Genomic DNA, 455,013 nt, shown 5'->3' with positions numbered 1-455,013 from the left:
CCAATCAGTTCCTGAACAGCCCACTCCAGAACAAGAGGTCCGCATGAGATCGATCAAAACCCTGCTCGGCAGTTCGCTGCTGGTCCTGAGCCTGTTGTCCCACCCGGCATCGGCCACGGAAAAAACGGCACCTATTCACTTTGGCGACATCACTTGGGAAAGCGGCAGCCTCATCACCGAAATCCTGCGCCTGATCGTTGAAAAAGGTTACGGCTACCCGACCGACACGCTGCCGGGCAGCACCGTCAGCCTTGAAGCGGCGCTGGCGAAAAACGATATCCAGGTCATCGGTGAAGAGTGGGCAGGGCGCAGTCCCGCCTGGGTCAAGGCGGCGGCGGAGGGCAAGGTGTTCGGCCTCGGCGATACGGTCAAGGGCGCCACTGAAGGCTGGTGGGTGCCGGAGTACGTGATCAAGGGCGATCCCGAGCGCGGCATCAAGCCGTTGGCTCCGGAGTTGAAATCCGTTGCTGACCTGGCGAAGTACAAGGACGTGTTCCGCGACCCTGAAGACCCGAGCCGCGGACGTTTCCTCAACAGCCCGACCGGCTGGACCTCGGAAATCGTCAACAGCCAGAAACTCAAGGCCTATGACCTGACCGCCAGCTACGTCAATTTCCGCACCGGTTCCGGCGCAGCTCTGGACGCAGAAGTCGCGTCGTCGATCCGCCGTGGTAAACCGGTGCTGTTCTACTACTGGTCGCCGACACCGCTGTTGGGGCGTTTCAAACTGGTGAAACTCGACGAACCGCCGTTCGACGCCGAGGCCTGGAAAACCCTGGCCGACGCCAACAACCCGAACCCCAAAGGCACGCGCTCGATGCCGGCGAGCCTGGCCATCGGCGTATCGGCACCGTTCAAGGCGCAATACCCGGACCTGGTGACGTTCTTTGAAAAGGTCGATTTGCCGATCGATCTGCTGAACCAGACCTTGGGCCAGATGAGTGAAAAGCGGCAGAAACCCCGCGAAGTCGCCGAAGCGTTTTTGCGTGAGCAGCCGCAGGTGTGGAAGGGGTGGGTGCCGGGGGAGGTGGCTACCAAGGTGAGTGCCAACTTGTAGTATTGTAGTGTCTGGAAGGTAGCCATCGCGAGCAAGCTCGCTCCCACATTGGATCTGTTGCGCCCACTCATCCCGTGGTCAACAAAGATCCCCTGTGGGAGCGAGCCTGCTCGCGATTGATCTAACGTCCTACGCCAACTCGGCGGCCAACGCCGCTTTCACCGCCGGCCGCTGATCCACCCTGGCTTGAAACCTTGCCAACGCCGGCCACTCATTCAATTGAATGTCGAACAACCGAGCCCAACGCAGCACCGTAAACAAATACGCATCAGCAATGCTGAACCCGCCCGCCATCAAGTAATCCTGCCGCTCCAACGTCTGGTTCAACACGGCAAAACGCTTGAACAGTTTCTCCTTGATCAGCGCTTTCACCTCTTCGGAAAATCGAGCGTTGAACAGCCAACCGAACCCGCCGTGAATCTCCGTCGAGATGAAGTTCAGGTATTCCTGCAATCGCACCCGCTCAAATGTCCCCTGGGCTGCGGCCAGTTTCGCGTCTGGATGTAGATCAGCCAGGTATTGCAGGATCGCCGGGCCTTCGGTCAGCACTTCGCCGTTATCCAGTTGCAAGGCGGCCACGTAGCCTTTGGGGTTGATGGCCAGGAAATCATCGCCAGCAGCGGTTTTCTTGGTGGCGTTATCGACGCGGATCAATTCGAAGGGCAGTCCCAGTTCGCGCAATACGATATGTGGCGCCAGCGAGCAGGCTTCGGGGGCGTAATACAGCTTCATGGGGCGGGCTCTGGTTGTGGATTTACGCCAGTGTCATAGTGCGCGGCGCCAACGGTAAAATTAATCTTTCAGAAAACTGCCATAAGGAAAGCTACTGCCATGATGAACCTGATGCACTGGCGAATGGTGGTGGCCGTGGCGGATACCGGCAACATCACCCGGGCCGCCGAACGGGTCGGCATGACCCAGTCAGGGGCCAGCCAGGCCCTGGCCTTGATCGAGGAAACCCTGGGCGTTCAATTGTTCACCCGGGAAAACCGCCAGACATTGCCGACAGCCATCGGCCTGCCGGTCATCGAGCAGGCACGGACCATGCTCGGCGCGCTGGAAGCCATTCGCAGCACTGTCGAGGCCGCAAAAGGTGTTGAACGCGGGACGATTCGCCTGGCCAGTTTTCCCATGGTCCTGGCGACCGTTCTGCCGCCTTTGCTGCGCCAGTTCAACCGGCTTTACCCCGGCATTGAGGTGGTCGCCCTGGAGGTCAGCGATGACGAAGTGGAAACTTTGCTCGGCGCGGGACTGGTGGATGTCGGCGTGGTGCTCAATCCGTCTGCCGAACGCAAGGCCAGTCCTTTGGGGCGCGATGCCTGGATGGCGGTATTGCCCGGAGGCCATCCACTGGCGCGGCGTTCCCATGAAGAAGGCGTCTGCCTCGAAGAGTTGGTGACGCAACCTTTTGTACTGGCCACGGGCGGTTGTTCGACCAATGCGCGAAGCCTGGCTGCCGATGCGGGGCTGCAACTGCAGGATGTGCGTGTCGAGGTCCGTGAGTGGAGCAGTGCGTTCACCCTGGTGCGGGAAAACATCGGCGTGAGCCTGGTGCCGGAGATGACGCTGCCGGGCAATCGGCAAGGTTTGCGCGTGGTACCGGTGTTGCCGCGGATCGAGCGCGAGTTTGCCTTGGTGGTCGCGGCGAACAAACCACCGTCGGCGGCGGTGCAGGCGCTGCTGGACATGCTCGACGGACGGTAACCCCCGACAAGCCGCTGAACCGATTTTGTCCTCAACGCTGGCAGACTAGTGGCCTTGCAAGCCCGAGGTTGCCTTGCTGTGTGGCGATCCAGGCGGCAACCTGCGGCCATTCAAGGCAAGCCATTGCAGCAATGCTTCAGGAAACCGGGGTGTTGCGCCAGGCGTTTGAAATATTCATCGACGGCGGGGTAGTCAGGACGGTCGATCGGCGTCATCAGCCAGCGATTGACCGACAAACCGATGACAACGTCGGCCAAAGTAAACTGTGGTCCGGCGACATACGCCTTGGTGGTTGCGAGTTGATGTTCGAGGATGCCCATCTTCTGGTTCCAGCCGCGGATGCCGACTTCGAGGCGATGCGCGTCCTGGAACTCCGGGTCCTTGCGCACCAGCGCCATGAACGCATAACTCCACGACGGATTGAGCTCGGTGGCTTGCCAGTCCATCCACTGTTCCACCCGGGCGCGTGCCGCCGGTTCGCCAGGCAGCAGCTCGTGGTGGTGTTGGTGTTTGCCGGCCAGATAGCGGCAGATGGTATTGGATTCCCACAACACACCGGCTTCATCGATGATCACCGGCACCTGTGCGTTGGGATTGAAGCGCAGGAACTCCGGGCTGTGGGTGGATGCGAAGCCACTGCCCCAGTCCTCGCGTTCGTAGGCAATACCCAGTTCTTCGCAGGTCCACAGGACTTTTCGGACGTTGATGGACGAGGCTTTGCCGAGAATCTTAAGTGTGTGTTCCATTTGAGCTGCTCCATCGCGAAAGGCGTAGGTGTAATTGTAGGAGTGGTCTGTAGGAAAGGCGTTTCGGCAGGTTTCCGCTGCCTACGATTTATTGCGTCATTGCCTACAACTACGCCAGAATCCGCCGGCTTGTGCGCCTGGTATCCGGACTCTATCGTTCCGCGTCGCTGCAAAATCAGCGATCGGGTCTAGCAGCCTGGATACTTTAGGCGCATAGCGTCCACCACTCGTGAACAGGTGTTTTTTATGCCTGTCAGTTCATGTTATGGCGGCTGTGCGCGGGAAGACCTTCGGGTCTACCGGGTTCTAGAGTCCTGGTCTGCTAGCCCGCGCACGGCTGCCACCTTATTTTCGTCTAGCAGCGAATCGTGGCAGCTCCATCACTCTAGGAGCATCACCATGTTCAAACCCACGCCGAACCCCCCACGCAATCCCAGCCCAATGTTCTCCATCTCACCCGGCATCAATAACGAAACTCTGTTGGCGCACGCCTGCGAATCGCTGGCCTCGGCGAGCGTCATGACCAATGACTTTGCTGCTTTTCTGGAAGGTAGCCAGCGCAATACGGTATTGGCGATTGCACAGATCATCATGCTGGCCGAGTTGGCGGTGAACCGGGTGCTGGATAACCTCGATCCGCAGGACTAAACACAGAGCAGGGGCGAGAGGCTTTCCCTGTGGCGAGGGGGCAAGCCCCCTCGCCACAGTATGGTCTGTATCGGAGGATCAACTACGGAGTTTCGATTCTCGTCGAACTGATCAGGTCTTTGACTACGGTTGACTGATTCGCCTTTCGCGTGGCCAATCCAAGTATCGCCTTCGGCCAATCAAGCCGAAGTGCTCGGTAGTGCAGGTCAGCGCGTTGAATTCGCTGCATCGATGCGGGTACCACCGCAATACCCATCCCGGCAGATACCAGGTTTACAGCGGAAGATAGTTGGGGGGCCTGCTGACGGATGGTCGGATTGAACCCGGATTGCCGGCAAGCGGCCACGATATCCGCACTCAGCCCATAACCGGATTTGCGTGAATACAGGATGAAGTTCTCCTGCCGTAAATCAGCAAGCGACAGACGCTTGCGTGACGTTAATGGGTGGCCGTCAGGCAGGACAACAATAAGTGGTTCTTCGGATAAGGTGATGAAGTCAATGTCGCCGCCCATAGCAAACGGAGGCCTGACAAACGCGGCGTCTATTTCTCCACGGCCGAGCCTGGAAATAAGCGATTCGCTATCGTTCTCCTCAAGGTTTACCTCCACCTTGGGGTGTTGTCGCTGGTAACGGCTGATCAAACCGGTGACGGTATCGTTGAACGAAGCGGATTCGGTGAACCCCAGGTTCAACGAGCCGATCTCTCCTCGTGCGGCGCGCCGCGCATTTTTTTGGGCTTCCTCGGCACGTGCAAGAATATCTTGTGCCGATATCAGGAATACCCTGCCAGCATCACTGAGTATGACGCCGCGTCCTACCCGGTGAAAAAGCGGCGTACCAATTTCATCCTCCAAATCACGTATTTGCTGTCCAAGCGGGGGTTGGGCGATCCCAAGTTGTTCGGCGGCTCGTGTGAAGTTCTCCGCTTGGGCCGTGACGACGAAATAACGTAGATGCCTGAGTTCCAATTAGGACTCCAAAGATACTAATTCTGTATTTTCTAAATATTAGACATTTTATTTGTCTGCCGCCATGCTTCTTCTGCGCCAAAAATACCGCCAGTGGTTCGGTCAGAACGTTTACGGTCCGAGAATTAGGAGAACTTCATATGAAACCAACTCGACAATTGCGTGAAAAACTATCCTCAGGTTCTCCTGTGATAGCACCAGGTGCTTATGACGGTATATCCGCTCGACTAGTCGCCATGGCGGGTTTCGACGCGGTCTACGCCAGCGGCGGTGCGATTGCGCGTGCTTCTGGATATCCGGACATCGGTCTATTGAGTTTCAGCGAAGTACTGGAACGGATCGAGAAAATTGTCGAAGCAAGTGACCTGCCAGTGATCGCAGACGCCGACACGGGATTTGGGGGATCAGCCAATGTTCAGCGAACGGTTCAAGCTCTTGAACGTGCCGGTGTCGCCGCTTTCCACCTTGAGGATCAATCGTTTCCCAAGCGCTGCGGCCATCTGGACAACAAAAAATTAATAGATGTAAGCGAGATGTGCCTAAAAATTCGGATTGCACGCCATACGCTGATCGATCAGGACTGCATGATTATTGCCCGTACCGATGCAATTGCGACAGAAGGTTTTGAGTCTGCGTTAAGCCGAGCCGAGCAGTATGTGAAGGCCGGTGCAGACATGATTTTCGTAGAAGCCCCAGAGACACTGGATCAAATTCGCACGATTGCCCGACGCATCCCAGGGCCAAAACTGATGAATATGTTCTACGGTGGCAAGACTCCCTTAATGCCCATTGAAGAGCTGTCCTCTCTTGGCTACCAGCTCGTCATCATTCCTTCGGATATGCAGCGTGCTGCAATACACGCGATGCAAATCGTTTTGGCTGAAATCAAACGCTCAGGGGATAGCAGCGCCATGGCAGCTCAATTGACGAGTTTCGAGGAGCGCGAAAAAATCGTTCAGACCAGCCGGTATCTTGCCTTGGACTTGTTATAAACCCAGCTATGAAGTCGGACCTCAGGAACTGAGAAAATTCAAGATGTAAACCGAGTCCGCGGAACATAGGGAAGTGATATGGATGTTCAACTCATAACAGTGGCCGGTTTGGTAACTGTGACAATCGCGCTATGGGCAACACGTAGACTTCCTGAGTACTTGACTGCACTTATGTTCTTCGCGTTCGCGATGATTCTCCATGTCGCTCCCGCTTCCTTGATCTTTTCTGGGTTTACCTCCGCCGCATTCTGGCTCGTTATCAGTGGCTATGTCATTGGAATCGCTATCCGCAAGACAGGATTGGCCGCTCGAAGTGCGAGGGTGCTCGCTACCCATATTTCCAGATCATATTCACAAATGGTCTTTGGTATTGTCGGCCTCACTTACGCGCTCGCTTTTGTTATGCCTTCCAATATGGGGCGTATTGCGCTACTGATGCCGATTGTCCTGGCGCTTGCTGATCGAGTGGGTTTCAGGGAGAAAAGTCCAGGACGTATTGGTCTTTCACTTGCTGTCGGCTTTGGAACCTTCCAGCTTTCAGCATCCATTCTGCCGGCGAATGTTCCAAATCTTGTCATGGCGGGGGCCATCGATACCACGTACGGGTTGCAGTTATCCTATCTGCCTTATCTGATATTGCATGCGCCCGTACTTGGCATTCTGAAGGGACTTGCACTATGTGCATGTATCGTCTGGTTGTTTCCAGATAAAGCGGGAAAAAGCATAGAGGTGGAACCTGCTCGCCCTTTGAGTCCTAAGGAAAAGAGGTTGGGTATCCTTCTTTTGATGACTCTGGGACTCTGGCTTACCGACTCCTTACACGGCATTTCCCCTGCATGGGTCGGTCTCGTGGCAGCTTGCGTATGCCTCCTTCCACGAGTTGGCTTTGTATCCAGTGAAGAGTTTGGTCAAGAGGTAAACCATCGGACGGCAGTCTATGTCGCAGCAATCCTCGGACTCGCCGCACTTGTAGGACAAAGCGGACTCGGAACATTAATTGGTAATGAAGTACTTACCCTTGCACCGTTGGATCCGGCTTCACCGTTCGGCAGCTACACCTCAATCGTAGGTCTTTCCACGCTGCTAAATTTTGTGGTTACAGCGAACGGAGTACCAGCGTTATTTACTCCCTTGGCACAGTCGTTAGCCACCGCATCCGGACTGCCGTTACTGAGTGTTCTGATGATTCAGGTCATCGGGTTTTCAACACCGCTTCTGCCTTACCAGGCCTCTCCGATTGTTCTCGCTATTGAAATGGGAAGAATCCCTTTCATGGCGGCGTTACGATTGAGTCTTGCGCTTGCATTCATTACGTATGTTGTATTGGTTCCCATCAATTACGGATGGTTCGTCTTTCTGGGTTGGTTACCATGATCCTGTCGTTTGCGTGAAGTGCGTCACAGGTTAACCGAATAACCAAAGTCGATCTCGCTAGCGGGGATGCCGCCCTGCATTCCCCAATTTTCCGCATCGTGCTCATCCAGCAGGATGAGTACCGAAGAAGGTGCAATAGCCAGCATTTCCGCGAGCGCGTTGCTCAGTTCCTTATAGAGTTTGCGTTTGGTCTCCAGCGTACGGCCTTTGAACACAGTGATGTTCACCTGTACATACTCCGGCTTATCACCGGGAGCGCGAAAGTCTTCCTTGCGATAGTGTTCGTAACGGGCTTGTAGTTCTTCATCGCTGACCCCAAAGACCCGTTTCAGGCATCGATAAGTCGTCTCGATGACCTCGCGTCGGGTAGCTGCGGGTCGGTTGATCGGGTCTTCAATTCGTACGATTGGCATTGGGATCTCACAAAAGGTGAAGAGATGAGGAGAACTCGAGGAGTTGTTTGTGGGCGGCGCGGTGCTGTTCTATCAGCCAGTCCAGGGCAGATGCCTGGTCTTGCGGTGGTTTGTCTTGAGACAGCTTGAAGCGGCCTTCGATGCTTTCCGGCCGTATTGCAAGGCCGAGGATGTGCGGCAGGTTCCGTATGACTCTCGGGTCTTGGGGGTCGACGCGATACTCGCAGCCCTCGGGGGCAAACCGTTGTGCGCTTTGCATCAGAATGTCGAGGTTTTCGGTTTCGCTATCGATCACCTCGATGTCGGCCTGCATATGAACCGCCAGGTAGTTCCAGGTAGGCAATTGCGCATTACGGTAGGCTTCTGGGGGGATATAACTCGACGGCCCGATAAAGGCGATGTGGCACTTGAACGATGCAGCCTCCCTGAACTGGGGATTGCGTCGATCCACATGGCCAGACAGTGTGCCATCCGGATTGCGCAATAAAGGAATATGGCTGCTGTGAAAGTTACCACCCGCCTGGGACGTAATAAGCGCCAATGGAAACGTGTCGATAAAACGATTGATCAGGTGCGGATCCGTACAACGATGCTCACGGTAATGGAAAGGACACTGACTCAAGAGGGTTCTCCCGGCAGACTTGGAGGGTTGACAAGAGCGAGTGCACGACGACGTTGTTTGCAGCGGTCCACGGCGATAAACGTTTGCGCCAACCACCCGAGGACACCGCCCTTGTGCCAGTAACGAGAGGTGGGGAAGGGCAGCCTCAGGCTGTCATTACCCAGCAGTCGGTCCGTCAGCGTACGGCCCATCAAGGTCGATAGCGCCAGGCCGCGGCCATTGCATCCACTCCAGCTGATGATGCGCTCATCTGGGCTATCGACCATCGGCATCGCGTCGTGGGTCAGCCCCACCCAGCCAGCCCATAAGTGTTCCAATTCGCCTGGAGGTTTTGCATAAATCGTATGGAGGCGCTCCTTGAGCAAGGTGCTGCAATAATTGACCGACTGCACCAACGGCAATGCGAAACACCCAGTCAGTACCCGGGAACTCTCGAGCCTGCGGAAAAACCACATGTCCTTACGGTTGTCCGAAAAGGGCATTACACCGACCTCCGGTTCATCCTCGGTCATGGCAAACGTGGCGAGGATCAGGGCCATTGGGCTCACCGCCTTCCGAGTCATACGGCTTGCCTCGACACCATAGGCGTTTCCGGCGACCAGGACGCGATTTCCCTTGAGTTCTCCCAATGGTGTGATGATGCCCACATGAGTGGCATGCGGATTGATCTGCAAGGCTGGGCAGCCTTCGACAATTAGTCCTCCACGGCTGGCAACGGCATTCGCCATGGCCTGCACCAGCGCGAAAGGGTCTACCGCTCCACCCTCCGGGTAACACAAGCCGGCGCAATAGTGCGCAGTCCCCAGATCGCTCTCCATGCGTTCACGGTCGGCCACTTCCACGCTAATGCCCAGGCTTCGCCAGCCTTGGGCTATGGTCTGCAATTGCGGTGTGCAGTGGTTTGCCCACGGCTGCATCCAGCCGCTCTGGTGCGGCGTCGCAGCCGACCAAGAAAGGACATCGCTGCCGGTTTGCTGAAGCGCGCGAGCGAAATGGCCAGCGCTATCCCCAAGACACTGGCGCAATGACTGTGGCGTGTGCCGGGAAGGTACCGGTACGACGAAGCCAGAATTGCGCCCGCTGGCCCCTGCGCCTACCTGGCGAGCCTCGAGTACAGTCACCGAACACCCGGCATCCAGAGCCTGCAAGGCGGCAGCCAGTCCGCCGACTCCAGCACCGATCACCACCACATCGCTGTCGAACGGAAGCTGGGCCGAGCGCACGGTTTTACACGGCCACCCGGCTTGCCAGACCGATGGGGCGGCCAATAACCGGGAAAGGTTCTTCTCAGGCATAACACTGATACTCGACCCGGGTTGGCAGATGGGTCTTGAGTGACTCGACAATGGTTTTCGAGCGTAGGGCGAGCAAGCTGAAGGAGCCTGCATCGCCCATCCCGTGGGAGGATTCGCAAAGTCCATTGAGATAGGTCGGCAGAGACCCGTCCAGATCGATCCGGTAATCACGGGCGATCTGCAAAGCGCCGCGACTGGTGGTCAGAGGGGCGAGCAGCGACGGGTAGGGCTCTTTGCGCTCTCCCTTGCCAAAATCGAGAAACCCTGTAGCCAGAATCACCAGGTCGAAGGTTTTTCGAAAGTTTTTACCCTCCAGGAAATGTCGGCTCTGCAACTCCATGCCCTCTGTCCCGGGTACACAGGCGGTTATTTCATGGCATGTCTTGATCTCCAACCGGTGTTCGCCGCGCAAGCCCTGCTCGTACCGCTTGATATAGAGCTGATTGAGTACATCGATGTCAGAAGCTGAATAGTTGGTATGGAGCAGCTCACGACGTAGCCGGGTTTTATGTTCGAGGCTTGCGCGATGAAAGGTATCGACGAATTCAGGGAAATAGACTTCATCCGAAAAAGGACTTGTGTCTTTCTGCCGGTAACCGAAGTTTCGGGTGTAACCCACAACTTCCTTCACGGCCGCCTGCTCATTGGCATGCAGCAGAATCTCGACAGCGCTTTGGCTGCCACCGATCACGGCCACACGGCATCGCCCGGCAGTGCGTTCGATAGTCTCTTGCAGAGCAGGCAAATAATGATTCAGATGTCGTATTCGAGTATCGACGAGCTCGGCGAAGGGCGCCGGGATGTGCGGTGTTCTTCCTGGCGCCAGTACCAGGCTGCGAGCGAGATAGATCTGGTCATTGGCTGAGCGGACCCGGTAATGATCGATGCCACCTTCAGGGCCCGCTTCCACCGCTTCGACCGATACGGCTTCACAGCTGTAATCGACTTGCTCCTTGAAGAACTCCGCCACCCAGGTCACGTATTGCGCGTACTCAAGCCTCAAGGGGTAATGCAGAGGCAAGTTCAGGTGCTCGTAGAGACGCTGGTTCTCGAACAGAAAGTTGGTGAAGGTATAACGGCTGCGGGGGTTGCGCGGCGTTACCAGATCACGCAGGGGATGATTCTGAATGTCCGAGCCTGGCAACAGCATGTTGGGCTGCCACAGCGGGCCGGGTCGTCTCTCCACAAAACGCACCGTCAACGCGGGCGCCAACTCCTCAAAAGCGATGGCTAGGGCAATGTTGGCGGGGCCGAAGCCGATGCCCAGCACGTCCAGTATTTGCGCGGAGGTGCTCATGCCTGTACCTCCACGGCAACCTTGTGCGTACGATCCATGGTTTTGGCGGGCGCATGTCGAGCCAGTGCCCGACTTAGGCGCTCGATAATCTCACGCACTTCGTCAGGGGTAATCACCAGCGGCGCCAGGAAGCGCAGCACGGCACCCTGCCGACCGCCACTTTCGATGATCAGGCCTTCATCCAAACAGGTTTTTTTAACCTCGCTGGCCAAGGCGCCCGCTGCCGGTGGATGGCCCAGTGCATCCGGGGTTACGTTTGGCTCGATCAACTCCATGCCCAGCATCAGCCCCCGCCCACGAACGTCGCCGATGCAGGGGAAGCGGTCTTTCAATTCCAGTAGCCCCTGGTGCAGCAACTCGCCTACTTCACGGACATACTCCAGCAAGTGCTCGCGCCGAATAAACTCCAGGGTGGCCGCGCCACTGACCAGTGCGATCTGATTGCCCCGGAACGTGCCGGCATGGGCGCCGGGCTTCCATTGGTCATACTTCTCCAGATAGACCAGCAGTGAAAGCGGATACCCGCCACCGACGGCTTTAGACAGAATGATGGCATCGGGGGTAATACCTGCATGCTCGAAGGCGAACATATCGCCACTGCGGCCAATACCGGTCTGGATCTCGTCAATCACCAACGGCACTTGATGACGCTGGGTGATTTCTCTGACCTGCCGCAACCAGTTGGCGCTGGCAGGGATACAACCTCCTTCGCCCTGGATGGCTTCGAGCAAGACCATCGCCGGCTTGCACACGCCACTCTCGGGATCGCTGAGCACGCTTTCGAGAAACGCCAGGCTCAGGCGTTCGGTTTCAAGAGCATCGACCTGGGCACCGAAGGGGCTGCGATAGGTGTAGGGATAGGGCAGGAATTGAATTTCCGCCGGCATGCCACTGATTGCTTGCTTGGGGGCCAGATTGCCCATCATCCCCAAGGTGCCATGGCTCATCCCATGGTAAGCGCCCTGAAACACCAGCACGGGGCGGCGCCCCGTTGCCGTTTTGAATAATTTGAGGGCGGCTTCAACCGCATCCGCTCCCGTGGGTCCGCAGAACTGGAGCTTGGCCTGTTTGGCAAAGCCTGCTGGCAGGGCCGCAAACAACTCGTTCATAAAGTGAAATTTGGCCGGCGTCGCCAGGTCCAACGCTTGTTGCAACTGTCCCGACTGCAGGAACCCGATTACGCGCTCCTGTACGAAAGGGTGGTTATGACCCAAGGGCAGGGCACCAGCACACGCCAGGCAGTCGATATAGTACCGACCATCACTGTCCTGCACCTGGGCCAGTGCTCCGTGGGTGAAAATCCGTTGAATATTCCGCGCATAAGTACGGGCGTTGGACTCACGGCTGCTGAAGTACTCGATAGTGTCAATGCTCATGTTTTGGCTTCCTTGTCACAGCGAGACAGTACGGATCGGTTGCGTGAAACTGCGATTTCTGGAAGCCTCCCCCAGGGTTTTCAGCCAGCGCCGGTATTCGAGCCCCATGCGGTCGCTGTTCACGTGCATCTCGGCTTTGGGGTCCAGAGGCAAACGGGCAGGTCGCTGTGCTTCGACAATGTGCCGGTCCTGTTCAAACACGATGTTCTGGCGCGAGAGGATCTGCTCCAGGGTCAGGTCAGGACCGAAATTGATGGCCACGATCAGCCAGATAATGCATTCGGCTTCATCGACGGGAGTGGCATTGAAGAAGGTGCAGAACCGCTCGGTTTCACCAGTCTTCTTCTTGAAGTAGGCCGTCGTCGGATTCAAGACCGAATACTTATAGCGCGCGGTCACAGGGATTGCGCGATGGTCGCCATAGGGCTGGAAAACACTGATTTCACTGGAGTGCAAGCCTCGGTCATCCAGACTGACCGTGTATTTTTTTAGCGGCTCCGGGGCGTCGGGCAACCCATTTAGGTTGGCGTGGACAAATGGGAAGTGCGACGCATCAATGAAGTTTTCTAGCGCTCGCAAGGCATTTGCTTTGTAGTGGTAAGGGCCAGCAAAAACTATCCGGTAGCTGCTGTCTTCCCACTGAGCAAAATCGGGCAGGGGGCGATCAGGCTGCTCCAGGCTCGCCCAGATAAAACCGAATTGTTCTTGCGCGAAGTGACGAAAGATTAACCGCTCGGATGAAGGTCCGGCCCGGTCAGGGTGCGCCGGCACGAGTTTACAGTTGCCATGACGGTCATAGCGCCAACCGTGGTAGGGACATTCGATTTGCCCTTGCTTGACGCAGCCCAGAGATAATTTTGCCCCACGGTGGCCGCAGTAATCTTTCCAGGCGTGCACACCTCCCAACTCATCGCGCCACAGCACCAAGTCTTCACCCAACAACCGGACCGCCTTGGGCTTGCTCGCATCCAAGTCTTCGCTGAGCGCGACAACATGCCATTGGTTGACCAAGGCTTGGTAATCAACTTCTTCACGATTCCACTCACCTTTGTATAACATCGGCGTTCCCCTTTTTTCAGGCAAAATGAGGCCATTACAACGTCCGCAGGCGATGTATTGGGTTCGTAAGGTATGCGCGGGTTTTTGGTTGTCAGGGCGTGGGCTGCCATCCGTGCTGCGCCAAGACCTATGTTTTAGTCGGCGAGACAGCGGTCTACCAAGTCAGTGCTTTGTGCTCAAATAGCGGTGACTTTGGGGCAGTTTATGTTGTTTTGGTCCCTAACTAGCCACAGCTTAATAGCATTCGAGTTCATTACCAGACGCAATCAGAAAAAAGGAAATGGCTGTAGGAAGCAGGAAGTTGTTGCCAGATTTTTAAACGCGAAGAGTGAATGCTAACCGCAACTTACGCGACTTATTTGTGGCTCAGATCCCATCATGCAGCAAGGGCCGTTACCTCTGTATATATGTGGCAGTCCTTCTTTCTGCCAAAACTGTGACCCGTTTTTATGGGAACTGATCCTGACACGGCAGACACGGCAAACTCCTGAGCCGTGTCGCCGAACGTGTCTTTAAGTACTCTCCCGCACCTTCAACTCAAACCCCATGTCCTGCACCGGCTTGGCTACGGTATTGCCGGCCATCAGCGTCAGCATCTGCTCCGCTGCGCGTCGGCCGATGGCTTCGCGCGGGGTGTTGATGCTGCTCAGGCGCGGGACCATGTGTTCGGACATGGGCAAGTCGTTGAAGCCGAGGATCGCCACCTGTTCGGGGATTTTGATCCCATTGCGCATGGCTTCGAGCAAGGCGCCCTGGGCCAGGTCGTCGTTGCCGAAGAAGATCGCGTCGACATCCGGATGACTGGCCAGCAGTTGCAGGAACAGTTCACCGCCGAGGCCGACGGAGGATGAGCGCGGGGTCAGCACTTCCAGGTCCGGGTCATACAGACCGGCCTTTTGCAGGGCTTTGCGGAAACCTTCGCCGCGCAACAAGGTGCGTTGATCCAGTTGTGCGCCGATATAGGCCAGACGCTTGCGACCACGGGACAGCAAGTGTTCGGCAGCCGTTTCGCCGGCGGCCAGTTGCGAAAAGCCAACACAATTGAGCCCGGCCGCGCTGTCCAGTTCCATCATGTAAACACAGGGAATGTTGCTGGCTTCGATCATCCTCCGCGAACTTTCGGTGCGGTCGAAACCCGTCAGCAACAAGCCGCGTGGTTGATAGGCCATGTAGTTGCGCAGCAGGTTTTCTTCTTCATCGCGCGAATAGTGGAAGTTGCCGATCAGCACTTCGAAGCCCTTGGGGCGCAAAACCTGATGAATGGCTTCCAGGGTGTCGATGAACAAAAGGTTGGACAACGACGGCACCAACACCACCACCGATTGGCTCTGGGCCGAGGCCAGGGCGCGGGCGGCGGGGTTGACCACATAGTTGAGTTCCAGCGCCGCTTTCTGCACCTTTTCCACCAGCTCGGTGGCCACGGTGCTGACCCCGCGCAAGGCGCGGGAGGCGGTGATCGGGCTGACGCCGGCCAGTCGGGCCACTTCGTTCAGGGTAGGGCGGCCAGTGGTGCGGGTATTTTTATCGTTTTTAGTTGGATTCATCGACGGCTTGCCAAACAAAATTCAAGGCACTAAGGTAGCGCTGTCTCGATGCAGCTGCAAATGCGTGAGCGAGGGTTCGCCTGATCCTCTCTTTTTGGCGTTGAGACCTAACCTGCTGCAACCCACAAAATGACAAGAAAGGCGTCGGCAACATCTGCTTTTGATCTAGTGTCATAACTGGCAAAGGTAGCGCTGTCTGCGCGCTGAGGTGTTACATGAATCATCCCATCACCGCCCTGGTCATCATGGGCGTTGCCGGTTGCGGCAAGACGTGCGTCAGCGAGGCCCTGTGCCATTTGAGCGGCGCCACGGCCATTGAAGGCGACTCTTTTCACCCTGCCGCCAATATCGAAAAGATGAGCGCGGGTATTCCCCTGAACGATGAAGACCGTGCCGGCTGGCTCGACAGCCTGTGCGATGAACTGCGCCGTATCGACGCCATGGGCCAGCGCCCGGTGCTGACCTGTTCGGCGCTCAAGCACATCTATCGCGAGCGTCTGCGCAGTGCCTTGCCGGGCCTGGGCTTCGTGTTCCTTGAGTTGACCCCCGAAGTCGCCGCCGACCGTGTGTCCCATCGGCCAGGCCACTTCATGCCGTCGACCTTGATCGACAGCCAGTTCGCCACCCTCGAATCGCCCGTCGGCGAGCCGTTGACCCTGGCGCTGGATGCTTCGACCCATAGCGTCGAGCAACTGGCGGCGCAGGCTCATGTCTGGTGGCAGGCGAACGGCCTGAAGCAGGCGGTATGACTGTGTTTGCAAAGACAGCGCTGTCCTCACGGCTTCTGACTAACCCGCTTTAAATAACAACAACAACCAGGAGACACCCCTAATGTTTGGCATGTCCCACGAGACGTTCCTGCTGCTCGATGCAGTGGTCACGGTGATCGGGCTTATCGTCCTGATCACCAAGTTCAAATTTCACCCCTTCATCGCCCTGATCATCGCCGCAGCCTTCCTCGGGCTCACCTCCGGCATGCCGATCGGCACCATCATCAAGGCGTTCCAGGACGGCTTCGGTGGCGTGCTTGGTTTTGTCGGTATCATCCTGGCGCTGGGCACGATGCTCGGCAAAATGATGGCCGAATCAGGCGGTGCGGATCAGATTGCGCAGACGTTGATCCGCGCCTTCGGCAAGGACAAGGTGCAGTGGGCGATGATGTTCGCCGCGTTCCTGGTCGGCATTCCGCTGTTCTTCGAAATCGGTTTCGTGCTGCTGATCCCGCTGGTGTTCATCGTGGCCCGCCGCACCGGCGTGTCGATCATCAAGATCGGTATCCCGCTGCTGGCCGGTCTGTCCGCCGTGCACGGCCTGGTGCCGCCGCACCCGGGCCCGTTGCTGGCGATCGGCGTGTTCGGTGCCGACATCGGTAAAACCATTCTGTACGGCCTGATCGTTGCGCTGCCAACGGCCATTATTGCCGGCCCGATCTTCGGTACGTTCATTGCCAAGCACATTCCTGGTCATCCGAATCAGGAACTGGTGGATCAACTGGTGCGCGATGAGGATGCAGGCGATCTGCCTAGCTTCGGCATTACCCTGATCACTGTGCTGTCGCCCGTGTTCCTGATGTTGCTCAAGACCTTTGCCGATGTGGCGCTGCCGGACGGCAACTTCTTCCGCACCTTCATGGACTTGATCGGTCACCCGATCTCGGCGCTGCTGCTGGCGTTGCTGCTGTCGCTGTACACCTTCGGCTACAAGCAGGGCATCGGGTCGCAACAGATGCTCAAGTGGCTGGACGCGAGCCTTGCGCCGACCGCTGCGATCATCCTGATCATCGGTGCCGGTGGCGGCTTCAAGCAGATGCTGGTGACCAGCGGTGTGGGTAACGTGATCGGCAACATGGCGGTGGCTGCACAGATCTCGCCGATCCTGCTGGCCTGGCTGGTGGCGGCGGTGATCCGTATCGCGACCGGTTCGGCGACCGTGGCGACCATCACTGGCGCCGGCATCGTGGTGCCGGTGGTGGGGATGATTCCGGGGGTTAACCGTGAGTTGCTGGTGCTGGCCACCGGTGCAGGTTCCCTGATTCTGTCCCACGTCAACGACGCCGGTTTCTGGCTGGTCAAGCAGTACTTCAACATGACCGTGGCCGAAACCTTCAAGACCTGGACCGCGATGGAAACCATCCTCTCCGTGGTTGGCCTGGGCTTTATCCTGTTGTTGTCGCTGTTCGTCTAAGCGATTCGGCAGGCACAAAAAAACCGCAGCGATGCGGTTTTTTTGTGGGTGATCGAATTCAGGGCTGAACATAGAACAAATGTGGGAGCGGGCTTGCTCGCGAAGAGGTCGGTACATTCAACATCTCTATTGACTGATACACCGCATTCGCGAGCAAGCCCGCTCCCACAGGGGATATGGGGCAGGCGTTGGATTTGTTGACTAACCCATCCGCGCGGAACATCCCGCGAATCCCGCGTACGGCCTGACGAATCCGGTCCTGGTTTTCGATCAGGGCAAAGCGCACGTGATCATCGCCGTATTCGCCAAACCCGACGCCCGGCGAGACACACACCTTGGCCTCGGCCAGCAGTTTCTTGGCGAACTCCAGCGAGCCCAGGTGCGCGTAGACCTCGGGAATCTTCGCCCAGACGTACATCGAGGCTTTCGGGTTTTCCACCATCCACCACCAGCACGTCGTACTGCTTGGCGAGGGCAATGACACGCTCGAAGAAATCCAGCCCCACACACTGGGCGGTGGGGTTGGATGGGAAACCGAGGATCATCATCTTCGGCTTCGGCTTCGGGATCGAGGTTCGTTGATCCTGTCTCACGTCAACGACGCCGGTTTCTGGCTGGTCAAGCAATACTACAACATGACCGTGGCCGAAACCTTCAAGACCTGGACCGCGATGGAAACCATCCTCTCCGTGGTTGGCCTGGGCTTTATCCTGTTGTTGTCGCTGTTCGTCTAAGCGATTCGTCAGGCACAAAAAAACCGCAGCGATGCGGTTTTTTTGTGGGTGATCGAATTCAGGGCTGAACATAGAACAAATGTGGGAGCGGGCTTGCTCGCGAAGAGGTCGGTACATTCAACATCTCTATTGACTGATACACCGCATTCGCGAGCAAGCCCGCTCCCACGGGGGATATGGGTCAGGCGTTGGATTTGTTGACTAACCCATCCGCGCGGAACATCCCGCGAATCCCGCGCACGGCCTGACGAATCCGGTCCTGGTTTTCGATCAGGGCGAAGCGCACGTGATCATCGCCATACTCGCCAAACCCGACGCCCGGCGAGACACACACCTTGGCTTCGGCCAGCAGCTTCTTGGCGAACTCCAGCGAGCCCAGGTGCGCATAAGCCTCGGGAATCTTGGCCCAGACGTACATCGAGGCTTTCGGGTTTTCCACCATCCAGCCCAGTTCATGCAGGCCCTTGACCAGCACGTTGCGTCGCTGCCGATACTGCTCGGCGATGTCGCGCACGCATTGCTGGTCGCCTTCAAGCGCAGCGATGGCCGCCACTTGCAGCGGGGTGAAGGTGCCGTAGTCGTGGTAGCTCTTGATCCGTGCCAGGGCGTTGACCAGTTCCGGGTTGCCGACCATGAAGCCAATGCGCCAGCCGGCCATGTTGTAGCTCTTGGACAGGGTGAAAAACTCCACCGCAATGTCCTTGGCCCCCGGTACCTGCATGATCGACGGGGCTTTCCAGCCGTCGTAGACGATGTCGGCGTAGGCCAGGTCGTGCACCACCAGCACGTCGTACTGCTTGGCGAGGGCAATGACGCGCTCGAAGAAATCCAGCTCCACACACTGGGCGGTGGGGTTGGACGGGAAACCGAGGATCATCATCTTCGGCTTGGGGATCGAGCCGCGAATCGCCCGCTCCAGTTCAGCGAAGAAATCCACGCCCGGCACCAGCGGCACCGAGCGCACCTGGGCGCCGGCAATCACCGCGCCGTAGATGTGAATCGGGTAGCTCGGGTTCGGCACCAGTACGGTGTCGCCCTGATCCAGGGTCGCCAGCATCAAGTGCGCCAGGCCTTCCTTGGAGCCGATGGTGACAATGGCTTCGCTTTCCGGGTCGATGTCGACCGCGTAGCGGTCCTTGTACCAGTTGGAAATCGCCCGGCGCAGGCGTGGAATGCCCTTGGAGGTGGAGTAGCCGTGGGTGTCTTCACGCTGAGCGACCTGCACAAGTTTTTCGACGATGTGCGGCGGCGTGGCGCCGTCGGGGTTGCCCATGCTCAAGTCGATGATGTCTTCGCCACGACGACGGGCGGCCATCTTCAGCTCGGCGGTGATGTTGAAAACGTAAGGGGGGAGTCGATCTATGCGCGCAAAGCGGCGCGGCGAACCTTGTTCGGCCATTGTTGCCTCGGATAACGTAAGCGCCCGGAACCGTCCGAGCGACGCAGGTCAGCGGTGACCTGTGGCGGAATGTAAGGGCTGCTGTGGCAGACTGTCCAGCCTCAATGTAAACAAATTTGTCCGAAGGATAGGGTTCGATGGAATTTACCAGCGGCTTCTTGCTGAGCCTCTCGCTGTGCCTGGATATCGGCGTGGCCAATATCGCGATGATCACCCTGGCCATGCAACGCGGCTATTTCCAGGGCTTTGCCCTGGGCCTCGGGACCTGTGTCGGCGACCTGATCTACGCGGTACTGGCGCTGGCCGGCATGACCGTGTTGCTGCAGTACGAAAGCGTGCGCTGGGTGTTGTGGATCGGTGGCTCGGCGCTGCTGGTGTACTTCGCGGCGAAGATGATCTATTCGGCGATTCACCACGAGGCGCTGCTGGCCGAAACGGCGGAGGTCGGGAACAACTCCCACCGCAAGGAGTTCTTGCGCGGGATCTTTCTCGCCATGTCTTCGCCCAGTGCGATTCTCTGGTTCGCGGCAGTGGGCGGCACCCTGATCGCCCGCTCCGGTGGCGGTGGCCCGCTCAGTTCGGCACTGTTTCTCGGCGGCTTCCTCTGTGCCGGGTTGCTCTGGTCGGCAGGCTTGTGCTTCGCCGCGAGCCATGGCGGCAAGTTGCTAGGTGACAAATTGCTGCGTTATTCCTATATGGCATCGGCAGCGATCTTCTGCTATTTCGCGGTCTACGTGATCCTATCGGGTTACAACGAATTCGTTGGCGTCGCTGCCGTCGAGCAATTGCACGCACTGTAATTGGGCGAATCGGGTTTGGCTTCTATACTCCCAGCCGAACCCATTTTTATGCGTCAGGAGTCGAGTCATGGATGAGTTAGCACGCGTCGAACTGACGCAACCACGCTTCGAACACGGGCACTTCCTGCTGATTGCAGGACTGGGCGGAACATTTACCCAGCAAACCGTTCAAGGTATTCCCGAACTCTGGGAGAAGTTCAACCCGCATCTGGGCCAAATTCCGGGTCAAAAAGGCGAAGTCACTTACGGCGTCTGCTGCAATTTCGACGGCAAGGGCGGCTTCGATTACATCGCAGGGGTCGAGATCAGCAAACTCGACGACTTGCCGGAAACCTACCGCTGGGTTGAAGTGCAGCCGCAGTATTACGCGGTGTTCGAGCACAAGGGGGCGCTGGATACCTTGTCGCAGACCTTTCGCTACATCTTCGACACCTGGCTGCCACAGTCCGGACACCAGGCGCTGGACGCCCCGGAGTTCGAACGCTACAGCGAAGACTTCAACCCCAAGCTCAACACCGGCAAACTGGAAATCTGGCTGCCGATCAAGGCGTGACACGTGTATCGAGAGACGGATCAGCCGATTCGTCTCTCGATGTCCCACGGCGGCTGATTTATCATCCCCAGCCTTTCCCACGCTGATTCCGAGCTGCCATGAACACCGCCATCCGCAACGTCACCCCCGCCGATCTGGACCGCTGCTTTGCCATCGAAACCCTTGCCTATGAAGGTGACGAAGCCGCGACCCGCGAGAAGATCGCCACCCGCATCGCCACCTGGCCCGAGGGTTTTATCGTTGCGGAAGTGGATGGAGTTGTTGCCGGTTTCATCAATTCCGGTGCGGCGTTTCAGGTGGAAATGTCGGACGAGGCGTTCAAGGAACTGATCGGACACGACCCGGCCGGGCCGCACGTGGTGATCATGTCGGTGGTGGTGCACCCGGATTATCAGGGGCAAGGCCTGGCCAAGCGCCTGATGGGCGAGTTCATCGAGCGCATGCGCGTAATGAACAAAGCCAGCATCAACCTGATGTGCAAGGAGCGGCATATTCCGTTGTATGCCGGTTTCGGCTTTGCCTATATCAAGCCTTCGGCGTCCGACCATGGCGGCATGGCGTGGCATGAGATGATTTTGAAGCTGTAAGACTGTTGGAGATCCCCTGTGGGAGCGAGCCTGCTCGCGATTGCGGTACAACATTCAACAGAGATTTCGGCTGATAGTCCGCTTTCGCGAGCAGGCTCGCTCCTACAGTGGTTTTGTGTCGATTGTTGGTCCGTGTTTAGAACACCAACCCCATCCGCCGCTCATAACCGATCCGGCCCTTGTACGCCTCGCCGCTGTCGACAAAGCCAAACCTGGCATACAGGGCGATGGCGGCTTCGTTGTCGGCATCCACCGACAACTCCAGCCCCCTGATTTCCGGCCAGGCCAGGCGCGCCGCTTCGGGCAGCGCTTGCAGGCAGGCCTTGCCGTAGCCCTTGCCCTGGGCGTGCTGATCGACCTGTAGCGCATGCAGGGTGGCGCTGTGTTCATCGGCCCAGGCCGGCAACACCGGCGGGCGCTTGAGCAGCAGGAACGCGACAGGCACATCCTCGGCCAGCAGGGCAAATCCCTTGACGCCGGGTCCGGGCTTGGACAACAACGTGTGCAAGGCGCCGTGGATGTCACCCGAGAATCTGATCTGTTGCGAATGTACTTCAATGGCCTCGACCTGTTGGCGCTGCAGCGCATTCAGGCTTTCATAAGGCACGAGTCGGGCTGTCACTGGAGTGTCCTTTTTCCAACGGAAATGAACCTCGGATTCTAGCGAGTTTGGCTTTATGGTTTATTTTTATTTCGTCTGTCGATTTGCCGGATCGCCGGACGACTAAGGGTGTCTTCACTATAAAAACCACGGAGAACCACCATGAACTCGCAAACCCAAATCCAGAACCTCATCGAGAACTATCGTCAGGCGGTCATGGCCAAGGACATTGAAAAAGTCATGGCTCTTTATGCCGATGACATCGTCTCCTTCGACGCGGTCAAGGCCCTGCAATTCAAAGGTAAGCCGGCGTATCGCGCGCATTGGCAGGCCTGCATGGAAATGTGCCCCGGCCCTCACATCTTCGAATTCCACGAAATCACCATCGAGCCGTCCCAGGAAATTGCGTTCGCTCACTGGCTGGCCCATTGCGGTGGCACCAACGACAAGGGCGAAACCCAGTCCTGCTGGATGCGCGTCACCGCCTGCTATCGGCAAGAAGCCGGGCTGTGGCAGATCGTCCACGAACATTGGTCGGCACCGTTCGACATGACCAGCGGCGCGACGCTGTTCGATCTCAAACCCTGATCGTCGGGAAGCCGAGCCAGAATGCCAATCAGCGGCCATAGTTGATCGTTCGATAAGGAGAGCGTGATGAAGTATTTATGCCTGGTCTACAGCGATGAGCGCCTGCTGCATTCGCTGCCGGAAAGCCCGAAGGACGAAGAGTGCATGGCCTATGCCGAGTCGATCCAGGGCAGCGGCCGGATGGTCGCCGCCGAAGCATTGGAGTCGGTGCAGACTGCCACCACTGTGCGCATGCGCAACGGCAAGATATCTATCACCGACGGCCCGTTCGCTGAAACCAAGGAGCAGTTGGCCGGCTTCTACCTGATCGATGCCAAGGACCTCAACGAAGCCATCCAGGTCGCCGGGGACATTCCGGCGGCCCGGGTCGGCAGTGTCGAAGTGCGCCCCGTTCGGCAGTTGAATCCTTAAGATGCCAGGGCTGCCGGTTCAGGCGCAGGTCGAGCGGGTCTATCGCGAAGAGTCGCGGCGCATTCTTGCGACCCTGATTCGCTTGCTGGGGGATTTCGACCTCGCCGAAGAGGCCTTGCACGAGGCGTTTTTCATCGCGGTCGAACGCTGGCAGCGTGATGGCGTGCCGGACAATCCGCGGGCCTGGCTGGTGTCCACCGGGCGCTTCAAGGCCATCGATGCCTTGCGCCGTCGCGCACGTTTTGCCGCGTCGCGGCCTTTGCTGATCGCGCAACTGGAGGCGCTGGAACAGGCCGACTGGAGTGATGAAGACGTGGAAGACGATCGCTTGCGGCTGATCTTCACTTGCTGCCACCCGGCCCTGGCGGCGGACGCACAAGTGCCGCTGACGCTGCGGGAGGTCTGCGACCTGACCACGGAAGAAATCGCCCGGGCCTTTCTCTCGGCCCCGGCCACCATCGCGCAGCGCATCGTGCGCGCCAAGGCGAAGATCCGCGATGCGAAAATCCCTTATCAAGTGCCGACGCTCGCTGAGTTGCCCGAGCGCCTGGACAGCGTATTGCGGGTGATTTACCTGGTGTTCAACGAGGGCTACTCGGCGTCCATCGGGGCCGAACTGATACGTGAGGATTTGACCCGCGAAGCGATCCGCCTCGGCCGGTTGCTGGTGGAACTGCTGCCGGAGCCAGAGGTAATGGGCTTGCTGGCATTGATGCTGCTGCACGAGTCGCGCCGCCCGGCCAGGACCTCGGCGAGTGGCGAGTTGATCGTGCTGGATGAGCAGGACCGTTCGCTGTGGGACGCCGGGTTGATCAGCGAAGGTTGCACGCTGGTCGAGCGGGCGCTGACTATGGGACGTTTCGGACCCTATTGCCTGCAAGCGGCGATCGCGGCGGTGCACGCCGAAGCCCCGACGGCGGGGGAAACCGATTGGCCGCAGATTGTCGGGCTGTATGACGTCCTGCTGCGGGCTGTGCCGTCACCGGTGATCGAGTTGAATCGTGCAGCGGCTATTTCGCAACGGGATGGACCGCTGGCGGGGCTGACGTTGGTCGACGCCATTCTGGAGCGGGGAGAACTGCTCGACTACCACCTGGCACATTCGGCGCGGGCGGAGTTCTGTCGGCAACTGGGTCGCAAGCAAGAGGCGCGGGCGGCGTGGGAACGGGCGCTGGCGTTGACCCGGCAAGAGCCGGAGCGGCGGTTTATCGAAGAGCGGCTCAAGGCGTTGGATTGAAGTGTCCTTGCTGGCCTCTTCGCGAGCAGGCTCGCTCCCACATTCAGACCTCATTCGCCTGAACACTTCGGTCACCTGTGGGAGCGAGCCTGCTCGCGAATGGCCGCGCCGCTATTCCAGCATCTTGCCCAACAACCAGCTCCCCGCCGGCCCCGGCGGATTCAACCGCGACCACACCGCATCCACCGACACCGTTTTCGGCCAGCCGCGCACCACCAGTTCCTGCAACGTGCCGGGCCCGAACCGCTCGACCAGCCAGCGGGGCAACGGCGCCCAGCCGAATCCGCCCTGGGCCATTTCCAGCAGCATCAGATAACTCGGCGCCGACCAGACGCGGCCCTTCGCCCGACTTTCATAGGGATTGATGATGGTGGCCAAGCGCAGTTCGCGGTGTTGCTGCAGTACGTCCCGATCGACGCAGTCCAGCGTCGCCAACGGGTGTGCCCGGGACACGAACAAGGCGATTTCCGTGCGCTCGTCCACTGTCGAGCTGACCAGGTCCGGTGGGTAGCTGTCCTGCATTTCGGCGAAGGCAATCTGCGCCCGGCCGCTTTGCACCAGCGACATCAGGTCATCGCATTCGGCGATCAGGCATTCGAGCTCCAGGTCCGGGTAACGCTGCTCGAAGGCACTCAGGGCGGCTTCGAAGCGGTCCGACTGATAGGTATCGGACAGCGCCACCGTCAGCTTCGCTTCCACCCCTTGGGACAGTTGACTGGCGGCTATTTCCAGGCGACTGGTGGCAGCCAGGATGTCTTCGGCCCGTTGCAGCATGACGTGCCCGGCCGGGGTCAGCCCGGGCTTGCGGCTGCTGCGGTCGAACAGCGTCAGGTTCAGGTCGATTTCCAGGCTGGCCACCGCCGCGCTGATGGTCGACTGACTGCGGCCCAACTTGCGTGCCGCGGCGGAAAACGAGCCTTGGGTCGCGGCTTCGACAAACGCCAGCAACACTTCGTGAGAGGCCATGAACTATCGCCTTGATCGATGGTTATTGGTTATGAAGTATCGACGTGGTGACGGATCATGGCAACCACAGTCACTCAAGGGAGTTCGGCCATGAGCGCCAACAAATCCATTACTGAACGTATTTTCCAAGCCATCGGCTTCGAACTGCTGGCCATCCTGATCTGTACCCCGTTGCTGGCCTGGATCATGAAGAAACCGATGCTGGAAATGGGCATGGTCACCGTCCTCATCGCCGGCCTGGCCCTGGCCTGGAACGTGGTCTTTAACGGTATGTTCGATCGGCTGCTCAAGCGCTTCGCCATCGCCCACAACGCCTGGGTCCGCGTGGTGCATGCGCTGTTGTTCGAAGGCGGACTGGTCGCCCTCGGCGTACCGCTGATCGCCTGGTGGCTGAATGTCAGCCTGTGGCAGGCGTTCCTGCTGGATATCGGCGTGTTGCTGTTCTTCCTGCCGTACACCTACGTCTACCACTGGATGTATGACGTGGTTCGGGAGCGGATGGTGATGACTCGTGAGGTTTGCTGAGTCGTGTTTTTGTGGCGAGGGGGCGGGTCAGAGGTCTGAGACCGGCCCTTGTAGGAGTGAGCCTGCTCGCGATGGCGGCGTGTCAGTCAACATCAATGCTGAATGTCAGACCGCTATCGCGAGCAGGCTCGCTCCTACAGGTTTTGCGCCAGTTTCCAAGGCTTTGGATCAGACGTGGAAGTAACCCACGCACGAATCGAACGGCAGGCGCTTGAGTTCGATCTTGTTCAGGTCGAGCACTTCACGCAGGGCTTTGGTTTCGCCCGGGAAGTTGCGGTAGGCGACTTCGTCGAGCACCACGATTGCGCCTTTGGGCATGTACGGCAGGAAGGTTTCCAGCGCGACTTTGGTCGACTCGTACAGGTCGGTGTCGAGGATCAGCATGGCCACGACCAGGTCTGGACGGGTCTTGACCCACTCCGGTACGGTCTTGACGATGTCGCCCTTGACCAGCTCGCAGCGCGGAATGCGGTTGACCGGGCGCAACAGGTCGTTGGCGTCGATCATGTCCTGGATCAGCGACTGGTCGGTGTCGGCGAACATGGTCTCGTTGACGTCGGCCGGGTCTTCTTTCTTGTCGATGCTCTGGAAGCCTTCGAAGGTGTCGAAACCCACGATCGAGCGGTTGATCGCATACGGCTCGAGAATCATCGACAAGTGCATGTAAAGCATCAACGAGTTGCCCTTGTACACGCCGCACTCAATGATCGCGCCCGGCACTTCGGCGACCTTCTTGAACAGCTCCATGCGCGACAACGCGGCGGTCACGCCAATGCGGTTGGCGAAGACGAACGGCGCGTCAGCCACGTATTCGGCATCGACCCGTTTCAGGACATTGGTACGGGTTTCGTTGTACTGGGCCTCGGCGGGCGTGATGCGACGCTTGGTCATTGCGGGATTCCTCGGAAATTCGAAAAGTCGTGGACGTGGAAGTAGTCTTTGAAACCGGCGCCGACATCCGGGCAGGCGCTGTCGACGTTGATCGCGCCGCGCTGCTGCTTGAGGTCGTCGAGGTGCATCAGGCGAAAGTCCACACTGAAGCGGGTGTGTTGCGTGTAATTGGGCACGGTGCCGTGCAGGTGCGAACCCGAGAACACCAGCATCTCGGCGGTGTTGCCGGCAATGCGCAGTTCAGAGGCGTTGTTGATCGCTTCGGTGGGTACCGGGTGCTGGCGCGCCTCTTCCTTGACGTTGTCCTTGGCGCGCTGGCGTTGCACGCCGATCCAGTCGGACAGGCTCCACTGCGCCGAGGTGTTTTTCACCGGGACGTCGAAGTAGGCCGGGTTGATCATCATGGTCTGCTCAGGCTGGATCGTGTAGACCGGCATCCAGGTATTGATCTGGCAGTCGACACCGCCATACCAGGTATCGCGATGGGGCTTGTAGGCATAACTGACGCCGGCGTGCAGGTAGTCGTAGTTGGGCACGACACGGATGCGCGGTACGTCGAAAATGAACGCCTCGGGAGCGGCACCGATTTCGTCGGTGAAGCTGCGGATCAGCTCCTTGGCACGCAGGCTGTTGGTGAACTGGCCCTTGAGGCGGGTCACCAGCACCACGAACTCTTCCACCGGCATCAGCGTGTGCAGCGCCTGGTGGTTGGTCTCGCCATCGAAGGCGGCGGTGATGCTTTCCTGAGCAAAGGCACAGAGTTCCTTTGCCGCTTTCAGTTCGGTGTTGAGGAAGATGTCGCCAGCGTAGATCGCACTTCTGAAATCAGCGTGCTTGTGCAACTGATTGATGAATAAGTTCACGGTTCTCACCCAGGAATACTTTGGCTCTCATAAGAGTCGGCAACAGGCTGACAAACTGAAGGGCTGGCGGACGTGTGGTGCGTCAATAAAGCGCAAGCCTTTGAGCATGCGAGCAAATGCCGTGCCGCTGGACGAAAAAAATCCCGACGGGAAAACCCGCCGGGATGATGTGCTTCGAACCCAGGCTGCGACCCTGGGATTTGCACTCCTGTGGGAGCGGGCAAGCCCGCTCCCACAAGATTCCAGCTGCGGTCAATAATCCTGCTGCTTACGAAACGCCCAGCGCCCGGCAATCACGGTAAAGGTCGCGACCAGCGCCACCAGCACCCAGAAACCCTCCGGATCCTCGGCCAGCGGAATGCCGCCGACGTTCATGCCGAAGAAACCGGCGATGATGTTGATCGGCAGCGCCAGCACCGTCACCACTGTCAGGGTGAACAGCGTGCGGTTGGTCTGCTCGTTGATGTTGGCGGCGATCTCTTCCTGCAACAGCTTGATCCGCTCACCCAGCGCCGTGAGGTCGTTAATGATCAGCGCAAACTCCTCGGTGGATTTGCGCAACTCCTTCACGTCTTCCTTTTGCAGCCATTGCGGCGGCCGGTTGAGCAGGCGCAGCAACGAGCCCGGTTCCAGCGCCAGCAGCCGTTGCAAGCGCACCAGCACCCGGCGATTGGCGCCCAGTTCAGCGCGGTTGGTCGACAGCCGCGAGGACAGCAATTCGTCTTCGATCTGATCCACGCTCTGGCTGGTCTTGCGCACGATCTGGGTCAGCACTTCACCCTGGTCGCGCAGCAGATGCACCAGCAACTCCAGCGGGGAGCGAAAGCACTCCCGGGCCTTCACCGACGAGCGTAATTTGTCCACCGAGTGCAGCGGTTGCAGGCGTGCGCTGATGATCAATTGGCTGCGGGCGCACACCCACAGGGTCGAGACATCCGACGAGACCATGTTGCTGAGGTTGAACACTACATCGTTGACCACCGCCAGCAACGCGGAGTCGACATGTTCGATGCGCGTCGAGCGCGAGCCTTCGTGCAGCGCCTCGAAAAATTCCTCGGGCAACTCCAGATGACTTTTCATCCAGCGTTCGCACGCGGCGTGGGCGAGGTTCAGGTGCAGCCAGAGAAATTGCTCGTCGCTTTCCGGTTGTTGCAGGTACTGCAAGGCCTCGGCGGAATTGATTTCCCGACCGGCCTCACCGGGGCGAAAACTGAAACCGTAAAGCAGGCCGAACAGATCCGTGTCGCGATGACTGTGATCGATGCTGTGGTTCATGAGGACTCGCAAGGGGAGGCGCCTGTCACGTGTTTTACAGGTTCACTTGAGCGGCATCATCGCAAGCGGGGATGACGTTTTGGTGACGGGAAAATAACGCAAACGATTGCTCTACCGGCGGTCGGGATATTCTCAAGAATCGCTCTGGCTAGCCGATCACGCTTGGGTTGAGTTGCGCGCCGCAGGCCTAGGCCGGGACCGCAGACAGGGATGTCCGGACACTTTTCACGCCTTACCGGGGCGTGCCTCATTCCTGTCATGAGTACCATCCGATGCTTTTGCAAAAGTCCCTGAGAGCACAAATTCTCGCCCTGCTGAGCGGCAGCCTGCTGGCGATGCTGTTGATCGCCCTGGCGTGCTTTCACTTCCTGTCCAGCGGCGTGCAGAACTACGCCAATCTGATCGAAGGCCCGCTGCACACCTCGCAATTGATCGATGAAGCCAACCTGCAATTCAAGGTGCAGGTGCAGGAGTGGAAAAACGTCCTGTTGCGCGGCAAGCAACCGGCGGACCTGAGCAAGTACTGGGGGCAATTCGAAGACCGTCAGCGCGATGTGCAAAACATCCTTGGCGAGCTGGCCGCGCAGAAGGGCATCGAGCCGCAACTCAAGAGCCGCATCGAGCGCTTGCGTGACGAGCATCGCCAGTTGGGCGCGGCCTATCAGAAGGGCCGGGACGCGTTCGTGGCTGCCGGTGGTGATCCTGCGGCGGGCGACGCGGCGGTCAAGGGCGTGGACCGCACCGCCAGCGATCAGATGAGTGAGCTGGTCAGCGAGTTGCGCAAGCAGGGCGCCGAGCAATCGACACTGATCAGCGCCGCTGCCGATCGCACGGTGATGCTGGGGATCATTGTGATGTTGGTTTCGGGGTTGCTGATCGGCCTGCTGAGCCTGTGGCTGGTCAACCGCAACCTGGTCGAGCCGATCCGCAAACTGATCGAATACGTGGCGCAACTCAGCCAGGGGCGTATTGCCGAGCGCGTGGCCAGCACCCGTCAGGACGAGTTGGGCAAACTGGCGATGGCCGCCAACACCCTGCGTGATTTTCTCGCCGAAACCTTCAGCCGTTTGCAGCGCAGCGCGTCGGACCTGGACAGCGCCAGCGGTGAGTTGAATTCGATTGCCACCGTGATGGCCGGCGGTACCAACGAGCAGTTCAACCGCACCGATCAGGTGGCCACGGCGATGAACGAAATGTCCGCTACGGCTCAGGAAGTCGCCCGTCATGCCGCCGAAGCGGCGCGGGCCGCCGACGATGCCGACCAGTCCGCCCAGCAGGGCGAAAAAGTCATGCAGGGCACCATCCATACGATCACCCAGATGCGCGGTGAAATTGCCAACACCGCCACGGTCATCCGCCAACTGGAAACCGACAGCGGGCGCATTGGCAAGGTCCTGGAAGTGATTCGCGGCATCGCCGAACAGACCAACCTGCTGGCGCTCAACGCGGCCATCGAGGCGGCCCGTGCCGGTGAAGCCGGGCGCGGATTTGCGGTGGTGGCCGATGAAGTGCGCAGCCTGGCCCAGCGCACGGCGGCGTCGATCATCGAGATCAACCAGATCATCCAGACCGTGCAGACCGGTGCAATCGAAGCGGCCCAGGCGATTGAAAGCGGTCAGTCACGCAGCGAACAAAGCGTGCAGCAAGTGACGGAGGCCGGCGCCATGCTCGAACGCATCACCCTGGCCGTGGAAGCCATCCGCGACATGAACCGTCAGATCGCCACTGCCGCCGAAGAACAGACCTCGGTGGCCGAAGACATCTCGCGCAACCTCACCGAGATCACCAGCATCGCCAGCACCAACCTGGACAACGTGCAGCGCACTGAAGCGGCCAGCACCAACCTGCACGGTTTGTCGGGGCGGTTGAACGAGGTGACGGCGCGCCTGAGCGCTTGAATCCCGAAAACGCAAAAGCCGCACGATGTTCCCATCGTGCGGCTTTTGTCTGTTTCGCGATTACGTGTCCTGTTTGTTTTCCAGGACCTTGCCGTTGGAGGCATCGATGTCCACATCCCACTCGACGTTCTTGGCGTCACGCAGTTCGACTTCGTACTCGTAACCGTTGAAGTGGTTGTCCAGCTCGGTCTTGGTAATCGTTGCACCCGGGTGCAGATCCAGGGCGATCTTGTTCAGGTCTTCCAGTGGCTTGATCTTGCCGTCCTTGACCAGTTGCGGGATCTGATCGACCCGCACATCGGCCTGGGCCAGGCCGGCGCTGAGGGTCAGGGTTGCAGCGGTCAACAAAGCAGTCAGGGTCTTCATGGGCTTCTTTCCTTGGGTGATCCGTTCAAGTGAGATCAGGTTAGCCTGTGTAACTTAATCCACCCTTAAATCCCTCGACATGTCCTGCATCAATCCCAGTAGGAGCGAGCCTGCTCGCGATGCAGGCACCTCGGTGTCATGCCAGGCACGGCTCAATAGCCGTTGTTCTTCAACACTTGATCGACACTCGCCGCCGGTCGTTTATAGAACTTCAACAACTCACTGGCGCGATTGGTGAAGATACCGTCGACTCCGGCGTCCATGACTTTCTGGTAGTCCACTGCATCGTCGATGGTGTAGACGTGCACCAGCAGGCCCTGGTCGTGGGTGTACTGGTTCATCCAGGGTTGCACCAGATCCGAGTAACTCTGGTCGCCACCCTGGGTCAGCGCGGCGGACGGGCCGGTGCCGATTGCGCCCTGGGCCTTGGCGTAGTCGACCCATTGCTGGAACTCGGCCTTGTCCTTCGGTTGCTGTTTGGCGTAGTAAGCGGCTTTGTCCTTTTCGCCGGACTCGGCAAATGTCACCTTGGACTTGGGCTCGATACTGCCTTCACCGACCCACAACAGCAGGATCTTCGGCACCGTCGGCATCTCTTTTTGCAGCAGTTCGAGGCTGCTCTTCTCGAAGGTCTGCAAGACCACCTTGCCTTTGCCCTGGCCGACCGCCAGCTCGCTTTTTGCCAGTTTCGAACCGGTCGGGCTCAGCCAGCCGCGGCCCTGAAGTTGTTCCTTGAGGTCGTGTTCGATGCCGGGAAACTGCTTGGGCTCCTTGGTCTCGATGTACAGGCCGGGCTTGTGCAGGCTGTTGCCCTCGGCGATGTCGATGATTTCATCAAGGGTCAGGATCTTCAGGCCCGCGAAGGCCGGACGTGCGCGATCCGGGTACGCGGCATTGAACCAGCTGCCCGCGTCCAGGGTTTTCAGTTCGGCCATGGTGAACGCATTGGCTGGGCTGTCCTTGCGCTCGGGGAATTTGCTGGCGACGTCGGTGGTGCGTTGCAGATTGTTGTCGTGCAGGGCAAACAGCACGCCATCCTTGCTGCGCTGCAGATCCAGCTCAAGGTAGTCGGCGCCCAGGTCGCGGGCAGTCTTGTAGGCGGCGGCGGTGGATTCCGGCGCATCGAACGACGCGCCGCGGTGGGCGATCACTGCTGGATGCGGAATGCCCAAACGGGTCGCCAGTGCCGAGGGGCCAGGTTCGCTGGCGGCCTGTGCGTGGCCGAGGCCGAGCAACAGGCTCAGTAACAGGGCGCTTTTAGTAAAGGTTGCGGGCATGGTCGAGATCCTTTCGCAATAAGTGAGCGGTCCCTTTTAACAACTCATCGTTGCAGGCGCTATCGCCAGACCGACATAAAACTGTCTAAAGCTGATTTTCGTCAGGGCTTTTGTGCGCCCGTTTGCAGTACGCTGGCGCCCTGCAATTTCCCCGGCAGAGGGAAACGCAGGCCCTGCGTGCATACCAACGATCACCATTGCGGGGTTTACCATGCGCATCACTTCCCAGCTCATCTGCCAGGCTGCCGACCAACTCAAAGGCTTTGTCGGCCTGAACCGCAAGACCGGCCACTACATCGTGCGCTTCAGCGAAGACTCGTTTGGCATGGACGTGGCGGACGACGGCATTATCCCTACCAGCGAATTCGTCTGGGCCGCGGGACCCGAGCAGACCATGATGCTCAAGCGTGAGTTGATTCAGTTGTTGCTGGACCAGAACATCGATGACCGGATCAACATCACCGAGCCGTTGCGGGTGTACATGAACCGGCGGGAAGTGCCGGAGATTTCGGCGGTTCGCAGTCTGGTTCGGGGTTGAGTATTTGCGGTGAATTGACTGGCCCCATCGCGAGCAGGCTCGCTCCCACAGTAGATCTTTGTCGCGCACAAATGTTGTGACCGAACGGGATCAAAATGTGGGAGCGAGCTTGCTCGCGATGGCGGCCTGAAGAACTCTAAATCAGTTACTGATTGAATCCGTAAGCCCGCTCAACCCGGCACACCCGCGTATGACACCGCGCATACCAGGTCGAGCGCCCACGCTCGCGAATGGCCGTATGCTCAGGATGATGCTTCCACGCCAGAATCGCCGCTTCACTGGCCCAGTACGACACCGTAATCCCAAGCCCATCCTCGCCCCGCGCCGATTCCACACCGAGAAACCCCGGCTGTTCACGGACCAGTTCCAGCATCCGTGCGGCCGCTTCGGCGTAACCCTGGTCACCCTCGGTGCGCAGTGAGGTGAAGATCACCGCGTAATAAGGCGCAACTGGCGTATCGGCGATCATGACGAGCGCCCCGCACAGGCTTCGACAAAGGCGCCAATCAACGGCGGCAAGACGCCCTTGAGCGCCGCCCGCTCGGGTTGGAACAAGGTCGCGACAAAGAACGGATGACCGCTGAGTTCGACTGCCCGCAGTTCGTGTTCCGAATCGTGGCCGACGGCCTGAAGTTCGCGCTTGAGCAACTCCCCCTGGAACTGCGGATTCACCCCATAACGACAGCGATAGCCTTCACGAATCTCGGCGCTTTCGTAGGCCTCGGCGATCAACGAGCCTTCACGTAAATGAATGGTATCGACCGCTTCCACCAGCGCGCACGACAGCGGCGTCAACAGCGCCCGTGCGGCATCGGGATTTGTCTCGCCGTGTTCGGCATCCGACCAGCCCAGCACATTGCGCGCATATTCCAGCACCGCGTGTTGAAAACCACCGCAGGTGCCGAGGAAAGGTCGCCGTTGTTCGCGGGCAAAACGAATCGCTTTTAATGCACCGTCCGTGCTCCGGTAAGGGCTGGCCGGTACGCACCAGAAGCCATCGAATGTATGCAGCGGTGCATCGGTGTGTATTTCATTGGTGGCCAACCATTGCCATTGCAGGTTCAGGCCAGAGTGTTCAGCGGCCTTTTCGAGGGCGACGGGAATGGCCTGGTGGGCGGTGACTTGCGGGTCGTGGTCGCCGATCAGGGCGATGCGAATCGGGCGGGTTTCCATGTGGGGCCTCTGCACTTGTTGATTGCTGGTGCCCACTATAGATTGGCGTTCACGCACTCAATATTGGCGTTTTCTCAAGTGATCAATGCAGCGACGCACTATCGACTGGACTACCCGGACCTGGCCCTGATCCTCGCGCTGGTGCGCGGCGGCTCTCTGGCTCGGGCCGCGCAACTGCTCAAGGTGGATGTCTCGACGGTGTTTCGAGCGGTGCGCCGGTTGGAGGCTGCGCTGGGCCAGCAACTGTTCGAAAAAAGCCGCGCCGGTTACCTGCCCACCACCCTGGCGCAGTCCCTGGCGGAACAGGCCGAGCGCGCTGAGCAGGCGCTGGAGGCGGCGCGCATCGGTGTGGAGCAGGGCGGTGAAGTGATCAGCGGCATCGTGCGCCTGACCTGTACCGATTCGGTCCTGCAAGGTTTGCTGTTGCCGGCGCTGGCGCAGTTCATGCCGAACTATCCGGCGCTGACCCTCGAACTCAGTACGTCCAATGATTTTGCCAACCTCAGCCGTCGGGATGCCGATATCGCCCTGCGCCTGACCCGCACACCACCGGAGCATCTGGTGGGACGGCGGCTGGCGGACATTGCCTACCGCGTGTGCGCTAGCGAGCGATACCTGCAAGCGGTCAATAGCACCGACCTGGCCGCATTGACCTGGATCGCCCCGGATGACTTCCTGCCGGATCACCCGACCGTTACCTGGCGTCGCCAAGCCTTGCCGGGCGTAACGCCAGGATATCGCTGCAACAGCATGCTGTCGGTGACCGAGTTGGTCAGGGCGGGGCTGGGTGTAGCGGCGTTACCGGACTTCTTGATCGGCGACGGATTACAGCCGCTGAGCGAACCACTGCACGGATACGACACCGCGCTGTGGCTGCTGACCCGTCCCGACTGCCGTGCCTTGCGCTCGGTGGTCACCTTGTTCGATGAGTTGGGGCGGGCGCTGAAACTGCCGTGAAACCGTTCAGGTTCTTGGTTGAGGCTCACTATAGCCTCAGCGCCGGTTTCATTCTGAAACACATCGCGCCATTCAAATCAGAGCCATCAATCCTTCGACGCCGCCGTCGACCTTGTCATTTATTGCAACTGATAGCAGGCCAGAAACATGTCCAGCGCGGACTCGGCGACCTGGTGTTGTTCTTCGGGTGACAAGCCTGGCTTGCCCATGGAAATCTGCGGCCAGAAGGCAAACGACTTGAGCAGCCCCTGCACCTGTTGTGCGGCAAAATCAGGGGCAGTGGCTTTCAATCGGCCATCCGCTTGAGCGGCACGAATCCACACCGTCAGCCCTTCTTCGCGTTCGCCCATTCGCGCCACCATATCCTGCGCCCGCTCCGGGGAATGAATCGTCGCCGCTATCGCCACCCGCGCCAGGTCGAGAAAATTGTCATCGCCCAACATTTGCAGCTTGGCCTTCAGCAATACGCGCAATTGATCGCGCAACGGCAGGTCGGGGCGGTAAGCCGTTTCCTGTTCTTCCGTTACCCGGATCCATAATTGATTGAGGATTTCGGCGAACAGCTCTTCCTTGCTGGGGAAGTGGTTGTACACCGTGCGCTTCGACACACCGGCAGTGGCAGCAATCTTGTCCATGCTGGTGATCTCGAAACCGTTGTCACGGAATTCGTTGATCGCGGCTTGAATGATCGCTTGGCGTTTTCGGTCGGTGAGGCGCTGTGGAGCTGTCATAAGTACGCTTCGGCAGGGAGAAGGGAGGAATTACACTCAGCAGTTTACTTGTCATCGACTTTGATGCAACCTAGAAACTACACTGTGCAGTGTAATGTTTTGTTAATCCTGCCCAGTAAAAATAGAAAGTCCGGCTGATGCGTGCGTGCCTTGGCCATTTATCGTCCCAAAGCGAAAAATCGCGTCATGCGCGGTTTTTCTGGAGTCATTCAGTCATGGCCAATTCAAACTCCCCGGCGGACAACGCCTCCACTCCTGAAGCGTCCCGACAGGCTCAAGGGCAGTATCAAAACTTCACGCCGGTTCAACGTTTAAGCTTTGGCAAAACCATGGGCATCCTGTGGAACGTGCTGTTCCACAAGCCGCAAAACACCCGCCCGAGTGCGCCCGTCCCGGTGCAAGCCCTGACTCAAGCCGCGCTGATCGCCGCGCCCAACCACAGCGTCTATCGCCTGGGCCACTCCACGGTGCTGCTCAAGCTGCGCGACAAGTTCTGGATCACCGACCCGGTCTTCGCCGAGCGTGCCTCGCCCGTGCAATGGGCCGGCCCCAAGCGTTTTCACCAGCCACCGATCAGCCTGGAAGAACTGCCACCGATCGAAGCAGTGATCCTGTCCCACGACCACTATGACCACCTGGATCATCAGGCCGTGCTGAAGCTCGCGGACAAGACCAAACACTTCCTGACCCCGCTGGGCGTAGGCGACACCCTGATCAAGTGGGGCATCGACGCCAGCAAAGTCCGCCAACTGGATTGGTGGCAAGGCACGGAAGTCGATGGCATCCAGTTCATCGCCACCCCGTCGCAGCACTTTTCCGGCCGTGGCCTGTTCGACAGCAACAGCACCCTCTGGGCTTCGTGGGTGATGATCGACGGCGACACACGCCTCTTCTTCAGCGGTGACAGTGGCTACTTCGACGGTTTCAAACGCATCGGCGAACAGTACGGCCCATTCGACCTGACCCTGATGGAAACCGGTGCCTACAACGTCGACTGGCCGCATGTGCACATGCAACCCGAACAAACCCTGCAAGCCCACCTCGACCTCAAGGGCCGCTGGCTACTGCCGATCCACAACGGCACCTTCGACCTGTCGATGCACGCCTGGTACGAACCCTTCGACCGCATCCTGGCCCTGGCCTGGGATCGCAACGTATCGATCACCACACCGCAGATGGGAGAGGCGTTCAACTTGATGCATCCGCAGCGTGGTGGGGCGTGGTGGCTGGCGGTGGAAGGGGAGAGTGAGCGGGTGATGACGCAGAACGCGTAAGCTGCTGAGGCAGGGCCACTTGCCATGAAGTGGCCCTCATATATCCCTCACTCCACCATCGCAAAGTCCGCCCGCCCAACCGGATTCGGCGTCGAACCCTTCACATTCATCCCTCGACCCGGCGCAAACCCCGGGAAGAACACCAACCCTTCCGATTCGAAGCGATAGGCCAGCGCCAGGCGCGTGACATCCAGCACCTCCTCGCGCGCCTCGAAGCGTTGAATGGCATCCACCGAGACTCGGGACTCTCGCGACAGCTCTTGCACACTCCAGCCCAGCATCGCTCGGGCCTGGGCACAGTGGGCCGGGGTGAATTGGAAGAGGGCGATACGTTCCAGGGTGATTTTCATCGCTTGAGAGGCCATGGTGTTCTCCGGGCTCGAGAGTGTTGGTCAAAATATACTGTGTTTTTGTACAGTTGTTTTGAGCCGAGATCAAATGCAATTTTTGAAGTTTCTTTTTGGCCGGACGAACGGTGACTGTCCCGATGCGTGGGGAAACTGTCGAAGTCGCCAGGGAATCACAACTTGATTTGAGGGTTGGTAAAGGCGGTTTTTTTCGTAAGAATAGGGGGCGCACAGTTCAGTTTTTCATACAGGAGAATTTCATGCCGATCCTCGAAAGCGACTGGAAGAAGTTCAAGGAACTGCGCAAGATTGCGCTCGACCGTTTCTGCCAAGGTGTTCTCGCCGATGCCAAGACTATTGCGCAACATGGTGCGTTGTCGGCTCATGCTCGCTACGGCATGCTTTACGGCATGATCCATGATCGAAACAAGGACATGGCCCAGGCGTTTGACCACAACAGCCAATCCCGTTCAAGTGCGCTCCGGGGCTTGTGGCTGATGGTCATGCATGACTTGCTGACCGAGGCAGAGTTATCAGTTCTCAGCGAAGATGCGCTGAGATACATTGCCGAGGTTGTTCGCCAGCCCTACGAACTTGAATGGGTCGACGAGATCGTCCCGCAGGACTGACCAACCTTTATCAGAGAACCACGGATGTTGATCTTCAACTGCACCGAAGCGGCCAGCAAATTCTTCAGTCGCGTGCACAAGGGCAAGAAAATCACCAGGGTGGAAAGTCCACCATCGCCCGTCATTGAAGACGATGAGCCTGATGAGTCCGCCGAACAGTGGCTGGTCCACGCCGTCACTGTTCAACGCAAACATGTGCTGTTCGCCATCCACATCCAGACTCGTTACTGCATGATCTTTGCCGATGCCAAAAAGGCCGACGCCGAGGGGTTTGTTCAGCGTTTTGCTGATCGCTGGATTAACGGCCTGATACGCCATGCAGGGCAGTTCGATATCCTTCAGTGGGTCGATGATGAGCCGATGATGGAGCGCTTTCAGGAAAGCAGCAGCCAGTTCCGCCTGTACCGACGCAGCCATCGCAGCGCGCAAAAACACATCGATGAAATCGCCTGGATTTTTCAGGATGTTGCCGCTGAACGGGGCTCTTTACCCCCGGACGAGTTCTCGGCATGCCGCTTCGACGGCGATATGAATGACTGCCCAAGAAACAGCAAAGGCCATAAAGACTATTTCTTCCCGGACTCGGAAATGATGGCCCACTGGTTACGTCGATACTGCGGCCTCGACGAGTCAGGCATCCAGACTGCATTGGATCGACGTATGGAGGTGAAGCGGGAAATCTGGGCATTGCAAAGGCAACTTGACGCGCAATGAACCAGCGCTGCGTTTCGTATTACTTGCCCGCCAACCCCGGCGCTTCCCGCACAATAAAGTGGTCCAGGTTTTCAATGTTGGCGCTGAACACCCCGAACGTCTGCTCGGGGTTTTTCTTGCTCGGCACCTGCTTCAGCTCGGGCGTTACGCCATAAAAGAAGCAGTACAACTCCCGCCCGCTCTCGATGGCGTGCTTGATCTCCTCCAGGAACGCCTTGCGCTTGCGGTAGCTGTCGATCAGTTTTTTGCTCAGGTAGACATTGACCGAGTAAGGCTTCTTCTCGAACCAGACCTTCTTCTCGAAGTCGATGCGAAAGCTCTGGGTGTAGTCCTTGATCTCCTTGACCTTGCCCCAGTAAATCAGCCCCTTGTTGTCCTGCAGGTATTCGATCTTCTTGAAAAACGACCCGTAAGGCGCGGTGTACTCGCCAATCTTCAGCGGCACTCGCTTGAGCAAATCCTTATCGTCGAAGTTTGAAACGAAGCATTCCACCGGATGGGCGAAGACACTGGTCTTGTCCGGGGCCGATTCCCTGCTCGGTTGTTCGACATTACTAACCGCCTTAGGCGCCAATGGCTCATCCCGAACCACATCGGCAATCACCACCGGGCTGGACGGCTTGCGCACATACTCACGCCGAGTCAGTAACAATTCCGACGGGAAATTTTCCTCGCGGCTGTCATCCGTTTCCGCCTCATCCACACCTGACGCCGGCGTCTTCAAGCTGACATAAGGGCAGCCCTCGACATGCCGCGTACTCGGCAAGTTCTTGAAGTGCGGCGTGCGCACGTAGTTCACATTTTTCGCGTTGAACGTGCCCAGTTCATTGGCCGTATCGAACGCCAGGCGACAGGCATCGTTGGGGCATTGGAAATGCTCCTTGGCGGAGTCGAAATCCATCGTCTCGTCGAAATTCAGATCCCGCACGTCGTAGATCGACAACTTGTCGTTGAGGCTTAGGCAGTAGGCGAGGTCGAATTTCATGTCGGGTTCCAAGTCCTTTAGATGAACAGCTTCCAGTGATGGCGCATTCGAAGCAATAGCTACACTCAGATCACTTCGATATCGCCGAGCCTGCACAGTCCATCAACGAGGGCGGTTCATGAGCCATTCAGATGCTTCGCCCCCTCTCCCGGAGCCGGGCCGGATAGCCCGCCGCGATGAACAGACCGGTTGGCGTCGCTGGCTACCGGGGCTGGGCATGCTGCGCGAATACCAACCGGCATGGTTGCGTTACGACATCGTGGCCGGCCTGGTGTTGACCACGATGCTGGTGCCCGTCGGTATCGCCTATGCGGTGGCTTCGGGCGTGCCGGGCATCTATGGCCTCTACGCGACCATCGTTCCGCTGCTGTTCTATGCCCTGTTCGGCCCCAGCCGAATTCTGGTGATGGGGCCGGATTCCTCCCTGGTGGCCGTCATCCTTGCCGTCATCATTCCACTCTCCGGTGGCGACCCGCAGCGTGCCGTCGCCTTGGCGGGGATGATGGCAATCGTCTCGGGAGCGGTGTGTATCCTGGCCGGTATGGCGCGCCTGGGTTTCATCACCGAACTGCTGTCCAAACCGATCCGCTACGGCTACATGAACGGCATCGCACTGACCGTATTGATCAGCCAGTTGCCCAAACTGTTCGGTTTTTCGATTGAGTCCGAGGGCCCATTGAGAAACATAGGGGCCATCGTCTCGGCGGTGATGGAGGGAAAGGTCAACTGGACCACCTTCACGGTGGGCGGGCTCACCCTGGCGGCGATCCTGCTGCTCAAAAGATGGCCGCGACTGCCGGGCATCCTGATCGCCGTGGTAGGCGCGACAGTCGCCGTGGGTGTACTCGACCTTGCGACACGCGCCGGTGTGTCGGTCCTCGGTTCGCTCCCCCAAGGCTTGCCCGGTTTCGCCATCCCCTGGATCACCCGCGCCGACATCGTCCCTGTGTTGATCGGCGGGTGCGCCGTCGCACTGGTCTCGTTCGCCGACACCAGCGTGCTCTCCCGCGTTTATGCGGCGCGGACCCGAACCTACGTCAACCCGAACCAGGAAATGGTGGGCCTGGGCATCGCCAACCTGGCAGCCGGTTTTTTCCAAGGCTTCCCGATCAGCAGCAGCTCGTCACGTACGCCCGTGGCCGAGGCCGCCGGAGCCAAAACCCAACTGACCGGCGTCGTCGGCGCACTGGCGGTTGCCCTGCTGCTGGTGGTGGCACCGGACCTGCTGCAACATTTACCGTCCAGCGCCCTGGCGGCAGTCGTGATCGCCTCGGCCATTGGCCTGATCGAAATCACCGACCTGCGCCGGATCTATCGCATCCAGCGCTGGGAATGCTGGCTGTCGATTGTCTGTACCGTCGGCGTGGCCGTGTTCGGCGCCATCGAGGGCATCGGCCTGGCCATCGTAATTGCCGTCATTGAATTCCTCTGGGATGGCTGGCGCCCGTACTCCGCGGTATTGGGCCGCGCCGACGGGGTCAAGGGCTACCACGACATCAAACGCTACCCCGACGCGCGCCTGATCCCCGGCCTGGTCCTGTTTCGCTGGGATGCACCTCTGTTTTTCGCCAACGCCGAACTGTTCAGCGACCGCGTGCTGGACGCCGTGGCGGCATCACCCACGCCCGTGCGCTGGCTGGTGGTCGCCGCAGAACCGGTCACCAGCGTCGATGTGACCTCTGCCGACATGCTGGCTGAACTGGGCGACACCCTGCACGCGGCGGGTATCGAGTTGTGTATTGCCGAGATGAAAGACCCGGTCAAGGACAAACTCAAGCGGTTCGGGTTGTTTGCGCGGTTGGGGGAGACGGCGTTTTTTCCTACGATTGGGACGGCTGTGGACAGTTATGTAGCGAACTATCAGGTGGATTACAGGGAGCGGGAAGATGAAGGGAGCCGGTTGCCGTGAAACCCGCGAGATCGAAATAGAGACTTAATATCAAGGAGCGAACCATGCCGAACAACTGGCCCGCCGGGATTGAGCACGTTGTTGTGCTGATGATGGAAAACCGTTCGTTCGACCATTTGCTGGGGGATTACACAAGCATCAATCCCGCGTGTGACGGTATCAACCGCAAGGCGCCCAGCACCAATCCGCTGAAGCTGGCCAATGGCAATTCGACGGTGATCACCCAGGCCTCGGAGTTCCCGGAGAACTACAGCCTGTGGGCGCCGCCGCCCCCTCTGCCTCCGGCGCTGCCACCGAGCAACAGTGAGGGTTTCGACCTTGGCCACGAGTTCGTCAACGTAGAGAAACAACTGGGCGTCTCCTTCAAGACCAGCCCGGCCAACCCCACGCTCAATGGTTTTGCCCAGGACGCCTACGACAAGGCCCGCACCGACCTGAAGGTGTACAAAACCTGGTCGCAATCCATGGCCCAACGGGCGATGAACTACATCCCGTTCGGCGCTACGCCCGCGAAGGATACGCTGCCGGCCATCCACGGGCTGGCACGCAATTTCACCGTGTGCGACCGCTGGTTTTCCTCGGTCCCAGGCCCAACCTGGCCGAACCGTTTTTTTGCCATGCTCGGCAGTTGCAATGGTCACCTGCTGATGCCGTCCACCGGCACGGTACTGGCCGGCATCAAAAGCCTGATCGCACAGTTCGGCGGCGAGAGCATTTTCTCGCTGCTGCGCAATAACGGCCATGACGCACGCATCTATTCCGACGGCGCCGTTCCGCTGGCGGCGCTGGTCAAGGGTGGTTTGCAGCACCTGAGCATCGACGACTTCAAGTCGGACGTCGCCGGCAACAAACTCCCCGAACTGTCCTGGATCGAGCCGAGCTATGGCCTGCTCAACGGTAAGCTCGGGCCAAACGTGTCCCATCATCCACCTGAAGACCTGCGCTTTGGCGATCAGTTTGTCGGCGAGGTGTTCAATGCCTTGTCGGCCAATACCGCCGTCTGGAGCAAAACCCTGTTCGTGCTGCTGTACGACGAACATGGCGGCTTCCATGACCACATGGTGCCGCCAACTTGCGTGGCGACCGGTTCAACAGTCGATGTGCCCTGGAAAAATCCCTTCACCCGCCTCGGCGTTCGTGTACCGGCGATCCTGGCTTCGCCGTGGCTCAAGCCGGGCTTGATCCCCTGGACGGGCGATGTCCAGGCGCAGCACTACGATCACACCAGTTTGCTGGCCTTTCTTTGTGATCATTTTAAATTGCCGCGCAGTGCCCTCGGCCCACGGGTGATCGCGGCGCAGCACTTCGGCAATGCAGCCATCTGGCGTGCCGCACCGAGCGTAACGACTGCGCCGACATTGGCGGCCACCGTAGTGCCAAGTCGCGCCGGTTTGCCATTGATCGAGTCCGAACTGGCGACCCAAAGTCGACAGGTTGTGGACAGTGCCACCGGTTACCTCGATGGCCTCGACCCAGAGCAGATCTGGAAGAGCAGCGCGCAATGGGTCAGCGGTTTTCTCGGCAACCGCAGCCGTGCCCTGGCTGATCCGGGGCAGGCCGCACTCACGCCTGCCGCGCCTAGTGCAGATAGCCTGGAGGCAAAACTGCGGCGCTTGCAGGATTTGATGGTGACCGCCCAAGGGCAAACGGCTCCTCCGGTGGCGGCGCCGGCCAGTAAAGCCCTGGTCGAGCCGGGATCGGAGGTGGCGCCAACGCGGCTGCGCGTCCTGTGCCTACCCGGCGTTGGGTTCAGCCGAGCAACGGGCGGGCAGGGCGGCATCGATGCGAACTGGCAGGAACAATGGCGCACATTGATTCGCACTCAACTGGCACAGAACGGTCGCCTCATCGATGACCAGGACATCGACTTTCTGACTTTCGATGACCAGCTCAAGGAGGGGCCTGACTTCGCCCAGATCACCCGAGGCCTGGCGATGCTGAGGGCCGACGCCAGGGGCAAGGCCGATGAGAATTTCGGCAGCTGGGGCCTGCCGGTCAACCAGATGTTGCGCACCACGGTGGGCGCCCTCGTGCAATGGATCGAAGACGCCGATTTGCGCACGCAGTTGACTCAACATCTGCTGGCGAAGATCGACGCATTCAATCCGCAGATCATCTTCGCCCAAGGCCTGGGCAGCCTGATCGGCTACGACGCCCTGCGCCGGTCGGTGGCGAAAAAAGGTTCGGCGCTCAAGCGCATCGATGGTCGAGTGTTCGTCAGCTTCGGCTCACCGATCGCACTGCCATTGGTGATGCGTGAAGTGTGGGGCGGGCGAGTCCTGCGCTTGAGCGAAAACGGCCGAGGCATCCGCCGCTGGTTCCACCTCTACAACCCCAACGATGGATTGCTGACCCGGCCGATCACCTCGCCGGATTCCGCGCGGGTCGACCTGCAAACCGAATTCACTTTGCCATTGCGCGATGACCTGCTCGACCTCAATCACGCCGCCCAGGCCTACTTGTCGTCACCCAACAGCCAGACCGGCCTGTGGCCACAATTGGCCCGCGATGTGGTGGCGGCGCGGGCGCTGGAAGTGCCGGCGTTCCTGTCCCGCAGCGGCCAACGCAAACGCCGCGCTCTGGTGGTCGGCATCAACGATTACCTCGACCCGAGCGCACGCCTCGACGGCTGCATCAACGACACCTACCTGATCAGCCGCATGCTCCAGGAAAGCGGCTACGACGCCGGCGACATCCGATTGCTGCACGACGCCCGAGCGACCCGGGCCAACTTCGTCGAACGCCTCGAATGGCTGGTGGAAGGCGCCCGCGCCGGGGACGAGCGCGTGTTGTTCTACTCCGGCCACGGCACCCAACTGCCGGTCTACAGCAGCAGCGGCGAAGCCGATTGCATGGACGAAACCCTGGTGCTCCACGACTTCGACTGGGACGACGAAAGCACCCACTTCACCGACAAACTGTTCCGCCAGTTCTACAGCCACCTGCCCTTCGACCCGGACGGCCACGGCGCCAAACTCACCGTCATGTTCGACTGCTGCTACGCCGGCGGCATGACCCGCGGCAACGGCCGCGTGCGCGGCATCACCCCACCCAGCGACATCCGCCACCGCATGCTGCGCTGGGACCCCTACGCCGGCGACTGGGACCGCCGCGTCTACGCCGTCGACACCGACCGCCGCGACTTCAGCGAACAAGACAACAAAACCCGCGGCCTTACCCGCACCCGCACCACCCAAGGCGCCGCCACGGGCCTTCGCCCAGAGAAAAAAGCCCAACTGCTGCGCCAAGGCAAACTCTACGGCCACCACGGCCCCTACATGCCTTTGATGCTCTACGCCGCGCGGGAGAACGAAAAAGCCAATGAGTATGAGGTGGGGTCGAACAGCTATGGGGCCTTCACCTACGCACTGGTCGAACAACTGCGCAAATTGCATCAGGAGGATGCGACGTTGGGGTTTGATCAGTTGATTGAGCGGGTGGGGAGTGTGCTGAGCGCGAGGTCGTTGGGGCAGACACCGGAGATTGTTGGGCCGAGTGGGGTTAGGGCGGCGGTGTGTCCTTGGCGGATTAGTGGGTTGGGGAGGTGAGGGGGCTGGCCTATCGAAAATCTACGGCTTCAGCTAGTTTGGCTAACTCCATGGAGGTGCAAATGACTGAGCGAGTAAAAGTAAACATGCGCGAAGCCAAATCACAGCTTCCTCAACTTGCCGAGCGTGCATGGAATGGCGACAACGTAGTGATTACCAAAAACGGTAAGCCTTACCTGGTTCTGCTGCCCCATGTTGATACACCTCGGGCTCGAGTGCCTGGGCGGTTGAAGGGAGCAATTCGGATGTCTGTGGATTTTGACAAGACTCTCGATGATTTAGTCGACGGGTTTGAGGGCCGTCTATAAGGCGCTTGCTGAATTGATGTTTCCCAAACCGACGCAGATCCCCTGTGGGAGCGAGCCTGCTCGCGATTCGCAAGATCAACACAGCAACTAAGCCAGCCACCAACCTTGTGGCGAGGGGGCTTGCCCCCGTTGGGCTGCGAAGCGGCCCCAAATGCTGCAACTCGGAAGCATCAGGTAATCCGAATTGTGCGGATTGACGATCCCCTGTGGGACCGAGCCTGCTCGCGATTCTAAAAGTCACCACAGCTCTCATGCCGAACACGAACCGGTGGTGATGGCGCTTGCTCCTATTGGGCTGTAAAACACACCGAATCTATTACTCAACGAGCAATCGACCGACTTTGGTATACAGCGACAAAGTGAAAGCCTCTTTATCATTCGCAAGGTGGCAACGCCGATGACAGTTCGGGCACAGAGCCACCGCATTGGTAATGCTGTCCGACCCTTTTTGCGCCAGATGCTTTACATGATGAACTTCAAGAAACGGCAGACCATCGACTTCGAAGGGTGCATTCTGGCCACAGCCTTCGCAAACACCTTTCGCCAAGTCAGCCACCCATGCCCGGATCTTGGGGTCACGGACGTAAGACGTCGTGGTAACGCTAACTTGCTGTGGGTTCGCATTACCTTTCGGTGCGACTTTTAGCCCTTTCTTTTGCAGCTTGGAAGCTCGGCGGATAAGTGTGACGTGATCAGAGGTCGGGTCCGACTCGTCAGCGCCAGGCACGACTTTTTTGTCCAAAATGTTACGGATCCGCTGACCAATCCTCGCGCCGAAATTCTTGGCGGGCATGTAGCCTTCAATGCGTGGTAAGTCCATTTGCTCCAGCACCGCGGAAATGTTCTGCATACGGTACTCAATAGACGAAGAACTGCGTTTGCTCAGTGGTCCGTCACGTAATAGCTGGTTTTCAATAGACTTTACGAACGTTTGGCCACTCAGTTCGCGGCCCATCATTTTCAGATAAGCATCGATTGAAGCTTCTAGCTCATCGTCACTCCAACCAGTTCTTTCTTTTGAGGTGTCCATAAAATCGCCGAGGGTTGAAAACCCTCGGACGATACTGAGTGGCCATCACGGCTGTCTACGAAAATTCCTACAGATCATGGCGACAGATCTCGCGAGCGTTCCTACAGGGCGGTCTTTTAACCCATCGAATGCCTCGACGACTGAAACACTTGGGCTACCTTCTGCCACCAAGGTTTAACCACCGGCACTCGCCTCCGCGTGCGACTGAGCAGCAACAAGGGCATGTCCCGCAGTCGAATCCACCCCTCATCCTGCCAATGCAACAGGCTCAACGACATCTCTGGCCAATCCAACAAACTCAACATTGGTCGGTCCGCATTGTCCGAGGGCACCGCATCGCGCAAGGTTGGCACTACCTGATGGGTCAGCCACTCACGCAACAACCGATTCTCCGGCGCGTAGTGATACACCAACAACGCATACACACCAGATTCGCTAAGCATCAACCGCTGCTCGGGTTGGCCGTAATACCGAATTAACAAGGTATTACGCTGATCCTCGTCAAGTTTTCTGACCACACGATCATTCAGATGGACGCCCATTAAGGGACCGAGATCGCGAGCGCAAAACCAAGGTTGGTTTTCCAGGAGAAGGGCATGGAGTGGGAGGTTATAGCGGGTGAAGATTGTCGAACTGAAAGGATCCGACATGACCGATTGGTGTGGAGTGTCTGCGAGCATATCCATTACCTCTACGTGTGAAGTTGAAGAGGGCCAGAGCCCGACGTAGAGGATCTAAAAAATCCCAACAAGCATTTCCTCTTCACACGAAATTAGGCTTGTATGCTGTTACCAGCATGCGCTCTGTGTGATGAAGTTAGCTACTACGTTGGGCGTTTCTTAGGCACCTGTCGCTAGAGTAAAGATATCGAAGAAGGTTCGTCAATATTGTTTTGGTTTATCTTGAAGTAGGACTCTGCTAGAAAATATGTACGTAAATGCATCGAGTTTCTTGGTTTTTTAAACAGATTTTAATTTTGGCGCTTGTTGGATTTTAATTGGGTTGTGAAACGTTTAATAAATCTAATGGGCAGGGTTCGGGTGGGGGTAAGATATGAGTGGGTGCTGAGTCTTTGAAGTCTCAGCACCTGTTGTATCTAAAAATGCGGTCTTTTATTTAGTAGATATATGACTCGCTGAGTGCTCGTCTAATTGTAGGAAGAGAGTTGTGATAAAGGTGAGGCTGGATTTCTCTTGCGATTTGTTCAGATAGTGCGATCAGTTCGTCATTCAAGAGAATCAGTGAATTCCATTTTTCTTCGGAATCGATGATTTTTCTTGAGTTGTCGGGGGTGGCAAGTGTTCTGGTGTGTGACTCAAATAAAATCATCGATTCTATTTTTTGTTGAGTTTCGCTAATGAGTGAAAGCTCCATATAGGAAGGCTTTGTCAGAATGCTGTTGTCGAAATGCCACACGAGAGAAGCTATATCGTAGCTGGATAGTTTTATATCTAGGTTGGAGTCGTTTTTTATATTTTTTATCAGGCGGATAACTTTTTTCACTCCTCCATTTGTTTGTAGGTCTTTGTCGTTTATTTTACGCATATGAAGGAAGGGGCTATTTGAAAGCAGTTCGTTTTTTGATTTGTGAAGGATTTTTACTTCTTTGTCATGTTTTTGTTGTGATTGTTGGTAAGTCGCAGAGTGATGCCAGTGAGAAGGTACGATGTCGATTTTTCTTTTTAGTGAACCGCCAGAAAGAGAAATTGATTTGTCGCCACTGATATCCACCGTTGCTGCGGGGTACCGGTTGATAAGCAAGTTCTCACATTGTGATCGTAAGTATTGGATCTGCTCCAAAACGGTTGGAGGGTTCGGAAGCCTTGTGTAGGTGCCCGCTGCGGGGCCATTCCAGTCTAAGGTTACAAACTCCTCATGAAGGACGAGAATATCTACGTCGCTTACCCCGCGAATATGTACATTCAAAGGTACTGAACCTTGAAACTCAAAGCTTGCCCTCAAAGGGAGAGCACTCAAACCATTTGAGATTTGACTAATTACGCGCTTTCCCTCCTCGTAACTGATCTCAGTGTAGCGCGTACCAACTTCCTGCATTGAACCTAGTGCGTATTTTGTAGCTTCGCCCGAAGCCCTTGTTTCATAGTTTTCTTTTTCTGAACGGGAATTATAAATTAGATGCTCAAGTCCCGTTGAAGCTGATGCTGAGTCGAAGGTATAAGAGGATGTTTCGCCAAGTCTTCTGTTGCGAAGATTGTTGAGTTTTTCTTTGTAGTTACTCATTCGAAGCTCCTTGGCGTGTTAGGTTCATGCGTCCGCAGGTTAATCGGCCTTTATTGTTGAAATAATCTCCGTAAGCTTCTGTTAAGTCCTCACTTAGCTCAAGCTCTGCATAACCTATATGCGATTTTAACTCTACTTCCCCAGCTCGAGGTTCATTTCGGTAGCTGTACATTAAAATGTAACCTCTTCCGGGTTCGTGAACCAAAGAGGCTGCGATGCTTGCGGACTTTGATTGTCCGGTGTTCAGGTAGACTCGAAGTTTTTCCCATGTTTGGGTGATGCGGATTGTAGCGGTCCACTCAAAAGTAACTTCCCCTTGGGCGTTTATAGTTTGGCCTTTGCAGTCCCACTTGCCGTTCAGGTTTGGTATTTTGAGGAATTTTAAAATTGGTGGCCAGCGCCACATCCACGAGTCAAATAATGCGTGCCCAAACGTATAAATTACGGCGGCGGATATAGGGAGTACAATTATTCCGGGATTGCTCGCTGTAAGTTCAAATTTTTGCGCAATGTCAAAGCTGAAGGCCACTAGTGCGGCAATGGCTGATGAGGCTAATCCGGCAAATATTGCCAGATATCTTCCGATCGTGGCACGACTGTGCCCAATGATGGAGTATTCATGAGGTTGCATACATAATCCTTTATTTATGAAGGGATGGAGCTATAAGCAGATTCAGCTCACCTTCCCGACTTCCATGTCAGGTAAGATACAAAGTTAACTCTTTAAAGTACGATCAATCCCAGCTCAAAGCCCCACCAGTCTGATACTCAATAACCCGCGTCTCAAAGAAGTTCTTCTCTTTCTTCAAGTCCATGATCTCGCTCATCCAAGGGAACGGGTTAGTCGTCCCTGGATACTCTTCTTTAAGACCGATCTGCGACAGGCGACGGTTAGCGATGAACTTGAGGTAGTCCTCCATCATCGCCGCGTTCATGCCCAACACGCCGCGAGGCATGGTGTCACGCGCGTATTCGATCTCCAGCTGAGTGCCTTGCAGAATCATCTGCGAAGCTTCTTCCTTCATCTCGGCATCCCACAAATGCGGGTTTTCGATTTTGATCTGGTTGATCACGTCGATGCCGAAGTTCAGGTGCATGGATTCGTCGCGCAGGATGTACTGGAACTGCTCGGCGACGCCGGTCATTTTGTTGCGGCGGCCCATGGAGAGGATCTGGGTGAAGCCGCAGTAGAAGAAGATGCCTTCCAGGACGCAGTAGTAGGCGATCAGGTTGCGCAGTAGTTCTTTGTCGGTTTCGACGGTGCCGGTTTCGAACTTCGGATCGGAGATCGAGCGGGTGTATTTCAGGCCCCAGGTGGCTTTTTTCGCGACCGACGGGATCTCGTGGTACATGTTGAAGATTTCGCCTTCATCCATGGCCAGCGATTCGATGCAGTACTGGTAGGCGTGGGTGTGGATCGCCTCTTCGAAGGCTTGGCGCAGGATGTACTGGCGGCATTCCGGGTTGGTGATCAGGCGGTACACGGCCAGGACCAGGTTGTTGGCAACCAGGGAGTCGGCGGTGGAGAAGAAGCCGAGGTTGCGCATCACGATGCGGCGCTCGTCGTCGGTCAGGCCTTCCGGGTCTTTCCAGAGGGCGATGTCGGCGGTCATGTTGACTTCTTGCGGCATCCAGTGGTTTGCGCAGCCGTCCAGGTACTTCTGCCAGGCCCAGTCGTACTTGAAGGGTACGAGTTGGTTGAGGTCGGCGCGGCAGTTGATCATGCGCTTTTCGTCAACGGCGACACGGGCGGAGGCGCCTTCGAGTTCGGCGAGGCCTTCGGCGACGTCGAGGGAATCCAGGGCGGCTTTGGCGCGGGCAACGGCGGCGGAGTCAGAAGCGGTCACGGCACGGGCTTCCAGGGCGGCGGCACCGCCGGCGCTGTCGAGACGGTCCATGTTGGCTTCGGTGGCGTGGCCAGCGTTGGCGCTCTTGACTGCTACTTCCGTGTCTTCTTTGTCGAATTCGTCCCAGCTCAGCATGACGTGTCGTCTCCTGCGTGAGGGCCAGTGTGCCCGTGTGAAAATGGATAGTTGGTTTTTCACACGGCCTTACTGGCCGCGTTGGATCTAAAGGAATCGTTTTTTGCAGCAGCTATACGCAGGCATCAAACAGAATTTTGTACGGGGTTCCGAGAGCCACTGATGGGCGCAGCAAGCGTTGATCGCCTGTGCGGGGCTTCAGACTGGCTTTTCATCCCTGTAAGGGAATATTGCAGGCCCGTTTAAGGCCGCATTATAGGGAAGTTTTGCGTGCTGTGGTGCGGCGAAATGGCTCACGGATCGGTCGACGGGGGCCGTTTTTCGGTCGGAGTGAGGGTTTACAGGGCTTTGAAGGATGTTGGCGGGGGAAGATTTTTTTTCTTAATTTTTTGCCCCGGAATATTTTTGTTCAAGAAATGACCAAAAAAGGCTTTTTTCACTACATCTTGTGTTTCGGTGGGGTTTTCTCAGGCTCCAGACACAACTAAGCCCGACCGAAGTCGGGCTGTGAAGTCACGCTGGCGGATCAGCTCAGGCGAGCGGCACCGACGTGATCAGCGCCATCGGCGGCGAGGCGGGCGGCACCGGTGTGGTCAGAACCGTCGGAGGCGAGTTTGCCTGCGCCAACGTGATCGGCACCATCGGCAGCGAAGGATGCCGAACCGGTGTGGTCGTATCCGTCGGAAGCGACAGCCGCTTCAGTGGTGTAAGCAGCCGAGCCGGTGCGGTCGTAACCATCGGCGGCGAAGGTGTTGGCAGCCAGGACGGAGAGGGTCAGGGCGAGGATCAGTTGGGTTTTCATGGTCGTTGCTCCAGTTTCACAAGCGTTGTTTGTCTTGGGTTGCAGTTGATACTACGCCGACTATTTCGATTAAAAAGCGCAAATAAATGCTTAAAGCAATCGACTTAATCGATCATTAAGGTTCGGCGCTTCATCTGCCTGATCGCGGCGGGTGGGTCGAACCTTATGGGGGGAGGGTGAAGCGGGAGATCAGCCGTTGGAGCAGCCATTGCCCATCATGCTGTAGCGCAGGATATGTCGTTGGCCGTGGGAATCTTCGTATTCCATTTTCATCGGCACAACTTCACACACGTTCGGGGCTTCGCTCATGGAGATCACTTTGGCGATGTCCAGGTGGGTGGAGTAGGTGTATTCCTCGATGGGCGGTTTTTGCTGGGCAACATCAGTCGGGACCTCGTTTGCCATGGCGGTTGCGCACAGACTGCTGAGGGCCAGAACTAATAAAGCTTTCATTTCGGATTTACCTTTTGGAGGTCGAAAGGGGGCACGCAATCTTTTTGAGATTGCGTGTGGAACTTCAGTACCAGGGGGGTTGATTAACTGCCTTCGTGGGGGCTGCAACTGGGTTAATCAGGTTGCCTTGTTGGCGTGGCTGATTTTAGGTGGGCGCGCCTCGTCCATATAGCCGTGGTTTTGATAAACACTTTTGACAGATCCTGTAACAATCCCCGAATAACGTTGTAGGAGCGAGCTTGCTCGCGATGAGCCGGAGAGCACTGCGGGGTGTCAGGTTGGGCGCGTTATCGTTGGCGACCATCGCGAGCCGGCTCGCTCCTACAGGTGTCGTGCGATGTTTAGTAGGGGGTTTTCATGACAATTTGTAGGGGCTTGTTACTACCATCGTCGAATGGTTCTATAGGCCCGGCCCCGCTAAAACGTGGTCATACAAAAACAACTATTCCACCGAGGTAAGAAAGATGAGTGCGGCTTCCCTGTATCCCGTTCGTCCCGAGGTTCTGGCTAACACGCTGACCGACGAGGCGACCTACAAGGCGATGTACCAGCAGTCGGTCGTCAACCCCGACGGCTTCTGGCGCGAGCAAGCCAAGCGCCTCGACTGGATCAAGCCTTTCACCACGGTGAAGCAGACTTCCTTCGACGATCACCATGTCGACATCAAATGGTTCGCCGACGGCACCCTGAACGTTTCCTACAATTGCCTCGACCGTCATCTGGCCGAGCGCGGCGATCAGGTCGCGATCATCTGGGAGGGCGATGACCCTGCCGAAAGCCGCAACATCACTTACCGCGAGCTGCACGAGCAAGTGTGCAAGTTCGCCAACGCCCTGCGTGGTCAGGACGTGCACCGCGGCGACGTGGTGACTATCTATATGCCGATGATCCCCGAAGCCGTGGTCGCCATGCTGGCCTGTACCCGGATCGGCGCGATTCACTCGGTGGTGTTCGGCGGCTTCTCGCCGGAAGCCCTGGCCGGTCGCATCATCGACTGCAAATCCAAAGTGGTGATCACCGCTGACGAAGGCATTCGTGCCGGCAAGAAGATCCCGCTCAAGGCCAACGTCGACGACGCGCTGACCAACCCGGAAACCAGCAGCATCCAGAAAGTCATCGTGTGCAAGCGCACTGGTGGCGACATCAAGTGGAACCAGCATCGCGACATCTGGTTCGAGGACCTGATGAAAGTGGCCGGCACCGTTTGCGCGCCGAAAGAGATGGGCGCCGAAGAAGCGCTGTTCATCCTTTATACCTCCGGCTCCACCGGCAAGCCGAAGGGCGTGCAGCACACCACCGGCGGTTACCTGCTGTATGCAGCCATGACCCACGAGCGCGTGTTCGACTACCGCCCGGGTGAAATCTACTGGTGCACCGCCGACGTCGGCTGGGTCACCGGCCACAGTTATATCGTCTACGGCCCGCTGGCTAACGGCGCGACCACGCTGCTGTTCGAAGGCGTGCCGAACTACCCGGACATCACCCGGGTGGCGAAGATCGTCGACAAGCACAAGGTCAACATCCTCTACACCGCGCCGACCGCAATCCGCGCCATGATGGCTTCGGGCACCGCCGCCGTTGAAGGTGCTGACGGCAGCAGCCTGCGCCTGTTGGGTTCGGTGGGCGAGCCGATCAACCCGGAAGCCTGGGACTGGTACTACAAGAATGTCGGCAAGTCCCGTTGCCCGATCGTCGACACCTGGTGGCAGACCGAAACCGGCGGCAACATGATGAGCCCGCTGCCGGGTGCTCATGCGCTCAAGCCAGGCTCTGCGGCGCGTCCGTTCTTCGGCGTGGTGCCGGCACTGGTGGACAACCTGGGCAACATCGTCGAAGGCGAGGCCGAGGGCAACCTGGTGATTCTCGATTCGTGGCCAGGCCAGGCGCGTACGCTGTTTGGCGACCATGACCGCTTCGTCGACACCTACTTCAAGACTTTCCGTGGCATGTACTTCACCGGTGACGGTGCCCGTCGCGATGCCGATGGCTACTACTGGATCACTGGTCGCGTGGACGACGTACTCAACGTGTCCGGTCACCGCATGGGCACCGCCGAGATCGAAAGCGCGATGGTCGCGCACCCGAAAGTCGCCGAAGCGGCGGTGGTTGGTGTGCCGCACGACATCAAGGGGCAGGGCATCTATGTCTATGTCACCCTTAAAAACGGTGAAGAGCCGAACGAGCAACTGCGCCTGGAGCTGAAAAACTGGGTGCGCAAGGAGATCGGTCCGATTGCCTCGCCGGATGTCATCCAGTGGGCGCCGGGGCTGCCGAAGACTCGCTCGGGCAAGATCATGCGCCGGATTCTGCGCAAGATTGCTACGGCTGAGTACGATGGGTTGGGCGATATTTCCACCCTGGCTGATCCGAGTGTGGTGCAGCATTTGATTGATACGCACAAGACGATGAATGTTGCGTAAGCGGCGGTTGTGAGTCACTGAAAGCCCTGTCAGGTGTTGAGCCTGGCAGGGCTTTTTTGTGTCTGAGGTTTTTGTGTTGGCTGGGCTGGCCCCTTCGCGAGCAGGCTCGCTCCCACAGGTTTTTGTGGTGTGGATCAGATCACAAAAACACCATCAATCCCTGTGGGAGCGGGCTTGCTCGCGAAGGCGATCTGCCATGCGTCGAAGCAACATCTACCAATAAATATCGGTTTCCTCTGTCGGCATTTTCCTACTGTTACCTGCGTTCTTTCAGGTTACTGAATGTGTAACCGCATTGCTTCAACACGGGGTATTGGGAAACGCCAAGCCCCACATCGGCGTTTAAAAAGCACCGCTGAAAAATAAGACCCCACGCTGCGCTTGCCGGATTAGAAGGGTTTGCCAATAATAGGCCCGCAATTTGCAACACAGATCGGTTCAATGTCTTTTGCTCTTGCATGATTTTGCAGGGCTGTCAACGCGCTAAAACGGCTTTCTCAGTGCTTCTGTAATTAGTTGTCGCATTGAAGAAATATCGGCCTCGGGCCTGTCGTTAGAATGCCGATCACTCGCTCGTCGTTGCTCGTGTTGAAATTTCGCACGCGCAATGTAGGACGCAGCACTGCTTTCCGGTTCCACTCACTCGCATATTGGGCTGTTGCTCACTCTGCCGTTTTTGCCCTTTACCGATGGAGTCCCAAGATGAAGAAACTCGTGCTGCTTGGCGCCCTGGCACTGTCCGTGCTGTCCATGCCAACCTTCGCCGATGAAAAACCTCTGAAAATCGGTATCGAGGCGGCTTACCCTCCGTTCGCTTCCAAAGCGCCGGACGGCAGCATCGTTGGTTTCGACTACGACATCGGCAACGCGCTGTGTGAAGAAATGAAGGTCAAGTGCGTTTGGGTCGAGCAAGAGTTCGACGGCCTGATCCCTGCGCTTAAGGTGCGCAAGATCGACGCGATCCTGTCGTCCATGTCGATCACTGAAGATCGCAAGAAGTCCGTGGACTTCACCAACAAGTACTACAACACCCCGGCTCGCCTGGTCATGAAGGCCGGCACTCAGGTCAGCGAAGGCCTGACCGAGCTCAAGGGCAAGAACATCGGCGTGCAGCGTGGTTCGATCCACGAGCGTTTCGCTCGCGAAGTTCTGGCCCCGCTGGGTGCCGAGATCAAGCCTTACGGTTCGCAGAACGAAATTTACCTCGACGTGGCCGCCGGCCGCCTCGACGGCACCGTGGCAGACGCTACGCTTCTGGATGACGGTTTCCTGAAAACCGACGCCGGTAAAGGTTTCGCCTTTGTCGGTCCTGCGTTCACCGACGTCAAATACTTCGGCGACGGCGTAGGCATCGCGGTGCGTAAGGGTGACGCGCTGAAAGACAAGATCAACACCGCGATCACTGCCATTCGCGAGAACGGCAAGTACAAGCAAATCCAGGACAAGTACTTCGCCTTCGATATCTACGGCAAGTAATACGTCCCAGCGACAAGTCCGAAATGGCGCAAGCAACAGGATCTCTGAGGTTTGCGCCATTTTTTCATCCTACTTTCGAGGACCTGAATCATGTTGAAAGGCTACGGGGCTGTCATCCTCGATGGCGCTTGGCTGACGCTTCAGCTCGCCTTGTCGTCCATGGCCATGGCCATCGTTCTGGGCCTGATCGGCGTGGCACTGCGTCTGTCGCCGGTGCGCTGGCTGGCTTGGCTGGGCGACCTGTATTCCACGGTGATCCGTGGTATTCCCGACCTGGTGCTGATCCTGCTGATTTTCTACGGCGGCCAGGACCTGCTCAACCGCGTCGCACCGCTGCTCGGCTTTGACGATTACATCGACTTGAACCCGTTGGCGGCCGGTATTGGCACCCTGGGTTTCATCTTTGGTGCGTATCTGTCGGAAACTTTCCGTGGCGCCTTCATGGCGATCCCTAAAGGCCAGGCTGAAGCCGGCATGGCTTACGGCATGAGCAGTTTCCAGGTGTTCTTCCGGGTGTTGGTGCCGCAGATGATTCGCCTGGCGATTCCGGGTTTCACCAACAACTGGCTGGTATTGACCAAGGCTACCGCGCTGATTTCGGTGGTAGGTCTGCAAGACATGATGTTCAAGGCCAAGCAGGCGGCCGATGCCACCCGCGAACCTTTCACCTTCTTCCTCGCAGTAGCCGCGATGTACCTGGTGATCACCAGTGTGTCGTTGCTGGCATTGCGTCACCTTGAGAAGCGCTACTCGGTAGGCGTAAGGGCGGCTGATCTATGATCTTCGACTACAACGTCATTTGGGAGGCCATGCCGCTGTACCTCGGCGGCCTGGTGACCACCCTCAAACTGCTCGCGCTGTCGCTGTTCTTCGGCTTGCTGTGCGCCTTGCCGCTGGGCCTGATGCGCGTCTCGAAGAACGCGGTCGTCAACATGTCGGCCTGGCTCTTCACCTACGTGATCCGCGGCACGCCGATGCTGGTGCAGCTGTTCTTGATCTACTACGGTCTGGCGCAGTTCGAAGCGGTGCGTGAAAGCTTCCTCTGGCCGTGGCTGTCCAGCGCAACGTTCTGTGCGTGCCTGGCGTTCGCGATCAACACCAGCGCCTACACCGCCGAAATCATCGCCGGCAGCCTGCGCGCCACGCCGAACGGCGAGATCGAAGCGGCCAAGGCCATGGGCATGTCGCGGGTCAAGATGTACAAGCGCATCCTGCTGCCGTCGGCCCTGCGCCGCGCGCTGCCGCAGTACAGCAACGAAGTGATCATGATGCTGCAGACCACCAGTCTGGCGTCCATCGTGACCCTGATCGACATCACCGGTGCCGCGCGCACGGTCAACGCCCAGTTCTACCTGCCGTTCGAGGCGTACATCACCGCCGGCGTGTTCTACCTGTGCCTGACCTTCATCCTGGTGAAACTGTTCAAGATGGCCGAGCGCCGCTGGCTGGGCTACCTGGCCCCGCGCAAGCACTGAATACCACTGACTGACTGTTTTTGTGAGAACCGACAGCATGTACAAACTTGAAGTCCAAGACCTGCATAAACGCTATGGCAGTCACGAAGTGCTCAAGGGCGTGTCCCTGAAAGCGGCAGCCGGCGATGTGATCAGCATCATCGGTTCCAGTGGCTCCGGCAAAAGTACTTTCCTGCGCTGCATCAACCTGCTGGAGCAGCCGCACGCGGGCAAGATCCTGCTCAACAACGAAGAGTTGAAGCTGGTGGCGAACAAGGACGGCGCGCTGAAGGCTGCCGACCCGAAACAGCTGCAACGCATGCGTTCGCGCCTGTCGATGGTGTTCCAGCATTTCAACCTGTGGTCGCACATGACCGCGCTGGAAAACATCATGGAAGCGCCGGTGCATGTACTGGGCATGTCCAAGGCCGAGGCTCGCGACAAGGCCGAGCACTACCTGAACAAGGTAGGCGTTGCTCATCGCAAGGATGCTTACCCTGGCCACATGTCCGGCGGCGAGCAGCAGCGTGTGGCGATTGCCCGTGCGCTGGCGATGGAACCTGAGGTGATGCTGTTCGATGAACCGACTTCCGCACTCGACCCGGAGCTGGTCGGCGACGTGTTGAAAGTCATGCAGGCCCTGGCCCAGGAAGGCCGGACCATGGTCGTGGTGACCCACGAAATGGGCTTCGCCCGTGAAGTGTCGAACCAGTTGGTGTTCCTGCACAAAGGTGTAGTCGAAGAAAGCGGCAACCCGCGCGAAGTGCTGGTGAACCCGCAATCCGAGCGTTTGCAGCAATTCCTGTCCGGCAGCTTGAAGTAATCAGGACTGCCGTTGTGCACAGGGATAGTGCATGCTTCGCGATTTAGAGGCTGATCCCAATCCCTTGTGGGAGCGGGCTTGCTCGCGAAAGCGGTGGTTCAGACAGCAACGATGTTGACTGATACGCCGCTTTCGCGAGCAAGCCCGCTCCCACATTTAGATCTGTACTGGCTTTGAGATTTGCGTTCATTTACGGGCTAGCATTGGCCCATGCCTTCATCACTGTTCTCCGCTTCGGATTGCCCACCATGACTGCCCATCGAATTGGTTTCCTGATTTGGCCCAGCACTAAAGCACTGACGCTTGCGCTGGCTGAGGAGGCCTTGCGTGTTGCCCAGCGTGTGCATCCGGACGTGGTTTACGAGCTGTCGTTCCTGCAGGCCGAACCGCCGGCCGAAAGCGCCTGGCAATTGCCGGGTGAGGCGTGGACCGGCAAGCTCGAAAACTTCCAGAAACTGTTCCTGCTCGCTGACGAACCACCGACCGCACTGGCGCCGGCGCTCAGCAGTGCGCTCAAGCAACTGGTGCGTTCCGGTTGCGTGATCGGCGGTCTGTCGGCCGGGGTTTACCCGCTGGCACAACTGGGCTTGCTCGACGGTTATCGCGCGGCCGTGCATTGGCGCTGGCAGGACGATTTCGCCGAGCGCTTTCCGAAGGTCATCGCCACCAGCCACCTGTTCGACTGGGATCGCGATCGCCTGACCGCGTGCGGCGGCATGTCGGTGCTCGACTTGTTGCTGGCCGTGCTGGCCCGTGATCACGGCGCGGAACTGGCCGGTGCGGTGTCCGAAGAACTGGTGGTCGAGCGCATCCGCGAGGGCGGCGAACGCCAGCGCATTCCGTTGCAGAACCGCCTCGGTTCCAGCCATCCGAAGCTCACCCAAGCCGTGTTGCTGATGGAAGCCAACATCGAAGAGCCGCTGACCACCGACGAAATCGCCCAGCACGTGTGCGTGTCCCGTCGGCAACTGGAGCGCATCTTCAAGCAATACCTCAACCGTGTGCCGAGCCAGTACTACCTGGAACTGCGCTTGAACAAGGCCCGGCAGATGTTGATGCAAACCAGCAAGTCGATCATCCAGATCGGCCTGTCCTGTGGCTTCTCCTCGGGGCCGCATTTCTCCAGCGCCTATCGCAATTTCTTCGGTGCCACGCCGCGGGAAGATCGCAACCAGCGGCGCAGCAGCAGTCCGTTCGAATTGTCATCGGTGCCGCCGGAGCGCGGTTGATCCGCGCCTGATCCCGATCAATCTTCCGGTTCGGACGCCTCGGAAGTCGACAGCTCCAATTCTGCCCGTTCGATCACTTCCTGAACCCCGAAGTCGACACCGGTCAGCCTGAAATACTCAAGCAGGATTTGCAGGCTTTCTTCAGAGAACGGATTACCCCGCAAGCTGATGCTTTCGGCGACCTCCAGCGGCAGTTCGAGGAGGTCGGCGGGTATTTGGCTGATCGCGTTGCCGCTCAGGTCTACGATTTCCAGGCTCTTGAGCTGCAACAGCCCAGCGGGTAATTCGGTGAGCCCGCAGTTGTCCAGTTGCAGGGTCGCCAGGTCCGCCATCTGGCTGATATCCGGAGCCAACCCCAGCGGATTGTTTCTCAAGTCGATGAATTCCAGGTGGGCCATCTCGGCCAGGTTCAGGGCCGACTGCGGGGTCAGGGTGATGTGGCAGTCGAGGAGATTGAGCGACTTCAAATCGCTCATCCGGAAGATCGCCTCCGGGATGTCGCCCAGCCTGAAGTCGTTGATGACGAGGGTCTGGAGATTGGGGAAGCACTCCAGGAACCTCGTGACACCTGTGGTCAGGCCGCTCTCGCTACTGAGGTAAACCTGAGAAACATGGCTGAAATCTGCGCTCAGTGTCGGCAGGTTACCGATAATCCGCGTGTCCAGGCTCAGGTCATAAATTATCGCTTGCTGCGAATCGTTTAAATCATCCAGATCGGTTTCCCGGCGCCAGCAGCGCAATACGGACTCTCTGAATGCGTCCCGCGTCGAATGTTCGATCAGCAGTTGCTGGGCAGTGAACGGTTGATTGCTGTGAGGGTGGACGGCCGGAATATTGCCGGTCCAGGCCGACAGGTCGTTTTCAAGGGTGGTGAGTTCGGCTTCCAGGCGGGTCAATACGATTCGTCCCTCGTCCAGTGTGCCGGGTAACAGGAACACGAATTTGCTGGCGTCCTCCTGGTCCATCATGGGGTACAGCGCTTGCACACGGTGGATATCTGCTTCTTCGGCAAAGATACCGAAGTCCTGGCGGGTCTGCTGGAAGTACTGTTTGAGGCGTTCACGGGTTGCGCTTGAAAGTGGATTGTTGCCCAGGTCAATATCTTCCTGGGTGCTGCGCTGCAATGTGAACAGGGTGCCGGGTACCTCCTTGATCTGGTTGTCATTGAGCAGGGCGGTGCGCAGGCGCGGACGAGTCAACAAGTCGCGCGGAAGTTCAGTGATGCCTGTCTGCGATAAATCGATGTAATTCAAATAGGGCATGCTGCCGACATCGGGTGTCAGGCCCAAGGGGTTTTTGAACAAGTTCAGAAAAGTCAACTGATGCAGGCCGGCAAGCCCGGTCTGGCTTTCTGGGCTGAGGGTAATCGCGCAATTGCTCAGAACGAGTTCTTCGAGTTGCAGTGAGGAAACGGTGTCCGGCAAGCGGCCAAGGTTGAAGTCGCGCAGTTTCAGGATGCGTAAACCTGTAAAACTGCGCAGAAACTCATGCACGCCTCGCGTGGCACTACTGCCTTCCAGGGTCAGCATTGTGACGCCGCTGAATTCGGCGCCCAGTGTCGGCAATTGGCCGATGATCGGTTGGAAAAAGTTGAAGTCGGCCGTTTCAAAAGCGGTCTCGGGAAGGGTCCATTGCTGGCGCCAACAGTCGGCCAGATCGATAGTGAATTGACGGCGAACCTGCTGTTGCGCAGCGAACTGCTCGGGCGTGATCCCGATTTGCGTGTCTGGAATGAACAGCGGAATTTCATTGCGCCAGGACGACAGCGTCTCCAGCAGTTGCGCGTGTTGAGCCATGAGCCGACTCAGCTCTGCCCGCGGCCCGTTGGGGTGTTGCTGCAAGCGTTCGACGAAGGCGTCGAGTTCTTCGGCGGATAGATGGGGAAACAGAGTCTGCGCCCGGGTTTGCAAGGTGGGTGTGTTGCCTGGGATTCGACGATACCCGTCACTGCCACCGAGCAAGCGCATCACCTTTGGGTCGTAGGTGGGTTTGGGGTTGGGGTGTTGAATCAGCAGCGCGCGCAATGCATCACGGTTCAAGGCGTGTTGGCGAATCAACTGCTTGAGCCGTTCACCTTCACCGATATTTAGATTCAAGGCGGTGCGTTCACTGTCCGGCATGGCCTGTAGCAGGCAGGTGTAAAGCGAACCCATGCCGCTGAGTTCTTCGCCGTCATGATCGAACGCCTGATACGAGCCTTCTTCTTTGAGTACCAGCACTTTGCGGATAGGTGCGTCGACACTTCCAAGGCTGTCGATCAGGAGGCCCTCATGGGCATACTGGCGGATTTCCAGCCGTAGCTCTGCCGTCCAGCCCGGTAGTTTTTCCAGGGTGTGCAAGGCCAGCCGGTCGGTGTCGAGGTTGTTCTCGGTCGATGGCAAATCAAGCCCCTCGTAGGCGCGTGTCACGCGCACTTGCAATCCGGCCTCCCGGCTCAGCTCGGCCAGGCGAGGGGCAATGGTTGCGTTTTTTAGCTGCTGCAGTTCCAGGTCGCTTGCTGTGTCCACAATCGCTTGTGCAACGCTGCGTGGCAGTCCGGGCTCGGCATCCATGACCACTTGTACGGCTGCGCGAGCGCCACGTTCGAGTCTGCGATAACGCTGGTCGAACAGGCTTTGCCGTTTCTGTTCGGCAAGTCGCGAGAGTATCTGGCGCAACCGCTGCGTCCGGTTTTCCAGGCCCGGGGAGGGGTGGCCGAATTCTTCACCCATCAGCGTTCTGGCTTCGCTGTTCGACAGGTTCAGGAGAAAGGTTTTCAGCAGGTCGCCGTCGGTGAGGCGGGCGGCATCGATTTGCACCACGGGTACGTCGGGCGCCGGGCTTTGCCAAAGGGTTTGCGCATTTTTGTCGATCAGTCGCAGGCCTTTGTCTGCTGGCCAATAGCCGTTTTCATTGAGCAGTTCCAGCTGCGTCACGGGATCCGCCTTGAGGAAGTGTTCCGGCTGGTCACTGCCGATCTGATCGATAAAGGTTTGTATGTCCTGATCGATCCTGAAGCGTTTGAGTGTGTCGGCCAATAGCGGTGGCACCTGCCCGGCATTCACGTGCATCTTGCGCAGGACATCTTCGTGGCTGCCGCTGATGTCGAGGATGCGCTCGCGGGTGCTGGCTGGAAACCGCTGCATGTCCGGACCGACACGGTGCAATACGGTGGCCTGGTCCCAGCTCAACGGCTGGTCGAGTTCGGTTTGCCAGGCACCGCTGCCGTTGTGTCGCAGTTGTGGTTTGTAGGCGTCAGGGCGGGAGGGGTGGTCGATGCGGTACTCGCCGGTTAGCGGGTCCTTGCTCACGGCGTAGTGCCTGTTTTCCAGGCGCAGCAGGTTTTTGCCCTGATGCGGGTGCAGCCCAAGCTCATCCGGTTTTGCATCCTTGGGTAATACCGCAGGGTGTTCATAGGCGGTCAGGTCGGGCTGCCAGTAGCGGGTGTCGCCGTCAGGCCGTTTTACCGTATTGAAGCGGTCGATGAATTCAACGATCTCCCGAGGCAATACCGAGCGAAATTCGCCGGCGGCGATCGCACCACCTGCGGCAAAGGTTCCCAGTTGCACCACGGACTCCACCACACCCATCAGGTGCCCGAAGGCCTCGCGACTCTGCCCTTCGGCCCAGTCGACCACGCTTTCGAAGGTTTCGTCGAGCAACTGGTAGGCCATGTAGCCCAGCATCAGTTCGCCGAGAAACGGCACGAATGGCAGTGCCACGAAAGCGGCGATGTTCAGCAGTGTCGAGGCAATTTCCGTGAAGGAATCCCACAGTGCCCAACGGGCTTTCTGGTCGACCGTTGCAGTGGACACCGCGATCACCCGCGCATCGTTGAGGATCTTGTTGAGCTTGCTCTGGTAGAGGTGAGTCCACAGTTCTGCTGTGACAGGCGTTGCTACGATCTTCAGATCTGCGCGCGGGTTGGGCTGTTCCCGCCAGGTCGGACGAGAATCGCCTGGCTGGACCGGTTGCCAGGTGATCGGGGCAAGCAGCTGGTTCAGCTGTGCGAAAAAGTGACCGCGATCCTCATGGTTAATGAAGCGGCTGAAAAACTGTTGATAGGCGGGGTCGCGAAGGCGCTGGCCCAGTTCCTCGGCGAAGGCTGCGGACGAGGGGTATTCCTTGATCGGCTGTTCGGGGTCGCCCGGTATATAAGCCACCACGCGAACCACTTCCCGGGCGCGCTCCAGGTCCGGGGCAAACAGCAGGATGCCGGTGAGGCTCGCGTTGAGGAACGTCAGGTCATGACAGCGCCATGGCTGCTTGTGCAGGCGCAGATGCGGCAGGTTGTCGAGCAGGCCGAGAATCAGGCTGTGGGTGTCGCTGCCCAGGAGTTTTTGCATCTGCGCCAGGTGCAAGGCAGCGGTGAGTGCGGTTTTCTGGCTGTCGCGGATTTTCGGTTGCAGGAGCGCCGCAGCCACCGGGTTGCTGATGCCCAGATTGTCTTCCAGATAGGTTTTATAGCGCTGGCCAATGTCCAGCTCCCGGCACATGCCGGTAAATACCGTGACAGGCATTTTTTCCAGGATCAGCGGCAAGGTCAGGAATTGCCCGTTGGAAGACGGCGCGGTGATGTACGTCGAGGCAGGCTCGAAGGCATCGAAGCGGGTCTCGGCACTTTCGAAGTTGTGCAGCGCGGCATCCAGCAGCGATACCGTCCAGGTGCGCGCAGCGCCTGACTTCAGCCGTAACCACGGCAGGTGATCAGGCAGGTAGAGGCGCAAAAACGTTTCGCGCACATTCAAATCCAGACCGAAGCGGCGCTTGAGTTCGGCCTTGAGCAGCGGTTCGGCGAAATCCGCGGGGTTCTGCAGGTTGGCCAGCGCCTTGTCGACCTGGTTCTGGCTGGAGACCTGTCGGGCGATCAGCCGGGCGAGTTCGGTGTGGTGATGTTTCGACGCGGCCCTTAGCCCAGCGGGCAGGGCGGGGGTGATGTTGCGCAGCGCCCCACGTCTGTGCGGCGCCGCCTGACGGAGCCAGGAGGGGATGACATTCTGCAGATGCTGGAAATGAGCGTCCGGCCTGAAAGCGTCGGAGGCAATAGTGGTAGTAGATTCGGTAATCATCGGGTCAGTGGCCGTTGGCTTTGAAAGGCCACTAGGAAAACCCGCGAAGCTGGACGCTGTGCGGTACATATTTACCGCACTCGGACCATTGGCAAGCGTTACAACGCAGCAAGCCTGCCGCAAACGCCCGCCGCCAGTTAAACTGCGCCTTTGCGACCCTATATGTCGCATTGCCGTAAACCCGGGAAAATCCGGGGTTTGCGCTATAAGAAGTTGTCGCTTGGCGGCAAGGCCGGGCTGAAAACTGTCCTTACAATCCTCACCAAGCTCGCCAGTTTCAGGCGAGTGTTTTCTCTTCAGGAGACTCCGATGTCCGTTGAGCACGCTGCGGTACAACGCGCCGATTTCGATCAGGTAATGGTTCCCAACTATGCGCCTGCCGCATTCATTCCTGTGCGTGGCGCCGGTTCCCGCGTTTGGGACCAGTCCGGTCGCGAGCTGATCGACTTCGCCGGCGGGATTGCCGTCAACGTATTGGGTCACGCGCATCCGGCGCTGGTCGGTGCCTTGACCGAGCAGGCGAACAAGCTGTGGCACGTGTCCAACGTGTTCACCAATGAGCCGGCCCTGCGCCTGGCCCACAAGTTGGTCGACGCCACCTTTGCCGACCGCGCCTTCTTCTGCAACTCCGGCGCCGAAGCCAACGAGGCCGCCTTCAAGCTGGCCCGTCGTGTCGGTTTCGACCGTTTCGGCAGCGAGAAGTACGAGATCATCGCCGCGCTCAACAGCTTCCACGGCCGTACCCTGTTCACCGTGAACGTCGGTGGCCAGTCGAAGTACTCCGACGGTTTCGGCCCGAAAATCACCGGCATCACCCACGTGCCGTACAACGATCTGGCCGCGCTGAAAGCTGCCATTTCCGACAAGACTTGCGCCGTGGTGCTGGAACCGATCCAGGGCGAAAGCGGTGTGATCCCGGCTGAACTGGAATACCTGCAAGGTGCCCGCGAGCTCTGCACCGCGCACAACGCGCTGCTGATTTTCGACGAAGTGCAAACCGGCATGGGCCGTACCGGTCATCTGTTCGCCTACCAGCATTACGGCGTGATCCCGGACATCCTGACCAGCGCCAAGAGCCTGGGCGGTGGTTTCCCGATCGCAGCCATGTTGACCACCGAAGACCTGGCCAAGCACCTGGTCGTCGGCACCCACGGCACCACTTACGGCGGCAACCCGCTGGCGTGCGCTGTCGCGGAAGCCGTGATCGACGTGATCAACACCCCTGAGGTGCTGGCCGGCGTCAACGCCAAGCACGACAAGTTCAAGGCCCGCCTTGAGCAGATCGGCGAAAAGTACGGCCTGTTCACCAAGGTTCGTGGCATGGGCCTGTTGATCGGTTGCGTCTTGAGCGATGCCTGGAAAGGCAAGGCCAAGGACATCTTCAACGCCGCTGAGCAAGAAGGCCTGATGGTTCTGCAAGCCGGCCCGGACGTGGTGCGTTTCGCCCCGAGCCTGGTGGTGGAAGACGCCGATATCGATGCCGGCCTGGACCGCTTCGAACGCGCTGCTGCAAAACTGACGCAAGCCTGATAGACCCTTCGACGCCTGAGTTTCAGGCGTCGAACCCAATTTTGATGCCGGGCTTGTTCCATTGTGGGAGCGAGCCTGCTCGCGAAGAGGGCGTGTCAGTCAACATCTCTGCTGACTGATACACCGCTTTCGCGAGCAGGCTCGCTCCCACAGTGTCCGGCGTTTTTTCTGTGAATTTTTAAGAGAAAGGAGTGACACCATGCTGGTGATGCGCCCCGCGCAAATGGCTGATCTGGGCGAGGTACAGCGTCTGGCTGCGGACAGTCCGATTGGTGTCACTTCCTTGCCGGATGACGTTGAACGCCTGAGCGACAAGATCGCGGCAAGCGAAGCCTCGTTCGCCGCTGAAGTGAGCTTCAACGGTGAGGAAAGCTATTTCTTCGTCCTCGAAGACTCCGCTACCGGCAAGCTGGTCGGTTGCTCGGCCATCGTGGCATCGGCCGGTTACTCCGAGCCGTTCTACAGCTTCCGCAACGAAACCTTCGTGCACGCTTCGCGCGAGTTGAAGATTCACAACAAGATCCACGTGCTCTCGCAGTGCCATGACCTGACCGGCAACAGCTTGCTGACCAGCTTCTATGTGCAGCGCGAGCTGGTGGGTTCGCCGTGGTCGGAGCTCAACTCCCGTGGCCGTTTGCTGTTCGTGGCCAGCCATCCGGAGCGTTTTGCCGATTCCGTAGTGACCGAGATCGTTGGTTACAGCGATGAAAACGGCGACTCGCCATTCTGGGATGCCATCGGTCGCAACTTCTTCGACCTCAACTACGCCGAAGCCGAACGTCTGTGCGGGCTGAAAAGCCGTACGTTCCTCGCCGAACTGATGCCGCATTACCCGATTTACGTGCCATTGCTGCCGGACTCCGCGCAAGAAGCCATGGGCCAGGTACACCCGCGGGCGCAGATCACCTTCGACATCCTGATGCGCGAAGGCTTCGAGACCGATCACTACATCGACATCTTCGACGGCGGCCCGACCTTGCATGCCCGTGTCTCGGGGATCCGTTCGATCGCCCAGAGCCGCGTGGTGCCGGTGAAGATCGGCGAGCCGGTCAAAGGCGTGGGTCGCCAGTATCTGGTGGCCAATGCCCAGTTGCAGGATTACCGCGCAGTGATGCTCGAGCTCGATTACGCGCCGGGCAAACCGGTAACCCTGGACCTGGAAGCGGCCGAAGCCCTGGGCGTCGGCGAGGGTGCCAGCGTGCGCCTGGTGGCGGTTTAACGTCGCAATTGATGCCTAGAAAGCAGCGAAGTTTCACGGGTGGCGCAAGCGGCCCGTTTGAGGAGATAGCATGATCGTTCGTCCCGTACGCAGCAGCGATTTACCCGCTCTGATCGACCTGGCCCGCAGCACCGGCACCGGCCTGACCACCTTACCGGCCAACGAAGAGCGACTGGCCCATCGGGTCGGCTGGGCCGAGAAGACCTTTCGCGGCGAAGCCGGGCGGGGCGATGCGGACTACCTGTTCGTGCTCGAAGATGACGACGGTCGCGTGGTGGGTATTTCCGCCATTGCCGGCGCCGTCGGCCTGCGTGAGCCCTGGTACAACTTCCGGGTCGGTTTGACGGTCAGCGCTTCGCAAGAGCTGAACATCTATCGCGAAATTCCGACGCTGTTCCTGGCCAACGACCTGACCGGCAACTCCGAGCTGTGCTCGCTGTTCCTGCACGCCGATTACCGTACCGGCCTCAATGGCCGCATGCTGTCCAAGGCGCGGATGCTGTTCATCGCCGAATTCCCGCAACTGTTCGGCAACAAGATCATTGCCGAAATGCGCGGTGTTTCCGACGAGGCCGGGCGCTCGCCGTTCTGGGAAAGCCTGGGCCGGCACTTCTTCAAGATGGAATTCAGCCAGGCGGATTACCTGACCGGCGTTGGCAACAAGGCGTTCATCGCCGAACTGATGCCGAAATTCCCGCTGTACACCTGCTTCCTGTCGCCGGATGCGCGCAACGTAATCGGTCAGGTTCACCCGGACACCGAGCCGGCGCTGGCCATGCTCAAGAGCGAAGGTTTCAGCTACCAGGGCTACGTCGACATTTTCGACGCAGGTCCTGCGATCGAGTGCGAAACCGGCAAGATCCGCGCCGTGCGCGACAGCCAGGCGCTGGTGCTGGCCGTCGGCACACCGGGTGACGACGCCACGCCATTCATCATTCACAACCGCAAGCGCGAGGACTGCCGGATCACTGCTGCGCCGGCACGTCTGGCCGCCGGCACCCTGGTGGTCGATCCGCAGACCGCCAAACGTCTTCAACTCAACGCGGGCGATCAAGTACGCGCCGTGGCGTTGTCCGCAGCTCGGGAGTCGAAATAATGAAGTCGCTTTACATCGCAGGTGAATGGCTGGCAGGTGGGGGCGAAGCCTTCGAGTCGCTGAACCCGGTGACCCAGCAAGTGCTGTGGTCCGGCGCCGGTGCCACCGCCGCTCAGGTCGAGTCGGCTGTGCAAGCGGCGCGTCAGGCGTTTCCGGACTGGGCGCGGCGCACCCTGGAAGAGCGTATTTCGGTGCTGGAAGCCTTTGCCGCTGCGCTGAAGAGTCACGCTGACGAACTGGCTCATACCATCGGCGAAGAAACCGGCAAACCCCTGTGGGAAGCGGCGACCGAAGTCACCAGCATGGTCAACAAGGTTGCCATCTCGGTGCAGAGCTACCGCGAGCGTACCGGCGAGAAGAGCGGCCCGCTGGGCGACGCCACCGCCGTACTGCGCCACAAACCCCACGGTGTAGTCGCGGTGTTTGGTCCCTACAACTTCCCGGGTCACCTGCCGAACGGCCACATCGTGCCGGCACTGCTGGCTGGTAACAGCGTACTGTTCAAGCCAAGCGAACTGACACCGAAAGTCGCCGAGTTGACGGTCAAGTGCTGGATCGAGGCTGGCCTGCCGGCCGGCGTATTGAACCTGCTGCAAGGCGCTCGCGAAACCGGCATCGCCCTGGCGGCGTACCCGGGCATCGACGGGCTGTTCTTCACCGGTTCCAGCCGTACCGGCAATCACCTGCACCAGCAATTCGCCGGTCGTCCGGACAAGATCCTCGCGCTGGAGATGGGCGGTAACAACCCGCTGGTGGTCGATCAGGTCGCCGACCTCGATGCCGCGGTTTACACGATCATTCAGTCGGCGTTCATTTCCGCCGGCCAGCGTTGCACCTGTGCCCGTCGCTTGCTGGTGCCGCAAGGCGCCTGGGGTGACACGTTGCTGGCGCGCCTGGTGGCGGTCAGCGCGACCATCGAAGTCGGTGCTTTCGATCAGCAACCGGCGCCATTCATGGGCTCGGTGGTTTCCCTCGGCGCTGCGAAAGCGTTGATGGATGCGCAAGAACATCTGCTGGCCAACGGCGCCGTGGCGCTGCTGGAAATGACTCAGCCTCAGGCTCAATCGGCCTTGCTGACCCCGGGCATCCTGGACGTGTCCGCTGTCGCCGATCGTCCTGACGAAGAACTGTTCGGCCCGTTGCTGCAAGTGATCCGCTACGCTGATTTTGCAGCGGCGATCGCTGAAGCCAACGACACCGCCTACGGTCTGGCCGCCGGCCTGCTGTCGGACTCCGAAGCGCGTTATCAGCAATTCTGGCTGGAAAGCCGTGCCGGTATCGTCAACTGGAACAAGCAACTGACCGGTGCCGCAAGCAGCGCGCCATTCGGCGGCGTCGGCGCCTCGGGCAACCACCGCGCCAGCGCCTACTACGCGGCGGATTACTGCGCGTACCCGGTGGCCTCGCTGGAAACGCCGAGCCTGGTGATGCCAGCGAACCTCACGCCTGGCGTGAAAATGGCGTAAGGCCTATCGCCAGCAGGCTGGCTCCCACAGGTTCGGCGGTGTTCACACATTATGTGTACGACGCAATCACTGTGGGAGCCAGCCTGCTGGCGATGGCCGCGCCTCGGTCTCAAATCTAGTTACTGAAGCCTATAACAACAGATTCTCGTGGAGCCTCGCTGATGAAATCCTATGAAGTCAATTTTGACGGTCTAGTGGGGCCGACCCATAACTACGGCGGCCTGTCCTACGGCAACGTCGCGTCCCAGAGCAACAGCCAGCAGTCTTCCAACCCCAAGGAAGCGGCGCTGCAAGGCCTGGCAAAGATGAAAGCGCTGATGGAGATGGGTTTCCAGCAAGGCGTACTGGCACCGCAAGAGCGCCCGGATGTGGCCGCACTGCGTCGCCTGGGCTTTGGCGGCACCGACGCTGAAGTGATCGAGCGCGCTGCCAAAGAAGCGATGCCGCTGCTGGTGGCCAGTTGCTCGGCCTCGAGCATGTGGGTGGCCAACGCCGCTACCGTCAGCCCGAGCGCCGACACGGCCGATGGCCGCGTGCATTTCACCGCCGCCAACCTCAACTGCAAATACCACCGCAGCATCGAACACCCGACCACCAGCCGCGTGCTGGGGGCGATGTTCGCTGACCAGAAACACTTCGCCCACCACGCTGCCTTGCCGGCTGTGGCGCAGTTCGGTGACGAAGGCGCGGCCAACCACACGCGTTTCTGCCGTGAATACGGCGGAGCCGGTGTCGAGTTCTTCGTGTTCGGTCGCAGCGCGTTCGACACCCGCTACCCGGCACCGCAGAAGTACCCGGCGCGCCAGACCCTCGAAGCGTCCCAGGCCGTAGCCCGTCTGCACGGCTTGAGCGATGACGGCGTGGTCTACGCCCAGCAGAACCCGTCGGTGATCGATCAGGGCGTGTTCCACAACGACGTGATTGCGGTCGGCAACGGCGAAGTGCTGTTCTATCACGAGGACGCGTTCCTCGAGACCGAGAAGATGCTCGCTGAATTGCAGAGCAAACTCGCCAAAGTCGGTGGGAAATTTCAGTCAGTCTGCGTACCGCGTTCCGCAGTAAGCGTGGAAGACGCCGTTCGTTCCTACCTGTTCAATAGCCAGCTGCTGTCGCGTCCTGACGGCTCCATGCTGTTGATCGTGCCGGAAGAATGCCGTGGCAACGAGCGTGTCTGGCAATACTTGCAGGGTTTGACCAGCTCCGGCGGCCTGATCCGCGAAGTGAAAGTCTTCGATCTCAAGCAAAGCATGCAGAACGGTGGTGGCCCGGCTTGCCTGCGGTTGCGCGTTGCACTCAACGAAACCGAACTGGCGGCCGTCAACCCAGGGGTTATCATGACGGCACCGTTGTACGGCACACTGACCGAATGGGTCGAGAAGCACTACCGCGACCGCATGACCGAAAACGATCTGGCGGACCCGCAATTGCTGCTTGAGTGCCGGACGGCACTGGATGAACTGACGCAAATCCTTAAACTGGGCGCGGTTTATCCATTCCAGATCAATTGATCGACGGCGCGCCGCCTTCTACGGCAGCGCGCTGCTTCAACTCAAACGAGAGCGTAAACACATGAGCGATACCCTGCAGCTGATCCTTGAAGACACCGACGGCACGCAACTGGAGACCTCCTGCACCCGCGTCGCGGTCCTGTGGCAAGGCAAAGAGCTGTGGATCCAGCAGGACGGCCGTGGCCAGTTGCTGATCGGCGTGGACGTCGAAGAAGGCGACGCCGAATACGCAAACCTGCTGTTGCGCCCATTGGCGACTAATCTGGTAAGTCTGCAGCTGGAGATGGAACCGGCTGAACTCGGCGACGACGAGGATCACGTTCACGGCCCGGATTGCAATCACGACCACTAAGGAAACCGCTCTATGCTCGCCCTCGGCAAACTGCTTGAACTGACCCTCGCCGGCCGCGAACCGGCGGAGAAGACTCAACTGACTGTCGAAGGCGTGCGCATGCGCTGGTTGAGCGAAGGTGCGCTGGAAGTCCGGCCACCTGAAGCGCGTGACAATGGCCTGGACCTGCTGCTGTCGGCGGGGATCCATGGCAACGAAACAGCGCCGATCGAGTTGCTCGATCGCCTGTTGCACGACATTGCCCGCGGCGATCTGAAGCCGCGCGCACGTATTCTGTTCCTGTTCGGTAACCCGGAAGCGATTCGCAAGGGCGAGCGTTTTGTCGAGCAGGACGTCAATCGACTGTTCAACGGCCGTCACGAACAAAGCAGCGGTTGCGAAGCCCTGCGCGCCTGTGAATTGGAGCGTTTGGCAGCGAGTTTCTTCAGCCTGCCGGACCGTCAGCGCCTGCATTACGACCTGCATACGGCGATTCGTGGCTCGAAAATCGAGCAGTTCGCCCTGTATCCGTGGAAAGAAGACCGCCAGCATTCGCGTCAGGAACTGGCTCGCTTGCGCGCCGCCGGCATGGAAGCGGTGCTGCTGCAGAACAAGCCGTCTATCGTGTTCAGCGCCTACACCTACGACAAACTGGGGGCCGAGGCCTTCACTCTGGAGTTGGGCAAGGCACGGCCGTTCGGTCAGAACGACGGGGTCAATGTCTCGCTGCTGGAGAAGCGTCTCAAGCAAATCATCGAGGGCACCGAGCCGGAGCTGACTGAAGAGGCTCTGGACGGTTTGCAGCTGTACAGCGTGGCGCGGGAAATCATCAAGCACAGCGACAGCTTCCGCTTGAACCTGCCGGCGGACATCGAGAACTTTTCGGAGCTGGAAGTGGGTTACCTGCTGGCGGAAGACATCGCCAACACCCGCTGGATCATCGAGGAGGAGGGCGCCCGGATCATCTTCCCGAACCCCAAGGTGAAGAATGGTTTGCGTGCCGGCATCCTGGTCGTGCCGACCACCGACGAGAACCTGGCCTGAACCCAACACAAAACCCTTGTGGGAAAACCCTGTGGGAGCGAGCTTGCTCGCGATAGCGGACTTTCAGTCGATGAATTTGTTGACTGAAACACCGCCATCGCGAGCAAGCTCGCTCCCACAGTTGATTTGGGTGAAACCAAAGATTTCACCCAAATCACGAGTTCGGTGATTACACGGCTACCGCACGCGGCTCACTGCGACGCAGCGAGCGGATCTTCATCAGCGTATCCGCACAGGTCTTCGCCGCTTCCTGGCCTTTATGCAGGAAATGCTCGAAGAAGAACTTCTGGTGCTCTTCACCGGCATGGAAGTGGTGCGGGGTCAGGGACACCGAGAACACCGGCACTTCGGTTTCCAGTTGCACCTGCATCAGGCCGCTGACCACCGACTGGGCGACGAACTCGTGACGGTAGATGCCGCCGTCCACCACCAGGGCTGCCGCGACGATGCCGGAATAACGACCGGTCTTGGCCAGCAACTTGGCGTGCAGGGGCATTTCAAAGGCACCGCCGACTTCGAAGAAGTCGATGTCGGACTCCTGATAACCCTGGGCGATCATTTCGGCGACGAAGCCTTTGCGGCTCTGGTCGACAATATCTTTGTGCCAGCAGGCCTGGATGAACGCAACGCGCTCGCCGTGATGGTGTTTGCTTTTGCTGTCGATTGCGGTGGGTTGCATGTTCTGACTCCTGTTTGTGTGAAAAACAGGGCGTTATGAATCGAAGGGGATCTGAGGGTACGCACGCTCGCACGAATGCCGGCGGACGGCCCTTTGTTGTCAATCCCGTTCTCTCTTCATCCGGACTATGACCGTCGGCCCCGGAATCACACCGGGTCTGCTGACCTTGCTGCCAGGCACCGCCGAAGCCGTGCTGTCACCAAGCGCTCGCGGGCTATGCGCATTGTGCGCAATTACCGCCGGTGGGGAGTTGCACCCCGCCCTGAGAACGTTTTTGCCGCCCAAATATTTGGCGGCGCAGCGTTTTTATCACATATTTGCGGTATGCGCATGACCCCTTTTGGATGATTGTCATCGACTTTTCCGTTGGTTTAATCGGCCTTTTCCTACGCAAGGGTTGATTAATCGTCGCCATGCCCGCAGTAATTCTTTCCTGAAAGGGATTTCCCCTGCTTACCGAGGCCAGATTCATGAGTGTTATCGATCTTCGCAGCGACACCGTCACCCAACCTTGCGCCGGCATGCTCGACGCAATGACCAAGGCCGCCACCGGCGATGACGTGTATGGCGAAGATCCGACGGTCAATCACCTGGAAGCCGAACTGGCCAGGCGCCTGGGTTTTGCCGCGGCACTGTTCGTACCGACCGGCACCATGAGCAACCTGCTGGGGTTGATGGCCCATTGCGAGCGCGGTGACGAGTACATCGTCGGCCAGCAGGCCCACACTTATAAGTACGAAGGTGGTGGCGCGGCCGTGCTTGGCTCGATCCAGCCGCAACCGCTGGAGGTGCAGGCCGATGGTTCGCTGGACCTGGCGCAGGTTGCCGCCGCGATCAAGCCGGACGACTTCCATTTCGCCCGCACGCGCTTGCTGGCGCTGGAAAACACCATGCAAGGCAAAGTCCTGCCGTTGGAGTACCTGGCGCGGGCGCGCAACTTTACCCGCGAGCATGGCTTGCAACTGCACCTGGACGGCGCACGCCTCTACAACGCGGCAGTGAAGCTGGGTGTCGATGCCCGGGAAATCACCCAACATTTCGATTCCGTCTCGGTGTGCCTGTCCAAAGGCCTGGGCGCACCGGTCGGTTCGGTGCTGTGCGGCTCGGTCGAACTGATCGGCAAGGCAAGGCGCCTGCGCAAGATGGTCGGTGGCGGCATGCGTCAGGCCGGGATTCTGGCGGCGGCAGGCCTGTATGCGCTCGATCACAACGTAGAGCGCCTGGCCGACGACCACGCCAACGCGCAATACCTGGCCGAAGGCCTGCGTGCGGCAGGCTTCGAGGTCGAGCCGGTGCAGACCAACATGGTTTACGTGCAGATGGGCGACCAGGCCGAGGCCATCAAGGCCTTTGCCGCCGAGCGCGGGATCAAGCTCAGTGCAGCCGCGCGTCTGCGCATGGTCACGCACATGGACGTCAGCCGTGCGCAAATCGAGCAAGTCGTCGCGACATTCGTCGGCTTTTCGCGCAAGTGATAGCGTTAGCGCTCCAATTGAGCGTTTCTATCGTATAAACACGCTGTACCCCGCGCGCAGGGCCGATATAATGCGGCCCTTTGCCGTCGCTTCGTCTGTTGACGTTTCGAACAGGCCTTTGGCCGCAGCCTCCGTGGAAGAACCTAATGAAAAGCGCAGAAATCCGTGAAGCCTTCCTTCGCTTCTTCGAAGAGCAAGGCCACACCCGTGTAGCCTCCAGCTCTTTGATTCCGGGCAACGACCCAACCCTGCTGTTCACTAACGCGGGGATGAACCAGTTCAAGGACTGCTTCCTGGGCCAGGAAAAGCGCGCGTACACCCGCGCCGTCAGCAGCCAGAAATGCGTGCGCGCCGGCGGCAAGCACAACGACCTGGAAAACGTCGGTTATACCGCTCGTCACCACACCTTCTTCGAAATGCTGGGTAACTTCAGCTTCGGCGACTACTTCAAGCGTGACGCCATCACCTATGCCTGGAACTTCCTGACGTCCGACAAGTGGCTGAACCTGCCCAAGGAAAAGCTCTGGGTCACCGTCTACGCCAGCGATGACGAGGCGTACGACATCTGGACCAAGGAAATCGGGGTTCCGGCCGAACGCATGGTGCGCATCGGCGACAACAAGGGCGCGCCGTACGCCTCTGACAACTTCTGGACCATGGGCGATACCGGCCCGTGCGGTCCTTGCACCGAGATTTTCTACGATCACGGCGCCGACATCTGGGGTGGCCCACCGGGCTCGCCGGAAGAAGACGGCGACCGTTACATCGAAATCTGGAACAACGTGTTCATGCAGTTCAACCGCACCGCCGATGGCGTGTTGCACCCGCTGCCAGCGCCGTCGGTCGACACCGGCATGGGCCTGGAGCGGATCAGTGCCGTGCTGCAGCACGTTCACTCGAACTATGAAGTCGACCTGTTCCAGAGCCTGCTGAGCGCTTCGGCCAAGGCCATCGGCTGCACCAACGACGCCCAGGCTTCGCTGAAAGTCGTGGCTGACCACATCCGTTCCTGCGGCTTCCTGATCGCCGACGGCGTGCTGCCGTCCAACGAAGGCCGCGGCTACGTGCTGCGCCGGATCATCCGTCGCGCCTGCCGCCACGGTAACAAGCTGGGTGCCAAGGGCAGCTTCTTCTACCAGATCGTCGCGGCCCTGGTTGCCGAGATGGGCGAAGCGTTCCCGGAACTGAAATCCCAGCAGGCGCACATCGAACGCGTGCTGAAGGCCGAAGAAGAGCAATTCGCCAAGACCCTGGAACAGGGCCTGAAGATCCTCGAGCAGGATCTGGCGGAACTGAAAGGCGACGTGGTGCCGGGCGACGTGGTGTTCAAACTCTACGACACCTACGGTTTCCCGATGGACCTGACCGGCGACATCGCTCGCGAGCGCAGCCTGACCATCGACGAAGAAGGTTTCGAGCGTGAAATGGAGGCCCAGCGCGTTCGTGCCCGTTCCGCCAGCTCCTTCGGCATGGACTACAACAGCCTGGTCAAGGTTGACGTGGCCACCGAGTTCACCGGTTACATCGCTCACAGCGGTTCCGCCAAAATCGTTGCGCTGTATAAAGATGGCCAGTCAGTCGACGTATTGAGCGAAGGCGATGAGGGCGTGATCGTTCTCGACAAGACGCCGTTCTACGCCGAGTCCGGTGGCCAGGTCGGTGATTGCGGTTACTTGCAGGCGGGCAGCGCGCGTTTCGACGTGCGTGACACCACCAAGACCGGCGGTGCATTCCTGCACCACGGTATCCTGGATTCGGGTAGCCTGATCGTCGGTACGCCGGTCGAGACCCACGTTGATGCCGAAGTGCGTCACGCCACGTCGTTGAACCACTCCGCGACTCACTTGCTGCACGCAGCATTGCGTCAGGTGCTGGGCGATCACGTTCAGCAGAAAGGCTCGTTGGTCGACAGTCAGCGCCTGCGCTTCGACTTCAGCCACTTCGAAGCCATCAAGCCTGAACAACTGAAAGCGCTGGAAGACATCGTCAACGCCGAGATTCGCAAGAACTCCGAAGTTGAAACCGAAGAAACCGATATCGAAACCGCCAAGCAGAAAGGCGCCATGGCGCTGTTCGGCGAAAAATACGGCGACAACGTGCGCGTGCTGAGCATGGGCGATTTCTCCGTCGAGCTGTGCGGCGGTATCCACGCCAACCGTACCGGCGACATCGGCCTGCTGAAAATCATCAGCGAAGGCGGTGTGGCATCGGGTGTACGTCGTATCGAAGCCGTCACCGGTGCGCAAGCGCTGGCCTACTTGAACGCGGCGGAAGAGCAACTCAAGGAAGCGGCCAGCCTGGTCAAGGGCAGCCGCGACAACCTGATCGACAAGCTGTCGGCTGTGCTGGAGCGCAACCGTCTGCTGGAGAAGCAACTCGAGCAGTTGCAAGCCAAGGCTGCCAGTGCCGCGGGCGACGATCTGTCGGCCCAGGCGCTGGACGTCAAGGACGTGAAAGTGCTGGCCGTGCGTCTGGACGGTCAGGATGGCAAGGCGCTGCTGGCGCTGGTCGATCAACTGAAAAACAAACTCGGCCGCGCAGTGATCCTGCTCGGCAGTGTCCATGAGGAAAAGGTCGTTCTGGTTGCAGGCGTAACCAAAGACCTGACTGGCCAACTCAAAGCCGGTGATTTGATGAAGCAAGCCGCTGCGGCAGTGGGCGGGAAGGGTGGTGGTCGTCCAGACATGGCGCAAGGCGGCGGTACCGACGCTGGCGCACTGGATGCGGCACTGGCCCTGACCGTTCCGTTTGTAGAGCAGGGTCTATAAGGCAGTACTTGCGGCCCGCAGTCTAGTGGTGGGCCGCAACGCTGTTTGAGTGATTATTTGGGCGCCCTTCATGGGCAGAGGCGGCTTTGAAATGGCTTTGATCGTACAGAAATTTGGAGGCACCTCGGTCGGCACTGTCGAGAGAATCGAGCAGGTCGCCGACAAGGTTAAGAAATTCCGCGATGCCGGCGATGACCTGGTGGTTGTGCTGTCTGCAATGAGCGGCGAAACCAACCGTCTGATCGATCTGGCCAAGCAAATCAGTGGCGACGGCCAACCGGTTCCGCGCGAGCTGGACGTGATCGTCTCCACCGGTGAGCAGGTGACGATTGCCCTGTTGGCCATGGCGCTGATCAAGCGTGGCGTGCCGGCGGTGTCGTACACCGGCAACCAGGTGCGGATTCTGACGGATAGCGCGCACAATAAAGCGCGTATCTTGCAGATTGATGACCAGAAGATTCGCGGTGACCTCAAGGCAGGTCGTGTGGTGGTCGTCGCCGGTTTCCAGGGCGTCGACGAGCACGGCAACATCACCACCCTCGGTCGTGGCGGTTCGGACACCACCGGCGTGGCGCTGGCGGCAGCCCTGAAGGCTGACGAATGCCAGATCTACACCGACGTCGACGGTGTCTACACCACCGACCCGCGTGTGGTGTCCGTGGCTCAGCGCCTGGACAAGATTACCTTCGAAGAGATGCTGGAAATGGCCAGCCTCGGTTCCAAGGTGCTGCAGATCCGCGCGGTCGAGTTCGCCGGCAAGTACAACGTTCCGCTGCGCGTACTGCACAGCTTCAAGGAGGGTCCGGGCACCCTCATTACTATTGATGAAGAGGAAACCATGGAACAGCCGATCATTTCCGGTATCGCTTTCAACCGCGATGAAGCCAAGCTGACCATCCGTGGCGTGCCAGACATCCCGGGCGTTGCCTTCAAGATTCTCGGCCCGATCAGTGCCGCGAACATCGAAGTCGACATGATCGTGCAGAACGTCGCGCACGATAACACCACCGACTTCACCTTCACCGTGCACCGCAACGACTACCAGGCGGCGCAAGCCGTGCTGGAAAAGACCGCTGGCGAGCTGGGTGCCCGTGAAGTCGTGGGCGACACCAAGATCGCCAAGGTGTCGATCGTGGGCGTTGGCATGCGTTCTCACGCAGGCGTGGCCAGCCGCATGTTCGAATCCCTGGCCAAGGAAAGCATCAACATCCAGATGATATCGACGTCGGAAATCAAAGTCTCCGTAGTGATCGAAGAGAAGTACCTGGAACTGGCTGTGCGCGCTCTGCACACGGCTTTCGAACTGGACGCACCGGCCCGCCAGGGCGAGTGATGCGTTTGTCAAAAGGCGCGGTCTGACCGCGCCTTTTGTTTTTTTGTATGGCGTGACCCCCGAGGCTGTTCTTTTGCTCACGCTAGTCAATACTCAGGCATGTAGGGCTGCGACCGCTCCGGTTGTGGGTCGAGTGCCTTTTTTTTGCAGACTGTTGTCCCTGAAATGTAATGCGTGAGGAGAAAGGTATGCTGATTCTGACTCGTCGGTGCGCAGAAAGCCTGATTATCGGTGATGGCGAAATCACCGTGACCGTGCTCGGCGTCAAAGGAAATCAAGTGCGCATCGGTGTTAATGCCCCCAAAGAGGTAGCTGTTCACCGGGAAGAAATTTACCTGCGTATCAAGAAAGAGAAGGACGAAGAACCAAGCCATTAATTTTTATCGTTTTTTATGTTTGCAAACGGGGAAGAAGCTGGTTAATATACGCCCCGTGTTGCGGAGAGCTGGCCGAGTGGCCGAAGGCGCTCCCCTGCTAAGGGAGTACACCTCAAAAGGGTGTCGGGGGTTCGAATCCCCCGTTCTCCGCCATTATTTGCGTAGTACGTTGTAATCTGGCTTCTTCGGTAAGTTGTTGAAATTACTAGAAAAAGTGCTTGACATAGAGATTAGACGGCCTATAATGCGCGGCAACAAATGCACTCGTAGCTCAGCTGGATAGAGTACTCGGCTACGAACCGAGCGGTCACAGGTTCGAATCCTGTCGAGTGCACCATTTAAGAGTTAGTTGCAGTAATGCAAGTAACTTGGCTTCAACCAGTTGTGGTCTGGTCTAAAAACACAAAATGCACTCGTAGCTCAGCTGGATAGAGTACTCGGCTACGAACCGAGCGGTCACAGGTTCGAATCCTGTCGAGTGCACCATACAACAGAAAGCCCGCATTTAATGCGGGCTTTTTGCCGTCCGGGATTTGGCTTTTCCCTTCGTGCATCCCCTCTCGTCGAACTCCACGTTTGCGCTACGACCTCGCCGGGTGTCGTAGCGGTAGCTCGTGGCTGAATTGCGAATACTGATCTTGTCCGGCTTGCCGAGCGCGCTTTCGACGTCTTGCTGGCTCATGCCGGCGACCACTCGCTGATTGATGATCGCCTCCCGGCGCTGCCTGGCACTGATCAGGTTTCCACACTTGTCCTGCGCCTGACCGACCACGGTCGGCTCTTTCCTTTGGATTTTCATTCCTGATGTTTCACGGGGTTCGGCTGGCGGCATAAGCGCCATCGTGCTGCCAGGTGTAAAGGCACGGACGTCCTGAAGTGAAACACTCTCTCCCGCGGCACAACCCAGTGTGGTGAAGGCAATGCGCCCATTGGCCGCCTCGCAGCGCTGAACGGTGGTGGCGAGCGCCAGGGGCAGGGGGCTGAGCAGGCTGAGCAGTAAAAAGAATTGTGCAACTGATGGCATCAGGCGTCCTCCGTGACGTTCCTTTTCAAGGGTAGTGGCTACAATTTTCGAAGGGGGTGTGTTTTCTTTTCAGAATACGTCGTCGCACTTTCATGGATCAGGACGACGCTCAGGTTTGTTGTGCAAGCGCTTGTTTCAGCCGAGATTTTTTAACGTTTAAAACCGTCAGGCGGTGTATCATTGCGCCCGTCAGCCCCGCCGGGGCTTGTGGAATACCTCCATGGACTTACCCAGTAGTTACTCAGTACCCCGTTTCACCAATCATGAATTGACTGATTGATCCTTCCGGCGTGCCCCGCTGCTGGGAGTGGAGTTCGCCTATGTCTGAAATCGAAGTAAAGAAAACGCAGGAAAGCTTGCAGGATCGCCTGGCTCAGGTGGTTGAGTTGCTGCAGCGTCAGCGAGTTGTAGAAGACCTGACTCACCGCCAGGAAGGCCCGCATCATGACCGGGTCGAGAACCTGGTTCACCGGCAGAACCTCGTCGAGTTGCAACGCAAACTCGATGACCTGCACTCCGCCGACGTCGCCTACATCCTTGAAGCCTTGCCGCTGGACGATCGTCTGACGCTCTGGCAACTGGTCAAGGCCGATCGCGACGGCGACATCCTTCTTGAAGTATCCGATTCGGTCCGTGAATCGCTGATCGCCGACATGGACGATCACGAGCTCCTGGCAGCCGCCAAGGACATGGATGCCGACGAACTCGCTGACCTGGCCTCCGAGCTGCCGCGAGACGTCGTCCATGAGCTCATGGAGACCCTCGACCAGCAACAACGCGAGCGCGTGCGTTCGGCGCTGTCCTACGACGAGGAGCAGGTCGGTGCGCTGATGGACTTCGAGATGGTGACCATCCGCGAGGACGTCAGCCTTGAAGTGGTCTTGCGTTATCTGCGTCGTCTCAAGGAGTTGCCGGGCCACACCGACAAACTGTTCGTGGTCGATTACGACGGCGTCCTCAAGGGCGTGTTGCCGATCAAGCGTTTGCTGGTCAACGATCCGGACAAACAGGTTTCCGAGGTGATGGCCAGCGATCCGGTGAGTTTCCACCCGGATGAAGACGCCTACGATGCGGCTCAGGCGTTCGAACGTTACGACTTGATCTCCGCGCCTGTGGTCGACAAGAACGGCAAGCTGATCGGCCGTCTGACCATCGATGAAATGGTCGACCTGATCCGTGAAGAGAGCGAAAGCGAAGTTCTCAACATGGCGGGTCTGCGTGAAGAAGAAGACATTTTTGCGTCGGTCTGGAAATCCCTGCGTAACCGTTGGGCCTGGCTGGCGATCAACCTGATTACCGCGTTCGTGGCTTCTCGGGTGATCGGTTTGTTTGAAGGTTCGATCGAGAAGCTCGTGGCGCTTGCGGCGTTGATGCCGATCGTGGCGGGGATCGGCGGTAACTCGGGTAACCAGACCATCACCATGATTGTTCGGGCCATGGCGCTGGACCAGGTGAGCACCGGCAATACCTCGCGCCTGATGCGCAAGGAATTGGCCGTTGCGTTGATCAACGGCGTGATCTGGGGCGGGGTGATCGGTGTGGTTGCCTACCTGCTCTATGGCAGTTGGTCATTGGGCGTGGTGATGACCGCCGCGATGACGCTCAACCTGTTGCTGGCGGCATTGATGGGGGTTTTGATCCCGATGACCCTGGCGAAGATGGGACGCGACCCGGCAATGGGGGCCAGTGTGATGATTACTGCCATGACCGACAGCGGCGGCTTCTTCATCTTCCTGGGGCTGGCGACAATCTTCCTGCTCTGAAGTCCGTTTCACTAAAACCCGCCGTCAGGCGGGTTTTTTGTGCCCGGATTTCAGGCAAAAAAAAAGCCAGCGATCAGGCTGGCTTGGGCTTACTGGGTGAATCAGGACGCGTCGGCGGCCATTTCAGCGTCATGGGCGATCAGCGAAACCAGGGCGTTCTGCTGACGATGGGAGAGCTGGCGGAAGCGCTGCAGCAGCTCCCGTTCGTGCAAGGAAAGCTCCGGGCTGTCCAGGCGCATGCTCAACTCTTCGCCCAGTGCGCCTTCCTGAATAAGACTCTGCTCAAGGCGCGCAATGATTTCGGAGTTCATGCTGCGATGATGATTGCGAGCCACCTCGGCAATGCGTTCACGCATTCCGTCTGGCAGACGTACGACGAACTTGTCAGCCGTACGGCTGGAATAAATTGCCTGTTTCAATGGGCGCATATATTTAACCGGTTAGTTCAGGGGAGCGGTTTTCGGGATTGGCCGCAGGATGTCTGGTAGGACAAGCGCTCTGACCAAATGTTCAACCTGAATTGATAGGCGCGCATCATGCCTCAAACAAGCCAGATCCTTGGCGTCAATTCTGTGACAAATATTGAACTGTATAAAGGCTTTCTGCCAGCACCAATTATCAGAAATGCAGACTGGTTTGAAAAGTTCGACCGGGCCGTATCGCTTAGCGCTTTCTCCAACCCACGAAAGGCTTCTGACGGGCAGCAAAAGCGGACTCGATCCCTGTTCCTTGCCTTTTACAGAATAGTGGCAAATGGCCGATTTACTAGGGGAGGTCGTATAGAGGGGTGGGAATTCAGGATGGATGGCAGGCCCTTGCACTGGATCTGCCATGTCGGATCAACGCAGTACCGGATCAAACTTGATCTTGCGTCCGACAATCAATGCGAGCACGAACAGGGCGCTGAATACGCCACTGGCGATCAGGGGGAGGGTGACGACCATGTCCTGGGTCAATGACAGATGAAAAATGCCACTCAACATGGCGAGGATGAAGAAACTCGCGGCTGATCTGGACATGCTGTGCTCCTGGTGGGGGTCATTTCAAAATACCAAGCGTTCGGCAGATGGAGCCGGTATCAGGATGTTTTCCTGGCTGACAAAGCCGTGCTGGTCGCTTGTCGCTGCCAGCAGCTCGCATGCCAGAGTCTATCGGCAATTAAATTCTTTAAAAACAATGAATTAAGTTCTTTTTGGTAAAGCGCAATATTGCATTTTTCAATGATGGCTTTTTGCGGTGATGCAATTTGCACGGTAAACAAGTCCGCGCCCGGCCGAGGCGACTGCCTACACTTAAAAAGCCCTACGGATGACATGACAAAAGCCAGCCCGGCCGTTAACATGCACGCCGTCCATCGCATCGCGTTTCGTCGCGGTCAACGTGTGTCTCAGTAGCTCAATTGGATAGAGCATCCCCCTCCTAAGGGGAAGGTTGGCAGTTCGAACCTGCCCTGGGACACCATATTTTGCAGCTCCCCTGCCTGTTTCAACGCTTCGTTTTCACGACTTGTAGATAAAGTTCGACAAATTCAGGTGCCAGGGATTTTCGAAGCCATCAACTCTACCTTCGTGACGTTCCATCTCCTCTCCGTAGTCTGAATCTCCCATCCCGCCTGTACACGCCGATCGTCACCACTTCGTGGTACGTGAATCCCGACGACTCGGCAGGCGCGACCCAGCAGGAGACGCTGACGACAACGACACCCAGAGTTTCGCCGCCAACTTAAAACAACGACCATCACCTTGGTCGGGGTCGATCTTCAGAGTAACGACATCTTTTTTGGCAGTGCCTGAGGCATCGCGCGCGTGAACGGATCCGCATGATCGCATCCGCCGTGAACTATCGAGCAGCACAAGGCTTAATGAGCGCGGCGGGTAGATACGGGTTAACGCGGCAGGGGACACCAGGAACGACATCAGCATTGCGGGTACCCTGTTCTGGGTCTTCGACAAGGACGGCGACACAGTGACGACCTACCCCCTGAAAGTGAAGGGCAGACCGTCTTGTATTGACTTGAATTTCAATCCAGTTCCACCCAGACGGACTCGGTCGGTGCTTCATTGGTGAGCCCGTGTTTCAGCGCATACATCAACAAGTCGATGCGGTTGATGAGATTAAGCTTTTGATAGATGTTGCTGAGGTGGTTGTGCACGGTGTGCTCGCTGATCCCCAGGCGCCCGGCGATGCTCACATATTTGGCGGACGGTTCGCCCACGATGGCGCGAATCAGTTCTCTCTCGCGCAGCGTCAACCGCGCCTGTTTCGCCCGCTCCAGATTGCATTTCAAGGGTATGTGCCCGGTCGCGGAATAGCCGGAAAGGCCGCCAGCCCAGGCTCTATCCATTGCGAAGTCGCTATGGTGGACCTTGAGGATGGCCTGGATAATCGATTCCGTCGGGTCTTCTGCCAGCACGATGCCGCGAGCGCCAGCCTCTATCGCCTGGGCAGCGGGGACGACTTCGTATAGGCCCTTGAGCAGCAGCACTTTCATTTCGGCGCTACGGGTGAGTCCCGCGACGACCTCCAGAGGATTTAGCGCATCCGGAAAGAAACTGAAAAAAATGACGTTGGGCCGCAACTGATCGGCAAGATCCAGCGCACTGGTATAAGTGGTGGCCTGTGCTATCACTTCCATCTGGGGCTTTCTGGCATTGATCAAGTCGTGAAGGCCCTTGAGCACGAGGGGGCGACAATCGATCAACATCACGCGAATGGGTTCTTTTTGGTCAGTCATGATCTTCCTGACCCCCTTGAAAAACCAGCGATGGCCTCCAGAGGTCCTTGGGCCATTTCCATCAACAGCACCGGCAGGGAGGGCGAACGTTTCCAAAAGGCAGGCAAGGCCCGAGAGAGAAGATTTATACGAATAATTATCAGTGATTTACGCATGATGATGTGCTCCCTCCCGCCTCTCAACTGATTCTAGGCCAGCCCGGAGCGCTACCTGTCAGCCCATCCGTCGGTCCTCGGTGTAAGCCCAGTGCGAGTAGGCCTGACTGCTGTTCTCAAGAGGGGGGGGTAACCCTCGAAAATCAAGGTATTAGGCTCGCCACGGGTGGCCAGTGGCCAAGGTCTGATCCTGATTGCACTCGTCAATTAATCGACGAGTGGTGTTCACTTAGGAGTACCAATATCGATTTAGTCAATTTATCGGCGAATTCTGCCTGACCAGCCACCGGCATTTGCTGATGTTCATGTATTGCTGGTGTTCATGTATCAGCATTTTTTTGTGCGCGAGGTGTCGTTTTCAGTAAGGGCTTCACATATTCAGAATGAGCGTCGGGGAAGGTTCTCAAGGGAACGCTGTTGCTGGCCGATAACCCGGGCAGTCAGGGACTTGTTCGTCTCTTCCGGTCGGCATGGGGGGCTCATTGTCTATGCGAAGGTGTTTGATAGCCTAGTGCCACCCTTTATCATCTGCGCGCCAAATCAAGGGCTGCGAAGCTGAGTCCGTCCGTGTATTTGTCTTTGGGTTCTTCTTCTTAAATTGCCTGGAAATCTTCGATGCTGTCGTATCACCAAAAGCGTTTTCTGATCGTCGATGATTTCTCGGACTTTCGCAGTTCGGTCAGGTCGATGCTGCGCGAACTGGGCGTCAAGGAAGTGGACACTGCCGATACCGGCGAGCAGGCGCTGAAAATGTGCTCGCAGAAAGCCTACGATTTCATCCTGCAGGACTTTCACCTGGGTGACGGCAAGAAGAATGGCCAGCAGGTGCTCGAAGACCTGATGGAAGAAAAGCTGATCAGCCATGAAGCGGTGTTCGTCATGGTCACCGCCGAAACCAGCCAGGCCATGGTGCTCAGTGCGTTGGAGCATGAGCCCGATGCCTACCTGACCAAGCCGTTCAACCGTTCCAGCCTGGCCCAGCGCCTGGAGCGCCTGGAGCAGCGCAAGACCCTGCTCAAGCCGATCCTGCAGGCCCTCGACCGGGGCAAGCCGATGGAGGTGCTCAACGCCTGCATAGCCCTGTGCAAACAAGATATTCGTTACTCGCCGTTGTGCCTGCGCTATCGCGCCGATGCCCTGCGCGACCTGAATCAGAACGAAGCGCTGGAGCGCCTCTATGACAGCATCATCGCCGACCGCCCGTTGCCATGGGCGTTTGCCGGGTTGGGCAAGTTGCTGTTCAAGCGCGGCCAGGTCGGGCAGGCCAAGGGCATTTATGAAAAAGCCCTGAAAGTCTTCCCGATGATGCCGTCGTTGTATGACGGCATGGCGGATGTACTGGTTGCCGAAGGGGACACCAAGGGGGCGCAGCGCGTCCTGGAAGAGGCGATTCGCCTGTCGCCGCTGGCGGTGCGTCGCCAGGCATTGCTCGGCAAGCTGGCGATGACCAACGAGGACTTCGATACGGCGGCCAAGGCCTACCGCCAGGCCGTGAGCCAGGGCGCGCAGTCGCGGTTCAAGGATGCCGAAAGCAACCTCGGCCTGGCCCATGCGTTGATCAGCAAGGGCAGCGAACGGGGCCTGGACACGCGGACCCGCTTGGAAATCAACACAACATTGAGCGCCGTGGCCAAGGAAAACCCTTCCGATCCGGGCCTGCAAATCCGGGCGCGCCTGATGAAGGCCACCAGCCTGTTGCTCAACGATGCCGAGACGGCGGACAAGCTTACCGAGCAAGCCTTGTTGCGTCTGGATGGCATGGAGCAATTCATGAGCGCCGAAGCCGCTTTGCTGGTGGCCAAGCAGCTGAAACTGCTCGGGCAGACCGAGGCCGGCACCGCGATGCTGAAAAACTGCGTGGAAATCTACGGCGACGATCCGGCGATCATGAAGGACATCGCCAAGCAGACCGACGACCCGAGCATCCTCAATTGCGGCAACGCCGCCGCGGAACTCAACCGTCAGGGCGTGCGCGTGTACAAGACCGGTAACCTGGTGGAGGCCCGGCAGGTATTCCGCAAAGCCCTGGCGATGCAACCGAAGAATATCAGTATCGCCCTGAACATGGCGCAGTCGTTGTTGCATGGCACCGATACCAGCGCTCCTTCGGCGGAGCTGGAGGAGTGCCGGGCCTGCCTGAAAATGGTCGGCCTGATGCCCGACTCCGACGCGCGCTATCCGCGTTACCAGAAGCTGAAAAGCAAGGCGCTTGGCCAATGAATGACAATGAGCAGGCACTGGATTTCTCCACGGTGATCGCCTCTACCGTGCACGACATGAAGAACTCGCTGGCCATGCTGATGCAGGCCCACAGCCAGTGGCTGGGGCGATTGCCGGAGTCGGCGCAGAAGACGCCGGAGCAGGGCGTGATTGACTTCGAGTTCGCCCACCTCAACGGCATGCTGGTGCAGTTGCTGGGGCTGTACAAGCTCGGCGTCAACCAGATGCCCTTGCAACCGGCCTACCATGAACTGGACGACTTCATCGAAGCGCAACTGGCTTGCCATCAGGAGGTGTTCGCCAGCCGCGGCATCATGGCCACCTTTGAAGTGGACCCGCTGAGCCCGTTGGGTTTCTTCGACCGTGAGTTGATCGCGTCGGTATTGGCCAACTGCATCAACAACGCCATTCGCTTTGCACGGCATGCCGTTTTGATCAGCGTCAGCGACGTAGCCGGGCAACTGGTGTTGACCATCAATGACGATGGCGAGGGATACCCGGCGCAGATGCTCGAGCGTCAGGCGGATTACGTGCAGGGCATCAATCAAAGTACCGGCAGCACCGGGCTGGGCCTGTACTTTGCCGGGCGAATTGCCGCGCTGCATCAACGCAACGGTGTGGGTGGGCGTACCGAAATCAGCAATGGTGGTCCGTTGGGCGGAGGAGTGTTCCGCCTTTACCTGCCTTGACAGGCAGCAAATTCTTCGACGCTGCTTGAAATTCCGAACACGCGGAGCCTATTTTGTACGGTCGCCGTTCGCGGCCCGCACAATAACAAGGATAGCGTCATGACAACCGTTGGCCTGAGTTCACTCGCGCAGCGATTGACGGGCATTGATGAAGTTGAGTGTGTCACGCCGGATTTGAATGGCGTTCCACGGGGCAAAGTGATGACCTGCGAGGGTTTTCTCGACGGTCGACGTTTGCAGATGGCACGGGGCGTGCTGCTGCAATGCATCATGGGCGGATATCCGCCGGCGCGTTTTTACGGCAGCGATGATGGCGACCTGGCGCTGATCCCGGACCCGGCACAAATCCACCGCTTGCCCTGGAGCCATCCACCGCGGGGCTTGGCCATTTGCGACGCGAATGAACTGGGCACCACCACCAGCTCCAGCCTGTCGACCCGTGGTCAGCTCAAGGCGGTGATTGCCCGTTACGCGGCCCGCGGCTTGGCGCCCGTGGTGGCGACCGAGCTTGAGTTCTTCGTTTTTGCGCCTAACACCGACCCGACTCAGTCGTTCCAGCCGCCGTTGGGGCTGGACGGTCGCCGCGAAGACGGTCAGTCGGCGTTCAGCGTCAGTTCCAATAACGGCTTGCGGCCGTTCTTCAATGAAGTCTACGAATGCATGGCTGCGTTGGGGCTGCCTCGCGATACCTTCATGCACGAAATGGGCGTCAGCCAGTTCGAGATTAATCTGCTGCACGGTGATCCGCTGTTGCTGGCCGACCAGACGTTCCTGTTCAAGCACTTGCTCAAGGAAGTTGCCCTCAAGCACGGCCTGAGCGTGGTGTGCATGGCCAAGCCGTTGCCGCATACGCCGGGCAGTTCGATGCATATTCACCAAAGTGTGGTGGAGATCGATTCGGGGCGTAACGTGTTCAGTGATGAAGCGGGGCAGGAGACTCCGACGTTCCGCCACTTCATTGCCGGTCAGCAAGTTTGCATGGCCGACTTCACCGCGTTGTTTGCGCCGAACGTGAATTCCTATCAGCGCTTGTGCCACCCTTACGCCTCACCGAATAATGCCTGCTGGTCCCATGACAACCGGGCGGCCGGCCTGCGCATTCCGGCCAGTTTGCCGGTGGCCCGTCGGGTCGAGAACCGCTTGCCAGGGGCCGATGCCAACCCGTATCTGGCGATTGCCGCAAGCCTGGCGGCGGGGTTGCATGGCATCGAGAACACGCTGGAACCGAGTGCGCCGATCCAGGGTGAGTTCGAAGTGCCGGACAATCTTTCGTTGCCGTGTACCTTGCATGCGGCACTTGAGCGTCTGAAACGTAGCCAGTTGGCCAAGGAACTGTTCGGCGCGGAATTCATCGAAGGCTACATCGCTTCGAAGACCCTGGAGCTGAGCAGTTTCCATGATGAAATTACTCCCTGGGAGCGTCGTGTTTTAGCGACCCAGGCCTGACGATCCGTCGACATCCGGCTATCGTTTAGCGGTAGCCGATTCTCACTGCAAGGAGCCGCTCGTTGCGCCAAATCTGGAAATCCTTTCGAGCGCTGTATTTCGCCTCGCTGATGATGTTGATCGGCTCGGGCCTGTTGAGTACTTACCTGGGCCTGCGCCTGGCGGCCGACCATGTCGACAGCCTGTGGGTCGGTGCTTTGATGGCCGCCAACTACTTCGGCCTGGTGCTGGGGGGCAAGATCGGTCACCGGTTGATTGCCCGGGTCGGGCATATCCGGGCCTACTCGGCCTGTGCCGGGATTGTCGGCGCGGCGGTGTTGGGTCATGGCCTGACCGATTGGTTGCCGGCCTGGCTGTTCCTGCGGGTGATCGTCGGCCTCGGCATGATGTGCCAGTACATGGTGATCGAGAGCTGGCTCAATGAACAGGCCGATGCCAATCAGCGCGGGTTGGTATTCAGCGGTTACATGATCGCCTCTTACCTGGGCCTGGTGATGGGGCAACTGATTCTGGTCATGCATCCGGCGCTGGGGCTGGAACTGCTGATGCTGGTCGCCCTGTGTTTCGCCCTGTGCCTGGTGCCGGTGGCGCTGACCCGACGGATTCACCCGGCACCCTTGCATCCGGCACCGATGGAGCCACGGTTCTTTATCAAACGCGTGCCACAGTCATTGAGCACGGTGCTCGGGGCAGGCCTGATCGTCGGTTCGTTCTACGGTCTGGCACCGCTGTATGCCTCGCAGCAAGGGTTGTCCACGGAGCAGGTCGGTCTGTTCATGGGTAGCTGCATTTTTGCCGGGCTGCTGGTGCAGTGGCCATTGGGCTGGTTGTCCGATCGCTACGACCGGGCCGTGTTGATCCGCAGTTTCGCCTTCAGCCTGGCACTGGCTGCACTGCCGCTGGCGATCATGCCGCAGGTGCCGTTGGAGATTCTGTTTATCGCCGGTTTTGTCTGTTCGCTGGTGCAGTTCTGCCTGTATCCATTGGCAGTGGCGTTCTCCAACGACCATGTCGAAGGCGATCGCCGGGTGTCCCTGACGGCGATGTTGCTGGTGACCTATGGTGTTGGCGCGAGTATCGGGCCGCTGGTGGCAGGCGTGCTGATGAAGTTGTTCGGCAGCCAGATGCTCTATGCCTTCTTCAGTTTCTTCGCGTTGGTGCTGGTGTGGCGGATTCGCCCGAAAGCGGTGACCAACCTGCATCAGGTCGACGACGCACCGCTGCATCACGTGGCCATGCCGGACAATATGACGAGTTCGCCACTGGTGGCCTGCCTCGACCCGCGTGTTGATGAGCAGGTGGTGCAGGATCAGATGTGCAACCCGGTGAATCCGGAACCGCCAGCCGAACCTGAATCCGAATCCGAATCAGAAACCGATCAACCGCCAGAAGACCCTGATTCGGGGCGCGAGCAAAGCTTTACCGAGGCCAGGCCTTAAAACCGGGGCACAAAAAAACGGGCAGTCACCGCAAGGGACTGCCCGTTTTTTTGTTGAAGCGCTCTATCAGAGATCGTCTTTGTCGAAACGACGTGCTTCACGTTGCAACTGATAGACGAAGCGTTCGACCTGACGCTGCACCAGCCCGCTCATGTTATGGAAGCGAACGCCGGCGAAGGTGGTGGAAATCCTTTCTTCGAAGTGCAGATAACGCAACTCGACCGGCGCGGTCATCTTGCCAAAGGGCAGTTCGGCGTTGAAGCGGTCGTACACCTGACCCAGTTGCAGGCTGCCAGTGATGTCGCCGTCAAAGCGCAGTTTGCAGCCGGTAGCGGAAATATCCAGCAGCTTGCCGCTGATGGGGGCCTTGAGCTTTTCGCCGTCGAGGTTGACGTTGACCAGTTGTGCCAGTTTCAGCGCGGCGCGGAACGCATTACGGCGCTGGTGGTACACCACTTCGTCGGGCAGGGCGCCACGATAGCAGCGGCTGCCAGCGGATTCGTCGATGTTCAACCGGCCGTTGCTTTCCCAGGCAATGCGTACGCCTTCGTGGAAGCCTTCGACCCTGAACGGCTCGCCCGCCAGCAGGTAGCGCTCGCCATCACGGGGAATCATTTCGTCCAGGGCAATCATGTTGCTGTCACGGTCCAGGTCCACCAGATAGCTCTGGAAGCGCTGGCTGCGCTCGTGGAACGTGATGATCAGCGGGTCATGGCTTTCGAGCAGCTGGCGCAGGTTGCTGGAGATTTCCAAGGGCGTGGAGAGCACCTTGGGTGGCTGCGGAGCATCATCCACGGATAAGGCATTGGACACGGTTAATCAATCTCCAGACAAAATTTGACTACGGCAGTATGGCAGTATGGCAGTATGGCAGTATGGCAGTATGGCAGTTTGCCAGTATGTTGCGCGTCTTGATAGAGCGGGGGCATTGACCGGCTCATGCCTGACTGAGCGGGCGCGGCTTGGCAAGCTTGGAGAATGTTCCGCTGGCATCGTAAAGCGCCGGGGTTTCACCGCCGGTGAGGATTTTCAGCTGAGTGGCCGTAGCGGCCTGCTGAGTGAGGATCGACTGGCCGTTGTTGGCGTTGATGGCCTGGCACTGGGCCAGGAGATCGGTCAGCACGTCACTTTGCGCCAGCAACTGCTCGCCAATGCTCGACTGGCCGGCCAGTTGCTCCAGACCGCCGCGGTTGGTCGGCAGGTTGAGGCTGGCGAGAATTTCGCTGCGCTTGCGGCCATGCTGTTCGAGCAAAACGACCAATGCCTGTTTCTGCGCCAGGATGTTCTCGAGCAATGGCATGTCGCGGCCATGCAATGCGAGGGATTCGGTCTGCAGTAATTCCAGCAGGTGTTGCGCCGGGGCAAAGTCGTCGGTGATCAGTTGCAGTAGATGAGTGTCGTGCATGGCTGGCCTTGGGTTTTAAGCGTCCAAAAGCCTGGCGCCGGCGGTGGCCTAGCGCTGGGCTTCGAAGTTGAGCAGTTTGCTGGCTACACGGTTGCTGTCGACTTTATAGCTGCCATCGGCAATCGCTGCTTTCAACTCGGCCACGCGGGCGTTGTCGACGGCAGGCTGATCGCGCAGCTTGTCAGTGACCTTCTGCAACTGTTGAGCCTCATTGCTGAGATGTACCGATTCCCCGCTTTTGACGGTACCGGCCTGTTCGGCCGCGGACTCCAGCGGCGCGGATTTGCCGGCCTCGGCGCTTTCCTTGCTGACGCTGGTACGTGTACTGCCCGTAAGGGACGAGGAGCTGTTCAATCGGCTGAAATCGATGACCATGATAAAAACCTCTGGGAATTTGGACGCTTGCCATGGTTTCGGCCATTCCCTGGAAAACTTTAGGCCCATTTATCAATGAACCTTGCGCGCGCCAGCGCTTGCCGTGCCTGGAACACAGTCTAGGGAACAGCCGCGGCAAGCGCCACATTCTGATGAACAGAGCGCTTTACATGGACACTTCCACCTGCCCCGGCGCCATGACCTGCGCCTTGATGACTCGCTGGGAGTTGAGGTTTTTCACCCGGATCTGTTCGCTCAGGCTGCCGTTTGACAGCGCTTCGCCCGGCATGCGCACGCTGAGCGTACCGCTGCGGGCGGTAATCACCACCTGATCACCCTTGCGGATGACCTCGGCCTGTTCGATTTGCACCAGGGTAATCACCTGGTCGGCGACCATTGGTCGGGTCAGTCGCTGCCCGATCGCCTGATCGAGGGAAGTCAGGTAGCCCTGGCTGGTGAGGCTGATATCGCGCTCGCGCAGGACCACATCCCCAGGCTCGACAATGGCGGCGCGGCGCAGTGGCCGGGCGCTGGTCACGACATCGCGAAACAGGCGGATTTGAGCGGGCACGAAGACTGTCCAGGGGGAAACGCCCTCGCAGCGAACCTTGACCGTAACCCGTCCCAACGGCTTGGGACTCTCAAGCGTTGCTGTCAATTCCCTGTCGCACATGGGCATGTGCATGCGCGGATCGAGCGGGTTGACCTGGATCTCGTAGCGACCTTCCGTTTGGCTGGTAGCCAGATAGTCTTCTACGGTGAATTCAAGAAAGCCCTGAGTGACGCCGATAAGCATGTCAGGCAAGGTAACCGCGTCAGCAAGGGCAGGGTTGCCAGCGTTGAACAGGCAAACGGCCGCCAGCACGCCGAGCAATTTTCGGCAGGGTGTGGTCAGGCGTCGGAAAAATGTCGGTTCTGTGTTCATAACGATTAAAAAAGCAAGCGCCGTGCCGTTTAGTGATGAAGGCGCGTCGCAACAACACTTGGCGTTGGTGTAGGAGTCTGGGCATGGCTGGTGTAATGGATTCGGTAAACCAGCGCACGCAACTGGTGGGGCAGAATCGCCTTGAGCTGTTGTTGTTCCGTCTCGACGGCCAGCAGCTGTACGGGATCAACGTGTTCAAGGTTCGGGAGGTGCTGCAATGCCCCAAACTGACGCTGATGCCCAAGTCCAGTCCTGTCGTGTGCGGCGTGGCGAACATCCGGGGGGCGACCATCCCGATCCTTGATCTGGCGATGGCGACTGGCTCCGGTGCGTTGAAGGACAAGCACAATCCGTTCGTGATCATCACGGAGTACAACACCAAGACCCAGGGTTTCCTGGTCCGCTCGGTGGAGCGCATCGTCAACATGAACTGGGAGGAGATCCATCCGCCGCCCAAGGGCACCGGGCGCGATCACTACCTGACGGCGGTGACGCGGGTCGATAACCAGCTGGTCGAAATCATCGACGTCGAGAAGGTGCTGGCGGAAGTTGCGCCGACACCGGAAGCGATTTCCGTGGGCGTGGTGGATGTCGAAACCCAGCACAAGGCGCTTTCGTTACGCGTGCTGACGGTCGACGACTCATCGGTGGCGCGCAAGCAGGTCACGCGTTGCCTGCAAACGGTCGGCGTCGAAGTGGTGGCGCTGAACGACGGTCGGCAAGCGCTGGACTACCTGCGCAAACTGGTCGACGAGGGCAAGAAGCCGGAAGAAGAGTTCCTGATGATGATCTCCGACATCGAGATGCCGGAGATGGACGGGTACACCCTGACGGCGGAAATCCGCAACGACCCGCGCATGCAAAAGCTTCATATCATCCTGCACACTTCGTTGTCGGGGGTATTCAATCAGGCGATGGTCAAGAAGGTCGGTGCCGATGACTTCCTGGCCAAGTTCCGTCCTGATGACCTGGCATCCCGGGTAGTCGACCGGATCAAAGCAGCAGATATCAGCTAGGGGCTCGCACCCCTGGCAGTCAACACGATTTAAGAGGCGGCATCATTGTCTACGGGTAATTTGGATTTCGAACAGTTCCGGGTATTCCTGGAAAAAGCCTGTGGCATTTTGCTCGGTGAAAACAAGCAGTACCTGGTCTCCAGCCGTCTCAACAAACTGATGGAACAGCAAGGCATCAAGTCGTTGGGTGAGCTGGTTCAGCGCATGCAGACCCAGCCGCGCAGCGGTTTGCGCGAGCAGGTGGTGGATGCCATGACCACCAACGAAACCCTGTGGTTTCGTGACACCTACCCGTTTGAAGTCTTGAAGAACAAGGTACTGCCCGAGGCGATCAAGGCCAGTCCCGGCCAGCGCCTGCGCATCTGGTCGGCGGCGTGCTCGTCGGGCCAGGAGCCGTATTCGCTGTCGATGTCCATCGACGAGTTCGAGCGGGTCAACCTGGGTCAGCTGAGGATGGGTGTGCAGATTGTTGCCACCGACCTGTCCGGCACCATGCTGAACAACTGCAAGACCGGCGAGTACGACAGCCTGGCCATCGGTCGCGGTCTGTCGCCCGAGCGCCTGCAGCGTTATTTCGACCCGAAAGGGCCGGGGCGCTGGGCGATCAAGGCACCGATCAAGAGCCGTGTGGAATTCCGTTCCTTCAACCTGCTGGACAGCTACGCGAGCCTCGGCAAGTTCGACATCGTGTTCTGCCGCAACGTGTTGATCTACTTCTCCGCCGAGGTGAAGAAGGACATCCTGTTGCGTATCCACAGCACGTTGAAGCCGGGCGGGTACCTGTTCCTCGGTGCTTCCGAAGCGTTGAACGGTTTGCCGGATCATTACCAGATGGTCCAGTGCAGCCCGGGGATCATTTACCAGGCGAAGTGATTGGACTGATTTCATCAAAAACGGGAGTCCTTCAGGGCTCCCGTTTTTTTGTGCCTGATGATTTCTCACAGGTACCACCTACCCCTGTGGGAGCGAGCCTGCTCGCGATGGCGTCCTGACAGTCGAGTTCAGCTTTGCCAGACACACCGCTATCGCGAGCAAGCTCGCTCCCACAGGGGGCGGCGGTGTTCTGAAAGGGTGAGGAGGCGGCAGAAAAGCGGCATGCGGCGGAAAACCGTTGCCGCTTTTCTGGCATTGCCGCGTTGCCATGGCCGGCAAAGCCCCGGTTTCCGGGCTTTTTTGAATTGGCATGGGGCTTGCTAAGTTGATCCTACGAAAAATCAGGTCACCCGAAGGTTTCCCGACATGAGCATCAGCTTCGATAAAGCGCTCGGTATCCACGAACAAGCCCTGGGCTTCCGCGCCCAGCGTGCCGAAGTCCTGGCCAACAACATCGCCAACGCCGATACCCCGAACTACAAGGCTCGGGACCTGGACTTCTCGAAAGTGCTCGCCGAGCAGAACGAGAAAACCAAAAGCGGCACCTTCGCCTTGAACATGACCAACAGCCGTCACATCGAAGCTGAAGGCCTGGGCAATGGCGACGAGTCGTTGCTGTATCGCACGCCGATGCAACCGTCGATCGACCAGAACACCGTGGACGCTCAGCTGGAACAGTCGAACTACGCGGAAAACGCGATCGGCTTCCAGGCCAGCTTCACCCTGCTCAACAGCAAATTCAAAGGGCTGGTATCAGCCCTGCGCGGAGAGTAAGCCATGTCTCTATCCAGTGTTTTCAACATTGCCGGTAGCGGCATGAGTGCGCAGACCACGCGCTTGAACACCGTCGCTTCGAACATCGCCAACGCCGAGACGGTCTCGTCGAGCATCGACCAGACCTACCGCGCGCGCCACCCGGTATTCGCCACCATGTTCCAGGGCGGGCAGAGCGGCGGCAGCGACTCGCTGTTCCAGAGCCAGGATGCCGCCGGCCAAGGCGTGCAGGTGCTGGGTGTGGTCGAAGACCAGAGCAATCTCGAGGCGCGCTACGAGCCGAACCATCCGGCGGCCGATGCCAAGGGTTACGTCTACTACCCGAACGTCAACGTGGTGGAGGAAATGGCCGACATGATTTCCGCGAGCCGTTCGTTCCAGACCAACGCCGAAATGATGAACACCGCCAAAACCATGATGCAGAAGGTCCTGACCCTCGGTCAGTGATAAGGGGCGACTCAGATGAGTGTTACCGATTCCACCAGTGGTTTGAGCCTCAACGACATCCTGGCCAACTCCTCGATCAAGACCAACACCACGACTGACGGCCTCGCGTCGGCAACCGGCAGCGCCACGGGCAACCAGGCCCTGGGCAAGGATGCATTCCTGCAGTTGCTGGTGACCCAGCTGAAAAACCAGAACCCGCTGGAGCCCCAGGACAACGGCGCGTTCGTGGCCCAGTTGGCGCAGTTCAGCAGCCTTGAAGGCATCACCACGCTGAACAGCACCGTGAGCGGCCTGGCCAGCAACTACAACTCGTCCCAGGCCTTGCAGGCGTCGTCGCTGGTGGGGCGTTCGGTCATCGCGCCGGGCGACAAGGCCGTGGTCGATACCACCAAGAGCCTCAGCGGCACGGTGGTGGTTCCGTCTTCGGTGGCGTCCGCCACCCTGAAGATCACCGACGCCGACGGCAAGACCGTGCGCACCATCGACCTGGGTTCGCAGAAGGCCGGCAACGCCAGCTTCATCTGGGACGGCAAGAACGATGCGGGTGAGACGGTACCTGCGGGCACCTACACCTTCGGCGCCACGAGCACGATCGATGGCCAGTCCGTTGCGTTGATCACCAACCTGCCCGCCACCGTCAACAGCGTGACCATCAGCCAGACCGGCGGTGAGTTGATGCTCAATCTGGCCGGGCTGGGCAGCGTTGCCCTGTCCAAAGTACAAACCATTGGTATGTAGAGCCGACTAACACGGCACAAAGGAGTGGATGATGTCTTTCAATATCGGCCTTAGCGGTCTCTATGCAGCCAATAAACAACTGGACGTGACCGGCAACAACATCGCCAACGTCGCGACCACCGGTTTCAAATCGTCCCGCGCAGAATTCGAAGACGTGTACTCGGCGACCCGCCTGGGCACCGGCAGCAAGACCGTCGGTAACGGCGTGCGCCTGGCCAACGTTTCCCAGCAGTTCGGCCAGGGTGACGTGAGCAACACCGGCAACGTGCTCGACATGGGTATCCAGGGCAACGGTTTCTTCGTCCTGAGCAACAACGGTTCGCTGACCTACACCCGTGCCGGTACGTTCAAGACCGACAAGGAAGGCTACGTCACCAACAGCGACGGCACTGCCCGCCTGCAAGGTTACGGTGTGGATGCCAACGGCAAGATCGTCAATGGCGTGCTGACCGACCTACGGATCGACACCTCCAACCTGGCGCCGAAATCCACCAGCACCGTGTCGTCGACGATCAACCTGAACTCCACCTCGGCGGTGATCGACCAGACAGTGGCGGCGAACAAGTTCGACCCGTCCAAGACCGAGACCTTTACCAAGTCGTTCAGTACCCCGATCTTCGATACTCAGGGTAACCAGCACACCATGGATCAATACATGGTCAAGACTGGAGCGAACACGTGGGACACCTACACGCTGATCGATGGCCGCAATCCGGATGGCAGTGATCCTACCGTTACCGCGCCGGTTGCTTCGACCATGTCGTTCGACTCCACCGGCAAACTGACTTCGGTCAGTACGCCCGTTACGCCGCCAACCACGCCACCGACTTCGGTGATCAGCAGTGACCTGAAAATCACCAACTGGACCCCGGGCAGTGTCACCAATGGCGTCTGGACAGCCAACGGCGCGGCAGCCGATCCGGCTGGATTGACCATCGCCATGGCCAACACCACCCAGTTCAACGCCGACACCGCGCGTTCGATTCCGGCGCAGAACGGTTACGCCACGGGCCAGATCACCAACCTGACCATCGACGGCAGCGGTGTGCTGCTGGCCAACTTCAGCAACAACCAGACCAAGCCGATCGGCCAGATTTCCCTGGCCAGCTTCACCAATGAGCAAGGCCTGCAACCGGTAGGCGGCACCAGCTGGAAAGAAACCTACGCGTCGGGCATCCCGGGCTACGATGCACCGGAGACCGGCACCCTGGGTTCGATCGTTTCCAACTCCCTGGAAGAGTCCAACGTCAACCTGACCAATGAACTGGTCGACCTGATCAAGGCGCAGAGCAACTACCAGGCGAACGCCAAGACCATCTCCACCCAAAGCACCATCATGCAGACCATCATTCAGATGACTTGATGCTGGAAAGTGCTGTGCAAGGAGCCCCTCATCAGAGGGGCTTTTTTGTGGCCTGAGATTTTGCGTTGGAGGTGATGGCCTCATCGCGAGCAGGCTCGCTCCTACAGGGGACCGGGTCTTTCCAGATAAACACGATCAACTGTAGGAGCGAGCCTGCTCGCGATGGCGTCAGTCCGGCCATCATCATCCTTCAGGCAAAAGAAAACCCCCGACCCGCCAGAGGCTGATCGGGGGTTTCGAGTAAGCGCCTTGCGACGCTTACCGGCTCAGCTTATTGGCAAGCTTCGCAATCCGGCTCGTCGATGGCGCAAGCCTTCGGCACTGGAGCAGGACCTGCAGGCGCTGCCAGGACCGAGTCGTCACCGTGGTTGCCGCCGCTGGAAACAGCGTTCAGCTTACCGGTGTTGATGGTCGACTTCTCGGTGCTGGTCGCGGCCAGGGCACGGAGGTAGTAAGTGGTTTTCAGGCCACGGTACCAGGCCATGCGGTAGGTCACGTCCAGCTTCTTGCCCGAAGCGCCAGCGATGTACAGGTTCAGCGACTGAGCCTGGTCGATCCACTTCTGACGACGGCTTGCCGCGTCGACGATCCACTTGGTGTCCACTTCGAAAGCAGTCGCGTAGAGCTCTTTGAGTTCTTGCGGGATGCGCTCGATCTGCTGCACCGAACCGTCGTAGTACTTCAGGTCGTTGATCATGACCGAGTCCCACAGACCGCGAGCCTTCAGGTCGCGAACCAGGTACGGGTTGATCACGGTGAATTCGCCCGACAGGTTCGATTTCACATACAGGTTCTGGTAGGTCGGTTCGATCGACTGCGATACGCCAGTGATGTTGGCGATGGTCGCGGTCGGTGCGATGGCCATGATGTTCGAGTTACGGATGCCTTTCTGTACACGGGCGCGAACCGGTGCCCAGTCCAGGGATTCGTTCAGGTCGACATCGATGTACTTCTGGCCACGGGACTCGATCAGGATCTGTTGCGAATCCAGCGGCAGGATGCCTTTGGACCACAGCGAACCCTGGAAGGTCTCGTAGGCGCCGCGCTCGTCGGCCAGGTCGCAGGAAGCCTGGATCGCGTAGTAGCTGACCGCTTCCATCGACTTGTCGGCGAACTCGACGGCTGCAATGGAACCGTAAGGGATGTGCTGCAGGTACAGCGCGTCCTGGAAGCCCATGATGCCCAGGCCGACCGGACGGTGCTTGAAGTTGGAGTTCTTCGCTTGCGGCACCGAGTAGTAGTTGATGTCGATCACGTTATCGAGCATGCGCACGGCGGTGTTCACGGTGCGTTGCAGCTTGGCGGTGTCCAGCTTGCCGTCGACGATGTGGTTCGGCAGGTTGATCGAGCCCAGGTTGCAAACGGCGATCTCGTCCTTGTTGGTGTTCAAGGTGATCTCGGTGCACAGGTTCGAGCTGTGGACCACGCCCACGTGTTGCTGCGGGCTGCGCAGGTTGCACGGGTCCTTGAAGGTCAGCCATGGGTGGCCGGTTTCGAACAGCATGGACAGCATCTTGCGCCACAGGTCTTTGGCCTGGATGGTCTTGAACAGCTTGACCTTGCCCGGGTACTCGGTCAGGGCTTCGTAGTACTCGTAGCGCTCTTCGAAGGCCTTGCCGGTCAGGTCGTGCAGGTCCGGTACTTCGGACGGCGAGAACAGGGTCCACTTGCCGTCATCGAAGACGCGCTTCATGAACAGGTCAGGGATCCAGTTGGCAGTGTTCATGTCGTGGGTACGACGACGGTCATCACCGGTGTTCTTACGGAGTTCGATGAACTCTTCGATGTCCATGTGCCAGGTTTCCAGGTAGGCACACACAGCGCCTTTGCGCTTGCCGCCCTGGTTAACCGCTACGGCGGTGTCGTTCACTACTTTCAGGAACGGCACGACGCCCTGGGACTTGCCGTTGGTGCCCTTGATGTACGAACCCAGCGCACGAACCGGGGTCCAGTCGTTGCCCAGGCCGCCAGCGAATTTCGACAGCATGGCGTTGTCGTGGATCGCGTGGTAGATGCCCGACAGGTCATCCGGCACGGTGGTCAGGTAGCAGCTCGACAGCTGTGGACGCAGGGTACCGGCGTTGAACAGGGTCGGGGTCGATGCCATGTAGTCGAAGGACGACAACAGGTTGTAGAACTCGATGGCACGGTCTTCACGGGCTTTCTCTTCGATCGCCAGGCCCATGGCTACACGCATGAAGAAGATCTGCGGCAGTTCGAAACGCACGCCATCCTTGTGGATGAAGTAACGGTCGTACAGGGTTTGCAGGCCCAGGTAGGTGAATTGCTGGTCGCGCTCGTGGTTGATCGCCTTGCCCAGTTTTTCCAGGTCGAATTCGGCCAGCACAGGGTTCAGCAGTTCGAACTCGATACCTTTGGCGACGTAGGCCGGCAGCGCCTTGGCGTACAGGTCGGCCATTTCGTGGTGAGTGGCGCTCTCGGCCACACCGAGGAAGCCCAGGCCTTCGCCGCGCAGGGTGTCCATCAGCAGGCGCGCGGTCACGAACGAGTAGTTCGGCTCGCGTTCAACCAGGGTACGGGCAGTCATCACCAGGGCGGTGTTGACGTCGTTCAGGGCCACGCCGTCGTACAGATTCTTCAGGGTTTCGCGCTGGATCAGGTCGCCGTCGACTTCTTCCAGGCCTTCGCACGCTTCGGTGACGATGGTGTTCAGGCGGCCCATGTCCAGAGGAGCAAAGGTGCCGTCGGCGCGGGTGATGCGGATCGACGGGTGAGCATTGACCGCTTCTTCGGCCGGTGCGTGGGCGGCGCGTTCTTTCGAACGACCGTCACGGTAGATCACGTAGTCGCGAGCGACTTTCTGCTCGCCGGCACGCATCAGGGCCAGTTCGACCTGGTCCTGGATTTCTTCGATGTGGATGGTGCCGCCCGATGGCATGCGACGCTTGAAGGTCGCGGTGACCTGTTCGGTCAGGCGGGCAACGGTGTCGTGGATTCGCGACGAGGCAGCAGCGGTGCCGCCTTCAACTGCGAGGAACGCTTTGGTGATGGCGACGGTGATTTTGTCATCGGTGTAGGGAACGACAGTGCCGTTACGCTTGATCACGCGCAGTTGGCCAGGCGCGGTGGCGGACAGATCCGAATTCGAATCAGCGGCCTGCGGCAAGGTGCCCTGCGGGTTCTCGCGAGTTGTGTCGGTTTGCATGGGGGAGTGTCTCCACATTCTCTATGTTTGTTTGGGCACCATCACGGTGCCCACCGTTCCGTCCTGAAGCACTACAACCGGCGAGCGCCGGGCATAACAACTTCGGGACAGTAGGAAGGGGGCTTTATCGAGCGCCGCTTCCATGCCGAAGTCTTTGGTCTCACGCCTTGGGCCTGAAACCTTGGTCCTTTGCAGGTGACAGTTGGGACTGCAACACCCGTACCGTTTTCACCACTCGGGGCCGAAATACAGTAGCCATCCGCATGCGCGGTTTGGTCTTTCGAAAATACGTATGGTTCAACCGGACAGAGGCAATAAAAGCGCTTGAAATTGGTGTCTGGTTTGTGTTTGGTTTTTTGCGCAAAACCCTACATCTAGGGTTTTTTTAGCGCCGGGCTACAAGATAATGCGTTTTGGGGGGCGATTGCAACGTACTGCCTGTGGATAAACCTGTGCGTAAATTGTGTGTGAAAGAGGGAACCGGCGTGTAGGCCGCGACCTTGCTGGACCGGACCTTTTTTCAGCGATTTTCAACGATCGAAAACGGCCGGGCGGATTTTTAAGGGCGCGAACCCTATCACAAAAAACCCTGTTGTCCGAACGCATTTACCCGCTTGTGTTCTCGACGGGCGACGTTTATACAATCGGCCCAGCGTGTATACATTTTTATCCCCCCGAATCATTACAAAAAGACGGGCGGATCCTTCCTTATGAGTGTTTTTGGCAAGCAGAGGTCACCCGTGGAGCAAGAAGCCTGGCAGGTATTGATTGTGGAGGACGACCAGCGACTGGCCGAACTGACCCGCGATTACCTGGAAGCCAATGGCCTGCGTGTATCGATCGAAGGCAATGGTGCGCTCGCGGCGAATCGCATCATCAAGGAACAACCGGACCTGGTGATCCTCGACCTGATGCTCCCCGGTGAAGATGGCCTGAGCATTTGCCGCAAGGTCCGCGCCCGCTATGACGGCCCGATCCTGATGCTCACGGCCCGCACCGATGACACTGACCAGATTCTCGGCCTGGACCTGGGGGCTGACGACTATGTCTGCAAACCGGTACGCCCGCGCCTGTTGCTGGCGCGCATCCAGGCGTTGCTGCGTCGCAGTGAAACGCCTGAAGTCGCTCCGGAAAAACAGCGGCGCCTGCAGTTCGGCCCGCTGATCGTCGACAACGCCTTGCGCGAAGCCTGGTTGCAGGGCAACGGCATCGAGCTGACCAGCGCCGAATTCGACCTGCTCTGGCTATTGGTGGCCAATGCCGGGCGCATCCTCTCCCGGGAGGAGATCTTCACCGCGCTGCGGGGCATCGGCTATGACGGTCAGGACCGCTCCATCGATGTGCGCATCTCGCGCATCCGCCCGAAGATCGGCGATGATCCGGAGCATCCACGGCTGATCAAGACCGTGCGCAGCAAGGGCTATCTGTTCGTTCCCGAGGCTTGCGTAGACCAGACCCTGTGAACTCGATCTTCCTGCGTATCTATGGCGGCATGTGCGCCGCGCTGATTCTGGTGGCGGTGCTCGGTGTGCTGGCGTTGCACCTGCTCAATGAGGTGCGCAGCGAGCAATACCGCGAGCGCCTGGCCCACGGCACGTTTTCGTTGATGGCCGATAACCTGCAACCGATGAACCAGACCGAGCGCCACCGGGCCTTGCTGGTGTGGGAGCGGCTGCTGGGGATTCCGCTGACGCTGAAAACCTTTGCCGAGACTGACCTCGACCTTACCCAACGCACTCGCGTGTTGCGCTGCCAGGCATTGGTGGAACAGACCGGGCCGCACGCGGCGAAGGTCTACAAGCTGGTCAGCGACAAGGAGCAGTTGATGCTCACCGGGGAAGTGCAGCAGATCAGCGAGCAACTGGCCCGGGCGACCATCTACCTGTTGACCGATGAACTGGTGCGCACCCCGGTAGCCGACCAGCCATTGCGCCTGGCGCAATTGAAGGAAAGCAAGGGCTTCGGCTTCGACCTGCGCCTGGTCACTGTCGACCAGGCGGACATGGACGAAGACCAGCGCCGCCGGGTGTCCGAGGGTGACACCGTGATGGCGCTGGGCAAGGGGGGCGACTCGATCCGGGTATTTGCCGGCATGGTCGGCACGCCGTGGGTCCTGGAAATCGGCCCGTTGTATCAGATGAATCCTTATCCGCCGGAATGGCTGGTGCTTATCGCCGCGCTGGGCCTGACGCTGATCGGTTTGATCGTCTATCTGCTGGTGCGTCAGCTCGAGCGACGCTTGCGTGGCCTGGAGGCCGCCGCCACGCGCATTGCCAAGGGCAGCCTGGAAACCCGCGTGCCGGCGCGCGGCGCGGACTCGGTGGGGCGACTGGCTTCGGCGTTTAACGGCATGGCCGAACACTTGCAGCAGTTGCTGGCGATCCAGCGCGAACTGGTGCGCGCGGTGTCTCACGAATTGCGTACGCCGGTGGCACGCCTGCGCTTTGGCCTGGAAATGATCGGCTCGGCCACCACGCCGCAAGCCCTGGAAAAATACTGCCAGGGCATGGACCACGACATCGAGGACCTCGACCGGCTGGTTGACGAGATGCTGACCTACGCGCGGCTCGAACAGGGGTCGCCGGCGCTGAACTTTCAGCGGATCGATCTGGATGCCTTGGTCGATCAGGTGATCGAAGAACTGGCGCCGTTGCGTGCCGACGTCACGGTGCAACGCGGGTTGTGCCTGTCGGCCGCCGATAACGACGACGCCTGGGTCGAGGCTGAACCGCGCTATCTGCATCGGGCGATCCAGAACCTGGTGACTAATGCCATGCGCCATGCGCAATCACGGGTGACCATCAGCTATCAGGTGGGGCAGCAGCGATGCCGGGTGGATATCGAGGATGACGGGCCGGGCGTGCCGGAGTCAGCGTGGGAGAAGATCTTTACGCCGTTCCTGCGTCTTGACGACAGCCGTACCCGCGCGTCTGGAGGCCATGGGTTAGGCCTGTCCATTGTGCGCCGCATCATCCATTGGCATGGCGGGCGCGCGTTGATCGGCAAGAGCAAGAGCCTGGGCGGGGCGTGCTTCAGTCTGAGCTGGCCGCGCAATCAGGAGAAGCGTTGAGCCCTCGTGTAGTCTGATATGGCCCCATCGCGAGCAGGCTCGCTCCCACAGGGATTTGTGGTGTGGCATAGATCCAGTGTGGGAGCGAGCTTGCTCCGGGCGGCGTTCCGACGATGGCGGCCTGACAGGCGCCAAAGACTTCAGGCCTTGATGCTGACCAGACTCAACAACTGCCCATCCTTGACCCCGAACTGCGCATCCAGCTCGGTGCCATTGCGCCATTCGCTGGACAAATCAGTAAGCAATCGCAACCGCACCTCACCTGACTCACTCCATTCCAGCACTTCGGCGTGTTCGAAATAAAAACGGCGCCGAACGATCGGATAGAGGGCCTTGAACAGGCTTTCCTTGACCGAGAACGTCAGGGTGACCAGCAACGCCCGTTGATCGTGATCACCGGCCGCCATGCGCTGGAGTTCCGGCGGATTGAGGATTTCCCCGGCCAGGCGTTCGGCCCGTTCGGCATTGAGCAGGTTTTCCAGGTCCATGCCCAGGCTGCGCCAATGGCTTTTGTTCGCTACGATCGCCGCGGCCCGGCCAGTGCTGTGGGTGATCGAGCCAGCGATATGAGCAGGCCAGACCGGTGCCCGGTCTTCACCAATGGCCGGAATGACGCTCAATCCTTCGAGCCGCTGTAACGCGGCCCGGGCACACACTCGCCCGGCGAGAAACTCCGCCTGCCGTTTGGCGACAGAGCGCTGAATGCTCGCCGGCGCTTCGACAGCGCTGCGCTGAAAGTCATCGCTGGCCAGTCGGTCGCTATCGAAATGAGTGCTCAGCAGGACCGTATCGGGCAGCACAAACGGCAGCGGCCAATGGTCATCGAGGGGCGTGCAGCAGACGGGTAGGGCGGGGGTTGGATTCATATCTGGCATTTTGCCGGGTTGGCTTGAGGCTGGGTAGTGAAAAGCTTCTGACGAATGGGTAGTCGGCGCCGGCCTTGTCCATTGCATGGTCGGATTTCCTGTTGAAACGTGTCGAAATATTCAGGGCGGGTCGGTTCAGCCCAGGTTCAGAGTGTGTTCAGGGGGAGTTCAGGGCGCGGTGCGTAACCTTGCCCCGTACCCAAAAAACAAACGGCAAATGAGGAAACTCCCCAATGACTGGATTCAAAAAACTGCTTCTGGCATTCACGATTCTGGGCGCAAGCACTGCGGCTTTCGCGTCCGACGACAACTTCGCCAGCCTTACTCTTGGACAGACCAGCGACAAGGTCAAAAAATCCCACGCCTTGAACGACAACCTCAATCACCCGAACGCCGATAGCGTGATCGGCAAGGACACTACCTGGGGTGTTCGCCTGGGCCAGCAAAACACCAAGGGCCGCTACTACGCCACTTACGACAATGTGTCGGGCTCGCACAACGGCATTAAACTGCGTCAGGAAAACCTCCTGGGCAGCTACGATCTGTTCTTCCCGGTAGGCGGCAGCACCAGGCTGTTCGGTGGCGCCACGGCCGGCCTGACCAAAATGACTCAGGAGTCGCCAGGCTTCAGCCGCGACAGCGATATCGGCTACGCCATCGGTGGCCAGGTGGGTGTGCTGCAACAGGTTTCGCAGAACACCTCGGTTGAACTGGGTTACCGTTACCTGCGCAGCAACGCCAGCACCGAGATGAGTGAGCGCGGAGGCAGCAAGCAGGGTTCGCTGGACCTGAGCAGCAGCGCCCAGACTTACCTGTCTGCCAACTACGCTTTCTGACAAGCGTTTCGTGAGCGGCCTGAGCCGGATCAGCCCGAGTGACTGATCCGGCGTTGCCATGTTAGCTATTGAGGTGCGACGTTGTGCCTCTGGAGATGTTGATTTGCCCGGGAGAGCGTTATGAAACTGCTGGTCGTCGAAGATGAAGCGCTGCTGCGTCATCACCTGCAAACCCGCCTGACGGAGAGCGGCCACGTGGTCGAGTCCGTGGCCAACGCCGAGGAGGCGCTGTACCAGACCGCACAGTTCAACTTTGACCTGGCGGTGATCGACCTCGGTCTGCCGGGCATGAGCGGGCTCGACCTGATTCGCCAGTTGCGTTCGAGTGGCAAGAGCTTCCCGATCCTGATCCTCACCGCGCGCGGCAACTGGCAGGACAAGGTCGAAGGCCTGGCCGCCGGTGCCGACGATTACGTGGTCAAGCCATTCCAGTTCGAAGAGCTGGAGGCCCGCCTGAATGCCTTGCTGCGCCGCTCCAGTGGTTTCACCCAGTCGACCATCGTTGCCGGTCCCTTGCTGCTGGACCTGAATCGCAAGCAGGCGTCCCTCGACGAACAACCGCTGGCACTGACCGCGTATGAGTACCGCATTCTCGAATACCTGATGCGTCACCATCAGCAAGTGGTACCCAAGGACCGCTTGATGGAACAGCTCTACCCGGATGACGACGAGCGTGATCCGAATGTGATCGAGGTGCTGGTCGGACGTCTGCGTCGCAAACTGGAGGGGCCGGGCGGGTTCAAGCCGATCGACACCGTGCGCGGCCTGGGCTACCTGTTCAATGAGCGTTGCACTTGATCCGTTCGCTGCGCATTCGCTTGATGCTCGCCGCCACGCTGTTGGCGGTGTTGTTCATGCTGGCGTTGCTGCCGGCGATGCAGGGTGCCTTCAGCCTGGCGCTGCAGGACTCCATCGAGCAGCGTCTGGCATCCGACGTGACCACGCTGATCTCTGCCGCCCGGGTGGAGAACAACAGCCTGCAGATGCCGGCGCAATTGCCCGACGAGCGCTTCAACCTCACCGATAGCCGATTGCTCGGCTACATCTATGACCGTGAAGGGCATCTGGTCTGGCGTTCGAAGGCGACCCAGGAAGAACGCATCAATTACAAGCCGCGCTACGACGGGCGTGGCAACGAGTTTGCGCGGATCCGCGAAGCCAATGGCCAGGAGTTCTTCGTCTACGACGTCGAGGTCAAGTTGCTCGGCGGCAAAAGTGCAGCCTTCAGCATCGTGGCGTTGCAGCCGGTTCGCGAGTACGAGGTGACCCTCGAAGGCCTGCGGGAAAATCTCTATCTGGGTTTTGGCGCAGCACTGCTGGTGCTGCTGGCGTTGCTGTGGATCGGCTTGACCTGGGGCTTGCAGGCATTGCGGCGCTTGAGCCAGGAACTGGACCAGATCGAAGGTGGCACCCGCGAAAGCCTCAGTGAGGAACATCCCCGGGAATTGCTGCGCCTGACCGGCTCTCTCAACCGTTTGCTGCACAGTGAGCGTGAGCAGCGCAGTCGCTACCGCGATTCCCTTGATGACCTGGCCCATAGTCTGAAAACACCCCTGGCGGTGTTGCAAGGCGTCAGTGAAGACCTGGCCCAGCGTCCCGAGGATCGCGATCAGGCCTGGGTGCTGCAAACCCAGATCGAACGCATGAGCCAGCAGATCAGCTACCAGTTGCAGCGCGCCAGTCTGCGAAAAAGCGGCCTGGTACGTCATCAGGTGCACTTGCGGCCGGTGCTGAAAAGCCTGTGCGACACGCTGGACAAGGTCTATCGCGACAAGCGCGTGCACGTCGCGTTCGACCTGCCCGACCCGTGCTACGTACCGATCGAACAGGGCGCTCTGTTGGAGATGATGGGCAACCTGCTGGAAAACGCCTATCGCCTGTGCCTGGGCGAAATACGCATCAGTGTGCGTGAAACCCTCAGCGGCACCGAGTTGTGTGTCGAGGACGACGGCCCCGGCGTACCACAGGATCAGCGCTCACGGATTCTCGAGCGCGGAGAGCGCCTGGACCGCCAGCACCCGGGGCAGGGCATCGGCCTGGCGGTGGTCAAGGACATCATCGAGAGCTACAGCGCCAAGCTGACCCTGGGCGATTCACCGATGGGCGGGGCGGCGTTCCGGATTCATTTTCCGGCGCTTTGAACGGGTATTTGATAGCGGTTTTTTCGGGCCGCTACAGGCATCAAGCGTTAAACGACCGGCAACAATGTTTTGTTGGCGTTCAGCCGTTTGCTGGCAGGTAATAAGCCTCGCCATATTGACGACATGCACACGCAGAGCCTGTGTTGGTTGCATGAGTGGATAGGGGCTGAAGCGTTACAAGCCACCAAAGGAGATAAAAATGGAAAGGAAGAAAGTTTGGCTGACGTTTGACGACGGTCCTCGGCAAACCCAGACCGAAACCGTGCTCGAAACACTGGCGCAGTTTGATATCAAGGCAACGTTTTTTATTGTTGGCAATCTGGTTGCCAGACATGGCGAGCGTATCAAGCGCATCCTGTGCGAAGGGCACCGGATCGGCAATCACACTTACGATCATCTAAGACTGGTCGGCCAGGACAAAGACACGATCATCGATCAGATCAAAATGACGGAGCAGGCACTGGCTCCCTACCAGCAGCCGGACCTGATCATGAGGCCGCCTTATGGTGCTCACGATGCGCTGGTCGATCGCACTGTCGCCGAATTGGGGTACCGGCAGGTTCTCTGGAGCGTGGATACCCTGGACTGGAACAGCAACTACCAACCGGGAGGCTGGGTATCCCATGGTGTTGAGCAAATAAGGAAAAGAAAGAACTCCATTGTGCTGATGCATGACATACACGCGACCACGGCCAATAATCTTGGCCGGTTCATCGAACAGATAAACCTGCTGGGTGATGTGGATTTCGAATCACCGGCCACACTGGCGATTCCGCCGGTCAGTCAGTTGAACATGTATGTGGTCGTAAGGGGCGATACATTGTCCAAAATTGCCAGAGAGTTTTATGGTGATGCTGCCAAGTACCCACTGATCTTTAATGCAAACAGGTCGGTGCTGGATCATCCGGATAAAATTTACCCTGGCTTGTCACTGATCATCCCGCCTTTAGAGTAAGCGTTCGCAAAACCTGGACGGGGTATTTTCGAGTGTGTTCGCAAGGGCGCCAGTGATCACTGCGCAACGCGGGTGCTGAAACTCAGCTCTCCTGCGCCCGATAAGCCCCCGGCGTCAGCCCCGTCCACTTCTTGAACGCCCGGTGAAACGCCGACGGCTCGGAAAACCCCAGCTGCTCGGCGATCTGTTGCAACGACAGGTCAGCGCGACTCAGGTGATAAATCGCGATGTCCCGGCGCAACTGGTCCTTCAATTCCTGAAAGCTCGAACCCTCTTCCCGCAAATGCCGGCGCAAGGTCTGCGGGCTGATGTGCAGGTGGGCGGCCACGGCTTCCAGGTCGGGCCAGCGAGAGCTGTCGCGACTGAGCAAGCGCCGCAGGCGGCTGCTCAAACTGTCGCCATCGTCCGGGCGCGAGAGCAGGTCCGCGGGGGAGCGCTCGAGGAAATGCTTGAGGGTGCGTTCATCCTGCAACAGCGGCATGGTCAGGTAGCGGCTGTGAAACAACAAGCTGCTCTGGGGCCTGGAAAACTCAAGCGGACAGGAAAACAGCAGGTCGTACTCGGCGCCGTGTTCGGGCCGGGGGTAGCTGAACGTGGCCTGTTCCAGGCGAATGCGCTGGCCGATCAACCAACTGCCGAAACGGTGCCAGATCACCAGCAGGCTTTCGCTGAGGAAATGATCCGGGTCCCAGAGTTGCGAGTCGTCCAGGCTCAGGCGCACCCATTCATCTTCGCGGCTCAGGGTCAAACGCGGAGCCCCGGGGAATAGGCTGTAAAACAATAAGCCGCGATTGAGTGCCTTATCCAGGCTGCGACAGTGAATTACGGCATGGCACATCATCGCGAAGCTGCCCGGCCTGCTCGGGGCTTGCCCGAACCCCAGGTACTCGTCGTCCAGTGCCAGCCATAACGCCTGGATCAGTTGGGTGAATTGCTCCGGAGCGATGCGTGCCCGGGGCTCGTCCAGCAACTCGGGGCTGATTCCCAGTTGCTGTAGCAGGCCCGAATAGTCGTAGCCGTGCCGACGCGCACCACCCAGGGCGGCGCGGGCGAAATGACTGGCGATGGTGCGTTCGCGCATGGCAGCAGATCCGACCGTTGATCGACGGATGTTAGCTGCGCACCGCGGGTATGAACAGGGCGGATATCCGCCAAATAGCAGGACGACTTTTAATGGAAGGGCGGAAATCCGCCACATGCTTGTAGTCGTTCGGTGACAGGGAATTGGCTGCAACCCCAGATATAAAAAGGCATGCAGGGATTTTACGGAAGGTGGCACGGGCCTTGCGATACAACGAGCAGATGCCTGCCGTTGCGCAGCTCGAAAAAACAAATCCCTCCAGTGCAGGAGGGTTCGCAAATGAGGTGTCAGGGACAACAGATGGATGTTGTTACTGAGGCACTCTTGAGGAACTTTGCAATGACGACTCGTCAGCCACTGTATAAATCCCTGTACTTCCAGGTGATCGTTGCCATCGCTATCGGCATTTTGCTCGGTCACTTCTACCCGCAGACCGGTGTAGCCCTCAAACCGCTGGGTGACGGGTTCATCAAACTGATCAAAATGGTCATCGCGCCGATCATCTTCTGTACCGTCGTCAGTGGTATCGCCGGCATGCAGAACATGAAATCGGTCGGCAAGACCGGCGGCTATGCGCTGCTGTACTTCGAAATCGTGTCCAGCCTTGCCTTGCTGATCGGCCTGGTCGTGGTCAACGTCGTGCAACCGGGTGTCGGCATGCACATCGACGTATCGACCCTGGATACCAGCAAAATCGCTGGCTTCATCTCGGCTGGTAAAGACCAAAGCATCATTGCCTTTGTCCTCAACGTGATCCCGAACACCATCGTCGGCGCGTTCGCCAACGGCGACATCCTGCAAGTGCTGATGTTCTCGGTGATCTTCGGTTTCGCCCTGCATCGCCTGGGTGCCTACGGCAAGCCGGTGCTGGACTTCATCGATCGCTTTGCTCACGTGATGTTCAACATCATCAACATGATCATGAAGCTCGCTCCAGTCGGTGCGTTCGGTGCGATGGCTTTCACCATCGGTGCCTATGGCGTCGGTTCGCTGGTGCAACTGGGCCAGTTGATGATCTGCTTCTACATCACCTGCATCCTGTTCGTGCTCCTGGTACTGGGTGCCATCTGCCGCGCGCACGGTTTCAGCGTCATCAAATTGATTCGCTACATCCGTGAAGAACTGCTGATCGTGCTGGGCACTTCCTCTTCGGAATCCGCTCTGCCACGCATGCTGATCAAAATGGAACGCCTGGGTGCACAGAAATCCGTTGTGGGTCTGGTGATCCCGACTGGTTACTCGTTCAACCTCGACGGTACGTCGATCTACCTGACCATGGCCGCTGTGTTCATCGCTCAGGCGACAGACACCCCAATGGACCTCACTGCCCAGATCACCTTGCTGCTGGTGCTGCTGTTGTCCTCCAAGGGCGCCGCCGGTGTGACCGGTAGTGGCTTCATCGTGTTGGCTGCCACCCTGTCCGCCGTTGGCTCCCTGCCGGTGGCCGGCCTGGCGCTGATCCTCGGTATAGACCGCTTCATGTCCGAAGCCCGTGCCCTGACCAACCTGGTGGGTAACGCTGTTGCGACCCTGGTCGTGGCCAAGTGGGTGAAAGAGCTGGACGAAGACACGCTGCAAGTCGAACTGGCTTCCGGCGGTCGCGGTATCTCCGACGAGCGTGAAGTAGACGACCTGGGCGTGGCCGAAGGCCCAGCCCCGGCCAGCGTCAAGTAAACGCTCCACAGAAACTCGGCCTGCAATGAAAAACCCGCTTCGGCGGGTTTTTCATGCCTGCGATTTGAGCGCAACGGTCACCGCCAGTGACGCATCAGGTGATTGCTACGATGTTCTCGGCTGCCTAGGCTTGGAGGATCGCACTGGAGAACACTTATGCTCGGTCCACTGGCATCACTCAAGGTTCTGGATTTCTCGACACTGCTGCCGGGGCCGTTCGCCTCGTTGCTGCTGGCGGACATGGGCGCCGAGGTGCTGCGCATCGAATCACCGACCCGCATGGATCTGCTGCGGGTGTTGCCGCCCCACGATCAAGGCGTGTCAGCCAGTCATGCCTACCTCAACCGCAACAAGCGCAGCCTCGCCCTGGATCTCAAGCAGCCTGAGGCGCTGGAGGTGATCAGGTCGTTGCTGCAGGACTACGACATCTTGCTCGAGCAGTTCCGTCCGGGTGTCATGGAACGTCTGGGCCTGGGTTACGAAGCCCTGAAGGCGATCAATCCCCAATTGATTTATGTGTCGATCACCGGCTACGGTCAGACCGGTCCCTACAAGGACCGCGCCGGCCATGACATCAACTACTTGGCTCTGTCCGGGCTGGCGAGTTACACCGGCCGAACCGACAGTGGGCCGCTGCCGTTGGGCATGCAGGTGGCAGATGTCGCCGGTGGTTCGCTGCACGGAGTGATTGGCTTACTGGCGGCAGTCATTGCCCGGCAGCAAACCGGGCAGGGCCAGCACCTGGATGTCAGCATGACCGACTGTGCGTTCAGCCTGAATGCGATGGCGGGTGCCGGGTATCTGGCCTGTGGCGTCGAGCCGGGTCCGGAAAACCAGGTGCTCAACGGCGGTAGCTTCTACGATTACTACCGCTCCCGGGATGGGCGCTGGCTGTCGGTGGGCAGCCTGGAACCGGCCTTCATGAAACAGTTGTGTACGGCGTTGGGGCTGGAGGAATTGGCCAGCCTCGGCCTGTCACCGCATCCGGCGCATCAGAAACAGCTTAAAGACGCGCTGAGGGTCGAATTCGAAAAGCATGACTTCGCCGATTTGCGCGCGCTGTTCGCCGAACTGGATGCGTGTGTCGAGCCGGTGTTGAGCCTGGGAGAAGCGCTGTGTCATCCGCAGTTGCAGGCGCGGGAGTTGGTGACCGACGTGCCCCGTGGCGATGGTTCAAGTCAGGCGCAGATGGCGTGCCCGCTGAAGTTTTCGCAAGGTTTGCCTGAGCCTCGGCATATTGGCGTGGCGCTGGGGCAGCATACGGATCAGGTGTTGGGGGAGTTGGGGTTCAGTACGCAGAGGATTGAAGAGTTGCGGCGATCCAAGGTGATTCTCTAGTGCCTGTCAGGCCGCTATCGCGAGCAGGCTCGCTCCCACACTGGGTTTGTGTCACGCCACAGATCCCCTGTGGGAGCGAGCTTGCTCGCGATGGCGGCAGCACATACACCGGAAATCCAACTACTCGACCCGCATCTCCCCACTGAACACCAGGGTATTGCGACACCGCCGGCACAAATACCGCCGTCCCTGCCGAACCAGGCCGTGGCGCTGCGCCGAGAACGGGAAGTCGCTGTCGGCGCACGGGCACTTGTAGATGTAGCGGGTCACGCTGCGGCGTTTGATGTCATAGGTGTGGCAGCGGTTGGGCGGCAGTTCGTACACGCCGCGCATGATCAATTGCCACTCTTCACCATGGGGCTGGATGCGGTCGCCGAACAGCTGGTGGGCGATCAGGTGCGCGACTTCATGGGCCACGGTCTGCTTGAGGAAATCTTCGGTGTTTTCCCGGTACAGCTGCGGGTTGAAGCGCAGCAGGTTCTCGTGCAAATGCGCGACACCGGCTTTTTGCCCGCGCAGCTTGAGGCTCACCACGGGGCGCTTGAAAGGTCGTTTGAAAAAGGATTCGGCTAGTTGGAAGCAGTCTTCGACGCGGGTATTGAGTTGCTCAGGCATGCTTGATGGATCTCCAGAGCGCTCGAGTATGCCGCAACCCTCGGACCTTGCGAATCGCCAGGTTGCCGAATGGTCGTGTGCGTTTTCGTTGCTGAAGAATGAAAAGGCCGCCTTGCGGCGGCCTTTGTCGGCAGTTCTGATTATCAGTGATGAGCGGCTAACTGGTGTAGACCGGGCCCACGCCGAGTCCCCAGACAATTACAGTGAATGCCATGATGGCGACCAGCACCACCAGGCCTACGGCGAGCACCGAACTTGAAAACAGGAAGCCCTCGTCAGATGGAATGTTCATGAACGTCGGTAAGCCCACGTACAGCAAATACACCGTGTAGCAGATGGCGGCGGTGCCGACGATCATCCCCAGCCACAAGTGCGGGTACAAGGCGGCGAGGCCGCCGATGAACAGCGGTGTAGCGGTGTAGGTTGCAAACGCAATGCAGCGGGCGAGGCTTGGGTTGGCGTCATAGGTGCGGGCCATCCAGTGGATGAATGCGCCCATTACCGCGACACCACCGAGCATCGCCAGGTAGGACATGACCGTCATCCATATCGCGCTTTCTACGGTCAGCATCACGGGAGCCCGATTGCCGATGACCCAGCCGACCTGTGTGGTGCCAATAAAGGCAGACACGGCGGGGATCGCCGCCAGGATCAGTGTATGGGTGAGGTACATGTGGCTGATGCTTTCCTCCTGGTCGCCACGGATTTCTTTCCATTCTTGGTCAGGGTGGGTGAAGAGCCCCACTACGTGATGGATCATGCCAGTCACTCCTCTTGTTTTACCGTCGCCCCCCAGTGGAGCGCCTACGGGCCAATGCGGCCAAGTAAGTCATAGGTCTGAATTTGTATGTGACCTTATGTCGCAGTATAGGGAGGAGTTTCCCCAGAGGAAGTAGGGGCTTTAGAGCAAATCGCGCTGTAAACCTGGTTGTTAATCGCTGCAGGGTCTGTAGGTGAACTGGAGATGTTGCCCCCTCGCCACAAGTGCAAAGAATTTGCGTAAAATGCCGGCCTTTCGTCACACCTCACGGATTTCGCGTCATGGGCACTCTCACGGTCAACCAGAACAAACTGCAAAAGCGCCTTCGCCGACTGGCCGGTGAGGCGGTTGCCGATTTCAACATGATTGAAGACGGCGACAAGGTCATGGTCTGCCTGTCCGGTGGCAAGGACAGCTACACCATGCTCGATGTGCTGATGCACTTGCAGAAGGTCGCGCCGATCAAGTTCGAGATCGTGGCCGTGAACATGGACCAGAAGCAACCGGGTTTCCCGGAGCACGTGCTGCCGGCCTACCTCAAGGAACTGGGGATCGAGTACCACATCGTCGAGAAAGACACTTACTCGGTGGTCAAGGAACTGATTCCGGAAGGCAAGACCACCTGCTCGCTGTGCTCGCGCCTGCGTCGCGGCACGCTCTACACCTTCGCCGACGAAATCGGCGCGACCAAGATGGCCCTCGGTCACCATCGCGACGACATCGTCGAAACGTTCTTCCTGAACATGTTCTTCAATGGTTCGCTCAAGGCCATGCCCCCGAAGCTGCGCGCCGACGATGGTCGCAACGTGGTGATCCGCCCGCTGGCCTACTGCAATGAAAAAGACATTCAGGCCTATTCGGACTTCAAGCAATTCCCGATCATTCCGTGCAACCTCTGTGGTTCCCAGGAGAACCTGCAGCGTCAGGTGGTCAAGGAAATGCTGCTGGACTGGGAGCGCAAGACCCCGGGCCGTACCGAGAGCATTTTCCGCAGCCTGCAGAACGTGATCCCGTCGCAACTGGCGGATCGCAATCTGTTTGACTTCACCAGCCTGAAGATCGACGAATCAGCGGCCTCGCGGTTCGTCAACGTCGTCAACCTCTAACCCCAATTACTGTGGGAGCCAGCCTGCTGGCGATTGCAGTGTGTCAGACCCATCATGGTTGACTGATACACCGCCATCGCCAGCAGGCTGGCTCCCACAGGTTTTGTCACAAGTTGGCAGTTCATTTTTCAATTCTCAGGAGAGGGCATGCGCGATTACAAGTGGCTCAATGAATACTGTCTGAACCGCTTCGGATCGGCGGCTGAACTGGAAGCCCATCTGCCCGTTCCCAAAACCCCGGCGCAACTGCGCAAGATCAGCGACGATCGCTACCTCTCGATGATGGCGCTACGGGTATTCCGCGCCGGGCTCAAGCACAGCCTGGTGGATGCCAAGTGGCCTGCCTTCGAAGAAGTGTTCTTCCAGTTCGACCCGGAAAAAGTCGTGCTGATGAGTGCCGAGCACCTGGAGCGCCTGATGCAGGACACGCGGATCATCCGTCACCTGGGCAAGCTCAAGAGTGTGCCGCGCAATGCGCAGTTCATACTGGACGTGGCTCATGAAAAGGGCAGCTTCGGTGCGCTGATCGCCGATTGGCCGGTGACCGATATCGTCGGGCTTTGGACTTTCCTGAAAAAACGCGGACATCAGTTGGGCGGGCTGTCAGCCCCGCGCTTCCTGCGCATGATCGGCAAGGACACCTTTGTACCGAGCTATGACGTGGTGGCGGCGCTGAATGCGCAGGACGTCATCGACAAGGTGCCGAGCAGTCTGCGCGACCTGGCGTTGGTGCAGGACGTGTTCAACCAGTGGCATGAGGAAAGTGGCGGGCGGCCGATGAGCCAGATTTCGATGATGCTGGCTTACACAGTGAATCATTGAGACCTAGTCGCTCCAATCGCGAGCAGGCTCGCTCCCACATTGGATGTGTGTCGTTCACAAAATCCTCTGTGGGAGCGAGCCTGCTCGCGATGGCGTCAGATCAGGCGACAGAGATTTCGCCTTCACCCGCCAGCTTGCGATTCAGCTGATACCGCCAGCGCACATACAGCAACGCTGAACAGAACACCGCCAAACTCGCGCCCATCTCCAGCAAACCAAAGATTTGTCGGTTCGGGTCATAGGCCGCCAATGCGCCCTTGATGAAGTACAGGTTCACCACAAAGCACATCCACGAATGCCCGCGAGGGCTGCCGATGATCATCCCCGGTGCCAGAATCAGCAGTGGCACCAGTTCGATCAACAGGATCACCCAGGGGCGTGCCCCATGCAGGTCGGCAATCGCCAGGTAGTAAACACACAGCAAACCCACCAGGCCGAAAAAGCACAGCAGGCTGATGGCGCGCATCGCCTTGACGCGTGGTTCGAGCCATTCGAGGGCGGGCAGAATCTTCGGTTTCTTGGCCACCTCAGCTCTCCAGTTTCTGTGCAGTCTTGGCCAGGCGCATACCCAGCGCGCGGCACAGCGCCACTTCATGGGCATCCAGACCGCTTTTTCCGTCGGCACCGGCATGGTGGCTGGCGCCGTATGGCGTTCCGCCGCCCTGGGTTTCCAGCAGTGCCGACTCGCTGTAGGGCAGGCCGGTGATCAGCATGCCGTGGTGCAGCAACGGCAGCATCATCGACAGCAGCGTGGTTTCCTGGCCGCCGTGCAGGCTCGCGGTGGAGGTGAACACGCCCGCCGGTTTGCCCACCAGGGCGCCGGTCAGCCACAGGTTGCTGGTACCGTCGAGGAAATATTTCAGTGGTGCCGCCATGTTGCCGAAGCGGGTCGGGCTGCCGAGCGCCAGGCCGGCGCAGTTCTTCAGGTCGTCGAGGCTGGCATACAGCGCACCTTCGTCGGGAATCTCCGGCGAAACGGCTTCGCACTCGCTGGAAATCGCCGGCACCGTGCGCAGGCGGGCCTCAAGCCCGGCCTGTTCGACGCCACGGGCAATCTGCCGGGCCATTTCGTTGGTCGAGCCGCTGCGGCTGTAGTACAGAACCAGAATGTACGGTGCACTCATGGCAACAGTTCCAGGATCTGCTCCGGTGGACGGCCGATGATGGCCTTGTCGCTGACTTCGAGAATCGGTCGTTCCATCAGTTTCGGGTGGGTGGCGATGGCGGCGATCAATTGCGCTTCGCTCAGGCTGCTGTCAGCCAGGTCGAGGGTCTTGTACTCGTCCTCGCCGGTGCGCAGCAATTGCCGGGCGTTGATCCCGAGTTTGCCCAGCAGGCTCTGGATCTGCGCGGCGTCCAGCGGGGTTTCCAGGTAACGGACCACGGTCGGCGTCAGGCCGCGGGCTTCAAGCAGTTCGAGCGCACCGCGGGATTTCGAGCAGCGCGGGTTGTGATAAAGCGTCAGATCGGTCATGAGCGGGTCGCATCTTGCGTAAGGTGGCGGCTATTCTAACTGTGCAGCGCGCAATCCAGAACCGTGAGAGGCGATGGGTCGCAGGCGCATTCAATTTTTGACAAGGAACACGACATGACAAGGCGACTGGCAGCAGCATTGACGCTCATCGGAGCGTTGATGCTGGGGGGCTGCGGTAATGACTATGGCATCGACCAGGACGGTCATAAAATCGCCTCTGACCGCCTGGACGGCAAATGGCTGGTGCTCAACTACTGGGCAGAATGGTGCGGGCCTTGCCGTACCGAGATCCCGGAATTGAACACCCTGGCCGAGCAGCTCAAGGACAAGAAAATCGGTGTGTTCGGAGTCAACTTCGATAATGTCCAGGGGCAAGAGCTGAAGGGCGCGAGCGAGAAACTGGGGATCAGGTTCACCGTGCTGGCACAGGACCCTTCCGAGCTGTTCGAGCTGCCGCGCAGTGAGGCGTTGCCGGTGACGTACATCATCGATAACAAGGGCAAGGTGCGTGAGCAGTTGATGGGGGAACAGACGGCGGCGGGGGTGATGGCGAAGCTTGAGGCGTTGCAAGCTAAAAATTAAAACAAAAAGATCGCAGCCTGCGGCAGCTCCTACAGGGTGTACGACAATCCATGTAGGAGCTGCCGCCGGCTGCGATCTTTTAGGGGATCAACCCTCCTCAAGCCACCAACGCAGCGGCTTGCCTTCGGCTGGCCAGAAGCGCATCTGCTCGATCGGGGAGACGTCCCAGCGCTGGACATTTTCCAGCGCCTGGAGGAAGCGTTTTTCCTGTTCCATCAGCGCCGGCGCACACAGTTTGCGGGTGCTGCCGATTTTGCCGAAGGTCAGCTTGTGGCCTTCGAGGGCGTACGGCGCGAACCAGTGGTTGCAGCCGCCATTGCCGTAGGCCCGGCCGTCTTCGCCGAGGGTGATGGTCAGGTGGCTGTAGTCCATCAACGGCCGCTCGCCGATCCACTCCAGAATGTAGCTGCGGTTCTGTTGCAGTTGCACCGGCTCGGCGGCGCAGCCCAGCAGGCTGGCGCCGACCATGGCGCTCAGAGCGAGGCGTTTCATCACGCAGGCTCCTGGCATTTCGGGCACAGGTGTTTCTCGCCAACGGTGGTCCAGCCCAATTCGGCAATCCGCGCGGTGGCGGCAGGCTTTTCGGCCTTGTTGCCCAGCTTGGCATCGACGGCGAACTCGAAGCTCAGCTCTTTGGCGCAGCTGTCACAGTTCACTTGCCAGGTGTGGATGGCCAGTTCACCGAACACCGGGCCACTGGCCACCGCGACCCATTGGCCGGGGGGATTGATCAGGTGGCGAACCGTTTCGACGGTCAGGCGCATGGACAAGTCCTTGGCACCCTTGAGGGTCACGACCAGCACGTCATTGTTGCGAATCGAACCACCGTTGCCGGTGACTTGATAGCGCCCCGGCACCAGGGCGCGGCATTCGGTGAGGGTGTGTTGCGGGTTCATCAGGCTGTAGCGGAAATCGTGTTCGACCATGGGTCCTCCAAATATGCGCGATATGCTATCACGGGCTTGAACGCCGCATCGCGCAGGCAGATGACCTTCGATCCGTTTCAGTCTCCCGTCACCTGGTTTTCCGGTGTGCCCGCCGTCCAGGCTGCAATGTTGCGCAATGTGGTGGCGGCAATCGCGTCCAGCGCTTCGCGGGTCAGGAAGGCCTGGTGCGCGGTGACGATCACATTGGGGAAGGTCAGCAGCCGTGCCAGCACATCGTCTTGCAGCGGCAGGTCGGAGCGGTCTTCGAAGAACAACTGTGCCTCTTCCTCATACACATCCAGCCCCAGGTAACCCAGGCGACCGTCTTTCAAGGCATCGATCAGCGCCGGGGTGTCCACAAGGCCGCCACGCCCGGTATTGATCAGCATCGCGCCCGGTTGCATGTGCGCCAGGGATTGGCGGTTGATCAAGTGCTTGCTCTGCTCGTTGAGCGGGCAGTGCAGGCTGATGATCTGCGATTCGGCCAGCAGCTGTGGCAGGCTCAGGTAGCGCGCGCCGAGGGCTTCGACCTGCGGGTTGGGGCAGGGGTCGTAGGCCAGTAGCCTGCAGCCGAAACCGTTCATGATTTTGGCGAAGGTGGCGCCAATCTGACCGGTGCCGACCACACCGACGGTCTTGCCCACCAGATCGAAACCGGTCAGCCCCTGCAGCCTGAAATCCCCATCGCGGGTGCGGTTACAGGCTCGGGGCAAGCGGCGGTTGAGTGCGAGGATCAGCGCCACTGCATGTTCGGCCACCGCGTGGGGCGAATAGGCCGGGACGCGCACGATGGCCAGTCCCAGGCGTTTTGCAGTCGGCAAGTCGACATGGTTGTAACCGGCCGAGCGCAGGGCGATCAGGCGTGTTCCGCCAGCGGCCAGGCGTTCGAGTACCGCCGCGCCGAGGTCATCATTGATGAACGCGCAGACCGCTTCATACCCCTGGGCGAGCTCCACTGTGTCGAGGCTCAGGCGCGCAGGCTGAAATTGCAGCTCGATGCCGGCCGGTTGTTCGGCAGCGAGAAAACTGTCGCGGTCGTAGTTCTGGCTGCTGAAAAGAATCGTACGCATGCGGTGCTCCTTGAAGGTGGCCTGCGCCGTTGAGCAAGCCGGCATTCGACAGTCGTCAGGTTAGCTCGCCGGCAACCCTTCGCGATTGCGCTGCATCAAGCATTCATGCGCGCCTGGGCTGCCAGGCGATTGATTGCCCGGTCGAGCTCATCCAGTGCCACGCTGGCTTTCGGGTCCTGTTGCTTGAGCAGGGTTTCGCTGCGCTGGCAGGCCGCACGCAATTGCGGTACGCCGCAGTAACGCGTCGCGCCATGCAGGCGATGGACCCGTTCGATCAGGGCATTGTGGTCGTTGCCTTGCTGAGCGAGGCGGATGGCTTCGCGGTCAGCCTCCAGGGACGCCAGCAACATCGCCAGCATGTCCGCCGCCAAGTCAGCCTTGCCGGCGGCCAGGCGCAATCCTTCGTCGTGGTCGAGTACCAACAGGTCATGGGCGCCAGCATGCCCATCACCGGAGCGCTCCGGGCTGTGATTGCGCAGCGCCAGGCCGCTCCATTTCAGCACGACCTGCGCCAATTGCCGTTCGCTGATCGGTTTGGTCAGATAGTCGTCCATGCCGCTTTGCAGCAGCGCGCGTTTTTCGTTGGCCATGGCGTGAGCAGTGAGGGCCACGATCGGCAGCGGCGTGCAATGACGTTCGCTTTCCCACTGGCGGATCGCCTCGGTGCTCTGGCGACCGTCCATGCCGGGCATCTGCACGTCCATCAATACTAGATCGAATGTCTCGTTCTGCACCGCCTTGATGGCGGCATAACCGCTTTCCACCGCGAGCACCTTGGCGCCCATGTCTTCGAGCAGGGTCTGCACCAGCATCAGGTTGGCCGGATTGTCGTCGACGCACAGCACCTTCGGGGCACGGCTGGACACCGGTTCGCCCGGCTCGCTGCGCATCGGGCGCGGGTTGACCAGGTCAGACAGGGAGCGTCGCAGCTTGCGGGTGCAGGCCGGTTTCGCCTGGAGCTGGCTGTGGGGGTTGGGCACGGAAAGATGGAACAGCGTCTGTTCCGTGGTCGGGCACAGCACCAGCACTTTGCAGCCAAGATGCTCGAGGTCCCAGATGTGCTGGTTGAGGCGTTCCGGCGGCATGTCGTTGCTGGTGATGCCGAGCACAGCAAGGTCGATGGCCTGATCGGTCTGGTGGGCGGCGGTGACGCCATTGGTCAGACTTTCCAGGGTGTTGAACGGTGTGGTGCTGAGGCCGCAGTCTTCCAGTTGGTGCTGCAACGCCTGCCGGGCCAGTTCGTGGTTTTCCAGCACCGCCACCCGGCGCCCGAGCAGCGGCGCAGCGGGCAGGTCTTCGGCATCGTCGCGGGCTTTCGGCAGGCTCAGGCTGATCCAGAATTCCGATCCTTCCCCCGGCGTGCTGTCGACGCCGATCTCGCCGCCCATCTGTTCGATCAAGCGTTTGGAAATCACCAGACCCAGGCCAGTGCCGCCGGGTTGCCGCGACAGCGAGTTGTCGGCCTGGCTGAAGGCCTGGAACAGGGCGCGTACGTCCTGGTTCGACAGGCCGATGCCGGTGTCCTGAATGCTGATGCGCAGTTGCACGGTGTCTTCGTGTTCTTCTTCGAGCATGGCGCGGGCGACGACAGTGCCTTCGCGGGTGAACTTGATCGCATTGCTCACCAGGTTCGTCAGGATCTGCTTGAGCCGCAGCGGGTCGCCCACCAGTGACAGCGGCGTGTCCCGATACACCAGGCTCACCAGTTCCAGCTGTTTGGCGTGGGCGGCCGGGGCGAGGATGGTCAGGGTGTCCTGGAGCAGGTCGCGCAGGTTGAACGGAATATGGTCGAGCACCAGCTTGCCGGCTTCGATTTTCGAGAAGTCAAGAATCTCGTTGATGATCCCCAGCAGGCTGTCGGCAGATTTTTCGATAGTGCCCAGGTAGTCGAGCTGGCGTGGGGTGAGCTCGCTTTTTTGCAACAGGTGGGTGAAGCCGAGAATGCCATTGAGCGGCGTGCGGATTTCATGGCTCATGTTGGCCAGGAATTCGGACTTGATCCGGCTCGCTTCCAGGGCCTCCTTGCGCGCAAGGTCCAGCTCGATGTTCTGGATCTCGATGGTTTCCAGATTCTGGCGCACGTCTTCGGTGGCCTGGTCGATGCTGTGCTGCAATTCTTCCTGGGCATTTTGCAGGGTGCCGGCCATGCGGTTGATGCCGGAAGCCAGTTCATCCAGTTCCTGGCTGCCGAGGGGCGGCAGGCGGGTCTCCAGGTGGCCGTCCTTGAGTTGGGCCACGGCCTGCTTGATCTGGCTCAACGGCCGATTGATCGTGCGGCCCATGCGTACGGCCAGCAGTGCCGCACCCGTCAGTCCCGCAGCGATCAGCATCAGGCTGGCGAACAGGCTGCGGTAACCGCGCAACAGCATGCCGTTATGGGACAGTTCAAGCTCGACCCAGCCCAGCAGGCGGTCGGCTTCTTCGGGGATCACGTCCCCGGCCAGGTTGCGGTGTTTGCCGAACACCGGCAGCAGATAGCGGGTCGCATCGCTACCACTGCGGCGCAGCATTTGCGTGCCACCGCCGGAGGGCGTCTGATTGAGCATGGTCGGGCCGGCGTGGGCCAGCGACGTGCGGTCGGGAGCCAGGAAGGTCACGGCCCGTACGTCGGTTTGTTCCAGGGCCTGGGTGGCGATGCGTTCGAGCAGTTCGTTGTCCTGATGGCCCATGGCTGGCGCCACCAGTGGAGCCAGCTGCTCGGCGATCATTTCGCCGCGCTGCATGAGTTGGGTTTGCAGGTCAGCCTGTTGCATCCAGGTAAAATAACCCCCCAGCACCAATGCCATCAGGCTGGTGGGCAACAGGGTCAGCAACAACACGCGGCCTTTGATTCCCAGTTTCTTGAGCACGCATCTCTCCTGCATCCCGCTATTTATAGGCCTGCACATGCATCCGCCATGCACCACTTGCGCAGTGTAGCGATTTGCTCGCGGGCAATCCTCGTAAAAATGGTGCCGTCATTCGTCGGCCCGGACGACTCAATGGCAATACGGACAAACGGTGGGTTGCCCCTGGCGAGGCAATCTTGAATAATCGCTCAACTGAGAATTATTTGCAGATAGTCATGACTCCCATCACTGCTGGCCTCCCGCGAATCCTGTCCATCGAAGACGACCTTGTGCTCGGAGCCTACGTTCATGAGCATCTGGACCGCAGCGGCTTTCAGGTGACCTGGTGCCAGAACGGCCAGGAAGGCCTGGACATTGCCCGCCGTCAGCCTTTCGACGTGGTATTGATGGATATCCTGCTGCCGGGCATGGACGGCCTGGCGGTACTGACTCAATTGCGCCAGAGCCATTCCACCCCGGTGTTGCTGATGTCGGCCCTTGGTGCCGAGGCCGATCGCATCAGCGGCTTTCGCCTGGGGGCCGATGATTACCTGCCAAAGCCCTTCAGCATGGTGGAGTTGCGGGTGCGCATCGAAGCCATTTTGCGGCGGGTGGCACTCGACCGCCGGCCCGCACCCGCAGTGCCAGCCCCGTCGATGGACTGCCTGCGTTTCGACGATGAAAGCTTCGAGGTCTTTTACGGGGAGCAGGCCGGTGGCCTGACCCGCAGCGAGTATCGGTTGCTGGAGACGCTGCACCGCAGCGCCGACGAAGTACTGAGCAAAGCCTTTCTTTATCAACAGGTGCTGCAACGCGGTTACGCGGCCCATGACCGCAGCCTGGACATGCACATCAGCCAGATCCGCCGCAAGCTCAAGGCCATTGGCTACACCGATCGCGAAGTGCGTACGGTATGGGGCAAGGGTTACATCCTGAGCGCCGCCGATGAAATGTAACTTGCCAGGCAGGCATTCGCTGTTCTGGAAACTGGCCTGTCTATTGGTCGCGTTCTGTCTGCTGATGATCTGGTTGAGTTGGTCCTGGGGCCGTTACATGGAGCAGCGCAACCAGTTCCTCTCCGATGAGGCCCGCGGCACCCTGACGCGCTACGCCGCCGAAGCCGAACACGCCTGGCAGCAGCGCCAGAGCGCCGGCATCGATGACTGGCTGCAGAGCATGCATCAGCGGGAAAAAGGCTGGGTCGGTGCCATTGGCGGTGATTTGCAGTCCCTGAGCAACCAGTCACTGACGGACAAGGAAGTCGAGCGCCTGACTTTTTTGCGCGGCCTCGATTGGCCCATCCACAAGAAAGGCCGGCCGTGGATGCGCATACCTTTTCCCGGTGACCCGTCCGCCGGCAGCCTGGTGATCGAGTTGCCCGAACGCTTTCTGCCTGGGCAATACCGGGTGTTCTGGCGGGTGATCACCAACGGCGTGATTCCGGGGCTGTTCACTTTGCTGCTGTGCGTCGGGCTCTACCGTTTGCTGGTGGTGCCACTCAACCACTTGCGTGAGCAGGCCAACGCCTGGCGTGCCGACCAACTGAATGTGCGCCTATCGAGCCGCACCACCAATCGTTCGGATGAACTGGGCGAGTTGGGCAGGGCGTTCGATCACATGTCCGAGCGCCTGCAAAGCACTGTGGCCTTGCAGCAGCAACTGCTGCGCGACTTGTCTCACGAATTGCGTACACCTTTGAGCCGCCTGCGGGTGGCCAGTGAAAGCGAGCAGGGGCTGGGGCAATTACGCGAACGCATCGGCCGTGAGGTCGATGGCATGCAGCGCCTGGTGGAAGACACGCTGCAACTGGCGTGGCTCGATACCGAGCGCACCCGATTGCCCGACGAAGCGATCCAGATCCAGGCCCTGTGGGAAATGCTCACGGAGAACGCCTGCTATGAAAGTGGCTGGCCCGATACGCAGTTGCAATGCACGGTGGATGCATCCTGCTGGGTTCGCGGTCATCTCAACACCCTGGCCCAGGCGTTGGAAAACATCCTGCGCAATGCCATTCGTCATTCGCCGGCGGGAGGCATTGTCCAGCTGGGCGGCCAGCGTGATGGCGATTTCTGGCACCTGTGGCTGGAAGATCACGGCGGCGGTGTTGCAGAAGCTGATCTGGAGCGGATCTTCCTGCCGTTCACCCGCCTCGACGGTTCGCGGCCGGGGGATGGTGGATTCGGACTAGGCTTGAGCATCGCCCTGAATGCGGTGCAGCGTCAGGGCGGACAGCTTTGGGCGCAGAACACCGGGACCGGGTTGCGCCTGAATATGCGCTTGTTGGCGGATGTTAATAGCGCCAGTGCCGACGCCTTCGCGAGCAAGCCCGCTCCCACATTGACCGTGTTTCAACCGCAAATTGTGTGATCACCTCAGCCCTCTGTGGGAGCGAGCCTGCTCGCGATGAGGCCCTTCCACACACCGATAAATCCGGGCTTATTCCCATAAACCATAAGCACCACACTTTGCGTGATATGGCCTGCGAACGTTTGCCGGTATGATAGGTGCCCCCGCAGTCTGGATTGCGAATACGTCATGACCTTGCAGTACCCAACCATCGCCGATTGCGTCGGCAACACTCCGCTGGTCCGTTTGCAGCGCCTGCCCGGCGCCACCAGCAATACCCTATTGCTCAAGCTCGAAGGGAACAACCCGGCGGGTTCGGTCAAGGACCGTCCGGCGCTGTCGATGATCACCCGCGCCGAACTGCGCGGGCAGATCCACGCTGGCGATACGCTGATCGAGGCGACCTCGGGCAACACCGGGATCGCCCTGGCCATGGCCGCCGCGATCAAGGGTTACAAGATGATCCTGATCATGCCGGACAACTCCAGCGCCGAGCGCAAGGCAGCCATGACGGCCTATGGTGCCGAGCTGATTCTGGTCAGCCAGGAACAGGGCATGGAAGGCGCCCGTGACCTCGCGCAGAAGATGGAAGCCGAAGGTCGCGGCAAGGTACTGGATCAGTTCGCCAACGGTGACAACCCCGAGGCGCACTACACCACCACCGGCCCGGAAATCTGGCGCCAGACCCAGGGCACCATCACCCATTTCGTCAGCTCCATGGGCACCACCGGGACCATCATGGGCGTGTCGCGCTACCTCAAGGAGCAGAACGACAACGTGCAGATCATCGGCCTGCAGCCGATGGAAGGCTCGGCAATCCCGGGTATCCGCCGCTGGCCTCAGGAATACCTGCCGAAGATCTACCAGGCCGACCGCGTGGACCGCATCGTCGACATGGCCCAAAGCGAAGCCGAAGACGTGACCCGTCGTCTGGCCCGCGAAGAAGGCATTTTCTGCGGCGTGTCCTCGGGCGGTGCCGTGGCGGCAATGCTGCGTCTGTCCAAAGAAGTTGAAAGCGCGGTGATCGTCGCGATCATCTGCGACCGTGGCGACCGTTACCTGTCGACCGGCATTTTCGACGCGCCCAACTGATGGCCAAACATGAAAGAGGCCTGCGCTTCCAGCCCACCGGCGGCAGCAAGGCCCCGCAAGTCCCGACCGGCAAAAAACAGCGCCTGACCATCGAGCGCCTGGCCAATGACGGTCGCGGTATCGCGTTTTTTGAAGGCCGCACCTGGTTCGTCATCGGCGCATTGGCCGGTGAAGAGATCGAGGCGCGCGTCCTCGGTGCCCACGGTAAAGTGGTCGAGGCGCGCACCGAACGGGTATTCAAGGCCAGCGAATTGCGCCGCCCGGCACCGTGCGCCCATGCCGGCCGCTGCGGCGGTTGCAGCGTGCAGCATCTGCCCCACAACGAACAGCTTGCCCTGAAACAGCGCATGCTCGCCGAGCAATTGTCGAGGGTCGCGGGCGTCGAACCCGAAGAGTGGGCGGCGCCGTTGAGCGGTGCGGAATTCGCTTACCGGCGTCGCGCCCGCGTGGCGGTGCGCTGGGACATGAAGGCGAAAAAACTCGAAGTCGGTTTCCGTGCCGCCGGCAGCCAGGACATCGTTGGCATCGATGATTGCCCGGTGCTGGTACAACCCTTGCAACCGATCATGAGTCGCTTGCCGGAGATGCTGCGGCGCTTGAGCAAACCCCAGGCACTCGGGCATGTGGAGTTGTTCAGCGGTTCGACGCTGGCCGTGTTGCTGCGGCATATGGCGCCGTTGTCCGACGCCGACCTGACGATCCTCAAGGATTTCTGCGCGTTCCATGAAGCCCAGTTGTGGCTGCATGGCGACGGCGAACCGCAACCGGTCGAGGCCGATCAGTCGTTGGGCTATCGCCTGGAACAGTGGGACCTGGAACTGGCTTACCGGCCAGGGGACTTCATCCAGGTCAACGCCGCCGTCAACGAAGCGATGGTCGCCCAGGCGCTGGACTGGTTGAAGCCGACAGCGGATGAACGTGTACTCGATCTGTTCTGCGGCCTGGGCAACTTTGCCTTGCCGCTGGCCAAGGCCGCTCGTGAAGTGGTGGCGGTCGAAGGCGTGCAGGTGATGGTCGATCGGGCCGCGGCGAATGCGGCTAGCAATAATCTGCATAACGCGAAGTTTTTTCAGGCCGATTTATCCCAGCCTTTGACGGACGCCGAATGGGCCGCCGAAGGCTTTTGTGCGGTACTCTTGGACCCACCGCGTGACGGTGCTTTCGAGGTCGTGCGCAAGCTCAAGAGCCTTGGCGCCGAACGATTGGTGTATGTGTCGTGCAACCCGGCAACGCTGGCGCGCGACACGGTCGAATTGATCAAGCAGGGCTACCGGTTAAAACGTGCCGGGATTCTCGATATGTTTCCTCAAACGGCACATGTCGAGGCCATGGCGTTATTTGAAGCGAGCTAGGATGCTCGTCTGGTCCGACTGGCCCGCCCGTGCAGCCGCGCACCCAGCCCGACGTGGGCGCACGGGTAACGAAGGTCAGCGATTTGACGCATTGAATCTGCGTCGTAGGGAAGGTAAGCAAGATGGTACAGGTGAGAGCACACCAGCCGATCAACACCGACGGCAGTATCAATCTCGAGGCTTGGCTCGATCATGCGGTCAGTGTCGATCTGGCACTGGATCGCGAAGCCTTGAAAGAGGCCTGCGAGTACGCTCGCGAGGCCGAACAACAAGCCAATGCGGCACAGAATCTGTGGTCGGAAGGTAACTCGACTTTCCGTACCGGGCTTGAGATCGCCGAGATCCTCGCCGACCTCAAACTCGACCAGGACTCTTTGGTCGCCGCGATCCTGTATCGAGGCGTGCGCGAAAATCAGATCAAGTTGCCGGCCGTCAGCCAGCGCTTCGGTCCGGTGGTGTCCAAGCTCATCGACGGCGTGCAGCGCATGGCCGCGATCAGCGACAGCCTGAGCCCGCGCAAATCCCTGGTGCTGGGCACCCAGGGCCAGGTGGAAAACCTGCGCAAGATGCTGGTGGCCATGGTCGACGACGTTCGCGTCGCCCTGATCAAACTGGCCGAACGTACGTGCGCGATCCGTGCGGTGAAAACCGCCGACGACGAAAAGCGCAACCGCGTGGCCCGGGAAGTCTTCGACATCTACGCCCCGCTGGCCCATCGCCTGGGTATCGGTCACATCAAGTGGGAACTGGAAGACTTGTCCTTCCGTTACCTGGAGCCGGACCAGTACAAGCAGATCGCCAAGTTGCTCCATGAGCGGCGACTGGATCGCGAGCGTTTCATCAGCGACGTGATGAGCCAGCTGAAAAACGAATTGCAGGCCACCGGCGTCGATGCCGACATCAGCGGCCGGGCCAAACACATCTATTCGATCTGGCGCAAAATGCAGCGCAAGGGTCTGGAGTTCAGCCAGATCTACGACGTGCGTGCCGTGCGCGTGCTGGTGCCGGAAATGCGCGATTGCTACACCGCACTCGGCATCGTCCACACCCTGTGGCGGCACATCCCGAAAGAGTTCGACGACTACATCGCTAACCCGAAAGAAAACGGCTACCGCTCGCTGCACACCGCGGTGATCGGGCCTGAGGGCAAGGTGCTTGAAGTGCAGATCCGCACCCACGCCATGCACGAAGAGGCTGAGTTGGGGGTTTGCGCGCACTGGAAGTACAAAGGCACCGACGTTAAATCCGGCTCCAATCACTACGAAGAGAAAATCTCCTGGCTGCGTCAGGTGCTCGAGTGGCATGAAGAGCTGGGTGATATCGGTGGCCTAGCGGAACAGCTGCGGGTTGATATCGAACCGGACCGGGTGTACATCTTCACCCCGGACGGTCACGCAATCGACTTGCCGAAGGGCGCGACGCCGCTGGACTTCGCCTACCGCGTCCACACCGAAATCGGCCACAATTGCCGCGGCGCCAAGATCAACGGGCGCATCGTGCCGCTCAACTACAGCCTGCAAACCGGTGAACAGGTCGAGATCATCACCAGCAAGCACGGCACCCCGAGCCGCGACTGGCTGAATCCGAACCTGGGTTACGTCACCACGTCGCGGGCACGGGCGAAGATCGTTCACTGGTTCAAGTTGCAGGCTCGCGACCAGAACGTCGCGGCCGGTAAAACCCTGCTTGAGCGCGAGCTCAATCGCCTCGGTCTGCCGGCGGTGGATTTCGACAAGCTGGCCGATAAGGCCAACATGAAAACCGCCGAAGACCTGTTCGCCGCCCTCGGTGCCGGGGATCTGCGCCTGGCGCAACTGGTCAACCTGGCGCAGCAACTGGTCGAACCGGAGCGTGGCAACGAACAGCTTGAACTGATTCCACGCAAGGCCACCGGCTACAAGCCGGGCAAGCGCGGCGATATTCAGATCCAGGGCGTCGGCAACCTGATGACCCAAATGGCCGGCTGCTGCCAGCCGTTGCCGGGCGATGCAATCGTCGGTTACATCACCGTGGGGCGCGGCGTGAGCATTCACCGCCAGGACTGCGCCTCGGTGTTGCAACTGGCCGGGCGCGAGCCAGAGCGAATCATCCAGGTCAGCTGGGGCCCAGTGCCGGTGCTCACCTATCCGGTGGACATCGTCATCCGCGCCTACGACCGTTCCGGGTTGCTGCGTGACGTCTCGCAGGTGCTGCTCAACGAGCGGATCAACGTGCTGGCGGTCAACACCCGCTCGAACAAAGAGGACAACACCGCGTTGATGTCCCTGACCATCGAGATTCCGGGGCTGGATGCATTGGGGCGGTTGCTGGGGCGGATTTCCCAGTTGCCGAACATCATCGAAACCCGGCGTAACCGTACGCCTTGATGGTGTTCATGTCTGGCACCGATCTACTGTGGGAGCGAGCTTGCTCGCGATGGCGGCCTGAAGGACACATTGATGCTGAATGTGACGACGCTATCGCGAGCAAGCTCGCTCCCACAGGTTCTCGCAGAGTTTGATAAATGTATTCACTTGAAGATTTATTGCACCTGATGAACCGCCTGCGCGACCCGCAGTACGGCTGCCCGTGGGACATCAAGCAAACCTACGCCACTATCGTCCCGCACACCCTTGAAGAAGCCTACGAAGTCGCCGATGCCATCGAGCGAGGGGACTTCGATCATCTGCAGGGTGAACTCGGCGATTTGTTGTTCCAGGTGGTTTATTACAGCCAGTTGGCCCGGGAAGAAGGGCGCTTCGAGTTTGATGGCGTGGTCGACAGCATCACCCGCAAGCTGATCCGTCGTCATCCCCACGTGTTCCCTACGGGCGATCTCTATGCACCGCTGGATGTCCCACGCCTGAGTGAAGAGCAGGTCAAGCAGCGTTGGGAAGAGATCAAGGCCGAGGAGCGCGCGGAGAAATCTTCAGCCCCCGAACAGCTGTCGTTGCTTGATGACGTCCCTGCTGCATTACCGGCGTTGTCACGCTCGGCAAAATTGCAAAAGCGCGCAGGACAGGTCGGTTTCGACTGGCCGGACGCCTTGCCGGTGCTCGACAAAGTGCGTGAAGAGCTCGATGAAGTCCTCGAAGCCATGTCGGAAAATGATCCCGAGGCCGTGGCCGACGAGATCGGTGACCTGCTGTTTTCCGTGGTCAATCTGGCGCGGCATCTCAAGGTTGATCCGGAAACCGCACTGCGTGGCGCCAACGGCAAGTTTGAAAGACGCTTTCGTTTTATCGAACAGGCATTGCGCGACACCCGCCGTCCCATGGAAGATTGCACCCTCGAAGAGTTGGACGCCTTGTGGGGCGAAGCCAAACGTCAGGAAAAGAATTTGCCCAGCTGCGGTTGAGCAGTGGCCTAAGTGAGTAATAAGCACCATGAGCATTTCCCTTCGCGACCAGTTGCTCAAAGCAGGGCTGGTCAACCAGAAGCAGGCCAAGCAGGTCAGCAAAGACAAGCAGAAACAGCAGCGCCTGGCCCACAAAGGCCAGATCGAGCTGGATGACTCCCAGCAGCGCGCGGCGCAGGAAGCCATGGCCGAGAAGGTCAAGCGTGACCAGGAACTCAACCGCCAGCAGCAGGAAAAGGCTGAGGCCAAGGCCCGTGCCGCGCAGGTCAAGCAATTGATCGAAGTCTCGCGCCTGCCGAAACTGACGACCGAGGATTACTACAACTTCGTCGACGACAAGAAGGTCAAGCGCATCTCAGTCAACACCCTGATGCGCAACAAGCTCAGCAGCGGTTCGCTGGCCATCGTGCATCACGCTGGTGGCTACGAAGTGATTCCGCGCGAGGCGGCGCTGAAGATTCAGGAGCGCGACCCGCAGCGCATCGTGCAATTGAATGTGCAGACCGAAGAGGTCGCTGCCGAGGACGATCCGTACGCGGCGTATCAGATCCCTGATGATCTGATGTGGTAAGCCGTTAAAGACTGCAAACACGACAAACCCCGCTCATGGCGGGGTTTGTCGTTCTCAATGCTGTGATTACGCTGAGCGTGGCTCGCGCCGTTGCTCAAGAGTTTCCAGTTCGGCCTTGTAGTTCTGCGCATCGCTTTCGGAGTGGAACATCCCCACCAACAGGTCTTGTTGATGGACATCCCAGATCCGGATGCCAGCGGCTACACCTTCGTGGGATTTATGTGAATCGTCGCGTTCAGTTACTTTTACAGTCATCTGCTAGCTCCAATCTCTGTTATCTGCAGCAAGGCATGTGCAGGACTCTTTTATAGAGTTTGGTAGTTTGCTAAGTAAACGACTGAGTTTGGTAAGGATTTTTTACAAAAACGGCAACAGTGCTGCAGCCCACGGAATCCGCGACATTCGGTCGCAGGACATTAAGTTTCATGACAAAAGCTTCATCTTCAGAACGCACCGCAGACCCTTGTAGGAGTGAGCCTGCTCGCGATAGCGGTGGGTCAGGTACCAGTGATGTCGACTGGAATACCTCTATCGCGAGCAGGCTCACTCCTACAGAGGATTTGTGTATGTCTTGAGTTTTTCTCAAGGCAAAAAAACGCCCCGAACCAGTCGGGGCGTTTTCTTGTGCGGCGTTATGGCGGGGTATTACTTACCCTGCCAGCGCTTCAGTACCAGGGTGGCGTTGGTGCCACCGAAACCGAAGCTGTTGCTCATCACGGTGTTGATGGTGGCGTTTTCGCGGGTCTTGGTCAGCACCGGCAGGTCGGCCACTTCAGGGTCCAGCTCGTCGATGTTGGCGGAGCCGGCAATGAAGTTGCCTTCCATCATCAGCATGCAGTAGATCGCTTCGTGAACGCCGGCGGCGCCCAGGGAGTGACCCGACAGGCTCTTGGTGGAGCTGATGGCCGGAGCCTTGTCGCCGAACACTTCACGCACACCTTTCATTTCCGCGACGTCGCCGACCGGAGTCGAGGTGCCGTGGGTGTTCAGGTAGTCGATCGGGGTGTCGACGGTGGACAACGCTTGCTGCATGCAGCGGATCGCGCCTTCGCCGCTCGGGGCAACCATGTCGTAGCCGTCGGAGGTCGCGCCGTAGCCGACGATTTCCGCGTAGATCTTCGCGCCGCGGGCCAGAGCGTGTTCCAGCTCTTCAACCACGACCATGCCGCCACCGCCAGCGATGACGAAACCGTCACGGTCGGCGTCGTAGGCACGGGAGGCCTTTTCCGGGGTGTCGTTGCGCTTGCTGGACAGGGCGCCCATGGCGTCGAACAGGAACGACTGGCTCCAGTGCTCTTCTTCACCGCCGCCGGCGAAGACGATGTCCTGCTTGCCCATCTGGATCTGTTCCATGGCGGTACCGATGCAGTGAGCACTGGTGGCGCAGGCAGAAGCGATGGAGTAGTTCAGGCCCTTGATCTTGAACGGAGTGGCCAGGCAAGCGGAAACGGTGCTGCTCATGGTCCGCGTTACGCGGTATGGGCCGACGCGCTTGACGCCTTTCTCGCGCAGGATGTCCAGCGCTTCCATCTGGTTCAGGGTCGATGCGCCACCGGAACCGGCGATCAGGCCGGTACGCGGGTTGGACACCTGCTCTTCGGTCAGGCCGGAGTCGGTGATGGCGTCTTTCATGGCCAGGTAGGCATAAGCTGCCGCGTGGCCGACGAAGCGATAGATCTTGCGATCGATCAGTTCTTCAAGGTTGAGGTCAATGGAGCCGGAAACCTGGCTACGCAGACCCATTTCGGCATATTCCGGGTTGAACCGGATGCCAGGGCGGCTTGCACGCAGGTTAGCGGAGACGGTCTCTTTGTCATTGCCCAGGCAAGAAACGATGCCCAGACCAGTGATAACGACGCGGCGCATGCGGATAACCCTTAGAAGTTGTCAGTGGAGGTGAACACGCCGACCCGGAGGCCTTCGGCGGTGTAGATTTCGCGACCGTCGACAGTCACCGAACCGTCGGCAATGGCCAGGTTCAGCTTGCCCTTGAGGACGCGCTTGATATGAATGTTATAGGTGACTTTCTTGGCGGTCGGCAGGACCTGGCCGAAGAATTTCACTTCGCCCGAACCCAGCGCACGGCCACGGCCCGGCAGGCCTTGCCAGCCCAGGAAGAAGCCGACCAGTTGCCACATGGCGTCGAGGCCCAGGCAGCCCGGCATCACCGGATCGCCTTCGAAGTGGCAGGCGAAGAACCACAGGTCCGGATTGATATCCAGCTCGGCGACCAATTCACCTTTGCCGTACTTGCCACCTTCTTCGCTGATCAGGGTGATGCGATCAACCATCAGCATGTTCGGGGCGGGCAGTTGCGCGTTACCAGGGCCGAACAGCTCACCGCGACTGCAGCGCAGCAGGTCTTCCCGGGTAAAGGCGTTTTGTTTGGTCATGCGAGCTCCTCAATAGTCCCATGCGGCAGGTGGGGCAAATCTTCCCGGCCGATCGAAGCGTTCATGCCTCGAACCGGCAGCCTACTCATAGACTATTGCGTTGTGGTGAAAGTCACAGCACCAAGGACATGAATGTACACTTGTGCACTGAAATTATTATTCAAGCCCCTTTTCGGGCCTGTTCGGGGGCTTAAGACTGCCGCACTTTCGCCTTTCACGCCAGTCGCAGATGCTCGAAAGGCCTGTACTACTGCACCCATCGCTGCAGAATTTGCTGCAGATCAGTCCGTTTGAACGGCTTGGCCAGGTAATCGTTCATCCCCGCCGACAAGCAGGCTTCGCGGTCACCCTGCAAGGCATTGGCGGTCAGGGCGATAATCGGCAGGTCGGTGCAACCGGGTAGCTTGCGGATCTGCCGGGTGGCTTCATAACCATCGATGATCGGCAAGCGGCAATCCATCAGGATCGCTTCGAAAATCAGGCTCTCGGCACTGCGTACCGCCTGAGCGCCGTCGGCGGCGACACTGACCTTGAAGCCCAGGCTGCGCAACATGGCTTCGATGACCGTTTGGTTGACCAGGTTGTCTTCGACCAATAGCACATTGCACCCTTCGCCGCCGCTGTTGCCGGTTTGCGTGCGCGGGGGCAGCAGTGGCTGCGTCTGCTGGTGCAGTGCCAGGGGGATTTCCAGGGTGAATACCGAACCGCGGCCTTCTTCACTCTGCGCGCGCAAGGTGCCCCCCATGCGTTCGGCGAGGGTACGGGCAATCGGCAGGCCCAGCCCCGTGCCGCCGTAGCGCCTTGAAATGGAGCTGTCGGCCTGCTGGAAAGCGTTGAACATCAATTCCAGGCTTTGCGCCGGGATACCGATGCCGCTGTCGCGCACGGTGCAGGTGAACCACAGCAACTCGTGGTCCAGCGACTGCCACTGCGCCTCGATGGTGACGCGGCCCTGCTCGGTGAATTTCAGCGCATTGCCGATCAGGTTGACCAGTATCTGCCGGATCCGCGTCGGGTCGCCCTTGACCTGCAAGCCGCGCATGTCATCGGGGATCATCAGTTGCAGGTCGAGACCGCGTTGCGCGGCGCTGTGCTGGAACGACTGGGCGCAACTGCCGATCAGTTCGACGAGGTTGAACGCAATGTGCTCCAGTTCCAGCTCCGAACGTTCGATCCGCGAGAAATCCAGGATGTCGTTGATGACCTTGAGCAAGTGCTCGGTGGATTCCGAGGCCAGCGCCGCGTATTCCACCTGTTCCTCGGTCATGTCGGTGGTTTCCAGCAACTGCAGCATGCCCAGTACGCCATTCATTGGCGTGCGCAGTTCATGGCTCATCATGGCGAGGAAGTCGGATTTGGCGTTGTTGGCCTTTTCCGCTTCTTCGCGGGTCTGGATCAACTGCGCCATGGCCTGATGTTGTTCGCGGCTGGCCTGCTCGAGACCGCTGGCGAGGTTGTTGATGTGTTGCGACAGCGCCCCCAGCTCGGTGTCGTCGACAATCGGCAGCGGTGTTTTGTAGTCGCCGTCCTGGATCGCCTTGACCGCATTGCCGATATCACGGATCGGTTGCGACAGGCTGCCCGCCAGACGCCGCGCCAGGAAGAAGGTAAACAGCAGGGCAAACAGGGCCAGAATGGCGGCCTTGAGTACGATTTCCTGCTGGCGCCGGCTGAAGGCATCGTTGGACAGCCCGACGATCACCCGGCCGAGATAGTCTTCGGTGGGGGCCGCGCTGGCGGTTTTGCTGCTCTGGAAAAAATCGTTGTGCAACGCGATGCGCTGGAGCCGTATCGGTGCCTGGAACACTTCGAGCTGTTGCGCGCGATTGTAGTGTTCGCTCGGTTGTTCGACGTACACCAGAACCCGGCTGGCGCTGTCCTGGATTTCCAGAAAGCTCACGTTAGGCGTGGCCAGTGTGGCCTTGAGCAAAGTTTCGAGCACTTCGATGTTGCCCGAAATCACGCCGTACTCGGTGGCCGGGGCCAGTTGATTGGCGATCAACTGGCCGGTGTGGGTGATTTCCTGACGCAGATCCTGGATGCGCACGAACGTGAAGAAGCTGATCAGCAACAACGTCAGCAACAGAGCTGGGCCGAGGCTGATGAGTTGGGTGCGAGTATTGATGTCCCAGCGACGGCGAAAGTTCATGGGCGGCGTTCTCCTTCAGCCAGCAGTGTGGCGACCGACGCGTCGTTTATCTCTTCGATACCCAATGAACGCGCCACCTGCGGATTGCTCGCGACTTTGAATCGATGGGGATAGTGCGTGCGCGGCCAGGTGGCGGGTGGCCGGTCGAGCAATTCGTCGAGGATCGCCAGCCAGTCGCTCTGATCGCTGTAGGTGCTCGCCAGGCTTCCGGCCTTGACGAAGCCTGCGTTGGGTCCGATCAGCGCGATTTGCCGTGAATAGCTGCTCAGCAGCAGGTTCTTTGCGGTTTGCGGGTTGTACAGGTCGGCATCGTCCAGGCCCAGCAACACGTCGCTGTTATTCAGCAGGGCCTGTAACGGACGACTGTCGTGAATGTTGTCCCAGCGCTGGGTAACCACTTCCAGACCCAAGGGGAGGGCGGCCTGACGCAGCTCATTCAACAGGAATTCACTGTGGTTGTCGTAGAGCACGCCGATGCGTCTGGCTTGGGGCAACAGGGTGCGGGTCAAGCGCAACTGGCGGTCCAATGGTGGATCGCTCCATAGCAGGGAAAGACGTGCAGGCGGGGTGTTGTTCAAGCGTTGCCGGGCTTGCAGGCGGCTGATGCGCAACACCAGTGTCGCCGGGCCCTGGGTGTCCTGCAGGCGCCAGTCGAGGCTGGGCAGGTCGAGCAGTATCAAGCGGATGTTTTCCGGCAGTTTGTCCGGTATCGGCAAACTGGCCAGTGTCTGGAATCGTACGTTATCGCGCGGCCGCAACTCGCTCAGGGCGTGGGTAAACGCCCGCACACCGGGGCTGTCTTCGGCCCCCGTGAGCAAAATGTCGGCCGCGTTACCCGGCAGGCTACCGAGCATGCTGCTGAACAATAGACAAAGCACGACCAGCAGCCGGCGCAGGGGCGGCGCTTTCCAGGCCGGACGATACGGCATCTTAAAGCTCCAGCTCCGCGCTGAAATACATCACGTGGCGCTGGTCATAATTGTTGTCGATGAAGGTGGTTGGCTGATTGTCCAGCCGTTGCTGGAGCACTCCGGCCAGTTCCAGGCTGGCCTTGCCCAAGGCGATGCGTTTGGCGAGGCGCGCATCGACCCGTTCGAAGCGGTAGCCGTTGAGGGCGTCATCGCCATAATAGAAAAACGCACTGTTCCAGCCCTGGCCCCAATCGCGCAGCCATCCGGCCGAACCACTGTTACTTGCAGTCTGCCTGGCATCCAGCGGGTTGCTTGCGTCGGCATCGACGTAGGCATAGGTCAGTCGCAGGCGATCGAGGCTGCCGACACGCCAGTCGAGCTGGGTTTCGCCCCCCGAAAAACGCGCTTTGTTGGCGTTGCTGGCGATGTACTGATTGTTGCGCAGCGGTTCACTGATCATGCCGGTGATTTCGTCGTGGAACAGCTTCACGTCGAGCGCCAGCCCCGGTCCGGGGAAATAGCCGTTGTAGCCCAGCTCCCGGGAGCGCATGCGCTCTTGATCGAGGTCGCCGGGGCCGCGGGTCTTGACGAAATAGCGGGCGCTGGACTGGCCAAAGGCACCGGGCTTGAGGTTGGTGACCTGATAACTCCAGTTGACGTTGTTCTCGAACATGTCCGGCGAACGGATGGCCTCGGAGTACACCGCACGCAAGCCGTGGCGCGGGTTGATCAGGTAGTTGAGCGCCATGCGAGGTGTCAGCGAGCTGTCGGTCAACCGGCTGTCCTCGAACATGGCACCGCCTTGCAGCAGCCAGTGTTCGGTGGCACGCCACTCGAACTGGCCGAACGCCCGCCAGATCGTGTCATCGAGAGTGCCATTGAAGTAGGTCTCGGAATCCGCCCGGTCGTAACGATAGTTCATCCCGCTGACCAGCCGCAGGTTATCGGCAAGGCTCAGGGTGTCCTGCAGTTCGAGGTCGTAGCGCGATTCCCGGGTGCTCTGGTCGATGTCGCCGCAAACGGTCTGGCTCGCGCCGTTGCGCCATTGATCGAGTACCTGGTTGGCCAGCGCCTGCTCGGCGGGCGTGCCGGCCGGCGCACCAGGACCGATGAAACGCGTGATATTGCGGGCCAGGCGTTCGGTGTAGTTCGGGTTCAATTGCCAGAGTTCGGTCAGTTGCGGGCTGAACGAAATTTCTGCGTCGCAGGCGCGCCAGGTTTGCTGGCGATCCCAGTGTTGCGCCGAACCCTGGATATAAAGGCTGTGGTCGGGATTGATGTCCAGATTCCAGCGCAATGACCCGGCGTAGTCCTTGGCGGTGACGTCGGAGTCGTTACCCGCGCGGGTAATCCCCGGGAACACCGGGCGGTAGGTATAGGGCCGCTGGTTGGTGCCGTCCTTGGCATTCAATTGCCAATCGAGGCTTTGCCGTTCGTCGAGGCTCTGGCTGACGGCGAGGTTGAAGCGATCGAGGCGACGACTGTCATGGTAGTCCGCGCCGGTCCGGTCGGTGTCGAAACCGTCGTCTTGCTGGCCAGACAGGGACAGGCGCATGTCACCGTCTTCCCAGCCCAGGCCCTGGCTGGCGTAAAAGTCGTTGATGCCGCGCTGGCCCCGGGTGACCTTCATGCGCGTACCGTGACTGTCGGCCGGCCGCCGGGTAATGATGTTGACCACCGCCATCAGGGCATTGGCGCCGTAGCTGACGGTATTCGGCCCACGGAAGACTTCGATGCGCTCGATGTCTTCCATGGCCACCGGAATGTCGCTCCAGTCGACGGTGGCCAGGCCGGCGCGATACACCGAGCGCCCGTCGATCAGCACTTGCATGCGTCGCGCTTCAGTCGCATTGGTGCCGTGGTAGTTCACCGCGGCCTGGTTGCCGCTGATGTTGCCGACCATCATCCCCGGTACCAGGCGCAGCAGTTCGCTGATGTCGCGGGCACCGCTGGCGTGGATCAGGGCGCTGTCGATCACCGTCATGCTTCCTGGAACGGCCGCCGGCGACTGCTTCAGACGTGTGGCGGTGAGCACTTGCGGCAGCGGTTCGCTGTCCAGGAACAAGTCGTCGGCCAGCACTGGCGAGCTGAATATCAGCGCCAGTACCAGAGGCGAATGCGGTGAAGGAGAGCCCGGAGACACAACACATTCCTGTCAGTGATTGATGGCGCGCATGTTAACCGAGCCGAATGACTTTTCCATTCACGATGTCTGCATTTTCCTCGGTTTTATTGGTCTTCTTCCTGCGGGTGCAGGTATTTGATGTCGGGGCTGGCCGCCGGTGGGCTGCCCCGTATAATGCCGACATCGCCACTGGTATGGATTAACGGATTGCATATGACTGAACAGCACCCGATTGCGGTCCTGGGAGGCGGAAGTTTTGGAACCGCCGTGGCTAATCTGCTGGCCGAGAACGGGCATCAGGTCCTTCAGTGGATGCGTGACCCCGAACAGGCCGAGGCCATCCGGGTCAATCGCGAGAACCCGCGTTACCTCAAAGGCATCAAGATTCTGCCCGGCGTCACGCCGGTCACCGACCTGCAAGCCACCCTGGACGCCTGTGACCTGTGTTTTGTCGCATTGCCCTCCAGCGCACTGCGCTCGGTGTTGGTGCCGCACGCCGAACGCTTGACCGGAAAATTGCTGGTGAGCCTGACCAAAGGTATCGAAGCCCACACGTTCAAGTTGATGAGCGAGATCCTCGAAGAGATCGCCCCGCAGGCGCGCATCGGTGTCCTGTCCGGGCCCAACCTGGCCCGTGAAATCGCCGAACATGCACTGACCGCCACGGTGGTCGCCAGTGAAGACGAAGAACTCTGCCAGCAGGTTCAGGCCGCACTGCATGGCCGTACCTTTCGTGTGTACGCCAGCGCCGACCGTTTCGGCGTGGAATTGGGCGGGGCATTGAAAAATGTCTACGCGATCATCGCCGGCATGGCGGTGGCGCTGGGCATGGGGGAAAATACCAAGAGCATGCTGATCACCCGGGCATTGGCGGAAATGACCCGCTTTGCGGTGAATCAGGGCGCCAACCCGATGACCTTCCTGGGGCTGGCGGGCGTGGGCGATCTGATCGTGACCTGTTCGTCGCCCAAGAGCCGAAACTATCAGGTCGGCTTCGCCCTCGGCCAGGGCCTGAGCCTGGACGAGGCGGTCACGCGCCTGGGCGAAGTCGCCGAAGGGGTCAATACCCTTAAAGTGCTCAAGGCCAAGGCCCAGGAGGTTGGCGTGTACATGCCGCTGGTCGCCGGGCTGCACGCGATCCTGTTCGAGGGGCGCACGCTGGAGCAGGTCATCGGCCTGTTAATGCGTGGCGAGCCGAAAACCGACGTCGACTTTATTTCCACCAGTGGTTTCAACTAATCACGCTTGCCAGAAAGCAGGGAGTTGCGCATGAACGATCCAAAAGTAGAAGCCAAATACGAGTCCATCCTGCTGCGGGTGCTGTGGATGATCGTCTTCGTGCTGGTGTGGCAAGTGGCGCAGTTCATCCTCGGTGCTGTCGTGCTGGTGCAGTTGATCTATCGTTTGTTCTATGGCGCCCCAAGCGCCAGCTTGATGAATTTCGGCGACAGCCTGAGCCAGTTTCTGGCGCAGATCGGTCGTTTCGGCAGCTTTCACAGCGACCAGAAGCCCTGGCCGTTCGCCGACTGGCCGACGCCGCGTACACCGGAGGGTGAGGCGCCGCATGTCGTGGCACCGGCACCGCATCCGGCCCGAGATGAGGAACCCAAGCTATGAAACTCTGGGTATTGCGTCATGGTGAAGCTGTACCGCACGGGTCCCGCCCCCACGATTCGGAGCGGGAGCTGACGGATAACGGTCGCAAGGAAGTATTGAAAATCGCCGCAGAGCTGGTGGGTCAGCCGCTGACCGGCATTTACGCCAGCCCGTACCTGCGAGCGCAGCAAACAGCGCAACTGGTACGAGAGGCATTGGGATTCGAACCGGAAATCCGCACCGTCGAGTGGCTGACACCGGACACGGAGCCGGACAAGGTGGCCGAACAGATGGTCGCGGTAAGCAACGTGTTGCTGGTCAGTCACAACCCGCTGGTGGGGAATCTGCTGAGCTACCTGCAACATGGTGCCGGACATCTGCCGGAAAAGGTCAGCACTGCTGGTCTGGCGGAGCTCAAGGGTGATGAGCTGCTGGTCGGGTCGATGAAACTCGACAGCATCAAGCACCCTTGACCACGCGTTTCAAAGGGCACAGCTTGACTTGAAGTGGGTGCCGAACACTGTGGGAGCGAGCTTGCTCGCGATAGCGTCAAGTCAGTCGACATCCATGTTGAATATTCGTCCGCCATCGCGAGCAAGCTCGCTCCCACAGATGTAGAAAATTTTGTATGAAATAGTCAACCAAGCACTTGCTTGGTTGACTACGCTTGCTCCAGACAAAAATCACAGGAGCGAGTCGCATGTCTGCTGCTTTTCGTTTGCCACTGGACGTCTTCTACGAGCGTGAGGCCCGTCATCCCCGCCAGCGCTTTCTGGTCCAGCCTGTCGGAGGCGGCCAGGTCGAGACCTTGACCTGGGCGGATGTCGGTCATCAGGCCCGTTGCGCGGCCCATTGGTTGCGGGCACGGGAACTGCCGCAGGGCAGCCATATCGCCCTGATCTCGAAGAACTGTGCGCACTGGATCATTGCCGACCTGGCGATCTGGATGGCCGGGCATGTGTCGGTGCCGTTGTACCCCAACCTCACCGCCGAGACCGTTGCCCAGGTACTCGAACATTCGGAGGCGGCGCTGGCATTCATCGGCAAGCTCGACGACTGGCCTGGCATGTCCCGTGGCGTCAGCCCCGACCTGCCGACCATCAGCCTGCCGCTGCATCCGTCGGGTACGTTCGATTTCAGCTGGGACGACCTGCAACGCAACTCGCCAATCCAGGACAATCCCAAACCTGCCGCCGATCAACTGGCGACCATCATTTACACGTCCGGCACCACGGGCATGCCCAAGGGCGTGATGCACAGCTTCGGCAATCTGGGGTTCGCCACCACACGCGGCACTGCGTTGTTCGGCCTCAACGAGTCGGACCGGTTGTTGTCCTACCTGCCGCTGTGCCACGTCGCCGAGCGGATGTTCGTCGAGCTGGCGTCGATCTATACCGGCCAAACGGTGTTTTTCGCCGAGAGCCTCGATACCTTCCTCACCGATCTGCAACGTGCGCGCCCGACCGCGCTGTTTGGCGTGCCGCGCATCTGGACCAAATTCCAGATGGGTGTGTACAGCAAGATCCCGGCAAAACGTCTCGACTTCCTGCTCGGCCTGCCGATCATCGGCAAACGGGTCGGGCATAAAGTCCTCGCCGGGTTGGGGCTGGATGCGTTGCGCATCGCGTTGTCCGGCGCAGCTCCGGTGCCGCAGACCTTGTTGCAGTGGTACCGCAAATTGGGACTGGATGTGCTGGAGGTCTACGGCATGACCGAGAGTTGCGGCTACTCCCACATCGGCATACCGGGCCAGAACAAACCAGGCTGGATCGGCAAGCCGTGCCCGGAAGTCGAAGTGCGGATTGCCGAGACGGGGGAGGTCATGGTGCGCAGTGGTGCGACCATGCTCGGGTATTACAAGGAACCGGAAAAAACCGCCGACACCATTACCGAGGACGGCTTCCTGCGTACCGGCGACAAGGGCGAGCAAGACGCCGAAGGCAATCTGCGCCTGACCGGACGCCTGAAGGAGATCTTCAAGACCAGCAAAGGCAAATACGTGGCTCCGGCACCGATTGAAAATCGCCTGGCCGTGCATTCGCGCATCGAGCAGGTCTGCGTGGTGGGCGATGGCTTGAGTGCGCCGCTGGGCTTGTGCGTGTTGTCGGCGGTCGGCCAGCAGGATGCCGGCGGGGCCGCGCGCGCCGGCCTGCATTCGAGCCTGGAAAAACTGCTGGAAGAGGTCAACGGCGCCCTCGACAAGCATGAACAGCTGCGGCGCCTGGTGGTGGTCAAGGACAGTTGGGCCGTGGAAAACGGCTTTCTCACCCCGACCCTGAAGATCAAGCGCAACGTGATCGAAGCGGCTTACGGAGAGCGCTTTGAGGAATGGAGCGAGCGCAGCGAAGCGGTGCTGTGGCAGGATTGATCCACGAACAAAACCAACAAGGAAACCCTGCGATGAGCCTGTGGCGCACCACCCCGAACATCGAGCAGTTGAACGCAATCCAGAAAAACACCATTGGCGAAGTGCTGGACATCCGTTTCGAAGCTTTTGACGATGAGTCCCTGACCGCCAGCATGGTCGTCGATCACCGCACCCATCAGCCTTATGGTTTGCTGCATGGCGGTGCCTCGGTGGTGCTGGCCGAATCGGTCGGCTCGATGGCCAGCTACCTGTGCATCGATGCCAGCAAGTTCTATTGCGTGGGCCTGGAAGTCAACGCCAACCATTTGCGCGGCCTGCGCAGCGGACGGGTGTCGGCGGTGGCCAGGCCGATCCATATCGGCCGCACGACCCATGTCTGGGACATTCGGTTGACCAGCGATGAGGGCAAGGCCAGCTGTGTGTCGCGGCTGACCATGGCGGTGGTGCCGTTAGGGGAGGAAGCACCGATGCGTTAGTTGAAACCCTTACACGTTTGAAAAATGGCGTATTGATGTCATGGGTATGTCGTAGCCACTTCGCATTTCCGGGTGGTAGCTATCAGGGGCCGAATCAGTCCATTCACTGTTTACTTCGGAGAATTGGTCCAGGCGGAAGTTCGCATCGTCGTATCTGAACAGCGCGGCAGTGCCGCGCTGCACATGCTGCCCCAGATACGTTCTGGCTTCGGTAGGCGTTGCCATTACTGCAACGAGGCCCATCCGCACATTGGCGTTTTCAATCGCACTGTTCAGGGGGTTGAACATGAACCTCAGTGAGGAGGTCAAGCCTGAGCCAGCTGTACGCGTAGACCAGCCATACATCAGCTCCCAGAAATGTGGCATGGATAGTTGGTTGGTACCTGATGCGTAGGTACCTCCACGCAATGCGTTGATGCCGACGATAGACGCTCCATCGAGACCTTCGACGATCGCACTGACGGCTACCGCGGCCACGGCCGGGAACTCTGCTTGAATGGCGCCGCCGCTAAACAGCAACACCCCGTAGGCGCCTGCGCGCAGGGTAGTAGCCACGCCGGACGGGGCGAGAGTGAGCCTGGGGCCAAGCTCTGCGGAGACTCGTTGCCCGGTTTCCCTTGTCAGCCCCGCTGGCACACTGCTAATGACGCTGATGGCTACCGCATTCAATGCCCCAGGATTGCTCAAGTATGAATAGAGTGGAGCCGCTGCTCCCGCTGCAGCACCCAACAATCCGCCAATACCCGCCCCGATCCTTTGCGCGGTACGGTTGTTGCTGTAACGGGAGACGATATTGCTGCCTGCACCCATCCCCATCGATCCGCCGGCCAAAGTACCCACCACTGAGCCTGCTACGGTCAAAGCGAGGTTGACGCCGGGGTCTACGGCTTGACTGTCTGCGTCGTCAGACGGTGTTGCCCATTGCGTCAGTGCCTGTGCCACAAAATACTTGACCGTTCCACCCGCCAAGGCACTCAGCCCATCACGCGCAAGCGTTGCGCCGGCAGCGTTAAACACTTCATCTACAGTGATCAGCCCCTGAAAGTCCACGTGTCCCATCGGATTGCCATGCACCATGGCAAACAGATTCAACCCATCGGCAACTCCCGCCGGGTCCGCGTTCAGCCAGCGTTGGCACCAGGGTACGTAGTAGCGCAACCCGTAGTAGTACAACCCGGTGGCATCCCGTTCCTGGCCGCAATAGCGCAGCGTCTTGTAGCTGGCTTCGAGTTTGTTGCGCCCGGCCCACCAGCAGGTTCCGCCGTAGGGGTAGTAACTTTCCCGGGAGATGAGCAAGGCCGCTTCGTCCAGCTCCAGGGCGCTGGAGCCCAAATGATCGGAAAAACCGTAGCGATGCTGGTATTGGGAAATGCCGACTGGCGGTTCAGTCTGCCAGTGCAGGATTTGCACCGTGCTGCGTCCGGCCTCGATCGTCACGACGTGCAAGGTCTCGTCGGCAGAGGTGCGCACTTCCACGCCCGGCAAGTAACGGGTTTCGTGGGTGCGGGTCATTGTGCCGGTGTAGGCCTGACGGATTTTTCGCTGACGCAGGCCACTGCCGTCGTACACATAAAACTCGCAATCGTCCGGTTCATCTTCACGAACCACCTGATCGACCTGCCGCAGTTGGTTGCGCAGATCCCATTGTAGGGTTTGTCCCGGTTGTAGCGCGGTACGGTTGCCGTTCAGGTCGTGACCGACGGCAATTTCCTCTTCGTCGGGCAGCTCGCCATCGGGCTTTTCGGGCAGGCTGCGATTACTCAGCCGGGCGACAGCCGTGCGTTCGGTACGGCTGGTGCTGTTTGCCTGATGCTGCATGATCTTCAGGTTGCCGGCTTCATCGTAGGTGTAGAAACGCGTGTAATTTTCCAGTTGTCCGGGATCAGGGGTGGGCTGGAAATCCGGTAACTGTGGCCCACCCGGCGCGTTGCGCAATTGCCGGCCACTGGCCTCGATCAGGCGGGAGAGGCTGTCGTAGCGGTAGCGATTAACCGGCTCGATGCGCTGGTTGCGGTGAAAGTGAGTCGCTTCAGCGGCGTCGGTGATGCAGGTGACATTGCCCACAGCGTCATATTCGTAGGCCAGGTCTTGCAACGCCGGTTGCCCTGGGACATAGGCTTTCAGGTGTTTCAGTCGGCCATCGTCGGGCCGATAAGTCGCGCATGAAACAACGCCGTTTCCCGCACGTTGTTTTTCGATCTGGCCGAAGGCGTTGTACTGGATGTCCCGGACCAATGCCGTTTCATCGGCCTGTCCGGCAAGGGTCACGCGGATTTCGCGCAGTTCGCCTGCACAGGTATGAATGAACGTCTGTCGGTTGCCCAATGCATCGGTCTGGCTGACGGGCTCGCTGGCGGCGTTGCAATGAAGGCGAGTGATGGCTGGTCCGTTCTCCAACAAGGCGTCGCGTTCAGGCTCTGACTCGGGCCAGTCCACCAGCCATTGTGGGTCGGCGATGAAGGTGCGGCCGTGCTGCAACGGCGTAGCGTTCAGACTGAACCCGGTGAAGAGCAGGGTGCCGGCGGTGTCGTCGTGCCGAATCAGCTGACCGCGCAGGTTATGGCCGACATCGCCGTCGGTATCGGCATAAGTGAATCGTGCGACGCAGCGTTCCGGCCCTTGCCACGTGCGCTCGAACGCAGCCACCGGGCGGCACTGAGGGTCATAGTCCACGTGGCTCTGGCTGAGCTTCTGATCCCAGCCTTCAACACGTTGCCCGTGCGCCCCGAGCAATCCCAGGCGCCAGCCGGCATCGCTGTTTTGCGAAAGCATTACAGCGCCCGACAAACTGAAAACGTTTTGCTGATTGGCTGCCGTCTGGCCGTCTTGCTGCAAACGGAACAGGCGTGGATCACGACTCAGAACAGCGCGACCGGCGCCGTCATATTCTTGTTGGGTGATGCAAGGCTCCGGTACCGACGCGCGCTCACGCCGGTGATACGCCACACCGCGCACGCTCCGCCCGCGAGGGTCAAATACCTGGATGGCCGGAGTGTTGGCGTGGATCATCGCGAGTTTGCCCATGACTCGGCGGGACAGCCCTTCTTATCCACTTGATGCTGGTTGGCAGTCAACTGTCAGAAATAACAGGTGGCGCCCGCAATGGCGTCATAGCCAAGGCAGGTCTGTCATCATTCCTGGCAGTTACGGTCATTGCTGCAAGATGTTTCTTTGCGGACAATCAGCCTTTGTTTCGCTCATGGATTTGCAGGTATGTCGCAACAGATCTTTTTCGCCCACGCCAATGGTTTTCCTTCGGGGACCTACGGCAAATTGTTTGCGGCGCTGGCACCCGAGTTTCAGGTGACGCATCTGGAGCAGCACGCCCACGACCCGCGTTTCCCGGCGGACGACAACTGGTACAACCTGGTGGATGAACTGATCCATCACCTGCAACAACAGGCCGAGCCCGTGTGGGGCGTCGGTCACTCCTTCGGTGGCGTGCTGCACCTGCATGCGGCCTTGCGCTGCCCCGAGTTGTATCGCGGGGTGGTGATGCTCGACTCGCCAGTGCTGACCCGAACCGATCAATGGGTCATACGGGCGGCCAAACGCTTCGGTTTTATCGACCGCTTGACCCCGGCCGGCCGTACCCTGGGTCGCCGCGAAGAATTCGCCGACCTGGAAAGCGCCCGGAAGTATTTCGCCGGTAAAACCCTGTTCCGCGGCTTCGACCCGGAATGCTTCGATGCCTACCTGCAACATGGCTTGCATCAGGTCGGCGACAAGCTGCGCCTGCGGTTCGACCCGGCCACGGAAATCAGCATCTATCGCGGCGTGCCGCACACCAGCCCGGGCAGCACCCGGCAGTTGCAAGTGCCGCTGGCGGTGGTACGCGGGCACAACAGCCGCGTGGTGATGCGCCATCACGCCAGTTCGGTCGACCGCCTGCCGCTGGGCGAGTCGTTGACCATGCCTGGCGGCCACATGTTTCCGCTCGAACGTCCCCTTGATACCGCTGACATGCTCAAAGGCCTGTTCTATCGCTGGGGCGGCCGTCGACAGCAGGATTGCGCATGAACCACGTCGTCGAAGAGGTTCGCCTGAGCCTGCCGCACATCGAACTGGCGGCACACCTGTTCGGTCCTGAAGACGGATTGCCGGTGATTGCCCTGCATGGCTGGCTGGACAACGCCAACAGCTTTGCCCGTCTGGCGCCCAAACTCAAAGGCTTGCGCATCATCGCGCTGGACATGGCCGGTCACGGTCATTCCGGGCATCGCCCGCCGGGAGCCGGCTACGCCATGTGGGACTATGCCCACGATGTGCTGCAAGTCGCCGAACAGCTTGGACTGCGCAAATTTGCGTTGATGGGGCATTCGATGGGCGCCATTGCTTCGCTGATCATCGCCGGGTCGATGCCCGAGCGGGTCACCCACCTGGCGTTGATCGACGGCATCATTCCTCCTACAGACAAAGGTGAAAATGCTGCCGAACGGATGGGCATGGCCCTGCAAGCGCAACTGGATCTGCGGGAAAAGCGCAAACCGGTCTACGACACCCTCGACCGTGCCATCGAAGCGCGCATGAAGGGCCTGGTGGCGGTCAGCCGCGAGGCCGCTGAACTGCTGGCTCAGCGTGGTCTGATGCCGGTACCGGGCGGTTACACCTGGCGCACCGACAATCGCCTCACGCTGCCATCGCCGCTGCGTCTTACCACCGAACAGGCAATGGCCTTCGTCCAGCGGATCAAGTGTCCTGCAACACTGGTGGTTGCCGCCGACGGCATGCTCGCCAAACACCCGGAATTGCTGGAGCGTCTACCCTTTAGCCGGGAACAGCTGCCAGGCGGCCACCATTTGCACCTCAATGACGAGTCCGGTGCCGATCTTGTCGCAGACTGTTTCAATCGGTTTTTCGCCATTCCTTGACTTGCGCCGGGCAACTGTCGAGGCTTGGCGGGTTGAAAAGGGAGACAACCATGATAGATCTCTACACCGCTGCGACCCCGAATGGCCACAAGGTCTCTATCGTGCTCGAGGAGCTCGGCCTGCCCTACACGGTGCATGCCTTGAGTTTCGACAAGAAGGAACAGAAGTCCGCGGACTTCCTCAAGATCAACCCCAATGGCCGGATTCCGGCAATTGTCGATCGCGCCAACGGCGATTTCGCCGTGTTCGAGTCCGGCGCCATCCTGATTTACCTCGCTGAACAGACCGGCAAACTGATGCCATCGGACCCGAAGGGCCGTTCGCTGGTATTGCAGTGGCTGATGTTCCAGATGGGCGGGATCGGCCCGATGCAGGGTCAGGCCAACGTGTTCTTTCGCTACTTTCCGGAAAAACTCCAGGGCGCCATCGACCGCTATCAGCATGAAACCCGCCGCCTCTACGAAGTGCTCGACACGCGGTTGCAAAGCGTGGAGTTCCTCGCCGATCAGTACAGCATTGCCGACATCGCCACCTTTCCCTGGGTGCGCGGTTACGAGTGGTCGGGCGTCTCGGTGGAGGGCTTGACGGCGTTGCAACGCTGGATGGCGACCATGGAGGCCCGGCCGGCGGTGCAGCGTGGTCTGCAAGTACCGCAACGCGCCGATGAAGCCAGTGTCATCAAGGGCGCCCAGGCCATGCTGATCCGATGAGTCTATCCATGCGTTCATTCAGTTTGCTGGTGCTGGGCAGTTTCAGTCCCTTGTTGTTCGCCGCCGATGTTCCGGGTAGTCAGGACCTGCCTATAGTGCCGCGCATGGTCGACGCCCAGATTGTCGACTATCGCCCCGTCGCCGAACTGGAGCGGATCTACCCGTTGGGTTCGATCCGTAAAATCAGTGGCCAGTTACGTTTCGACGGTCAGGTCAGTGCCCGCGGCAACGTCACTTCGGTGACCTACGAGTTGCCACCGGAGCATTCATCCATCCAGGCGTTCACTGCTGCCCGCGAGGCTTTGCAACAGCAGGGCGCCGGGTTGCTCTTTTGGTGCCAGGCGCGCGATTGCGGCGAAAGCAGCCTCTGGGCCAATGAAGTCTTCGGCAACGCCAAGCTGTACGGCGCCGACGATCAACAAGCCTATTTGCTGCTGCGACTTGCCGCTCCACGGGACAACACGCTCGTCGCGCTGTACAGCATCACCCGGGGTAATCGCAAAGCCTACTTGCATGTCGAGCAGTTCGACGCTTCGTCACCGCTGGGCGAGTTGTTGCCGACCTCCGCGACCTTGCTGCGTGAACTCAAGAGCACCGGCGAGCTCGATTTTCCCACGTTGAACAGCGCACCTGACGAGACCTGGCTACGCCTGATTTCTCGCGGACTGAATCTGGACACCACCTTGCGGGTCAGCATTTCCGGAGCGAACGCCGAAGCCTGGCGTCAGGCACTGATTGCCCAGGGCGTGCGTGCCGCGCGGATGGAATCCGGCAGTGCCGAAGGCTCTGGCCTGCACATCGAGCTATTGCGCTAGGCTGTACCGGGCGAGCGTGCAAGCTGCGTTCGCCTACTCTTTTGCTGACTGACTTTTTCGAGACTTTTGATGATCAATAACGATCGCCTGTTGGTGCAGATCCTGCTCGTGGTGTTGTTCGGCGCGAGCTTCTGGGTGATGGCGCCGTTCTGGTCGGCGATGTTCTGGGGTGCGGTCCTGGCGTTTGCCAGTTGGCCGCTGATGCGCTTGCTGACCCGTTGGCTCAATGGCCGCGAGTCGCTGGCGGCTGCATTGCTGACGCTGGGCTGGATGGTGCTGGTAGCGGCACCGCTGGTGTGGCTGGGTTTCAACCTCGCCGATCATGTGCGCGATGCCACCGCATTCATCAAGGATGCGCAGGTCGAGGGGCTGCCCGAAGCACCGGTCTGGCTGGGTTCGATTCCCTTTGTGGGCGAGCGGCTGGTAGGCATCTGGAACAGCATCGATGAGCAGGGCGCGGCAATGATGGTGTCGCTCAAGCCCTATCTGGGGCAGGTGGGTAACTGGTTGCTGGCGCGCAGCGCGCAGATCGGCGGCGGTATTCTCGAACTGACCCTGAGCATCGTCTTCGTGTTCTTTTTCTATCGTGACGGGCCGCGTCTGGCGGCGTTTGTACACACATTGCTGGAGCGGCTGATCGGTCAGCGGGCCGGCTACTACATTGAACTGGTGGCGGGCACGGTGCAGCGGGTGGTGAACGGTGTGATCGGCACCGCGGCGGCCCAGGCGATCCTGGCGCTGATCGGGTTCCTGATCGCCGGCGTACCGGGAGCGTTGGTGCTCGGCATCGTGACGTTCATGCTCAGCCTGATCCCGATGGGCCCGCCACTGGTGTGGATTCCGGCAACCGCGTGGCTGGCCTGGAAAGGCGAGTACGGGATGGCCATATTCCTCGGGATCTGGGGCACATTCGTCATCAGCGGTGTCGACAACGTGCTCAAGCCGTACCTGATCAGCCGTGGCGGTAATCTGCCGTTGGTCATTGTGCTGCTTGGGGTGTTTGGCGGGTTGATTGCCTTTGGTTTCATCGGCCTGTTCATTGGCCCGACATTGCTGGCGGTGGCTTACAGCCTGTTGATCGACTGGAGCAAGACTCAGGCGCGGGTCGAAGATCGTCGGCCCTGAAGTTCCAGGGTCCGTAGCCCACTGAACCCCTGAGGGTCAGTGGGCTTTTTGTTGCGGCACAGGGCCTCATCGCGAGCAGGCTCACTCCCACAAAGGGCTGGTGTGGCTTTCAGGTTCGCGGCAGGCGAATCACCGCCGTCAGGCCACCACCCGGGGTTTCTTCCAGTGTCAGCTGCCCGCCCATTCGTTGTGCGGCCTCGCGGGCAATGGTCATGCCCAGGCCAACGCCGCCGGAGTTGCGATTGCGCGAGCCTTCAAGGCGGAAGAAGGGTTCGAACACCGCTTCGCGTTGTTCTGCGGCGATGCCCGGGCCATGGTCGATGACCCGAATCACCAACTGTTGACGATGGTCTTGCAGGGTAATCAGCGCCTGTCCGGCATAGCGCAGGGCATTGTCCATCAGGTTGTTGATGCAAGAACGCAAGGCCATCGGCTGCACCTGCAAGGGGGCGCAGTGGCCGCTGGCCTGGACGTTCGCGCCCTGGTCCTGGGCATTTTCGCTCAGGGACTCCACCAACGCCTGCACGTCCATCCACTGCGGGGCTTCGCTGGTGCGCTGTTCATGCAGATAGGTGAGGGTGGCGTCGAGCATGCTGATCATGTCGTCGAGGTCCTGGCGCATCTGGCCTTGCAGCTTGTCGTCGTCGATTTTCTCCAGCCGCAGCTTGAGCCGCGACAGCGGCGTGCGCAGGTCGTGGGACACGGCGCCGAGCATGCGCGAGCGCTGCTTGACCTGTTCCAGGATGCGCCGCTGCATTTTGTTGAACGTGTGCGCCGCTTGCCGCGCTTCCCGTGGTCCCAATTCATCCAGTGGCGGGCTGTCGAGGTCTTCGCTCAAGCGCTCGGCCGCGTCGCTCAGGCGCTGGATCGGCCGGCTCAGCAGTTTGGCGCCGTACCAGGCGGCGATTATCAACGAGACAAATTGAAAGGTCAGGGGCACCAACGGGCCGCCAAACCACGGTCGAGGCGGCCGTTTCTCGAGGTTTGGGTCCAGTGGCGGGCGTGGCCCGTCCAGGCCTTCGGAAAACTCCGGTGGAGGCGGCGGTGGTGTCGGGTCGTAATGGTGAAACCAGGCAAAGGCCAGCAGGTGCGCGAGGATAATCGCCAGCAACAGCACGCCAAACAGGCGGCCGAACAGCGTATCGAAGCGCCCGCGCATCAGCCGATGTCTCGGGCATCGAACAGGTAACCCTCGCCGCGAACGGTCTTGATCAACTGCGGAGCCTTGGGGTCGTCGCCGATTTTCTGGCGCAGGCGCGACACCAGCAGGTCGATGCTGCGGTCAAAGGCTTCGATCGAACGACCACGGGCGGCGTCCAGCAGTTGTTCACGACTGAGCACGCGGCGCGGACGTTCGATAAACACCCAGAGCAGGCGGAATTCGGCGTTGGACAGCGGCACCACCAGGCCATCGTCGGCAATCAGTTGCCGCAGCACGCTGTTCAGGCGCCAATTGTCGAAACGAATGTTCGTCCGCTGTTCGCAGCGGTCATCGCGCACCCGACGCAGGATGGTCTGGATCCGCGCCACCAGCTCGCGGGGCTCGAACGGCTTGGCCATGTAGTCGTCGGCGCCGAGTTCGAGGCCGATGATCCGGTCGGTGGGCTCGCAACGGGCGGTGAGCATCAGGATCGGGATGTCCGACTCGGCGCGCAACCAGCGGCACAGCGACAGACCGTCTTCACCGGGCAGCATCAGGTCGAGCACCACCACATCGAAATGCTCCGCCTGCATCGCCAGGCGCATCGCGGCGCCATCGGTGACGCCGCTGGCGTGGATGTTGAACCGGGCCAGGTAGTCGATCATCAGTTCGCGGATCGGGACGTCATCGTCGACGATCAGGGCGCGAATGCTCCAGCGTTTGTCGTCACCGGGCGTCTTTTGGTCGTCGTTCACGGGTGCTTGGGTGTTGTGCATGCGTGCGTTCATCTGCCAGGTAGGCTGCCAACCACAAAGATAGGCTGCGAGGTTGTGGTTCCAGCATAGGCGTCCGGCCCGGAGGCGGGAAGTGCTGTTGCAAGGACCTGTTGCGGTTGCCGAGGGTAGCGGGCCGGGGTATTGCGGGCGTGTCGTGTGTGTATCGAACTCGACACAATCGCCTCAAGGGCTAGTCTTGCCTGAGCCGTTGCGACGATTTACCGATCATCGGGTCCCGCAGCGGCGCTGGTTCCGCTACAATGCGCGCCGATTTCGACTTGCCTGAGAGCCCACTCATGTCCGCCTGCCAGACTCCCATCATCGTCGCCCTGGATTTCCCTACCCGTGACGCCGCACTGAAGCTGGCCGATCAGTTGGACCCGAAGCTGTGCCGGGTCAAAGTCGGCAAGGAGCTGTTCACCAGCTGCGCTTCGGAAATCGTTGGTACCCTGCGCGACAAGGGTTTCGAAGTGTTCCTGGACCTCAAGTTCCACGACATCCCGAACACCACTGCGATGGCCGTCAAGGCGGCTGCGGAAATGGGCGTGTGGATGGTCAACGTGCATTGCTCCGGCGGCCTGCGCATGATGGCCGCGTGCCGTGAAGTGCTGGATCAGCGCACCGGTCCCAAGCCGTTGCTGATCGGCGTGACCGTGCTGACCAGCATGGAACGTGAAGACCTGGCGGGCATCGGCCTGGACATCGAGCCCCAGGAGCAGGTGCTGCGCCTGGCCGCCCTGGCGGAAAAAGCCGGGATGGACGGCCTGGTGTGCTCGGCCCTGGAAGCCCAGGCGCTGAAAGCGGCGCATCCGTCGCTGCAACTGGTGACCCCGGGGATTCGTCCTGCGGGCAGCGCCCAGGACGATCAGCGCCGCATTCTGACGCCACGTCAGGCACTGGATGCCGGTTCCGACTATCTGGTGATCGGCCGTCCGATCAGCCAGGCGGCGGATCCAGCCAAGGCATTGGCGTCGGTCGTGGCTGAACTGGCTTAAACACCGCTGTACCTGTGGGAGCGAGCTTGCTCGCGATGAGGGAGGGTCAGTGACGTCAATGGCGCCTGACACTCCGCTATCGCGAGCAAGCTCGCTCCCACATTGGTTTTGTGATCACTTCAACTGTTGAGTCAAACCTTCAACACCAACTTCCCGAAATTCTCGCCGCTGAACAATTTCATCAACGTCTCCGGGAAAGTCTCCAGTCCTTCGACGATGTCTTCCTTGCTTTTGAGCTGCCCCTTGGCCATCCAGACGGCCATTTCCTGGGCGGCGCTGGCGTATTGGGCGGCGTAATCCATCACCACAAATCCTTCCATGCGTGCACGGTTGACCAGCAGTGACAGGTAGTTGGCGGGGCCCTTGACCGCCTCCTTGTTGTTGTACTGGCTGATGGCACCGCAAATCACCACCCGCGCCTTCATGTTCAGGCGGCTCAACACCGCGTCGAGAATATCGCCACCCACATTATCGAAATACACGTCGACGCCTTTCGGGCACTCGCGCTTGAGGCCAGCGAGGACGTCTTCGCTCTTGTAGTCGATAGCGCCATCGAAGCCCAGTTCATCGATCAGGAACTTGCACTTGTCGGCGCCGCCTGCGATGCCGACCACCCGGCAGCCTTTGATCTTGGCGATCTGCCCGGCAATGCTGCCCACGGCGCCGGCTGCGCCCGACAGCACCACGGTGTCACCGGCCTTCGGAGCGCCGACGTCGAGCAGGGCGAAGTACGCCGTCATCCCGGTCATGCCCAGTGCGGACAAGTAACGTGGCAGCGGTGCCAGTTTCGGATCGACCTTGTAGAAGCCTCGCGGCTCGCCGAGGAAGAAATCCTGCACACCCAGGGCGCCGTTGACGTAATCCCCGACCGCGAACCCCGGGTTGTTCGACGCAATGACTTTGCCCACACCCAAGGCGCGCATGACTTCGCCAAGCCCGACCGGCGGGATGTAGGACTTGCCCTCGTTCATCCAGCCACGCATGGCCGGGTCCAGGGACAGGTATTCGTTTTTGACCAGGATCTGACCCGCCGCCGGCTCGCCGACCGGCACTTGCTGATAAGTGAATGTCTCGCGGGTCGCCGCGCCAACCGGACGTTTGGCGAGCAGGAATTGGCGATTGGTCTGGGAGGTCATGGCAGGCACTCAAGATGAATGAAGCCTTGTTGATAGCCGGTCAGCGACGATGTCGCAAGTTCGGCTGATACGGCGAATGCAGGTTGATCCAGTGCAGTGATAGTTGGTACGACAGTTCCATCACTGCAACTCATGGGCGCCCAACCGGAGCCTTGATAGTGCTGCCGTGTTCAAGACCTCCATGGCTAGACTGGTCCCACGCGATTCCCCGCATTCTTCTTTTCGAGGACATAACAATGAGCATGACGTTTTCCGGCCAGGTGGTCGTGGTGACAGGCGGGGCGGCCGGTATTGGCCGCGCGACCGCCGAGGCATTTGCCGCCGAGGGCCTGAAGGTCGTGGTGGCCGATATGGACGTGGCGGGCGGCGAGGGCACGGTGGCGCTGATTCGTACCGCCGGTGGCGAAGCGACCTTCGTGCGCTGCAACGTTACCCTGGAAAGCGATGTAAAAAATCTGATGGAGGAGGTGATCAATACTTACGGTCGCCTCGACTATGCCTTCAACAATGCCGGCATTGAAATCGAGAAAGGCAAATTGGCCGAAGGTACGCTCGACGAGTTCGACGCGATCATGGGCGTCAACGTCAAAGGTGTCTGGCTGTGCATGAAGTACCAGTTGCCGCTGTTGCTGGCGCAAGGGGGCGGCGCGATCGTCAATACGGCATCGGTGGCCGGCCTCGGGGCAGCGCCGAAAATGAGCATCTACGCAGCCTCCAAGCATGCGGTGATCGGCCTGACCAAGTCGGCGGCCATTGAATACGCCAAGAAGAAGATCCGGGTCAACGCAGTGTGCCCGGCGGTGATCGACACGGATATGTTCCGCCGCGCTTATGAAGCCGACCCGAAAAAAGGCGAGTTCGCCAACGCCATGCATCCGGTCGGCCGCATCGGCAAGGTCGAAGAGATCGCCAGCGCGGTGCTGTACTTGTGTAGCGATGGGGCGGCGTTCACCACGGGGCACTCATTGGCCGTGGACGGTGGTGTAACAGCGTTCTGAAGCAATGCATCGCTACTGAAGGAATAGTTGCAACTTGTGGGAGCGAGCCTGCTCGCGATGAGGGCGTATCAGTCGACATTAATATCGGCTGACACACCGCTTTCGCGAGCAGGCTCGCTCCCACAGGTTTTTTGGTTCGTCAAAGGGACCAGGCAATGTGTTTCAAATGATTAGAACAAAGGATTTTGGCGGCGTTGTCGCACATGTTTTCGAACACTCCTGTGATTAACTGCTTCTCGCAAAATCAACAGGAGTTTGCTTGCTCATGGAATTGAGAATCGACCGACAGGCGCTGGTGCCCGTCGTACAGCAAATTGTTGACGCGCTGACCTGTTGGCTTCATTCCAGCGGGGTATTGCCCGGTACGCGCCTGCCTTCGGTGCGACAGATCGCGCGGATCAATTTGCTCAGTCAGTTAAGTGTCGCTCAGGCCTGCGAACGCCTGGTGACGCAGGGGATGCTGGTGTCCGGCCATGGGGCCGGCTATACGGTTGCCGACCCGGCATTGGCCGCGGGCGCAAAGCATGAGCCTGCGTGGTTCGAGGGGGCTGAGCCTGAGTGCGGGCCTTTTTCGAGTGAATTGAGGCTGGGCTGTGGCGGGCTGCCTGAAAGCTGGCGCGAGACCGACGATCTGATTTACGCGATTCGGCAAGTCAGTCGTACCGATACGGCCAGCCTGTTCAACTACAGCACGCCGCTGGGATTGCCAGCCTTGCGACAACAGATACTCAAGCGCCTCAGGCAACTGGATATCCCGGTGCAGGACAGTCGGATCATGACCACGGCGGGGGCCAGTCAGGGACTCGACCTGGTTGTGCGGACACTGTTCAAGGCCGGTGACTGTGTAGTCGTGGAGAGTCCCGGTTATCCGGTGCTGTTCGATCTGCTCAGGCTGCACGGCATCCACATGGTCGAGGTGCCGCGAACACCACGCGGGCCGAACTTTGAAGTGCTCGAATCGGTGCTGGTCAAACACCGGCCTCAAGGGCTGCTCATCAATAGCTTCTATCACAACCCGACCGGCAGCAGCCTTGCACCGGTGGTGGCGCGCCGCGTGCTGCAACTGGCCAGGACCTTTGGTGTGCAGGTGATCGAAGACGACGTTTATGCGGACTTGCACAGCGGTTCCGGTACGCGACTGGCTGCGCTGGACGACAACGTGATCTACGTGGGCAGCTATTCCAAGACCCTCAGCAGTTCCTTGCGGGTCGGTTTCGTGGTGGCCGGTTCCGAAGTCATTACGCGTCTGGCCGAGGTCAAAATGATCAGTGGCATGGGCGCCTCACGATTTTGCGAGTCGGTGCTGGCGTGCCTGTTGGCTAACGGTGCCTACGGCAAACTGGTGCAGCGTCAGCGCCAACGTTTGAGCAGCGGCCGGCTGGCGGTGTTGCAATTGCTCGAAGATGCCGAATGGGAGGTTTTCGGCAAGCCGACGGGAGGCCTGTTCATCTGGGCGCGATCACCAATGTCTGACTTCGATAAGGTGCGGACCCAGGCACGGCGTCTGGGTGTACTGCTGTCATCGAAGACCGCCTTCAACCCCTCGGGTGAGGCCAGTGACTGGCAGCGTATCAACGTGGCCTATGCCTGCGACCCGCGTGCCCGTGCGCTCTTTCAGGCCACTGCCCGGGATCGACCTCAAGCGTTCTGAAAACGACGTTGATGTAGCTTTTTGCCATTATTCAGGCGCCGGAGCCTTGTGTTGCTACTGGCCCGTTGCGAATCTGCGACTACAGACTTTGGCAGGGGACTAAGTGCAATGAATTCGGCCGTGCAAGGACGTTTTGCCAACCTCGGTATGGCGAAAAAACTGGGTGTCGGGTTTGTCCTGGTGCTGTTGTTGACTGCACTGGTGGCGGGCATTGGTGTCTGGTCCCTGCAAACCATCAGCCAGCGCTTCGACGGGCTCAAGCAAATGTCATCGCTCAACAGCGGTTTGCTCAAGGTGCGGCTACTGGAACAGGAGTACGCCTTGCACGGCAATCCGAAAACCGTCGATGCCCTGCACGAGGGCGTCGATGGCCTGATCGCTCTGGCCGACCAGCTCAAGGCCGCGTCTGCGGCCAACGTGCCGGTGATGAATGATGTCGAACAGTCCCTGGGTGCCTATCGCAAGGCCTTCGACGAGTTTGTCTCGCTCACCCAGGCCAAGGACCTGGCGCTGGAAATGGCCAGTTGGTCGGTGTCCAGCGTGGCCAATAATCTTGATGTATTGCAATCCGGACTCGCCGATGACGGCGCCTATACGCTGAAGGATTCCGAAGGCAAGGACGGTGCGCAATTCATCGAGCAGGCCAGCCAGGTCAGCCAGGTTTCACGCTTGATGCTGCAAGCCATGAATGAAGCACGCGTGCGTCTGGATCAAAGCCGCAAAGGCGACGACAGCGCCGGGCAGGGCAAGATCGAACAGGCGAGCCAGGCGTTGCTCCAGGCCGAGCAGCTCAAGACCACGGTCAAGGATGAGGGTTACCAGACCGTCCTCAATGAGGTGACGGGCCATATCGCCAGTTTCAGTGACAAGCTCGCCGAGTACACCGGCCTGCTGGAACAGGAAAAAACCGTCTATCAACAATTGCACCAGCGCGCATCCCAAGTGGTCGAGCGGGTGGATCAGGCTTATGTCGCGCAAGACCAGGCGATGCAGGCTGAACTGAAAAAGAACTCGCTGCTGATCATTGGCTCTTCCGCGTTGGCCTTGCTGGTCGGGCTGGTTGCCGCGTGGTTCATCACCCGGTTGATCGTGGCACCGCTGCGCCGTGTGATTCAGGTGGCGCAGCAGATTGCCTCGGGGGATTTGAGTGCGACCATTGACGTGACCCGCCGTGACGAAATCGGTCAGTTGATGCAGGCAATGCAGCAAATGGGCGCGGGGCTCAGTCATATTGTCAGCGGCTTGCAGTCGGGTATCGAGCAGTTGGCGACTTCCGCCCAATCGCTGTCGACGGTGACTGAACAGACCAACCTCGAAGTCAGCACGCAGAAAGAGGAAACCGAACAGGTCGCCACCGCAATGAATCAGATGACGGCCACGGTGCATGATGTCGCGCGCAATGCCGAGGAAGCGGCCCTGGCCGCGCAAACGGCTGACGGCAAGGTTGAAAGCGGTCAGCAAGTGGTGCGCCAGAGCATGGCGCGGATCGAGCAGTTGGCGGATTCGGCCACCTCGGCCAGTTCGAGCATCGAAAGCCTGAGTGCGGAAATCCAGAACATCGGCACGGTGTTGAGTGTGATCAAAAGCGTGGCGGAGCAGACCAACCTGCTGGCATTGAACGCGGCGATCGAGGCGGCCCGGGCCGGCGAGCAGGGCAGGGGCTTTGCAGTGGTGGCCGATGAAGTGCGTGCGTTGGCCAAGCGAACCCAGCAATCGACCGAGGAAATCGAACGCCTGGTCAGCGCTTTGCGCTCGGCGGCGCAGTCGTCGGTGCAGCAGATCCAGAGCAGTGGCGAGTTGGTGAAGCTGGCGGTCAGCGATGCCTTGCAGACCGAGAGTGCGCTGGGAAGCATTGCGGCGGCGGTATCCTTGATCCAGCAGATGAACCAGCAGATCGCCGCGGCGGCCGAGGAACAGAGCTCGGTGGCCGAGGAGATCAACCGCAGTGTCACCAGTATTCGCGCCAGTGCCGATCAGTCATCGCTAGCGATGCAGGGCAATGCAGCATCCAGTATTCAGTTGGCGCAACTGGGGGTTGAGCTGAAGGGGATGGTGGGGCATTTCAGGCTCTAAGAGCTTCCTGTAGGAGCGAGCTTGCTCGCGATGGTCGTTAAAGATAACGCGCGTTTACTGGTTGAACGCGGCGATCTGGAGTCCATCGCGAGCAGGCTCGCTCCTACATAGGATCAATCAGTCGTAGATCACTTTCTTTTTCCAGTCCGCATCGGCCTCGACGTCTTTGAGGCCTTCGGTCAACGGGTTGACCTCGCCTTCGACCGGCGCGATGCGATCCATGACCTGGTCGTTGGCCCGGGCCAGGAGTTTTTCCAGGTACTCCAGTTGCTCGGCGTAGACCTGTGGTTCCTGCTGTTTGCGCAGGTATTGCACGCCGCGTTCGAATGCCAGGCGGGCCTGTCCGGGCTGGTTCTGTTGCAGGGAATGCTGGCCAAGGTTGTTGAAGAACTCGATGTGCAACAGCACGAGGATGTGGCGCACTTCACGGATCCAGCGCTTGGCTTCGTTGGGCGGCAAGAAGCCGTCCTGTGCCGCGCGGGTAATCTGGCCGTGCAGGGCTTCGAGCAGGAAGCGGACATCCTTGGCCTTGGCTTCGGTCTGGATCGGTGCTGGCGGGTTGTTGACCGGGATGGATTCACCCTGGCCGACCAGGGCCTCCAGTTCGGCGATCCGTGCCTTGAGGTTGGCGCTGGATTTTTCCAGGTTAAGCAGGCGCTGGCAGACGTTCAGTTCCAGGCGGGCCAACAGTAGCTTGATTGCCGGGGTCATCAGCTGGCCGGGGAACGTCTCGGTGATTTCGCCGCAGCGTCGCAGGCGATCGTTGAGCTCGATCTTGGTACGGGCCTTTTCCAGCTTGTTGTTTTCCACCACATGGTTCATGTAGCCAATGGCGATCAACAGTGCGATCCCGGCTACGACTAGCAGGGTGATCATGAGTGGCGTCACCGGTAAGACCTCTTTATAGGTTACGCATGCGAGTCTGGTGGCTTGGCATTTGAGCAACCAGGCCCGCACGACGGGTTGGATCGGACATGCTTGTACTTATATCGGCCGCAGCCCCGTTTCTATGAATGATGGCACTCGACACACAAATTGCCATCATTGGGTGGACTATAACGTCTTGGCGAGTGCCAGAATATAAGCGTCAAACGCCGGGCGGCGGAAAACCGCAACGGCTCCCAAAAGCAGGGTGAAGTCATTGATTTAAATAAATTTATATCAGGGGGTTGACGACATCTCAATCCATCCATAGAATGCGCGCCACTTGCAGCGTAAAGCACACAGCGAAACGAAGCAGGGAGTGAATGTAGTATGTGTGTCCCCTTCGTCTAGTGGCCTAGGACACCGCCCTTTCACGGCGGTAACAGGGGTTCGAGTCCCCTAGGGGACGCCAATGCGGGAATAGCTCAGTTGGTAGAGCACGACCTTGCCAAGGTCGGGGTCGCGAGTTCGAGTCTCGTTTCCCGCTCCAATTTTAAACAGCGTTGCTTTCGGGCAGGGCTGAGTGAAACCAGAACCAAGTCTTCGGATGCGGCTCTGGACACCGAAACACACACCATGTGTTCCGGGTAGCGTGTCCCCTTCGTCTAGTGGCCTAGGACACCGCCCTTTCACGGCGGTAACAGGGGTTCGAGTCCCCTAGGGGACGCCATTTGCGGGAATAGCTCAGTTGGTAGAGCACGACCTTGCCAAGGTCGGGGTCGCGAGTTCGAGTCTCGTTTCCCGCTCCATATTTAACGAAAACGCCGCTCATTGAGCGGCGTTTTTGTGTGCGCGTAAAAAACCGGATCAACTGCTGAGGCTTTGGACCAGGCTTTCGAGCGCTTCAGTGGTTTTCTCATCCTGCACCGGTTGCGTAGCGGCAGCCGCTTTGATTTGGCGTGCCAGGCGGTATTCGCTGGGCGTGCAGTTTGCGAACTGCTTGAAGGCACGGGCGAAGTAGGAAGGATCCTTGAAGCCGGCCTCATAGCCGATGCTGGTAATCGGCATCTGGCTATTGTCGAGCAGATCTTTGGCGAAGTTCATGCGCTTGTCCAGGATGTAATCCGTGAAGCCAAGCCCATTGGCTTCCTTGAACAGGCGGCTGAAGCGAAATGTCGTCATTCCGCAGCGCTGCGCCAATTCCCTCTGATCGATGCTGTCTCGAAAGTGCTGTTCGATGTACAGCATGACATTGCTCAGCGCCTGGTGTTTTTGGTGTCCTGAGGTCCGACGGATGCTGTCCGGCAGGGTCGGGGAGTGGTCGATCTGCGATGACTTGCCCCGGCCGTTGGCATTTCGGCGCAGCTCGCAGAGCTGCACCACCGCCGTCAGGTAACGATTCTTCTCGGTGGTCGAGAGCGGGAGCACCATGTATTCCCATACGCTGGAGCGCATGGCCCATACGGCCAGTTCCTCCGAGTGCTGCACGGTGAACATGGTGATCGGGATGCTGGGGGTGGTGCGTTTGATCTCCAGCAATAGCCTCAAACCTGGGGTGTCGGGGCGATCAAAATGGACGCAGATCATGTCTGCCGGTTCCGCGATGGGCAACACGGAGTTTTTCGCCAGTTTGCAGTCGCAGGTACCCTCGAACTGCGCGACGAGTTCTTTCGTGGACCGATCATGAGTCAGATCGAACCACAGGAGCGATGGCCTTTTGGTCAAGTTGGACGTCATGTCTCTACTCTGGGGTTCTTGGTGACTCACTTCGCTAGTATTGCCAATGTGCTATCACCTTGCAGATTTAATCCCGATAGGAAAGACGGTTTTTAGTTCTATTCGCTCTATGGGTTGCCTGGAAGGCAGCCCGGGCGAGTGTTTGTTGGTGTGCTTTCGACAAACCGCGTTTAACCGCTTGTCGCTTGTGAATCAATGACAATTGCCTTTGCGTTTCAATGCCTTGTTTACCCCCTCCGTTACTTCTGCAAAGACCAATACGCCGTATTTGGCCGCCCCGCAAAAAAGTCCTAACGATGTGCAAAATCTTCCTAACGCCCATGCCTGTTCCCTGACTAGGGTTGCATCAGGCAGATGCAGAACGTACTGCCTCCGGAAAAACAACATTCGAGTGAGGTGGGCAAAATGAACATGCAAACAATCAAGGCTTCGGTAGTGAAGTTCGTCAAAGACGAAGATGGTCTGACCATTGTGGAATATGCGGTTGCGGGAGGGCTAATAACCCTGGCGGTTGCCGCTAGTTTTACCACCTTGGGCGCCGCCATTACCAAACAGATCGGTTTTCTAGCTACTTGTATGGCCGGTGGGGCGTGCAAGTAAGTCTATTCCCTGTGAGAGGGATGCAGCAGAAAAACAACATTCGAGTGAGGTGGGCAAAATGATCATGCAAGCGATCAAGGTTTCGCTAGTGAAGTTTGTCAAAGACGAAGATGGTCTGACCATTGTGGAATACGCGGTGGCCGGCGGGCTAATAACCCTGGCGGTTGCCGCTAGTTTTACCACCTTGGGCGCGGCCATTACCAAACAGATCGGTTTTCTAGCTACTTGTATGGCCGGTGGGGCGTGCAAGTAAGTCTATTCCCTGTGAGAGAGATGCAGCAGAAAAAACAACATTCGAGTGAGGTGGGCAAAATGATCATGCAAACGATCAAGGCTTCGCTAGTGAAGTTCGTCAAAGACGAAGATGGTCTGACCATTGTGGAATACGCGGTGGCCGGCGGGCTAATAACCCTGGCGGTTGCCACTAGTTTTACCACCTTGGGCGGCGCCATTGCCACGCAGGTCGGTAGGCTAGCTACTTGTATGGTCCCCGGTGGGGCGTGCTAGTAAGTCTATTCCCAGTGAGAGATGCAGCGATGCCTATTGAGCAGATGTTTATATCAATTGTTCTGTTAGGGCTGCTAGGTATTGCGGTGGTGAGCGACCTTCGTCGCCACCGCATCCCCAACCTGCTGGTTCTTTTAGGACTTGTTTTGGGTTTGACCAGTCAGGCTTACGCCAGTGGAGTTGAGGGGCTTGGTAATGCTGCGTTGGCCATGCTGATCGGCTTTACAGTGTTTCTACCCATGTACGCCCTGGGCGGTATGGCCGCCGGGGACGTCAAGTTGATGGCCATGGTCGGATGTTTTTTTACACCGCATGTCGCGTTGTGGACGGCGCTTTTCAGTCTGATGGCCGGTGGTTTGTGCGGTTTTTTGATCATCCTTTTTCGTGGCCAGCTGCTGCAAACCTTAACGCGCTACGGGTTGATGTTAAGGGCGCGAACCTACTTGGCTCCGGCGGTAGATGAAGTGGCCGGAAAGCCTTTCCCATACTCCGTTGCAATTTTGCTCGGAACCCTGGCCAGTGGCTATTGGCTGCAGATCGGCCCGTAGCCCAGGAGGCTAGCCATGCACGTCATCGTCGAAAGTGATGCCTACCCCAGCGATCGGAGCGCGGTGCAACGCCTGGCTCCTCAGCCCTGCACTATCCGTGAAACCGGCCTGACCGACAGTTTTCTCGGTGAGTTGGTGTGCAAGCATTTGTTTGATGCCGGCGTGCTGGACATGTCGCGGCTGGTGGAGCGCCTGGCGCTGACCGGCGCGGTACTTGAAGAGGTCCTGGCATTTCTGCGCAAGGATGGCCGAGTCGAAGTGCTTGGCCAGGTGAGTCAAACGGGTGGGCAGTCGCTGCGTTATGGCCTGACCGAACGCGGACGCAGTGCCGCCCGCGATGCCCTGTCGCGTAGCGGTTATATAGGCGCAGCACCGTTTCCGGTGAGTACCTACCGGTCCCTGATCAAACTACAGACCATTCACCATGGTCGCATCAACGCCAACGATATGCGCAATGCCTTTGCTGGCGTAGTGCTCACGGAGGAGATGCTCGATCAGTTGGGTGTTGCGATGAACTCCGGGCGCGCAATCATGATTTATGGCCCCGCGGGGACCGGCAAGACCTATGTCAGCAGTCGGCTGATCCGTCTGTTCGCCGAGGCCATCTGGGTCCCCCATGCCATCGTCATCAACGAGTCGGTGATCGAGATCTATGACCCGCAGGTGCATCAGCGGCTCGATGATAACGTTCAACAGAACAGTCTGATGCTCAACGAAGGGATCGACCGTCGACTGTTGTGCTGCAAACGCCCGATAGTCATCACGGGCGGTGAGTTGAGCATGGAACAGCTGGACGTTCGCTATGACCCCTTCACCCGTCAATACCAGGCCGCCTTGCAGCTCAAGGCCTGCAATGGCCTGTTCATCATCGACGACATGGGGCGCCAGCGCATGGCACCCGCCGAGCTGCTGAATCGCTGGATCGTCCCGATGGAGGAGAAACGCGATTTCCTCAACCTGGGCGGCGGTCGGCATTGCGAGCTGCCGTTCGATCTGATTCTGGTGTTTTCCACCAACCTCAATCCCCTGGAGCTGGCCGATGAGGCCTTCCTTCGCCGGATTGGCTACAAGCTGCAATTCGGTTACCTGAAGCCCGAGGAGTACGAAAAGATCTGGCGTATGGAAAGCGAGCGTCTGGGTATTTCTTATGACCCGCTGTTGGTGCGTTATGTGCTGCAAAGGCTTTATGCAAGTGAAGGCATGCCCCTGGTGCCCTGCCATCCCCGAGATCTCCTGAACATGGCGCTCGATCGCCAGCGTTATATCGGCGGTTCCGGACCACTGTCACCGAAAGAGTTGGAATGGGCCTGGCACAACTACTTCGTCCAGCTCAACTTTCTTTGATACGGAGATACTGACATGAGCTCTCGTACGCTTACCCTGATAGGCGCTTCCCTGGTCATGGGCCTTGGGGCTGCATGGATGGCCGACTCCTGGCTGAGCGCGCGGCTCAATGCCAGCCCGGATGACCACTTTCGAAACGTGGTGGTTGCCACGGTAGAGATTCCATTCGGGCAGATGGTCGAAGCCCAGCAGGTCACGACCGTACGCATGCCCATGGATACGATCCCGGACGATGCCTTCGATGCCAGCGAAAAAGCCGTGGGCAAGATTGCAACGTTCGACATTCTGCGGGGCGACATCGTGCGTGGTGCACGTCTGAGCGAGCACCTGGGGGGCAGCACCCTAGCCTCTTTGATTGCTCCTGACAAACGCGCCATATCGGTGCGTGTGGACGATGTGGTCGGTGTCGGCGGATTCCTGTTACCGGGTAACCGGGTCGATGTACTGGCGACCAAAACCACCAATTCGGGCAGTAACAGCGCCACGTCCAGGACCATCCTCGAGAACTTGCGGGTGTTGGCGGTGGATCAGACCGCGGGTACCGATAAGACGCAACCGGTAGTGGTGCGCGCCGTGACGCTGGAGATGTCGGCCGCTGAAGCGGAGGCCCTGGTTACGGCGCAGACAGAAGGCAAGTTGCAACTGGCGCTGCGTAACCCACTGAACCTCGAGAAGAAAAGCCCGGCCGTTGCGCCTGCTACGCCAGTTGCCCCAGCCATGGCTGTGGCCACCGCCGAGGCGCCAAAACGCGTGGTACAGCGCAGCAGTGGCGAGGGCGGGGGTATCACCGTTATCCGCGGGATCGAAGCCAAAGTAGTAAACATTCGCTGACGGGACGCAACAGGTCTCTGGGCACCACGGTATTGGCGGAGCCGATCCGGATCAGTATCGGCAATCGAGGGCTTGATGATGAATCTTCGTATTCAGCGGCCGTTCACTTCGACGCCAAGGCGCCAGGAAGGATCGGTGAGTGTCTTGATGGTGATCGCGTTGGCGGCGATGGCCATGATGGCGGCGTTGGCTTTGGACGGCGGGCATATGATGCTGAACAAAACGCGCCTGCAGAGTGCGGTGGACGCCGCCGCCCTGAGTGGCGCCAAAACCCTGAGTCAGGTGGAGGGGGGCGTCAACAGTGTCAGCGCGGCCAGCGCGACGCGTACCGCCGCGCTCAATACGTTGACACAAAATGCCAATGCTGCAGGCAACAACGAATTGGCCACGGCTGTCGGCGGCAATGCAGGCACATTTGCAGTGGTGGAGATGGCAAGCAGCGTCTATGGCCCGTTCTCCTATCCCGGGCCAACGGATGCCAAGTACGTTCGGGTATCGGTAGCGAGCTATAGCCTGACGGGATTTTTCTGGAACTTCGCCCAGTCATTAGGCGCCCTGGGGAACAAGGCGGTGGCGGCGATCGCCACCGCGGGACCCAGCCCTACCAGCCCCTGCGATCTCGCGCCTTTGATGGTCTGTGGCGACCCGGCTCAATACAACCCGGGCGCCGGTATGTTCTGGGGCTTCCAGTTTGGTGAATTGAAGGTATTGAAGACGGCTGCCGGCAATAACTCGCCCATTGGTCCAGGCAACTTTCAGTTGCTCGATTTTGGCACTGGCGGCAATGCGATCAGGGAGGAGATGGCCGGAGGCGGCAAGGTCTGCCGCAATGTGGGAGACAACGTGGCGACCGAACCTGGCAACAAGGTCGGCCCTGCGTCTCAAGGCCTGAATACACGCTTCGGCATCTACAACGGCCCGGTCAGCGCCTCGGCCTATCCGCCGGACCTGGTGACCTCGTCCAGTAACCCCGCAATTACTGACGACGGCACAGGCCCGAAGTACCAGGGGCAAACCGTCACCTCGAGCAATGGCACCCTCACGGCGGGCGGCAACGCGATACTGGACTATAACGACTGGCGTACGAGCGTTGCCGCGTGTGTGGCAGGGGCCAGTGGCTGTGAGAGCAATGGGGTGTTCGAGCGCCGGATGCTGAAAATCGTGGTGGGCGACTGCGCCGGGAAAAATAATGGTTCAACCTCGATCCCGGTCCTCGGTTTTGGCTGTTATTTCGTGGTGCAGCCCATGGACGGCGGCGGCGCGGAAGCGGAGATCTTCGGCCAGTTCGTGAAAGAGTGCGAAGGCGACAACGTGGCCGGCCCCTCGCCGTCCACCGATTCCGGCCCGCAGATCATTCAGCTCTACAAAACCTATCTCAACGGCAGCGGCACTCCGAGCACTGACTCGTAGGAGGCGTCATGAGACTTCACGGATTTAAACATCCGCAGCGCCAGCAAGGCCTGGCCATAGTGGAATTCACCCTGATCCTGCCGGTGTTGCTCCTGATGTTGCTGGCCTTCGGTGAGTTCGGCCGCATGCTCTATCAGTACAACCTGCTGCTGCAGGCCAGCCGCGATGCCGACCGTTTTGTCGCCAGCCAGGCCTGGGACTCAACGCTTGGCAAGGTTGCTCTGAGCGATACGCTGGAGACCCAGACGAAAAACGTTGCGGTGTTTGGCGTGCCTGTCGACACCGGGGCTGCGGTGTTGTCAGATTTGACGACTGGCAACGTTATCGTCGCCCCAGAGGGCACTGACCATGTGCGGGTCACCATCACTTACACATTCTGCCCGGTGATTGGCGGTGGCAAATGCGCCGGAGCGCTTCCCGGTTTTTTTGGTAATCAGATTGCACTGGGCATTCCGCTGGTCGCCACTACCGTGATGAGGGCCCTGTGATGAATAGAAAATACATGCGCGGCACCTATACGGTGGAGTTCGCCGTCATTGGTCTGCTGGTGTTCACGCTGTTGTTCGGCGTAGTGGAAATGGGCCGCCTGTACTTCACGGTCAATGCGCTGGATGAGGCCGTGCGCCGTGGCACGCGCCTGGCGGCGGTATGCAATATCAGCGATCCGGTGGTGTTGCGGCGGGCGATCTTCAATGCCGCGGGCGATGCAGGTAATAGCAAGCTGATCGGCGATCTGGCCACCACCCACCTGACGTTGACCTACCTGGACGTAAACGGTGCACTGGTGGCCAACCCCGCTGACCTGGTCAGCGTCAATGGTTTTCGTGCCATCCGCTATGTCCGGTTGAGTCTGCAAAACTTCGTTTTCAATCTGTTTATTCCCGGGTTCGGCGTGCCCATTACCTTGCCCCCATTCAGGGCAACGTTGCCACGCGAAAGCCTCGGGCGTCATTCCGATTCCGGGGAGATCACGCCATGCTGAATACCAAGGAAACTCCCGTCTCTACCTCGACCAGCAAAGCCGGGCTACGGTTGCTGATCAGCAGCCGTGATGCCACGTCGTTGCGCGACCTGCAAGGCGTCTGCCAACGCATGCCCAGCCTGGAGGTGAGTACTCGGCTGGTGAGCAACGGGCATGTCGACCCACTCTACGGTCTGGACCGGATGCCCGATCTGTTGCTGTTGCGCGTCAGCCACCTGTGGCGTGAAGAGCTGGCGGCACTGTTGCAGCGCCCGGCCCATGAGCGTCCGCCGATGCTGGTGTGCGGTCTGCTGAGCGAACAGGAAGGCATGCGCCTGGCGATGCAGGCCGGCGCCCGCGACGTGCTGCCGGAGCCCGTCGCCGAGACAGAACTGGTCGCCGCCTTGAATCGGCTGGTCATGGAGGTTCGGACCGGCAGCGGGACAGAAGGGAAATTGCTCGCCGTGATCAGCGCCAAGGGCGGATCCGGCGGCACCATGCTGGCTTGCAACCTGGCTCAGCAGCTCAGCATGAAGGGTGGCAGTACTCTGTTGCTGGACATGGACCTGCAATTTGGCAGCGTGACGCATTACCTGGATGTGGCGCAAACGCACAGCCATCTTGAGGTGTTGCATCAGATCGACGGCATGGACAGTGTTGCGCTACGCGGTTTTTGCAGCCACTTCAGCCCGACCTTGCATGTGCTGGGTGGCCGGGCCGGTGAGCTGTGTCTGCCGCAGGATGCCCAACCCGAGCAACTTGATACCCTGATGCAGTTGGCCCGCGCCAGCTATGACTGGGTAGTGATCGATCTGCCGCGACAAATCGACCACCTCACCGGTTCCGTGCTGGAACAGGTGGATCGGGTGTACGTGGTGGTGCAGCAGAGCGTCAGCCATCTGCGCGATGCCAGCTCCCTGGTGCGGATTCTTCGCGAAGACCTGGGCGTGCGTGGGGATCAATTGCAGATAGTGGTCAACCGCTATGACAAGGCGGCAGCGGTCAGCCTCAAGGATATCGGCGAGGCGCTGCGCTGCACGAACCTGTCGAAATTACCCAACGACTTCAACCTGGTCAGCCAGAGCCAGAACACTGGCGTGCCGTTGAGTGTGCATGCGCCGAAGGCGGCGATAACCGCTGCCCTGCGCAACGTGGCCGATGACCTGGTCGGCAATCAGATGGTTGGAAAAAAAGGCGTGTTCAAACGCGCCTTCAACCGTTTTTTCGGGGGGTGACCCATGATCAGCGACTTTCGTAACCGCTTGCGCAAACAGTCCGGTAAACCCGCCTCATCGTCGGCTAACCAGCCGGGTGACGACCAGCCGGATCCGGCCGAGGAAGTAATGGCGTGGGAACGTGCAACGCCGGACGTTCTTTACGAAACCAAAAGTCAGGTCACCCCGGTGGAGGCCGAGTGGCGAGAAAAGATCTACCAGCAGTTGCTCAAGGTCATGGACCTGTCCTTGCTGGACTCCCTTGAACAGGCAGAGGCCGCGCGGCAGATTCGCGATATTTGCCAGCGTCTGCTCGATGAACACTCGGCACCGGTGAGTACTTCCAGCCGCCAGTTGATCATCAAGCAGATCACCGACGAGGTGCTCGGTCTGGGGCCTCTGGAACCGCTGCTGGCCGATCACAGTGTGTCCGACATTTTGGTCAACCGGCATGACTCAGTGTATGTCGAGCGCTTCGGCAAGCTGCAACGCACCGATGTGCGTTTTCGCGATGATCGGCATTTGCTGAACATCATTGACCGCATCGTTTCCAGCCTGGGTCGGCGTATCGACGAGTCTTCGCCGTTGGTGGATGCGCGGCTCAAGGACGGTTCGCGGGTCAACGCGATTATTCCGCCGCTGGCCATCGACGGCCCTAGCATGTCGATCCGGCGCTTTGCCGTGGACCTGCTCAATACCGACAGCCTGATCCAGGTGGGGGCGTTGACCCCGGCCATTGCCCTGCTGCTCAAGGCGATTGTCCGTGGGCGCTTGAACGTGCTGATTTCCGGCGGTACCGGCAGCGGCAAGACCACCATGCTCAATGTGCTGTCCAGTTTCATTCCACACAACGAGCGGATCGTCACCATCGAAGACTCGGCTGAACTGCAACTGCAGCAGCCGCATGTGGTGCGTCTGGAAACCCGGCCTTCGAATATCGAGGGGCGCGGCGAGGTAAGCCAGCGGGAGTTGGTGCGCAACAGCCTGCGGATGCGGCCGGACCGTATTGTGATCGGCGAAGTGCGCGGCGCCGAGGCGCTGGACATGTTGACAGCGATGAACACCGGTCACGACGGTTCGCTGACCACGATCCACGCCAACACCGCACGCGATGCATTGGGGCGAATCGAGAACATGGTGTCGATGACCGGGGCGACCTTTCCGATCAAGGCCATGCGCCAACAGATCGCTTCGGCCATCGGAGTGGTCATCCAACTGGAACGCCAGGAGGACGGCAAGCGCCGCCTGGTCAGCGTGCAGGAGATCAACGGCATGGAGGGCGAGATCATCACCATGACCGAAATCTTCTCCTTCGTGCGCCACGGCGTGAGCGAAAACGGCGAAGTACTCGGTGATTTTCGGCCCAGCGGCATGATCCCCGCCTTCCGCGATGTGCTGGCCAAGCGCGGTATCGAGTTGCCGCTTGCGATGTTCAGGCCTGAGTGGATGGAGGCACGGCAATCATGAACCAGGTTCCCGGTGAATTCATTCTGATGTTCCTCGGCATGGTGTTTATTGCCGTCTTCCTCTTGTCCCAGGGCGTGGCGGTGCCGGTATTCGGCGAGGCCGGCAAGATGCGCAAGCGCATTCGTGGCCGCCTGCACGTACTGGAGAAAGCCAACAATCAGTCCAGCATGCAGACCGTGTTGCGACAGAAATACCTGACGCGTTTGTCGCCATGGGAGGCCAGGCTTGAGCAGCTGCCTTTTATGGAAGCATTGACGCAAATGATTGAGCAGTCCGGGCACGAATACCGGGCCTATCGGGTGTTGCTGCTCGGGCTGGTGCTGGGTGTCTGGGCGGGTATCTTGATCTGGATGGTTTGGTCAGTCTGGTGGATGGCGCTGCTGGCGGGTTTCGCGGTCTTCTGGTTACCCATACTGAAAATCTCTCGCGACCGTGGCAAGCGTTTCGCTGCGTTCGAGGAAGGCCTGCCGGATGCGCTGGACGCCATGTGCCGCGCTTTGCGCGCCGGGCACCCCTTCAACGAAACCCTGCGCCTGGTGGCCGAAGAACACAAGGGGCCGGTCGCTCATGAGTTCGGCCTGACCTTCGCCGATATCAACTATGGCAACGATGTGCGCCGGGCCATGCTCGGCCTGCTGGAACGCATGCCGAGCATGACGGTGATGATGCTGGTGACCTCGATCCTCATCCATCGCGAGACCGGCGGTAATCTGACCGAGGTGCTGGAGCGTCTGAGTCGCCTGATTCGGGGGCGCTTCCGCTTTCAGCGCAAGGTCAGAACCTTGTCGGCCGAAGGGCGAATGTCGGCCTGGGTGCTCGTGGCTATTCCCTTCGTGTTGGCGGCGGCGATCCTGGTCACAACCCCCACCTACATGCCTTTGCTGCTCAATGATCCGGTTGGCCATAAGCTGATCATTGGGGCTTTCATTGCCATGTTGGTCGGGATTTTCTGGATACGCAAAATCATCCGGATTCAGGTTTAAGCGGTATTCGCTACCGGGAGGTACAGGTCATGGATTTTTTGCTCGGGTTGTTCAGTCGGGTCACGGGGAACGAGGAGATGGCGCGCCTGTTGTTCCTTGGCGCGATCGGTTTGAGTACGGTGCTTGCGGTCGTCGCCGTGATCTTGCTGATGATGGGGCTTCAGGATCCGGTGCAGCGTCGTCTGGCGCTGATCAAGCGTGGTCATTTAGGCAATACCGCCGGGCAGGAGGCTCCGGGTAATCTGCAACTGTTGCTGGAGCGGGTCGGCCAGCGCTTTGCCTCGGCCGAATCGGCTCAGACGTCCGTCACCCAGACTTTATTGACGCATGCGGGGTACCGTTCCTCTTCGGCGGTGCAGATGTACTGGGCGGTTCGCTTGATGTTACCGCTGTTGTTGGTCGGCGTTGCGTTGCTGCTGTTGCCGATGATTCCCAAGGTGTCCCTGATCATGGGGCTGCTGTTGGTGTTCATGGTGGCCGGTATCGGATGGTTGGTGCCAGCACTGTATGTCGCCAAGCGCAAGCAGTTGCGACAAGGTCGGCTGCGTGCTGCGTTTCCGGATGCGCTGGATCTGATGGTGGTGTGCGTGGAGTCGGGCCTGGCCCTGCCCACGACCATCGAACGGGTGGCTGAGGAGATGTCGGTCAGTCAGGTCGAACTGGCTGAAGAACTGGCCCTGGTCAATGCGCAAATCCGCGCGGGCATTTCCAGTACCGAGGCGCTCAAGCAACTGGCCGTACGCACGGGCCTGGATGACGTACAAGGGCTGGTCAGTCTGTTGGCGCAGAGTATCCGCTTCGGCACCAGCGTGGCCGATACCCTGCGCATCTATGCCGATGAATTCCGTGACCGGCGTACGCAGGCCGCCGAAGAGATGGGGGCGAAAATCGGCACCAAGCTGATATTCCCACTGATTTTATGTCTGTGGCCGAGCTTCTTTTTGATCACCATTGGCCCCCCCCTGATCGGGGTACTCAAAGTATTCGGTAAGTGAACAGGAGTGGCTTGCTGTCGAACAGGATGGCTGTATTGCATAAGAACGAGGTGGAGCAGGCGAACGGAGTGCATTCACTTCAATCGCCTGCTCCACCTTTTAATACCTGGACTGTATTTTCCTGCACACGACATCAAACCCGGCTTTGCAGCCAGGCCACTCAGGACTACGCCAGAGGCTGATCACCCATCGACAGGCCTCAGTTGCCGATGGTCATTTCTCCCGCTGTATCCTGGTCAAAATATTGCGGAATCGGATAGTTGAAGCTATTCAGCCAGCGCTGCATGGCCAGGTCACGTTCGGTGGCCGAAGCGGTTTGCAGTTTTGGGGAGGCAACCACACCGCGAATCTGCAGCTGCAACCACTGTTCGGTGCCTTGTTGATACGGCGAAGCGGGGCCCGGCTCAATGGCCCAGGCAGTGGTGGACAGGCAAGCCATGCACACGATCAACAGCCTTTTGGTATTCATCTCGACTCCTCGTACGTTCTACTTGTTCGCACTGGTAGAGGCATCGGCTACCTCAGTCTTGCGATTGCCATCGGTAGCCACCACTTTTTTGGCGGAGGCCTTGAGTTTTTCCGCGCGGGTTTGAGCCTCTACGACTTGCTGGGGGCTCAAGTCGGCGCGGGTCACGAGGTCGGCAGCCGCCTTCCAGTTATCCTGGTAGATCAGCAACGTCACCATATTGAGTGCCGCCAGTGTGTTTGCCTGCTTGAGCTCCATGGCGGTCATGAACTCAAAGCGTGCTTCAGAGATCCGTCGCTGATTGAGGTAGACGACCCCCAGGTCATTGCGCATTCTGTCGTCGGTGGGGGCCATCTTCACCGCACGCTCAAGGTGAGTGGCAGCGCTGGCGTTATCATTTTTGGCTGCGGCCAGCTGGCCCAGGCCATGTTCCCCTTCAGCCGCCAGACAGGTGCCGAGCAGGCTTTCGTACAATGGCTGCGCGTCGCCGCTACGCCCCATCAAGCGCAGCACCCGAGCCTTGCGCAGGCGAACCTGGACCAGGTTATCGGGCAAACCTTCAAGATTCGCCAGGCTGGCATACAAACGGCCTTCTTCGGCCATGTTGTCGGCCAGGTTCAGGGCCAGTTCTTGCTCCGAACCGGGCTTGGCACAGCTGGCCGGTTGCGAAGACAGGCCATTGCTGGCACAACCCGCGAGCATTAATGTCGCCGCTATTGCTATGACTGCTTTCATCGAAGGTCCCCTGGCCGCAACACGTTGAACGCCTGGCCAATGGCAATACAGCTGGCCCGGCAAGCGTGCAAAGTCACCGTTACGCGTGAGGGCGAGGCAAGTCTGGTTCAGGCTCCGGTTCATTGCGAGAGCCCGCTGCGACTGTCGAAGTCGCCATTTTCCAGGAAGAACATGCGGTAGAAGTTCGGGTCATAATTGCGCAGCTGCTCGCCAGGCAATGACGGTAGTTGTGCATTGGCCGCCAATGGCTGGACCAGATGCGGGGTGACGATCATCAGCAGTTCGCGCTCTTCACGGTTGATGGTGTTGTCGCGGAAAAACGCGCCCAGAACCGGGATATCGCCCAGCCCCGGAAATTTGTTCACCTGGGAATCGTTGTGGGAGCTGATCAGGCCGCTGATGACGAAGCTTTCGCCGTCGGCCAGGGAGATGCTGGTATCGGTACGGCGCACGGTCAGGGCCGGGACTATCGTGCCGGCGATGCTCACGGCGTTGGTGAAGTCCAGTTCACTGACTTCCGGCGCCACCTTCAGCGCGATACGGTTTTTCCCGACGATGGTCGGCGTCAGGGTCAGGCGGATACCGAATTCCTTGTATTCGATGAAAATGTTATCGCTGCCTGAACTGGGCACCGGAATCGGTATTTCACCGCCGGCCAGGAAGCTCGCACTCTGCCCGCTGAGCGCTACCAGGCTTGGCCGCGCCAGGGTATAGGCGAAACCGCTGCCCTCTAGCGCGTTGAGTGCCACCAGGGTACTGCCGGTAGCAAACGTGAGGTTGAACTGGTCGTTTCTCACCGGTATCGACGGCGTGACAATGCCGCCAATGGTGGGCAAGGTTCTCGGCGAGCCGAACAGCCAGTTACCGCGGACGCCGAAAATCGAGGCGGAGGCTTCCTTGAGCTTGGTCCGGCTGACTTCAACGAAGCGGATATCGGTCTGCACCTGGCTCGGCAGCAGCGGGTCGTCGGAAGGCACCGACGGCACGCTGGTCAGCGCCGACGTGGCCTTGCCCTTGACGAACACCATGCTTTGGCGCGGCGTTTTCGAACAGGCGGTCCAGACCATCAGGCTGGTGGTCCCCGGCGCAATGCCCGTGAGTATGAAAGCGTTGCTGCCGCTGGGTTGCACGTCGGCAATTTTCGGGTCGCCCACCGCCAGTTGAGTTACCGGAACGGGGCTGCGCAGTTCATTCTGCAGCCCCTGACCGACCTCGTACGTTGTCGGCCAACTGTCCAGTTGCTGGCAATTGGCCGGCGCGGCCTGAGCCGCATCCACGCTGAGGCCCATCCAGAACAGGCCATGGAAAATTCGCTTGAAAGCGGGCACGGTACGAAGGCTCATTAAGTACATCCTCACTGGATAGACCGTCTTTAGGCGGACTGAGTTGTCTCGGATCACTTCACGGGGATCGGGCTATCCCCCCCAATGCGCCCGACCACTCATCCATGGCCTTGGCGTTATTCCTTGCGTGCTACACACGAGCGGGCGCAATTCGCTGATCTGGCGGGACAGCGAGCGACCTTTGCTGAATCGGTTTTTAGTGATCCGGTTACCTGGACTGCCCGTCTGAGCGATACTCGTGCCTATGGGTCGACCTGGTTCCCCCGGAAAGTCATCGGCAATGAAGGTACAGAGCCGAAAAGCGCCTGCCAGGATCATGGTGAGGTAACTCCTTTTGCCAATCCGCTGTCTGATCACTGAAGCTGACGTGGAAAATCGAGCCGTCATGACTTCTTATTGTTTGAAGGTAGTTCAATCAAACCAAAGTGCCATGAATTTAAACAAAACCATTGGTGCAAAGGCTGGAGATAGGCGGGTGGGCAAGGTCGCAGCACAGTGCGGTTGACGAAATTGACGGGTTGCGCTGAAGGCAATAAAAAAAGGCCCGCATGCTCAAGCATGCGGGCCTTTTGGCATCACTGATTGAAGATCAGTGCTTGCTGTCCTGGTTCGATAGCGCCAGCAGCTGCTTTTCCTGGTTCCAGTCGAAAGGCTCGTCGTTCTGTTCGGCTTCGAAACGGCGCTCTTCCAGTGCCTGATACAGGTCGATTTCATCATCGGGCATGTAATGCAGGCAGTCACCGGCGAAATACCACAGCAGGTCGCGCGGGACCAGGTGAGCGATTTGCGGATAGCGCGTAATGACCTGGCACAGGATGTCCTGGCCCAGGTACTGGCTTTCGATCGGGTCAATCGGCAGCGATGCAAGCAGTTCGTCGAAGCGCTCAAGGAACAAGGCATGACTTTCGTCGGGAACCTGCTCGGCCTCACCTACGGCGACCAGGATGCTGCGCAGGTGGTCGAGTAAAACGAGATGATCGGCAACGATGTTGGACACGAGATAAGTCCTCAAGAGCAAAACGGGCGCGGGAGTATAAAGCGCCTGCGCCCGTTTTTACATGCTTGAAGGGATCAGCGGACTTTTCCCTTGGCCAGTGCCAAAGCCTTTTGGTCAAAGTCATCGACATCGATCACCTTGCGCCGGGCTGCTTCGGCTTCACGCAGGGTTTGGGCTTCCACCGGCTGTAACACGCCAGCCTCGAGGGCGGCATCGATCACCGACTCGCCGGCCAGCGGTTTGACCTGGCCACTCTTGACCGCCACGTGCAGTTTTTTCTGCAACGGCTGTGCGGCGCTCAACAGATTGCAGGCGTGTTGCAATGCACCGACCGGATCGTCGCTCGCTTGCGGGCGATAGCAACCCAGGAGTAATTCCTCCAGGGCAGGGTCGTCCTTGGCGCGGCCAATCAACCCAGCGACTTCGGCTCCGAGTTTGTCCGATGGCCCTTTGTGCCGGCGACCGAACGGGAACACGATCACCCGCAACAGGCAGCCGACGACTTTGTTCGGGAAGTTATTCAACAGCTCATCCATGGCCCGTTCCGCCTCGCCCAGGCTTTCTTCCATGGCCCAGGCCAGCAGCGGTGCCATGTACTGCGGTGAGTCGAGATCGCTGTAGCGCTTGAGTGCGGCCGAGGCCAGGTAAAGGTTGCTCAGCACGTCACCCAGCCGTGCGGACAGACGTTCGCGGCGTTTCAGTGCGCCGCCCAGCAGCATCATGCTGAGGTCGGCGAGCAGGGCGAAAGCCGCGGCCTGACGATTGAGAGCGCGGAAGTAACCCTGGCTGAGCTTGTCGCCCGGGGTGTGTTCGAGGTGTCCGAAACCGAGATTGAGCACCAGTGTGCTGGCGGCGTTGCCCACGGCAAAACCGATGTGCTTGAGCAGCAGGCCATCGAATTCTCTGAGCGCCTGATCCTTGTCTTCACGGCTGGCGAGGGCCATCTCCTTGAGCACGAAGGGATGGCAGCGAATCGCACCCTGGCCGAAGATCATCAGGTTGCGTGAGAGAATGTTCGCGCCTTCGACGGTGATGAAAATCGGCGCGCAGTTCCATTTGCGGCCGAGGTAATTGTTCGGCCCCATGATGATCGCCTTGCCGCCGTGCACATCCATGGCATCGCTGATGCAATCGCGGCCGCGCTCTGTGAGGTGGTACTTGAGAATCGCCGACAGCACCGACGGTTTCTCGCCCAGATCGACCGCGTTGGCGGTCAGCATGCGGGCGGCGTCCATCATCCAGGTGTTGCCGCCAATGCGCGCCATGGCTTCCTGAATGCCTTCGAAAGTGGCAATCGGCACATTGAACTGCTCGCGAACCTGAGCGTATTGGCCCGTCACCAGGCTGGTGAACTTGGCCATGCCGGTGCCCACCGCCGGCAGGGAAATCGAACGCCCGACCGACAGGCAATTCATCAGCATCATCCAGCCTTTGCCGAGCATCTCCTGGCCGCCGATGAGGAACTCCAGGGGGACGAACACGTCCTTGCCTGAGTTCGGGCCATTCATGAACGCGGCGCCCAAGGGTAGGTGCCTGCGCCCGATTTCGACACCGGCGATGTCGGTTGGAATCAGCGCCAGGCTGATACCCAGGTCTTCGTTGTCGCCCAGCAGGTGATCCGGGTCGTAGGCCTTGAAGGCCAGGCCGAGGAGGGTGGCCACCGGGCCGAGGGTGATGTAGCGCTTTTCCCAGTTCAGGCGCAGGCCGAGGACTTCCTGGCCCTGCCATTCACCTTTGCAGATCACCCCGGAGTCCGGCATGCCGCCGGCGTCGGAGCCGGCCAAGGGACCGGTAAGGGCAAAGCACGGGATGTCGTCGCCGCGCGCCAGGCGTGGCAGGTAATGATTGCGTTGTTCGTCGGTGCCGTAATGCAGCAACAGTTCGGCCGGGCCGAGGGAGTTGGGGACCATCACGGTGGAGGCGAGGTCGCCGCTGTGGCTCGCCAGTTTCATCGCCACTTGCGAGTGGGCATAGGCGGAGAAGCCCTTGCCGCCAAACTCCTTGGGGATGATCAGGGCGAAAAAGCCGTTGTCCTTGATGAATGTCCAGGCTTGCGGCGGCAGGTCCATGGTTTGACTGAGCTGCCATTCACTGACCATGGCGCAGAGCGTTTCGGTCGGCCCATCGATGAAAGCCTGCTCCTCTTCATTCAATTGCGCTTTGGGATAGGACAGCAGTTTGTTCCAGTCCGGACGGCCACTGAACAGTTCGCCGTCCCACCAGACCGTACCGGCGTCGATGGCATCGCGTTCGGTTTGCGACATGGGCGGCAGGGTTTTCTGGAACCAGTTGAACATCGGCGCGCTGAACAATTTGCGGCGCAGGTCGGGCAGCAGCAAGGGCGCGGCGACGGCGGCGATCAATACCCAGTAAACCAGCAACAGCCAGCCCGGCGCGCGGCTGAAAGCGCCCATGGCCACGACATAGACGGCCACGATGCTCAGGGCGGGCAGTGGGGCGATGCGGCGGTGGGCCAAATAAGCAATCCCGACCAGCAGAACCAGTATCCACAACAGCAGCATATTCATTCCTCCGTGAAACCAGGGCGAACCAGCCCACAGAGCTTAGACGGCATCCGCGAAACAGGCTGGTTGGAGCGATGTGTTTGGAATCGTGGAAAAAGCGTTCATCGAGCAAGCGGCAAAGCGCCCATATTTGGCCGAAATGTCGTTATCTCTGTGCTGAAGCTCTCGCTAGACTCGGGGCTTCCCCAGGAGATTATTCTCATGCACGAGTATCTGAGTCCCGGCCGCTTCATCGATAGTGACCATCCGTCCGTCGTGGAGTTCGCCGAAAAGCACCGTGGCGCCAGTCGCGATCCGCTGGAGCAGGCGATCAGTCTCTATTACGCCGTGCGCGAAGCGGTGCGCTACAACCCGTATACATTCAGTCGCGATCCGCAAACCTTGTGCGGCAGTTATGCGTTGGCGGCCGGGGAGAGTTACTGCGTGCCCAAGGCTACGCTGCTAGCAGGTGCAGCGCGGCATTGCGGGATTCCCGCCCGGATCGGCCTGGCGGATGTGCGCAATCATTTGTCGACGCCACGGCTGCTTGAGTTGCTCAAGAGCGACATGTTCGCCATGCACGGCTACACCGAGTTCTATTTGCAGGATCGCTGGGTCAAGGCGACGCCAGCGTTCAACCGCAAACTCTGCGATCTGTTCAATGTGGCGCCGCTGGAGTTCGACGGGATCAACGACAGTGTTTTTCATCCCTTCAACCGCGATGGCGCGAAGCTGATGGAGTACCTCGTCGATCACGGCCAGTTCGCCGACGTACCTGAAGCGTTCTTTTTCGAACACCTGGAAAAATGCTATCCGCACCTGTTCGGCGAGCAACAGCAAGCGCTGTTGGGTGACATGCAGAGCGATTTGAGTCGCGCCTGATCCGGCGTATGCTGCCTGCCCACTTATCGAAAAAGAGGCGGTCATGCTGAAGATCTGGGGTCGGAAAAACTCGTCGAATGTCAGAAAACCATTGTGGGCCGCCGAAGAGCTGGGGCTGGCCTATGAGGCGATCGATGCCGGTGGCGCCTTTGGTGTCGTCGATACGCCCGACTACCGCGCCATGAATCCCAATGGTCGCGTGCCTGTCATTGAAGACGACGGTTTTGTGTTGTGGGAATCCAACGCCATCGTGCGTTACCTGATGGCCTTGCATGCCGACGGCACGGCCTGGTACCCGAACAATCTTAAGGCCCGCGCCACTGCCGACAAGTGGATGGACTGGACCACTTCGAGCTTTGCCGGCCCGTTCCGCACCGTGTTCTGGGGCGTGCTGCGTACCCCGGCAGACCAGCAGGACTGGCCCGCCATCAAGGCGGCGATCAAGGAATGCGAGACGTTGCTGGCGATGGCCGATCAGGCGTTGGCGAACAAGCCCTACCTATCCGGAGACGAGATCGGCATGGGCGATATTCCCTTGGGCAGTTTCATTTATGCCTGGTTCGAGATGCCGATCGAGCGTGCGCCACAACCGAATCTGCAGGCCTGGTACGCACGGTTGAAACAGCGTCCGGCGTATCGGAAGGCCGTCATGACCGCGTTGACTTAATACTCACTATCGACACGCTTGACTGTACTTGTGTGGCGGCGACAAGCACCATTGTGCCAGTTCGCTGCGGTTGTATTGTTCGCCGCCGCCCATACTTATCCCTTTCTTCCCTTCTTGGTGCGTAAATCAGATATGAGTTCCGCTCTGTCCATCCGGCAGCTAACCAAAACCTACGGCAACGGTTTCCAGGCCCTGAGTGGTATCGATCTGGATGTCGCCGAAGGTGACTTCTTCGCCTTGCTCGGCCCGAACGGCGCCGGCAAATCCACGACCATCGGCATTCTCTCGACCCTGGTGAACAAGACCAGCGGCACAGTGAATATCTTCGGCCACGACCTGGACAGGAATCCTGCGCAGCTCAAGCGCTCCATCGGCGTGGTGCCTCAGGAGTTCAACTTCAACCAGTTCGAAAAGACCTTCGACATCGTCGTGACCCAGGCCGGCTACTACGGCATCCCGGCGAAAATCGCCAAGGAACGCGCCGAACAGTACCTGACCCAGCTCGGCCTGTGGGACAAGAAGGACGTGCCGTCGCGTTCACTGTCCGGCGGCATGAAGCGTCGCCTGATGATCGCCCGCGCGCTGGTTCATGAACCGCGCCTGCTGATCCTCGACGAACCGACTGCCGGGGTGGACATCGAGCTGCGTCGCTCAATGTGGAGCTTCCTCACCGAGCTGAACCAGAAAGGCATCACCATCATCCTCACGACCCACTACCTGGAAGAGGCTGAGCAGTTGTGCCGCAACATCGGCATCATCGACCACGGCACCATCGTCGAGAACACCAGCATGAAGCAGTTGCTCAGCCAATTGCATGTGGAAACGTTCCTGCTGGATATGAAGAACACGTTGCAAGTGGCGCCTCAGTTGCTCGGCTACCCGTCCCGGCTGATCGACAGCCACACCCTGGAAGTCCAGGTGGACAAATCCATGGGCATCACCGCGCTGTTCACCCAGTTGGCGCAGCAGAACATCGAAGTACTGAGCCTGCGCAACAAAACCAATCGGCTTGAGGAGTTGTTCGTGTCCCTGGTGGAGAAAAATCTGTCGAAGGTGGCGGTATGAGTTCCGAGCTGCGCCCCAACCTCGTTGCCCTCAACACCATCGTTTACCGTGAAGTCCGGCGTTTCACCCGGATCTGGCCGCAGACCTTGCTGCCACCGGCCATCACCATGGTCCTGTACTTCGTGATCTTCGGTAATCTGATCGGTCGGCAAATCGGCGACATGGGTGGCTTCACTTACATGGAGTACATCGTGCCGGGGCTGATCATGATGTCGGTGATCACCAACTCCTACGGCAACGTGGTGTCGAGTTTCTTCGGCAGCAAGTTCCAGCGTTCCATTGAAGAACTGATGGTCTCGCCGCTGTCGCCGCACACTATTCTGATCGGCTACACCCTGGGCGGTGTGCTACGCGGGTTGATGGTGGGGATCATCGTGACTCTGCTGTCGCTGTTCTTCACCCATTTGCAGGTGCATCATCTGGGCGTGACTATTCTGGTGGTGGTGCTGACCGCGACGATCTTCTCGCTGCTGGGCTTCATCAACGCCGTGTTTGCGCGCAACTTCGATGACATTTCGATCATTCCGACTTTCGTGCTGACGCCACTGACTTACCTGGGCGGGGTCTTCTACTCGATCACCTTGCTGCCGCCGTTCTGGCAGACCGTGTCCCTTGCCAACCCGGTGCTGCACATGGTCAACGCGTTCCGTTACGGCATCCTTGGCGTTTCGGATATCCGCATCAGCGTGGCCATCGCCTTCATGCTGGTCGCGACCGCGGTGCTGTATCTCGGTAGTGCACGGTTGCTGGTCAGCGGGCGCGGGATGCGTACTTAAGGGATACCGTGTCGCCTGCATCGCGAGCAAGCTCGCTCCCACAGGGGATCTACTTTGCGACATGGATCGAGTGTGGGAGCGAGCTTGCTCCGGGCGGCGTTCCGACGATGGCGTCAGCCCAGACACCGCATAAAAAAAACGGCCTCCCAAGTGGAGGCCGTTTTGCATTCTCACATTCGACTTTGCCTGCGCCGCTTCCATTGCCGCGCCACCCACCAGCGCCAATACATCATCACCAGGAAGTAGGCCAGTGCACCGAGTGCCAGCCCGGTTACAACCGAGCCCAACAGAAACGGTTGCCACAGTGTCGAGATTTCGCCCCTGATCCATTCCCAGGTCAGTGAGTCCGGCAACTGCCGGGTGGGAACGTCCATCAGCCAGGCGCCAGCCTGGTAGGTGCAGAAGAACACCGCAGGCATGGTGATCGGGTTGGTCAGCCAGACCAGGCTCACGGCAATCGGCATGTTGCCGCGCACGATGATGGCGAGGATGGCTGCCAGCAGCATCTGCAACGGGATCGGCAGAAACGCGGCGAACAGCCCCACCGCCATGGCGCGGGCAACGGAGTGGCGGTTGAGGTGCCACAGGTTCGGGTCATGCAACAGCGTGCCGAGAAAGCGTAAGGATTTGTGTTCCCTGATGCTCATCGGGTCTGGCATGTAACGTTTGAATAAGCGCCGGGGCATAAGGCTTCTCGGTCGGTCAGGGCGGCAAGTATGTCTGGATTCTATGAACTGCCCATTCAGACTTTGTGACAATTATTGACGACGCCCATGTGACGGGCGGGCTAAGCATTGAAGGGTACTCTCAAGGACGGGCTTATGCGCACAGGGATGATGGCGCTGGCGTTGGGTCTGTTGACCTTGCGTTTTTTACCGGCATTACCGCCGGTCTGGTTGTGGCTGGCGATGCCGGTGGCGGGTTTGATGTTGCTGCCGTTCAGGACCTATCCGGTGGCGTTTTACCTGTTCGGTTTGAGTTGGGCCTGCGCGAATGCGCAGTGGGCGCTGGATGACCGATTGCCGCCGACGCTGGACGGAGAAACCCGTTGGGTCGAAGGGCGGGTCACAGGCTTGCCTCGGCATGACGACGGTGTCGTGCGTTTCGAATTGACCGACATCCAGTCCCGACGTACCCGGCTGCCGCGGCAAATGCGTCTGGCCTGGTATGGCGGGCCGCCGGTGAACAGTGGCGAACGCTGGCGCCTGGCAGTCAAGTTGAAGCGCCCGGTCGGGCTCCTCAATCCGCAGGCCTTCGACTACCAGGCCTGGTTGCTGGCACAACACATCGGGGCGACCGGGACGGTCAAGCAGGGCGAACGCCTTGCGCCAGCCCAATGGGCCTGGCGTGATGCAATCCGTCAGCGTTTGCTGGCGGTGGATGCCCAAGGGCGAAGCGGCGCGTTGACGGCGTTGGTGCTCGGGGACGGCGCCGGGCTGAGTCGCGAAGACTGGCAGGTATTGCAGGACACCGGCACGGTGCATCTGTTGGTGATTTCCGGGCAGCACATCGGATTGCTGGCGGGCGTCGTGTATCTGCTGATCGCTGGCCTGGCCCGCTTGGGGCTATGGCCGAGTCGTCTGCCATGGTTGCCCTGGGCGTGTGGCCTGGCATTCGCCGCTGCGCTCGGTTACGGGATGCTGGCCGGTTTCGAGGTGCCGGTACGACGGGCCTGCCTGATGATTGCAATGGTGTTGTTGTGGCGTCTACGGTTCCGTCATCTCGGTGCATGGTGGCCACTGTTGTTGGCACTCAGCGGCATTTTGCTGCTGGAGCCGCTGGCGAGTCTTCAACCTGGGTTCTGGCTGTCTTTCGCGGCCGTGGCAGTCTTGATATTGACCTTCGGCGGACGTTTGGGGCCTTGGCGTTGGTGGCAGACCTGGACCCGTGCCCAGTGGCTGATTGCAATCGGGCTGTGCCCATTGTTACTGGTTCTGGGGTTACCGATCAGTCTCAGCGGGCCGCTGGCCAATTTGTTCGCGGTGCCCTGGATCAGTCTGGTGGTACTGCCACCGGCCTTGCTCGGGACGCTGTTGCTGCCGGTGCCTTACGTGGGTGAGAAATTGCTGTGGCTGGCGGGCGGCCTGATCGACGGGTGGTTCAGGGGATTGGGGCTCGTCTCCGGTCAGGTTCCCGCGTGGGTGCCCGCGGCAGTCCCGCTATGGGCCTGGGTAATCGGTGCCATTGGCGCCTTCTTGCTATTGCTGCCGCGAGGCTTACCAATGCGCCCGTTAGGGTGGCCCATGCTGTTGATGCTGGTTTTTGCGCCCAGGCCGATGTTGCAGGAGGGCATGGCCGAAGTCTGGCAACTGGATGTCGGACAGGGCCTGGCGATCCTGGTGCGCACTCGGCATCACACGTTGCTTTATGACGCCGGACCGCGTTTCGGTGAACTCGACCAAGGGGAACGGGTGGTGCTGCCAGCATTGCGCAAACTTGGGGTGAAGGGGCTCGACCTGATGCTGATCAGCCACGTCCATGCCGATCATGCCGGCGGTGCCCCGGCGATTGCCAGGGGCTTGCCGGTGAAACAGGTAGTCAGTGGTGAACCGTCAGACTTGCCTGCGCAATTGCAGGCCGAGAGCTGTGAGAGCGGCCGGCAATGGACCTGGGATGAAGTTGATTTCCAGCTTTGGCACTGGCCGTTGGCCGGCGACAGCAACCAGAACTCCTGTGTCTTGCTGATCGAGGCCAATGGCGAACGGATGCTGTTGAGTGGCGACATCGATGCCGCCGCCGAGAGAGCCCTGCTGGACAGTCCGTTGGCCCTGCCCACCGATTGGCTGCAGGCGCCACACCACGGCAGTCGCAGTTCGTCATCCAATGCCCTATTGGATGTCCTGCAACCTAAAGGTGCGCTGATCTCCCGCGGGCAGGGCAATTCGTTTGGCCATCCGCATGCGACGGTCATCGCGCGGTATCAAAAACGTGGGATGGCGATCTACGACAGCGTCGAACAGGGTGCCATTCGTCTGCAACTGGGACGCTTCGAGCCGCCGTGGTCAATGCGCCAGGAACGGCGTTTCTGGCGCGATCCGCCGCCCTTCAACCCATAACCGAGCGTTATCAAAGCCCGACCGGATGCGACATCACGGTCTTCGGTGCTTGCACCCCCTATGTTAGAGTGGCGCACTTTTTCGAGGGGACTGTCACTGTGTGGGAATTGGTCAAATCCGGCGGCTGGATGATGTTGCCGATCATTCTGAGTTCCATCGCGGCCATGGCGATCGTCGCCGAACGCCTCTGGACCCTGCGAGCCAGCCGCGTGACCCCGGAGCACTTGCTCGGGCAGGTCTGGGTCTGGATCAAGGACAAACAGCTCAATAAGGAAAAACTCAAGGAACTGCGCGCCAATTCGCCTTTGGGCGAGATCCTGGCGGCCGGCCTGGCCAACTCCAGGCATGGTCGCGAGATCATGAAGGAGTGCATCGAAGAGGCTGCACAACGAGTCATCCATGAGCTCGAACGCTACGTCGCCGCCCTGGGCACCATCGCCGCCATGGCGCCGTTGCTGGGCCTGTTGGGTACGGTGCTGGGCATGATCGATATTTTCAGCGCGTTCACAGGCAATGGCATGACCACCAACGCCTCGGTACTGGCCGGTGGTATTTCCAAGGCCCTGATCACCACGGCAGCGGGCCTGATGGTGGGTATCCCCGCGGTGTTCTTCCACCGTTTCCTGCAACGCCGGATCGATGAGCTGGTGGTGGGCATGGAGCAGGAAGCGATCAAGCTGGTCGAAGTGGTGCAGGGCGATCGCGATGTGGACCTGACCGGGAGCAAAGCGTGAAATTCCGCCGCAAACCACGGGAAACGGTGGACATCAACCTCGCGTCGCTGATCGACGTAGTGTTCATCCTGCTGCTGTTTTTTGTCGTGACCACCACCTTCACCCGTGAAACCCAGTTGCGCGTCGATCTGCCGGAAGCCGTCAGCGGCACGCCGGCCGACGATCAGAGCAAGCCTTTGGACATCGCCATCAGTGCCGACGGCGTGTTCTCGGTGAACAACCAGATCCTGCCGAAAAGTGACCTGGCTTCGCTGATGGACGCGCTGCAAAAAGCAGCCAACGGCGACACCAACCGACCGCTGTCCATCAGCGCCGACGGCAAGACTCAACATCAGTCCGTGGTGACCGCGATGGATGCGGCCGGCAAGCTTGGTTTCAGCCATTTGCGCATGACCACTATCGAGGCGGCGCCCCCCGCGCCCTGATGAGCATGTCCAATCGATTGCTCGCCGCGTGGTATGACGGTCATCCGGCCCTGAAGCTGTTGCAGCCACTGGAGTGGTTGTACCGGCGCGTGGTCATGAACAAGCGCAAGCGCTTTCTGGCGGGTGAGGGCGAGATCTATCAGCCGCCGGTGCCGCTGATCGTGGTTGGCAATATCACCGTGGGTGGCACCGGCAAGACGCCGCTGATTCTATGGATGATCGAGCACTGCCAGCGCAGCGGCCTGCGGGTCGGCGTGGTCAGCCGCGGCTACGGCGCCAAACCGCCGCAGTTGCCGTGGCGGGTCGAGGCCGAGCAAAGCGCTGACGTCGCCGGTGACGAGCCGTTGCTGATCGTCCAGCGCACGGGCGTGCCGCTGATGATCGACCCTAATCGCGGTAACGCCGTCAAAGCCTTGCTGGCCAGCGAGCCGCTGGACTTGATCCTGTCCGACGACGGCATGCAGCACTACCGCCTGGCGCGTGACCTCGAGCTGGTGCTGATCGACGCCGCCCGCGGCCTGGGCAACCGTCGATGCCTGCCTGCCGGGCCATTGCGCGAACCGGTCGAGCGCCTGCAAAGCGTCGACGCGGTGCTCTACAACGGTGCCGTGGCTGACCGCGATGATGGATTCGCCTTTCAATTGCAACCCACCGCGCTGGTCAACCTGCGCAGCGGCGAACGGCGCCCCCTCGACCACTTCCCCAGCGGCCAGGCCCTGCACGCGGTGGCCGGCATCGGTAATCCGCAACGTTTCTTCAAGACCCTCGAAACGCTACACTGGCAGCCGGTTTCACATGCGTTTGCCGACCACGCCGAATACAGCGTGGAGGCTTTGAATTTCTCACCGTCATTGCCATTGGTGATGACGGAAAAGGACGCGGTGAAATGCCGTGCCTTTGCCACCGCCGATTGGTGGTACCTGGCGGTCGATGCTGTGCCGTCACTGGCCTTCGTGGCCTGGTTCGACACACAGTTGATGCGCCTGCTGCCGGCTCGTTTGTTGCCTTAACTCCATTTTTCCAGGGAATGCTCATGGACACCAAATTGCTCGATATCCTCGCTTGCCCAGTCTGCAAAGGCCCGCTCAAGCTCAGCGCCGACAAGACCGAGCTGATCAGCAAGGGCGCAGGCCTGGCCTACCCGATTCGCGACGGTATCCCGGTGATGCTCGAATCCGAAGCGCGCACCCTGACCACCGACGAGCGCCTGGACAAATGAATACAGCCTTTACCGTCGTCATTCCGTCGCGTTTCGCCTCTACCCGCCTGCCAGGCAAGCCACTGCTGCTGATCGCCGGCAAGCCGATGATCCAGCACGTCTGGGAACAGGCGAGCAAAAGCGGTGCCGAGCGTGTGGTAGTCGCCACCGACGATGCGCGCATTATCGAGGCCTGCAAGGGCTTCGGCGCCGAAGTGGTACTGACCCGTGAAGACCACAACTCCGGCACTGATCGCCTGGCCGAAGTTGCGATGAAACTGGGCCTGGCACCCGACGCCATCGTGGTCAACGTCCAGGGCGACGAACCGCTGATCCCGCCGAGCGTGATCGACCAGGTGGCCGCCAACCTGGCTGCTCATACCGAAGCGCGCATGGCCACCCTGGCCGAGCCGATCGAAGACGTGGACAGCCTGTTCAACCCCAACGTGGTCAAGGTCGTCAGCGACCTCAATGGCCTGGCGCTGACGTTCAGTCGTTCCACCTTGCCCTGGGCGCGGGATGCGTTCGCCGTGAACCCTGAGCAGTTGCCGGAAGGTGTGCCGTATCGCCGCCATATCGGCATCTATGCCTACCGCGCCGGTTTCCTGCAGGATTTCGTCAGCTGGGGTCCATGCTGGCTGGAAAACACCGAGTGCCTGGAACAGCTGCGTGCCCTGTGGCACGGCGTGCGGATCCATGTGGCCGACGCACTGATCGCGCCGCCAGCCGGTGTCGATACCGTTGAAGACCTAGAGCGCGTTCGTCGCCTGCTGGAGGCGTGATGCGGGTTCTGTTTGTCTGCCTGGGCAACATCTGCCGTTCACCCACGGCCGAAGGCGTGCTGCGGCATAAGTTGCGTGAAGCGGGGCTGGCCGACCAGGTCGAAGTCGCCTCAGCCGGTACTGGCGACTGGCATGTCGGCAAGGCGCCGGACCAGCGCAGTCAGGCCGCGGCAAAGCTGCGCGGTTATGACTTGTCCGCCCAGCGCGCCCGGCAAGTCAGCCGCGCCGATTTCACCACCTACGATCTGATCCTGGCGATGGACAACAGCAATCTGCGCAATCTCAAGGCCTTGCAACCGGTCAAGTGCAAGGCCGAGTTGGATCTGTTCCTGCGTCGCTATCAGTCGGACGTCGATGAGGTCCCGGACCCGTATTACGACGGCGACCAAGGCTTCGAACAGGTGTTGGACCTGATCGAGCGCGCCAGTGATTTGCTGGTGATCGAATTGAAGGGACGGTTATGAGTTTGCAGATTCAATCGCAGGTTTCGCTCAAGCCGTTCAACAGCTTTGGTGTGGATGTCCAGGCCCGGTTGTTTGCCGAGGCCCATAGCGACGCCGATGTGCGAGAAGCACTGGCCTATGGGCTGGAACACGAGGTGCCGGTGCTGGTGATTGGCGGCGGCAGCAACCTGCTGCTGACGGCGGACATCGATTCGCTGGTGCTGCGCATGGCCACCCGCGGGACTCGCGTGCTGAGCGATGACGGCAGCAAAGTGGTGATCGAGGCCGAGGCCGGTGAGCCCTGGCATCCCTTTGTGCAACACACACTGTCCCAGGGACTGTCCGGCCTGGAAAACCTCAGCCTGATTCCCGGCACCGTCGGTGCGGCACCAATGCAGAACATCGGCGCCTATGGGGTCGAGATCAAGGACGTGTTCGCCGGCCTGACCGCCCTCGATCGCCAGACCGGCGAACTGCGCGACTTCACATTGCAAGAGTGCAACTTCGCTTACCGCGACAGCCTGTTCAAGCAGGAGCCGGGGCGTTGGTTGATCCTGCGTGTGCGTTTCGCCCTCGACCGCGCCGCGCATCTGCACCTGGAATACGGCCCGGTGCGTCAGCGCCTGACCGAACAAGGCATCGAGCATCCGACCGCCAGCGATGTCAGCCAGGCCATTTGCAGCATCCGCAATGAAAAACTCCCGGACCCGGCCGTACTCGGCAATGCCGGCAGCTTCTTCAAGAACCCTTTGGTGTCGACGGCGCTGGCTGCACGGCTCAAGAGCGAATACCCGGACCTGGTGGCCTATGCGCAACCCAATGGGCAGATGAAGCTGGCCGCCGGTTGGTTGATCGAGCGGGCAGGGTGGAAGGGTTTCCGTGAGGCTGACGCTGGCGTGCATAAATTGCAGGCACTGGTGCTGGTCAACTATGGCGGCGCGACGGGCCTGCAACTGCTGAACCTGGCGCAGCGCATCCAGAAAGACATTTTCGAGCGTTTCCATGTCGATCTGGAAATGGAGCCGAACCGGTATTGAGCTAAGCTTTCAAGGCGGATCAAAAAGCCCTGCACGATGTTTAATGTGCAGGGCTTTTTTGTTAATGCTCGGTTAACTTAGTCAGCTAACGATGCACACTCTTGCTCCACCAAAGGCCCGGTGCAGACCCTTTGCGTCCGCACAAGAGAGCCCATTAGCCTGAGTCGATCTGCGTGCGACCCACCGAGATCCAGCGGCAGATTGCTCGACCCCATAACTCAAGACCTATGCGGGCGTGCCCATGATTACCCTGAAACTCAATGGTCAAGACCATCAACTCGACGTCACCGAGGACATGCCGCTGCTCTGGGCGATCCGCGACGTGGCCGGTTACAGCGGCACCAAATTCGGCTGCGGCATGGGCCTGTGCGGGGCCTGCACCATTCATATCGAAGGGGCTCCGGCACGCAGTTGCATCACGCCCATCGGTTCAGTCGTCGGGCAGAATGTCAGCACCATCGACAACTTGCACGCCGACCCGATCGGCAAAGTCGTGCAGCAAGCCTGGCTCGACACGGCAGTGGCCCAGTGTGGCTTCTGCCAGGGCGGGCAAATCATGTCCGCGACGGCGCTGCTCAAGACCAATCCGAACCCGAGCGACGAGCAGATCGAAGAAGCCATGGTTGGCAACATCTGCCGCTGCGGCACCTACAACCGCATCAAGACCGCGATCCGCCAGGCCTCCACTCACCTGAAGGAGGCCAAGGCATGAGCCAGTTACCGAATGATTTCGCCCTGAGCAATCTGAGCCAGCTCAGTCGCCGTGGCTTCCTGAAAGGGGTGGGTGCCACCAGTGCGCTGGTATTGGCGGCGAGTTGGGGCTGGCAAGACGCTTTTGCCGGAGAAAAAGACAAGAAGTTCGGCGCCGACGGCATGCCCCACGGCTGGGTCGACGATCCGAAAGTCTATGTGAGCATCGCCGCCGATGGCACGGTGACCGTGATCTGCAACCGCTCGGAGATGGGCCAGGGCGTGCGCACCAGCTTGACCATGGTGGTGGCCGATGAACTGGAAGCCGACTGGGCGATGGTCAAGGTGCAGCAGGCCCCCGGCGATGAGGTGCGCTTCGGCAACCAGGACACCGACGGCTCGCGCAGCATGCGTCACTGGTATGAGCCGATGCGCCGTTGCGGTGCCGCCGCGCGGACCATGCTCGAACAGGCTGCGGCCGCACAATGGAAAGTGCCGGTCGGTGAGTGTCACGCGCAACTGCACAAGGTCATCCATGAGCCTTCTGGCCGCGAACTCGGATATGGCGCCCTGGCCTCCGCCGCAAGTGCGTTGCCGGTTCCGGCCCGCGACAGCCTGAAGCTCAAGCAACCCTCTGAGTTCCGTTACATCGGCAAGGAAGGCACCAAGGCCATCGACGGTGAAGACATCGTCAACGGTCGTGCGGTGTACGGCGCCGACGTGCATTTCGACGGCATGCTGTACGCGACCATTGCGCGGCCCACGGTGTATGGCGGCAAAGTCAAAAGCTTCGATGGCAGCGCGGCGATGAAAGTCCCCGGCGTGGTCAAAGTGGTACAGATCGAAAGCCGTCCGTTGCCCTCTGAGTTCCAACCTCTGGGCGGCATCGCCGTGGTGGCGAGCAATACCTGGGCGGCGATCAAAGGGCGCGAGGCACTGAAAATCGAGTGGGACGACGGCCCCAACGCCAGCTACGATTCGATCGCCTATCGCAAGGAACTCGAAGCCGCCTCGCTCAAGCCCGGCAAGGTGGTGCGCAATACCGGCAACCTCGAAAAGGCCATGGACAGCGCCGATAGCACCCTGGAAGCCTCCTACTATTTGCCGCATCTGTCACAGTCGCCGATGGAGCCGATGGTCGCCATTGCGCGGTTCAAGGACGGTGCGTGTGAAGCCTGGGGGCCAAGCCAGGCACCGCAGGTCTCTCGGGAACGGATCGGTGAGCGCCTGGGCCTGCCGTTCGACAAGGTCACGTTCAACGTGACCTTGCTGGGGGGCGGATTCGGGCGCAAGTCCAAGCCTGACTTCATCATCGAAGCCGCCATCCTCGCCAAAGAATTCCCAGGCAAAGCGGTGCAGGTGCAATGGACCCGCGAAGACGACATCCACTGTTCCTACTTCCACACCGTGTCGGCCGAATACCTCAAGGCCAGCCTGAACAAGGATGGCCTGCCGTCCGGCTGGTTGCACCGTACGGTGGCGCCGAGCATCACCGCGTTGTTTGCGCCGGGCATGAACCATGAGGCGGCGTTCGAACTGGGCATGGGGTTCACCAACATGGCCTATGCGATCCCCAACATTCGCCTGGAGAACCCCGAGGCCACGGTGCATACCCGGGTGGGTTGGTATCGCTCGGTGTCGAATATTCCCCATGGCTTCGCGATCCAGAGTTTTATCGATGAACTGGCGCACAAGGCCGGGCAGGACCCACTCAAGTACCAGATCAGATTGCTCGGCCCGGATCGTCAGATCGATCCGCGCACCTTGAGTGAAGAGTGGAACTACGGCGAATCCCCCGAGCGTTATCCGATCGACACCGCGCGCCTGCGCACGGTACTGGAGACCGCCGCCAAAGCCGCCGGTTGGGGGCGTGAGTTGCCCAAGGGGCGCGGCCTGGGACTGGCGGTGCATTACAGCTTCGTGACGTATGTGGCGGCGGTGATCGAGGTGGAGGTGAAAGATGATGGCACACTGGTGGTGCACAAGGCCGACATCGCCGTCGACTGCGGACCACAGATCAACCCCGAGCGCATTCGCGCGCAATTCGAGGGTGCCTGCGTCATGGGCCTGGGTAATGCGGTGCTGGGGGAAATCAGCTTCAAGGACGGCAAGGTCCAGCAGGATAACTTCCACATGTACGAGGTGGCGCGCATGTCCCTGGCACCGAAAGAAGTGGCGGTGCATCTGGTGACGCCGCCGGGCAACGTCCCGTTGGGCGGTGTGGGTGAACCAGGCGTGCCACCGATTGCGCCAGCACTGTGCAATGCGATCTTTGCGGCCACCGGCAAACGCATCCGCAACCTGCCGGTTCGTTATCAGCTGTCGGGCTGGCAAAAGGCCGGCGCCTGATGGACAGCGCCGATCTGAACGTCCTGCGCAGTGTGTTGCAATGGCATCGCGCCGGTCAGCGGGTGGTGTTGTACAGCGTGGTCGAAACCTGGGGCACTGCGCCCCGGGCACCCGGCGCCATGCTCGCCTTGCGCGAAGACGGCATGGTGATTGGTTCGGTTTCCGGCGGGTGTGTCGAAGATGACTTGATCGCCCGGCTGCACGACGGACGCCTAGCGCTTGACGGGCCGCCGGTGCAATTGATCACCTACGGCGTGACCCGCGAGGAAGCCGCACGTTTCGGCTTGCCCTGCGGCGGTACCTTGCGCTTGACCGAGGAGCGTATCGACGATGGGGATTGGGTCGAGCCATTGCTCGCGCGTTGCGAGGCCCATGAAATCGTTGCGCGCGAACTGAATCTGGCCACTGGCAAAGTACTTTTGCTGCCGGCCAGTAAAGCTGACGTGTTGGCATTCGACGGACAGACCTTGCGGGCGATCTATGGCCCGCGCTGGCGCTTGCTGCTGATCGGCGCGGGGCAGCTGTCACGTTATGTGGCGGAAATGGCCCGGTTGCTGGATTTCGAGGTGTTGATTTGCGATCCGCGTACCGAGTTTGTCTATGGCTGGGAGGAGCAGCACGGACGATTCGTTTCGGGCATGCCGGATGAGGCGGTATTGAACATCCAGACCGATGAACGCACGGCCATCGTGGCCTTGACCCATGATCCGCGTCTGGACGACATGGCGCTGCTCACGGCCCTGGATTCCAGGGCTTTTTACGTCGGGGCGCTGGGCTCGCGGGTCAACAGCCAGAAGCGCCGGGAAAACCTGGCTCAACTGGGGTTGTCGCAATCGGCGATTGACCGCTTGCATGGTCCGATCGGTTTGCACATTGGCAGTCATAGTCCTGCGGAAATTGCCTTGTCGCTCATGGCGGAAATCGTGGCGGTCAAAAATGGCGTCGAACTGAAGCAGAAGAAAGCCGTGCGGGAGAGCGTATGAGCGAGTCCATTGGCGTCGTCGTACTGGCGGCGGGGCAGGGCAGCCGCTTTCGCCAGGAGGCGGGTGCCGAAAAGGATAAATTGGTGGCCGATTGCACCGGGCGTGACGGCGTGGTGCGGTCCGTCATCGAGCACACGTTGGTCAATCTGCCGGTGGCGCTGGACAAACGCGTACTGGTGACCACTGCTGACCGCCCGCAAGTGATTCGCATGGCTCAGGCCTATGGCTGCGAGATTGTACTGATCGAATCGACGGGAATGGGCGACAGCATTGCCGCGGGAGTCGTTGCCTGCAAGCAACTCGATGGTTGGTTGATGGTGCTGGGGGATATGCCGTTCATCCTGCCATCCAGTATCGAGCAAGTGGTGGCGGGTATTGGCGATGACATTATCAGCGTGCCCGTGCAGGACGGCGAGTATGGGCATCCGGTCGGGTTCGGGCGGGACTTCGCTGCGGGGTTGATGGCGTTGTCGGGGGATCGCGGTGCCAAACCGCTGTTTGCCCAAGGGCGGGTGGTTGAGGTGGCAGTGGCGGATCCCGGTGTGTTGTGGGATGTGGATGTGCCGCAGGCATTGATCTTTAGCCCCGCATAGATTTTCAGATCAACCTGAACCCCCTGTGGGAGCGAGCCTGCTCGCGATAGCGATCTGCCATCCAGCAGAGATGCAATCTGATCCACCGCTATCGCGAGCAGGCTCGCTCCTACAAGGGATTGCTGTGAATTCCGGATATAAAAAAAGCCCCGCCTGGGATCACCAGGCGGGGCTTTTTAGTGGCCGATGGAATCAGACGAGAGGTTTAGGCTCGTGTTCTTTTTCCTGGGCTTGCTCGTGTTGCTCTACCGCTTCCTGAACGGAGCGCGGTGCTTCGTGGATCACCGACTCAACCGGCTCGGCAGCCACTTCAGCGGCCGGGGCAGGAGCTGCCTCAACCACTTCAGCAACAACCGGTGCAGGTTCGGCAGCGACAGCCGCTTCAGCTGGAGCCGCAGCGGCAGCCAGTTCAGCTTCCTTCTGCAAACGCTCGGCTTCACGCTTGCGACGACGCACTTCACGCGGGTCGTTAGGCGCACGGCCACTTGGCGTCAGGGCGCTGACAGGAGCAGTTTCGACTACCGGAGCAGGTGCTTCGGCAACGACCGGTGCTTCAACGACTGGCGCTTCAACCACCGGCGCTGGAGCCGGTTCCGCGGCGGCAACCACCGGCTCGGAAACCATGGCTTCAGCCACTGGGGTTTCAGCGGCAGGTGCAGCGGCTTCAGCGACGGCTGGCTCGGCAACCCAGTTGAATGCGGTTTGCTCTTCGCGAACTTCACGCACGGTTTCAGTCACGGTTTCAACAACCGCTTCTGCAGCCATAGCTGGTGCTTCTACCACCGGCGCTGGCTCGGCAGCCGCTTCAACAGCAGGCTGAGCTTCCGGCGCTGGCGCCACTTCGATTTCCGGCGAGGCGGTGATTTCGACCGGTGTGGTTGCTTCAACGACTGGCGCTTCAACCGGAGCTGCTTCCAGAGTCGCGGCTGTGGCGCGTTCAGCTTGCACGTTGGCTTCAGCTTCGGCTGGAGCGCTGATCACGCTGCTGGCAACGGCTGCGGTAACAGCCAGGCCGGCGGCCAGATCGGCAACGCTTGGCGCTTCGGCGTTTTCGCCGGACTCGGACTCTTCCGAACCTTCGATCACGTTGCCATTGGCGTCACGCTGACGCTCACGACGGTTGCTGCGACGACGCTGACCACGGGAGCGGCGGCGTGGACGATCGCCTTCGGCGCCTTCCTGACCGTCTTCCTGCAGTTGCTCTTCGTTGGTGACCAGCTCTTCTTCAGTGGCGGCTGCGGCAGCTTGTTCGGCACGTGGCTGACGTTCTTCACGCGGTGGGCGTGGAGCGCGTTCTTCACGTGGCTGGCGAGCTGGACGCTCTTCAGCGGTAGCAGCCGTAGCGGTAGCAGCGGCGGCTGGAGCAGCCGGAGCGGCATCAAGAGGTTCGCGCAGTTCACGAACGCGCTCTTCACGCTCGCCACGTGGCTTGCGATCTTCACGCGGAGCGCGCGGTGCACGTTCTTCACGAGGCGCGCGTGGTGCGCGTTCTTCGCGGGCTACTGCCGGAGTTTCTTCGCGGGTCTCGCGCGGTTCGCGCACTTCCCGTGGCTGACGCTCTTCACGTGGCTCACGTGGTGCGCGTTCTTCACGCGGTGCACGCTCTTCGCGAGGCTTGCGCTCTTCATCGCGGCGACCGTTACGGTTGCGGCTCTGCTGGCGACCGCTGCGACGCTCTTCGTTGCGCGCCGGACGCTCGGCGGCAGGTTTTTCAACCACAACCGGAGCGGCAGGCTCTTCCTTGGTGGCGAACAGGCTCACCAGCGACTTCACCAGGCCTTTGAACAGGCTTGGCTCCGGTACGGCGACCGGGGCTGGGGCTGGAGCGGCTACTTCGGTCGGCACCGGAGCGTTGGCGCGGGCCGGGGCCGTCTTGACCGCCGCTTCCTGGCGAACCAGGGTGCGGGTCGCAGCGGCTGGCTGGACTTCTTCGACTTCGGCAGCGGCAGCGGCGATTTCGTAGCTGGACTGGTTGGTCGCGGCTTCCGGGCTGTCATCACGCAGGCGCTGCACTTCGAAGTGCGGTGTTTCGAGGTGATCGTTCGGCAGGATGACGATACGGGCACGGGTGCGCAGTTCGATCTTGGTGATCGAGTTGCGTTTTTCGTTGAGCAGGAACGCAGCCACCGGGATCGGCACTTGTGCACGAACTTCGGCGGTACGGTCTTTCAGGGCTTCTTCTTCGATCAGGCGCAGGATCGCCAGGGACAGCGATTCAACGTCGCGGATGATGCCGGTGCCGTTGCAACGCGGGCAGACGATGCCGCTGCTTTCGCCCAGGGAAGGACGCAGGCGCTGACGGGACATTTCCAGCAGGCCGAAGCGCGAGATGCGACCGACTTGCACGCGAGCGCGGTCGGCTTCCAGGCATTCGCGGACTTTCTCTTCCACGGCGCGCTGGTTCTTGGCAGGGGTCATGTCGATGAAGTCGATGACGATCAGGCCGCCGATGTCGCGCAGACGCAACTGACGGGCGATTTCCTCGGCCGCTTCAAGGTTGGTTTGCAGTGCGGTTTCTTCGATGTCGCTGCCTTTGGTGGCGCGCGCCGAGTTGATGTCGATGGACACCAGGGCTTCGGTCGGATCGATAACGATGGAGCCGCCGGAAGGCAGTTCGACAACGCGCTGGAAAGCGGTTTCGATCTGGCTTTCGATCTGGAAACGGTTGAACAGCGGAACGCTGTCTTCGTACAGCTTGATCTTGCTGGCGTACTGCGGCATTACCTGGCGGATGAAGGTCAGGGCTTCGTCCTGGGCTTCAACGCTGTCGATCAGCACTTCGCCGATGTCCTGGCGCAGGTAGTCGCGGATCGCGCGGATGATCACGTTGCTTTCCTGGTAGATCAGGAACGGCGCGGAACGATCCAGCGAGGCTTCCTTGATCGCGGTCCAGAGTTGCAGCAGGTAGTCGAGGTCCCACTGCATTTCTTCGCTGCTGCGGCCCAGGCCGGCAGTGCGCACGATCAGGCCCATGTCAGCCGGGGCAACCAGGCCGTTCAGGGCTTCACGCAGTTCATTGCGCTCTTCGCCTTCGATGCGACGGGAGATACCGCCGGCACGCGGGTTGTTCGGCATCAGCACCAGGTAACGACCGGCCAGGCTGATGAAGGTGGTCAGGGCGGCGCCCTTGTTGCCACGTTCTTCTTTTTCGACCTGAACGATGACTTCCTGGCCTTCGCTCAGGACGTCCTTGATGTTGACGCGACCTTCCGGGGCTTTCTTGAAGTATTCGCGGGAGATTTCTTTGAGGGGCAGGAAGCCGTGGCGCTCAGAGCCGAAATCGACAAAGGCAGCCTCAAGGCTTGGTTCGATGCGAGTAATCCGGCCTTTATAGATGTTGGCCTTCTTCTGCTCGCGTGCACCGGATTCGATGTCCAGGTCGTAGAGGCGCTGGCCATCTACCAGTGCAACACGCAACTCTTCGGGTTGGGTTGCGTTAATCAGCATTCTTTTCATGTAGTACCGTCGGTTTCCGGGCTGCCGGAAACGGCGTTCGGCACACACGACTTCTCACGGTCGGTGTCAGGTGCGTCGGGAGTGGTTGGCCATTTCCCGTGTCCAGCGAAGTCCGGCCAATGTGGGCCTTCATCGCGACGTACGCGTCCTGCTTGCTGTGGCTACTTAAGCACTCAGTCAGGAGGAGGAATCAACCAGCGGCTGTGGACGAGATGAAGCGTCTTGAGAAAGCCTGTTGCTACACAGTCCGGCGGTTGTGCATCTCCACCCTACACGTATCCCTGATAATTCGGGTGCTGCCGCGCGCAGAATCCGCAGCGGGTTGGCATTTACCGTGAGCTCCGAAAGGGGAGGTCACGCATCATGGCTAATTTAGGCGTTGTTTCCGATGCCTTCGCTCGGGGTCATTCGCAACTGACTGCACTTTGTGAACTGGCCGTGAATATGGCTCGCAAAACGAGTGAAAAACTCTGCTTTGTGGCGTGATTCAGGCCTCATGTCACCTGCGCTCGTTACACCTGCAAACTCCACCGTTACGTAGCGAAAGCCCCGTAGGACGGCCTCGCGTCCTGGTGAATTGCGTTGGTCAGGGCCGGTTTTTGACCGTTGGTCCGCTGTCCAGGCCGCTTTTGGCGACGTTCGCGACTATAGCAGCAATGATTAAGTGCTTCAATTCCATAAAAAATTGTTATCATCCGCGCCATGACGACGACTACCCCCCCGACTCCAGGCGTACAACTGCTTGAGGTCTCGCCGGAATATGCCGGCCAGCGCATTGATAATTTCCTTCTCGCCCGACTCAAAGGCGTGCCCAAGACCTTGATTTACCGCATTTTGCGCAAGGGCGAAGTGCGCGTGAACAAAGGTCGGATCAAGCCCGAGTACAAGCTGCAGGCGGGCGATATCGTGCGCGTGCCGCCGGTTCGCGTGCCTGAGCGCGACGAGCCGGTACCACTGGCACAAGGCCTGCTGCAGCGGCTCGAGGCCTCGATTGTCTTCGAAGACAAGGCGCTGATCGTGATCAACAAGCCTTGCGGCATCGCCGTTCACGGCGGCAGCGGCTTGAACTACGGAGTCATCGAAGCCTTTCGTCAGTTGCGTCCCGATTGCAAGGAACTCGAACTGGTTCATCGTCTCGATCGTGACACCTCCGGCCTGCTGATGATCGCCAAGAAGCGCAGCATGCTGCGTCACTTGCACACAGCCTTGCGCGGTGATGGCGTTGATAAGCGCTATATGGCGCTGGTTCGCGGTAACTGGGCATCCTCGATCAAGCAAGTTCGAGCGTCGCTCGGCAAGAGCAATCTGCGCTCCGGTGAGCGTATGGTCGAGGTCGACGAGGAGGAGGGCAAGGAGTCTGTGACCGTGTTCAAGGTCCTGCGTCGCTTTGGCGACTTTGCCACCCTGATTGAAGCCAAGCCGATCACCGGCCGCACTCACCAGATCCGCGTCCACACGTTGCACGCCGGGCACTGCATTGCCGGCGACACCAAGTACGGCGATGACGATTTCAGTAAGGAAATTCGCGATCTGGGCGGCAAGCGCCTGTTCCTGCACGCCTACATGCTGACCGTGCCGCTTCCCGATGGCGGTGAGCTGAAGCTGCAAGCGCCGGTCGACGAGATGTGGGCCAAAACCGTGGAGCGATTGAGTGCGCCCATCTGATTACAAGCTGCTGATCTTTGATTGGGATGGCACCCTGGCCGATTCCATTGGCCGGATTGTCGAGGCGATGCACGTTGCCTCGCAGCGTTCCGGCTTTGAGCTGCGCGATGATCTGGCCGTCAAGGGCATCATCGGCCTGGGCTTGCCGGAAGCGATCCGCACTCTGTACCCCGAAATCGATGATGCCGAGCTGATCGCGTTCCGTGAGCACTATGCTGAGCATTACATTGCGTCGGAGGCTGTGCCTTCGCCGCTGTTCGAGGGTGTGGTCGAGTCGCTCGAGGCATTTCGTGCCGAGGGTTATCATCTGGCTGTGGCGACCGGCAAGGCCCGTCGCGGGCTGGATCGGGTGCTGAAGTCCCATGGCTGGGAGAATTACTTCGATATCACCCGCGCTGCCGACGAGACCGCCAGCAAGCCCCATCCGCTGATGCTTGAGCAAATCCTGGCCCATTGCGAGGTTCGCCCGGAACAGGCGTTGATGGTCGGTGATTCGTCCTTTGATTTGCAGATGGCGCGCAACGCCGGCATGGGCTCGGTGGCCGTCAGTTATGGCGCTCAATCGATCGATGCGTTGAAGTTGTATGAGCCGCGACTGGCCATCGACCGCTTTTCAGAATTGCATGCCTGGCTCAGTCAGCGGGCTTAACCGGTTGTATTTGGGGTGGATGGCATGACCGACGAATGGAAGGCGCCCGCCAAGGCGAGCGCAGAGAGCGGTGACGACAAGAGCTGGAAGCTGCTGGAAAAGACGCTGCTGGCCGGCGTGCAGGAGCAGCGCCGGTCCCGTCGCTGGGGGATATTCTTCAAATTACTGACTTTTGTGTATCTGTTCGGCGCAATTGCCCTGTTTTCGCCGCTGATGGACATGGAGAAGGCCGCTACCCTCGGTGCCAATTACACGGCGTTGATCGATGTGACAGGCATGATTGCCGACAAGGAGCCGGCCAGCGCAGACAATATCGTTGGCAGCCTGCGCGCGGCGTTCGAGGACAAGAAGGTCAAGGGCGTCATCCTGCGCATCAACAGCCCGGGCGGCAGTCCGGTGCAGTCGGGTTATGTCTATGACGAGATCCGTCGTCTGCGCGGCCTGCACCCGGATATCAAGCTCTATGCGGTCATTTCCGATCTGGGGGCTTCCGGTGCTTACTACATCGCCAGCGCGGCAGATCAGATCTACGCCGACAAGGCGAGCCTGGTCGGCTCCATCGGTGTGACGGCAGCCGGTTATGGCTTTGTCGGCACCATGGAGAAACTGGGCGTCGAGCGTCGCACTTACACCTCTGGCGAGCACAAGTCGTTCCTCGATCCGTTCCAGCCACAGAAACCGGAAGAAACCGCCTTCTGGCAGGGCGTGCTCGATACGACCCACAAGCAGTTCATCAGCAGCGTCAAGCAGGGCCGTGGCGATCGCCTGAGGGACAAGGAGCATCCGGAACTGTTCTCCGGCCTGGTCTGGTCCGGCGAGCAGGCGCTGCCGCTGGGGTTGATCGATGGGTTGGGTAACGCCAGTTCGGTTGCGCGGGATGTGATCGGCGAGAAAGAACTGGTGGACTTTACCGTTCAGGAGTCGCCATTCGATCGCTTCTCGAAAAAACTCGGTGCCAGCGTGGCTGAGCATTTGGCGATGTGGATGGGTTTTAACGGTCCGTCGTTGCGTTGATATTGTGGTGACATGAAAAACCAGCCTGCGTGGCCGGTTTTTTAGTAATGGGATTCAGGGTATTTGCACGCCTTCGGCCAGCAACATGTCGATCAGTCGAATCAGCGGCAGGCCGACCAGGCTGGTGGCGTCAGGTCCCTCGGTACTGCGAAACAGGCAGACCCCCAGGCCTTCGGCCTTGAAGCTGCCAGCGCAGTCGTAGGGTTGCTCGGCGTGCAGGTAGCGTTCGATGCGGATTGCATCGAGTGTGCGCATGTGTACGGTGAACGGCACGCAGTCGACCTGACAGTGCCCGGTCTGGCTGTTGAGCAGGGCCAGGCCGGTCAGGAACGTCACGCTGGCACCGCTGGCGGCCAGCAGTTGTTCGCGGGCTTTTTCGAACGTGTGGGGCTTGCCGATAATCCGGTTTTCCAGCACGGCAACCTGGTCGGAGCCGATTATCAGATGAGCGGTATGGCTGTCGGCCAGGGCGCGCGCTTTCTCTTCGGCGAGACGCTTGACCAGTTCGGTGGCGGATTCGCCTGGGCGATGGCTTTCGTCGATATCCGGCGAGCTGCAAGTGAATGGCAGTTGCAGGCGGGTCAGTAATTCCCGGCGATAGACCGAGCCAGAAGCGAGTAATAAAGGCAGCATGCGCAACTCCATAAGGCGTGTGCGAATTCTAGCGAGGCTTCCAAGTGACGGACAGGGCTGAATTTCCTTTGACATGGGCGGGGGCATCCCTATAATGCTGCGCCTATGTTGAATGACCCGATTCCACCTCACGTTGACCCGCGCAAATTGGCTGATCGTGGCACCACCCTTCAAGGTGAAATGCTGCTGGCCGATTTGGAGAGACTCTGCGACCCGCTTTCCGACAATGTCGGTACGGTGCAGGCTAAATTCGTTTTTGAACGAGATGAACGTAAATCTGTGGTCATCCACAGCTTTATCGACACTGAAGTCAAAATGGTTTGCCAGCGTTGTCTTGAGCTGGTCACCCTGCCGATCCACAGCGAATGCAGTTACGCCGTGGTGAAGGAGGGTGCGAATACCCAGTCGTTGCCGAAAGGTTATGACGTGCTGGAACTGGGCGAAGATCCTTTGGATCTGCAGTCACTGATCGAGGAGGAGCTTCTGCTTGCCTTGCCCATTGTGCCTGCTCATCATCCGGAAGAATGCCAGCAGCCGGCGGGTCTCGATGAGCCCGAACCGAGCGAGGACGAGGTAACGCGGTCCAACCCGTTCAGTGTATTGGCGCAGTTAAAGCGTGACCCAAACGTTTAGGAGTTAATCAATTATGGCTGTTCAGCAGAACAAAAAATCCCGCTCTGCCCGTGACATGCGCCGTTCGCACGACGCTCTCGAGGCTAGCACCCTGTCTGTAGAAAAAACCACCGGTGAAGTTCACCTGCGTCACCACGTATCGCCAGAAGGCGTATACCGTGGCCGTAAAGTGATCGACAAGGGCGCTGACGAGTAATCACTTGTCCGCTCAAGTCATCGCGATTGACGCAATGGGCGGGGACTTCGGTCCCCGCAGCATTGTTCAGGCCAGCCTTGCTTGCCTGTCTGCTACACCCTCGCTGCACCTGACCCTCGTCGGTCAACCCTCCCTTCTTGAAGAATTGATCGCTGGCCATTCGGCTGTGGATCGCGCGCGCCTGTCGATTACCCCGGCGAGCGAAGTCATCACCATGGACGAAAAACCCGCCCAGGCCCTGCGTGGCAAGCCCGACTCATCGATGCGCGTTGCGCTTGAGTTGTTGCGTGACGGCAAGGTCCAGGCCTGTGTCAGTGCCGGCAACACCGGGGCGCTGATGGCGTTGTCGCGGTTCGTGCTCAAGACTTTGCCGGGCATTGACCGTCCGGCCATGGTCGCGGCGATTCCGACACAAAAGGGTTACTGCCAATTGCTCGACCTGGGCGCCAACGTCGATTGCAGTGCCGAGCATCTGTTGCAGTTTGCGGTCATGGGCTCGGTTGCGGCGGAAACCCTGGGCATAGTGCGTCCACGGGTGGCGTTGCTGAACATCGGCACCGAAGACATCAAGGGCAATCAGCAGGTCAAGCTGGCAGCGACGTTGTTGCAAGGCGCCCGGGGCATCAATTACATCGGCTTTATCGAGGGCGACGGTTTGTACCGTGGCGAAGCGGATGTGGTGGTGTGCGACGGTTTTGTCGGTAACATCCTGCTCAAATCCAGCGAAGGTCTGGCGACCATGATTGCCGGGCGCATCGAGGCGTTGTTCAGGAAGAACGTGGCCTCTCGCGTGGTCGGTGCGCTGGCACTGCCGTTGATGAAGCGTCTGCAGGCTGAGCTGGCGCCTGCCCGGCACAACGGCGCGAGCTTTCTCGGCTTGCAGGGGATTGTGGTGAAAAGCCACGGTTCTGCTGGGGTCCAGGGGTTTCAGAGTGCCATTGCGCGCGCCTTGATCGAGATTCAGGAGAATCTTCCCGAGCGCCTGCACGGTCGTCTGGAGGATTTGTTGCTTTAGGCGTTTTCGTCGGACAATGCTTAAATGTGACCGCTTGGTTCGATGGACCATCCAACTGTCAGTTTCTTGCGTCCCCAAAGCGGGGCGCCAACTCTCCGACGACAAGATCATTAGGGGCTTGTTACATGTCTGCTTCCCTCGCATTCGTCTTTCCCGGACAGGGTTCGCAGTCCCTCGGCATGCTCGCCGAGTTGGGCGCACAACATCCGGTTGTCCTTGAAACATTCAAAGAAGCTTCCGATGCACTGGGTTACGACCTGTGGGCACTGACCCAGCAAGGGCCGGAAGAGCAACTCAATCAAACCGATAAAACCCAACCGGCCATTCTGACCGCCTCTATCGCCTTGTGGCGTCTGTGGCTGGCCGAAGGTGGCGCACGTCCGGCTTACGTTGCCGGGCACAGCCTGGGTGAATACAGCGCGCTGGTCGCGGCAGGCAGTCTGAGCCTGGGCGATGCGGTGAAGCTCGTCGAACGTCGTGGTCAGCTGATGCAGGAGGCCGTTCCGGCGGGGCAGGGCGGCATGGCCGCCATCCTCGGTCTGGACGATGCCGATGTACTGGCAGCCTGTGCCGAAGCGGCGCAAGGCGAAGTGGTCAGTGCGGTCAATTTCAACTCGCCGGGCCAGGTGGTCATCGCCGGTGCCAAGGCTGCCGTCGAGCGCGCCATCGAAGGCTGCAAGGCGCGTGGTGCCAAGCGCGCCATGCCGTTGCCGGTCAGCGTGCCGTCCCACTGCGAGCTGATGCGTCCGGCGGCCGAGCGTTTCGCCGAATCGATCGCCGCGATCGACTGGCAGGTCCCGCAAATTCCTGTGGTGCAGAACGTCAGTGCTGATGTGCCTGCCGATCTGGAAACCCTCAAGCGCGATCTGCTTGAGCAGCTTTACAAGCCAGTGCGCTGGGTTGAATCGGTCCAGGTGCTGGCCACCAGGGGCGCGACCCAACTGGTCGAATGCGGTCCGGGCAAAGTGCTGGCCGGTCTGAACAAGCGCTGCGCCGAAGGCGTGTCGACATCCAACCTCAATACCCCAGACGCTTTCGCTGCCGCCCGTGCAGCGTTGGCCTGAATCAGGAGAAGCTTGCATGAGTCTGCAAGGTAAAGTTGCACTGGTCACTGGTGCAAGTCGTGGCATCGGTCAGGCTATCGCCCTGGAACTGGGTCGTCAGGGCGCCATCGTCGTGGGTACCGCGACCTCCGCGTCGGGCGCTGAGCGCATTGCCGCCACCCTGAAAGAAAACGGCATTCAGGGCACCGGTCTTGAGCTCAACGTCACCAGCGACGAGTCCGTGGCTGCAGTCCTGGCGAGCATTCAGGAGCAGTTCGGTGCGCCGGCGATCCTGGTCAACAATGCCGGTATCACCCGCGATAACCTGATGATGCGCATGAAAGACGACGAGTGGCATGACGTTGTCGATACCAATCTGAACAGTCTGTTCCGCCTGTCCAAGGGCGTTTTGCGTGGCATGACCAAGGCGCGTTGGGGCCGAATTATCAGTATTGGTTCGGTTGTGGGTGCCATGGGCAACGCAGGCCAAGTAAACTACGCTGCCGCCAAGGCCGGTCTGGAAGGTTTCAGCCGTGCACTGGCGCGTGAAGTCGGTTCGCGTTCGATTACGGTAAACTCGGTGGCCCCAGGGTTCATCGATACCGATATGACCCGTGAACTGCCCGAGGCACAGCGTGAAGCCTTGCAGACGCAGATTCCGCTGGGTCGTCTGGGACAGGCTCAAGAGATCGCGTCCGTGGTCGCTTTTCTTGCGTCGGACGGTGCGGCTTACGTTACCGGAGCTACAATCCCGGTGAACGGCGGGATGTACATGTAATTCAAATGTGACGGATTGCTTCAAAAAAATGTCATACGAGCTGTCTAAAATCCGTTATAAAGCTGCAATCTATTTTATAGGCATAGGGTCACCGGGTTTGAGGAGTGAAGCTTTCAGTTGAAAAACTGAAAAGCCTTTCTATACACTTACCCACTGGCCAGCTGCCTGAATTTGTCCATTAGGAGTGAAAACAAGGTATGAGCACCATCGAAGAGCGCGTCAAGAAAATCGTTGCTGAGCAACTGGGCGTTAAAGAAGAAGAAGTGGTCAACACTGCTTCCTTCGTTGAAGACCTGGGTGCCGACTCCCTTGACACCGTTGAGCTGGTGATGGCTCTGGAAGAGGAATTCGAGACCGAAATCCCTGACGAAGAAGCCGAGAAGATCACTACTGTACAAGCTGCAATCGACTACGTTACTAGCCACCAGGCGTAATAGTTTGTAATCGTTGCTCGCTGTCATGGAAAAACCGCACTGCCATCACGGCGTGCGGTTTTTTCTTTAGGCCTGATGCAAAGTCGTCATTTGAAAAAGGAGAGTGCTGTGTCGCGTAGACGCGTCGTAGTCACCGGTATGGGTATGTTGTCGCCACTGGGCACGGATGTGCCGAGCAGCTGGCAGGGCATTCTGGCTGGCCGCAGTGGCATTGGTCTGATCGAACACACCGACCTTTCTGCCTATTCCACCCGTTTTGGCGGCTCGGTAAAGGACTTCAATGTCGAGGAATACCTGTCGGTCAAGGAAGCCCGCAAGCTCGACCTGTTCATTCAATACGGTCTGGCCGCAGGTTTTCAGGCGGTACGCAATTCCGGTCTGGAAGTCACTGACGCCAACCGTGAGCGTATCGGCGTGGCCATGGGCTCGGGTATTGGCGGTCTGACCAATATCGAAGAAACCGCCCGCACGCTGCACGAGACTGGCCCACGTCGGATCTCTCCGTTCTTCGTGCCAGGCTCGATCATCAATATGATTTCCGGTTTCCTGTCCATCCACCTCGGTGCACAGGGACCTAACTACGCCATCGCCACGGCCTGTACCACCGGTACCCACTGCATTGGCATGGCGGCCCGCAACATCATGTACGACGAAGCCGACGTGATGATTGCCGGCGGCGCCGAGATGGCGGCCTGCGGTCTGGGCATGGGCGGCTTCGGTGCCTCCCGCGCGCTGTCGACCCGCAACGACGAGCCGACCCGCGCCAGCCGCCCATGGGACAAGGGCCGTGATGGCTTTGTATTGTCCAACGGTGCCGGTGCGCTGGTGCTGGAAGAGCTCGAGCACGCCAAGGCCCGTGGTGCGACCATCTATGCCGAGCTGATCGGCTTCGGCACCAGTGGCGATGCCTACCACATGACCTCGCCGCCAGCCGATGGCGCGGGTGCTGCGCGCTGCATCACCAATGCGCTGCGCGATGCCAAAATCAATGGCGATCAAGTGCAGTACATCAACGCCCACGGCACGTCGACTCCCGCAGGCGACCTGGCCGAAGTCAATGCGATCAAGTCGGTGTTCGGCGATCACGCCTACAAGCTGGCCGTCAGTTCCACCAAGTCCATGACCGGTCACCTGCTGGGTGCGGCGGGCGCGGTCGAGGCGATCTTCAGCGTGCTGGCAATCAACGGCCAGGTAGCGCCGCCGACCATCAACCTCGATGAGCCGGACGAAGGCTGCGATCTCGATTTCGTGCCGCACACGGCGCGCAACATGGATATCGATGTGGTCGTTTCCAACTCCTTCGGATTTGGCGGCACCAACGGCTCGCTGGTGTTCCGCCGGTTCGCAGGCTGATGGACAGCTGGGTCGACGGTCAGCCGGCTGACGCTTTGTCGCTGAAGGATCGCGGCCTGGCTTATGGCGATGGTCTGTTCGAGACCATCGCCGTGCGCAATGGGCAGCCCGTGTTGCTGGACCGGCATCTGTCGCGTCTGGCGGATGGCTGCTCACGCCTGGCGATAACCGCCGAGCATGGGCTGATCCGCAGCGAACTGCTGGCCTACGCCGCGGCACTGGGTGACGGGGTGCTCAAGCTCATCCTCACCCGTGGCGACGGTCTGCGCGGTTACGCCCCCGATCCTTCGGCCCAGGCCCGACGCATTCTGCAAGGCAATCCACCGGCGGCTTACCCAGCCGCGCATGGCGAGCAGGGTGTACGTCTGTTTCCCTGCGTCACGCGATTGTCCAGGCAGCCATTACTGGCCGGCCTCAAGCACCTGAATCGTCTTGAGCAAGTCCTCGCCCGTGCCGAATGGCAGGACAGCGAGCATGCCGAAGGCTTGATGCTCGATCAGGCCGGGCGCGTGATTGAAGGCGTGTTCAGCAACTTGTTCCTGGTGCGTGATGGCGTGCTCATCACCGCTGACCTCAAGCGCTGCGGCGTGGCAGGCGTGATGCGCGCCGAAATATTGTTTCAAGCCAAGTCGCTGGGAATCCCCACGCAAATCACCGATATCCCCCTCGAACAGCTGCAATGGGCTGACGAAGTCTTTGTCTGCAACAGCGTGTATGGTATCTGGCCGGTGCGCGCCTATGCTGCTCTTCACTGGCCGGTTGGGCCGCTCACCCGTAAACTCCAAACCATTGCCCGTGTGCTACTGGATGCTTGATACGTGAGACGTAAACTCTTGCTGCTGCTGGAAACCGGAGTGGTTCTGGCAGGGCTGCTGATGGGTGCTTCAGCCTGGAAAATTCATTCTGCGCTGGTACAGCCGCTGAACATTGCCCAGGAACAATTGCTGGATGTGCCCAAGGGCACCACGCCGACCCGCACCTTATACCGACTCGAAGCCAGTGGCGTCATCAAGGACGCATTCTGGCTGCGGGTGTATTGGCGCTTCAACCTCGCCAAACAACCTCTGCACAGTGGTGAATACCGCATTCAACCTGGCATGACTGTCGAAGGCCTGATCGACCTGTGGAAACGCGGGGAAATGGTTCAGTACAGCCTGACCCTGGTCGAAGGCTGGAATTTTCGTCAGGTCCGCGCAGCGCTGGCCAAGGAAGAGAAGCTCGATCATAGCCTCAACGGTTTGAGCGATAGCCAGGTCATGGACAAGCTCGGCCACACCGGGATTTTTCCGGAAGGGCGCTTCTTCCCTGACACCTATCGTTATGTGCGGGGCATGTCCGATGTCGAGGTGCTGAAAACCGCTTACGACCGCCTCGATGAAGTGCTCGCCAAGGAGTGGGAAAAGCGCGCTGCAGATACGCCGTACACCGAACCCTACCAGGCGCTGATCATGGCTTCGCTGGTGGAAAAGGAAACCGGTGTGCCACAGGAGCGCGGGCAGATTGCCGGTGTGTTTGTGCGGCGCATGGCGATGGGCATGCTGCTGCAGACCGACCCGACGGTGATCTACGGCCTCGGCGACCGCTATAGCGGCAAGCTGACCCGGGCTCACCTCAAGGAATCGACGCCCTATAACACCTACATGAATGCGGGCCTGCCGCCGACGCCGATTTCCATGGTCGGTCGCGAAGCCATCCATGCGGCGCTCAATCCGGTGGAGGGCAACAGCCTTTACTTCGTGGCGCGTGGCGATGGTACTCACGTGTTCTCCGACGACCTGGATGCCCACAACAATGCCGTGAAGGAGTTCCAGCTCAAGCGTCGCGCCGATTACCGCTCCAGCCCGGCATCCACTGCCACGCCAGAGACATCGCCGACCCAGACTGAACAAAACGGTACGCAGGAGGCCAAGGCTTCGCAGGAGCTGGCACCGATCCCGGCCGCTTCACCGAACACGGCTCCCGAGGCGCTGCCGCAGGTGCCGGCGCAAGATCCTGCGCCAGCCCCTGAAACGCCGGAACCCGATGCAAGCGCACCGAAAAGCCCGCAATGACTCTGACTAAGGACTGCCTGTGACTGGCTTGTTTATTACTCTGGAAGGCCCCGAAGGCGCCGGCAAGAGCACCAATCGCGAATACCTGGCCGAGCGCTTGCGCGCCGCCGGCATCGAGGTGGTGCTGACCCGCGAGCCGGGTGGCACGCCGTTAGCCGAGCGCATCCGTGAAGTGCTGCTGGCTCCGGTCGATGAAGTCATGAACCCGGATACCGAGTTGCTGCTGGTGTTCGCGGCGCGTGCCCAGCACCTGGCCGAAGTGATTCGCCCGGCGCTGGCTCGTGGTGCCGTGGTCCTGTGTGATCGTTTTACTGATTCGACATATGCTTACCAGGGGGGCGGTCGCGGCTTGTCGCTGGAGCGCATCGCGACCCTGGAAACCTTCGTCCAGGGCGATCTGCGCCCGGACCTGACGCTGATTTTCGATCTGCCTGTCGAGGTCGGCCTGGCCCGCGCCAGCGCTCGTGGTCGTCTGGATCGCTTCGAGCTCGAAGGCCGGACCTTTTTCGATGCCGTGCGCAGTGCCTTCCTCAAGCGCGCCAAGGCGGATCCGGCGCGTTATGTGCTGGTCGATGCTGCCCAACCGTTGGCAAAGGTCCAGCAATCGCTGGATGCCTTGCTGCCGCGCCTGCTGGAGTTGAGCCGTGGCTGAGGCTTACCCGTGGCAGGAAAACCTCTGGCAGCAACTGGCCGGTCGCGCCCAGCATGCGCACGCCTACCTGCTGCATGGCCCGGCGGGAATCGGCAAGCGGGCACTGGCCGAGCGCTTGATGGCCAGCTTGCTGTGCCAGCGCCCGAACGCGCTGGAAGCCTGCGGAGAATGCAAATCCTGCCTGCTGCTCAAGGCTGGCAGCCACCCGGATAACTACATCCTGGAGCCGGAAGAAGCCGACAAGGCGATCAAGGTCGATCAGGTTCGCGACCTGGTCGGTTTCGTGGTGCAGACCGCGCAGTTGGGCGGGCGCAAAGTGGTGCTGATCGAGCCGGCCGAGTCGATGAACATCAACGCCGCCAACGCCTTGCTCAAAAGCCTTGAAGAACCGTCCGGCGATACCGTTCTGTTGCTGGTCAGCCATCAGCCGAGCCGTTTGTTGCCAACCATCAAGAGTCGCTGCGTGCAGCAGGCCTGTCCGCTGCCGGGCGAGGCCATGAGCTTGAAGTGGTTGGCCCAGGCGTTGCCGGAGTGTTCCGAAGACGAGCGCGTCGAACTGCTGACGCTGGCCGCCGGTTCACCGCTGGCGGCGGTCAATCTCCAGGCCCAGGGCGTGCGTGAACAGCGCGCACAAGTGGTGGAGGGGGTGAAGAAACTCCTCAAGCAACAGCAGTCGCCGACGCAACTGGCCGAAGAATGGAAAAACATTCCGATGTTGCGCCTGTTCGACTGGTTCTGCGATTGGTCGAGCCTGATCCTGCGCTATCAGTTGACCCAGGACGAAGCCGGCCTTGGCCTGACCGACATGCGCAAGGTCGTGCAATACCTGGCGCAGAAAAGCGCCCAGGGCAAAGTCCTCGATATTCAGGACTGGATCCTCGCCCAGCGGCAGAAAGTCCTGAGCAAGGCCAACCTCAACCCGGCCTTGCTGCTGGAGGCATTACTGGTGCAATGGGTGTCGTTGCCTGCCCAACGATGATTGTCTGCGCCTAGACTCTGAGTATCAGAACATCCGACCGTCCCACCCATTCGATACAAGTTGCAGCCCTTTATGCTCGTAGATTCCCATTGTCACCTTGATCGCCTCGACCTGACCGCCCACGACGGCTCCCTGGATGCTGCCATGGAGGCTGCCCGGCAGCGTGGGGTAGGGCACTTTCTGTGTATCGGTGTCAGCGTGGACAACGCGGCCGACGTCAAAGCCCTGGCCGAACGTTATGACGACGTCGACTGCTCGGTGGGCGTGCACCCTCTGGATGTGCAGCCGGGTGCCGCGCCAGCGCTGGACTGGCTGTTGCAGGAGCTCAATCACCCGCGTGTGGTGGCGATTGGCGAAACAGGCCTGGACTATCACTACGAGCCGGAAGCGGCAGAGTTGCAGCAGGAATCGTTCCGCCTGCACCTGCAAGCAGCGCAACAGACCGGCAAACCGGTGATCATCCATACCCGTGGCGCCCGCGCCGATACCCTGGACTTGCTGCGTGACGCGGCGCTGCCCCAGGCGGGCGTGCTGCATTGCTTTACCGAAGACTGGGAGATGGCGAAGGCCGCGCTGGACATGGGCTATTACATTTCCCTGTCCGGGATTGTCACTTTCCGCAATGCCGACGCGTTGCGCGATGTGGCCAGCAAGGTGCCGGCCGACCGCTTGCTGGTGGAAACCGACTCGCCGTACCTGGCGCCGATTCCCTATCGCGGCAAGCCAAACCTGCCGCAGTACGTGCGCGAAGTTGCGGAATTTCTGGCAATGTTGCGTGGTGAGCCCTACGAGCGGTTTGCCGAGCAGACCACGGCGAATTTCAAGCGACTGTTCCCGCTGGCGCATGTGAAATCAGTTTAGGGTTCGAAGCCGTATTCGCGAGCAGGCTCGCTCCCACAAGGTTAAATCGCAGGCAAAAAAAACCCGGGTTCTGGGGGGTGAATCCGGGTTAAGACCATTAGGAGTAAAACAATGGCACGCGGTCCGTTGGTACCAATATCGGCGTGACACTTGGGGGAGATGCCCCGCCGACAGTTCAAGTATTGATCAGGATTGCGCCTCGTCCAGTTTGGCGGCCAGGGTTTTTAAACAAATTTGGAATACGTGCGCTTCGGAAGAGTTCTCATCACCCTGTAAACGTGCGCGAAATGACCAGAAAGCGCAGATATGGTCGGATGATCCGTGCATTTTTGCGCAAGTTAGGCATAATACGCGGCTTCGAATTTTGACCCCGACAGACCTTTTCTTATGCATAAAGAACCTCGTAAGGTCCGTGAATTCCGTCGCCGCGAGCAGGAAATTCTCGATACCGCGCTCAAGCTGTTCCTCGAACAAGGTGAAGACAGTGTCACCGTCGAGATGATTGCTGATGCCGTCGGTATCGGTAAAGGCACGATCTACAAGCACTTCAAATCCAAGGCGGAAATCTATCTGCGCCTGATGCTCGACTACGAGCGCGATTTGAACGAGCTGTTGCATTCGGCCGATGTCGACAAGGACAAGGAAGCCCTGTCCCGGGCCTACTTCGAATTCCGCATGCGCGATCCACAACGTTATCGCCTGTTCGACCGCCTTGAAGAAAAAGTGGTCAAGGGCAACCAGGTGCCGGAGATGATCGAGGAGCTGCACAAGATCCGTGCCTCGAACTTCGAACGCCTGACCCTGCTGATCAAGGGTCGAATCAGCGAAGGCAAGCTGGAAGACGTGCCACCTTACTTCCATTACTGCGCGTCCTGGGCGCTGGTACACGGTGCCGTCGCGCTGTATCACTCGCCGTTCTGGAGCAATGTGCTGGAAGATCAGGAAGGTTTCTTCCAGTTCCTGATGGACATCGGCGTGCGCATGGGCAACAAGCGCAAGCGCGACACCGACACTCCCAGCAGCTGAGCCATTCAGTTGCCTTATAGCGCCATGATTTCGCTACTTGGCGCAGTGCCGCAGGAATATACTCAGGTAGAGGACTTGCTAAAACTTGATTTCTGAGTCAAGTTTTAGCGGCCCGATATTCTTCCGCCGGAGTGACCATGATCGTTGACCGTCAAGGCAGGCGTTTTCGCAACTTGCGAATCAGTCTGACCTCAGCCTGCAATTACGCCTGTACCTACTGCGTGCCCAACGGCAAGCGTCTGGTGGCTGCGCAGGATGAATTGTCGGCCGAAGCCATGGCGCGCGGTGTGGCTTATCTGATTGAAGCGGCGGGCATCGAGCGTCTGCGTATTACCGGCGGCGAGCCGCTGGTCAGCCCGAAACTCGAAGCGTTCATGACGGCGGTCGGGCAGATGGGCCTGGAAGACATCAGCCTGACCACCAATGGCCAGTTGCTGGCGAAGAAACTGCCGCTGCTGGTGAACGCCGGCATTCGGCGCCTCAACGTCTCCCTCGATACCCTTGACGCCAGCGCGTTCCGCGGCATTGCCCGGGGCGGCGACCTGGCCACGGTGCTCAACGGCATGAACGAGGCCAGTGCGGCCGGCATGAAGATCAAGGTCAACATGGTGCCGCTGCGCGGACAGAACCTCGATCAAGTGATGCCACTGCTCGACTACTGCCTGGAGCGCGGTTATGAACTGCGCTTCATCGAGCTGATGCGCATGGGCCACCTGGCCAACGATTCCAATGCCTTTCTGCAACAGTTCGTCAGCCTCCAGCAATTGCTGAGCCTGATCGGCGAGCGCTACGAATATCTGCAAGCCGACGCGCCTGTCGATGCGACGGCCGTTCGCTATGAAATTCCCGGCCAGGGTTATTTCGGCGTGATCGCCAATGAGAGCGTGCCCTTCTGCCGGACCTGTTCACGCTTGCGTTTATCTTCCACCGGGTGGCTGCATGGTTGCCTGTCATCGAGCAATCGCCATTACATCGGCGACCTGCTGGACAAGCCGCGCCACCAGGCGCTGCCGGCCTTGCAGCGGCTGCTGGTGAAAGCCTTGGGTGACAAGCAGGAAGTGGCGTTCTCCGGTGGCGCGACCGTGATGAAAATCATCGGTGGCTGATCATTCCTCATCGCGAGCAGGCTCGCTCCCACATTGAAATGCAACCCTCTGTGGGAGCGAGCCTGCTCGCGATGCGATCTGAGTGTTGGTGAGCGGGAGCTGGCGCGGAAGCTGCATCCTACGGCCATTCGCCGGTTTTCCGACACCGGCCTCTGGAGGATAGGATGCGTAGCCTGGTTTCGCTGCTGGCCGTTTTGGCACTTGGTGGCTGCATGAACGTCAGCGATATGGCCGAAGGGACTCGTTACCATATGAGCGATGCGGGATTGCTCGATCACAGCGACAGCCATCGCGTAAACAACCTGCGCATTCAGCCGGACTCGTTCGTCTACATCGCCCAGGGTGCTTTCATGCCGCCAGGCAGCGCCGTCTACCCTCGGCCCAACGTGATTGCCGAAGTCGCGTTCGAGGGCTTCGTCGAATACTTCCCGATGGTCCGCCGTGCCCGTACGCCGGAAGGCCTCGACCAGGCTATGGGCGAAGCCCGTGCCGCTGGTGCGCACTATCTGCTCTACACCCGGTTTGCCCAGTCTGACGACCGTATCGGTAACTCGGACGAGTGGCTGGATCAGGAAGCCCTGGATCGTCTCGGCATCGACAGCGGTATGATTCAGATCATGTTGATCGAGACCAGCACCCAGTATTTGATTGATACTGCAACCATCAAGAGTCGTGGCGGTTTACTGACGTTCCACGATAAAAAACCCGAAGACCTGATGGGCCCGCCGCTGGAACAATATGCGCGCAGCCTGCTGGGGCTCAGCGACCAGTAATTTCAAGGAGAACGCCATGAGTGGCCCGCAAAAAGCCAACGACCTGCTGGGGCAAATCCCCAAGACCAAAGGCTTGCCGCCGGTGCACCTGTGGAATCCCGATTTCTGCGGCGACATCGACATGCGCATCGCCCGCGACGGTACCTGGTATTACCTGGGCACGCCGATCGGGCGCAAGCCGATGGTCAAACTGTTCTCCACCATCATTCGCCGCGACGGCGATGATTATTTCCTGATCACTCCGGTAGAAAAGGTCGGCATCAAGGTCGACGATGCGCCGTTCGTGGCGATTGCGGTGGACGTGGAAGGCGAGGGCCAGGCGCAGGTGTTGCGCTTTACCACCAACGTCGATGAAACCACCGAGGCCGGCGCCGGGCATCCGATGCGCGTGGTCATCGACCCGGTAACGCAGGAGCCAGCGCCTTACGTGCACGTGCGCAGCAATCTTGAAGCGTTGATCCATCGCAACGTGTTCTATCAGTTGGTGGAGCTGGCGGTGAGTCGCGAGATCGACGGCCAGCGCTGGCTCGGTGTATGGAGTGGCGGCGAGTTCTTCCCCATCGGCCTTGAGCCCTGACGCATCACCCTGTGGGAGCGGGCTTGCTCCGGGCGGCGATCCGACGATGAGGCCATCAGCTTCAGCACAAAAAAGTTGGCTTTAACCCGCCTTGCGCAACGCCTCGATCAACTCCTGCTTGCGCATCCCCGATCTTCCCGGAATGCCCTTGGCCCGGGCTTCCTTCCTCAAGCTATCGACCGTCTGGGTTTCTCTGGAGGCCGTGCTGCCACGTGAGTGCCCCTCACGAGTGGCCACCGCCCGACGTGCCGATTCCTTGCGATCTGCCGATTTTGCACTGGCCGGTTTCTTGCGTCCCGAACCGCCAGCCCGCTCGCCGCCGCCGGACTGTTTGTTGACTGTCGCCCAGGCGCGTGCCTCGGCTTCGTCCTTTGAGACGCCTTTGCTTTCGTAACTGTCTTCGATGTGTTGCGCCTTGCGCTTTTGCTCGGCGGTGTACTTGGTTTTGCTTCCACGAGGCATGGGATTTCTCCTGGCTTCATTATTGGCTCAAATTGCTTTCCTCGTCCTCGGTGGTGCTTGAGCCGAGGCCACCACTGCCGGGTGTTTTTTTGTCCGGCAGGTTCGTCCCGCCCTGACGTCCCGCGTCATTGCCTTTAATCCGAGGGTCGGTGCCGGTGGCGGGCGGCAGGTTATGGTCGATTGTCGTTCCATCGGTGTTCATGCCGGGAGCACTCTGGATGGCGGGGGCCCTGGGTTTTTCCACCGGATTGGTCGGGCCGGTGCTCGAGCCGATGGTCCCGGCGAAGGAGGCTGCGGACAAAAGCCCAGTGAGAACGAGGGTGGTCAACCTGGACAGGGTCATGGCGGTGTCTCCAACGGGTAGAGTCCTTACCTGATTAGTCCGCCCTCGATCCGGATGGGTGCAGTGTTGGCGACGAATGGCTCAGGCCTGCTCCAGTGCCCTGATCGCTGTGGCTCTACGCCAGATCAACCGGCCCACGGTGATCAGCCAGTTGAGCGAGGCAACTGCCAGCACCGTGAGCAACAGCGTGGGCATACCTTGCTCGACGATGATTTTCCCGGCCAGCAATGGAAAGCCGAATACGCCGATGAAGTACGACAGACTGAACAGCAGCAAGGATTGCGCGGTGCTGCCGTTCGGCGCTTCGTTGGCGGCCAGGCCGTTGATCACCGAGTAGGTCAGGCCGTAACCGATCCCGAGCATCACCGCCGCGAGCACGTAGCTGAAGCTGCTGTCGACGACAAAACCGAACATCACGATCGAGGCCAGCATCAACCCCGAAAGCACGCACGATGCACGGAACGGATCGCGCTTGACCACGAAACCGGCAACCAGCATGCGGCCGCTGATCGCCGCGCTCATGAAGCCGAGGAAGAACAGCGAATAGTCGAGTGAGTGCGCCGCCGCGTAACTGGTTTGAAAGCTCGACAGACCACCGAACACACAACCGCCAAGGCCGACCATAATGATCGGGAATACGGCCCTGGAGGACAGCACCTGAGCCGCTGCGCGCCAGGAAATCCGCGACACGCTGCCAGATTGCGCGGGCGCCTGTTTCAATTGTCGATCCAGGCGCCAGAACAGCAATACGCCGATCAGGCTGGCCAGTGCCGCCAGGTAAAACGCCGCGGTCACCGGGTAGCCGAGCGCACTCGCCGCGCGGCCGAGCAACGGGCCGCTGCCGATCCCGGTCATCATGCTGCCTGACAGCAGGGCGAAGTATTTGGCGCGCTGTGCGGGTGTCACCAGGCTTGCCACGATGATTGGCCCCAGGGTGTAGAACACGCCCCAGCCCAAGCCCAGCAGCAGCCCGAAAAACAGCAGCAGGTGACCGAAGCCCGGGGTCAGGGCGAAGCCCAGGCTGGCCGCGACCAGCAATACACCGAACAGCGCCACTGAGCGGGCGGCGCCGAGCAAGTCGGACAAATGCCCGGAAACAATCACCGCCGCAAAGGTGCTGAGCATCGCCGCCGAAATCACACTCCCGGCGTCGTGTTCGTTACCGCCGCGAGAACCAATCAGCAATGAGAGCAAAAACGTCGAACCGTAGGACAACGACAACAGGTAACTGGCGAGGCAGAACAGGCCGAACAGCTTGCTTGAAACTGGAGGTGTTGCGGTAGACATGACGCGGTTCCTTGACCGGCTAAATGAGCTGCGCGGCTATCTAACCACGCAGTGACCGAATGTTAGGTCCGAGGTTATCGATTCCAGGGTTAGTGTTGGCCGGAGTGACGCTTCCAGACACTTTGCGGCGGATCAGCTTTTGTGGCGAGGGAGCCCCTCGCCACAAGTACCGCGCCGACTTAGTATGGCGTTTTCCACTTTTGACAAGGCACGTCCATGACGATCGAAATCCGCCCGGCGACCCCCAGTGACGCACCGCAAATCCTCGCGTTCATCACTGAACTGGCCGACTACGAACGTGCCCGCCATGAAGTCATCGCCAGCGTTGCCGATATCGAGCGCAGCCTGTTCAGTGAAGGCGCCACCGCCCATGGCCTGATCTGCCTGCGCGACGGGGCACCCATCGGTTTCGCGGTGTTCTTCTTCAGCTATTCCACCTGGCTTGGCAGCAATTGCCTGTACCTCGAAGACCTCTACATCACCCCGGAACAGCGCGGCGGTGGTGCGGGCAAGACCCTGTTGCGGCATCTGGCGAAAATCGCTTGCGCCAATGATTGCGGGCGGTTTGAGTGGAGCGTGCTGGAGTGGAATACGCCGGCCATCGACTTCTACAAATCCCTGGGGGCGCAGCCGCAGGAGGAGTGGGTGCGCTATCGGATGGATGGGGCGGTGTTGCGGGATTTTGCTTCGGGTAACTAATCGCTTTTAAAAGATCGCAGCCTTCGGCAGCTCCTACGCAGGAATTCGCGTTTCCTGTAGGAGCTGCCGAAGGCTGCGATCTTTTTTTGTTTTGTCTCATAATGTGGGATTGATATTTATATATTGAGATTTCAAGGCGTCAGGGTTTATAGTCGCGCTCACTCACTGCCAAAAACCAAAACAGGTGAAGCGATGCAGGCGCAATTGATCGCGCTCGACTGGGGGACAACCTCATTACGTGCTTACAAGCTGGCTGAAGGCGGCCAAGTGCTCGAACAGCGTTCGCTGTCGTCGGGGATCATGCAGCTGCCGAAAGCGCCGCGAATCATTGGCGGCCGGGAATGCGCCAATGGTTTCGAACTGGCATTCGATGAGGCTTGCGGCGACTGGCTCGATGCCCAGCCGGATTTGCCGGTGATTGCCTGCGGCATGGTCGGCAGCGCCCAGGGCTGGTGCGAAGCGGCCTACCGCGATACGCCGGCGAACGTCGCCACGCTCGGTACTTCCTTGCAAACCGTGCGCAGCCTGCGCGGCGTCGATGTGCACATCGTGCCCGGCGTCATCGAGCGTTCGCCTTTGCCGAATGTGATGCGCGGTGAAGAAACCCAGGTGCTCGGTGTGCTGCAAAACCTGGCGAGCGAGGCGGGCGCTGATCTGCTGATCGGCCTGCCGGGCAGCCATTCGAAATGGGTGGAAGTGGCCGATGGCTGCATCATGCATTTCGATACTTTCATGACCGGCGAAGTCTTCGCTGTGCTCAGTCAACACAGCATTCTCGGACGCACCCAACAATGTGGCGGGTCTTTCGATGGCGATGCGTTTGATCGCGGCGTGAAGGTCGCGTTGTCGGCGGACGGTGAAATCGGTCCGCTGTCGACGATGTTCAGCGCCCGCAGTCTCGGGCTGACCGGTGAACTGAGCACTGCGGCGCAAGCGGATTATCTGTCAGGCCTGCTGATTGGCCATGAACTGTCGGCCCTGGCCAGCGTTCAGCGGCGCCGGCGCAACAGCGTGCATCTGCCTTCGATCATCCTCATCGGCAACACCCAACTCTGTGCCCGCTACAGCCGCGCGCTCGACGCCTGCGGTTTTGCCCGGGTGACCCTGGCCGAACAGGCCACCGAACGCGGATTGTGGCAACTGGCACTAGCTGCCGGCCTGGTCACGTGCACCGCATCCCGTTAAACCTGACTGGAGTCCTGACATGCTCAAACAAGCCCTGGCGCAAAACGGCCTGATCGCGATCCTGCGTGGCCTGCGCCCGCAGGAAGCGGCGGCCATCGGCGAAGTCCTGTACGCCGCCGGATTTCGCGTCATCGAAGTGCCGCTCAATTCCCCTGAGCCGTACGAAAGTATCCGCATCCTGCGCAGTACCTTGCCCGCCGATTGCCTGATCGGTGCCGGCACGGTGTTGACGCCGGAGCAGGTCGAGCAAGTGAAAGCCGCGGGTGGCCAGGTGATCGTCATGCCCCATAGCGATCCGAAGGTCTTGCGCGCGGCGAAAGCGGCGGGGCTGTACCTGTCGCCGGGTGTCGCCACGCCGACCGAAGCCTTCGCGGCACTGGCTGAAGGCGCGGATGTGCTGAAGCTGTTCCCGGCCGAGCAGATGAGCCCGGCAGTCGTCAAAGCCTGGCTCGCCGTATTGCCGGCCGGAACCCTTCTGGCGCCGGTCGGCGGGATCACGCCGGACAACATGCAGTCGTTCATCGACGCCGGCGTCAAAGGTTTCGGCCTCGGTTCCGGCCTGTTCAAACCGGGCATGACGCCTGCGCAAGTGGCGGCCAATGCCAAGGCCTACGTCGCTGCCTGGAAAGCCCTTCGCTAAGACTTCTTTGAGCGCCGAGCGCGCTGCATCTAATAAGAGAGCCAAAAGATGAAAATCACCAAACTGACCACCTTCATCGTTCCGCCGCGCTGGTGCTTCCTCAAGGTCGAAACCGACGAGGGCGTGACCGGTTGGGGTGAGCCCGTGGTCGAAGGCCGCGCCCACACCGTTGCCGCTGCCGTTGAAGAGTTGTCCGACTACCTGATCGGCAAGGACCCACGCAACATCGAAGACATCTGGACCGTGCTCTATCGCGGCGGCTTCTACCGTGGCGGCGCGATCCACATGAGCGCCCTGGCCGGTATCGACCAGGCCCTGTGGGACATCAAGGGCAAGGCGCTGGGCGTATCGGTCAGCGATCTGCTGGGTGGGCAGGTGCGGGACAAGATCCGCGTGTATTCGTGGATCGGCGGCGACCGTCCGGCGGACACCGCGCGGGCGGCGAAAGAAGCAGTCGAGCGTGGCTTCACCGCGGTGAAAATGAATGGCACCGAAGAGCTGCAATTCCTCGACACTTTCGACAAGGTCGACCAGGCCCTGGCCAACGTCGCTGCCGTGCGCGATGCCGTCGGCCCGAACGTCGGCATAGGCGTGGACTTCCATGGTCGGGTGCACAAGCCCATGGCCAAGGTGCTGATGAAGGAGCTTGATCCGTACAAGCTGATGTTCATCGAAGAACCGGTGCTCAGTGAAAACTACGAAGCGCTCAAAGAGCTGGCGCCGCTGACCAGTACGCCGATCGCCCTGGGCGAGCGGTTGTTCTCGCGCTGGGATTTCAAGCGCGTGCTCAGCGAAGGTTATGTCGACATCATCCAGCCGGATGCGTCCCACGCCGGCGGCATCACCGAAACCCGCAAGATCGCCAACATGGCCGAAGCCTACGACGTCGCGCTGGCGCTGCATTGCCCGCTGGGCCCGATTGCCCTGGCGGCCTGCCTGCAACTGGACGCCGCCTGCTACAACGCATTCATCCAGGAACAGAGCCTGGGCATCCATTACAACGAGAGCAACGACCTGCTCGACTACGTCAAAGACCCACGGGTATTCGACTACGACAAAGGCTTCGTGAAGATCCCGAACGGCCCGGGCCTGGGCATCGAGATCAACGAGGAATACGTGATCGAACGCGCCGCCATCGGCCACCGCTGGCGCAACCCGATCTGGCGCCATGCCGATGGCAGTTTTGCCGAGTGGTGAGTGCTTCCTGACTCACCACAAGCCCCTGTGGGAGCCAGCCTGCTGGCGATTTGGTCGGCACATCCAGCATTTATGGTGGCTGACACTCCGCTATCGCCAGCAGGCTGGCTCCCACAGTTTGATCTCCATGACTCCGGAGATCTGCATTTCACATCGACCTCAATAACCATAAGAAGAGGCACCCCCATGCAACCGCAAACCCTCACCGGGCAGGCGTCGTTGGTGACGCCCAGCCGCAAGCGTTTTTTCATCATGGTGCTGTTGTTCATCACCGTGGTGATCAACTACCTGGACCGCAGCAACCTGTCGATTGCCGCCCCGGCATTGACCAGTGACCTGGGCATCGACCCGATCCATGTCGGCCTGATCTTCTCCGCATTCGGCTGGACCTACGCCGCCATGCAGATCCCCGGCGGCTGGCTGGTGGACCGCGTGCCGCCACGGATTCTGTACAGCGTCGCCTTGCTGCTGTGGTCGGTGGCCACGGTGATGCTCGGCTTCGCCGGCAGCTTCATCGCGCTGTTCGTGTTGCGCATGGCAGTCGGTGCCTTGGAAGCACCGGCGTACCCGATCAACAGCCGCGTGGTCACCACCTGGTTTCCCGAGCGCGAGCGCGCCACGGCCATCGGTTTCTACACCTCCGGGCAGTTCGTCGGCCTGGCCTTCCTGACGCCGGTGCTGGCCTGGCTGCAGCACGAATTCGGCTGGCACATGGTGTTCGTCTCCACCGGCGCGGTGGGCATTGTGTGGGCGGTGATCTGGTACGCGGTGTATCGCGAGCCGCGGGATTTCAAAGGCGCCAATGACGCAGAGATTGATCTGATCCGCGAGGGCGGCGGGCTGGTGGATATCCAGGCCGAACAGGCCAAGGTCAAAGCCAAATTCAGCTGGACCGACCTGGGGATAGTCCTGACCAAGCGCAAACTCTGGGGCATCTACCTCGGGCAGTTCTGCCTCAACTCGACCCTGTGGTTCTTCCTCACCTGGTTTCCGACCTACTTGGTGAAATACCGCGGCATGGACTTCATCAAGTCCGGCCTGCTGGCGTCGCTGCCGTTTCTCGCGGCCTTTGTCGGCGTACTGTGTTCCGGTTTCTTCTCGGACTTTTTGATCCGTCGCGGCTATACGGTAGGTTTCGCCCGCAAGTTGCCGATCATCAGCGGACTGCTGATTTCCACCTCGATCATCGGCGCCAACTTCGTCGAGTCGACGCCGTTGGTGATTGCCTTTCTCGCGCTGGCATTCTTCGGCAATGGCCTGGCTTCGATTACCTGGTCGCTGGTGTCGACCTTGGCTCCGGCGCGCTTGCTCGGGCTGACCGGCGGGGTGTTCAACTTCATCGGCAACCTGTCGGCGATTGCCACGCCTATTGTGATCGGCTTTCTCGCAACGGGTGATTCCTTTGCCCCGGCGATCACCTACATCTCGGTGCTGGCGTTGATCGGTGCACTGTCCTACATCTTGCTGGTGGGCAAGGTCGAGCGTATCAAGTTGTAGTCGTGGCACGCGGGCGACCATAATGCCGCCCGTTCACTCGCTCAACGGTAAAGGCTGGATATGCAGGAAGACGCCCCAAAAATCGCCAAGGACGCCGCGCCGACCGGCACCCAGACCCTGCTTCGCGGTCTGGGTGTGGTTCATGCCGTGGCCAGCGGCGCCCGCGATCTCAAGGAAATCGCCCGGCTGATTGGCACCACGCGCAGCACCACCCATCGCCTGGCCAGTTGCCTGGTGGACGAGCGTTATCTGCGGGTGGTGCCGCAAGTGGGTTATCTGTTGGGGCCGAAGCTGATCGAACTGGGCTTTCAGGCCCGAGAAGAGTTGCCATTGGTGACCCTGGCCGGGCCGTATCTGGATGAGTTGTCGGCGTTGACCGGCGACACCATTCACCTGGCGATCCGTGAAGGCGACGAAGTGCTGTACCTGCACAAGAATCCGGGGCGCAATGGCCCGGAAATGCGTTCGCGGGTCGGCCATCGCATGCCGTTGGCGCGCACCGGGATCGGCAAGGCGCTGATGCTCGATGATTCGCCGCAGGAGTGGCAGCGCCTGTACGAAGTCAGCCTGCCGGTGGGTGGGAAAAACCAGTTCTGGCCGCAGCACCCGGAGCAATCCTGGGAGCAGTTCGAGCAGCGCATGGTCGAGTACGTGGCCGGCGGTTATGCCTTCGACCTGGAAGACAACGAACCGTCGATCCGCTGCGTGGCGGCGCCGATCCGCGATGCCAGCAAACGCATCGTCGCCGGTATCAGCATCGCCAGTACCGTGCCTTACATGCCGCTGGAAAAAATGGCCGAGCTGATTCCCCTGATCAAAGGGGTCACGGCCCGGCTGTCGGCGGAGCTGGGCCTTAAGGTTTAAACCTTGAGGGTCGCCATGTCGATGACGAAGCGGTACTTCACGTCACCGGCGATCATGCGGGCGTAAGCCTCGTTGATCTGGCGGATGTCGAGCATCTCGATGTCGCAGGTGATGTTGTGTTCGGCGCAGAAATCCAGCACTTCCTGGGTTTCGGCGATGCCGCCGATCAGCGAGCCGGCGAGCACGCGACGCCCCAACACCAGTTTGGCGGCATGCACCGGTGGCTCCACCGGTTCGATCAAGCCCACCAGGATATGCACGCCGTCGAAACGCAGCGTATCGAGGTAAGGGTTGAGGTCGTGCTGCACCGGAATGGTGTCGAGCAGGAAGTCGAAGCGACCGGCGGCGGCCTGCATCTGCGCGTCATCGGTGGACACGATCACATGGTCCGCACCCTGGCTGCGAGCCTCTTCCGCCTTGCTTGCAGAACGGGTGAACAGCGTTACTTCCGCGCCCATGGCCTTGGCGAACTTGATGCCCATGTGGCCCAGGCCGCCCATGCCGAGAATCCCGACCTTGTCACCGGCCTTCACGCCGTAGTGCTTGAGCGGTGAGTAGGTGGTGATGCCGGCGCACAGGATCGGCGCGGCGCTGGCCGGGTCGAGTGACTTGGGAATGCGCACCACGAAGTGCTCACTGACCACGATGCTGTCGGAGTAACCGCCCATGGTGTTGCTGCCATCGACCCGGTCCGGGGTGGCGTAAGTCAGGGTCGGGCCTTCGAGGCAGTATTGCTCCAGGTTGGCCTGGCAAGCTTCGCAGCTGCGGCACGAGTCAACCATGCAGCCGACACCGACCAGATCGCCGACTTTGTGTTGGGTGACATTTGCACCGACGACGGTCACCTTGCCTACGATTTCGTGGCCAGGCATCAGCGGGTAAACGGCAATGCCCCACTCGTTGCGGGCCTGATGGATGTCGGAATGGCAGACGCCGCAGTAGAGAATCTCGATGGCAACGTCGTCGGGCCCTGGGCTGCGGCGTTCGAATTTCACGGGGGCGAGGGGAGTGGTGGCCGACTGGGCGGCGTATCCGATGGCGGTGTACATGGTGAACCTCGCAAAAGCGCTGACGGGTGAGGTGGCGCATTCTGGGCGCCGAACCCTGTACCGGCCATGGCGATTCCTCCGGGTGTCATGCCTATTCCTCCGGCATGCGGGTGTGAGCCGTCGCATTGGCCAGCGGATCTGCGATGATGCTTTCGTCCCTTTTTCCGTGATTTTTTATGTGAAGTGCCCCGATGCTGTTGACCCGTCACCTTGATGCCAATGCCACCCTGGTTTCGCTGATCGAGCCGCTGTCCACTCGCGACGGGTTCGTCCCGACCGCGTTGCCGGGTGTGCAGGTTTTGCGGGCCAGTTGCGACGTGGCCCGAGGGCCGCAGATCTATGAGCCGAGCCTGGTGATCATCGCCCAGGGCAGCAAACTGGCGTACCTGGGGCCGCGCACCCTGGAATATGGCGCAGGGCACTACCTGATTCAGGCGCTGCCGGTGCCGTTCGAGTGTGAAACCTTTGCCGCGCCGGACGGGCCGATGCTTGGGGTGTCGGTTGCGATCGACCGGGTGATGCTGGGCGAGTTGGTGTTGGCGATGGGCCTGGCACCGGGGCGGCATATTCCGGCGCAAACGCCTGAGTCCATGACCTCGGCAGTGCTCGATGATGCGATGCGCGGTTGTGTCGAGCGACTGTTGCGTTGCCTGCACGATCCGCTGGAATGCCAGATCATGGGGCAAGCGCGTTTGCGCGAATTGCTGTTCGTCGCATTGCGCGGTCCACAAGCCGATGTGTTGCGGGCGCTGGTGGAGCAGCAGGGGCAGTTCGCCCGGATCGCGGCATCCCTCAGCCATCTGCATGCGCATTTTGCCGAACCGCTGAACGTCGAGACCCTGGCCAGTTGCGCGAACATGAGTGCGTCGACCTTTCACGAGCATTTCAAGCGCAGCACCTTGTTGTCGCCGGTGCAGTATCTGAAGCGATTGCGTCTGCTCAGGGCGCAGCAGTTGTTGGTGGGGGAGGGGCTGGGGGTGGCGCAGGTGGCGCATCGGGTGGGGTATCAGAGCACGTCGCAGTTCAGTCGCGAGTACAAGCGGTACTTTGAGCGTAATCCTGGCGACGAGCGCGCAGCCTGATCCCGTAAGGAAACCCTGTGGGAGCGAGCCTGCTCGCGAATGCGGTATGTTAGTCAACATCGATGTTGGATTTCAGGCCGTCTTCGCGAGCAGGCTCGCTCCCACAGTGGTCTTGTGGCGTGGGCTTGAATCGCACGCAACAAAAAGGCCCCCGTTTCGGGAGCCTTGATGTTCGCGGTTCGGCTTACATGTTCGGGTAAGTCGGGCCGCCAGCGCCTTCCGGTGCCACCCAGGTGATGTTCTGAGCAGGATCCTTGATGTCGCAGGTCTTGCAGTGAACACAGTTCTGGGCGTTGATCTGGAAGCGCTTCTCGCCGTCTTCCTTGGTGATCACTTCATACACGCCGGCCGGGCAGTAACGCTGTGCCGGCTCATCGTACAGCGGCAGGTTCTTGCTGATCGGGATGCTTGCATCGGCCAGCTTCAGGTGACACGGCTGTTCTTCTTCGTGGTTGGTACCAGAGATGAACACCGAGCTCAATTTGTCGAAGCTGATCTTGCCGTCCGGTTTCGGGTAGTCGATCTTCTTGCAGTCGGCCGCGAGCTTGAGGCAAGCGTAATCCGGTTTGGTGTCGTGCAGGGTGAACGGCAGTTTGCCGCCGAAGATGTTCTGGTCCAGCCAGTTGAAACCACCACCGACGATGGCGCCGAACTTGTGGATCGCCGGGCCGAAGTTGCGGCTGGCGAACAGTTCTTCGTAGAGCCAGCTGTTCTTGAACGCGTCGACGTAAGTGGTCAGCTCTTCGGTGCCATCCTTCTCGGCGAACAGCGCCTCGGCCACGGATTCAGCGGCGAGCATGCCGGACTTCATCGCAGTGTGGCTGCCTTTGATCTTGGCGAAGTTCAGGGTGCCGAGGTCGCAACCGATCAGCGCGCCGCCCTTGAACACCATTTTCGGCAGCGAGTTCAGGCCGCCCTTGCAGATGGCACGTGCGCCGTAGCTGATGCGCTTGCCGCCTTCCAGGTACTGAGCAAGCACCGGGTGATGCTTGAGGCGCTGGAACTCGTCGAACGGCGACAGGTAGGTGTTGCTGTAGGACAGGTCGACGATCAGGCCAACCACGACCTGGTTGTTTTCCAGGTGATAGAGGAACGAGCCACCGGTGTTCTCGGTGCCCATGATGTCCATCGGCCAACCGGCGGTGTGCACCACCAGGCCAGGCTGGTGCTTGGCCGGATCGACTTCCCAGATTTCTTTCAGGCCGATGCCGTAGTGCTGGGCATCAGCGTCAGTGTCCAGGTTGAAGCGCTTGATCAGCTGCTTGCCAATGTGGCCACGGCAACCTTCGGCGAACAGCGTGTACTTGCCACGCAGTTCCATGCCAGGGGTGTACAGGCCTTCCTTCGGGTTACCTTCGCGGTCGACGCCGAGGTCGCCGGTGATGATCCCGCGAACCACGCCGTTTTCGTCGATCAGCGCTTCCTGAGCGGCGAAGCCCGGGTAGATTTCCACGCCCAGGTTCTCGGCCTGCTGGGCCAGCCAGCGGCACAGGTTGCCCAGGGAAATGATGTAGTTGCCTTCGTTGTGCATGGTCTTGGGCACAAAGAAGTCTGGAATTTTCTGCGCGCTTTCAGCGTTCTTGAGCACGAAGATGTCGTCGCGGGTCACAGGCGTGTTCAGCGGCGCGCCGAGTTCTTTCCAGTTCGGGAACAGTTCGTTCAGGGCGCGTGGTTCGAACACGGCACCGGACAGGATGTGAGCACCGACTTCGGAGCCTTTTTCGACCACGCAGACGCTGATTTCCTTACCAGCTTCGGCGGCCTTCTGCTTCAAGCGGCAGGCGGCGGAAAGACCAGCGGGGCCGGCACCGACGATGACCACGTCGAATTCCATGTATTCGCGTTCCACAGGCTATCTCCTACTCAAGGCTCAACAGTTTTTTTTCTAATTTGGAAGTCGGGTGTCGCATCCATGAATCCCAGCACAGCGCCGGGAGCGGGCAATCGATTGACCACCTTTCTCTTTGGGTGGCGCATTATATCTACACCACTCTCAGCGTCCAATACAAACGTTTGTTTGAATTGGCTCAAAGCCAGAGAAATCAAAGTCACGCGCCTTATGAACGGCCATTTTGGCGTATTGACCGGAATAGGCGTTCCGGTCAAGATACGGGCGGTTTTGCGCTCGCCGTAGGCTGACTGTTGGTTTCAAGAGCACCTCTAAAGACAGGGCGATGGCAGTAGAGAGTGATGCGCTGCGCGGGTTTGATACGCAGTTTACACGCCGCGATGTTGAATGACTCGTCAGTCACCACTGACGAACGGTCATCCAGATCATGAGCGATGGTCACTTGACACTTTTGCCGGCGTTTTTGGAGGTGCCCTTGCGCCCGATGAGCATCAACCGCCAGGTTCGCCTAGGCGACTTTCTTTTCACCGGACTGTAACGAGGAATCCATGAAGGTTCTTGTAGCTGTCAAACGCGTTGTGGATTACAACGTCAAGGTTCGCGTCAAGGCGGACAATTCCGGCGTCGATCTTGCCAACGTCAAGATGTCGATGAACCCGTTCTGCGAAATCGCCGTGGAAGAAGCCGTACGCCTGAAAGAGAAGGGTGTTGCGACTGAAATCGTCGTCGTCTCCGTAGGCCCGTCCACCGCTCAAGAGCAACTGCGCACCGCGCTGGCTCTGGGTGCCGACCGCGCCATCCTCGTCGAGTCCGCCGAAGACCTGACTTCCCTGGCTGTTGCCAAACTGTTGAAAGCTGTTGTCGACAAGGAACAGCCTCAGCTGGTGATCCTTGGCAAACAGGCCATCGACAGCGACAACAACCAGACTGGCCAGATGCTCGCTGCATTGAGCGGTTACGGTCAGGGCACGTTCGCGTCCAAAGTCGAAATCAACGGCGACAGCGTTGCTGTCACCCGTGAAGTCGACGGCGGCGCGCAGACGGTTTCCCTGAAACTGCCGGCTATCGTCACCACCGACCTGCGTTTGAACGAGCCGCGCTACGCGTCTCTGCCAAACATCATGAAAGCCAAGAAGAAGCCTCTCGAAGTGCTGACTCCGGACGCTTTGGGCGTTTCCACCGCCTCCACCAACAAGACCCTGAAAGTCGAAGCGCCGGCTGCACGCAGCGCGGGTATCAAGGTCAAGTCGGTGGCTGAACTGGTCGAGAAACTGAAAAACGAAGCGAAGGTAATCTAATCATGACTATCTTGGTAATCGCTGAACACGACGGCAAAGCAGTGGCCCCGGCCACGCTGAACACCGTGGCCGCTGCTGTCAAAATCGGCGGCGACATCCATGTTCTGGTCGCTGGCCAGGGCGTTGGTGCCGTGGCTGAAGCCGCTGCGAAAATCGCTGGCGTGAGCAAAGTATTGGTAGCTGACAACGCTGCCTATGCGCACCAACTGCCAGAAAACGTCGCTCCTCTGGTTGCAGAGTTGGGCAAGGGCTACAGCCACATCCTGGCTGCCGCCACTTCCAACGGCAAAAACATCCTGCCGCGCGTTGCCGCTGCACTGGACGTTGACCAGATCTCCGAGATCATCTCGGTAGAAAGCGCTGACACCTTCAAGCGTCCGATCTATGCCGGTAACGCCATCGCTACCGTTCAGTCGAACGCTGCAGTGAAAGTGATCACCGTGCGTGCCACCGGTTTCGACCCGGTTGCAGCTGAAGGTGGTTCCGCTGTCGTTGAAGCCGTTGCTGCTGCCCACGACGCTGGCATCTCCAGCTTCGTTGGCGAAGAGCTGGCCAAATCCGATCGTCCGGAACTGACCGCTGCCAAGATCGTCGTTTCCGGCGGCCGCGGCATGCAGAACGGCGACAACTTCAAACACCTGTACGCCCTGGCCGACAAGCTGGGCGCTGCCGTCGGAGCATCGCGCGCCGCGGTCGACGCAGGTTTTGTTCCGAACGACATGCAGGTCGGTCAGACCGGCAAGATCGTTGCTCCACAGCTATACATCGCCGTCGGTATCTCCGGCGCGATCCAGCACCTGGCCGGCATGAAAGACTCCAAAGTGATCGTTGCGATCAACAAGGACGAAGAAGCGCCGATCTTCCAGGTGGCCGATTACGGCCTGGTGGCGGACTTGTTCGAAGCCATCCCTGAGTTCGAGAAGCTGGTCTAATCCGGCTGCTTCACTTATAAAGAGCCCGGCCTTTTGGTCGGGCTTTTTTTTGTCCTTTTTCTCCTGTAGGAGCGAGCCTGCTCGCGATGGACGTTAACGATGACGCGGGAATCCTGGATAGACGCGGTGCATTTGAGACCATCGCGAGCAGGCTCGCTCCTACAGAGATATAAACGGACTCAACGGGAGTGTATTGCCATGGATCTGCGCTGTGCGTGGAGCTTACTGGGATTGGCGTTATTGCCGACGCTGTCTGTCGCCGCAGGCAAATGCGAGCGCCTGGTGGTCACCGGCAGCCCGGACGCGCCACCGTACCTGTGGCAAGACCCGCAGAACCCCAAGCACCTGATCGGTGCCAGCGCCGATTTGCTGCAGCAAGTGGCGGGGGAGTTGGGGCTCAAGGTCGAACTGCTTTATGCCGGCAAACGCGCCCAGGCCCTGGACGAAGTGCGCAGCGGGCGCATGGACATGCTGGCGGACGCGACGTTGACCGTCAGCGAACTGGAAACCCTGGACTACATCCATCCACCCTTGCTGGAAAACGACTATCTGGTCTGGACTCGCAAGGACTCGACGCTGGTCTACAACGAAGCGCAGGACCTGCACGGCCATCCCGGTGCCGTGTCGGAAAAGGCCCGATTGACCGCGCAATTCAGCACGTTTGCCGGACAGCAGCTAACCCTCACGCGCACGTCCAACCTGACCCAGGCCTTTCAGAAACTGCTGTTGGGCGAGGTCGAGTTTGTACTGGCAGGACGTTACTCGGGCATGGCGACTGCTCAGACACTGGGCATGGCCGCTGATCTGATCGCGCGCTCGCAACCGATCGACAAGCCTGGCCTGTACCTGGCGATTTCCCATGACTCGGCCTGCAACGATCCGTGGTTGCGCGGACAGTTGGCCAAAAAGATGACAGAATTGCCCGCGTCCGGACTGACGGAAGCCGTGCTGATGCGCAATATCGAGCGCTGGAAGGCACAACGCTCACAACCGCTGCAACCCTCGCAACAACCCGTCAGTACCCCAAAACAGTAGGGATATTTAGTGAGTATTCGACCTCTTTTCGCTGCCGTGGCCTTTGCCGCCCTGGCGGGTTGTGCAACCGATCCTGCGCCGAATGAACAGATTCGCCTGACCGAACAGGCACTCGAACAGGCCAAGGCCGTGGGCGCCACCGCCGACGATGTGCCGGAAATGAAACTGGCCGAAGACAAGTTCAACCGCGCCAAGGGCAACATGACCGATCAATCCTTCAAAAACGCCCGCATGCGGGCCGAACAGGCCGAACTTGATGCGCGTCTGGCTGAAGCCAAGGTGTTGACGGCCAAGAGCGAGGAGCAGTTGAACGTGCTCAACACCCGCATCGCCCGCCTGCGCAAGCAACTGGGAGATGCCGAATGAGCCTCAAGAGCAAAGCCCTCGGCGGTTTGATCCTGGCCGGCTGCGCGAGCCTCTTTGGCTGCGTCAGCCAGCACAGCGAGACTGCATTGCAGCAAGCCGGTGCCGACTTTCAGAAGGTCAAGGAAGACTCCAATGTGCTGCGAATCGCCCCCAAGGACGTGATTCGCGCCGGTGAATCCCTGGCCCGTGCCGATCGCCTGTCCAGCTATTGGGGCAGCGGTTCGGACGTGGTGCATTACGCCTACCTGAGCCAGCGCTATAGCGCCATTGCCCGGGAACACACCAATCAGGTGCTCAACGAAGAGCAGGCGGCGAAGCTCGAACTGGAACGGCAGCGTCTGCAACTGGCACTGCGTGAATCCAAACTGTTCAGCGTGCAGCAGCAAGGCAAATGGCTCGAGGAGCAGATCCTGGCATTGACCACCAGCCAGACCGACCGTGGTCTGGTGATGACCTTGGGCGACATGTTGTTCGACACGGGCGAAGCGGAATTGAAGCCGTCGGCCAACCGTGTGGTGTTGAAGATCGTGCAGTTCCTGCAACTCAACCCCAAGCGTGTGGTACGGATCGAGGGTTATACGGACAGTACCGGGGGCAAGCAGGAAAACCTCAAGCTGTCCCGCGACCGCGCACAATCGGTGGCTGACGTGCTGATGGACCTGGGGATCGACGACAAGCGCATCCAGGTCGAGGGTTATGGCGACGAGTACCCGGTGGACGCGAATGCGTCGGAACGGGGCCGGGCGCAGAATCGTCGGGTGGAAATTGTGTTTTCCGACGAAAAGGGCCAGCTCGGCGCTGCCCGCTAAGGGTTGCGTCGCTGGAAAGCCCGGCCTGCCATGCAGCGCCGGGTTTTTTTACGCCTGCCGATTACCGCACAAAACAGTACAGATTTTGCTGACACTGCACTGTACGGTCGACTATTGTGGCAACTGTCCCCGTACACTTCTAAACTGTTCCGGTATTGTTTCACACAAGAATAAAATGCCCGTGAAATCGAGTGCTGCGTCATGACCAACCTTTTGCTCTATCAACGTATTGCTCAACAACTGGCCGAAGACATCCGCCGTGGGGTCTATCAGCCGGGAGAGCGCGTGCCTTCGGTACGCAAGATGAGCTCGCAGCTCAATGTCAGCCATGCGACGGTGTTGCAGGCGTATGCCAATCTCGAGGATCAGGGGCTGATCCGCGCCCGGCCGCAGTCGGGTTACTACGTGCACCAGACGCCGGCACTCACCGCGCCGACGCCGGACATCGCCCGGGTCGAACGCCCCGGTCTGGTCACCCGCAGCAGCATCATTCAGCAAGTCCTGGTCGAATCCCGTCGTGAAGGTGTGTTCCCGCTGGGCGCTGCGGTGCCGAGTGTCGACTATTTGCCGGTGCGGGCACTGCATCAGCAATTGGCCAAGGTCACCCGTTTCCATAGCCCGCGGGCCTTCAGCTACATGTTCAGCCCCGGTTTCGAGCCGTTGCGCCGACAGGTGGCGATCCGCATGCGCGATGCCGGCGTGGTGGTCGATCCGTCGGAAGTGGTGATCACCCACGGTTGCGTCGATGCGCTGCAGATGTCCTTGCGTGTGCTGACCCGTCCGGGCGATCTGATCGCGGCCGAATCGCCGACCTATTACGGTTTGCTGCAACTGGCCGATCTGTTGGGCCTCAAGGTCATCGAGATCCCCAGCGATCCCGCCACGGGCATGAGCCTGGAAGCCCTGCAGCTGGCGGCCAACCAATGGTCGATCAAGGCGTTGGTGCTGACCACCCGTCTGAGCAATCCATTGGGCGGTACCATGCCGGAGGAGCGGCAGAAACAATTGCTGCGCCTGGCGTCGGACTTCGATATCCAGGTTGTCGAAGACGATATCTACGGTGAGCTGATGTTCGAGCAGGGGCGCACCAAGTCCCTAAAGGCCTACGATCGGCTGGATCGGGTGATCTATTGCTCGAGCTTCTCTAAAACCCTGTCGCCTGGCGTGCGGATCGGCTGGATGATTGCCGGCAAGTATCAGCAGGAAATCCAGCGCTTGCAGACCTTCAGTACGCATTCCGCGTGCAGCGTGACCCAAATGGGCATTGCCGCTTACCTGGAAAATGGCGGGTACGACCGGCATTTGCGCTTCATCCGTCAGGAATACCGGAAAAACCTCAGTGCCTTCCAGCTGGCCGTGCAGCAGTATTTCCCGGAAGGCACGCAGATGACCCGGCCTACCGGCGGCTTCATTCTGTGGGTCAGTCTGCCGGGGCGGGTCAACACGCAAGAGTTGCATGTGCGGGCATTGCAGCAGGGCATCAGTATTGCGCCGGGACTGATCTTCAGTAACACCGAGCAATTCAATCACTGCATCCGGCTCAACTGCGGCATCCCGTGGAACCGTGAAGCCGAGCGCGCTTTGATGACCCTGGGCATGCTGGCCACCCAACTCTGCCAGGAGATGGCTAGCGGTTTGTAACTGGCTGCTGCTGCGCTTGTCATGTGGGCCGCAACAGGCGAGCATATGCATCTCTGCCGTTTGCACCCACCGTGGGATACATGAAACCGACTTTTCCTGCCGCCTGGCTTTTGCTCTGCCTGTTTGCGAGTATTCAGCCGGCATCCGTCATGGCGGCTACCGAGCAGGATCAGACTACCGGCAGTTTCCAAGTCGCACCGATAGAAACCGCACCTGCGAAAAAAGCCTCGGCGGCCAGTAAGCAGGCTGCGCCCGTGAAAAAGCGTGCGCCCATTGCCGCCAAATCGAAACCGGCCAGCGAAGTGGCAAAGACTGAGCTTCCATCTGCCAATCTGGACTTGAGTTTGCCCCGGGACATGGTTCAGGAGCTGAAGCCTGTCGGAACGGTGCCGTTGACCAGGCGCGAACCGTTGTTACCCCAGATGTTCGGTGACAAAAGCGGCAGCAGTCCGTTCCAGCTCAACGGCCGCCTGCTCAGCAATGAAATGCAGCTGCAACTGCGAAATGAAGAGCGCCACGAGGTCGAAGGCGCGGCACTGGATTTCGAGTTCAAGCAGTAATCTCATCCCGATCCGCGAGCCGCAGACCAGACGCTTTGTCGGAGACTGGTCGGTCATGCTCGGTTGAGCTGAAAAACCCGCTCGCAGGTAATTTAAAACAACTGTTTTAGCGGGTACTCTGTGCCCCCGTCCTTTAACACACTGCTCGTCGCGAGGAGCTTGTCGTCATGAAATGCCGTGAGGGCTGTGGCGCTTGTTGCATTGCCCCTTCCATCAGTTCACCGATTCCCGGTATGCCCAACGGCAAGGCCGCGGGGCAGCGTTGCCTGCAACTTTCCTCCGATAACCTGTGCAGTATTTTCGGCCAGCCAGAACGGCCGGCGGTGTGTTCTGCCTTCGAGGCCGACCCCGAGGTGTGCGGAAGCAGTAGCGAAGAAGCCATCCGGTTGATTGGCTGGTGGGAGCAAATGACGGCGGCGTGATGTGTGGGCTTGCACCTCCGATCACCTCCGAAAAACCTGAAGGTGATCGGAGGTGCAAGCCCAACGAATGGAACTTCAACAATAAGGAATAAGACAATGGGTTCGCTGCATCGTATGGCTGTGCTGTGTGGTTTGACGGTTGCGCTGGTTACCTCGACGGCCCAGGCCGAAGACTGGAAAGTCAAAAAAAACGAAGACGGCATCAAGATCTCCCTGAGTGAAGTGGCCGGCTCCGACTACAAGGCCTACCAGGGCGTCACGCTGATGAAAACCACCATGGCCAAGCTGCGTGCGTTGCAGGAAGACGTGCCCGGAGCCTGCGCCTGGATTCACGAATGCAAAACCCAGAAGCTGCTCAAGCACGAAGGTGACCAGAGCTGGACCTACACTCAGTTCAACACCCCGTGGCCGGTTACTCCCCGGGATTCGGTGTTGCACATCACCACCATCGAAGGGGCTGATGGCAGCCTGACCCGCAAGCTCGAAGGCGTACCGAAATACGTTCCTGAAGAAAAAGGCTTCGTCCGGGTCGCCAAGGTCGACGGTTTCTGGAAGTTCGTACCCAAGGGCGACCAGATCGAAGTGACCTATCAGGTGCACACCGAACCGGGCGGCAGCGTGCCGTCGCTGGTGGCCAACAAGTTCGTGGTGGATGCCCCGTTCAATACCTTGAAAGCCCTCAAGGAACGCGCCGAGAAGTAACTGTGTCGTTCTTTTGAGGTGACTTCGTAACGCCCCGATTCGATCGGGGCGTTTGCGTTTTTGACCGGTGCGCAGGCTTTAATTTGTTTCCGGATATGCGTTGCACAAAATTTTCACCCACTCTCCAAGACAATTCGCCGGCTCTCCCGTAACGCGCTGCGTATTGCTGAATGCAGGATGAAACAGTCGGGATGAGGGTAGTTATCAATGGCAATGCTGCCGTTGATCGTGCAACATTTGCGCACCGCGCAAACCCCCGGGCCTTGTATGGGCCGAAAAGAGGGCAAGGCGCAGCTGTATTTTTGAAACTTCAACTTCCAATGGGTCCTAAAACGACATGGCAATCCCGGACGCCCTGAATCAGCAGCGAGCTTCTAGTCGCCTGCTGCAACCGACCGTCAAATCGCATCTGGCCTACACGCTGTTGTGTGCCCTGGTCATGATGGTCATGTTCAGCCTGCTGCGCGTCGCGCTGCTGGCTTACAACAGCTCGATGATCCTCGACACACCGGCTTCGACCTTCCTTGAGGCATTCGCCAACGGTCTGCGTTTCGACCTGCGCCTGGTGGTCTATCTCAGTATTCCGTTGCTGCTGGCCTTGTTCAGCGCCCGGGCCATGGCCGCACGCGGGCTGTTCCGTCTCTGGCTGACGATCGTCTCCAGCATTGCGCTGTTCCTGGGCCTGATGGAGATGGACTTCTATCGTGAGTTCCACCAGCGCCTCAACGGCCTGGTCTTCCAGTACGTCAAGGAAGACCCGAAAACCGTGGCCAGCATGCTCTGGTATGGTTTTCCGGTGGTCCGCTATCTGCTGGCGTGGGCCGTGGGTACCGTGATCCTGAGCATGGCATTCAAGGGCGCCGACCGTGCGACCCGCCCTCGTGGCCCGTTCAGTGGCGGCAGCATCGGCACACGCAAGGTAGCGCCGTGGTATGCACGCATTGGCGTGTTCGTGGTTTGCCTGCTGATCTGCGTTGTCGCGGCCCGTGGCACCTTGCGTCAAGGCCCGCCGATGCGCTGGGGTGATGTCTACACCACAGACTCCAACTTCGCCAACCAGCTGGGTCTCAACGGTACGCTTTCTCTGGTCGCCGCCGCCAAGAGCCGGATGTCCGAAGATCGCGACAATATCTGGAAAGCCACGCTGCCACAGCCACAAGCCCAACAAGTCGTGCGCGACATGCTGGTGATGGCGGATGACAAACTGGTGGATGGCGAGACCGCAGCGGTACGTCGCGATTACACCCCGCCAGCCGACAAGACCCTGCCGATCAAGAACGTCGTCGTGATCCTGATGGAAAGCATGGCCGGTCACTCGGTGGGTGCGCTGGGTGGGCCGGGCAACATCACGCCGTACCTCGACAAACTGTCGAAGGAAGGCTTGCTGTTCGACCGCTTCTTCTCCAACGGCACCCATACCCACCAGGGCATGTTCGCCACCATGGCCTGCTTCCCGAACCTGCCGGGCTTCGAATACCTGATGCAGACCCCGGAAGGCAGCCACAAGCTGTCCGGTCTGCCGCAGTTGCTCAGCGCCCGTGACTTCGACGATGTGTATGTCTACAACGGCGATTTCGCCTGGGACAACCAGTCGGGTTTCTTCAGCAACCAGGGCATGACCAACTTCATCGGCCGTAACGATTTCGTGAATCCGGTGTTCTCTGATCCGACCTGGGGCGTGTCCGACCAGGACATGTTCGACCGTGGCCTGGTCGAGCTCAAGGCACGAGAAAACGGCAAGCCGTTCTATGCCTTGCTGCAAACCCTGTCCAACCACACGCCATACGCCTTGCCGACACCATTGCCGGTCGAGCGCGTGACCGATCGTGGCAACCTGAACGAACACCTGACCGCCATGCGTTACTCGGACTGGGCACTGGGCCAGTTCTTTGAAAAGGCCCGCAAGGAGCCGTACTTCAAGGAAACCCTGTTTGTCATCGTTGGTGACCACGGTTTTGGTAACGAACAGCAAATCACCGAAATGGACCTGGGCCGCTTCAACGTGCCGATGCTGATGATCGCGCCGGGCATCCAGGAAAAATTCGGCCAGCGTGACCACACCGTGGGCACTCAGATCGACATCGTACCGACCATCATGGGCCGCATCGGTGGCGAAGTGCGTCATCAGTGCTGGGGGCGCGACCTGCTCAACCTGCCGGAAGGCGACATGGGTATTGGGGTGATCAAGCCATCGGGCAGCGAGCAGACCACGGCCATCCTCACCGCAGACCAGATTCTGGTCCTGCCGAAGGACAAGGACATGGCGCCGAAGCTGTATCAGTATGAATTGGGTGCCAAGCCTCGCGCCGAAGTCATTGCTGATGCGCCGCGTATCGCCGAGTTGAAACTCAAGCTCGAAGCGTTCCTGCAAACAGCGACCAAGAGCCTGCTGGACAACACCGCTGGTGTTGTTGACGGCACGCCGGACTAAGTTGTGACGCAATAGAAAAGAGGCCCTTCAAGGGCCTCTTTTTTTGCCTGGCGGTTTTTATATTCGGCCGAGCAAGAGCAGGATCAACAGCACCACCAATACGACGCCGATGATTCCGGAAGGGCCGTAACCCCAACTTCTGGAGTGCGGGAAGACCGGTAAACCACCGATCAGTAACAGGATCAGAATGATGATCAGTATTGTACCCATGTCTATTTCCTTGTCGAAAATGCAGTGGATTGACCATGCCAATCAAGGTCAGCGGGAATGAAGTAAATTCGAGCTGCTTAAAAAATCCGACTCTTGCGCTTGCAGGAAAATTCCAGGTTTTTTTGAAGTATTTCGGACGGGTTCTTATTTCTTTTGTAGTTGCCTTAATTGCGTCAGACGCTCCCGCAGTTTGCTCGGGCCATTCAGCAATCTGATGGAGCGTGGGTCGGGCAATTTCCTTCGCTACACTCGGTGCATCTTCCGAGAACAACAAGGCTGTTTGCTATGCAAAATCGCATGATGATCACTGGTGCAGGCTCGGGCCTGGGTCGCGAAATCGCGCTGCGCTGGGCGCGTGAAGGCTGGCAACTGGCCTTGTCGGACGTCAGCGAACCCGGGTTGCAGGAAACCCTCAAGCTGGTCCGCGAAGCGGGCGGCGACGGTTTTATCCAGCGCTGTGACGTACGCGATTACAGCCAGTTGACGGCGTTCGCCCAGGCCTGCGAAGTCAAGCTCGGCGGCATCGATGTCATCGTCAATAACGCGGGCGTGGCATCTGGCGGGTTCTTCAGTGAGTTGTCCCTGGAGGACTGGGACTGGCAGATCGCGATCAACCTGATGGGCGTGGTCAAGGGCTGCAAGGCTTTCCTGCCACTGCTGGAAAAAAGCCAAGGCAAGATCATCAACATCGCGTCCATGGCCGCGCTGATGCAAGGCCCGGCGATGAGCAATTACAACGTGGCCAAGGCGGGCGTGGTGGCGTTGTCCGAAAGCCTGCTGATCGAGCTGGCGCATCAGGAAGTCGGTGTGCATGTGGTGTGTCCGTCGTTCTTCCAGACCAACCTGCTGGACTCCTTCCGCGGCCCGACTCCGGCCATGAAAGCCCAGGTCGGAAAGTTGCTGGAAAGCTCGCCGATCAGTGCCGCCGACATCGCCGACTACATCTATCAGCAGGTCGCCGCTGGCGAGTTCATGATCCTGCCCCACGAACAGGGCCGCATGGCCTGGGCGATCAAGCAGAAGAACCCGCAATTGCTCTACAACGAAATGACCGCCATGGCCGACAAAATGCGCGCCAAGGCCAGGCAATCGGCAAGCTGATCTTGCCCGCAGGCAACGCTGTGGTTAGGGTGGCCGCCATCGGCCATCCTCGCGAGACGCTTGCATGCTCAATTACCTGTGGTTTTTCCTCGCTGCGCTGTTCGAAATTGCCGGTTGCTTTGCCTTCTGGATGTGGTTGCGCCAGGGCAAAAGCATGTGGTGGGTGGTGCCGGCGCTCCTCAGCCTGACCCTGTTCGCCCTGCTGCTGACCCGTATCGAGGCAAGCTACGCTGGCCGCGCCTACGCCGCTTACGGTGGCATCTACATCATTGCCTCAATCGGCTGGTTGGCCGTGGTCGAGCGGATTCGTCCGCTGGGTTCGGACTGGCTTGGTGTGGCGCTGTGTGTGATCGGCGCGAGTATCATCCTGTTCGGGCCGCGATTCTCCGCATCCTGACAGATCGGCCCTACAATCAACCGACCTGTCAGACCTTTCCGTAAGTGGCGTGCGTCAGGGGCTGTCAGTCCGGTCTGGTTTGCTGTCGGAGCATTGTAGGCGTACCGCGGGCCGGGCATCTTCAAGGGCCAGTAACCCCTGAAGGACACTCCTCATGCTCGTACTCACTCGCATTGTGGGCGAAACCATTTCCATCGGTGACAACATTTCCGTGCGTGTTCTCGCGATCAACGGAAGCAACGTGCGCTTTGGCGTTGAAGCGCCTCAGGACGTCAATGTGCATCGCTGCGAAATCTACGAACGCATCCAGAACAAACTGGCGAAAACCAAGGAGCGCTGAAGGGCTCAGTCAAACAGGTGCTTGGGCACGTCGTGCTTGAGCATTAACTGGCATTGCTCGCTTTGCGGGTCGAAGACAATCAGTGCCTGGCCCTTGGTCAAGGCCTGGCGCACGCGCAGTACGCGGGTTTCCAGTGGAGTGTCGTCTCCATTGTCCGTGCCGTCGCGGGTCACGAAATCCTCGATCAGGCGGGTGAGGGTGTCGACTTGAAGTTGGTCGTGGGGGATCAGCATAGGCACCTCGGTTGGATCAATGGCGCGATGCTACGGCGATTGGGCGAGGACGGCCAGCCCGGGATCTTGTGTTGTCTGGTCTGACGCCTTCACGAGCAAGCCCGCTCCCACAGTAGACCGCATTCCCCTGTGGGAGCGAGCCTGCTCGCGATAGCGGTTTACCAGGCAATGAAGATCCTGGATCAGTTCTCCGACCGCTGCCCCACCAGGCTATCCACCGACGGCACCCGCGTATCGCTTTCCATCTGGGTGTCATGTTCAAGCTGATGGCTGAAACGGTCCAGTGAGCCCTTGGCCGGCTGTGCATCGCTGGCAAACACGGGCGGGCTGAGGATGTAGGCACCGAGCAGGCGGCTCAGGGCGGCGAGGCTGTCGATATGGGTGCGTTCGTAACCGTGGGTGGCGTCGCAGCCGAAGGCGAGCAGGGCGGTGCGAATGTCGTGGCCGGCGGTCACCGCTGAATGGGCGTCGCTGAAGTAGTAGCGGAACAGGTCCCGGCGTGCGGGCAACTCGTTGTCGCTGGCCAGGCGCAGGAGGTGGCGCGACAGGTGATAGTCATACGGCCCACCGGAATCCTGCATGGCGATGCTTACCGCGTGCTCGCTGGAGTGTTGGCCAGGTGCGACCGGTGCGATGTCGATGCCGACGAATTCACTGACGTCCCAGGGCAACGCCGCTGCGGCACCGCTGCCGGTTTCTTCGGTGATGGTGAACAGCGGATGGCAATCGATCATCAGCTCTTCGCCACTGTCGACGATGGCCTTGAGCGCCGCCAGCAGCGCGGCCACCCCGGCCTTGTCGTCAAGGTGGCGGGCGCTGATGTGGCCGCTTTCGGTGAACTCAGGCAGCGGGTCGAAGGCGACGAAATCGCCGACGCTGATGCCCAGCGACTCGCAGTCGGCACGGGTGGCGCAGTAGGCGTCCAGGCGCAACTCGATGTGATCCCAACTGATCGGCATTTCATCCACGGCGGTGTTGAATGCGTGCCCGGAAGCCATCAGCGGCAAGACGCTGCCACGGATCACGCCGTTGTCGGTAAACAGGCTGACCCGGCTGCCTTCGGCGAAGCGGCTGGACCAGCAGCCGACGGGCGCGAGGGTCAGGCGGCCGTTGTCCTTCACTGCACGCACCGCCGCGCCGATGGTGTCCAGGTGGGCGGAAACGGCGCGGTCGGGGCTGTTCTTCTTGCCCTTGAGCGTGGCGCGGATGGTGCCGCGACGGGTCAGCTCGAAGGGAATGCCGAGTTCTTCAAGGCGTTCGGCGAGGTAGCGCACGATGGTATCGGTGAACCCGGTAGGGCTGGGTATGGCGAGCATTTCCAGCAGCACTTTTTGCAGGTAACCGAGGTCCGGTTCGGGGATTTTGCTGGTCATGGAGACTCCTGATTGGTTATCGCCTGTACGGCCGCCTTCGCGAGCAGGCTCGCTCCTACAGGGGGAACGCGATCAAATGTGGGAGCGAGCCTGCTCGCGAAAGGGCCAGTCCAGACAACACATGGCTAAGAGACCACCGGCTGACTGTACGGAAACAACAAATCCACAAACCGCTCCGCCGTGGGCTGCGGTTCATGGTTGGCCAGCCCGGCCCGTTCGTTGGCTTCGATAAACACATAGTCCGGCTGGTCAGCGGCGGACACCATCAGGTCGAGGCCGACCATGGGAATGTCCAGGGCCCGGGCCGCGCGGATGGCGGCGTCCACCAGCGTCGGGTGCAGGATCGCCGTGACGTCTTCAAGCACGCCGCCGGTATGAAGGTTCGCCGTGCGTCGCACGAACAGGTGCTCACCGGCCGGCAGAATGCTGCTGTAGTCGTATCCGGCGGCACGCAGGGTGCGCAGGGTTTCCTGGTCCTGCGGGATCTTGCTTTCGCCGCCCGTGGCCGCCTGTCGCCGTCGGCTCTGGGCTTCGATCAATGCACCGATGGAGTGTTGGCCGTCGCCCACCACTTCGGCCGGCCGGCGAATGGCGGCGGCGACCACTTCAAAACCGATCACCACAATGCGCAGGTCGAGGCCCTCGTGGAATCTTTCCAGCAGCACGCGGCTGTCGAAGTGGCGAGCGGCTTCTATGGCTTGCTGTACTTCCTCGATGGTACGCAGATCCACGGCCACCCCTTGGCCCTGTTCACCATCCAGTGGCTTGACCACCACGCGCTGGTGTTCATCGAGGAAGGCCAGATTATCATCGGCGTTACCCGCCATTTGCTGCGCCGGCAGGTTCAACCCGGCAGCCTTGAGCACTTTGTGGGTCAGGCTTTTGTCCTGGCACAGGGTCATGCTGACGGCGCTGGTCAGGTCGCTCAGGGATTCGCGGCAGCGTACCCGGCGCCCGCCATGGCTGAGGGTGAACATCCCGGCGTCGGCGTCATCGACGTGCACATCGATGCCACGACGGTGTGCTTCCTCGACAATGATCCGAGCGTAGGGATTGAACGCGGCTTCCGGGCCGGGCCCGAGGAACAGCGGCTGATTGATGCCGTTCTTGCGCTTGATGGCGAAGGTCGTGAGGTTGCGAAAACCGAGCTTGGCGTAAAGGCTTTTCGCCTGGCGGTTGTCGTGCAGCACCGACAGGTCGAGGCAGGCGAGCCCGCGACTCATGAAGTGTTCGATCAAGTGCCGCACCAGCACTTCACCGACACCCGGCCGCGCACAATGCGGGTCGACCGCCAGGCACCACAGGCTGCTGCCGTTTTCCGGATCGTTGAAGGCCTTGTGGTGGTTGAGGCCCATGACGCTGCCGATGACCGCGCCGCTGTCCTCGTCTTCAGCCAGCCAATACACCGGGCCGCCCAGATGACGCGGCGTCAGCAGGGTGGCATCGATCGGCAGCATGCCGCGGGCCTGGTACAGCTGATTGATCGCCTGCCAGTCGGCATCGCTTTGCGCGCGTCGAATACGAAAACCACGAAACACCCGTGTCGCCTGACGGTAGTCGCTGAACCACAGGCGCAAGGTGTCGGACGGGTCGAGGAACAGCTGCGTCGGCTCCAGCCCCAGCACTTGCTGGGGCGCGGCGACGTACAGGGCAATGTCCCGCTCGCCGGGCTGCTCGTTGAGCAACTCCCCGGCCAGGCTCGCGGCATCGGCAAAGGTGTGGCCGATCAGCAAGCGGCCCCAGCCGCAATGCACGGCAATCGGCGCCCCGCCGAGTTCACAGCGATCCTCGGCCAGACGTGCCTGCAAGCGTTCGTAGGAGGGTGACTGGCCGCGCAACAGGCGTTGGCTGATAGCCGTGGCGTGAGGTTTCATCGGTCAGATTCCTTGTTCGCTGAGCCACAGGTTGAGGGCCGCCAGTTGCCACAGCTTCGAGCCGCGCAACGGTGTCAATTGCCCCTGTGGATCAGTCAGCAGACGGTCGAGCATCGCGGGGTTGAACAGGCCGCGATCCTGGCTGGGATCGAGCAGCAGCTCGCGCACCCATTCCAGCGTATCGCCCTGCAAATGCTTGAGGCCCGGCACCGGGAAGTAACCTTTCTTGCGGTCGATCACTTCACTGGGAATCACTTGGCGCGCGGCTTCTTTCAAGACTTGCTTGCCGCCGTCCGGCAGTTTGAAACGCCCCGGAATCCGTGCCGACAGCTCCACCAGGCGGTAGTCGAGAAACGGAGTGCGCGCTTCCAGGCCCCAGGCCATGGTCATGTTGTCGACGCGTTTGACCGGGTCGTCCACCAGCATCACCGTGCTGTCCAGACGCAAGGCCTTGTCCACCGCCGCATCGGCACCGGGCTGGGCGAAATGCGCTTTGACGAAGTCACCGGCGGCGTCATTCGCAGTCAGCCATTTCGGTTGGACGGTAGCGGCGTAGTCGTCGTAGCTGCGGTCGAAAAACGCTTCGCGGTATGCGGCATACGGATCACTCGCGCCGTCCACTTGCGGATACCAGTGGTAACCGGCGAACAGTTCATCGGCGCCCTGGCCGCTCTGGACGACTTTGCAGTGTTTGGCCACTTCCCGGGACAACAGATAGAAGGCGATGCAGTCGTGGCTGACCATCGGTTCGCTCATGGCGCGGAACGCGGCGGGCAGCTGTTCGATGATTTCCTTTTCGTCGATGCGCAGTTGGTGATGCTGCGTGCCGTAGTGTTGGGCGATCAGGTCCGAATACTGGAACTCGTCCCCACGCTCGCCGCCGGTATCCTGGAAGCCGATGGAGAAGGTCGACAGATTGTCCACGCCGACTTCCCGCAACAGGCCCACCAGCAGGCTTGAATCGACGCCACCGGACAACAGCACGCCGACATCCACTGCCGCGCGTTGGCGGATGGCGACCGCCTCGCGGGTGCTGTCGAGCACACGGTCGCGCCAGTCTTCGAGGGTCAGATCGGTCTCATCGGCGTGAGGGCCGTAGGGCAGGGTCCACCAGGTTTTCTGTTCGGTGCGGCCATCGGCTTCGACGCGCATCCAGGTGGCCGGCGGCAGTTTTTCAATGCCCGCCAGCAAGGTGCGCGGTGCCGGGACCACGGCGTGGAAATTCAGATAGTGATTGAGTGCCACAGGATCGAGGATCGGATTGATGTCGCCACCCTTGAGCAATGCCGGCAGGGCCGAGGCGAAGCGCAGGCGCTGGCCGGTGCGCGACAGGTACAGCGGCTTCACGCCGAGACGGTCGCGGGCGATGAACAGGCGTTGGGCATCGCGCTCCCAAACGGCAAAGGCAAACATGCCGTTGAGTTTTGGTAGCAAGGCTTCGCCCCAGGCGTGATAGCCCTTGAGCAGCACTTCGGTGTCGCCACCGGAATAGAAGGCGTAACCCAGGCTTTCAAGTTCCGCGCGCAGTTCCGGAAAGTTGTAGATCGCTCCGTTGAAGGCCAGGGACAAGCCCAGTTGCGGGTCGATCATCGGCTGCGCCGAGCCGTCCGACAGGTCCATGATCTTCAGGCGCCGGTGGCCCAGTGCAATCGGTCCCTGGCTATGAAAGCCCCAGGCGTCGGGGCCGCGAGGGGCCAGGTGATGGGTGATTCGTTCAATGGCTGCAAGGTCTGCAGGTTGATGATCAAAACGTAACTCGCCAGCTAATCCGCACATAAATTCCTTACCGGTTTTTCCGTTGGGGAGGGTCGATCGATACCGCGCCAAAACGGCGGGTACTCAGAAAGTGACCCTCCTCGGTAAGGGGAGTTTTAGATCGATGAGTTATATGTGCGACTGGCCACGGCCGAATCGCCCGGTGAGGGCGACTTCGGCTGCTGGATCGACTACTTGCCGCGAATCAGGCGCCGCAGGGCAAACCGGTTGGGGTGACAGGCCTCGGCCACGCTTCTGGGCAGCGGCAGGGGTTCGTTGTCCAGCCAGGCTGCCAGCAGCTCTCCGGACAGCGGCGCAGTGATCAGGCCGCGCGAGCCGTGACCGCTGTTGACGTACAAACCGTCAAGCCATGGGCATTCGACGTCCGGCACCTGCCGGGCGTCTTTGCCCAGCGCTGCATAAGCCTCAGCGAACGCCTGGGTGTCGGCCAATGGGCCGACGATTGGCAAGTAGTCGGGGCTGGTGCAGCGAAATGCAGCGCGACCCTGGAGATGCTCGGGGTCGAGGTGTTCGATCTCCAGCCGCTCGACCAGATCGTGGGAAATCTCTTCGAGCATGGCCAGGTTGCCCAGGTGTTCTGCCGTGGTCGGCGTCAGGTCATCGCTCTTGAAATCGAAACTGGCCCCCAGGGTGTGTTCGCCCAAACGGGCGGGGGCGACATAGCCTTCGGCACACACCACGGTACTCAGGGCCTGGCTTTGCGGGGTTTGCGCCAGGCGCGTGATTTGCCCGCGAATGCGTTTGAGCGGCAACTCGGCGCTCTCGGGGAAACGCTGGATTTCGGCTGCGCCGGCGAGCACCACCACGGGGGCGTCGGCAAGCAAGCGTTCGCCGTCCCAGGCTTGCCACCGGCCCTCAACCTTGCGCAGTTCCAGCGCATCGTGGTGAGTGAACAGTTGAATCTGTGGATGCGCAGCCTGCCACTGACACAGCGCCGGTGGGTGAACCCAGCCGCCTTCGGGATAGAACAGGCCCCCCTGTGCCAGCCCGATACCGGCCACGGCCTGTGCCTCGGGTTGATCAAGCAGGTGCAACAAGTCCGCCGGAAATGCCGCGGCTAATTGCACCTGGCGTTCAGCTTCCTTGGCGTTGAAAGCCAGTTGCAACACGCCGCAATCGTCCCAGTCGCGACCCCGTTGCAAGTGTTCGAGCAGGCGTCGGGTGTAGCCGAATCCACTGACGATCATTTGCGACAGCGCCGTGCCGTGGGCGGATAACTTCAGGTAGAGCACGCCCTGCGGGTTGCCCGAGGCTTCCCGGGCGATGTCGTCGTGGCGCTCCAGCACTGTCACTTCCCAGCCACGCGCGGCGAGGCTGGCGGCGCTGGCACAACCGGCCAGGCCGGCACCGATCACCAGTGCCTGGCGCTCGCCGGTCAGTGGGGCCGGGCGTGCGAACCAGGGTTTATCCAGGGCCGGGGCCGGCGTTTCCTGGGGCCAGCCGAGGAACTCGCCGCGCAGGATTTCCCATTTATGGCCGATGCCGGGGGTGCGTTTCATCTTGAAACCGGCGGCGTTGAGCAGGCGCCGCACCCAACCGGTGCTGGTGAAGGTGCTGATGGATGCACCGGGAGCGGCCAGGCGCGCCAGCTCGGCAAACAGTTCGGCGGTCCACATGTCGGGGTTTTTCGCCGGGGCGAAACCGTCGAGAAACCAGGCGTCGATTCGGGCATCGAGTTGCGGCAGTTGCTCCAGTGCATCGCCGATCAGCAGCGTCAGGGTCACGCGGCCGTGGTCCAGCGTCAGGCGCTGAAAGCCCTGATGGATGGCCACGTATTGCTCAAGCAGTTGATCGGCAAACACCTTGAGTTCCGGCCACAGCGCCAGGGCCCGTTGCAAGTCGTCGGGGCTCAGCGGGTACTTCTCGACGCTGACAAAATGCAGCCGCGCACTGGCCGCGGCGTGTTGCTCGAACAGCTGCCAGGCGCACAAAAAATTCAGCCCGGTGCCGAACCCCGTTTCCCCGATGACCAGCCGCCCGCCCTCGGGCAAGGCCGCAAAGCGCTCCGCCAAACGGTTCTGTTCGATAAAGACATAGCGGGTTTCGTCCAGCCCCGACTGGTCGGAGAAATACACATCGTCGAACACTCGTGAATACGGGCGACCTTGGTCGTCCCAGTCGAGCTGGGCGTGGGGCAATACAGGTTTCATGGCAGGCTCGGCAACGGCAAGGCCGCCATTCTAGCCGATCGACGGCGTGGCCAAGCTCTTTGTGGCGAGGGGGCCATCGGGAAAATCTCTGCTGGCCTTCAGTTCAATCCGCTAGTCTTGCTCACATCTGGAAGGGAGCCGCTCATGTTTGAATCCGCCGAAATCGATCACGCCATCGACAAAGAAATCTACGACGCCGAAGTCCCGGCCCTGCGCGAAGCGTTGCTCGAAGCGCAATTCGAATTGCAGCAGCAACGCCGCTTCCCGGTGATCATTTTGATCAATGGCATCGAAGGTGCCGGCAAGGGTGAGACGATCAAGGTGCTCAACGAGTGGATGGACCCGCGCTTGATCGAGGTCCGCACGTTCGATCAGCAAACCGACGAAGAACTGGCGCGGCCACCGGCCTGGCGTTACTGGCGGATGCTCCCGGCCAAGGGGCGCATGGGGATTTTCTTCGGCAACTGGTACAGCCAGATGCTGCAGGGGCGGGTCCATGGCGAGTTCAAGGATCCGCGACTGGACCAGGCGATCAATGCCGCCGAGCGCCTGGAAAAGATGCTCTGCGATGAAGGTGCGCTGCTCTTCAAGTTCTGGTTTCACCTCTCCAAGAAACAAATGAAGGCACGCCTCAAGGCATTGGCCGACGACCCGCTGCACAGCTGGCGCATCAGCCCGCTGGACTGGCAGCAGTCGCAAACCTACGACAGGTTCGTGAAGTTTGGTGAACGGGCGCTGCGCCGCACCAGCCGCGACTATGCACCCTGGCATGTGATCGCCGGGGCGGATGCGCATTATCGGAGCCTGGCCGTGGGGCGGATTCTGCTGGCGGGCCTGCAGGGCGCATTGAAGCGGCCGACGATCCATCCGGAAAAGGTCAGCGCCGCGCCAGTGTTTCCCAGTGTCGATCAAGTGAACCTGATCGACAGCCTGGACCTGACCCTGCACCTGGACAAGGATGATTACGAAGAACAGCTGATCACCGAGCAGGCGCGGTTTTCCGGGTTGATGCGTGACAAGCGCATGCGCCGCCACGCGCTGGTGGCGGTGTTCGAGGGCAACGACGCGGCTGGCAAGGGCGGGGCGATCCGCCGGGTAGCGGCAGCGCTTGATCCACGCCAGTACAGCATCGTGCCGATTGCCGCGCCCACCGAGGAAGAAAGGGCGCAACCGTATCTGTGGCGCTTCTGGCGGCACCTGCCGGCCCGGGGCAAGTTCACCGTGTTCGACCGCTCCTGGTATGGCCGGGTGTTGGTGGAGCGCATTGAAGGTTTTTGCAGCCCGGCAGACTGGCTGCGTGCCTACGGTGAAATCAACGATTTCGAAGAACAGCTCACCGACGCCGGTGTGATCGTGGTCAAGTTCTGGCTGTCCATCGACAAACAGACGCAACTGGAGCGCTTCGAGGAGCGCGAAAAGATTCCCTTCAAGCGCTTCAAGATCACTGAAGATGACTGGCGCAACCGTGAAAAATGGGATGACTATCGCGCGGCGGTCGGCGACATGGTCGACCGTACCAGCACCGAGATTGCGCTATGGACCCTGGTGGAAGCCAACGACAAGCGCTGGGCACGGGTCAAAGTCTTGCGCACCATCAACCGGGCACTGGAAGAGGCTTTCGAAACATCCGACCGGCAAGAGCACAAGAAGCGTAAGGACAAGGATTGAGGCGATGGTTACGCATACGCGAGGTGAATGATTGTCGCGGTCGGCGAAGCGCTGGACTTATGCTCGGTCCACTCTCAACCGATAACAACAATGAGGTATGCCATGCGTGAAGTGGTGATCGTCGACAGCGTGCGGACCGGCCTGGCCAAATCCTTTCGCGGTAAATTCAACATGACCCGCCCGGACGACATGGCGGCACACTGTGTCGATGCGCTGTTGGCGCGCACCGGTATCGATCCGGCGAGCGTCGAGGACTGCATCGTTGGCGCCGGCTCCAACGAAGGCGCCCAGGGTTTCAATATCGGTCGCAACGTCGCGGTGCTCTCGCGCCTGGGTATCGGCACGGCCGGCATGACCCTCAACCGGTTCTGTTCCTCGGGCCTGCAGGCGATTGCCATTGCCGCCAACCAGATCGCTTCGGGTTGCAGCGACATCATCGTCGCCGGTGGCGTCGAGTCCATCAGCCTGACCATGAAGAGCGTCAATACCGACAACCTGATCAACCCGTTGCTCAAGGAGCAGGTGCCGGGCGTCTACTTCCCGATGGGCCAGACTGCTGAAATCGTCGCGCGTCGGTACAGTGTCAGCCGTGAAGAGCAGGACCTGTACGCGCTGCAAAGCCAGCAGCGTACCGCACAGGCTCAGGCCGCCGGGCTGTTCACCGATGAAATCGTGCCGATGGCGGTGAAGTATCGCGTCGAAGACAAGGCCACAGGTCAGGCACAGATCCTCGACGGCATCGTCGACCGTGATGACTGCAACCGCCCGGACACCACCCTGGAAAGCCTGGCCGGGTTGAAGCCGGTGTTCGCCGAGGATGGCTCGGTCACGGCGGGCAACTCTTCGCAGCTGTCTGACGGCGCGTCCATGACCCTGGTGATGAGCCTGGAGAAAGCACTGGAGCTGGGGCTCAAGCCGAAAGCGTTCTTCCGCGGTTTTACCGTGGCCGGTTGCGCGCCGGACGAGATGGGCATCGGCCCGGTGTTTTCGGTACCGAAGCTGCTCAAGGCCAAAGGCTTGCAGATTGACGACATCGACCTGTGGGAGCTCAACGAAGCGTTCGCCTCGCAGTGCCTGTACAGCCGCAACCGGCTGGAAATCGACAATGCCCGGTACAACGTCAACGGCGGTTCGATTTCCATCGGTCACCCGTTCGGCATGACCGGCTCGCGCCAGGTCGGGCATCTGGTTCGTGAGTTGCAGCGACGCAATCTGCGGTACGGCATCGTCACTATGTGCGTGGGTGGCGGGATGGGGGCTACGGGGTTGTTTGAGGCGGTGCGTTAAGCCTCGGGTTTTTTCGTTGTCTGCCAGATAGCTTTCGCGAGCAGGCTCGCTCCCACAGGTTTGGTGGCGTACACAACATTTGTGATCGCCGCTAATCACTGTGGGAGCGAGCCTGCTCGCGATGGGCTCACCTCGGTCGTAAAAAATCCCCCTCAAAGATTGCGACCCGCACAGTTTCATTCGCGGCCAGACCGAAACTGTGCCTGTGTACGTCACGGCTGCGGGCCTAGAATGACGACTCCTGTCAGTTGGCGTTGGGGTTCACATGCACATTTCATCGGGTCGCTGGGGTTACGGTCTGTTCCTGGCCTTGTTGACCGCGTTGTTGTGGGGAATCCTGCCGATCAAGCTCAAACAAGTGTTGCTGGTAATGGACCCGGTGACGGTGACCTGGTTTCGCCTGCTGGTATCCGGCGGCTGCCTGTTCATTTACCTGGCGGCCACCAGGCGCCTGCCCAGCCGTAAGGTGCTCGGTCCTCGTGGTGGCTGGCTGGTGCTGATGGCGGTGCTCGGCCTGGTCGGTAACTATGTGTTGTATCTGATGGGCCTGAACCTGCTCAGCCCCGGCACGGCGCAACTGGTGGTGCAGATGGGCCCGATCATGCTGCTGATCGCCAGTCTTTTTGTATTCAAGGAGCGTTTCAGCCTGGGGCAGGGGATTGGCCTGCTGGTGCTGCTGATCGGCTTTGCGCTGTTTTTCAACCAGCGCTTGAGTGAGTTGCTCACGTCGCTGACCGACTACACCGCCGGCGTGCTGCTGGTGCTGCTGGCGTCCACGGTCTGGACCTTCTATGCCCTGGGGCAGAAGCAATTGCTGACGGTGTGGAATTCGCTGCAGGTGATGATGGTGATCTACCTGTTTTGCGCGGCGCTGTTGACGCCGTGGGTGCATCCGCTCGAAGCGTTGCAATTGAACCCGTTGCAGGGATGGTTGCTGCTGGCGTGCTGCCTCAACACCCTGATTGCCTATGGCGCGTTTGCCGAGGCCCTGGCCCATTGGGAAGCCTCCCGGGTCAGCGCGACGCTGGCCATCACGCCGTTGGTGACCTTTGCCGCGGTTGCCATGGCTGCGTGGCTGTGGCCCGACTATGTGCATGCCGAGACGATCAATGGTCTGGGATATGGCGGTGCGGTGCTGGTGGTGCTGGGGTCGGCGCTGGTGGCGTTGGGGCCTTCGTTGATTGCCGGGTTGAAGGCGCGGAAGGTGCGGATGGCCGCCAGTTAGACCGCGTTATCGTTCTTCGCGAGAAAGCCCGCTCCCACAGGTTTGTCGTCGACCATCATATTTGTGATCGACTCAGTCCTTGTGGGAGCGAGCCTGCTCGCGAAGACAGACTTTCAATCACCGCAAAATTCAGCCCTTTGCCCCAGCCTCCAGCATATTCTCCGGCCTCACCCACGCATCGAACTCTTCGTCAGTCAGATACCCGAGCTGCAACGCCGCCTCGCGCAAGGTCAGGCCTTCGCTGTAGGCCTTCTTGGCGATTTCCGCCGATTTGTCATAGCCGATGTGCGGGTTGAGCGCCGTCACCAGCATCAGGCCACGCTCCAGGTGTTCAGCCATTTTTTCCGCATCCGGTTCCAGACCGGCCACGCAGTGCTGCTGGAAGTTGCTGCAGCCATCCCCCAGCAAGCGGATAGATTGCAGCAGGTTATGGATGATCACCGGTTTGAACACATTCAGCTGCAAGTGGCCCTGACTGGCAGCAAAGCCGATGGCGACGTCGTTGCCCAGCACCTGGCAGGCCAGCATCGACAGTGCTTCGCACTGGGTCGGGTTGACCTTGCCCGGCATGATCGAACTTCCCGGCTCATTGGCCGGCAGCCTGACTTCGGCGAAGCCGGCGCGCGGGCCGGAGCCCAGCAGGCGCAGATCGTTGGCGATTTTCATCAGCGTCACGGCAAGGGTTTTCAGCCCGCCGGACAGCGTGGTCAGCGGCTCATGACCGGCCAGTGCGGCGAACTTGTTCGGCGCGGTGATAAACGGCAAACCGGAGAGGGCGGCCAATTCTGCGGCGATGGCCTCACCAAAGCCGTGGGGTGAATTCAGTCCGGTGCCGACGGCCGTTCCGCCCTGGGCCAGCTCGCAGACCGCGGGCAGTGCGCTGCGGATCGCCCGCTCGGCGTAATCGAGTTGCGCGATGAAAGCCGAGATTTCCTGGCCGAAGCTGATCGGTGTCGCATCCATCATGTGCGTACGACCGGTCTTGACCAGTTTAATGTGGCGGGCGGCCAGCTCGGCCAGTCCGCCGGACAGTTCGCTGATCGCCGGCAGCAAGTGCTGTTGTACCGCCTGGACGGCCGCGATGTGCATGGCGGTGGGGAAGCAATCGTTGGAACTCTGGGAGCGATTGACGTGATCGTTGGGGTGCACCGGGGACTTGCCGCCACGGGGGTTGCCGGCCAACTCGTTGGCGCGACCGGCGATCACTTCGTTGACGTTCATGTTGCTCTGGGTGCCGCTGCCGGTTTGCCAGACCACCAGTGGAAACTGGTCGTCATGGTCGCCGGCGAGCACTTCGTCGGCCGCCTGCTCGATCAGACGGGCGATATCGGCGGGCACGTCGCCGTTGCGATCATTGACCCGCGCCGCGGCTTTCTTGATCAGCGCCAGGGCATGCAACACAGCCAGCGGCATGCGTTCGTTGCCGATGGCGAAGTTGATCAGCGAGCGTTGCGTCTGAGCGCCCCAATAGGCTTCATCCGGGACTTCAACCTGGCCGAGGCTGTCGGTTTCGATACGGCTCATCTTGCTCACTCCTGTAGGTCCGATTGCGCAGTTTAGGCCGTGATCGACGGCCGTGGTTCCATCAGTCTGAATTTGACCATTCAACCCCTCTAAATCAGGTGCGACAAGGCTTGGGGTTGAGCGACACACTTTTTTAGGCGCAGAATGGACGCCCTTGGGGTCTTACCTCGCCAGCTAGAAAAGGAAACTCGATGACTCGTCTTCGTGCCATCTGTACCGCCGTTGCTTTGGTCTGCGCCAGCGGCCAGGTTCTTGCCGACACCGCCAGCCATAACGCCAGTGCCGAGGCTTTCCTGACCATGGCGCACGCTGACAAACTGGGCACCCCGGTGTACATGCAAGTACAGCAGATGTTTGCCCAGCGTTTCGAACAAACCAAAGCTCCTGAGTCGAAAAAAGCCGTGCTGGAAACCTACCAGGCCAAGGCCAATGCCGCTCTGGACCAGGCCATTGGCTGGAACAAGCTGAAACCGGACATGGTCAAGCTCTACACCACCAACTTCACCGAATCCGAGCTCAAGGACCTGGTTGCGTTCTACCAGTCGCCACTGGGCAAGAAAGTCCTGGAAAAAATGCCTCAGCTGACCCAGCAATCGGCCCAGATGACCCAGGCCAAGCTGGAAAGCGCGGTGCCGGTGGTCAACAAACTGCTGGCTGACATGACCGCCGAGCTGACGCCGAAAGATGCGGCCGCTCCAGCCAAGAAAAAGCCTTAAGCGGAGTTCGGTATGACCATGCAACAACGCATCGAATCGACGCTGGGCCTGCTTCAGCCCGAGCATCTGCAAGTGCTGGATGAGAGCCATATGCACAGCCGTGGGCTGCAAACCCATTTCAAGGCTGTGGTGGTCAGCGCGCAGTTCGAAGGCCTGAACCGGGTCAAGCGCCACCAGAAGGTCTACGGCACGCTTGGCGAGCTGATGGGTGAGTTCCATGCGTTGGCGCTGCATACGTACACGCCAGAGGAGTGGGCACAGATCGACGCGGCCCCGGCCTCGCCGACCTGTGCTGGCGGCAGCAAGCACTAAACCCCGGTTTTTTGTTAGAATGCCCAACGCGCCGCTAACCCGGCGCGTTTTTTTTCGCATCCGGTTCACCCCTTACGAGGGTAGCCACCTGGAGATTTACCCATGACACAACAGATTGTCGTGGCGGCACTGTATAAGTTCGTCACCCTGGAAGATTACGTCGCCCTGCGCGAGCCTCTGCTGCAAGCGATGGTCGACAACGGCATCAAAGGCACCCTGCTGATTGCCGAAGAAGGCATCAACGGCACCGTGTCCGGCAGCCGCGAAGGCATCGACGGGCTGATGGCCTGGCTCAAGAACGACCCGCGCATGGACGACATCGACCATAAAGAGTCGTACTGCGACGATCAGCCGTTCTATCGCACCAAAGTCAAACTCAAGAAAGAAATCGTCACCCTTGGCGTGGAAGGCGTGGACCCGAACAAAAAGGTCGGCACCTACGTCGATCCGCAAGACTGGAACGCCCTGATCAGCGATCCGGAAGTGCTGTTGATCGACACCCGTAACGATTACGAAGTCTCGATCGGTACCTTCGAAGGCGCCATCGACCCGAAAACCACCAGTTTTCGCGAATTTCCCGATTACATCAAAGCCAACTTCGACCCGGCCGTGCACAAGAAGGTCGCGATGTTCTGCACCGGCGGCATCCGCTGCGAGAAGGCCTCGAGCTACATGCTCAGCGAGGGCTACGGTGAGGTTTTTCACCTCAAGGGTGGCATCCTGAAGTACCTCGAAGAGGTGCCGCAGGAAGAAACCAAGTGGCAGGGCGACTGCTTCGTGTTCGACAACCGCGTGACCGTTCGTCACGACCTGAGCGAAGGCGACTACGATCAATGTCATGCCTGCCGCACGCCGGTGAGCGTGGAAGACCGCGCGTCCGAGCATTACGTGGCCGGCATCAGTTGCCCGCATTGCTGGGATAAGCTGAGCGAGAAGACCCGTCGCAGTGCGATCGACCGGCAGAAGCAGATCGAACTGGCCAAGGCTCGTAACCAGCCTCACCCGATCGGCTTCAACTACAAGCAAGCATCCTCCGAGGTCTGAACCATGTCTGCGCGCCTGCTCTATGTGATGGACCCGATGTGTTCCTGGTGCTGGGGCTTTGCTCCGGTTGCAAACGCATTGGTAGAGCAGGCGGCGGCCGCCGGTGTGGACGTGCATCTGGTGGTGGGTGGTTTGCGCACCGGCAGTGGCGCCGCGCTGGAACCGACCACCCGGCGCTACATTCTTGAACACTGGCAGGCGGTCACCGAGGCTACCGGTCAGCCGTTCAAGCGCGAATGCGCGTTGCCTGACGGTTTTGTCTACGACACCGAACCTGCCTGCCGGGCGCTGGTGACTGCACGCAACCTGGCGCCGGATTGTGCGTGGAAACTGCTCGGGCTGATTCAGCACGCCTTTTACGCTGAAGGTCGCGATGTCACGCGCGCCAGTGTCCTGGTGGAGTTGGCAGAGCAGGCCGGTCTACCACGAATTGAATTCGCCGCCGCGTTTGACCGTGCCGATACGCACGCCGCGACATCTGCCGATTTCACTTGGGTTCAGGACCTGGGTATCGCCGGTTTTCCTACGTTGCTGGCTGAGCGAAATGGGCAGTTGGCGTTATTGACCAATGGCTATCAGCCGTTGAGCGAGTTGTCCCCGCTGCTCGGCCGCTGGCTGGAGCGTGCTGCCTGTGCATGACCTGCCCGATGATGTTGCTACCGTTAAACGTGTCGACCGTCTGAGCTGGGCGGAAATCCGCCGCCTGGCCCTGCATCACAAGAAATCCCTGTGGATCGCCAATGGCGTGGCCGTGCTGGCGACCTTGTGCAGCGTGCCGATTCCCTTGCTCCTGCCGTTGCTGGTGGACGAGGTGTTGCTGGGGCACGGTGATGCCGCGCTGAAGATCATGAACCACGCGCTGCCCGAAGGCTGGCAGAAAGCCGCGGGCTACATCGGCCTGATGCTGCTGGTAACCTTGACCCTGCGATGCATGGCGTTGCTGTTCAACGTGGTGCAGGCGAAATTGTTCGCCGGGTTGGCCAAGGACATCGTCTACCGCATTCGCATTCGCCTGATCGAGCGTCTCAAGCGTATTTCCCTGGGCGAATACGAAAGCCTGGGCAGCGGCACGGTGACCACGCACCTTGTGACGGACCTGGACACGCTGGACAAATTCGTCGGCGAAACCCTCAGCCGTTTCCTCGTGGCCATGCTGACCCTGGTCGGCACGGCGGGCATTCTGATGTGGATGCACTGGAAACTGGCACTGCTGATTCTGCTGTTCAACCCGCTGGTGATCTACGCCACGGTGCAACTGGGCAAACGGGTCAAGCACCTGAAGAAACTCGAGAACGACAGTACCTCGCGCTTTACCCAGGCGCTGACCGAAACGCTGGATGCGATCCAGGAAGTTCGCGCCGGCAACCGCCAGGGTTTTTTCCTCGGTCGCCTGGGGCATCGCGCCCGGGACGTGCGTGACTATGCGGTGAATTCGCAATGGAAAACCGATGCGTCGAATCGGGCCAGCGGTTTGCTGTTCCAGTTCGGCATCGATATTTTCCGGGCCGCGGCGATGCTCACCGTGCTGTTTTCCGACCTTTCAATCGGCCAGATGCTCGCGGTGTTCAGCTACCTGTGGTTCATGATCGGTCCGGTGGAACAACTGCTGAACCTGCAATATGCCTACTACGCTGCCGGTGGTGCGCTGTCGCGGATCAACGAACTGCTGTCCCGAGCCGATGAGCCCGAATACCCGGGCGGAGTCGACCCATTTGTCGGTCGGGAAACGGTCGGGCTGGAAGTACAAGGGCTGAGCTTCGGTTACGGCGATGAACTGGTCCTGAACCAGATGAACCTGTCCATCGCCCCCGGCGAAAAGGTCGCGATCGTCGGTGCGAGTGGCGGCGGCAAGAGCACGCTGGTGCAACTGCTGCTGGGCTTGTATACGCCGTTGGCCGGCACCATTCGCTTCGGCGGTTCGACCCAGCAGGAGATCGGCCTGGAAACCGTGCGGGAAAATGTTGCGGTGGTCCTGCAGCATCCGGCGCTGTTCAATGACACCATTCGCGCCAACCTGACCATGGGCCGCGAACGCAGTGACGAGGCCTGCTGGCAGGCACTGGAAATCGCCCAATTGCACGGCACGGTCCGGGATTTGCCCAATGGCCTGGACAGCATCGTCGGGCGCTCCGGGGTGCGCTTGTCGGGTGGGCAGCGTCAACGCCTGGCCATCGCCCGGATGGTGCTGGCCGAGCCCAAGGTGGTGATCCTCGACGAAGCCACCTCCGCGCTGGACGCCGCCACCGAATACAACCTGCACCAGGCACTGGCGCGGTTTCTGAGCAACCGCACTACGTTGATTATTGCCCACCGCCTTTCGGCAGTAAAACAGGCTGACCGTGTGCTGGTGTTCGACGGCGGGCAAGTTGCCGAGGATGGCGATCATCAGCAGCTGATTGCCGAGGGTGGTCTGTACGCCAAGCTCTACGGTCATTTGCAGCGGTTGTAGCGAGATGATATCAAGGTTACAGGACGCTACTTCATTACTATAAAAAAACATCGCCGCGACCGGATTCAGCGGCCGCGATACTCCCACCGGGCATAGCGTGTCGCTTGCCGGGATTGGAATCGCAACCTAGTCTAGCTACAGCGATTTCGTCCGGAAGACGAGCAAGCAGTGCTAATGCAAGGGACCTCATGAATCAAACGCGGACTCTCGGAACGCCACGGTTGTTGGGCATTGTCTGGCCATTTATCGCCGTTGTGGTGTTTCAAGCCTTGTTGGGCGGCGTTAGCCTTTACGTGCTGTCGGCGGTTCGTGGCTATGTTGCTGGCGAAAGCCTGTGGTCCAAGGGCCAGAAAGACGCCATCTATTACCTCAACCTCTACGCCGACAGCGGCGACGAAGCGATTTTTCATAAATACCAGAACGCCATTTCCGTGCCTCAGGGCGGGCATGAATTACGTGTGGCGCTCGATCAGCGGCCGCCGAACATCGAGGCGGCACGTGTGGCGATCCTCAAGGGCGGCAACCATCCGGATGACATCACCAGTGTGATCTGGCTGTACCTGAATTTCCGGCACTTCAGTTACCACCAGAAAGCCATCGACCTTTGGAGGGTGGGCGACGCGTATCTGGTGCAACTCGATACCATTGCGCGGGAGATGCATCAGCGCATCACCGCCAGGCAGGCCACCGATGCCGATATCAAGCGCTGGAAGGATCAGATATTCGTCATCAACGAAAGTGTGACACCGGCGGCGAAGGCCTTCAGCGATGCCTTGGGCGAAGGCTCGCGGATGATCCTGCGACTGTTGCTGGTGACCAACCTCGCCACCGCCCTGGGCTTGATTGCATTGGCCTTGATGCGCACCCATAAACTGCTCAAGCAGCGCCATGCCTTCGCCGATGCGCTGCAGCTGGAGAAAGACCGGGCGCAGATCACCCTGCAATCGATTGGCGACGGCGTGATCACCACGGATGTTTCCGGTGCGATTGCCTACATGAATCCGGCGGCCGAAGCGTTGACCCACTGGAAGGCCGAGCAGGCGACGGGGTTGCCGCTGGCGGCGCTGTTCAACCTGCTGGACGAAAATGCCCAGACCGACGGTTTCACCCTGATCGAGCATATTCTCAGCGGCCAGCTCAGTGGCGGCAGTGAACACTCCAAGCTGATTCAACGCCTGGACGGCAGCACGGTGTCGGTCACGCTGGTGGGCGCGCCGATCCGCAATGCCGGCAAAGTCAGCGGGACGGTGCTGGTGCTGCATGACATGACCCAGGAGCGGCAATACATCGCCAATCTGTCGTGGCAGGCGACCCACGACGCCTTGACCGGGCTTGCCAACCGCCGAGAGTTCGAATATCGCCTGGAACAGGCGCTGCATAACCTGACCCGCTACGCGGGTCGCCATGCCCTGATGTTCCTCGATCTGGATCAGTTCAAACTGGTTAACGATACCAGCGGCCACGCGGCGGGCGACGAACTGTTGCGGCATATCTGTGCCTTGTTGCAATCCGGGTTGCGCGAAGGCGATACCCTGGCGCGCCTTGGCGGCGACGAGTTCGGCATCCTGCTGGAAAACTGCGCACCGGAAGCGGCGGAGAAAATTGCCGAAAGCCTGCGACAGACTGTGCAGAATCTGCATTTTGTCTGGAAGGGCCGGCCTTTCGTGACCACTGTCAGTATCGGGCTGGTCCATGTCGCACAGAATCCGACGACGCTCGAAACCTCGCTACGTGCTGCCGACATGGCGTGCTACATGGCCAAGGAAAAGGGCCGGAACCGGGTCCAGGTCTATCATCCGGATGACTCGGAATTGTCCCTGCGCTTCGGCGAAATGGCCTGGGTGCAGCGTTTGCACATGGCGCTGGAGGAGGACCGCTTCTGCCTGTACGCCCAGGAAATTGCCCCCTTGGGGCATGTCGATCAGGGCGGCGGGCACATTGAAATTCTGCTGCGATTGCATGATGAAGCCGGGCGGATGATCTTGCCTGACAGCTTCATTCCAGCTGCCGAGCGTTATGGCCTGATGAGCTCGCTGGATCGTTGGGTGGTGCAGAACGTGTTCAAGATCATTGCCCAATGCCGGGCCGAGCAAGGCCCCGGGCCGCTGGCCATGTGTGCGATCAATCTGTCAGGCACGACGATCGGGGATGAGGCGTTCCTGGGTTTCTTGCGCGAACAGTTTGTGACGTATTCGATTCCGCCTGAAATGATTTGTTTTGAAATCACTGAAACCAGCGCTATTTCAAATCTTGGCAGCGCCATTCGATTCATTAATGAACTCAAAGGCTTAGGGTGCCATTTTTCACTGGATGATTTTTGTGCCGGAATGTCCTCATTCGCATACCTGAAACATTTGCCTGTAGACTTCCTGAAGATCGACGGGAGTTTCGTAAAGGATATGCTGGACGACCCGATTAACCGCGCCATGGTCGAAGTGATCAATCACATTGGCCATGTGATGGGTAAGCGCACGATTGCCGAGTTTGTCGAAACGCCCCAGATCGAGCAGGCATTGCTGGAGATCGGGGTGGATTACGCTCAAGGGTATGTGATTGAACGCCCGCAGTTGTTTACCGGCGATAGCTTGTTAAGTCGTCCTGCCAGACCTCAGCCGCTGTTATTCAAGGCGCCTGGCACGTTCCGTTGAAATTCCTGCCGGTCTCACAATCACAATCAAAAGGAGCTCGACAGTGATCGACACATTCATCCGAACCGGACCGCTCATGGAAGCTGCAAGTTACCCTGCATGGGCCCAGCGCCTGATCCAGGATTGCAGCGAGAGCAAGCGCCGGGTTGTCGAACACGAACTGTACCAACGCATGCGAGACAACAAGCTCAGTGCGAAGACCATGCGCCAGTACCTGATCGGTGGCTGGCCGGTGGTCGAACAGTTCGCGTTGTATATGGCACAAAACCTGACCAAGACCCGCTTTGCCCGTCATCCCGGCGAAGACATGGCCCGTCGCTGGCTGATGCGCAACATCCGCGTCGAATTGAACCACGCCGATTACTGGGTGCACTGGAGTCGCGCGCACGGTGTCAGCCTCGAAGAGCTGCAGGCCCAGCAGGTCCCCCCCGAGCTTCACGCCCTGAGCCATTGGTGCTGGCACACCAGTTCCGCCGATTCGCTGATCGTTGCGATTGCCGCCACCAACTACGCCATTGAAGGGGCGACCGGGGAATGGTCGGCGGTGGTTTGTTCCAACGGTATCTACGCCGCCTCGTTCCCCGAGGAAGATCGCAAGCGGGCGATGAAGTGGCTGAAGATGCATGCCCAGTACGACGATGCCCATCCATGGGAAGCCCTGGAGATCATCTGCACATTGGCGGGCACCAACCCGAGCAAATCTCTGCAGGTGGAGCTGCGTCAGGCCGTTTGCAAGAGTTACGACTACATGCACCTGTTTCTCGAACGTTGCATGCAATTGGAGCACGCAGAGCGGGCACCGGTCGTGCGTGAGCGGATGGCATTGGCTGAAGGCTGATTCAATCGCTGCTTGAAAAAAACTGTGGGAGCGAGCCTGCTTGCGAATGCGGACTGTCAGTCAACATCATTGTTGACGGTCAGATCCCATGCGCGAGCAGGCTCGCTCCCACATTGGTTTGTGTGGTGACTGAAAAATCAGCCCGCCATCTCCAGCCGGTTACGACCTTCGCGCTTGGCCACATACAACGCGCTGTCTGCCCGTCGCAACAGGCTTTCGGTAGACTCGCCGGGCAACAGGGTCGAACAGCCGAGGCTGACCGTCAGCACGATCGTATGACCATCGGCCAGGTACTCTTCAGACTGCGCTGCAAACCGCAGCCGCTCACCGACCATGGCCGCGGCCTCGCGGCTGGTATTGGACAGCAGGATCAGGAACTCTTCACCGCCATAGCGAAACACCATGTCCACGTTGCGCAGCTGGTTTTTGATCGTGGCGGCGACCGCCTTGAGTACGTCATCGCCAGTGCTGTGACCATGGGTGTCATTGACTTGCTTGAAATGATCGATGTCCAGCATCAGCACCGACAACGGTTGCAGATGGCGCCGGGACAGCTCGATTTCCCTTTGCAGCGTCTGGTCCATGGCGATGCGGTTGCCGGTGCCCGTCAGCGGGTCGCGCAGTGCGCTTTGGGTGGCGGTACGGTAAAGCAGCGCGTTGCGCATCGGGAAAAGCAGCGCGGCCAGCAGTGATTCGAGATTGCCCTGTTCCTGTTCGCTGAAACGCTGATTGCGACGGAAAGTCAGCTCACCCAGGTGTTCGCCTTCGTGGCTGAGGCTGTAACTGATGGAATGGTGGCCGCGTTGACCGAACTCCAGGCGCAGGTCACTGCTCTTGTGCAGGTAGCACAAGGCGTCCAATGGCACCAATCGCTGAATTTCGCGATAGAAAGTCCCAAGAATGCGTTGCGGCTCCAGACTGGTTTGCAACTGCAGGCTCAGTTGCTGGCGCAATTGCGCAAGACTGACAGGCCTTTCCAGAAGAGGCGGCTGCTGACCAAAGCCCAGGCGCTGCAATTTGGCGCTATCGAAGTCAATTGCGTTGGTCTGGGAAGGTGGTTTCATAAGGCGTGCGCCCCTAAGCAGTAAGGCTGTCTTACAAGCAGGGTGAGAGCGGCTTAGGGCTGCGCGTCGTACTGGTCCGTCAGTCCCGTAGGACATTTCGTACAAGTTTAATCCGCTTTGTAGAAGATGAGTAATCTCAGCACTCAAGCTTCACCCCCCGTCTGCTTTCACGTTGCGTGTCTGAGCAAACTTAGAGCGAAAGTCGTGCCATTCGGTTCATCCGAATAAAATCTGTTTTAAATCAAGCGGTTGATGTTCGTTCGCTACCTGTGTAGTGCAGAGTGTGACGTTTGTTTGACAGATGCCTGGCTCGAGTCCGGGAGCCTTCGAGTGCCGCGACAGGAAGCTGGCGCGGCACCAAAAAGCGACGTGCGGTCGTTACTGGGCGTTGAACGCCTGGCCATTGATACCAGTGCTGTCCGGGCCCATCAGATAGAGGTAGACCGGCATGATCTCCTCGGGCGTCGGGTTGTTCAGCGGATTTTCGCCCGGGTAAGCCTGGGCGCGCATGCTGGTGCGGGTAGCGCCCGGGTTGATGCTGTTGGAGCGTACCGGGGCCACGGTATCGACTTCGTCAGCCAGGGTTTGCATCAGGCCTTCAGTGGCGAATTTGGAGACACCGTAAGCGCCCCAGTACGCACGTCCCTTGCGGCCGACGCTGCTGGAGGTGAACACCACCGAGGCATCCTGCGACAGCTTGAGCAGCGGCAGCAGTGTGCTGGTGAGCATGAACATGGCGTTGACGTTGACTTGCATGACCCGCATGAAGTTTTCGCCGGAAAGCTGCTCGATCGGCGTGCGCGGGCCGATGATCGAAGCATTGTGCAGCAGGCCGTCGAGATGCCCGAATTCGCTTTCGATCATCGCCGCCAGCTCATCGTATTGATGGGGCAGGGCGGTTTCGAGGTTGAACGGGATCACCGCCGGTTGTGGATGGCCGGCGGCTTCGATTTCGTCGTAGACCTGGGTCAGGTTGGCTTCGGTCTTGCCCAGCAACAGCACGGTTGCGCCGTGGGCCGCGTAGGTTTTTGCCGCTGCGGCGCCGATGCCGCGTCCTGCGCCGGTGACCAGAATGACCCGATCCTTGAGCAGTTCGGGGCGGGCGGAATAATCAAACATAAAAAACCTCAACAAATCAGAAGACAGCGGCCCTTGTAGGAGCGAGCTTGCTCGCGATGGTCGTCAACGATTACGCGTAAAGCCTGACACCCAGCGGCGTTCTCAGGTTATTCGCGAGCAAGCTCGCTCCTACAAAAAAGCGATTCGACTCAGCAGCTGCAAAGCGCGCTATCAAGCACCTTGCGCAACTCCAGCGGATGATCGACCACCACATCCGCACCCCAATGCCGCGGATTATCATCCGGGTGGATATAGCCGAAGGTCACCGCAGCAGTCTTGGTGCCGGCATCGCGGCCTGACTCGATGTCGCGCAGGTCATCGCCGACGAACAGCACGCTGGCCGGATCCAGGTCGAGCATCTTGCAGGCGAGGATCAGCGGTTCCGGGTCCGGTTTGCTGTTTTTTACATGATCCGGGCAGATCAGCAGCGCCGAGCGTTCAGCCAGCCCCAGCTGTTGCATGATCGGCTCGGCGAAGCGCAGCGGCTTGTTGGTGACCACGCCCCAGACCAGGTTGGCCTTCTCGATGTCCGCCAGCAGTTCGCCCATGCCGTCGAACAGTTTGCTGTGGACTGCACAACCCACGAGGTAGCGCTCCAGGAATTCCAGGCGCAGTTCCTCGAACCCCGGCGATTCCGGGTCCATGGCGAAGGTCACCGCGACCATCGCCTTGGCGCCGCCGGAAATCTCGTCGCGGATGTGCTTGTCGTTCATCGGTGGCAAGCCACGGTCGGCACGCATCGCCTGACAGATCGCAATGAAGTCCGGCGCGGTGTCGAGCAGGGTGCCGTCCATGTCGAAAAGAACTGCTCTGATTGGCATCGGCTTACTCCTCGCGCAGGGTCTGGATCATGTAGTTGACGTCCACGTCGGAGGCCAGTTTGTAGTGCTTGGTCAGCGGGTTGTAGGTCAGGCCGATGATGTCCTTGACGGTCAGGCCGGCCATGCGGCTCCAGGCGCCGAGTTCGGAAGGGCGGATGAATTTCTTGAAGTCGTGGGTGCCGCGCGGCAGCAGCTTCATGATGTATTCGGCGCCGACGATGGCGAACAGGTACGCCTTCGGATTGCGGTTGATGGTCGAGAAGAACACCTGGCCGCCGGGCTTGACCATACGGAAGCAGGCACGGATGACCGACGACGGGTCCGGCACGTGCTCAAGCATTTCCAGGCAGGTGACCACGTCGAACTGCTCGGGCATTTCCTCGGCCAGGGCTTCGGCGGTGATCTGCCGGTACTCGACGCTCACGCCCGACTCCAGCTGATGCAGTTGGGCAACCGCCAACGGCGCTTCGCCCATGTCGATACCCATCACGGTCGCGCCGCGCTGAGCCATGGCTTCGCTGAGGATGCCGCCGCCGCAACCGATGTCGAGGACCTTCTTGCCGGCCAGATTGACGCGCTCGTCAATCCAGTTGACTCGCAGCGGGTTGATGTCGTGCAGCGGTTTGAATTCGCTTTCGCGGTCCCACCAGCGATGGGCCAGGGCCTCGAATTTGGCGATTTCGGCGTAGTCGACGTTGCTCATGGTTTAAGTCCTCTAAAACTTGAAAAATCCTGTTGCCCCGGATTGTGCTCCAGGGTGCTTACGATTCGGTGCGGCCACTGATGCGCTGGCCCCAGGCCTTTGCGACAGTGCCAAGCTGTTGTTCATCCAGGCGTGTCAGGCGACGGTCGTCGAGCAACTGCTTGCCGGCAACCCAAAGGTGTTTCACGCAGTCCCGGCCGGTAGCGTATATAAGCTGCGAAACCGGGTCGTAGACCGGCTGCTGAGCCAGGCCCGAGAGATCGAAAGCCACCATGTCCGCCGCTTTGCCGATTTCCAGCGAGCCGACTTCGGCCTCGATACCCAGTGCCCGGGCGCCATTGAGGGTGGCCATGCGCAAGGCACGATGGGCATCCAGTGCGGTGGCCGAGCCGGCGACAGCCTTGGCCAGCAGAGCCGCGGTGCGGGTTTCGCCGAGCAGGTCCAGGTCATTGTTGCTGGCCGCGCCGTCGGTGCCGACCGCAACATTGACCCCGGCCTGCCACAAACGCTCGACCGGGCAGAACCCGCTGGCCAGCTTGAGGTTCGACTCGGGGCAATGAATCACATTGCTGTTGCTTTCTACCAGTAGCGCCAGGTCTTCTTCGCTGACCTGGGTCATGTGAACCGCCTGGAAGCGTGGCCCGAGCAAGCCTAGGCGCGCCAGTCGGGCCAGCGGGCGTTCACCGCGCTGCTCGACCGATTGCTGCACTTCAAACGCCGTTTCATGTACGTGCATGTGGATCGAGGCGTCCAGTTCTTCGGCAATTACCCGGATTTTTTCCAGGTTATCATCGCCCACGGTGTAGGGTGCATGGGGGCCGAAGGTGATTTTGATGCGCTCGTGGTGCTTGAGATCGCCAAACAGTTCAACGCCCTGACGAATGGCTTCGTCCGCTGTAGCGGCACCCGGAATAGGGAAATCGAGGATCGGAATCGCGATCTGCGCACGAATGCCGCTGTTGTGCACGCGCTCACTGGCAACCTTCGGGAAGAAGTACATGTCAGAGAAACAGGTGATGCCGCCTTTGATTTGCTCGGCGATGGCCAGATCCGTGCCGTCGCGCACGAAGTCCTCGTCGACCCACTTGGCTTCGGCGGGCCAGATGTGGTTTTCCAGCCAGGTCATCAATGGCAGGTCATCGGCCAGGCCACGGAACAGCGTCATCGCCGCGTGCCCGTGGGCATTGATCAGGCCGGGGCTGAGCAGCATGTCGGGCAATTCGCGGGTTTCGGTTGCGTTAAGCTTCAGCGCGGCGGAACGTGGGCCGATAAACACGATGCGTCCATCACGGATGCCCACGCCATGTTCCTTGAGGACAACACCAGCAGGTTCGACGGGTACCAGCCAGGTCGGCAGCAATAACAGGTCGAGCGCAGCGGCAGTGTTCGGCATCGAGGGTCGGTTCCAGTGCTTTTGTATAGGATGGCGAAGTATACCCGAGCGTCTTCGCGGGGGGATCGCTATAATCGGCGGCTTTTGTTCATGAGTGCGGGGTGAGGGATGCGCGATCGACTGTTGGCTGCGGAAAAGGTAAAGGCCATCGATTGGCGTGATGGCGCTCTCCATCTGCTGGATCAGCGTATTTTGCCGTTCGAGGAAACCTGGATTGCCTACACCAGCGCCGCTGGCGTGGCCGAGGCCATTCGCTCGATGGTGGTGCGTGGCGCGCCGGCCATCGGCATTAGTGCAGCCTATGGCATCGTACTGGCGGCCCGCGCCCGGATTGCCGAAGGTGGTGACTGGTACGCTGCACTGGAAGAGGATTTCATGCTGTTGGCCGATTCCCGTCCTACTGCGGTCAACCTGTTCTGGGCGCTGGGCCGCATGCACGACCGGCTTGATCGCCTGAAGGACAATGCCGATCCGCTGGAGGTGCTGGAGGCCGAGGCCATCGCCATTCACGAAAGTGATCGCGAAGCCAATCTGACCATGGCGCAACTGGGTGTCGATCTGATCCGCAAGCATCAGGGCAACGCTCAGGCGATCCTCACCCACTGCAATACCGGCGCGCTGGCCACGGGCGGCTTTGGTACCGCGCTGGGGGTGATTCGTGGGGCTTTCATCGAGGGTATGGTCGAGCAGGTCTATGTCGACGAAACCCGCCCATGGCTGCAGGGGTCGCGGCTGACCGCGTGGGAACTGGCCAATGAAGGCATTCCCGTGACCCTCAATGTCGATTCCGCCGCAGCCCATATCATGAAGACCAAAGGCCCTACCTGGGTCATCGTCGGCGCTGACCGGATCACCGCCAATGGCGACGTGGCCAACAAGATCGGCACCTATCAACTGGCCGTCAACGCCATGCACCACGGCGTGCGCTTCATGGTGGTGGCACCGAGTTCGACCATCGACATGAATCTGGCCAGTGGCGATGACATTCCAATTGAAGAACGTGATGGTCGCGAGTTGCTGGAGGTCGGTGGCAAGCGAGTCGGCGCTGATGTCCATGCCTTTAACCCGGTATTCGACGTGACGCCGGCGGACCTGATCGATGCGATCGTCACCGAAAAAGGCATCGTCGAACGCCCGGATACGGCGAAAATGGCGCAGTTGATGTGCCGTAAGCGTCTGCATTGATCATCGCTGGCGTCTGAGGAATCGCCATCGCGAGCAGGCTCGCTCCCACAGTTGATCGAGGTGTGACCGCAATTGTCGGCACAATAAAGAACCACTGTGGGAGCGAGCCAGCTCGCGAAGAGGCCCTCAAAGCCCACGAATCAGCCAGATCCTGCCCTGAATTCCCCTTTCAAAACGGCTCTAAGCCTCTCTCGTCCCCTTCAAGCCTGTCACCGGTCAACTAACTACTCTCCATGCGCATCTGGGGGATAGGTGCGTGGCGGCTCTTGTGATAACATCCGGCGGTTTCCAGGGTTGCCCGAAGTGGCGACCCGTACTGCGCAGATCCATGGCATAACTCGTTGATTTGTTGTAAGCCAATGCATGGCACTGAGCCTGCAGCGGCGAGCTTCGTTGGTCCTGACGAAGTTTCACCAGAAAAAGGAATCAGGCTTCTCATGGGCGAACTGGCCAAAGAAATCCTCCCGGTCAATATCGAAGACGAGCTGAAGCAGTCCTACCTCGACTACGCGATGAGCGTAATTGTCGGGCGGGCACTGCCGGATGCGCGCGATGGCTTGAAGCCCGTGCACCGGCGCGTGCTGTTCGCGATGAGCGAGCTGGGCAACGACTTCAACAAGCCGTACAAGAAATCTGCCCGTGTTGTCGGTGACGTGATCGGTAAGTATCACCCGCACGGTGATACCGCGGTGTACGACACCATCGTTCGGATGGCACAGCCATTCTCCCTGCGCTACCTGCTGGTAGACGGCCAGGGCAACTTCGGTTCGGTGGACGGCGACAACGCCGCGGCCATGCGATACACCGAAGTGCGCATGACCAAGCTGGCGCATGAGTTGCTGGCTGACCTGCATAAAGAAACCGTGGACTGGGTGCCGAACTACGACGGCACCGAAATGATCCCGGCGGTCATGCCGACCCGTATTCCCAACCTGCTGGTCAACGGCTCCAGCGGTATCGCCGTGGGCATGGCGACCAACATTCCGCCGCACAACCTCGGTGAAGTCATCGACGGTTGCCTGGCGCTCATCGACAACCCCGAGCTGACCGTCGATGAACTGATGCAATACATCCCCGGTCCGGACTTCCCGACCGCCGCGATCATCAACGGTCGCGCCGGCATCATCGAAGCTTATCGCACCGGTCGCGGGCGCATTTACATGCGCGCCCGCTCGATGATCGAAGACATCGACAAGGTCGGTGGCCGTCAGCAGATCGTCATCACCGAGCTCCCTTACCAGTTGAACAAGGCGCGTCTGATCGAGAAGATCGCCGAGCTGGTCAAAGAGAAGAAGCTTGAAGGCATCACCGAACTGCGCGACGAGTCCGACAAGGACGGTATGCGCGTCGTGATCGAGTTGCGTCGCGGCGAAGTGCCTGAGGTCATCCTCAACAACCTCTACGCCCAGACCCAGCTACAAGCAGTGTTCGGTATCAACATCGTCGCGCTGATCGACGGCCGTCCGCGGATCCTGAACCTCAAGGACCTGCTGGAAGCCTTCGTTCGTCACCGCCGTGAAGTGGTGACCCGTCGTACCGTGTTCGAACTGCGCAAGGCGCGCGAGCGTGGTCACATCCTTGAAGGTCAAGCGGTTGCCCTGTCGAACATCGACCCGGTCATCGCCCTGATCAAGGCGTCGCCAACGCCGTCGGAAGCCAAGGAAGCGCTGATCAGCACCCCTTGGGAATCCTCGGCCGTGGTGGCAATGGTCGAGCGTGCCGGCGCCGATTCGTGCCGTCCGGAAAACCTCGATCCGCAATACGGTCTGCGCGACGGCAAGTACTTCCTGTCGCCAGAGCAGGCGCAAGCCATTCTGGAGCTGCGTCTGCACCGCCTGACCGGTCTGGAACACGAAAAACTGCTGGCCGAGTATCAAGAGATCCTCAACCAGATCGGCGAGCTGATCCGCATCCTCAACAGCGCCACGCGCCTGATGGAAGTGATCCGCGAAGAGCTGGAAGTGATTCGCGCCGAGTACGGCGACGTGCGTCGTACCGAAATCCTTGATGCCCGTCTCGACCTGACCCTGGGTGACATGATCCCGGAAGAAGAGCGCGTCGTGACCATTTCCCACGGTGGCTACGCCAAGACCCAGCCGCTGGCTGCGTACCAGGCCCAGCGTCGTGGCGGTAAAGGCAAGTCGGCGACCGGCGTCAAGGATGAGGACTACATCGCTCACCTGCTGGTTGCCAACAGTCACACCACGCTGCTGCTGTTCTCCAGCAAGGGCAAGGTGTACTGGCTGAAAACCTACGAAATCCCAGAAGCGTCCCGCGCTGCCCGTGGTCGTCCGCTGGTCAACCTGTTGCCGCTGGATGATGGTGAATACATCACCACCATGCTGCCGGTCGAGGAATACACCGAAGGTCACTACATCTTCATGGCCACCGCCAACGGCACCGTGAAGAAGACCCCGCTGGAATCCTTCAGCCGTCAACGCAGCGTCGGCCTGATCGCGCTGGAGCTGGATGAAGGCGACGTATTGATCAGCGCGGCCATCACCGATGGCGAGCGCGAAGTGATGCTGTTCTCCGACGGCGGCAAGGTTACCCGCTTCAAGGAATCCGACGTTCGCGCCATGGGCCGTACCGCCCGCGGTGTGCGCGGCATGCGTCTGCCGGAAGGGCAGAAGCTGATTTCCATGCTGATCCCGGAAGAAGGCAGCCAGATCCTCACCGCTTCGGCGCGTGGCTACGGCAAGCGCACGGCGATCACCGAGTTCCCTGAGTACAAGCGTGGCGGTCAGGGCGTTATCGCCATGGTCAGCAACGAACGTAACGGCCGTCTGGTCGGTGCGGTCCAGGTACTCGATGGCGAGGAGATCATGCTGATTTCCGACCAGGGCACCCTGGTGCGCACCCGTGTCGACGAAGTGTCCAGCCTGGGTCGTAACACCCAGGGCGTGACCCTGATCAAACTGGCCAACGACGAAACACTGGTCGGGCTGGAGCGGGTTCAGGAGCCGTCGGAAGTCGAGGGTGAAGAGCTGGAAGGTGAAGAGGGTGAAGGGTTTGTCGGTGAAGTCGTGATCGACGACGTTGCCGAAGACCAGCAACTCGACGCCGCCGCTGACGAAGAACCACAGGAATAAGCGGGTAAGCAGGGGGCGGATGAAAATTCGCCCCCTTGTTGTTTGTCCGTAACGAAATATCGACACCACTGGAGATCCCTTGTGGGAGCGAGCCTGCTCGCGATGCAGGCGCCGCGGTACGTCTGAAGTATCGCGGTGATGCAATCGCGAGCAGGCTCGCTCCCACAGACCCCTGTTTCAACAGGGACCCGGTGTCGGCTGATAATGTGATTTATTGCGTGATACCACCAAATCAGAGCGAGATTGGATGTGAGCAAGAGAGCCTATAACTTCTGTGCCGGTCCTGCGGCGCTTCCCGAAGCTGTCCTGCAGCGCGCCCAGGGTGAACTCCTCGACTGGCACGGCAAGGGTCTGTCGGTCATGGAAATGAGCCATCGCAGCGATGAGTTCGTGTCCATCGCCACCAAGGCCGAGCAGGATCTGCGTGATCTGCTGAATATCCCCTCGAACTATAAAGTGCTGTTTCTGCAAGGTGGCGCCAGCCAGCAATTTGCTCAGATTCCTCTGAACCTGTTGCCGGAAACCGGCTCTGCCGACTATATCGACACCGGTATCTGGTCGCAGAAAGCCATCGAAGAAGCTTCGCGCTACGGCCACGTCAATGTTGCCGGCACCGCCAAACCTTACGACTACTTCGCCATTCCCGGCCAGAACGAATGGAAGCTGTCGAAAGACGCGGCCTACGTTCACTACGCACCGAACGAAACCATCGGCGGCCTGGAATTCCAATGGATTCCGGAAACCGGCGATGTTCCACTGGTGGCCGACATGTCTTCGGACATCCTGTCGCGCCCGGTAGATGTTTCGCGTTTCGGCATGATCTACGCCGGTGCCCAGAAAAACATCGGTCCGAGCGGCATCGTCGTCAACATCGTTCGCGAAGACCTGCTGGGTCATGCGCGCTCCATTTGCCCGACCATGCTCAACTACAAGGTCGCGGCCGATAACGGTTCGATGTACAACACCCCGCCGACCCTGGCCTGGTATTTGTCCGGCCTAGTGTTCGAGTGGCTCAAGGAGCAGGGCGGCGTAGAAGCCATCGGCAAGCTCAACGAAGTCAAGCAGCGCACGCTGTATGGCTTCATCGATGCCAGCGGCCTGTACAGCAACCCGATCAACAAGTCGGATCGCTCGTGGATGAACGTGCCGTTCCGCCTGGCTGATGATCGTCTGGACAAGCCGTTCCTGGTCGGTGCCGACGAGCGTGGCCTGTTGAACCTCAAGGGGCACCGTTCCGTGGGCGGCATGCGCGCCTCCATCTATAACGCCGTCGACATCAACGCGGTCAATGCGCTGGTTTCGTACATGGCAGAGTTCGAGAAGGAACACGGCTAATGTCTGAGCAAGAACTCAAGGCACTGCGCCTGCGCATTGATGCCCTGGACGAAAAGGTCCTGGAGCTGATCAGTGAGCGTGCGCGCTGCGCCCAGGAAGTCGCGCGAGTAAAGATGGCCTCGCTGGCCGAAGGCGAAGTGCCGGTGTTCTATCGTCCTGAGCGTGAAGCTCAGGTGCTCAAGCGTGTCATGCAGCGTAACCAGGGGCCGCTGGGCAACGAAGAAATGGCGCGGTTGTTCCGCGAAATCATGTCTTCGTGCCTGGCGCTCGAGCAGCCGCTGAAAGTGGCTTACCTCGGCCCTGAAGGTACGTTCACTCAAGCCGCCGCAATGAAACACTTCGGCCACGCCGTGATCAGCAAGCCGATGGCGGCGATCGACGAAGTGTTCCGTGAAGTGGCAGCCGGTGCGGTGAATTTTGGCGTGGTGCCGGTGGAAAACTCCACTGAAGGCGCGGTCAACCACACCCTCGACAGCTTCCTCGAACATGACATGGTGATCTGCGGTGAAGTCGAGCTGCGTATCCACCATCACCTGTTGGTCGGTGAAAACACCAAGACGGACAGCATCAGCCGCATCTACTCCCACGCCCAGTCACTGGCCCAGTGCCGTAAGTGGCTGGACGCCCATTACCCGAATGTCGAGCGCGTGGCGGTGTCCAGCAACGCCGAAGCGGCCAAACGGGTCAAGGGTGAGTGGAACTCGGCGGCGATTGCCGGCGATATGGCGGCCGGCCTGTATGGCTTGACCCGTCTGGCCGAGAAAATCGAGGACCGTCCGGATAACTCCACGCGCTTCCTCATGATCGGCAACCAGGAAGTGCCGCCGACTGGCGACGACAAGACCTCGATCATCGTTTCGATGAGCAACAAGCCGGGTGCGCTTCACGAGTTGTTGGTGCCGTTCCACGACAATGGCATCGACCTGACGCGAATCGAGACTCGTCCGTCGCGCAGCGGTAAATGGACCTACGTGTTCTTCATCGACTTCGTCGGCCATCATCGTGACCCGCTGGTCAAAGGTGTGCTGGAAAAGATCAGTCAGGAAGCAGTGGCACTCAAGGTGCTGGGTTCCTACCCGAAAGCAGTTCTCTAAGGGGCGGTAGCAAATGAGTGGCAATTTCCTCGCTCTGGCACAGCCGGGCGTGCAACAACTTTCGCCTTACGTTCCGGGCAAGCCCGTGGACGAACTGGCGCGTGAGCTGGACCTCGATCCAGCCAGCATCGTCAAACTGGCGAGCAACGAAAACCCGCTGGGCGCTGGCCCCAAGGCGCTGGCGGCGATTCGCGATGCGCTGCCCGAGCTGACCCGTTATCCGGACGGCAACGGTTTTGCGCTCAAGAGCCTGTTGGCCGAGCAGTGCCGCGTCGAACTCGACCAGGTCACGCTGGGCAACGGTTCCAACGACATCCTGGAGCTGGTTGCGCGTGCCTATCTGGCGCCGGGCCTGAATGCCGTGTTCAGCGAGCATGCGTTCGCGGTCTACCCGATTGCCACTCAGGCGGTCGGCGCACAGGCCAAGGTGGTTCCAGCCAAGGATTGGGGGCATGACCTGCCTGCCATGCTGGCGGCGATCGATGCCAATACCCGTGTGGTGTTCATCGCCAACCCGAACAACCCGACCGGGACCTGGTTCGACGCCGAGGCGCTGGACGAATTCCTGCAGGATGTGCCGGAGCATGTGCTGGTCGTGCTGGACGAGGCTTACATCGAATACGCCGAAGGCAGCGATCTGCCGGACGGCCTGGACTTCCTGGCGGCTTATCCGAACCTGCTGGTTTCCCGTACCTTCTCCAAGGCCTATGGCCTGGCAGCGCTGCGCGTGGGTTATGGCTTGTCCACGGCGGTGGTCGCAGACGTGCTGAACCGTGTACGCCAGCCGTTCAACGTCAACAGCCTGGCCTTGGCCGCGGCCTGTGCGGCGTTGAAGGACGAAGAGTATCTGGCGCAAAGCCGTCAGTTGAACGAGTCCGGCATGCAGCAACTGGAAGCCGGTTTCCGTGAGCTGGGGCTGAGCTGGATTCCGTCCAGGGGCAATTTCATTTGTGTCGATCTCGGTCAGGTCGCGGCCCCGGTGTTCCAGGGCCTGCTGCGTGAAGGTGTGATCGTGCGTCCGGTGGCCAACTACGGCATGCCGAACCACCTGCGCATCACCATTGGCCTGCCAGCAGAGAACAGCCGCTTCCTCGAAGCGCTGACCAGGGTTCTGGCTCGTGGTTGATGTCACTGCGCTGCAATCTGCTGAACCTATGATCGGTCGCCTGGTGGTGGTCGGTCTCGGGTTGATTGGCGGTTCGTTTGCCAAGGGTTTGCGTGAAAGCGGTCTGTGCCGCGAAGTGGTCGGGGTCGATCTCGATCCACAATCACGCAAGCTCGCGGTCGAGTTGGGTGTGGTGGATCGCTGCGAGGAAGACCTGGGCGTTGCTTGTCAGGGCGCCGACGTCATCCAATTGGCGGTGCCGATCCTGGCCATGGAAAAAGTGCTCGCGCGTCTGGCGGGCATGGATCTGGGGCAGGCGATCCTGACCGATGTCGGCAGTGCCAAGGGTAATGTGGTGCGTGCGGCCACCGAAGCATTTGGCAAGATGCCATCATGCTTCGTGCCGGGGCACCCGATTGCCGGTTCCGAGCAGAGTGGGGTGGAGGCTTCCAACGCCGAACTGTTCCGCCGCCACAAAGTGATCCTGACGCCGCTGGGTCAGACCGATCCGGCAGCCTTGGCGGTAGTCGACCGTTTGTGGCGCGAACTGGGTGCCGATGTCGAGCACATGCAGGTCGAGCGTCACGACGAAGTGCTGGCCGCGACCAGCCATCTGCCGCACTTGCTGGCGTTCGGTTTGGTCGACTCACTGGCCAAGCGCAATGAAAATCTTGAGATCTTCCGTTACGCTGCGGGCGGTTTCCGCGATTTCACAAGAATCGCCGGAAGCGACCCGGTGATGTGGCACGACATCTTCCTCGCCAACCGCGAAGCTGTCCTGCGCACACTCGATACATTTCGCAGCGATCTCGACGCCTTGCGCGACGCGGTCGATGCAGGGGATGGGCACCAATTGTTGGGCGTTTTCACTCGCGCCCGGGTTGCCCGCGAGCATTTCAGTAAAATCCTGGCCCGCAGGGCCTATGTGGACGCTATGAATTCCAACGATCTGATTTTCCTGGCTCAACCTGGTGGCCGCCTGTCCGGTCGGATTCGCGTACCGGGTGACAAATCGATTTCCCACCGTTCGATCATGCTTGGCTCCCTGGCCGAAGGCGTCACCGAAGTCGAAGGTTTCCTGGAGGGCGAAGATGCCCTGGCGACCTTGCAGGCATTCCGTGACATGGGCGTGGTCATCGAAGGTCCGCACCACGGTCGCGTGACCATTCACGGCGTTGGCCTGCATGGCCTGAAGCCGGCACCGGGCCCGATCTACCTGGGTAACTCCGGTACTTCGATGCGTCTGCTGTCCGGCCTGCTGGCTGCTCAGAACTTCGACAGCACCCTGACCGGCGACGCTTCGCTGTCCAAGCGCCCGATGAATCGCGTGGCCAATCCGCTGCGTGAAATGGGCGCGGTGATCGAAACCGCCGCCGAAGGTCGTCCGCCGATGGTTATCCGTGGTGGCAACAAGCTCAAAGGTTTGACCTACACCATGCCGATGGCCAGTGCCCAGGTTAAGTCCTGCCTGCTGTTGGCCGGCCTGTACGCCGAAGGCAAGACCACGGTTACCGAGCCTGCTCCGACCCGCGACCATACCGAGCGCATGCTGCGCGGTTTCGGCTACCCGGTTTCGGTCAACGGTGCGACCGCATCGGTCGAATCCGGCAGCAAGCTGACCGCGACCCACATTGAAGTGCCGGGCGATATCTCGTCTTCCGCGTTCTTCCTGGTGGCTGCTTCGATCGCCGAAGGTTCGGAGCTGGTGCTTGAGCACGTCGGCATCAACCCGACTCGTACCGGTGTGATCGACATCCTGCGCCTGATGGGCGCCGACATCACCCTGGAAAACCAGCGTGAAGTGGGTGGCGAACCAGTAGCGGACCTGCGCGTACGTGCAGCTAAACTCAAAGGTATCGAGATTCCCGAAGCGTTGGTTCCGCTGGCTATCGATGAATTCCCGGTGCTGTTCGTCGCCGCGGCCTGCGCCGAAGGGCGCACCGTGCTGACCGGCGCTGAAGAGCTGCGGGTCAAGGAATCGGATCGTATCCAGGTCATGGCTGATGGCTTGCTGGCGCTGGGCGTCAAGTGCGAGCCAACCCCGGATGGCATCATCATCGACGGCGGCCAGATCGGCGGCGGTGAAGTACACGGCCATGGTGATCACCGTATCGCCATGGCGTTCAGCGTTGCTTCGCTGCGCGCCAGTGCGCCGATCCGCATTCATGATTGCGCCAACGTCGCGACGTCGTTCCCGAATTTCCTGGCGCTGTGCGCACAGGTCGGTATTCGCGTGGCACAAGAGGCACAGTCGTGAACAACATTGCACCGGTCATCACCATCGATGGGCCAAGCGGTTCGGGCAAGGGCACAGTAGCCGGGATTCTGGCCAAGCGCCTGGGCTGGAACCTGCTGGATTCCGGTGCGTTGTACCGATTGCTGGCCTTCGCTGCGCATAACCATGGTGTCGACCTGACCAACGAAGAGCTGCTGAAGAAACTCGCCGCTCATCTGGATGTTCAGTTCATCGCTGCGACGGACGGTCAGTTGCAACGCATCATTCTGGAAGGCGATGAAGTCAGCGATGTCATTCGCACCGAAAGCGTCGGTTCCGGCGCTTCCCAGGTGGCTGCGCTGCCGGCTGTACGCGAGGCGCTACTGCAGCGCCAGCGAGCATTTCAGGAAGCGCCGGGCCTTGTGGCGGATGGTCGCGACATGGGCACAGTGGTTTTTCCTGACGCGCCGCTGAAGATTTTTCTGACCGCCAGCGCCGAGGAGAGGGCGCGCCGTCGATATTTGCAGTTGAAGGGCAAGGTCGAGGGTGTTAGTCTGTCGAGTCTGCTAGATGAGATACGTGCGCGCGATGAGCGTGACACCCAGCGAGCGGTAGCCCCGCTCAAACCGGCGGCTGACGCCATACAGCTGGATTCCACGGAATTATCCATCGACCAGGTGCTGGAACGCATCATGAGCGAGATCGCCATTCGCGATATCGCCGGGTGACCAAGAAGGCCGCAGGGGACCAGTCATAGTCCTGCGGTGGCTTCTTTTAAATGAAACTAACCCACACCGTCTGGGGTGTGGAGATGGGCGTATTCTTCGCCCTCATCAACAGGAATTAAAATGAGCGAAAGCTTTGCGGAACTCTTTGAAGAAAGCCTAAAAACCCTGAACCTTCAGGCAGGCTCCATCATCACCGGTGTTATCGTTGATATCGATTACCAGGCTCGCTGGGTAACCGTTCACGCTGGCCTGAAGTCTGAAGCACTCATCCCGCTTGAGCAGTTCTACAACGACGCTGGCGAACTGAACATCAACGTCGGTGACGAAGTTCACGTTGCTCTGGACTCGGTTGAAGACGGCTTTGGTGAAACCAAGCTGTCCCGTGAAAAAGCCAAGCGCGCTGAATGCTGGATTGTTCTGGAAGCAGCCTTCGCAGCCGAAGAAGTGGTCAAGGGCGTTATCAACGGTAAGGTTAAAGGCGGCTTCACTGTCGACGTTAACGGCATCCGTGCGTTCCTGCCAGGTTCTCTGGTTGACGTCCGTCCAGTGCGCGACACCACGCACCTGGAAGGCAAAGAGCTGGAATTCAAGGTCATCAAGCTGGACCAGAAGCGCAACAACGTTGTCGTTTCCCGTCGCAGCGTCCTGGAAGCCGAGAACTCCGCCGAGCGCGAAGCTCTGCTGGAATCCTTGCAGGAAGGCCAACAAGTCAAAGGTATCGTCAAGAACCTCACCGATTACGGCGCATTCGTCGATCTGGGTGGCGTCGATGGCCTGCTGCACATTACCGACATGGCTTGGAAGCGTATCAAGCATCCTTCCGAAATCGTCAACGTTGGCGACGAGATCGATGTCAAGGTTCTGAAGTACGATCGCGAGCGCAATCGTGTTTCCCTGGGCCTGAAGCAACTGGGCGAAGATCCATGGGTTGCTATCAAAGCCCGTTACCCAGAAAGCACTCGCGTTACCGCGCGTGTAACCAACCTGACCGACTACGGCTGCTTCGCTGAGCTGGAAGAAGGCGTTGAAGGTCTGGTACACGTTTCCGAAATGGACTGGACCAACAAGAACATCCACCCTTCGAAAGTCGTACAAGTCGGCGACGAAGTGGAAGTTATGGTTCTGGACATCGACGAAGAGCGTCGTCGTATCTCCCTGGGTATCAAGCAGTGCAAATCTAACCCATGGGAAGATTTCTCTGGCCAGTTCAACAAGGGCGATAAAATCTCCGGCACCATCAAGTCGATCACCGATTTCGGTATCTTCATTGGTCTGGACGGCGGCATCGACGGTCTGGTTCACCTGTCCGACATCTCCTGGAACGAAGTGGGCGAAGAAGCCGTTCGCCGCTTCAAGAAGGGCGACGAGCTGGACACCGTTATCCTGTCGGTTGACCCAGAGCGCGAGCGCATTTCCCTGGGTATCAAGCAACTGGAAAGCGATCCGTTCTCCGAGTACGTTCAAGAGAACGACAAAGGCGCCATCGTTAAAGGCATCGTGAAGGAAGTTGACGCTAAAGGCGCCATCATCACTCTGGCCGACGATATCGAAGCGACTCTGAAAGCCTCCGAAATCAGCCGTGACCGCGTTGAAGACGCGCGCAACGTTCTGAAAGAAGGCGAAGAAGTAGAAGCCAAGATCATCAGCGTTGACCGCAAGAGCCGTGTAATTCAGCTCTCGATCAAGTCGAAAGACGTTGAAGACGAGAAAGAAGCAATCCAGAGCCTGCGCGACAAGCCAGTAGCTACTGATGCTCCTGTGGCCACCACTCTGGGTGACCTGCTGCGTGCACAAATGGAAAAACAGAACTAAGTTCTGACTTTCTGTAAAAAAGGGCGACTTCGGTCGCCCTTTTTTGTGCCTGGCGTTTGGTGAATTACGTGCGGATGTAGTTGCTTGGGGTGTGAACCAAAAACGCCGAAAGAAGGTCTGAATGTTTAGTCGGATCAAACGCTTATTTGCAGCTAGTCTTTAGCCTGAGGCTAATGATCGCCCGATAGGCTTTCTGGCAAAAGGACGTGAATGAACAAGCTCATTGTCGCAGTAGCGGTGCTGGTGCTGGCGGGTTGTACCACCAATGCCAAAACTCACGCAGTGCGTGGGGTTAGTGGTATTGAGGTGGATTGTTCGGGGCTCGGTTCGAAATGGGAGAAGTGTTACAAGCGTGCGGCCAAGGAATGCAAGGGGGCGGGCTACCAGGTTGTGGCAAGGTCTGATGATCTGAAGGAGGAGGATGAGGAAGGGGGGCTTTTCGGGTTCAACCCGGCAGGTTTCCTGACGCGCACTATGTTGGTGATTTGCCGATGATGTGCTGATGGCTCAGAGTCTTCCCGTCCCGGGAATCAAGCATTTTGGAGGGCTGGGGCAGATGGCAAAACTCAGGCTGTTCAAAAACGTTCGGGCGTGCTAAAACCTTTGAAGCGCTGACCTAGCTGCTTGAAAAAGAAGGGAAAAATATGACGAAGTCGGAGTTGATCGAACGAATTGTCACCCATCAAGGGCTGCTCTCATCCAAGGATGTGGAGTTGGCCATCAAGACCATGCTTGAGCAAATGTCCCAATGTCTGGCTACCGGGGATCGCATCGAGATCCGGGGGTTTGGCAGTTTCTCTCTGCACTACCGTGCACCACGGGTCGGCCGTAATCCGAAAACCGGCCAGTCTGTCAGTCTCGACGGCAAGTTCGTTCCTCACTTCAAGCCAGGTAAAGAGCTGCGTGACCGGGTGAATGAAGAAGAAGAGGATGGGCATTACGGTCTTTGATTTCAAGGAGTTGGCAATGCGTAACCTAAAGCGCGTCATGCTCGTGGTATTCGTACTGTTACTGGTATTGGCGATTCTCGCGTTCGTGCTCGAGAACCAGCAGTCTGTTTCATTGTTATTTCTTGGCTGGTCGGGGCCGCAGCTACCCGTTTCAATGGCGGTACTGTCGGCGCTTATGGTGGGTATGGTGATCGGACCTATGTTGCATTGGTTCCTGGGTCGCATATCTTCAAGGTCCAAATACCCAGGCTGATTGCGGCGCATGCTGGGTAACGTGTTTCCTGTTAGCCACTGCTTGTCTGCATCCATTAGTAAAAACGTCATTAAGCTGTAAAATGCTTTGCTTGTCCGAAAACGGCTGGTTCCGAGGTCGGTCGGACTGACTCTGCAGGCAGCCGCGGGTGCCGGCTTTTGCATTCATGGATTAGACAGTGCTCGGTTTGGCGGCCCTGTCAGTAACTCAAGGGTATGGTTTCGCGTGAAAATTCTAGTTACCGGCGGCGCCGGATTTATCGGTTCGGCGGTCATCCGCCATATCATCTCCAGCACTTCCGATTCTGTCGTTAATGTCGATAAGCTCACTTATGCGGGTAACCTTGAGTCCTTGGCAGGAGTCAGCCAGGACTCGCGATACCTGTTCGAACACATTGATATTTGTGACCGTGACCAAGTCGACCGAGTTTTGCGCGAGCATCAGCCGGACGCCATCATGCACTTGGCCGCAGAATCTCATGTCGATCGTTCTATCTCCGGTCCATCGGAGTTTATCCAGACCAATATCATTGGCACGTACACCCTACTGGAAGCAGCACGTCACTATTGGGCAGCACTCGACGGTGCGCGCAAAGCCGGATTTCGTTTCCATCATATTTCGACAGATGAAGTCTACGGAGACCTCGAAGGGCCCGAAGACCTCTTTACCGAAACCACGCCCTATCAGCCAAGTTCACCGTACTCCGCCAGCAAGGCCAGTTCTGATCACCTGGTTCGTGCCTGGGCGCGCACCTATGGCTTGCCAACCCTGGTAACCAATTGCTCGAACAACTATGGCCCATGCCACTTTCCCGAGAAGTTGATTCCGCTGATCATCCTCAATGCACTGGAAGGCAAGCCGCTTCCAGTTTACGGTAAAGGCAACCAGGTCCGTGACTGGCTTTACGTCGAAGATCACGCCCGAGCGCTATATAAAGTTGTCACTGAGGGCGTTGTTGGCGAGACATACAACATCGGTGGTCATAACGAAAAGCAGAACATTGAAGTGGTTTATACCCTGTGTGCCTTGCTTGACGAACTTCGTCCAGATTCCGCGCACCGGCCGCATGCCAGTCTGATCACCTACGTTCAGGATCGTCCCGGGCACGACCAGCGATACGCCATCGATGCCAGCAAAATCCAGCGCGAGCTGGGCTGGACTCCGGAAGAAACCTTCGAAACCGGCATCCGCAAGACGGTTGAATGGTATCTGGACAACACCGAGTGGGTAGAGCACGTCAAGAGCGGCAGCTATCAGCAGTGGCTCGACTTGAACTACACGGATCGCTCGAGCAAAGCATGAAAATCCTTCTGTTGGGAAAAAATGGTCAAGTGGGCTGGGAGCTGCAACGCTCCCTTGCACCTTTGGGTGAGCTGATCGCATTGGACCGCCGTGCGAATGATGGTTTGACGGGAGATATTTCCAATCTCGATGCCTTGCGCGCCACAATCCGCAAGGTCAAACCTGATGTCATCGTCAATGCGGCGGCCTACACTGCCGTGGACAAGGCCGAGTCCGAAACTGAATTGGCAGACAGAGTGAACAGTCTGGCAACCCAAGTCATGGCTGAAGAGGCCGCATCCTCGAATGTATGGCTGATTCACTATTCCACCGATTATGTTTTCAACGGCCAGGGCTCCACCCCTTGGCAGGAGACAGATGCTGTCGCCCCCGTAAATCATTACGGTGCCTCCAAGCTCGCGGGAGAGCAGGCTATAACTGCATCCGGATGTAAGCACCTGATTTTCCGTACCAGCTGGGTCTACGGAGCTCGCGGTAACAACTTCGCCAAGACTATGCTGCGTCTGGCCAAGGATCGAGAAACACTGAGCGTCATTGCGGACCAGATCGGAGCCCCCACTGGTGCCGACCTGATTGCAGATGTGACGGCGTTGGCCATCCAGCAAGCCGTCCAGCGTCCGGAGCTGTCAGGTCTATATCACTTGGCAGCAAGCGGTGAGGTTTCCTGGCACGGTTATGCCCGCTATGTGATCGAATTTGCCAAGGCCAATGCCGAGCAACTCGCCGTCACAGCTGTAGATCCCATAGAAACCACCGCGTATCCAACGCCTGCACGCCGTCCTTTGAATTCGAGGCTGAATACTCGGAAACTGCGTGATAATTTTTCTCTGCACTTGCCGGATTGGCAAAGTGGCGTAACCCGAATGCTTATGGAAGTTCTGAACAAATGACAACAACAAATCGTAAAGGCATCATTCTAGCCGGTGGTTCGGGAACTCGGCTCCACCCGTTGACGCTCGGTGTTTCCAAGCAGATGCTGCCGATATACGACAAGCCAATGATTTTTTACCCGCTGTCGGTGCTCATGCTTGCCGGGATGCGTGAAATTTTGATCATTTCCACCCCGGAAGATCTACCGTGCTTCCGCAAGTTGCTGGGTGATGGCAGCCTTTATGGCATCAAGCTTGCCTACGCGGAACAACCAAGCCCGGATGGTCTTGCGCAAGCATTCATCATAGGTGAGGAATTCATCGGCAAAGATCCATGCTGCCTCATCTTGGGGGATAACATTTTTTACGGTCAGCACTTCTCGGACAAACTCCGTTCCGCCAGTGCTCAAACTCATGGTGCGACAGTTTTCGGGTATCACGTTTCCGATCCCGAGCGATTCGGCGTGGTGGAATTTGATTCCTCAGGCCGTGCCTTGAGTATTGAAGAGAAACCGCTCACGCCTAAATCCAGCTACGCGGTGACTGGTTTGTATTTCTTCGACAATCAGGTTGTCGAGATAGCAAAAAATATCAAGCCGTCCGAACGTGGCGAATTAGAGATTACCGATGTCAATCGTGTCTATCTCGAGAAAAAGACTCTCAACGTTGAAATGCTCGGTCGCGGGTTTGCATGGTTGGATACCGGTACTCATGATTCACTGCTTGAGGCCAGCCATTTTGTGCACACCATCGAGCAGCGTCAGGGGTTGAAGGTGGCTTGTCTGGAAGAAATTGCTTACAACAGTGGCTGGATAACTGCTGAGCAGTTGGGATCTCAAGCTGATGCACTGAAGAAGACTGGCTATGGTCAGTACCTGCAAAGGCTGTTGGTCTTGCCTTCCCTGTGAGATGGTCGCGAATCGTTCGCTTCGGCCCGCGCTCGTCAGAGAGTTTCAGTCGCTGCTAATAGCTGGTAGTACTGCGGATCGCCTGGTTATTGTGATGATTCGTATCGATAGAATGCGAAAGAAATAAAGCGCGCGTCCTATCTACAATGAAAATGAATAGGGTAAATTTTATATGGCGAACACCCCGGCATCCACGCAGCGCACCGATGAGTTTGGCCTGTTTGAACTGTTTGTGGCGTTATGGGATCAGAAGCTTTTGATATTCAGCGTCGCTTTAGTCGGAACATTGGCAGCAGCGACTTATGCATTTTTGAGTAAGCCGGTGTATGAGGCGCGTGTTTACCTGCAGCCACCAACCATGAACGGTATCGCCGATTTCAACTATGGCCGAACTGTCGGTACAGAACTGACACCATTTACGATCAAAGATGTATACGACGTATTCACCCGTAATTTGCAGAGTGAATCATTACGGCGTGCTTTCTACAATCAAGTATATCTACCTTCACTGTCGCCGTCCGAGCGCAGTGGATCGCAAGATCTGCTGTACTCTGAATTTTTAAAGTTATTGACTATAGGCCTACCAAGCAAGGAACAGCCAGATCGTTATTCCGTTGTAGTTCACGGTGAGGATCCTGCAAATACCGTCGTGTGGGTGAAGGATTTTGCAGCGCGGGCGGGTGCCGCAGCGGAAAAAGAAATGATCAGTAATATCACCCGTGAAGCTGAAGTGCGGGCACGCAATCTTGGTCAGCAGATTACTACGCTGCAAGAGGCCGAAAGCCGAGTTCGCCAGGATTCCATCACACGATTGCGCGAGGCGCTAGCGGTTGCCGTGGCCATTGGTCTAGATAATCCACCTATCATCTCGGATAATCTTTCCGTTGAGGTCTCCGCTGGTATGGATGGACCGCTGACATATATGCGCGGTAGTAAAGCTCTAAAGGCGGAAATTCAGAACCTTGAAACGCGAAAATCTGATGATCCTTTCATCGGGCAACTAAGAGCGCTTCAAATCAAGCAAAGCTTTTACAAGGATCTACAGGTTAGCCCGAGCACTGTCTCTGTCTATCGTCAGGATGGTCCAATCGAGCAGCCCGACCGCCCTATCAAACCCAAAAAGGTTCTCATCATATTGCTGGGGCTATTCCTGGGCTGTGTACTTGGTTTCATGATCGCGCTGGTCCGCCATTTTGTCATTACCCGGAAAAGTCGTGCTTGAGCCTTCACCTATTTAGTTGATTGTCGCCACATAAAGAAGCTGTAGAGATGGCGGGTAGTCAAATATCACGCAAGCCTGCGCAGTATCGTCGGTCCAGGTTTGCGGCGGGTGGCATTTATTGCTATGAGCGCCTCTGTAAGTGTCCCTTTATATTGGTGATGGGTGGGAGCTGAATATCTGATCAGCTATCAGCAAAGCACTGGAAAACCGGAGGAGGGGCGTTATCGTGAGCCGCTATTTAAAACATTTTCAGCAAAGGTCAGCATTCGACGTCAAATCAGAACGCATGGTGCCGCTAACAACGAATCGTCGATGTGATAGGGTTGTTGATGCCCCTTCTCAATCCTCGGCAGGTGGGCTTGGGGACAAGGAGCATCGGCGGTAGGTGTCTTGGCCTTGATATCAGGGCTGATCAGGCTGGTGGTTATGGTGTTCTCAGGAAGCCAGCGTTAAATTCTGAGGAGGTACCGTGTTGTAATTTATTGCTAACCTTTTCTGACCGCGGGTCGGGAACTGAAAGCCCGGTGTCACGTATGTTATTCCTTTGTTTTTGTTGTCGATTTTTTAGTGGCTTGGGATATTTTGCGTGCTTGAGTCATGAAGCGGAGTGCTTGAAAAGCAATGAGTTACTACCTGGAAATAGCTTGTGAATCAATTTTTAAGGGTGAATTGATTTTGGATGCCCAACAGCTTAAGACATCGCGCGACATGAGTGACAAAAAATTTCCTGTAGTAAGTCTTGGTGCGGCCGTATCAAATGATTAATTTTGTTTTTGTATTTTTGGCTAACGTTTTTTTTAGTGCGCCCTCTATATTTTTAGTGGTGGCCAGTTCCCACTTAGGAAGCTTCAATGATGCGGCAATGCTAGGAGCCGCGTTCTCCATTTGTGCCCCGGTGCAGCTATTTTTTTCCATGCAGCACAATATTTCCATTTTGAGCGGAAAATTAAGCTACAGAGATTCATTGCGTACGAGGATTTGGCTGGTCATACCGTTTTTACTTTTTGGCTTTCTTGGTGCACTTTTGTTTTCCTCGCAAATTGTATTTTGGTTTTTTCTATATAGATGTGCGGAGTTTTTATACGAGCCCATCCTTTGCGAGGGAATCAGAACGGGCGATTATCGCAATATTTTTGCGTCGACATTGTTCAGATTTGTTCTGTTTTCTCTAATTGTCTTTATTTTGTTATACGTTGGGGCTGGTCTGAGTATCGCGCTGATGGTGGTAGGTCTAGTGTTCCTGCTACTCACTCTAAAGTTTATCTCTGTTGCCTTTGACACAGGGGTGGTGTCATGGGGCGGGTTTGTTTTAGGTGCGGCCGCTTTTTTTTCGAGTCTCATCGTAAACATCCCCAGATACTTTGTTGTTGGTGAAGATGCTTCATTTGCAGCTTTCTATTCAGGTATGTTGACCTTGGTCCTGGGGGGAGGGCTGCTATACGGGGCTTTTAATAACTATTTTTTTCCTAAGTTCATTGCTTCGGGTAGAACTGGAGCCATGAAATTTCTTAATGTATCGATGGGCGTATTTCTCGGTGGCTCCTTATTGTCATATTTGTTGTTTTCGGGCGCTGTCATACCCAAGCTGTTTCTGGGGGTGTTTCTAGGCGCTAAGTATTTGGTTTATTTTGAACTTGTTATCGGTTTTGCATTTTTTTATTTCGTACTTTACTTTCATGCTGTGTTGAATTTTATATTCGTGTTCCTTGGCTTGGCAAGGGCATATATGGCTTCTCTGATCGTTTATGGTGTATGCATGGCCTGCTTCATCTTTGTCGTGAGGAGTTCTTCTGCAGGTGATTTTAGTCGTTTGATTTGGATCGTTGTTTGTTTTGGGGTGGTCTATGCGGTAGTTTGTTATCTTTTTCTTATGTTCAAGTTGTTGAGAGGGCATGAGGGATGATGTTTCTAAGTGTGTTTTTGATTTTCGTTCTTTCGATACTTGACAGCCGAACCTTCTTCCTTGGTGCTGTGCGTTTTTAGTGGTGGGAGTATGCTCTTGTTTTTGTCATGCGCTTCAGTGGTTTTCTGGTTTTCTTCGGTTTAGAATTTTTCTTTGTGGGCGGTAAGGGGCAGGTGCTTGGGTCCTGAGGTTAATGGCGTTTCTGATCCCGGGAGCAGGAAACCCCTTGCTATTGGCTCCTGTGTTTGTGTTCATGCATTTTATAGCTATAATGTTGGTAAATAGTGAGCTTTCCCCCGGTAGCGAATTTGATCAGAGCAGTGAGGCCCAGTTTAAAAAAGGTAACTCTTCCGACCCGGCTTTTTAAAGGTAATGGGTGGATTTTCTGGTTTCTTTATTGGGTGTTAACTAGGAATAAATATGTTTTCGGTTAGCGTTTGTGTAGCTACTTACAATGGGGCTGAATTCATCAGGGATCAGCTGAGTTCAATACTCGAGCAAATTCCGGAAGATTCTGAAGTTTTGATCGGTGATGATGGTTCGAGCGATGAGACAATTCGTATTGTTGAAGAGTTTCACGATGTCAGAATCAGGATTATCAGAAATACCACGAATCTTGGGTATATAGGTAATTTTGAGAATTTAATTAGTGAAGCATCGGGTACTTATATTTTTTTAAGTGATCAAGATGATCTCTGGCCAGCGGGCAGAGTCGACAAGATGATTTCTGCAATGGAACTTTCGAATAGCTTGCTGGTAGTGGGCTCTATGGAGTCATTTGTCGATGATGTTGACTCTCGTAAATTTTTTTGTGGTTTTGATCATGCAAGGAATGGTACTCCTTACAAGAATATATTTGACATTTTTATCGGGCGTAGCGTTCCTTACTATGGCTGTGCCATGCTGTTGTCGAAGAAGATAAAACCCTGTCTGATCCCTTTTTACTCGAAGGTGATTAGTCATGATATATGGATCGCTTTCGTCGCAAATAGACGTAATTCGGTCGTTCATTTGAGCGACACGGTTGTGTTAAGACGTATTCATGGTAGTAATCTGACCAATAGTAACCGTGGTTTTTTCGATAAAATCAAAACCCGGCTTATCTGGTCGTTGGCTATTTTTAATATTATTTAATAAAGAGGGTAGGCCGTGTTTGATAATAAGACTCTACTGATAACTGGGGGGACAGGTTCTTTTGGCAACGCTGTGCTCAAGCGATTTTTAGATACCGACATCACTGAAATTCGTATTTTCAGCCGCGACGAGAAAAAGCAGGATGACATGCGCAAGCGCTATGCCAGTCCGAAGCTGAAATTTTACATAGGAGATGTGCGGGATTATCAGAGCATATTGAATGCTAGTCGTGGCGTGGACTTCATTTTTCATGCCGCAGCGCTCAAGCAAGTCCCATCCTGCGAGTTTCACCCGATGGAGGCTGTCAAAACCAATGTTCTTGGTACCGAGAATGTTCTTGAGGCGGCGATACAGAATCAAGTCAAACGGGTAGTTTGTCTGAGTACCGACAAGGCTGTGTACCCGATCAATGCCATGGGTATTTCCAAAGCCATGATGGAAAAGGTCATGGTTGCCAAATCCCGTAATGTGGATGAAACCAAGACGGTGATTTGTGGTACGCGCTACGGTAATGTCATGGCTTCGCGTGGATCCGTCATTCCTTTGTTCATTGGTCAGATTCGAGCTGGCCAACCGCTGTCGATTACAGATCCAAACATGACACGCTTCATGATGACTCTCGCGGATGCTGTTGATTTGGTTCTGTATGCTTTTGAGCATGGCAACAACGGTGATCTATTCGTCCAGAAGGCCCCTGCCGCGACTGTGGAGACTCTTGCTCTCGCCCTGACATCGATGCTAGGGCAGCCTGAGCATCCTATTCAGGTTATCGGCACACGCCACGGCGAGAAACTCTACGAGGCGCTTTTGAGCCGAGAAGAAATGGCCTGCGCAGAGGACATGGGCGATTATTTCCGAGTGCCGCCGGATCTTCGAGATTTGAATTACAGTAAATTTGTCGAGCAAGGCGAAGAAAAAATTTCCACCATGGTGGACTACAACTCGCACAACACCGAGCGCCTGGATGTTCAGGGGATGCAGAATTTGCTACTGAAACTTGATTTTATGCGTGCAATTCAGCGCGGCGAATATGCGACACCCGAGGAATAAAGCATGAAAGTATTGATCACCGGTGCTAACGGATTCGTTGGTAAAAACCTTATAGCTCATCTGCGTGAGCGAAAAGACGTCGAGGTGCTGCGATTCTGTCGCGAAGATAATATCGCCAGTCTGCATTCGCTCGTATCTGAGGTGGATTTCGTTTTCCACTTAGCCGGTGTCAATCGTCCTAAGGATGTCGAAGAGTTTAAGGTTGGTAACGCCGATTTGACTCAAGCGTTATGCGCAGCGGTCGCGGTGAGTGGACGTAAAATTCCAATACTTTATACCTCCTCAATTCAGGCTGAGTTGGCTAATGCTTACGGCGACAGTAAGCGCGAAGCTGAAGATGCTCTGCTGAACCTTTCTACGACATTTGGCAATAGTGTGCATTTATTCAGGCTGCCAAACGTATTTGGGAAGTGGGCTCGACCTAACTACAATTCGGTTGTAGCGACTTTTTGTCATAATATAGCAAATAATTTGCCTGTCAGTATCAATGACGCCAACGCTAAAATTTCACTTGTTTACATCGACGACGTCATAAGCAGTTTTATTTCTGTAATGGACGGTAAGCAGGCAGGTAATCCGTTTGTAAAAATAGAACAAAATTACTCGATAACTGTAGGTGATCTATCGGCACAACTGTATGCCTTTAAAGAGAGTCGGCAGTCTATGATTGCCGAGCGGGTAGGCACTGGCCTCGTGCGGGCTTTGTATTCGACCTATCTCAGCTACTTGCCACCCGAAGAGTTCACTTACGAAGTTCCTAAGTACGGAGATGCTCGCGGCGTTTTCGTGGAGATGCTCAAGACCAAGGATTCAGGTCAGTTTTCATACTTCACTGCGCACCCGGGTATTACTCGTGGCGGTCATTATCATCATACGAAAACAGAAAAATTTCTGGTTATTTCCGGAAAGGCATGCTTCCGATTTCGCCATATAATATCGGGTGAATTCTATGAATTATTCACAGATGGAGAAGCCCCGAAAATTGTAGAGACCGTGCCCGGCTGGAGTCATGACATTACCAACGTTGGTGAAAGTGAAATGATCGTCATGCTGTGGGCGAACGAGATTTTTGATCGTGAGCTTCCGGACACCTACACTATGCCAGTGGGCACCGAAGCCTGATCGTATTGGGAATGAGAATCACAATGAAAAAGTTGAAAATCGTCACTGTAGTAGGCACCCGTCCTGAAATCATTCGCTTGTCGCGTGTCATCACTGCGCTGGATAAGTATTGCGATCACGTATTGGTCCACACAGGTCAAAATTACGATTACGAGTTGAATGAAATATTTTTCCAGGATCTCGGGATCCGCAAACCGGATCATTTTCTCAACGCCGCGGGCAGCAGTGGTGCTGAGACCATAGGAAATGTGATCATTTCTGTGGACCGAGTACTCGCGTCTGTTCAACCAGAGGCTTTGCTTGTCTTGGGTGATACCAATAGTTGCATGGCTGTTATTCCTGCCAAACGGCGCAAGATTCCAACTTTCCACATGGAAGCTGGCAATCGTTGTTTTGATATGCGAGTACCTGAGGAAATCAATCGGCGGATTGTCGATCATACTGCTGACATTAATCTTACTTACAGTACAATTGCGCGCGATTACTTGCTCAAAGAAGGTCTGTCACCTGATATGGTGATCAAGACAGGTAGCCCGATGTTCGAAGTCCTGAATTATTATCGCCATGGGATCGAATCTTCGGACGTGTTGGTACGTTTGGGACTTGAGGCGGGTAAATTTTTTGTAGTAAGCGCACACCGCGAAGAGAATATCGATTCTGACAAAAATCTCTTGAAGTTGGTTGATGTCCTCAATACCGTCGCGGCAAACTTCGGTTATCCGGTGATAGTTTCCACTCATCCACGCACTCAAAAGCGTGTAGATGCGATGGGAATTGTATTTCACGAAAACGTGAAGCTTCTAAAACCTTTGGGTTTCAAAGATTACAACAAGCTGCAGTTGGAATCCAAAGCGGTGCTTTCTGACAGCGGTACCATCAGCGAAGAGTCTTCGATACTCAATTTTCCTGCATTGAATATCCGTGAGGCTCACGAGCGTCCAGAGGGAATGGAGGAGGCTGCGGTGATGATGGTGGGGCTCGAGGTCGAGCGAGTACTGCAAGGACTGATGGTTCTGGATACGCAAGCTTCCGGTACGGAGCGTACCCTGCGCCTGGTCGAAGATTACAGCATGCCCAATGTGTCAGAAAAAGTAGCCCGGATTGTTCACAGTTATACCGATTATGTAAATCGAATCGTCTGGAAACGCTACTAATTTGAGTTGTTATCATGCCTGAGAAGAAACTGAGAATCCTGCTGGTTACGCAATATTTTTGGCCAGAAAATATGCGTATAAACGATTTGGTTCGTGATTTTACCGAGAAGGGACATTCGGTCACTGTACTGACTGGTCTGCCAAATTATCCGGAAGGCAGAGTATTCGATGAATTCCAGGCGGTGCCTGAGCGTTTCAATGAATACTTTGATGCCAGAATTGTCCGGGTGCCGATGTTTCCGCGAGGTAAACGCAGCATTAATTTGGCATTGAATTATCTCAGTTTCTTTACTAGCGCCTCAGTTTTTGGCGCCTACAAACTGCGTGGCGAGCAGTTCGACGCAATCTTCGTATATGCTGTATCACCGATCATGGCCGCTATTCCGGCATTGGTGATTGGTCGATTGAAAAAAGCACCCGTTTTTGTGTGGGTTCTTGATCTATGGCCTGAAACGCTCAGAGCTGTCGGCGTTTTGAAGAAACCTGTGCTGCTGTCGATGGTCGGTAAGATGGTTTCATGGATTTATAATCGTACTGACTATTTGCTTTTGCAATCGCATGGTTTTTTTGAAAACGTTCAAAAGTATTGCACGAAAGACATATCTCCCCAACGACTGGTTTATTTTCCAAGTTGGGCTGAAGATGATTTTTCTACAGACGAAAATCGCGTCTCAACGTTGTTGGCACGTGACGATACTGTCTTTACTGTATTGTTCGCGGGTAATCTCGGAGAAGCTCAAGATCTTCCCGCTGTGTTAGATGCGGCCGAAGCATTGGTTGGCAAGGTATCTGTGCGCTGGGTGATTGTTGGTGACGGGCGTATGAGCGATTGGCTAAGTCAAGAAGTCCAGTCCAGAGGACTTGATAACGTGCTGCTACTAGGTCGACATCCTTTGGATGAGATGCCAGCTCTGTTCGCTTGTGCAGACGCTTTGCTTGTGTCACTGAAGACCAACGACGTTTTTGAGAAGACAATACCTGGAAAAGTACAGGCTTATCTTGCCTCCGGCAGGCCGCTGCTAGGGATGATCAACGGAGAGGCCGCAAGAGTGATCAGAGACTCGGGGGCCGGTCTCACATGCTCTTCTGGTGATTCGAAAGGTTTGGCAGAGATCACGTTGGCGCTGGCGCAATCTGACGCAAGTCAATTGAGGGCGATGGGTGAATTCGGTCGGCAGTATTACTTGAGTAATTATTCAAAATCTCGCCTTCTATCCCTACTGGAAGATCTTTTCAGAAACGCCACTTTAAGAAAGGCCAGCTATTGATGCAGAATTCTATTTTGTTGACCGGGGCGACGGGCTTCGTCGGTGGCGCTATTCTCAAGCGTTTACACACCGAAAAAAAACATACTGTTGTTGCTGTTGTCCGAGGCGAATCCCAGCTTGAGGTTCAGGACGTTCGGACGGTACGCATCGGCAGCTTTGATGGCGAAACCCAGTGGAAAGAAAATCTCAGAAACTTTAATGTGATTATTCACTCTGCGGCACGAGTTCATGTCATGAATGATGCCGAGTCCGATCCGTTGGCGGCGTTTCGCAAAGTGAATGTTGAAGGCACTTTGAACTTGGCTCGTCAGGCGGCCGCCTCTGGTGTGCGAAGATTCATTTTTATAAGTTCGATCAAGGTCAACGGAGAGGGGACGGCCGCAGGTGCTCCCTATACAAGCGATGATACTCCCGCTCCGGTAGATCCCTACGGTATTTCGAAAATGGAGGCTGAGCAGGGACTTCGCCAGCTTTCGGCGGAAACCGCGATGGAGGTGGTTATTATCCGCCCGGTCCTGGTGTATGGGCCGGGAGTCAAAGCGAACTTTCTGAATATGATGCGCTGGTTGGACAAGGGCGTTCCGTTGCCTTTCGGCGCGATTTACAACAATCGGAGTCTTGTTGCGCTGGATAACCTGGTAGATCTGATAGTGACCTGTATAGATCACCCGGCAGCCGGCAATCAAACCTTTCTCGTGAGCGATGGCGAGGATTTATCCACTACCGCACTGCTTAACAAGATGGCGAAAGCGCTTCACAAGCCGGCTCGACTCATTCCTGTACCCAGTTGGGTGCTCCAGGGCGGTGCCGCTTTATTGGGTAAAAAAGCACTCTCCCAGCGTCTATGTGGATCGCTGCAAGTCGATATTACCAAGACTCGCACTCTTTTATGCTGGACGCCGCCAGTCAGTACTGATGATGCTTTGGCAGCAACTGCATTACATTTTCGGGAACATCAATAACAATGATTTACTTGTGGCTCATACCAGCTGTTGCCGTTCTTTCCTTGGGGCTGACTGCGGCGTTACGTCGTTATGCTCTGAGTCGAAACATTATCGATATCCCCAATGCGCGAAGCTCTCACTCCATCCCAACCCCACGCGGTGGTGGAGTGGCCATCGTAATCGCTTTTCTCGTATCGCTGCCTGTTCTTGGTTACGCGGGGTTGGTTACGTGGTCGCAGCTCATTGCTGTAGGCGGAGCGGGGATGTTGGTCGCCCTAATTGGCTTTATGGATGACCATGGCCATATTGCAGCGCGTTGGCGATTACTCGGTCATTTCGGTGCGGGTATATGGGCACTGTTATGGACTGGAGGCTTTCCTCCTATAGTCGTTTTTGGAATGAGCATGGACCTTCACTGGTTTGGCTATATTCTGGCGGCAATTTATCTGGTCTGGGTCCTCAATCTTTATAACTTCATGGACGGGATTGACGGAATTGCCAGCGTAGAATCTTTGTGTGTGTGCCTTGGCGCGTGTTTCCTCTATTGGATCAATGGGACTCCAGAGCTGATATGGGGACCGATGGTCTTGGCTATGGCGGTCCTTGGTTTCCTATATTGGAACTTTCCCCCGGCACGCATTTTCATGGGGGATGCGGGCAGTGGGTTCCTGGGCATTGCACTGGGAGTGCTGTCACTTCAGGCAGCATGGACGTCTTCAGGGCTATTCTGGGCATGGTTGATTCTATTAGGGGTCTTCATCGTCGATGCAACGTTCACTCTATTACGTCGAATGGTCCGAGGCGACAAGGTTTATGAAGCCCATCGCAGTCACGCTTACCAGTTTGCTTCACGGCAATACGGCAAGCATCTACCGGTAACTCTGGCAGTAGGCGCAATCAATATGTTCTGGTTGTTCCCCATTGCTTTCTGCGTGATTTACTGGAGACTCGATGGTGCAATTGGCCTGGCAATGGCGTACATCCCTCTGATCATTCTCGCTGTGAAATTCCATGCAGGAGAACTCGAAAGCTCAGTCTCCACATCAACCGGTTGAGCTTTGGATACTGATTTAGCGGGTGTCGTGGGTGCCCGAATAGGTACAATGATCGAGTCATATCCAGTTTAGGAGCGGGACAAGGTGTTTGAAGCGTTTATGGAGAGGTTACGAGCTCATTTAGTCGGGCTACCACGCCGCCAGAAGCGACTGATTCAGGTTTCGGCCGACGTCGTTCTGGTTTGGGTCACCCTGTGGCTGGCGTTCGTTGTTCGTCTTGGCATTGATGAGATGGCAAATCCGTTTATTGCTCACCCCTGGCTATTCCTGATTGCTCCAGTGGTTGCCATACCTTTGTTCATCCGCTTTGGCATGTATCGTGCTGTGATGCGCTATTTCGGCAATGACGCACTGATCGCCATTATCAAGGCTGTGAGCTTGTCATCCCTGATTCTTGGGGTGATCGTCTACTGGTACAGCAACCACCAAAATATCATCCCACGCTCGATCATCTTCAATTACTGGTGGTTGAGTCTGATCATGATTGGCGGTTTGCGTTTGGCAATGCGTCAGTACTTCTTGGGAGACTGGTTTACAGCTGTTCAGCATGTGCCCTTTACGAGCCGAGATGATGGTCTCCCGAGAGTGGCAGTTTATGGCGCCGGTGCCGCAGGGAATCAGCTTGTTGCGGCATTACGCATTGGGCGGGCCATGCGCCCGGTAGCATTCATTGATGATGATAAAGGCATCGCCGAGCGGATAATCTCAGGCCTGCATGTCTACAATCCCGAGCAAATCCAGCGAATGATCGACGTTACCGGTGCTCAAGAGGTCCTTCTTGCGATTCCGTCGTCCAACAGAGGCCGTCGCCGTGAGATCCTCTCGTTCCTTGAAGGTTTTCCGCTGCATGTTCGAAGTGTGCCGGGTTTCATGGATCTGGCGAGTGGTAGAGTCAAGGTCGATGATATTCAGGAAGTAGACATTGCTGACTTGCTCGGCCGTGACTCCGTAGCTGCTCAGGGAGAGTTGCTCGAGCACTGCATCAAGGGGCAGTCGGTTCTTGTTACTGGAGCAGGTGGTTCAATCGGTTCAGAACTTTGCCGTCAAATCCTGGCTTTGCGGCCAACAACGTTGTTACTGCTAGATCATAGTGAATTTAATCTCTACAGCATTTTGTCTGAACTAGAGCAGCGCATCGCACGGGAATCACTACCGGTTCATCTGTTGCCTATTCTCGGTTCCGTACGCAATCCAGACAAGTTGCTGGACGTGATGAAAACCTGGCACGTAGACACTGTCTACCATGCCGCTGCTTACAAACACGTACCCATGGTAGAGCACAACATTGCCGAAGGCGTCCTGAACAATGTGATCGGCACGCTCAATACCGCCCAGGCCGCTCTCCAAGCCGGTGTGGCCAACTTTGTATTGATCTCCACGGACAAAGCGGTGCGTCCGACCAATGTGATGGGTAGCACCAAGCGGCTTGCGGAATTGACACTGCAGGCACTGAGCCGCGAGATGGCCCCGGTGCTCTTTGGTGATACGGGCAATGTGTCGCGGGTCAATAAAACCCGATTTACCATGGTCCGATTTGGTAACGTGCTGGGGTCATCGGGTTCGGTGATTCCGTTATTTCATAAGCAGATCAAGTCGGGTGGGCCGCTCACCGTTACTCACCCTAAAATTACCCGTTATTTCATGACCATTCCCGAAGCGGCACAGCTGGTGATTCAAGCTGGGTCCATGGGGCAGGGTGGGGACGTGTTTGTTCTGGACATGGGCGAGCCGGTGAAAATTGTGGAGTTAGCGGAAAAGATGATTCATCTTTCCGGCTTGAGTGTTCGCTCTGAAAAAAATGTACACGGTGACATTTCCATTGAGTTTACTGGTCTGCGTCCGGGCGAGAAACTTTATGAAGAGTTGTTGATCGGTGACAACGTAGTCTCCACCCAACATCCCATGATCATGAGTGCCAATGAAGATCATCTGACTTGGGACGTGCTCAAGGCCAAGCTGACGGAACTGCTCGCAGCAGTTGAGCAGGATGACTATGCACGAGTACGTCAATTGCTGCGCGACACGGTCAGCGGATATGCTCCAGATGGTGAAATTGTCGACTGGATCTATCAACAACGACGCCTCGAGCCCTGATCGGACTTATGTCACATAGCCCTGCCACTTGGACTATGAGTGGCATTTCCAGAGATTGGAAGGCAGCTTCAGAGAAGCTGCTTCTCCTTAACGTTTCATTCAGCCTTACTACCTGGTTACGACCGTAACTACTCATGGGAACAGTTCCGCCTCTTGCAGCGTTTTGCCCGCTTGGTCTTTCGCCGAGAGTTGTGGCTTTTCACCCAGCTGCCAGTCGATGGCCAGCGTCGGGTCGTTCCAGCGAATGCAACGTTCGGCAGATGGGGTGTAGTAGTCGGTAGTTTTGTAGAGAGCTCCGCAAAGTCGCTCAGAACCACGAATCTGTGTGTGAAGCCTTCGGAGGACCCTGAGCTGACGATGGTTTTCAGTCGACAATCGAACCGCCTCCCAACGGCTTAAATGTGGCGAACTGCACCGAATATCCACTGTCACGTCGAGAACCTCACCGACAGTGACTCGCACGAGTTTCCCCTGAGTAATCTCAAGTTGAAAGTGCAAGCCGAGTTCAAGGACGTCAGCGATGAGCCGCGCTTTATCGATGTGACTAGTCCTGAAATAGGTTTACACCTGTTTCACCCTACATCCCGATGCACCGCATCGGGATGTAGGGTGTATCCATGGCCCTGGGCTGATTCGGCCGGTCGGTACTTGCCTGGCAGCGGCTTACTCATGCGGCAAGCCTAATCAAGCTTGCTGGACAAAGGAGTTCTGAAACAGCGCCTATTGAAGCTCTGGCGATTCAATGAATGGTAAAACGGTAGTTTCCAGAACCGGCCTCATAGACCGAATATCCTGGCTCGGTACGGACGAAATTTGCGCCGTCGCTTTGAACGCTACCTCCCCTATTTGGTACCCAGATTTCCGCGCTCGTGTTCACCGGGATACTGACAAAAAGCTCCCCTTGATCACTTCCTTCATTCCAGCGCACGGCAATCGTCCCGTAACCCGATCTATAACGGGCATTGGCCGAGTGCACCTCGCCCCCTGGGATAGGTTTGACGACAAATCGTCGAAATCCGGGCTCCACGGGACGGATACCGGCGATGTTTTGGTACATCCATTCTCCAATCGACCCGTAGGCGTAGTGGTTGAATGAATTCATCACCTTGTCTTGAAAGCTCCCATCTGGCCGAATTCCGTCCCAACGCTCCCACATCGTCGTTGCACCTTTGCTGATCTGGTAGCCCCAGGATGGATAGCTATTTTGAAGCAGCAGCCGGTACGCCACGTCGGCATGACCCGTTTCCGATAGTGCGGGTAGCAGACGAGGTGTGCCGAGGAATCCTGTGGACAGGTGCCAGTTCTTGTCCTTGATCAATTGAGCCAATCGATCTGCAGCGGGCTTCCGTGATGCCGCCGGCAAGAGATCCATCGTCAGCGCAAGTGCATAGGCAGTTTGCGTGTCAGACTTCAATCTGCCATCTGGAAGGACATACGCACGATTAAATGCATTTTGAATATTCGCAAAAAGATCTGCATATCGACCGGAATCCTTATTGAGCGCGCGAGCAACTTTTTCGAGGGTATGCGCGCTATCCGCGAAGAATGCTGTCGCAATGAGATCTTTTGACGTCTCATCATCCACGTTCATCCAGTCACCGTAACCGCTACTGGGACGAAGATAGTCTGTACTGGTCTTTTCTAGATACGAAAGCCAACTGTCCATTGCACTGAAGTTTTGCTCGAGTATGCGCAGGTCTCCATAGCGCTCATACAAGGTCCAAGGCACAGATACACCGGCGTCACCCCAGCCAGCGTCAGCGTTTTTGATTCCCTGGAGAGTAGGTGCAACATCGGCAAAGGCCCCGGTTGGCGATTGAGTATCACGAAGATCAGTCAGCCATTTTTCCAGGAAAGATAACGTCTGCATATTGTAGGTGGCTGTACCCGCAAATGCTGCGAGGTCCCCCGTCCACCCCAAGCGCTCATCTCGCGCAGGTGTGTCCATTGGAACCGAGAGAAAGTTGCCGCGCTGACTCCATAAGATATTCTGTTGTAGCTGATTCAGCATCGGCACATTGGTATCAAAGGATATAGTCAATGGTGAGGCTGTCCGCAATACACGACCGACAATTTCAGGCTGAGACGTTGCGCCGCTAACTTCGACATATCGGAAGCCATGAAACGTGAATGTGGGCTCGAATTTCTCCATTCCCTGCCCGCTCATGATGTACTGATCCGTCGCTTTTGCAGTACGAAGGTTTTCCGTATACAACGTGCCATCCGTGTTTAAGACTTCACCGTGCCGAAGCGTAAGAACTTGCCCAGCCTTCCCTCGGGTGCGCAATCTTACGACGCCCACCATGTTTTGACCCATATCGTAAATGTAGGTGCCGGGTTTGATTTGCGTAACCTTTATGGGCTTGATCTCATGGTCAACGCGAATTGGAGGGTCGACTTGCGCAACCAAGGCGGCTTCCACATTCGGACCTACCAGTACCTGCTTCCAGTTTTTATCATCGTAGTTGGGTAAGTTCCAGCGGGGCGTTGTCAATCGGGCATCGTATTGTTCACCCATTATCAGATCGGAATTAACTATTGGCCCAAGTGCACTCTTCCAACTGTCATCCGTAGCGATCAGTTCACTGCTGCCATCCGTATAGTGCAATTCGAGTTGCGCGAGCAGGTAAGGCAACTGGCCATACTGGTTCGGACCTAGTGATCCAACATTCCCGACGTACCAGCCGGGGCCCAAATCGACTGCAATTGCATTCCGGCCCGCGTGGATCAGTTTTGTCACGTCGTAGGTCTGGTATTGAATCCGCTTCCGATAGTCGGTCCAGCCCGGTGCGAAATAGTCAGTACTTACAGTTTTGCCATTAATTTGAGCTCGATACAGCCCGAGTGCAGTGATATAAAGCCTGGCTTGTTTAATTTTCTTGCTGGCATCAAAGTCTCGGCGTAATTGGGATGTCAGTCCATCGGGTTCTCGCGAACCACTGATCTCCCATTTTGTCTTGCGGTCTCCCGAAATTTCCATCGCATTGGCGTAGGCTTCTCCAAACGTATAAGTGCTGTCAGGGTATGTGTACCATCCCGCGTCGCCGACGACCTCAGATTGTTCGAGATAATATTTTCCAGGTGGGAGGGGGCTGTCGAGCTTCAGGGTTGCCCATTCATTATCCGTGTGGTTCTCGATGCGCCGTTTTGCCACTAGTTCACCGTCGGGCCCGTTTTTTCTTAACGAGAGGGTAAAGCTGGTATTTCTAGTCTTGAAGGTCGGAACCTCTGCGCTGACTGACGCGATAGAGTGATCGGTAGTGAAACTCTGACCTTGACTTTCACCTGGCTTAAGTTGGGCCGGAGTGGCGGGAAGTTGCGATTTGATAAGATCCGGAGGCATGGGCACCACGCCACCACGGCCGATCCATTGCGCTTTCCAGTCGGTAGCGGTCAACAATCCCATTTCCCACGAGGAAGGTTTGCTCCAGGCAGATGGTTGGCCCTGAGCATCCCAGACGCGGACCGTCCAAAAATACCTTGTACGTGAACGTAGAGGCGCACCGGCATACGGAATAAATTGCGACTGCTCGTCGGCGATCTTGCCACTATCCCAAACATCCGCGTCACGGAGTTTCTCTGGACTTGATGCAACTCGGATTTGATAGAAGGTCTGTTTCTGGTTACGTTCGTTCGATGTAATCACCCAACTGAATCTTGGGGTCGGAGTGTCAATGCCAAGTGAAGTTTTGGCATTTTCGATAGAAACGCTTTCAACTTTCACGGTCTCCGTGGCACTTAATGTAACAGTACAAAACCACAGAATGGCCGCGAGAAGAAAGACGGAAATAAGTCCTCGATTTTTCATTTGTTAGATTTTTATCTCGACCGCCGACCTAGTAGATACGCCTGGACTCCAGACGCGCGATGGAATGCGGGCCGTGGCCTTCGAGTACATTGAGGTTTTCTACAACCGCAAGCGCCTGCATTCGACCTTGGACTACCGCTCTCCCTGTCAGTTGCTCAGTGACTGGCGCCTTGAGCAACAAGCGGAGAAAAGATTAGCACAACCACCGCCCTTTGGAAGGCGAAAACCCGAGGGAACCTCAAATGGGCCAAACGAGACGGCCCTGGGGGGAGGGGAAGTAAGAATGCTTTGATCCCGGTAGGGAATGGGCTTGTATAACTATGGTGAATTTTCAAAGTAGAGGTATCCATTTATACGTGGGCAACTCGCTCCGAAAATACAACATGCCTATCAATCAAGATGTAGTGGTCAACTAATCCCGGACACTGCGTGAGTTTTTCCTCGGCAACAGCGGGCGGCAGCCCGCCGTTGAATTGATGTGGCCGTTTCCGGTTGCAGCGCTGCATCAAAAACCGACCAATATCCTGCTGTGCCAGCGAAGCATTCATTTGGCCCACGGCCGGTACCCATTCCGTTTTCAGGCGGCGAAACAACCGCTCCATCGGCGTATTGTCGTGGCAGTTCCCGCGTCGACTCATGTTCTGCTTGAAGCGATAGCGCCAGAGTCGCTGGCGGAAGCTTCGGCTGGCGTATTGGCTGCCTTGGTCTGAGTGAAAGAGCACGTTCCGAGGCCAGCCACGCTGCTCATAGGCCATGTACAAGGCCTTGATTAACAGGTCGGCATCGGGCTTCGATGAAAACGTCATGGCGCCAAGGATTGGCTCCTGCCACCAACTCCTATTGATGCCCAGCCTGTTGATCGACTACGGCCGTTCCAGGGCGTGGAAACCTCTGCTAAAAGCAGGTCCGGCGTCGATCGCCATCAAGAAGCACATTTGAAGAGGGTTCGCCATCTGACGGAAACCGTTCGTCCGGCCATCGTCATCGCAGGGAACGGAATGTGCAGCAGCGGTCGAATCGTCAATTATCTGATAGTCATGCTGCACGACCTGCGACACAATGTTCTCTTCGTCGGTTACCGAGCCTAAGGCACATTGGGTCAAGCCATTCAAGCCTACGGCCAGCGCGGTGGTTACGTGGAGCTGCACAAGCAACGCTATGACATCCGGGCACAAATCCATACCATAGGCGGCTATTCGGCCCATGTGAACCATAAAGGCGTTGTGAATTTTGTTATGCGAATGCGTGCATGATCGTCAGAAGGGCGAACTGCAGGCCAATCAACGATTAGCCGAAATGCTATCCAGCAAGTAAAAGAGTAGAGGAAGGTTCGTAGCTGCTGTTTACCCGAGCCAGGTAAGGGGAGCAGTGGATATTTCAAATAAACAGGCAACGATAAAGAAAAATGTAGATGAGAATTTTAGTTTCAGGTGGAGCTACTTTTAATGGATCTGTCGTCATTCGCCACATCATCTGCAACACCAGTGATGACGTGGTCAAACTCAACGAGCTGACCTATACCGGCATCCTCGAATCACTGGCTGCGTTCATCGAGAACAATATTATCGTGCGCTTATGAATAAAATATTACTATCTCTGCTATCTAATGTTTTATATTGTCAAGTGTAAGGCGGGGCGAGTGAAGTGATTGCATATTTTTCAGTAAGTTTGATGTTGTGGATTTTGTTTCTTATGTCTATAAGCTTGGGCCCGGATAGCCGGGATAGTCGGGCTCTGGATTTTTGTGCGTTGATGTTGTTTGTTTTGTTTTCGGGCCTCCGGTTTGAGACTGGTAATGATTGGCTTATATACAAGCAGGATTACGAAAGTATTGAGGTTTCTGATTTTTTTGCATTTGTTCAGGCGTCGTCATTTGAGCCACTATATTTGGCCGTTACATTTATATTCAGTCAGGTTGTAAGCTTTCAAACGTTCTTGTTTTTGGTATCTGTTTTTAATGGCTTTATTCTTTACAGGTTTTGTAGGTTTTTTGGCGCAGGGTTTTCTGGTGTTGGAGCTGTTTGTTTTTGTTGGACGTACTTGGCAACAAATATGGCGACGATAAGGTTTTCGCTTTCGATTTCATTGGTGTTGCTTGCGGTATTGTGTTGGCTTGAAAAGGATAAGTTTAAATCTATATTTTACACTTGCTTGTCTGTTGGCTTTCATTCCTTTTCGCTTGCTTTTATGCCTTTGTTGCTATTATCGAGGGTTGAGTTAAAGGCGAGCATGGTTTTTCTGATTTTGTCGGGCGGCGTTGTTTTTGGTTTGAGCTTTAGTTATTTGTTAGATTCGGGGCTGTTTTCTTACATTCCTTTCTCTGAGAAGCTGTTGTTTTATTCTGAAAAGTCTGCTCGGTCTGGTATATCTATCGGTTCTTTGTTTTATGTGGCGTTAAATGGTTTTTTCATGATTTGCTTGTTTAGGGATCGATTTGAATCGGTGCTGCTGAATCTTGCCAGGTGGAGCACGCTTATACTGCTTGCCCTTCAGGTTGGTATGTGGTTTTTACCTGTTTTTTGGAATAGATACCAAGTTCTCACGGTTTTAATTCAGGCTGTTTATATTTCATTTAATTTTGTAAGGCGTGGGTTTATGTTGGAAACCTTGGCCCTCATGCTTATTTCGTTATTGGTGTTGGCGAAATTTTTGTTGGATCCTGCTTTTGTCTCATATGTGCCCTATCAAAATGTGATTTCCGAAGTTTTTGGTACTGATCGTGGAGATGGAGAACGAAGATTTTATGAGGCTCTCGATGCTCATATAGATCGGAATGTCAAATGATGGTGGCAGAGAAGCAATGCAATTTTGCATTTTTGTTCGAGATGGGGTCTTCATGATTAGTGTTTGTATCTGGCCGGCAACTGGAGCTGGCTGGAACGCTACGTGGAGGCCGGTTTTTTACCGATCGACAACAATTCCACCGAACGAGCGATAAAGCCGTTCGTGATCGGACGCAAGGCATGGCTGTTCAGCGATACGCCTGAAGGCGCTACGGCCAGTGCCGAGATCTACAGCTTGGTCGAGACCGCCAAGGTCAACGGCCAGGAACCCAGTACGTCGCTGCGCCACGTACTGGAGCGGCTGCCACATGCGCAGTCGGTGGCTGAACTGCTCACCCGAAATATCATGGGAGACGAGGAGCGCACCTGGCGGTACGTGTACTTTATGGATTGCATATGATTGTTTCGCATCCTGCAACAGACACATTTTTGACAAGATCTACCCATCGCCTAAGTTTGGAAGGCAGCTTCGGAAAAGCTGCTTTCTAAAACGATGTCATGGAGCTTCAATTATGCGTACTGGCTATTTCTACTCTCTGGTTTTTGCCCTGCTCACCAGCACTTCTGTTACCACAATTGCCGCACCTGCGACTAAGCCAGAATCAGGCAACGCGCCTCTGGTGCTGGAGGTTTCCCCTAAGACACAGTCCGGCAAAGTCGATCTCAATGCAGCCGATGCCCCGACACTGCAGCGCGAGTTGACCGGTATCGGAGAGGCCAAAGCCAAGGCGATTGTTGCTTATCGTGAAAGTAATGGGCCATTTTCCTCCATAGACGAACTGCTGGAAGTGAAGGGGATAGGTAAAGCGATTCTGGACAAGAACCGCGAGAAGCTCCACGTGAACTAAGCTTGTATCTCAACGCCAGGGGCCGGTCATTGACCGGCCTTTTTGCTTTCTGGCGAAAGGGGCAGTGCAGCGCCTTTTATCGGCCAATAAAAAATTATGGCTATCATATACTGATTAAATTATGCCTATAATTCATTTGTAATTCGCTAAAGCGTACAGGCATTCAGGCGCTCGTTTCCCCTAAACATCCCCCAGGAGCACAGTCATGACTTCCACCCAGTCCCAAGGTACAGCCCTCGTTACCGGTGCATCTTCCGGTATCGGTGCGATTTACGCTGAGCGGTTGGCAGCGCGTGGTTTTGATTTGTTGTTGGTTGCTCGTGACGAGCGGCGGCTTGAGGCGGCCGCGACCAAATTGCGCGCCGAGCACGGTGTTCAGGTGGAAGTGCTCAAGGCAGACCTGACACAAAAGAATGATGTACTGAAGATCGAACAGCGTCTTCGCAGCGATTCGAGTATCAGCCTGTTGCTAAACAACGCCGGCGTCGCGGCAGATGGCTTGCTGGCGAATGCCGACATGGAGCAACTGGAAAACCTGATTCAACTGAACGTCACCACGGTCACACGCCTGGCATCGGCGGCAGCCGCCAGTTTTGCCAAGGCAGGCCGGGGTTCTATCATCAATATAGCGTCGGTGGTGGCGTTGTTTCCCGAGCGCTTCAATGCGACCTACAGCGCCAGTAAAGCGTATGTGTTAAGCCTGACGCAGTCCTTGAATGCCGAACTGGATGGCACCGGGGTCAAGGTTCAAGCTGTGTTGCCTGGCGTGACGCGCACCGAGATCTGGGAACGCTCCGGTATCGACGCTAGCCAGATTCCGGCGGACATGGTCATGGAAGCGGATGAAATGGTCGACGCGGCGCTCTCGGGTCTGGACCAGGGAGAGCTCATCACCATTCCTTCGTTGCCGGATGCCGGCGAATGGGATGCTTTTGTTGCAGCGCGTCATGTCATGGCGCCGAATCTTTCCAAAAGTACGGCCGCCGCACGTTACAAATGAGGCACCTTCCATCGGCTTGAGGTATTTGCGACATGAGTGATCGTCGAGTAGTTGTCACCGGCATGGGCCTGGTGTCTCCGCTGGGTAGCGGTGTTGAAGCTGTCTGGGAGCGTTTGCTGGCCAGGCGTTCCGGGCTGCGTAATTTACCTGAAGATGTGGTCGCCGATCTGCCGGCCAAGGTTGGCGGCGCGGTACTCACCGTGGCGGAAGATCCCGAGGCGGGTTTTGACCCGGATCGAGCAACGCCACCCAAAGAGCAGAAGAAGATGGACCGCTTCATTCTGTTTGCCATGGAGGCCGCGCGGCAGGCGTTGGAGCAGGCCGGTTGGCAAGCGCTGGACCCGCAAGCCCAGGAGCGCACTGCAACCATTATCGGTTCTGGGGTCGGTGGGTTCGGCGCGATTGCCGAAGCGGTGCGCACCACTGATAGCCGTGGACCTCGGCGACTGTCGCCCTTCACTATTCCGTCGTTCCTGGTCAATCTCGCGGCGGGTCATGTGTCGATCAAGTACGGATTCAAAGGCCCGTTGGGTGCTCCGGTAACTGCGTGTGCGGCCGGGGTGCAAGCGATTGGAGATGCGGCGCGGCTGATTCGTTGCGGCGAAGCGGATATTGCCGTGTGTGGCGGCTCGGAGGCAGCGATCGATCGGGTCAGTCTTGCCGGGTTCGCGGCGGCGCGTGCCTTGTCCAGTGGTTACAACGAAACGCCTGAGCGGGCTTCTCGGCCGTTCGACAGTGATCGCGACGGCTTCGTGATGGGGGAGGGGGCGGGACTTCTGGTGATTGAATCCCTGGAACATGCCTTGGCGCGAGGGGCTCAACCCTTAGCCGAGTTGGTCGGCTATGGCACCAGTGCTGACGCCTTTCACCTGACCGCAGGCCCCGAAGATGGCAGCGGTGCGCGCCGCGCGATGTCGCTGGCATTGGCGCAGGCTGGTATTTCAGCGGCTCAGGTGCAACATCTCAATGCGCACGCTACGTCGACTCCGGTTGGCGACCTCGGCGAGTTGGCCGCTATCAAGTCGTTGTTCGGTACAGATAACAAGGTGGCGGTGACGTCGACCAAATCGGCGACAGGGCATCTGCTCGGAGCGGCCGGCGGGATTGAGGCGATCTTCACGCTGTTGGCGATTCGTGATCAGATCGTGCCGGCCACACTGAATTTCGATAGTCCGGACCCGGCGGCGCAAGGCGTGGACATCGTCCACGGTCAGGCGCGGTCCATGGCTATCGAGTATGCGCTGTCCAACGGCTTCGGGTTCGGCGGAGTCAATGCCAGCGTATTGTTCAAGCGCTGGCAGGATTAGCCCTGGGGTTGTTTAAGAAACGTGCGTGTTACGTCGAGAATCCGCTGGGCCAGTTCCGGGTTCTCGACGCTACGCGAGAGCAGCAATGCGCCGACCAGTGCGGACATGATGACGATGCTCTGATCCGCGGCATCTTCGCCTTCAAGGGTGTCTTCTATTTGTTGGAGTCGTGCGTTCAACACTACGTCCGAGGTCGGACTTGGCTGCCCACGCAAACCAAGTTCTGATGACATGGTTGGCAACGGGCAGCCTTCATGAGGTGAGGTCTGGTGCCATTCGGACAAATAAGCGTCGATGAAAGCATCCAGTGGGCGATCCTGGGCGAACAGCTCGGCACACACCGCTTCGACCTGATCGCCAGCCGCTTGCAACGCCTTTTCAACCAGTTCGTCTTTGGACTTGAAGTGCGAGTAAAAGCCTCCGTGGGTCAACCCCAGCGCTTTCATCAGCGGTTGCAAGCCAGTCGCCCCAATACCGTCCCGACGGAATCGCGCTGAAGCTTCCTTGATGATGCGCTTGTGGGTCTGGGCTTTATGGTCCTGCGAGTAACGCATCTGAAATCTCCGCAACAATGCGCCATCTTAACCAATGAAAATGGGATGGTGACTGTACTTCTACTTCTAGAAAGCATGCAGATGCGTCTAATGGTGCTCTAAAAGCGTCATAGACTTATCAAAAAAAATGACTACTCCTTTACCAAAGTTTATTGGGCAATCATAAGGCGAAGTACATCAGCAAGGGAAAGACCTTGGCTGACATGACGCTGGTGGAGAAAAATCAGGTGTTTGCCTACAACGCCAGATAAACAAAACCCTGTCATTCACTGAGAATGACAGGGTTGTCGGGTTAGCGGTCCTTCGCTTCCTTGGCATCCATTTCCGCATTGCGTTCAGCGACGCGTTTACGTTGCTCATCGGTCAGTTCGACCTTGTTGGCGGTGTCGCGCAACATCATCAAACCGCCAACAATCGAGCCGATTGCAACGACCAGAATCAACCAGGCATACCAGGGCATAGGGCTCTCCTTGAGGGCAGGCCGATTGACGGAGTTCGCCAATCGATCGTGCATACCACTTTGAGCGATGGATTTTCGCAGTGGTTCCATTCTATGCCTGATAGGCCAAACGCACCTGAGCTGTTTATAGCCCGGTCAACATTGCGTCCGCCGGCGCATCCGCGCGCAACTGCGCGGTCAGCAGGAAGTACACGAAACCCACTGCCATGAAGCCGAGGAAGATCAGCCCGATCAAGGTGTTGAACCAGGCCATCGCCACCAGGCAGACCACTGCCAGCAGCAACGCGATCATCGGCACAAGCGGGTAGCATGGCGCACGGAACGTACGCTCCAGGTTCGGTTCGGTTTTACGCAGTTTGAACAGGCTGAGCATGCTCATGATGTACATCACGATGGCGCCGAACACTGCCATAGTGATCATTGCCGCTGTCAACGTCATACCGCCGAGGTTGATCAAGCCGTCACTGTAAATCGCCGCGATACCGATCACACCGCCAACGATGATTGCCCGGTGCGGCGTCTGGAAGCGCGACAGTTTGGCCAGGGAGGTCGGCAGATATCCGGCCCGGGCCAGCGCGAAGAACTGCCGCGAGTAGCCGAGAATAATCCCGTGGAAACTCGCCACCAGGCCGAACAGGCCGATCCACACCAGCATGTGCAGCCACCCGGAGCTTTCACCGACTACGGTTTTCATCGCTTGAGGCAGTGGGTCGTTGATGTTCGACAGGGTGCGCCAGTCGCCCACGCCGCCGGCAAAGAACATCACGCCCATGGCCAGCAATACCAGGGTTAGAATCCCGCTGATGTATGCTTTGGGAATCGTCCGTTTCGGGTCCTTGGCTTCTTCGGCGGCCATGGCGGCCCCTTCGATGGCGAGGAAGAACCAGATGGCGAACGGAATGGCCGCGAACATCCCGGCGATCGCCGGGGCACCGAATACATCGGAGCCGGCCCAGCCATTCAATGCGAAGTTGCTGAAGCTGAACGCTGGTGCAACCACGCCCATGAACACCAACAGTTCGGCCACGGCCAGTACGCAAACCACCAATTCGAACGTCGCTGCGAGTTTCACCCCGAGAATGTTCAGACCCATGAACACGATGTAGGCACCAACTGCCGCGTGTTTTGGATCGAGAGCGGGAAACTGCACGTTCAGGTAAGCACCAATCGCCAGAGCAATCGCTGGCGGCGCGAAGACGAATTCGATCAGCGTCGCCAACCCGGCGATCAGCCCGCCTTTTTCGCCAAACGCGCGGCGACTGTAGGCAAAGGGACCACCGGCATGGGGAATCGCCGTGGTCAGTTCGGTGAAGCTGAAGATGAAGCAGGTGTACATGGTGGCGACCATAAACGAGGTCACCAGAAAACCCAATGTGCCCGCGACGCCCCAGCCGTAACTCCAGCCGAAATACTCACCGGAAATCACTAGCCCGACGGCAATGCCCCACAGGTGCAACGTGCCGAGTGTGGGTTTGAGTTGTGTGTTCATGCAGTTGCTCCCTGAACGGTTTGGAATGCTCGAGAGGAGGGCGTCTGCAGTGGGCGTGCCAGTGTTGTGATAGCAGTCGTAAAGCGTAAAAACACGTCGTATCGGGGATGTTCGGTGCTGGATGCACGCATTTTGGTGCTTCAGCAGGGGGCATAGGTGCCAGTAATGCCGCCTTCGCGGGCAAGCCCGCACACATTTGGAATGTGTTTTCCCATGCAACGCGATCCCCTGTGGGAGCGGGCTTGCCCGCCCAGACACCGCTGTAACCCCAGCATAAACCCACTCTTTACGCTTTCTTTATGCCTGGCGCGCACCCTCGGTCTCGTTCCTTTACAGCCTCCTTTCCGACAATGACTCCACACGCGGCAATACGCCGTAACACGGAGAACTTCCATGAGCGTTCTGGACGGGGTGTCGCTGCTGCTCGCAGTGGGGCTGTTCATTTATCTGTTGGTTGCGCTGCTGCGCGCGGACCGGAACTAGGAGCGGCTATGCACAGTTATGACTATTGGCTGATCCTCGGTTTTTTCGCCCTGGTATTGGTCCCGGCGCCGTTTCTCGGGCGCTTCTTCTACAAGGTAATGGAAGGTCAGCGCACGTGGCTGTCGCCGGTCCTCGGGCCGGTCGAACGTGGCTGTTACCGGCTGGCCGGGGTTGACCCGCAAACTGAGCAGAGCTGGCAGAAATACGCTCTGGCCTTGCTCGCTTTCAACCTCGCAGGTTTCCTGTTGCTTTTCACGATCCTGTTGTTCCAGGACCACTTGCCGCTGAACCCGCAGAACCTGCCGGGTCAGGAGTGGACGCTGGCGTTCAACACTGCCGTCAGCTTCATGACCAACACCAACTGGCAGGCCTACAGCGGCGAAGCTTCCCTGAGCTACTTGAGCCAGATGGTTGGCCTCACCGTGCAGAACTTCGTCAGCGCCGCTACCGGTCTGGCGGTACTGGTCGCGCTGTGCCGCGGTATCGGTCGCAAATCCACCCGGACCCTGGGCAACTTCTGGGTCGACATGACCCGCGCCACCCTCTATGGCTTGTTGCCGCTGTGCCTGCTGCTGGCGCTGTATCTGGTCTGGCAGGGCGTGCCGCAAACCTTCGCGCAGTATGTGAACGCGGTGACGGTGCAGGGCGTCGACCAAGTCATTCCCCTGGGGCCTGCTGCCAGCCAGATTGCGATCAAGCAATTGGGCACCAACGGTGGCGGTTTCTTCGGCGTGAACTCGACGCATCCGTTCGAGAACCCGACGGCGTGGAGCAACCTGTTCGAAATGGCCTCGATCATTCTGATCCCCGTCGCGCTGGTGTTCACCTTCGGCCATTACGTGAAGGACCTGCGTCAGAGCCGCGCGATCATCGCCTGCATGCTGGCGCTGTTCCTGATCGGCGGCGCCACCTCGCTGTGGGCTGAATACCAGCCGAACCCGGCCCTGAACAACGTCGCCATCGAACAGACCGCACCGCTGGAAGGCAAGGAAGCGCGTTTGGGCACCACTGCCACGGTGTTGTGGTCGGTGACCACCACGGCCGCGTCCAACGGTTCGGTGAACGGCATGCACGACAGCCTCAACCCGCTGAGCGGCATGGTGGCCCTGGTCAACATGATGGTGGGCGAAGTGATCTTCGGCGGCGTTGGTGCCGGGCTCTACGGCATGTTGCTCAACGTGCTGATCGCGGTGTTCCTTGCCGGCCTGATGATCGGCCGTACTCCGGAATACCTCGGCAAGAAACTGCAGGCCAGGGAGGTGCAATTGCTGGTGGTGACCCTGATGGTCATGCCGATTGGCGTACTGGTGCTCAGCGCGATCGCCGCCAGCCTGCCAGGCCCGGTCGCTGCTGTGAGTAACCCCGGTCCACACGGTTTCAGCCAGTTGCTCTACGCCTACACCTCGGCCAGTGCCAACAACGGTTCGGCGTTTGGTGGTTTCGGCGCCAACACCCCCTTCCACAACCTGATGCTGGGCCTGGGCATGTTGATCGGTCGCTTCGGCTACATCCTCCCGGTACTGGCCCTGGCCGGCAGCCTGGCGATGAAGAAAACCGCGCCGATTGGACAAAACAGCTTCCCGACCCACGGCCCGCTATTCGTGACCCTGCTGACCGTGACCATTTTGCTGGTGGGTGGTTTGACCTTCCTGCCGACTTTGGCACTGGGCCCGATCGCAGAACATTTGAGCATGGGCTTCTGAGCCGGTTCTCTTCTGAGGAGCAAATGATGAATATGCCCGTAACAAAACCGGTCCTCGCCAAGGCGCTGGAACAACCGAAAACCGCGATCTCGGCCCTGTGGCGTCCGGCGCTGGTGCAAGCCTTCGTCAAGCTCGACCCACGGCAATTGCAGCGTGCTCCGGTGATGCTGGTGGTCGAACTGACGGCGATCCTGACCACCGTGTTGTGCTTCATTCCCGACACGGCGGTGCCGACTTTCGTCGCCGCGCAAATCGCGGTGTGGCTGTGGTTCACCGTGCTGTTTGCCAACTTCGCCGAAGCCTTGGCCGAAGGTCGTGGCAAGGCCCGCGCCGACAGCCTCAAGGCCGGCAGCGAAGGCCTCAGCGCCCGGCGCAAAACCGGCAACGGCAGCTTTCAGGTGGTGCCCGCCGCCAACCTGCGCAAAGGCGATGTGGTGCGCGTCGAAGCGGGGGAGATGATCCCCGGTGACGGTGAGGTGATCGAAGGCATCGCGGCGGTCAACGAAGCGGCGATTACCGGTGAATCGGCGCCGGTGATTCGCGAGTCCGGTGGCGACCGTTCGGCCGTTACCGGCAACACACGGCTGGTGTCTGACTGGCTGCTGGTGAAGATCACCGCCAATCCCGGCGAGTCGACGCTGGACCGCATGATTGCTCTGGTCGAAGGCGCCAAACGGCAGAAAACTCCGAACGAAGTGGCGCTCGATATCCTGCTGATCGGCCTGACCCTGATCTTCCTGCTGGTCGTGGTGACCCTGCAACCATTCGCCCACTTCGCCAATGGCAGCCTGCCGCTGGTGTTCCTTGTGGCGCTGTTGGTCACGTTGATTCCGACCACCATCGGCGGTTTGCTGTCGGCCATCGGTATCGCCGGGATGGATCGCCTGGTGCGCCTGAACGTGATCGCCAAATCCGGTCGTGCGGTGGAAGCGGCGGGGGACGTGCATGTTCTGCTGCTGGACAAGACCGGCACCATCACCTTCGGTAACCGTCGTTGCTCGGCGGTGTATGCCGCGCCTGGCGTGACAGCCGGAGAACTGGCCGAGGGCGCATTGCTGGCTTCGCTGGCCGACGACACTGCGGAAGGCAAGTCGATCGTCGAGTACCTGCGTGGCACTCATCCGCAACCGGAACCGGCCGCTGAGGTGCTGACAGCTGTGCCATTCAGTGCCGAAACCCGCTTGTCCGGTGTCGACTATCAAGGGCGCGTGTACCGCAAAGGCGCGGTGGATTCGTTGCTGGCGTTCGTGGGCCTCAAGCGCGCTGATCTGGCTGCACCGTTGTCCCGTGAAATCGACAAGATCGCCCAAAGCGGTGGCACCCCGTTGCTGGTGTGTGCCGACGGCAAGTTGCTCGGTGCGATCCACCTCAAGGACGTGGTCAAGCCCGGTATCCGCGAGCGTTTCGCCGAGCTGCGCAAGCTGGGGATCCGCACCGTCATGGTCACCGGCGACAACCCGTTGACCGCCGCTGCCATCGCCGCTGAAGCGGGGGTGGACGATGTGCTGGCCGAAGCCACGCCGGAGAAAAAACTGGCGCGCATTCGTCACGAGCAAAACGACGGTCGTCTGGTCGCCATGTGCGGCGACGGCGCCAACGACGCACCGGCCCTGGCCCAGGCGGACGTCGGCATGGCGATGAACGACGGCACGCAAGCGGCCCGTGAAGCGGCCAACATGGTTGACCTCGACAGTGACCCGACCAAGCTGCTGGACGTGGTGCAGATCGGCAAGGAGTTGCTGGTCACCCGCGGTGCGCTGACGACCTTTTCCATCGCCAACGACGTGGCCAAGTACTTCGCGATTCTGCCGGCACTGTTCGCCGCGATCTATCCGCAACTGGGCGTGCTCAACGTGATGCACCTGAGCAGTCCGCAGAGCGCGATTCTCTCGGCGATCGTGTTCAACGCCTTGATCATTGTGGTGCTGATTCCGCTGGCGCTGCGCGGTGTGCGGGTTCATGCGGCGAGTGCGGCGGCGTTGTTGCGGCGCAATCTGCTGATCTACGGTCTGGGCGGGATTCTGGTGCCGTTCGTGGGCATCAAGGCGATCGACATGCTGTTGACGGCGTTGCATCTGGTTTGACTGCGTGGTGTGCCAGATAAGCCGCCATCGCGAGCAAGCTCGCTCCCACAAAAGCACCTCATACCCTGTGGGAGCGAGCTTGCTCGCGATGGATGCGCCACGGTGTACCTGACTTGTGAATTCGAGGATTTTGAAATGTCCACATTGATACGTCCGGCCCTGAGCCTGCTGGTCCTGATGACGCTGATCACCGGCGTCGCCTATCCACTGGTGGTCACCGGCGTGGCCCAGGTCGCGTTTCCGGATCAGGCCAACGGCAGCCTGGTGCGGGATGCCGAGGGCAAGGTCCGCGGTTCCTCGCTGATCGCCCAGGATTTCGTTGGCGACGCCTGGTTCCACCCGCGTCCTTCGGCCGGTGCCTTTGCCACCGTGTCGAGCAGTGCCAGCAACCTGTCGCCGAACAACCCGGCGCTGGCGACGCGGGTGATCGACGAGGCCAGCAAACTGCTGGTGCCAGGCCAGGGGCCGGTGCCCTTGGCGCTGGTCACTACCTCCGGCAGCGGTCTGGATCCGCACTTGCCACCGGCGGCGATTGCCTATCAACTGGCGCGTGTCGCGACGGCGCGCAACTTGCCGGTCGCGACACTGCAACAACTGCTGGACGCTCACGTCGAGCAGCCATTGGTAGGCCCGCCGGTGGTCAATGTGCTTGAGTTGAATCTGGCGCTGGAAAGCCTTTAGGTCCGTGGCGCTGCCATTCGCGAGCAGGCTCGCTCCCACAGGAGTATGCATTCCAATTGTGGGAGCGAGCCTGCTCGCGATGACGGCCTCACAATCACCACAACAACATCTGAAAAAAGAGATTCCCAAGCATGAGCAACTCCGGCCGCGCCGACGCGCTGTTAGCAGACCTGCCCCGCGATGGCCGTGGCCGGCTCAAGGTATTTCTCGGTGCCGCGCCGGGTGTCGGCAAGACCTACGCCATGCTGCAAGCGGCCCATACCCAGTTACGCCAAGGGGTGAAAATCATCGCCGGCGTCGTCGAAACCCACGGTAGGGCCGAAACCGAAGCCCTGCTCGGCGGCTTGTCGCAGCAGCCGTTGGTGCGCTCGGAATACCGTGGCGTGTTGCTCGAAGAAATGGATCTCGACGGTCTGCTCCTCGCCAAACCGAAGCTGGTGCTGGTCGACGAACTGGCGCATACCAACGCACCCGGTAGCCGTCACGAAAAACGCTGGCAGGACATTCAGGAACTGCTCGCTGCCGGTATTGACGTGTACACCACGGTCAACGTCCAGCACCTGGAAAGCCTCAACGACCAGGTGCGCGGCATCACCGGCGTGCAGGTCCGCGAGACCCTGCCGGACTGGGTGTTGCAGGAAGCCTACGAACTGCTGCTGATCGACTTGCCGCCGCGGGAACTACTGGAGCGCCTGCGCGATGGCAAGGTCTATGTGCCGGAGCAGGCGCGGGCGGCCATCGACGCGTTCTTTTCCCAGACCAACCTGACGGCCCTGCGCGAACTGGCGATGCAAACCGCGGCGGCTCAGGTCGATAACGATCTGGCCCAAGGGTATCGCCAGTTGGGGCAAGCGGCGCCGGCCGTGCGCGGGCGTTTGCTGGTAGGGGTCGACGGCGATGCCCAGGCCGAGCGCCTGGTGCGCCATGCCAGTCGCGTGGCCCAGCGGCGGCACCTGCCCTGGAGCCTGGTGCACGTGGACAACGGCCGCGTGCGTGACGAACAGTCCCGCCTGCGTCTGCAGAGCGCCCAGCAACTGGCCGAGCGCCTGGGCGGCGAAGTGGTGTTGCTGCGCGCCGGTGAAGTGGCGAAAACCCTGATCCAGCATGCCGCCGAACGCCGCGCCAGCCTGGTGCTGGTCGGTCAGTCCCGGCCGCGGTTGCGCCGACGTCTGTTCGGTGGCGGGCTTGCGGCGCGATTGCTGCGTAATGCACGCGGACTGGAAATCAACGTTCTCGACAGCGATCATCAACAGCTTCAACCCCATCAGCGGTCGATGCATTCACTGGTCTGGTTCGACTACGCATTGGCCGTTGTCGCGACGGTTCTGGCCAGCGCCCTGGCCTGGGCCGTGGCGAGCGTGCTGCCACTGCCGAATATCTCCCTGGTGTTCCTTGCAGCGGTGTTGCTGGTGGCGGTGCGCAGCAGCCTCGGACCGGCGCTGGCTTGTGCGGCGCTGTCGTTCCTGACCTATGACTTCCTGTTCATTCCACCGAATTTCTCTTTCAGCATCCAGCGCGAAGAAGACGTACTGACCTTGCTGTTCTTCCTGCTGATGGCGGCCCTCACCGGCAATCTCGCAGCGCGCCAGCGCAGGCAATTGCAGGCACTGCGCGATACCCAGGAAGAGACCACCGAATTGCTCGACCTATCACGCAAACTCACCGCCGCCACCGACCGCCAGGCCGTGGTCAGCGCGGCTGCCCAGCACCTCAATGGTTGGAGCGATGTGCAACTGTGCCTGCTCAATCGTGATGGGCAAAACGGCTGGAAAGTCGAAACCGGTGGCCCGCTGGAGTTCAGCGAAGCCGAGCGCGCCGCCGCCGATTGGGCCTGGCAGCACGATCAACCGGCAGGTGCGGGCACCGGTACTTTGCCGTTCGGCCGCTGGTGGTGGTGGCCGTTATCGGTGGAAGACGGCCCGCTGGCGTTGCTCGGCGTATGCGCAAGGGAAGGCCAGACTCTGAGCGGCCAGCGCCGACGTTTGTTGACCGCGCTGAGCCAGCCGCTGGCCCAGGCGCTGGCCCGGGCGCAACTGGCCGATGATCTGGAGGCGGCGCGGCTGCACGGCGAAACCGAGCAACTGCGCAGCGCCTTGCTGGCGTCGGTGTCCCACGATTTGCGCACTCCGCTGACGTCCATGCGCGGCAGTATCGATAGCCTGCTGGCCCTGGGGGAAGCGATCCCGCTGGAGGATCGACGTGAACTGCTCGAAGGCACCCGCGATGAAGCCGAGCGCCTGGACCGCTACATTCAAAACCTGCTCGACATGACCCGTCTCGGCCACGGTGCCTTGAAGCTGGCGCGGGACTGGGTGTCACCGGCAGACATCGTCGGCAGTGCGCGCAATCGCCTGCGGGCAGTCCTTGCGCCGTTGCAGGTCAGCACCGACGTGCCGGCCGAGCTACCGCTGCTGTATGTGCATGCCGCGCTGATCGAACAGGCACTGGTCAACGTGATGGAAAACGCCGCGCGGTTTTCGCCGCCCCACGGGCGCTTGCAATTGCGCGCCGGGGCCGATGACAGCGAGCTGTTTTTCTCGGTTTGCGATGAGGGGCCGGGGATTCCGGAAGAGGAGCGGGCGAAGATTTTCGACATGTTCTACACCGCGGCGCGGGGTGATCGTGGCGGACAGGGCACCGGGCTGGGGCTGGCGATTTGTCAGGGCATGGTCGGTGCCCATGGCGGGCGCATCAGCGTCGCCGACGGCATCGAGGGGCGTGGCACCTGCATCACGTTGCACCTGCCGCTACAGGCTCAACCGGGATACGAAAATGAAGCCTGATCGCGCTTGCGCTACTCTCTTGCCACTTCTTTGTGTTGATGTGAATTCATGAGCCAGACCTCGACCATTTTGGTCATTGACGACGAACCGCAGATCCGTAAATTCCTGCGCATCAGCCTCGCTTCCCAAGGCTACAAAGTGCTGGAGGCGGGCACCGGCAGTGAAGGATTGGCGCAAGCTGCGTTGAACAAACCGGACTTGCTGGTGCTCGACCTCGGGTTGCCGGACATGGATGGCCAACAGGTATTGCGCGATTTTCGCGAGTGGTCGACGGTGCCGGTGCTGGTGCTCTCCGTGCGCGCCAGTGAAGGGCAGAAAGTCGAAGCCCTGGATGGCGGCGCCAATGACTACGTGACCAAGCCGTTCGGCATTCAGGAATTCCTGGCGCGGATTCGGGCGCTATTGCGCCAGGCGCCCGCAGGCGAGATGCAACAAGCAGCGCTGAGCTTCGGTCCGTTGATGGTCGACCTGGCGTATCGCCGGGTGTTGCTCGACGGTGTCGAAGTCGCGCTGACCCGCAAGGAATACGCGGTGCTGGCGCAACTGGCGCGGCATCCGGGGCGGGTGATCACCCAGCAGCAATTGCTCAAGGACATCTGGGGACCGACCCACACCGAAGACACTCACTACTTGCGTATCGTGGTCGGGCACTTGCGCCAGAAACTCGCGGATGACCCGACCCAACCCAGGTTCATCGTCACTGAGGCTGGGGTGGGGTATCGGTTGTTGAGTGAATAGTTTTGAAATTTTGTGGCGATTGATCTGGCCCCATCGCGAGCAGGCTCGCTCCCACATGGGATCCCGGCCAGACACACATTTTGTGAACACCAAAGATTCACTGTGGGAGCGAGCCTGCTCGCGATGAGGCCCTTACATTCAATCGAGAGTTTTCAGGCTTTCAGTTCTGCTCATTCTCATACCGGTCCAGCGTATCCCGCGCAATCTCCCGTCCCAATGCGATCAACTCCGGCGCCTTGTAGAACTCGAAAAACCGGCACACGCGTTTGGGCACGTTGATCAGGATGTCCGGTGGGTACCCGGCAATCTTGTACTGCGCCAGCGACGTCTGCATCACCTCGAAACTCTGGTTGATCAAATCCAGCAAGGACGCGGGTCCGACGTTGTCGATGATGAACGAACCGGTGGCGGAGCGGGGTGCGCCACTGGCTTGCGGAGCGGCCGCGGGTTGCTGCGCCTCGGGCTCGGCGGATTCGATCCACGGGTTGAGCTCCGCACCTTCGGCCTTCAAGGCTTCCTGTTCCAGAATCAACAATTGCTCGGCCTGTTTGCGCCGGAACGGCAACTTCGAGCCGACGGAGTTGATCAGGCTGTCGAAGCGGGTCTTGAAGGCGGCGGGACGCTGGATGATCGGCAATTGATAGTGGCGCTGGTTGGTGGAGTTGAGGTTGACCGCGATGATCAAGTCGCAATGGCTCGACACCACCGGCACGATCGGCAGCGGGTTGAGAATGCCGCCATCGACCAGCATGCGGTTGCCCTGCATCACCGGGGTAAACAGGCTGGGAATCGCTGCCGAGGCGCGCATGGCCTGATGCAGGCAACCTTCCTGGAACCAGATTTCCTGCTGGTTGGTCAGGTCGGTGGCAACCGCGGTGTAGGGGATACGCAAATCTTCGATGTTGACCTCGCCGACGATCTTGCGGATCTGCCCGAAGACTTTCTCGCCACGAATCGCCCCCAGGCGAAAACTGACGTCCACCAGGCGCAACACGTCGAGATAATCCAGGCTCTCGATCCAGTCGCGGTAATCATTGAGTTTGCCGGCGGCGTAGATCCCACCCACCACCGCGCCCATGGAGCAACCGGCGATACAGGCAATGTCATAGCCGCGCCGTTCGATCTCTTCAATGACCCCGATATGTGCATAACCCCGGGCTCCACCCGAGCCCAATACCAGTGCGACACGCTTTTTCATGGATCGCCCTCGTTTCAATGATTCAACAATGCACCCATCGAGGGCCATGCTTCAATCGCCATGGTCGTTCGGGGGGACAAGAGCGTCGTATTTTCGACACTCCATGGCGGCACATGGTTATTCTCGTCAGCGCTATAGTTTGCACAGCGGACCAACGGCACTTTTCAGGTGCCACACCGTCTTACCTGCATGACTATTGACCTATTTTTGAGGAGTATGTGATGAAAGCCTGGATCTGCGTGCCATTGATTGCCCTGGCGCTCGCCGGTTGTGCCGGCAAAACCGCTTATCGCGACAGTTGCGGTAGTAACCTGGATGCGGCATGGCATGAACTGGATCTGGCCAAAGCCGAAGGTTTCGCCGGGACCGTCAGCTACTCCAAGGCCCTGTCGCTGTTGACCGCGGCCAAGACTCAGCAGCAATTCGAGGGGTTCGAAGGCTGCACCAAAAAAGCCGAGAAGGCTCGTTTCTATATTCGTGAGTCGCGCGCGGGGCGTTAAAAGCGAAAAGCGGTTACAAGCTCTAAGCTGCAATCTGCAAGACCCTTCGAGCTTGCAGCCTGGAGCTTGCAACCTGGCGCTGTTTACGGAGTAAACCCCCATGATCGATCGGTTGGTGGCTCAGGTTCTGGGCCTGGAAGTTCGTCTGCTGGCCTGTCAGGCCCGCCTGAAAGAGCGTACTGACCCTGAAGCGTTACACGATCTGCGCACAACCATGCGTCGGTTGCGCAGCCTGCTGCGACCCTTGCGCGGGCTGCCTGGCGTCGAACAACTGGAAGCGGCAGCTTCTCGGGTGGGCGATCTGACCACGCCATTACGTGATCGCGAAGTGCTGGCGGCGTACCTGCTCCAGCACCATCAACCCCAAGCCGCACAGTGGCGCATGGCGCAAATGGCCGAGGCCTATCCGGCCGTGGCGGCCAGCCCCGAACTCGCGCAAATGTTGATCGTCCTCGACGCGTTTCCGCGTTTTCTGCGTGCAGCCCAGCGCCAGGGATTGCTCAAGGGTCTGCGCAAACGCATCGAAAAACGCCTGGGCAAGCAATGGGGAAAGCTCGACGAGGCACTGCACGATCCGACTCATGACCGTCATCGGCTGCGCCTGCTGATCAAGCGCGTGCGCTATGGCATCGACGCTTACCCCGAGCTGGACCGTTTGCCAAAAGCAGCCATGCCCCGATTGAAATCGGCCCAGGGCGCGCTGGGTGACTGGCACGATTGCGTGCAATGGCTGGCCATGGCTGAACGGGAAGCGGATTTGCAACCCTGTGTTGCAGAGTGGCAAACCAACATGGCCGAGGCTGAAAGCCGTGCGGACCGGGTGCTGGAAAAACTCAGCAAGGCCTGTTTCAAATCCTGAGACCTCCCCAGATCCATTGTAGGAGCGAGCCTGCTCGCGATGAGGCCGTGACATTCAACATTGATGTTGGCTGTCCGGGCGCTATCGCGAGCAGGCTCGCTCCTACAGGATTATGTGTTCGACACGAGCCTTGTTGGGCTCATCTGTCAGTCAATTTGGCCGGAATGGGCGATGTATCAACCACGCCAGATGGTTAAGATCCCTTCATCTTTTTCCGATCCTTGAGGTTTTCATGCGTTTTTCCGAACTGCTCGACGCTGTCCGCAGCCAGCCGCTGGAGCTGTCTATTCCGGCCTCATGGGCCCAGGGGCGAGCCAGTTTCGGTGGCCTGGTGGTCGCTTTGCAGTACGAAGCCATGCGTGCCCGGGTTCCGGCGGATCGTCCGGTGCGTTCATTGGCAATCACCTTCGTCGGCCCGGTTGAGCCCGAGGTACCGGTCAGTTTTGAAGTAGACGTACTGCGTGAAGGCAAGGCTGTCAGCCAAGTGCTGGGCCGGGTGATGCAGAAGGGCCAGGTTGTGACGTTGATCCAGGGCAGCTTTGGTGCCTCGCGCCCCTCGGAAGTGGCGGTGGCCGCTGAACCGGCACCGGAAATGAAGCACTGGGACGAATGCCAGGAATTGCCTTTCGTCGAAGGTGTCATCCCCGAGTTCATGCGCCATCTGGCGATGCGCTGGAGTATCGGCGGGCTGCCGTTCAGCGGTAGTACATCCCGGTATATGGGCGGCTGGGTACGCTTGCGCGGTGATGTAAAGGAAGAGGCTATCGGCGAGGCGCATATCCTGGCGCTGGTGGACGCCTGGCCACCGGCCCTGATGCCGTTCTTGAAGAAGCCGGCGATGGGCAGCACGCTGACCTGGACCATCGAATTCGTGCAGCCGCTGCTGGAACTGAACACCCTGGACTGGTGCAAATACCTCGTCGAAACCGAATACGCCGTCGACGGCTACGGGCATGCCGCCGCAAAAATGTGGAGCGCGGATGGCCAGTTGATCGCCATGAGCCGGCAGACGGTGACCGTGTTCGCCTGATCAGTGACGGCGGTGACGCTCACGCCAGGCGCGCCACCAGCCACCGCTGAGGAAGAACCGCGGAAACGTCAGGAACTGCTCGACCAACAGGCGCGATACCGCATCCTTGCGATCGCTGAAGGGTTCGGAGGCTTGGCTCTCCAGGCTGTGGCCGTGGCGTTGCAAGGCCAGCGCCGCAATCACACCGATCACGCCGATGGCGATGTTTGCCAGGCTCAGGCTGAACACCCCGGTCACAATCAGCAGAAACGCCACGATGAACAGCGGCACCGCGATCAGGTGCAGCACCAGATTGGTCGGGTGCTGGTGATTGTTCGGGTACGCTCGCCATTGCCAGGCGGGAAGGTTGGGGTGACGTTTACCCATGATGCTGATCCTCGATCCATGTTGAACACATGTAGGAAGAATAGGCCCGGTCAATGCTGGCGGCGAATCAAGGCTGGCTATTGGCTTGATAGCTGTCATGGTCTGGATTGATGTTGCCGGTACTGACTATCGCGAGCAGGCTCGCTCCCACATTGATCTTTGGTGACCATCAGACTCTGGACATACATAGATCCCTTGTGGGAGCGAGCCTGCTCGCGAAAGGGCCCTCAAAGTTTCAGTTGACCGATAGCCTTGCTTAATTCCCCGGCCAATGCCGCCAGTTCATTGCTGGTGGTCGCCGAAGTCACTGTCTGCTGCACCGTATTCTCGGTCACGTCACGGATGCTCACCACCGCCCGGTTCATCTCTTCCGCCACCTGGCTCTGCTGTTCGGCCGCCACCGCGATCTGCGTGTTGCTCTCACGCATCTGCGCCACCGCGCCGGTGATCTCGGCCAATGCCGCGCCGGCCTCTTGCGCCTGTTGTACACAGTCGTCGGCCTTGAACGAGCTCTCTTGCATGAAATCCACGGCGTCCCGCGTACCGGCCTGCAACGCCGAGACCATGAGGGTGATTTCATCCGTGGAGGCCTGCACGCGTTTGGCGAGGTTGCGTACTTCATCGGCGACCACCGCGAAGCCGCGACCCATCTCGCCGGCCCGGGCCGCTTCGATCGCGGCGTTCAGCGCCAACAGGTTGGTCTGCTCGGCGATGCTGTGAATCACGTTGACCACGCCGTTGATCTTCTGGCTGTCCTTGGCCAGGCGTTGAATCATCTCGGCGGTCTGCTGGACGCCGGTGGACAGTCCGGCAATCGAGCGCTGCACCCGTGTCACGACCTCCTGCCCGCTGCCGGCCAGGGTATTGGCCGATTGCGAAAGGTCACGGGTGGCGCCCGCGTGTTGGGCGATGTGATAGACCGTGGCGGTCATCTCATTGATCGCCGTGGCGGCCTGATCGGTTTCGCTTTGCTGGCCCAGCATGCCGTGGCGCACTTCATTCATGCTGGCCGCCAGCCGCGCGGCGCCGACGTCCAGCTGTCGGGCGGTGCTGGCAACGGTGTTGACCACCCGTTGATAACCGGCCTGCATGGCGTTGAAGGCGTTGGCCATTTGCCCGACTTCGTCGCTGCAAGCCAATGGCACGCGGGCCGACAGGTCGCCGGTTTTCTCCACGTGCAACATGACGTCTTTCAAGGTGTTGAGCTGGCTGAGCAGGAAGCGGATCAATAACTGCGATGCACCGAGCATTGCCAGCATCAGGATGAACACGGCCGACGCGTAGTTGGCAAAACGATCGTTGAACACCTGGCTCAGGCTTGGACCGTGGGCAATCACGGCGACCTGCTGGCCATCGGCACGCGAGAATACTTCGGCACCCGTCAACGGATTGTCACCGAACAGCGGCATCACGTTGATCTCGACCCAGCCGTTTGCATTGATGAGTTGCGCAATGGGTTGTTCATTCAGCGACGGCGCCTGTCCGCGATTGAACGTCAGCAGGTTGTCGGCGTGGGGCAGCGGTTGCCCTGCGGGCCAGGCTTTGAGCAATCGCGCCTGGGCCTGGGCCGAAGCCTGGGCGGCGTGACTGCGGGCCTGCTGTTCGAGCTGCACTGCGTACAGCACTAGCAACAGGGTGGTGACGAAAGCGACGGCGTTGACCGCCCAGAATTTGTATTTCAGCGAGATATTGCTAAGCCAGGCACCCATGGAGGTCTTCTCTGATAGCGGAAACAGTTTTGGCAAGGTGCCATCATTGTGCCGCTACTCAGGTGGCTGATTCTTGATGCAGATCAACGGCCCCTCAGCATTCCAGTGTGGGAGCGAGCCTGCTCGCGATAGCGGTCTGTCATTCAACTTGATGCTGGCAGACACGACGCCTTCGCGAGCAGGCTCGCTCCCACAGGGGATTTGTGGTTACTGGGGGATTGATGGCAAGCCGTAGAACGCCCGTGCGCACGCGGTGGTGTGCGCTGCCAGATCTTCCTGGCTTTCCCCGCGATGCAGTGCCACTTCGCGCAGTACTTCGGTCAGGTACGCCGGCTCGTTGCGCCCGTTTTTCGGCTTGGGGCGCAGGCTGCGCGGCAGCAGGTACGGCGCATCGCTTTCGAGCATCAGGCGTCCGCGCTTGATCTCCTTGACCAGCGGATGCAAATGCGTGCCCCGGCGCTCGTCGCAGATCCAGCCGGTAATGCCGATGTGCAAGTCCAGGTCGAGGTAGCTGAACAGTGCCTTCTGTTCGCCAGTGAAGCAGTGCACCACGGCGGCCGGTAGTCGGTCGCGGAAGTCGCGCAGGATTTCCAGCAAACGCTGGCTGGCGTCGCGTTCGTGCAGAAAAACCGGCAGCTGCAATTCGACGGCCATGGCCAGATGTTCTTCGAGGACCTTTTCCTGCTGCGGGCGCGGCGAGAAATCACGGTTGAAGTCCAGCCCGCATTCACCCACGGCCACCACATTCGGCTCGTTGAGCAAGCTGCGCAAACGGCGGGCGCTGTCGGCGTTCCAGTCGCTGGCGCAGTGAGGGTGAATACCGGCGGTGGCGAACAGGCGCTGGGCGCTTTCGTCCAGTTGCTGGCACAGCTCAAGGGCCTGTTCACTGCCCTCGACACTGGTGCCGGTCAGCACCAGTTGGCACACACCAGCAGCGTAGGCGCGGTCGAGTACGGCCTGGTGTTTGTCGGTAAAACTGGCGTTGGTCAGGTTGACGCCGATATCGATGAGTTGCATGGTGCTACCTCGGCCCAAAGGCCGGAAAGCATATCAGAGCCGTGGATTTATAAGAAAAACCAAGAACTACAACGGGTTAACGCTGTCTCTTGAGCCGCGGACCAGGCCGGGTTGGTAGTTTTGCCATCATTGTGCCAGTCTTTCGCACTTTGCCAGCGCCTTGGGCGCTCTGTTTTTGTCGCCGCGCTTGATGGTTTTCGTCATTGAAGCGGGCCTCATATTCTTTCCGGAGAGTGGATGATTCGTCCCTCGGTTTTGCTACTGCTGTGTTGTTCGCTGCTATTGCCGATGTCGGCGGTCGCGCGTCTGCCCGGGCCGCTGCAAGCCGTACCGGTCAGCAAGGTGCGTGACCTTGCCCAAATTCGCAGCAGTCGTGTGCTGCGGGTGTTGGTCAACCAGAGCCGCAACAGTTCCGGCGAAGTCCAGGGGCAGGCGATCGGGGTCGAATACCATCGCCTGAGAGCGTTCGAGCAATACCTCAACGGCCACGCCCGTGACGGCCAGGAAATCACCCTCAAGATCATCCCCAAGGCCAAGGATCAACTGCTCGGCGCATTGCAGCGCGGCGAGGGCGATCTGGTGGCGCCAGGCGAGTTGCTCGATCTGCAACCGGGCTTCGCCGTCAGCACCAGTGAGCCGATTGCCAGCAACATCCCGTTGGTCCTGGTGGGCATCAAGGGCGAACGCCGCTACACCAAACTTGAACAGCTTTCCGGCAAGACCCTGGCGTTACCCGCTGGCAGCGCCGCTGGGGATGCCGTCAGCCAGATCAATCAAAAGCTCGCCTTGCACAAACTGCCACCGGTCACAATCGAATGGGTCGATCCGAGCCTTGCCGTCGAGGACGTGCTGGAGATGGTCCAGGGCGGGATCTTCCACCTGACCATCGTCGAGCAGCCGATCGCCGAGCGCTGGGGCAAGATCCTGCCCAAGCTGCGTTTCGACAAGCAGGTACTCATCAGCGAGCCGGGAGAAGAATTCTGGTTCGTGCGCCGTGATGCCTCGATGCTGCGGGCCAGCATCAATCGCTTCCTCACCGCCTACAAAAAACCATCGGATCAGGACGCCGCGTTCCTGCGGATCTATCGTCGTCTCTATCAAGTGCACTATCCGCTGGCCAAGGCGGACCGGCAGCGTCTGGAGAAACTTCGCCCGGTGCTGCAGAAACACGCCGATGCCCAAGGCATGGACTGGCTGAACCTGGCGGCGCTGGCCTTCAAGGAGTCAGCCCTGCAACCTGCCGCCCGCAGTGGCGGTGGTCCGACCGGTCTGATGCAGATCACCCCTTCTGCGGCGCAGCGGGTGGGGGTCAACAACATCCAGGACCTTGATGGCAATGTGCAAGCCGGGGCCAAGTACCTGGCGATGATCCGGCGCAAATTCTTTGCCAGCCCGAAACTCAACGAGCGCGAACGCATGGCCTTCGTGCTGGCGGCCTACAACATCGGGCCGGAGCGGGTGCAAGGCATGCGCGCCGAAGCCCGGCGGCGAGGTTTGAATCCCAACCAGTGGTTCTTCCAGGTCGAACGCGTGGCCATGGAGCAAGTGGGTATGGGGCCCGTCAGCTATGTTAATAGCGTGAACAAGTACTACTTGGCGTTCGACCGGGAGAGGGAGTCGTTGGAGCCCCAGGGACAAAAGGTTGTCTCGCGTAAATGATCGACTAATCTGATTGTAATGGTGGGTTTTTTGCGCTTTTACCATGCGATTTACTGATTAATATGGCGAGCAACCAATACACACTGACAAGGAATGAAACAGCATGAGCACTCTGATCAACAAGGTACTGTCTACCCGCGCTGGCTACGGCCTGACCGTTCTGCGCATCGTGGTCGGCATTGTTTTCGCCGCTCACGGCTCGCAGAAACTCTTCGGGGCATTCGGCGGCTATGGTCTGGCTGGAACCGCGCAGTACATGGAAAGCCTCGGACTGACGCCGGGTTACCTGATGGCGGCACTGGCGGGCGGCACCGAATTCTTCGCCGGCCTGGCCCTGATCATCGGCTTGCTGGTTCGCCCGGCCGCACTGGGCCTGATCTTCCTGTCGCTGGTCGCAATTTTCTCGGTGCACATCAGCAACGGACTGTTCATGGCCAACAACGGTTATGAATTCGCCCTGGCCTTGCTTGGTGGCAGTATCGCGGTATTGATCGAAGGTGCGGGCAAACTCTCGGCGGACCGTGTCATCGCCGGCTGAGCGCTCTGGCTCAACGAAAAGGCCCGCATTGTGCGGGCCTTTTTTGTTGAGCGTCATTCTTGACACTGTCCAGTCAGCTTCTCTAGGATGTTGCTCATGCGCCGATTTAAACAGCTACTTGCGGGGCGCCAGGTGACTCATCCAGTTGCCGATAGAAGCCAGAACAGGCTTCGAAATACCGCTAAAGCGCTGGTTCGGTGTTGCCTCTCACCTGCCATGCAGACTTTTGAGGCAGAGACACGACACAATGAATGCATTAAACCCCGTTGTACGTCCCGCGCCGATCACGGCACACCTGACCCAGCGTAATCCAAAAATCCTGCTTGGCGGCAAACATCAGCCGACGCTCTTGCGTTATCTCGATGGCTGGCCTCGTCGTACCGGCGGTCCCGCTGCCTTCCTGATCCAGTTTGTCGAAGACGGTGAGTCGCTCGCTCGTTTCGCCGACGACAGTTTTGATTTGGCGGTGATTCAATCCCCCAGCCTAGAAGATGCGCCTGAAGTGATCCGGCAACTGACCCGCGTTGCCCGGCAAGGGCTGATTACCCGGCGTTAAAGCTCACGGGTAGTCGATCGCCACGATGTAGACGCACTGCTCACCGGTGGGTGTCTGGACCCGGACTTCGGCGTCCAGTGCCTTGCCGATCAGGGCGCGGGCCAACGGCGAGTCAATGCTGATCAGACCCTGCTTGAGGTCCAGTTCATCGGGCCCGACAATGCGGTAGCGCGACTCTTTGCCATCCTCGTCCTCTATCGTGACCCAGGCGCCGAAATAGACCTTGTTCGGATCGCTGGGTTTTTCGCTGACAACCTTGAGCGCTTCCAGGCGTTTGGTGAGAAAACGCACGCGGCTGTCGATCTCTCGCAGCATCTTTTTGCCATAGGTGTATTCAGCGTTCTCCGAGCGATCACCCTGGGCCGCGGCTTCGCTGACAGCCTGGGTAACCTGGGGCCGACGTACATGCCACAACTCATGGAACTCGGCGCGCATCCGCGCTTCACCCTCGGGGGTGATCAGCGCGGTGCCAGCGGTGCGGGGAGGGCGGTAACGGCTCATGACAGCTTCTTGTGGTGAGGATGGCAGGAGTCTATCAACCCTCGCGCAGGACTGTCAGCGGGCTGGCGTTCAATGCCCGACGGGTGCCGAACACGCCGGCACCGCCAATGAGCACGGCGCCCACCAGTGGCAGCACCAACAGCCATGGATGCGGATGCCACGGCAGGTCAAAGGCGTAGCGGTAGAGCACCCAACTCACCACTTCCGAACCCAGCGCCGCCAGCAAGCCACTGACTGCGCCCAGCAAACCGAACTCGATACGTCGAGCCTTGACCAGCAATTGTCGCTCTGCCCCCAGTGCTCGCAACAGCGCGCCCTGGCGAATGCGTTCATCCAGCGTCGCTTGCAGGCCGGAGAACAGCACCGCCATCCCCGCCGCCAACACGAACAACAACACGTACTCCACCGCCAGGGTCACCTGGGCGAGGATGCTGCGCAATTGCTCCAGCAAGGCTTCGACCTGCAGGATCGTCACCGCCGGGAAGGCGCGGGACAGGTCGACAATCTGTTGGTCATGACCCGATGCCAGATAGAAACTGGTCAGGTAGGTCGCCGGCAGATCCTTGAGGGTGCCGGGCTGGAAGATCATGAAGAAGTTCGGCTGGAAGTTGTCCCAGTTGATCTCCCGCAGGCTGGTGACTTTCGCCTCGCGATTGACCCCGCCAACGCTGAAAACCAGATGGTCGCCGAGCTTGATTTTGAGGCTTTCGGCGACCTTGCCTTCCACCGACACGCCAGGAACATCGTCCGGCGTCTGTTCGTTCCACCAATTGCCGGCCGTGAGTTTGTTGCCCGACGGCAGGTCCGCGGCCCAGGTCAGGCTCAGGTCGCGCTGGATCGCCCGGTCGCCGGCCGATTCCTTGGTGACGATTTGCTGCACCGGTTCGCCGTTGATGCTGATCAAGCGCCCCGGCACCACCGGGTACAGCGGAGCCGATTGCGCCGACACGGCAATCAGGTGATCGGTGAAGGCCTGTTTGTCCGCTGGCAGGATGTTCAGCGCGAAGTAGTTTGGAGCGTTTTTCGGCAGCTGGTTCTGCCAGGTGTCCAGCAACTCGCCGCGCAGCAGCGCAATCAGCGCCATCGACAGCAGAATCAGGCCGAACGCCAGGGACTGGCCCGCGGCAGCGAGCGGATGACGCAGCAGTTGGCCCAGTCCCAGGCGCCAGGGCAAGGACGCACGAGCCAGCATGCGCCGCAGACTCTTCAACAGCAGTAACAACAAGCCGCCCAGCACCAGCGCTGCAATCACGCCGCCGCCGAGCAGGGCAAAGGTCAGCACCAGGTCCAGGCTCAGGCGCCACATGATCAGGGCGAGGGCGCCCAGCGCTGCGCCGTAGACCATCCAGGTGCTGGAAGGGATCGGCAGCATGTCCCGGCGCAGCACACGCAATGGCGGAACCCGGCCCAGAGCCGCCAGTGGCGGCAAGGCGAAACCGGCCAGCGCCACCAGTCCGGTGCCGATCCCGGCAATGGCTGGAAACAGCCCGCCCGGAGGCACGTCGGTCGGCAACAAGTCATGCAGCAGGGCAAACAACCCCAGCTGTGCGAGCCAGCCAAGGAGGGCGCCGCTGATACTGGCCAGCAGTCCGAGCACGGTCAGTTGCAGGCTGAACAACACCATGGTTTCCCGGCGCGACAGCCCGAGGCAGCGCAGCAAGGCACTGGCATCGAACCGGCGGGTGGCGAAGCGGGTTGCCGACAGCGCCACCGCCACGCCGGACAGCAATACCGCCACCAGGCTGGCCATGTTCAGGTAGCGTTCGGCTTTGCCCAGGGCGCCGCCGATCTGCCGATTGCCGTCGCGGGCGTCTTGCAAGCGCTGGTTGGCGGCAAGACCCGGTTTGATCTGTTGCCGATACGTTTCGAGTGCCTGAGCATTGCCTCGCCATAATTCGCGATAGCTGACCCGGCTGCCGGGCTGCACCACGCCGGTGGCCGCAAGGTCGTCGAGGTTGATCAGCACCCGCGGTGTCAGGCTGTAGAAATTGCCGGCGCGGTCGGGTTCGTAGGTCAGCACCCGCGCCAGTTTCAGGGTTTTCATGCCGACATCGATGCTGTCGCCGATCTTCAGGTCCAGGGCGGTCAGCAGGCGTGCCTCGACCCAGGCTTCACCGGGTTGCGGTCCGCCACCGACTGTTTCCGTGGCATAGGGTGAGGGCGCGCTTTTCAATTCGCCGCGTAGCGGGTAGGTGCCGTCGGCCGCCTTGATACTGGACAACTGGATGCCGTTGTCGGTGGCGATGACGCTGGAGAACTCCACCACTTGAGCGTGTTCCAGACCCAGTTCGGTGCCGCTTCTTATCTGTTCGGGGCGCGCCGGCGAACTGCCTTCGAGCAGCAAGTCGGCACCGAGGAATTCGGTAGCGCGCAGCATCATGGCGCCGTTCAGGCGTGCGCCAAAGTAACCGATGGCGGTGCTGGCGGCCACGGCCACCAGCAAGGCGAAAAACAACACGCGCAATTCACCGGCGCGGGCATCGCGCAGCAATTGGCGGATGGCGAGACTGAACAGGCGCAACAGCGGCAGACGTGCCATCAAGGCTCCAGAGGGGCGACCAGCAGGCCGGCTTCAAGACGGATCAGGCGCCGGCAGCGATGGGCCAGGCGTTCATCGTGAGTCACCAGCACCAGGGTCGTGCCTCGCTCCTGGTTGAGCTCGAACAGCAAGTCGCTGATGCGCTCGCCGGTGTGGCTGTCGAGGTTGCCGGTCGGTTCGTCGGCGAACAGCACATCGGGCTCGGCGGCAAACGCGCGGGCAATCGCCACGCGTTGCTGCTCGCCTCCGGAGAGCTGGCGCGGCGAGTGCGTCAGGCGTTGGCCCAGTCCCACCCGTTGCAGCAATTGGGTGGCGCGTTCGCGGGCGTCTTTGCGGCCATCGAGTTCCAGTGGCAGCATGACGTTTTCCAGGGCATTGAGACTGTCGAGCAGCTGAAACGATTGAAAGACAAAACCCACGTGCTCGGCGCGGATGCGCGCACGCTGGTCTTCATCGAGATTGCTCAGGCCTTGCCCGGCGAGAGTGACTTCGCCGCTGCTCGGCAGGTCGAGGCCGGCGAGCAGGCCCAGCAGGGTGGACTTGCCGGAACCGGAAGCGCCGACGATGGCCAGGCTATCGCCCTTGTTCAGTTCCAGGCTGAGTTGGTGCAGGATGGTCAGTTCACCTTCCGCGCTGGGAACCACTTTGCTAAGGTCCTTCGCGATGAGAATGCTTGCGCCCATGGAGAGTCCGATGCGTGTCTGGTTTTTGAGTGCTGGCCTGGCCTTGATGTGCATGGCCCAAAACGCAGCGGCGGGTACAGTCCTGATCGTTGGCGATAGTATCAGCGCCGGTTTCGGGCTGGATACCCGGCTGGGCTGGGTGTCGCTGCTTGAGCAACGGCTCAGGCGCGAAGGTTTCGACGATAAAGTGATCAATGCGTCCATCAGTGGCGACACCAGTGCCGGAGGCCAGGCGCGCCTGCCCGCGCTGCTTGCAGAGCATAAACCGGAACTGGTGATCCTCGAGTTGGGCGGCAATGACGGCCTGCGCGGGATGCTGCCAACTCAATTGCAACAAAATCTTGCTTCGATGATCGACAGCTCCCGTGCCAGCGGTGCCAAGGTGTTGCTGCTAGGCATGCAATTGCCACCCAATTATGGTGCGCGTTACACCAAGGCGTTCGCCGAGGTCTATAGCAACCTGGCCGATGAGAAAAAGATCCCGCTGGTGCCGTTTTTCCTCGACGGCGTGGGCGGCCATCCGGACTTGATGCAGGCTGACGGCATACACCCGGCGGCCGGGGCCCAGGACAAGTTGCTGGAAAATGTCTGGCCTACTCTAAAACCGCTGTTATGACACTTTTCTAGACGCAGGCTTTCGGCTAAGGTGGCGCCCCCGATTTGGAGCCCCCGATGCCGCGTCCCGCCTGGTCACTATTTGCCTATCAACTGATCGAGCCTGACGAACAGTTGGATCTGTTCGCCTGCCAGGAAGTGCGGGTGCATCTGGTGACCCGTCAGCTGGAGTTGGGCGGCTCGGCGGACCGGACCCTGTGTGGCAGTCTGTTGCCGGCTTCGCCTCGCTGGTCGAGTGTTGATCGCCGGGTGTTTCAGGACCAGCGGCTGTGTTCGTTGTGCCGGGCCATTCTTGAGTCGCAGAAGCGTGGTACGTCGCCGATCTGGCCGGAGTTGCGGTTCGAGCTTTGATCCGTAGTTGCGTGCTAGCCCTGTTATTTGTTGATTGCGTACATATCCGTTGTTCGGGTAACGGCGGCTTATGGTTTCGCCCTTACGGCGAGTCACTTTTTTACAAGCGCCTAAAAAAAGTAAGCAAAAAAACGCTCGCCCCGAACGTACGGCCCCTCGCCTGGGCTCGGGGTTCCTTCGCTCCGGCATTCATCCGGGGGGCATCGCCTCCGGTCGGCTTCGCGCGACCTCCTCTCGATGTGTTCGGCTGCGCCGAACGGCGCTGCGCGCCTACCCCCGGATGAACACCTCCACTCAGCCTGCCGAGGGGGCGGGTGAATCAAGATCAAGAGCTGCAGGCGAGCTAACGCTCGGCCTGATGAGTGGTGAGGAGCGTGGGTGTACGCCGCTCTGCCTTTGCTCTTCTTTGGGGCGGCGGTGCGGCGATCCGACTTGCCCGCGAAGGCGGCCTGACAGCCGACCAATTTCTTTCGAATGTACCCAGCCCAACTGTAGGAGCGAGCCTGCTCGCGATGGCGGCCTACCGGCCGACCAAGAGCATCACAGGCGAACGAACCCCGCGATCAGGCCGGCCGGTAGGCCGCCTCGCTTTTGCTTTTGCGGTACACGCCCCCTCGAGAGGCCGAGTGGAGGTTCTGCGTAGTGGGCAACCCGGCATGGATGCCGGGTTAGCCGCCGCCGGCCATGGATGGCCGATGGCGGCGGGCCCACGGAGCAGGACCGGAGCGAGGGCATGCCGAGCCTAGGCGAGGCACCGAACGTCAGGGGCAAGAGCCCTTGGTTACTTGGGGCCGGGCGGCGTTCCGCTCTTCCAAGTAACCCGCCGTAAGGGCGGAACCAAAAGCAGCCGTTACCGCAGAAACGGATATGTGCACCCTCAAAAATCCACGCCGCCTGCCACACAGCCATCACAAGCAAGCTCGCCCCCACACGGGATCGAGGACAATCTCAAAATCGCCTAGCACTGCCTGCAATCGGGCCATCTCCCCGAAATAACGGATGGCGGTGTACAATCGCGCTCTTATATCTCTGTTGATCATGCGAAGGATTTTCCGGATGTTGCCGCGCTTTCCTGCCGTCACCCGCTGCCTGACTCTTGCCGCCCTCTTTATGGCCGGTCCAGTCGCAGCATTGGAGTTTCCCCTGCCACCGCCCGGTGAGGACATCATCGGCCAGGTGCAGGTGATCAAGGCCAAGTACGAAGACACCTTCGCCGACCTTGGTACCGCCTACGATCTGGGCTACACGGAAATGCTCGCGGCCAACCCGGGAGTCGATGCCTGGTTGCCAGGCGCTGGCACGGAAATCATTCTGCCGACCCGCTTCATCCTGCCGCCAGGCCCGCGTGAAGGCATTGTGATCAACCTGGCCGAGTACCGCCTCTACTACTACCCGAAAGGCAAGAACGTGGTGTACACGTTCCCGCTGGGTATCGGTCGTGAAGGCTGGGGCTCGCCGATTGCCCACACCAACATTACCGCCAAGACACCTAATCCGACCTGGACGCCTCCAGCTTCGATCAAGGCCGAGCACGCAGCCGACGGTGATCCGCTACCCAACGTCGTGCCGGCCGGCCCTGACAACCCGCTGGGGCCGTTCAAGTTCACCCTGGGCACACCGGGCTACCTGATCCACGGTTCGAACAAGAAGTTCGGTATCGGCATGCGCACCAGTCACGGTTGCTTCCGCATGTTCAACAACAACGTGCTGGAAATGGCGGGCATGGTGCCGGTCGGTACGTCCGTGCGGATCATCAACGACCCGTACAAGTTTGGTTTGAGTGGCGGCAAGGTCTATCTGGAGGCGCATACGCCGCTGGACGACAAGGGCAATCCGTCGGTGGTCGACAAGCACACCGCAGTCATCAATGCGATGCTCAAGCGTGAAGACATCACCAACAACCTGCGCATGAACTGGGATGTGGTGCGTGATGTGGTCGCCGCTGAAGACGGCCTGCCGGTAGAGATCGCTGTGCCGGGCAACGGCGTCGTACCGATGGTGTCGAGCACGCCGATCGACCCGCTGCAGTAACGCTGGCAAAGAACCCGTCGGCGCGGACCGCGTCGACGGGTTTTTTATTGGTGCGCCAGGCATGGCGCGTTGCGCGAAGCGCAACCAGCTTGGCTGTGGTGGCCACGCTGGTGACTTGGAGGTGAAAGTCCTCTACACACCCGGCAAGGGGAAGTGTTAGCCAGAGGCAAGGGTGTCGCGGGCGACTGCGAATCTGAAGGAAGCCCGAGGCAAAATGCTGGCCTGACGAACAGGAAGCGGATAGAGGCGGCGCAGCGGGGTAAGAAGGCCAATATCTTCAAAGCCCAATACTTGCACGGAACGCTGTGACGTAGATCCGACAGGCATAAGCAGGAAGGTCGCGCGAATTACCCTGGGAGATCTGTGGGTTTGCCACTGTGCTACCGAGCGTCGAGAGGCGACGGGATGAGCCCACAGAAGTCAGCTGAGGCCGTAGTAAGTGGCGGATTACCGCGTCACCAAGGGCCGAACAGGTTATGCCGCCAGTAGGCGTCAGAGTCTCGTCGAATGTTGAAACGCAGAATATTCTCCAAGAGAAAACTGTTACCCCAGGTCCTGGACGGTATCCGAGGATGAAGGCTGACAGGGCGCAAACATCGACGGCGTCTGTGGCGTGGACGAACGCGGAGCCGGACACGCTGATGGTGCGGGTGCTTGCACCCGCCAACCTCAAGCGTGCGTATCAACGCGTGGTCAGCAACAAGGGCGCACCGGGTGCCGATGGCATGACGGTCGACCAGCTGGCGGGCTACGTGAAACAGTATTGGCCGATCCTCAAGACTCGGCTGCTGGCCGGCGAATACCACCCGCAAGGTGTACGCGCCGTCGATATCCCCAAACCCAAAGGCGGCACAAGACAGCTGGGTATCCCCAGCGTCGTGGATCGCCTGATCCAGCAGGCGCTGCTGCAACAGCTCACGCCAATCTTCGATCCGCTGTTTTCGGACTACAGCTACGGCTTTCGTCCGGGCAGAAGCACTCATCAAGCCATCGAAACCGCCCGCGCCCATGTGGCGGCGGGCCACCGCTGGTGCGTGGAACTCGATCTGGAGAAGTTCTTTGATCGGGTCAACCACGATGTATTGATGGTCTACATCGAGCGTCAAATCGAAGATAAACGTGTGCTTATGCTGATCCGTCGTTATCTCGAAGCGGGAATGATGTCGGGCGGGATCGCCAGCCGACGGCAGGAAGGGACGCCGCAAGGCGGCCCGCTCTCACCGTTGTTGTCGAACATCCTGCTCAATGAACTCGACCGCGAACTGGAACGGCGGGGCCATCGTTTTGTACGCTATGCCGACGACGCCAACATTTATGTGCGCAGTCGTCGTGCTGGCGAGCGAGTGCTGGTCAGGGTTGAGCGCTTCCTGAATCAACGCCTGAAACTGACGTTGAATCAAGAAAAGAGCCGAGTAGCACGGCCGTGGGCGTGTGATTACTTGGGTTACGGGATGAGCCTGCATAAACAGCCGAGGCTGAAAGTAGCTACGATGAGCCTGAATCGCTTGCGCGATCGGCTCAGAGAACTGCTGCGCGGAGCGCGGGGCCACAAGATGGCAAGCGTCATTGAACGGATTAACCCGGTGTTACGTGGTTGGGCGGGTTACTTCAAGCTCAGCCAGAGCAACCGCCCCCTTGAGGAGTTGGATGGCTGGATGCGCCGTAAACTTCGCTGTGTCATTTGGCGTCAATGGAAGCAGCGCCCAACGAGGGCGCGCAACCTGATACGTCTGGGGATCAGCGAAACACGCGCCTGCAAATCAGCGTTCAACGGGCGCGGGCCATGGTGGAATTCGGGAGCGTCACATATGAATCACGCGCTGCCGAAGAAGCTGTGGGACAGCCTGGGGCTGGTCCCAATACTGGATACGATAAAACGGCTTAACCGCATAACCTGAACCGCCGTATACGGACCCGTACGTACGGTGGTGTGAGAGGACGGCGGCTGTGAAGCCGCCTCCTACTCGATCCTGGAGAAACGCCGGGCAATAAAAAAGCCGACCCAAAAAATGGGTCGGCTTGATAACAATCCCGAAGGATTATTACTTGCGGCTAGCTTTGTCCAGCATGCGCAGAGCACGCTCGTTAGCTTCGTCAGCAGTCTGTTGTGCTTTTTGAGCAGCAGCCAGAGCTTCATCAGCTTTACGGTAAGCTTCGTCTGCACGAGCCTGGGAGCGAGCAGCTGCGTCTTCAGTAGCGGTCAGACGTGCTTCGGTTTCTTTCGATGCGCTGCTGCAACCGGTAGCCAGAACTGCGGCCAGAGCCAGAGCAGAGAATTTCAGAACGTTGTTCATCGTGTTCCCCTTCAAGGACTTTCTATTAAGTAGCTATCTCCTCCGATTGAGGAAATAGCCGGCGTACATACTACCCATTACTTGTAGTAAGTAAAACTGACGTGACGCAAGAAGCAAAAAAAATTGTAGGCGTTGATTCTTTTTCGAGCAACTTTTAACTGAATTGTTTAAAAAATATCCAGCTGCAAGGCCCGTGGCTGAGCGAGCCGACGAGAAAAAGTTCCTGTGGCACGGCGCTGTTTTTCAGTCTGGCTAAAGTCCGCCTACATGGATTCGTCTACACTTTTGTTCGGCTTTTGTGTGGCGCCTCTCAATATCTTTCTCGATGTTCAGGTGACTTTAACAACGGGCGCTCGTCTTAAGTCTCAACATCCGGCAATGTACAGGCTATCGACCCCGAGTGATCTTCGGTCGAGCCAATCCTGCGTGATCCGGAGCAGCACCCGCCAACCCGCACGATGACGAGCGCACCTTGAGCATTTCTGCCAATGGTGCCTACTATTTGTACGTGCTCGGTAGCGCGAGATCGGTGCAGCTCTTCTCGGTGTCCATACAGGCACGGGGTGGCGTAGATGTTCCTTCGCCGGAAAAACATCGGTAAGGTAGGGGTCGGAATTCCAGACCCGCGAGGAGTAGTGATGAGCGAGGCGTTGTCCATCCACCATGACCAGGCTGGTCATCAGTTCGAGACCAATGTGGACGGTCATCGTGCCTATCTGACCTATATGGATCTGGGGAAACAGACCCTGGATATCTATCGCACCTTCGTGCCCAACGCATTGCGTGGTCGCGGTATTGCGGCAGCCTTGACCGAGAAGGCGCTGGAGTACGCTGACGAAATGGGCTACACCGTCATTCCATCGTGCTCCTACGTCGAGCGCTACATGGAGCGTCACCAGCGGCATGCGGCCAAGCTGAGCCAGTGACCTTCAACAAAACGAACGCATAAAAAAACGCCGGGTTCAGCCCGGCGTTTTTTTTGTGCGCTTTTTAAGCAACCACTCAGGCAGATTAGCTGCGATCGCGTTTAGGCAGCACATCCTTGAGCTTGGCATGCATGCTGCGCAAGGTGTTTTCGGTCGCGGTCCAGTCGATGCAGGCGTCGGTGATCGACACGCCGTACTGCAGGTCGGCGAGGTCTTTCGGGATCGCCTGGGCGCCCCAGTTCAGGTGGCTTTCTACCATCAGGCCAATGATCGACTTGTTGCCTTCGAGGATCTGGTTGGCGACGTTCTCCATCACCAGCGGTTGCAGGGCCGGATCCTTGTTGGAGTTGGCGTGGCTGCAATCGACCATGATGTTCGGCTTGATCTTCGCCTTGTTCAGCGCCTGCTCGCAGAGCGCAACGCTGACCGAATCGTAGTTCGGCTTGCCGTTGCCGCCGCGCAGCACCACGTGACCGTAGGCATTGCCCTTGGTGGTCACGATCGACACGCCACCTTCCTGGTTGATGCCCAGGAAGCGGTGCGGGCTTGAAACCGACTGCAGGGCGTTGATCGCCACGGTCAGGCCACCATCGGTGCCGTTCTTGAAGCCAACGGCCGAGGACAGGCCGGAGGCCATTTCACGGTGAGTCTGGGATTCGGTGGTGCGCGCGCCGATGGCCGACCAGCTGATCAGGTCCTGCAAATACTGCGGGGAGATCGGGTCGAGGGCTTCGGTGGCGGTCGGCAGGCCTTTTTCGGCCAGGTCGAGCAGCAACTGGCGACCGATGTGCAAGCCGTCCTGGATCTTGAACGAGTCGTCCAGGTACGGGTCGTTGATCAAGCCTTTCCAGCCGACGGTGGTACGTGGCTTCTCGAAATACACGCGCATGACCAGATACAGGGTATCGGACACTTCGGCAGCGAGAACCTTCAGGCGCTCGGCATATTCGTGGGCGGCCTTGATGTCGTGGATCGAGCAAGGCCCGATGACGACGAACAGGCGATGGTCGGTGCCATCCAGAATGTTGCGAATGACTTCGCGGCCCTTGGTGACGGTGCGCAGTGCGGCGTCGCTCAGGGGAATATCGCGCTTGAGCTGATCGGGAGTGATCAGTGTCTCGTTGGAGGCGACGTTTAGGTCGTTGATCGGTAAATCAGCCATCGTTTACTCGTCAGGTCACGGGTGCCGGCCGCCAGCGAACCCGCGCGGCGGAGCACAGCAAATTAAGCGCGTCGGGGAGCCGAACCTTAGCGCGTTACACCGTGGCTCGACAATGGGCAGACGCCGGTTTGGTGGGGTTTCGCAGTCAGTTTCCCTGCCGTGAGGGGCAAACCGATCAAGAACGCCTCTATTCCAGCACCGGTTGCGCAAAAGCCTTGCGCACCGAATCGTGAGAGAACTCGTCGGCATGCTCCTGGACCCATTCGAGGGCCAGGGCCTGGATATCCTGCAGGTCTTCGTGGGCGTCATGCAGGCGGCAGTAGCGTTCGATCTGGCACACCTGCTCGCCCATTCGGGCGCTGAACAGCGTTTGTTCGTCGACGAAGGCGATGCCCACCAGATAACCGCGTTTGCGCCGCAGGCACCAGGCCACATAGCCCAGGTAGCGCATGTCCGGGTTCACGGTCGGCATGCGTACCTCCAGCGCCGTGCCGTGGCGCCACGCGCGGTGATAATTGCAAGCCATGCCCCCGAGACTGATAGTGTGCAACTGTCGTCGCGAAAGACACTCAGGTTTCAGCAACGTTAACTCGACGGGCACATCGTCAGGGTGAGGAATGAATCGTCCCATGAACACAGACTCCATGTGTCGGCCATCTGACATTGTTCCCTCCAGTATAGTGGTCGAATTGGAACTGACCGATTTTGACGTCGACCAACGGCTGCTGGCGATGAGCGGTGTATCGCTGGTCATTTTCACCAGTGTCGGCTGCGCCAGTTGCCGTTTTGCCCGCGAGCAATTGCCGATACTCGACCTGGCAGTCGATCGACTGTGCTGGATCGATGCCGGCAACAACGGCGGGGTGGTCGAGCGTTATCAGGTCTTTCACTTGCCGGCGCTGTTTGTCGTTCGCGACGGCGAATTCTTTGGAGCACTGAAATCGCGCCTGACCGACACCGAGCTCAATCGGGCCGTGCGCCAGGCGCTGAGTCGAACAGCAGAGGAGTTGCCATGATGGGAACAGTTGCCAGGCCGACGATCGGCATTATCGGGACCGGCGCAATCGGTGGTTTCTACGGGGTGATGCTGGCGCGTGCCGGTTTTGATGTGCATTTTCTGCTGCGCAGCGAGTTTTCCGCCGTAACCGAGCACGGGTTGCAAGTCGACAGCGCGCCCCACGGCGCGCTGAAACTGAACCCGGTGCAGGCTTATTCCAACGCTGAAGACATGCCGCCCTGCAACTGGCTGCTGGTGGGCGCGAAAACTACCAGCAACGCCGACCTGGCACCCGCCATCCTGCAGGCGGCGGCACCTAACGCCAAGGTACTGCTGTTGCAAAATGGCCTGGACGTCGAAGACAGCCTGCGCGAGTTGCTCCCCGATTCGCTGCATGTGCTCGGAGGGCTCTGCTACATCTGCGTCCATCGCGAGGCGCCGGGCGTCATTACCCATCAGGCGCTGGGCGCGGTGCATGTGGGTTATCACAGCGGTCCCGCTGATGGGCCGGCACGCAGCGCGATTGTCGAGGAGGGCGTCGGACTGTTTCGCAGCGCCGGCCTCGATTCACAGGCCATGGCGAATTTACATCAGGCGCGTTGGCAAAAACTGGTCTGGAATATCCCTTACAACGGTCTCTCGGTTTTGCTGGGGGCGAGCACCACGCCGTTGATGGCCGATGCCGACAGTCGCGAGCTGATCAAGGCGCTGATGGCTGAAGTGGTGCAAGGGGCAATCGCCTGCGGGCACGACGTACCGGCAGGGTATGCCGAGCATTTGTTCATGGTGACCGAGAAAATGCCCGACTACTGGCCGAGCATGTACCACGATTACTTGCACAAGCGACCGCTGGAACTGGCCGCGATCTACGCCCGGCCTTTGGCGGCGGCGAAGGCAGCCGGGTGTGAGATGCCACGCATCGAGGCCTTGTATCGCAGCTTGAGTTTCATTGATCGACGCAACACCTGAGTAGACCGACCTGAGGGGGAAGGGCATGCCAAAGGCAATTGACGACAAGCTGGTGCTGGCGATTTCTTCGCGGGCGCTGTTCGACCTGAGCGAAAGCCACAAGGTCTACCTGTCGAGTGGGGTCGAAGCCTACCGGCAATATCAGATCGAACATGAAGACGAAATCCTCGAACCCGGCGATGCCTTCCCGTTGGTGCAGAAACTCCTGAACCTCAACAACAACCTCGGCCGCGCCCGGGTCGAGGTGATTCTGGTGTCGCGCAACAGCGCCGACACCGGGCTGCGGGTGTTCAACTCGATTGACCACTACGGACTGGCGATTTCCCGTGCGGCCTTTGTCGGCGGGCGCAGTCCGTATCCTTACCTCAAGGCCTTTGGCTGCGACCTGTTTCTCTCGACCCACGCCGAAGACGTACGCAATGCACTGGACGCCGGGTTCGCGGCCGCGACCATTCTGTCGGGCGGCGCCAGCCGTGCGGCCAGCGACGAGTTGCGCATTGCCTTCGATGGAGACGCGGTGCTGTTTTCCGATGAGTCGGAGCGCATTTATCAGGCCGGTGGTCTGGAAGCGTTCCAGGCCAGCGAGCGTGAGGCCGCCCGCGAGCCGTTGCGCGGTGGGCCGTTCAAGGGCTTTCTCGCGGCTCTCAACCTGTTGCAGCGTGAGTTCCCGGAGGACACCTGCCCGATCCGTACTGCGCTGGTCACGGCGCGATCGGCGCCGGCCCATGAGCGGGTCATTCGCACGTTGCGCGAATGGGACATCCGTCTCGACGAGTCGCTGTTCCTCGGCGGCCTGACCAAATCGGCCTTTCTCGAAGCCTTCGCGGCCGACGTGTTTTTCGACGATCAGGCCGGCCACTGCGAATTGGCCCGTGAAGTCGTCGCCACCGGTCATGTACCCCATGGCATAAGCAACGAGCAAAAGGTTTAAGCCCACCGTTCAATGCGTTGCGCCGGACGCCGTAGTCGCCAAGGCACTGCTAAGCTGAATCAAATCTCCGCCATGTTGGCAGTCGAGGAGGTCATATGATTCGTTCGATGCTGTATGCCACTGACCTTGGCCTGTACGCGCCCGTGGTGATGCAGCATGCCCTGGAACTGGCCAGGACCTTCAATGCCAGTTTGTATGTCGTGCATGCGGTTGAACCCATGGGGTTGTTTGCCGAATCGGTGCTGCAAAGTTATCTCGATGAACAGGCGCTGAACGAGTTTCACAGCCAGGGCCTGAATACGGTGATTGCCAGTATCGAGCAGCGGGTGCTCGACAGTTTTCGTGAAGAGTTGGGGGATGAAGGCGAGCACGACCTGGAGCGGATTCAGGCGGTGCGGGTGCTGCAAGGCGACCCATCGCAGGTGATTCTGGACCAGGCGCAGAAACTCTCCGTGGATTTGTTGATCGTAGGTAGTCACAGCCACGGTGCCGGTGCGGAAACGCCTTTGGGGCGAACCGCCGCCCGCGTGTTGCAACTGTCCAAGGTGCCGGTCTATCTGGTGCCGCTGGTGCAACGTCGTCGTCAAGGGGACCGCTAGGACACGAATAATGGCAATCTGATAAAAAAGTTCTAGATTTATTCTTCGAGCCATTAATATAGTTATATACCGTCGCTGATGCCCGTGGCGTCTACCTGCTTTGAGGGATTCATATGAAGCTTCAACAATTGCGCTACATCTGGGAAGTGGCGCACCACGACCTCAACGTTTCCGCTACAGCCCAAAGCCTTTACACCTCTCAACCCGGCATCAGCAAGCAGATCCGTCTGCTGGAAGACGAACTGGGCGTCGAGGTTTTTGCCCGCAGCGGCAAGCACCTGACCCGCGTTACCCCGGCCGGCGAGCGCATCATCACCACCGCCGGCGAAATTCTGCGCAAGGTTGAAAGCATCAAGCAGATCGCCCAGGAGTTCTCCAACGAGAAGAAAGGCACCCTGTCGATTGCCACCACTCACACCCAGGCGCGTTATGCGTTGCCGCCGGTGATCAGCAGTTTTATCAAGCAATACCCGGACGTTGCCCTGCACATGCATCAGGGATCACCGATGCAAATCGCCGAAATGGCCGCTGACGGCACCGTGGATTTCGCTATTGCCACCGAAGCGCTCGAACTGTTCGGCGACCTGGTGATGATGCCGTGCTACCGCTGGAACCGATGCGTGGTCGTGCCTCAGGGCCACCCGCTGACCAAGCTGTCGAAACTGACCCTCGAAGCACTGGCCGAATACCCGATCGTGACGTACGTGTTCGGTTTTACCGGTCGTTCGAAACTCGACGAAGCCTTCAGCCATCGCGGCCTGACGCCGAAAGTGGTGTTCACCGCTGCCGACGCCGACGTGATCAAGACCTATGTTCGCCTGGGTCTGGGGGTGGGCATCGTGGCGAAAATGGCCGTTGACAGCAAACTCGACAGCGACCTGGTGGTACTCGACGCCAGCGAGCTGTTCGAGTCCAGCGTGACCAAGATCGGCTTCCGTCGCGGCACCTTCCTGCGGGGCTTCATGTGCGACTTCATCGAGAAGTTCGCGCCGCACCTGACCCGCGAAGTCATGGCCAAGGCCATTCAATGCCACAACAAACAGGAACTGGAAGAGCTGTTCGACGGCGTCGAACTGCCCGTTCACTGATAGCGTTTGCTGCCGGTCAAACCACCTCGGTGACAGCGAACTGTTGCCGAGCGCCCGCCACCAGAATTTCCACCTCATCGCCCTCGAACTTGCCCAGCAGGCTTTTGCCCAGCGGTGAGCGCGGGGTGATGACGGTGACCAGTTGCCCCACCAGATCGACCTTCAGCCCGGCTGCATCGGGGGCCAGAAACAGCCATTGTTCGCGCCCCTTTTCGTCCTCCAGCCCGAGCAGCGCGCCCACTTCGATGCCCCGCTGATCGTCATACGGGCGCAGGGCCAGGTTCTGGCAGAGGCTCAGTGACTGGCGAATCTCTTCGACCCGCCTGGCTTGCCCGGCCGCGAGATAGGACGCTTCCAGCCCCAGGGTGTCGTACTTGTTCTCGGCGATGTTTTCTTCATGGGTCGCCGTTTCGTAGGCGGTTTGCGCGGCCCGTTCGGCGATGTCGAGATCGATCCGCAGCTTGTCGAGAATCAGTTGGTGGACGGTATGCTTATTCATGATCAATCGCAGAATTGCAGGACGTTGGCGCGGCTTTTTTCGCTGGGTGCAGTCCGGTCCTGTTGCAGCCAGAACTGACAGTTCGGGTTGGCCAGGTTGCGACTGCTGCCGCGTGCCTGATCGAGCCGTTGCTGCTGCTCGTTCTTGCGCAGGTTTTCTTCATATTGCTCGAACAGCGGGCTCTGTGGCGGAATGTTCGGCATCGGTTGAGCCACCACCGGTGGTTTGGCCAGTTGTTCCACAGCTGCCGCCACAGGTGCCAATTGTTCGCTGAACAGAAGGCGCGAAGCGAGCCAGCAGGTCAGCACGATGGCAATGAATCCCAACCACATGCCGAGGGCGATGCTGCCGGTCAGTTGCAGGGCGTTGAGGCTGATCGGGAAGGATCGGCGTGGAGTGGGGCGGTGGGGCATGATTGCCTCTTGGCGAATGGTCACTGGCGAGTGGCGATTGTCGCATGAAGAATAATCGCCGTCGGCTCTTCTGCACGGGGTAATTTATGCGGACAATCGGCGCCTTTGCCAACGGGAGCCTGGAATGCCTGAAATGAAAACCCGCTGGGATATTTTTTGCACCGTGGTCGACAACTTCGGCGACATCGGCGTGACCTGGCGACTGGCCCGGCAACTGGTGGCCGAACATGGGCTGGCAGTGCGTCTATGGGTCGATGACCTGCGAGCGTTCGAGCGCCTGTGCCCGGAAATCGACATCCACGCTGTGCAGCAGTGGCAGCACGACGTCGAAGTGCGCCAATGGCCCGCCGAGTGGCAGCCGACCGAAGCCGCCGATGTGGTGATTGCTGCCTTTACCTGCCAATTGCCGAGCGCCTATATGGACGCCATGGTCGAACGGGAAAAGCCGCCGCTGTGGATGAACCTCGACTATCTGAGCGCCGAGGAATGGGTGATCGGCTGCCACGGCTTGCCCTCGGTGAAGTACAAAAGCGTACAGAAGTTCTTTTTCTTCCCGGGGTTCCAGAAGGGCACCGGCGGACTGCTGCGTGAGCGAGGGTTGCTGGAACGGCGTCGGCAATTTCAGCAAAACCCGCAGGCTCAAAGAGAATTCCTGCAAGGTATGGGGATTGATCCTGCGCCCGGCGCACAGCTGATCTCATTGTTTGCCTACGAAAACACCGGTTTGGCCAGTTGGCTCGATGGGATGGCAGGCGATTCGACGACCACTCATCTGCTGGTGCCGGAAGGGCGGATTCTCGGCGACGTCGAGCGTTGGCTCGGTGTGCAGGGTTTGGCGGCCGGTGCTGTGCATGTGCGGGATGCCTTGACCGTGCAGGTGCTGCCATTCGTCCGCCAGGATCAATACGACGGGTTGCTGTGGTGCTGCGATTTTAATGCCGTGCGCGGCGAAGATTCCTTCGTGCGCGCTCAATGGGCTGGCCGGCCATTTCTCTGGCACATTTACCGGCAGGAAGAAGACATCCACCTGGACAAGCTCGAAGCCTTCCTCGAACTCTATGTAAAGGGGTTATCTGCGCCTGCGCGGGAGGCGATCAGCGGTCTTTGGCGGGCGTGGAACGCTGGTGAAAAAATAGCCGACCACTGGCAACTCACCCGTAAACACTGGCCAGAGCTGGAAAAACACGCCGAGACGTGGTGTCTGGAACAGGCCTTGCAGGCCGATCTTGCCACGGCGCTGGTACAGTTTTATGGAAATTGGATATGATACGCGGCCTAGATTTTTGTAAATCCCATCCAAATTCGGATATTCGCAATGAAAACTGGTAAAGAACTGAAACCCGGGACCGTGATTCGTCTCGAAAACGATCCTTGGCTGGTTCAGAAAGCTGAATTCACCAAGTCCGGTCGTAACAGCGCGATCATGAAGACCAAGCTGAAGAACCTGCTGACCGGTTACAAGACCGAGATCGTTTACAGCGCCGACGACAAACTGGACGACGTAATCCTCGACCGCAAAGAAGCGACCCTGTCCTTCATCAGCGGCGACACCTACACGTTCATGGACACCACTGACTACACCATGTACGAGCTGAACGCTGAAGACATCGAAGCCGTTCTGCCTTTCGTTGAAGAAGGCATGACCGATGTTTGCGAAGCGATCTTCTTCGAAGAACGTCTGGTTTCCGTAGAGCTGCCGACCACCATCGTGCGTCAGGTTGACTACACCGAAGGTTCCGCTCGCGGCGACACTTCCGGCAAGGTGATGAAGCCTGCCAAACTGAAGAACGGTACCGAGCTGTCGGTTGCTGACTTCATCGAAATCGGCGACATGATCGAGATCGATACCCGCGAAGGCGGTTCCTACAAAGGCCGTGCCAAATAAGCACAGCTTGAGGAATGAAAAAGCCCGACCATTGAGTCGGGCTTTTTTGTGCCTTTCAGAACCTCGTTGCCCCCTGTGGGAGCGAGCCTGCTCGCGAAAGCGGTTTGCCAGACACATCGTCATTGCCTGACACGCCGCCTTCGCGAGCAGGCTCGCTCCCACATGTTGATCTGCATTATTTCTTCAGGTGTTGCTTGAGTTCTTCAGATGCCTGCAGCATCGCCGAACGTACCGCCGGCACCTGGCTCACCACGTTGAGCAAACCGTAGTCGTGGATCAGGCCGTTGTAGCGAACCGAGGTCACCGGCACACCGGCCTCGTCCAGTTTGCGGGCGTAGGCTTCGCCTTCGTCGCGTAACACGTCGGCACCGGCGGTCTGCACCAGCGCTGGAGGCAGTCCTTTCAACTGGGCGGTGGTCGCGCGCAGTGGCGAGGCGTAGATCTCGTTCCGCTGATTGGCGTCGGTGGTGTAGTTGTCCCAGAACCACTTCATCATGTTCCTGGTGAGGAAGTGCCCTTCGGCGAACTGGTTGTAGGACGCCGTTTCGAAGTTGGCATCAGTCACCGGCCACAACAGCACCTGGAACCTGATCGCCGGTGTGCCCTTGTCCTTGGCCATCAGCGCAACTACCGCCGCCATGTTGCCGCCGACACTGTTGCCGGCTACCGCCAGGCGCTGGCCATCGACGTTGATCTCTTTACCGTGCTCGGCCACCCATCGGGTCGCGGCGTAAGCCTGGTTGATCGCCACCGGGTAATGCGCTTCCGGCGACGGCGTGTAGTTCACGAACACGGCCGCTGCACCCGAGCCCGTCACCAGGTCACGCACCAGCCGCTCGTGGGTCGGGAAGTCCCCCAGCACCCAGCCACCGCCGTGGAAGAACATGAACACCGGCAGCTCACCCTTGACCCCGGCCGGCCGGACGATGGTCAGGCTGATCGGTTGGCCGTCGACTTGAATGGTCTTCTGGCTGACATCGGCTTTTGGCAGCGTCAGCTTCACTCCCGACTGCGCGCCTACCAGAACAGCGCGGGCCTCGGCGGGCGTCATTTGCTCCATCGGCTTGCCGGTGCCGGCATTCAGCACATCGAGGAATGCCTGGGTGTTGTGTTCAACCCCGGTACCTGCGAACGCGTTGCTGATGGACAAGGCGAGAAGGGTACCGGTCAAGACTTTGCTGAAAGTGTTCATGTTCGTTTCCTGTTCGGGCCTGGGTAGTCAGCGCTTAGACGGTTACGTGCAGACGCACATCGACGTTGCCACGGGTGGCGTTGGAGTACGGGCAGACCTGGTGGGCTGCGTCGACCAGTGCCTGTGCATCGGCTTGTTCAAGACCCGGCAGGCTGATGTGCAAGTCGATGTCCAGACCGAAGCCGCCCGGGATCTGGCCGATGCCGACGTGGGCGGTGATCGAAGCGTCGTTGGGGATGCTGCGCTTGGTCTGGCTGGCCACGAATTTCAGGGCACCGATGAAGCAGGCGGAGTAGCCGGCGGCGAACAGTTGCTCAGGGTTGGTGGCTGCGCCGCCGGCACCGCCGAGTTCTTTCGGCGTGGCGAGCTTGACGTCGAGGATGTTGTCGCTGGAAACCGCACGACCGTCACGGCCACCGGTGGAAGTTGCGATTGCGGTGTAGAGAGTTTGCATGGTGAAAGCCTCGTTTTGGATTTGGTTTGTTTTGCGCTAAATGTTTGCGCGCTAAGTAAGTGCGAGGTGAATGTATCGCGCAAATATTTAGTGCGCAAGATAATTTTTTGAAGAAATCCGAAAAAACCACAGGACGGGAGGGATCGTCTTGGTCGAAAGCGTTGAGTTAGAGCTGTTGAATGGGGATTTTCCAGCAGAATTTTTCAGGAGGAAGGTGCGAGCCCGATTTCTGGTATTCCGCAAAACGAATGTGGGAGCGGGCTTGCTCGCGAATGCGGCGTATCAGTCAAATACTAGTCGACTGACACTCTGCATTCGCGAGCAAGCCCGCTCCCACAGGGGATTTGTGTTGGCCTTGAAATTACAGGCTGTCTTGCAGGTGACGACGCAGCTCCTGCAGCTCCGCTTGCAGGTTTTGCAGGCGCTCCACGGTCATCCCGCTGGCGCCGAGGATGCACTGGGGAATATCGCGGGCCTTGTCGCGCAACGCTCGGCCCTGTTCGGTGAGTTCGACGATCACCACCCGCTCATCCTCCCGGCTGCGGGTCCGGCTGAGCAGGCCTTCGGCTTCCAGGCGCTTGAGCAGTGGCGTCAACGAGCCAGGATCGGTCAGCAACCGCGTGCTGATTTCACCTACGGTCAAACCGTCCCTTTCCCACAGCACCATCATCGCCAGGTATTGCGGGTAGGTCAGACCCAGCGCTTGCAGCAAGGGTTTGTAGACCTTGGTCATCATCAGCGAAGTGGAATGCAGGGCGAAGCAGGTCTGATTGTCCAGCAGCAGGTTGTCGCAGTTGTCCGGGGTGTTGCGCTCGGTGGTCATGTCGAAGCCTTGATCTGTGATCTCAAGAATCTAGCGGGCGAATCTTTAATGCGCCAGATAATTTTGCTCAGAGCCGTTGCAAATGGGTTTGCAACACCAGATCCCAAGGCGGAACCGGGCTGAAGCGGGTTTTCAGGTACTCCAGCAACAAGCGACTGCGGGAGTTGGGCTGCTGTTCCAGGCGCAAGGCATAGATGCCGGCGCTTTCCGGTTTCGGCAGGCCGCTGTCGCAGAACAGCGGCAGCAACTCTCCCCGCAACAGGTACTCGCTGGCCAGCCAGGTCGGCAGATGCGCGATACCCAGTCCGGCCAATGCGCCGCACACCAGTGCCTCGGCATTGTTGGCGCTCATGCGGATCCGCGCCGGCCGGTGCAACTGCATTTGCCCGTCGCGCTCGAAACGCCAGGCGAAGGGCGGGGCCAGGCCATCCCAGTCGAGTCCATCGTGTTCAATCAGTTGTGACGGCTCGGTCGGCACGCCGCGACGCCGCAAATAATCAGGGCTGGCGCAGGCGATACGCACCATGCTCGCCAGTGGCGTGGCCACCAGCCGGGTGTCGGCCAATTGCCCTGCCCGCAACACCAGATCGACCTTGCCGAGGTTCAGGCCCTGCATGTCGACGAAGCTGTCGATCAAGTGCAGTTGCACATCGAGCCCGGGGTAGAGCATCAGGAAGTCGGCAATCACCGGTGCCAGGTGCCGGCGCCCAAAGGCTGCCGGCGCATCGATACGAATCAGGCCTTCCGGCGCGCTGCTCAGGGACACGGCCTCGGCCCGGGCCAGGCGCAACTCGGCGACGATGCGCCGTGCGCGTTCGGCAAAGGCCAATCCCGCCGGGGTGGCGCGTACGGCATGAGTGCTGCGCAGGAACAGCTGACTGCCGAGCGCGCTTTCCAGGCTGTCGATACGCCGAGCCACGGCCGAAGGGGTCAGCGGATGACGGCGCGAGGCGGCAGAAAAACTGCCGGTTTCCAGCACGTCGAGGAACAAGGCCAGTTGGTCGGTCAGTTGATTGGGGTTCATGGCAGGTTTGCGCCTGTGCGAATTTGGCACAGCCATTGTGCGGTGCTGTGCGTTTCCATGCCAGAAGCAACTGCGTAGGATCAAGGGCCTGACGGCAACGGGGAAAATGCTGTGATTGAGTTCTTGATGTATCTGGTGTTCGGCGCTGCGTTGGGTACGCTCGGCGGGTTGTTTGGCATCGGCGGCGGCCTGATCGCCATTCCGCTGCTGGGTGTGCTGTTCGGGCTCGATCAGCAGATAGCCCAAGGCACGGCGCTGGTGATGGTGGTGCCGAACGTGATGCTGGCGCTGTGGCGCTATCATCAGCGCAACCGGATCGAACTGCGCCACGCGTTACCGCTGGCCATCATGGGGTTCTGCTTCGCCTGGCTCGGATCGATCTGGGCGGTGGGCATTGATGCACAAACCATGCGCATAGGCTTTGTCGCCTTTCTGATCGCGCTGTCGGCGTACAACCTCGTTCGCATGTTCGCCGCCAGCACCCCGGCGGCTTCGCAGATGAACTACTCATGGCCCTGGCTGGGCGTGCTTGGCGCTGCATCCGGCACGATGGGCGGGTTGTTCGGCGTGGGGGGCGCGGTGGTGGCGACGCCGGTGCTGACCAGTCTGTTCGGCACCAGCCAGGTGGTTGCGCAGGGGTTGTCGTTGGCGCTGGCCTTGCCGAGTACCGGGGTGACGCTGGTGACTTACGCCGTGCACCATCAGGTCAGCTGGGTGATCGGCTTACCCTTGGCGGTCGGTGGGTTGATGAGCATCAGTTGGGGCGTGAAGGTTGCCCACGCATTGCCGGAGCGGCTGCTGCGCGGGTTGTTTTGCGGGTTCCTGGTGTTCTGTGCGGTGATGCTCGCCTTTAAAGTTTGAAGCCTTCGACGATGTGCTCGGCCAGGCACTCGGTGATGGGTGACGGGTTATGCAGGTTGCGCACGAGCATGATGCTGGCCTCGGGCAGCAGCGGCAGGTCCTCGGCCTCACCGAGGATGCGCATGTCCGCGGTGATCAGGCTTTCAAGTTGCGCCGTGACGGCCAGGCCGGCGCTGACCACCGCCATGATCGCCGACAGGCTGTCGCTGTTGTACGCCACCCGGTAATCGCGCCCCCGGGCATCCAGGGCATTGCAGGCCCACAGACGGCAGAAACAATCACTGTTGAACATCGCCAGTGGCAGCGGCGTCTGCTCATGAGCGCTGTAGCATTGCGCTTCGGCCCAGACAAAACGTTCCTTGCGCAACAACTGGCCGATTTCGCTGCCCGGTTCGCGGGTGACGATAGACAGGTCGAGGTCCTGGCGCATCAACAGTTGTTTTGATGATTCGCAGTGCACTTCTATCTGAATCAGCGGGTAAGACTGGGCAAACCGGCGCAGAATCCCCGGGAGGAATCGCATCACATAATCGTCCGGCGTGCCGATGCGCACGGTGCCGACCATGTCGGGTTCACGCAAGGTGTTGAACACTTCGCTGTGCAGCTTGAGGATGCGTCGCGCATAGCCGAGCAACACCTGGCCCTCGGCCGTCAGCCGCACCTGCCGCCCGTCACGCTGGAACAACTGGCGCTGCAGTACATCTTCTTCCAGTCGTTTCATCTGCATGCTAACGGCTGACTGGGTGCGGTTGACGATTTCGCCGGCTCGGGTAAAGCCGCCTTGGTCGGCGATGGCGACGAAGGTGCGCAACACTTCGGTATCGATACTCGGGTAGGCGGACATCCATCAATCTCCGAGATATGTGACATCAGAAACATTCGTTGGATTGATCTTAGACCCGGCGCGAGACTGGAGCCATCCAAACGGAGGGCAACAAGATGAAAGGTCAACACGAGTTCCAGGGATCAGAAAAACACTCGATTCACGTGATATCCGATCTGCTGCACAAGGTCGGCCGCTGGTACGAACTGCACCGCGAGCGCGAACTGCTGGCGAGCTTGAGCGACGAAGCGCTCAAGGACATCGGCATGAGCCGTGCGGATGTGGAGAACGAGTCGATCAAACCGTTCTGGAATGACCCGATGCATAAATGATGAATGCCACGCTACACAAACCCCTTACCGGTGAGGTAGGTTGCGAGCAGACAAGGAGGCACCCATGCCCGCAACATTGTCCTTTACCCTCAAACAGGCTCGGCGTCTGGCGCTGGCCGCCCAAGGGTTCAACGGGCGGTCGCCGCCAGCGGCGATCAAGGCTGTTGCGCTCAATCGCCTGATCGAACGGCTGGGCATTCTGCAGATCGATTCGGTCAATGCATTGGTGCGTTCGCACTACCTTCCGCTGTTTTCCCGCCTAGGCAATTATTCCTCCGATTTGCTCGACCAGGCGGCCTGGAGTCAGGGCCGGCGCCGTACGTTGTTCGAGTATTGGGGTCATGAAGCCTCGTTATTGCCACTTTCCATGTACCCCCTGATGCGTTGGCGCATGCAGCGTGCGAGCCGTGGCGAAGACATTTATCAACAATTGGCGCGCTTTGGCCGTGAGCAGCAGGACACGATTCGTCGGGTGCTGGCTTCGGTCGAGGAGCAGGGCGCGTTGGGTGCCGGAAGTCTGTCGACCCGTCAGGAACGGGCAGGGCCCTGGTGGGACTGGAGCGCGGAAAAACACGCGCTGGAATGGCTGTTCGCAGCCGGTGAAGTGACCGTCGCCGGGCGGCGCGGATTCGAAAGGCTCTACGATCTGCCGGAGCGGGTGATTCCCTCGGTGGTGCTTGCGCACCCCGTCCTGAGTGAAGACGAGGCCCAGCGCGGCCTGTTGCGGCATGCGGCAACGGCCTTGGGGGTCGGTACGGAGAAGGACTTGCGTGATTATTTCCGCTTGAACCTTGCGGACAGCCGCTCACGTTTGGCCGAGTTGGTCGAGGCCGGGGAATTGCTGGCTTGCGAAGTCCAGGGCTGGCGACAACCGGCCTATTGTCTGCCCGAGCCAAAAGTGCCGCGCAAAGTCACGTCCAGTGCCTTCCTCTCACCGTTCGATTCGCTGGTCTGGGAGCGCAGCCGGACCGAGCGGCTGTTTGATTTCCGCTATCGGCTGGAGATCTATACGCCGCAGGACAAACGGGTGTACGGCTATTACGTCCTGCCGTTTTTGCACAACGAGCGGATTGCTGCACGGGTCGATCTGCGCGCCGAACGGGCGGCGGGCCGTTTGGCCGTGCATGCGGTGCATGAAGAGGACGCGGGGCTGGATGAGGAGGGGATGCTGGCGTTGGCGGCCAATCTGCGGCAGATGGCGGATTGGCTGGGGCTGGCGCAGGTTCAGCTCAATTGCCCGCGGGCGAGTGCGGCAAGGTTGCGGGTGGCGTTGGCACAGATTGAGGGTGGCTGAGCTGGCCTCTTCGCGAGCAGGCTCGCTCCCACAGGGGAACGCTGTCCAATGTGGGAGCGACGGTGCGGCGATCCGACCTGCTCGCGATGGGGGCGCCGGGATTTAGCGCCGAACCTGCTTCAGTGTCTCAGCAATCAAAAACGCCAGTTCCAGCGACTGATCGGCATTCATCCGTGGGTCGCAATGGGTGTGATAGCGATCCGACAAGCCATCTTCGGTGATCGGCCGCGCACCACCGATGCACTCGGTCACGTTCTGTCCGGTCATTTCGATATGGATACCCCCGGCATAACTGCCTTCGGCTTCGTGCACCTGGAAGAACTGCTTCACCTCGCCAAGGATCTGCGCAAAGTCGCGGGTCTTGTAGCCGCTGCTGGCCTTGATGGTGTTGCCGTGCATCGGGTCGGAACTCCACAGCACCTGTTTGCCTTCGCGCTGGACGGCGCGGATCAGCTGCGGCAAGTGATCGCCGACCTTGTTCGCGCCCATCCGCGCGATCAGGTTCAGGCGACCGGGATCGTTCTGCGGGTTGAGCACGTCGATCAAGCGAATCAGGTCGTCGGGGTTCATGCTCGGGCCGACCTTGACCCCGATCGGGTTGTTCACCCCGCGCAGGAATTCGACGTGGGCGCCGTCGAGTTGGCGGGTGCGGTCGCCGATCCACAGCATGTGGGCCGAGCAGTCGTAGTAGTCGTTGGTCAGGCTGTCGCGACGCACGAAGGCTTCTTCGTAGTTCAGCAGCAGCGCTTCGTGGGCGGTGAAGAAACTGGTTTCGCGTAACTGCGGCGAACTGTCCATGCCGCAGGCGCGCATGAACGCCAGGGTTTCATCGATGCGGTCGGCCAGGTGGCTGTACTTTTCCGCCAGTGCCGAGTTGGCAATGAAGTCCAGGTTCCACTTGTGCACCTGATGCAGATCGGCAAACCCGCCCTGGGCGAACGCGCGCAACAGGTTCAGGGTGGCGGTGGACTGGTGATAGGACTGCAGCAGGCGTTCCGGGTCCGGCACGCGGCTTTTTTCGTCGAAACCGATGCCGTTGACGATGTCGCCACGGTAGGCGGGCAGGGTCACGCCATCGATGGTTTCGTCGTTGGCCGAACGCGGTTTGGCGAATTGCCCGGCCATGCGCCCGACCTTGACCACCGGGCAGCCGGCGGCAAAAGTCATCACGATCGCCATCTGCAACAACACCTTGAAGGTGTCGCGGATTTTCGCCGCGGAGAACTCGGCGAAGCTTTCGGCGCAATCACCGCCCTGCAACAGAAACGCGCGGCCCTGGGTCACTTCGGCAAACTGACGGCGCAACTCCCGGGCTTCACCGGCAAACACCAGTGGCGGATAGCTGGCCAGGGTCTGCTCGACCTGCTGCAAATGCGCGGCGTCAGGGTATCGGGGTTGTTGCTGGATCGGCAGGGCGCGCCAGCTGTCAGGGCTCCAGGGTTGGCTCATCACGGTCTCTAGTGTTTTCGCTCGGACGTCCATGTTATCAGCAAATTAGTGCGTGACCTGTTCCCGTCGCTTCGCCGACAATCTCGCCTTTGCCGCTCTCTACAGGCGGTGTTATTGCGTTGCCGGTCCCGGTGACGATCAGGAGATGAAATGACTGAGGAGCGCGTCGAGCATCTGCTCGCCGAGGTACAGGACGAGTTCGGCGTGATTCGCGTGCTGGAAGTGGCCGATTACCGTTTTCTCGAGTTCGGTGATGCCATCGAGCAAAGCTGCGTGTTCACGGCCGACCCGAGCTGGCTCGAGTACGACTACACCCGGGCGATGCTGATCGGCGCGCTGTGCCATGAGCAGCCGGAAAGCGCGCTGTTCCTCGGCCTCGGTGCCGGTACGCTGACCCAGGCCTGCCTCAAGTTCCTGCCGCTGGAAGATGTCGAGGCCATCGAGTTGCGCCCGGACGTACCGCGCCTGGCCATTGAATATCTGGGGCTGGATGACGATCCGCGCCTGTACATCCGCGTTGGCGATGCGCTGGAGCTGCTGGACACCGCCGAATCGGCGGACCTGATTTTCGTCGACCTTTATACCGACGTCGGTCCGGGTGTCGGACATCTGGCCTGGAGCTTTCTGGAAAACTGCCAGAAGCGATTGAATCCGGGTGGCTGGCTGGTCATCAATCAGTGGGCTACTGACGATGGCAAACCCTTGGGCGCCGCCTTGTTGCGCGGTTTGTACCACCGACATTACTGGGAGCTGCCGGTGAAGGAGGGCAACGTGATTCTGATCGTGCCGTCGGAGCTGGATCAGGAACTGGACATGGACGGCTTGATTGCCCGCGCCGAAGCGCTGGCGCCGCGGTTGGGGTATTCGTTGCAGTCGTTGATCAAGTGCATTCGTCCGGCTACTTGATTAATTGATCGTCTGGACGGGCCCCTTCGCGGGCAAGCCCGCTCCCACATCTATGGATCTTCGGAGCTGACCGGACCCTGTGGGAGCGGGCTTGCCCGCGAAAGGGCCATCAAAGCCAGTATAAAAATCAAAGCCCTTTGAAGACCCCAGGCCGCCGCTCCACCATCGACCGCACACCTTCCTTGACGTCCTCGCTGGCCATCAACTTCTTGACCAGCAGCGGCAACGCCTGTGCCGCCGCTGTTTCCCCTTCATACCGGGCCTGTCGCGCAGACATCAGCGTCGCCTGCACCCCAAGCGGTGCCTGGCGGGCGATCCGCTCGGCCAGTTCAATCGCCCGGGGTAGCAAGTCCTCACTGGCCATGACCTCCTGCACCAGACCCAGGTGCAAAGCATCACGGGCGTCGAATTCATCACCGGTCAATAACCAGCGCATGGCATTTCCCCAACCGGAGACTTGATGCAGACGCAGGGTGGCGCCGCCGAACGGGAAGAGTCCGCGTTGCACTTCCATCTGCGCGAACCGGGTGTTGCTGGCGCACAGGTTGATGTCGGCGGCCAGCATCAATTCGATACCGATGGTCAGGCAATACCCTTGGGCGGCGACAATCACCGGTTTGCTGACCCGGGGACCTGCGAACACCCCCCACGGATCACAGCCGCCGGGCGGAACCTGCCAGCCGTCAGCGAACGTGGTGCCGGCATTGACCAGGTCGAGCCCGGCGGTGAAGTGCTCGCCATGAGCGAACACCACCGCCACACGCGCCTCGCTGTCGGCTTCGAACTCGCCATAGGCCAGGCTCAACGCGTTGAGCAGGTCGAGATCGAAGGCGTTACGCTTGGTTACCCGATCCAGACCGATCATGAACACATGACCATGCCGTTCGCGGCTGACTCGACTGGAGCTGGGCTGATTCATGGAGCGATCCTCGGGGTGGGAAGGGCGTGCCGGACCGGCGGTCTGCACGGCAAAGGGTGAACCGTTTTAGCGCCATCACCCGCAAGGCCGGGCCTTTGAAAAATAGACGGCCGATCGATTATTCGCAAAGCTTGTGACACAACGGCGTATTCGGTGGTTTTTCGATAAAAAAAGCTCCCTTTTTGGGCAAATTCCGGTATAGTGCGCGCCGGCCTTTAGCCGGGCCGCGTTTAGGTAGAGCAATTCCCCGAAGTCAGCTTCGGCTGCACGTCCGTACTGCGGACTCTCCCTTGACGATTCTTTTCATTCATTCGTTTTCGCAAATCCCCGCCGACAAAGCTGCCAGGGCGACTCTTGAGTCTCAACACGGCACGCGCAGCTTTGGAGCATGGGTCTTTGCGGATGCACTTAGAGGCAGACCCATGACCCAGGAAACCGGCGGCTTCGCCGCTTTTAATCTTAATCCGAATATTCTTGCAGCCGTCACCGCGACTGGCTACGAAGAGCCATCGGCTATTCAGCAGCAATCGATCCCGATCATCATGGCCGGTCACGACATGATTGGTCAGGCGCAAACCGGTACGGGTAAAACCGCTGCGTTCGCCCTGCCGATCCTGCATCGCATCGATCCTGCAAAGCGCGAACCGCAAGCCCTGATCCTGGCCCCAACTCGTGAGTTGGCGCTACAAGTTGCAACCGCTTTCGAAACCTACGCCAAGCAAATGCCGGGCGTAACTGTTGTGGCTGTCTACGGCGGCGCGCCGATGGGCCCACAGCTGAAAGCAATCCGTAATGGCGCACAGATCGTTGTCGCCACTCCGGGCCGTCTGTGCGACCACCTGCGTCGCGACGAAAAAGTACTGGCGACCGTGAACCACCTGGTTCTCGACGAAGCCGACGAAATGCTCAAACTGGGCTTCATGGACGACCTGGAAGTTATCTTCAAGGCCTTGCCTGTCACTCGTCAGACCGTATTGTTCTCGGCCACCCTGCCGCAGTCGATCCGTGCCATTGCTGAACGCCACCTGCGCGATCCGCAACACGTGAAGATCCAGACCAAGACCCAGACCGTTACCGCGATCGAGCAGGCTCACCTGCTGGTTCACGCTGACCAGAAGACTTCGGCCGTTCTCAGCTTGCTGGAAGTGGAAGATTTCGACGCCCTGATCATGTTCGTGCGCACCAAGCAAGCGACCCTGGATCTGGCCAGTGCCCTGGAAGCCAAAGGCTACAAAGCCGCTGCGCTGAACGGTGACATCGCCCAGAACCAGCGTGAGCGCGTGATCGACTCCCTCAAGGATGGCCGTCTGGACATCGTTGTGGCGACCGACGTTGCCGCTCGTGGCCTGGACGTTCCACGCATCACTCACGTGTTCAACGTTGACATGCCGTACGACCCAGAATCCTACGTTCACCGTATCGGCCGTACCGGCCGTGCCGGTCGCGAAGGTCGTGCACTGCTGCTGGTGACTCCGCGTGAGCGCCGCATGCTGCAAGTGATCGAGCGTGTAACCGGTCAAAAGGTTGCTGAAGTTCGCCTGCCGGACGCTCAAGCCGTTCTGGATGCGCGCATCAAGAAACTGACCAACAGCCTGTCGCCGCTGGTTGCTGATGCCGAATCGACTCATGGCGATCTGCTGGATCGTCTGACCGCCGACATCGGTTGCACCCCGCGTGCCCTGGCCGCTGCTCTGCTGCGCAAGGCTACCAACGCTCAAGCGCTGACCCTGGCCGCTATCGAGAAAGAACGTCCACTGGTGCCGAACAATGCACCGCGTGGCGATCGTCCAGAGCGTTCCGGTGATCGTCCTGAGCGTGGCGACCGCGAGCGTCGTGCTCCGATGCCACTGGGCGAAGGCCGTGCACGTTGCCGTACCGCGCTGGGCGCGCGTGACGGTATCGCTGCCAAGAACCTGCTGGGCGCTATCCTCAACGAAGGTGGCCTGGCGCGTGAAGCGATCGGTCGCATCCAGGTGCGTGACAGCTTCAGCCTCGTCGAGCTGCCGGAAGATGGTCTTGAGAAGTTGCTGACCAAGCTGAAGGACACTCGCGTTGCCGGTAAGCAGTTGAAGCTGCGTCGCTACCGCGAAGATTGATCCGCTCTCGGGCTGATTGATCGAACATAAAAAATCCCCGACTGGTTCGGGGATTTTTTATGCCTGCTGTTTTGTGGTCGACGCTTGAGCTCTGTGGGAGCGGGCTTGCTCCGGGCGGCGTTCCGACTAAGGCCGCGAAACGGTCTGTCTGTCAGCCGAAGCGGTAAATGTCCATGCCCAGCGCACCCATGGTGAACCCTTGGTGAGCAACACTGAACTGCCCCCCGGCAGCGCGGGCAAAGTACAACGGCAACAAGTGCTCATCACTCGGATGATTGCGTACAGCGTTTGGCGCCTGCGCGCGATAGTCGTGCAACGCGGCTTCGTCATTCGCTGCGAGTTTCTCGATCATCCAGTCGCGAAATGCCTGGGCCCAGGGCTCAATGCTCTCGGGGCCGGCATGCCAGTCCAGTTCCCGCAGGTTGTGAGTGATGCTGCCGGAGCCGATCAGCAGGACGCCATGTTCGCGCAGGCTGGCCAGCGCGTGGCCAACACGGGTCTGCAGGGCGGGGCCGCCACGGGTGGGCAATGAAACCTGGACAATCGGGATGTCTGCCTGCGGGTACATCAGCGATAAAGGCACCCAGACGCCATGGTCGAAAGGCCGATTGCTGTCGATACGTGCAGCAAAGCCAGCGGTTTTCAATAACTCGGCAACCTCTGCGGCGAGTGATGGGGCGCCGGGAGCCGGGTACTGGACTTCGAACAGGGCTTTGGGAAAGCCACCGAAGTCATGCCAGGTTTCCGGTTGCGGGTTGCCACTGACCAGCAGCTCATTGCTTTCCCAGTGCGCGGAAACAATCACAATGGCCTTGGGCTTCGGTATTTCGGCGGCCAGGCGGGCAAGTGCCGGCCCGCTGGCGCCGGGTTCCAGGGCGAGCATGGGGGAGCCGTGGGATATGTACAGGCTGGGGAACATGAATGAGCTCCTGAGAGTTAAGATGCAACATCTTCAGTCAGATCATTAATCTAAATCTAATATAAGTTTTAGGGTGTTTTGATCGAATTTTCGGGGTTAATTATGCAGCCTGAGTTTTGGCACAAGAAATGGGCGGCGAACCAGATCGGCTTTCACCTGCCGCAGGTGAACCCTCATCTAAAGCGGTTCTGGCCAGCGTTAAGCCTTGAAGAAGGCGCACGCGTGTTGGTGCCGTTATGTGGAAAAAGCCTGGATTTGCTATGGCTCGCCCATCAAGGCCATGAGGTCTTGGGAGTCGAACTGTCGGAAAAAGCCGTCGAGGAGTTTTTCAGCGAACATGGCTTTGATCCGGCCGTCAGCGAGCAGGGGCCGTTCAAGGTTTATCGGGCAGGTTCCATTGAGCTGTGGTGCGGCGATTTCTTCGAGCTGACGGCCGGCGATGTGGCTGATTGCTCCGCACTCTATGATCGCGCGGCGTTGATCGCGTTGCCGGCGGAAATGCGAGAGCGCTATGCCGTCCATTTGAAGCGGATACTGCCGAAGGAGTCCCATGGCCTGGTGATTACCTTGGACTATGACCAGGCGCAAATGCCCGGTCCGCCGTTTGCTGTGCTCGATGATGAGGTGCGGCGGCTGTTCGGGGACTCGTGGGCGCTGAAGATCCTGGAGGATCAGGATGTTTTGAGCGAGAGCGGGAAGTTTCTGGAGGCAGGTGTCACGCGGCTGGAGGAGCGGGTGTATCGGGTTTCCAGTCGGTAATTAGTTGTTAGTTCCGGCCTCTTCGCGGGCAAGCCCGCTCCCACAATGATCTGTGGCGTTCGCAGATCCTGTGGGAGCGGGCTTGCCCGCGAAGAGGCCCTGAAAAGCACTGAAGCTTTTGAACAGACAAAAAAAGGCCCGCATCGCTGCGGGCCTTTTTCTTTGCTGTGGAGTGTATTAGCCCCGACGACGAGCCAGAGCGTCGATACGCTCTTCCAGCGGCGGGTGGCTCATGAACATGCGAGCGAACCCTTGCTTGATCCCACCGTTGATGCCAAAGGCGTTCAGGGTGTCGGGCATGTGCACCGGCAGCCCTTGTTCCGCCCGCAGGCGTTGCAGGGCGCCAATCATCGCGGCGGTGCCGGCCAGGTTTGCACCGGCTTCGTCGGCACGGAATTCGCGCTTGCGCGAGAACCACATGACGATGGCGCTGGCCAGGATGCCCAGAACCAGTTCGGCGAAGATGGTTGCCACGTAGTAGGCAATGCCCTGGCCTTCTTCGTTCTTGAAGATCACCTTGTCGACGAAATTGCCGATGATCCGTGCGAAGAACATCACGAAGGTGTTCACCACGCCCTGGATCAACGCCAGGGTAACCATGTCGCCATTGGCTACGTGGCCGATTTCGTGGGCCAGGACGGCTTTCACTTCATCCGGCGAGAAGCGCTCGAGCAAACCCTGGCTGACCGCGACCAATGCGTCGTTCTTGTTCCAGCCGGTGGCGAAGGCGTTCGCCTCGTAGGCCGGGAAGATACCGACTTCGGGCATCTTGATCCCGGCTTCGCGGGACAGTTGCTCTACGGTTTGCAGCAGCCATTGCTCGTGACGGGTGCGTGGCTGGGTGATGATCTGGGTGCTGGTGCTCATCTTCGCCATCCACTTGGAGATGAACAGCGAGAACAGCGAACCTGCGAAACCAAAGACCGCACAGAAGATCAGCAGCTGATTGAGGTTGAGGTCAACCCCATTGGCCGCCATGAACCCGTTGAAGCCGAAAAGGCTCAGGGTGATGCTGGCAATCAGCACGACCGCCAGGTTAGTGGCCAAGAACAGCAGGATGCGCATCATGGTTGTAGAAATCTCCTCAAGCTAAAGATGTAGCGTACTGCGGGGTATATAAGGTGCTGCACCGGGGTATTCAACCGGGTGACTATTTCAAACTGTGTCCTACGGCAACAGTCTAGCTGCTTGCAGGGCATTTCCGACAAGTATGCGGGAAGTGTTTGTCAGTCAATTCGTGTCGAAGGCCCCGCCTTTGTTAGGCGCGAGCAGGCAAGGCGCTGTCCGGCAGCGACAAAGCGACTGCCAGCGGCGTAATGCAAACAAATGTTGCCGGATGAATCACCGTGCGACCTGCGGGAAGGTCGCACGGTGACAGATCGCTTACTGGCGGTAGGACTTGAGGAAGCCGCCGATGCGTCCGATGGCCATTTCCAGGTCATCGACACGGGGCAGGGTCACGACGCGGAAGTGGTCTGGCCATGGCCAGTTGAATGCGGTGCCTTGAACCACCAGTAGCTTCTCGGAGAGCAGCAGGTCGAGGACGAACTTTTCGTCGTTATGGATCGGGCAGACCTTGGGGTCGATCCGCGGGAATGCATACAGCGCGCCCATAGGCTTGACGCAGCTCACGCCCGGAATGTCGTTGAGCAACTCCCAGGTGCGGTTGCGTTGCTCCAGCAGGCGGCCCTGCGGCAGCACCAGGTCATTGATGCTCTGATAGCCACCCAGGGCGGTCTGGATCGCGTGCTGGCTCGGCACGTTGGCGCACAGGCGCATGTTCGCCAGCATGTCGATGCCTTCGATGTAGCTCTGGGCGTGGTGTTTCGGGCCAGAAATGGCGATCCAGCCGGAACGGAAACCGGCGACGCGATAGGATTTGGACAGACCGTTGAAGGTCAGGCACAGCAGGTCCGGCGCCAGGGAGGCGGTGCAGATGTGCACGGCATCGTCGTAGAGGATCTTGTCGTAGATCTCGTCGGAGAACACCACCAGGTTGTGCTGGCGGGCCAGTTCCAGCATGCCCAGCAGCACTTCCTTCGAATACACCGCGCCGGTTGGATTGTTCGGGTTGATGATCACCAGGGCCTTGGTGTTAGGGGTGATCTTGGCCTTGATGTCGGCCAGGTCCGGCCACCAGTTGGCTTGCTCGTCGCACAGGTAATGCACCGGATTGCCGCCAGACAGGCTCACGGCAGCGGTCCACAATGGATAGTCCGGCGCTGGCACCAGCACTTCGTCGCCATTGTTGAGCAGGGCCTGCATCGACATCACGATCAGTTCGGAAACGCCGTTGCCCAGGTAGATGTCTTCAATGCCGACGCCTTCCACCTGCTTTTGCTGGTAGTACTGCATGACGGCCTTGCGCGCACTGAACAGGCCCTTGGAATCGCTGTAGCCCTGGGCGGTCGGCAGGTTGCGGATCACGTCCTGGAGGATTTCATCCGGTGCTTCGAAACCAAAGGGCGCCGGGTTGCCGATGTTCAGCTTGAGGATGCGATGGCCTTCCTCTTCCAGGCGCTTGGCGTGCTTGAGCACCGGGCCGCGAATGTCGTAGCAGACGTTGGCGAGCTTGTTCGATTTGCTGACCTGCATGGCGATGTGTTCCCGAAAATGAACGATCCAGACGGCGTTTGGGCAACCGTGCTGGGAATCCTGCGTATTCACACAGGCCTGACGCCTTGAGATGCAGCACCCATATTTCCGTTTGAATGCGCGTGGTCTGGCTGCCAGACTGGCGTTTGACGAGGCGCAATCATACGTGCCGCCCGATCCGTGGAAAAGGTACAGATCGGGCTTTTTCAGCCGCTGAGGTGTGATGATGGAAAAGTTGGAAAAAACCCTGGAAGAATGGAAGGCGATGCTCGATCCAGAGCAGTACAACGTGTGCCGCCTCAAAGGCACCGAACGTCCGTTTTCCGGCAAATACAACGCCACCAAGACCGACGGTGTCTACCACTGCATCTGCTGTAACGAGCCGCTGTTCGACTCCAGAACCAAGTTCGATTCCGGCTGCGGCTGGCCGAGTTTCTATGCGCCGATCGGCGACAGCGCCATGACCGAAATCCGTGATGTCAGCCACGGCATGATCCGCACCGAAGTGGTTTGCGCCAAATGCGACGCGCACCTGGGGCATGTATTCCCTGATGGTCCGCCGCCGACGGGCCTGCGTTACTGCATCAATTCGGTGTGCCTGGACCTGGTACCGCGCGGGTAATGCGAGCCCTGTAGGAGCTGCCGAAGGCTGCGATCTTCTGACCTTAAAAGGCCGGATCAAAAGATCGCAGCCTTCGGCAGCTCCTACGGTTGGTCAGCGGTTTGATTAATTAAATTGCACACAATTCAATTGCTCGCTATTTTGTTGTCTCTGCCATTCACTTGGAGCCTCAAACATGAGCGACAACCTGCTGAGCATTCCTTGCACCACGATCAAGGGTGAGCAAAAGACCCTGGCGGATTTCGCCGGCAAAGCCGTGCTGGTGGTCAATACGGCCAGCAAATGCGGTTTCACTCCGCAGTACAAAGGCCTGGAAGAGCTGTGGCAGACCTACAAGGACCAGGGCCTGGTGGTGCTCGGTTTTCCCTGCAACCAGTTCGGCAAGCAAGAGCCGGGCAACGAAGGGGCGATTTCCGAATTCTGCGAGCTGAACTTCGGTGTCAGCTTCCCGCTGTTCAAAAAGATCGACGTCAATGGTGCCGACGCCCATCCGCTGTTCGTGCAATTGAAAAAGCGCGCACCGGGGGTGCTGGGTTCCCAGGGCATCAAGTGGAACTTCACCAAGTTCCTGATCGGCAAGGACGGGCAACTGGTCAAGCGCTTCGCCCCGGCGACCAAGCCGCAGGACCTGACCCGCGAGATCGAAGCTCTGCTCAAATGAACACTTTGTCAATCGATTCCCTGAAGCTCGACAGTCAGCTGTGTTTCAAGCTGTACGCGGCTTCCCGGGCGGTGATTCGTGCCTACAAGCCAATGCTCGATCAGTTGGGCCTGACTTACCCTCAATACCTGGCGATGCTGGTGTTGTGGGAGTGGCAGGAAGCGGCCCCGGAGCAACCGACCGTCAAGGCATTGGGCGAGCGTTTGGCCCTGGATTCCGGCACGCTGACACCCTTGCTCAAGCGCCTGGAACAACTGCAACTGGTGCAGCGTCAGCGTTCAGCGCGTGATGAGCGTGAAGTGCACCTGAGCCTGTCGCCAGCCGGCACGGCCTTGCGCGATCAGGTCGGGCCACTCAAGGCGCGCCTGTTGTGCGACAGCGGGGTCGATCTGAATCGTCTCAACGACTTGCGCGATGGCCTCGATCATCTGTTGGGACAGATCAAGGCACTGTCGTAACGGGGATCCACAAGTCCAGCAGGGCGGCCAGTTCTTCGCGCCGGAAGGGTTTGGCCAGGTAGTCGCTCATGCCCGCGGCACGACAGCGTTCGCGCTCCTCCGACATGGCGTTGGCCGTCAGGGCGACGATGGGCAGTTGGGGCCAGCGTCCGCTGCGGCGGATTTGCCGGCTGGCTTCATAGCCGTCCATCACCGGCATGTTGCAGTCCATCAGCACCAGGTCGAAACCCCGTTGCTCGAGTTGATCCAGGGCCTCTCCACCATGAGCCGCGGTGGTGACCTCGCAACCGAGTTTGCCGAGCATGCCCTTGGCCACCAACTGGTTGACCGGATTATCTTCCACCAGCAACACGCGCCCACGACGTTGCGGGCATTGCGTGTCGAGTCGGGACTCGTTGATCGGGTGGGTTTGCGGCTGCAGGATCCGCCGCAACGTCTGAAGCAGCGAATTGCGGGCCAAGGGGCGGGCCTGTTGTTGCAAGGGGGCGAGGGCGTTGACCTCTTCGCTGGGCATGAAGTTGCCATAAGCGGTGATCAGCAGGATCGGCGCGCTGAGGGTGGGGCGCAAACTGAACAGGCATTCGGGGCAGTCGGTGATGAGCACGTCGGCTGCCAGGCCAAGCAGTGGGTCATCCATGGAACGCCGTTCATAGTCCAGCCCCCAGCCAGGCAACAGACTGTTGAGCAGTTCGCCCAGTCCGCTGCTGGCGGCCGTGATGGCAATGACTTTGCCCTTGAGCGAAACAGCCGTTGCACGGGTATGGCTGGGCAATGGCAAATCCGCGCAGAACTGGCTGCCAAAACCCGGCTCGGAGCTGATTGTCAGGCGCCCCTGCATGGCTTCGCAAAGGTTGTAGGTCAGGGCCAGGCCCAGCCCGGTGCCACCAAACTGGCGGGTAATACCGACACCGGCTTGGGTGAAGGGCTGCAAGATTTTGACCTGGGCATCCTGAGGGATGCCGATGCCGGTGTCGCACACTTCGATTCTGACGCCGTCGCCGAACGTCGACAGGCGCACGTCGACCCGCCCGAAACGGGTGAACTTGAGGGCGTTGGACAGCAGATTACTGACGATCTGCCGCACCCGGGTCGGATCGCCGAGCACCAGTGCCGGGAAATGCGGATCGATCAGACAGGTCAGTTCGACGCTGGGGGCGGCGTTCTGCGACAACAGGTTGGCGGTGTCTTCGATCAGCGAGCCGAGGTCGAAGGGGATGTGTTCGAGTTCGAGCTGGCCGGCATCGAACTTCGACAAGTCGAGAATATCGTTGAGCAGTTCCACCAGCACTTTGCCCGAGTCATGGGCGATCGACAGTTGTTGCTGTTGTTCGGCATTCAGCGGCCCGTCGAGGGACAGCGCGATCATCCCGAGCAAGCCATTGAGGGGTGTGCGGATTTCATGGCTCATGTTGGCGAGGAACACCGAACGGGCTTCGGCCATGTCCAGTGCTGTGCTGCGAGCGACTTCCAGTTCCTCGTTGGATTGGCTCAGCCGGGCGTTGATCGCCTTGAGTTCGGCAGTGCGGGCCGAGACGATGTTTTCCAGTTGGCCGAGGTACTCGGTCAGGCGGTTTTCCGCGTTGCGCCGCTGCTGGATTTCGGTGGTGGTGTTCTTGAATTGCTGGTTGGCAACCTTGACCAGCACGCCGATCTCATCGTTGGCGTGCCCGGCGGGACACTCCAGTGAAGTCGGCTCGGTGCTGCTCGGGTCGCGACCGCTGAGTTCACGGATGACCCGCACCAGGGGTTTGGTCAGCATCACATAGAACAGTGCCAGCAGGATGCCGGACAGCAGCAGGCTGCGGGCGAACCCATTGAACAGGGTCACTTCGGCCCGGCGCAGGAACCGGTCGCCGAAGGCGTAAGTGTCGACGTTAAGCCGCAGCGTGCCCAGGGATTCGTTGGGTAACTGATCCAGGTAAAGCCGGTCTTCGAACTGTCGATTGGCGCCGAACAGGAAGTCACTGAGCATCCGGTAACCGTTTTCCACACCGGGTCGCTTGACGTTGGCCAGCACAATGCCGTTGTTGTCGGTCAGTTTCGCGCCAATGATCGCTGGCGAGCGCAGCAGGCCCAGGGTCAGTTCCTTGGCGAGTTCGGCGTCGATGTTGTAGGCGATTCGCGAGGCCGGGTTGTGGCTGATTTCCAGTAATGAAAGGATTTCACGATTGATGGAGGCGTCTTCACTGGCATAATCGATGCCTATTTGCAGCAGGCTGAGCAGCGTGCCCAGAATGAAACCGACCAGCACGGTAAGCCGGGCTTGCTTGAATGACAGCCGGTTGGTGAATTTGATATCCATGGGGGGGTGAACCACTTCTGTTTCCTTTCGCTGCTCAAGCATAGTTGATCATGCCTGCCTACTGATGTTCTCGCGAGGCCTGTACTGCGGGGGGCAGCCGCTTGTGTGACGCTGTGTTTCGTCGCTGTATCACCATCATTACTGTGAACGTGCCCGAGGAGAAGTCGTGGATTCCCGATTGAATGCTTTTCTTGAACGCGCCGATGCCGTTCTGGCCCGCATCGAGCCGTTGCTGCCGGCACCGCGGCCAACCATCGACTGGACGCAATGCCTGGCCGCGCGTTGGCAGCGTGAGTCGCGCGGCGGTTATCTGATGCCGCTGGAGGTCAGCCTCGACATGCGTTTGTCGGACCTCATCGGCGTCGACCGGCAAGTCGAGCAGCTTGGGCGCAATACCCGGCAGTTCCTCGACGGCATGCCGGCCAACCACGCCTTGCTCTGGGGTTCGCGCGGCACCGGCAAGTCATCGCTGGTGCGCGCCTTGTTGGCCGAGCACGCTCAAGCCGGTTTGCGCCTGATCGAGATTGAGCGTGATCACCTGGCAGACCTGCCGCGAGTGGTCGAACAGATCGGCAAACTACCCCAGCGTTTCGTGCTGTTTTGCGACGACCTCTCGTTCGAGTCGGGCGAGGGTGATTACCGAGTGCTCAAAAGCGTCCTTGATGGCTCGCTGGAACAGGCGCCGGACAACGTTTTGCTGTACGCCACGTCCAACCGTCGCCACCTGGTGCCGGAAAAGGAAAGCGACAACGAAAACTGGAAACGGGTCGACGGCGAACTGCATCCGAGCGAGGCGGTGGAAGACAAGATCGCGCTGTCGGACCGCTTCGGCCTGTGGCTGTCGTTCTATCCGTTTACCCAGGAACATTTCCTCGACGTCGTCGAGCACTGGATCGGTCAGTTGGCCGGCAAGGCCGGACTGGCGTGGCAGCGCACCGAGGAGCTGGACATTCTGGCGGTACGCTGGGCCACCGGCCGAGGCAATCGCAATGGGCGTTGCGCCTATCAATTTGCTCGTTATTGGGTCGGGCTGAAACTGTTGGAGCACAAGGCATGATCGATTTACAAAAGAGCGGCCAGGGCCTCGAAGGCTACGGCATGCTGCACGCACAGCTGGAATCATTGCTGGCGGACGAGCGGGATTTCATCGCCAATGCCGCACAGTTCTCGGCGTTTCTGTTCAATCAACTCGATGACTTGAATTGGGCCGGTTTCTACCTCAACCGTAATGAAGAACTGGTGCTGGGCCCGTTTCAGGGGCAGATCGCTTGCGTGCGAATTCCGTTCGGCCGCGGCGTATGCGGGACGGCGGCAGCCACCTTGCAGACCCAGCTAGTCGAAGATGTGCACGCGTTCCCTGGTCACATTGCCTGTGACAGCGCCTCGAACAGCGAACTGGTGGTGCCGCTGGTCAAGGACGGCCGATTGATCGGAGTGCTCGACCTCGACAGTCCGAAGCTCGCCCGTTTCACTGCACAGGACCAGGCCGGAATCGAACAGCTGGCGGCGATTTTCCTGCGCCTGACCGACTGCTGATCAAGACGCCAGGCCGGCGTTGGCCAGCAAGCCCGATGTGGTGCATCGGGCGTTAGGGTGAAACAGGTGTAAACCTATTTCAGGACTAGACACGTCACCGCCCAGGGCAATGGCCTGCCAGTAGCTGATCCAGACATCGCGCTTGCGGGTTTCTCCATGACGGTCAACACACTGCTGAGGGGGCAGGCAAAGTTAAGGCTCTTTCACTTTGCCTTCGTCGTAATGCTCGATCTGACGTAGTAACGCGTCCTCCAGCTCAAGTATGGCGCGCTCCATGGATTTGCAGCATCCAGCCACTTTTTCGCGATCGGAATCCTCATGGCAGGCTGCTTCGAGCGCCTCGCAGCAGTCGATCAAGCGGGAGGCCTGCACTATCCGGGCTGCGCCCTTGATCTTGTGGGCAATGTCCTGCAACGCCTGCGTATCCCCGGAGCTGGATAGTGGCAGCAGTGTTTGCAGATCCTGGCGGTTGCTACTCACCAACTCGTTGAGCAATCGCCGGTTCAACATCGGGTTGCCTCCGGTCATCAGTTTCAATCCGTGCAGGCTGAACGCCGGGGTTGCATGGGCGGGTTCAATGCCTTCCACCCATTGACTCAAGGCACCAAGGCTGAGGGGTTTGAATAGGCAGTCGTCCATTCCGGCCTGTTTGCAGCGTTGTATTTCTTCCGGTTGGGCGTTGGCGGTAAAGCCGAAAACGGTGCAGGGAGGACGATGGGTTTGTCGTTCATGCTGGCGAATGGCACGGGCCAGCTCGTAACCGTTCATGACCGGCATGTTGCAATCGGCGATCACCAGATCAAACGGTTGGTCTTTCCATGCCGCCAACCCCTCCTGCCCATCGGCCGCGACGGTAAATCGATGTCCAAGAAACTCCAGTTGCTGGCACGTGAGCAAACGATTGGCCGAGTGATCGTCGACTACCAGAACATTCAATGGGGTTGTGGCGACGACGATTTGCGTCTCGGCCACCTGGGCTGACTGTTGCAGCGGCAACGTTTCCAGCTGCAGCAACACCTCCACCTGAGTGCCGACGCCCGGCTCGCTGCGCAATTGCAGACTGCCGCCCATCATCTCGCAGAGGTTGCGGCTGATCACCAGCCCCAGCCCTGCGCCCCCCCTGGCCGATTGGATGGCGTTGTCGGCCTGAGCGAAGGGTTCGAACAGGCGCTGTTGATCCTGTTCACTGATCCCTATGCCACTGTCGTGAACCTGCAGCCGCATTTGCACACGCTCAGGCTGCGTTGCCGGGTGCAGGTCGACAATGACCCGGACCTGGCCTTGCTCGGTAAACTTGATGGCATTGCTGATCAGATTGGACAGCACTTGCTTGAAGCGCAATGGGTCCAGCAGCACATCGAAAGTCGGGTTGGCCGATGAAAACTCCAGCACCATCTCGAGTTCTTTCTGTCGGGCCAGGCCTTCGAAAATCCGCACGACCGAGGCCACAAGTTCACCCGGATTAACGCGCTCCGGGCTCAGGCTCAAGCGTCCTGATTCGATTCTGGCAATGTCGAGAATGTCGCCAATCAGTTCCAGCAACCCTTTCGCCGAGTTGTACGCGACATCGATGGCCGGACGCTCCGGGTGCTGATGATCAAGACGCTTGAGTGCCAGTTCAAGCATGCCAATGATTGCATTCATCGGTGTGCGGATCTCATGGCTCATCGTGGCCAGAAACGTGCTTTTGGCCCGGTTGGCATTATCGGCGTGCTCTTTCGCGCAACGCAGATCATCGAGCAGTTGCCGCCGTTCGCTGATATCGATCCAGCCACCGATAATGCCTTGCACTTTTGCGCTGGAATCCCGATAGGGAAGAATCCAGTGATAGATCGTCAGCCGCCGGCCACCAATGTGCAGCTCGCGATCGACGATCAACGGTCTGCCCTCGGCCACCACACGCTGGTAGTCAGCCTGGTACTCCCGGGCTTCGAACACATTGCTCATCGATCCCTGCATGACGCTTTTGCCAATGACATCTTCACGCCTGGCGCAGAACGCTTGCAGGTAACTGTCGTTGCAACTTTGCAGCAGCCCCTGGCGATCACGTACGTAGATCGGATGGGGCGTGCCATTGACCAGCGATCGCATGAACTCGAACTGATCGTTCAGCGCACGCTCGGCGGCCTTGCGCTGCTTGATCTGGCGTCGCATGTAGTCGTTCCACGCAATGGAAATCAGCAATAGCACACCGGCACCGATCACAATTTGGTAGAACAGCCTTTGATAGTTGCGCCAGGTACTTTGCGAGGACGCCGAATAGCCGCGCCAGCGACTGTTGATGATGCCCAGCTCTTCCGGCGAGATGCTCAATAAAGCCTTGTCGAGAATTGCGTTCAGCTCTTTGGCGCCCCGAGCGGTGGCAAGGGAAAACGCCGCCTGCTCGGTGCCGATGGTGGTGCTGATTTGCAATGTGTGCTCGAACAGCCGCGAGGAAATGAAGTAATTGGCAATGACCAGTGAGTTCACCGCGCCCTCGGCCTGGCCTTCGGCGAGTGACTCTACGGCGCTGAATGTGTCCGGGGTTTCGATCAACTTGATTCGGGGAAACTCTTTGCGCAGGTAATCCATGAGTGGATTGCCGCGGGCAATGGCCAGACGCTTGTCCTGTAACTGCGCGAGGTTGGTCGGGCTGTCGGCGGCTTTGCGGGTCAGCAGGACGTAGGAATTTTCCAGAAAGGGGCGGGTAAAGTTCAGCTGGGTTTGACGTTGGGCGCTGGGAAGCAACGCGGCGATCACATCGGCCTTGTTGTCCTTGATCTGTTTGATCATTTCGTCGTCGCTTCGACTGCGCCGGATGTCAAAGCGCAAGCCGGTGCGCAGTCTGATCAGCTCAAGCAAATCCGCGGTGACCCCGCGAAAGTTGCCATTGCTATCGAAAAACGTCAGTGGCGCAAAGGCTTCGTTGACGACGACGCGCACAATCGGGTGGTGTGTCAGCCAGCGTTCTTCCCGGTCAGTGAGTTGCAGCTTTTGATCGGTCAGCAGAATGTCGCTACCGGCACTCCAGCGTTTGGCGATGTTTTCTCGTTCACTGGAGGGGATGGCCGTGATCATCGCGTTGATGATGCCGAGCAGCTCGGAGTTGTTCCTGTTAACGGCGAAGCTGAAGCCATAGGCCTCATGTTTGCCGAAGTTGGCCATGCGGATGTTGTTCAAGTACCCCTTGTTGATCATGTAGTGAGTTGAAATGGTGTCACCGAGAAACACGTCCGCCTGATCGAAAGCCACGGCATTGATCGCATTCTGGTAGGACGGATAGGACGTGATGATCGCCTTCGGGTACAACGCCCTGACTTCCGCCAGCGGCAAGTAGTGATACACCATGCTCAGGCGCAATCCAGCCAGGCCATTGGTGAGGGATCGGGTTTCCCCTTCGCGGGTCACCAATACGGGTTGGTCGACGGCATAGGGTATGGACAGTGCAATGTCGGCATTGCCAGCTTCGAATCCATTGGCGGTGCCAAGCAGATCGACTTCGCCGTTCTTCAACGCAGCGATCGCGGCCCCTCGGGAATCGAAACGCTGAACCGTGACGGGCAAACCGGTTACTTTTCCCAGAAGACCCGCGTAGTCGGCGGTAAACCCTTCATAGTCCTGACCACTGGTGGTCAGGTCGAAAGGGGGATAGTCCGGGGCCGACGTACCGAGCCTTAGTTGGTTTTTATGTTTTAGCCATTGTCGCTGGGATTCATCCAGCCGAACCTCCAGTGACCCGGCCTTCGAGCGGCTGAGCAGCGTGTAGTGTTCATTGCCCGGTGCCCCGAACAACGAAGTGCTCACGCATAGACCTGCGGTCACTTGAATCAGATAGACCTTCAAACGGCTGGGCATCGAGGTTCTCACACTAGCGCGTTACGTTTTGCCATCTCGATCAGTTCAACCAGGGATTTGGCTTTGAGTTTCTGCATGAGGCGCTTTTTGTAGGTGCTCACGGTCTTGTTGCTCAGAAACATGCCCTTGGCGATTTCCTTGTTTGTGCGACCTTGGGCAAAAAGTTGCAAGACCATCAGTTCCCGGTCGTTTACCGATTTGAACAGTTCCAGTTCGATACAGCGTGTTTCATCTCCGCGGACGGGGTTCAAGGCCTCGCTAGGGAAATAGTTGTAACCTGCAAATACCGCTTTTATGGCGCTGACCAGTTCGCTGATGTCCTCTTGTTTGCAGACATAGCCCGATGCACCGGATTGCATGCAACGAATACCGAAAAGTGTCGGGCATTGTGCTGTCAGTACCAGCGTTTTAAGGGGGGTACTCATTGCGTTGAATCGGGATAGCACTTCCAGGCCATCCAGTTTTGGAATGCTGATGTCGAGAATGACCAGGTCCGGCATGCATTCGCGAACCATTTGCATGGCGTCGACCCCATTGTCAGTTTCGCCGACGACTTTGTAACCTTCATGTTCCAGTAACATTCGAACGGCAAGGCGGATAACCGGGTGATCGTCGACAATAAAAACGGAGTTCATAATCAACTGCGGCACTGGTGCAAACAGGCGCTCTAGATCAAGGCTCCTAAAGCTGGCCGCTCGATGACATACCCCGAAAGTTACCCCGAGAGGAGTAATCGAAATGAGCAGAGCCCGCACCCGAGAAGTCGTCGCAACCGTCGATGTCTTGATGCCCCCGGAAGATGTGATGTACGCGCTGGGTATCGGCAGCCGCACAACTCTGGACAAATACGTCGCCGCTGGCTGGCTCAAGCCGCCCGTAGAGGTCGGACCACCGCGCCGCAACGGGAGCACTGGCAAAGTCGCCTGGCTGAAGAGTGAGGTGGACGATTTCATTCTTGCGCGTGCAGCAGCACGGCAAGCGCCGACACCGTTGGCCGCACTCAACAGTGCCAGCCAACCCGCTTGAAGAGCACCGCTAGAGTGCCCCAAATGGCCCACACACGAGTACCCCAGCCACCCGGCATCCGGGCAAAAAGAAGCCCAGTCAAACGTTGCAAGCGTCGCCGGGCCAATTAGCAGGTATTACGTATGTCATATTCTACCACCGCATCGGCTGCGATGCACTCGCTGTCGGCCCTCGACGTGTCCATGCGCAACAACGGCATCGGCACCAAACCTTCGCCACAGCCAATACAGGCGATCGGTTCGCAGACCGCGACAGTCACTCTATCGACGCCGGCCAATGACCCCATGCATCCCGCAATTGATCCCGACGTGGCCGACGTTGTCGTCATCGACACGCCCACTGTGCCGGCACGTAGCCTTCTCGACGCCTGGCAGGCCGCTGCGCAGTCCGCCGACCCTGAAGGGGCGAAGCGAGCACTATGGCAGTCAATCCTCAACGCCAGGGCGTCGGCACAGGCTGCAGGCAATACAAGACGGGTGGCTCTGCTTGACGGCATGGTTGCCGAGGTCGAGGCAGCCGAACAGGCAGCCAAATCACCGCCAGCCGACGCGACCCCGAAGGCCTACGACAACCTCGAAGACATGCTCAACAGCGGCACCACTGTGCAGTTCGGCACCAGCGACGGCAGCGCACAGCAAGCATCGCAAACGCGCACCGACGATGTAGTTACCGCCACTCGGGCGCCACAGCGCGGACCGGACATCGACATGCAGAAGGTCCAAGCAGAGACAGACCGGAAAGTTAGGGAGAACGCGGCCAAGAAAGTCGAGCACACCGGTTCAGGCATGAAAATCGACAAAGAGTCGCAAGAGATTCTGCACTATATCAGGGAGGATTTTGTTCTGCTCACGAAGCCCGGCAGTGTGGTGGCATACCATGTTGAGAGCGGTGATGAGCTGAACAAGGAAGGACTGAAGCACTACTGTGCCAAGCATTACGGCGACCTCATCTTGATCGCCACGGACAAGGACGGCAACGAAACCAAAACCCGTACCGCCGCTGGTGACATCTGGTGGGTATGGGACCATCCCTTGCGCCGCGTGGTGCGCCGTATCGTCATGGAGCCAACGAGCCTGCCGCTGAATGATGACAACCCCGAGGTGTTCAACCGCTGGCACCGGCTCAAGGAAACCATGGCTGAGCCAAACGTAGCCGCGACCACCGATGATATCGGCATTCTCTTGCGGCACCTGCTGTATATCAGCGACAACGACACGATTGGCGTGGCGTACTTCCTGAACTGGCTGGCGTGGATGTATTTGCACCCTGACGACAAGATCCCGACAGCGATCCTGATGTATTCCAAGATGGGCCGGGTGGGTAAGTCCATCCTGCACCGGTTACTGCGCCAAGTTTTCGGGCCAGCCATGGTGGGTACCTGCACCGGGGCGGCGATCAACAAACAGTTCGATGACGTGGTAGAGCACAAGCGCATCGTGTTCATCAACGAAATGGCGCGATCCGACAAGGTGGACGGCTACGAACGTTTCAAGAACATGATCAGTGAAGACCTTGTTTCGTTTGAAGGCAAAGGACGGGCGGCCAAGGAAATCAGGAACATCGCCCACTACATTATCACCACTAACCATGAAGACGCCTTGCCACTGATGGAGAAGGACGGCCGCATTCTGGTGCTGCGTTGCATCGCCGACCGACAGCCAGACGCCTACTACAAGGCGTTGGTGGAATGGATCGACGGGCCTGGGCCGGCAGCGCTGGCGGGCGTACTGCTCAAGTGGACGTTCCCGAAGGACTGGGACGCCTTCGCCCCGGTGCCACAGACCGCGTCGACGTTGCTCATGCAGAAACAATCACGCGGTGGGCTCGCAAACTTCCTCGAAGAGTTGATGGCCGCTGGAAAACCACCGTTCGATCGTGACGGTGGGCGCTGTACCGCGCTGATTGAACAGCTGTGCAGCGAATACCCGAACAACACCAAGTCACTGCACATCAATAACCGGACCCTGCCTACTGCACTCCAGCAGATCGGCGCGCAGAAGGTCGGTTCGGGCACCGCATCCAGTGATAACGGTTGGTGTTGGCGGCGGATTGACTTCTGGAGCGCCCAGCCGGTCAAGGCGTGGGCCGCTTACCTTAGCGGCGGCGTTGCTCCTGATCACCCGCATTTGTCGATCGTCCAACCAGCGCAAGGGGAGGACTTGAAATGAACATCAACTGGGTTGAATGGGTAGGGCGTGGGATGCAGCTTGCGCTTGCCGTGGTCGTGGTGGGCGGTGTGTACGGGATGGCCACCGAGGCCAGCCGAAAACAAGACGCCCTATGCGACGTGGCGCAGGAACATGCGGGGAATCTGGACAGGCTTGCGGTGGCGCAAGCGCTGGGCGTATCCCTGAAGCGGTACGAAGAGGCCACGTACGCGGTAGCCATGAGCGAGGATCTGGCGAAGATAGACAAGCTGGCCCTGTTGGAATCGACGGCGCGTGACCGGATACCCGCTGAAGTTCGCCGAGAGATTGAATACGCCGAAGAGGCTGCCAGCGAGGCTTGTGCTCGACCCGACGACTACCAGGACTACTGACTTCCAGCCCCCGAGCGACATCCTGACTATGCTGGATCCCAATCCAGCACAACAGGGTGTTTTTGATGACACTGACGAAGTTTTGCACTGCATTCTTGGGCTTGTGTCTCTCCTTGGCGATAGTCTCATACGCCGAGTCCAAGCCTTTTTTGACTGTCGTCTGCGACCCGCCAGTAGGTGTTCGGATTGACGTAGGTGGCCTACCCGCACAGAAAAGCGGGAACCCGTTCAATTTCTCCGAAGATTCGTTTACTGGAGTAAACCCAACCTTCATTGTCGACGACACTGATTTAAATACTCTTACGTATATGTTTGGCAACACCAAACCTGAAACCGGTCCTGCCCTTAGCCAGCGATCAGCTCGATCAGCTCACATCATTGCGCTCTCTAGCACCATGATTTCAGCAACCGAAACTACTGAGGACGCTATTGCGGTTTTCTCGCTCTACTCCACCCTTAAACTCGGTTTTTTCACGTTCCATGTAGCAAACCCGGGTGGCGGAGCTGATGCAAAGGCGATGACATTCGTCGCAAAATGCTCATTCGCGGCCTAGTGTCGCGTCGTTGTTACGCTTCCATTTTCTCGAACGGAGTCGAAGCCATGCCCACCGAATACTCTCTGCCTGACGTCCTCGAACGCATCTACAACAACCAGCTGGCGCTTGAGGCGGCCATCATGGAGCTGACTCTGCTGGTCGAGCGCCAAGGCCACGCAGAAGCCGGTGAGAACGTCCGTGGTGCCCTGCATGCGATTGGCGAGAACGCAGGGCACATCAAACAAGGCCTGGCAAAGCTGGTGCTGCAGCACCGTGGTGACGCCTGAGAAAGGCCGATGGCAATCCGGTGGACAGGGTGAAGGCAAATCGGTAGCTTTTCGTCCATGCGCCGATTCACGCCACCGAATATGGAATTCGTTCAATGAGCTTAGAGTTTTTGGAAAGCCGCTTTGACAAAATCAGCTATCTGCAAAACCTGTTGATCGCTCACGCAACAGGAAAGCCTGCTGACTCGGCAGAATACCAGCAACTTCGTCTTGAACTCCTCAACGACAACGAAATAGCGAACCATCTACCGTCATGGCTGAAGCTCCACAGAGACCTTGAGTCTTTCTGGGGCTTTATCCAGCCTAAATTTGCCACATACGCTGAGCGTAGAACCTACTTATCGGAACAGTTCACCCCGCTGCTTGATGCTCTTGAGTCTGGCTATAACCCGAAGCCGATCCAAGTGGGTCTTGAGCTCCTTACACCCCCACCTTGGCCTAAATTGGGTTCGATTGCCGCCCAAATAGGGACCAGTGTGCCCCCTGTAGTTGCCAGGAATAAAAGGAATGTGTTCATCGTCCATGGCAGAGATAACGAAGCCAAGCAAGAAGTCAGTCGATTCATCGAGAGCATCGGACTCAACGCGATCATCCTGCACGAACAGGCTAGCGGTGGTAGGACGATCATCGAGAAAATTGAACACTATTCTGGCGACGCTGATTTCGCTCTAGTTCTTTACACGCCCTGCGATCATGGGCGTGGCGTTCATGAATCAAACGTCAAACCAAAAAACCGTGCCCGCCAAAACGTTGTTTTCGAGCATGGTTACCTTATGGCCAAGCTCGGCAGGGAAAACGTATGTGCACTGTCCAAGGGTGACATAGAAACCCCTAACGACATCAGCGGCGTGGTCTACGTGAGTTTCGATCCTTCCGGTGGCTGGAAGGCAGAAGTCGTCAAAGAGTTGAGGGGGTGTGGGTACGTCGTGCAAGGCTGGTGAGCATACGTGTTGCAGACACAATAATGCCGAGGTAATGAGCCTCGGCATTATTGTTTTCGCTAGTCATCGAGCGGCGCCCTCGGTGGTTGGGTTACAGCACAGGTTGTTGCCCGAACAGTTCTTCACGCAGCAGCTCGGCCATTTCAGCTACGCTCGGGTGCACCGTTGCTGCGTAAAGTCCAGAGCGCACGCCCCGTAGGATCAGTCGACCACGCAGGCGTTGCTCAGCATTGCCGCGCTCAGCCTCTAACTGGAGGTCGCGGAGCATCGCCTCAATGCGCTGCTCCTTGGTCGTTTTCAGCATGGCACACCCCCGTCAGAACTTGAGGCCGACGTGGGATGCGCGCCCCATCTGCTCAAACAGCTCGTTGAACTGGGCGTCGTCCATGTCGTTGATTTGCGCCGCTGTCAGCTTGCCCTTCTCGTCCGGTGCCCGTGGTGAGCCGCTGAGGTTGGACAGGCTGGTGTTTGGCGAAACCCGTGGCTGCGCTGCGACCTGGTAGCCCTGTGATTGCACTCCAGGCACACGGCGGCCGGGGGTCCAGCCCATCTGCTGCGCCTGGTCGTAGATGTGCTGGCAAGGGTCGCGGCCACTCGCCTGACACTGCTTTGTGAACTGAACCAGCGCTACAGTCTTCAGTACATTGAAGGCCGCAGGCTCAACCTGTGGGTACAGCTGCCGCAGCTGGCTTTCAACGTTCGACTGCACAATGTTGAAGGCTTCGTCGTAGTCGGGGTTCGATTCCCTGAACTGGGCCTCCGCTGCCACGGCAGCTGGCATCACCGTTGCTACTTCTCGTTGAAAATCGGCCGCTGCCTGCTGTTGCGCTTGCCCTTGTCTCAGGTTCTCAAGCTCCTGCCGGAACTGGTTTTTGACGCCCTCGATGTGCCCCTGAGGGTCGTCTTCAAACGCGGGGATAGCGTCGGCTTCGGCTTGCTGCTGTTGCATTTGCGCCAGCTGCTGTTGGTACTGCTGCCACTGAAGCTGCTGTTGCTGCATGAGCTGCAGCTGCTGCTGGTGAGCCGCGAGCTGCTGTTGCAGTTCCTGGCGCTTGGTGCGTTCTTCATGCAGCGCGGCCAGCGGCACCGTTCTTTTGCCGCGTTGGCCTTCCCGCTCTGCGTCACCGGCTGCCGAGTCCTCGACGTCGTTCGTCATGCGGAGGTCTTTTTCCGCGATGGCGGTGTTGTATTCGTCGACACTGTCGGCGACGGACACTGGCAGCGAATCGCTGTCGACTGCATCTTCCGGCACACCGACACTACCCGTCAGTTCAGCAGACATCTCGTCTACATCAAAATCGTCACTCATGACTTCACCTTCGTTTGTTTACGGTTTTTCACTTGGAGAGCTCTGCTCGTAGCCGGCACAGCTGCATCAGTCTTGGTATCGGCTTGCACCGGTTTGGCCGTGGCCGTCAGGCCGTAACGCTCTGCCAGATTGGCCGCGCCCTTGGCTGCTGCAGCTTTGGCCGTTGCGGCCTGGGTCGCCGCTGCCAGATCATCAACGAGCTTTTTCACCCTTGCGGCGTGAGTGGCTGCAGCCCGGTACTCGGCCAGTTCCGCGTCGCCCAGTGGCGTGCGGTTGATCTGCTGCTGGTCCAGGCTGTAAACCCGACCGATCCGCACCTTTTGCCGTTCGGCGCGAGTGAGCCGAAGCATCCAATCGAGCATTTCACCCTCGGCATACGTGGCGTTGCGGCACTCGATAGTCGCCGGTACGGTGAGCATTTCACCGAGGTCTACCAGGGGCGTGGGAAGCCTAACAATGTACCCGCCAGCTTTCGTGGCCTCGATCCGGGCGCGGTTGTAGTCGACTCCGTGCAGTTCGCATTCGGCGCGCAGCTGTCGAATGCGTTCGGCATCAATGAACATGGTTTGCATGGTGGCTTTCCTCGGATTGGCGGGCATCGGCGATGCGGCTTTGAAGGGATGCAATTTCGGCCTTGCGGCTTTCACTGCGGCTGTCGACCTTGGCGCGGCGTAAATCCGCATGTGCGGCACGGAGCACCAATTGAGCTTCGGGCAGTTTGCGATCGAGCATTTGCTGCACCTCAAGTAGGGCCTCAACCCGTTGCTGTGCTACCTGCACAGCTGCTTGTGCAGCCGCCAATGCGGCCTGTTCTGTGGTGTTCATCGTCATTTGCCCCCCGCCCGTTTCCAGGCACTGGTTTGCTTGCGGTAAAGATCAATCGCCCCTCGCTTCCCACTCGCCAAGAACGGCACAAACGCCACCCTGGCAGAGGCTCGGGCCTGCTTCATCAAATCGTCCAGGGCGTCGGCACGTTCGTCGTCGTTCAGGCGACTCCAGTAAACGGAGCGGATCAGGTTTTTTGCAGCGGCGTGCATGCGCGCACCGGCAATCTCGTTGAGTTCACGCAGCTGATCGTCCGTCAGGTCGAAACGCCTGCTTTTGCCGGGGCCGCTTTGCCGAACACTGAAATGGTTTTGCATGTCGCGCGGTGTCCAGCCGAGGCGGCCGAGTTCGATACGCACGGGGTCATCAGAAGGCGTGGTGATTGGGATAGGGCCGGCGCGGCCAATCTGGCGCTGCGCTTCCATCATTGGCTGGCCGTATTGGTCATGCTTGATCGGCAGCCTTTCGCGCCCGACTGTTTCACCGGGCAGGCGGTAACTGAGCTGATCAAGGAAACTGCCGCGATCCGTGTCGCGCTGGTACGGGTCCATGTACCGGCCAATGTGGGATAGGAGCGTGGCGGGTTGTGCGAGCGTGGCGGCGCTGCGATTGATCCAGCTCCCGCCGTAGCGGTCGGGATCAGTCATCGCCTGCATGACGCCACTCAAACCCTGGAGCCATGTTTTCGAAGTGAAGTTGCGGCCAATGGCTTTCATGATGCTAGCCATGCCAAGCCCTTGGTCTTGCACACCGCTGGCGATGTCTGCGGAAATACCGATGAGGGTGGCGAAGGGCTCTAAGCGTTGATAGCTGTACCATCCCCCGTTGACCTTGATGCTGTAGGGTTGGTTGCCAGCACCGAGCCATGCCTTGCGCTTCTCTGGATCTTCCGGACCGCCGCCGCTGATCCACCCACCCATCTGCCCAATGGCACCAAACGACACCAGTAGCGAGCCAATGCCCATGCGGGCCAGCGCTTCTTCCTGCTTGGCACCACCAGCTTTCAGATCTGCTCTGACCTCCTTGAAAAACGGTGCGGCCGGACTGTGTTTTACAGCGTAAGTAATTAAATTTGCTGGGGTTTTCAGGAATGGAACGACCAAATTTCCGGTGCCGTAGGGCAACGAGTGACGCAAGTTGTTCACGGCCTGAGTGATCTTCCCGGCGTTGTTGTTGAAGGTGTGAAACAGCGCGGCATCGTGGCCAGCCTCGGTCAGCTCTTGGGGTGGATTGGCGATCAGCTCTTGCACACGTTTATGAACAGTGGCCAGGCCTTGGCCTTTCAGTTCCTGAGCAGCCATGCGGTACGCAACTGAGTAACGCTCCATACCGTCATTCAGGTTCTTGAAGAACGCATCTTCGGATTGCAGCAGGCGCAGCGGCATTCCCCACACCTTCTGGCCTGGGTAATCCGTACGGTAAATCTCGGCCTTGTTACCGCCGAAAGCATCTTCCCCGGTGCGCCATGATTGCACCGCACCATTAGCACCGTTGACTACACCTTCAATCATGCCCGCCACTTGGTAGCCGACCTCGCCCATACGGGTCTCGCCGTATTTCCCACCGGTAGCCAGACGCTTCACGGCACCGATGCCTCCGGCCACTGTTCGAGTACCGAGGTTCATCACGCTAGTAGCCAGGTTGCTGACCATGTTCACGACGTGCGTGTCAGGCGAAGACAGCAGCGCGCTTTTGTAGAAAGTCCAGAACGCATCAGACCCGGAGGCGCGGGCCATCTTGTTGGCAGCCTCGACGCCACCGACACGGGCGGCAGTGGTCAACGCATCGGCAATTGCTTTGGCGCCCTGCGCACCGCCGACAGATTCCAGCATTCGACTGGCTTCCTTCATCGTGGTGACGTCGGCGCGCATGGCCGACATCGCCCGACCAATCTCGGCACGGGAGGACATGACGGCTTTCTGTGTGGTGCGTAGGTCGGCAAGGCCTTGCAGGAAATTGGCTTGTTCGATTTCACCCGCCGTACCGCTGGTGATCTTGTTGCCCAGGTCGAGAACTTTCAGTGTCTGGTCTTTCAGCAGGCGAGTGGCCGCGACTTGTTCTTCAGCATTGAAGGCAACGCCTACACGGTGCTTGCGCAACTTCTCGACAGTGGTGCCGGTGAGCGCGGCGAGCCGGCCGGTTTCTTCCCAACTGACGGTGCCGCGACGTGCAGCTTCGATATCAGGCTCAACATCACGCAGCAGATCCAGGCTCTTATCCATCTGCGCCTGGTCCATGCCCATCGCCTCGAATAGGGGGCGGACATTCGCGGAGCCGGCAAACGGCGTTGGCGCTGCTGGCGCCTGTGGTGCGATTGGGGGTGTCTGCTGCGTGGCAGCCATGACCTGAGCGTGCAGGCCCTGTGGTGCGGGCGCAGCGGCTGGCTGTGGTTGCGACATACCCTGCTGCTGTTGGGCCGGCATCGGCATCGGCATCGGTTGTGGTTGGCTGGTCAGGTTCGGACGACGCAACGCACCGGCACCACCCATGACACCACCAAGCACACCGCCCATGGCCGCTTGTTTATCGACGCCTTCCATAGCTGGCCTGTCGGTGGCCAGGTTAGTGAGTACCTGTTGCTGTGCGCTTTGCGAAAGCTCTTCCAATGATTCAATGCCGCTACCGGTCAGCGCGCGATTGACTAGTCCCTTGGCGACATCCACGCCATTGGCGCCGGCCAGTTGTGCGTCGATATCCAACGCGCCCAGCTTGCGCCCGATACGCGCACCGGCAGCACCGAGCAGACCGGTTAAGCCACCCGACAACAGTGCAAGGCCGGTCTGGCCAGCGGTAAGATCCCCCGTCTGCTGCACCGTTTGGGCAGCCTGTTGGCCTGCCGTGGCGAGCCCTTCACCAGTACCGGCACCAATGAGTGCGGCGCGACCTGCGTTCATCCCCAGTGCCCTGGCACCGAGTGCAGCGCCCTTGCCTGCGACGCCACCGGCGACCATCGTCGGGACTGATTCAATAACTTGGCCAGCGGCGTAGGCAGGATTCTGCGCGATCGCTTTTACCGTAGGAAGAAAGCCCTTCGCGTTTGCGACTTCCTGCTGTTGCGCTTTCGCTTGCGGGGACATTTCCGCATCGAGTACGGCCCGCGCCTGCTTGGAATCCAGACCATGCTGAGCAAGCCATGGAGTTGCCGCGCCCCCCGTAGCGATGTCACCCAGACCGGCAAGGCTGTCGAATAAACTGTATGCCCCTCTACCCACACTACCGCCGATGTCCGTCACCCACTGCCCTGCAGTACGGTTGGGCGATTGTGGCGCAGCGAGTACCCCGGCCATACCGCCGACCGGGGCTGGTGGTTGTGGCTCTACGTCGTCGAGTGGGTCGCCGAATGCCGACACCGCACTAGGCGCAGCCTGCGCTTGCGGCACAGGTTGGCTTGGAGGTGGTGCCGGCTCGTCGTCATCCAGCGGGTCGCCAAAGGCGCTCAAGGTAGCCATGAGTCATCATCCTCTGGCTTTCTTGATGGTGGTTTTACCGGATGCCGGATCAACGTAGGTGGCGCCGGCAGGTAGCGCGTCGTACTCGGCCTTGGTCTTCGGCGCGGCAGGTTTACGGGCCATAGGGTTCGATCCGCTGCCGTGCATCAGCAACGCGGCACCTTGCGGGGCTGGTGTCATGGATACATTCGAACCCGGCAACCCGGGTACAGCAGCACCGGCACCAGCGTTATCGTCTGGCGTGACCTCGTTCAGCAGGTCCGCCATCGGATCGGCCTTGGTCGGGGCGTACTGCCGGAACGGTTTCCCATACGGTTTGTAGCCATTCGTGGAGGCGTCGAAGACATGACGCTGGATCATGCCCTCGCCCAAAGGTTCGTCCAGGATCTGACGCGGCGTTGGCATTTTTGGTCCGTGATCAGCACCACTGCCGGCACTGCGATTGGCCTGGGACTGCTCGAAGTGTGATTGCTGCTGTTCCAACGAAGCCTGCCGATGCTGCTGTAACTGATAGCCGGACTGGGCCTTCAATACGTCATCGAGCGGCATGCCCAACGCGGCGAGTTGGCGCGCCATACCACCGAGCTGGGACTGCAATTCTGGCGACTGGAGCGCCTGCTGCTGACGTTGTTGCTGTTCAACCTTGGCCCGCGCTTGCTGCACTTGGAAGTTTTGCGCCGCCTCTTGCTGCGCGATCATCTGTTCGCGGTACCGCTGCAGGGCTTGGGTCTTCTGCATTTCGCTCATGCCAGCAAGGGCGTTGCCCATGCGTACACCGCCGCCTGGGTTTCCAGCCTGCGGGCCTGCTTGCATCAACATGTTGACGCCGAACTGACCCAGCGGCGTATTCAGTGCGCCGAGTCCTTGGTTAAGCATTTCGACCATGCTCGCCATGACATTTACTCCCCCCGGCAATGCCGGTAATTACTGCAAGGTTTTTGACTCGGCTGCGGCCTTCGCCAGTGCTTCCTGCACCACGCGCCAAGAATCGATTGCGGCGCGAGCCACGGCTACCGCTGCAGGGCTGACCGCGCCGTGGGCCATCAGAAAATCCAGAACTTCGGCGGTTCGGCTATCAGCACTCGGGGCCGGCTCGCATGGACTGCGGACCACCCCGTATCCGCATACGGGTGTGGCAGGGTCGGATGCGTTGAGCATGCTGACCATTGAGGTTTGATTAGTCATGGCGGTGGTCCTTCGCTGAATAGAGGCGGTGGGTTACAGGATCGATGCGGGTGGCGGCTTCATAGGCCAAGGCGTCTTCGGCTTCGGCGCGATCGTGCGGAGCAAGGCTGTCCAGGTCGTGCGGCACCACGAGGCATTCGCCCTTGGCGTTGGTGACGAGTCGGAACGGGCCGAGCTTTGTCGGCTTGGTCTTTCTGGCGCTGGCAGCCAAGGCCACGCGCAACCGGCATTCGGTATCGCTCAGGAAACTGGTGCGCTCAAGGATGAGTTCGGCGAGTTGTTGGAGGCTGTATGCATTAGCCGGCCGACCACCCTGTGGATTGGTGCACGGCACCACGAAGGTTTCCGGCAGCACATCGCGGTGCAGGCTGAAGAATGAGGGGGACACGTCGGCCAGGTTGGCCAGTTGCTGCGTGGTGATGGCGGTGGTTGGCATGGCTGGTTCCTCGTCTGAGGTTTTGTCGTATCTAGAACATACTCCGAAAATACGTACACAATAGCGACACGTTCGACGAATTAGACGAACGGTATTTTTTATGGATCGCAGCGTGCATGCAAAAGCGTGATCCATTTTACGCGGGGGGTCTGGTTATCACGGCTACGGCACAGTTTTAAGTGGCGCTTTAGTTAAGGGCGCTAGTTAAAGTGGCGTTTAAAATTATAAAAATTTTAAATTTTTCAGTTGGTTAGCGTTGGTTATCACGGTTAGGGAATATCACGCTTTGATTTCACGGGGGAATTGCTGAGCAGCCTGGTCTCGTTTACGTACAGTGACGCAAGCAAAAGGACGACACACCCCCACCACGGTCGACTTTTGGCCCCCTGCCCATTTCCCGCCAGCCCCTGGCGCCAAGCAGTCGGCGACCAGCTCAACGACGTCGATGATCAGCGCTGACCTATTTGTCATGAGCACAGAATGATTTCGAAGGTGTGCCCCTTTTTCCTGGGAGCTGGGTCAAAAGGTACACGTTGTTAGCCACTCGTCGGCTGTGCGTTTGAGGGTGGATCAAAGGTGTTGATTAATTATGAGCTAGGCTGTTATATATGAGCCATAGATTGTGAGCTACCCAGCCACAAAGTGATGAGGGTTCAATCATGGCTACCATCGGATACCTGCGCGTCAGCACAGATGAGCAAAGCGTCGAAGCCCAGCGTCACGCGCTCAGTGGAGATCTCTACAAGATCGAACAGTGGTTCGAGGATGCGGGCGTATCAGGCGCTGTGAAGGCGTTGGAACGGCCTGGGTTCGCGGCGCTGGCAGCGTACGCCAGACAAGGCGATACCGTCGTGGTGAGCGCCATCGACCGCCTGGGCCGCGATACCATCGACGTGCTCAGCACCGTAGAGACTTTGAAGGCTAAGGGCGTCGGCATCATCAGTAGGCGCGAAGGCTTCGACCTGAGCACAGAGCACGGCCAGTTCATGCTCACCATGCTGGCGGCCGTGGCTCAGCTGGAGCGCTCGAACATCAAGGCACGGCAGATGGCCGGGATCGAAAACGCAAAAGCACAGGGCAAAGCGCTTGGCCGTAAGCGGACCATCGACCCAGTCGAAGTCGCGACTTGGCGCAGGGATAACTCCGCGAGCATTGCACAGACAGCCAAGCACTTCGACATCAGCGATGCTTCAGTGAAGCGGGCGATGCGGGGTTGAGGCTGTCAATCTTGCGGAGCAATGGAATCTAATGGGATCGAAATCGGCGTTAATGCGATCCCATTGGCGCTGAAAGCACCGCGCTAGAGCCCCCGCTGAGGGATTAATAGGATGACTAATGAATTAATAGGATCGATTTTGTCCGTCGGCAGCGTGCATGCACAGTGTGTATATATGCTATGTGCTATATATACCCTTTTTATTCTCTCTCTCTCTCTCTCTCTCTTAAGAAAATAACCTATTAAACATATTAAGAACCTGTGCCGGAAGCCCTAGCCTGCAGCTTCCAGCCGTAATAGGTTGTGCCACTTCATCCCATTGATCTAATGGGTTGATCCCATTATAAAAAGCCCGCCAATCCGTGCCATATATCCCCATAGCTTAATAGCTAAGTTTTTATGACTATCTAAGCTATGCCTAAAATCTTAGTTAGGGTTTAACGTCCCTTAAAAAAGCAAACTCCGTTATGAAATTTAGCGTTGTCGCCTGTTTTCCCTCGCTCGCCGCGCTTCACTGTTCAGCTTGCCATTTTAAACGCTGTCACTTTCGCTATCTGTGCCTACGACCTTGGTCCATAGTTCTTCAATGTAGTTAGCCCAGGTCTGCATGGCGGCGCACCGTTGTTCAAGTAATGCAGAGCGCATGTAAGTGGCTCCTAGCGCCCCAGGCATGCGGTGGCCAAGGCACATCTCCAGGACGATAGGGTCGAGGTGCAGGATTTCATGGCCCAGGCTGCGGAACGTGGATCTGAACCCGTGGCTGGTGATGGTGCCGCGTTCGTATCCCAGCCCTGTGCGTATACGTACCAGCAACGTGTCGCCGGAGATTGGTCGGCCGAAGCGGCCAGAGGATGGAAAGACCCAGCCTGCGTGCTCGACACTTTCACTGGCGGCGGTTTTACCGAAGGGCGGGGCGGCAGTGGCTCCTTTCCTGCCTAGCCATAAACTGTGCTCTCGCAATGCGCCCAGTTGGGCGACAGCTTGCGTCGGCAAGGGGACGATATGCGGTTGACCGGTCTTGGGCACCACGTAGCGCCATTCAGCTTTGTCGAGGTCTACCTGTTCCCATTTCATATCAGTGAGTTCGGCGGGGCGCACCGGCAGCATCACCAGCAGCCACAGCGCCGATATCACTGGATCGTTGTACGCCACGAAGTTGTTCAGTCGGCGCAGGAATTCGGCCAGGTCGTCCGGGGTTTCCAAGGCGGCGTGGTGTTTCGTCTTGTGCTTCTTCAGTAATCCTTCGCGCCCTATGGCGACGTTCTGGCTGACCAGTTCGTGGTCCATGGCATGGCCAAGGATCATGCGCAACAGAGTCAGCGAATGGCGGGCCATGGTGGGGGAGGCGGTCAAGCGCTCCAGGATCGTTCTGACGTGGTGGACAGCGATTTCGGTGACCGGCACATTGCCCACGACGGGGAGTAGGTGGTTTTTCAGCACGCCTTGATGCCCGGATAGGGTTTTGGGGGCCAGGTGCGAGTTGTGCTCCAGCCACTGCTCGGCAACCTTCTTGAATGTATTTGCCTCCTTGGTTCGTTGTTCTTCTCGTTTGGCTGCTTTCATCTTTAAGGGGTGAATGCCCTCGGCAACGGCAGTCCGCGCTTCCTGTGCCAGTTCGCGGGCTTTGGCGATGCTGATGTCTGGATAGGCACCGATGGAAAACGATCCCTCTTCGCCATTCAGCGAGAACTTGAGTCTCCACAGTTGCGAAGTGCTGCTAACTTTCAAGAACAAACCTTTGATACTTCCTTCAGAATACTTTCCAGGCTTTTCAAGCTCTTTAATAATGGCCGCGATGTTCTCGTCGCTATCGGCCTTGCGTTTGGTTGTGGAGGGGGCTTGTGGCATTGGGGTATCCGGTGGGGGTTTCGGCGATGGATACCCCTAAAGTACCCCAAAATTTTCTAGCAAGCTACGAGAAAAAGGGGTATGTTGAGCACATGTGAAGAGGAAAACCCCAGCGTTTACTGGTATCTCGACGTAGAATGTCGAAATCGAAAACGATGTCAGGACTTCATAATCAAGTCCCATGCGAGCTCAAATAAAGCGCGCACCATAGCTCAGATACTTGAACGGACGCATGAACTGACCGAGCTGTAGCGGCAATATAGGAGAAATCCTACAGATAAAGAAGAATGGGACTACGTGTTAACTAGGTTTCTTATTAGGAAAGCTGAAAAGGCCTAATGTTTTGGTGTACTTAAAAAGGAAATTTCTTGTAAGTTTTTCGCTGTGTATTTGTCGGATTTCATATGTGTTTTTTCGATAGTGATGCCGAGGTCAATAAGCCTCTAAATTCAAATTGTTTCAATGGTTTTATCAAGTAACCCAATAACGGAAGCCCGTGTTCAATGGCCGTTTTTTCAAGTTCATCCAGTTCAGACGTCGTCAGGCTACTCAGAATGATTGCCTGTCTGATCAGCCCTCGCTGGCTGGCGAACCGGACCAGATCGAGTCCCGTCAGATCGGGCAGGCATTGATCGCATAAAAGGATGTCGAACGGTTGATCGGCCTCGAGCATTTGCTGCATGGCGCCTTTGGCGCTGTCGGTGGTAGTCAGTCGGGTGAAGCCATAACTTTCCAGCAGGTATTGAGTGGCTATTAGTTGGAAGGGGTGGTCTTCCACCACGAGGATGCATAGATCGTTTTCGGCCATGGGGAGCACTTCATCTGTCGAACAGAAGGGAGGGCGATTGTTTCGCGAGAGTACCGGGCAAGCGATCAGTTTGCTCGCCATGTGCTGTAGGGCGATTCGACGAAACTTGAGTGCTGTTGGATGTTGAAGGGGGGATCAGCCATAACGAATGCCGTAATGGCTGATCAATCGATACACCTCAGTGGCTGGCGCGGCCGGTCATTTCCAAGGCCATGTCACTGGCATAGCTGTCGGTCATGCCGGCGATGAAATCAATCATGCGCAAAAACGAAGTGTGCAACGGGCCGTGAGGATCGGGTGCATTGTTACCCAGCAGGTCAAGGATGCGGCGGCTCTTGAATGACGGGGTCCGACCGTTGTGCTGCTCCAGTGCTGCACCGCAAAAGGCGTTGAGCAGGATTTCCAGCGTGGTGTAGGCGCCGATCTCGTGCAGGGTCTTGCGCTTGTCCTGGAAGATCTTCTTGCGGGCCATGTCCTTGGCATTCAGCACGCAACGCTTGGCGGGACCGTGCATGTGTTCCACCAGATCGCCGGGTAGTGTACCGGCCAGCAGCGCCTCCTGTTGCTCGACGAAGGCGCGGGCCGCGGCATTGGTCAAGTGCTCGATGGCTTTGCCGCGCAGGATCGCCAGTTTGCGTCGGCGCGAATCGCCGGGACCGAGCTGGCGGTAGGTCTCCGGCAAGTCATCGCCCACCAGTCCCAGCAGCAGGGACTCGACTTCGGCGTATTCCAGCAACTCCATTTCCAGGCCGTCTTCCAGGTCGATCAGCGCATAGCAGATGTCGTCGGCGGCCTCCATCAGGTACACCAGCGGATGCCGCGCCCAGCGTTGGTCCTCCAGTTGTGGCAGGCCGAGTTTATGGGCGATCTGTTCCAGCAGCGGCAGCTCGCTCTGATAACACCCGAACTTGTGTTTCTTGTATCCCAGCGAGTCGGCGTGCCTGGCCGTCCATGGATACTTCAGGTACGTGCCCAGCGTTGCATACGTCAGTCGGGTGCCGCCGTCGAACTGGTGATACTCCAGTTGAGTGAGTACCCGAAAGCCTTGGGCATTGCCTTCGAAATTCAGGAAGTCATTGCGCTCGGCTTCACTCATTGCATCCAGCCAGCCACGGCCGGCGGCTTGCTGGAACCAGTGACGGATCGCGTCTTCACCGGAATGGCCGAAAGGCGGGTTGCCGATGTCGTGTGCCAGGCAAGCCGATTGCACCACCATCCCCAAGTCGCTGGGTTCGCACCAGTCGGGCAGGGTGCTGCGGATGGTTTCGCCGACCCGCATGCCCAGTGAGCGACCCACGCAACTGACTTCCAGTGAATGGGTCAGGCGCGTATGAATGTGATCATTGCTGGACACCGGATGGACCTGGGTCTTGCGCCCGAGGCGACGAAAAGCCCCCGAGAAAATGATGCGGTCGTGGTCTTTGTGAAAAGGGCTGCGGCCGAGTTCTTCAGGGCTGTGCAGAGGTTTTCCGAGGCGTTCGCGGGTAAGCAGGGTGTGCCAATCCAAGGCGGGTCTCTCCGTCAGGTGACTGATGGCCTAGCTTCCCGTTTCGCGCCATGACCTGCAAGCGGAACTGCAATCCCGGCGGCGTCGATATCGAGGCCTCCTTGCAAGAACTTTTTTTGGAGGGTGCCTGTCGACCGGGTAGGCGCACAGGATGCGCCCCTCGATAGAGGGGCGCATCCCGTCGACATTGCATGAATGTAGCCAGAAAGAAACGGATCAGTCTTTGCGCGAAGAGCCCTGCATGATCAGTTTGATCAGAGGCCCCAGTGTGGTGCCAAGGCGGATCAGCCGGGTCAGGCTGCTGAGGCCATCCCCGTTTTTTGCACCCTTGCCGGTCAGAAAGCCCAGCAAGGTGACGGCGGCCACGCCCCAGAGTGGAGCGTGCTTGATGCCGAAACCGTCCTGCAGGTTTCGCGTCATCCCGCGCACCCGTTGCAAGGGTTGCAGCAGTTGCGCGGACTCGTGGCGGATTTCCTGACGATGCATTTCCATGCGCAGGCGGATCAGGGCCTTGCGCATTTCCGCGCGTGAGCTGTTTTGTGGCAGTTCAGGCAGGCTCATGGCAGCAGGCGCTCCCGATCGTTGGCCAGCTCTTCCAGGGTGCCATGGAAGGGCGAGGACTCATCGAAAATCGCCGCTCTCAAGCGCATTCCACAGAATATGGCGGCGAGGGAGTAGAACACGCAGAGCCCGATGATGGCGGTCAGGCGATACGTGTCCCAGAACACGATAAGCACCAGCGTCGACAACCCTACCAACAGCAGCAATGCAAACACCAAGGCCAGGCCGGCAAATAGCAACAGGCTGACGGTGCGGGCTTTTTGTTCCTGCAACTCGATGCCGAACAGTTCGACATGGCTGTGCAGCAACCCAACGAAGGCAGCACCCAGGCGCCGCGATGAGGAGCTGGTTCCCGTCACGGACGGGCCGGATTCGCCGATCGACATATCAGCGCCGGCTGGCCAGCAGGCCGATCAGGAAGCCCACGCCGGCCGCGATCCCGACGGATTGCCAAGGGTTGGCCTGGACATAGTCTTCCGTGGCGGTGACAGCAGCCTTGCCGTGTTCGCGCAGGGAGTCTTCAGTCAGTTTCAGGGTTTCACGGGCACGCAAGAGACTTTCGTGGATCTGCTCGCGCAACTCGTCGGCCTGATCGCCGGCCAGGGTCGCGGTGTGCTCCAGCAAGCGTTCGGTGTCACTGACCAGTGTCTGAAAGTCGTTCATCAGGATTTCTTGAGCAGTCTTTGCCTGGGGGCGGGCCATGGTGGATCTCCTTAAGTGGCGTTCTGATGCGTTCGAGTATGAGCCTTCGGCGAAGGTTCAGTACAAATGACTGGTACAACTTTTGCTGAGTCGTGGTGCGCCGGTCCGCACCATTGCGCTATTGCCGGGCATGATTTCAGTAAAACCGTAGGACCAACAATCAAAAACTCGCGTAAACGTCCGGGGCGCGTTTTTCCTGGGCGGCGTCCGTGCGCCAAAGTGGTTCAACGGGATCAGTACGCTGATGCCTTGAAGCTGCAACTTGGTGCATGGGCAGTCATCGCGAACTGCTTTGGTGCTTTTTTCTGCCATAAGGTCTGCCCATCCCATGGAAAATCTGCAAAGCGCTGTGGACACCCTGGTCCATAGCTCCAACACGCTGTTCATACTGATCGGCGCGGTCATGGTTCTGGCCATGCACGCCGGTTTTGCCTTTCTCGAAGTCGGAACCGTGCGACAGAAAAACCAGGTCAATGCGTTGTCGAAAATCCTCAGCGACTTCGCTGTTTCGACACTGGCCTACTTCTTTATAGGCTATTGGATTTCGTATGGCGTGACGTTCATGCAGCCAGCGGCCGTGCTCAATGCCGACCATGGCTATGGACTGGTGAAGTTTTTCTTCCTGCTGACCTTTGCCGCGGCGATCCCGGCGATCATTTCCGGAGGGATCGCCGAGCGCGCCCGGTTTGTCCCCCAGCTGTGTGCAACCGCGTTGATCGTCGCGTTCATCTATCCGTTCTTCGAAGGCATTGTCTGGAACGGCAACCTGGGGTTGCAAGCCTGGTTGCTGGAGCGCTTTGGCGCCGGTTTCCATGATTTCGCAGGCTCGGTGGTGGTGCATGCCATGGGCGGTTGGCTGGCACTGGCGGCGGTGCTGTTACTCGGGCCGCGCAATGGCCGCTATCGCGACGGTCGGCTGGTCGCGTTCGCGCCATCGAGTATCCCGTTTCTGGCGTTGGGCTCGTGGATCCTGATTGTCGGCTGGTTCGGCTTCAACGTCATGAGCGCACAAACCCTTCAAGGTGTCAGCGGACTGGTGGCGGTGAACTCGTTGATGGCCATGGTTGGCGGTACGGTGGCGGCACTGATTGTCGGGCGCAACGACCCCGGCTTTCTACATAACGGCCCGTTGGCGGGGCTCGTGGCAATCTGTGCCGGTTCCGACCTGATGCATCCTGTGGGGGCGCTGGTCACCGGTGCCGTCGCGGGGGCGCTGTTTGTCTGGTGCTTTACCGCGGCCCAAGGCAAATGGCGCATCGACGATGTGTTGGGTGTGTGGCCGTTGCATGGCTTGTGTGGCGTGTGGGGCGGCATCGCCTGCGGCATTTTCGGCCAGAGCGCCTTGGGCGGGCTGGGCGGGGTCAGCCTGATCAGCCAGTTGATCGGCACTGCGCTGGGTATCGCTGTGGCTCTGGCTGGCGGGTTTGTGGTGTATGGCGTGATCAAGGCGTTGCATGGATTGCGCCTGAGCCAGGAAGAGGAGTATTACGGCGCGGACCTGTCGATCCACAAGATTGGCGCCGTGAGCCAGGACTGACTCGGGTCTCCTTGTCGTCGGTGGCATCAGGGCAGGGGCCGCAATGGCTCGACGGTTTTTCGGGGCAGGCCTAGAATGGTCACTTAATTTTCTGGTTGAGCGCTCATGCCTCCCGAATGTCAGCTGTTCGGCACCCTTGGATGCCATCTCTGTGAAGTAGCCGAAGCCATGTTGATGGAGTTCGTCGAGCGCGGCCTACTGGTGGAATTGGTGGATATCGCCGACGATGAAACGTGGTTCGCCGCTTACAGCCTGCGTATTCCGGTGTTGCGGCGAGTCGATACCGGTGCTGAACTGGGCTGGCCGTTCAGTGCCGATCAGGTGGTGGCGTTCCTGGGTTAAACAGTTTTTGCGCTGGCGGTATCTCCCGCCTGTCGAACTTTGCGATTGATCCCCTTGGCTTATTCGGTGTTGATCGGATACTGTATGCGTATACAGTTATTCGCGGTGCCTGTCTTGCCGGTCCTGATTTTCGGGAGTGAGCAGGCAAGCCCGGGCGTCAGAGGGATGAATCGTGGTCAATGTCGAACAGTTGAAGAACAGCGTGAACCGGATGTCCGCAGACGTCGTGCGCGAGGCTGTCCTTGAGTTGCGTCTGGATGGTCTGGTGACCGAGGGGAAAACACCCTTCAACAAAACGCATTTCAATACCTGTTTCGCAGAAATCGAAGCCTTGTTTCAACGCGCGGGTTATCACCGGCAACTCGATGTCGTGGGTTATCAGGGACTGTTGTACGCCCTGTACGACCCCGCTCGCTGGGAGGCGGTCGATGTACTGCGCTGGCTCAAAGAGTACACCGAAGCGGCGGCGCACACACAGATCCCGGCTTGAGGAATCTTAGGGGGCGTTTTCAATTAGTTTTCACGCCGGGAAAACTAATTGAGAACGCCCCCTAGGTTCATTCCCCTTGCTGTTGGATAATGCCGCTCTGCACTGAGGTTAGAGCTTTCGTATGTCCACTTCTTCTTTTTCCGCGGCACACAGCCAGGCCAGTACGCTCTACTTGCCACCTGGCCCGTGGCAGACCGTTGTCGATTGCCTGTGTGAGCATTTCAGCGCTATCGGTCGTGAACAATGGCTGGACAGAATCGCCCGTGGTCGGGTCCTTGATGGGCAGGGTATGCCGATTGCCCTCGATCTGGCCTACCGGGAAGGTTTGCGGATTCATTATTTTCGCGAAGTGCCGGATGAAAAGCCGATCCCGGTGATCGAGTCGATCCTGTACGCGGACGAGCATCTGGTGGTGGCCGACAAGCCACACTTCCTGCCCGTGACGCCGGCTGGCGAGTACGTCGAACAGACGCTGCTCAGGCGCTTGATCCGGCGCCTGGACAATCCGCACCTGGTGCCATTGCATCGCATAGACCGGCACACCGCGGGGCTGGTGCTGTTTTCCGCCAATCCGCAGACTCGTTCGGCTTATCAGTCGTTGTTTCCAACCCGGCAAATCGAAAAGCGCTACGAGGCCATCGCAAAGGCGTTGCCTGACCTTGCTTTCCCGTTGGTGCATAAAAGCCGACTGGTCGATGGCGAACCGTTCTTCCGCATGCAGGAGGGCCCGGGAGCCAGCAACACCGAGACTGCAGTCGACGTCAGGGAAAAACAGGGGGATCTCTGGCGTTATGGTCTTTACCCGGTGACGGGCAAGAAACATCAGCTGCGGGTACATATGGCAGCGTTGGGCGCAGGTATCTGCAACGACCCGTTTTACCCCGAGGTGCTCAAGGATGCGCAGGATGACTACGCGAATCCTTTGAAACTGCTGGCTCAGGGGCTGAAATTTATCGATCCGGTCACAGGCCAGGCGCGAGAGTTCGAGAGTGAAATCACCCTGCAATGGTGATCAGGAAGCGATCCTGACGCGCTGTTCTCCAGGCATGAAAAAGCCCGCATCAAGCGGGCTTTTCTGTATCCGGTGGCACCAGGATTACAGCTCTTTGACGGTACGAACCTGATCTTTGTTGATGCGGGTCTGTTTGCCATCGAGCTGTTCGAATTCGTAGAAACCGGAATCCTTGTCGAATTGTGGCGTGTCGACGGCCTGGATTTCGCGACCGTCATTCAAGGTGATCACTGTAGGCGATGCGCAACCGGCGAGGGTGGCGAGGCCGAGTGCGAGCATGAAAGTGGCGAGGGTCCGTTGAGTCATGAGTTGTGTCTCCGAATAAGAATTCTTTGGTTGCTGAGCTTGAGACGTGTAGCGTCCGCGCAAGTTCCTGATCATTGTCAGTCTGACACAGTGTCATGACCGCTTAAAAGTTCCGGTGTGTTGAGGTTGGCCAGCCGAGGGTCTTTGTCGGGGCATTGCAGCGCGGTTGCGCCGAGCTTGCGCATCAACCGGCCAGGGCTGCGCTCACCTTCGTTCCAGGCATTTTCAAAAGCTGCCCTGTGTAGAACAGGAATCACGCACAACAACGGTTCCCAGTGGTCATCATGTCGAACCATCAGCGGCTTGTCCGGATGCAGGTTGGCGGTCTCGCGCATATTGTCGATCAGCGCCGCATCAATGCCCGGAACGTCACAGGGCAAGACCAGCAGATGGCTATGGCGAGCCGCTTTCAGGCCTGCGCGAATACCGGCCAGCGGCCCGGGGAAGTCACCTTCATCATCGTGGACTAACTGGTCGGCGTAGGGTGCGTACTTCTCAAGGTTGCGATTGCAGGAGATGATCAGGTCATCGCTCAGCGGACGGGTCTTGCGATGCAGATGCGCAATCAGCGGTTCGCCATGCCAGTCCAGCAACCCTTTGTCCCGACCACCCATACGTTGGCCGCGGCCGCCCGCCAGGAGCAGAATGGAGCAGGGTGGCAATTGTGAATTCGTGGTCATGGCAGGCCTCCATGGGGGCGGCGAAAAAACGGAGCGCTGTGATATAACACCGGGCTGTTTCTCCTACAACTGGACGAGCCTATGAAAGCCAAGGCTGATGTACCTTTCGCACCGCTCAATATTGCAGTGCTGACTGTCAGCGATACCCGCACACTGGAAACCGACACCTCAGGTCAGGTCTTTGTCGACGGCTTGACCGCTGCCGGTCATTACCTGGCAGCCCGGGTGTTGCTCAAAGATGACCTCTACAAAATTCGCGCGCAAGTCGCCAACTGGATTGCCGACGATGTCGTGCAGGTGGTGCTGATCACCGGCGGCACCGGTTTTACCGGGCGTGATAGCACGCCGGAAGCCGTCGGCTGCCTGCTGGACAAACAGGTCGATGGATTTGGTGAGCTGTTCCGCCAGATCTCGGTTGCCGATATCGGCACCTCGACCGTTCAGTCCCGGGCGTTGGCCGGTCTGGCCAATGGCACGCTGGTTTGCTGCTTGCCGGGCTCGACCAATGCCGTGCGCACCGGTTGGCACGGCATATTGGCCGAGCAGCTGGATTCGCGGCATCGCCCGTGCAATTTCGTGCCTCATTTGAAACAGGCAGCGCCTTGTGAATCCCGTGGGTAAGCCTGGCAAGGCTGGCAGTCTGATGCCTGTCGAGCAGGCGTTGGCGCGCTTGCTGGAAATGGCCGAGGCTTCGAGGATTGTCGAGCGCGAACGCTTGCCGTTGGCGCAGGTACAGGGGCGTGTACTGGCTGAAGATCTGGTGTCGACGCTTGATCTGCCGCCCTGGCCCAACAGTGCCATGGACGGTTATGCCTTGCGCATGGCTGACTGGACGGGAGAGCCGTTGGTGGTCAGTCAGAAGGTGTTTGCCGGCCAGGCACCCGATCCGTTGCAGCCAGGAACCTGTGCGCGCATTTTCACCGGGGCGCCTGTTCCCGCCGGTGCCGATTGCGTCGAGATGCAGGAGAACGCCGAGGTTCAGGCCGATGAGCGAGTACGTTTCACTGAAGCCTTGACCCAAGGTCGGAACATCCGTCCGCAAGGCCAGGAAACCACCGTCGGCGAGTTGATTCTGCCAGCAGGTACGCAACTGGGGCCGATCGAGCAAGGATTGGCTGCTTCCTTGGGATGCGCTGAGTTGGAGGTGGTTCGCAAGGTGCGTGTGGCGGTGCTGTCAACCGGTGACGAATTGATTGAGCCGGGGCAGACGCTGGGGCCGGGACAGATCTACAACAGCAACCGGGTGTTGTTGTGTAGCTGGCTGCAGCGTTTGGGTTGTGAGGTCGTCGACGCGGGAATTCTGCCGGACAATCTGGAAACCACTCGCTCCCGATTGGGTGAGTTGAAGGATGTCGACCTGATCCTCTCGACCGGTGGCGTATCGGTAGGGGAGGCTGATTTTCTGGGCATCGCCTTGCGCGAAGAGGGCGAACTGACGTTGTGGAAACTCGCCATCAAGCCGGGTAAACCGCTGACGTTCGGGCATTTTCGCGGTGTACCTGTGATTGGCTTGCCGGGCAATCCTGCATCGACCCTCGTGACCTTTGCCTTGTTGACCAGGCCCTATCTCTTGCGCCGTCAGGGTGTAAAAGAAGTTGAGCCGCTGAAGGTGCAGGTGCCGGCAGGGTTTGACTGGCTCCAACCCGGCAACCGGCGTGAGTATTTGCGCGCACGGCTGGAAAACGGCAGGGCGACGATCTACAAAAACCAGAGTTCCGGTGTGCTTCGCAGCGCTGCCTGGGCTGATGGACTGGTAGAAGTCCTGGAAGGTCGCACGCTGGTTCAGGGCGAAAGCGTTTACTTCATTCCGTTGAGCGAAGTCCTGAGCTGATAGCTACAACGGCTTAGTCACACAAGACCCGGTTGATTGAACCGGGTCTTGTGTGGATGGCAACTCAATGCGCCAGAAGCAATGAAATAACCTGCTCGAAACGGCTGTTGGCGATCCAGCCAAGGAGGCCGAGGATTACGGCTGTTCCGCCGGCTGAATAGGCAAGCCTGTGTTTGATGGATTTGACGTCACCCCGGACTTCGTCCATGTCCCTGCGTATGTGCTTGAGGTGTGTTTCCAGCTCGGTGACGCGAGGTTCCATATCGACTTCTCCCGTGGTTTTTGTGCTGTTGCTGCATTCAGCTCGATGGCCTGCAGTTTTATTATCTGTGAGCGGCAAGACCGAAATGGCCGGTGATGCAAGGTTTTGGCATTGCATGGCACGTCCTTGTGATGTCCTGCAGCCCAAGGTCTACCAATTCAGATTTGTGGTCAATTGAGCCGATTCCTCACGTTTTGTAAGAAAAATCCTGCTGTGTAGGGATCAAATCCTTCCGACTGGAAATAATTCGATTTCTTGCGACTTTTGACGGGGGGGGCTTCTGGCGTCGACAGCATGTTTATTCGTGCGCGCCTGCCCTGGAGGGGGACAACCTGTGGTTCTCGGTGCGGCCAGTGGCGTTACTCGTGCATCTGCCTGACGATTCGCCGCTGTTACGTGCCGCTGAAGTGCCTAGTCATCAAGGCTGATGATTTGTTCACGCACGGCAAACAGCACCAGGCCGGCCACATCGTAGATCTGCAGGCGCTTCATGATCTGCGACCGGTGGGTTTCGACGGTCTTGACGCTCAGCCCCAGGCCGTTGGCGATCTCTCGGGTGGATTTTCCGCGAACGATCAACCGCAGGATTTCCAGCTGACGTGCCGTCAGGTTGTGCGAGTCGGCAGGTTCTGGCTGGTGTTTCTGGTTTCGGGTCAGCGCCTGAGTGATCACCGTGTGGGCAATAGCTGGGCTCAAATAGCGCTCGTTGTTGCGCAACGCCTCCAGTGCTTGTTCGAGCTCAGTCGCCGTGGTGTCCTTGAGCAGGTAGCCATGGGCTCCGGACTCCAGCGCCTGCATGATCAGGGCCGGGTCGGTGTGCATCGAGAGGATCAGGACCTTGCTCTGCGGGCGCACTCGCTTGAGCTGCTGCAAGGCTTCGAGGCCGCCGGTCTGGCGCATCGAAATATCCAGCAGGACAATATCCGGGGACAGATGCTCGACCATTTCCAGCAACTGTGAGCCGTCACTGGCCTCACCGATGACGGCATAGCCGGGCAGATCCATTACCAGGGCGCGCACGCCAGCCCTGATCAGCGAGTGGTCATCCACCAGTAGTAAATTACAAGTCAATGCATAACCTTATTCGAACTGGCCCGTTCGAGCGCACGGGGCGCCCAGGGAAAAAGAGCTTCGATTTGAGTGCCTTTGCCCGGCTCGCTGGTAACGCTCAATGTGCCGCCCAGTTGATCGATCCGTTCCGACATCCCGGCCATACCGCGCTGCCCTTCACGAACAGGGTCTGTTGCGGGCGCAAAGCCCTGGCCATCATCGCTGATCTGCAACTTCAGGCCTTGGGGCAGGCGCTGCAGGCACACCAGCAGATTTTTGGCCTGGGCATGTCGCAGGATGTTGGTGACCGCTTCCTGGGTGATACGGAAAGCGGCCACGGCCATTTCCTCCGGTATGCCGGTCAGGCGCTGCTGGCATTCCAGGCTCCAGTGCACCGGGGTGTTGGCCAGGGTCTTGAGCAGGTGTGCCCGCAGACTGGCTTCCAGCCCAAGGCTGGTCAACTGCCGGGGATTGAGAATGGCGGATACGTCACGAACTTTGGCCAGGGTTTCTTCCAGCGTGTCGCAGAGGACCGAGCATTGTTCCTGGAGTTCTTCGGGCATCCGGCGTTTGAGCCAGTCACTTTGCAGTTTTGCGGCGGTCAGCAATTGACCGATGTCGTCATGCAGTTCCCGGCTCAGCCGGTGACGCTCGTTTTCCTGAACCTGCAACAGCCGGTCAGCCAGTTCCTGAGGCTGGAACTTGATGGATTTGCGCGAGAGGCAGTACTGCACGGCAACACTGGTCAGCGTCGCAACGCTGAGCACCAGCAACGACAGGGGCAACGGAATGGACAAGCCATAAACCAGTAGGCTGCCGAGGGTCGAGCAGGCGCATAGCAACAGCGTGAATGTGCGTGCATATGCTCGGGAAGGTGGCCACATGGCGATTGACTTGAGGCTGGCGTGCATAGCGGATGGAGCCAATGGATGTTCGCTGCGGGCTGACCGGTCATGCTGGCTGACAGGCCCCTGTTTTTAATGTGGAGCGCCGACTTCAACGGGATGTACTTTTTGTTGGAGAGTTCAGCTCCGAACTGGAGCGAGCTGTATCCGGCTGAATTCACACTGCCATTAATTGGCGTCAACTAACAGGCGGCATAGTAGCACTTAAGATACCGTTGGTCGCGTCCGTATGTATGTCCGGAAAGTCAGGAATCCACTCGTCTGGACGACGCTTCCATAATGGAACAAGTTGATTGTTGCCGTCGCAAAATGCCAATTGCCCCAGGGTTTTGTTGTTGATACCAGGCAATGACCTGGTCAAGACAGGCGCGCAATTGTCGATGGGCAATAGTGGTTGTTAATAGATGTCGCTTATAGCTATGAAGTATCCAATTGCGACATGTGCGCACTCAAGTTACAGCGCGGCATTAATAGTCTAAACACGCTATACGGCATGGTTTGGCAAGTTCAGGCCTGTCGTTCCGAATAGGATACGAGGGTGAACGGCCTGGAATTGACCGGTGGTCGAAATCGGCTTTGCCCGACCTGAAAGGCAAAGGCTTCGATCAGGGTGACCTGCTCGCTGTCGTCGAGACTGAGCTGTCCGGTGGTCTGGTCGATGAGTTCGAGTTGCCAGGCAATCAGGGTCAGGCAGTCTTTCAGGGCACTCAGCGCCTCGTCGTGCAGGCTCATGGTGTTCTGGGCGTGGTTCAGCAGGCCATGAATATGCAGAGAAAATTCAGACACGGCCGCCAACGCCAGGGCATCGGCCTTGTTGGCCAGCTTGAGCAGTATGCTGAGCATGCAGTCGATGGCGTCCTTGTCATTGCTGATCAACTGCAGATGACTCAGGCATTCCTCGGTTTTAGCCAGGAGTGTTTCAGCTTCGACGAGAAACTCGGGGAGCCGCTGGGCCCACTCTTTACGGTCGTTCGGCATACTTATCTCCACAACGTCATTTCAAATGAGGGGATATCGTGTGTGTCGACGAGGGCGGTCGGGACCCCGGCATTGCCGAGTCGTCGGGTGAACGAGCTGCGGCTGGCCCGGAGGCAGGCTGGGGAACACGAGAGGGTGGTTGGCCACTTACTTGCGATCGCACACAAAAGCCTGACTCCGTTCATGCAATGAGAATGGCGTCACATTAATGGCTATTGGATATTGCGAATATCAGGTTGCACCTGATTGTTGATAGGGGAATCCCTTACGCAGGGGAACCTTTCGCGCGAACCATGGTCGCGTGACGCAGAAGTGCAGCAGATGGAATCACAGTGCTAGTAAAGCATGATGTTAATATGACATCAATGCCCGGGCATGGCATTTTGGAGAGGGTCAAGCTTCGGCAAAAACAGCCGATAACCTTCTTTAAGTGAATTCATCCGAACAAGACCAGGAGTCATTGATGGCCGGCATTCTCGACACGGTAGACCAACGCACGCAATTGGTGGGTGAGAATCGCCTGGAAATTCTCATGTTCCGGCTCGCCGGACGGCAATTGTTCGCGATCAACGTCTTTAAAGTGCAGGAAGTCCTGCAGTTGCCAAAGTTGACGCTGATGCCGCAGCGCCATCCTTTTGTGTGCGGCGTGGTCAACCTGCGTGGCCAGACCCTGCCGGTAATCGACCTGTCCCAGGCCATTGGCATGCGCCCGTTGGTGCCGGGGCCTGGCAGCACGATTATCGTCACCGAGTACAACCGTTCGGTTCAGGCCTTCCTGGTCGGTGGCGTGGACCGGATCGTCAACATGAACTGGGAAGCCATTCTGCCGCCCCCGAGCAGCGCCGGCCGCCAGCACTACCTGACGGCCATCAGCAAGGTCGATGATCAACTGGTGGAAATCATCGACGTCGAAAAGGTCCTGGCCGAAATCGTCCCGTACAACGCCAAGGTCTCCCGCGACAAGCTCGAGGATCCGGTGCTGGAACGCGCCCGTGGCCGAGAGGTGCTGCTGGTGGATGACTCGAACGTGGCCCTGGCGCAATTGCGCGATACCCTCGGACAGCTCGGCGTGAAGATGCACATCGCCAGCGACGGGTTGAAGGCCTTGAACATGCTCAAGGCCTGGGCTGATACCGGCGTGGACATGACCGAAAAACTGCTGATGGTCTTCACCGATGCGGAAATGCCGGAAATGGATGGCTATCGCCTGACCACCGAAATCCGCAACGACCCGCGACTGCGCGGCTTGTACGTGGTGCTGCACACTTCGCTGTCCGGCAGCTTCAACGACTCGATGGTGAAAAAGGTCGGCTGCGACAATTTCCTCTCCAAGTTCCAGCCGGACAAACTTGTCGACGTGGTGCGCCAGCGCCTGATGCTTGACGAAGTGCCGGCCTAAGCGGGTCTGCACAACTGTGGGAGCAGGTTTGCGGTGTCTGATCGTCAGCCTTTGATTCAGTCACCAAGCTCGTATAGGGTGGCGTTTTAACCTACCAGGGAGCTGGCCATGTTGCGTCTGAGCGCGCTGTATCGTTATCCGTTGAAGTCCGCCAAGGGCGAGACCTTGCAAGCGATCGGTCTCGATAAACTCGGGCTGGACGGCGATCGACGCTGGATGCTGGTGGATGAGGCCAGTGGACGCTTCCTGACCCAGCGTGCGGTGGCGCAGATGAGCCAGTTGTCGGCGCTGTGGAATGCCGAGGGTGGCTTGACCCTTAGCGCGCCCGGCCATTCGCCGATCGACATTGCCTTGCCTGGTAACGATGCAGAGTTGCGTGGAGTGACGATCTGGCGCGATACCTTGCGAGTCCCCGATGCAGGCGATGAAGCAGGGGCCTGGGTCAGCCAGTTCATCGGCAAACCGACACGCCTGGTGCAGGTGCCGCTGGATCGGGCGCGGATGACGGAGGCTGGCTACGGCAAGGATGACGATCAGGTGGCGTTCGCCGATGGCTATCCGCTGTTGTTGATTGGTCAGGCCTCTCTCGAGGATTTGTCGCAACGGGTCGGGCGTCCGTTGGAGATGCTGCGTTTCCGGCCGAACCTGGTGATTGAAGGCAGTGCAGCGTTCGCCGAGGACGGCTGGAAGCGTATCCGTATCGGCGAGGTCGAGTTCCGCGTGGTCAAGTCCTGTTCACGCTGCATCCTGACCACCATCGACCCGCAAACCGGGGAGCGCAGCGACGACCGCGAACCGTTGGCCACCTTGCAGAAATACCGTTCCCAGGCGGACGGCGCAATGTTCGGCCAGAACCTGGTCAACGACGGCAACGGTCGACTGGAAGTCGACATGCCGGTGGAGATCCTCGAGTAATTTTGCGCAGAATAAAAAATGCCCGTGTCGAAAAACACGGGCATTTTTGATTGCGGTGAAGCCCCGCGGTTTAGCCGCGGTATTCGCACAGGTAAGCGGTGTCGACGGCGACTTTCAGCTGAAACTTGCTGTTGGCCGGCACGTTGAACTGGCTGCCGGCGGCGAAGGTTTCCCAGTCGCTGCTGTCTGGCAGTTTGACGGTCAATGCGCCGCTGACCACGTGCATGATTTCACGCTGGCTGGTGCCGAATTCGTAGGCGCCCGGAGCCATGACGCCGATGGTCGCCGGACCTTCTGCGGTGCCAAAGGCGATCGACTTGACGGTGCCGTCGAAGTACTCGTTGACTTTAAACATGGGCGATTCCTCGAAAAGGGCTAAAAAGGGCCGGCCAGTATGCACAAGGCCCTTGGCGTCGTCACCTGTCTAAAGCGGCAGAACCAGCGGCAGCAGGCGTGCGGTATTGCGCGCATCTTCCAGCGCCCGGTGTTGTTGGCCGTTGAACTGCAAGCCGGCCAGTTGCAACGCGCCGTTTAATCCCCGCGGGCGCTCCAGTCGTCGGGCCTTGGCAAAACGCTGTTTGAGGTTCATGTGCGGCACGTTGGCCAGCATGCTGGCGAGTCCCAGCTGCTGCCAATCCTGAAGCAGTTGTTTGCGATCGTAATCGCCCCAACTGGCCCAGCCCTCAAGTCGCGTGTGATGTTGGCCGAGCCAGCGTTCAAACGCCGGCCAGACTTCGCCCAGCGGTTGTGCGATATCAATATTGGCTTGGGTGATGTGCGTCAGCTCGCGGCAAAACGGCGTCAGCAACGGCCGCCGCACGGGGCGGACGAAGCGCTGGAACTGGTCCAGTTCACGCCCCTTGCGGTCCACCAGGGTGGCGCCGATTTCAATGATTTCCATATCCGTTACGGGCCAACCCCCTTCATCGGTGGTGGCCTCCAGATCAATGACCAGCCAGTGAGGCATTGCAGGTTTCCTGGTATCCGCGTCCTGTAGGGTTTGAGCGTAGCCAAACCCGGCGGTTCCGCCTAGCGGCTTATTCGACCTCCAACAGTATCTGCCGGTTTTTCACCTGATCCCCGACTTTGACTTGCAAGCGTTTGAGTACACCGTCGATGCCCGACTTCAATGGATGCTCCATTTTCATCGCCTCCAGTACCACCAGCAGTTGGCCCTTGGTCACCTGGCTGCCTTCGTTGACCAGGACGTCAACAATCGCCCCGTCCATCGGTGCCTTGAGGGTGCCGGAGCTGACACTGGCCTGGCCGGTGACCTGCGCCTGAGTGCGATCCACGAACTGCAGGCTACCCGGCCGGGTAAATAGCCAGAGACGCCCGGCCTCCAGGCGATAAGCGTGGCGTTGGCGAACGCCTTCGATTTCGAGGGTGGCCCAGCGTCCGTCGCTGTGGATGATCTTCAGTTCGAGGCTGCGCTCGGCGACCTGAACGCGCATAGGCTGGCCCGGGATCGCCTGCAACGCCACCGGCCAGTCCTGATCTTCAAGGCCGATGCGATAGTGCAGCGGCACGCTGGCGTTGTTGCGCCAACCGCAAAGTAGGGCCGGGTGAGCCTGTGCTGCAGCCTGATAGAACAGGGCGGCGGCGATGGCCAAGTGGTGCGCGCTTGGGGTTTCGGAATGCAGGCAGGCGTGGTCGGCGAAATGCTGCGGGATGAAACCGGTACTGAAATCACCGCTGGCGAACTGCGGGTGCTCCAGCAGGCTGGCAAGCAGGCGTTGATTGCTTTGCAGCCCCAGCAGCACGCTGTCTTGTACCGCCCGCAGCAATTTGCGCCGGGCTTCTTCGCGGGTGGCACCGTGGGCGATGAGTTTGCCGAGCATCGGGTCGTAGAAGGGACTGATGAGCTGGCCTTCGATCAGGCCGTGGTCGATACGCACGCCGTCTTGCAATGCCGGTTCCCAGGCCACGACGAGACCGGTTTGCGGCAGGAAAGCCTGGGTCGGGTCTTCGGCATACAGGCGTACTTCCATGGCATGGCCCTTGAGTTGCACCTGTTCCTGGCGCAAGGGCAGCGGTTGCCCTTCGGCGATGCTCAACTGCCAGGCCACCAGGTCCAGCCCGGTGATCAGTTCGGTCACCGGGTGCTCCACTTGCAGTCGGGTGTTCATCTCCAGGAAATAAAACTGCCCGCGCGCATCCAGCAAAAACTCCACGGTGCCCGCGCCGACGTACTTCACCGCTCGTCCGGCCTTGAGCGCCGCTTCGCCCATGGCCTGGCGCAGCTCAGCGGTCATCACCGGGCAGGGTGCTTCCTCGATGACTTTCTGATGCCGGCGCTGCACCGAACAATCACGTTCGCCGAGGTAAATCAGGTTGCCATGCCGGTCACCGAACAACTGGATCTCGACGTGACGGGGTTCGACCAGTGCCTGTTCGAGAATCAGTTCACCGCTGCCAAAACCGTTCAGGGCTTCGGAGCGCGCGGTGCGAATCTGTTCCAGCAAGTCGCTGGCGTTGTGCACCAGGCGCATGCCGCGTCCACCGCCGCCAGCGCTGGCCTTGATCATCAGCGGATAGCCGATGCGCTCGGCCTCGCGGCTCAGGGTGGCATCGTCCTGCCCGGCGCCTTGATAACCGTTGATGCACGGCACGCCGGCTTCGATCATGGCGATCTTCGACAGGCGCTTGCTGCCCATCAGTTCGATGGCCTCGGGGCTGGGGCCGATAAAGGTGATGCCGGCATCCCGGCAGGCAAGGGCAAACCCGGCGTTTTCCGAGAGGAAACCGTAGCCCGGATGGATCGCATCCGCGCCCGTGCGCCGGGCTGCGTCGAGGATGGCCTGGATGTTCAAATAAGACTGTTGCACCGGGGCCGGGCCGATGTTGACTGCCTCGTCGGCCATCCGCACGTGCAGTGCATCGGCGTCGGCGTCGCTGAACACGGCGACCGTGCGATAGCCCAGCGCCTGGGCCGTGCGCTGTATGCGACAGGCGATTTCGCCGCGGTTGGCGATGAGGATTTTTTTGAGTCCGGGCATGGGTTGTTCCCTTGGGGTTTGCGGTGAATGTGATGGCCTCTTCGCGGGCAAGCCCGCTCCCACAGGGGAATGCATTTCAAATGTGGGAGCGAGCCTGCTCGCGAAGCTTTTAAATGGCCCACCCCGGTTTGCGTTTTTGCACGAAGGCCATCGTTCCCTCGACGCCTTCGGCTCCGGTCACCGCTTCGCTGAACCATTGAGCCGCTTGATCCAGCAGGGCATCCGACGGTTGTCCGGCACTGGCCAGCAAGAGTTTCTTGGTCGCCGCATTCGCCCCCGGCGCGCAACACAACACATGCGCCAACACCTCATCGAGACGTTCGGCCAGGGCCTGCGGATCATGCTCGACAAAATGGACCAGCCCCATGCGTCGCGCCTGGGTACCGTCGAAACGCGCGGCCGTCAGGGCCAGGCGCCGGGCCTGGGTCAAGCCGATGCGTTGCACCACGAACGGCGCGATCTGCGCAGGCAACAGGCCGAGGCTGGTTTCCGGCAGGCCGAATTGCGCCTGGTGATCGGCCAGGGCGATATCGCTGACGCAGGCCAGGCCGAGACCGCCGCCGAGCACCGCCCCCTGCAGCACCGTGATCACCACTTGCGGTGCGTGTTGCACCTCTTGCAATAGCGCGCCGAACACCCGGTTCAGATCCCTGTGCGCAGTTGGGCCTTGAGCGCGGGCGTTGGCCATGTCCTTGAGGTCGCCGCCAGCACAGAAGTGCCCACCGACGCCGCCGATCACCAGTGCGCGAACCCCTGGTTTATCGCGTACCGCGGCCAGCACCGAGCGCAACTCGGCGACCATCTGCAAGCTCATCGCATTGCGGCATTCCGGGCGGTTGAGGGTGATGTGCAACACGCCGTTGTGCAGTTCCAGCAGCAAGGTCTGACAAACCGGCAGGTTGTTCATTTCTTTTTCCCCGGCAGAATGCCCATCAGTTTGCAGATGATCCCCAGCATGATTTCGTCGGCGCCGCCGCCGATCGACACCAGCCGTACATCGCGGTAAGCCCGGGCCACCGGGTTGTCCCACATGAAGCCCATGCCGCCCCAGTATTGCAGGCAACTGTCACTGACTTCGCGACCCAGCCGCCCGGCCTTGAGCTTGGCCATGGAGGCCAGGCGCGTGACGTCCTGGCCTTTGACGTATTGCTCGGTGGCCTGATAGACCAGCGCCCGCAGGCATTCGATTTCGGTTTGCAGTTCCGCCAGGCGGAAGTGGATCACCTGATTGTCGATCAGCGCATTGCCGAAGGTTTTGCGCTCCTTGCAGTATTCGATGGTGCTGTCGACACAGTACTCCAGGCCTTTGATCATGTTGGCCGCACCGAACAGGCGTTCCTCCTGGAACTGCAGCATCTGCATCATGAACCCCGCGCCTTCATGACCGATGCGGTTGCGCTGCGGTACGCGCACGTTGTCGAAAAACACCTGAGCGGTTTCCGAGCTGCGCATGCCGAGCTTGTCCAGGTGCGAGCTGAGGCTGATGCCCGGCGTGCTCATCGGCACCATGATCAGTGACTTGTTGATGTGCGGTTTGTCGTCCGAGGTGTTGGCCAGCAGGCAGATGAAGTCGGCGCTCGGCGAGTTGGTGATCCACATTTTGCTGCCGTTGATCACATAGTCATCGCCGTCCTTGCGCGCGGTGGTTTTCAGCCCGGCGACGTCAGAGCCGGCGCCGACTTCGGAGACGCCGATGCAGCCGACCTGCTCACCGCTGATGGCCGGGCGCAGGAATTCCTCGCGCAGTTCATCGGAACCGAATCGGGCCAGCGCCGGGGTGCACATGTCGGTCTGCACGCCGATGGACATCGGAATGCCGCCGCAATGAATGGTGCCGAACTCTTCGGCGGCGACGATCGAATAGCTGTAGTCGAGCCCCATGCCGCCGAATTTTTCCGGTTTGGAAATGCCCAGCAAACCGAGGTCGCCGGCCTTGCGGAAGATTTCGTGGATGGGGAAGCGCCCGGCCTTTTCCCATTCCTCGACGTGCGGGTTGATCTCGTGCTCGACGAACTGGCGAACGGTGCGGCGCAGTGCTTCGTGTTCCTGGGTGAAGATCATTTTTATTGTTCTCCTTGAGCGGGCCTAGAGTCGGGCTATGCCAAAACTGTTGGCTTGCAATGGCCGCACCTCGGCCTCGTGACAGATGTCCAGCAAGTAACCCAACAAAGTCCGGGTATCGCGCGGGTCGATCAAACCGTCGTCCCAGAGGTTGGCGCTGCCGTAGAGTGCCGTGGACTGGCTGTCGAGTTTCTGCGCGGTGACCTGTTCGAGCATGTCGAGCATTTTCGGGTCGGGCACCAGCCCGTCCTTGGCCTGTTTGGCCTCGGTGACGATGCGCAGTACCTTGCCCGCTTGCGCACCACCCATCACGGCGGTGCGGCTGTTGGGCCAGGCGAAGATGAAACGCGGGTCGAGGCCGCGACCGCACATTGCATAGTTGCCGGCGCCGTAGGAGCCACCGACGACGATGGTCAGCTTCGGCACCCGGGCGTTGGCCACCGCTTGAATCATCTTCGCGCCATGCTTGATCACGCCTTGCTGTTCCGATTCGGTGCCGACCATGAACCCGGTGGTGTTGTGGAAAAACAGCAGCGGCGTCTGGCTCTGGTCGCACAGCTGGATGAACTGGGCCGCCTTGCTCGCACCTTTTGGCGTGATCGGGCCGTTGTTGCCGATGAAGCCACAGGCGCGGCCCTGAATTTTCAGATGACCGCACACAGTCTGCTGATCGAACTCGCCCTTGAATTCAAGAAAGTTCGAAGCGTCGGCCAGACGGGCGATGATTTCGCGCACGTCGTAGGGCTTTTTCGGATCATCCGGGATCAGGCCCAGCAGTTCGTCGATGGGGTAGAGCGGTTCCTCCCAGCGACGTTCGGGTAGTGGAGGCAACTGCTCGTTCCACGGCAACAGGCTGACGATCTCGCGTACCTGTCGCACGCCGTCAGCGTCGTTTTCAGCCAGGTATTCGGCGGTGCCGGCGGTTTGTGCGTGCATCTCGGCGCCGCCCAGTTCTTCATCGGTGGCGACCTCACCAGTGGCGGCCTTGAGCAATGGCGGGCCGGCGAGAAACAGCTTGGCCTTGCCGCGTACCACCACCACGTAATCCGACAAACCCGGTTGATAGGCGCCACCCGCCGTGGCCGAGCCGTGCACCACGGTGATCTGCGGCAACCCCATGGCCGACATCCGCGCCTGATTGGCAAAGCTGCGCGCGCCTTCGACGAAAATCTCCGCCGCATAATTGAGGTTGGCACCGCCGCTTTCGGCGAGGGTGATCACCGGCAGTTTGTTTTCCATGGCGATCTGTTGCAGGCGCAGGGATTTCTTCAAGCCGCTGGGGGAGATGGTCCCGCCCCTGATCGCGCTGTTGTTGGCGACTACCAGCACACGCACGCCAGACACGTAGCCGATCCCGGCGATCAAACCACCACCGGCGGAGCTGCCATCCTTGTCGTCGTGCAGCTTGTAGCCGGCCAGGCTCGCCAGTTCGAGAAACGGTGCGCCGGGGTCCAGCAGCAGATTGAGGCGCTCGCGAGGCAGCAATTGGCTGCGTTTTTCGAACTTCGGCTTGGCTTCGGCAGCCTTGTTCAGCAGGTTCTGTTCGAGCACGCGAACTTGCTCGATGGCGCTCAGCATCGCTGCACGGTTCCGGGCGAACGGCTCGCTGTGGGGATCGAGTAACGACTGAATCACGGGCATGGGTTATTCCTTGTCCTTCAATACTTCTGGTATGTAGGCGCGGTGGAAACCGTTGTACGACTCGCTGTTGGTCGCCTTGTGGATCGGCCAGGCGCGCCCGCCGAGGCTGGCGGCGCCGTCGATGCGCAAGGTACTGCCGCTGACAAACGCCGCTGCGGGGCTGAGCAGGAAAACAATCGCCGCGCTGACTTCCGATTCGGTGCCGATGCGCTTGAGCGGCACGTGTTCGCGCAGGGTCGGGATCGCAGCCTTGAAGGCGCCTTCGTAGGTGTCCATGCCGCTGGAGGCAATCCAGCCTGGCGCCACGGCGTTGACCCGCACCCCGGCATGACCCCATTCGTACGCGGCGGTCTTGGTCAGGTTGTCCATGCCCGAACGTGCCGCGCCGGAGTGGCCCATACCGGGCATGCCGCCCCACATGTCGGCGAGCATGTTGACGATGGCGCCGCCGTGCTGGCTCATGGACTGGTTGAACACTTCCCGGGCCATCAGGAAACCGCCCACCAGATTGGTGCGCATCACCGTTTCGAAACCCTTCTGATTGATCGAGGCCAGGGGCGACGGGTACTGCCCGCCCGCATTGTTGACCAGGCCATGAATGGGGCCATGCTTGCGGATCAGTTCGCTGACCAGGTGCTGCACCGACTCTTCCTCGCGGATGTCGCAAACCGCCCAGTCGGCCTTGCCGCCGTCGTCGGCGATCTCCGCTGCAACGGTTTTGAGCTTGTCGGCCTTGCGCCCGACCAGCAGCACATGGGCGCCGAGGGCCGCCAGTTCATGGGCGGTGCAGCGGCCGATGCCACTGCCGCCACCGGTGACGATGATGTTTTGGCCGGCAAACAAATCGGCTTTGAAAATCGAATCGTAGGCCATGGTGGCAATCCTCTAGTTGAACTGGTCGGCGATGCGCTGCGGCACCGGGATCTGGATTTCCAGCAGTTGCTGGGCGAAGGCCTTGCCTTGCGGATCGATGCGCAGGCTGGCGACACCGCCGCCGCCGAGGGCGTTTTCCAGCAGGAAATTCAGGCTGTGGCTGGCGGGCAAGTACCAGCGTTCGACCCGCCCGTGGATTGGATCGAGGACGTGGCCCATCCAGTCGACGATCACTTCCGGGGTCAAGGCTTCGGCAATCCATGGCAGGAATTCGGGCGCGCGGGCCATGACGCCGATGTTGCTGTGGTTGCCCTTGTCGCCAGAGCGGGCGACCGCCAGTTTGACCAGGGCCACGCTGGCGTCGGCCAGGCCAACCGGTTTCGGCGGGGCGAGCGGGGCTGGCAGGTCCAGCGGGTCGAGCACATCGAGGGCGGGCAGGGCACACGGGTGGCGCTGGCCCATGCAATCAATGTCCAGCGTGCAGGCGGTTTTGTCGATCAGGAACGAGAACAGCCGGATCAGCGGATACACCGTCGGCCGGCCACCGACAATGCCGGTCAGCCCTGGCGCCATGCCGGTGGCGGCCTGGGCGATTTCCCGGGAGAACACGATCAATGCCTGCTTGTCCGGATGGCGCACCGCGAGTTTGATCACCACTTCGCGGCTGTCCTGACGCTGGCCATGGGGGCCGTAGGTGGCCTCGCTGCCCAGCAACTCGATATTCACGTCGCTGTACTGTGCCCAGCCGCGCTGGCGGAACATTTCCGAGGTCTTGTTGATGATCGCCGCGCTGACTCGCCGCGCCTTGTCGACGGCATCGATGCCGGCGATCAGGCAACTGGCGGTGCAGCGGAAACCATCGGGGTACGTGGCGCTGACCTTGTATTGAGCGGTCGGCGGCAGGCCTTTGGCGCCGTGCACCTGCACCGCGTTCCTGCCTTGTTGCAGCAATTTGACCTGAGTGAAATCGCACACCACGTCGGGCAGCAGATACGCACGTGGGTCACCGATTTCATACAGCATCTGTTCGCCCACCGTCAGCGGCGTGACCAGCCCGCCGGTACCTTCGGGTTTGCTGACGATAAACTGGCTGTCGGCGCTGACTTCGACGATGGGAAATCCGATGTGTTCGTAGTCGGGGACGTCGCGCCAGTCGGTGAAGTTGCCGCCCGTGCACTGGGCGCCGCATTCGATGATGTGCCCGGCCAATGCCGCCTGGGCGAGCTTGTCGTAGTCGTGCCACGACCAGCCGAACTCATGCACCAGCGCGGCGCTGACCACCGCACTGTCGACCACGCGCCCGGTGATCACGATGTCCGCCCCCAGGCGTAGGGCTTCGACGATACCGGGTGCACCGAGGTAGGCATTGGTCGAGACGCACATCGATGGCAGGGGCGCGCCGCTGAACATTTCATGAATGCCCAGGTTGCCCAGCTGTTTGAATTGCGGCTGCAGGTCATCACCCAGCAGCACGGCGATCTTCAGCGCCACCCCGGCCTTGTCGCAGGCCGCTTGCAGGGCGGCGGCGCAGGCTTGGGGATTGACCCCGCCAGCATTACTGATGACCCGGATGTTTTGCTGCGCGAGCTGCGGTAGCAAGGGCGCGAGCACTTCGATGAAGTCGCCCGCATAGCCGGCCCGGGGATCTTTCATCCGTGCGCCGGCCATGATCGACAGAGTGATTTCCGCCAGGTAATCGAAGACCAGATAGTCCAGATGCCCGTGTTCCACCAGTTGCGCGGCAGCGGTCGAGGTATCGCCCCAGAAGGCGCTGGCGCAACCGATGCGAATTGTTATAGGCGCAGTCCATTCCATAGCCACCTCCAACCGAAGTGCGTCGACATTACCAAGCAAGCGCTTGGTTTGTAAATGACTTGATTTTCTTCTGCCCAAGCGCTTGCTTGGTTGCATCCATGCGCTTAAATTGCCCGCGCAACTCCGGTGTTTTCGGGGGGATCGGCGTTACTGATTGATCGACTGTAGGAGAGAATGGGTGGACGAGCAAAAAGCCCTGAGGGTGATGCGCCAATTGGTCGACGACGGCCAATTGACCGACCCGGACAGCGCCCGTGGCAAGTTGCTGCAAGTGGCGGCCCACCTGTTCCGCAATAAAGGCTATGAACGCACGACCGTGCGCGACCTGGCCGGCGCCGTGGGCATTCAGTCCGGGAGTATTTTCCATCACTTCAAGAGCAAGGACGAAATTCTGCGCGCGGTGATGGAGGAGACCATTCGCTACAACACCGCGTTGATGCGTGCGTCCATCGCCGAGGCCGGCAGTGTGCGCGAGCAGGTGCTGGCGCTGATCCGCTGTGAGTTGCAGTCGATCATGGGCGGCAGCGGCGAGGCCATGGCCGTGCTGGTCTACGAATGGCGCTCGCTGTCCGAAGAGGGCCAGGCCAAGGTCCTGGCGCTGCGGGATATCTACGAAGACATCTGGCTGCAAGTACTGGGTGAAGCCAAGACCGCCGGTTTTATCCGCGGCGATGTGTTTATCACTCGGCGCTTCCTGACCGGCGCATTGTCCTGGACCACCACCTGGTTTCGCGCCGACGGCAGCATGAGCCTCGATCAGTTGGCTGAAGAGGCGTTGATTCTGGTGCTGGAAGACCGGCAATAAGTTAGTGTTGGTCAGCATTAAACTGGCTAACTGGAAGAAACCGCCTAGCTTGAATGCATTGATGCTGTTTTATTGGGGAGTGGGGTCGTTTTGATGGGTTCGCCAATTCGATCAGCCTCGCGGCTGTTGCTGTCGATGTTTGCGGCGTCAACGATGATGCCGTCCCAGGCTGCGCAACTGGTGCGCATTGGTGCCGCGCATTTTCCGCCTTACACCGTGCGCCCGGAATCCGGGGCCGATACCGGGTTGCTGCCGCAACTGGTCGAGGCCCTGAATGCGTCGCAAACGGACTACCAGTTTATCCTGGTGCCCACTTCCATTCCCCGGCGCTTCGGTGATTTCAAGCAGGGCCGGGTCGACATGGCCATCTTCGAAAATCCCGCCTGGGGTTGGGAAGAGATCCCCCACACGGCCGTCGACATGGGGCTGGAAGACGCCGAGATTTTTGTCGCGCAACGCCTGCCTGATCGACAGCAAAGCTATTTTGCCAACCTGAACGGCAAGCGCCTGGCACTGTTCAGCGGCTATCACTACGAGTTCGCCAACTTCAATGCCGATCCCCTGTACCTCGCGAAAAACTACAACGCCACGCTGACCTATTCCCATGACAGCAATCTGCTGATGGTATTGCGCGACCGGGCCGACATTGCCCTGGTCACGCGCTCCTACCTGAGCGACTACTTCTTGCGCAATAAAAAAGTCGCCGATGAATTGCTGGTGTCCCAGCGCGTCGACCAGATCTATCACCACTACGCCATTCTGCGTCCGACCGCGCCCATCAGCGGCGAGGCCTTCAGCAAGTTGCTGCAGGGCTTGCGGGACAATGGCCAGATGTTGAAGATTTTCGATCCGTACAAAATTGCGCTTGTGCCGGTGCCTCGGTAACGGTGGCATTTTCATGAAAGCATGTGATTAACCGCTGATCGGATTTGCGCTTTAACCTGTCAAATATGACAGTAGACGTTGTTGAACGCTCCGGGCTTAGATGACTTTCCGGTGTTCCCTCTTCTGGGGGGCACATAACGAAAGGCATTTAGTCATGAGCAATCCATTGTTGGTCTCTCTGTGCTGTGTTCCCTCCCCCGTGGTGGAGCAAGCTGTCGATAATGTACTTACGCTGAAAAAACCTGATGACCCGACTGGCGTTACCGTAGAGGTGACGCATTGGCCGTTCATGGTGGTCGGTCAAAAGACGACGTTGAATGTCTGCGGTCAACAGGTCGACGGCTCGCCAGTCATGCTGCGAGTGGCCGATGCAGAACCCGTCACGGAACAAGAGTTCGAGGAGGGCTGGTGTCGAAATATTCCTTGGTCGGCTTTGCAGAATCTGAAAGACCGTAGCCATCTCGCATTTGTTTTCCAGGCTGTGCTGGACGGAAGCTGCTGCGCTGGGCCGGTGCTGTTCCCGCCATTGAGTCTTGAGGTTCGGGAACCCTTTGACGATACAACGACTTTTTCAGAAACAGATGGTACCGATAACTGGAATGGATGGATGAGAGGGGCGGCGGGGTCTGATGCATCGGATCTCATTATCGAAAGAGATGGCGACATCTATGTATTACACAACCACACCGCGACCAATAACTCTGCCGGGATTGTTTTAGAAAAATCCTTTCATGGGCTGCAAGCGGGTCGAACCTATGAATTTGGGATGACTGTGCGCAGGTGGAATAACACCTATGTCACTCCTAAACTCTCACTCCAAAGCGGGTCGCAAGTCATTGCACCAGAGAAGGTTTTTTCGATGACTGACTGGACGCCGCACTCGGGTACTTTTATCGCGGGTACTTCGCAGGTAGAGCTGCAAATCAAGAGTCACGAAGCTTCCGGAAGCGGGAATGACTATGCCTTCCGCGAAATCTGGGTCAGGTCGATCTAGCATCAGTGCAACGTCTTTTGTCTGGAGATCAGTCATTGCGAATACTCATTTAGATTCGAGGTGGTTTCGTTAAATTTCCACGACTGGCTCACGTCACTTCGTTGAACTGTCGACGATTATCGTGAGCCCGACCCATGCCCAATTTGAATGACCTGACTGCCCTGTGTCTGCCGACAGGCAGTCGTCTTGTCGCTGATGAAACCGATTGCTGCCTGAGCCTCAGCCTGGAAGGGCAACCGTTGCCCGCCCTGCGGCTGAATCGTGGCCCCGAGTTGCACGTGCAAATGGAGGAGCGTTTCAGTCGACCTGAAGGGCAGGCATTGTGGGCGGCCTGTTACTGGCTGTTCGCTCGCGACTCCGACTGCCAGCGTCTTACCTGGCAACTGCAAGATGTGCCGGACGAAGCCGTGTCCAGCGGTCTGCTGATTCCAACTCCCGTCAGCGGCCAGTATCACTGCGAGCGCACCGTGTTCTGGCAGTTGCCGCAACCGTGGCTGGGGCATTCACTGACTGGCAGCTATCCGCAGCAAATGGTCATGACCGACGGCAAGCGCCATCCACGGCGGCCGGTCAAACCCCGGGGTGAAGTGTATCGACGCTTCGATGCGCGGCTGGGTGCCCGGGTTTCCCTGCGCACGCTGGACATCGAGCAAGACCTGGCGCGCTTCAACCGCTGGCAGAACAGCCCGCGTGTCGCCAGTTTCTGGCAGGAGGAGGGCAGCCTCGAACAGCATCGCCAATACCTGAGCAAACTCGAAGCCGACCCGCATACGCTGACGCTGATCGGTTGTTTCGATGATCAGCCGTTCGCTTATTTCGAAGCCTACTGGGCCAGGGAGGATCGCATCGCCCCCTTCTACGAGGCCGGCGATTACGACCGTGGCATTCACATGCTGGTGGGCGAAGAACATCACCGTGGTCCGCACAAGGTGGCGAGCTGGTTATCGGCGCTGGTGCATTACCTGTTTCTTGATGATCCGCGCACGCAGCGCGTGGTTGCCGAGCCTCGTGCCGATAACGCGAAGATGATCGGGTACATGCAGGAGCAGCGCTTTCACTGCGAGAAAGAGTTCGACTTCCCGCACAAGCGCGCGGCCTTGATGGTGTTGGGGCGGGAGCGGTTTTTTGATCGGTGCAGACTGGCTTGATAGGTAAGGCTCAAGCTATGTATTGACCTTGAGTCCCCTATCGCGAGCAAGCTCGCTCCCACAGGGTGTGCGCCGAACCTGTGGGAGCGAGCTTGCTCGCGATAGGGGCAATGAGTTTTCAGATCTTATTGGCGAGCAGCCATATCGCCACGCTTGCCCGACACCTTGCGGCAGTGCACCAGCGCATCACGGATCATGAAGTTCACCAGGGTCGGCGAGACGCCGAGTTCCTTGGCGATGTCTTTTTGCGGTACACCGTGCAGGCGATACATCTCGAAGGCGTAGCGGGTGCGGCTCGGCAACTCGGTCAACGCATCGGCAATGTGCTCCAGCGTCGAGAAATTGATGTGCGAGGTTTCCGGTGACGCACCCTGGATCACCACATTCAGCCCTTCCTCTTCAGGGCCGGAATACTTCTGCTCCAGTGCCTGCTTGCGGTAGTGGTCGATCGCCAGGTTGCGCACGATCTGGAACAGGTAGCTGAGCTGAGCCTTGATCGAACTGGTGATGGGCGGGGCCGATTGCAACCGGAAGAATGCATCCTGCACAACATCTTCGGCACGTGAGCGGCAACCGGTAATTCGGGCTGCGATCTTCACCAGAATCAGTCGATTGTCGACGAATGCCTGAAGTAGCGGTGTATCGCACCTGCTTGTGGATACTGGTTCCATCATGGAAATCACCCTGCTGCCAAAAGGTTAGTGGGACGGCGAATGGACCGGGGGGGCCGTCCTACAGATCGAGCGACAAATTAGGCTTAATGATAATGATTGTCAAATGAGAAAAAGAACTAATGCGTCGCAACAGTGCAGAGTGAGAACTGCGACACGCTGACGCACTTCAGTGCGCTTTGCGTTCCAGCCTGGCGACTAATTATTTCCAGACGTCATCCGTTCTCATTGGTGAATTGCACAGCGCAACCCTCATCACCCCGTAGGAGCGAGCTCGCTCGCGATGGTCGTCAACGATGACGATGGGCGCCTGACACCCCGCGGCGCTCTCCGGATTTTCGCGAGCAGGCTCGCTCCTACCAAGCCGAATTCAGGCAGGAAACCTCATGATCGACGCGTTCGAACTCCCCAGCACAATGGTCCAAGCCCTTCAGCGCCGCGCGGCCCTGACGCCGGATCGGGTGGCCCTGCGCTTTCTTGCCGAGTCCCCGGATCAGGCTGTGGTGCTCAGCTATCGCGAACTGGATCTGCGGGCGCGGACGATTGCCGGCGCATTGCAGGCGCAAGCGGATGTTGGCGACCGCGTTGTGTTGCTGTTCCCCAGCGGCCCGGATTACGTCGCGGCGTTCTTCGGTTGCCTGTACGCCGGGGTGATCGCGGTGCCGGCCTACCCGCCGGAGTCGGCACGCCGTCATCACCAGGAACGCCTGCTGTCGATCATCAGCGATGCCCAGCCGCGCTTGCTGTTGACCAGCGCCGGGCTGCGCGATGGGTTGCAGCAAATCGACGGGGCGCCGCCGCTGCTGTGTGTCGATACCCTCGACGGTGCACTGGCCGAGCGCTGGGTCGCGGTGGACTTGCAGGACGATCACATTGCCTTCCTGCAATACACCTCCGGCTCCACCGCGCTGCCCAAAGGCGTGCAAGTCAGCCACGGCAATCTGGTGGCCAACGAATTGCTGATTCGCCACGGTTTCGGCATTGACCTGAACCCCGACGACGTCATCGTCAGCTGGCTGCCGCTGTACCACGACATGGGTCTGATCGGCGGCCTGTTGCAGCCGATTTTCAGCGGCGTGCCTTGCGTGTTGATGTCTCCGGCGTACTTCCTCGGCCGGCCGTTGCGCTGGCTGGAGGCAATCAGCGAATACGGCGGCACCATCAGCGGCGGGCCGGATTTTGCCTATCGCTTGTGCAGCGAGCGGGTCAGCGAGTCAGCCCTGGAACGGCTCGACCTGAGTGGCTGGCGCGTGGCGTACTCCGGTTCCGAACCGATTCGCCTCGATACCCTGGAACGCTTCGCCGGGAAGTTCGCGACCTGCGGCTTCACCGCGGACAGTTTCATGGCCTCCTATGGTCTGGCCGAAGCCACCTTGTTCGTGGCCGGCACCGCGCGCGGTAAAGGCATCGGCAACCTGCGGGTGGACGATCAGGCCCTGGCGCAGAACCGTGTCGAAGCGGGCGAGGGCAGCCCGATCATGAGTTGCGGTATCAGCCAACCGGCGCACGCGGTGCTGATCATCGACCCGGTCTCGCTCAGCGAACAGGCCGACAACGTCGTCGGCGAAGTCTGGGCCAGCGGGCCGAGCATCGCCTCAGGCTACTGGCGCAACCCCGAGGCGTCCGCCAAGACCTTCGTCCGGCACGCCGGACAGACCTGGTTGCGCACCGGTGATCTGGGCTTCCTGCGCAACGGCGAACTGTTCATCACCGGGCGCCTGAAGGACATGCTGATCGTGCGCGGGCACAACCTGTACCCGCAGGACATCGAGCAGACTGTCGAACGTGAGGTGGAAGTGGTGCGCAAAGGCCGGGTTGCCGCCTTCGCCGTTACGGTCGAGGGTCAGGAAGGTATCGGCATCGCCGCCGAAATCAGCCGCAGCGTGCAGAAAATCCTACCGCCGGAATCCTTGATCAAAGCCATTCGCCAAGCCGTCGCCGAGGTGTATCAGCAAGCGCCGAGCGTGGTGCTGCTGCTCAATCCGGGCGCGCTGCCCAAGACCTCCAGTGGCAAATTGCAGCGCTCGGCGTGTCGCAATCGCCTGGCGGACGGCAGTCTCGACACCTACGCGATGTTCCCATCGGCCGCCACCGAAAGTGCAGGCCGGATCGAGTCCGGCTCCGAGCTGCAAGGCCTGATCGGCCGGATCTGGTGTGAGCAGTTGCAAGTGGCGCAGGTGGGCACCGACGATCATTTCTTCTTGCTCGGCGGCAACTCCATCGCGGCGACGCAAGTGGTGGCGCGCCTGCGGGAAGAATTGGGTCTGGAGTTGAACCTGCGCCTGCTGTTCGAAGCCCCGACCCTCGGCGGATTCGCCGATGTCGTGGCCCGTTTGCAACAGGACGGTGGTCTGGCCCAGGGCGCGATCACGGCGCTGTCGCGCCAGCAACCGATGCCGCAATCCCTGGCACAAAACCGCCTATGGATCACCTGGCAACTCGACCCGCACAGCAGCGCCTACAATATTCCCGGCGGCTTGCGCCTGCGCGGCGAACTGGATGAGGACGCCTTGCGCGCCAGTTTCCAGCAGTTGATCGAACGCCACGAATCCCTGCGCACGCGATTCTTCGAACGTGACGGCGTGGCGCTGCAACAGGTGGATGCGGCTGCCGGGTTCAACCTGCAGTTGATCGACATCAGCGACCTGCCGGCCGCCGAGCGTGAGGTCCGGGCGCAGCAGATCCGCGAGGACGAAGCGCGGACCCGGTTCGATCTGGAGAAAGGCCCGCTGCTGTGGGTGAAGCTGGTTCGCCTCGACGACGAAGACCATCAGTTGCTGGTGACGATGCACCACATCATCGCTGACGGCTGGTCGCTGAATGTGCTGATAGACGAGTTCTCACGCCTGTATGCGGCCGCCTCCCAGGGCCAGCAAGCGCTGCTGGCGCCATTGCCGACGCAGTACGCAGACTACGGCAGCTGGCAGCGGCAATGGCTGGCGCAAGGGGAAGGCGAGCGTCAACTGGCCTACTGGAAAGACCGCTTGGGTGATGAGCATCCAACCCTGAGCCTGGCCACCGACCATCCGCGTTCGGCGCAACAACTGCACAGCGCCGCTCGCCACACTGTGCGTCTGGGCGCCCCCCTGAGCGATGCGGTTCGTCAGACCGCCCGGGCCCATGAATCGACCGCCTTCATGCTGTTGCTGGCGGCGTTCCAGACCTTGTTGCACCGCTACAGCGGCCAGTGTGATATCCGCATCGGCGTGCCCAATGCCAACCGTCCGCGCCTGGAAACCCAGGGCCTGATCGGTTTCTTCATCAATACCCTGGTGCTGCGTACCGAGGTGGACTCACGCCTGCCATTCGTTGAGCTGCTGGCGCAAACCCGTCAGGCGGCGTTGGGTGCGCAAGCGCATCAGGATCTGCCGTTCGAACAGCTGCTGGAAGCCTTCCCGCAGGCCCGCGAGCAGGGCCTGTTCCAGGTCATGTTCAACCATCAGCAACGCGACCTCGGCGCCTTGAAGCGCCTGCCGGGGCTGTTGGCCGAAGAGCTGCCGTGGCACAGCCGCGAAGCCAAGTTCGATTTGCAGTTGCACAGCGAAGAAGACCGCAACGGTCGCCTGACCTTGTCCTTCGACTACGCCAGCGAATTGTTCGAGGCCGCGACCATCGAGCGCCTGGCCGAGCATTTCAGCAACCTGCTGCGGGCTGTCTGCGAGCAAGCGGATACCGCCATCGGTGACCTGCCATTGTTGACCGCTACCGAACACCTTCAGCAATCGGACTGGGCCACTGCACCCTGCGCAATGGCCAGCCAATGGCTGCCGGAATGGCTCAACCAACAGGCCGGCCTGACACCTGAGCGCCCGGCGTTGATGTGGGAGGGCGGCCAGATGGACTTCGCCGAACTGCACATCCGGGCCAACCGTCTGGCCCATTACCTGCGCGACAAAGGCGTTGGCCCGGACGTCTGCGTGGCCATCGCCTGCGAGCGTTCACCGCAACTGCTGATCGGCCTGCTGGCGATCATCAAGGCCGGTGGCGCCTACGTGCCGCTGGACCCGGATTACCCCGCCGAGCGCCTGGCCTACATGCTCAGCGACAGCGGTGTTGAATTGCTGCTGACGCAAACCCGATTGCTCGAGCGCCTGCCGGCCAGCGAGGGTGTCAGCGTGATCGCCATGGACACCCTGCACCTGGACAGCTGGCCAAGCCATGCGCCGGGGCTGCACCTGCACGGCGACAACCTCGCCTATGTGATTTACACCTCCGGTTCCACCGGCCAACCCAAAGGCGTCGGCAACACCCACGCCGCGCTGGCCGAGCGCCTGCAATGGATGCAGGACACTTATCGCCTGAACGAAACCGATGTGCTGATGCAAAAGGCGCCTATCAGTTTCGACGTGTCGGTGTGGGAGTGTTTCTGGCCGCTGATCACTGGCGCACGCCTGTTGATCGCCGGTCCCGGCGAACACCGCGATCCGCATCGCATCGCGCAACTGGTGCAAGCGTACGGCGTGACCACATTGCACTTCGTGCCGCCGCTGCTTTCGCTGTTCATCGAAGAACCGCTCAGCGCTGAATGCACCAGCCTGCGCCGGGTATTCTCCGGGGGCGAAGCCTTGCCGGCGGAGCTGCGCAACCGGGTGCTGGCGCAACTGCCGGCGGTGCAACTGCACAACCGCTACGGGCCGACCGAAACCGCGATCAACGTCACCCACTGGCATTGCTCCAGCGCCGATGGCGAACGCTCGCCGATTGGCCGGCCGCTGGGCAACGTGATCTGCCGTGTACTCGACAGCGATCTCAACCCGGTACCGGCCGGCGTGCCGGGTGAGTTGTGCATCAGCGGCGTTGGCCTGGCCCGTGGTTATCTCGGTCGCCCGGCGTTGACCGCCGAACGATTTGTGGTCGATCCATTGGGCGAGCCGGGCGCGCGCCTGTATCGCACCGGCGACCGGGCACGCTGGACGGCGGACGGCGTGATCGAATACCTCGGTCGTCTCGATCAGCAGGTCAAGTTGCGCGGGTTCCGCGTTGAACCGGAGGAAATCCAGGCGCGGCTGCTGGCCCAGGACGGCGTTGCGCAAGCCGTGGTGCTGGTGCGCGACACCGTGGCCGGGGCGCAGTTGATCGGTTACTACACCGCAGCGAGCAATGCCGGGGACGAAGCCGAGCAAACCGCGCGCCTGAAAAGCGCATTGGCCGCCGAACTACCGGAATACATGGTGCCGGCGCAACTGATGCGCCTGGACGAAATGCCCCTCGGCCCGAGCGGCAAACTCGACCGTCGCGCCTTGCCGGAACCGCAGTGGCAGGTGCGCGAACACGTCGAGCCAGAGACTGAACTGGAGCAACAGATTGCCGGCATCTGGCGCGAAGTGCTGGGCCTGGCGCAAGTCGGTTTGCGCGATGATTTCTTTGCCCTCGGCGGCCACTCGCTGCTGGCCACGCAAATCATCTCCCGCACCCGCCAGGCCTGCGACGTCGAGTTGCCGCTGCGGGCGCTGTTCGAACACAGCGAGCTTGGTGCGTTTGCCGAACAGGTTCGCCTGATCCAGGCCAGCGGCAGCACCAATAAACAGCCGCCAATTGAAAAAGTCGACCGCAGCCAGCTGGTGCCGCTGTCCTATTCCCAGCAGCGCATGTGGTTCCTCTGGCAGATGGAGCCGGACAGCCCGGCCTACAATGTCGGCGGCATGGCACGGCTGCGCGGCGTGCTCGACGTGGCGCGTTTCGAAGCGGCGCTGCAAGCCCTGATCCTGCGTCACGAAACCCTGCGCACCACGTTCCCGAGCATCGACGGCGTCGCCCGCCAACAGGTGCACACGCAAACCGGCGTGCGCATGGCGTGGAAGGATTTCACCGCGCTGGATGCCGAGGTCCGCGAGTGGCAGGTGCAGCAACTGGCCGACGACGAAGCGCACCAGCCGTTCGATCTGGAGACCGGACCTTTGCTGCGCGCCTGTCTGGTCAAGACTGCCGAACAGGAACACTACTTCGTCCTGACCCTGCATCACATCGTCACCGAAGGCTGGGCGATGGACATTTTTGCCCGGGAGCTCAGCGCGCTGTACGAAGCGTTCGTCGATGATCGAGAATCGCCGTTGGCGCCGTTGCCGGTGCAGTACCTGGATTACAGCGTGTGGCAGCGTCAGTGGCTGGAGTCCGGCGAGCGTCAGCGCCAGCTCGATTACTGGACCACGCAACTGGGCCGCGAACATCCGCTGCTGGAGTTGCCGGCCGACCGTCCGCGTCCGCCGGTGCAAAGCCATCAGGGTGAGTTGTATCGCTTTGACCTCAGTGATGAGCTCGCGGCAAAGGTCCGCGCCTTCAACGCGCAAAACGGCCTGACCCTGTTCATGACCATGACCGCCGCCCTGGCTACGCTGCTGTACCGCTACAGCGGCCAGACCGATCTGCGCATCGGTGCGCCGGTGGCCAACCGCATTCGTCCGGAAAGCGAAGGGCTGATCGGTGCGTTCCTCAATACGCAAGTGCTGCGCTGCCAGCTCGACGGGCAGATGTCCGTGGGCGAGTTGTTCGAACAGGTGCGCCACACGGTGATCGAAGGCCAGTCCCATCAGGACCTGCCGTTCGATCATCTGGTGGAAGCCCTGCAGCCGCCCCGCAGCGCGGCCTACAACCCGTTGTTCCAGGTGATGTGCAACGTGCAGCGCTGGGAGTTCCAGCAAAGCCGCAGCCTGGCCGGCATGACGGTCGAGTACCTGGCCAACGATGCCCGCGCGACCAAGTTCGACCTAAACCTGGAGGTCACCGACCTCGACCATCGCCTGGGTTGCTGCCTGACCTACAGCACCGATCTGTTCGACGAACCGCGCATTGCGCGCATGGCCGGGCATTGGCGCAATCTGCTGGAGGCGCTGATTGCCGATCCGCAGCAGCGCTTGAGCGAGCTACCGCTGCTGGCGTGCGGCGAACAACAAGATCTTCTTGACAGCCTTGGCGTCGAGCCGGGCGAACATCGGCTGGATCAGTGCATCCATCACCTGTTCGCCGAGCAAGCCTTGACGCGCCAAGACGCTCCAGCCCTGACCTTTGCCGGGCAGACTTTGAGCTACACCGAACTCGACAGCCGCGCCAACCGCCTGGCCTGGATGCTGCGTGAGCGCGGTGTCGGGCCGCAGGTTCGTGTTGGCCTGGCACTGGAGCGTTCGCTGGAAATGGTCGTCGGCCTACTGGCGATCCTCAAGGCCGGCGGCGCCTATGTGCCGCTGGATCCGGAATACCCGCTGGACCGCTTGCATTACATGATCGAAGACAGCGGCATCGGTTTGCTGCTCAGCGATGTGGCGATGTTCAAGGCCCTGGGCGAGTTGCCGGCGACCGTCGGCCGCTGGTGTCTTGAAGAAGACACCGCCGCACTGGCCAGCTACCCGACTTCCGAGCTGCCGTTGATCAGCCTGCCGCAGCATCAGGCATACCTGATCTACACCTCGGGCTCGACCGGCAAACCGAAAGGCGTGGTGGTGTCCCACGGCGAAATCGCCATGCACTGCCGCGCTGTGATCGAGCGCTTTGGCATGCGCCCGGACGATTGCGAACTGCACTTCTATTCGATCAACTTCGACGCCGCCACAGAGCGTTTGCTGGTGCCGTTGCTCAGCGGTGCGCAAGTGGTGCTGCGGGCTCAGGGGCAGTGGGACGCAGAAGAAATCTGTGGCCTGATCCGTCGTCATCACATCAACGTCCTTGGCTTCACCCCGAGCTACGGCAGCCAGTTGGCGCAATGGCTGGCAACGCAAAATGAAACCCTGCCGGTGCGCATGATCATCACCGGCGGCGAAGCTTTGACCGGTGAACACCTGGCGCGCATTCGCGCAGCCTTCAAGCCGAGCCAGTTCTTCAACGCCTACGGCCCGACCGAAACAGTGGTCATGCCGCTGGCCAGTCTTGCCCCTGAAGGACTGGAAGAGGGCGCCGGTAGCGTACCGATCGGCAGCGTGATCGGCGACCGCGTGGCCTACATTCTCGACGCCGACCTGGCGTTGGTGCCGCAAGGCGCGACGGGCGAGTTGTACGTCGGTGGCGCGGGTCTGGCCCAGGGTTATCACCAGCGTCCGGGCATGACCGCGGAGCGCTTTGTCGCCGATCCGTTTGCCGCCAGCGGCGGGCGCATCTACCGCACCGGCGACCTTGTGCGCCAGCGCGCCGACGGCCTGGTGGAGTACCTCGGTCGCATCGACCATCAAGTGAAGATTCGCGGCTTCCGCATCGAGTTGGGCGAGATCGAAACCCGTTTGCTTGAGCATGCGTCGATTCGTGAAGCTGTGGTGCTGGCGCTCGATGCACCGAGTGGCAAGCAACTGGTCGGCTATCTGGTGACTGACGTCGCCGAACACAACGAAGCACAGCAATCGGTCTTGCGCGAAGCCCTCAAAGCGCATCTGAAATCGCAACTGCCAGACTACATGGTACCCACGCACTTGATCCTTCTGGCCAGCATGCCGCTGACCGCCAACGGCAAGCTCGACCGCCGCGCACTGCCGGCACCGGACCCTGAGCTGAATCGCCAACACTACGTGGCGCCCGGCAACGAGCTGGAAATCACCCTCGCGCAGATCTGGTGCGAAGTGCTGAACGTCGCTCAGGTTGGCCTCAACGACAACTTCTTCGAGTTGGGCGGCGACTCGATCCTGTCGATCCAGGTGGTCAGCCGGGCGCGGCAGCAGGGCATTCACTTCAGCCCTCGCGATCTGTTCCAGCACCAGACCGTGCAGACCCTTGCCGCCGTGGCCACTCGCAGCGAGCAGGTCAGCGCCGAGCAAGGCTTGATCATGGGTGAGTCGCGTCTGACGCCGATCCAGCACTGGTTCTTCGACACCGACATCCCGCAACGCCAGCACTGGAACCAGGCGTTGTTGCTGCAACCGACTGTCGCCCTGGAACCCCATCGCCTGGAGCAAGTGCTGCTGGCGGTGATCGAACAGCACGACGCCTTGCGCCTGCGGTTCAGCAAGGTCGTCGGCCAATGGCAGGCCACACACCAGTCGATTTCCGATGCGCCGGTGTTGTGGCAGGTGCGCGTTTCGTCCATGGACAAATGCGCGGCCTTGTTCGCTGATGCCCAGCGCAGCCTCGACCTTGAAGAAGGGCCGTTGTTGCGTGTGTTGCTGGTCGATGGTCCCGACGGTCAGCAACGGCTGTTCATCGCGACTCACCATTTGGTGGTCGACGGCGTTTCATGGCGCGTGCTGCTGGACGATCTGCAAACCGTGTATCGCCAACTGGACGCGCAGCAGTCGATGAAACTGCCGGCGAAAACCAGCGCCTTCAAGGACTGGGCCGCTCGCTTGCAGGCCTACGCCGACAGCGAGTCCTTGCGCGAAGAACTGGACTTGTGGCAGGCACACCTGGCCGGCCCCACTGCCGATCTGCCCTGCGATCATCCCGAGGGCGGGCGGCAGAACCGGCATGCGCAAACCGTCAGCGTGCGCCTCGACAGCGAGCGTACCAGGCAGTTGCTGCAACAGGCACCGAGTGCTTATCGCACCCAGGTCAACGACTTGCTGCTGACCGCATTGGCCCGCGTGCTGTGCCGCTGGAGCGGTCAGCCATCGGCGCTGATTCAACTGGAAGGCCACGGCCGCGAAGCGCTGTTCGACGACATCGACCTGACCCGCACCGTCGGCTGGTTCACCAGCGCCTATCCCCTGCGCCTGACCCCGTCGAACATCGAAGAAGCCGCCGGGCAGGGCGCGTCGATCAAGGCGATCAAGGAGCAACTGCGTGCCGTGCCGCACAAAGGCCTGGGCTATGGCGTGCTGCGTTATCTCGCCGATGACCAGAGTCGCCAGCGCATGGCCGGGTTGCCGGTGGCGCCGATCACCTTCAACTACCTCGGGCAGTTCGACCAGAGCTTCGGGGCGGACGCGCTGTTCCATCCACTGGATGAAGCCATCGGCGCGGCCCACGATGGCAATGCCCCGCTGCCCAACGAGCTGAGCGTCGACGGTCAGGTGTATGGCGGTGAACTGGTGCTGCGCTGGACTTTCAGCGCCGAACGCTTCGATGGGCAAACCATCAACGAGTTGGCCGATGCCTACCTCGGTGAGTTGAGCAGCCTGATCGAGCATTGCCTGCGCGACGACGCGGGCGGCCTGACGCCGTCGGACTTCCCGCTGGCGAATCTCAGCCAGACGCAACTGGATGCGCTGCCGGTCCCGGCCGCCGTCATCGAAGACGTCTACCCGTTGACCCCAATGCAGGAAGGCATGCTCTTGCACACCTTGCTGGAGCCGGGCACTGGCCTGTACTACATGCAGGACCGCTACCGCATCAACAGCGAACTCGACCCGCAGCGTTTCGCCCAGGCCTGGCAAGCGGTGATCGCCCGCCACGAAGCGTTGCGCGCGTCGTTTTGCTGGAACGTCGGCGAAGACATGCTGCAAGTGATCCACAAACCGGGCAGCACGCCGATCGAATACCTCGACTGGAGCAATCTCGCCGAAGCCGAGCAAGAGCCGAAGCTGCAAACCCTGCTCAAGACCGAACGCGAGGCCGGGTTCGATCTGCTCAACCAGGCACCCTTCCACTTGCGTTTGATCCGTGTGGGCGCGGCGCGCTACTGGTTCATGATGAGCAACCACCACATCCTCATCGACGCCTGGTGCCGTTCGCTGTTGATGAATGATTTCTTCGAGATCTACAGCGCCCTCGGTGAAGACCGGGAAGCGCAGCTTGGGCTTGTGACACGTTATCGCGACTACATCGGCTGGCTGCAACACCAAAGCCTGGCCGAAGCGCGGCAGTGGTGGAAAACCAACCTGCAGGGGTTCGAACGGACCACGCCGATCCCGAGCGACCGGCCATTGCTGCGCGAACATGCCGGCGACAGCGGCGGCATGATCGTCGGCGACCGTTATACAAGGCTCGATGCCCGTGACGGTGCGCAATTGCGCGAGCTGGCCCAGGCCCATCAGTTGACCATCAATACCTTCGCCCAGGCGGCGTGGGCGCTGGTGCTGCGGCGCTTGAGCGGTGATCGCGACGTGCTGTTCGGCGTCACCGTGGCAGGGCGTCCGGTGGACATGCCGCAGATGCAGCGCACCGTCGGCCTGTTCATCAACAGCATCGCGCTGCGGGTGAAGATGCCCGAGGACGGCCAGCGTTGCAGCGTGCGCCAGTGGCTCAGCGGTCTGCTCGACCACAACATGCAACTGCGTGAATATGAATACCTGCCGCTGGTGAACATCCAGGAGCAAAGCGAACTGCCCAAGGGCCAGCCGCTGTTCGACAGCCTGTTCGTGTTCGAAAACGCCCCGGTGGAAGTCTCGGTGCTGGACCGTGCGCAGAGCCTCAACGCGACCTCGGATTCGGGCCGGACCCATACCAACTTCCCGCTCACGGCTGTGTGCTATCCGGGGGATGATCTTGGCTTGCACCTGTCCTACGACCAGCGCTACTTCGATGAGGCCACGGTCGAGCGCATGCTCGCTGAGTTCAAGCGTCTGCTGCTGGCATTGGTGGAGGGTTTCCATGGCGACATGGCCGACCTGCCGTTGCTGGGGGCCGAGGAACAGGACTTCCTCATCCATGGTTGCAACCAGAGCGAACACCAGTATCCGCTGGAGCAGAGCTACGTTGCATTGTTTGAAACCCAGGTTGCCCGGCACCCGCAGCGGATTGCCGCCAGTTGTCTGGACCGGCAGTACAGCTATCTGGAGCTGAACCAGCGCAGTAACCGCCTCGGTCATGCGTTGATCGCCGCCGGTGTCGGGCGCGATCAACCGGTGGCCTTGCTGGCCGAACGCAGCCTCGAATTGCTGGGCATGATCATCGGCAGCTTCAAGGCGGGGGCGGGTTACCTGCCGCTGGACCCGGGTTTGCCGAGTCAGCGTCTGAACCGGATCATCGATTTGAGCCGCACGCCATTGCTGGTGTGCACGCAAGCGTGCCGTGAGCAGGCGCAGGCCTTGCTCGACGAGTCCGGCTGCGCCAGCCGGCCACGGCTGCTGGTCTGGGAGGAAGTCCAGGACCTTGCGCTGTCGGCGGACAATCCTGGTGTCTACAGCGGACCGGACAACCTCGCCTACGTGATCTATACCTCCGGCTCCACCGGTTTGCCCAAAGGCGTGATGGTCGAACAGCGCGGCATGCTCAACAACCAGCTGAGCAAGGTGCCGTACCTGAACCTGAGCGACGCCGACGTGATCGCGCAAACCGCTTCGCAAAGCTTCGATATTTCGGTCTGGCAGTTCCTCGCCGCGCCATTGTTCGGCGCCCGGGTGGACATCGTGCCGAACACCATCGCCCACGACCCGCAGGGCTTGCTGGCCCATGTGCAGGGCCAGGGCATCACCGTGCTGGAAAGCGTGCCGTCGCTGATCCAGGGCATGCTCGCCCAGGAGCGCATGAGCCTCGACGGCTTGCGCTGGATGTTGCCGACGGGTGAGGCGATGCCGCCGGAGCTGGCGCATCAATGGTTGCTGCGCTATCCGCAGATCGGCCTGGTGAATGCCTACGGTCCGGCGGAGTGCTCGGATGACGTGGCGTTCTTCCGCGTAGATATGGCGTCGACTCGCGGCAGCTACCTGCCGATCGGCACGCCGACCGACAACAACCGGTTGTACCTGCTCGACGGAGCGCTGGAGTTGGTGCCGTTGGGCGCGGTGGGTGAACTGTGCGTGGCGGGGACCGGGGTCGGCCGTGGCTATGTCAGCGATCCGCTACGCACCGCCCCGGTGTTTGTGCCGAACCCGTTCGGCGCACCGGGTGAGCGCCTGTATCGCACCGGCGACCTGGCCCGCCGTCGCAGTGACGGTGTGCTGGAATACGTCGGTCGCATCGACCATCAGGTGAAAATTCGCGGTTATCGCATCGAATTGGGCGAAATCGAGGCTCGCCTGCATGAACAACCGGAAGTCCGCGATGCGGCGGTCGGTGTACAGGAGGGGGCGAACGGCAAGCACCTGGTCGGCTATCTGGTGGCGGTCGACTCAGTGCTCAATCCGGCTGAACGCCTGGAGCGCATCAAGCAACGCCTGCGTGCCGAGTTGCCGGAATACATGGTGCCGCTGCACTGGCTGTGGCTGGACAAGCTGCCGCTTAACGCCAACGGCAAACTGGACCGCAAGGCCCTGCCGGCGCTGGAGATCGGGCAACTGCAAAGCCAGGATTACCAGGCGCCGCGCAATGAGCTGGAGCAGACCCTGGCAGACATTTGGGCCGAGGTGTTGAAGGTCGAGAAAGTGGGCGTTCGCGACAACTTCTTCGAGTTGGGCGGGCATTCGCTGCTGGCCACGCAAATCGCCTCGCGGGTGCAGAAAACCCTGCAACGGGATGTGCCGTTGCGGGCGATGTTCGAGTGCAGCACGGTGGAGGAATTGGCCGAGTACATCGACGGGTTGGTGGCCAGCGAGATCACCGAGGAGAAAGTGGATCGCTTGAATGATTTGATGGCGGAGCTGGAGGGGCTTTGATTCTCTAGAGGCTGGACCGGCCTCTTCGCGAGCAGGCTCGCTCCCACAGTGGGTGGTGGTGAACACATCATTTGTGATCAGCATAAATCCCTGTGGGAGCGGCGGTGCGGCGATCCGACTTGCCCGCTAAGGCGCTGGCACAAACTTACACACTCCAGCGATTGACGAGGGACTGCCTGCCGCTCAGTCTTCCGGCTCCATTTTTACTCGCGGAGACAGTCGATGCCCTTCGTAACGATAGACGGACAAGCCCTTCACTACATCGATCAAGGCACCGGCCCGGCGGTGCTGCTGGCCGGCAGCTATCTGTGGGACCAGGCCATGTGGGCGCCGCAGATTGCCGCATTGTCGCAACAGTATCGTGTGATAGCCCTGGACCTGTGGGGGCACGGCCAATCCGGGGCATTGCCTGTCGGTACGACGTCGCTGGATGACCTGTCGCGTCAGGCATTGGCCTTGCTCGACCAACTGGACATCGAGCGGGTCACGCTGGTCGGGTTGTCAGTTGGTGGCATGTGGGGCGCGCGCCTGGCCTTATCGGCAGCGCACCGGCTCAATGGCCTGGTGTTGATGGACACCTACGTCGGCGCCGAACCGGAACCGACTCGCCAGTATTACTTTTCACTGTTGAAGCAGATCGAAGAGGCGGGCGTCATCACGCCAGCGCTGCTGGATGTCGTGGTGCCGATTTTCTTCCGGCCGGGCATTGATCCGCAGTCGGCGCTCTACCGGGATTTTCGCGCTTCCCTGGAGGCTCTACCCGCGGATCGCCTGCGTGAAAGCATCGTGCCGATGGGGCGGATTACGTTTGGGCGCGATGATCTGTTGCCACGACTGGGCGAACTGGACGCAGCGACCACACTGGTGATGTGCGGCGATCAGGACAAACCTCGACCACCGGGTGAAGCCCGTGAAATGGCTGAGCTGATTGGCTGCCCCTGGGTACTGGTGCCGCAGGCGGGGCATATTTCCAATCTGGAGAATCCTGGGTTTGTGACTGAAACCTTGCTGGCGTTTTTGACGGAGCAAAACTCGCGAAACGCTTGAATGCAAAATCATCAACAGCCTCGCTTTTACACTGATTCTGCGGTTTGCAGGGTTGTTGTAAAAGCGGGCCGATTTGGGCTGATATACCTGATACTCAAGATCTCGCTGTCCAACACCATTGGGTGTCACTCACATCGATACCCAATGCGCTTAACTTTTCTGCTACGTATCTCAGGCAAGATCCTCCATCAGGCTTATAGTGGCCGGACGCATCGTTGATGTGAACGATCACATTTTTAATTGGGGTGGAATTTGTCTTCGATTCAACTTTGAATTCGCCCGCGCAAATAACGGGGCGACCGCTGCCAAGTTGACTGTGTCGTATGTAATTCTGAGTGTCTGCATGTTTCCAGCGCCGATAAATTATTGATCCTTCCGGTGTATACACCCAAGTATAACTATCATTGTCTGCATTGGGGTGCAGGATCTCGGTTTCTCGTGTTTTCAAAAGCTCGCCAACCAGTTTCCCGTCTATCATTCCGATTAGTTGGCCCACACCTTCAATTTTCGACGGATCGTAAGTGCGCCAGGATTTCAGATCGGCGATGTAGGGCAGCCATCTGACCGGATAGGTCTGGGCATTCAGATCGATAGGACGTTTATCAGTGTTTGACCATGCAGACCATTTGATCTGTCCGGCCCAGACCTGATGCAGGTGTGTTGAGTGATTCCCGAGCCATTGGTGGATTTTTCTGAAGGATGAATTACTGAAAATGCCATTTGCGGTCAGCGTCACGCTTCCTGGTTCCCAATCATCATTGTCCAGCGGATGATCTGTCGGAATTTGATAAATTCCCACATGGCTTATTTCGCTGATGTGTATGCTTGGTTTTCCAAATAATCTCAAAATATCAACTTCGATGGTGGTGTTGGATCCGGCTCTCGGGGCCTGTTTCAGTAGTTGCATGTTGGCTGTGTGGCCCATGCTTATGTAAATGCTGTCGTCGGTGCCGGCCCAGTAATCGTTGTCGATGGTTATCGATACGGTGAGTTCGGCAACCATCGCGCTTGGTTCAAAGCTCTTGGTGAATTCGCTGACCATTTTATTCGTCCTTGAGTTGTATCGAAGGTCTATCCATTGCCAAGATAAGACTATCTGATGACTCTAATGGTCAGCCAAGTGTTTTAAGTGTTGTTGTATTGCCTTTTGTTAGTCCGGGATGTATGTCGGATTGTTATTTAGGCCCGAGAATCTTCGCCAGTTTGTCCGGTGACGGCGCGCCTTGCTGCTGTTGCAGATTGCCCTTGTCGTCCATGTAGAAAATCGCCGGCGTAGCCTGCAGCTCAAGCTCTTCCATCAATTGCATGTTGGCCGCGAACTTTGCCTGAATCGCTGGCGGCACTTCCTTCAAGGCCTTGAGCGAACTGTCCTTGCCAGCGGCTTCGTGATCCTGCAGGGCTTTTTCCGGGTCTTTGGCCGCGAGCAGTGCAGCGGATTTGCCCGGGCTGTCTTCGCGGATGATGCCCACCATGATGTGGCGCAACTGCACCTTGCCGGCTTTGACCCACGGCCGGGCCTGTTCCCAGAACATGTTGCAGTACGGGCAGTTCGGGTCGCTGAACAGGTACACCACGCGCGGCGCATCCTTCTTGCCGTCGCCGATCCAGTTGCTGGTTTCGAACTTGGCCCAGACTTCCTTGGCCATCGGGGCATACACCAGTTTCTGCAATGGCGCGCTGCTCAGGTCATTGCCTTCGGCGTCATACAGGTTGCCCAGCAACACGTGTTTGCCATCCGGGGTCAGGTACAGCGCCATGCCTCGGTTCTGGTATTGCGCGGCATAACCGCGCAAGCCGTCGGGGGCGTCGAACTGGCCGACGATTTTCGCGCCCTTGGCCTCGATTTTCTTGATCGCATCGGGCAACTCTTCGGCCTGCACCGATGGCAGGTGCAACAGGGCAGCACCGAGGCTCAGGGTCAGCAGGTGGCGGAGGCGGGGCATGGCAATTTCCTTGAAGAGGTGGCGGGTACGGTGTCGAAGTTTTCCAGCGCGCGGGCCAGGCTGGCTTCAGACAACTCGCCCAGATGGCTGCCCAGCAGGCGACCTTCGGGGTTGTAGAACAGCGTAGTCGGCAATGCCATGGAACCGACGGCCTGGCTCAGACGCCCGCTGCCGTCGAACAGCACGTTGGACAGGCTCAGGCCCTGGGTTTCCAGAAAGGTCGCGACGCTTTGCATACTTTCCGCCTGATTGACGAACAGGAACGTCAGGTCCGGCCGTTGTTGCTGGGCGTTTTCCAGCACCGGCATTTCCCGGCGGCACGGCGGGCACCAGGTGGCCCAGAGATTGATCACTAACGGGCCGCCCTTGTAGTCGGCCAGTTGCACGGTTTCGCCGGCGGCGTTGCGCAGGGTGATTTCCGGCAAGCGTGTGCCTTGTTCATAAATCGACAGGGAGAACGTCGCCAACAGCCAGAACGCCAGGCCACTGGCTACGCCAAAGCCCAATGGACGGCGCAGACCCGGGCGACGCCAGCCGCGATACAGCGTGGCGAGCAAAACCACGACCACCCCCGGCCAGGCGAGAAAACCGCCATCGCGCAGGTCGATGACCTGCCACGGATCATTGCGATAGTGCACCCAATAGACCGCCACGAAACTGATTCTGGCCGCCAGCATGCCCAGTAGAAACAGGCTGAACAGTACCGACTCGGGGTTGTCACCGCCACGCTTGGCCACCCGCCAGCCGACAAAAGTGGCCAGCGCCAGCGCACTGATCAACAGCAGGTGATTAAGCGCGATGGCGAAGGTGCCGAGGGTGAAGGTCAGCATTAACGGGCGTCTCGGGTGTCGGTCCAGCGTTGCAGGAAAGTATCGGCATCGACCTCGCCGGTGATGCGCTGGCTGCGCCGCTCTTCACCGTCCGCGCCAATCCACAGCAGGCTCGGTGGCCCTGGCACTTTGTAACGGCCGAGCAGTTCGCGGCTGGCGGCATTGTCGGCGGTGACGTCCAGTCGGAGCAAGCGCACATCGCTCAAGGCTTCGAGGACACGGGTTTTGCCGAAGACCTGTTTTTCCATGACCTTGCACGACACGCACCAGTCGGCGTAGTAGTCCAGCAGCACCCACTGGCCCTGAGCCTGCGCGGCGTCGAGTTCCCATTGCAGTGCCTGCGGATCCTTGATGGTGGTGAAGGCATCGTGGCCAACCGGCACGGCGGCCACAGCCTGGTTCGAGGTGCGGTAGACCTGCAATGGCTTGAACGGATCATCGCCGCCACCGGCCGCACCGATCACCAACAGGCCACCCCACAAACCGAGCAACAGCGAACTGGCGCCAAACAGGTGCGCGATACGGCCAAAACCTTCCGACTGTTTCCAGGCGCTGTAGGCCGCGATCAACAGCAGCGCACCGCACAAGCCCACCCACAGGGATTCATCCAGCACCGGGCGCAGCATCAACAATGCGGTGGCGAGGAACAAGAAGCCGAAAATGCCTTTGACCAGATTCATCCAGGCGCCAGGCTTGGGCATGAAGCGATTGCCGACGGTCACCAGCAACAGCAGCGGCACACCGATGCCGATACTCATGGCGAACAGAATCAAGCCGCCATGCACCGCGTTACCGCTTTGCGCGATGTAGAGCAGGGCGCCGGCCAGCGGTGCAGTCATGCACGGGCCCACCAGAAGACCGGACAGCGCCCCCAACACCCCGGCGCCGAGAAGGTTGCCGCCGCGTTGATTGCGCGAGACGTTTTCCAGGCGATCACGCACGGCCACCGGCAGTTGCAGTTCGAAAAAGCCGAACATCGGCAGCGCCAGCAGCACGAAAATCGCCGCGAAACTGCCCAGCAGCCAGGGGTTCTGCAACCAGGCTTGCAGGTTCGCCCCGAGGGAGGCGGCCAGGACACCCATCGCCGCATACACCAGCGCCATGCTGACCACGTAACTGCTGGCCAGGGCGAATCCACGTTTGGGCGTGGCGCCGCTGCCGACGATCAACCCGGCCAGAATCGGCAGCATCGGCAATGAACAAGGCGTGAAGGCCAGCAACAGGCCCAGGCCGAAGAACAACAAAAGGCTCCAGCCCAGCGCCCGTTGTTGCAGGCCGCTGGCCAGCGCCTGGTCCGGTGCTTCAGTGGCCGCATTCAGCGCAATGGTATTGCCCAGGTCCACGGCCCTGGTTTGCGGCGGATAACACAAACCGGCATCGGCACAGCCCTGGTAACTGACCTTGACCTGACCGCTCGCGCCAGCCGGAATTTTCAGTTCAAGGCCCTGGCGGTAGACTTGCTGTTCACCGAAAAACTCGTCGCTGTGGGCTTCGCCTTCCGGCAACGCGGGATGCTGCCCGACAGGCAATCCGTCGAACTTCAAGCGTTTCTGGTACAGGTAATAGCCGTCGGTGATCTGCCAATAGAGCTGGGTTTCACCGGATTCCAGGCGTTCAGAGGTAAACGTGAAGGCTTTATCAACCGGGAGAAATTCAGGTTTGGTGTCGAACGGATTGGTTCCCGCCTGGGCCAGGCCCGCGATCAAGAGAGTAAAAAGTAAAAACAGACGACGCATGGATAAGCCTTTGCCCTGTGCTAATGAGGTGCACAGTGGCGGGTGGCGATTAACCGATGATTAACCGCCCCGGCCTTGTGGCGGTGGCGCTTGCGGCATAATGTCGACTTAATCGGTCAACGGCTTAATAGGCTTTATTTCTACGAGGCTCCCCATGCACGTACTGGTTTGCGAAGACGATGAATTGATCGCCAGCGGTATCGTCGCCGGCCTGACCGCCCAGGGCCTGACCGTGGAACACGTCGCCACGGCGTCCGCCGCCCGGGCGATGCTCAAGGTCGCGGAGTTCGACGTGATGGTGCTCGACCTCGGATTGCCCGACGAAGATGGCCTCAAGCTGCTGCAGCAGTTGCGCCATCAAGGCCTGGAGTTGCCGGTCTTGATCCTCACCGCCCGGGACTCGGTCACCGACCGCGTCGATGGCCTGCAAGCCGGCGCCGACGACTATCTGCTCAAGCCGTTTGACTTGCGTGAACTCGCTGCACGCTTGCACACGCTGTTACGGCGGGTGGCGGGGCGCAGTGTCAACCTGATCGAGCATGGTGCCCTGACCTACGACCCGAGCAGCCGCGAAACCACGCTCGCGGGGCAGCCGGTGGACCTGTCGCGCCGCGAGCAGTCATTGCTGCAAGCCTTGCTGCATAACCGTGGCCGCGTGCTGTCGACCGAACAGCTCAAGGACAGCGTCTACGGTTTCAATGACGAGTTGGAAAGCAATGCCCTCAACGTCCATATCCATCACCTGCGGCGCAAACTCGGCAACGGCATTGTCGAGACCGTGCGCGGCCTGGGCTATCGCCTGGGGCCGGCTGATGGCGGAGAAGAATCGAAGTGATGAGCCTGCGTTTGCGCCTGAGCCTGACGCTCGGCGCCGCATTTGCCTTGATCTGGGCCCTGGCCGCGGCCTGGATGCTCAGCGATTTGCGCAATCAAATGATGTTTTCCCTCGACCAGCGCCTGGTGGCCTCGGCACGCATGGTCGCCGGCCTGATGGAGCAACTGCCGCCCGTGCCGAGCAAGGGCGAGGGCACTCATTTCAGCGCCGAACAGCTGAACATTCCGGGTGGCATGGCGTGCCAGGTCAGCTCGTTGCGCGGTGAAATCCTCGCCCGCAGCCATACCGAGCCGCAGCAGACCCTGGAGGCCGAGAAACTCGGTTTTCACGATCAGATGATCGACGGCGCGCCGTGGCGCAGCTTTACACTGGCCCGGGGCGATCTGCGCATCACCACCGCCGACCGGCAGATCGAGCGCGAGGCGTTGAACATGTCGATCCTGCTGGCCGCTTCGGTGCCGGTGGGCGTGGCGCTGCTCGGTTGCCTGTGTTTGCTGTGGCTGGGTATCGGCCAGGGGCTGGCGCCGCTCAACCGCATGCGCGACGCCTTGATGCGCCGCAGTGCTGACTCCCTCGAACCCTTGCAGATCCAGCCGCTGCCCAGCGAGCTGCAACCCTTGCTGGAAACCCAGAACCAGTTGCTCCAGCGCATCGGCAAGACCATCGAGCGCGAACGTCGCCTCACCGGTGACGCGGCCCACGAACTGCGCAGCCCGCTGACCGCGATCAAGACCCACCTGCAAGTGGCGCGGATGACTGACGGCAGCGCCCGGGATCAGTCCCTGGCCCGGGCCGAAGAGGGCGCCGACCGCATGCACCGGACCCTCGAACAATTGCTGTTGCTGGCGCGCGTCGAGGGCAGTCTGTCATTTGACGACGGTGTGCAGTGCAATGCCGAGCAAGTGGCGAAACTGGCGATCCAGGACGCGGCGAGCGGCGATCGCCAGCGCATCAGGTTTCAGGCACCGGGCAAGGTTTCCGCCGCGCCGGTACAAATGCCCGCCGTGCTGTCGATTGCCGCGCTGCGCAACTTGCTCGACAACGCACTGCGCCATACCCCCGCCGACAAAACGGTGGAGTTGAGCCTGGAAACCACCGGCAATCGTGTGCAGTTCGTGGTGCGCGACCATGGGCCGGGGATTGCCGAAGAGGATCTGCAACACCTGACCCAGCGTTTCTGGCGCAACGGCCAGAGCACCGGTTGTGGTCTGGGGCTGGCGATTGTCCAGGCCATCGTTCAGCGTTGCGGTTGCACGCTGCATTTCGATAGCCGGCCGGACGGCTTGCGGGTTGAGCTGACGATGCCACTGCAACCCATCTGAAAACACCACAAAACCCTGTGGGAGCGGCGGTGCGGCGATCCGACTTGCTCGCGAAGGCGTCGTGTCAGTCGAGATCAATGTTGCCTGATACACCGTCTTCGCGAGCAGGCTCGCTCCTACAAGGGATTGCGGTTACCTCTGAGAAAGCCGAGCCAAAGTCTAAATCTTCTCGACGCTGATGCGTTTCCAGAACAGGAAAACCTGACAAGTGCGCCCCGTGACCGGAACGCGCACCTGCCCGGTGTGCAGTTTTGGTCACTATCCGCAGCGTATTGAGGAGTCGAGAGATGTCAGTCGCTACCAGCCTTATCGAAGAGCAGCCGGCGACGCCCGCCGAGACGCTTTATCAATTCAACGAATCGCCGCTGCTGGCCCGTCAGAGCCGGCAGGAATCCAATGCCCGCAGCTACCCACGGCGCATTCCCCTGGCACTCAAGCGCGCCAAGGGCATCTACGTCGAAGATGTCGAAGGCCGAACCTTCATCGATTGTCTGGCCGGAGCAGGAACCCTGGCTCTGGGGCACAACCACCCGGTGGTGATCGAAGCCATCCAGCAAGTGCTGGCCGATGAACTGCCGTTGCACACCCTGGACCTGACCACCCCGGTCAAGGACCAGTTCGTCCAGGATCTATTCGGTCTGCTGCCACCAGCCCTGGCCGCTGAAGCGAAGATCCAGTTCTGTGGCCCCACGGGCACCGACGCCGTGGAAGCCGCGCTGAAATTGGTACGTACTGCCACCGGCCGCAGCACCGTGCTGTCGTTCCAGGGCGGTTACCACGGCATGAGTCAGGGCGCGTTGAGCCTGATGGGCAGCCTGGGGCCGAAAAAGCCCCTGGGCGCCTTGCTCGGCAGTGGCGTGCAGTTCATGCCGTACCCTTACGATTACCGCTGCCCGTTCGGGCTCGGCGGCGCGCAAGGGGTCAAGGCCAACCTGAGTTACCTGGAAAACCTGCTCAACGATCCCGAGGCCGGCGTGCAATTGCCGGCGGCGGTGATCGTGGAAGTGGTGCAGGGCGAGGGCGGGGTGATCCCGGCGGATCTGGACTGGTTGCGCGGTCTGCGGCGGATCACCGAGCAGGCGGGCGTCGCGTTGATCGTCGATGAAATCCAGAGTGGCTTCGCCCGCACCGGCAGGATGTTCGCCTTCGAGCATGCCGGGATCATTCCCGATGTCGTGGTGATGTCCAAGGCCATCGGCGGCAGCCTGCCGCTGGCGGTGGTGGTCTATCGCGACTGGCTCGACACCTGGCTGCCGGGTGCCCATGCCGGGACGTTCCGCGGCAATCAGATGGCCATGGCCGCCGGTTCCGCGGTGATGCGTTATCTGGTCGAACACAAGCTCTGCGAGCATGCCGCCGCGATGGGCGAGCGTCTGGCCGAGCACCTGCGCATCCTGCAGCGGGACTTCCCGCAACTGGGTGACATTCGCGGGCGTGGCTTGATGCTCGGTGTTGAACTGGTGGACCCGACAGGCGCGCTGGACGCCCAAGGCCATCCGCCGGCCTTCGCCCGCCTGGCACCCCTGGTGCAGCGCGAATGCCTCAAGCGCGGCTTGATCCTGGAACTCGGTGGCCGTCATGGTGCGGTGGTGCGCTTCCTGCCGCCGCTGGTGATTACTGCTGCGCAAATCGATCGCGTAGCCGAAATCTTCGGCCGGGCCCTGGCCGCCGCCACTGCCAATCCTTAAATTTTCCGCCCTGCGGAACGTTCTTTCTACATAACTGCTGCGCACACAGCGCAGCCCGCCCGATAACGATGGAGAGACACCATGACGTCAGTATTCGACCGCGAGGACATCCTCTTTCAGGTCGTGGTCAACCACGAAGAGCAATACTCGATCTGGCCCGACTACAAAGCCGTGCCACAAGGCTGGCGCACCGTGGGCAAAAGCGGGCTGAAAAAGGAATGCCTGGCCTACATCGAAGAAACCTGGACCGACATGCGTCCGTTGAGCCTGCGGCAGAAAATGGACGAGCAGGCGGCTGTGGCGCACTGATCCGTCATGTAAAAAGAAGCCCGCTGGACTGGTGACAGTCAGCGGGCTTTTTCAGGTCTTGAGTTTGTGTTGTCTGTCCGGCCGCCTTCGCGAGCAAGCCCGCTCCCACAGTGGATTTATGGCGCGACACAAATCCACTGTGGGAGCGGGCTTGCTCGCGAAGAACGATAACGCGGTCCAGCCGAGGTTACACGCCACTAAGGCCCTTGATGACCAGATTCACATTCCCCTCCAGCTCAGCCACCGGATCCTCGGCATCGGTGCTCAACACCACCAACCGGCTACCCGACCCGGCAATTACCGCTTTCAGCGCATCCGATGGCTGCCGGTGATGCAGTACCACCGCCACGTCATTGTCCTTGAGCGTCGTGGCCAATTGCGTGAGCGCTTCCGGTGTCCACTCGGCATCGGCGCGTGGGTCCTGGCCGATCAATTCCAGATTGAGACTGCCGATCAGGTAGCCGAAGTGATCGCTGAGGCTCATCACACTGAGGTTGTCCACGCTGGCCAGCCGCGCCTCGCTGGCGGCACTGAGCTTGAGCAAACGCTGCTTGAGCGCTGCCAGGTTGGCGTCGATTTTCGGCTTGGCCTCGGGAGCCAGGCGCACCAGGTCCGCCGCCATCACATCGGCCATGCGCCCCATGTTACTGCTGGAGAACCACGGCTGACTGTTCAGCCCGTCGACCTTGTTGTCGGGCTGTACGGCTATGCCGGGCAGGGCGCCGTCCACCGGGCGGGCGGCGTCGACTTCGACGATGCGGATATTGCTGCGCCGGGAGATCGGGTACAGCGGGTCATCCGGCCACAGTGAGCGCAGACCGATCACCGCATCGGCATCGTTCGCCAGCTTGGCCAGCGCCGGGGCGCCACGGCCGGTGAAGTAGGCGGTCTGGCGGCTGCCGGGCAGGTTGGCCGGGGCCGCACGTTCGAGGCTGACATCGGTGCCCTTGAGCAACACTTCACCCAACCCATAAGTAATCGGCAGAGAGGCCAGCACACGCAGCGGTTTGCCGTTGTCGGCGGCCATGGTCGTTGTCACCAGCCCACACAGGGCGACGGCGAGGGTCAGTTGGCGCAGTGAAAAAATCATTTATCCAAGGTTCCCTTTCAGGCTGGGGACAACGCCGCGCGCGAGGGCGGCCAGGGCGAAGGCGATACCGGCCACGAGGATGATCGCGGCACCGGACGGGATCGGCAGGTCAAAGACGATCGGCGCGAGAATCCCGCACAGGGTGCTGACGGTGGCGATCAGCACCGAACACCAGAAAAAGCCCTTCAGCGATTGGCTGAGCAGGCGTGACGCGGCGGCCGGAATCACCAGCAGGGCGCCGACCAGAATCGCGCCGATGACCTTGACGGCGGCGACGGTGATCAGCGTCACCAGAATCACGAACAGGTAATCCAGGGTTTTCACCGCCACCCCGCGTACCGCCGCCAGTTGCGGGTTGAAACTGGCGAGCATGATGCGGTTGTACAAAGGCAAGGCCAGGGCCATGACCAGCGAACCGACGATGGCCAGCACCAGCAGGTCATTGCCGTTGACCGTCAGCACCGAGCCGAACAGTACGTTTTCCAGAATGTGCACGTTGATCTTGCCCGCCAGAATCAACAGCAGGCTCGCGCCCAAGGCAAGTGACACCGAGAGAAACACACCGATCAAGGTGTCCGGCGCCAGGCCGGTGCGGTTGCGCAGGTAGTTGAGCAGGATGCCGAACAGCAGGCAGTAGCCGAACAGGCTGCCGTAAGGCCCGCTGTAGGGTTCGCCGAGCAGAATGCCGATGGCCACGCCGGTCAGTGCGGCATGACCGACCGCCTCGGAGAAAAACGCGAAGCGCTTGACCACCACCAGCGTGCCCAGGCCGCCCAGCACCGGGCCGATCAGCAGTCCGGCGATCAATGCGTTGACCACGAACCCATAGGCCAGCGCCTCGGGCAGATAACCCGACGACGCCCAGCCCTGGACCATCAGGCGAAAAGCTTCGTAACTCATCAGGCAAGGCTCCGTGGGTGGGTCGAGAACAGGGTCAACAGACGTTCCGGTGTCAGCGCCTGTTGCGGCGTGGCGTCGAACAGCACCCGGCGATTGAGCCCGGTGACGTGATCGGCCAGGCGTCCGACCGCTTCCAGGTCGTGCTCGATCCACAGCACGGTGATGCCCGCCGCTCGCCAGTCGCCGAGCAAGCGTTCGAACACCCGGATGCCGGCCTCATCGAGGGCGGACATCGGTTCGTCGAGCACCAGCAGCTGCGGAGGCGGAATCAGCCCCTGGGCCAGCAACACCCGTTGCCGTTCGCCACCGGACAGCGCGCCCATGCGGCGCTTGCGTTTGTCCTGCATGCCGACCCGCTCCAGCGCCTCGCCAATCGCCACCGCGTAGTGTTTGCTCAAACCGAGAAAGGCCGGGCGACGCTGGCACATGGCGGCCATGAAATCGTCGACGGTCATCGGCAAGCCCCGGTCGAACTCCAGCGCCTGTGGCACATAGCCGATGGTCCCAGGCACCGCAGGCCACTGCAGGCTCAAGCGACCCTGGTGCGGCATTTGCCCGAGCAGGGTCTTGATCAGCGAACTCTTGCCACCGCCGTTGGGGCCGACCAGCGCGTGCACACTGCCGGGCTGAACCTGGAAGGTGACCTTGTCGAGGATCGTCGTGCGCCCGAGGGTCAGGCTGATGTCGGCAAAATCCAGCGTTGGCCCCGAACTCTGTAGGAGCGAGCCTGCTCGCGAATGCGGTGTGTCAGTTGACGATGATGCTGACTGACTGGGCGCCTTCGCGAGCAGGCTCGCTCCCACAGGGGATTCTGCATCGGCCAGGATGGTTTCTTTCGATGTCATGCCCCCGACTCCTGAATCGCCCGCACCGCGGTATTGAGGTTGCCGGTCATTTCCTTTTCGTACTTGTCGGCGGTGTATTCGCCGTAGGAAATGTGCGACAGCGGATACAGCTTCACCCCGGATTCGCGCTGGATGGTGTCGACGTAAGCGGAAGGAAAGTCCATCTCCGAGAAGATCACTTTCACGTCCAGTTCACGCAGTTGATCGATGGTCTTTTTCAGCTGGCTCGGGCTTGGCTCGATACCGTGGGCCGGCTCGACCACGGCCGTCACTTCGAGGCCGAACTCACGCAGCAGGTAGTCGTAGGCCGCGTGCACCGTGGCCACCCGCAGTTCGGCGTTCGGTGCCTGGGTCAGTTTGGCCAGGGCATCGGCGCGCATCTTGCGCAGGCGCTTGCCGTAGGCGCGGGCGTTTTCGGTATAGGTCTTGGCATTGACCGGATCGAGCTTGCCTAGCTCCCGGGCAATGTTGTTGACCTGGGCGATGGAGGCGCTGATCGACAGGAAGGTGTGCGGGTTCACCACCTTGCCGGCACCGCGTGCGGCCACGCCGGTGGCAGCCAGCAGCGGCACGTTTTCGTTGGCTTCGATCACCGGGACCTTTGGGGTTTCGCTGGCGGCGATCATGCGATCGGCGAAATCATCATGACCGACGCCATTGAGCACGATCACGTCCAGCCCGCTGATGCGCTTGATGTCTTCGGCGCGGGGTTCGTAGGCATGCGGGTTGAAACCGGCCGGAATCAGCGGCACCACCTCGGCCTTGTCGCCGACGATGTTCGCCACGTAGCTGTAGTAAGGATGCAGGGTGATGCCGATACGCAGGCGCTTGGCTTCGTCGGCGCTGGCCAGGGATGGCAGCAGGCAGGCGAGCAAGCCGATCAGTAGCAGGCGCAAAAAACAACGTTGAGATGAATTGGGCATGGGAAAGCGGTCTTCTCTCGGATAAAGGCGAGGGTTCAGTGCCGGTGCTGGCGGGTTACGCCGGCATCGAATTGGGCGACGACCTGCTGCCAACCGGCGCTTTCGAGCGCGGCGTCGCTGAGGTCGGCCGGTGCCGTGAGCTTGCTGGCGCGGTTGAGCCAGATGTCCGGCGCATCATTGGCTGCGGCCAGGCGCATCAGGAATGAACCGGCGACCGTCGGCGTCTGGCTCTGGCCGAAATAGGCCTTGGCGTCGAGCAATTGCCAGGCATGGCCGCCCCGGCTGACGGAGCTGGCATCCTGGGAAAACGGGGCAAACCCTTCCCCGGCGAGGGCCTCGGGAGTCGGCAGCGCTTGCTGTTCCTGGCGCAACAGGTGGATCTCGTCCAGCGTCACCCGCAAATCGGCGTAGATACCTTGCTCGGATGCACTGAGGTCACGGCGCGCATCCAGTTGATGGCTGCTGACACTGCTCACCTCATGGGATTCACCACGCCAGAGCACCACCGAGCCGGCCACCGCCAAGATCATCAGGCACAGCAGCAGAACGTAGAGGGTTTCGTGACCGGCCCCGGCCGGGCGCACGACTTGGGTCGTTGGAGTGCTCATGGTGCCTCGATGTCCGCTTGGTCGATTTCCACGACGTGACCGGGGCCGGCATCGAACAGCACATAGAACTCGGCTCCGGGCTTCTTGAAGGTCAGGGTCGAATCAGGCCCGAGCTTACCCGGCACCAGAATGGTTTCGTCGTAGCCGATCACATCGAGGGTCACGCCCGGCGCGCCGCTGCCGTCGGAAAAACCACCGGTGCACTTGATCTGTTCGGCGTCGATGGCCTTGCATTCGCACATCGGGTTGTGGGCCAGGGCGCTGGCACTGAAACCGGCGCAGAGCACCAGCAACAGGGGGTTGAGCGAGCGAAGAGGGTTGATCATGGTTTGCCTCCTTGTTTGTTCACCCAGGCGATGGTGGCGGGGGAGGCCTGGCTCAAAGGAATGGATGCCTGATGCATGGCGCCGTCCCAGCCTTCCATGGTGATCCACAGCTCGGCGTCGGCCGTGGTCTTTTCCGGGACGGGCAGCGAAGCGCCCATGCGGTACGGGGCACCGAAGAAAATCACTCCGGCGGCGCGCAGGCTTCGGGGCTTGCCGATGCGCAGGTAAGTGGCCTTGACCTGGCCGATACAGGCCTCGCACAACGCGGCGTTGAAACCCTTCATGTAGCCGGCGGAGCCTTCGAGCATCGGGGCTGAGTTGCGCAGTTCCGCCAGGCGCAGGCTCCAGGGGCCGACCCGGACTTCGCCGACCTCCCGTTCGCCAAGGCCACTGTCGCCGCGCATCAATGCCTCGTCGGCGAAGTACTTGGGCATGAAACCGAGTGGGATCAGCAGCAACAGGACGTTCAGGTGAAAGCGCCATCTGTGCCAGAACACACTCAGGCGCGAGGGTTGCGGGGCTGCAATGTCTTGGCTCACAGGTCGACCTCCGACACTTCGTGGTTCGTGGCCGGTTGCGCCGCGGTGTCGCGCTGTTTCTTGTTACTGCGTTTGAAGGCATTGGCGGTGGCCAGCGCCGTGCGCTTGGTCCAGATCAGCAGGCCGCTGAGCACCATCATGCTCAGCAGCAGGCCGAAGAACGCCCAGATCAGTTTGATCCACAGTCCGCCGAAATCGCCGGTGTGCAGCGGGCGCATGGACTCAGTGACGAACTCCAGGGCCGAACGGTCCGAAATCAGGCGCGAGGCGGCGATTTCGCCGTTGTACGGGTTGATCGTGGCGGTCTGGAACATCAACGGGTACCAACCGCGTCCACCGACATCCAGATGGCTGTAGGCATTGCCCGGCAGGCTGACGAAACTAGCTTCCAGCCCGGAGATTTCCTGCGTGGCGATTTCAATCGCGCGATCAAGGTCGATACGCGGCGGGGGCGAGCCATCGGGCGACAGCGGCACTGCTTCGCGGGACATCGCCGGGATGATCTTCTCCGTGGAGATGGAAATCTGGTTATCGGACAGCAAGGCCTGGATCAGGAACCAGGTGCCGGTGACGGAGATCACCGCGATGAACCAGATCGACCAGATGCCGCTCAAGCGGTGAAAGTCGCCCCAGAAAATCCGCGCGCCGTGGCGAATGCGCAGGGTCGGGCGGAAGAAGCCTTTCCAGAAGCGTTTGTAGACCACCAAACCGGTAATTAGCGACGCCAGCAATGGCAAGCCGAGAAACGACACCAGGTACCAGCCCCAGCTGTAACCATTGGTGAACGGCACCAGCCACCAAGCGTGCAGGGCGCGGGTAAAGGCGCGGAAGTTGAACTCCGGCGCGATGCCCTGGATCACGCCGCTGTACGGATTGACATAAATCACCACCGAGCGCCCGTCGGGGTAGCTGACTTCGACATCCAGGGCAAAGTGCGACTCGTCGGGGCGACTGATGCTCTGCACCACTGTCTGCGGTTCGGCCCTGTTGATGGCCTCGATGACCTGCTGATAGCTGAGCAGCGGAGCATCATCCGAGGGCTGGCTGGCGCGCATTGGCGGGTTGGCCAGCCAGACGATCTCCTGGCTGATGACGGCCAGGGTTCCTGTCACACAGACGATCAGCACGAAAAACCAGATCGGCAGCGCCAGCCAGCTATGGACCAGGAACCAGATTTTTGAACGGGACTTCTTTGACATGTTGGAGGTCTTGGCTCGATGAGAGGCAGCTCGGCTGCGGGCTTCGCAGGGATGAGCGCCCTGAAGGTCCGATCGTGGCTTTTGCCTACGCGAAAGGACTGCATCTATGTAGGACGGATGAGCAGGGGAAATCCCGAAAGGGGAAATGAAAGAAAATGTTTCTCATTGCCGACAGGTCAATGGCGGGCATGCTTGCGCAAGTGATCAGCAAGTCGGCGGTGCTGTTGAAGGCGGGGCCCCGGCGGGAGCGAGCCTGCTCGCGAAGAGGCCCGCTCCAGCACCAAGGATTTCAACCCTGGGCAAACATCTCCTTCGCCCGTTGCTCGATCTGCTCCTGGGTCAGGTCTTCCTTGTGCGTGGCGAGGAACCACAGGTGCCCGTAGGGATCTTTCAAGGTGCCCGAACGGTCACCGTAAAACTGATCCTTGACCTCCGATACAACGGTTGCGCCGGCATCGATCGCCTGTTTGTAGGACTTGTCGACATCCGTCACGTACAAATGCAGACCCACGGACGGCGAATTGTCCGGGTTGCTCAGCGGTCCTTGATCGCACGGAGTGCCCAGCATGATCGGGCAATCGCCGATGCGCAGTTCGGCGTGGCCGACACCGCCATCGGGCATGTCCAGGCGCATGATTTCAATGGCGCCAAAGGCTTTTTTGTAGAAAGCGATGGCTTCGGCGGCTTTGTTGATGCCCAGATAGGGGGTGACGCTGTGATACCCCTCTGGAATGGGTTTGACGCTCATGATGGATCTCCCTGTTCCTGTTTTGTGAATAGAAAGTACCTGTGCCGTTGTACGACCGAATAAATATAGGCCAGCCTCTTTCGACTCACCGAGTGCCCGACGAGCAGCAGCGCCATTCAAGTGCCATCAAGTCGACTCTAACCAGTGCGCTCCCGGGCCGCGTTCTCCCAGCACATCGACAATGATCGCCATTTCTTGATAGCCACTATTGAAAGCGTTGATTTCTGCAGCACGGGGGGCGCGCGTAGCCTGTGTTCATTGCCTCGAACCCAGTCGCCAGGACGCCAATATGAAACCGATGATTGCCACTTTGCTGATGCTCGCCGTCTCTGTACTCGCCGGATGTGCCAGCCATGTTTCCCCGGAGCTTCGGCCTTACACGGCTGAAGAAAGCAAGGAACTGGCACTGGAGGCGCTGAACCGCCGCGGTTTGTCCTTCGACGAATACCACGCGAAAAAAGCCGAACTGCTCGGCCAACTGCAAAAGTCGTTCAACTTCGACAACCAGGGTGAAATGAACGTCGGGCGATCTGTACAGCTTCACGGTCGTCCAAGCTGAGGCGAAACTGTACTGCTCCAAGTTTTGCCTAACTGTCCATGGGTTTCCTCCAGGGTGTGCGATAGGGTCAACATCTGATCGACTTTGACGGATTGCCACCCATGACGCTCTCACTCGACCTGCTGCTGGGGTTCGCCCTGTTTGCTCTCGTCACCTCGATCACACCCGGCCCGAACAACACCATGTTGCTGGCCTCCGGGGTGAACTTCGGTTTCAACCGCACGATTCCGCACATGCTCGGCATCACTTGTGGCTTCTTCATACTAGTGGTGGCGGTCGGCTTTGGTCTTGGCGCGGTGTTCCAGACTTACCCCTTGCTCTACACCGTGCTGCGTTATGTGGGGGCGGCGTATTTGCTGTATCTGGCGTGGAAAATCGCCCATTCCGGGCCCATGTCGGAGAGTCAGCAGGGCGAGGCGAAACCGATCAGCTATCTGGGCGCTGCCGCGTTCCAGTGGGTCAATCCCAAAGCCTGGATCATGGCCATTGGCGCTATCAGCACCTACACGCCGATGCAGGGTTACTTCACTAATGTGATCGTGATCGCGGCTGTCTTTGCGATCATCAACCTGCCGAGTGTCGGTGTCTGGGCCGCTTGCGGCACGCTGTTGCGCAACGTTCTGAAGGATCGCCGCTGGCTGGGCCTGTTCAATTGGGGCATGGCCGCGCTGCTCGTGGGTTCGCTGTATCCGCTGTTGCTCGAAAGCTTTAGCTGACGCATTGCTTCAACCGGTTGCCCGATGCCTGTTAAGCTGACTTTTCAGGAGCGTTCCTACGCACTATTAAATGAAGTAATTCTTCTTTAACGGCATCCGATCAGGTATTGGTAGCGTTCTGAAAACAGCGCGCAGCTCACAAGGCTGCGTTTTGCCGTTTGCAGTCACGAGCTTCCTGATCCCGGAACACGCTCTGCGAGTCTTTTATGAATAAACGTCCGTTGTATTTCGATTACGCCGCCACCACGCCGGTGGATGAGCGGGTCATCAAGGTGATGGTCGAGTGTCTGGGCTTTACCGGCAATTTCGGCAACCCGGCCTCCAGCTCCCACGTCTTCGGCCAGCAGGCCCGGCAATCGGTCGAACAGGCGCGACGCCAGGTCGCCGAACTGGTCGGCGCGACACCCGGGCAGATCGTCTGGACTTCCGGCGCCACCGAATCCAACAACCTCGCGCTCAAAGGCGTGACCCAGGCCCGCGGCACTGGCGGCGGCCATATCATCACCAGCCAGATCGAACACAAGGCCATTCTCGATACCGCCAGGCAACTGCAGGATGCCGGTGTAGCAGTGACTTACCTGGTGCCGGACGCCGAGGGCCTGATCACCGCGCAAGCGGTCAGCGAAGCCATGCGCGAGGACACCTTCCTGGTGTCGCTGATGCTGGTCAACAACGAACTGGGCACCCTCAACGACATTCCCGCCATCGGTCAGGTCGTGCGTGATCGCGGGGCGTTGTTCCATGTCGACGCCGCACAGGGCGCGGGCAAAGTGGCGATCGACCTCGCGCAGTGGCCCGTGGACCTGATGTCGTTTTCCGCGCACAAGCTCTATGGCCCCAAAGGCATCGGCGCGTTGTACGTCGGTCCGCGCGCGCAACAGCGTTTGCAGGCGCAGATCCATGGCGGCGGGCATGAGGGCGGATTGCGTTCCGGCACCCTGGCTACCCATCAGATCGTGGCTATGGGCGCGGCCTTTGCACTGGCGGCGGCTGCGTTCGATGAAGAGAAAGCCACCATCGTGCGTTTGCGTGAACGCTTGCTCGAGCAATTGCAGAGCATTCCCGGCGTGCGTCTCAACGGCAGCCCGACCCGGCGCATTCCCCATACCCTGAGCCTGACCTTCGACGAAGGCGAGTTCAACCCGGCGGCGTTGCTGGCATCGATCGCATTTTCCGCGACCTCGGCCTGCAATTCCGCGAGCAATACCCCATCCCATGTACTGCTGGCCCTGGGGCACGATGCCCGCTCGGCCGGCCGCACCATCCGCTTGAGCCTCGGGCGTTTCACCACCGAGCAGGACATCGACCAGGCGGTTCAACTGATCAAGGCAGCCTGCGCCAGTGCTCCGGCATTCTGGCAATAGGGCGACGAAGCGCCGACATTGATCGGCACTCAACAATAATGAACAAGTGATTAGCAGGAGAGACGATGAATACGCAGCTTTCGATCAATGGCTCGGTGCCCCAGCGCCTGGCGCAAACCCGCGAACTGATGAGCCGGGAGGGCATTCACGCCTTGCTGGTGCCGTCGGCCGACCCGCACCTGTCCGAATACCTGCCGGGTTACTGGCAGGGGCGCCAGTGGTTGTCGGGCTTCCATGGTTCGGTCGGCACCCTGATCGTGACCCCGGACTTTGCCGGCGTCTGGGCCGACAGCCGTTATTGGGAGCAGGCGACCAAGGAACTCAAGGGCAGCGGCATTGATCTGGTCAAGCTGCAACCGGGTCAACCCGGGCCACTGGAATGGCTGGCCGAGCAAACCCCCGAGGGCGGCGTTGTCGCGGTCGATGGCGCGGTCATGGCCGTGGCTTCGGCACGGACCCTGAGCGGTAAACTTGAAGAGCGTGGCGCCCGCCTGCGCACCGACATCGACCTGCTGAGCGGCGTCTGGAGCGACCGCCCAGGTCTGCCGAACGAACCGATCTATCAGCACCTGCCACCACAGGCGACCGTCAGCCGTGGCGAAAAACTCGCCAAACTGCGTGAAACCCTTCAGGCGCGGGGTGCCGACTGGCATTTCATCGCCACCCTGGATGATATCGCCTGGCTGTTCAACCTGCGTGGCGGCGACGTGTCGTTCAACCCGGTGTTTGTTTCTTTCGCCTTGATCAATCAACAGCAGGCCACGCTGTTTGTCGCCTTGAGCAAAGTCAGCGCCGAGCTGCGCGCCATCCTTGAACAGGACGGCGTGACCTTGCGCGATTACAGCGAGGTCGCCGCCGCACTGCGCGCCGTGCCGAGCGGTGCGAGCCTGCAAGTAGACCCGGCGCGGGTCACGGCGGGGTTGCTGGACAACCTGAACAGTGGGGTGAAGCTGATCGAAGGCCTGAACCCGACCACCCTGGCCAAATCGCAAAAAAGCCTGGCCGATGCCGAACACATCCGTCAGGCCATGGAACAGGACGGCGCAGCGCTGTGCGAATTCTTCGCCTGGCTGGACTCGGCGCTGGGGCGCGAGCGCATCACTGAACTGACCATCGACGAAAAACTCACCGCCGCCCGTGAGCGCCGTCCGGATTATGTCTCGCTGAGCTTCAATACCATCGCCGCGTTCAACGCCAATGGCGCGATGCCTCACTACCATGCCACCGAAGAAGAGCACGCTGTGATCGAAGGGGACGGCCTGCTGCTAATCGACTCCGGCGGCCAGTACCTGGGCGGCACCACTGACATCACGCGCATGGTTGCGGTGGGCACACCGACCGATGAGCAAAAACGCGATTGCACCCGCGTGCTCAAGGGCGTGATTGCCTTGTCCCGTGCGCAGTTCCCGAAAGGCATCCTGTCGCCGCTGCTCGATTCCATCGCCCGTGCGCCCATCTGGGCGGAAAGTGTCGACTACGGTCACGGCACCGGTCATGGCGTCGGTTACTTCCTGAACGTCCACGAAGGTCCGCAAGTCATCGCTTATCAGGCCGCACCTGCACCGCAAACCGCGATGCAACCCGGCATGATCACGTCCATTGAACCGGGCACCTATCGTCCGGGTCGTTGGGGTGTGCGTATCGAAAACCTGGCGATGAACCGTGAGGCAGGCAAAAGCGAATTCGGCGAGTTCCTCAAGTTCGAAACCCTGACCCTGTGCCCGATCGATACGCGCTGCCTGGAAACCTCGCTGCTGTCGGACGAGGAAAAGCAGTGGTTCAACACCTACCACGCTGAAGTGCGCGAGCGCCTGAGTCCATTGGTCGAGGGTGCTGCACTTGAGTGGCTAAACACTCGCACTGCGGCTATCTGATTGGCTGTAGCCGGGCGCTGTTTCCAGCGCCTGGCTCATATAGTCGACAAAGGCTCTGACTCTGGCGAATTGGCGCCGATTCGCCGGGGCAAACAGCAGAGGCCGCCCATGTACCGCTCTTGTCGGGAGCGGCAAAGGGGCGGTTGATGGTCGGGCCTTAACTCAAGGCTTCGAGCACGAAGTCCAGTCGATCCTGGCCGAAGTACAACTGGTTATCGACAAACATGCTTGGTACGCCGAATACGCCGCGCTGCACTGCTTTCTCGGTGTTGTCCTTGAGCGTTGCCTTGACTGTTTCGTCGGCGGTCAGTGCCAGCACCTCATTGGGATCGAAACCGTTGCCGCTCAGCACCGTGGCCACGGTTGCCGGGTCATTGAGGTTGCGGCCGTCGACCCACAGGGCCTTGAACAGGCAGTCAATGAAGGCGACAAAACGCTCGGGATGGTGCAGCTGAATGCCGGTCACGGCACGCATCAGCACCAGGGTGTTGATCGGGAAATGCGGATTGAACTTCAGTGGCACGCCGTAGCGCCGGGCATAACGGTCGAGGTCCTGAATCATGTGGCGGCCCTTGGCTGGAATGGTCGCCGGTGAGGCGTTGCCGGTGGCCTTGAACACACCGCCGAGCAGGATCGGGATGTAGATCAGCTGGCTGTCGGTTTGCTCGCAGATTGCCGGTAACTGGGTATAGGCCAGGTAAGTGGTGGGGCTGCCCAGGTCAAAAAGGAATTCCACGGTTTTGCTCATGTTCGGTGCACTCTGCTTATTGTTGTAGGGGAGGGCTTACCAGCGTTCGCTCCAGGGGCGCAGGTCCAGTTCGAAAGTCCAGGCGTCGCGGGGCTGGCTGTGCAGGTACCAGTAATTCTCGGCAATGTGTTCGGGGTTGAGGATGCCGTCCTGATCCTTGGTCGCGTATTTCTCGGGGAAGCTGTCGCGGATGAAATCGGTATCGATGGCGCCGTCGACGACGACATGGGCAACGTGAATATTCATCGGGCCGAGTTCTCGGGCCATGCTTTGCGCCAGCGCACGAATGCCGTGCTTGGCACCGGCAAATGCGGCGAACCCGGCTGCGCCACGCAGGCCAGCGGTGGCACCGGTGAACAGGATTGTGCCCCGCTGGCGCTTGGCCATGCGTATGGCCACTTCCCGCGCATTGAGAAACCCCGAGAAACAGGCCATTTCCCAGATCTTGAAATACTTGCGGGCGGTTTCTTCGAGAATGCTGCACGGCACGTTGGCGCCGATGTTGAACACGAACGCCTCGATGGGGCCGATCTCGCTTTCGATCTGCTCGACCAGTGCCACCACATCGTCTTCCTTGCGAGCGTCGCAGGCAAAACCGTGGGCCTCCCCACCATCGGCCCTGATGGCATCCACCAGTGGCTGGAGCTTGTCCGCACTGCGGCGGGTGACGCAGGCGACAAAACCCTCCTCGGCAAAACGCTTGGCAATGGCGCCGCCCGTGGCATCACCTGCCCCGACGACCAGTACGACCTTCTTGTTATTCATGGGTAGATCCCTTTTGGTAAACGATCGTTAACTAAACGAACGTTATGCTATGATTCGACAGACGTCAAGGTGAGCAATCCAGGGGGAAGGACAATGCGTTATTCGGCCAGTCACAAGCTGGAAACCAGGCAAAGGCTGCTGGAAAGCAGTGCTGTATCGGCCAAGAAGTCCGGATTTTCAACGGTAGGCGTGGACGGCCTGATGAAAGCGATTGGCTTGAGTGGCGGCGCCTTCTATAGCCACTTCTCGTCGAAAGACGAGTTGTTCGCAAGCATAGTCGAGCGTGAGTTGGGGCAAAGCCTGACGCGACTGGGGGAGGGGCAGGACCGTGACAAGCTTGAGCGCTGCTTGAAACAGTACCTGAGTATGTCTCACGTCGAGAATCCGGAGACCGGTTGTGCATTGCCGGCATTGGGGGCGGAAATTGCCCGTTCCGACGTGACTGTCCGCCAGCAGGCAGAGCACTGGATTTGTCGGCTTCAGGAACGTTGGGCGGGTGTTCTGCAAAGCGACAGCCTGGCGTGGGCGATTCTGTCGCAATGTATTGGTGCGCTGGTCGTAGCGCGCATGCTGGCTAGTCCGGATATCCAGCGCACTGTGCTGAAGTCCAGCTACGAGGAAATTGGCCGTCAGATCGCAAGTCCGAGAACCTGACGCGACGGCCCTGCCTATTTGCAGATGACAATCATGCTGCGGCTGGTATAACCCGCTGGATTGAGGCCAAACGGATAATCGCCGGGCTCTTCCACGGCATCTCCCGACTTGGCGATGACCTTGTATCCCTTGGGTGCGCAGGAGTTGGCAGCGCTGGCGTAGCACTTGTCCCAGGACGAAGATAGTCCGGAACAGTTGATGTGTAGCCCTTTCTTGCCGTGCTTGATCTGTGTGTTTGATGTCGCCGCGCAGCCCGCAATTGCAAGTACGGCGATCAAAATCAAAATTCGTTTCATTACTGTCCTTATAGCGTCCCCGGATCTTGTGCCCGGGTCTGGCTGCATTCGCTTTCGCTAGACGCGTACCGATATCCCTACCTGAAATTATCCGTGGTATGACTCTGGGTTGCGGGGCTAAACATGGCCTAATTGGGCGGCAAATACCAGACCCGTGTCATATCCGCTCTCAATCTGCCGTTACTACTGGCCTGGCAGCAGTGCTCATGGTCATGGTTGCGCCGATGGATGCCAGAATGATGCACATGATTGCCATCCATTGTGACAGAGAGAGGTATTCATGAAGGAACAGTAAGCCAGATAGCGCGCCGAAGGCGGGCTCGATACTCATCAGTGTGCCGAAGGTTCTGGCCGGCATGCGGGTCAGCGCGACCATCTCCAGGGTGTAGGGGAGGGCCGTGGACAAGATGGCGACGCCGAGGGCTATAGGGATCAATGACGGGCTCAGCAGAGCGGAACCTGCATGGACAATACCGATGGGGGCTACGAACAGCGCAGCGATCATTACCCCCAGTGCGGCGGTTTGCACGCCATTGTCGGCCCCGGCTTTTTGACCGAACAAAATGTACAGTGCCCAGCAGACCCCGGCACCCAAGGCATAACCGGCGCCTACCAGATCGATGCCGGAGGTCGCTTCTCCCATCGGTATCAGTAACAGTAAGCCGACGGCAGCCAGGGCGATCCACAAAAAGTCGATCACGCGACGCGAGGAGTAGATCGCCACCGCCAGTGGGCCGGTGAATTCAAGAGCCACCGCGATGCCCAGCGGGACTGTTTGCAATGACATATAGAAGAGGAAGTTCATGCCGCCCAGCGCCATCCCGTAGACGATGACGGTGCGCAGGGATCTTGCGGTGAGTTTTGCCCGCCATGGACGCAGTATCAGCATCATTATTATGCTGGCAAAAATCAGTCGTAATGTTGTCGTCCCCTGAGGGCCAACAACCGAGAACATGCTTTTGGCCAGAGAGGCTCCGGACTGGATCGACGCCATGGCTATGAGCAGCAGCCCAACCGAGAACAAGGTAGAGGCTAGGCTGCGAGGATGGTCATTCATTGCGTGGCATCGTCCGAAATATAGGAATCAAGGGTATTTCTATTTGTGTTGGGCAATATACTGCGCATTCCCTGCAGGCGCGTCTATATATAAGCAG

Annotated in this window: 421 protein-coding genes, 8 tRNA genes, 13 pseudogenes and 1 riboswitch (1 of these 443 running past the window's edge); of the genes and pseudogenes, 272 read left to right on the top strand and 170 right to left on the bottom strand. The window is 59.4% G+C overall.

Going from position 1 to position 455,013, the window contains the following annotated elements; genetic code table 11:
- Together WHX55_RS24495 and WHX55_RS24490 are read left to right on the top strand one after the other, a co-directional pair.
- A protein-coding gene (locus WHX55_RS24495) for a sigma-70 family RNA polymerase sigma factor (protein WP_150726665.1) crosses the window boundary here: on the top strand, positions 1–47 show its end. It extends 502 nt beyond the left edge of the window; 47 of the gene's 549 nt are visible here — the last part of the coding sequence; its start codon lies beyond the left edge, outside the window; its stop codon occupies positions 45–47.
- Entirely contained in the window at positions 44–1,057 is a 1,014-nt protein-coding gene (locus tag WHX55_RS24490) for an ABC transporter substrate-binding protein (RefSeq protein ID WP_353741493.1), read from the top strand. The genes WHX55_RS24495 and WHX55_RS24490 overlap by 4 nt, the downstream gene beginning before the upstream one ends.
- A 129-nt stretch (positions 1,058–1,186) precedes the next feature.
- Here WHX55_RS24490 and gstA read toward each other — a convergent pair whose 3' ends face one another.
- The gene (gene gstA, locus WHX55_RS24485; protein ID WP_353741492.1) at positions 1,187–1,789 is read right to left on the bottom strand and encodes a glutathione transferase GstA; all 603 of its coding nucleotides are present in this window, start codon (positions 1,787–1,789) and stop codon (positions 1,187–1,189) included.
- A 99-nt stretch (positions 1,790–1,888) separates the two neighbouring features.
- On the opposite strand from gstA, the gene WHX55_RS24480 reads away from it, so the two are divergent.
- Entirely contained in the window at positions 1,889–2,761 is an 873-nt protein-coding gene (locus WHX55_RS24480) for a LysR family transcriptional regulator (protein ID WP_150757887.1), read from the top strand.
- Positions 2,762–2,871: 110 nt separating this feature from the next.
- Here the strand turns inward: WHX55_RS24480 and WHX55_RS24475 are convergent, their stop codons facing one another.
- The gene (locus tag WHX55_RS24475; protein WP_151213944.1) at positions 2,872–3,507 is read right to left on the bottom strand and encodes a glutathione S-transferase; all 636 of its coding nucleotides are present in this window, start codon (positions 3,505–3,507) and stop codon (positions 2,872–2,874) included.
- Positions 3,508–3,906: 399 nt separating this feature from the next.
- Between WHX55_RS24475 and WHX55_RS24470 the strand changes: the two genes are divergently transcribed.
- On the top strand, positions 3,907–4,155 hold the full coding sequence (locus WHX55_RS24470) for a DUF6124 family protein (protein WP_353741491.1): 249 nt from the start codon (positions 3,907–3,909) through the stop codon (positions 4,153–4,155).
- An 82-nt stretch (positions 4,156–4,237) separates the two neighbouring features.
- On the opposite strand, the gene WHX55_RS24465 is transcribed toward WHX55_RS24470, so the two are convergent.
- Positions 4,238–5,125: a LysR family transcriptional regulator gene (locus WHX55_RS24465; RefSeq protein ID WP_353741490.1), complete on the bottom strand. Its 888-nt coding sequence runs from the start codon at positions 5,123–5,125 to the stop codon at positions 4,238–4,240.
- Between the two features lie 140 nt (positions 5,126–5,265).
- On the opposite strand from WHX55_RS24465, the gene WHX55_RS24460 reads away from it, so the two are divergent.
- On the top strand, positions 5,266–6,117 hold the full coding sequence (locus tag WHX55_RS24460) for an isocitrate lyase/PEP mutase family protein (protein ID WP_353741489.1): 852 nt from the start codon (positions 5,266–5,268) through the stop codon (positions 6,115–6,117).
- Positions 6,118–6,195: 78 nt separating this feature from the next.
- Positions 6,196–7,491: an SLC13 family permease gene (locus WHX55_RS24455; RefSeq protein ID WP_353741488.1), complete on the top strand. Its 1,296-nt coding sequence runs from the start codon at positions 6,196–6,198 to the stop codon at positions 7,489–7,491.
- A gap of 23 nt (positions 7,492–7,514) precedes the next feature.
- Here the strand turns inward: WHX55_RS24455 and WHX55_RS24450 are convergent, their stop codons facing one another.
- The 7 genes from WHX55_RS24450 to WHX55_RS24420 form a co-directional block, all read right to left on the bottom strand.
- A complete protein-coding gene (locus tag WHX55_RS24450) occupies positions 7,515–7,904 on the bottom strand; it encodes a tautomerase family protein (protein ID WP_353741487.1) in 390 nt (129 codons plus the stop codon).
- 7 nt (positions 7,905–7,911) lie between these two features.
- Positions 7,912–8,526 (bottom strand): FMN-binding negative transcriptional regulator, encoded by a 615-nt coding sequence (locus WHX55_RS24445; RefSeq protein ID WP_353741486.1) that lies wholly within the window; start codon positions 8,524–8,526, stop codon positions 7,912–7,914.
- Complete coding sequence (locus WHX55_RS24440; protein ID WP_353741485.1) at positions 8,523–9,821, bottom strand: FAD-dependent oxidoreductase; 1,299 nt, start codon at positions 9,819–9,821, stop codon at positions 8,523–8,525. Before WHX55_RS24440 ends, WHX55_RS24445 begins: the two co-directional genes overlap by 4 nt.
- Positions 9,814–11,118 (bottom strand): SidA/IucD/PvdA family monooxygenase, encoded by a 1,305-nt coding sequence (locus WHX55_RS24435; protein ID WP_353741484.1) that lies wholly within the window; start codon positions 11,116–11,118, stop codon positions 9,814–9,816. Before WHX55_RS24435 ends, WHX55_RS24440 begins: the two co-directional genes overlap by 8 nt.
- A complete protein-coding gene (locus WHX55_RS24430; protein ID WP_224789071.1) occupies positions 11,115–12,494 on the bottom strand; it encodes a diaminobutyrate--2-oxoglutarate transaminase family protein in 1,380 nt (459 codons plus the stop codon). The genes WHX55_RS24435 and WHX55_RS24430 overlap by 4 nt, the downstream gene beginning before the upstream one ends.
- A gap of 15 nt (positions 12,495–12,509) precedes the next feature.
- Positions 12,510–13,553 (bottom strand): aromatic ring-hydroxylating dioxygenase subunit alpha, encoded by a 1,044-nt coding sequence (locus tag WHX55_RS24425; protein ID WP_150757880.1) that lies wholly within the window; start codon positions 13,551–13,553, stop codon positions 12,510–12,512.
- A 512-nt stretch (positions 13,554–14,065) separates the two neighbouring features.
- The gene (locus WHX55_RS24420; RefSeq protein WP_223445746.1) at positions 14,066–15,097 is read right to left on the bottom strand and encodes a LacI family DNA-binding transcriptional regulator; all 1,032 of its coding nucleotides are present in this window, start codon (positions 15,095–15,097) and stop codon (positions 14,066–14,068) included.
- Between the two features lie 215 nt (positions 15,098–15,312).
- Between WHX55_RS24420 and WHX55_RS24415 the strand changes: the two genes are divergently transcribed.
- Together WHX55_RS24415 and WHX55_RS24410 are read left to right on the top strand one after the other, a co-directional pair.
- Complete coding sequence (locus WHX55_RS24415) at positions 15,313–15,846, top strand: gluconokinase (protein WP_150756289.1); 534 nt, start codon at positions 15,313–15,315, stop codon at positions 15,844–15,846.
- Between the two features lie 82 nt (positions 15,847–15,928).
- Entirely contained in the window at positions 15,929–17,281 is a 1,353-nt protein-coding gene (locus WHX55_RS24410; RefSeq protein WP_150726658.1) for a GntP family permease, read from the top strand.
- 196 nt (positions 17,282–17,477) lie between these two features.
- Here WHX55_RS24410 and WHX55_RS24405 read toward each other — a convergent pair.
- Positions 17,478–17,853 (bottom strand): annotated as a pseudogene (locus tag WHX55_RS24405) (hypothetical protein); the annotation flags it as partial.
- On the opposite strand from WHX55_RS24405, the pseudogene WHX55_RS24400 reads away from it, so the two are divergent.
- Positions 17,854–18,015 (top strand): annotated as a pseudogene (locus WHX55_RS24400) (permease DsdX); the annotation flags it as partial.
- Positions 18,016–18,196: 181 nt separating this feature from the next.
- Here WHX55_RS24400 and alaC read toward each other — a convergent pair.
- Positions 18,197–19,414, bottom strand: a complete 1,218-nt coding sequence (gene alaC, locus WHX55_RS24395) for an alanine transaminase (RefSeq protein WP_046042278.1) — start codon at positions 19,412–19,414, stop codon at positions 18,197–18,199.
- A gap of 137 nt (positions 19,415–19,551) precedes the next feature.
- Between alaC and WHX55_RS24390 the strand changes: the two genes are divergently transcribed.
- The 3 genes from WHX55_RS24390 (at position 19,552) to WHX55_RS24380 (ending at position 21,354) form a co-directional block, all read left to right on the top strand.
- Positions 19,552–20,214, top strand: a complete 663-nt coding sequence (locus tag WHX55_RS24390; RefSeq protein ID WP_150726656.1) for a LysE family translocator — start codon at positions 19,552–19,554, stop codon at positions 20,212–20,214.
- A gap of 67 nt (positions 20,215–20,281) precedes the next feature.
- The gene (locus WHX55_RS24385; RefSeq protein ID WP_150756291.1) at positions 20,282–20,767 is read left to right on the top strand and encodes a GyrI-like domain-containing protein; all 486 of its coding nucleotides are present in this window, start codon (positions 20,282–20,284) and stop codon (positions 20,765–20,767) included.
- Between the two features lie 98 nt (positions 20,768–20,865).
- Positions 20,866–21,354 carry an N-acetyltransferase gene (locus WHX55_RS24380; protein WP_150757877.1) on the top strand — a complete coding sequence of 163 codons (489 nt, stop codon included), beginning with the start codon at positions 20,866–20,868 and terminating at the stop codon, positions 21,352–21,354.
- 136 nt (positions 21,355–21,490) lie between these two features.
- On the opposite strand, the gene WHX55_RS24375 is transcribed toward WHX55_RS24380, so the two are convergent.
- On the bottom strand, positions 21,491–21,976 hold the full coding sequence (locus tag WHX55_RS24375) for a GNAT family N-acetyltransferase (RefSeq protein WP_353741483.1): 486 nt from the start codon (positions 21,974–21,976) through the stop codon (positions 21,491–21,493).
- Positions 21,977–22,117: 141 nt separating this feature from the next.
- On the opposite strand from WHX55_RS24375, the gene WHX55_RS24370 reads away from it, so the two are divergent.
- From WHX55_RS24370 to WHX55_RS24360, 3 genes are all read left to right on the top strand, one after another.
- On the top strand, positions 22,118–22,543 hold the full coding sequence (locus WHX55_RS24370; protein WP_111279936.1) for a nuclear transport factor 2 family protein: 426 nt from the start codon (positions 22,118–22,120) through the stop codon (positions 22,541–22,543).
- Between the two features lie 66 nt (positions 22,544–22,609).
- Complete coding sequence (locus tag WHX55_RS24365) at positions 22,610–22,954, top strand: YciI family protein (protein WP_150756295.1); 345 nt, start codon at positions 22,610–22,612, stop codon at positions 22,952–22,954.
- A gap of 1 nt (position 22,955) precedes the next feature.
- Entirely contained in the window at positions 22,956–24,191 is a 1,236-nt protein-coding gene (locus WHX55_RS24360; RefSeq protein ID WP_150756296.1) for an RNA polymerase sigma factor, read from the top strand.
- 111 nt (positions 24,192–24,302) lie between these two features.
- Here the strand turns inward: WHX55_RS24360 and WHX55_RS24355 are convergent, their stop codons facing one another.
- On the bottom strand, positions 24,303–25,157 hold the full coding sequence (locus WHX55_RS24355; RefSeq protein ID WP_353741482.1) for a LysR family transcriptional regulator: 855 nt from the start codon (positions 25,155–25,157) through the stop codon (positions 24,303–24,305).
- Between the two features lie 90 nt (positions 25,158–25,247).
- Between WHX55_RS24355 and WHX55_RS24350 the strand changes: the two genes are divergently transcribed.
- Complete coding sequence (locus tag WHX55_RS24350) at positions 25,248–25,682, top strand: multidrug/biocide efflux PACE transporter (protein WP_353741481.1); 435 nt, start codon at positions 25,248–25,250, stop codon at positions 25,680–25,682.
- Positions 25,683–25,850: 168 nt separating this feature from the next.
- Here the strand turns inward: WHX55_RS24350 and WHX55_RS24345 are convergent, their stop codons facing one another.
- The 3 genes from WHX55_RS24345 to WHX55_RS24335 all read right to left on the bottom strand — a co-directional run bounded on the left by WHX55_RS24345 (position 25,851) and on the right by WHX55_RS24335 (position 28,711).
- A complete protein-coding gene (locus tag WHX55_RS24345; protein WP_056725897.1) occupies positions 25,851–26,573 on the bottom strand; it encodes a TylF/MycF/NovP-related O-methyltransferase in 723 nt (240 codons plus the stop codon).
- A complete protein-coding gene (locus tag WHX55_RS24340) occupies positions 26,570–27,436 on the bottom strand; it encodes a hypothetical protein (RefSeq protein ID WP_353741480.1) in 867 nt (288 codons plus the stop codon). The genes WHX55_RS24345 and WHX55_RS24340 overlap by 4 nt, the downstream gene beginning before the upstream one ends.
- A 252-nt stretch (positions 27,437–27,688) precedes the next feature.
- Positions 27,689–28,711 (bottom strand): transporter, encoded by a 1,023-nt coding sequence (locus WHX55_RS24335; RefSeq protein WP_150726646.1) that lies wholly within the window; start codon positions 28,709–28,711, stop codon positions 27,689–27,691.
- 272 nt (positions 28,712–28,983) lie between these two features.
- On the opposite strand from WHX55_RS24335, the gene WHX55_RS24330 reads away from it, so the two are divergent.
- Positions 28,984–30,609, top strand: coding sequence for a methyl-accepting chemotaxis protein (locus tag WHX55_RS24330; RefSeq protein WP_150757872.1), 1,626 nt, complete (start codon positions 28,984–28,986; stop codon positions 30,607–30,609).
- A gap of 60 nt (positions 30,610–30,669) precedes the next feature.
- Here WHX55_RS24330 and WHX55_RS24325 read toward each other — a convergent pair whose 3' ends face one another.
- Both WHX55_RS24325 and WHX55_RS24320 read right to left on the bottom strand, forming a co-directional pair.
- Positions 30,670–30,975, bottom strand: coding sequence for a PepSY domain-containing protein (locus WHX55_RS24325; RefSeq protein ID WP_150756302.1), 306 nt, complete (start codon positions 30,973–30,975; stop codon positions 30,670–30,672).
- Positions 30,976–31,127: 152 nt separating this feature from the next.
- The gene (locus WHX55_RS24320) at positions 31,128–32,252 is read right to left on the bottom strand and encodes a glycerophosphodiester phosphodiesterase (protein WP_353741479.1); all 1,125 of its coding nucleotides are present in this window, start codon (positions 32,250–32,252) and stop codon (positions 31,128–31,130) included.
- Positions 32,253–32,463: 211 nt separating this feature from the next.
- On the opposite strand from WHX55_RS24320, the gene WHX55_RS24315 reads away from it, so the two are divergent.
- Positions 32,464–32,790 (top strand): DUF2025 family protein, encoded by a 327-nt coding sequence (locus WHX55_RS24315; RefSeq protein WP_046042374.1) that lies wholly within the window; start codon positions 32,464–32,466, stop codon positions 32,788–32,790.
- A 145-nt stretch (positions 32,791–32,935) separates the two neighbouring features.
- On the opposite strand, the gene WHX55_RS24310 is transcribed toward WHX55_RS24315, so the two are convergent.
- Positions 32,936–33,259: an antibiotic biosynthesis monooxygenase gene (locus tag WHX55_RS24310; protein ID WP_353741478.1), complete on the bottom strand. Its 324-nt coding sequence runs from the start codon at positions 33,257–33,259 to the stop codon at positions 32,936–32,938.
- The gene (locus tag WHX55_RS24305; RefSeq protein WP_353741477.1) at positions 33,256–33,963 is read right to left on the bottom strand and encodes a CTP synthase; all 708 of its coding nucleotides are present in this window, start codon (positions 33,961–33,963) and stop codon (positions 33,256–33,258) included. Before WHX55_RS24305 ends, WHX55_RS24310 begins: the two co-directional genes overlap by 4 nt.
- Before the next feature lie 15 nt (positions 33,964–33,978).
- Here WHX55_RS24305 and WHX55_RS24300 point away from each other — a divergent pair, with 15 nt between their 5' ends.
- Positions 33,979–34,920 (top strand): LysR family transcriptional regulator, encoded by a 942-nt coding sequence (locus tag WHX55_RS24300; protein WP_150756306.1) that lies wholly within the window; start codon positions 33,979–33,981, stop codon positions 34,918–34,920.
- Positions 34,921–35,039: 119 nt separating this feature from the next.
- On the opposite strand, the gene WHX55_RS24295 is transcribed toward WHX55_RS24300, so the two are convergent.
- A complete protein-coding gene (locus WHX55_RS24295) occupies positions 35,040–35,651 on the bottom strand; it encodes a TetR/AcrR family transcriptional regulator (protein ID WP_150756307.1) in 612 nt (203 codons plus the stop codon).
- 215 nt (positions 35,652–35,866) lie between these two features.
- Here WHX55_RS24295 and WHX55_RS24290 point away from each other — a divergent pair, with 215 nt between their 5' ends.
- Complete coding sequence (locus tag WHX55_RS24290; protein WP_353741476.1) at positions 35,867–36,925, top strand: MBL fold metallo-hydrolase; 1,059 nt, start codon at positions 35,867–35,869, stop codon at positions 36,923–36,925.
- A gap of 47 nt (positions 36,926–36,972) precedes the next feature.
- On the opposite strand, the gene WHX55_RS24285 is transcribed toward WHX55_RS24290, so the two are convergent.
- Positions 36,973–37,290, bottom strand: coding sequence for an XRE family transcriptional regulator (locus WHX55_RS24285; protein ID WP_353741475.1), 318 nt, complete (start codon positions 37,288–37,290; stop codon positions 36,973–36,975).
- Positions 37,291–37,532: 242 nt separating this feature from the next.
- On the opposite strand from WHX55_RS24285, the gene WHX55_RS24280 reads away from it, so the two are divergent.
- Positions 37,533–37,901: a hypothetical protein gene (locus WHX55_RS24280; protein ID WP_150717323.1), complete on the top strand. Its 369-nt coding sequence runs from the start codon at positions 37,533–37,535 to the stop codon at positions 37,899–37,901.
- A 24-nt stretch (positions 37,902–37,925) separates the two neighbouring features.
- Entirely contained in the window at positions 37,926–38,615 is a 690-nt protein-coding gene (locus WHX55_RS24275; protein ID WP_150756311.1) for a hypothetical protein, read from the top strand.
- A gap of 19 nt (positions 38,616–38,634) precedes the next feature.
- On the opposite strand, the gene WHX55_RS24270 is transcribed toward WHX55_RS24275, so the two are convergent.
- A complete protein-coding gene (locus WHX55_RS24270) occupies positions 38,635–39,600 on the bottom strand; it encodes a hypothetical protein (protein WP_353741474.1) in 966 nt (321 codons plus the stop codon).
- A 118-nt stretch (positions 39,601–39,718) separates the two neighbouring features.
- Here WHX55_RS24270 and WHX55_RS24265 point away from each other — a divergent pair, with 118 nt between their 5' ends.
- Complete coding sequence (locus WHX55_RS24265) at positions 39,719–41,509, top strand: SulP family inorganic anion transporter (RefSeq protein WP_353741473.1); 1,791 nt, start codon at positions 39,719–39,721, stop codon at positions 41,507–41,509.
- A 44-nt stretch (positions 41,510–41,553) separates the two neighbouring features.
- Positions 41,554–42,714: pseudogene (locus WHX55_RS24260) on the top strand (alkaline phosphatase family protein); the annotation flags it as partial.
- Between the two features lie 248 nt (positions 42,715–42,962).
- On the opposite strand, the gene WHX55_RS24255 reads toward WHX55_RS24260, so the two are convergent.
- A complete protein-coding gene (locus tag WHX55_RS24255; RefSeq protein ID WP_353743085.1) occupies positions 42,963–43,289 on the bottom strand; it encodes a DUF3693 domain-containing protein in 327 nt (108 codons plus the stop codon).
- A gap of 154 nt (positions 43,290–43,443) precedes the next feature.
- On the opposite strand from WHX55_RS24255, the gene WHX55_RS24250 reads away from it, so the two are divergent.
- On the top strand, positions 43,444–45,057 hold the full coding sequence (locus WHX55_RS24250; protein ID WP_353743084.1) for a caspase family protein: 1,614 nt from the start codon (positions 43,444–43,446) through the stop codon (positions 45,055–45,057).
- Positions 45,058–45,119: 62 nt separating this feature from the next.
- Positions 45,120–45,365, top strand: a complete 246-nt coding sequence (locus WHX55_RS24245; protein WP_353741472.1) for a type II toxin-antitoxin system prevent-host-death family antitoxin — start codon at positions 45,120–45,122, stop codon at positions 45,363–45,365.
- Between the two features lie 316 nt (positions 45,366–45,681).
- On the opposite strand, the gene WHX55_RS24240 is transcribed toward WHX55_RS24245, so the two are convergent.
- The 8 genes and pseudogenes from WHX55_RS24240 to WHX55_RS24205 form a co-directional block, all read right to left on the bottom strand.
- Positions 45,682–46,395 (bottom strand): HNH endonuclease signature motif containing protein, encoded by a 714-nt coding sequence (locus WHX55_RS24240; RefSeq protein ID WP_353741471.1) that lies wholly within the window; start codon positions 46,393–46,395, stop codon positions 45,682–45,684.
- Positions 46,396–46,511: 116 nt separating this feature from the next.
- Entirely contained in the window at positions 46,512–47,045 is a 534-nt protein-coding gene (locus tag WHX55_RS24235; protein ID WP_353743083.1) for a Bro-N domain-containing protein, read from the bottom strand.
- A gap of 466 nt (positions 47,046–47,511) precedes the next feature.
- Positions 47,512–48,636: a hypothetical protein gene (locus WHX55_RS24230; protein WP_353741470.1), complete on the bottom strand. Its 1,125-nt coding sequence runs from the start codon at positions 48,634–48,636 to the stop codon at positions 47,512–47,514.
- Complete coding sequence (locus tag WHX55_RS24225) at positions 48,629–49,267, bottom strand: hypothetical protein (RefSeq protein ID WP_353741469.1); 639 nt, start codon at positions 49,265–49,267, stop codon at positions 48,629–48,631. The genes WHX55_RS24230 and WHX55_RS24225 overlap by 8 nt, the downstream gene beginning before the upstream one ends.
- Positions 49,268–49,370: 103 nt before the next feature.
- Positions 49,371–50,618, bottom strand: coding sequence for a ribonucleotide-diphosphate reductase subunit beta (locus WHX55_RS24220; protein ID WP_108215199.1), 1,248 nt, complete (start codon positions 50,616–50,618; stop codon positions 49,371–49,373).
- 526 nt (positions 50,619–51,144) lie between these two features.
- Positions 51,145–51,420, bottom strand: a complete 276-nt coding sequence (locus WHX55_RS24215) for a hypothetical protein (protein WP_150756316.1) — start codon at positions 51,418–51,420, stop codon at positions 51,145–51,147.
- A 189-nt stretch (positions 51,421–51,609) separates the two neighbouring features.
- Positions 51,610–51,873, bottom strand: coding sequence for a DUF2790 domain-containing protein (locus tag WHX55_RS24210; RefSeq protein WP_353741468.1), 264 nt, complete (start codon positions 51,871–51,873; stop codon positions 51,610–51,612).
- 226 nt (positions 51,874–52,099) lie between these two features.
- A pseudogene (locus tag WHX55_RS24205) lies at positions 52,100–52,177 on the bottom strand (YqgE/AlgH family protein); the annotation flags it as partial.
- Between the two features lie 160 nt (positions 52,178–52,337).
- Between WHX55_RS24205 and acs the strand changes: the two are divergent.
- The 6 genes from acs (at position 52,338) to argR (ending at position 59,275) form a co-directional block, all read left to right on the top strand.
- Positions 52,338–54,293 carry an acetate--CoA ligase gene (gene acs / locus WHX55_RS24200; RefSeq protein WP_090457340.1) on the top strand — a complete coding sequence of 652 codons (1,956 nt, stop codon included), beginning with the start codon at positions 52,338–52,340 and terminating at the stop codon, positions 54,291–54,293.
- Between the two features lie 702 nt (positions 54,294–54,995).
- Complete coding sequence (locus tag WHX55_RS24195) at positions 54,996–55,769, top strand: ABC transporter substrate-binding protein (protein ID WP_150756318.1); 774 nt, start codon at positions 54,996–54,998, stop codon at positions 55,767–55,769.
- 90 nt (positions 55,770–55,859) lie between these two features.
- Positions 55,860–56,549, top strand: a complete 690-nt coding sequence (locus tag WHX55_RS24190; protein WP_150726078.1) for an ABC transporter permease — start codon at positions 55,860–55,862, stop codon at positions 56,547–56,549.
- Positions 56,546–57,244: an ABC transporter permease gene (locus tag WHX55_RS24185; protein WP_150756319.1), complete on the top strand. Its 699-nt coding sequence runs from the start codon at positions 56,546–56,548 to the stop codon at positions 57,242–57,244. The genes WHX55_RS24190 and WHX55_RS24185 overlap by 4 nt, the downstream gene beginning before the upstream one ends.
- Before the next feature lie 37 nt (positions 57,245–57,281).
- On the top strand, positions 57,282–58,046 hold the full coding sequence (locus tag WHX55_RS24180) for an ATP-binding cassette domain-containing protein (RefSeq protein ID WP_056724137.1): 765 nt from the start codon (positions 57,282–57,284) through the stop codon (positions 58,044–58,046).
- A 248-nt stretch (positions 58,047–58,294) separates the two neighbouring features.
- Positions 58,295–59,275 carry a transcriptional regulator ArgR gene (gene argR, locus WHX55_RS24175; protein WP_046042318.1) on the top strand — a complete coding sequence of 327 codons (981 nt, stop codon included), beginning with the start codon at positions 58,295–58,297 and terminating at the stop codon, positions 59,273–59,275.
- Between the two features lie 17 nt (positions 59,276–59,292).
- Here the strand turns inward: argR and WHX55_RS24170 are convergent, their stop codons facing one another.
- Complete coding sequence (locus WHX55_RS24170; protein WP_353741467.1) at positions 59,293–64,323, bottom strand: DUF6543 domain-containing protein; 5,031 nt, start codon at positions 64,321–64,323, stop codon at positions 59,293–59,295.
- 309 nt (positions 64,324–64,632) lie between these two features.
- Here WHX55_RS24170 and WHX55_RS24165 point away from each other — a divergent pair, with 309 nt between their 5' ends.
- From WHX55_RS24165 to astE, 8 genes and pseudogenes are all read left to right on the top strand, one after another.
- Positions 64,633–65,853 carry an aspartate aminotransferase family protein gene (locus WHX55_RS24165; RefSeq protein WP_095944564.1) on the top strand — a complete coding sequence of 407 codons (1,221 nt, stop codon included), beginning with the start codon at positions 64,633–64,635 and terminating at the stop codon, positions 65,851–65,853.
- Positions 65,854–65,913: 60 nt separating this feature from the next.
- Positions 65,914–66,006: pseudogene (locus tag WHX55_RS24160) on the top strand (DUF4381 domain-containing protein); the annotation flags it as partial.
- A gap of 46 nt (positions 66,007–66,052) precedes the next feature.
- Positions 66,053–67,072: an arginine/ornithine succinyltransferase subunit alpha gene (gene aruF, locus WHX55_RS24155; protein WP_046042322.1), complete on the top strand. Its 1,020-nt coding sequence runs from the start codon at positions 66,053–66,055 to the stop codon at positions 67,070–67,072.
- A gap of 70 nt (positions 67,073–67,142) precedes the next feature.
- Positions 67,143–68,168, top strand: coding sequence for an arginine N-succinyltransferase (gene astA / locus WHX55_RS24150; RefSeq protein WP_056724145.1), 1,026 nt, complete (start codon positions 67,143–67,145; stop codon positions 68,166–68,168).
- On the top strand, positions 68,165–69,634 hold the full coding sequence (gene astD / locus WHX55_RS24145) for a succinylglutamate-semialdehyde dehydrogenase (RefSeq protein ID WP_353743082.1): 1,470 nt from the start codon (positions 68,165–68,167) through the stop codon (positions 69,632–69,634). Before astA ends, astD begins: the two co-directional genes overlap by 4 nt.
- Before the next feature lie 161 nt (positions 69,635–69,795).
- Positions 69,796–71,142: an N-succinylarginine dihydrolase gene (gene astB, locus WHX55_RS24140; protein WP_353741466.1), complete on the top strand. Its 1,347-nt coding sequence runs from the start codon at positions 69,796–69,798 to the stop codon at positions 71,140–71,142.
- A gap of 61 nt (positions 71,143–71,203) precedes the next feature.
- Positions 71,204–71,494 carry a hypothetical protein gene (locus tag WHX55_RS24135; protein WP_046042326.1) on the top strand — a complete coding sequence of 97 codons (291 nt, stop codon included), beginning with the start codon at positions 71,204–71,206 and terminating at the stop codon, positions 71,492–71,494.
- A gap of 12 nt (positions 71,495–71,506) precedes the next feature.
- Entirely contained in the window at positions 71,507–72,517 is a 1,011-nt protein-coding gene (astE, locus tag WHX55_RS24130) for a succinylglutamate desuccinylase (protein WP_150726085.1), read from the top strand.
- Positions 72,518–72,686: 169 nt separating this feature from the next.
- Here astE and WHX55_RS24125 read toward each other — a convergent pair whose 3' ends face one another.
- Complete coding sequence (locus WHX55_RS24125; protein WP_150756524.1) at positions 72,687–73,196, bottom strand: 6,7-dimethyl-8-ribityllumazine synthase; 510 nt, start codon at positions 73,194–73,196, stop codon at positions 72,687–72,689.
- 103 nt (positions 73,197–73,299) lie between these two features.
- Positions 73,300–73,470, bottom strand: a riboswitch (FMN riboswitch).
- A 196-nt stretch (positions 73,471–73,666) separates the two neighbouring features.
- Between WHX55_RS24125 and ltaE the strand changes: the two genes are divergently transcribed.
- The 7 genes from ltaE (at position 73,667) to WHX55_RS24090 (ending at position 79,635) form a co-directional block, all read left to right on the top strand.
- On the top strand, positions 73,667–74,671 hold the full coding sequence (gene ltaE, locus WHX55_RS24120; RefSeq protein ID WP_151214016.1) for a low-specificity L-threonine aldolase: 1,005 nt from the start codon (positions 73,667–73,669) through the stop codon (positions 74,669–74,671).
- A gap of 146 nt (positions 74,672–74,817) precedes the next feature.
- A complete protein-coding gene (alaS, locus tag WHX55_RS24115; protein ID WP_353741465.1) occupies positions 74,818–77,439 on the top strand; it encodes an alanine--tRNA ligase in 2,622 nt (873 codons plus the stop codon).
- Between the two features lie 91 nt (positions 77,440–77,530).
- On the top strand, positions 77,531–78,772 hold the full coding sequence (locus WHX55_RS24110) for an aspartate kinase (protein ID WP_007971040.1): 1,242 nt from the start codon (positions 77,531–77,533) through the stop codon (positions 78,770–78,772).
- 188 nt (positions 78,773–78,960) lie between these two features.
- Positions 78,961–79,149, top strand: coding sequence for a carbon storage regulator CsrA (csrA, locus tag WHX55_RS24105; RefSeq protein ID WP_002554426.1), 189 nt, complete (start codon positions 78,961–78,963; stop codon positions 79,147–79,149).
- Between the two features lie 62 nt (positions 79,150–79,211).
- Positions 79,212–79,302, top strand: a tRNA-Ser gene (locus tag WHX55_RS24100).
- 107 nt (positions 79,303–79,409) lie between these two features.
- Positions 79,410–79,486: transfer RNA gene (locus tag WHX55_RS24095), tRNA-Arg, on the top strand.
- Between the two features lie 72 nt (positions 79,487–79,558).
- Positions 79,559–79,635, top strand: a tRNA-Arg gene (locus WHX55_RS24090).
- A gap of 19 nt (positions 79,636–79,654) precedes the next feature.
- Here WHX55_RS24090 and WHX55_RS24085 read toward each other — a convergent pair.
- Positions 79,655–80,173 carry a cell envelope protein SmpA gene (locus tag WHX55_RS24085; protein ID WP_353741464.1) on the bottom strand — a complete coding sequence of 173 codons (519 nt, stop codon included), beginning with the start codon at positions 80,171–80,173 and terminating at the stop codon, positions 79,655–79,657.
- A gap of 320 nt (positions 80,174–80,493) precedes the next feature.
- On the opposite strand from WHX55_RS24085, the gene mgtE reads away from it, so the two are divergent.
- Positions 80,494–81,936, top strand: a complete 1,443-nt coding sequence (mgtE, locus tag WHX55_RS24080) for a magnesium transporter (RefSeq protein ID WP_110660499.1) — start codon at positions 80,494–80,496, stop codon at positions 81,934–81,936.
- 101 nt (positions 81,937–82,037) lie between these two features.
- Here mgtE and WHX55_RS24075 read toward each other — a convergent pair whose 3' ends face one another.
- From WHX55_RS24075 to WHX55_RS24065, 3 genes are all read right to left on the bottom strand, one after another.
- Positions 82,038–82,364: an Arc family DNA-binding protein gene (locus WHX55_RS24075; protein ID WP_003178899.1), complete on the bottom strand. Its 327-nt coding sequence runs from the start codon at positions 82,362–82,364 to the stop codon at positions 82,038–82,040.
- Between the two features lie 411 nt (positions 82,365–82,775).
- Complete coding sequence (locus WHX55_RS24070; RefSeq protein WP_150726090.1) at positions 82,776–82,955, bottom strand: PA3371 family protein; 180 nt, start codon at positions 82,953–82,955, stop codon at positions 82,776–82,778.
- A gap of 59 nt (positions 82,956–83,014) precedes the next feature.
- On the bottom strand, positions 83,015–83,188 hold the full coding sequence (locus tag WHX55_RS24065; RefSeq protein WP_257605528.1) for a hypothetical protein: 174 nt from the start codon (positions 83,186–83,188) through the stop codon (positions 83,015–83,017).
- Positions 83,189–83,320: 132 nt separating this feature from the next.
- Here WHX55_RS24065 and WHX55_RS24060 point away from each other — a divergent pair.
- A tRNA-Arg gene (locus WHX55_RS24060) sits at positions 83,321–83,397 on the top strand.
- 559 nt (positions 83,398–83,956) lie between these two features.
- On the opposite strand, the gene WHX55_RS24055 is transcribed toward WHX55_RS24060, so the two are convergent.
- The gene (locus tag WHX55_RS24055; protein ID WP_150754076.1) at positions 83,957–84,670 is read right to left on the bottom strand and encodes a response regulator transcription factor; all 714 of its coding nucleotides are present in this window, start codon (positions 84,668–84,670) and stop codon (positions 83,957–83,959) included.
- A 770-nt stretch (positions 84,671–85,440) separates the two neighbouring features.
- Here WHX55_RS24055 and WHX55_RS24050 point away from each other — a divergent pair.
- From WHX55_RS24050 to WHX55_RS24035, 4 genes are all read left to right on the top strand, one after another.
- Positions 85,441–87,045, top strand: a complete 1,605-nt coding sequence (locus WHX55_RS24050; RefSeq protein ID WP_353741463.1) for a response regulator — start codon at positions 85,441–85,443, stop codon at positions 87,043–87,045.
- Complete coding sequence (locus tag WHX55_RS24045) at positions 87,042–87,734, top strand: HAMP domain-containing sensor histidine kinase (RefSeq protein ID WP_150754074.1); 693 nt, start codon at positions 87,042–87,044, stop codon at positions 87,732–87,734. The genes WHX55_RS24050 and WHX55_RS24045 overlap by 4 nt, the downstream gene beginning before the upstream one ends.
- 201 nt (positions 87,735–87,935) lie before the next feature.
- On the top strand, positions 87,936–89,180 hold the full coding sequence (locus tag WHX55_RS24040) for a glutamine synthetase family protein (RefSeq protein ID WP_353743081.1): 1,245 nt from the start codon (positions 87,936–87,938) through the stop codon (positions 89,178–89,180).
- 62 nt (positions 89,181–89,242) lie between these two features.
- Positions 89,243–90,619, top strand: coding sequence for an MFS transporter (locus tag WHX55_RS24035; RefSeq protein ID WP_353741462.1), 1,377 nt, complete (start codon positions 89,243–89,245; stop codon positions 90,617–90,619).
- 66 nt (positions 90,620–90,685) lie between these two features.
- On the opposite strand, the gene WHX55_RS24030 is transcribed toward WHX55_RS24035, so the two are convergent.
- From WHX55_RS24030 to flgA, 4 genes are all read right to left on the bottom strand, one after another.
- Positions 90,686–91,432, bottom strand: a complete 747-nt coding sequence (locus WHX55_RS24030) for a flagellar brake protein (RefSeq protein ID WP_150754072.1) — start codon at positions 91,430–91,432, stop codon at positions 90,686–90,688.
- Positions 91,433–91,556: 124 nt separating this feature from the next.
- Entirely contained in the window at positions 91,557–92,024 is a 468-nt protein-coding gene (locus WHX55_RS24025) for a flagellar protein FlgN (protein WP_150726097.1), read from the bottom strand.
- Positions 92,025–92,072: 48 nt separating this feature from the next.
- Entirely contained in the window at positions 92,073–92,399 is a 327-nt protein-coding gene (flgM, locus tag WHX55_RS24020; RefSeq protein ID WP_150726098.1) for a flagellar biosynthesis anti-sigma factor FlgM, read from the bottom strand.
- A 166-nt stretch (positions 92,400–92,565) separates the two neighbouring features.
- Entirely contained in the window at positions 92,566–93,324 is a 759-nt protein-coding gene (gene flgA, locus WHX55_RS24015) for a flagellar basal body P-ring formation chaperone FlgA (RefSeq protein ID WP_353741461.1), read from the bottom strand.
- 83 nt (positions 93,325–93,407) lie between these two features.
- On the opposite strand from flgA, the gene WHX55_RS24010 reads away from it, so the two are divergent.
- From WHX55_RS24010 to flgE, 6 genes are all read left to right on the top strand, one after another.
- A complete protein-coding gene (locus tag WHX55_RS24010) occupies positions 93,408–94,340 on the top strand; it encodes a chemotaxis protein CheV (protein WP_008051531.1) in 933 nt (310 codons plus the stop codon).
- Between the two features lie 45 nt (positions 94,341–94,385).
- Positions 94,386–95,213 carry a protein-glutamate O-methyltransferase CheR gene (cheR, locus tag WHX55_RS24005; protein ID WP_007994597.1) on the top strand — a complete coding sequence of 276 codons (828 nt, stop codon included), beginning with the start codon at positions 94,386–94,388 and terminating at the stop codon, positions 95,211–95,213.
- A gap of 366 nt (positions 95,214–95,579) precedes the next feature.
- On the top strand, positions 95,580–95,987 hold the full coding sequence (gene flgB, locus WHX55_RS24000; protein ID WP_008051530.1) for a flagellar basal body rod protein FlgB: 408 nt from the start codon (positions 95,580–95,582) through the stop codon (positions 95,985–95,987).
- Positions 95,988–95,990: 3 nt separating this feature from the next.
- A complete protein-coding gene (flgC, locus tag WHX55_RS23995) occupies positions 95,991–96,434 on the top strand; it encodes a flagellar basal body rod protein FlgC (protein WP_007980123.1) in 444 nt (147 codons plus the stop codon).
- A 15-nt stretch (positions 96,435–96,449) separates the two neighbouring features.
- On the top strand, positions 96,450–97,172 hold the full coding sequence (gene flgD, locus WHX55_RS23990) for a flagellar hook assembly protein FlgD (protein WP_150757846.1): 723 nt from the start codon (positions 96,450–96,452) through the stop codon (positions 97,170–97,172).
- Between the two features lie 31 nt (positions 97,173–97,203).
- On the top strand, positions 97,204–98,535 hold the full coding sequence (flgE, locus tag WHX55_RS23985) for a flagellar hook protein FlgE (RefSeq protein ID WP_150726105.1): 1,332 nt from the start codon (positions 97,204–97,206) through the stop codon (positions 98,533–98,535).
- A gap of 271 nt (positions 98,536–98,806) precedes the next feature.
- On the opposite strand, the gene WHX55_RS23980 is transcribed toward flgE, so the two are convergent.
- Positions 98,807–101,701, bottom strand: coding sequence for a ribonucleoside-diphosphate reductase subunit alpha (locus tag WHX55_RS23980; protein WP_353741460.1), 2,895 nt, complete (start codon positions 101,699–101,701; stop codon positions 98,807–98,809).
- Positions 101,702–102,441: 740 nt separating this feature from the next.
- Between WHX55_RS23980 and WHX55_RS23975 the strand changes: the two genes are divergently transcribed.
- Positions 102,442–103,164, top strand: coding sequence for a winged helix-turn-helix domain-containing protein (locus WHX55_RS23975; protein ID WP_102699803.1), 723 nt, complete (start codon positions 102,442–102,444; stop codon positions 103,162–103,164).
- Positions 103,161–104,771 carry an ATP-binding protein gene (locus WHX55_RS23970; RefSeq protein WP_353741459.1) on the top strand — a complete coding sequence of 537 codons (1,611 nt, stop codon included), beginning with the start codon at positions 103,161–103,163 and terminating at the stop codon, positions 104,769–104,771. The genes WHX55_RS23975 and WHX55_RS23970 overlap by 4 nt, the downstream gene beginning before the upstream one ends.
- A 140-nt stretch (positions 104,772–104,911) precedes the next feature.
- Here WHX55_RS23970 and WHX55_RS23965 read toward each other — a convergent pair whose 3' ends face one another.
- Complete coding sequence (locus WHX55_RS23965) at positions 104,912–105,637, bottom strand: 4'-phosphopantetheinyl transferase superfamily protein (protein WP_219098073.1); 726 nt, start codon at positions 105,635–105,637, stop codon at positions 104,912–104,914.
- A gap of 233 nt (positions 105,638–105,870) precedes the next feature.
- Between WHX55_RS23965 and WHX55_RS23960 the strand changes: the two genes are divergently transcribed.
- The 5 genes and pseudogenes from WHX55_RS23960 to WHX55_RS23940 all read left to right on the top strand — a co-directional run.
- Positions 105,871–106,473, top strand: a complete 603-nt coding sequence (locus WHX55_RS23960) for a porin family protein (protein ID WP_150757842.1) — start codon at positions 105,871–105,873, stop codon at positions 106,471–106,473.
- A gap of 120 nt (positions 106,474–106,593) precedes the next feature.
- On the top strand, positions 106,594–107,271 hold the full coding sequence (locus WHX55_RS23955; RefSeq protein ID WP_150726110.1) for a response regulator transcription factor: 678 nt from the start codon (positions 106,594–106,596) through the stop codon (positions 107,269–107,271).
- Complete coding sequence (locus tag WHX55_RS23950) at positions 107,268–108,614, top strand: ATP-binding protein (protein ID WP_150726111.1); 1,347 nt, start codon at positions 107,268–107,270, stop codon at positions 108,612–108,614. The genes WHX55_RS23955 and WHX55_RS23950 overlap by 4 nt, the downstream gene beginning before the upstream one ends.
- 199 nt (positions 108,615–108,813) lie before the next feature.
- Positions 108,814–109,116, top strand: a pseudogene (locus WHX55_RS23945) (polysaccharide deacetylase family protein); the annotation flags it as partial.
- A gap of 300 nt (positions 109,117–109,416) precedes the next feature.
- Positions 109,417–109,569 (top strand): annotated as a pseudogene (locus WHX55_RS23940) (LysM peptidoglycan-binding domain-containing protein); the annotation flags it as partial.
- Between the two features lie 82 nt (positions 109,570–109,651).
- Here the strand turns inward: WHX55_RS23940 and WHX55_RS23935 are convergent.
- On the bottom strand, positions 109,652–110,650 hold the full coding sequence (locus WHX55_RS23935) for an AraC family transcriptional regulator (RefSeq protein ID WP_150726113.1): 999 nt from the start codon (positions 110,648–110,650) through the stop codon (positions 109,652–109,654).
- A gap of 339 nt (positions 110,651–110,989) precedes the next feature.
- On the opposite strand from WHX55_RS23935, the gene WHX55_RS23930 reads away from it, so the two are divergent.
- Both WHX55_RS23930 and WHX55_RS23925 read left to right on the top strand, forming a co-directional pair.
- The gene (locus WHX55_RS23930) at positions 110,990–112,324 is read left to right on the top strand and encodes a dicarboxylate/amino acid:cation symporter (RefSeq protein ID WP_150754063.1); all 1,335 of its coding nucleotides are present in this window, start codon (positions 110,990–110,992) and stop codon (positions 112,322–112,324) included.
- A gap of 156 nt (positions 112,325–112,480) precedes the next feature.
- The gene (locus WHX55_RS23925; RefSeq protein ID WP_151214534.1) at positions 112,481–113,662 is read left to right on the top strand and encodes a CaiB/BaiF CoA-transferase family protein; all 1,182 of its coding nucleotides are present in this window, start codon (positions 112,481–112,483) and stop codon (positions 113,660–113,662) included.
- A 120-nt stretch (positions 113,663–113,782) separates the two neighbouring features.
- On the opposite strand, the gene WHX55_RS23920 is transcribed toward WHX55_RS23925, so the two are convergent.
- Both WHX55_RS23920 and WHX55_RS23915 read right to left on the bottom strand, forming a co-directional pair.
- Entirely contained in the window at positions 113,783–114,277 is a 495-nt protein-coding gene (locus WHX55_RS23920; RefSeq protein WP_151214535.1) for a SprT family zinc-dependent metalloprotease, read from the bottom strand.
- A 157-nt stretch (positions 114,278–114,434) separates the two neighbouring features.
- Positions 114,435–115,037, bottom strand: coding sequence for a Yip1 family protein (locus WHX55_RS23915; RefSeq protein WP_150726117.1), 603 nt, complete (start codon positions 115,035–115,037; stop codon positions 114,435–114,437).
- Positions 115,038–115,318: 281 nt separating this feature from the next.
- Here WHX55_RS23915 and ttcA point away from each other — a divergent pair, with 281 nt between their 5' ends.
- Positions 115,319–116,143 (top strand): tRNA 2-thiocytidine(32) synthetase TtcA, encoded by an 825-nt coding sequence (ttcA, locus tag WHX55_RS23910; RefSeq protein WP_008051493.1) that lies wholly within the window; start codon positions 115,319–115,321, stop codon positions 116,141–116,143.
- Positions 116,144–116,290: 147 nt separating this feature from the next.
- Positions 116,291–116,965, top strand: a complete 675-nt coding sequence (locus tag WHX55_RS23905; RefSeq protein ID WP_151214536.1) for a DNA-3-methyladenine glycosylase I — start codon at positions 116,291–116,293, stop codon at positions 116,963–116,965.
- A gap of 100 nt (positions 116,966–117,065) precedes the next feature.
- Here WHX55_RS23905 and WHX55_RS23900 read toward each other — a convergent pair whose 3' ends face one another.
- From WHX55_RS23900 to arsC, 3 genes are read right to left on the bottom strand one after another with little or no spacing between them, the layout of a single operon-like run.
- On the bottom strand, positions 117,066–117,491 hold the full coding sequence (locus WHX55_RS23900; RefSeq protein WP_150754060.1) for a DUF2069 domain-containing protein: 426 nt from the start codon (positions 117,489–117,491) through the stop codon (positions 117,066–117,068).
- Between the two features lies 1 nt (position 117,492).
- Complete coding sequence (wrbA, locus tag WHX55_RS23895) at positions 117,493–118,089, bottom strand: NAD(P)H:quinone oxidoreductase (RefSeq protein WP_095942677.1); 597 nt, start codon at positions 118,087–118,089, stop codon at positions 117,493–117,495.
- Entirely contained in the window at positions 118,086–118,439 is a 354-nt protein-coding gene (arsC, locus tag WHX55_RS23890; protein ID WP_353741458.1) for an arsenate reductase (glutaredoxin), read from the bottom strand. The genes wrbA and arsC overlap by 4 nt, the downstream gene beginning before the upstream one ends.
- A 114-nt stretch (positions 118,440–118,553) precedes the next feature.
- Between arsC and WHX55_RS23885 the strand changes: the two genes are divergently transcribed.
- On the top strand, positions 118,554–119,021 hold the full coding sequence (locus WHX55_RS23885) for a TlpA disulfide reductase family protein (protein WP_150754058.1): 468 nt from the start codon (positions 118,554–118,556) through the stop codon (positions 119,019–119,021).
- 87 nt (positions 119,022–119,108) lie between these two features.
- On the opposite strand, the gene WHX55_RS23880 is transcribed toward WHX55_RS23885, so the two are convergent.
- From WHX55_RS23880 to WHX55_RS23865, 4 genes are all read right to left on the bottom strand, one after another.
- Positions 119,109–119,513: an META domain-containing protein gene (locus WHX55_RS23880; protein ID WP_150726122.1), complete on the bottom strand. Its 405-nt coding sequence runs from the start codon at positions 119,511–119,513 to the stop codon at positions 119,109–119,111.
- On the bottom strand, positions 119,513–119,947 hold the full coding sequence (locus tag WHX55_RS23875) for a hypothetical protein (protein ID WP_007988765.1): 435 nt from the start codon (positions 119,945–119,947) through the stop codon (positions 119,513–119,515). Before WHX55_RS23875 ends, WHX55_RS23880 begins: the two co-directional genes overlap by 1 nt.
- A 77-nt stretch (positions 119,948–120,024) precedes the next feature.
- Positions 120,025–121,017 carry a 2-hydroxyacid dehydrogenase gene (locus WHX55_RS23870; RefSeq protein ID WP_353741457.1) on the bottom strand — a complete coding sequence of 331 codons (993 nt, stop codon included), beginning with the start codon at positions 121,015–121,017 and terminating at the stop codon, positions 120,025–120,027.
- Positions 121,018–121,112: 95 nt separating this feature from the next.
- Positions 121,113–123,866: a response regulator gene (locus WHX55_RS23865; protein ID WP_353741456.1), complete on the bottom strand. Its 2,754-nt coding sequence runs from the start codon at positions 123,864–123,866 to the stop codon at positions 121,113–121,115.
- A 215-nt stretch (positions 123,867–124,081) separates the two neighbouring features.
- On the opposite strand from WHX55_RS23865, the gene WHX55_RS23860 reads away from it, so the two are divergent.
- From WHX55_RS23860 to WHX55_RS23830, 7 genes are all read left to right on the top strand, one after another.
- Positions 124,082–124,801 (top strand): response regulator transcription factor, encoded by a 720-nt coding sequence (locus tag WHX55_RS23860; protein WP_150726125.1) that lies wholly within the window; start codon positions 124,082–124,084, stop codon positions 124,799–124,801.
- Positions 124,791–126,212 (top strand): sensor histidine kinase, encoded by a 1,422-nt coding sequence (locus tag WHX55_RS23855; RefSeq protein WP_150757834.1) that lies wholly within the window; start codon positions 124,791–124,793, stop codon positions 126,210–126,212. The genes WHX55_RS23860 and WHX55_RS23855 overlap by 11 nt, the downstream gene beginning before the upstream one ends.
- A 168-nt stretch (positions 126,213–126,380) precedes the next feature.
- The gene (cysM, locus tag WHX55_RS23850; RefSeq protein ID WP_353741455.1) at positions 126,381–127,283 is read left to right on the top strand and encodes a cysteine synthase CysM; all 903 of its coding nucleotides are present in this window, start codon (positions 126,381–126,383) and stop codon (positions 127,281–127,283) included.
- On the top strand, positions 127,283–128,635 hold the full coding sequence (rlmD, locus tag WHX55_RS23845) for a 23S rRNA (uracil(1939)-C(5))-methyltransferase RlmD (protein WP_151214540.1): 1,353 nt from the start codon (positions 127,283–127,285) through the stop codon (positions 128,633–128,635). The genes cysM and rlmD overlap by 1 nt, the downstream gene beginning before the upstream one ends.
- Before the next feature lie 122 nt (positions 128,636–128,757).
- On the top strand, positions 128,758–131,001 hold the full coding sequence (relA, locus tag WHX55_RS23840) for a GTP diphosphokinase (protein ID WP_150726128.1): 2,244 nt from the start codon (positions 128,758–128,760) through the stop codon (positions 130,999–131,001).
- Positions 131,002–131,138: 137 nt separating this feature from the next.
- Positions 131,139–131,972, top strand: a complete 834-nt coding sequence (gene mazG / locus WHX55_RS23835; protein WP_150726368.1) for a nucleoside triphosphate pyrophosphohydrolase — start codon at positions 131,139–131,141, stop codon at positions 131,970–131,972.
- Positions 131,973–132,000: 28 nt separating this feature from the next.
- Positions 132,001–132,543, top strand: a complete 543-nt coding sequence (locus WHX55_RS23830) for a DUF2058 domain-containing protein (protein WP_150726129.1) — start codon at positions 132,001–132,003, stop codon at positions 132,541–132,543.
- Between the two features lie 66 nt (positions 132,544–132,609).
- Here the strand turns inward: WHX55_RS23830 and WHX55_RS23825 are convergent, their stop codons facing one another.
- The 6 genes from WHX55_RS23825 to WHX55_RS23800 all read right to left on the bottom strand — a co-directional run bounded on the left by WHX55_RS23825 (position 132,610) and on the right by WHX55_RS23800 (position 140,139).
- Positions 132,610–132,798, bottom strand: coding sequence for a hypothetical protein (locus tag WHX55_RS23825; RefSeq protein WP_150757832.1), 189 nt, complete (start codon positions 132,796–132,798; stop codon positions 132,610–132,612).
- Positions 132,799–133,188: 390 nt separating this feature from the next.
- Complete coding sequence (gene fabB / locus WHX55_RS23820) at positions 133,189–134,409, bottom strand: beta-ketoacyl-ACP synthase I (RefSeq protein ID WP_046042997.1); 1,221 nt, start codon at positions 134,407–134,409, stop codon at positions 133,189–133,191.
- Positions 134,410–134,420: 11 nt separating this feature from the next.
- Positions 134,421–134,936 carry a 3-hydroxyacyl-[acyl-carrier-protein] dehydratase FabA gene (gene fabA, locus WHX55_RS23815; protein WP_003227150.1) on the bottom strand — a complete coding sequence of 172 codons (516 nt, stop codon included), beginning with the start codon at positions 134,934–134,936 and terminating at the stop codon, positions 134,421–134,423.
- Between the two features lie 247 nt (positions 134,937–135,183).
- Entirely contained in the window at positions 135,184–137,085 is a 1,902-nt protein-coding gene (locus WHX55_RS23810; RefSeq protein WP_150726131.1) for an ATP-binding protein, read from the bottom strand.
- A complete protein-coding gene (locus WHX55_RS23805) occupies positions 137,082–138,014 on the bottom strand; it encodes an ABC transporter substrate-binding protein (RefSeq protein WP_353741454.1) in 933 nt (310 codons plus the stop codon). Before WHX55_RS23805 ends, WHX55_RS23810 begins: the two co-directional genes overlap by 4 nt.
- A gap of 1 nt (position 138,015) precedes the next feature.
- A complete protein-coding gene (locus tag WHX55_RS23800) occupies positions 138,016–140,139 on the bottom strand; it encodes a TonB-dependent receptor (RefSeq protein WP_353741453.1) in 2,124 nt (707 codons plus the stop codon).
- A 195-nt stretch (positions 140,140–140,334) separates the two neighbouring features.
- On the opposite strand from WHX55_RS23800, the gene WHX55_RS23795 reads away from it, so the two are divergent.
- The 5 genes from WHX55_RS23795 (at position 140,335) to WHX55_RS23775 (ending at position 144,561) form a co-directional block, all read left to right on the top strand.
- Complete coding sequence (locus WHX55_RS23795; RefSeq protein WP_150754044.1) at positions 140,335–141,360, top strand: NAD(P)H-dependent glycerol-3-phosphate dehydrogenase; 1,026 nt, start codon at positions 140,335–140,337, stop codon at positions 141,358–141,360.
- 30 nt (positions 141,361–141,390) lie between these two features.
- Positions 141,391–141,738, top strand: coding sequence for a DUF4389 domain-containing protein (locus WHX55_RS23790; RefSeq protein ID WP_007974561.1), 348 nt, complete (start codon positions 141,391–141,393; stop codon positions 141,736–141,738).
- The gene (gene sixA, locus WHX55_RS23785) at positions 141,735–142,190 is read left to right on the top strand and encodes a phosphohistidine phosphatase SixA (protein WP_353741452.1); all 456 of its coding nucleotides are present in this window, start codon (positions 141,735–141,737) and stop codon (positions 142,188–142,190) included. The genes WHX55_RS23790 and sixA overlap by 4 nt, the downstream gene beginning before the upstream one ends.
- 227 nt (positions 142,191–142,417) lie before the next feature.
- Entirely contained in the window at positions 142,418–144,085 is a 1,668-nt protein-coding gene (locus WHX55_RS23780; RefSeq protein WP_353741451.1) for an AMP-binding protein, read from the top strand.
- Between the two features lie 32 nt (positions 144,086–144,117).
- A complete protein-coding gene (locus WHX55_RS23775) occupies positions 144,118–144,561 on the top strand; it encodes a hotdog fold thioesterase (protein ID WP_353741450.1) in 444 nt (147 codons plus the stop codon).
- A gap of 9 nt (positions 144,562–144,570) precedes the next feature.
- Here WHX55_RS23775 and WHX55_RS23770 read toward each other — a convergent pair whose 3' ends face one another.
- A complete protein-coding gene (locus tag WHX55_RS23770; RefSeq protein ID WP_353741449.1) occupies positions 144,571–147,585 on the bottom strand; it encodes an RHS repeat-associated core domain-containing protein in 3,015 nt (1,004 codons plus the stop codon).
- A gap of 189 nt (positions 147,586–147,774) precedes the next feature.
- Here WHX55_RS23770 and WHX55_RS23765 point away from each other — a divergent pair, with 189 nt between their 5' ends.
- The 5 genes from WHX55_RS23765 (at position 147,775) to WHX55_RS23745 (ending at position 152,082) form a co-directional block, all read left to right on the top strand.
- Complete coding sequence (locus tag WHX55_RS23765; RefSeq protein ID WP_046042984.1) at positions 147,775–148,581, top strand: alpha/beta hydrolase; 807 nt, start codon at positions 147,775–147,777, stop codon at positions 148,579–148,581.
- Entirely contained in the window at positions 148,578–149,432 is an 855-nt protein-coding gene (locus WHX55_RS23760) for an alpha/beta hydrolase (protein ID WP_150726143.1), read from the top strand. Before WHX55_RS23765 ends, WHX55_RS23760 begins: the two co-directional genes overlap by 4 nt.
- Positions 149,433–149,482: 50 nt before the next feature.
- Positions 149,483–150,142 (top strand): glutathione S-transferase N-terminal domain-containing protein, encoded by a 660-nt coding sequence (locus tag WHX55_RS23755; RefSeq protein ID WP_150726144.1) that lies wholly within the window; start codon positions 149,483–149,485, stop codon positions 150,140–150,142.
- 8 nt (positions 150,143–150,150) lie between these two features.
- Positions 150,151–150,957 (top strand): DUF4892 domain-containing protein, encoded by an 807-nt coding sequence (locus tag WHX55_RS23750; protein WP_353741448.1) that lies wholly within the window; start codon positions 150,151–150,153, stop codon positions 150,955–150,957.
- A 69-nt stretch (positions 150,958–151,026) separates the two neighbouring features.
- Positions 151,027–152,082: an AI-2E family transporter gene (locus tag WHX55_RS23745; RefSeq protein WP_223456135.1), complete on the top strand. Its 1,056-nt coding sequence runs from the start codon at positions 151,027–151,029 to the stop codon at positions 152,080–152,082.
- 109 nt (positions 152,083–152,191) lie between these two features.
- Here WHX55_RS23745 and WHX55_RS23740 read toward each other — a convergent pair whose 3' ends face one another.
- A complete protein-coding gene (locus tag WHX55_RS23740) occupies positions 152,192–153,241 on the bottom strand; it encodes a HAMP domain-containing sensor histidine kinase (RefSeq protein ID WP_353741447.1) in 1,050 nt (349 codons plus the stop codon).
- Entirely contained in the window at positions 153,241–153,999 is a 759-nt protein-coding gene (locus tag WHX55_RS23735; RefSeq protein ID WP_353741446.1) for a response regulator, read from the bottom strand. The genes WHX55_RS23740 and WHX55_RS23735 overlap by 1 nt, the downstream gene beginning before the upstream one ends.
- 296 nt (positions 154,000–154,295) lie before the next feature.
- Between WHX55_RS23735 and pyrF the strand changes: the two genes are divergently transcribed.
- The gene (pyrF, locus tag WHX55_RS23730; RefSeq protein ID WP_008016546.1) at positions 154,296–154,994 is read left to right on the top strand and encodes an orotidine-5'-phosphate decarboxylase; all 699 of its coding nucleotides are present in this window, start codon (positions 154,296–154,298) and stop codon (positions 154,992–154,994) included.
- Between the two features lie 131 nt (positions 154,995–155,125).
- Here pyrF and WHX55_RS23725 read toward each other — a convergent pair whose 3' ends face one another.
- Positions 155,126–156,130: an NADP-dependent oxidoreductase gene (locus WHX55_RS23725; RefSeq protein ID WP_353741445.1), complete on the bottom strand. Its 1,005-nt coding sequence runs from the start codon at positions 156,128–156,130 to the stop codon at positions 155,126–155,128.
- Positions 156,131–156,366: 236 nt separating this feature from the next.
- Here WHX55_RS23725 and WHX55_RS23720 point away from each other — a divergent pair, with 236 nt between their 5' ends.
- From WHX55_RS23720 to WHX55_RS23710, 3 genes are all read left to right on the top strand, one after another.
- Complete coding sequence (locus tag WHX55_RS23720; RefSeq protein WP_353741444.1) at positions 156,367–157,128, top strand: SDR family oxidoreductase; 762 nt, start codon at positions 156,367–156,369, stop codon at positions 157,126–157,128.
- Positions 157,129–157,393: 265 nt separating this feature from the next.
- Positions 157,394–158,779: a PLP-dependent aminotransferase family protein gene (locus tag WHX55_RS23715; protein WP_353741443.1), complete on the top strand. Its 1,386-nt coding sequence runs from the start codon at positions 157,394–157,396 to the stop codon at positions 158,777–158,779.
- A gap of 108 nt (positions 158,780–158,887) precedes the next feature.
- Complete coding sequence (locus WHX55_RS23710; protein WP_353741442.1) at positions 158,888–160,852, top strand: methyl-accepting chemotaxis protein; 1,965 nt, start codon at positions 158,888–158,890, stop codon at positions 160,850–160,852.
- A gap of 117 nt (positions 160,853–160,969) precedes the next feature.
- On the opposite strand, the gene WHX55_RS23705 is transcribed toward WHX55_RS23710, so the two are convergent.
- Positions 160,970–161,740 carry a hypothetical protein gene (locus WHX55_RS23705; RefSeq protein WP_150726155.1) on the bottom strand — a complete coding sequence of 257 codons (771 nt, stop codon included), beginning with the start codon at positions 161,738–161,740 and terminating at the stop codon, positions 160,970–160,972.
- Between the two features lie 372 nt (positions 161,741–162,112).
- Between WHX55_RS23705 and WHX55_RS23700 the strand changes: the two genes are divergently transcribed.
- From WHX55_RS23700 to WHX55_RS23685, 4 genes are all read left to right on the top strand, one after another.
- Positions 162,113–162,188 (top strand) — tRNA-Glu (locus WHX55_RS23700).
- Between the two features lie 2 nt (positions 162,189–162,190).
- A tRNA-Gly gene (locus tag WHX55_RS23695) sits at positions 162,191–162,266 on the top strand.
- Between the two features lie 104 nt (positions 162,267–162,370).
- Positions 162,371–162,446: transfer RNA gene (locus tag WHX55_RS23690), tRNA-Glu, on the top strand.
- A 3-nt stretch (positions 162,447–162,449) separates the two neighbouring features.
- Positions 162,450–162,525: transfer RNA gene (locus tag WHX55_RS23685), tRNA-Gly, on the top strand.
- A gap of 58 nt (positions 162,526–162,583) precedes the next feature.
- Here the strand turns inward: WHX55_RS23685 and WHX55_RS23680 are convergent.
- Positions 162,584–163,453, bottom strand: coding sequence for a DNA-binding response regulator (locus WHX55_RS23680; RefSeq protein ID WP_151214641.1), 870 nt, complete (start codon positions 163,451–163,453; stop codon positions 162,584–162,586).
- Between the two features lie 405 nt (positions 163,454–163,858).
- Between WHX55_RS23680 and WHX55_RS23675 the strand changes: the two genes are divergently transcribed.
- From WHX55_RS23675 to WHX55_RS23615, 13 genes are all read left to right on the top strand, one after another.
- Entirely contained in the window at positions 163,859–164,053 is a 195-nt protein-coding gene (locus WHX55_RS23675; protein ID WP_353741441.1) for a Flp family type IVb pilin, read from the top strand.
- 58 nt (positions 164,054–164,111) lie between these two features.
- Positions 164,112–164,306, top strand: coding sequence for a Flp family type IVb pilin (locus WHX55_RS23670; RefSeq protein WP_353741440.1), 195 nt, complete (start codon positions 164,112–164,114; stop codon positions 164,304–164,306).
- 59 nt (positions 164,307–164,365) lie between these two features.
- Entirely contained in the window at positions 164,366–164,560 is a 195-nt protein-coding gene (locus WHX55_RS23665; RefSeq protein WP_353743080.1) for a Flp family type IVb pilin, read from the top strand.
- A gap of 29 nt (positions 164,561–164,589) precedes the next feature.
- A complete protein-coding gene (locus WHX55_RS23660; RefSeq protein ID WP_353741439.1) occupies positions 164,590–165,108 on the top strand; it encodes a prepilin peptidase in 519 nt (172 codons plus the stop codon).
- Positions 165,109–165,123: 15 nt separating this feature from the next.
- Positions 165,124–166,452: an AAA family ATPase gene (locus WHX55_RS23655; RefSeq protein ID WP_353741438.1), complete on the top strand. Its 1,329-nt coding sequence runs from the start codon at positions 165,124–165,126 to the stop codon at positions 166,450–166,452.
- Positions 166,453–166,467: 15 nt separating this feature from the next.
- A complete protein-coding gene (cpaB, locus tag WHX55_RS23650; protein ID WP_353741437.1) occupies positions 166,468–167,283 on the top strand; it encodes a Flp pilus assembly protein CpaB in 816 nt (271 codons plus the stop codon).
- A gap of 75 nt (positions 167,284–167,358) precedes the next feature.
- Positions 167,359–168,693: a Tad domain-containing protein gene (locus WHX55_RS23645; RefSeq protein ID WP_353741436.1), complete on the top strand. Its 1,335-nt coding sequence runs from the start codon at positions 167,359–167,361 to the stop codon at positions 168,691–168,693.
- Between the two features lie 8 nt (positions 168,694–168,701).
- Positions 168,702–169,181, top strand: coding sequence for a TadE/TadG family type IV pilus assembly protein (locus WHX55_RS23640; RefSeq protein WP_353741435.1), 480 nt, complete (start codon positions 168,702–168,704; stop codon positions 169,179–169,181).
- On the top strand, positions 169,181–169,675 hold the full coding sequence (locus WHX55_RS23635) for a TadE family protein (protein WP_353741434.1): 495 nt from the start codon (positions 169,181–169,183) through the stop codon (positions 169,673–169,675). Before WHX55_RS23640 ends, WHX55_RS23635 begins: the two co-directional genes overlap by 1 nt.
- The gene (locus WHX55_RS23630) at positions 169,669–170,889 is read left to right on the top strand and encodes an AAA family ATPase (protein WP_353741433.1); all 1,221 of its coding nucleotides are present in this window, start codon (positions 169,669–169,671) and stop codon (positions 170,887–170,889) included. The genes WHX55_RS23635 and WHX55_RS23630 overlap by 7 nt, the downstream gene beginning before the upstream one ends.
- Positions 170,890–170,892: 3 nt before the next feature.
- The gene (locus WHX55_RS23625; RefSeq protein WP_353741432.1) at positions 170,893–172,335 is read left to right on the top strand and encodes a CpaF family protein; all 1,443 of its coding nucleotides are present in this window, start codon (positions 170,893–170,895) and stop codon (positions 172,333–172,335) included.
- The gene (locus WHX55_RS23620) at positions 172,332–173,318 is read left to right on the top strand and encodes a type II secretion system F family protein (RefSeq protein ID WP_353741431.1); all 987 of its coding nucleotides are present in this window, start codon (positions 172,332–172,334) and stop codon (positions 173,316–173,318) included. The genes WHX55_RS23625 and WHX55_RS23620 overlap by 4 nt, the downstream gene beginning before the upstream one ends.
- 29 nt (positions 173,319–173,347) lie before the next feature.
- Entirely contained in the window at positions 173,348–174,313 is a 966-nt protein-coding gene (locus WHX55_RS23615) for a type II secretion system F family protein (protein ID WP_353741430.1), read from the top strand.
- 199 nt (positions 174,314–174,512) lie between these two features.
- Here the strand turns inward: WHX55_RS23615 and WHX55_RS23610 are convergent, their stop codons facing one another.
- From WHX55_RS23610 to WHX55_RS23590, 5 genes are all read right to left on the bottom strand, one after another.
- On the bottom strand, positions 174,513–174,782 hold the full coding sequence (locus WHX55_RS23610; protein WP_353741429.1) for a DUF3613 domain-containing protein: 270 nt from the start codon (positions 174,780–174,782) through the stop codon (positions 174,513–174,515).
- A gap of 18 nt (positions 174,783–174,800) precedes the next feature.
- Complete coding sequence (locus WHX55_RS23605; RefSeq protein WP_353741428.1) at positions 174,801–175,514, bottom strand: tetratricopeptide repeat protein; 714 nt, start codon at positions 175,512–175,514, stop codon at positions 174,801–174,803.
- A 119-nt stretch (positions 175,515–175,633) separates the two neighbouring features.
- Positions 175,634–176,857, bottom strand: coding sequence for a type II and III secretion system protein family protein (locus WHX55_RS23600; RefSeq protein WP_353741427.1), 1,224 nt, complete (start codon positions 176,855–176,857; stop codon positions 175,634–175,636).
- Between the two features lie 589 nt (positions 176,858–177,446).
- Entirely contained in the window at positions 177,447–177,854 is a 408-nt protein-coding gene (locus WHX55_RS23595) for a PA2817 family protein (RefSeq protein WP_150754013.1), read from the bottom strand.
- 74 nt (positions 177,855–177,928) lie between these two features.
- The gene (locus WHX55_RS23590) at positions 177,929–180,376 is read right to left on the bottom strand and encodes an acyl-CoA dehydrogenase (protein ID WP_353741426.1); all 2,448 of its coding nucleotides are present in this window, start codon (positions 180,374–180,376) and stop codon (positions 177,929–177,931) included.
- 204 nt (positions 180,377–180,580) lie between these two features.
- Between WHX55_RS23590 and WHX55_RS23585 the strand changes: the two genes are divergently transcribed.
- The 4 genes from WHX55_RS23585 (at position 180,581) to WHX55_RS23570 (ending at position 183,748) form a co-directional block, all read left to right on the top strand.
- Positions 180,581–181,240 (top strand): transglutaminase family protein, encoded by a 660-nt coding sequence (locus tag WHX55_RS23585; protein ID WP_150758376.1) that lies wholly within the window; start codon positions 180,581–180,583, stop codon positions 181,238–181,240.
- Between the two features lie 43 nt (positions 181,241–181,283).
- On the top strand, positions 181,284–181,907 hold the full coding sequence (locus WHX55_RS23580; protein ID WP_353741425.1) for a glutathione S-transferase: 624 nt from the start codon (positions 181,284–181,286) through the stop codon (positions 181,905–181,907).
- A gap of 132 nt (positions 181,908–182,039) precedes the next feature.
- Positions 182,040–182,972: an ABC transporter ATP-binding protein gene (locus WHX55_RS23575; RefSeq protein ID WP_008054108.1), complete on the top strand. Its 933-nt coding sequence runs from the start codon at positions 182,040–182,042 to the stop codon at positions 182,970–182,972.
- Complete coding sequence (locus tag WHX55_RS23570) at positions 182,969–183,748, top strand: ABC transporter permease (protein ID WP_046037490.1); 780 nt, start codon at positions 182,969–182,971, stop codon at positions 183,746–183,748. Before WHX55_RS23575 ends, WHX55_RS23570 begins: the two co-directional genes overlap by 4 nt.
- A gap of 170 nt (positions 183,749–183,918) precedes the next feature.
- Here the strand turns inward: WHX55_RS23570 and WHX55_RS23565 are convergent, their stop codons facing one another.
- A complete protein-coding gene (locus tag WHX55_RS23565) occupies positions 183,919–184,434 on the bottom strand; it encodes a DUF2062 domain-containing protein (RefSeq protein WP_150726174.1) in 516 nt (171 codons plus the stop codon).
- A gap of 135 nt (positions 184,435–184,569) precedes the next feature.
- Between WHX55_RS23565 and WHX55_RS23560 the strand changes: the two genes are divergently transcribed.
- The 12 genes from WHX55_RS23560 (at position 184,570) to WHX55_RS23505 (ending at position 196,038) form a co-directional block, all read left to right on the top strand.
- On the top strand, positions 184,570–186,804 hold the full coding sequence (locus WHX55_RS23560) for a DNA internalization-related competence protein ComEC/Rec2 (protein ID WP_353741424.1): 2,235 nt from the start codon (positions 184,570–184,572) through the stop codon (positions 186,802–186,804).
- A 98-nt stretch (positions 186,805–186,902) separates the two neighbouring features.
- A complete protein-coding gene (locus WHX55_RS23555; RefSeq protein WP_150754005.1) occupies positions 186,903–187,538 on the top strand; it encodes a MotA/TolQ/ExbB proton channel family protein in 636 nt (211 codons plus the stop codon).
- Positions 187,535–187,963, top strand: a complete 429-nt coding sequence (locus WHX55_RS23550; RefSeq protein ID WP_150726177.1) for a biopolymer transporter ExbD — start codon at positions 187,535–187,537, stop codon at positions 187,961–187,963. Before WHX55_RS23555 ends, WHX55_RS23550 begins: the two co-directional genes overlap by 4 nt.
- A complete protein-coding gene (gene lpxK / locus WHX55_RS23545) occupies positions 187,963–188,973 on the top strand; it encodes a tetraacyldisaccharide 4'-kinase (protein WP_353741423.1) in 1,011 nt (336 codons plus the stop codon). The genes WHX55_RS23550 and lpxK overlap by 1 nt, the downstream gene beginning before the upstream one ends.
- A gap of 23 nt (positions 188,974–188,996) precedes the next feature.
- Positions 188,997–189,182, top strand: a complete 186-nt coding sequence (locus WHX55_RS23540) for a Trm112 family protein (RefSeq protein WP_003179363.1) — start codon at positions 188,997–188,999, stop codon at positions 189,180–189,182.
- Positions 189,179–189,943 (top strand): 3-deoxy-manno-octulosonate cytidylyltransferase, encoded by a 765-nt coding sequence (gene kdsB / locus WHX55_RS23535; protein WP_353741422.1) that lies wholly within the window; start codon positions 189,179–189,181, stop codon positions 189,941–189,943. Before WHX55_RS23540 ends, kdsB begins: the two co-directional genes overlap by 4 nt.
- A complete protein-coding gene (locus tag WHX55_RS23530) occupies positions 189,943–190,407 on the top strand; it encodes a low molecular weight protein-tyrosine-phosphatase (protein ID WP_353741421.1) in 465 nt (154 codons plus the stop codon). Before kdsB ends, WHX55_RS23530 begins: the two co-directional genes overlap by 1 nt.
- Complete coding sequence (gene murB, locus WHX55_RS23525) at positions 190,404–191,423, top strand: UDP-N-acetylmuramate dehydrogenase (RefSeq protein WP_353741420.1); 1,020 nt, start codon at positions 190,404–190,406, stop codon at positions 191,421–191,423. The genes WHX55_RS23530 and murB overlap by 4 nt, the downstream gene beginning before the upstream one ends.
- Positions 191,424–191,664: 241 nt before the next feature.
- Positions 191,665–192,135 (top strand): (2Fe-2S)-binding protein, encoded by a 471-nt coding sequence (locus WHX55_RS23520; RefSeq protein WP_353741419.1) that lies wholly within the window; start codon positions 191,665–191,667, stop codon positions 192,133–192,135.
- Positions 192,132–194,462, top strand: coding sequence for a xanthine dehydrogenase family protein molybdopterin-binding subunit (locus WHX55_RS23515; protein ID WP_353741418.1), 2,331 nt, complete (start codon positions 192,132–192,134; stop codon positions 194,460–194,462). Before WHX55_RS23520 ends, WHX55_RS23515 begins: the two co-directional genes overlap by 4 nt.
- Entirely contained in the window at positions 194,462–195,445 is a 984-nt protein-coding gene (locus tag WHX55_RS23510; protein WP_353741417.1) for an XdhC family protein, read from the top strand. The genes WHX55_RS23515 and WHX55_RS23510 overlap by 1 nt, the downstream gene beginning before the upstream one ends.
- Positions 195,442–196,038, top strand: a complete 597-nt coding sequence (locus WHX55_RS23505) for a nucleotidyltransferase family protein (RefSeq protein ID WP_353741416.1) — start codon at positions 195,442–195,444, stop codon at positions 196,036–196,038. The genes WHX55_RS23510 and WHX55_RS23505 overlap by 4 nt, the downstream gene beginning before the upstream one ends.
- Positions 196,039–196,230: 192 nt before the next feature.
- Here WHX55_RS23505 and rne read toward each other — a convergent pair whose 3' ends face one another.
- A complete protein-coding gene (rne, locus tag WHX55_RS23500) occupies positions 196,231–199,494 on the bottom strand; it encodes a ribonuclease E (protein ID WP_353741415.1) in 3,264 nt (1,087 codons plus the stop codon).
- Between the two features lie 702 nt (positions 199,495–200,196).
- On the opposite strand from rne, the gene rluC reads away from it, so the two are divergent.
- Genes rluC through WHX55_RS23485 form a run of 3 tightly spaced genes read left to right on the top strand, consistent with a single transcriptional unit; the run spans position 200,197 to position 202,822 of the window.
- Positions 200,197–201,159 carry a 23S rRNA pseudouridine(955/2504/2580) synthase RluC gene (gene rluC, locus WHX55_RS23495; RefSeq protein ID WP_151214580.1) on the top strand — a complete coding sequence of 321 codons (963 nt, stop codon included), beginning with the start codon at positions 200,197–200,199 and terminating at the stop codon, positions 201,157–201,159.
- Entirely contained in the window at positions 201,146–201,808 is a 663-nt protein-coding gene (locus WHX55_RS23490) for an HAD-IA family hydrolase (protein WP_150758364.1), read from the top strand. Before rluC ends, WHX55_RS23490 begins: the two co-directional genes overlap by 14 nt.
- Before the next feature lie 24 nt (positions 201,809–201,832).
- Positions 201,833–202,822, top strand: coding sequence for a S49 family peptidase (locus WHX55_RS23485; protein ID WP_353741414.1), 990 nt, complete (start codon positions 201,833–201,835; stop codon positions 202,820–202,822).
- A gap of 54 nt (positions 202,823–202,876) precedes the next feature.
- Here WHX55_RS23485 and WHX55_RS23480 read toward each other — a convergent pair whose 3' ends face one another.
- Complete coding sequence (locus WHX55_RS23480) at positions 202,877–203,455, bottom strand: nucleoside triphosphate pyrophosphatase (RefSeq protein WP_353741413.1); 579 nt, start codon at positions 203,453–203,455, stop codon at positions 202,877–202,879.
- A 105-nt stretch (positions 203,456–203,560) separates the two neighbouring features.
- Between WHX55_RS23480 and WHX55_RS23475 the strand changes: the two genes are divergently transcribed.
- From WHX55_RS23475 to WHX55_RS23400, 16 genes are all read left to right on the top strand, one after another.
- Positions 203,561–204,088, top strand: coding sequence for a YceD family protein (locus tag WHX55_RS23475; protein WP_008050439.1), 528 nt, complete (start codon positions 203,561–203,563; stop codon positions 204,086–204,088).
- Between the two features lie 13 nt (positions 204,089–204,101).
- Positions 204,102–204,284, top strand: coding sequence for a 50S ribosomal protein L32 (rpmF, locus tag WHX55_RS23470; protein WP_003179396.1), 183 nt, complete (start codon positions 204,102–204,104; stop codon positions 204,282–204,284).
- A 4-nt stretch (positions 204,285–204,288) separates the two neighbouring features.
- A complete protein-coding gene (gene plsX, locus WHX55_RS23465; protein ID WP_150758361.1) occupies positions 204,289–205,299 on the top strand; it encodes a phosphate acyltransferase PlsX in 1,011 nt (336 codons plus the stop codon).
- Positions 205,300–205,424: 125 nt separating this feature from the next.
- On the top strand, positions 205,425–206,363 hold the full coding sequence (gene fabD / locus WHX55_RS23460; protein WP_150726191.1) for an ACP S-malonyltransferase: 939 nt from the start codon (positions 205,425–205,427) through the stop codon (positions 206,361–206,363).
- A 16-nt stretch (positions 206,364–206,379) separates the two neighbouring features.
- Positions 206,380–207,120, top strand: coding sequence for a 3-oxoacyl-ACP reductase FabG (gene fabG / locus WHX55_RS23455; protein WP_007997043.1), 741 nt, complete (start codon positions 206,380–206,382; stop codon positions 207,118–207,120).
- 197 nt (positions 207,121–207,317) lie between these two features.
- Positions 207,318–207,554 carry an acyl carrier protein gene (gene acpP / locus WHX55_RS23450; protein ID WP_003175607.1) on the top strand — a complete coding sequence of 79 codons (237 nt, stop codon included), beginning with the start codon at positions 207,318–207,320 and terminating at the stop codon, positions 207,552–207,554.
- A 108-nt stretch (positions 207,555–207,662) separates the two neighbouring features.
- Positions 207,663–208,907, top strand: coding sequence for a beta-ketoacyl-ACP synthase II (gene fabF / locus WHX55_RS23445; RefSeq protein ID WP_150726192.1), 1,245 nt, complete (start codon positions 207,663–207,665; stop codon positions 208,905–208,907).
- On the top strand, positions 208,907–209,722 hold the full coding sequence (pabC, locus tag WHX55_RS23440) for an aminodeoxychorismate lyase (protein WP_353741412.1): 816 nt from the start codon (positions 208,907–208,909) through the stop codon (positions 209,720–209,722). Before fabF (WHX55_RS23445) ends, pabC begins: the two co-directional genes overlap by 1 nt.
- A 3-nt stretch (positions 209,723–209,725) precedes the next feature.
- Positions 209,726–210,958, top strand: coding sequence for an endolytic transglycosylase MltG (gene mltG / locus WHX55_RS23435; RefSeq protein ID WP_151214584.1), 1,233 nt, complete (start codon positions 209,726–209,728; stop codon positions 210,956–210,958).
- Positions 210,959–210,977: 19 nt separating this feature from the next.
- Positions 210,978–211,610, top strand: a complete 633-nt coding sequence (gene tmk, locus WHX55_RS23430; RefSeq protein ID WP_353741411.1) for a dTMP kinase — start codon at positions 210,978–210,980, stop codon at positions 211,608–211,610.
- On the top strand, positions 211,603–212,589 hold the full coding sequence (locus WHX55_RS23425) for a DNA polymerase III subunit delta' (RefSeq protein WP_353741410.1): 987 nt from the start codon (positions 211,603–211,605) through the stop codon (positions 212,587–212,589). The genes tmk and WHX55_RS23425 overlap by 8 nt, the downstream gene beginning before the upstream one ends.
- A gap of 72 nt (positions 212,590–212,661) precedes the next feature.
- Positions 212,662–213,450: a TatD family hydrolase gene (locus tag WHX55_RS23420; protein ID WP_353741409.1), complete on the top strand. Its 789-nt coding sequence runs from the start codon at positions 212,662–212,664 to the stop codon at positions 213,448–213,450.
- A 387-nt stretch (positions 213,451–213,837) separates the two neighbouring features.
- Positions 213,838–214,476: a TetR/AcrR family transcriptional regulator gene (locus tag WHX55_RS23415; RefSeq protein ID WP_034149949.1), complete on the top strand. Its 639-nt coding sequence runs from the start codon at positions 213,838–213,840 to the stop codon at positions 214,474–214,476.
- A 137-nt stretch (positions 214,477–214,613) separates the two neighbouring features.
- On the top strand, positions 214,614–215,582 hold the full coding sequence (locus tag WHX55_RS23410; RefSeq protein WP_126046963.1) for a radical SAM protein: 969 nt from the start codon (positions 214,614–214,616) through the stop codon (positions 215,580–215,582).
- Positions 215,583–215,746: 164 nt separating this feature from the next.
- Complete coding sequence (locus WHX55_RS23405) at positions 215,747–216,355, top strand: DUF4823 domain-containing protein (RefSeq protein ID WP_353741408.1); 609 nt, start codon at positions 215,747–215,749, stop codon at positions 216,353–216,355.
- 16 nt (positions 216,356–216,371) lie between these two features.
- On the top strand, positions 216,372–216,932 hold the full coding sequence (locus WHX55_RS23400; RefSeq protein WP_353741407.1) for a DUF1285 domain-containing protein: 561 nt from the start codon (positions 216,372–216,374) through the stop codon (positions 216,930–216,932).
- A gap of 81 nt (positions 216,933–217,013) precedes the next feature.
- On the opposite strand, the gene WHX55_RS23395 is transcribed toward WHX55_RS23400, so the two are convergent.
- The 3 genes from WHX55_RS23395 to WHX55_RS23385 form a co-directional block, all read right to left on the bottom strand.
- Positions 217,014–217,394: a Rho termination factor N-terminal domain-containing protein gene (locus tag WHX55_RS23395; RefSeq protein WP_150726200.1), complete on the bottom strand. Its 381-nt coding sequence runs from the start codon at positions 217,392–217,394 to the stop codon at positions 217,014–217,016.
- Positions 217,395–217,413: 19 nt separating this feature from the next.
- Complete coding sequence (locus WHX55_RS23390) at positions 217,414–217,737, bottom strand: hypothetical protein (RefSeq protein WP_150726201.1); 324 nt, start codon at positions 217,735–217,737, stop codon at positions 217,414–217,416.
- A gap of 81 nt (positions 217,738–217,818) precedes the next feature.
- Positions 217,819–219,024, bottom strand: a complete 1,206-nt coding sequence (locus tag WHX55_RS23385; RefSeq protein WP_353741406.1) for an MFS transporter — start codon at positions 219,022–219,024, stop codon at positions 217,819–217,821.
- 216 nt (positions 219,025–219,240) lie between these two features.
- Between WHX55_RS23385 and WHX55_RS23380 the strand changes: the two genes are divergently transcribed.
- The 6 genes from WHX55_RS23380 (at position 219,241) to WHX55_RS23355 (ending at position 225,106) form a co-directional block, all read left to right on the top strand.
- Positions 219,241–219,723, top strand: coding sequence for a GNAT family N-acetyltransferase (locus tag WHX55_RS23380; RefSeq protein WP_150726203.1), 483 nt, complete (start codon positions 219,241–219,243; stop codon positions 219,721–219,723).
- A 192-nt stretch (positions 219,724–219,915) separates the two neighbouring features.
- Positions 219,916–220,908 (top strand): 2-dehydro-3-deoxygalactonokinase, encoded by a 993-nt coding sequence (locus WHX55_RS23375; RefSeq protein ID WP_353741405.1) that lies wholly within the window; start codon positions 219,916–219,918, stop codon positions 220,906–220,908.
- Between the two features lie 19 nt (positions 220,909–220,927).
- On the top strand, positions 220,928–221,548 hold the full coding sequence (locus WHX55_RS23370; RefSeq protein ID WP_353741404.1) for a 2-dehydro-3-deoxy-6-phosphogalactonate aldolase: 621 nt from the start codon (positions 220,928–220,930) through the stop codon (positions 221,546–221,548).
- Positions 221,549–221,596: 48 nt separating this feature from the next.
- Positions 221,597–222,745, top strand: coding sequence for a galactonate dehydratase (dgoD, locus tag WHX55_RS23365; protein ID WP_008047041.1), 1,149 nt, complete (start codon positions 221,597–221,599; stop codon positions 222,743–222,745).
- 186 nt (positions 222,746–222,931) lie between these two features.
- Positions 222,932–224,242 carry an MFS transporter gene (locus WHX55_RS23360; RefSeq protein WP_150758270.1) on the top strand — a complete coding sequence of 437 codons (1,311 nt, stop codon included), beginning with the start codon at positions 222,932–222,934 and terminating at the stop codon, positions 224,240–224,242.
- Between the two features lie 60 nt (positions 224,243–224,302).
- Entirely contained in the window at positions 224,303–225,106 is an 804-nt protein-coding gene (locus tag WHX55_RS23355) for an IclR family transcriptional regulator (protein ID WP_056727198.1), read from the top strand.
- Here the strand turns inward: WHX55_RS23355 and WHX55_RS23350 are convergent.
- Positions 225,103–226,155 (bottom strand): NAD(P)-dependent alcohol dehydrogenase, encoded by a 1,053-nt coding sequence (locus WHX55_RS23350; RefSeq protein WP_150758269.1) that lies wholly within the window; start codon positions 226,153–226,155, stop codon positions 225,103–225,105. The genes WHX55_RS23355 and WHX55_RS23350 overlap by 4 nt on opposite strands.
- A gap of 191 nt (positions 226,156–226,346) precedes the next feature.
- On the opposite strand from WHX55_RS23350, the gene WHX55_RS23345 reads away from it, so the two are divergent.
- A complete protein-coding gene (locus WHX55_RS23345) occupies positions 226,347–227,237 on the top strand; it encodes an AraC family transcriptional regulator (RefSeq protein ID WP_150726208.1) in 891 nt (296 codons plus the stop codon).
- A gap of 184 nt (positions 227,238–227,421) precedes the next feature.
- Here WHX55_RS23345 and WHX55_RS23340 read toward each other — a convergent pair whose 3' ends face one another.
- Positions 227,422–229,086: an electron transfer flavoprotein-ubiquinone oxidoreductase gene (locus WHX55_RS23340; protein ID WP_150758268.1), complete on the bottom strand. Its 1,665-nt coding sequence runs from the start codon at positions 229,084–229,086 to the stop codon at positions 227,422–227,424.
- Between the two features lie 548 nt (positions 229,087–229,634).
- Here WHX55_RS23340 and WHX55_RS23335 point away from each other — a divergent pair.
- The 10 genes from WHX55_RS23335 (at position 229,635) to WHX55_RS23290 (ending at position 239,282) form a co-directional block, all read left to right on the top strand.
- Positions 229,635–230,384, top strand: coding sequence for an electron transfer flavoprotein subunit beta/FixA family protein (locus WHX55_RS23335; protein WP_150726209.1), 750 nt, complete (start codon positions 229,635–229,637; stop codon positions 230,382–230,384).
- 2 nt (positions 230,385–230,386) lie between these two features.
- Positions 230,387–231,316 carry an FAD-binding protein gene (locus WHX55_RS23330; protein ID WP_353741403.1) on the top strand — a complete coding sequence of 310 codons (930 nt, stop codon included), beginning with the start codon at positions 230,387–230,389 and terminating at the stop codon, positions 231,314–231,316.
- A 198-nt stretch (positions 231,317–231,514) separates the two neighbouring features.
- The gene (locus tag WHX55_RS23325) at positions 231,515–232,351 is read left to right on the top strand and encodes a transporter substrate-binding domain-containing protein (RefSeq protein WP_353741402.1); all 837 of its coding nucleotides are present in this window, start codon (positions 231,515–231,517) and stop codon (positions 232,349–232,351) included.
- 9 nt (positions 232,352–232,360) lie between these two features.
- Positions 232,361–232,717, top strand: a complete 357-nt coding sequence (locus WHX55_RS23320) for a DUF4398 domain-containing protein (RefSeq protein ID WP_150726212.1) — start codon at positions 232,361–232,363, stop codon at positions 232,715–232,717.
- Entirely contained in the window at positions 232,714–233,526 is an 813-nt protein-coding gene (locus WHX55_RS23315; protein ID WP_150758265.1) for an OmpA family protein, read from the top strand. Before WHX55_RS23320 ends, WHX55_RS23315 begins: the two co-directional genes overlap by 4 nt.
- Before the next feature lie 201 nt (positions 233,527–233,727).
- Positions 233,728–235,167, top strand: coding sequence for a PLP-dependent aminotransferase family protein (locus tag WHX55_RS23310; protein WP_150726214.1), 1,440 nt, complete (start codon positions 233,728–233,730; stop codon positions 235,165–235,167).
- Positions 235,168–235,247: 80 nt separating this feature from the next.
- Positions 235,248–235,727, top strand: a complete 480-nt coding sequence (locus WHX55_RS23305; RefSeq protein WP_150758264.1) for a translation initiation factor 2 — start codon at positions 235,248–235,250, stop codon at positions 235,725–235,727.
- Between the two features lie 167 nt (positions 235,728–235,894).
- Positions 235,895–236,149, top strand: a complete 255-nt coding sequence (locus WHX55_RS23300) for a YkgJ family cysteine cluster protein (protein ID WP_046037440.1) — start codon at positions 235,895–235,897, stop codon at positions 236,147–236,149.
- A 96-nt stretch (positions 236,150–236,245) separates the two neighbouring features.
- Positions 236,246–236,851, top strand: coding sequence for an START domain-containing protein (locus WHX55_RS23295; RefSeq protein ID WP_150726216.1), 606 nt, complete (start codon positions 236,246–236,248; stop codon positions 236,849–236,851).
- A 337-nt stretch (positions 236,852–237,188) separates the two neighbouring features.
- Positions 237,189–239,282, top strand: a complete 2,094-nt coding sequence (locus tag WHX55_RS23290) for an LTA synthase family protein (RefSeq protein ID WP_353741401.1) — start codon at positions 237,189–237,191, stop codon at positions 239,280–239,282.
- A 57-nt stretch (positions 239,283–239,339) separates the two neighbouring features.
- On the opposite strand, the gene WHX55_RS23285 is transcribed toward WHX55_RS23290, so the two are convergent.
- Entirely contained in the window at positions 239,340–239,498 is a 159-nt protein-coding gene (locus tag WHX55_RS23285) for a DUF3309 family protein (protein ID WP_172435350.1), read from the bottom strand.
- A gap of 279 nt (positions 239,499–239,777) precedes the next feature.
- On the opposite strand from WHX55_RS23285, the gene WHX55_RS23280 reads away from it, so the two are divergent.
- The 3 genes from WHX55_RS23280 (at position 239,778) to csrA (WHX55_RS23270) (ending at position 241,330) form a co-directional block, all read left to right on the top strand.
- Complete coding sequence (locus tag WHX55_RS23280; protein WP_150758262.1) at positions 239,778–240,593, top strand: SDR family oxidoreductase; 816 nt, start codon at positions 239,778–239,780, stop codon at positions 240,591–240,593.
- 64 nt (positions 240,594–240,657) lie between these two features.
- Positions 240,658–240,990 (top strand): YnfA family protein, encoded by a 333-nt coding sequence (locus WHX55_RS23275; protein WP_150726219.1) that lies wholly within the window; start codon positions 240,658–240,660, stop codon positions 240,988–240,990.
- A gap of 154 nt (positions 240,991–241,144) precedes the next feature.
- Positions 241,145–241,330, top strand: a complete 186-nt coding sequence (gene csrA, locus WHX55_RS23270; protein ID WP_150726220.1) for a carbon storage regulator CsrA — start codon at positions 241,145–241,147, stop codon at positions 241,328–241,330.
- A gap of 5 nt (positions 241,331–241,335) precedes the next feature.
- On the opposite strand, the gene WHX55_RS23265 is transcribed toward csrA (WHX55_RS23270), so the two are convergent.
- The 5 genes from WHX55_RS23265 to mnmC all read right to left on the bottom strand — a co-directional run bounded on the left by WHX55_RS23265 (position 241,336) and on the right by mnmC (position 248,736).
- Positions 241,336–241,563 carry a YheU family protein gene (locus WHX55_RS23265; RefSeq protein ID WP_150726221.1) on the bottom strand — a complete coding sequence of 76 codons (228 nt, stop codon included), beginning with the start codon at positions 241,561–241,563 and terminating at the stop codon, positions 241,336–241,338.
- Positions 241,564–241,745: 182 nt separating this feature from the next.
- A complete protein-coding gene (locus tag WHX55_RS23260) occupies positions 241,746–242,936 on the bottom strand; it encodes an osmoprotectant NAGGN system M42 family peptidase (protein WP_353741400.1) in 1,191 nt (396 codons plus the stop codon).
- A gap of 125 nt (positions 242,937–243,061) precedes the next feature.
- A complete protein-coding gene (gene ngg, locus WHX55_RS23255) occupies positions 243,062–244,810 on the bottom strand; it encodes an N-acetylglutaminylglutamine synthetase (protein WP_353741399.1) in 1,749 nt (582 codons plus the stop codon).
- A 3-nt stretch (positions 244,811–244,813) separates the two neighbouring features.
- Entirely contained in the window at positions 244,814–246,586 is a 1,773-nt protein-coding gene (locus WHX55_RS23250) for an N-acetylglutaminylglutamine amidotransferase (protein WP_353741398.1), read from the bottom strand.
- A 170-nt stretch (positions 246,587–246,756) separates the two neighbouring features.
- Positions 246,757–248,736: a bifunctional tRNA (5-methylaminomethyl-2-thiouridine)(34)-methyltransferase MnmD/FAD-dependent 5-carboxymethylaminomethyl-2-thiouridine(34) oxidoreductase MnmC gene (gene mnmC, locus WHX55_RS23245; RefSeq protein WP_353741397.1), complete on the bottom strand. Its 1,980-nt coding sequence runs from the start codon at positions 248,734–248,736 to the stop codon at positions 246,757–246,759.
- A 144-nt stretch (positions 248,737–248,880) separates the two neighbouring features.
- On the opposite strand from mnmC, the gene pap reads away from it, so the two are divergent.
- The 3 genes from pap (at position 248,881) to WHX55_RS23230 (ending at position 252,916) form a co-directional block, all read left to right on the top strand.
- Positions 248,881–250,404, top strand: coding sequence for a polyphosphate:AMP phosphotransferase (gene pap / locus WHX55_RS23240; RefSeq protein ID WP_353741396.1), 1,524 nt, complete (start codon positions 248,881–248,883; stop codon positions 250,402–250,404).
- Positions 250,405–250,506: 102 nt separating this feature from the next.
- Entirely contained in the window at positions 250,507–251,691 is a 1,185-nt protein-coding gene (locus WHX55_RS23235; protein WP_353741395.1) for a thiolase family protein, read from the top strand.
- A gap of 265 nt (positions 251,692–251,956) precedes the next feature.
- Complete coding sequence (locus WHX55_RS23230) at positions 251,957–252,916, top strand: DMT family transporter (protein ID WP_223456214.1); 960 nt, start codon at positions 251,957–251,959, stop codon at positions 252,914–252,916.
- 129 nt (positions 252,917–253,045) lie between these two features.
- Here the strand turns inward: WHX55_RS23230 and WHX55_RS23225 are convergent, their stop codons facing one another.
- Positions 253,046–254,440, bottom strand: coding sequence for a class II fumarate hydratase (locus tag WHX55_RS23225; RefSeq protein ID WP_151214604.1), 1,395 nt, complete (start codon positions 254,438–254,440; stop codon positions 253,046–253,048).
- A 191-nt stretch (positions 254,441–254,631) separates the two neighbouring features.
- On the opposite strand from WHX55_RS23225, the gene WHX55_RS23220 reads away from it, so the two are divergent.
- The 7 genes from WHX55_RS23220 (at position 254,632) to WHX55_RS23190 (ending at position 262,447) form a co-directional block, all read left to right on the top strand.
- Positions 254,632–255,156: a DUF2059 domain-containing protein gene (locus WHX55_RS23220; RefSeq protein ID WP_007997268.1), complete on the top strand. Its 525-nt coding sequence runs from the start codon at positions 254,632–254,634 to the stop codon at positions 255,154–255,156.
- A gap of 12 nt (positions 255,157–255,168) precedes the next feature.
- On the top strand, positions 255,169–255,468 hold the full coding sequence (locus tag WHX55_RS23215) for a BolA family protein (protein WP_057713758.1): 300 nt from the start codon (positions 255,169–255,171) through the stop codon (positions 255,466–255,468).
- Between the two features lie 102 nt (positions 255,469–255,570).
- Positions 255,571–256,512, top strand: coding sequence for a rhodanese-related sulfurtransferase (locus tag WHX55_RS23210; RefSeq protein ID WP_151214605.1), 942 nt, complete (start codon positions 255,571–255,573; stop codon positions 256,510–256,512).
- A gap of 36 nt (positions 256,513–256,548) precedes the next feature.
- A complete protein-coding gene (locus tag WHX55_RS23205; protein ID WP_353743079.1) occupies positions 256,549–257,151 on the top strand; it encodes a DsbA family protein in 603 nt (200 codons plus the stop codon).
- The gene (locus WHX55_RS23200) at positions 257,144–258,961 is read left to right on the top strand and encodes an ABC transporter ATP-binding protein (RefSeq protein ID WP_151214606.1); all 1,818 of its coding nucleotides are present in this window, start codon (positions 257,144–257,146) and stop codon (positions 258,959–258,961) included. The genes WHX55_RS23205 and WHX55_RS23200 overlap by 8 nt, the downstream gene beginning before the upstream one ends.
- A 188-nt stretch (positions 258,962–259,149) precedes the next feature.
- Positions 259,150–261,609 carry an EAL domain-containing protein gene (locus tag WHX55_RS23195; protein WP_150726231.1) on the top strand — a complete coding sequence of 820 codons (2,460 nt, stop codon included), beginning with the start codon at positions 259,150–259,152 and terminating at the stop codon, positions 261,607–261,609.
- Positions 261,610–261,652: 43 nt separating this feature from the next.
- Positions 261,653–262,447 (top strand): iron-containing redox enzyme family protein, encoded by a 795-nt coding sequence (locus WHX55_RS23190; RefSeq protein ID WP_150726232.1) that lies wholly within the window; start codon positions 261,653–261,655, stop codon positions 262,445–262,447.
- Between the two features lie 137 nt (positions 262,448–262,584).
- Here WHX55_RS23190 and WHX55_RS23185 read toward each other — a convergent pair whose 3' ends face one another.
- From WHX55_RS23185 to WHX55_RS23165, 5 genes are all read right to left on the bottom strand, one after another.
- Complete coding sequence (locus WHX55_RS23185; RefSeq protein ID WP_353741394.1) at positions 262,585–263,511, bottom strand: GGDEF domain-containing protein; 927 nt, start codon at positions 263,509–263,511, stop codon at positions 262,585–262,587.
- A 378-nt stretch (positions 263,512–263,889) separates the two neighbouring features.
- Entirely contained in the window at positions 263,890–264,630 is a 741-nt protein-coding gene (locus WHX55_RS23180) for a YciK family oxidoreductase (protein ID WP_007999919.1), read from the bottom strand.
- Positions 264,631–264,779: 149 nt separating this feature from the next.
- The gene (gene mupP / locus WHX55_RS23175) at positions 264,780–265,451 is read right to left on the bottom strand and encodes an N-acetylmuramic acid 6-phosphate phosphatase MupP (RefSeq protein WP_150758252.1); all 672 of its coding nucleotides are present in this window, start codon (positions 265,449–265,451) and stop codon (positions 264,780–264,782) included.
- 4 nt (positions 265,452–265,455) lie between these two features.
- Positions 265,456–266,154, bottom strand: coding sequence for a bifunctional 2-polyprenyl-6-hydroxyphenol methylase/3-demethylubiquinol 3-O-methyltransferase UbiG (gene ubiG, locus WHX55_RS23170; protein ID WP_008148706.1), 699 nt, complete (start codon positions 266,152–266,154; stop codon positions 265,456–265,458).
- Between the two features lie 58 nt (positions 266,155–266,212).
- Complete coding sequence (locus WHX55_RS23165; RefSeq protein ID WP_150758251.1) at positions 266,213–267,547, bottom strand: TRZ/ATZ family hydrolase; 1,335 nt, start codon at positions 267,545–267,547, stop codon at positions 266,213–266,215.
- 108 nt (positions 267,548–267,655) lie between these two features.
- Here WHX55_RS23165 and mtnA point away from each other — a divergent pair, with 108 nt between their 5' ends.
- The 24 genes from mtnA (at position 267,656) to WHX55_RS23045 (ending at position 297,341) form a co-directional block, all read left to right on the top strand.
- Complete coding sequence (gene mtnA / locus WHX55_RS23160; RefSeq protein WP_056727166.1) at positions 267,656–268,732, top strand: S-methyl-5-thioribose-1-phosphate isomerase; 1,077 nt, start codon at positions 267,656–267,658, stop codon at positions 268,730–268,732.
- 437 nt (positions 268,733–269,169) lie between these two features.
- On the top strand, positions 269,170–271,824 hold the full coding sequence (gene gyrA, locus WHX55_RS23155) for a DNA gyrase subunit A (protein ID WP_056727165.1): 2,655 nt from the start codon (positions 269,170–269,172) through the stop codon (positions 271,822–271,824).
- A gap of 249 nt (positions 271,825–272,073) precedes the next feature.
- Positions 272,074–273,159: a 3-phosphoserine/phosphohydroxythreonine transaminase gene (gene serC / locus WHX55_RS23150; RefSeq protein WP_150726237.1), complete on the top strand. Its 1,086-nt coding sequence runs from the start codon at positions 272,074–272,076 to the stop codon at positions 273,157–273,159.
- Entirely contained in the window at positions 273,159–274,253 is a 1,095-nt protein-coding gene (gene pheA, locus WHX55_RS23145; protein ID WP_102700283.1) for a prephenate dehydratase, read from the top strand. Before serC ends, pheA begins: the two co-directional genes overlap by 1 nt.
- 13 nt (positions 274,254–274,266) lie before the next feature.
- Positions 274,267–275,379 carry a histidinol-phosphate transaminase gene (gene hisC / locus WHX55_RS23140; protein ID WP_353741393.1) on the top strand — a complete coding sequence of 371 codons (1,113 nt, stop codon included), beginning with the start codon at positions 274,267–274,269 and terminating at the stop codon, positions 275,377–275,379.
- Between the two features lie 28 nt (positions 275,380–275,407).
- The gene (locus WHX55_RS23135) at positions 275,408–277,615 is read left to right on the top strand and encodes a bifunctional prephenate dehydrogenase/3-phosphoshikimate 1-carboxyvinyltransferase (protein WP_353743078.1); all 2,208 of its coding nucleotides are present in this window, start codon (positions 275,408–275,410) and stop codon (positions 277,613–277,615) included.
- On the top strand, positions 277,612–278,301 hold the full coding sequence (gene cmk, locus WHX55_RS23130; protein ID WP_007973641.1) for a (d)CMP kinase: 690 nt from the start codon (positions 277,612–277,614) through the stop codon (positions 278,299–278,301). The genes WHX55_RS23135 and cmk overlap by 4 nt, the downstream gene beginning before the upstream one ends.
- Before the next feature lie 120 nt (positions 278,302–278,421).
- The gene (rpsA, locus tag WHX55_RS23125) at positions 278,422–280,113 is read left to right on the top strand and encodes a 30S ribosomal protein S1 (RefSeq protein ID WP_007973639.1); all 1,692 of its coding nucleotides are present in this window, start codon (positions 278,422–278,424) and stop codon (positions 280,111–280,113) included.
- Between the two features lie 210 nt (positions 280,114–280,323).
- Positions 280,324–280,608, top strand: a complete 285-nt coding sequence (locus tag WHX55_RS23120; protein WP_150726240.1) for a hypothetical protein — start codon at positions 280,324–280,326, stop codon at positions 280,606–280,608.
- A gap of 149 nt (positions 280,609–280,757) precedes the next feature.
- Complete coding sequence (gene ihfB, locus WHX55_RS23115) at positions 280,758–281,063, top strand: integration host factor subunit beta (protein WP_150758246.1); 306 nt, start codon at positions 280,758–280,760, stop codon at positions 281,061–281,063.
- A gap of 16 nt (positions 281,064–281,079) precedes the next feature.
- Positions 281,080–281,316, top strand: a complete 237-nt coding sequence (locus WHX55_RS23110) for a DUF1049 domain-containing protein (RefSeq protein ID WP_353741392.1) — start codon at positions 281,080–281,082, stop codon at positions 281,314–281,316.
- A gap of 225 nt (positions 281,317–281,541) precedes the next feature.
- On the top strand, positions 281,542–282,618 hold the full coding sequence (gene rfbB, locus WHX55_RS23105; protein WP_150758244.1) for a dTDP-glucose 4,6-dehydratase: 1,077 nt from the start codon (positions 281,542–281,544) through the stop codon (positions 282,616–282,618).
- Positions 282,615–283,508: a dTDP-4-dehydrorhamnose reductase gene (gene rfbD / locus WHX55_RS23100; RefSeq protein ID WP_353741391.1), complete on the top strand. Its 894-nt coding sequence runs from the start codon at positions 282,615–282,617 to the stop codon at positions 283,506–283,508. Before rfbB ends, rfbD begins: the two co-directional genes overlap by 4 nt.
- Positions 283,505–284,395 carry a glucose-1-phosphate thymidylyltransferase RfbA gene (rfbA, locus tag WHX55_RS23095; protein WP_151214611.1) on the top strand — a complete coding sequence of 297 codons (891 nt, stop codon included), beginning with the start codon at positions 283,505–283,507 and terminating at the stop codon, positions 284,393–284,395. Before rfbD ends, rfbA begins: the two co-directional genes overlap by 4 nt.
- A gap of 172 nt (positions 284,396–284,567) precedes the next feature.
- Positions 284,568–285,617, top strand: coding sequence for a Wzz/FepE/Etk N-terminal domain-containing protein (locus WHX55_RS23090; protein ID WP_150758241.1), 1,050 nt, complete (start codon positions 284,568–284,570; stop codon positions 285,615–285,617).
- A 757-nt stretch (positions 285,618–286,374) separates the two neighbouring features.
- On the top strand, positions 286,375–287,520 hold the full coding sequence (locus WHX55_RS23085; RefSeq protein ID WP_353741390.1) for a hypothetical protein: 1,146 nt from the start codon (positions 286,375–286,377) through the stop codon (positions 287,518–287,520).
- Between the two features lie 420 nt (positions 287,521–287,940).
- Positions 287,941–288,654, top strand: a complete 714-nt coding sequence (locus tag WHX55_RS23080; protein ID WP_353741389.1) for a glycosyltransferase — start codon at positions 287,941–287,943, stop codon at positions 288,652–288,654.
- Positions 288,655–288,669: 15 nt separating this feature from the next.
- Positions 288,670–289,704: a polysaccharide biosynthesis protein gene (locus tag WHX55_RS23075; RefSeq protein WP_150753935.1), complete on the top strand. Its 1,035-nt coding sequence runs from the start codon at positions 288,670–288,672 to the stop codon at positions 289,702–289,704.
- A 3-nt stretch (positions 289,705–289,707) separates the two neighbouring features.
- Positions 289,708–290,826: an NAD-dependent epimerase/dehydratase family protein gene (locus WHX55_RS23070; protein ID WP_353741388.1), complete on the top strand. Its 1,119-nt coding sequence runs from the start codon at positions 289,708–289,710 to the stop codon at positions 290,824–290,826.
- Positions 290,827–290,849: 23 nt separating this feature from the next.
- Entirely contained in the window at positions 290,850–291,980 is a 1,131-nt protein-coding gene (wecB, locus tag WHX55_RS23065) for a UDP-N-acetylglucosamine 2-epimerase (non-hydrolyzing) (RefSeq protein WP_150758237.1), read from the top strand.
- A 14-nt stretch (positions 291,981–291,994) separates the two neighbouring features.
- The gene (locus WHX55_RS23060; protein ID WP_353741387.1) at positions 291,995–293,248 is read left to right on the top strand and encodes a glycosyltransferase family 4 protein; all 1,254 of its coding nucleotides are present in this window, start codon (positions 291,995–291,997) and stop codon (positions 293,246–293,248) included.
- On the top strand, positions 293,248–294,210 hold the full coding sequence (locus WHX55_RS23055; RefSeq protein ID WP_150758235.1) for an SDR family oxidoreductase: 963 nt from the start codon (positions 293,248–293,250) through the stop codon (positions 294,208–294,210). The genes WHX55_RS23060 and WHX55_RS23055 overlap by 1 nt, the downstream gene beginning before the upstream one ends.
- A gap of 2 nt (positions 294,211–294,212) precedes the next feature.
- A complete protein-coding gene (locus WHX55_RS23050) occupies positions 294,213–295,247 on the top strand; it encodes a glycosyltransferase family 4 protein (protein ID WP_150758234.1) in 1,035 nt (344 codons plus the stop codon).
- A gap of 99 nt (positions 295,248–295,346) precedes the next feature.
- Positions 295,347–297,341: a nucleoside-diphosphate sugar epimerase/dehydratase gene (locus WHX55_RS23045; protein ID WP_150758402.1), complete on the top strand. Its 1,995-nt coding sequence runs from the start codon at positions 295,347–295,349 to the stop codon at positions 297,339–297,341.
- 132 nt (positions 297,342–297,473) lie between these two features.
- Here the strand turns inward: WHX55_RS23045 and rfbC are convergent, their stop codons facing one another.
- Positions 297,474–297,803 carry a dTDP-4-dehydrorhamnose 3,5-epimerase gene (gene rfbC, locus WHX55_RS23040; protein WP_353743077.1) on the bottom strand — a complete coding sequence of 110 codons (330 nt, stop codon included), beginning with the start codon at positions 297,801–297,803 and terminating at the stop codon, positions 297,474–297,476.
- Positions 297,804–298,080: 277 nt separating this feature from the next.
- Entirely contained in the window at positions 298,081–301,065 is a 2,985-nt protein-coding gene (locus WHX55_RS23035; protein WP_191629449.1) for a glycoside hydrolase family 78 protein, read from the bottom strand.
- Positions 301,066–301,216: 151 nt separating this feature from the next.
- Here WHX55_RS23035 and WHX55_RS23030 point away from each other — a divergent pair.
- Positions 301,217–301,315: pseudogene (locus tag WHX55_RS23030) on the top strand (IS3 family transposase); the annotation flags it as partial.
- Positions 301,316–301,499: 184 nt separating this feature from the next.
- Here the strand turns inward: WHX55_RS23030 and WHX55_RS23025 are convergent.
- Positions 301,500–301,946, bottom strand: a pseudogene (locus WHX55_RS23025) (DDE-type integrase/transposase/recombinase); the annotation flags it as partial.
- Between the two features lie 114 nt (positions 301,947–302,060).
- Here WHX55_RS23025 and WHX55_RS23020 point away from each other — a divergent pair.
- From WHX55_RS23020 to fabF (WHX55_RS22990), 7 genes and pseudogenes are all read left to right on the top strand, one after another.
- Positions 302,061–302,396: pseudogene (locus WHX55_RS23020) on the top strand (MBL fold metallo-hydrolase); the annotation flags it as partial.
- A gap of 164 nt (positions 302,397–302,560) precedes the next feature.
- Positions 302,561–302,707, top strand: a pseudogene (locus tag WHX55_RS23015) (dTDP-glucose 4,6-dehydratase); the annotation flags it as partial.
- Positions 302,708–302,841: 134 nt separating this feature from the next.
- On the top strand, positions 302,842–303,933 hold the full coding sequence (locus WHX55_RS23010) for an EpsG family protein (protein WP_191624936.1): 1,092 nt from the start codon (positions 302,842–302,844) through the stop codon (positions 303,931–303,933).
- Positions 303,934–303,999: 66 nt separating this feature from the next.
- Positions 304,000–304,332: pseudogene (locus WHX55_RS23005) on the top strand (transposase); the annotation flags it as partial.
- Positions 304,333–304,444: 112 nt separating this feature from the next.
- Positions 304,445–304,780: a helix-hairpin-helix domain-containing protein gene (locus WHX55_RS23000; protein ID WP_150758229.1), complete on the top strand. Its 336-nt coding sequence runs from the start codon at positions 304,445–304,447 to the stop codon at positions 304,778–304,780.
- 205 nt (positions 304,781–304,985) lie between these two features.
- Entirely contained in the window at positions 304,986–305,780 is a 795-nt protein-coding gene (locus tag WHX55_RS22995) for an SDR family oxidoreductase (RefSeq protein ID WP_150758228.1), read from the top strand.
- Positions 305,781–305,812: 32 nt separating this feature from the next.
- Positions 305,813–307,087, top strand: a complete 1,275-nt coding sequence (gene fabF / locus WHX55_RS22990) for a beta-ketoacyl-ACP synthase II (protein WP_151214619.1) — start codon at positions 305,813–305,815, stop codon at positions 307,085–307,087.
- Here the strand turns inward: fabF (WHX55_RS22990) and WHX55_RS22985 are convergent.
- The 3 genes from WHX55_RS22985 to eat form a co-directional block, all read right to left on the bottom strand.
- Positions 307,084–307,641 carry a TetR/AcrR family transcriptional regulator gene (locus tag WHX55_RS22985; RefSeq protein ID WP_150758226.1) on the bottom strand — a complete coding sequence of 186 codons (558 nt, stop codon included), beginning with the start codon at positions 307,639–307,641 and terminating at the stop codon, positions 307,084–307,086. The genes fabF (WHX55_RS22990) and WHX55_RS22985 overlap by 4 nt on opposite strands.
- A 292-nt stretch (positions 307,642–307,933) precedes the next feature.
- Positions 307,934–308,101, bottom strand: coding sequence for a DUF2897 family protein (locus tag WHX55_RS22980; RefSeq protein WP_008017828.1), 168 nt, complete (start codon positions 308,099–308,101; stop codon positions 307,934–307,936).
- Positions 308,102–308,225: 124 nt separating this feature from the next.
- The gene (gene eat / locus WHX55_RS22975; protein ID WP_151214620.1) at positions 308,226–309,590 is read right to left on the bottom strand and encodes an ethanolamine permease; all 1,365 of its coding nucleotides are present in this window, start codon (positions 309,588–309,590) and stop codon (positions 308,226–308,228) included.
- Positions 309,591–309,983: 393 nt separating this feature from the next.
- Here eat and kdpF point away from each other — a divergent pair, with 393 nt between their 5' ends.
- The 6 genes from kdpF to WHX55_RS22945 all read left to right on the top strand — a co-directional run bounded on the left by kdpF (position 309,984) and on the right by WHX55_RS22945 (position 318,062).
- A complete protein-coding gene (kdpF, locus tag WHX55_RS22970) occupies positions 309,984–310,073 on the top strand; it encodes a K(+)-transporting ATPase subunit F (protein WP_007899818.1) in 90 nt (29 codons plus the stop codon).
- A gap of 8 nt (positions 310,074–310,081) precedes the next feature.
- Positions 310,082–311,776 (top strand): potassium-transporting ATPase subunit KdpA, encoded by a 1,695-nt coding sequence (kdpA, locus tag WHX55_RS22965; protein WP_151214621.1) that lies wholly within the window; start codon positions 310,082–310,084, stop codon positions 311,774–311,776.
- Between the two features lie 26 nt (positions 311,777–311,802).
- Positions 311,803–313,860 carry a potassium-transporting ATPase subunit KdpB gene (gene kdpB, locus WHX55_RS22960; protein ID WP_151214622.1) on the top strand — a complete coding sequence of 686 codons (2,058 nt, stop codon included), beginning with the start codon at positions 311,803–311,805 and terminating at the stop codon, positions 313,858–313,860.
- 135 nt (positions 313,861–313,995) lie between these two features.
- Entirely contained in the window at positions 313,996–314,541 is a 546-nt protein-coding gene (gene kdpC, locus WHX55_RS22955; protein WP_150758222.1) for a potassium-transporting ATPase subunit KdpC, read from the top strand.
- A 131-nt stretch (positions 314,542–314,672) separates the two neighbouring features.
- Positions 314,673–317,324 carry a sensor histidine kinase KdpD gene (locus tag WHX55_RS22950; RefSeq protein WP_353741386.1) on the top strand — a complete coding sequence of 884 codons (2,652 nt, stop codon included), beginning with the start codon at positions 314,673–314,675 and terminating at the stop codon, positions 317,322–317,324.
- Positions 317,325–317,372: 48 nt separating this feature from the next.
- On the top strand, positions 317,373–318,062 hold the full coding sequence (locus WHX55_RS22945; RefSeq protein ID WP_150758220.1) for a response regulator: 690 nt from the start codon (positions 317,373–317,375) through the stop codon (positions 318,060–318,062).
- Between the two features lie 160 nt (positions 318,063–318,222).
- Here WHX55_RS22945 and WHX55_RS22940 read toward each other — a convergent pair whose 3' ends face one another.
- Positions 318,223–319,260 carry a patatin-like phospholipase family protein gene (locus WHX55_RS22940; protein ID WP_150758219.1) on the bottom strand — a complete coding sequence of 346 codons (1,038 nt, stop codon included), beginning with the start codon at positions 319,258–319,260 and terminating at the stop codon, positions 318,223–318,225.
- Between the two features lie 221 nt (positions 319,261–319,481).
- Between WHX55_RS22940 and WHX55_RS22935 the strand changes: the two genes are divergently transcribed.
- The 3 genes from WHX55_RS22935 (at position 319,482) to WHX55_RS22925 (ending at position 321,649) form a co-directional block, all read left to right on the top strand.
- Positions 319,482–319,760: a hypothetical protein gene (locus WHX55_RS22935; RefSeq protein ID WP_034150181.1), complete on the top strand. Its 279-nt coding sequence runs from the start codon at positions 319,482–319,484 to the stop codon at positions 319,758–319,760.
- 100 nt (positions 319,761–319,860) lie between these two features.
- On the top strand, positions 319,861–320,619 hold the full coding sequence (locus WHX55_RS22930) for a CHAD domain-containing protein (protein ID WP_353741385.1): 759 nt from the start codon (positions 319,861–319,863) through the stop codon (positions 320,617–320,619).
- Positions 320,620–320,851: 232 nt separating this feature from the next.
- The gene (locus tag WHX55_RS22925) at positions 320,852–321,649 is read left to right on the top strand and encodes an acyl-CoA thioesterase domain-containing protein (protein ID WP_151214626.1); all 798 of its coding nucleotides are present in this window, start codon (positions 320,852–320,854) and stop codon (positions 321,647–321,649) included.
- On the opposite strand, the gene WHX55_RS22920 is transcribed toward WHX55_RS22925, so the two are convergent.
- The 3 genes from WHX55_RS22920 to WHX55_RS22910 form a co-directional block, all read right to left on the bottom strand.
- Positions 321,650–322,015: an Mpo1-like protein gene (locus tag WHX55_RS22920; protein ID WP_150758216.1), complete on the bottom strand. Its 366-nt coding sequence runs from the start codon at positions 322,013–322,015 to the stop codon at positions 321,650–321,652. It abuts the gene before it with no gap.
- Between the two features lie 227 nt (positions 322,016–322,242).
- Positions 322,243–323,724: a methyl-accepting chemotaxis protein gene (locus WHX55_RS22915; RefSeq protein ID WP_353741384.1), complete on the bottom strand. Its 1,482-nt coding sequence runs from the start codon at positions 323,722–323,724 to the stop codon at positions 322,243–322,245.
- Between the two features lie 207 nt (positions 323,725–323,931).
- Positions 323,932–324,741: a TatD family hydrolase gene (locus tag WHX55_RS22910; protein ID WP_353741383.1), complete on the bottom strand. Its 810-nt coding sequence runs from the start codon at positions 324,739–324,741 to the stop codon at positions 323,932–323,934.
- A 237-nt stretch (positions 324,742–324,978) separates the two neighbouring features.
- On the opposite strand from WHX55_RS22910, the gene WHX55_RS22905 reads away from it, so the two are divergent.
- The 3 genes from WHX55_RS22905 to WHX55_RS22895 all read left to right on the top strand — a co-directional run bounded on the left by WHX55_RS22905 (position 324,979) and on the right by WHX55_RS22895 (position 327,494).
- A complete protein-coding gene (locus WHX55_RS22905) occupies positions 324,979–326,400 on the top strand; it encodes a transglycosylase SLT domain-containing protein (protein WP_353741382.1) in 1,422 nt (473 codons plus the stop codon).
- Between the two features lie 103 nt (positions 326,401–326,503).
- The gene (locus WHX55_RS22900) at positions 326,504–326,938 is read left to right on the top strand and encodes a DoxX family protein (RefSeq protein WP_150726277.1); all 435 of its coding nucleotides are present in this window, start codon (positions 326,504–326,506) and stop codon (positions 326,936–326,938) included.
- A 247-nt stretch (positions 326,939–327,185) separates the two neighbouring features.
- The gene (locus WHX55_RS22895) at positions 327,186–327,494 is read left to right on the top strand and encodes a hypothetical protein (RefSeq protein ID WP_008001428.1); all 309 of its coding nucleotides are present in this window, start codon (positions 327,186–327,188) and stop codon (positions 327,492–327,494) included.
- 3 nt (positions 327,495–327,497) lie between these two features.
- Here the strand turns inward: WHX55_RS22895 and greB are convergent, their stop codons facing one another.
- From greB to WHX55_RS22880, 3 genes are read right to left on the bottom strand one after another with little or no spacing between them, the layout of a single operon-like run.
- A complete protein-coding gene (gene greB, locus WHX55_RS22890) occupies positions 327,498–327,995 on the bottom strand; it encodes a transcription elongation factor GreB (protein WP_007973570.1) in 498 nt (165 codons plus the stop codon).
- 34 nt (positions 327,996–328,029) lie between these two features.
- Positions 328,030–330,534: an ABC transporter permease gene (locus WHX55_RS22885; protein WP_353741381.1), complete on the bottom strand. Its 2,505-nt coding sequence runs from the start codon at positions 330,532–330,534 to the stop codon at positions 328,030–328,032.
- Positions 330,534–331,217, bottom strand: a complete 684-nt coding sequence (locus WHX55_RS22880; protein WP_046043370.1) for an ABC transporter ATP-binding protein — start codon at positions 331,215–331,217, stop codon at positions 330,534–330,536. Before WHX55_RS22880 ends, WHX55_RS22885 begins: the two co-directional genes overlap by 1 nt.
- A gap of 10 nt (positions 331,218–331,227) precedes the next feature.
- Here WHX55_RS22880 and WHX55_RS22875 point away from each other — a divergent pair, with 10 nt between their 5' ends.
- From WHX55_RS22875 to ltrA, 4 genes are all read left to right on the top strand, one after another.
- A complete protein-coding gene (locus tag WHX55_RS22875; RefSeq protein ID WP_008049055.1) occupies positions 331,228–331,833 on the top strand; it encodes an arylesterase in 606 nt (201 codons plus the stop codon).
- A gap of 56 nt (positions 331,834–331,889) precedes the next feature.
- Positions 331,890–332,183: a hypothetical protein gene (locus WHX55_RS22870; RefSeq protein ID WP_007991769.1), complete on the top strand. Its 294-nt coding sequence runs from the start codon at positions 331,890–331,892 to the stop codon at positions 332,181–332,183.
- A 1,056-nt stretch (positions 332,184–333,239) separates the two neighbouring features.
- Positions 333,240–334,214, top strand: coding sequence for a L,D-transpeptidase family protein (locus WHX55_RS22865; protein WP_150756021.1), 975 nt, complete (start codon positions 333,240–333,242; stop codon positions 334,212–334,214).
- Between the two features lie 476 nt (positions 334,215–334,690).
- Positions 334,691–336,112: a group II intron reverse transcriptase/maturase gene (ltrA, locus tag WHX55_RS22860; protein ID WP_353740848.1), complete on the top strand. Its 1,422-nt coding sequence runs from the start codon at positions 334,691–334,693 to the stop codon at positions 336,110–336,112.
- A gap of 144 nt (positions 336,113–336,256) precedes the next feature.
- On the opposite strand, the gene oprI is transcribed toward ltrA, so the two are convergent.
- Positions 336,257–336,508: an outer membrane lipoprotei OprI gene (oprI, locus tag WHX55_RS22855; protein WP_003199355.1), complete on the bottom strand. Its 252-nt coding sequence runs from the start codon at positions 336,506–336,508 to the stop codon at positions 336,257–336,259.
- A gap of 638 nt (positions 336,509–337,146) precedes the next feature.
- On the opposite strand from oprI, the gene WHX55_RS22850 reads away from it, so the two are divergent.
- The gene (locus WHX55_RS22850; RefSeq protein WP_007973562.1) at positions 337,147–337,434 is read left to right on the top strand and encodes a GNAT family N-acetyltransferase; all 288 of its coding nucleotides are present in this window, start codon (positions 337,147–337,149) and stop codon (positions 337,432–337,434) included.
- Positions 337,435–337,519: 85 nt separating this feature from the next.
- On the opposite strand, the gene WHX55_RS22845 is transcribed toward WHX55_RS22850, so the two are convergent.
- On the bottom strand, positions 337,520–338,596 hold the full coding sequence (locus WHX55_RS22845) for a 3-deoxy-7-phosphoheptulonate synthase (protein WP_007973561.1): 1,077 nt from the start codon (positions 338,594–338,596) through the stop codon (positions 337,520–337,522).
- 187 nt (positions 338,597–338,783) lie between these two features.
- A complete protein-coding gene (locus WHX55_RS22840; protein WP_150726280.1) occupies positions 338,784–339,227 on the bottom strand; it encodes a PilZ domain-containing protein in 444 nt (147 codons plus the stop codon).
- Between WHX55_RS22840 and WHX55_RS22835 the strand changes: the two genes are divergently transcribed.
- The 5 genes from WHX55_RS22835 to cysB all read left to right on the top strand — a co-directional run bounded on the left by WHX55_RS22835 (position 339,226) and on the right by cysB (position 343,180).
- The gene (locus WHX55_RS22835) at positions 339,226–339,612 is read left to right on the top strand and encodes a thioredoxin family protein (protein ID WP_151214632.1); all 387 of its coding nucleotides are present in this window, start codon (positions 339,226–339,228) and stop codon (positions 339,610–339,612) included. The two genes, WHX55_RS22840 and WHX55_RS22835, sit on opposite strands and share 2 nt — an antisense overlap.
- Positions 339,609–340,562: a putative 2-dehydropantoate 2-reductase gene (locus WHX55_RS22830; protein ID WP_150759492.1), complete on the top strand. Its 954-nt coding sequence runs from the start codon at positions 339,609–339,611 to the stop codon at positions 340,560–340,562. The genes WHX55_RS22835 and WHX55_RS22830 overlap by 4 nt, the downstream gene beginning before the upstream one ends.
- Positions 340,563–340,587: 25 nt before the next feature.
- The gene (locus WHX55_RS22825; protein WP_151214633.1) at positions 340,588–341,493 is read left to right on the top strand and encodes a 5'-nucleotidase; all 906 of its coding nucleotides are present in this window, start codon (positions 340,588–340,590) and stop codon (positions 341,491–341,493) included.
- A gap of 95 nt (positions 341,494–341,588) precedes the next feature.
- Complete coding sequence (locus WHX55_RS22820; protein ID WP_056727114.1) at positions 341,589–342,092, top strand: universal stress protein; 504 nt, start codon at positions 341,589–341,591, stop codon at positions 342,090–342,092.
- 113 nt (positions 342,093–342,205) lie between these two features.
- A complete protein-coding gene (gene cysB / locus WHX55_RS22815) occupies positions 342,206–343,180 on the top strand; it encodes an HTH-type transcriptional regulator CysB (RefSeq protein ID WP_150726283.1) in 975 nt (324 codons plus the stop codon).
- Between the two features lie 16 nt (positions 343,181–343,196).
- Here cysB and WHX55_RS22810 read toward each other — a convergent pair whose 3' ends face one another.
- Together WHX55_RS22810 and WHX55_RS22805 are read right to left on the bottom strand one after the other, a co-directional pair.
- Entirely contained in the window at positions 343,197–343,679 is a 483-nt protein-coding gene (locus tag WHX55_RS22810) for a GreA/GreB family elongation factor (RefSeq protein WP_150759491.1), read from the bottom strand.
- 2 nt (positions 343,680–343,681) lie between these two features.
- The gene (locus tag WHX55_RS22805; protein WP_150759490.1) at positions 343,682–344,092 is read right to left on the bottom strand and encodes a hypothetical protein; all 411 of its coding nucleotides are present in this window, start codon (positions 344,090–344,092) and stop codon (positions 343,682–343,684) included.
- 124 nt (positions 344,093–344,216) lie between these two features.
- Here WHX55_RS22805 and earP point away from each other — a divergent pair, with 124 nt between their 5' ends.
- Together earP and WHX55_RS22795 are read left to right on the top strand one after the other, a co-directional pair.
- A complete protein-coding gene (earP, locus tag WHX55_RS22800) occupies positions 344,217–345,359 on the top strand; it encodes an elongation factor P maturation arginine rhamnosyltransferase EarP (RefSeq protein ID WP_353741380.1) in 1,143 nt (380 codons plus the stop codon).
- A 48-nt stretch (positions 345,360–345,407) separates the two neighbouring features.
- Positions 345,408–345,977 carry an elongation factor P gene (locus WHX55_RS22795; protein ID WP_007943632.1) on the top strand — a complete coding sequence of 190 codons (570 nt, stop codon included), beginning with the start codon at positions 345,408–345,410 and terminating at the stop codon, positions 345,975–345,977.
- A gap of 175 nt (positions 345,978–346,152) precedes the next feature.
- Here WHX55_RS22795 and WHX55_RS22790 read toward each other — a convergent pair whose 3' ends face one another.
- The 4 genes from WHX55_RS22790 to WHX55_RS22775 all read right to left on the bottom strand — a co-directional run bounded on the left by WHX55_RS22790 (position 346,153) and on the right by WHX55_RS22775 (position 349,470).
- Positions 346,153–347,169 carry an alpha/beta hydrolase gene (locus WHX55_RS22790; protein WP_150759489.1) on the bottom strand — a complete coding sequence of 339 codons (1,017 nt, stop codon included), beginning with the start codon at positions 347,167–347,169 and terminating at the stop codon, positions 346,153–346,155.
- Between the two features lie 34 nt (positions 347,170–347,203).
- Entirely contained in the window at positions 347,204–347,623 is a 420-nt protein-coding gene (locus tag WHX55_RS22785) for an organic hydroperoxide resistance protein (protein ID WP_046031808.1), read from the bottom strand.
- A 361-nt stretch (positions 347,624–347,984) separates the two neighbouring features.
- Positions 347,985–348,446 (bottom strand): MarR family transcriptional regulator, encoded by a 462-nt coding sequence (locus WHX55_RS22780; protein WP_353741379.1) that lies wholly within the window; start codon positions 348,444–348,446, stop codon positions 347,985–347,987.
- Positions 348,447–348,513: 67 nt separating this feature from the next.
- The gene (locus WHX55_RS22775) at positions 348,514–349,470 is read right to left on the bottom strand and encodes a LysR family transcriptional regulator (RefSeq protein ID WP_353741378.1); all 957 of its coding nucleotides are present in this window, start codon (positions 349,468–349,470) and stop codon (positions 348,514–348,516) included.
- Between the two features lie 126 nt (positions 349,471–349,596).
- On the opposite strand from WHX55_RS22775, the gene WHX55_RS22770 reads away from it, so the two are divergent.
- Complete coding sequence (locus WHX55_RS22770; protein WP_353743076.1) at positions 349,597–350,331, top strand: sulfite exporter TauE/SafE family protein; 735 nt, start codon at positions 349,597–349,599, stop codon at positions 350,329–350,331.
- Here the strand turns inward: WHX55_RS22770 and WHX55_RS22765 are convergent.
- Positions 350,321–351,175, bottom strand: coding sequence for a LysR substrate-binding domain-containing protein (locus WHX55_RS22765; RefSeq protein WP_150726292.1), 855 nt, complete (start codon positions 351,173–351,175; stop codon positions 350,321–350,323). The two genes, WHX55_RS22770 and WHX55_RS22765, sit on opposite strands and share 11 nt — an antisense overlap.
- 95 nt (positions 351,176–351,270) lie before the next feature.
- On the opposite strand from WHX55_RS22765, the gene WHX55_RS22760 reads away from it, so the two are divergent.
- Together WHX55_RS22760 and WHX55_RS22755 are read left to right on the top strand one after the other, a co-directional pair.
- Positions 351,271–351,486, top strand: coding sequence for a DUF1127 domain-containing protein (locus tag WHX55_RS22760; protein ID WP_008049076.1), 216 nt, complete (start codon positions 351,271–351,273; stop codon positions 351,484–351,486).
- Positions 351,487–351,550: 64 nt separating this feature from the next.
- A complete protein-coding gene (locus WHX55_RS22755; protein WP_353741377.1) occupies positions 351,551–352,780 on the top strand; it encodes a winged helix-turn-helix domain-containing protein in 1,230 nt (409 codons plus the stop codon).
- Positions 352,781–352,882: 102 nt separating this feature from the next.
- On the opposite strand, the gene WHX55_RS22750 is transcribed toward WHX55_RS22755, so the two are convergent.
- Positions 352,883–354,229 (bottom strand): class II 3-deoxy-7-phosphoheptulonate synthase, encoded by a 1,347-nt coding sequence (locus WHX55_RS22750; RefSeq protein ID WP_150759484.1) that lies wholly within the window; start codon positions 354,227–354,229, stop codon positions 352,883–352,885.
- 150 nt (positions 354,230–354,379) lie between these two features.
- Here WHX55_RS22750 and WHX55_RS22745 point away from each other — a divergent pair, with 150 nt between their 5' ends.
- A complete protein-coding gene (locus WHX55_RS22745; RefSeq protein ID WP_150726295.1) occupies positions 354,380–355,135 on the top strand; it encodes a spermidine synthase in 756 nt (251 codons plus the stop codon).
- A gap of 127 nt (positions 355,136–355,262) precedes the next feature.
- Here the strand turns inward: WHX55_RS22745 and WHX55_RS22740 are convergent, their stop codons facing one another.
- Complete coding sequence (locus WHX55_RS22740) at positions 355,263–356,054, bottom strand: crotonase/enoyl-CoA hydratase family protein (protein WP_150759483.1); 792 nt, start codon at positions 356,052–356,054, stop codon at positions 355,263–355,265.
- A 422-nt stretch (positions 356,055–356,476) separates the two neighbouring features.
- On the opposite strand from WHX55_RS22740, the gene WHX55_RS22735 reads away from it, so the two are divergent.
- On the top strand, positions 356,477–358,150 hold the full coding sequence (locus WHX55_RS22735; protein WP_150726297.1) for a DEAD/DEAH box helicase: 1,674 nt from the start codon (positions 356,477–356,479) through the stop codon (positions 358,148–358,150).
- A gap of 151 nt (positions 358,151–358,301) precedes the next feature.
- Here WHX55_RS22735 and WHX55_RS22730 read toward each other — a convergent pair whose 3' ends face one another.
- Positions 358,302–359,069 carry a class III extradiol ring-cleavage dioxygenase gene (locus WHX55_RS22730; protein WP_353741376.1) on the bottom strand — a complete coding sequence of 256 codons (768 nt, stop codon included), beginning with the start codon at positions 359,067–359,069 and terminating at the stop codon, positions 358,302–358,304.
- 102 nt (positions 359,070–359,171) lie between these two features.
- On the opposite strand from WHX55_RS22730, the gene WHX55_RS22725 reads away from it, so the two are divergent.
- The gene (locus WHX55_RS22725) at positions 359,172–359,828 is read left to right on the top strand and encodes a thiopurine S-methyltransferase (protein ID WP_150759482.1); all 657 of its coding nucleotides are present in this window, start codon (positions 359,172–359,174) and stop codon (positions 359,826–359,828) included.
- Positions 359,829–360,005: 177 nt separating this feature from the next.
- Here the strand turns inward: WHX55_RS22725 and htpX are convergent, their stop codons facing one another.
- Together htpX and WHX55_RS22715 are read right to left on the bottom strand one after the other, a co-directional pair.
- Entirely contained in the window at positions 360,006–360,896 is an 891-nt protein-coding gene (gene htpX / locus WHX55_RS22720; RefSeq protein ID WP_007973520.1) for a protease HtpX, read from the bottom strand.
- Between the two features lie 315 nt (positions 360,897–361,211).
- Complete coding sequence (locus WHX55_RS22715) at positions 361,212–362,423, bottom strand: pyridoxal phosphate-dependent aminotransferase (protein WP_007973513.1); 1,212 nt, start codon at positions 362,421–362,423, stop codon at positions 361,212–361,214.
- A 226-nt stretch (positions 362,424–362,649) separates the two neighbouring features.
- Here WHX55_RS22715 and msrB point away from each other — a divergent pair, with 226 nt between their 5' ends.
- From msrB to WHX55_RS22700, 3 genes are all read left to right on the top strand, one after another.
- Complete coding sequence (msrB, locus tag WHX55_RS22710; RefSeq protein ID WP_150726300.1) at positions 362,650–363,045, top strand: peptide-methionine (R)-S-oxide reductase MsrB; 396 nt, start codon at positions 362,650–362,652, stop codon at positions 363,043–363,045.
- 175 nt (positions 363,046–363,220) lie between these two features.
- On the top strand, positions 363,221–363,706 hold the full coding sequence (locus tag WHX55_RS22705; protein ID WP_056727098.1) for a glutathione peroxidase: 486 nt from the start codon (positions 363,221–363,223) through the stop codon (positions 363,704–363,706).
- Positions 363,703–364,164 carry a MarR family transcriptional regulator gene (locus WHX55_RS22700; protein WP_150759480.1) on the top strand — a complete coding sequence of 154 codons (462 nt, stop codon included), beginning with the start codon at positions 363,703–363,705 and terminating at the stop codon, positions 364,162–364,164. The genes WHX55_RS22705 and WHX55_RS22700 overlap by 4 nt, the downstream gene beginning before the upstream one ends.
- Here the strand turns inward: WHX55_RS22700 and WHX55_RS22695 are convergent.
- Complete coding sequence (locus tag WHX55_RS22695) at positions 364,148–366,466, bottom strand: response regulator (protein ID WP_353741375.1); 2,319 nt, start codon at positions 366,464–366,466, stop codon at positions 364,148–364,150. The two genes, WHX55_RS22700 and WHX55_RS22695, sit on opposite strands and share 17 nt — an antisense overlap.
- Positions 366,467–366,632: 166 nt before the next feature.
- Here WHX55_RS22695 and WHX55_RS22690 point away from each other — a divergent pair, with 166 nt between their 5' ends.
- Complete coding sequence (locus WHX55_RS22690) at positions 366,633–367,523, top strand: ATP-binding protein (RefSeq protein WP_150726303.1); 891 nt, start codon at positions 366,633–366,635, stop codon at positions 367,521–367,523.
- On the top strand, positions 367,520–368,002 hold the full coding sequence (locus WHX55_RS22685) for a GAF domain-containing protein (protein ID WP_008002666.1): 483 nt from the start codon (positions 367,520–367,522) through the stop codon (positions 368,000–368,002). Before WHX55_RS22690 ends, WHX55_RS22685 begins: the two co-directional genes overlap by 4 nt.
- A 192-nt stretch (positions 368,003–368,194) precedes the next feature.
- Here WHX55_RS22685 and WHX55_RS22680 read toward each other — a convergent pair whose 3' ends face one another.
- A complete protein-coding gene (locus tag WHX55_RS22680; RefSeq protein ID WP_353741374.1) occupies positions 368,195–371,836 on the bottom strand; it encodes a transporter substrate-binding domain-containing protein in 3,642 nt (1,213 codons plus the stop codon).
- A gap of 8 nt (positions 371,837–371,844) precedes the next feature.
- Positions 371,845–372,471 (bottom strand): response regulator transcription factor, encoded by a 627-nt coding sequence (locus WHX55_RS22675; protein WP_008002663.1) that lies wholly within the window; start codon positions 372,469–372,471, stop codon positions 371,845–371,847.
- A gap of 103 nt (positions 372,472–372,574) precedes the next feature.
- Here WHX55_RS22675 and WHX55_RS22670 point away from each other — a divergent pair, with 103 nt between their 5' ends.
- From WHX55_RS22670 to WHX55_RS22645, 6 genes are all read left to right on the top strand, one after another.
- Positions 372,575–372,862, top strand: coding sequence for a hypothetical protein (locus WHX55_RS22670; RefSeq protein ID WP_353741373.1), 288 nt, complete (start codon positions 372,575–372,577; stop codon positions 372,860–372,862).
- Between the two features lie 182 nt (positions 372,863–373,044).
- A complete protein-coding gene (locus WHX55_RS22665; RefSeq protein ID WP_353741372.1) occupies positions 373,045–375,030 on the top strand; it encodes a primase-helicase family protein in 1,986 nt (661 codons plus the stop codon).
- Positions 375,027–375,401 (top strand): hypothetical protein, encoded by a 375-nt coding sequence (locus WHX55_RS22660; RefSeq protein ID WP_353741371.1) that lies wholly within the window; start codon positions 375,027–375,029, stop codon positions 375,399–375,401. Before WHX55_RS22665 ends, WHX55_RS22660 begins: the two co-directional genes overlap by 4 nt.
- Before the next feature lie 65 nt (positions 375,402–375,466).
- Positions 375,467–375,955 (top strand): hypothetical protein, encoded by a 489-nt coding sequence (locus tag WHX55_RS22655; protein WP_353741370.1) that lies wholly within the window; start codon positions 375,467–375,469, stop codon positions 375,953–375,955.
- A gap of 47 nt (positions 375,956–376,002) precedes the next feature.
- Complete coding sequence (locus WHX55_RS22650; RefSeq protein WP_353741369.1) at positions 376,003–376,224, top strand: hypothetical protein; 222 nt, start codon at positions 376,003–376,005, stop codon at positions 376,222–376,224.
- Between the two features lie 95 nt (positions 376,225–376,319).
- On the top strand, positions 376,320–377,165 hold the full coding sequence (locus WHX55_RS22645) for a nucleotide-binding protein (protein ID WP_353741368.1): 846 nt from the start codon (positions 376,320–376,322) through the stop codon (positions 377,163–377,165).
- Between the two features lie 91 nt (positions 377,166–377,256).
- Here WHX55_RS22645 and WHX55_RS22640 read toward each other — a convergent pair whose 3' ends face one another.
- The 8 genes from WHX55_RS22640 to WHX55_RS22605 form a co-directional block, all read right to left on the bottom strand.
- Positions 377,257–377,469 carry a hypothetical protein gene (locus tag WHX55_RS22640; protein WP_353741367.1) on the bottom strand — a complete coding sequence of 71 codons (213 nt, stop codon included), beginning with the start codon at positions 377,467–377,469 and terminating at the stop codon, positions 377,257–377,259.
- 12 nt (positions 377,470–377,481) lie between these two features.
- Complete coding sequence (locus tag WHX55_RS22635; protein ID WP_353741366.1) at positions 377,482–378,474, bottom strand: hypothetical protein; 993 nt, start codon at positions 378,472–378,474, stop codon at positions 377,482–377,484.
- Positions 378,471–379,046 carry a hypothetical protein gene (locus tag WHX55_RS22630; protein WP_353741365.1) on the bottom strand — a complete coding sequence of 192 codons (576 nt, stop codon included), beginning with the start codon at positions 379,044–379,046 and terminating at the stop codon, positions 378,471–378,473. The genes WHX55_RS22635 and WHX55_RS22630 overlap by 4 nt, the downstream gene beginning before the upstream one ends.
- Positions 379,027–379,305, bottom strand: a complete 279-nt coding sequence (locus WHX55_RS22625; RefSeq protein ID WP_353741364.1) for a hypothetical protein — start codon at positions 379,303–379,305, stop codon at positions 379,027–379,029. Before WHX55_RS22625 ends, WHX55_RS22630 begins: the two co-directional genes overlap by 20 nt.
- Positions 379,302–382,586, bottom strand: coding sequence for a hypothetical protein (locus WHX55_RS22620; RefSeq protein ID WP_353741363.1), 3,285 nt, complete (start codon positions 382,584–382,586; stop codon positions 379,302–379,304). The genes WHX55_RS22625 and WHX55_RS22620 overlap by 4 nt, the downstream gene beginning before the upstream one ends.
- A 168-nt stretch (positions 382,587–382,754) precedes the next feature.
- Positions 382,755–383,642, bottom strand: coding sequence for a hypothetical protein (locus WHX55_RS22615; RefSeq protein ID WP_353741362.1), 888 nt, complete (start codon positions 383,640–383,642; stop codon positions 382,755–382,757).
- Between the two features lie 30 nt (positions 383,643–383,672).
- The gene (locus tag WHX55_RS22610; protein WP_353741361.1) at positions 383,673–383,933 is read right to left on the bottom strand and encodes a hypothetical protein; all 261 of its coding nucleotides are present in this window, start codon (positions 383,931–383,933) and stop codon (positions 383,673–383,675) included.
- The gene (locus WHX55_RS22605) at positions 383,926–384,369 is read right to left on the bottom strand and encodes a hypothetical protein (RefSeq protein ID WP_353741360.1); all 444 of its coding nucleotides are present in this window, start codon (positions 384,367–384,369) and stop codon (positions 383,926–383,928) included. The genes WHX55_RS22610 and WHX55_RS22605 overlap by 8 nt, the downstream gene beginning before the upstream one ends.
- A 659-nt stretch (positions 384,370–385,028) precedes the next feature.
- Here WHX55_RS22605 and WHX55_RS22600 point away from each other — a divergent pair.
- On the top strand, positions 385,029–385,586 hold the full coding sequence (locus tag WHX55_RS22600; RefSeq protein WP_353741359.1) for a recombinase family protein: 558 nt from the start codon (positions 385,029–385,031) through the stop codon (positions 385,584–385,586).
- Positions 385,587–386,116: 530 nt separating this feature from the next.
- On the opposite strand, the gene WHX55_RS22595 is transcribed toward WHX55_RS22600, so the two are convergent.
- From WHX55_RS22595 to WHX55_RS22570, 6 genes are all read right to left on the bottom strand, one after another.
- A complete protein-coding gene (locus WHX55_RS22595) occupies positions 386,117–387,433 on the bottom strand; it encodes an integrase arm-type DNA-binding domain-containing protein (protein WP_353741358.1) in 1,317 nt (438 codons plus the stop codon).
- A gap of 400 nt (positions 387,434–387,833) precedes the next feature.
- Positions 387,834–388,241, bottom strand: coding sequence for a response regulator (locus WHX55_RS22590; protein ID WP_150726306.1), 408 nt, complete (start codon positions 388,239–388,241; stop codon positions 387,834–387,836).
- 178 nt (positions 388,242–388,419) lie between these two features.
- Positions 388,420–389,748 carry a deoxyguanosinetriphosphate triphosphohydrolase gene (locus WHX55_RS22585; RefSeq protein ID WP_150726307.1) on the bottom strand — a complete coding sequence of 443 codons (1,329 nt, stop codon included), beginning with the start codon at positions 389,746–389,748 and terminating at the stop codon, positions 388,420–388,422.
- A 216-nt stretch (positions 389,749–389,964) separates the two neighbouring features.
- Complete coding sequence (locus WHX55_RS22580; RefSeq protein WP_150759475.1) at positions 389,965–390,309, bottom strand: hypothetical protein; 345 nt, start codon at positions 390,307–390,309, stop codon at positions 389,965–389,967.
- The gene (locus WHX55_RS22575; protein ID WP_150759474.1) at positions 390,306–390,695 is read right to left on the bottom strand and encodes a phage holin family protein; all 390 of its coding nucleotides are present in this window, start codon (positions 390,693–390,695) and stop codon (positions 390,306–390,308) included. The genes WHX55_RS22580 and WHX55_RS22575 overlap by 4 nt, the downstream gene beginning before the upstream one ends.
- 1 nt (position 390,696) lies before the next feature.
- Positions 390,697–391,011 (bottom strand): YqjD family protein, encoded by a 315-nt coding sequence (locus WHX55_RS22570; RefSeq protein ID WP_008049105.1) that lies wholly within the window; start codon positions 391,009–391,011, stop codon positions 390,697–390,699.
- A 328-nt stretch (positions 391,012–391,339) separates the two neighbouring features.
- Between WHX55_RS22570 and WHX55_RS22565 the strand changes: the two genes are divergently transcribed.
- The 4 genes from WHX55_RS22565 (at position 391,340) to WHX55_RS22550 (ending at position 394,392) form a co-directional block, all read left to right on the top strand.
- Entirely contained in the window at positions 391,340–392,548 is a 1,209-nt protein-coding gene (locus tag WHX55_RS22565; protein ID WP_150759473.1) for an ammonium transporter, read from the top strand.
- Positions 392,549–392,653: 105 nt separating this feature from the next.
- Positions 392,654–392,890, top strand: a complete 237-nt coding sequence (locus WHX55_RS22560) for a glutaredoxin family protein (protein ID WP_150759472.1) — start codon at positions 392,654–392,656, stop codon at positions 392,888–392,890.
- A gap of 172 nt (positions 392,891–393,062) precedes the next feature.
- Positions 393,063–393,380: a transcriptional regulator gene (locus tag WHX55_RS22555; protein WP_150759471.1), complete on the top strand. Its 318-nt coding sequence runs from the start codon at positions 393,063–393,065 to the stop codon at positions 393,378–393,380.
- A 121-nt stretch (positions 393,381–393,501) separates the two neighbouring features.
- Positions 393,502–394,392: a pseudouridine synthase gene (locus WHX55_RS22550; protein WP_353741357.1), complete on the top strand. Its 891-nt coding sequence runs from the start codon at positions 393,502–393,504 to the stop codon at positions 394,390–394,392.
- An 84-nt stretch (positions 394,393–394,476) separates the two neighbouring features.
- Here the strand turns inward: WHX55_RS22550 and WHX55_RS22545 are convergent, their stop codons facing one another.
- Positions 394,477–394,698 carry a YgdI/YgdR family lipoprotein gene (locus WHX55_RS22545; RefSeq protein WP_007994800.1) on the bottom strand — a complete coding sequence of 74 codons (222 nt, stop codon included), beginning with the start codon at positions 394,696–394,698 and terminating at the stop codon, positions 394,477–394,479.
- Positions 394,699–394,775: 77 nt separating this feature from the next.
- A complete protein-coding gene (mobA, locus tag WHX55_RS22540; protein ID WP_151215066.1) occupies positions 394,776–395,378 on the bottom strand; it encodes a molybdenum cofactor guanylyltransferase MobA in 603 nt (200 codons plus the stop codon).
- Positions 395,379–395,459: 81 nt separating this feature from the next.
- Here mobA and moaB point away from each other — a divergent pair, with 81 nt between their 5' ends.
- Positions 395,460–395,999, top strand: coding sequence for a molybdenum cofactor biosynthesis protein B (gene moaB / locus WHX55_RS22535; RefSeq protein ID WP_150755993.1), 540 nt, complete (start codon positions 395,460–395,462; stop codon positions 395,997–395,999).
- Positions 395,983–397,209: a gephyrin-like molybdotransferase Glp gene (gene glp, locus WHX55_RS22530; protein ID WP_150726324.1), complete on the top strand. Its 1,227-nt coding sequence runs from the start codon at positions 395,983–395,985 to the stop codon at positions 397,207–397,209. Before moaB ends, glp begins: the two co-directional genes overlap by 17 nt.
- A 64-nt stretch (positions 397,210–397,273) precedes the next feature.
- Here glp and WHX55_RS22525 read toward each other — a convergent pair whose 3' ends face one another.
- The 4 genes from WHX55_RS22525 to WHX55_RS22510 form a co-directional block, all read right to left on the bottom strand.
- The gene (locus tag WHX55_RS22525) at positions 397,274–397,588 is read right to left on the bottom strand and encodes a hypothetical protein (RefSeq protein ID WP_224789162.1); all 315 of its coding nucleotides are present in this window, start codon (positions 397,586–397,588) and stop codon (positions 397,274–397,276) included.
- 294 nt (positions 397,589–397,882) lie between these two features.
- Positions 397,883–398,542, bottom strand: a complete 660-nt coding sequence (locus WHX55_RS22520; protein ID WP_150759469.1) for a response regulator transcription factor — start codon at positions 398,540–398,542, stop codon at positions 397,883–397,885.
- Positions 398,539–399,432 (bottom strand): sensor histidine kinase, encoded by an 894-nt coding sequence (locus WHX55_RS22515; RefSeq protein ID WP_150726372.1) that lies wholly within the window; start codon positions 399,430–399,432, stop codon positions 398,539–398,541. The genes WHX55_RS22520 and WHX55_RS22515 overlap by 4 nt, the downstream gene beginning before the upstream one ends.
- Before the next feature lie 501 nt (positions 399,433–399,933).
- Positions 399,934–400,404: a hypothetical protein gene (locus tag WHX55_RS22510; RefSeq protein WP_150726326.1), complete on the bottom strand. Its 471-nt coding sequence runs from the start codon at positions 400,402–400,404 to the stop codon at positions 399,934–399,936.
- 463 nt (positions 400,405–400,867) lie between these two features.
- On the opposite strand from WHX55_RS22510, the gene WHX55_RS22505 reads away from it, so the two are divergent.
- Together WHX55_RS22505 and WHX55_RS22500 are read left to right on the top strand one after the other, a co-directional pair.
- Entirely contained in the window at positions 400,868–401,803 is a 936-nt protein-coding gene (locus tag WHX55_RS22505; RefSeq protein ID WP_007973464.1) for a chemotaxis protein CheV, read from the top strand.
- A gap of 108 nt (positions 401,804–401,911) precedes the next feature.
- Positions 401,912–402,718, top strand: a complete 807-nt coding sequence (locus WHX55_RS22500) for an MOSC domain-containing protein (protein WP_353741356.1) — start codon at positions 401,912–401,914, stop codon at positions 402,716–402,718.
- Positions 402,719–402,788: 70 nt separating this feature from the next.
- Here WHX55_RS22500 and WHX55_RS22495 read toward each other — a convergent pair whose 3' ends face one another.
- The 8 genes from WHX55_RS22495 to WHX55_RS22460 form a co-directional block, all read right to left on the bottom strand.
- The gene (locus tag WHX55_RS22495) at positions 402,789–403,073 is read right to left on the bottom strand and encodes a pyrimidine/purine nucleoside phosphorylase (protein WP_353741355.1); all 285 of its coding nucleotides are present in this window, start codon (positions 403,071–403,073) and stop codon (positions 402,789–402,791) included.
- Between the two features lie 69 nt (positions 403,074–403,142).
- Positions 403,143–403,685 carry an exonuclease domain-containing protein gene (locus WHX55_RS22490; RefSeq protein WP_353741354.1) on the bottom strand — a complete coding sequence of 181 codons (543 nt, stop codon included), beginning with the start codon at positions 403,683–403,685 and terminating at the stop codon, positions 403,143–403,145.
- A gap of 70 nt (positions 403,686–403,755) precedes the next feature.
- The gene (locus WHX55_RS22485; RefSeq protein WP_353741353.1) at positions 403,756–405,717 is read right to left on the bottom strand and encodes an acetyl/propionyl/methylcrotonyl-CoA carboxylase subunit alpha; all 1,962 of its coding nucleotides are present in this window, start codon (positions 405,715–405,717) and stop codon (positions 403,756–403,758) included.
- Positions 405,718–405,826: 109 nt separating this feature from the next.
- Positions 405,827–406,624, bottom strand: coding sequence for an enoyl-CoA hydratase-related protein (locus tag WHX55_RS22480; RefSeq protein WP_353741352.1), 798 nt, complete (start codon positions 406,622–406,624; stop codon positions 405,827–405,829).
- Complete coding sequence (gene atuD / locus WHX55_RS22475) at positions 406,621–407,778, bottom strand: citronellyl-CoA dehydrogenase (protein ID WP_150726333.1); 1,158 nt, start codon at positions 407,776–407,778, stop codon at positions 406,621–406,623. The genes WHX55_RS22480 and atuD overlap by 4 nt, the downstream gene beginning before the upstream one ends.
- Before the next feature lie 24 nt (positions 407,779–407,802).
- Positions 407,803–409,419, bottom strand: a complete 1,617-nt coding sequence (atuC, locus tag WHX55_RS22470) for a geranyl-CoA carboxylase subunit beta (RefSeq protein ID WP_353741351.1) — start codon at positions 409,417–409,419, stop codon at positions 407,803–407,805.
- 3 nt (positions 409,420–409,422) lie between these two features.
- Complete coding sequence (locus WHX55_RS22465; protein ID WP_150759464.1) at positions 409,423–410,292, bottom strand: SDR family oxidoreductase; 870 nt, start codon at positions 410,290–410,292, stop codon at positions 409,423–409,425.
- Positions 410,293–410,304: 12 nt separating this feature from the next.
- Entirely contained in the window at positions 410,305–412,107 is a 1,803-nt protein-coding gene (locus tag WHX55_RS22460) for an acyclic terpene utilization AtuA family protein (protein ID WP_353741350.1), read from the bottom strand.
- A gap of 178 nt (positions 412,108–412,285) precedes the next feature.
- On the opposite strand from WHX55_RS22460, the gene WHX55_RS22455 reads away from it, so the two are divergent.
- From WHX55_RS22455 to WHX55_RS22440, 4 genes are all read left to right on the top strand, one after another.
- On the top strand, positions 412,286–412,912 hold the full coding sequence (locus WHX55_RS22455; protein ID WP_150726337.1) for a TetR/AcrR family transcriptional regulator: 627 nt from the start codon (positions 412,286–412,288) through the stop codon (positions 412,910–412,912).
- Between the two features lie 93 nt (positions 412,913–413,005).
- Positions 413,006–413,797, top strand: coding sequence for a transporter substrate-binding domain-containing protein (locus tag WHX55_RS22450; RefSeq protein WP_353741349.1), 792 nt, complete (start codon positions 413,006–413,008; stop codon positions 413,795–413,797).
- A 154-nt stretch (positions 413,798–413,951) separates the two neighbouring features.
- Positions 413,952–414,791, top strand: coding sequence for a sugar-binding protein (locus tag WHX55_RS22445; RefSeq protein ID WP_151215071.1), 840 nt, complete (start codon positions 413,952–413,954; stop codon positions 414,789–414,791).
- 134 nt (positions 414,792–414,925) lie between these two features.
- A complete protein-coding gene (locus tag WHX55_RS22440; protein ID WP_353741348.1) occupies positions 414,926–415,939 on the top strand; it encodes a GNAT family N-acetyltransferase in 1,014 nt (337 codons plus the stop codon).
- 125 nt (positions 415,940–416,064) lie between these two features.
- Here the strand turns inward: WHX55_RS22440 and WHX55_RS22435 are convergent, their stop codons facing one another.
- Positions 416,065–416,613 (bottom strand): RNA polymerase factor sigma-70, encoded by a 549-nt coding sequence (locus WHX55_RS22435; RefSeq protein WP_046040580.1) that lies wholly within the window; start codon positions 416,611–416,613, stop codon positions 416,065–416,067.
- Between the two features lie 232 nt (positions 416,614–416,845).
- Between WHX55_RS22435 and WHX55_RS22430 the strand changes: the two are divergent.
- The 3 genes and pseudogenes from WHX55_RS22430 to WHX55_RS22420 form a co-directional block, all read left to right on the top strand.
- A pseudogene (locus tag WHX55_RS22430) lies at positions 416,846–416,971 on the top strand (outer membrane lipoprotein carrier protein LolA); the annotation flags it as partial.
- Positions 416,972–416,996: 25 nt separating this feature from the next.
- Positions 416,997–429,995: a non-ribosomal peptide synthetase gene (locus tag WHX55_RS22425; RefSeq protein ID WP_353741347.1), complete on the top strand. Its 12,999-nt coding sequence runs from the start codon at positions 416,997–416,999 to the stop codon at positions 429,993–429,995.
- A 222-nt stretch (positions 429,996–430,217) separates the two neighbouring features.
- Positions 430,218–431,042 (top strand): alpha/beta fold hydrolase, encoded by an 825-nt coding sequence (locus tag WHX55_RS22420; RefSeq protein ID WP_353741346.1) that lies wholly within the window; start codon positions 430,218–430,220, stop codon positions 431,040–431,042.
- Positions 431,043–431,136: 94 nt separating this feature from the next.
- On the opposite strand, the gene WHX55_RS22415 is transcribed toward WHX55_RS22420, so the two are convergent.
- The 4 genes from WHX55_RS22415 to dsbD form a co-directional block, all read right to left on the bottom strand.
- Entirely contained in the window at positions 431,137–432,084 is a 948-nt protein-coding gene (locus WHX55_RS22415; RefSeq protein ID WP_353741345.1) for a hypothetical protein, read from the bottom strand.
- 133 nt (positions 432,085–432,217) lie between these two features.
- Complete coding sequence (gene dsbG / locus WHX55_RS22410) at positions 432,218–432,985, bottom strand: thiol:disulfide interchange protein DsbG (RefSeq protein WP_046040574.1); 768 nt, start codon at positions 432,983–432,985, stop codon at positions 432,218–432,220.
- Positions 432,961–433,815, bottom strand: a complete 855-nt coding sequence (locus WHX55_RS22405; RefSeq protein WP_150755975.1) for a TlpA disulfide reductase family protein — start codon at positions 433,813–433,815, stop codon at positions 432,961–432,963. The genes dsbG and WHX55_RS22405 overlap by 25 nt, the downstream gene beginning before the upstream one ends.
- Positions 433,815–435,551, bottom strand: a complete 1,737-nt coding sequence (dsbD, locus tag WHX55_RS22400; protein WP_353741344.1) for a protein-disulfide reductase DsbD — start codon at positions 435,549–435,551, stop codon at positions 433,815–433,817. The genes WHX55_RS22405 and dsbD overlap by 1 nt, the downstream gene beginning before the upstream one ends.
- Positions 435,552–435,705: 154 nt before the next feature.
- Between dsbD and WHX55_RS22395 the strand changes: the two genes are divergently transcribed.
- From WHX55_RS22395 to WHX55_RS22380, 4 genes are all read left to right on the top strand, one after another.
- Entirely contained in the window at positions 435,706–436,386 is a 681-nt protein-coding gene (locus WHX55_RS22395; protein ID WP_008020398.1) for a response regulator, read from the top strand.
- Positions 436,383–437,708 (top strand): ATP-binding protein, encoded by a 1,326-nt coding sequence (locus WHX55_RS22390; protein WP_150726346.1) that lies wholly within the window; start codon positions 436,383–436,385, stop codon positions 437,706–437,708. The genes WHX55_RS22395 and WHX55_RS22390 overlap by 4 nt, the downstream gene beginning before the upstream one ends.
- Before the next feature lie 287 nt (positions 437,709–437,995).
- A complete protein-coding gene (locus WHX55_RS22385) occupies positions 437,996–439,396 on the top strand; it encodes an aspartate aminotransferase family protein (protein ID WP_353741343.1) in 1,401 nt (466 codons plus the stop codon).
- Positions 439,397–439,477: 81 nt separating this feature from the next.
- On the top strand, positions 439,478–439,705 hold the full coding sequence (locus WHX55_RS22380; protein ID WP_057713869.1) for an MbtH family protein: 228 nt from the start codon (positions 439,478–439,480) through the stop codon (positions 439,703–439,705).
- 187 nt (positions 439,706–439,892) lie between these two features.
- On the opposite strand, the gene WHX55_RS22375 is transcribed toward WHX55_RS22380, so the two are convergent.
- The 9 genes from WHX55_RS22375 to WHX55_RS22335 form a co-directional block, all read right to left on the bottom strand.
- Entirely contained in the window at positions 439,893–440,795 is a 903-nt protein-coding gene (locus WHX55_RS22375; RefSeq protein WP_353741342.1) for a zinc ABC transporter substrate-binding protein, read from the bottom strand.
- Positions 440,796–441,695 carry a metal ABC transporter permease gene (locus WHX55_RS22370; RefSeq protein WP_353741341.1) on the bottom strand — a complete coding sequence of 300 codons (900 nt, stop codon included), beginning with the start codon at positions 441,693–441,695 and terminating at the stop codon, positions 440,796–440,798.
- Positions 441,695–442,540, bottom strand: a complete 846-nt coding sequence (locus WHX55_RS22365; RefSeq protein WP_353741340.1) for a metal ABC transporter ATP-binding protein — start codon at positions 442,538–442,540, stop codon at positions 441,695–441,697. Before WHX55_RS22365 ends, WHX55_RS22370 begins: the two co-directional genes overlap by 1 nt.
- The gene (locus WHX55_RS22360) at positions 442,537–443,463 is read right to left on the bottom strand and encodes a metal ABC transporter substrate-binding protein (RefSeq protein WP_353741339.1); all 927 of its coding nucleotides are present in this window, start codon (positions 443,461–443,463) and stop codon (positions 442,537–442,539) included. Before WHX55_RS22360 ends, WHX55_RS22365 begins: the two co-directional genes overlap by 4 nt.
- 35 nt (positions 443,464–443,498) lie before the next feature.
- Positions 443,499–444,071 carry a DUF6162 family protein gene (locus WHX55_RS22355; RefSeq protein WP_150755968.1) on the bottom strand — a complete coding sequence of 191 codons (573 nt, stop codon included), beginning with the start codon at positions 444,069–444,071 and terminating at the stop codon, positions 443,499–443,501.
- Positions 444,068–444,397: a hypothetical protein gene (locus WHX55_RS22350; RefSeq protein WP_150755967.1), complete on the bottom strand. Its 330-nt coding sequence runs from the start codon at positions 444,395–444,397 to the stop codon at positions 444,068–444,070. Before WHX55_RS22350 ends, WHX55_RS22355 begins: the two co-directional genes overlap by 4 nt.
- The gene (locus WHX55_RS22345; protein ID WP_150755966.1) at positions 444,394–444,936 is read right to left on the bottom strand and encodes a thiamine pyrophosphate-binding protein; all 543 of its coding nucleotides are present in this window, start codon (positions 444,934–444,936) and stop codon (positions 444,394–444,396) included. Before WHX55_RS22345 ends, WHX55_RS22350 begins: the two co-directional genes overlap by 4 nt.
- The gene (locus tag WHX55_RS22340; protein ID WP_150755965.1) at positions 444,933–446,135 is read right to left on the bottom strand and encodes a PepSY domain-containing protein; all 1,203 of its coding nucleotides are present in this window, start codon (positions 446,133–446,135) and stop codon (positions 444,933–444,935) included. Before WHX55_RS22340 ends, WHX55_RS22345 begins: the two co-directional genes overlap by 4 nt.
- A 289-nt stretch (positions 446,136–446,424) precedes the next feature.
- Positions 446,425–446,883, bottom strand: a complete 459-nt coding sequence (locus WHX55_RS22335) for a VOC family protein (RefSeq protein ID WP_057713877.1) — start codon at positions 446,881–446,883, stop codon at positions 446,425–446,427.
- A 289-nt stretch (positions 446,884–447,172) separates the two neighbouring features.
- Between WHX55_RS22335 and WHX55_RS22330 the strand changes: the two genes are divergently transcribed.
- The 4 genes from WHX55_RS22330 to WHX55_RS22315 all read left to right on the top strand — a co-directional run bounded on the left by WHX55_RS22330 (position 447,173) and on the right by WHX55_RS22315 (position 451,396).
- On the top strand, positions 447,173–447,442 hold the full coding sequence (locus tag WHX55_RS22330; RefSeq protein WP_353741338.1) for a hypothetical protein: 270 nt from the start codon (positions 447,173–447,175) through the stop codon (positions 447,440–447,442).
- Positions 447,443–447,543: 101 nt separating this feature from the next.
- Positions 447,544–448,158 carry a LysE family translocator gene (locus WHX55_RS22325; protein ID WP_353741337.1) on the top strand — a complete coding sequence of 205 codons (615 nt, stop codon included), beginning with the start codon at positions 447,544–447,546 and terminating at the stop codon, positions 448,156–448,158.
- A gap of 206 nt (positions 448,159–448,364) precedes the next feature.
- A complete protein-coding gene (locus WHX55_RS22320; protein ID WP_150755963.1) occupies positions 448,365–449,522 on the top strand; it encodes an aminotransferase class V-fold PLP-dependent enzyme in 1,158 nt (385 codons plus the stop codon).
- Between the two features lie 65 nt (positions 449,523–449,587).
- Positions 449,588–451,396 carry an aminopeptidase P family protein gene (locus tag WHX55_RS22315; protein ID WP_150755962.1) on the top strand — a complete coding sequence of 603 codons (1,809 nt, stop codon included), beginning with the start codon at positions 449,588–449,590 and terminating at the stop codon, positions 451,394–451,396.
- Positions 451,397–451,553: 157 nt separating this feature from the next.
- On the opposite strand, the gene WHX55_RS22310 is transcribed toward WHX55_RS22315, so the two are convergent.
- Complete coding sequence (locus WHX55_RS22310) at positions 451,554–452,144, bottom strand: 2-hydroxychromene-2-carboxylate isomerase (protein ID WP_150755961.1); 591 nt, start codon at positions 452,142–452,144, stop codon at positions 451,554–451,556.
- A gap of 36 nt (positions 452,145–452,180) precedes the next feature.
- Positions 452,181–452,909 carry an SDR family oxidoreductase gene (locus tag WHX55_RS22305; RefSeq protein WP_150755960.1) on the bottom strand — a complete coding sequence of 243 codons (729 nt, stop codon included), beginning with the start codon at positions 452,907–452,909 and terminating at the stop codon, positions 452,181–452,183.
- A 93-nt stretch (positions 452,910–453,002) separates the two neighbouring features.
- Here WHX55_RS22305 and WHX55_RS22300 point away from each other — a divergent pair, with 93 nt between their 5' ends.
- The gene (locus tag WHX55_RS22300) at positions 453,003–453,563 is read left to right on the top strand and encodes a TetR/AcrR family transcriptional regulator (protein WP_150755959.1); all 561 of its coding nucleotides are present in this window, start codon (positions 453,003–453,005) and stop codon (positions 453,561–453,563) included.
- Between the two features lie 14 nt (positions 453,564–453,577).
- On the opposite strand, the gene WHX55_RS22295 is transcribed toward WHX55_RS22300, so the two are convergent.
- Complete coding sequence (locus tag WHX55_RS22295) at positions 453,578–453,859, bottom strand: hypothetical protein (protein WP_150755958.1); 282 nt, start codon at positions 453,857–453,859, stop codon at positions 453,578–453,580.
- Between the two features lie 169 nt (positions 453,860–454,028).
- Entirely contained in the window at positions 454,029–454,916 is an 888-nt protein-coding gene (rhtA, locus tag WHX55_RS22290; RefSeq protein WP_150755957.1) for a threonine/homoserine exporter RhtA, read from the bottom strand.
- Positions 454,917–455,013: the final 97 nt, after the last annotated feature.

Source organism: Pseudomonas fluorescens (assembly GCF_040448305.1).
Taxonomy (GTDB): domain Bacteria; phylum Pseudomonadota; class Gammaproteobacteria; order Pseudomonadales; family Pseudomonadaceae; genus Aquipseudomonas; species Aquipseudomonas fluorescens_BH.
This window is presented reverse-complemented; position numbering and strand designations above follow the sequence as displayed.

Bases quoted from the DNA above. Each gene is read 5' to 3' on its own strand.
- WHX55_RS22550 (WP_353741357.1), top strand. From the start codon at position 393,502: ATGTCCACTTCTTCTTTTTCCGCGGCACACAGCCAGGCCAGTACGCTC.
- WHX55_RS23720 (WP_353741444.1), top strand. From the start codon at position 156,367: ATGAGCATGACGTTTTCCGGCCAGGTGGTCGTGGTGACAGGCGGGGCG.
- WHX55_RS24245 (WP_353741472.1), top strand. From the start codon at position 45,120: ATGACTGAGCGAGTAAAAGTAAACATGCGCGAAGCCAAATCACAGCTT.
- WHX55_RS23210 (WP_151214605.1), top strand. From the start codon at position 255,571: ATGACACAACAGATTGTCGTGGCGGCACTGTATAAGTTCGTCACCCTG.
- WHX55_RS22460 (WP_353741350.1), bottom strand. From the start codon at position 412,107: ATGGAATGGACTGCGCCTATAACAATTCGCATCGGTTGCGCCAGCGCC.
- WHX55_RS23060 (WP_353741387.1), top strand. From the start codon at position 291,995: ATGCCTGAGAAGAAACTGAGAATCCTGCTGGTTACGCAATATTTTTGG.
- WHX55_RS22395 (WP_008020398.1), top strand. From the start codon at position 435,706: ATGCACGTACTGGTTTGCGAAGACGATGAATTGATCGCCAGCGGTATC.
- WHX55_RS23280 (WP_150758262.1), top strand. From the start codon at position 239,778: ATGCAAAATCGCATGATGATCACTGGTGCAGGCTCGGGCCTGGGTCGC.
- WHX55_RS24215 (WP_150756316.1), bottom strand. From the start codon at position 51,420: ATGAAAACCCAACTGATCCTCGCCCTGACCCTCTCCGTCCTGGCTGCC.
- WHX55_RS23050 (WP_150758234.1), top strand. From the start codon at position 294,213: ATGATTTACTTGTGGCTCATACCAGCTGTTGCCGTTCTTTCCTTGGGG.
- WHX55_RS22695 (WP_353741375.1), bottom strand. From the start codon at position 366,466: ATGGATATCAAATTCACCAACCGGCTGTCATTCAAGCAAGCCCGGCTT.
- ttcA (WP_008051493.1), top strand. From the start codon at position 115,319: ATGGGCACTCTCACGGTCAACCAGAACAAACTGCAAAAGCGCCTTCGC.
- fabB (WP_046042997.1), bottom strand. From the start codon at position 134,409: ATGCGCCGCGTCGTTATCACTGGTCTGGGCATCGTTTCTTGCCTGGGC.
- WHX55_RS24415 (WP_150756289.1), top strand. From the start codon at position 15,313: ATGAATCATCCCATCACCGCCCTGGTCATCATGGGCGTTGCCGGTTGC.
- WHX55_RS22545 (WP_007994800.1), bottom strand. From the start codon at position 394,698: ATGACTCAACGGACCCTCGCCACTTTCATGCTCGCACTCGGCCTCGCC.
- WHX55_RS22615 (WP_353741362.1), bottom strand. From the start codon at position 383,642: ATGGCGAGCATGGTCGAAATGCTTAACCAAGGACTCGGCGCACTGAAT.
- WHX55_RS23770 (WP_353741449.1), bottom strand. From the start codon at position 147,585: ATGGGCAAACTCGCGATGATCCACGCCAACACTCCGGCCATCCAGGTA.
- WHX55_RS23090 (WP_150758241.1), top strand. From the start codon at position 284,568: ATGGCGAACACCCCGGCATCCACGCAGCGCACCGATGAGTTTGGCCTG.
- WHX55_RS23315 (WP_150758265.1), top strand. From the start codon at position 232,714: ATGAGCCTCAAGAGCAAAGCCCTCGGCGGTTTGATCCTGGCCGGCTGC.
- WHX55_RS23325 (WP_353741402.1), top strand. From the start codon at position 231,515: ATGGATCTGCGCTGTGCGTGGAGCTTACTGGGATTGGCGTTATTGCCG.
- htpX (WP_007973520.1), bottom strand. From the start codon at position 360,896: ATGATGCGCATCCTGCTGTTCTTGGCCACTAACCTGGCGGTCGTGCTG.
- WHX55_RS23630 (WP_353741433.1), top strand. From the start codon at position 169,669: ATGCTGAATACCAAGGAAACTCCCGTCTCTACCTCGACCAGCAAAGCC.
- WHX55_RS23475 (WP_008050439.1), top strand. From the start codon at position 203,561: ATGTTGAATGACCCGATTCCACCTCACGTTGACCCGCGCAAATTGGCT.
- greB (WP_007973570.1), bottom strand. From the start codon at position 327,995: ATGAGCCGTTACCGCCCTCCCCGCACCGCTGGCACCGCGCTGATCACC.
- WHX55_RS22605 (WP_353741360.1), bottom strand. From the start codon at position 384,369: ATGCCAACCACCGCCATCACCACGCAGCAACTGGCCAACCTGGCCGAC.
- WHX55_RS23750 (WP_353741448.1), top strand. From the start codon at position 150,151: ATGCGTTCATTCAGTTTGCTGGTGCTGGGCAGTTTCAGTCCCTTGTTG.
- WHX55_RS24180 (WP_056724137.1), top strand. From the start codon at position 57,282: ATGTACAAACTTGAAGTCCAAGACCTGCATAAACGCTATGGCAGTCAC.
- WHX55_RS22765 (WP_150726292.1), bottom strand. From the start codon at position 351,175: ATGTCCGCCTACCCGAGTATCGATACCGAAGTGTTGCGCACCTTCGTC.
- WHX55_RS24255 (WP_353743085.1), bottom strand. From the start codon at position 43,289: ATGCCGCCCTGCCCGCCCGTTGCTCGGCTGAACCCAACGCCGGGTAGG.
- WHX55_RS23670 (WP_353741440.1), top strand. From the start codon at position 164,112: ATGATCATGCAAGCGATCAAGGTTTCGCTAGTGAAGTTTGTCAAAGAC.
- WHX55_RS22880 (WP_046043370.1), bottom strand. From the start codon at position 331,217: ATGGGCGCAAGCATTCTCATCGCGAAGGACCTTAGCAAAGTGGTTCCC.
- WHX55_RS22840 (WP_150726280.1), bottom strand. From the start codon at position 339,227: ATGGGACGATTCATTCCTCACCCTGACGATGTGCCCGTCGAGTTAACG.
- WHX55_RS24195 (WP_150756318.1), top strand. From the start codon at position 54,996: ATGAAGAAACTCGTGCTGCTTGGCGCCCTGGCACTGTCCGTGCTGTCC.
- WHX55_RS23635 (WP_353741434.1), top strand. From the start codon at position 169,181: ATGAATAGAAAATACATGCGCGGCACCTATACGGTGGAGTTCGCCGTC.
- WHX55_RS23610 (WP_353741429.1), bottom strand. From the start codon at position 174,782: ATGAATACCAAAAGGCTGTTGATCGTGTGCATGGCTTGCCTGTCCACC.
- WHX55_RS23765 (WP_046042984.1), top strand. From the start codon at position 147,775: ATGTCGCAACAGATCTTTTTCGCCCACGCCAATGGTTTTCCTTCGGGG.
- WHX55_RS24125 (WP_150756524.1), bottom strand. From the start codon at position 73,196: ATGCAACCCACCGCAATCGACAGCAAAAGCAAACACCATCACGGCGAG.
- sixA (WP_353741452.1), top strand. From the start codon at position 141,735: ATGAAACTCTGGGTATTGCGTCATGGTGAAGCTGTACCGCACGGGTCC.
- WHX55_RS22295 (WP_150755958.1), bottom strand. From the start codon at position 453,859: ATGAAACGAATTTTGATTTTGATCGCCGTACTTGCAATTGCGGGCTGC.
- WHX55_RS23360 (WP_150758270.1), top strand. From the start codon at position 222,932: ATGCAACCGCAAACCCTCACCGGGCAGGCGTCGTTGGTGACGCCCAGC.
- rfbA (WP_151214611.1), top strand. From the start codon at position 283,505: ATGACAACAACAAATCGTAAAGGCATCATTCTAGCCGGTGGTTCGGGA.
- WHX55_RS22945 (WP_150758220.1), top strand. From the start codon at position 317,373: ATGAGCCAGACCTCGACCATTTTGGTCATTGACGACGAACCGCAGATC.
- astA (WP_056724145.1), top strand. From the start codon at position 67,143: ATGATCGTTCGTCCCGTACGCAGCAGCGATTTACCCGCTCTGATCGAC.
- WHX55_RS23205 (WP_353743079.1), top strand. From the start codon at position 256,549: ATGTGTTCCTGGTGCTGGGGCTTTGCTCCGGTTGCAAACGCATTGGTA.
- WHX55_RS22910 (WP_353741383.1), bottom strand. From the start codon at position 324,741: ATGCAACTCATCGATATCGGCGTCAACCTGACCAACGCCAGTTTTACC.
- WHX55_RS23045 (WP_150758402.1), top strand. From the start codon at position 295,347: ATGGAGAGGTTACGAGCTCATTTAGTCGGGCTACCACGCCGCCAGAAG.
- WHX55_RS22580 (WP_150759475.1), bottom strand. From the start codon at position 390,309: ATGAGCCTGCCTGAACTGCCACAAAACAGCTCACGCGCGGAAATGCGC.
- WHX55_RS24475 (WP_151213944.1), bottom strand. From the start codon at position 3,507: ATGGAACACACACTTAAGATTCTCGGCAAAGCCTCGTCCATCAACGTC.
- WHX55_RS23305 (WP_150758264.1), top strand. From the start codon at position 235,248: ATGAAACCGACTTTTCCTGCCGCCTGGCTTTTGCTCTGCCTGTTTGCG.
- WHX55_RS22995 (WP_150758228.1), top strand. From the start codon at position 304,986: ATGACTTCCACCCAGTCCCAAGGTACAGCCCTCGTTACCGGTGCATCT.
- mazG (WP_150726368.1), top strand. From the start codon at position 131,139: ATGTATTCACTTGAAGATTTATTGCACCTGATGAACCGCCTGCGCGAC.
- WHX55_RS23870 (WP_353741457.1), bottom strand. From the start codon at position 121,017: ATGCGTACGATTCTTTTCAGCAGCCAGAACTACGACCGCGACAGTTTT.
- oprI (WP_003199355.1), bottom strand. From the start codon at position 336,508: ATGAACAACGTTCTGAAATTCTCTGCTCTGGCTCTGGCCGCAGTTCTG.
- WHX55_RS23600 (WP_353741427.1), bottom strand. From the start codon at position 176,857: ATGAGCCTTCGTACCGTGCCCGCTTTCAAGCGAATTTTCCATGGCCTG.
- WHX55_RS24310 (WP_353741478.1), bottom strand. From the start codon at position 33,259: ATGATCGCCGATACGCCAGTTGCGCCTTATTACGCGGTGATCTTCACC.
- flgD (WP_150757846.1), top strand. From the start codon at position 96,450: ATGAGTGTTACCGATTCCACCAGTGGTTTGAGCCTCAACGACATCCTG.
- WHX55_RS22620 (WP_353741363.1), bottom strand. From the start codon at position 382,586: ATGGCCGGGGTACTCGCTGCGCCACAATCGCCCAACCGTACTGCAGGG.
- WHX55_RS23010 (WP_191624936.1), top strand. From the start codon at position 302,842: ATGTCTATAAGCTTGGGCCCGGATAGCCGGGATAGTCGGGCTCTGGAT.
- WHX55_RS23165 (WP_150758251.1), bottom strand. From the start codon at position 267,547: ATGCCGAACACTGCCGCTGCGCTCGACCTGTTATTGCTGCCGACCTGG.
- WHX55_RS22660 (WP_353741371.1), top strand. From the start codon at position 375,027: ATGAACATCAACTGGGTTGAATGGGTAGGGCGTGGGATGCAGCTTGCG.
- rluC (WP_151214580.1), top strand. From the start codon at position 200,197: ATGACGACGACTACCCCCCCGACTCCAGGCGTACAACTGCTTGAGGTC.
- WHX55_RS22415 (WP_353741345.1), bottom strand. From the start codon at position 432,084: ATGGTCAGCGAATTCACCAAGAGCTTTGAACCAAGCGCGATGGTTGCC.
- WHX55_RS24275 (WP_150756311.1), top strand. From the start codon at position 37,926: ATGTTGATCTTCAACTGCACCGAAGCGGCCAGCAAATTCTTCAGTCGC.
- WHX55_RS24455 (WP_353741488.1), top strand. From the start codon at position 6,196: ATGGATGTTCAACTCATAACAGTGGCCGGTTTGGTAACTGTGACAATC.
- WHX55_RS24390 (WP_150726656.1), top strand. From the start codon at position 19,552: ATGGAATTTACCAGCGGCTTCTTGCTGAGCCTCTCGCTGTGCCTGGAT.
- kdsB (WP_353741422.1), top strand. From the start codon at position 189,179: ATGAATACAGCCTTTACCGTCGTCATTCCGTCGCGTTTCGCCTCTACC.
- WHX55_RS23665 (WP_353743080.1), top strand. From the start codon at position 164,366: ATGATCATGCAAACGATCAAGGCTTCGCTAGTGAAGTTCGTCAAAGAC.
- WHX55_RS23655 (WP_353741438.1), top strand. From the start codon at position 165,124: ATGCACGTCATCGTCGAAAGTGATGCCTACCCCAGCGATCGGAGCGCG.
- WHX55_RS22515 (WP_150726372.1), bottom strand. From the start codon at position 399,432: ATGCACGCCAGCCTCAAGTCAATCGCCATGTGGCCACCTTCCCGAGCA.
- WHX55_RS24085 (WP_353741464.1), bottom strand. From the start codon at position 80,173: ATGCCATCAGTTGCACAATTCTTTTTACTGCTCAGCCTGCTCAGCCCC.
- WHX55_RS23590 (WP_353741426.1), bottom strand. From the start codon at position 180,376: ATGCTGCTGTTGTGGATACTGGTTCTGCTGGTCGGGATTGCTTATTTG.
- WHX55_RS22335 (WP_057713877.1), bottom strand. From the start codon at position 446,883: ATGAGCGTCAAACCCATTCCAGAGGGGTATCACAGCGTCACCCCCTAT.
- acpP (WP_003175607.1), top strand. From the start codon at position 207,318: ATGAGCACCATCGAAGAGCGCGTCAAGAAAATCGTTGCTGAGCAACTG.
- WHX55_RS22500 (WP_353741356.1), top strand. From the start codon at position 401,912: ATGTTGCGTCTGAGCGCGCTGTATCGTTATCCGTTGAAGTCCGCCAAG.
- WHX55_RS23605 (WP_353741428.1), bottom strand. From the start codon at position 175,514: ATGAAAGCAGTCATAGCAATAGCGGCGACATTAATGCTCGCGGGTTGT.
- pap (WP_353741396.1), top strand. From the start codon at position 248,881: ATGTTTGAATCCGCCGAAATCGATCACGCCATCGACAAAGAAATCTAC.
- WHX55_RS22680 (WP_353741374.1), bottom strand. From the start codon at position 371,836: ATGCCCAGCCGTTTGAAGGTCTATCTGATTCAAGTGACCGCAGGTCTA.
- WHX55_RS23885 (WP_150754058.1), top strand. From the start codon at position 118,554: ATGACAAGGCGACTGGCAGCAGCATTGACGCTCATCGGAGCGTTGATG.
- WHX55_RS23120 (WP_150726240.1), top strand. From the start codon at position 280,324: ATGAACAAGCTCATTGTCGCAGTAGCGGTGCTGGTGCTGGCGGGTTGT.
- WHX55_RS23485 (WP_353741414.1), top strand. From the start codon at position 201,833: ATGACCGACGAATGGAAGGCGCCCGCCAAGGCGAGCGCAGAGAGCGGT.
- WHX55_RS24075 (WP_003178899.1), bottom strand. From the start codon at position 82,364: ATGCGCCCATTGAAACAGGCAATTTATTCCAGCCGTACGGCTGACAAG.
- WHX55_RS23795 (WP_150754044.1), top strand. From the start codon at position 140,335: ATGACTGAACAGCACCCGATTGCGGTCCTGGGAGGCGGAAGTTTTGGA.
- WHX55_RS24385 (WP_150756291.1), top strand. From the start codon at position 20,282: ATGGATGAGTTAGCACGCGTCGAACTGACGCAACCACGCTTCGAACAC.
- WHX55_RS23775 (WP_353741450.1), top strand. From the start codon at position 144,118: ATGAGCCTGTGGCGCACCACCCCGAACATCGAGCAGTTGAACGCAATC.
- WHX55_RS22355 (WP_150755968.1), bottom strand. From the start codon at position 444,071: ATGAGCACTCCAACGACCCAAGTCGTGCGCCCGGCCGGGGCCGGTCAC.
- WHX55_RS23395 (WP_150726200.1), bottom strand. From the start codon at position 217,394: ATGCCTCGTGGAAGCAAAACCAAGTACACCGCCGAGCAAAAGCGCAAG.
- WHX55_RS24110 (WP_007971040.1), top strand. From the start codon at position 77,531: ATGGCTTTGATCGTACAGAAATTTGGAGGCACCTCGGTCGGCACTGTC.
- WHX55_RS23085 (WP_353741390.1), top strand. From the start codon at position 286,375: ATGATTAATTTTGTTTTTGTATTTTTGGCTAACGTTTTTTTTAGTGCG.
- WHX55_RS22315 (WP_150755962.1), top strand. From the start codon at position 449,588: ATGAATACGCAGCTTTCGATCAATGGCTCGGTGCCCCAGCGCCTGGCG.
- WHX55_RS22625 (WP_353741364.1), bottom strand. From the start codon at position 379,305: ATGACGATGAACACCACAGAACAGGCCGCATTGGCGGCTGCACAAGCA.
- WHX55_RS23935 (WP_150726113.1), bottom strand. From the start codon at position 110,650: ATGCGCGAACGCACCATCGCCAGTCATTTCGCCCGCGCCGCCCTGGGT.
- WHX55_RS22590 (WP_150726306.1), bottom strand. From the start codon at position 388,241: ATGGCCGAAAACGATCTATGCATCCTCGTGGTGGAAGACCACCCCTTC.
- astB (WP_353741466.1), top strand. From the start codon at position 69,796: ATGAAATCCTATGAAGTCAATTTTGACGGTCTAGTGGGGCCGACCCAT.
- WHX55_RS23565 (WP_150726174.1), bottom strand. From the start codon at position 184,434: ATGCCCCGGCGCTTATTCAAACGTTACATGCCAGACCCGATGAGCATC.
- moaB (WP_150755993.1), top strand. From the start codon at position 395,460: ATGAAAGCCAAGGCTGATGTACCTTTCGCACCGCTCAATATTGCAGTG.
- WHX55_RS22950 (WP_353741386.1), top strand. From the start codon at position 314,673: ATGAGCAACTCCGGCCGCGCCGACGCGCTGTTAGCAGACCTGCCCCGC.
- WHX55_RS23980 (WP_353741460.1), bottom strand. From the start codon at position 101,701: ATGCAAACCGACACAACTCGCGAGAACCCGCAGGGCACCTTGCCGCAG.
- WHX55_RS23510 (WP_353741417.1), top strand. From the start codon at position 194,462: ATGGACAGCGCCGATCTGAACGTCCTGCGCAGTGTGTTGCAATGGCAT.
- WHX55_RS22340 (WP_150755965.1), bottom strand. From the start codon at position 446,135: ATGTCAAAGAAGTCCCGTTCAAAAATCTGGTTCCTGGTCCATAGCTGG.
- WHX55_RS24250 (WP_353743084.1), top strand. From the start codon at position 43,444: ATGCTGAGGGCCGACGCCAGGGGCAAGGCCGATGAGAATTTCGGCAGC.
- WHX55_RS22310 (WP_150755961.1), bottom strand. From the start codon at position 452,144: ATGAGCAAAACCGTGGAATTCCTTTTTGACCTGGGCAGCCCCACCACT.
- mupP (WP_150758252.1), bottom strand. From the start codon at position 265,451: ATGCCAATCAGAGCAGTTCTTTTCGACATGGACGGCACCCTGCTCGAC.
- WHX55_RS22750 (WP_150759484.1), bottom strand. From the start codon at position 354,229: ATGAGCCAACCCTGGAGCCCTGACAGCTGGCGCGCCCTGCCGATCCAG.
- WHX55_RS23300 (WP_046037440.1), top strand. From the start codon at position 235,895: ATGAAATGCCGTGAGGGCTGTGGCGCTTGTTGCATTGCCCCTTCCATC.
- WHX55_RS23215 (WP_057713758.1), top strand. From the start codon at position 255,169: ATGACCATGCAACAACGCATCGAATCGACGCTGGGCCTGCTTCAGCCC.
- WHX55_RS22440 (WP_353741348.1), top strand. From the start codon at position 414,926: ATGCCCAATTTGAATGACCTGACTGCCCTGTGTCTGCCGACAGGCAGT.
- WHX55_RS24170 (WP_353741467.1), bottom strand. From the start codon at position 64,323: ATGATTACCGAATCTACTACCACTATTGCCTCCGACGCTTTCAGGCCG.
- WHX55_RS24420 (WP_223445746.1), bottom strand. From the start codon at position 15,097: ATGAATCCAACTAAAAACGATAAAAATACCCGCACCACTGGCCGCCCT.
- WHX55_RS23580 (WP_353741425.1), top strand. From the start codon at position 181,284: ATGCTGAAGATCTGGGGTCGGAAAAACTCGTCGAATGTCAGAAAACCA.
- WHX55_RS22525 (WP_224789162.1), bottom strand. From the start codon at position 397,588: ATGCAATGCCAAAACCTTGCATCACCGGCCATTTCGGTCTTGCCGCTC.
- WHX55_RS22640 (WP_353741367.1), bottom strand. From the start codon at position 377,469: ATGCTGAAAACGACCAAGGAGCAGCGCATTGAGGCGATGCTCCGCGAC.
- WHX55_RS22760 (WP_008049076.1), top strand. From the start codon at position 351,271: ATGAAAGGTCAACACGAGTTCCAGGGATCAGAAAAACACTCGATTCAC.
- WHX55_RS22830 (WP_150759492.1), top strand. From the start codon at position 339,609: ATGATGGGAACAGTTGCCAGGCCGACGATCGGCATTATCGGGACCGGC.
- WHX55_RS23805 (WP_353741454.1), bottom strand. From the start codon at position 138,014: ATGCCGTATCGTCCGGCCTGGAAAGCGCCGCCCCTGCGCCGGCTGCTG.
- WHX55_RS22370 (WP_353741341.1), bottom strand. From the start codon at position 441,695: ATGAGTTACGAAGCTTTTCGCCTGATGGTCCAGGGCTGGGCGTCGTCG.
- astE (WP_150726085.1), top strand. From the start codon at position 71,507: ATGCTCGCCCTCGGCAAACTGCTTGAACTGACCCTCGCCGGCCGCGAA.
- WHX55_RS24055 (WP_150754076.1), bottom strand. From the start codon at position 84,670: ATGACTGACCAAAAAGAACCCATTCGCGTGATGTTGATCGATTGTCGC.
- WHX55_RS22810 (WP_150759491.1), bottom strand. From the start codon at position 343,679: ATGAATAAGCATACCGTCCACCAACTGATTCTCGACAAGCTGCGGATC.
- WHX55_RS24425 (WP_150757880.1), bottom strand. From the start codon at position 13,553: ATGTTATACAAAGGTGAGTGGAATCGTGAAGAAGTTGATTACCAAGCC.
- WHX55_RS22790 (WP_150759489.1), bottom strand. From the start codon at position 347,169: ATGAACACTTTCAGCAAAGTCTTGACCGGTACCCTTCTCGCCTTGTCC.
- WHX55_RS23640 (WP_353741435.1), top strand. From the start codon at position 168,702: ATGAGACTTCACGGATTTAAACATCCGCAGCGCCAGCAAGGCCTGGCC.
- WHX55_RS22330 (WP_353741338.1), top strand. From the start codon at position 447,173: ATGAAACCGATGATTGCCACTTTGCTGATGCTCGCCGTCTCTGTACTC.
- WHX55_RS23345 (WP_150726208.1), top strand. From the start codon at position 226,347: ATGCTGTTGACCCGTCACCTTGATGCCAATGCCACCCTGGTTTCGCTG.
- WHX55_RS24280 (WP_150717323.1), top strand. From the start codon at position 37,533: ATGCCGATCCTCGAAAGCGACTGGAAGAAGTTCAAGGAACTGCGCAAG.
- WHX55_RS24380 (WP_150757877.1), top strand. From the start codon at position 20,866: ATGAACACCGCCATCCGCAACGTCACCCCCGCCGATCTGGACCGCTGC.
- WHX55_RS23055 (WP_150758235.1), top strand. From the start codon at position 293,248: ATGCAGAATTCTATTTTGTTGACCGGGGCGACGGGCTTCGTCGGTGGC.
- WHX55_RS22865 (WP_150756021.1), top strand. From the start codon at position 333,240: ATGTTGCCGCGCTTTCCTGCCGTCACCCGCTGCCTGACTCTTGCCGCC.
- WHX55_RS24285 (WP_353741475.1), bottom strand. From the start codon at position 37,290: ATGGCCTCTCAAGCGATGAAAATCACCCTGGAACGTATCGCCCTCTTC.
- WHX55_RS23310 (WP_150726214.1), top strand. From the start codon at position 233,728: ATGACCAACCTTTTGCTCTATCAACGTATTGCTCAACAACTGGCCGAA.
- WHX55_RS22480 (WP_353741352.1), bottom strand. From the start codon at position 406,624: ATGAACAACCTGCCGGTTTGTCAGACCTTGCTGCTGGAACTGCACAAC.
- WHX55_RS23680 (WP_151214641.1), bottom strand. From the start codon at position 163,453: ATGACGTCCAACTTGACCAAAAGGCCATCGCTCCTGTGGTTCGATCTG.
- WHX55_RS22730 (WP_353741376.1), bottom strand. From the start codon at position 359,069: ATGTTCCCCAGCCTGTACATATCCCACGGCTCCCCCATGCTCGCCCTG.
- WHX55_RS23830 (WP_150726129.1), top strand. From the start codon at position 132,001: ATGAGCATTTCCCTTCGCGACCAGTTGCTCAAAGCAGGGCTGGTCAAC.
- WHX55_RS22465 (WP_150759464.1), bottom strand. From the start codon at position 410,292: ATGGCCTACGATTCGATTTTCAAAGCCGATTTGTTTGCCGGCCAAAAC.
- rpsA (WP_007973639.1), top strand. From the start codon at position 278,422: ATGAGCGAAAGCTTTGCGGAACTCTTTGAAGAAAGCCTAAAAACCCTG.
- WHX55_RS22665 (WP_353741372.1), top strand. From the start codon at position 373,045: ATGCGCAACAACGGCATCGGCACCAAACCTTCGCCACAGCCAATACAG.
- WHX55_RS22925 (WP_151214626.1), top strand. From the start codon at position 320,852: ATGCGTTTTTCCGAACTGCTCGACGCTGTCCGCAGCCAGCCGCTGGAG.
- WHX55_RS22985 (WP_150758226.1), bottom strand. From the start codon at position 307,641: ATGCGTTACTCGCAGGACCATAAAGCCCAGACCCACAAGCGCATCATC.
- WHX55_RS22375 (WP_353741342.1), bottom strand. From the start codon at position 440,795: ATGATTTTTTCACTGCGCCAACTGACCCTCGCCGTCGCCCTGTGTGGG.
- gstA (WP_353741492.1), bottom strand. From the start codon at position 1,789: ATGAAGCTGTATTACGCCCCCGAAGCCTGCTCGCTGGCGCCACATATC.
- WHX55_RS23645 (WP_353741436.1), top strand. From the start codon at position 167,359: ATGATGAATCTTCGTATTCAGCGGCCGTTCACTTCGACGCCAAGGCGC.
- dsbG (WP_046040574.1), bottom strand. From the start codon at position 432,985: ATGCCCCGCCTCCGCCACCTGCTGACCCTGAGCCTCGGTGCTGCCCTG.
- WHX55_RS22745 (WP_150726295.1), top strand. From the start codon at position 354,380: ATGACTGAGGAGCGCGTCGAGCATCTGCTCGCCGAGGTACAGGACGAG.
- WHX55_RS23825 (WP_150757832.1), bottom strand. From the start codon at position 132,798: ATGACTGTAAAAGTAACTGAACGCGACGATTCACATAAATCCCACGAA.
- WHX55_RS23660 (WP_353741439.1), top strand. From the start codon at position 164,590: ATGCCTATTGAGCAGATGTTTATATCAATTGTTCTGTTAGGGCTGCTA.
- WHX55_RS23335 (WP_150726209.1), top strand. From the start codon at position 229,635: ATGAAGGTTCTTGTAGCTGTCAAACGCGTTGTGGATTACAACGTCAAG.
- WHX55_RS22725 (WP_150759482.1), top strand. From the start codon at position 359,172: ATGCAGCCTGAGTTTTGGCACAAGAAATGGGCGGCGAACCAGATCGGC.
- WHX55_RS24220 (WP_108215199.1), bottom strand. From the start codon at position 50,618: ATGCTGAGCTGGGACGAATTCGACAAAGAAGACACGGAAGTAGCAGTC.
- WHX55_RS24360 (WP_150756296.1), top strand. From the start codon at position 22,956: ATGCCAGGGCTGCCGGTTCAGGCGCAGGTCGAGCGGGTCTATCGCGAA.
- WHX55_RS24410 (WP_150726658.1), top strand. From the start codon at position 15,929: ATGTTTGGCATGTCCCACGAGACGTTCCTGCTGCTCGATGCAGTGGTC.
- WHX55_RS24355 (WP_353741482.1), bottom strand. From the start codon at position 25,157: ATGGCCTCTCACGAAGTGTTGCTGGCGTTTGTCGAAGCCGCGACCCAA.
- arsC (WP_353741458.1), bottom strand. From the start codon at position 118,439: ATGACCGATCTGACGCTTTATCACAACCCGCGCTGCTCGAAATCCCGC.
- WHX55_RS23420 (WP_353741409.1), top strand. From the start codon at position 212,662: ATGCTCGTAGATTCCCATTGTCACCTTGATCGCCTCGACCTGACCGCC.
- argR (WP_046042318.1), top strand. From the start codon at position 58,295: ATGACTGCCCATCGAATTGGTTTCCTGATTTGGCCCAGCACTAAAGCA.
- WHX55_RS22655 (WP_353741370.1), top strand. From the start codon at position 375,467: ATGACACTGACGAAGTTTTGCACTGCATTCTTGGGCTTGTGTCTCTCC.
- WHX55_RS23615 (WP_353741430.1), top strand. From the start codon at position 173,348: ATGGATTTTTTGCTCGGGTTGTTCAGTCGGGTCACGGGGAACGAGGAG.
- WHX55_RS24335 (WP_150726646.1), bottom strand. From the start codon at position 28,711: ATGAACCACAGCATCGATCACAGTCATCGCGACACGGATCTGTTCGGC.
- fabA (WP_003227150.1), bottom strand. From the start codon at position 134,936: ATGACCAAACAAAACGCCTTTACCCGGGAAGACCTGCTGCGCTGCAGT.
- WHX55_RS22360 (WP_353741339.1), bottom strand. From the start codon at position 443,463: ATGCCCAATTCATCTCAACGTTGTTTTTTGCGCCTGCTACTGATCGGC.
- WHX55_RS23790 (WP_007974561.1), top strand. From the start codon at position 141,391: ATGAACGATCCAAAAGTAGAAGCCAAATACGAGTCCATCCTGCTGCGG.
- WHX55_RS22735 (WP_150726297.1), top strand. From the start codon at position 356,477: ATGACCCAGGAAACCGGCGGCTTCGCCGCTTTTAATCTTAATCCGAAT.
- WHX55_RS22785 (WP_046031808.1), bottom strand. From the start codon at position 347,623: ATGCAAACTCTCTACACCGCAATCGCAACTTCCACCGGTGGCCGTGAC.
- WHX55_RS22675 (WP_008002663.1), bottom strand. From the start codon at position 372,471: ATGAACTCCGTTTTTATTGTCGACGATCACCCGGTTATCCGCCTTGCC.
- WHX55_RS22930 (WP_353741385.1), top strand. From the start codon at position 319,861: ATGATCGATCGGTTGGTGGCTCAGGTTCTGGGCCTGGAAGTTCGTCTG.
- WHX55_RS22485 (WP_353741353.1), bottom strand. From the start codon at position 405,717: ATGCCCGGACTCAAAAAAATCCTCATCGCCAACCGCGGCGAAATCGCC.
- WHX55_RS22780 (WP_353741379.1), bottom strand. From the start codon at position 348,446: ATGACCACCGAGCGCAACACCCCGGACAACTGCGACAACCTGCTGCTG.
- WHX55_RS22490 (WP_353741354.1), bottom strand. From the start codon at position 403,685: ATGCCTCACTGGCTGGTCATTGATCTGGAGGCCACCACCGATGAAGGG.
- WHX55_RS23230 (WP_223456214.1), top strand. From the start codon at position 251,957: ATGCACATTTCATCGGGTCGCTGGGGTTACGGTCTGTTCCTGGCCTTG.
- kdpF (WP_007899818.1), top strand. From the start codon at position 309,984: ATGAGCGTTCTGGACGGGGTGTCGCTGCTGCTCGCAGTGGGGCTGTTC.
- kdpC (WP_150758222.1), top strand. From the start codon at position 313,996: ATGTCCACATTGATACGTCCGGCCCTGAGCCTGCTGGTCCTGATGACG.
- atuD (WP_150726333.1), bottom strand. From the start codon at position 407,778: ATGATCTTCACCCAGGAACACGAAGCACTGCGCCGCACCGTTCGCCAG.
- WHX55_RS23735 (WP_353741446.1), bottom strand. From the start codon at position 153,999: ATGCACAACACCCAAGCACCCGTGAACGACGACCAAAAGACGCCCGGT.
- wrbA (WP_095942677.1), bottom strand. From the start codon at position 118,089: ATGAGTGCACCGTACATTCTGGTTCTGTACTACAGCCGCAGCGGCTCG.
- WHX55_RS22920 (WP_150758216.1), bottom strand. From the start codon at position 322,015: ATGGGTAAACGTCACCCCAACCTTCCCGCCTGGCAATGGCGAGCGTAC.
- WHX55_RS23385 (WP_353741406.1), bottom strand. From the start codon at position 219,024: ATGTCTACCGCAACACCTCCAGTTTCAAGCAAGCTGTTCGGCCTGTTC.
- flgB (WP_008051530.1), top strand. From the start codon at position 95,580: ATGAGCATCAGCTTCGATAAAGCGCTCGGTATCCACGAACAAGCCCTG.
- WHX55_RS23295 (WP_150726216.1), top strand. From the start codon at position 236,246: ATGGGTTCGCTGCATCGTATGGCTGTGCTGTGTGGTTTGACGGTTGCG.
- WHX55_RS22445 (WP_151215071.1), top strand. From the start codon at position 413,952: ATGAGCAATCCATTGTTGGTCTCTCTGTGCTGTGTTCCCTCCCCCGTG.
- acs (WP_090457340.1), top strand. From the start codon at position 52,338: ATGAGTGCGGCTTCCCTGTATCCCGTTCGTCCCGAGGTTCTGGCTAAC.
- WHX55_RS23135 (WP_353743078.1), top strand. From the start codon at position 275,408: ATGATCGGTCGCCTGGTGGTGGTCGGTCTCGGGTTGATTGGCGGTTCG.
- WHX55_RS22915 (WP_353741384.1), bottom strand. From the start codon at position 323,724: ATGGGTGCCTGGCTTAGCAATATCTCGCTGAAATACAAATTCTGGGCG.
- WHX55_RS24010 (WP_008051531.1), top strand. From the start codon at position 93,408: ATGGCTGGTGTAATGGATTCGGTAAACCAGCGCACGCAACTGGTGGGG.
- WHX55_RS23235 (WP_353741395.1), top strand. From the start codon at position 250,507: ATGCGTGAAGTGGTGATCGTCGACAGCGTGCGGACCGGCCTGGCCAAA.
- WHX55_RS22595 (WP_353741358.1), bottom strand. From the start codon at position 387,433: ATGCCACAAGCCCCCTCCACAACCAAACGCAAGGCCGATAGCGACGAG.
- WHX55_RS22835 (WP_151214632.1), top strand. From the start codon at position 339,226: ATGAACACAGACTCCATGTGTCGGCCATCTGACATTGTTCCCTCCAGT.
- ltaE (WP_151214016.1), top strand. From the start codon at position 73,667: ATGAGTGTTATCGATCTTCGCAGCGACACCGTCACCCAACCTTGCGCC.
- WHX55_RS22385 (WP_353741343.1), top strand. From the start codon at position 437,996: ATGTCAGTCGCTACCAGCCTTATCGAAGAGCAGCCGGCGACGCCCGCC.
- WHX55_RS22820 (WP_056727114.1), top strand. From the start codon at position 341,589: ATGATTCGTTCGATGCTGTATGCCACTGACCTTGGCCTGTACGCGCCC.
- relA (WP_150726128.1), top strand. From the start codon at position 128,758: ATGGTACAGGTGAGAGCACACCAGCCGATCAACACCGACGGCAGTATC.
- WHX55_RS23585 (WP_150758376.1), top strand. From the start codon at position 180,581: ATGCACGAGTATCTGAGTCCCGGCCGCTTCATCGATAGTGACCATCCG.
- WHX55_RS22505 (WP_007973464.1), top strand. From the start codon at position 400,868: ATGGCCGGCATTCTCGACACGGTAGACCAACGCACGCAATTGGTGGGT.
- lpxK (WP_353741423.1), top strand. From the start codon at position 187,963: ATGAGCATGTCCAATCGATTGCTCGCCGCGTGGTATGACGGTCATCCG.
- ngg (WP_353741399.1), bottom strand. From the start codon at position 244,810: ATGAAACCTCACGCCACGGCTATCAGCCAACGCCTGTTGCGCGGCCAG.
- WHX55_RS23520 (WP_353741419.1), top strand. From the start codon at position 191,665: ATGATTACCCTGAAACTCAATGGTCAAGACCATCAACTCGACGTCACC.
- WHX55_RS24440 (WP_353741485.1), bottom strand. From the start codon at position 9,821: ATGCCTGAGAAGAACCTTTCCCGGTTATTGGCCGCCCCATCGGTCTGG.
- WHX55_RS22560 (WP_150759472.1), top strand. From the start codon at position 392,654: ATGCCTCCCGAATGTCAGCTGTTCGGCACCCTTGGATGCCATCTCTGT.
- WHX55_RS24210 (WP_353741468.1), bottom strand. From the start codon at position 51,873: ATGAAAGCTTTATTAGTTCTGGCCCTCAGCAGTCTGTGCGCAACCGCC.
- flgM (WP_150726098.1), bottom strand. From the start codon at position 92,399: ATGGTCATCGATTTCAGCCGATTGAACAGCTCCTCGTCCCTTACGGGC.
- WHX55_RS22705 (WP_056727098.1), top strand. From the start codon at position 363,221: ATGAGCGACAACCTGCTGAGCATTCCTTGCACCACGATCAAGGGTGAG.
- WHX55_RS24365 (WP_150756295.1), top strand. From the start codon at position 22,610: ATGAAGTATTTATGCCTGGTCTACAGCGATGAGCGCCTGCTGCATTCG.
- WHX55_RS24480 (WP_150757887.1), top strand. From the start codon at position 1,889: ATGATGAACCTGATGCACTGGCGAATGGTGGTGGCCGTGGCGGATACC.
- ihfB (WP_150758246.1), top strand. From the start codon at position 280,758: ATGACGAAGTCGGAGTTGATCGAACGAATTGTCACCCATCAAGGGCTG.
- dgoD (WP_008047041.1), top strand. From the start codon at position 221,597: ATGAAAATCACCAAACTGACCACCTTCATCGTTCCGCCGCGCTGGTGC.
- fabG (WP_007997043.1), top strand. From the start codon at position 206,380: ATGAGTCTGCAAGGTAAAGTTGCACTGGTCACTGGTGCAAGTCGTGGC.
- ubiG (WP_008148706.1), bottom strand. From the start codon at position 266,154: ATGAGCAACGTCGACTACGCCGAAATCGCCAAATTCGAGGCCCTGGCC.
- WHX55_RS23925 (WP_151214534.1), top strand. From the start codon at position 112,481: ATGCTCGGTCCACTGGCATCACTCAAGGTTCTGGATTTCTCGACACTG.
- WHX55_RS22845 (WP_007973561.1), bottom strand. From the start codon at position 338,596: ATGGCTGATTTACCGATCAACGACCTAAACGTCGCCTCCAACGAGACA.
- WHX55_RS22450 (WP_353741349.1), top strand. From the start codon at position 413,006: ATGGGTTCGCCAATTCGATCAGCCTCGCGGCTGTTGCTGTCGATGTTT.
- WHX55_RS24435 (WP_353741484.1), bottom strand. From the start codon at position 11,118: ATGAGCACCTCCGCGCAAATACTGGACGTGCTGGGCATCGGCTTCGGC.
- WHX55_RS22435 (WP_046040580.1), bottom strand. From the start codon at position 416,613: ATGATGGAACCAGTATCCACAAGCAGGTGCGATACACCGCTACTTCAG.
- kdpA (WP_151214621.1), top strand. From the start codon at position 310,082: ATGCACAGTTATGACTATTGGCTGATCCTCGGTTTTTTCGCCCTGGTA.
- WHX55_RS24135 (WP_046042326.1), top strand. From the start codon at position 71,204: ATGAGCGATACCCTGCAGCTGATCCTTGAAGACACCGACGGCACGCAA.
- cysM (WP_353741455.1), top strand. From the start codon at position 126,381: ATGACCTTGCAGTACCCAACCATCGCCGATTGCGTCGGCAACACTCCG.
- WHX55_RS24185 (WP_150756319.1), top strand. From the start codon at position 56,546: ATGATCTTCGACTACAACGTCATTTGGGAGGCCATGCCGCTGTACCTC.
- WHX55_RS23110 (WP_353741392.1), top strand. From the start codon at position 281,080: ATGCGTAACCTAAAGCGCGTCATGCTCGTGGTATTCGTACTGTTACTG.
- WHX55_RS23070 (WP_353741388.1), top strand. From the start codon at position 289,708: ATGAAAGTATTGATCACCGGTGCTAACGGATTCGTTGGTAAAAACCTT.
- flgA (WP_353741461.1), bottom strand. From the start codon at position 93,324: ATGAACACAGAACCGACATTTTTCCGACGCCTGACCACACCCTGCCGA.
- WHX55_RS23915 (WP_150726117.1), bottom strand. From the start codon at position 115,037: ATGATCCATCACGTAGTGGGGCTCTTCACCCACCCTGACCAAGAATGG.
- WHX55_RS23960 (WP_150757842.1), top strand. From the start codon at position 105,871: ATGACTGGATTCAAAAAACTGCTTCTGGCATTCACGATTCTGGGCGCA.
- WHX55_RS24040 (WP_353743081.1), top strand. From the start codon at position 87,936: ATGACCTGCGAGGGTTTTCTCGACGGTCGACGTTTGCAGATGGCACGG.
- WHX55_RS22635 (WP_353741366.1), bottom strand. From the start codon at position 378,474: ATGAGTGACGATTTTGATGTAGACGAGATGTCTGCTGAACTGACGGGT.
- WHX55_RS23000 (WP_150758229.1), top strand. From the start codon at position 304,445: ATGCGTACTGGCTATTTCTACTCTCTGGTTTTTGCCCTGCTCACCAGC.
- WHX55_RS22740 (WP_150759483.1), bottom strand. From the start codon at position 356,054: ATGAATCAGCCCAGCTCCAGTCGAGTCAGCCGCGAACGGCATGGTCAT.
- flgC (WP_007980123.1), top strand. From the start codon at position 95,991: ATGTCTCTATCCAGTGTTTTCAACATTGCCGGTAGCGGCATGAGTGCG.
- WHX55_RS23955 (WP_150726110.1), top strand. From the start codon at position 106,594: ATGAAACTGCTGGTCGTCGAAGATGAAGCGCTGCTGCGTCATCACCTG.
- WHX55_RS23715 (WP_353741443.1), top strand. From the start codon at position 157,394: ATGGAATTGAGAATCGACCGACAGGCGCTGGTGCCCGTCGTACAGCAA.
- WHX55_RS23185 (WP_353741394.1), bottom strand. From the start codon at position 263,511: ATGAAACCACCTTCCCAGACCAACGCAATTGACTTCGATAGCGCCAAA.
- WHX55_RS22900 (WP_150726277.1), top strand. From the start codon at position 326,504: ATGAGCACTCTGATCAACAAGGTACTGTCTACCCGCGCTGGCTACGGC.
- hisC (WP_353741393.1), top strand. From the start codon at position 274,267: ATGAGTGGCAATTTCCTCGCTCTGGCACAGCCGGGCGTGCAACAACTT.
- WHX55_RS23855 (WP_150757834.1), top strand. From the start codon at position 124,791: ATGAAATGTAACTTGCCAGGCAGGCATTCGCTGTTCTGGAAACTGGCC.
- WHX55_RS24045 (WP_150754074.1), top strand. From the start codon at position 87,042: ATGAATGACAATGAGCAGGCACTGGATTTCTCCACGGTGATCGCCTCT.
- alaC (WP_046042278.1), bottom strand. From the start codon at position 19,414: ATGGCCGAACAAGGTTCGCCGCGCCGCTTTGCGCGCATAGATCGACTC.
- WHX55_RS23675 (WP_353741441.1), top strand. From the start codon at position 163,859: ATGAACATGCAAACAATCAAGGCTTCGGTAGTGAAGTTCGTCAAAGAC.
- rhtA (WP_150755957.1), bottom strand. From the start codon at position 454,916: ATGAATGACCATCCTCGCAGCCTAGCCTCTACCTTGTTCTCGGTTGGG.
- WHX55_RS23755 (WP_150726144.1), top strand. From the start codon at position 149,483: ATGATAGATCTCTACACCGCTGCGACCCCGAATGGCCACAAGGTCTCT.
- pheA (WP_102700283.1), top strand. From the start codon at position 273,159: ATGTCTGAGCAAGAACTCAAGGCACTGCGCCTGCGCATTGATGCCCTG.
- eat (WP_151214620.1), bottom strand. From the start codon at position 309,590: ATGAACACACAACTCAAACCCACACTCGGCACGTTGCACCTGTGGGGC.
- WHX55_RS24230 (WP_353741470.1), bottom strand. From the start codon at position 48,636: ATGAGTAACTACAAAGAAAAACTCAACAATCTTCGCAACAGAAGACTT.
- WHX55_RS22350 (WP_150755967.1), bottom strand. From the start codon at position 444,397: ATGATCAACCCTCTTCGCTCGCTCAACCCCCTGTTGCTGGTGCTCTGC.
- WHX55_RS22425 (WP_353741347.1), top strand. From the start codon at position 416,997: ATGATCGACGCGTTCGAACTCCCCAGCACAATGGTCCAAGCCCTTCAG.
- WHX55_RS23250 (WP_353741398.1), bottom strand. From the start codon at position 246,586: ATGTGCGGATTAGCTGGCGAGTTACGTTTTGATCATCAACCTGCAGAC.
- WHX55_RS22405 (WP_150755975.1), bottom strand. From the start codon at position 433,815: ATGCTGACCTTCACCCTCGGCACCTTCGCCATCGCGCTTAATCACCTG.
- WHX55_RS24325 (WP_150756302.1), bottom strand. From the start codon at position 30,975: ATGAAGACCCTGACTGCTTTGTTGACCGCTGCAACCCTGACCCTCAGC.
- WHX55_RS24070 (WP_150726090.1), bottom strand. From the start codon at position 82,955: ATGTCCAGATCAGCCGCGAGTTTCTTCATCCTCGCCATGTTGAGTGGC.
- WHX55_RS24345 (WP_056725897.1), bottom strand. From the start codon at position 26,573: ATGACCAAGCGTCGCATCACGCCCGCCGAGGCCCAGTACAACGAAACC.
- WHX55_RS24470 (WP_353741491.1), top strand. From the start codon at position 3,907: ATGTTCAAACCCACGCCGAACCCCCCACGCAATCCCAGCCCAATGTTC.
- WHX55_RS22495 (WP_353741355.1), bottom strand. From the start codon at position 403,073: ATGTTTAAAGTCAACGAGTACTTCGACGGCACCGTCAAGTCGATCGCC.
- WHX55_RS24290 (WP_353741476.1), top strand. From the start codon at position 35,867: ATGGCCAATTCAAACTCCCCGGCGGACAACGCCTCCACTCCTGAAGCG.
- WHX55_RS23920 (WP_151214535.1), bottom strand. From the start codon at position 114,277: ATGCCTGAGCAACTCAATACCCGCGTCGAAGACTGCTTCCAACTAGCC.
- WHX55_RS22870 (WP_007991769.1), top strand. From the start codon at position 331,890: ATGCCGCGTCCCGCCTGGTCACTATTTGCCTATCAACTGATCGAGCCT.
- WHX55_RS22600 (WP_353741359.1), top strand. From the start codon at position 385,029: ATGGCTACCATCGGATACCTGCGCGTCAGCACAGATGAGCAAAGCGTC.
- WHX55_RS23330 (WP_353741403.1), top strand. From the start codon at position 230,387: ATGACTATCTTGGTAATCGCTGAACACGACGGCAAAGCAGTGGCCCCG.
- alaS (WP_353741465.1), top strand. From the start codon at position 74,818: ATGAAAAGCGCAGAAATCCGTGAAGCCTTCCTTCGCTTCTTCGAAGAG.
- WHX55_RS23410 (WP_126046963.1), top strand. From the start codon at position 214,614: ATGATCGTTGACCGTCAAGGCAGGCGTTTTCGCAACTTGCGAATCAGT.
- WHX55_RS23180 (WP_007999919.1), bottom strand. From the start codon at position 264,630: ATGTTTGATTATTCCGCCCGCCCCGAACTGCTCAAGGATCGGGTCATT.
- WHX55_RS24235 (WP_353743083.1), bottom strand. From the start codon at position 47,045: ATGTCGGATCCTTTCAGTTCGACAATCTTCACCCGCTATAACCTCCCA.
- WHX55_RS24305 (WP_353741477.1), bottom strand. From the start codon at position 33,963: ATGGAAACCCGCCCGATTCGCATCGCCCTGATCGGCGACCACGACCCG.
- wecB (WP_150758237.1), top strand. From the start codon at position 290,850: ATGAAAAAGTTGAAAATCGTCACTGTAGTAGGCACCCGTCCTGAAATC.
- WHX55_RS22755 (WP_353741377.1), top strand. From the start codon at position 351,551: ATGCCCGCAACATTGTCCTTTACCCTCAAACAGGCTCGGCGTCTGGCG.
- WHX55_RS24025 (WP_150726097.1), bottom strand. From the start codon at position 92,024: ATGCACGACACTCATCTACTGCAACTGATCACCGACGACTTTGCCCCG.
- WHX55_RS22650 (WP_353741369.1), top strand. From the start codon at position 376,003: ATGCCCACCGAATACTCTCTGCCTGACGTCCTCGAACGCATCTACAAC.
- pabC (WP_353741412.1), top strand. From the start codon at position 208,907: ATGGACAGCTGGGTCGACGGTCAGCCGGCTGACGCTTTGTCGCTGAAG.
- gyrA (WP_056727165.1), top strand. From the start codon at position 269,170: ATGGGCGAACTGGCCAAAGAAATCCTCCCGGTCAATATCGAAGACGAG.
- fabF (WP_151214619.1), top strand. From the start codon at position 305,813: ATGAGTGATCGTCGAGTAGTTGTCACCGGCATGGGCCTGGTGTCTCCG.
- WHX55_RS23860 (WP_150726125.1), top strand. From the start codon at position 124,082: ATGACTCCCATCACTGCTGGCCTCCCGCGAATCCTGTCCATCGAAGAC.
- WHX55_RS23745 (WP_223456135.1), top strand. From the start codon at position 151,027: ATGATCAATAACGATCGCCTGTTGGTGCAGATCCTGCTCGTGGTGTTG.
- WHX55_RS22895 (WP_008001428.1), top strand. From the start codon at position 327,186: ATGAATGCATTAAACCCCGTTGTACGTCCCGCGCCGATCACGGCACAC.
- WHX55_RS24320 (WP_353741479.1), bottom strand. From the start codon at position 32,252: ATGCCCGCAACCTTTACTAAAAGCGCCCTGTTACTGAGCCTGTTGCTC.
- earP (WP_353741380.1), top strand. From the start codon at position 344,217: ATGCCTGAAATGAAAACCCGCTGGGATATTTTTTGCACCGTGGTCGAC.
- WHX55_RS23265 (WP_150726221.1), bottom strand. From the start codon at position 241,563: ATGCTGATCCCCCACGACCAACTTCAAGTCGACACCCTCACCCGCCTG.
- WHX55_RS24225 (WP_353741469.1), bottom strand. From the start codon at position 49,267: ATGCAACCTCATGAATACTCCATCATTGGGCACAGTCGTGCCACGATC.
- WHX55_RS23875 (WP_007988765.1), bottom strand. From the start codon at position 119,947: ATGGTCGAACACGATTTCCGCTACAGCCTGATGAACCCGCAACACACC.
- kdpB (WP_151214622.1), top strand. From the start codon at position 311,803: ATGAATATGCCCGTAACAAAACCGGTCCTCGCCAAGGCGCTGGAACAA.
- WHX55_RS23480 (WP_353741413.1), bottom strand. From the start codon at position 203,455: ATGCTGCCTTTATTACTCGCTTCTGGCTCGGTCTATCGCCGGGAATTA.
- WHX55_RS23540 (WP_003179363.1), top strand. From the start codon at position 188,997: ATGGACACCAAATTGCTCGATATCCTCGCTTGCCCAGTCTGCAAAGGC.
- WHX55_RS23405 (WP_353741408.1), top strand. From the start codon at position 215,747: ATGCGTAGCCTGGTTTCGCTGCTGGCCGTTTTGGCACTTGGTGGCTGC.
- WHX55_RS23930 (WP_150754063.1), top strand. From the start codon at position 110,990: ATGACGACTCGTCAGCCACTGTATAAATCCCTGTACTTCCAGGTGATC.
- WHX55_RS22935 (WP_034150181.1), top strand. From the start codon at position 319,482: ATGAAAGCCTGGATCTGCGTGCCATTGATTGCCCTGGCGCTCGCCGGT.
- WHX55_RS24190 (WP_150726078.1), top strand. From the start codon at position 55,860: ATGTTGAAAGGCTACGGGGCTGTCATCCTCGATGGCGCTTGGCTGACG.
- WHX55_RS23505 (WP_353741416.1), top strand. From the start codon at position 195,442: ATGAGCGAGTCCATTGGCGTCGTCGTACTGGCGGCGGGGCAGGGCAGC.
- WHX55_RS23780 (WP_353741451.1), top strand. From the start codon at position 142,418: ATGTCTGCTGCTTTTCGTTTGCCACTGGACGTCTTCTACGAGCGTGAG.
- WHX55_RS22610 (WP_353741361.1), bottom strand. From the start codon at position 383,933: ATGACTAATCAAACCTCAATGGTCAGCATGCTCAACGCATCCGACCCT.
- WHX55_RS23575 (WP_008054108.1), top strand. From the start codon at position 182,040: ATGAGTTCCGCTCTGTCCATCCGGCAGCTAACCAAAACCTACGGCAAC.
- WHX55_RS22905 (WP_353741382.1), top strand. From the start codon at position 324,979: ATGATTCGTCCCTCGGTTTTGCTACTGCTGTGTTGTTCGCTGCTATTG.
- csrA (WP_002554426.1), top strand. From the start codon at position 78,961: ATGCTGATTCTGACTCGTCGGTGCGCAGAAAGCCTGATTATCGGTGAT.
- WHX55_RS24295 (WP_150756307.1), bottom strand. From the start codon at position 35,651: ATGACAGCTCCACAGCGCCTCACCGACCGAAAACGCCAAGCGATCATT.
- WHX55_RS24240 (WP_353741471.1), bottom strand. From the start codon at position 46,395: ATGGACACCTCAAAAGAAAGAACTGGTTGGAGTGACGATGAGCTAGAA.
- pyrF (WP_008016546.1), top strand. From the start codon at position 154,296: ATGTCCGCCTGCCAGACTCCCATCATCGTCGCCCTGGATTTCCCTACC.
- WHX55_RS22630 (WP_353741365.1), bottom strand. From the start codon at position 379,046: ATGCAAACCATGTTCATTGATGCCGAACGCATTCGACAGCTGCGCGCC.
- mgtE (WP_110660499.1), top strand. From the start codon at position 80,494: ATGTCTGAAATCGAAGTAAAGAAAACGCAGGAAAGCTTGCAGGATCGC.
- WHX55_RS23380 (WP_150726203.1), top strand. From the start codon at position 219,241: ATGACGATCGAAATCCGCCCGGCGACCCCCAGTGACGCACCGCAAATC.
- WHX55_RS23080 (WP_353741389.1), top strand. From the start codon at position 287,941: ATGTTTTCGGTTAGCGTTTGTGTAGCTACTTACAATGGGGCTGAATTC.
- WHX55_RS23195 (WP_150726231.1), top strand. From the start codon at position 259,150: ATGAATCAAACGCGGACTCTCGGAACGCCACGGTTGTTGGGCATTGTC.
- flgE (WP_150726105.1), top strand. From the start codon at position 97,204: ATGTCTTTCAATATCGGCCTTAGCGGTCTCTATGCAGCCAATAAACAA.
- aruF (WP_046042322.1), top strand. From the start codon at position 66,053: ATGCTGGTGATGCGCCCCGCGCAAATGGCTGATCTGGGCGAGGTACAG.
- csrA (WP_150726220.1), top strand. From the start codon at position 241,145: ATGCTCGTACTCACTCGCATTGTGGGCGAAACCATTTCCATCGGTGAC.
- rne (WP_353741415.1), bottom strand. From the start codon at position 199,494: ATGAAAAGAATGCTGATTAACGCAACCCAACCCGAAGAGTTGCGTGTT.
- WHX55_RS23275 (WP_150726219.1), top strand. From the start codon at position 240,658: ATGCTCAATTACCTGTGGTTTTTCCTCGCTGCGCTGTTCGAAATTGCC.
- WHX55_RS23355 (WP_056727198.1), top strand. From the start codon at position 224,303: ATGCAGGAAGACGCCCCAAAAATCGCCAAGGACGCCGCGCCGACCGGC.
- WHX55_RS23225 (WP_151214604.1), bottom strand. From the start codon at position 254,440: ATGAGCCGTATCGAAACCGACAGCCTCGGCCAGGTTGAAGTCCCGGAT.
- WHX55_RS24165 (WP_095944564.1), top strand. From the start codon at position 64,633: ATGTCCGTTGAGCACGCTGCGGTACAACGCGCCGATTTCGATCAGGTA.
- WHX55_RS23415 (WP_034149949.1), top strand. From the start codon at position 213,838: ATGCATAAAGAACCTCGTAAGGTCCGTGAATTCCGTCGCCGCGAGCAG.
- WHX55_RS22670 (WP_353741373.1), top strand. From the start codon at position 372,575: ATGAGCAGAGCCCGCACCCGAGAAGTCGTCGCAACCGTCGATGTCTTG.
- WHX55_RS22380 (WP_057713869.1), top strand. From the start codon at position 439,478: ATGACGTCAGTATTCGACCGCGAGGACATCCTCTTTCAGGTCGTGGTC.
- rfbD (WP_353741391.1), top strand. From the start codon at position 282,615: ATGAAAATCCTTCTGTTGGGAAAAAATGGTCAAGTGGGCTGGGAGCTG.
- rpmF (WP_003179396.1), top strand. From the start codon at position 204,102: ATGGCTGTTCAGCAGAACAAAAAATCCCGCTCTGCCCGTGACATGCGC.
- WHX55_RS22825 (WP_151214633.1), top strand. From the start codon at position 340,588: ATGCCAAAGGCAATTGACGACAAGCTGGTGCTGGCGATTTCTTCGCGG.
- WHX55_RS22365 (WP_353741340.1), bottom strand. From the start codon at position 442,540: ATGACATCGAAAGAAACCATCCTGGCCGATGCAGAATCCCCTGTGGGA.
- WHX55_RS23370 (WP_353741404.1), top strand. From the start codon at position 220,928: ATGCTCAAACAAGCCCTGGCGCAAAACGGCCTGATCGCGATCCTGCGT.
- WHX55_RS22940 (WP_150758219.1), bottom strand. From the start codon at position 319,260: ATGAAAAAGCGTGTCGCACTGGTATTGGGCTCGGGTGGAGCCCGGGGT.
- WHX55_RS24370 (WP_111279936.1), top strand. From the start codon at position 22,118: ATGAACTCGCAAACCCAAATCCAGAACCTCATCGAGAACTATCGTCAG.
- WHX55_RS23880 (WP_150726122.1), bottom strand. From the start codon at position 119,513: ATGAAACGCCTCGCTCTGAGCGCCATGGTCGGCGCCAGCCTGCTGGGC.
- WHX55_RS22575 (WP_150759474.1), bottom strand. From the start codon at position 390,695: ATGTCGATCGGCGAATCCGGCCCGTCCGTGACGGGAACCAGCTCCTCA.
- WHX55_RS24315 (WP_046042374.1), top strand. From the start codon at position 32,464: ATGCGCATCACTTCCCAGCTCATCTGCCAGGCTGCCGACCAACTCAAA.
- WHX55_RS24270 (WP_353741474.1), bottom strand. From the start codon at position 39,600: ATGAAATTCGACCTCGCCTACTGCCTAAGCCTCAACGACAAGTTGTCG.
- WHX55_RS22420 (WP_353741346.1), top strand. From the start codon at position 430,218: ATGCCCTTCGTAACGATAGACGGACAAGCCCTTCACTACATCGATCAA.
- WHX55_RS22700 (WP_150759480.1), top strand. From the start codon at position 363,703: ATGAACACTTTGTCAATCGATTCCCTGAAGCTCGACAGTCAGCTGTGT.
- WHX55_RS22770 (WP_353743076.1), top strand. From the start codon at position 349,597: ATGTATCTGGTGTTCGGCGCTGCGTTGGGTACGCTCGGCGGGTTGTTT.
- WHX55_RS23810 (WP_150726131.1), bottom strand. From the start codon at position 137,085: ATGAACTTTCGCCGTCGCTGGGACATCAATACTCGCACCCAACTCATC.
- mobA (WP_151215066.1), bottom strand. From the start codon at position 395,378: ATGACCACGAATTCACAATTGCCACCCTGCTCCATTCTGCTCCTGGCG.
- WHX55_RS23350 (WP_150758269.1), bottom strand. From the start codon at position 226,155: ATGTACACCGCCATCGGATACGCCGCCCAGTCGGCCACCACTCCCCTC.
- WHX55_RS23570 (WP_046037490.1), top strand. From the start codon at position 182,969: ATGAGTTCCGAGCTGCGCCCCAACCTCGTTGCCCTCAACACCATCGTT.
- WHX55_RS22980 (WP_008017828.1), bottom strand. From the start codon at position 308,101: ATGCCCTGGTATGCCTGGTTGATTCTGGTCGTTGCAATCGGCTCGATT.
- WHX55_RS22775 (WP_353741378.1), bottom strand. From the start codon at position 349,470: ATGAACCCCAATCAACTGACCGACCAACTGGCCTTGTTCCTCGACGTG.
- WHX55_RS24490 (WP_353741493.1), top strand. From the start codon at position 44: ATGAGATCGATCAAAACCCTGCTCGGCAGTTCGCTGCTGGTCCTGAGC.
- WHX55_RS24350 (WP_353741481.1), top strand. From the start codon at position 25,248: ATGAGCGCCAACAAATCCATTACTGAACGTATTTTCCAAGCCATCGGC.
- WHX55_RS22565 (WP_150759473.1), top strand. From the start codon at position 391,340: ATGGAAAATCTGCAAAGCGCTGTGGACACCCTGGTCCATAGCTCCAAC.
- WHX55_RS23560 (WP_353741424.1), top strand. From the start codon at position 184,570: ATGCGCACAGGGATGATGGCGCTGGCGTTGGGTCTGTTGACCTTGCGT.
- WHX55_RS23620 (WP_353741431.1), top strand. From the start codon at position 172,332: ATGAACCAGGTTCCCGGTGAATTCATTCTGATGTTCCTCGGCATGGTG.
- WHX55_RS23260 (WP_353741400.1), bottom strand. From the start codon at position 242,936: ATGACCAGCAAAATCCCCGAACCGGACCTCGGTTACCTGCAAAAAGTG.
- WHX55_RS23290 (WP_353741401.1), top strand. From the start codon at position 237,189: ATGGCAATCCCGGACGCCCTGAATCAGCAGCGAGCTTCTAGTCGCCTG.
- WHX55_RS23625 (WP_353741432.1), top strand. From the start codon at position 170,893: ATGATCAGCGACTTTCGTAACCGCTTGCGCAAACAGTCCGGTAAACCC.
- WHX55_RS23530 (WP_353741421.1), top strand. From the start codon at position 189,943: ATGCGGGTTCTGTTTGTCTGCCTGGGCAACATCTGCCGTTCACCCACG.
- mnmC (WP_353741397.1), bottom strand. From the start codon at position 248,736: ATGAAACCTGTATTGCCCCACGCCCAGCTCGACTGGGACGACCAAGGT.
- WHX55_RS24330 (WP_150757872.1), top strand. From the start codon at position 28,984: ATGCTTTTGCAAAAGTCCCTGAGAGCACAAATTCTCGCCCTGCTGAGC.
- WHX55_RS22325 (WP_353741337.1), top strand. From the start codon at position 447,544: ATGACGCTCTCACTCGACCTGCTGCTGGGGTTCGCCCTGTTTGCTCTC.
- WHX55_RS22645 (WP_353741368.1), top strand. From the start codon at position 376,320: ATGAGCTTAGAGTTTTTGGAAAGCCGCTTTGACAAAATCAGCTATCTG.
- WHX55_RS24430 (WP_224789071.1), bottom strand. From the start codon at position 12,494: ATGAGCATTGACACTATCGAGTACTTCAGCAGCCGTGAGTCCAACGCC.
- WHX55_RS24460 (WP_353741489.1), top strand. From the start codon at position 5,266: ATGAAACCAACTCGACAATTGCGTGAAAAACTATCCTCAGGTTCTCCT.
- WHX55_RS22715 (WP_007973513.1), bottom strand. From the start codon at position 362,423: ATGCAGGTCAGCAAATCGAACAAGCTCGCCAACGTCTGCTACGACATT.
- WHX55_RS24265 (WP_353741473.1), top strand. From the start codon at position 39,719: ATGAGCCATTCAGATGCTTCGCCCCCTCTCCCGGAGCCGGGCCGGATA.
- WHX55_RS22300 (WP_150755959.1), top strand. From the start codon at position 453,003: ATGCGTTATTCGGCCAGTCACAAGCTGGAAACCAGGCAAAGGCTGCTG.
- fabD (WP_150726191.1), top strand. From the start codon at position 205,425: ATGTCTGCTTCCCTCGCATTCGTCTTTCCCGGACAGGGTTCGCAGTCC.
- WHX55_RS22875 (WP_008049055.1), top strand. From the start codon at position 331,228: ATGCGTGTCTGGTTTTTGAGTGCTGGCCTGGCCTTGATGTGCATGGCC.
- WHX55_RS23710 (WP_353741442.1), top strand. From the start codon at position 158,888: ATGAATTCGGCCGTGCAAGGACGTTTTGCCAACCTCGGTATGGCGAAA.
- WHX55_RS23390 (WP_150726201.1), bottom strand. From the start codon at position 217,737: ATGACCCTGTCCAGGTTGACCACCCTCGTTCTCACTGGGCTTTTGTCC.
- WHX55_RS23905 (WP_151214536.1), top strand. From the start codon at position 116,291: ATGCGCGATTACAAGTGGCTCAATGAATACTGTCTGAACCGCTTCGGA.
- WHX55_RS22685 (WP_008002666.1), top strand. From the start codon at position 367,520: ATGATCGATTTACAAAAGAGCGGCCAGGGCCTCGAAGGCTACGGCATG.
- cysB (WP_150726283.1), top strand. From the start codon at position 342,206: ATGAAGCTTCAACAATTGCGCTACATCTGGGAAGTGGCGCACCACGAC.
- WHX55_RS24450 (WP_353741487.1), bottom strand. From the start codon at position 7,904: ATGCCAATCGTACGAATTGAAGACCCGATCAACCGACCCGCAGCTACC.
- WHX55_RS23515 (WP_353741418.1), top strand. From the start codon at position 192,132: ATGAGCCAGTTACCGAATGATTTCGCCCTGAGCAATCTGAGCCAGCTC.
- WHX55_RS24050 (WP_353741463.1), top strand. From the start codon at position 85,441: ATGCTGTCGTATCACCAAAAGCGTTTTCTGATCGTCGATGATTTCTCG.
- WHX55_RS22320 (WP_150755963.1), top strand. From the start codon at position 448,365: ATGAATAAACGTCCGTTGTATTTCGATTACGCCGCCACCACGCCGGTG.
- mtnA (WP_056727166.1), top strand. From the start codon at position 267,656: ATGCGCGATCGACTGTTGGCTGCGGAAAAGGTAAAGGCCATCGATTGG.
- cpaB (WP_353741437.1), top strand. From the start codon at position 166,468: ATGAGCTCTCGTACGCTTACCCTGATAGGCGCTTCCCTGGTCATGGGC.
- WHX55_RS23965 (WP_219098073.1), bottom strand. From the start codon at position 105,637: ATGAATCCAACCCCCGCCCTACCCGTCTGCTGCACGCCCCTCGATGAC.
- atuC (WP_353741351.1), bottom strand. From the start codon at position 409,419: ATGCCCGTGATTCAGTCGTTACTCGATCCCCACAGCGAGCCGTTCGCC.
- rlmD (WP_151214540.1), top strand. From the start codon at position 127,283: ATGGCCAAACATGAAAGAGGCCTGCGCTTCCAGCCCACCGGCGGCAGC.
- msrB (WP_150726300.1), top strand. From the start codon at position 362,650: ATGGAAAAGTTGGAAAAAACCCTGGAAGAATGGAAGGCGATGCTCGAT.
- murB (WP_353741420.1), top strand. From the start codon at position 190,404: ATGAGTTTGCAGATTCAATCGCAGGTTTCGCTCAAGCCGTTCAACAGC.
- WHX55_RS22805 (WP_150759490.1), bottom strand. From the start codon at position 344,092: ATGCCCCACCGCCCCACTCCACGCCGATCCTTCCCGATCAGCCTCAAC.
- WHX55_RS23760 (WP_150726143.1), top strand. From the start codon at position 148,578: ATGAACCACGTCGTCGAAGAGGTTCGCCTGAGCCTGCCGCACATCGAA.
- WHX55_RS22885 (WP_353741381.1), bottom strand. From the start codon at position 330,534: ATGGCACGTCTGCCGCTGTTGCGCCTGTTCAGTCTCGCCATCCGCCAA.
- WHX55_RS22850 (WP_007973562.1), top strand. From the start codon at position 337,147: ATGAGCGAGGCGTTGTCCATCCACCATGACCAGGCTGGTCATCAGTTC.
- WHX55_RS22570 (WP_008049105.1), bottom strand. From the start codon at position 391,011: ATGGCCCGCCCCCAGGCAAAGACTGCTCAAGAAATCCTGATGAACGAC.
- WHX55_RS23400 (WP_353741407.1), top strand. From the start codon at position 216,372: ATGAGTGGCCCGCAAAAAGCCAACGACCTGCTGGGGCAAATCCCCAAG.
- ltrA (WP_353740848.1), top strand. From the start codon at position 334,691: ATGCCGCCAGTAGGCGTCAGAGTCTCGTCGAATGTTGAAACGCAGAAT.
- WHX55_RS23740 (WP_353741447.1), bottom strand. From the start codon at position 153,241: ATGCGCGGGCGCTTCGATACGCTGTTCGGCCGCCTGTTTGGCGTGCTG.
- WHX55_RS23220 (WP_007997268.1), top strand. From the start codon at position 254,632: ATGACTCGTCTTCGTGCCATCTGTACCGCCGTTGCTTTGGTCTGCGCC.
- WHX55_RS22795 (WP_007943632.1), top strand. From the start codon at position 345,408: ATGAAAACTGGTAAAGAACTGAAACCCGGGACCGTGATTCGTCTCGAA.
- dsbD (WP_353741344.1), bottom strand. From the start codon at position 435,551: ATGCGTCGTCTGTTTTTACTTTTTACTCTCTTGATCGCGGGCCTGGCC.
- WHX55_RS23375 (WP_353741405.1), top strand. From the start codon at position 219,916: ATGCAGGCGCAATTGATCGCGCTCGACTGGGGGACAACCTCATTACGT.
- WHX55_RS22305 (WP_150755960.1), bottom strand. From the start codon at position 452,909: ATGAATAACAAGAAGGTCGTACTGGTCGTCGGGGCAGGTGATGCCACG.
- WHX55_RS22510 (WP_150726326.1), bottom strand. From the start codon at position 400,404: ATGCCGAACGACCGTAAAGAGTGGGCCCAGCGGCTCCCCGAGTTTCTC.
- WHX55_RS23725 (WP_353741445.1), bottom strand. From the start codon at position 156,130: ATGACCTCCCAGACCAATCGCCAATTCCTGCTCGCCAAACGTCCGGTT.